366 protein-coding genes and 5 pseudogenes (2 of these 371 only partly in view) are annotated in these 461,373 nt (G+C 62.1%); 176 read left to right on the top strand and 195 right to left on the bottom strand.

Annotation, left to right across the window (positions count from 1 at the left end):
• The 7 genes from HU762_RS02520 to pstS all read right to left on the bottom strand — a co-directional run.
• Window positions 1-418: the 5' portion of an MFS transporter gene (locus HU762_RS02520; RefSeq protein ID WP_186632451.1), read on the bottom strand. Its footprint begins 839 nt before the window's first position; the window shows 418 of its 1,257 coding nt (coding positions 1-418); it begins with the start codon at window positions 416-418; its stop codon lies off the left edge, out of view.
• Window positions 419-623: 205 nt separating this feature from the next.
• Window positions 624-1,277, bottom strand: coding sequence for a hypothetical protein (locus tag HU762_RS02515; RefSeq protein WP_189684609.1), 654 nt, complete (start codon window positions 1,275-1,277; stop codon window positions 624-626).
• Window positions 1,277-1,975: a hypothetical protein gene (locus tag HU762_RS02510; protein WP_186611879.1), complete on the bottom strand. Its 699-nt coding sequence runs from the start codon at window positions 1,973-1,975 to the stop codon at window positions 1,277-1,279. Before HU762_RS02510 ends, HU762_RS02515 begins: the two co-directional genes overlap by 1 nt.
• 93 nt (window positions 1,976-2,068) lie before the next feature.
• A complete protein-coding gene (gene pstB, locus HU762_RS02505; RefSeq protein ID WP_025214260.1) occupies window positions 2,069-2,830 on the bottom strand; it encodes a phosphate ABC transporter ATP-binding protein PstB in 762 nt (253 codons plus the stop codon).
• A gap of 75 nt (window positions 2,831-2,905) precedes the next feature.
• The gene (pstA, locus tag HU762_RS02500; protein WP_186632448.1) at window positions 2,906-3,817 is read right to left on the bottom strand and encodes a phosphate ABC transporter permease PstA; all 912 of its coding nucleotides are present in this window, start codon (window positions 3,815-3,817) and stop codon (window positions 2,906-2,908) included.
• A complete protein-coding gene (pstC, locus tag HU762_RS02495; protein ID WP_186611881.1) occupies window positions 3,817-4,782 on the bottom strand; it encodes a phosphate ABC transporter permease subunit PstC in 966 nt (321 codons plus the stop codon). The genes pstA and pstC overlap by 1 nt, the downstream gene beginning before the upstream one ends.
• Before the next feature lie 72 nt (window positions 4,783-4,854).
• Complete coding sequence (gene pstS / locus HU762_RS02490; RefSeq protein ID WP_186632445.1) at window positions 4,855-5,886, bottom strand: phosphate ABC transporter substrate-binding protein PstS; 1,032 nt, start codon at window positions 5,884-5,886, stop codon at window positions 4,855-4,857.
• 181 nt (window positions 5,887-6,067) lie between these two features.
• On the opposite strand from pstS, the gene ppk2 reads away from it, so the two are divergent.
• Window positions 6,068-6,985, top strand: a complete 918-nt coding sequence (gene ppk2, locus HU762_RS02485) for a polyphosphate kinase 2 (RefSeq protein ID WP_186632441.1) — start codon at window positions 6,068-6,070, stop codon at window positions 6,983-6,985.
• A gap of 53 nt (window positions 6,986-7,038) precedes the next feature.
• Here ppk2 and HU762_RS02480 read toward each other — a convergent pair whose 3' ends face one another.
• From HU762_RS02480 to HU762_RS02455, 6 genes are all read right to left on the bottom strand, one after another.
• Window positions 7,039-8,196: a TIGR03364 family FAD-dependent oxidoreductase gene (locus tag HU762_RS02480; protein WP_186632438.1), complete on the bottom strand. Its 1,158-nt coding sequence runs from the start codon at window positions 8,194-8,196 to the stop codon at window positions 7,039-7,041.
• 75 nt (window positions 8,197-8,271) lie between these two features.
• Window positions 8,272-9,291 carry a putative 2-aminoethylphosphonate ABC transporter substrate-binding protein gene (locus HU762_RS02475; protein WP_186632435.1) on the bottom strand — a complete coding sequence of 340 codons (1,020 nt, stop codon included), beginning with the start codon at window positions 9,289-9,291 and terminating at the stop codon, window positions 8,272-8,274.
• Between the two features lie 30 nt (window positions 9,292-9,321).
• On the bottom strand, window positions 9,322-10,149 hold the full coding sequence (gene phnX / locus HU762_RS02470) for a phosphonoacetaldehyde hydrolase (protein WP_186632433.1): 828 nt from the start codon (window positions 10,147-10,149) through the stop codon (window positions 9,322-9,324).
• 17 nt (window positions 10,150-10,166) lie between these two features.
• The gene (locus HU762_RS02465; RefSeq protein ID WP_186632430.1) at window positions 10,167-11,882 is read right to left on the bottom strand and encodes a putative 2-aminoethylphosphonate ABC transporter permease subunit; all 1,716 of its coding nucleotides are present in this window, start codon (window positions 11,880-11,882) and stop codon (window positions 10,167-10,169) included.
• 1 nt (window position 11,883) lies between these two features.
• The gene (locus HU762_RS02460; protein ID WP_238340328.1) at window positions 11,884-12,936 is read right to left on the bottom strand and encodes a putative 2-aminoethylphosphonate ABC transporter ATP-binding protein; all 1,053 of its coding nucleotides are present in this window, start codon (window positions 12,934-12,936) and stop codon (window positions 11,884-11,886) included.
• Window positions 12,937-13,055: 119 nt separating this feature from the next.
• Window positions 13,056-13,919 (bottom strand): LysR substrate-binding domain-containing protein, encoded by an 864-nt coding sequence (locus HU762_RS02455; RefSeq protein ID WP_186632427.1) that lies wholly within the window; start codon window positions 13,917-13,919, stop codon window positions 13,056-13,058.
• A gap of 280 nt (window positions 13,920-14,199) precedes the next feature.
• On the opposite strand from HU762_RS02455, the gene HU762_RS02450 reads away from it, so the two are divergent.
• The 4 genes from HU762_RS02450 to phnE are packed head-to-tail and all read left to right on the top strand — an operon-like array spanning window position 14,200 to window position 17,430.
• Window positions 14,200-15,051 carry a putative selenate ABC transporter substrate-binding protein gene (locus HU762_RS02450; protein ID WP_186632424.1) on the top strand — a complete coding sequence of 284 codons (852 nt, stop codon included), beginning with the start codon at window positions 14,200-14,202 and terminating at the stop codon, window positions 15,049-15,051.
• A complete protein-coding gene (locus HU762_RS02445; protein WP_186632421.1) occupies window positions 15,048-15,845 on the top strand; it encodes an ATP-binding cassette domain-containing protein in 798 nt (265 codons plus the stop codon). The genes HU762_RS02450 and HU762_RS02445 overlap by 4 nt, the downstream gene beginning before the upstream one ends.
• Window positions 15,839-16,666 (top strand): ABC transporter permease subunit, encoded by an 828-nt coding sequence (locus tag HU762_RS02440; protein WP_186632416.1) that lies wholly within the window; start codon window positions 15,839-15,841, stop codon window positions 16,664-16,666. Before HU762_RS02445 ends, HU762_RS02440 begins: the two co-directional genes overlap by 7 nt.
• On the top strand, window positions 16,663-17,430 hold the full coding sequence (gene phnE, locus HU762_RS02435) for a phosphonate ABC transporter, permease protein PhnE (protein ID WP_186632414.1): 768 nt from the start codon (window positions 16,663-16,665) through the stop codon (window positions 17,428-17,430). The genes HU762_RS02440 and phnE overlap by 4 nt, the downstream gene beginning before the upstream one ends.
• Before the next feature lie 18 nt (window positions 17,431-17,448).
• On the opposite strand, the gene HU762_RS02430 is transcribed toward phnE, so the two are convergent.
• The gene (locus tag HU762_RS02430) at window positions 17,449-18,690 is read right to left on the bottom strand and encodes an OprD family porin (RefSeq protein WP_186632411.1); all 1,242 of its coding nucleotides are present in this window, start codon (window positions 18,688-18,690) and stop codon (window positions 17,449-17,451) included.
• 250 nt (window positions 18,691-18,940) lie between these two features.
• On the opposite strand from HU762_RS02430, the gene HU762_RS02425 reads away from it, so the two are divergent.
• From HU762_RS02425 to HU762_RS02390, 8 genes are all read left to right on the top strand, one after another.
• Complete coding sequence (locus HU762_RS02425) at window positions 18,941-19,879, top strand: LysR family transcriptional regulator (RefSeq protein WP_186632407.1); 939 nt, start codon at window positions 18,941-18,943, stop codon at window positions 19,877-19,879.
• Window positions 19,880-19,976: 97 nt separating this feature from the next.
• On the top strand, window positions 19,977-20,780 hold the full coding sequence (locus HU762_RS02420) for a putative hydro-lyase (protein ID WP_186632403.1): 804 nt from the start codon (window positions 19,977-19,979) through the stop codon (window positions 20,778-20,780).
• A gap of 38 nt (window positions 20,781-20,818) precedes the next feature.
• On the top strand, window positions 20,819-21,376 hold the full coding sequence (locus HU762_RS02415) for a hypothetical protein (RefSeq protein WP_186632400.1): 558 nt from the start codon (window positions 20,819-20,821) through the stop codon (window positions 21,374-21,376).
• 31 nt (window positions 21,377-21,407) lie between these two features.
• Entirely contained in the window at window positions 21,408-22,328 is a 921-nt protein-coding gene (locus HU762_RS02410) for a LysR substrate-binding domain-containing protein (RefSeq protein ID WP_186632397.1), read from the top strand.
• A gap of 106 nt (window positions 22,329-22,434) precedes the next feature.
• The gene (locus HU762_RS02405) at window positions 22,435-23,859 is read left to right on the top strand and encodes a UDP-glucose/GDP-mannose dehydrogenase family protein (protein ID WP_186632394.1); all 1,425 of its coding nucleotides are present in this window, start codon (window positions 22,435-22,437) and stop codon (window positions 23,857-23,859) included.
• 128 nt (window positions 23,860-23,987) lie between these two features.
• Complete coding sequence (locus tag HU762_RS02400) at window positions 23,988-24,695, top strand: HPP family protein (RefSeq protein WP_186632391.1); 708 nt, start codon at window positions 23,988-23,990, stop codon at window positions 24,693-24,695.
• Window positions 24,696-24,824: 129 nt separating this feature from the next.
• Window positions 24,825-25,931 (top strand): enoyl-CoA hydratase/isomerase family protein, encoded by a 1,107-nt coding sequence (locus tag HU762_RS02395; protein WP_186632388.1) that lies wholly within the window; start codon window positions 24,825-24,827, stop codon window positions 25,929-25,931.
• A gap of 3 nt (window positions 25,932-25,934) precedes the next feature.
• A complete protein-coding gene (locus tag HU762_RS02390) occupies window positions 25,935-27,086 on the top strand; it encodes an acyl-CoA dehydrogenase family protein (RefSeq protein ID WP_186632386.1) in 1,152 nt (383 codons plus the stop codon).
• A 196-nt stretch (window positions 27,087-27,282) separates the two neighbouring features.
• On the opposite strand, the gene HU762_RS02385 is transcribed toward HU762_RS02390, so the two are convergent.
• The 7 genes from HU762_RS02385 to pssA all read right to left on the bottom strand — a co-directional run bounded on the left by HU762_RS02385 (window position 27,283) and on the right by pssA (window position 35,390).
• Window positions 27,283-28,056 carry an enoyl-CoA hydratase gene (locus HU762_RS02385; protein ID WP_186632383.1) on the bottom strand — a complete coding sequence of 258 codons (774 nt, stop codon included), beginning with the start codon at window positions 28,054-28,056 and terminating at the stop codon, window positions 27,283-27,285.
• A gap of 13 nt (window positions 28,057-28,069) precedes the next feature.
• Entirely contained in the window at window positions 28,070-29,197 is a 1,128-nt protein-coding gene (locus HU762_RS02380) for an acyl-CoA dehydrogenase (RefSeq protein WP_186632379.1), read from the bottom strand.
• A 12-nt stretch (window positions 29,198-29,209) separates the two neighbouring features.
• A complete protein-coding gene (locus HU762_RS02375) occupies window positions 29,210-30,403 on the bottom strand; it encodes an acetyl-CoA C-acyltransferase (RefSeq protein ID WP_186632376.1) in 1,194 nt (397 codons plus the stop codon).
• Between the two features lie 4 nt (window positions 30,404-30,407).
• Window positions 30,408-31,169: an SDR family NAD(P)-dependent oxidoreductase gene (locus HU762_RS02370; RefSeq protein ID WP_186632373.1), complete on the bottom strand. Its 762-nt coding sequence runs from the start codon at window positions 31,167-31,169 to the stop codon at window positions 30,408-30,410.
• A 16-nt stretch (window positions 31,170-31,185) separates the two neighbouring features.
• Window positions 31,186-32,850 (bottom strand): AMP-binding protein, encoded by a 1,665-nt coding sequence (locus tag HU762_RS02365; RefSeq protein WP_186632370.1) that lies wholly within the window; start codon window positions 32,848-32,850, stop codon window positions 31,186-31,188.
• A 168-nt stretch (window positions 32,851-33,018) separates the two neighbouring features.
• Window positions 33,019-34,035, bottom strand: a complete 1,017-nt coding sequence (locus HU762_RS02360; RefSeq protein ID WP_186632367.1) for an AraC family transcriptional regulator — start codon at window positions 34,033-34,035, stop codon at window positions 33,019-33,021.
• Between the two features lie 11 nt (window positions 34,036-34,046).
• Window positions 34,047-35,390, bottom strand: a complete 1,344-nt coding sequence (pssA, locus tag HU762_RS02355) for a CDP-diacylglycerol--serine O-phosphatidyltransferase (RefSeq protein WP_186632364.1) — start codon at window positions 35,388-35,390, stop codon at window positions 34,047-34,049.
• A gap of 126 nt (window positions 35,391-35,516) precedes the next feature.
• On the opposite strand from pssA, the gene HU762_RS02350 reads away from it, so the two are divergent.
• Window positions 35,517-36,083, top strand: coding sequence for a TetR/AcrR family transcriptional regulator (locus tag HU762_RS02350; RefSeq protein WP_186632362.1), 567 nt, complete (start codon window positions 35,517-35,519; stop codon window positions 36,081-36,083).
• A 109-nt stretch (window positions 36,084-36,192) separates the two neighbouring features.
• A complete protein-coding gene (locus HU762_RS02345; protein ID WP_186632359.1) occupies window positions 36,193-36,672 on the top strand; it encodes a nuclear transport factor 2 family protein in 480 nt (159 codons plus the stop codon).
• A 52-nt stretch (window positions 36,673-36,724) separates the two neighbouring features.
• On the opposite strand, the gene HU762_RS02340 is transcribed toward HU762_RS02345, so the two are convergent.
• Entirely contained in the window at window positions 36,725-37,795 is a 1,071-nt protein-coding gene (locus HU762_RS02340; protein ID WP_186632357.1) for a M28 family peptidase, read from the bottom strand.
• Window positions 37,796-38,041: 246 nt separating this feature from the next.
• Here HU762_RS02340 and HU762_RS02335 point away from each other — a divergent pair, with 246 nt between their 5' ends.
• Window positions 38,042-38,443: a hypothetical protein gene (locus HU762_RS02335; RefSeq protein WP_186611910.1), complete on the top strand. Its 402-nt coding sequence runs from the start codon at window positions 38,042-38,044 to the stop codon at window positions 38,441-38,443.
• A gap of 183 nt (window positions 38,444-38,626) precedes the next feature.
• Here HU762_RS02335 and HU762_RS02330 read toward each other — a convergent pair.
• From HU762_RS02330 to HU762_RS02310, 5 genes and pseudogenes are all read right to left on the bottom strand, one after another.
• Window positions 38,627-39,752: pseudogene (locus HU762_RS02330) on the bottom strand (IS481 family transposase).
• Between the two features lie 177 nt (window positions 39,753-39,929).
• On the bottom strand, window positions 39,930-42,353 hold the full coding sequence (locus tag HU762_RS02325) for a TonB-dependent receptor (RefSeq protein WP_186632354.1): 2,424 nt from the start codon (window positions 42,351-42,353) through the stop codon (window positions 39,930-39,932).
• Between the two features lie 67 nt (window positions 42,354-42,420).
• Window positions 42,421-43,368, bottom strand: a complete 948-nt coding sequence (locus HU762_RS02320; RefSeq protein WP_186632351.1) for a FecR domain-containing protein — start codon at window positions 43,366-43,368, stop codon at window positions 42,421-42,423.
• Entirely contained in the window at window positions 43,365-43,874 is a 510-nt protein-coding gene (locus HU762_RS02315; protein WP_186611912.1) for a sigma-70 family RNA polymerase sigma factor, read from the bottom strand. The genes HU762_RS02320 and HU762_RS02315 overlap by 4 nt, the downstream gene beginning before the upstream one ends.
• A 115-nt stretch (window positions 43,875-43,989) precedes the next feature.
• Window positions 43,990-44,511 (bottom strand): SgcJ/EcaC family oxidoreductase, encoded by a 522-nt coding sequence (locus HU762_RS02310; protein ID WP_186632348.1) that lies wholly within the window; start codon window positions 44,509-44,511, stop codon window positions 43,990-43,992.
• A gap of 174 nt (window positions 44,512-44,685) precedes the next feature.
• On the opposite strand from HU762_RS02310, the gene HU762_RS02305 reads away from it, so the two are divergent.
• Genes HU762_RS02305 through HU762_RS02290 form a run of 4 tightly spaced genes read left to right on the top strand, consistent with a single transcriptional unit; the run spans window position 44,686 to window position 49,353 of the window.
• Window positions 44,686-45,870 carry a sensor histidine kinase gene (locus HU762_RS02305; RefSeq protein ID WP_186632345.1) on the top strand — a complete coding sequence of 395 codons (1,185 nt, stop codon included), beginning with the start codon at window positions 44,686-44,688 and terminating at the stop codon, window positions 45,868-45,870.
• Complete coding sequence (locus tag HU762_RS02300) at window positions 45,867-46,535, top strand: response regulator transcription factor (RefSeq protein ID WP_186632342.1); 669 nt, start codon at window positions 45,867-45,869, stop codon at window positions 46,533-46,535. The genes HU762_RS02305 and HU762_RS02300 overlap by 4 nt, the downstream gene beginning before the upstream one ends.
• Entirely contained in the window at window positions 46,532-48,844 is a 2,313-nt protein-coding gene (locus HU762_RS02295) for an ATP-binding protein (protein WP_186632339.1), read from the top strand. The genes HU762_RS02300 and HU762_RS02295 overlap by 4 nt, the downstream gene beginning before the upstream one ends.
• On the top strand, window positions 48,841-49,353 hold the full coding sequence (locus HU762_RS02290; RefSeq protein WP_186632336.1) for a response regulator: 513 nt from the start codon (window positions 48,841-48,843) through the stop codon (window positions 49,351-49,353). Before HU762_RS02295 ends, HU762_RS02290 begins: the two co-directional genes overlap by 4 nt.
• A gap of 6 nt (window positions 49,354-49,359) precedes the next feature.
• On the opposite strand, the gene HU762_RS02285 is transcribed toward HU762_RS02290, so the two are convergent.
• From HU762_RS02285 to HU762_RS02265, 5 genes are all read right to left on the bottom strand, one after another.
• Window positions 49,360-50,175, bottom strand: a complete 816-nt coding sequence (locus tag HU762_RS02285) for an energy transducer TonB (protein WP_186632334.1) — start codon at window positions 50,173-50,175, stop codon at window positions 49,360-49,362.
• The gene (tolR, locus tag HU762_RS02280; RefSeq protein WP_186632331.1) at window positions 50,172-50,618 is read right to left on the bottom strand and encodes a protein TolR; all 447 of its coding nucleotides are present in this window, start codon (window positions 50,616-50,618) and stop codon (window positions 50,172-50,174) included. Before tolR ends, HU762_RS02285 begins: the two co-directional genes overlap by 4 nt.
• 13 nt (window positions 50,619-50,631) lie before the next feature.
• The gene (gene tolQ / locus HU762_RS02275; protein ID WP_186632329.1) at window positions 50,632-51,339 is read right to left on the bottom strand and encodes a protein TolQ; all 708 of its coding nucleotides are present in this window, start codon (window positions 51,337-51,339) and stop codon (window positions 50,632-50,634) included.
• A gap of 63 nt (window positions 51,340-51,402) precedes the next feature.
• Window positions 51,403-53,271, bottom strand: a complete 1,869-nt coding sequence (locus HU762_RS02270; protein ID WP_238340340.1) for a phytase — start codon at window positions 53,269-53,271, stop codon at window positions 51,403-51,405.
• Window positions 53,272-53,375: 104 nt separating this feature from the next.
• The gene (locus HU762_RS02265) at window positions 53,376-55,898 is read right to left on the bottom strand and encodes a TonB-dependent receptor (protein WP_186632323.1); all 2,523 of its coding nucleotides are present in this window, start codon (window positions 55,896-55,898) and stop codon (window positions 53,376-53,378) included.
• A 459-nt stretch (window positions 55,899-56,357) separates the two neighbouring features.
• Here HU762_RS02265 and HU762_RS02260 point away from each other — a divergent pair, with 459 nt between their 5' ends.
• Both HU762_RS02260 and HU762_RS02255 read left to right on the top strand, forming a co-directional pair.
• Window positions 56,358-57,272, top strand: coding sequence for a GGDEF domain-containing protein (locus tag HU762_RS02260; protein WP_186632320.1), 915 nt, complete (start codon window positions 56,358-56,360; stop codon window positions 57,270-57,272).
• Between the two features lie 8 nt (window positions 57,273-57,280).
• On the top strand, window positions 57,281-58,318 hold the full coding sequence (locus HU762_RS02255) for an AraC family transcriptional regulator (protein WP_186632317.1): 1,038 nt from the start codon (window positions 57,281-57,283) through the stop codon (window positions 58,316-58,318).
• Window positions 58,319-58,462: 144 nt separating this feature from the next.
• Here HU762_RS02255 and HU762_RS02250 read toward each other — a convergent pair whose 3' ends face one another.
• Genes HU762_RS02250 through nirB form a run of 3 tightly spaced genes read right to left on the bottom strand, consistent with a single transcriptional unit; the run spans window position 58,463 to window position 61,879 of the window.
• Window positions 58,463-58,903, bottom strand: a complete 441-nt coding sequence (locus HU762_RS02250) for a CBS domain-containing protein (protein WP_186611924.1) — start codon at window positions 58,901-58,903, stop codon at window positions 58,463-58,465.
• Between the two features lie 31 nt (window positions 58,904-58,934).
• Window positions 58,935-59,318, bottom strand: a complete 384-nt coding sequence (nirD, locus tag HU762_RS02245) for a nitrite reductase small subunit NirD (RefSeq protein ID WP_186632314.1) — start codon at window positions 59,316-59,318, stop codon at window positions 58,935-58,937.
• The gene (gene nirB / locus HU762_RS02240) at window positions 59,318-61,879 is read right to left on the bottom strand and encodes a nitrite reductase large subunit NirB (protein ID WP_186632311.1); all 2,562 of its coding nucleotides are present in this window, start codon (window positions 61,877-61,879) and stop codon (window positions 59,318-59,320) included. Before nirB ends, nirD begins: the two co-directional genes overlap by 1 nt.
• A gap of 486 nt (window positions 61,880-62,365) precedes the next feature.
• On the opposite strand from nirB, the gene HU762_RS02235 reads away from it, so the two are divergent.
• On the top strand, window positions 62,366-63,349 hold the full coding sequence (locus tag HU762_RS02235; RefSeq protein WP_186632308.1) for an SDR family oxidoreductase: 984 nt from the start codon (window positions 62,366-62,368) through the stop codon (window positions 63,347-63,349).
• Here HU762_RS02235 and HU762_RS02230 read toward each other — a convergent pair.
• The 3 genes from HU762_RS02230 to HU762_RS02220 all read right to left on the bottom strand — a co-directional run bounded on the left by HU762_RS02230 (window position 63,320) and on the right by HU762_RS02220 (window position 67,253).
• Window positions 63,320-64,945: an alpha-amylase family protein gene (locus HU762_RS02230; protein WP_186632305.1), complete on the bottom strand. Its 1,626-nt coding sequence runs from the start codon at window positions 64,943-64,945 to the stop codon at window positions 63,320-63,322. The two genes, HU762_RS02235 and HU762_RS02230, sit on opposite strands and share 30 nt — an antisense overlap.
• A 23-nt stretch (window positions 64,946-64,968) precedes the next feature.
• Complete coding sequence (locus HU762_RS02225) at window positions 64,969-66,495, bottom strand: alpha-amylase family glycosyl hydrolase (protein WP_186632304.1); 1,527 nt, start codon at window positions 66,493-66,495, stop codon at window positions 64,969-64,971.
• 131 nt (window positions 66,496-66,626) lie between these two features.
• A complete protein-coding gene (locus tag HU762_RS02220; RefSeq protein ID WP_186632301.1) occupies window positions 66,627-67,253 on the bottom strand; it encodes a TetR/AcrR family transcriptional regulator in 627 nt (208 codons plus the stop codon).
• Between the two features lie 86 nt (window positions 67,254-67,339).
• Here HU762_RS02220 and HU762_RS02215 point away from each other — a divergent pair, with 86 nt between their 5' ends.
• Window positions 67,340-67,972, top strand: coding sequence for an NAD(P)H-dependent oxidoreductase (locus HU762_RS02215; RefSeq protein ID WP_186632298.1), 633 nt, complete (start codon window positions 67,340-67,342; stop codon window positions 67,970-67,972).
• Between the two features lie 12 nt (window positions 67,973-67,984).
• Here HU762_RS02215 and HU762_RS02210 read toward each other — a convergent pair whose 3' ends face one another.
• A complete protein-coding gene (locus tag HU762_RS02210; protein WP_186632295.1) occupies window positions 67,985-69,547 on the bottom strand; it encodes a L,D-transpeptidase family protein in 1,563 nt (520 codons plus the stop codon).
• Between the two features lie 181 nt (window positions 69,548-69,728).
• Here HU762_RS02210 and HU762_RS02205 point away from each other — a divergent pair, with 181 nt between their 5' ends.
• Window positions 69,729-70,391, top strand: coding sequence for a murein L,D-transpeptidase catalytic domain family protein (locus HU762_RS02205; protein WP_186632954.1), 663 nt, complete (start codon window positions 69,729-69,731; stop codon window positions 70,389-70,391).
• Window positions 70,392-70,480: 89 nt separating this feature from the next.
• Window positions 70,481-71,434: a class I SAM-dependent methyltransferase gene (locus HU762_RS02200; protein ID WP_186632292.1), complete on the top strand. Its 954-nt coding sequence runs from the start codon at window positions 70,481-70,483 to the stop codon at window positions 71,432-71,434.
• A gap of 50 nt (window positions 71,435-71,484) precedes the next feature.
• Here HU762_RS02200 and HU762_RS02195 read toward each other — a convergent pair whose 3' ends face one another.
• From HU762_RS02195 to HU762_RS02150, 10 genes are all read right to left on the bottom strand, one after another.
• The gene (locus HU762_RS02195; protein ID WP_186632288.1) at window positions 71,485-76,584 is read right to left on the bottom strand and encodes a leucine-rich repeat domain-containing protein; all 5,100 of its coding nucleotides are present in this window, start codon (window positions 76,582-76,584) and stop codon (window positions 71,485-71,487) included.
• A 122-nt stretch (window positions 76,585-76,706) separates the two neighbouring features.
• Window positions 76,707-81,824, bottom strand: coding sequence for a leucine-rich repeat domain-containing protein (locus HU762_RS02190; protein WP_186632285.1), 5,118 nt, complete (start codon window positions 81,822-81,824; stop codon window positions 76,707-76,709).
• 119 nt (window positions 81,825-81,943) lie between these two features.
• A complete protein-coding gene (locus tag HU762_RS02185) occupies window positions 81,944-82,546 on the bottom strand; it encodes a LysE family translocator (RefSeq protein ID WP_186632282.1) in 603 nt (200 codons plus the stop codon).
• Window positions 82,547-82,600: 54 nt separating this feature from the next.
• Window positions 82,601-83,437, bottom strand: a complete 837-nt coding sequence (locus HU762_RS02180; RefSeq protein ID WP_186632279.1) for an AraC family transcriptional regulator — start codon at window positions 83,435-83,437, stop codon at window positions 82,601-82,603.
• A 117-nt stretch (window positions 83,438-83,554) separates the two neighbouring features.
• Window positions 83,555-83,980 carry a heme-binding protein gene (locus HU762_RS02175; RefSeq protein ID WP_186632276.1) on the bottom strand — a complete coding sequence of 142 codons (426 nt, stop codon included), beginning with the start codon at window positions 83,978-83,980 and terminating at the stop codon, window positions 83,555-83,557.
• A gap of 67 nt (window positions 83,981-84,047) precedes the next feature.
• Complete coding sequence (locus HU762_RS02170; protein ID WP_186632273.1) at window positions 84,048-84,830, bottom strand: ABC transporter substrate-binding protein; 783 nt, start codon at window positions 84,828-84,830, stop codon at window positions 84,048-84,050.
• 144 nt (window positions 84,831-84,974) lie between these two features.
• Window positions 84,975-85,325: a RidA family protein gene (locus HU762_RS02165; protein WP_186632270.1), complete on the bottom strand. Its 351-nt coding sequence runs from the start codon at window positions 85,323-85,325 to the stop codon at window positions 84,975-84,977.
• The gene (locus tag HU762_RS02160; protein ID WP_186632268.1) at window positions 85,322-86,695 is read right to left on the bottom strand and encodes an FAD/NAD(P)-binding oxidoreductase; all 1,374 of its coding nucleotides are present in this window, start codon (window positions 86,693-86,695) and stop codon (window positions 85,322-85,324) included. Before HU762_RS02160 ends, HU762_RS02165 begins: the two co-directional genes overlap by 4 nt.
• Window positions 86,688-87,014 (bottom strand): (2Fe-2S)-binding protein, encoded by a 327-nt coding sequence (locus HU762_RS02155; RefSeq protein ID WP_186632265.1) that lies wholly within the window; start codon window positions 87,012-87,014, stop codon window positions 86,688-86,690. The genes HU762_RS02160 and HU762_RS02155 overlap by 8 nt, the downstream gene beginning before the upstream one ends.
• A complete protein-coding gene (locus HU762_RS02150; protein ID WP_186632262.1) occupies window positions 87,004-88,128 on the bottom strand; it encodes an FAD-dependent oxidoreductase in 1,125 nt (374 codons plus the stop codon). Before HU762_RS02150 ends, HU762_RS02155 begins: the two co-directional genes overlap by 11 nt.
• Before the next feature lie 158 nt (window positions 88,129-88,286).
• On the opposite strand from HU762_RS02150, the gene HU762_RS02145 reads away from it, so the two are divergent.
• The 3 genes from HU762_RS02145 to HU762_RS02135 all read left to right on the top strand — a co-directional run bounded on the left by HU762_RS02145 (window position 88,287) and on the right by HU762_RS02135 (window position 91,351).
• The gene (locus HU762_RS02145) at window positions 88,287-89,192 is read left to right on the top strand and encodes a LysR substrate-binding domain-containing protein (protein WP_186632259.1); all 906 of its coding nucleotides are present in this window, start codon (window positions 88,287-88,289) and stop codon (window positions 89,190-89,192) included.
• A gap of 126 nt (window positions 89,193-89,318) precedes the next feature.
• Window positions 89,319-90,404, top strand: a complete 1,086-nt coding sequence (locus HU762_RS02140) for an aromatic ring-hydroxylating dioxygenase subunit alpha (RefSeq protein WP_186632256.1) — start codon at window positions 89,319-89,321, stop codon at window positions 90,402-90,404.
• The gene (locus HU762_RS02135) at window positions 90,401-91,351 is read left to right on the top strand and encodes a PDR/VanB family oxidoreductase (protein ID WP_186632253.1); all 951 of its coding nucleotides are present in this window, start codon (window positions 90,401-90,403) and stop codon (window positions 91,349-91,351) included. Before HU762_RS02140 ends, HU762_RS02135 begins: the two co-directional genes overlap by 4 nt.
• Before the next feature lie 17 nt (window positions 91,352-91,368).
• Here the strand turns inward: HU762_RS02135 and HU762_RS02130 are convergent, their stop codons facing one another.
• The 4 genes from HU762_RS02130 to HU762_RS02115 all read right to left on the bottom strand — a co-directional run bounded on the left by HU762_RS02130 (window position 91,369) and on the right by HU762_RS02115 (window position 96,580).
• A complete protein-coding gene (locus tag HU762_RS02130; protein ID WP_186611947.1) occupies window positions 91,369-92,082 on the bottom strand; it encodes a GntR family transcriptional regulator in 714 nt (237 codons plus the stop codon).
• An 87-nt stretch (window positions 92,083-92,169) separates the two neighbouring features.
• Window positions 92,170-94,047 carry an AMP-binding protein gene (locus HU762_RS02125; RefSeq protein ID WP_186632251.1) on the bottom strand — a complete coding sequence of 626 codons (1,878 nt, stop codon included), beginning with the start codon at window positions 94,045-94,047 and terminating at the stop codon, window positions 92,170-92,172.
• A gap of 148 nt (window positions 94,048-94,195) precedes the next feature.
• Window positions 94,196-95,644 (bottom strand): aldehyde dehydrogenase, encoded by a 1,449-nt coding sequence (locus tag HU762_RS02120; RefSeq protein WP_186632248.1) that lies wholly within the window; start codon window positions 95,642-95,644, stop codon window positions 94,196-94,198.
• A 105-nt stretch (window positions 95,645-95,749) separates the two neighbouring features.
• Window positions 95,750-96,580 carry a p-hydroxycinnamoyl CoA hydratase/lyase gene (locus HU762_RS02115; protein WP_060839785.1) on the bottom strand — a complete coding sequence of 277 codons (831 nt, stop codon included), beginning with the start codon at window positions 96,578-96,580 and terminating at the stop codon, window positions 95,750-95,752.
• Between the two features lie 214 nt (window positions 96,581-96,794).
• On the opposite strand from HU762_RS02115, the gene HU762_RS02110 reads away from it, so the two are divergent.
• Window positions 96,795-97,283 (top strand): MarR family transcriptional regulator, encoded by a 489-nt coding sequence (locus HU762_RS02110; protein WP_186632246.1) that lies wholly within the window; start codon window positions 96,795-96,797, stop codon window positions 97,281-97,283.
• Between the two features lie 77 nt (window positions 97,284-97,360).
• Here the strand turns inward: HU762_RS02110 and HU762_RS02105 are convergent, their stop codons facing one another.
• The gene (locus HU762_RS02105) at window positions 97,361-98,668 is read right to left on the bottom strand and encodes an OprD family porin (protein WP_186632242.1); all 1,308 of its coding nucleotides are present in this window, start codon (window positions 98,666-98,668) and stop codon (window positions 97,361-97,363) included.
• Between the two features lie 312 nt (window positions 98,669-98,980).
• Here HU762_RS02105 and mhpT point away from each other — a divergent pair, with 312 nt between their 5' ends.
• On the top strand, window positions 98,981-100,207 hold the full coding sequence (gene mhpT / locus HU762_RS02100; protein ID WP_186632239.1) for a 3-(3-hydroxy-phenyl)propionate transporter MhpT: 1,227 nt from the start codon (window positions 98,981-98,983) through the stop codon (window positions 100,205-100,207).
• 155 nt (window positions 100,208-100,362) lie between these two features.
• Here mhpT and HU762_RS02095 read toward each other — a convergent pair whose 3' ends face one another.
• From HU762_RS02095 to HU762_RS02070, 6 genes are all read right to left on the bottom strand, one after another.
• On the bottom strand, window positions 100,363-102,783 hold the full coding sequence (locus tag HU762_RS02095; RefSeq protein WP_186632236.1) for an MMPL family transporter: 2,421 nt from the start codon (window positions 102,781-102,783) through the stop codon (window positions 100,363-100,365).
• Window positions 102,784-102,835: 52 nt separating this feature from the next.
• On the bottom strand, window positions 102,836-103,939 hold the full coding sequence (locus HU762_RS02090) for a YCF48-related protein (protein WP_186632233.1): 1,104 nt from the start codon (window positions 103,937-103,939) through the stop codon (window positions 102,836-102,838).
• A gap of 68 nt (window positions 103,940-104,007) precedes the next feature.
• A complete protein-coding gene (locus HU762_RS02085) occupies window positions 104,008-105,369 on the bottom strand; it encodes a DUF1329 domain-containing protein (protein WP_186632230.1) in 1,362 nt (453 codons plus the stop codon).
• Between the two features lie 15 nt (window positions 105,370-105,384).
• Entirely contained in the window at window positions 105,385-107,034 is a 1,650-nt protein-coding gene (locus HU762_RS02080) for a DUF1302 domain-containing protein (protein ID WP_186632227.1), read from the bottom strand.
• Between the two features lie 77 nt (window positions 107,035-107,111).
• Window positions 107,112-107,879: a coniferyl-alcohol dehydrogenase gene (locus tag HU762_RS02075; RefSeq protein WP_186632224.1), complete on the bottom strand. Its 768-nt coding sequence runs from the start codon at window positions 107,877-107,879 to the stop codon at window positions 107,112-107,114.
• Between the two features lie 72 nt (window positions 107,880-107,951).
• Window positions 107,952-109,424, bottom strand: a complete 1,473-nt coding sequence (locus HU762_RS02070; RefSeq protein ID WP_186632221.1) for a benzaldehyde dehydrogenase — start codon at window positions 109,422-109,424, stop codon at window positions 107,952-107,954.
• A gap of 283 nt (window positions 109,425-109,707) precedes the next feature.
• On the opposite strand from HU762_RS02070, the gene HU762_RS02065 reads away from it, so the two are divergent.
• Window positions 109,708-111,477 (top strand): sigma-54-dependent Fis family transcriptional regulator, encoded by a 1,770-nt coding sequence (locus HU762_RS02065; RefSeq protein ID WP_186632218.1) that lies wholly within the window; start codon window positions 109,708-109,710, stop codon window positions 111,475-111,477.
• 41 nt (window positions 111,478-111,518) lie between these two features.
• Here the strand turns inward: HU762_RS02065 and HU762_RS02060 are convergent, their stop codons facing one another.
• The gene (locus tag HU762_RS02060) at window positions 111,519-112,745 is read right to left on the bottom strand and encodes an RtcB family protein (protein WP_186632216.1); all 1,227 of its coding nucleotides are present in this window, start codon (window positions 112,743-112,745) and stop codon (window positions 111,519-111,521) included.
• 74 nt (window positions 112,746-112,819) lie between these two features.
• Window positions 112,820-113,761 (bottom strand): AraC family transcriptional regulator, encoded by a 942-nt coding sequence (locus HU762_RS02055; protein WP_186632213.1) that lies wholly within the window; start codon window positions 113,759-113,761, stop codon window positions 112,820-112,822.
• A gap of 314 nt (window positions 113,762-114,075) precedes the next feature.
• Between HU762_RS02055 and HU762_RS02050 the strand changes: the two genes are divergently transcribed.
• The gene (locus HU762_RS02050) at window positions 114,076-114,849 is read left to right on the top strand and encodes an L-iditol 2-dehydrogenase (protein WP_186632210.1); all 774 of its coding nucleotides are present in this window, start codon (window positions 114,076-114,078) and stop codon (window positions 114,847-114,849) included.
• Window positions 114,850-115,044: 195 nt separating this feature from the next.
• Window positions 115,045-115,896, top strand: coding sequence for a CAP domain-containing protein (locus HU762_RS02045; protein ID WP_186632208.1), 852 nt, complete (start codon window positions 115,045-115,047; stop codon window positions 115,894-115,896).
• An 11-nt stretch (window positions 115,897-115,907) separates the two neighbouring features.
• Here HU762_RS02045 and HU762_RS02040 read toward each other — a convergent pair whose 3' ends face one another.
• Window positions 115,908-116,786 (bottom strand): LysR family transcriptional regulator, encoded by an 879-nt coding sequence (locus tag HU762_RS02040; RefSeq protein WP_186632205.1) that lies wholly within the window; start codon window positions 116,784-116,786, stop codon window positions 115,908-115,910.
• A gap of 101 nt (window positions 116,787-116,887) precedes the next feature.
• On the opposite strand from HU762_RS02040, the gene HU762_RS02035 reads away from it, so the two are divergent.
• From HU762_RS02035 to HU762_RS02025, 3 genes are read left to right on the top strand one after another with little or no spacing between them, the layout of a single operon-like run.
• Window positions 116,888-118,237, top strand: a complete 1,350-nt coding sequence (locus tag HU762_RS02035; protein WP_186632202.1) for an acyclic terpene utilization AtuA family protein — start codon at window positions 116,888-116,890, stop codon at window positions 118,235-118,237.
• Window positions 118,237-118,560: a hypothetical protein gene (locus HU762_RS02030; RefSeq protein WP_186632200.1), complete on the top strand. Its 324-nt coding sequence runs from the start codon at window positions 118,237-118,239 to the stop codon at window positions 118,558-118,560. The genes HU762_RS02035 and HU762_RS02030 overlap by 1 nt, the downstream gene beginning before the upstream one ends.
• Window positions 118,561-118,611: 51 nt before the next feature.
• Window positions 118,612-119,919, top strand: coding sequence for a citrate:proton symporter (locus tag HU762_RS02025; RefSeq protein WP_186632197.1), 1,308 nt, complete (start codon window positions 118,612-118,614; stop codon window positions 119,917-119,919).
• 3 nt (window positions 119,920-119,922) lie between these two features.
• On the opposite strand, the gene HU762_RS02020 is transcribed toward HU762_RS02025, so the two are convergent.
• Window positions 119,923-120,822 carry an NAD(P)/FAD-dependent oxidoreductase gene (locus tag HU762_RS02020; protein ID WP_186632194.1) on the bottom strand — a complete coding sequence of 300 codons (900 nt, stop codon included), beginning with the start codon at window positions 120,820-120,822 and terminating at the stop codon, window positions 119,923-119,925.
• A 138-nt stretch (window positions 120,823-120,960) separates the two neighbouring features.
• Between HU762_RS02020 and HU762_RS02015 the strand changes: the two genes are divergently transcribed.
• Entirely contained in the window at window positions 120,961-121,431 is a 471-nt protein-coding gene (locus tag HU762_RS02015) for an Rrf2 family transcriptional regulator (protein WP_186632191.1), read from the top strand.
• Between the two features lie 45 nt (window positions 121,432-121,476).
• On the opposite strand, the gene yghX is transcribed toward HU762_RS02015, so the two are convergent.
• The 11 genes from yghX to pedF all read right to left on the bottom strand — a co-directional run bounded on the left by yghX (window position 121,477) and on the right by pedF (window position 134,045).
• Window positions 121,477-122,367 (bottom strand): YghX family hydrolase, encoded by an 891-nt coding sequence (gene yghX, locus HU762_RS02010; protein ID WP_186632189.1) that lies wholly within the window; start codon window positions 122,365-122,367, stop codon window positions 121,477-121,479.
• 91 nt (window positions 122,368-122,458) lie between these two features.
• Complete coding sequence (gene mqo / locus HU762_RS02005; RefSeq protein WP_186632186.1) at window positions 122,459-124,099, bottom strand: malate dehydrogenase (quinone); 1,641 nt, start codon at window positions 124,097-124,099, stop codon at window positions 122,459-122,461.
• A gap of 357 nt (window positions 124,100-124,456) precedes the next feature.
• The gene (locus HU762_RS02000; protein ID WP_186632183.1) at window positions 124,457-125,827 is read right to left on the bottom strand and encodes a hybrid sensor histidine kinase/response regulator; all 1,371 of its coding nucleotides are present in this window, start codon (window positions 125,825-125,827) and stop codon (window positions 124,457-124,459) included.
• Complete coding sequence (gene ercA / locus HU762_RS01995; RefSeq protein WP_186632951.1) at window positions 125,811-126,968, bottom strand: alcohol dehydrogenase-like regulatory protein ErcA; 1,158 nt, start codon at window positions 126,966-126,968, stop codon at window positions 125,811-125,813. The genes HU762_RS02000 and ercA overlap by 17 nt, the downstream gene beginning before the upstream one ends.
• A gap of 129 nt (window positions 126,969-127,097) precedes the next feature.
• Window positions 127,098-127,169, bottom strand: coding sequence for a pyrroloquinoline quinone precursor peptide PqqA (gene pqqA, locus HU762_RS01990; protein WP_003243383.1), 72 nt, complete (start codon window positions 127,167-127,169; stop codon window positions 127,098-127,100).
• A 116-nt stretch (window positions 127,170-127,285) separates the two neighbouring features.
• Entirely contained in the window at window positions 127,286-128,806 is a 1,521-nt protein-coding gene (locus tag HU762_RS01985; protein ID WP_186632180.1) for an aldehyde dehydrogenase family protein, read from the bottom strand.
• 253 nt (window positions 128,807-129,059) lie between these two features.
• Window positions 129,060-130,835, bottom strand: coding sequence for a PQQ-dependent methanol/ethanol family dehydrogenase (locus tag HU762_RS01980; protein WP_186632177.1), 1,776 nt, complete (start codon window positions 130,833-130,835; stop codon window positions 129,060-129,062).
• A 146-nt stretch (window positions 130,836-130,981) separates the two neighbouring features.
• On the bottom strand, window positions 130,982-131,920 hold the full coding sequence (locus HU762_RS01975) for a quinoprotein relay system zinc metallohydrolase 1 (protein ID WP_186632174.1): 939 nt from the start codon (window positions 131,918-131,920) through the stop codon (window positions 130,982-130,984).
• A gap of 16 nt (window positions 131,921-131,936) precedes the next feature.
• Window positions 131,937-132,692: a quinoprotein dehydrogenase-associated SoxYZ-like carrier gene (locus HU762_RS01970; protein WP_186632171.1), complete on the bottom strand. Its 756-nt coding sequence runs from the start codon at window positions 132,690-132,692 to the stop codon at window positions 131,937-131,939.
• A 10-nt stretch (window positions 132,693-132,702) separates the two neighbouring features.
• Window positions 132,703-133,578, bottom strand: a complete 876-nt coding sequence (locus HU762_RS01965) for a transporter substrate-binding domain-containing protein (protein ID WP_186632168.1) — start codon at window positions 133,576-133,578, stop codon at window positions 132,703-132,705.
• A 5-nt stretch (window positions 133,579-133,583) separates the two neighbouring features.
• Entirely contained in the window at window positions 133,584-134,045 is a 462-nt protein-coding gene (pedF, locus tag HU762_RS01960) for a cytochrome c-550 PedF (RefSeq protein WP_186611974.1), read from the bottom strand.
• 251 nt (window positions 134,046-134,296) lie between these two features.
• On the opposite strand from pedF, the pseudogene exaA reads away from it, so the two are divergent.
• Window positions 134,297-136,153 (top strand): annotated as a pseudogene (exaA, locus tag HU762_RS01955) (quinoprotein ethanol dehydrogenase).
• Window positions 136,154-136,213: 60 nt separating this feature from the next.
• Complete coding sequence (locus HU762_RS01950; RefSeq protein ID WP_186632165.1) at window positions 136,214-136,858, top strand: pentapeptide repeat-containing protein; 645 nt, start codon at window positions 136,214-136,216, stop codon at window positions 136,856-136,858.
• 146 nt (window positions 136,859-137,004) lie between these two features.
• Here HU762_RS01950 and HU762_RS01945 read toward each other — a convergent pair whose 3' ends face one another.
• Entirely contained in the window at window positions 137,005-137,643 is a 639-nt protein-coding gene (locus tag HU762_RS01945) for a response regulator transcription factor (protein WP_186632161.1), read from the bottom strand.
• Window positions 137,643-138,896 carry a histidine kinase gene (locus HU762_RS01940; RefSeq protein ID WP_186632158.1) on the bottom strand — a complete coding sequence of 418 codons (1,254 nt, stop codon included), beginning with the start codon at window positions 138,894-138,896 and terminating at the stop codon, window positions 137,643-137,645. The genes HU762_RS01945 and HU762_RS01940 overlap by 1 nt, the downstream gene beginning before the upstream one ends.
• 178 nt (window positions 138,897-139,074) lie before the next feature.
• Between HU762_RS01940 and HU762_RS01935 the strand changes: the two genes are divergently transcribed.
• The 6 genes from HU762_RS01935 (at window position 139,075) to HU762_RS01910 (ending at window position 144,147) form a co-directional block, all read left to right on the top strand.
• Entirely contained in the window at window positions 139,075-140,241 is a 1,167-nt protein-coding gene (locus tag HU762_RS01935) for an ABC transporter substrate-binding protein (RefSeq protein WP_186632155.1), read from the top strand.
• 26 nt (window positions 140,242-140,267) lie between these two features.
• On the top strand, window positions 140,268-141,257 hold the full coding sequence (locus tag HU762_RS01930) for a YVTN family beta-propeller repeat protein (RefSeq protein ID WP_186632152.1): 990 nt from the start codon (window positions 140,268-140,270) through the stop codon (window positions 141,255-141,257).
• Entirely contained in the window at window positions 141,254-141,985 is a 732-nt protein-coding gene (locus HU762_RS01925) for an ABC transporter ATP-binding protein (protein WP_186632149.1), read from the top strand. Before HU762_RS01930 ends, HU762_RS01925 begins: the two co-directional genes overlap by 4 nt.
• On the top strand, window positions 141,982-142,779 hold the full coding sequence (locus tag HU762_RS01920) for an ABC transporter permease (RefSeq protein ID WP_186611982.1): 798 nt from the start codon (window positions 141,982-141,984) through the stop codon (window positions 142,777-142,779). Before HU762_RS01925 ends, HU762_RS01920 begins: the two co-directional genes overlap by 4 nt.
• Window positions 142,780-142,894: 115 nt before the next feature.
• The gene (locus HU762_RS01915; RefSeq protein WP_186632147.1) at window positions 142,895-143,428 is read left to right on the top strand and encodes a PQQ-dependent catabolism-associated CXXCW motif protein; all 534 of its coding nucleotides are present in this window, start codon (window positions 142,895-142,897) and stop codon (window positions 143,426-143,428) included.
• Window positions 143,429-143,481: 53 nt separating this feature from the next.
• The gene (locus HU762_RS01910) at window positions 143,482-144,147 is read left to right on the top strand and encodes a response regulator transcription factor (RefSeq protein ID WP_186632144.1); all 666 of its coding nucleotides are present in this window, start codon (window positions 143,482-143,484) and stop codon (window positions 144,145-144,147) included.
• 125 nt (window positions 144,148-144,272) lie between these two features.
• Here the strand turns inward: HU762_RS01910 and nahK are convergent, their stop codons facing one another.
• The 5 genes from nahK to HU762_RS01885 all read right to left on the bottom strand — a co-directional run bounded on the left by nahK (window position 144,273) and on the right by HU762_RS01885 (window position 152,475).
• A complete protein-coding gene (gene nahK, locus HU762_RS01905) occupies window positions 144,273-146,921 on the bottom strand; it encodes a hybrid sensor histidine kinase/response regulator NahK/ErcS' (RefSeq protein WP_186632141.1) in 2,649 nt (882 codons plus the stop codon).
• The gene (gene nosP / locus HU762_RS01900; protein WP_186632138.1) at window positions 146,851-148,014 is read right to left on the bottom strand and encodes a nitric oxide-sensing protein NosP; all 1,164 of its coding nucleotides are present in this window, start codon (window positions 148,012-148,014) and stop codon (window positions 146,851-146,853) included. The genes nahK and nosP overlap by 71 nt, the downstream gene beginning before the upstream one ends.
• A gap of 219 nt (window positions 148,015-148,233) precedes the next feature.
• Window positions 148,234-149,418, bottom strand: coding sequence for a porin (locus HU762_RS01895; protein WP_186632135.1), 1,185 nt, complete (start codon window positions 149,416-149,418; stop codon window positions 148,234-148,236).
• A gap of 370 nt (window positions 149,419-149,788) precedes the next feature.
• Window positions 149,789-151,063, bottom strand: coding sequence for a glucarate dehydratase family protein (locus HU762_RS01890; protein ID WP_186632131.1), 1,275 nt, complete (start codon window positions 151,061-151,063; stop codon window positions 149,789-149,791).
• Window positions 151,060-152,475, bottom strand: coding sequence for an MFS transporter (locus HU762_RS01885; RefSeq protein ID WP_186632128.1), 1,416 nt, complete (start codon window positions 152,473-152,475; stop codon window positions 151,060-151,062). The genes HU762_RS01890 and HU762_RS01885 overlap by 4 nt, the downstream gene beginning before the upstream one ends.
• A gap of 90 nt (window positions 152,476-152,565) precedes the next feature.
• On the opposite strand from HU762_RS01885, the gene HU762_RS01880 reads away from it, so the two are divergent.
• Both HU762_RS01880 and HU762_RS01875 read left to right on the top strand, forming a co-directional pair.
• On the top strand, window positions 152,566-153,462 hold the full coding sequence (locus tag HU762_RS01880; protein WP_186632125.1) for a LysR substrate-binding domain-containing protein: 897 nt from the start codon (window positions 152,566-152,568) through the stop codon (window positions 153,460-153,462).
• A 149-nt stretch (window positions 153,463-153,611) separates the two neighbouring features.
• The gene (locus tag HU762_RS01875) at window positions 153,612-154,043 is read left to right on the top strand and encodes a nuclear transport factor 2 family protein (RefSeq protein ID WP_186632122.1); all 432 of its coding nucleotides are present in this window, start codon (window positions 153,612-153,614) and stop codon (window positions 154,041-154,043) included.
• A gap of 163 nt (window positions 154,044-154,206) precedes the next feature.
• Here the strand turns inward: HU762_RS01875 and HU762_RS01870 are convergent, their stop codons facing one another.
• Window positions 154,207-155,130 (bottom strand): LysR family transcriptional regulator, encoded by a 924-nt coding sequence (locus HU762_RS01870; protein WP_186632119.1) that lies wholly within the window; start codon window positions 155,128-155,130, stop codon window positions 154,207-154,209.
• A gap of 125 nt (window positions 155,131-155,255) precedes the next feature.
• On the opposite strand from HU762_RS01870, the gene HU762_RS01865 reads away from it, so the two are divergent.
• The gene (locus HU762_RS01865; RefSeq protein ID WP_186632116.1) at window positions 155,256-155,462 is read left to right on the top strand and encodes a 4-oxalocrotonate tautomerase family protein; all 207 of its coding nucleotides are present in this window, start codon (window positions 155,256-155,258) and stop codon (window positions 155,460-155,462) included.
• Between the two features lie 222 nt (window positions 155,463-155,684).
• Complete coding sequence (locus HU762_RS01860; RefSeq protein ID WP_186632113.1) at window positions 155,685-156,419, top strand: SDR family NAD(P)-dependent oxidoreductase; 735 nt, start codon at window positions 155,685-155,687, stop codon at window positions 156,417-156,419.
• A 55-nt stretch (window positions 156,420-156,474) separates the two neighbouring features.
• Here HU762_RS01860 and HU762_RS01855 read toward each other — a convergent pair whose 3' ends face one another.
• Complete coding sequence (locus HU762_RS01855; protein ID WP_186632110.1) at window positions 156,475-158,625, bottom strand: TonB-dependent receptor; 2,151 nt, start codon at window positions 158,623-158,625, stop codon at window positions 156,475-156,477.
• Window positions 158,626-158,704: 79 nt separating this feature from the next.
• Window positions 158,705-160,117 carry a PLP-dependent aminotransferase family protein gene (locus HU762_RS01850; RefSeq protein WP_186632107.1) on the bottom strand — a complete coding sequence of 471 codons (1,413 nt, stop codon included), beginning with the start codon at window positions 160,115-160,117 and terminating at the stop codon, window positions 158,705-158,707.
• Window positions 160,118-160,252: 135 nt separating this feature from the next.
• Between HU762_RS01850 and HU762_RS01845 the strand changes: the two genes are divergently transcribed.
• The 17 genes from HU762_RS01845 (at window position 160,253) to HU762_RS01765 (ending at window position 177,137) form a co-directional block, all read left to right on the top strand.
• Window positions 160,253-161,419, top strand: a complete 1,167-nt coding sequence (locus HU762_RS01845; RefSeq protein ID WP_186632104.1) for an MFS transporter — start codon at window positions 160,253-160,255, stop codon at window positions 161,417-161,419.
• 85 nt (window positions 161,420-161,504) lie between these two features.
• Window positions 161,505-162,176: a GntR family transcriptional regulator gene (locus tag HU762_RS01840; RefSeq protein WP_186632101.1), complete on the top strand. Its 672-nt coding sequence runs from the start codon at window positions 161,505-161,507 to the stop codon at window positions 162,174-162,176.
• 111 nt (window positions 162,177-162,287) lie between these two features.
• Window positions 162,288-163,220 (top strand): 4-hydroxyproline epimerase, encoded by a 933-nt coding sequence (locus HU762_RS01835; protein WP_186632098.1) that lies wholly within the window; start codon window positions 162,288-162,290, stop codon window positions 163,218-163,220.
• A complete protein-coding gene (locus HU762_RS01830; protein ID WP_186632095.1) occupies window positions 163,217-164,332 on the top strand; it encodes an FAD-dependent oxidoreductase in 1,116 nt (371 codons plus the stop codon). Before HU762_RS01835 ends, HU762_RS01830 begins: the two co-directional genes overlap by 4 nt.
• Entirely contained in the window at window positions 164,325-164,561 is a 237-nt protein-coding gene (locus HU762_RS01825) for a 2Fe-2S iron-sulfur cluster-binding protein (RefSeq protein ID WP_186632092.1), read from the top strand. The genes HU762_RS01830 and HU762_RS01825 overlap by 8 nt, the downstream gene beginning before the upstream one ends.
• Complete coding sequence (locus HU762_RS01820) at window positions 164,558-165,814, top strand: FAD/NAD(P)-binding oxidoreductase (protein ID WP_186632089.1); 1,257 nt, start codon at window positions 164,558-164,560, stop codon at window positions 165,812-165,814. Before HU762_RS01825 ends, HU762_RS01820 begins: the two co-directional genes overlap by 4 nt.
• A 1,085-nt stretch (window positions 165,815-166,899) precedes the next feature.
• Complete coding sequence (locus HU762_RS01815; RefSeq protein WP_186632086.1) at window positions 166,900-167,649, top strand: AraC family transcriptional regulator; 750 nt, start codon at window positions 166,900-166,902, stop codon at window positions 167,647-167,649.
• A 232-nt stretch (window positions 167,650-167,881) separates the two neighbouring features.
• Window positions 167,882-168,700 (top strand): transporter substrate-binding domain-containing protein, encoded by an 819-nt coding sequence (locus HU762_RS01810; protein WP_186632083.1) that lies wholly within the window; start codon window positions 167,882-167,884, stop codon window positions 168,698-168,700.
• A 10-nt stretch (window positions 168,701-168,710) separates the two neighbouring features.
• Window positions 168,711-170,489 (top strand): aconitase X, encoded by a 1,779-nt coding sequence (locus tag HU762_RS01805; protein ID WP_186632080.1) that lies wholly within the window; start codon window positions 168,711-168,713, stop codon window positions 170,487-170,489.
• Window positions 170,482-171,147: an amino acid ABC transporter permease gene (locus HU762_RS01800; protein WP_186610725.1), complete on the top strand. Its 666-nt coding sequence runs from the start codon at window positions 170,482-170,484 to the stop codon at window positions 171,145-171,147. Before HU762_RS01805 ends, HU762_RS01800 begins: the two co-directional genes overlap by 8 nt.
• Before the next feature lie 11 nt (window positions 171,148-171,158).
• Window positions 171,159-171,809 carry an amino acid ABC transporter permease gene (locus tag HU762_RS01795; protein WP_186632077.1) on the top strand — a complete coding sequence of 217 codons (651 nt, stop codon included), beginning with the start codon at window positions 171,159-171,161 and terminating at the stop codon, window positions 171,807-171,809.
• The gene (locus HU762_RS01790; RefSeq protein ID WP_186632074.1) at window positions 171,802-172,524 is read left to right on the top strand and encodes an amino acid ABC transporter ATP-binding protein; all 723 of its coding nucleotides are present in this window, start codon (window positions 171,802-171,804) and stop codon (window positions 172,522-172,524) included. Before HU762_RS01795 ends, HU762_RS01790 begins: the two co-directional genes overlap by 8 nt.
• Before the next feature lie 9 nt (window positions 172,525-172,533).
• Entirely contained in the window at window positions 172,534-173,562 is a 1,029-nt protein-coding gene (locus HU762_RS01785) for a proline racemase family protein (protein ID WP_186632071.1), read from the top strand.
• Window positions 173,563-173,733: 171 nt separating this feature from the next.
• Window positions 173,734-174,651 (top strand): dihydrodipicolinate synthase family protein, encoded by a 918-nt coding sequence (locus HU762_RS01780; protein WP_186632069.1) that lies wholly within the window; start codon window positions 173,734-173,736, stop codon window positions 174,649-174,651.
• A gap of 1,048 nt (window positions 174,652-175,699) precedes the next feature.
• Window positions 175,700-176,254, top strand: coding sequence for a DinB family protein (locus HU762_RS01775; RefSeq protein ID WP_186632066.1), 555 nt, complete (start codon window positions 175,700-175,702; stop codon window positions 176,252-176,254).
• Between the two features lie 26 nt (window positions 176,255-176,280).
• On the top strand, window positions 176,281-176,631 hold the full coding sequence (locus HU762_RS01770) for a DUF6152 family protein (protein WP_186632063.1): 351 nt from the start codon (window positions 176,281-176,283) through the stop codon (window positions 176,629-176,631).
• On the top strand, window positions 176,631-177,137 hold the full coding sequence (locus tag HU762_RS01765) for a DUF6644 family protein (RefSeq protein WP_202883634.1): 507 nt from the start codon (window positions 176,631-176,633) through the stop codon (window positions 177,135-177,137). The genes HU762_RS01770 and HU762_RS01765 overlap by 1 nt, the downstream gene beginning before the upstream one ends.
• A 63-nt stretch (window positions 177,138-177,200) precedes the next feature.
• Here the strand turns inward: HU762_RS01765 and HU762_RS01760 are convergent, their stop codons facing one another.
• From HU762_RS01760 to HU762_RS01740, 5 genes are all read right to left on the bottom strand, one after another.
• On the bottom strand, window positions 177,201-178,265 hold the full coding sequence (locus HU762_RS01760; protein ID WP_238340339.1) for a 2,3-butanediol dehydrogenase: 1,065 nt from the start codon (window positions 178,263-178,265) through the stop codon (window positions 177,201-177,203).
• A gap of 84 nt (window positions 178,266-178,349) precedes the next feature.
• Window positions 178,350-179,462 carry an acetoin dehydrogenase dihydrolipoyllysine-residue acetyltransferase subunit gene (locus tag HU762_RS01755; RefSeq protein WP_186632057.1) on the bottom strand — a complete coding sequence of 371 codons (1,113 nt, stop codon included), beginning with the start codon at window positions 179,460-179,462 and terminating at the stop codon, window positions 178,350-178,352.
• Window positions 179,462-180,478, bottom strand: coding sequence for an alpha-ketoacid dehydrogenase subunit beta (locus HU762_RS01750; protein ID WP_045155939.1), 1,017 nt, complete (start codon window positions 180,476-180,478; stop codon window positions 179,462-179,464). The genes HU762_RS01755 and HU762_RS01750 overlap by 1 nt, the downstream gene beginning before the upstream one ends.
• A 34-nt stretch (window positions 180,479-180,512) precedes the next feature.
• Window positions 180,513-181,490, bottom strand: coding sequence for a thiamine pyrophosphate-dependent dehydrogenase E1 component subunit alpha (locus HU762_RS01745; RefSeq protein ID WP_186632053.1), 978 nt, complete (start codon window positions 181,488-181,490; stop codon window positions 180,513-180,515).
• Window positions 181,491-181,492: 2 nt separating this feature from the next.
• Window positions 181,493-182,566, bottom strand: coding sequence for an NAD(+)/NADH kinase (locus HU762_RS01740; protein WP_186632050.1), 1,074 nt, complete (start codon window positions 182,564-182,566; stop codon window positions 181,493-181,495).
• A gap of 342 nt (window positions 182,567-182,908) precedes the next feature.
• Here HU762_RS01740 and HU762_RS01735 point away from each other — a divergent pair, with 342 nt between their 5' ends.
• Complete coding sequence (locus tag HU762_RS01735; RefSeq protein ID WP_186632047.1) at window positions 182,909-184,774, top strand: sigma-54-dependent Fis family transcriptional regulator; 1,866 nt, start codon at window positions 182,909-182,911, stop codon at window positions 184,772-184,774.
• Window positions 184,775-184,778: 4 nt separating this feature from the next.
• On the opposite strand, the gene HU762_RS01730 is transcribed toward HU762_RS01735, so the two are convergent.
• From HU762_RS01730 to HU762_RS01720, 3 genes are all read right to left on the bottom strand, one after another.
• Window positions 184,779-185,108 (bottom strand): hypothetical protein, encoded by a 330-nt coding sequence (locus HU762_RS01730; RefSeq protein WP_186632044.1) that lies wholly within the window; start codon window positions 185,106-185,108, stop codon window positions 184,779-184,781.
• A gap of 213 nt (window positions 185,109-185,321) precedes the next feature.
• On the bottom strand, window positions 185,322-186,533 hold the full coding sequence (locus tag HU762_RS01725; RefSeq protein WP_186632041.1) for a cytochrome c biogenesis protein DipZ: 1,212 nt from the start codon (window positions 186,531-186,533) through the stop codon (window positions 185,322-185,324).
• A gap of 70 nt (window positions 186,534-186,603) precedes the next feature.
• Complete coding sequence (locus HU762_RS01720; RefSeq protein WP_186632038.1) at window positions 186,604-186,867, bottom strand: DUF2790 domain-containing protein; 264 nt, start codon at window positions 186,865-186,867, stop codon at window positions 186,604-186,606.
• A gap of 225 nt (window positions 186,868-187,092) precedes the next feature.
• Here HU762_RS01720 and HU762_RS01715 point away from each other — a divergent pair, with 225 nt between their 5' ends.
• From HU762_RS01715 to HU762_RS01685, 7 genes are all read left to right on the top strand, one after another.
• The gene (locus tag HU762_RS01715; protein WP_186610708.1) at window positions 187,093-187,833 is read left to right on the top strand and encodes a response regulator; all 741 of its coding nucleotides are present in this window, start codon (window positions 187,093-187,095) and stop codon (window positions 187,831-187,833) included.
• Complete coding sequence (locus HU762_RS01710) at window positions 187,830-189,152, top strand: HAMP domain-containing sensor histidine kinase (RefSeq protein ID WP_186632035.1); 1,323 nt, start codon at window positions 187,830-187,832, stop codon at window positions 189,150-189,152. The genes HU762_RS01715 and HU762_RS01710 overlap by 4 nt, the downstream gene beginning before the upstream one ends.
• A 164-nt stretch (window positions 189,153-189,316) precedes the next feature.
• A complete protein-coding gene (locus HU762_RS01705; protein ID WP_186632032.1) occupies window positions 189,317-189,955 on the top strand; it encodes a ferric reductase-like transmembrane domain-containing protein in 639 nt (212 codons plus the stop codon).
• A gap of 14 nt (window positions 189,956-189,969) precedes the next feature.
• Complete coding sequence (locus HU762_RS01700; RefSeq protein WP_186632030.1) at window positions 189,970-190,473, top strand: DoxX family protein; 504 nt, start codon at window positions 189,970-189,972, stop codon at window positions 190,471-190,473.
• A gap of 126 nt (window positions 190,474-190,599) precedes the next feature.
• Window positions 190,600-192,399, top strand: coding sequence for a thiamine pyrophosphate-requiring protein (locus HU762_RS01695; protein WP_186632028.1), 1,800 nt, complete (start codon window positions 190,600-190,602; stop codon window positions 192,397-192,399).
• A 2-nt stretch (window positions 192,400-192,401) separates the two neighbouring features.
• Window positions 192,402-193,076 carry a DUF2238 domain-containing protein gene (locus HU762_RS01690; RefSeq protein ID WP_186632025.1) on the top strand — a complete coding sequence of 225 codons (675 nt, stop codon included), beginning with the start codon at window positions 192,402-192,404 and terminating at the stop codon, window positions 193,074-193,076.
• Between the two features lie 128 nt (window positions 193,077-193,204).
• A complete protein-coding gene (locus tag HU762_RS01685; protein WP_186632022.1) occupies window positions 193,205-195,778 on the top strand; it encodes an EAL domain-containing protein in 2,574 nt (857 codons plus the stop codon).
• 401 nt (window positions 195,779-196,179) lie between these two features.
• On the opposite strand, the gene HU762_RS01680 is transcribed toward HU762_RS01685, so the two are convergent.
• Window positions 196,180-196,620, bottom strand: a complete 441-nt coding sequence (locus HU762_RS01680; protein ID WP_186632019.1) for a carboxymuconolactone decarboxylase family protein — start codon at window positions 196,618-196,620, stop codon at window positions 196,180-196,182.
• A 165-nt stretch (window positions 196,621-196,785) separates the two neighbouring features.
• Here HU762_RS01680 and HU762_RS01675 point away from each other — a divergent pair, with 165 nt between their 5' ends.
• From HU762_RS01675 to HU762_RS01660, 4 genes are all read left to right on the top strand, one after another.
• Window positions 196,786-198,219 carry a PLP-dependent aminotransferase family protein gene (locus HU762_RS01675; protein WP_186632016.1) on the top strand — a complete coding sequence of 478 codons (1,434 nt, stop codon included), beginning with the start codon at window positions 196,786-196,788 and terminating at the stop codon, window positions 198,217-198,219.
• A gap of 124 nt (window positions 198,220-198,343) precedes the next feature.
• Window positions 198,344-198,637, top strand: coding sequence for an antibiotic biosynthesis monooxygenase family protein (locus HU762_RS01670; protein ID WP_186632013.1), 294 nt, complete (start codon window positions 198,344-198,346; stop codon window positions 198,635-198,637).
• Between the two features lie 129 nt (window positions 198,638-198,766).
• Window positions 198,767-199,171: a cupin domain-containing protein gene (locus tag HU762_RS01665; RefSeq protein WP_186632010.1), complete on the top strand. Its 405-nt coding sequence runs from the start codon at window positions 198,767-198,769 to the stop codon at window positions 199,169-199,171.
• Window positions 199,172-199,287: 116 nt separating this feature from the next.
• Window positions 199,288-200,199 (top strand): LysR family transcriptional regulator, encoded by a 912-nt coding sequence (locus HU762_RS01660; RefSeq protein ID WP_186610693.1) that lies wholly within the window; start codon window positions 199,288-199,290, stop codon window positions 200,197-200,199.
• A 243-nt stretch (window positions 200,200-200,442) separates the two neighbouring features.
• Here the strand turns inward: HU762_RS01660 and HU762_RS01655 are convergent, their stop codons facing one another.
• The 9 genes and pseudogenes from HU762_RS01655 to HU762_RS01615 all read right to left on the bottom strand — a co-directional run bounded on the left by HU762_RS01655 (window position 200,443) and on the right by HU762_RS01615 (window position 210,668).
• Window positions 200,443-201,483 carry an ABC transporter substrate-binding protein gene (locus HU762_RS01655; RefSeq protein WP_186632007.1) on the bottom strand — a complete coding sequence of 347 codons (1,041 nt, stop codon included), beginning with the start codon at window positions 201,481-201,483 and terminating at the stop codon, window positions 200,443-200,445.
• A gap of 51 nt (window positions 201,484-201,534) precedes the next feature.
• Complete coding sequence (locus HU762_RS01650; RefSeq protein ID WP_186632004.1) at window positions 201,535-202,917, bottom strand: aspartate aminotransferase family protein; 1,383 nt, start codon at window positions 202,915-202,917, stop codon at window positions 201,535-201,537.
• Entirely contained in the window at window positions 202,917-204,353 is a 1,437-nt protein-coding gene (locus HU762_RS01645; RefSeq protein ID WP_186632000.1) for an APC family permease, read from the bottom strand. Before HU762_RS01645 ends, HU762_RS01650 begins: the two co-directional genes overlap by 1 nt.
• A 64-nt stretch (window positions 204,354-204,417) precedes the next feature.
• Entirely contained in the window at window positions 204,418-205,911 is a 1,494-nt protein-coding gene (locus HU762_RS01640; protein ID WP_186631997.1) for an aldehyde dehydrogenase family protein, read from the bottom strand.
• 15 nt (window positions 205,912-205,926) lie between these two features.
• Window positions 205,927-207,096 carry an acetylornithine deacetylase gene (gene argE, locus HU762_RS01635; protein ID WP_186631994.1) on the bottom strand — a complete coding sequence of 390 codons (1,170 nt, stop codon included), beginning with the start codon at window positions 207,094-207,096 and terminating at the stop codon, window positions 205,927-205,929.
• Window positions 207,089-207,763 carry a DUF1028 domain-containing protein gene (locus tag HU762_RS01630; RefSeq protein WP_186631991.1) on the bottom strand — a complete coding sequence of 225 codons (675 nt, stop codon included), beginning with the start codon at window positions 207,761-207,763 and terminating at the stop codon, window positions 207,089-207,091. The genes argE and HU762_RS01630 overlap by 8 nt, the downstream gene beginning before the upstream one ends.
• 10 nt (window positions 207,764-207,773) lie before the next feature.
• A complete protein-coding gene (locus HU762_RS01625; RefSeq protein ID WP_003201555.1) occupies window positions 207,774-208,184 on the bottom strand; it encodes a RidA family protein in 411 nt (136 codons plus the stop codon).
• A pseudogene (locus tag HU762_RS01620) lies at window positions 208,184-209,544 on the bottom strand (NAD(P)/FAD-dependent oxidoreductase). The gene HU762_RS01625 and the pseudogene HU762_RS01620 overlap by 1 nt, the downstream one beginning before the upstream one ends.
• Before the next feature lie 209 nt (window positions 209,545-209,753).
• Window positions 209,754-210,668, bottom strand: coding sequence for a LysR family transcriptional regulator (locus HU762_RS01615; protein ID WP_186631985.1), 915 nt, complete (start codon window positions 210,666-210,668; stop codon window positions 209,754-209,756).
• A gap of 124 nt (window positions 210,669-210,792) precedes the next feature.
• Here HU762_RS01615 and HU762_RS01610 point away from each other — a divergent pair, with 124 nt between their 5' ends.
• The 8 genes from HU762_RS01610 (at window position 210,793) to HU762_RS01575 (ending at window position 217,894) form a co-directional block, all read left to right on the top strand.
• A complete protein-coding gene (locus HU762_RS01610; protein ID WP_186631982.1) occupies window positions 210,793-211,632 on the top strand; it encodes a pirin family protein in 840 nt (279 codons plus the stop codon).
• Between the two features lie 51 nt (window positions 211,633-211,683).
• Entirely contained in the window at window positions 211,684-212,760 is a 1,077-nt protein-coding gene (locus HU762_RS01605) for an alkene reductase (protein ID WP_186631979.1), read from the top strand.
• A 168-nt stretch (window positions 212,761-212,928) separates the two neighbouring features.
• Window positions 212,929-213,351 (top strand): nuclear transport factor 2 family protein, encoded by a 423-nt coding sequence (locus tag HU762_RS01600; RefSeq protein WP_186631976.1) that lies wholly within the window; start codon window positions 212,929-212,931, stop codon window positions 213,349-213,351.
• On the top strand, window positions 213,348-214,103 hold the full coding sequence (locus HU762_RS01595; protein ID WP_186631973.1) for an SDR family NAD(P)-dependent oxidoreductase: 756 nt from the start codon (window positions 213,348-213,350) through the stop codon (window positions 214,101-214,103). The genes HU762_RS01600 and HU762_RS01595 overlap by 4 nt, the downstream gene beginning before the upstream one ends.
• 3 nt (window positions 214,104-214,106) lie before the next feature.
• Window positions 214,107-215,354 carry an FAD-dependent oxidoreductase gene (locus HU762_RS01590; RefSeq protein ID WP_186631970.1) on the top strand — a complete coding sequence of 416 codons (1,248 nt, stop codon included), beginning with the start codon at window positions 214,107-214,109 and terminating at the stop codon, window positions 215,352-215,354.
• Window positions 215,351-216,166 (top strand): DUF1365 domain-containing protein, encoded by an 816-nt coding sequence (locus tag HU762_RS01585; protein WP_186631965.1) that lies wholly within the window; start codon window positions 215,351-215,353, stop codon window positions 216,164-216,166. The genes HU762_RS01590 and HU762_RS01585 overlap by 4 nt, the downstream gene beginning before the upstream one ends.
• Complete coding sequence (locus HU762_RS01580) at window positions 216,138-217,406, top strand: cyclopropane-fatty-acyl-phospholipid synthase family protein (protein WP_186631962.1); 1,269 nt, start codon at window positions 216,138-216,140, stop codon at window positions 217,404-217,406. The genes HU762_RS01585 and HU762_RS01580 overlap by 29 nt, the downstream gene beginning before the upstream one ends.
• Window positions 217,406-217,894: a DUF2878 domain-containing protein gene (locus HU762_RS01575; RefSeq protein ID WP_186631959.1), complete on the top strand. Its 489-nt coding sequence runs from the start codon at window positions 217,406-217,408 to the stop codon at window positions 217,892-217,894. Before HU762_RS01580 ends, HU762_RS01575 begins: the two co-directional genes overlap by 1 nt.
• A gap of 16 nt (window positions 217,895-217,910) precedes the next feature.
• On the opposite strand, the gene HU762_RS01570 is transcribed toward HU762_RS01575, so the two are convergent.
• From HU762_RS01570 to HU762_RS01555, 4 genes are all read right to left on the bottom strand, one after another.
• Window positions 217,911-218,216 (bottom strand): DUF6482 family protein, encoded by a 306-nt coding sequence (locus tag HU762_RS01570; protein WP_186631956.1) that lies wholly within the window; start codon window positions 218,214-218,216, stop codon window positions 217,911-217,913.
• On the bottom strand, window positions 218,213-218,752 hold the full coding sequence (locus HU762_RS01565) for a DUF3833 domain-containing protein (protein ID WP_186631953.1): 540 nt from the start codon (window positions 218,750-218,752) through the stop codon (window positions 218,213-218,215). The genes HU762_RS01570 and HU762_RS01565 overlap by 4 nt, the downstream gene beginning before the upstream one ends.
• Window positions 218,749-219,315, bottom strand: coding sequence for a chalcone isomerase family protein (locus HU762_RS01560; protein WP_186631950.1), 567 nt, complete (start codon window positions 219,313-219,315; stop codon window positions 218,749-218,751). The genes HU762_RS01565 and HU762_RS01560 overlap by 4 nt, the downstream gene beginning before the upstream one ends.
• A 96-nt stretch (window positions 219,316-219,411) precedes the next feature.
• On the bottom strand, window positions 219,412-220,467 hold the full coding sequence (locus HU762_RS01555; protein WP_186631947.1) for a LacI family DNA-binding transcriptional regulator: 1,056 nt from the start codon (window positions 220,465-220,467) through the stop codon (window positions 219,412-219,414).
• 126 nt (window positions 220,468-220,593) lie between these two features.
• Here HU762_RS01555 and HU762_RS01550 point away from each other — a divergent pair, with 126 nt between their 5' ends.
• Genes HU762_RS01550 through HU762_RS01540 form a run of 3 tightly spaced genes read left to right on the top strand, consistent with a single transcriptional unit; the run spans window position 220,594 to window position 223,649 of the window.
• Window positions 220,594-221,517 (top strand): TIM barrel protein, encoded by a 924-nt coding sequence (locus HU762_RS01550; protein WP_186631945.1) that lies wholly within the window; start codon window positions 220,594-220,596, stop codon window positions 221,515-221,517.
• A gap of 20 nt (window positions 221,518-221,537) precedes the next feature.
• Window positions 221,538-222,707: a Gfo/Idh/MocA family oxidoreductase gene (locus tag HU762_RS01545; protein WP_186631942.1), complete on the top strand. Its 1,170-nt coding sequence runs from the start codon at window positions 221,538-221,540 to the stop codon at window positions 222,705-222,707.
• Window positions 222,708-222,746: 39 nt separating this feature from the next.
• Entirely contained in the window at window positions 222,747-223,649 is a 903-nt protein-coding gene (locus tag HU762_RS01540) for a sugar phosphate isomerase/epimerase (RefSeq protein ID WP_186631939.1), read from the top strand.
• 9 nt (window positions 223,650-223,658) lie between these two features.
• Here the strand turns inward: HU762_RS01540 and HU762_RS01535 are convergent, their stop codons facing one another.
• Window positions 223,659-224,117: a metallophosphoesterase family protein gene (locus tag HU762_RS01535; RefSeq protein WP_186631936.1), complete on the bottom strand. Its 459-nt coding sequence runs from the start codon at window positions 224,115-224,117 to the stop codon at window positions 223,659-223,661.
• 126 nt (window positions 224,118-224,243) lie between these two features.
• Here HU762_RS01535 and HU762_RS01530 point away from each other — a divergent pair, with 126 nt between their 5' ends.
• From HU762_RS01530 to HU762_RS01520, 3 genes are all read left to right on the top strand, one after another.
• The gene (locus HU762_RS01530; protein ID WP_186631933.1) at window positions 224,244-225,812 is read left to right on the top strand and encodes a sensor domain-containing diguanylate cyclase; all 1,569 of its coding nucleotides are present in this window, start codon (window positions 224,244-224,246) and stop codon (window positions 225,810-225,812) included.
• Between the two features lie 119 nt (window positions 225,813-225,931).
• Window positions 225,932-227,935 (top strand): U32 family peptidase, encoded by a 2,004-nt coding sequence (locus tag HU762_RS01525; protein WP_186631930.1) that lies wholly within the window; start codon window positions 225,932-225,934, stop codon window positions 227,933-227,935.
• Window positions 227,936-228,122: 187 nt separating this feature from the next.
• Window positions 228,123-229,862 carry a dipeptidase gene (locus tag HU762_RS01520; protein WP_186631927.1) on the top strand — a complete coding sequence of 580 codons (1,740 nt, stop codon included), beginning with the start codon at window positions 228,123-228,125 and terminating at the stop codon, window positions 229,860-229,862.
• Window positions 229,863-230,019: 157 nt separating this feature from the next.
• Here the strand turns inward: HU762_RS01520 and HU762_RS01515 are convergent, their stop codons facing one another.
• Window positions 230,020-230,247 carry a DUF3079 domain-containing protein gene (locus HU762_RS01515; RefSeq protein WP_186631924.1) on the bottom strand — a complete coding sequence of 76 codons (228 nt, stop codon included), beginning with the start codon at window positions 230,245-230,247 and terminating at the stop codon, window positions 230,020-230,022.
• A gap of 203 nt (window positions 230,248-230,450) precedes the next feature.
• On the opposite strand from HU762_RS01515, the gene HU762_RS01510 reads away from it, so the two are divergent.
• Genes HU762_RS01510 through HU762_RS01495 form a run of 4 tightly spaced genes read left to right on the top strand, consistent with a single transcriptional unit; the run spans window position 230,451 to window position 233,542 of the window.
• Window positions 230,451-230,981 (top strand): iron transporter, encoded by a 531-nt coding sequence (locus HU762_RS01510; RefSeq protein ID WP_186631921.1) that lies wholly within the window; start codon window positions 230,451-230,453, stop codon window positions 230,979-230,981.
• A gap of 2 nt (window positions 230,982-230,983) precedes the next feature.
• Window positions 230,984-231,313 (top strand): cupredoxin domain-containing protein, encoded by a 330-nt coding sequence (locus tag HU762_RS01505; RefSeq protein WP_186631918.1) that lies wholly within the window; start codon window positions 230,984-230,986, stop codon window positions 231,311-231,313.
• A 19-nt stretch (window positions 231,314-231,332) separates the two neighbouring features.
• On the top strand, window positions 231,333-232,187 hold the full coding sequence (locus HU762_RS01500; RefSeq protein ID WP_186631915.1) for an FTR1 family protein: 855 nt from the start codon (window positions 231,333-231,335) through the stop codon (window positions 232,185-232,187).
• Window positions 232,175-233,542 (top strand): 4Fe-4S binding protein, encoded by a 1,368-nt coding sequence (locus HU762_RS01495; RefSeq protein ID WP_186631912.1) that lies wholly within the window; start codon window positions 232,175-232,177, stop codon window positions 233,540-233,542. The genes HU762_RS01500 and HU762_RS01495 overlap by 13 nt, the downstream gene beginning before the upstream one ends.
• 29 nt (window positions 233,543-233,571) lie before the next feature.
• Here HU762_RS01495 and HU762_RS01490 read toward each other — a convergent pair whose 3' ends face one another.
• The 12 genes from HU762_RS01490 to HU762_RS01435 all read right to left on the bottom strand — a co-directional run bounded on the left by HU762_RS01490 (window position 233,572) and on the right by HU762_RS01435 (window position 249,931).
• Window positions 233,572-235,191 (bottom strand): methyl-accepting chemotaxis protein, encoded by a 1,620-nt coding sequence (locus HU762_RS01490; RefSeq protein WP_186631910.1) that lies wholly within the window; start codon window positions 235,189-235,191, stop codon window positions 233,572-233,574.
• 111 nt (window positions 235,192-235,302) lie between these two features.
• Window positions 235,303-235,998: an anaerobic ribonucleoside-triphosphate reductase activating protein gene (locus HU762_RS01485; protein WP_238340326.1), complete on the bottom strand. Its 696-nt coding sequence runs from the start codon at window positions 235,996-235,998 to the stop codon at window positions 235,303-235,305.
• Window positions 235,995-236,156, bottom strand: coding sequence for an anaerobic ribonucleoside-triphosphate reductase (gene nrdD / locus HU762_RS26880; RefSeq protein ID WP_186631907.1), 162 nt, complete (start codon window positions 236,154-236,156; stop codon window positions 235,995-235,997). Before nrdD ends, HU762_RS01485 begins: the two co-directional genes overlap by 4 nt.
• Before the next feature lie 31 nt (window positions 236,157-236,187).
• Window positions 236,188-238,203, bottom strand: a complete 2,016-nt coding sequence (locus tag HU762_RS01475; RefSeq protein ID WP_186631904.1) for a ribonucleoside triphosphate reductase — start codon at window positions 238,201-238,203, stop codon at window positions 236,188-236,190.
• Window positions 238,204-238,464: 261 nt separating this feature from the next.
• Entirely contained in the window at window positions 238,465-239,457 is a 993-nt protein-coding gene (gene moaA, locus HU762_RS01470) for a GTP 3',8-cyclase MoaA (protein WP_186631901.1), read from the bottom strand.
• A 25-nt stretch (window positions 239,458-239,482) separates the two neighbouring features.
• Window positions 239,483-240,433 (bottom strand): peptidylprolyl isomerase, encoded by a 951-nt coding sequence (locus HU762_RS01465; protein WP_186631898.1) that lies wholly within the window; start codon window positions 240,431-240,433, stop codon window positions 239,483-239,485.
• Window positions 240,434-240,443: 10 nt separating this feature from the next.
• Window positions 240,444-241,124 carry a respiratory nitrate reductase subunit gamma gene (gene narI / locus HU762_RS01460; RefSeq protein WP_186631896.1) on the bottom strand — a complete coding sequence of 227 codons (681 nt, stop codon included), beginning with the start codon at window positions 241,122-241,124 and terminating at the stop codon, window positions 240,444-240,446.
• The gene (narJ, locus tag HU762_RS01455; protein WP_186631893.1) at window positions 241,117-241,872 is read right to left on the bottom strand and encodes a nitrate reductase molybdenum cofactor assembly chaperone; all 756 of its coding nucleotides are present in this window, start codon (window positions 241,870-241,872) and stop codon (window positions 241,117-241,119) included. Before narJ ends, narI begins: the two co-directional genes overlap by 8 nt.
• A 2-nt stretch (window positions 241,873-241,874) precedes the next feature.
• The gene (narH, locus tag HU762_RS01450) at window positions 241,875-243,413 is read right to left on the bottom strand and encodes a nitrate reductase subunit beta (protein WP_186631891.1); all 1,539 of its coding nucleotides are present in this window, start codon (window positions 243,411-243,413) and stop codon (window positions 241,875-241,877) included.
• Window position 243,414: 1 nt separating this feature from the next.
• On the bottom strand, window positions 243,415-247,188 hold the full coding sequence (locus HU762_RS01445) for a nitrate reductase subunit alpha (protein WP_186631888.1): 3,774 nt from the start codon (window positions 247,186-247,188) through the stop codon (window positions 243,415-243,417).
• Window positions 247,189-247,251: 63 nt separating this feature from the next.
• The gene (locus HU762_RS01440) at window positions 247,252-248,649 is read right to left on the bottom strand and encodes a NarK family nitrate/nitrite MFS transporter (RefSeq protein WP_186631885.1); all 1,398 of its coding nucleotides are present in this window, start codon (window positions 248,647-248,649) and stop codon (window positions 247,252-247,254) included.
• The gene (locus HU762_RS01435; protein WP_186631882.1) at window positions 248,627-249,931 is read right to left on the bottom strand and encodes a nitrate/nitrite transporter; all 1,305 of its coding nucleotides are present in this window, start codon (window positions 249,929-249,931) and stop codon (window positions 248,627-248,629) included. The genes HU762_RS01440 and HU762_RS01435 overlap by 23 nt, the downstream gene beginning before the upstream one ends.
• A gap of 304 nt (window positions 249,932-250,235) precedes the next feature.
• Here HU762_RS01435 and HU762_RS01430 point away from each other — a divergent pair, with 304 nt between their 5' ends.
• From HU762_RS01430 to HU762_RS01420, 3 genes are all read left to right on the top strand, one after another.
• Window positions 250,236-252,035, top strand: coding sequence for a HAMP domain-containing protein (locus HU762_RS01430; protein ID WP_186631878.1), 1,800 nt, complete (start codon window positions 250,236-250,238; stop codon window positions 252,033-252,035).
• Window positions 252,032-252,679: a two-component system response regulator NarL gene (gene narL / locus HU762_RS01425; RefSeq protein ID WP_186631875.1), complete on the top strand. Its 648-nt coding sequence runs from the start codon at window positions 252,032-252,034 to the stop codon at window positions 252,677-252,679. Before HU762_RS01430 ends, narL begins: the two co-directional genes overlap by 4 nt.
• A gap of 140 nt (window positions 252,680-252,819) precedes the next feature.
• A complete protein-coding gene (locus HU762_RS01420; protein ID WP_186631872.1) occupies window positions 252,820-253,497 on the top strand; it encodes a Crp/Fnr family transcriptional regulator in 678 nt (225 codons plus the stop codon).
• Between the two features lie 27 nt (window positions 253,498-253,524).
• Here HU762_RS01420 and HU762_RS01415 read toward each other — a convergent pair whose 3' ends face one another.
• Both HU762_RS01415 and HU762_RS01410 read right to left on the bottom strand, forming a co-directional pair.
• Window positions 253,525-253,947, bottom strand: coding sequence for a DUF1294 domain-containing protein (locus HU762_RS01415; protein ID WP_186631870.1), 423 nt, complete (start codon window positions 253,945-253,947; stop codon window positions 253,525-253,527).
• The gene (locus tag HU762_RS01410) at window positions 253,944-254,774 is read right to left on the bottom strand and encodes an undecaprenyl-diphosphate phosphatase (RefSeq protein WP_186631867.1); all 831 of its coding nucleotides are present in this window, start codon (window positions 254,772-254,774) and stop codon (window positions 253,944-253,946) included. Before HU762_RS01410 ends, HU762_RS01415 begins: the two co-directional genes overlap by 4 nt.
• A 271-nt stretch (window positions 254,775-255,045) precedes the next feature.
• Here HU762_RS01410 and HU762_RS01405 point away from each other — a divergent pair, with 271 nt between their 5' ends.
• From HU762_RS01405 to HU762_RS01365, 9 genes are all read left to right on the top strand, one after another.
• Window positions 255,046-256,680: a methyl-accepting chemotaxis protein gene (locus tag HU762_RS01405; RefSeq protein WP_186631864.1), complete on the top strand. Its 1,635-nt coding sequence runs from the start codon at window positions 255,046-255,048 to the stop codon at window positions 256,678-256,680.
• 190 nt (window positions 256,681-256,870) lie between these two features.
• Window positions 256,871-257,434 carry a nicotinamide riboside transporter PnuC gene (gene pnuC / locus HU762_RS01400; protein WP_186631862.1) on the top strand — a complete coding sequence of 188 codons (564 nt, stop codon included), beginning with the start codon at window positions 256,871-256,873 and terminating at the stop codon, window positions 257,432-257,434.
• Window positions 257,431-257,958 (top strand): AAA family ATPase, encoded by a 528-nt coding sequence (locus tag HU762_RS01395; protein WP_186632942.1) that lies wholly within the window; start codon window positions 257,431-257,433, stop codon window positions 257,956-257,958. The genes pnuC and HU762_RS01395 overlap by 4 nt, the downstream gene beginning before the upstream one ends.
• Before the next feature lie 306 nt (window positions 257,959-258,264).
• Window positions 258,265-258,711 (top strand): hypothetical protein, encoded by a 447-nt coding sequence (locus HU762_RS01390; protein ID WP_186631859.1) that lies wholly within the window; start codon window positions 258,265-258,267, stop codon window positions 258,709-258,711.
• Between the two features lies 1 nt (window position 258,712).
• The gene (locus tag HU762_RS01385; RefSeq protein ID WP_186631856.1) at window positions 258,713-259,291 is read left to right on the top strand and encodes an adhesin; all 579 of its coding nucleotides are present in this window, start codon (window positions 258,713-258,715) and stop codon (window positions 259,289-259,291) included.
• 60 nt (window positions 259,292-259,351) lie between these two features.
• Complete coding sequence (locus HU762_RS01380) at window positions 259,352-260,323, top strand: heme utilization protein (RefSeq protein WP_186631853.1); 972 nt, start codon at window positions 259,352-259,354, stop codon at window positions 260,321-260,323.
• Between the two features lie 66 nt (window positions 260,324-260,389).
• Window positions 260,390-261,070 (top strand): C39 family peptidase, encoded by a 681-nt coding sequence (locus tag HU762_RS01375; protein ID WP_186631850.1) that lies wholly within the window; start codon window positions 260,390-260,392, stop codon window positions 261,068-261,070.
• Window positions 261,071-261,126: 56 nt separating this feature from the next.
• Window positions 261,127-261,873 carry a hypothetical protein gene (locus HU762_RS01370; RefSeq protein WP_186631847.1) on the top strand — a complete coding sequence of 249 codons (747 nt, stop codon included), beginning with the start codon at window positions 261,127-261,129 and terminating at the stop codon, window positions 261,871-261,873.
• Window positions 261,874-261,919: 46 nt separating this feature from the next.
• Window positions 261,920-263,203: a hypothetical protein gene (locus HU762_RS01365; protein WP_186631844.1), complete on the top strand. Its 1,284-nt coding sequence runs from the start codon at window positions 261,920-261,922 to the stop codon at window positions 263,201-263,203.
• A 72-nt stretch (window positions 263,204-263,275) separates the two neighbouring features.
• Here HU762_RS01365 and HU762_RS01360 read toward each other — a convergent pair whose 3' ends face one another.
• Window positions 263,276-264,601 (bottom strand): sigma-54 dependent transcriptional regulator, encoded by a 1,326-nt coding sequence (locus HU762_RS01360; protein WP_186631842.1) that lies wholly within the window; start codon window positions 264,599-264,601, stop codon window positions 263,276-263,278.
• Between the two features lie 341 nt (window positions 264,602-264,942).
• On the opposite strand from HU762_RS01360, the gene HU762_RS01355 reads away from it, so the two are divergent.
• Together HU762_RS01355 and HU762_RS01350 are read left to right on the top strand one after the other, a co-directional pair.
• Window positions 264,943-265,209, top strand: a complete 267-nt coding sequence (locus tag HU762_RS01355) for a hypothetical protein (RefSeq protein WP_030142711.1) — start codon at window positions 264,943-264,945, stop codon at window positions 265,207-265,209.
• A gap of 186 nt (window positions 265,210-265,395) precedes the next feature.
• A complete protein-coding gene (locus tag HU762_RS01350) occupies window positions 265,396-266,685 on the top strand; it encodes a hypothetical protein (protein ID WP_186631840.1) in 1,290 nt (429 codons plus the stop codon).
• A 42-nt stretch (window positions 266,686-266,727) separates the two neighbouring features.
• Here the strand turns inward: HU762_RS01350 and nhaA are convergent, their stop codons facing one another.
• The 4 genes from nhaA to gnd all read right to left on the bottom strand — a co-directional run bounded on the left by nhaA (window position 266,728) and on the right by gnd (window position 271,426).
• On the bottom strand, window positions 266,728-267,909 hold the full coding sequence (gene nhaA / locus HU762_RS01345; RefSeq protein WP_186610639.1) for a Na+/H+ antiporter NhaA: 1,182 nt from the start codon (window positions 267,907-267,909) through the stop codon (window positions 266,728-266,730).
• Window positions 267,910-268,086: 177 nt separating this feature from the next.
• Window positions 268,087-268,908 (bottom strand): HAD family hydrolase, encoded by an 822-nt coding sequence (locus HU762_RS01340; protein WP_186631838.1) that lies wholly within the window; start codon window positions 268,906-268,908, stop codon window positions 268,087-268,089.
• Window positions 268,905-270,425, bottom strand: coding sequence for a glucose-6-phosphate dehydrogenase (zwf, locus tag HU762_RS01335; RefSeq protein WP_186631835.1), 1,521 nt, complete (start codon window positions 270,423-270,425; stop codon window positions 268,905-268,907). Before zwf ends, HU762_RS01340 begins: the two co-directional genes overlap by 4 nt.
• On the bottom strand, window positions 270,422-271,426 hold the full coding sequence (gene gnd, locus HU762_RS01330; RefSeq protein ID WP_346656824.1) for a phosphogluconate dehydrogenase (NAD(+)-dependent, decarboxylating): 1,005 nt from the start codon (window positions 271,424-271,426) through the stop codon (window positions 270,422-270,424). The genes zwf and gnd overlap by 4 nt, the downstream gene beginning before the upstream one ends.
• 249 nt (window positions 271,427-271,675) lie before the next feature.
• Here gnd and HU762_RS01325 point away from each other — a divergent pair, with 249 nt between their 5' ends.
• Together HU762_RS01325 and HU762_RS01320 are read left to right on the top strand one after the other, a co-directional pair.
• Window positions 271,676-271,849 carry a DUF6026 family protein gene (locus tag HU762_RS01325; RefSeq protein WP_186610635.1) on the top strand — a complete coding sequence of 58 codons (174 nt, stop codon included), beginning with the start codon at window positions 271,676-271,678 and terminating at the stop codon, window positions 271,847-271,849.
• Window positions 271,850-272,064: 215 nt separating this feature from the next.
• Window positions 272,065-273,804, top strand: coding sequence for a phosphoethanolamine transferase CptA (locus tag HU762_RS01320; protein ID WP_186631830.1), 1,740 nt, complete (start codon window positions 272,065-272,067; stop codon window positions 273,802-273,804).
• Window positions 273,805-273,823: 19 nt separating this feature from the next.
• On the opposite strand, the gene HU762_RS01315 is transcribed toward HU762_RS01320, so the two are convergent.
• The 4 genes from HU762_RS01315 to HU762_RS01300 form a co-directional block, all read right to left on the bottom strand.
• Entirely contained in the window at window positions 273,824-274,318 is a 495-nt protein-coding gene (locus HU762_RS01315; RefSeq protein ID WP_186610633.1) for a GNAT family N-acetyltransferase, read from the bottom strand.
• A gap of 53 nt (window positions 274,319-274,371) precedes the next feature.
• Window positions 274,372-275,493 (bottom strand): cell division protein ZapE, encoded by a 1,122-nt coding sequence (gene zapE, locus HU762_RS01310; protein ID WP_186631827.1) that lies wholly within the window; start codon window positions 275,491-275,493, stop codon window positions 274,372-274,374.
• 82 nt (window positions 275,494-275,575) lie between these two features.
• On the bottom strand, window positions 275,576-275,917 hold the full coding sequence (locus tag HU762_RS01305; protein ID WP_186610631.1) for a nuclear transport factor 2 family protein: 342 nt from the start codon (window positions 275,915-275,917) through the stop codon (window positions 275,576-275,578).
• A gap of 51 nt (window positions 275,918-275,968) precedes the next feature.
• On the bottom strand, window positions 275,969-276,685 hold the full coding sequence (locus tag HU762_RS01300; protein ID WP_186631824.1) for a YafY family protein: 717 nt from the start codon (window positions 276,683-276,685) through the stop codon (window positions 275,969-275,971).
• A 161-nt stretch (window positions 276,686-276,846) separates the two neighbouring features.
• Between HU762_RS01300 and HU762_RS01295 the strand changes: the two genes are divergently transcribed.
• The gene (locus HU762_RS01295) at window positions 276,847-277,317 is read left to right on the top strand and encodes an LEA type 2 family protein (protein WP_186631821.1); all 471 of its coding nucleotides are present in this window, start codon (window positions 276,847-276,849) and stop codon (window positions 277,315-277,317) included.
• A 1-nt stretch (window position 277,318) separates the two neighbouring features.
• On the opposite strand, the gene HU762_RS01290 is transcribed toward HU762_RS01295, so the two are convergent.
• Window positions 277,319-278,242 carry a carbon-nitrogen hydrolase family protein gene (locus HU762_RS01290; RefSeq protein ID WP_186631818.1) on the bottom strand — a complete coding sequence of 308 codons (924 nt, stop codon included), beginning with the start codon at window positions 278,240-278,242 and terminating at the stop codon, window positions 277,319-277,321.
• Between the two features lie 84 nt (window positions 278,243-278,326).
• Between HU762_RS01290 and HU762_RS01285 the strand changes: the two genes are divergently transcribed.
• A complete protein-coding gene (locus HU762_RS01285; RefSeq protein WP_186631815.1) occupies window positions 278,327-279,235 on the top strand; it encodes a LysR substrate-binding domain-containing protein in 909 nt (302 codons plus the stop codon).
• Between the two features lie 3 nt (window positions 279,236-279,238).
• Here HU762_RS01285 and HU762_RS01280 read toward each other — a convergent pair whose 3' ends face one another.
• A complete protein-coding gene (locus HU762_RS01280) occupies window positions 279,239-279,493 on the bottom strand; it encodes a hypothetical protein (RefSeq protein ID WP_186631813.1) in 255 nt (84 codons plus the stop codon).
• Between the two features lie 162 nt (window positions 279,494-279,655).
• Here HU762_RS01280 and HU762_RS01275 point away from each other — a divergent pair, with 162 nt between their 5' ends.
• A complete protein-coding gene (locus HU762_RS01275; RefSeq protein WP_186631810.1) occupies window positions 279,656-279,973 on the top strand; it encodes a DUF883 family protein in 318 nt (105 codons plus the stop codon).
• Between the two features lie 65 nt (window positions 279,974-280,038).
• On the opposite strand, the gene HU762_RS01270 is transcribed toward HU762_RS01275, so the two are convergent.
• On the bottom strand, window positions 280,039-281,070 hold the full coding sequence (locus HU762_RS01270) for an Ldh family oxidoreductase (RefSeq protein WP_186631807.1): 1,032 nt from the start codon (window positions 281,068-281,070) through the stop codon (window positions 280,039-280,041).
• A 253-nt stretch (window positions 281,071-281,323) separates the two neighbouring features.
• On the opposite strand from HU762_RS01270, the gene HU762_RS01265 reads away from it, so the two are divergent.
• On the top strand, window positions 281,324-286,144 hold the full coding sequence (locus HU762_RS01265) for a DUF6543 domain-containing protein (protein ID WP_186631804.1): 4,821 nt from the start codon (window positions 281,324-281,326) through the stop codon (window positions 286,142-286,144).
• 138 nt (window positions 286,145-286,282) lie between these two features.
• Complete coding sequence (locus HU762_RS01260; protein WP_186631801.1) at window positions 286,283-287,281, top strand: FecR family protein; 999 nt, start codon at window positions 286,283-286,285, stop codon at window positions 287,279-287,281.
• A gap of 49 nt (window positions 287,282-287,330) precedes the next feature.
• Here HU762_RS01260 and HU762_RS01255 read toward each other — a convergent pair whose 3' ends face one another.
• Complete coding sequence (locus HU762_RS01255; RefSeq protein ID WP_186632939.1) at window positions 287,331-289,679, bottom strand: acylase; 2,349 nt, start codon at window positions 289,677-289,679, stop codon at window positions 287,331-287,333.
• 296 nt (window positions 289,680-289,975) lie between these two features.
• Between HU762_RS01255 and HU762_RS01250 the strand changes: the two genes are divergently transcribed.
• Window positions 289,976-290,356, top strand: coding sequence for a fe2+ zn2+ uptake regulation protein (locus HU762_RS01250; protein ID WP_186610622.1), 381 nt, complete (start codon window positions 289,976-289,978; stop codon window positions 290,354-290,356).
• Window positions 290,357-290,363: 7 nt separating this feature from the next.
• On the opposite strand, the gene HU762_RS01245 is transcribed toward HU762_RS01250, so the two are convergent.
• Window positions 290,364-290,552, bottom strand: coding sequence for a hypothetical protein (locus tag HU762_RS01245; RefSeq protein ID WP_186631798.1), 189 nt, complete (start codon window positions 290,550-290,552; stop codon window positions 290,364-290,366).
• A 252-nt stretch (window positions 290,553-290,804) separates the two neighbouring features.
• Here HU762_RS01245 and HU762_RS01240 point away from each other — a divergent pair, with 252 nt between their 5' ends.
• From HU762_RS01240 to HU762_RS01215, 6 genes are all read left to right on the top strand, one after another.
• A complete protein-coding gene (locus tag HU762_RS01240) occupies window positions 290,805-292,040 on the top strand; it encodes an MFS transporter (protein ID WP_186631795.1) in 1,236 nt (411 codons plus the stop codon).
• A gap of 27 nt (window positions 292,041-292,067) precedes the next feature.
• A complete protein-coding gene (locus HU762_RS01235; RefSeq protein WP_186631792.1) occupies window positions 292,068-293,195 on the top strand; it encodes an acyl-protein synthase in 1,128 nt (375 codons plus the stop codon).
• Between the two features lies 1 nt (window position 293,196).
• Window positions 293,197-295,608 carry an acyl-CoA reductase gene (locus tag HU762_RS01230; RefSeq protein ID WP_186631789.1) on the top strand — a complete coding sequence of 804 codons (2,412 nt, stop codon included), beginning with the start codon at window positions 293,197-293,199 and terminating at the stop codon, window positions 295,606-295,608.
• Between the two features lie 50 nt (window positions 295,609-295,658).
• Window positions 295,659-296,933 (top strand): AMP-binding protein, encoded by a 1,275-nt coding sequence (locus HU762_RS01225; RefSeq protein WP_186631786.1) that lies wholly within the window; start codon window positions 295,659-295,661, stop codon window positions 296,931-296,933.
• Window positions 296,930-297,874: a GNAT family N-acetyltransferase gene (locus HU762_RS01220; RefSeq protein WP_186631783.1), complete on the top strand. Its 945-nt coding sequence runs from the start codon at window positions 296,930-296,932 to the stop codon at window positions 297,872-297,874. Before HU762_RS01225 ends, HU762_RS01220 begins: the two co-directional genes overlap by 4 nt.
• Window positions 297,875-297,978: 104 nt before the next feature.
• Window positions 297,979-299,973, top strand: coding sequence for a methyl-accepting chemotaxis protein (locus HU762_RS01215; protein WP_186631780.1), 1,995 nt, complete (start codon window positions 297,979-297,981; stop codon window positions 299,971-299,973).
• Between the two features lie 167 nt (window positions 299,974-300,140).
• On the opposite strand, the gene HU762_RS01210 is transcribed toward HU762_RS01215, so the two are convergent.
• On the bottom strand, window positions 300,141-301,424 hold the full coding sequence (locus HU762_RS01210) for a hypothetical protein (RefSeq protein WP_186631777.1): 1,284 nt from the start codon (window positions 301,422-301,424) through the stop codon (window positions 300,141-300,143).
• 228 nt (window positions 301,425-301,652) lie between these two features.
• Between HU762_RS01210 and HU762_RS01205 the strand changes: the two genes are divergently transcribed.
• From HU762_RS01205 to HU762_RS01140, 14 genes are all read left to right on the top strand, one after another.
• Window positions 301,653-302,099 carry a DUF411 domain-containing protein gene (locus HU762_RS01205; protein ID WP_186631774.1) on the top strand — a complete coding sequence of 149 codons (447 nt, stop codon included), beginning with the start codon at window positions 301,653-301,655 and terminating at the stop codon, window positions 302,097-302,099.
• Window positions 302,099-302,533: a YqaA family protein gene (locus HU762_RS01200; RefSeq protein WP_186631771.1), complete on the top strand. Its 435-nt coding sequence runs from the start codon at window positions 302,099-302,101 to the stop codon at window positions 302,531-302,533. Before HU762_RS01205 ends, HU762_RS01200 begins: the two co-directional genes overlap by 1 nt.
• Before the next feature lie 87 nt (window positions 302,534-302,620).
• Window positions 302,621-303,652, top strand: coding sequence for an alpha/beta hydrolase (locus HU762_RS01195; RefSeq protein ID WP_186631768.1), 1,032 nt, complete (start codon window positions 302,621-302,623; stop codon window positions 303,650-303,652).
• Window positions 303,653-303,663: 11 nt separating this feature from the next.
• The gene (locus HU762_RS01190; protein ID WP_186631765.1) at window positions 303,664-304,626 is read left to right on the top strand and encodes a D-2-hydroxyacid dehydrogenase family protein; all 963 of its coding nucleotides are present in this window, start codon (window positions 303,664-303,666) and stop codon (window positions 304,624-304,626) included.
• Between the two features lie 550 nt (window positions 304,627-305,176).
• The gene (gene glgA / locus HU762_RS01185) at window positions 305,177-306,748 is read left to right on the top strand and encodes a glycogen synthase GlgA (RefSeq protein ID WP_186631762.1); all 1,572 of its coding nucleotides are present in this window, start codon (window positions 305,177-305,179) and stop codon (window positions 306,746-306,748) included.
• Between the two features lie 8 nt (window positions 306,749-306,756).
• Window positions 306,757-308,559: a malto-oligosyltrehalose trehalohydrolase gene (treZ, locus tag HU762_RS01180; RefSeq protein ID WP_186631759.1), complete on the top strand. Its 1,803-nt coding sequence runs from the start codon at window positions 306,757-306,759 to the stop codon at window positions 308,557-308,559.
• Window positions 308,556-310,634: a 4-alpha-glucanotransferase gene (gene malQ / locus HU762_RS01175; protein WP_186631756.1), complete on the top strand. Its 2,079-nt coding sequence runs from the start codon at window positions 308,556-308,558 to the stop codon at window positions 310,632-310,634. Before treZ ends, malQ begins: the two co-directional genes overlap by 4 nt.
• Window positions 310,631-313,417 (top strand): malto-oligosyltrehalose synthase, encoded by a 2,787-nt coding sequence (locus tag HU762_RS01170; RefSeq protein WP_186631753.1) that lies wholly within the window; start codon window positions 310,631-310,633, stop codon window positions 313,415-313,417. The genes malQ and HU762_RS01170 overlap by 4 nt, the downstream gene beginning before the upstream one ends.
• A 21-nt stretch (window positions 313,418-313,438) precedes the next feature.
• Window positions 313,439-313,792, top strand: a complete 354-nt coding sequence (locus HU762_RS01165) for a DUF2934 domain-containing protein (RefSeq protein ID WP_186631750.1) — start codon at window positions 313,439-313,441, stop codon at window positions 313,790-313,792.
• A gap of 146 nt (window positions 313,793-313,938) precedes the next feature.
• Window positions 313,939-316,098: a glycogen debranching protein GlgX gene (glgX, locus tag HU762_RS01160; protein WP_186631747.1), complete on the top strand. Its 2,160-nt coding sequence runs from the start codon at window positions 313,939-313,941 to the stop codon at window positions 316,096-316,098.
• A gap of 254 nt (window positions 316,099-316,352) precedes the next feature.
• Complete coding sequence (locus tag HU762_RS01155; protein ID WP_186631744.1) at window positions 316,353-317,117, top strand: PIG-L family deacetylase; 765 nt, start codon at window positions 316,353-316,355, stop codon at window positions 317,115-317,117.
• 186 nt (window positions 317,118-317,303) lie between these two features.
• A complete protein-coding gene (locus HU762_RS01150; RefSeq protein ID WP_186632936.1) occupies window positions 317,304-318,056 on the top strand; it encodes an endonuclease/exonuclease/phosphatase family protein in 753 nt (250 codons plus the stop codon).
• 168 nt (window positions 318,057-318,224) lie between these two features.
• Window positions 318,225-320,645, top strand: coding sequence for an autotransporter outer membrane beta-barrel domain-containing protein (locus HU762_RS01145; protein WP_186631741.1), 2,421 nt, complete (start codon window positions 318,225-318,227; stop codon window positions 320,643-320,645).
• A gap of 159 nt (window positions 320,646-320,804) precedes the next feature.
• Window positions 320,805-322,430: an NADP-dependent glyceraldehyde-3-phosphate dehydrogenase gene (locus HU762_RS01140; protein ID WP_186631738.1), complete on the top strand. Its 1,626-nt coding sequence runs from the start codon at window positions 320,805-320,807 to the stop codon at window positions 322,428-322,430.
• A gap of 13 nt (window positions 322,431-322,443) precedes the next feature.
• Here the strand turns inward: HU762_RS01140 and HU762_RS01135 are convergent, their stop codons facing one another.
• Complete coding sequence (locus tag HU762_RS01135; RefSeq protein WP_186631735.1) at window positions 322,444-323,337, bottom strand: DMT family transporter; 894 nt, start codon at window positions 323,335-323,337, stop codon at window positions 322,444-322,446.
• A 133-nt stretch (window positions 323,338-323,470) separates the two neighbouring features.
• On the opposite strand from HU762_RS01135, the gene HU762_RS01130 reads away from it, so the two are divergent.
• Complete coding sequence (locus tag HU762_RS01130; RefSeq protein WP_186631733.1) at window positions 323,471-323,920, top strand: Lrp/AsnC family transcriptional regulator; 450 nt, start codon at window positions 323,471-323,473, stop codon at window positions 323,918-323,920.
• Here the strand turns inward: HU762_RS01130 and HU762_RS01125 are convergent.
• Window positions 323,865-324,815: a LysR substrate-binding domain-containing protein gene (locus HU762_RS01125; RefSeq protein ID WP_186631730.1), complete on the bottom strand. Its 951-nt coding sequence runs from the start codon at window positions 324,813-324,815 to the stop codon at window positions 323,865-323,867. The genes HU762_RS01130 and HU762_RS01125 overlap by 56 nt on opposite strands.
• Before the next feature lie 63 nt (window positions 324,816-324,878).
• Window positions 324,879-326,489, bottom strand: a complete 1,611-nt coding sequence (treA, locus tag HU762_RS01120; protein WP_186631727.1) for an alpha,alpha-trehalase TreA — start codon at window positions 326,487-326,489, stop codon at window positions 324,879-324,881.
• A gap of 150 nt (window positions 326,490-326,639) precedes the next feature.
• Here treA and HU762_RS01115 point away from each other — a divergent pair, with 150 nt between their 5' ends.
• Both HU762_RS01115 and HU762_RS01110 read left to right on the top strand, forming a co-directional pair.
• Window positions 326,640-327,953, top strand: a complete 1,314-nt coding sequence (locus tag HU762_RS01115) for an SDR family oxidoreductase (RefSeq protein WP_186631724.1) — start codon at window positions 326,640-326,642, stop codon at window positions 327,951-327,953.
• A 119-nt stretch (window positions 327,954-328,072) separates the two neighbouring features.
• A complete protein-coding gene (locus HU762_RS01110; RefSeq protein ID WP_186631721.1) occupies window positions 328,073-329,287 on the top strand; it encodes a multidrug effflux MFS transporter in 1,215 nt (404 codons plus the stop codon).
• A gap of 6 nt (window positions 329,288-329,293) precedes the next feature.
• On the opposite strand, the gene fabF is transcribed toward HU762_RS01110, so the two are convergent.
• Genes fabF through HU762_RS01095 form a run of 3 tightly spaced genes read right to left on the bottom strand, consistent with a single transcriptional unit; the run spans window position 329,294 to window position 334,745 of the window.
• Complete coding sequence (fabF, locus tag HU762_RS01105) at window positions 329,294-330,580, bottom strand: beta-ketoacyl-ACP synthase II (protein ID WP_186631718.1); 1,287 nt, start codon at window positions 330,578-330,580, stop codon at window positions 329,294-329,296.
• On the bottom strand, window positions 330,577-333,639 hold the full coding sequence (locus tag HU762_RS01100; protein WP_186631716.1) for an efflux RND transporter permease subunit: 3,063 nt from the start codon (window positions 333,637-333,639) through the stop codon (window positions 330,577-330,579). The genes fabF and HU762_RS01100 overlap by 4 nt, the downstream gene beginning before the upstream one ends.
• Complete coding sequence (locus HU762_RS01095; protein ID WP_186631713.1) at window positions 333,636-334,745, bottom strand: efflux RND transporter periplasmic adaptor subunit; 1,110 nt, start codon at window positions 334,743-334,745, stop codon at window positions 333,636-333,638. Before HU762_RS01095 ends, HU762_RS01100 begins: the two co-directional genes overlap by 4 nt.
• A gap of 220 nt (window positions 334,746-334,965) precedes the next feature.
• Here HU762_RS01095 and HU762_RS01090 point away from each other — a divergent pair, with 220 nt between their 5' ends.
• Window positions 334,966-336,441, top strand: a complete 1,476-nt coding sequence (locus HU762_RS01090) for an efflux transporter outer membrane subunit (protein ID WP_186631711.1) — start codon at window positions 334,966-334,968, stop codon at window positions 336,439-336,441.
• Window positions 336,442-336,495: 54 nt separating this feature from the next.
• Here HU762_RS01090 and HU762_RS01085 read toward each other — a convergent pair whose 3' ends face one another.
• The 3 genes from HU762_RS01085 to HU762_RS01075 all read right to left on the bottom strand — a co-directional run bounded on the left by HU762_RS01085 (window position 336,496) and on the right by HU762_RS01075 (window position 340,834).
• The gene (locus tag HU762_RS01085; protein WP_186631708.1) at window positions 336,496-337,116 is read right to left on the bottom strand and encodes a TetR/AcrR family transcriptional regulator; all 621 of its coding nucleotides are present in this window, start codon (window positions 337,114-337,116) and stop codon (window positions 336,496-336,498) included.
• A gap of 134 nt (window positions 337,117-337,250) precedes the next feature.
• Window positions 337,251-338,657, bottom strand: coding sequence for a diaminobutyrate--2-oxoglutarate transaminase (locus tag HU762_RS01080; RefSeq protein ID WP_186631705.1), 1,407 nt, complete (start codon window positions 338,655-338,657; stop codon window positions 337,251-337,253).
• A gap of 119 nt (window positions 338,658-338,776) precedes the next feature.
• On the bottom strand, window positions 338,777-340,834 hold the full coding sequence (locus HU762_RS01075) for a TonB-dependent receptor (RefSeq protein ID WP_186631702.1): 2,058 nt from the start codon (window positions 340,832-340,834) through the stop codon (window positions 338,777-338,779).
• 248 nt (window positions 340,835-341,082) lie between these two features.
• Here HU762_RS01075 and HU762_RS01070 point away from each other — a divergent pair, with 248 nt between their 5' ends.
• From HU762_RS01070 to HU762_RS01035, 8 genes are all read left to right on the top strand, one after another.
• Window positions 341,083-342,060 carry a TauD/TfdA family dioxygenase gene (locus tag HU762_RS01070; protein WP_186631699.1) on the top strand — a complete coding sequence of 326 codons (978 nt, stop codon included), beginning with the start codon at window positions 341,083-341,085 and terminating at the stop codon, window positions 342,058-342,060.
• A 7-nt stretch (window positions 342,061-342,067) separates the two neighbouring features.
• Window positions 342,068-345,496, top strand: a complete 3,429-nt coding sequence (locus HU762_RS01065) for a condensation domain-containing protein (RefSeq protein ID WP_186631696.1) — start codon at window positions 342,068-342,070, stop codon at window positions 345,494-345,496.
• A gap of 17 nt (window positions 345,497-345,513) precedes the next feature.
• Window positions 345,514-346,560 carry a TauD/TfdA family dioxygenase gene (locus HU762_RS01060; protein WP_186631693.1) on the top strand — a complete coding sequence of 349 codons (1,047 nt, stop codon included), beginning with the start codon at window positions 345,514-345,516 and terminating at the stop codon, window positions 346,558-346,560.
• A gap of 111 nt (window positions 346,561-346,671) precedes the next feature.
• On the top strand, window positions 346,672-349,734 hold the full coding sequence (locus tag HU762_RS01055; protein ID WP_186631690.1) for an amino acid adenylation domain-containing protein: 3,063 nt from the start codon (window positions 346,672-346,674) through the stop codon (window positions 349,732-349,734).
• 58 nt (window positions 349,735-349,792) lie between these two features.
• Window positions 349,793-363,727 (top strand): non-ribosomal peptide synthase/polyketide synthase, encoded by a 13,935-nt coding sequence (locus tag HU762_RS01050; protein ID WP_186631687.1) that lies wholly within the window; start codon window positions 349,793-349,795, stop codon window positions 363,725-363,727.
• An 86-nt stretch (window positions 363,728-363,813) separates the two neighbouring features.
• Complete coding sequence (locus HU762_RS01045) at window positions 363,814-372,915, top strand: non-ribosomal peptide synthetase (protein ID WP_186631684.1); 9,102 nt, start codon at window positions 363,814-363,816, stop codon at window positions 372,913-372,915.
• A 43-nt stretch (window positions 372,916-372,958) separates the two neighbouring features.
• On the top strand, window positions 372,959-376,789 hold the full coding sequence (locus tag HU762_RS01040; protein ID WP_186631680.1) for a non-ribosomal peptide synthetase: 3,831 nt from the start codon (window positions 372,959-372,961) through the stop codon (window positions 376,787-376,789).
• Complete coding sequence (locus tag HU762_RS01035; protein WP_186631678.1) at window positions 376,786-378,429, top strand: cyclic peptide export ABC transporter; 1,644 nt, start codon at window positions 376,786-376,788, stop codon at window positions 378,427-378,429. The genes HU762_RS01040 and HU762_RS01035 overlap by 4 nt, the downstream gene beginning before the upstream one ends.
• 22 nt (window positions 378,430-378,451) lie before the next feature.
• Here HU762_RS01035 and fhuF read toward each other — a convergent pair whose 3' ends face one another.
• Window positions 378,452-379,114, bottom strand: a complete 663-nt coding sequence (gene fhuF, locus HU762_RS01030) for a siderophore-iron reductase FhuF (protein ID WP_186632933.1) — start codon at window positions 379,112-379,114, stop codon at window positions 378,452-378,454.
• Between the two features lie 226 nt (window positions 379,115-379,340).
• Between fhuF and HU762_RS01025 the strand changes: the two genes are divergently transcribed.
• A complete protein-coding gene (locus HU762_RS01025; protein WP_186631675.1) occupies window positions 379,341-381,044 on the top strand; it encodes an ABC transporter ATP-binding protein/permease in 1,704 nt (567 codons plus the stop codon).
• Window positions 381,045-381,083: 39 nt separating this feature from the next.
• Here HU762_RS01025 and HU762_RS01020 read toward each other — a convergent pair whose 3' ends face one another.
• Entirely contained in the window at window positions 381,084-382,040 is a 957-nt protein-coding gene (locus HU762_RS01020; RefSeq protein ID WP_186631673.1) for a threonine dehydratase, read from the bottom strand.
• Window positions 382,041-382,144: 104 nt separating this feature from the next.
• Between HU762_RS01020 and HU762_RS01015 the strand changes: the two genes are divergently transcribed.
• From HU762_RS01015 to HU762_RS00990, 6 genes are all read left to right on the top strand, one after another.
• Window positions 382,145-382,957, top strand: coding sequence for an AraC family transcriptional regulator (locus HU762_RS01015; RefSeq protein WP_238340325.1), 813 nt, complete (start codon window positions 382,145-382,147; stop codon window positions 382,955-382,957).
• 152 nt (window positions 382,958-383,109) lie between these two features.
• The gene (locus tag HU762_RS01010) at window positions 383,110-384,108 is read left to right on the top strand and encodes a response regulator (RefSeq protein WP_186631667.1); all 999 of its coding nucleotides are present in this window, start codon (window positions 383,110-383,112) and stop codon (window positions 384,106-384,108) included.
• A 4-nt stretch (window positions 384,109-384,112) separates the two neighbouring features.
• A complete protein-coding gene (locus HU762_RS01005) occupies window positions 384,113-385,066 on the top strand; it encodes a diguanylate cyclase (RefSeq protein WP_186631664.1) in 954 nt (317 codons plus the stop codon).
• A 220-nt stretch (window positions 385,067-385,286) separates the two neighbouring features.
• Window positions 385,287-386,297 (top strand): zinc-binding alcohol dehydrogenase family protein, encoded by a 1,011-nt coding sequence (locus tag HU762_RS01000; protein ID WP_186631661.1) that lies wholly within the window; start codon window positions 385,287-385,289, stop codon window positions 386,295-386,297.
• A gap of 17 nt (window positions 386,298-386,314) precedes the next feature.
• A complete protein-coding gene (locus HU762_RS00995) occupies window positions 386,315-387,841 on the top strand; it encodes an altronate dehydratase family protein (RefSeq protein WP_186631658.1) in 1,527 nt (508 codons plus the stop codon).
• A 73-nt stretch (window positions 387,842-387,914) separates the two neighbouring features.
• On the top strand, window positions 387,915-388,622 hold the full coding sequence (locus tag HU762_RS00990; RefSeq protein ID WP_186631655.1) for a FadR/GntR family transcriptional regulator: 708 nt from the start codon (window positions 387,915-387,917) through the stop codon (window positions 388,620-388,622).
• A 163-nt stretch (window positions 388,623-388,785) separates the two neighbouring features.
• Here HU762_RS00990 and uxuA read toward each other — a convergent pair whose 3' ends face one another.
• The 6 genes from uxuA to HU762_RS00960 all read right to left on the bottom strand — a co-directional run bounded on the left by uxuA (window position 388,786) and on the right by HU762_RS00960 (window position 396,124).
• The gene (uxuA, locus tag HU762_RS00985) at window positions 388,786-389,961 is read right to left on the bottom strand and encodes a mannonate dehydratase (protein WP_186631652.1); all 1,176 of its coding nucleotides are present in this window, start codon (window positions 389,959-389,961) and stop codon (window positions 388,786-388,788) included.
• A 16-nt stretch (window positions 389,962-389,977) separates the two neighbouring features.
• Window positions 389,978-391,435, bottom strand: a complete 1,458-nt coding sequence (locus HU762_RS00980) for a mannitol dehydrogenase family protein (RefSeq protein WP_186631650.1) — start codon at window positions 391,433-391,435, stop codon at window positions 389,978-389,980.
• Between the two features lie 13 nt (window positions 391,436-391,448).
• Complete coding sequence (locus HU762_RS00975) at window positions 391,449-392,741, bottom strand: MFS transporter (RefSeq protein ID WP_186631647.1); 1,293 nt, start codon at window positions 392,739-392,741, stop codon at window positions 391,449-391,451.
• A gap of 78 nt (window positions 392,742-392,819) precedes the next feature.
• Window positions 392,820-393,851, bottom strand: coding sequence for a Zn-dependent oxidoreductase (locus HU762_RS00970; protein WP_186631644.1), 1,032 nt, complete (start codon window positions 393,849-393,851; stop codon window positions 392,820-392,822).
• Between the two features lie 55 nt (window positions 393,852-393,906).
• Window positions 393,907-395,118 carry a D-mannonate dehydratase ManD gene (gene manD / locus HU762_RS00965; protein WP_186631641.1) on the bottom strand — a complete coding sequence of 404 codons (1,212 nt, stop codon included), beginning with the start codon at window positions 395,116-395,118 and terminating at the stop codon, window positions 393,907-393,909.
• 4 nt (window positions 395,119-395,122) lie between these two features.
• Window positions 395,123-396,124: a sugar kinase gene (locus HU762_RS00960; RefSeq protein ID WP_186631638.1), complete on the bottom strand. Its 1,002-nt coding sequence runs from the start codon at window positions 396,122-396,124 to the stop codon at window positions 395,123-395,125.
• 152 nt (window positions 396,125-396,276) lie between these two features.
• Here HU762_RS00960 and kdgR point away from each other — a divergent pair, with 152 nt between their 5' ends.
• Entirely contained in the window at window positions 396,277-397,059 is a 783-nt protein-coding gene (kdgR, locus tag HU762_RS00955; protein ID WP_186610562.1) for a DNA-binding transcriptional regulator KdgR, read from the top strand.
• A gap of 22 nt (window positions 397,060-397,081) precedes the next feature.
• Here the strand turns inward: kdgR and HU762_RS26650 are convergent.
• Window positions 397,082-397,171 (bottom strand): annotated as a pseudogene (locus tag HU762_RS26650) (hypothetical protein); the annotation flags it as partial.
• Between HU762_RS26650 and HU762_RS00950 the strand changes: the two are divergent.
• Window positions 397,163-397,807 carry an aldose 1-epimerase gene (locus HU762_RS00950; protein ID WP_186632930.1) on the top strand — a complete coding sequence of 215 codons (645 nt, stop codon included), beginning with the start codon at window positions 397,163-397,165 and terminating at the stop codon, window positions 397,805-397,807. The pseudogene HU762_RS26650 and the gene HU762_RS00950 overlap by 9 nt on opposite strands.
• Window positions 397,808-397,907: 100 nt before the next feature.
• Here HU762_RS00950 and HU762_RS00945 read toward each other — a convergent pair whose 3' ends face one another.
• The gene (locus HU762_RS00945; RefSeq protein WP_186631635.1) at window positions 397,908-401,651 is read right to left on the bottom strand and encodes a YncE family protein; all 3,744 of its coding nucleotides are present in this window, start codon (window positions 401,649-401,651) and stop codon (window positions 397,908-397,910) included.
• Between the two features lie 305 nt (window positions 401,652-401,956).
• On the opposite strand from HU762_RS00945, the gene HU762_RS00940 reads away from it, so the two are divergent.
• Together HU762_RS00940 and HU762_RS00935 are read left to right on the top strand one after the other, a co-directional pair.
• Window positions 401,957-403,126 carry an efflux RND transporter periplasmic adaptor subunit gene (locus HU762_RS00940; protein ID WP_186631633.1) on the top strand — a complete coding sequence of 390 codons (1,170 nt, stop codon included), beginning with the start codon at window positions 401,957-401,959 and terminating at the stop codon, window positions 403,124-403,126.
• Window positions 403,127-403,129: 3 nt separating this feature from the next.
• Window positions 403,130-406,225 (top strand): efflux RND transporter permease subunit, encoded by a 3,096-nt coding sequence (locus tag HU762_RS00935; RefSeq protein ID WP_186631630.1) that lies wholly within the window; start codon window positions 403,130-403,132, stop codon window positions 406,223-406,225.
• Between the two features lie 12 nt (window positions 406,226-406,237).
• Here the strand turns inward: HU762_RS00935 and HU762_RS00930 are convergent, their stop codons facing one another.
• The 5 genes from HU762_RS00930 to HU762_RS00910 all read right to left on the bottom strand — a co-directional run bounded on the left by HU762_RS00930 (window position 406,238) and on the right by HU762_RS00910 (window position 411,455).
• The gene (locus HU762_RS00930) at window positions 406,238-407,179 is read right to left on the bottom strand and encodes a hypothetical protein (RefSeq protein ID WP_238340324.1); all 942 of its coding nucleotides are present in this window, start codon (window positions 407,177-407,179) and stop codon (window positions 406,238-406,240) included.
• 152 nt (window positions 407,180-407,331) lie between these two features.
• The gene (locus HU762_RS00925) at window positions 407,332-408,180 is read right to left on the bottom strand and encodes an ureidoglycolate lyase (protein ID WP_186631628.1); all 849 of its coding nucleotides are present in this window, start codon (window positions 408,178-408,180) and stop codon (window positions 407,332-407,334) included.
• A gap of 25 nt (window positions 408,181-408,205) precedes the next feature.
• A complete protein-coding gene (locus tag HU762_RS00920) occupies window positions 408,206-408,946 on the bottom strand; it encodes an SDR family oxidoreductase (RefSeq protein ID WP_186631625.1) in 741 nt (246 codons plus the stop codon).
• Window positions 408,943-410,325 carry an MFS transporter gene (locus tag HU762_RS00915; RefSeq protein WP_186631622.1) on the bottom strand — a complete coding sequence of 461 codons (1,383 nt, stop codon included), beginning with the start codon at window positions 410,323-410,325 and terminating at the stop codon, window positions 408,943-408,945. The genes HU762_RS00920 and HU762_RS00915 overlap by 4 nt, the downstream gene beginning before the upstream one ends.
• 191 nt (window positions 410,326-410,516) lie before the next feature.
• Window positions 410,517-411,455: a LysR family transcriptional regulator gene (locus HU762_RS00910; protein WP_186631619.1), complete on the bottom strand. Its 939-nt coding sequence runs from the start codon at window positions 411,453-411,455 to the stop codon at window positions 410,517-410,519.
• A gap of 113 nt (window positions 411,456-411,568) precedes the next feature.
• On the opposite strand from HU762_RS00910, the gene HU762_RS00905 reads away from it, so the two are divergent.
• Window positions 411,569-412,750 carry a fumarylacetoacetate hydrolase family protein gene (locus HU762_RS00905; RefSeq protein WP_186631616.1) on the top strand — a complete coding sequence of 394 codons (1,182 nt, stop codon included), beginning with the start codon at window positions 411,569-411,571 and terminating at the stop codon, window positions 412,748-412,750.
• Between the two features lie 46 nt (window positions 412,751-412,796).
• A complete protein-coding gene (locus tag HU762_RS00900) occupies window positions 412,797-414,581 on the top strand; it encodes an IlvD/Edd family dehydratase (RefSeq protein WP_186631614.1) in 1,785 nt (594 codons plus the stop codon).
• Between the two features lie 160 nt (window positions 414,582-414,741).
• Here the strand turns inward: HU762_RS00900 and HU762_RS00895 are convergent, their stop codons facing one another.
• The gene (locus HU762_RS00895; RefSeq protein ID WP_186631612.1) at window positions 414,742-416,478 is read right to left on the bottom strand and encodes an OPT family oligopeptide transporter; all 1,737 of its coding nucleotides are present in this window, start codon (window positions 416,476-416,478) and stop codon (window positions 414,742-414,744) included.
• A gap of 232 nt (window positions 416,479-416,710) precedes the next feature.
• Between HU762_RS00895 and HU762_RS00890 the strand changes: the two genes are divergently transcribed.
• From HU762_RS00890 to HU762_RS00875, 4 genes are all read left to right on the top strand, one after another.
• The gene (locus HU762_RS00890) at window positions 416,711-417,481 is read left to right on the top strand and encodes a transporter substrate-binding domain-containing protein (RefSeq protein ID WP_186631609.1); all 771 of its coding nucleotides are present in this window, start codon (window positions 416,711-416,713) and stop codon (window positions 417,479-417,481) included.
• Window position 417,482: 1 nt separating this feature from the next.
• Complete coding sequence (locus HU762_RS00885; protein WP_186631606.1) at window positions 417,483-418,826, top strand: diguanylate cyclase; 1,344 nt, start codon at window positions 417,483-417,485, stop codon at window positions 418,824-418,826.
• 25 nt (window positions 418,827-418,851) lie between these two features.
• A complete protein-coding gene (locus tag HU762_RS00880) occupies window positions 418,852-419,586 on the top strand; it encodes a transporter substrate-binding domain-containing protein (protein ID WP_186631604.1) in 735 nt (244 codons plus the stop codon).
• A gap of 83 nt (window positions 419,587-419,669) precedes the next feature.
• Window positions 419,670-420,200: a cupin domain-containing protein gene (locus tag HU762_RS00875; protein ID WP_186631601.1), complete on the top strand. Its 531-nt coding sequence runs from the start codon at window positions 419,670-419,672 to the stop codon at window positions 420,198-420,200.
• 30 nt (window positions 420,201-420,230) lie between these two features.
• On the opposite strand, the gene HU762_RS00870 is transcribed toward HU762_RS00875, so the two are convergent.
• From HU762_RS00870 to HU762_RS00835, 8 genes are all read right to left on the bottom strand, one after another.
• Window positions 420,231-421,139: a hypothetical protein gene (locus tag HU762_RS00870; RefSeq protein WP_186631598.1), complete on the bottom strand. Its 909-nt coding sequence runs from the start codon at window positions 421,137-421,139 to the stop codon at window positions 420,231-420,233.
• The gene (locus HU762_RS00865) at window positions 421,136-421,831 is read right to left on the bottom strand and encodes a hypothetical protein (RefSeq protein WP_186631595.1); all 696 of its coding nucleotides are present in this window, start codon (window positions 421,829-421,831) and stop codon (window positions 421,136-421,138) included. The genes HU762_RS00870 and HU762_RS00865 overlap by 4 nt, the downstream gene beginning before the upstream one ends.
• A 127-nt stretch (window positions 421,832-421,958) precedes the next feature.
• Window positions 421,959-424,025 (bottom strand): maltose alpha-D-glucosyltransferase, encoded by a 2,067-nt coding sequence (gene treS / locus HU762_RS00860; RefSeq protein ID WP_186631592.1) that lies wholly within the window; start codon window positions 424,023-424,025, stop codon window positions 421,959-421,961.
• A 130-nt stretch (window positions 424,026-424,155) separates the two neighbouring features.
• On the bottom strand, window positions 424,156-425,424 hold the full coding sequence (locus tag HU762_RS00855; RefSeq protein WP_186631589.1) for an alpha/beta fold hydrolase: 1,269 nt from the start codon (window positions 425,422-425,424) through the stop codon (window positions 424,156-424,158).
• Window positions 425,421-426,404 (bottom strand): alpha/beta hydrolase fold domain-containing protein, encoded by a 984-nt coding sequence (locus HU762_RS00850; protein WP_186631586.1) that lies wholly within the window; start codon window positions 426,402-426,404, stop codon window positions 425,421-425,423. The genes HU762_RS00855 and HU762_RS00850 overlap by 4 nt, the downstream gene beginning before the upstream one ends.
• The gene (locus tag HU762_RS00845; protein ID WP_186631584.1) at window positions 426,401-427,408 is read right to left on the bottom strand and encodes a phosphoglycerate dehydrogenase; all 1,008 of its coding nucleotides are present in this window, start codon (window positions 427,406-427,408) and stop codon (window positions 426,401-426,403) included. The genes HU762_RS00850 and HU762_RS00845 overlap by 4 nt, the downstream gene beginning before the upstream one ends.
• A 30-nt stretch (window positions 427,409-427,438) precedes the next feature.
• The gene (locus tag HU762_RS00840) at window positions 427,439-428,836 is read right to left on the bottom strand and encodes an OprD family outer membrane porin (protein WP_238340323.1); all 1,398 of its coding nucleotides are present in this window, start codon (window positions 428,834-428,836) and stop codon (window positions 427,439-427,441) included.
• Between the two features lie 85 nt (window positions 428,837-428,921).
• Entirely contained in the window at window positions 428,922-430,211 is a 1,290-nt protein-coding gene (locus HU762_RS00835; protein WP_186632922.1) for a citrate:proton symporter, read from the bottom strand.
• Between the two features lie 271 nt (window positions 430,212-430,482).
• Here HU762_RS00835 and HU762_RS00830 point away from each other — a divergent pair, with 271 nt between their 5' ends.
• Window positions 430,483-431,688: a citrate synthase gene (locus tag HU762_RS00830; protein WP_186631581.1), complete on the top strand. Its 1,206-nt coding sequence runs from the start codon at window positions 430,483-430,485 to the stop codon at window positions 431,686-431,688.
• Between the two features lie 49 nt (window positions 431,689-431,737).
• On the opposite strand, the gene HU762_RS00825 is transcribed toward HU762_RS00830, so the two are convergent.
• The 4 genes from HU762_RS00825 to HU762_RS00810 form a co-directional block, all read right to left on the bottom strand.
• Window positions 431,738-433,111, bottom strand: a complete 1,374-nt coding sequence (locus HU762_RS00825) for an MmgE/PrpD family protein (protein WP_186631578.1) — start codon at window positions 433,109-433,111, stop codon at window positions 431,738-431,740.
• A 76-nt stretch (window positions 433,112-433,187) separates the two neighbouring features.
• Window positions 433,188-433,496 (bottom strand): DUF4387 domain-containing protein, encoded by a 309-nt coding sequence (locus HU762_RS00820; protein WP_186631574.1) that lies wholly within the window; start codon window positions 433,494-433,496, stop codon window positions 433,188-433,190.
• On the bottom strand, window positions 433,493-434,986 hold the full coding sequence (locus HU762_RS00815; protein ID WP_238340322.1) for an acyclic terpene utilization AtuA family protein: 1,494 nt from the start codon (window positions 434,984-434,986) through the stop codon (window positions 433,493-433,495). The genes HU762_RS00820 and HU762_RS00815 overlap by 4 nt, the downstream gene beginning before the upstream one ends.
• A 695-nt stretch (window positions 434,987-435,681) precedes the next feature.
• The gene (locus HU762_RS00810; RefSeq protein ID WP_186631571.1) at window positions 435,682-436,557 is read right to left on the bottom strand and encodes a LysR family transcriptional regulator; all 876 of its coding nucleotides are present in this window, start codon (window positions 436,555-436,557) and stop codon (window positions 435,682-435,684) included.
• A 118-nt stretch (window positions 436,558-436,675) separates the two neighbouring features.
• On the opposite strand from HU762_RS00810, the gene HU762_RS00805 reads away from it, so the two are divergent.
• On the top strand, window positions 436,676-437,545 hold the full coding sequence (locus HU762_RS00805; protein WP_186631568.1) for an NmrA/HSCARG family protein: 870 nt from the start codon (window positions 436,676-436,678) through the stop codon (window positions 437,543-437,545).
• A 296-nt stretch (window positions 437,546-437,841) separates the two neighbouring features.
• On the top strand, window positions 437,842-439,398 hold the full coding sequence (locus tag HU762_RS00800) for a TerC family protein (protein WP_186631565.1): 1,557 nt from the start codon (window positions 437,842-437,844) through the stop codon (window positions 439,396-439,398).
• Between the two features lie 56 nt (window positions 439,399-439,454).
• Here HU762_RS00800 and HU762_RS00795 read toward each other — a convergent pair whose 3' ends face one another.
• The 4 genes and pseudogenes from HU762_RS00795 to HU762_RS00780 all read right to left on the bottom strand — a co-directional run bounded on the left by HU762_RS00795 (window position 439,455) and on the right by HU762_RS00780 (window position 442,488).
• Window positions 439,455-440,366, bottom strand: a complete 912-nt coding sequence (locus tag HU762_RS00795; protein ID WP_346656816.1) for a LysR substrate-binding domain-containing protein — start codon at window positions 440,364-440,366, stop codon at window positions 439,455-439,457.
• An 82-nt stretch (window positions 440,367-440,448) separates the two neighbouring features.
• Complete coding sequence (locus HU762_RS00790) at window positions 440,449-440,856, bottom strand: VOC family protein (RefSeq protein WP_186631562.1); 408 nt, start codon at window positions 440,854-440,856, stop codon at window positions 440,449-440,451.
• 55 nt (window positions 440,857-440,911) lie between these two features.
• Window positions 440,912-441,304: pseudogene (locus HU762_RS00785) on the bottom strand (YciI family protein); the annotation flags it as partial.
• Window positions 441,305-441,468: 164 nt separating this feature from the next.
• Window positions 441,469-442,488, bottom strand: a complete 1,020-nt coding sequence (locus HU762_RS00780) for a substrate-binding domain-containing protein (protein ID WP_186632912.1) — start codon at window positions 442,486-442,488, stop codon at window positions 441,469-441,471.
• Window positions 442,489-442,921: 433 nt separating this feature from the next.
• Between HU762_RS00780 and HU762_RS00775 the strand changes: the two genes are divergently transcribed.
• Window positions 442,922-443,314, top strand: coding sequence for an ester cyclase (locus HU762_RS00775; RefSeq protein ID WP_186631559.1), 393 nt, complete (start codon window positions 442,922-442,924; stop codon window positions 443,312-443,314).
• A 105-nt stretch (window positions 443,315-443,419) separates the two neighbouring features.
• On the opposite strand, the gene HU762_RS00770 is transcribed toward HU762_RS00775, so the two are convergent.
• The 6 genes from HU762_RS00770 to HU762_RS00745 are packed head-to-tail and all read right to left on the bottom strand — an operon-like array spanning window position 443,420 to window position 448,644.
• Window positions 443,420-444,166, bottom strand: coding sequence for an amino acid ABC transporter ATP-binding protein (locus HU762_RS00770; protein WP_186631556.1), 747 nt, complete (start codon window positions 444,164-444,166; stop codon window positions 443,420-443,422).
• 20 nt (window positions 444,167-444,186) lie between these two features.
• Window positions 444,187-444,927, bottom strand: a complete 741-nt coding sequence (locus HU762_RS00765; RefSeq protein ID WP_272975766.1) for an amino acid ABC transporter ATP-binding protein — start codon at window positions 444,925-444,927, stop codon at window positions 444,187-444,189.
• On the bottom strand, window positions 444,924-446,426 hold the full coding sequence (gene argH, locus HU762_RS00760; RefSeq protein WP_186631553.1) for an argininosuccinate lyase: 1,503 nt from the start codon (window positions 446,424-446,426) through the stop codon (window positions 444,924-444,926). The genes HU762_RS00765 and argH overlap by 4 nt, the downstream gene beginning before the upstream one ends.
• Window positions 446,396-447,115, bottom strand: coding sequence for an amino acid ABC transporter permease (locus HU762_RS00755; RefSeq protein WP_186608853.1), 720 nt, complete (start codon window positions 447,113-447,115; stop codon window positions 446,396-446,398). Before HU762_RS00755 ends, argH begins: the two co-directional genes overlap by 31 nt.
• Before the next feature lie 7 nt (window positions 447,116-447,122).
• Window positions 447,123-447,785, bottom strand: a complete 663-nt coding sequence (locus tag HU762_RS00750) for an amino acid ABC transporter permease (RefSeq protein WP_186631550.1) — start codon at window positions 447,783-447,785, stop codon at window positions 447,123-447,125.
• A gap of 13 nt (window positions 447,786-447,798) precedes the next feature.
• The gene (locus HU762_RS00745) at window positions 447,799-448,644 is read right to left on the bottom strand and encodes a transporter substrate-binding domain-containing protein (protein WP_186631547.1); all 846 of its coding nucleotides are present in this window, start codon (window positions 448,642-448,644) and stop codon (window positions 447,799-447,801) included.
• Between the two features lie 241 nt (window positions 448,645-448,885).
• On the opposite strand from HU762_RS00745, the gene HU762_RS00740 reads away from it, so the two are divergent.
• Window positions 448,886-449,788 (top strand): LysR substrate-binding domain-containing protein, encoded by a 903-nt coding sequence (locus HU762_RS00740; RefSeq protein WP_186631544.1) that lies wholly within the window; start codon window positions 448,886-448,888, stop codon window positions 449,786-449,788.
• Between the two features lie 19 nt (window positions 449,789-449,807).
• Here the strand turns inward: HU762_RS00740 and HU762_RS00735 are convergent, their stop codons facing one another.
• The 9 genes from HU762_RS00735 to HU762_RS00695 form a co-directional block, all read right to left on the bottom strand.
• Window positions 449,808-450,161, bottom strand: a complete 354-nt coding sequence (locus HU762_RS00735) for a RidA family protein (RefSeq protein ID WP_186631541.1) — start codon at window positions 450,159-450,161, stop codon at window positions 449,808-449,810.
• A gap of 9 nt (window positions 450,162-450,170) precedes the next feature.
• Window positions 450,171-451,349, bottom strand: coding sequence for an FAD-dependent oxidoreductase (locus HU762_RS00730; protein ID WP_186631539.1), 1,179 nt, complete (start codon window positions 451,347-451,349; stop codon window positions 450,171-450,173).
• A complete protein-coding gene (locus tag HU762_RS00725; RefSeq protein WP_186631536.1) occupies window positions 451,342-452,718 on the bottom strand; it encodes an NAD(P)/FAD-dependent oxidoreductase in 1,377 nt (458 codons plus the stop codon). Before HU762_RS00725 ends, HU762_RS00730 begins: the two co-directional genes overlap by 8 nt.
• Window positions 452,715-453,068: a (2Fe-2S)-binding protein gene (locus tag HU762_RS00720; RefSeq protein WP_186631533.1), complete on the bottom strand. Its 354-nt coding sequence runs from the start codon at window positions 453,066-453,068 to the stop codon at window positions 452,715-452,717. The genes HU762_RS00725 and HU762_RS00720 overlap by 4 nt, the downstream gene beginning before the upstream one ends.
• Window positions 453,058-454,200: an FAD-dependent oxidoreductase gene (locus HU762_RS00715; protein WP_186631530.1), complete on the bottom strand. Its 1,143-nt coding sequence runs from the start codon at window positions 454,198-454,200 to the stop codon at window positions 453,058-453,060. The genes HU762_RS00720 and HU762_RS00715 overlap by 11 nt, the downstream gene beginning before the upstream one ends.
• The gene (locus tag HU762_RS00710; protein WP_186631527.1) at window positions 454,197-454,994 is read right to left on the bottom strand and encodes an ABC transporter permease; all 798 of its coding nucleotides are present in this window, start codon (window positions 454,992-454,994) and stop codon (window positions 454,197-454,199) included. The genes HU762_RS00715 and HU762_RS00710 overlap by 4 nt, the downstream gene beginning before the upstream one ends.
• A gap of 6 nt (window positions 454,995-455,000) precedes the next feature.
• Window positions 455,001-455,873: an ABC transporter permease gene (locus HU762_RS00705; RefSeq protein ID WP_186631524.1), complete on the bottom strand. Its 873-nt coding sequence runs from the start codon at window positions 455,871-455,873 to the stop codon at window positions 455,001-455,003.
• Window positions 455,860-456,933 carry an ABC transporter ATP-binding protein gene (locus tag HU762_RS00700; protein ID WP_186631521.1) on the bottom strand — a complete coding sequence of 358 codons (1,074 nt, stop codon included), beginning with the start codon at window positions 456,931-456,933 and terminating at the stop codon, window positions 455,860-455,862. Before HU762_RS00700 ends, HU762_RS00705 begins: the two co-directional genes overlap by 14 nt.
• Window positions 456,934-457,000: 67 nt before the next feature.
• Complete coding sequence (locus tag HU762_RS00695) at window positions 457,001-458,077, bottom strand: ABC transporter substrate-binding protein (protein ID WP_186631518.1); 1,077 nt, start codon at window positions 458,075-458,077, stop codon at window positions 457,001-457,003.
• A gap of 221 nt (window positions 458,078-458,298) precedes the next feature.
• Between HU762_RS00695 and HU762_RS00690 the strand changes: the two genes are divergently transcribed.
• A complete protein-coding gene (locus HU762_RS00690) occupies window positions 458,299-459,186 on the top strand; it encodes a LysR substrate-binding domain-containing protein (RefSeq protein WP_186631515.1) in 888 nt (295 codons plus the stop codon).
• Between the two features lie 44 nt (window positions 459,187-459,230).
• On the opposite strand, the gene HU762_RS00685 is transcribed toward HU762_RS00690, so the two are convergent.
• Window positions 459,231-460,025: a GntR family transcriptional regulator gene (locus tag HU762_RS00685; RefSeq protein ID WP_186631512.1), complete on the bottom strand. Its 795-nt coding sequence runs from the start codon at window positions 460,023-460,025 to the stop codon at window positions 459,231-459,233.
• A 249-nt stretch (window positions 460,026-460,274) separates the two neighbouring features.
• On the opposite strand from HU762_RS00685, the gene HU762_RS00680 reads away from it, so the two are divergent.
• Together HU762_RS00680 and HU762_RS00675 are read left to right on the top strand one after the other, a co-directional pair.
• Entirely contained in the window at window positions 460,275-461,288 is a 1,014-nt protein-coding gene (locus tag HU762_RS00680; protein ID WP_186631509.1) for an SIS domain-containing protein, read from the top strand.
• A gap of 2 nt (window positions 461,289-461,290) precedes the next feature.
• On the top strand, window positions 461,291-461,373 hold the 5' portion of the coding sequence (locus HU762_RS00675; protein WP_186631506.1) for a PfkB family carbohydrate kinase. It continues 772 nt past the right edge of the window; 83 of the gene's 855 nt are visible here — the first part of the coding sequence; its start codon is at window positions 461,291-461,293; its stop codon lies off the right edge, out of view.

The raw sequence follows: 461,373 nt of genomic DNA, 5'->3' as shown, positions 1-461,373 counted from the left end.
GCCCGGTTCGCCGCGTGAAAGCGCGAGGACCGGTGATGCCCAGGGTAATCGCCGAAATGGCCGGGGCAAAAATCGATGCCGCCACCGCACTCAAGGCCTGCGTGAGCGCCACCAGGCTGAATGAAGAGACAAAGGGCAACACCAGGCAACTGACGGTCACGATCAGCGCGGCAATCACAATCAACCCGCGCTTGGCACGGCTGCCGTCAACCAACGCTCCCGCAGGCGTCTGTGTGATCAGGGCGGCGACGCCAGCGATCGTCATCACCACGCCGATGCTCGCTGGGTCCCAGTGATGCACCGCCAGCAGGTAGATCGCCAGATACGGCCCGAGACCGTCGCGCACGTCGGCGAGAAAGAAGTTGAGGCTGTCCAGCGACAGGTTGTTGCGGCGTTCCAGGTAGGTGGTCGTGCTCACAGGTAGTCTTTTCGATGTGAGGCTCGGCGAAATGGCTCAACCTCGGTGAAGTTAGAGACTCGTGCATTTTAGGATTAGTTGCAGGGGAGCGGATCCAGATCCGGCGAGTAGACAATCGAATCATAAACATCCGTCGCAAACATCTTGTTTAACATAATATACATTATGCGAACCGCCGTATCAGCTCTTGTGGCTCCCCATGTCCTCATTGAGAACTGACTGCTTCTTCAAGGAAAGCTTGTGCTCGTTGATAGACCGGCTCTTCATGTCTGCGCATTTGCTGCCAAGCGAGCTGCGCCTGGACCATGGCGACCGCATCCAGGACTTTCTGTGCCCAGCGGTCATCCTCCGGATGCACGACGACAACGCGAAACCCATGGTCGTTACCTTCAATCTGCACGCCTTCGGAATCATCGACGTGCAAGTCGATATCGAACGCCGGCGGATACTTTGAAGGCGAATTCGCCAGCCCATGCACCGTCAGTGCGCGATTGTGCAGCACGCTGTTGACCACGCCATCGACGCGGATACCGTATAGCAGCAACCATCGCCTGATATAGGACGGTGTGCGACCAGACGACGTATAGACCCAGATGCTGCAATCCTGACGGCGCAACTCTCGGATCAGGGAACGTGTGCCTTCGCGCAACGGCTCACCCAACCAACGATGAACACAGGCTGGCAGTCTGCTTTGTTCGGCTGCGCAGTGGTGAAGTTGGCACGCGAGTGTGTCGTCAATATCAAACGAGATTCGTACGCGCTGACGCTTGAACAACTGCGTAGGCAGAGCGCAGCGAATGGCCTGCCCTACCCGGCTGCTGAAAGTTTTGCACTTGGCAAGCGCTGGAGATCCGCTCATCAATGACCACCTTGATAAAGGGGCAAAGACTTGCCTTTGAGAAAAAACTTCATCGGATCAGGTGCCTGTTCTTCTAAAAAAGCTGCGTATTTTTTCTTGATCTTGGGCAATTCGTACAATGCCTTGACGCCATGCTTGGCCGAGTTGCGTATGACCGAGGACGGGTTGAAGTAGCCCTCGGCATTCTCCAGCGTCAGCACGAAAGGAGGCAATCCAGCGCGCATGAGCAAATAGCTGACGATCAGCGACCCACTGCGGTTGTTACCCTCGATGAACAACTGCGGCTTGCTGAGGATGCGGACATAGACGCCAGCCGCACGTTTCCAGACTGATTCGCTGCGATACGCGCAGTACCAATTGAACAAATCCTTGATGCCTCCTTCAACGTTGTTGAAGAAATGCTCCTCGGTCGCTGCCAGGTGCTGGGCATATTCCAAACGGCGTGCCGGGTCGCGGCCACAGAGTACCGTGGCATTGATCTCCAGCATCAGGTTCAGTTGCTGAAGATCGAACAGGTCAACGCCGCGGGCAACATACTCATCAACCAATGCGTAACCTTCAAGCACATTGTGCAGCACTTCGTCGGTCAGGGGGTCTCGGGGCTCCGTGAAATGCCGGCTAAGTTCGGCGAAGCGGCTCTGTACTTCACGCAGTGCGCGTTCAATTGCTGGCAAATCAAGCCGATGCGTCGCGGGCATTAGTGCTCCTTGGTAACGCGGGTAAATGTCTACCGGATGCCCGCCAAATCCATTTGGCTTCTGCAGGTATACGGCCTTGACCGGGCGTGTTGCTTAGCTGAACTTACCGCTGATGTAATCCCCGGTCATCTGTTCACGCGGGTTATCGAAAATCTGCGTCGTCGGGCCCATCTCGACCAGATAGCCGGTGCGCGTGCCCTGGGAAATATCCACGGAGAAAAACGCCGTGGTGTCGGCGACACGGATGGCTTGCTGCATGTTGTGGGTCACCAGCGCGATGGTGTAGTCCTTCTTCAACTCGACCATCAACTCCTCGACCCGCCGGGTAGCGATCGGATCGAGCGCCGAACACGGCTCATCCAGCAGCAATACTTCCGGCTCGGTGGCGATGGCGCGGGCAATGCACAGACGTTGTTGCTGGCCACCGGAGAGCGACAGGCCGCTGACCTTGAGCTTGTCCTTGACCTCATCCCACAGCGCGGCGCCTTGCAGCGCGTGCTTGACCCGATCACCGATATCGCCCTTGTAGCGATTGAGGCGCAGGCCAAACGCGACGTTGTCGAAGATGCTCATCGAAAACGGGTTCGGCTGCTGGAACACCATGCCGATGTAGCGGCGCACGACCACGGGATCGACGCCCTTGCCGTAGACGTCCTGTCCGAGGAAGTGTACGTGCCCTTCGAAACGGAAACCCTTCACCAGGTCATTCATCCGGTTGAGGCTGCGCAGCACAGTGCTCTTGCCACAGCCGGAAGGACCGATGAATCCGGTGATCTTGTTCTTCTCGATCGGCACATGGCTGTCACGTACCGCCATGAAGTTCCCGTAGAAAATCTTGTCCAGTTTGCAGTCCATGACTACAGGCGCCTGGGTGACAAACGGAGCGGCTATTTGCGCAGTGGATACGTTCAAAATCAGATGCTCCCGTTCTTAATACTTAGGCTTGCCGAAAATGCGGCTGATGATGTTCACGAACAGCACAATCATCACCAGCACCAACGAGGCCGCCCATGCGAGCTCGAGCTGGTTATCGAAAGGCATGCCGGAGAAGTTGTAGATCAACACTGCAAGCGATGCAGTCGGGTTCATTACCTCAAGACTGCCTTGGTGATAGATCCAGTAGTTGCTGAACAGCGCGGTGAACAACAACGGTGCCGTCTCGCCCGCGGCACGTGCCACGGCCAGCATGACGCCGGTCAGGATTGCCGGCATGCCGGTAGGCAAGACGATTTTCCAGATCACCTGTGAGCGGGTGCAGCCCATGCCGTAGGCGGCATCCTTCATGACCTTGGGCACCATGCGCATCGATTCTTCCGCCGTCAGCACGACGATCGGTAGCATCAGTACCGCCAGCGCTACGCCACCCGCCGGTGCCGAATAAGTACCGGTGGTCATCACCACCAAGGCATAAGCGAAAACCCCGGCCAGGATCGAAGGCAGGCCCGTGAGCATCTTGGCGGCAAAACGCGAGGCGTTCGCCAGTTTGCTGTCCGGCCCCAGTTCAGCCAGGAAGATCGCCGCCATGATGCCGACCGGCACCGCGATTGCCGCTGCGATACCGACCATCACGAAGGTACCCGCCATGGCGTTGCCGAAGCCCCCGCCCATCTCGAAGCCTGTTGGCGGCAGTTCGGTAAAGACTTCCAGGTTCAGGCGAGCGCCACCCCGGGTGATCAGCATGTAGAGCACGGAAATCAGCGGCACGCTGGCCAGTAGCGCACCCGTCCAGACCAGCGTGGTCAGGATCAGGCTGCGCAGGGCGCGGCCCTCGAACTTGCGCTGCAGGCTGGGCATCGCGCCTGCAGGAGCGGTCAAGTCTGTTGCAGCAGAGAGATCAGTCATCACCTATTTCCCCGTTGGGCATACATCATGATCAAGGAGCCGAAGACGTTCACGATCAGGGTGATTAACATCAGCACCAGTGCGGCATACATCAACACCTCGATCTCGTTCGGCCCGGCTTCCGGGAAGTTCAGCGCGAGCAAGGCCGCCAGTGTGTTGGCCGGCGCGAACAGCGAGAGGGAGATGTTGTTCGCATTGCCTACCAGCATGGCCAGCGCCATGGTTTCACCCAACGCGCGCCCCAAGCCGAGAACCAGAGAGCCGAAAATGCCGGTGGCGGCGGACGGCACCATCACCTTGAGAATCGCTTCCCAATGGGTAGTCCCCATGCCATAGGCGGCCTGCTTGGTTTTCATCGGTACGGCCGTGAGAGCATCCTGGGAAACGGCGGCAATGGTCGGCAGAATCATGATGGCAAGCACCAGCGCCGCAGGGAGCAGCCCTGGCCCGCTCAGGGATGTACCGAAAAAAGGCACCCAGCCGAGCTCGCTGTTCAACCAGGTCGTCAGCGGACGAATCGCCGGGATCACCACGTAGATCCCCCACAGGCCATAGACAACGCTTGGAATGGCCGCGAGCAATTCGACAATGGTGCGGAAGATCGCGGCAAGCTTGGGCGGCAGGAAGTCCTGGGTCAGGAAGATCGCCATGCTGACGCCGAAAAAGCCTGCGATCAACAATGCGATCAGGGCGCTGTAGAGCGTGCCCCAGATAGCCGGCAGGATGCCGTACTTACCTTGGTTAACGTCCCAGACACTCCCCAAGAGCACGTCGAAACCATGTTTCTCCATGCCAGGAAGCGCCTTGCGTCCCACCTCGAATACCAGTGCAAACACCAGCGCCAGAATCAGGACCACCCCGATGCGCGCAAGCGCACGAAACGTGCGATCAACCAGGAAGTCCTTCGTCGAGGGTGGTTGGCAGGCGGAGTCCGGATTAACCGGTACGACAAAAGGTTTGTTCATTGGCTAAGTCCGGAACAAGGGGGATAACTCCCCCGGCATGCTAAGAGCAACACCGAGAGAGACCTCACGGCATTACTGGATGTTGGCGGACGCTTTGCGAACCTGCTCGACAACCGATTGTGGCAAGGGGATATAACCCATCGAATCGGCAATCTTCTGGCCTTCGGTCAGGCTGTATTCGACCATTTCACGCATGGCCTTGGCCTTGGCCGGATTGCCGTTATCCTTGCGGAAGATCATCCAGGTGTAGGACGTGATCGGGTACGACTTGGCACCGTCCGGATCCGGCAGCCAGGCCACCAGGTTTTCCGGCATCTTCACCGCAGCCAGGGCCTCGGCACCGCTTTCGGCGTTTGGCACGACGTACTTGCCGGCCTTGTTCTGCAGTTGGGCAAAGTCAACCTTGGCGAGCTTGGCGAAGCCGTATTCGATGTAGCCAATCGCGCCCGGGGTCTGGCGCACAGTTGCGGTGACGCCATCGTTCTTCGGCGACTTGATGAACTTGTCACTGGCCGGCCAGTTGACGGTGTTGCCCTCGCCCAGCGCCTGCTTGAACTCTGGATTGATGGTCGCCAGGTGTTTGGTGAACACGGCGGTCGTACCGCTGGAGTCAGCACGTACAACGACGGTGATCGGTGTATCGGACAGTTTCAGGTCCGGGTTGGCAGCCACAATCTGTGGATCGTTCCAGCGCGTGATCTTGCCCAGGAAAATGTTCGAGTACACGTCGCGTGGCAGCTTGAGACCCTTGGGATTGCCCGGCAGGTTATAGGCCAGCACGATTTCCCCAGCGGTCATCGGCAGCAACTGCACGCCTTCGGCGACCTTGGCGATATCTTCATCTTTCATTGCCGAGTCACTGGCGGCGAAGTCGACGGTTTTGTTCAGGAAATCCTGTACGCCCGCGCCACTGCCCTTGGATTGGTAATCAACGGTGACACTGTCGGACTTCTTGCTGAAATCCTTGAACCAGGTGAGGTAGATCGGTGCAGGGAAACTCGCCCCGGAACCTGTCAGACGGACATTCTCTGCTGCGAAGGACGCCGAGGTGGCACAAAGAGAAACCGCAATGGCGAGCGCAGCAGACTTCATCAAACTTTTCATTAAGGGACACCTTGTGATTACGGGCTCCCGAACTCTGCAGCAGTTTTGTTACGTTTTCATGAAAGCTCAATGGCAAGCAGCACGGTTATCCTCCTGTAACCGCAGCAAAGCAGTTCGATGTAATGGGCTCGTAACAAATTACGCCTAACACTTTGCCATCCTCAATCCGCGAGCCCCTTCTATGTCCTCTGCACCAGACACCTTGATACAGCGCATCCACCGTGAGCTGCTTGATCACAGTGATGAAGAGCTGGAACTGGAATTATCCGAAGACGGGCATGACCTGAATGCGCTCTTCGACGAGCACGTAACGGAAGGCACAGAGAAGGATGCTCGCAGGCTATATTTCAGCGAACTGTTCCGCCTGCAAGGCGAACTGGTCAAGCTGCAAAGCTGGGTGGTCAAGACGGGCCACAAAGTCGTGATTCTGTTCGAAGGACGGGATGCCGCCGGCAAAGGCGGCGTCATCAAGCGAATCACCCAGCGCCTGAATCCTCGGGTCTGCCGGGTCGCCGCCCTGCCCGCCCCCAACGACCGCGAACGTACCCAATGGTACTTCCAGCGCTACGTCTCGCATCTGCCGGCGGCGGGCGAAATCGTACTGTTCGACCGTAGCTGGTACAACCGTGCGGGTGTGGAACAAGTGATGGGGTTTTGCAACGAAGATCAGTACGAAGAGTTCTTCCGTACCGTGCCGGAGTTCGAACGCATGCTCGTCCGCTCCGGCATCCAATTGATCAAATACTGGTTCTCCATTTCCGACCAGGAACAGCACCTGCGCTTTCTGAGTCGCATCCATGATCCGCTCAAGCAGTGGAAACTCAGCCCTATGGACTTGGAGTCGCGCCGGCGGTGGGAAGCCTATACCAAGGCCAAGGAAATCATGCTTGAACGCACCCACATTGCCGAAGCACCTTGGTGGGTGGTACAGGCCGATGATAAAAAGAAAGCCAGGCTTAACTGCATCAATCATCTTCTCGGGCAGATGGCCTATGAAGAGGTTGAGCTGCCGGTAATCGAACTGCCGCAGCGCGTCAGGCAAGAAGACTATTCCCGAAGCCCCACTCCACCTGAACTTATCGTGCCCCAGGTGTATTGAAGTCAGCCACGTTGGGGGCCGCTGTACGAGGCCCCCTTGTAGCGCACTTGAGATCAAGCCGCCGAACTGTGCGGGCGGGCTTCACCCAGCAAGTCCGCGATAGTGCGCTCGCCAAGCGCGAGGCCCACGCTCATCCCCAACCCGGTGTGCATCAGCACAGCGGTAACCCCCGGCGCGGCGGCGAGCACGCTGAACGGCCCAGGTCCGCGCGCGCCATACACGCCTTGCCATCGTTCCAGTACTTCGATTTCGCCGCCCAGGGTATCTTGCGCAAGATCGATCAGAATCCGATCCACCTGCTCGGTGTTGAACGGCGAAATGTCGCGGCCGTAGACATGGGAGTCGCCAATGATCAGATCGCCGTGCGGTGTGGGACTGATGAGCAAATGGATGCCATGCGTCTCCAACTCCGGTTGGTTCGTGCGGATCTGCGCGCGGATGGCCTGCGCTTCAGGCAGATCGGCGAAGGCGCCGTAGTGCACGCAGCTCAGTCCGGTCAGCAACGCATGTTGCAACGCCAAAGGCTGACGTGGGCGGACGCGGAGCATTTGCAGTCCGCACACCTGCGGTTTTAGCGCGGCGATTTGCTCGGCCAGCAGCGTCTGGTAGTCATGGCCTGAGCACACGACAATGTGCCGCGCGGTAAAGCGTCCGGTACTGGTTAACGCACAGTTGCTTTCAACATCGCGCACCAGCGTCGAGAAGTGGAATTCAACACCCAAGGCCCGGGCCAGGTAATCGACAATCTGCGTAAGCGCCTCGCGGGAATACAACTGCTGGTCGTCCAGGCCTAGCAGCGCCGCGCGATGATGGGCGAAACGGCCGTCATAGAGTGCCGCCAGCGCCTCGCCACGCAGCAGTTGGGTGCGATAACCCAACGTCGCGCCCCGCCCGTTCACGAAGGCCTCGAGCAACGCTTCTTCGACTTCAGTGCGGGCGAACAACAGCGAGCCTTGTTGGTGCATATGCAGCCCGGCCCCCTGCCCCAGGGTCTTCCATAAACCGTTCGCCTCCCGTGCCAGGTCCAGCATGATGCCCGGCGCCTGGCCGCTGACCAAAGCCTGGCCGAAGTTGCGAATCGAGGCACCGAGCGGCGTATGGCTGCGCTCGAATACCTTGACCTTGAGGCCGCGCTTGGCACCCGCCCAAGCGTGGGCCAACCCGAGAATGCCGGCGCCGACGATCAGCAGATCGCAGTCGTGCTCAGACATGAAAACTCCTTAAAAACGATCGATATTACGAGGCCCGCGCGACACCGCCGGGCCTGCGACAGGCATTGCAGAAAGCTATTTGGCGACGGGCTCTGACTTGCCGTCGTAACGCTTGCGCCACTCGGCAAGCACTCTGTCGCGGTTCTCCGATGCCCAGGCGAAATCGTTGCGGATCAGCCGTTGTTCGTAGTCCGCTGGCAGCTCCGGCAAACGCTCGGCGATGCCCGGTTGTGCCAGGACGGCGAAGTTGGCTTTGTACAGTTCCATGGCCTCGCGGCTAGCCGAGAAATCAGCGAGTTTCCTGGCAGCTTCCAAGTGTCGGGTGCCTTTGATGATGGCGGTGGCTTCGATTTCCCAGCCCAGGCCTTCAGCGGGCAGCACGATGTCCAGGGGCGCGCCTTTGCGCTTGAGCTGGATGGCCGGGTATTCAAACGAAATGCCGATAGGGAACTCACCGGCGGCCGCCAGCTTGCAGGGCTTGGAGCCGGAATGCGTGTACTGGCCGATATTGGCGTGCAACTTGTCCATGTAGGCCCAGCCCTTGGCCTCGCCGAAGGTTTGCAACCAGGCGCTGACATCCAGGTAACCGGTGCCCGACGAGGCCGGGTTGGGCATGACGATCTTGCCTTGGTACACCGGGTTCGCCAGGTCTTCCCAGCGCGTGGGTTTGGGCAGCCCCTGCTTCTGCGCTTCCACCGTATTGAAACAGATCGCGGCAGCCCAAACGTCCATGCCGACCCAAGCCGGCGGTATATCGGCATCCCGATAGTTGGCGGCGATCTGGTTAAGATTCGCCGGGCTGTAGGTATCGAGCAAACCTTGTTGCTTGAGAATCGCCAGGCTGGAGCCGGCGAGTCCCCAGACCACGTCGGCTTGCGGGCGATCCTTCTCTGCCAGCAGCTTGGCGGTGACGATGCCGGTGGAGTCGCGCACCCATTTGATCTCGATCTCCGGGTTCTGCTGCTCGAAGGCTTGCTTGTAGGCTTTGAGCTGCTCGACCTCGAGGGCCGTGTATACGGTCAGTTCGGTATTGGCCTGGGCCTGGAAGGTACAGGCGGCCAGCAAGCCAGCGGCCAAGGCGATGCGTTTGGACATGGTACGGCTCCGTGTCAGTCAGTGAGGCTTTCAGGTATGCGACGGCAATACACCGCGGGCCAGCTGCGCGTTGATCTGGTCAATCACAGCGGGCAATTCGGCAATGGTGTCGATGAGATAATGCGGGCGGCAGGCGGCAAACAAGCCGTCGATGCGGCTACGCTCGGTCGCCAACTGTTGCGCCGAGAGGGCTTGGAACTGCTCCCAGTCGAGGCCGAGGAAATTGCCGGAAAAGCGCAGCGCCACGGTCCACATCCCTGCCCTGCGGCCTTCGAGAATGCCGGGTTCGGTGTCGTCGACCTTCACGCAGCCCGCGACGTCGTCCAGGCCCAGGGCAATTACGTTGGCCAGCGCCTGCGCCGGGCTTGGCCGCCCCTTGGGAACGTCGTCGGTGGCAACCACATGATCGGGTCGATAACCCTTGGCCGCGGCCAGTTCGACGACTTTGTCCATCACCTGCCTGGGATACCCGGAACAACTGCCGATCTTGAGACCGCGCTGGCGCAGCGCGGCAATGCTGTCCAATGCGCCGGGGATCAGGTCCGAATGGTTGGCGACTTTCGCAATCTGCAGCGGCATGAAGCGTTGGTAGATTGCGGTCACATCATCATCGCTTGGCGCACGTGCGAAGCGGTGATGGAAACGTTCAGCTACCGCCGGCTGATTGCACAAGGTGCGGATATGCTCCCATTTGCCCATGCCCATCGGGCCACGCGCCTCTTCCAGGCTGATCTGGATGTCGAAGCTGGCGAAGGCTTCGACGAAGATCCGCGTCGGGGCGAACGAACCGAAGTCCACCACAGTGCCCGCCCAATCGAGAATGGCCGCCTGCAGGTGTGTAGGGGGTTGGTAATGCATGACTATCTCCAGGATTTTCAAAGACCCGGCGCCTGCTGGCGCCAGGCTTGGGAACGGCGCAGCAGCCGGCGCGAGAGTGCCGCGAGCAGCAGCGACACACCGGCCGAGGTCAGCAGGATCAGCGTGGACATCGCGGCGGCCCCGCCGACATTGCCGGCGTCGTCCATGTTCAATACGGCCACTGCGGCCAGGACGCTGTCAGGGCTGTAGAGAAAGATCGCCGCCGAGACGGTGGTCATCGCCGACACGAACAGATAACGGATGATGTCGAGCAGCGCTGGCAGGCACATGGGCAATGTCACCCGCAGGAAGTGGCGAGCCAGCGGCACTTTGAGCGCCAGCGCCGCGGCTTCGAATTCGTCGTCGAGCTGCCGCAGGGCCGAGCTTGCGGTCATGTGCGCGGTCGTCAAGAAGTGGGCGACGGTGCAAACAACCAGCAGGGCCAGGCTGCCGTACAAACTGTTCAGTGGATTGCCCGGCACGTTGAAGAAAAATACGTAGCCCAGGCCCAGGACCAGGCCGGGCACGGCCATTGGCACGAAGCTGAGCAAGCGCAGGATTCGGGTCAGCGGACTCTGTCGGGTTTTCTCGATCAGGTAAGTGCCGGTGAAGATCAGCAGGCTGCCGAACAAGGCGCTGCACAGCGCCAGCAACAGGCTATTGCGATAAGCCAGCCAGCCGCCGGGCAGCTCGGAAAAGGCATAGTTTTCAAGCGACAACGACAGGTCATACGGCCAGAACTGCACGAGTGAGGCGTATACCGCCATGCCGAACACGCCGACCAGCGCGCAGCAGATCAGGGCCGTTACGCTCAGGAAGGCAGCGTCCCTGCCCCGTGACGGCGACGGGTGATAAACCTGCGCTCGACCGCTCAGGGTGTCGCGCTGACTACGACGCAGCCATGCGTCCACCGCAAAGCTGAGTAACGCCGGCAGCAGCAGAACCACGCCGATCAGCGCCCCTCGGCCAAACTGCTGCTGGCCTACGACAGCCTTGTAGGCTTCCAAGGCAAGCACTTGGTAATCACCGCCGACCGTGACGGGCACGCCGAAATCGGTGATGCACAGGGTGAATACCAGGCAGAAAGCCGCGAACACACCTTGGCGGCTGCCGGGCCAAGTGATGCTGCGAAAGGCTCGCGATGGCGAGGCGCCCATGCTCGCAGCCGCATCGAACAACCGCGCGTCCGACAACGCCAATGCCGACATCAGCACCATCAATGCATGGGGGAAGGTGTAGATCGCTTGCCCGAGGACGATGCCCCAGAACCCGTAGATATTGTCGGTAACCAGGCCGCGCAGCAGCCCTTGGTTGCCGAACAGATAGATCAGCGCAATGCCCGGCAACATCGACGGTGCCAGCAACGGCAGCAGCGAGATGCCCCGCCACAACGGCTTTGCCACGATGCAGGTGCGTTGCAAGGCGTAGGCGAAGGCATAGGCCTGCGGCACCACGATTGCCGCGACGGTCAGCGAAGCCGTCAGGCTGTTGCCAAGCAGCCAATGAAAATGGCCGCTGGTGAACAACCTCAGCGCCGCCTGCAGGCCGCCGCCCTGGCTGGCGTCCCCGCTGAACGCACGCCACAGCATGGCGAGCAAAGGCAGCAGTACCGCCAGTACCAGCAACAGCAGAAGCAGCCATTGCCCGCCGCGAATGAACACTTGGTCTGGCAAATCACCGGGCACTTGGCGCGGCTGCAACACGGCCGGCTTGATGGACATCGTGCCTTGCATATCAGCTGAACACCTGGAGACTGTGGGACGGCAGCGCGACCTTCAGCGGTGCATGGGTCAGCTGCGGCATGGCGTGCGGCTCCAGCTCCGCCAGCAGCATGTGGCCCGGCAACGCGTCCAGCTCAAAGCTCAAGCGGCAACGGTTGCCGAGGAAGGTCAGCTCACGCAACTGTGCATCGAAGAGATTGTCTTCCGGCGTCGACGGGTTGATCCGTACGGCTTCCGGACGGCAAAAGAGTCGTCCGCTGCGACGCGCGTCAGCACCATGCAGGTTGAGGCGGTGCCCGCCGACGCGCACCTGGCCATCCTGCCCGCGCTCGAAGGGCAGCCAGTTGCCCTGCCCGACAAAGTCTGCGACGAAGGCAGTCGCCGGTGCGCGGTAGATCTGTTGAGCGCTGGCAAATTGTTCAACGCGACCCTGATTGATCACCGCGATGCGGTCGGCCATCAACATCGCCTCGTCCTGGTTGTGAGTGACCATCAACGTGGTAACGCCCAGGCGTTTTTGCAGTTGGCGCAACTCGCTGCACAGATGTTCGCGTACCCGGGCATCCAGGGCCGACATCGGTTCGTCGAGCAGCAGCAACGACGGCGCCGGGGCCAAGGCACGCGCCAAGGCGACCCGCTGCTGTTGTCCGCCGGAGAGCTGGCCTGGGTATTTTTTCTCGCTGCCACACAGCCCGACGAGGTTGAGCATTTCGTTGACCCGCCCGCGAATCGTCTCGCGGCCATTACCGGCCAAACCGTAGCCAATGTTCTGTTCCACCGTCAGGTTGGGAAACAGCGCATAGGATTGAAACAGGATGCCGTAGTCACGCGCCTGGGGCGCCAGGGTCGAGACATCCCGGGCGCCAATCATGATCGTCCCGCGGTCCTGTCGCTCCAGGCCGGCGATGCAGCGCAGCAGCGTGGTCTTGCCGCAGCCGGACGGCCCGAGCAAGCACACCAACTCACCCGCGGCGATATCCAGCGACACCCCATCCAGCGCCTTGAAGGCACCGAAACCCTTGTGGATGTCGCGTATCTGCATGTCTACGGAGCGTGTACTTGTCATGACGTAACCTCGATGAGCTGTCAGCTCGACGAGAGTCATGGTAGGCAGGCAGTACGAAAGCTTGATGGCAGTTGGCTAAAAGCTGCCGATAGTGTCATCGGCAAATTTGCGTAGCGGGTTCAGGAGCCGGTTGTCGCTCGTGCCAACACCAGGAATGCCGAGGGCAGCCGGGCCTGGCGGCGCTCTTTCAAACAGTAAAGGTATTCCGCGATCAACGGCGCGCCCTCCAGTTCAACGACTTTGAGCTGCGGGTTCTCCGGCACTTCATGACGCGCGATGATGCTGATGCCGATGTTGCGCAGGACCGCCTCGCGAATCGACTCGCGACTGCCGATCTCCAACAGCGGGCCTGTCGCCACGCCCGCCTCTCGCAGCAGCGCCATGGTGAGCGTGCGGGTGGTCGAGCCTTTCTCGCGCATCAGCAGGCAGTGCCCGGCCAGGGCGCTCGGCGGCACACGATCATGGCTGGCAAGTGGGTGGCTGCGGTGTACGGCGAGCACCAAGGGGTCATGCCCCAACACCAACCGCGTCAGACGAGCATCCTCGACCAGTTGCGAGGACGCGGCCAGGTCCACGCGGTACTCTTCCAGCGCCTCGATGACCTGCAGCGAATTACCGATCTCCAGGGTCACTTCGCAAAGCGCAAACTGCTCGCGAAAGCCCTTGATGATATCGAGCACGTAATAAGGGGCGGTGGCGCCAATGCGCAGCGTGCCTTGCACCTGGCCACTGTTGCGCAGGAAAAAATCGATGTCGGCCTCCTGCTGCAACAGCTTCTGCACCATCGGCAGCAACTGTGCGCCCTCATCACTCAGCGTCAGGCGCCGGCCTCCCCGGAAAAACAGCTCCACGCCGTACTGGGCTTCCAGGTTGCGTATCTGCGTGGTGACCGTCGGCTGGCTGAGCCCGAGTTTCTTCGCCGCCTGGGTGACGCTGGCCAGGCGAGCGACCATATGGAAAGACTTCAGCTCGGCGCTGAGCATGTTGTTGACGCTCCAGAAAGGTGACGGGGCAAGCGACTATAAATAATGAATGGGCAACCTGCAGCCGTGGTGAGGAATTGTGTATTCGGGCGGTAACCAATTCCTTCAAAGAACCGCTTGCTTCACTGGTTTGACCTTGTACGATCCCGGCATTGCAATTCGTCGAGATTTACCTGGTCGGTAGAAACGATCAAAATCGCCTCTATTCGTCTACCCTCACACTGCGCCCGGCCGATGCCTGGCGCTTGAATATTCCTGCTTTCATGCACCGGAGATTTTCATGCTCAAGCGTACCCTGGCCCTGGCCGTCGGTTTGACCCTGTCCTTTAGCTCGATTTTGGCCCAGGCCGCCGACACCTTGAAGGTCAGCGCGATCCCCGATGAAGCGCCGACCGAACTGCTGCGCAAGTTCAAGCCGCTGGGTGCCTATCTGGAGCAACAGACTGGCATGAAAGTGGAGTTCATACCGGTAAGCGACTACCCCGCCGTGGTCGAGGCGCTGGCCACCGACCGGATCGACCTGGCCTGGCTGGGTGGTTTCACCTTCGTGCAGGCACGCTTGAAGACCGGCAACGCCATTCCCTTGGTGCAACGTGAGCAGGATGCCCAGTTCACCAGCAAATTCATCACCGCCGATCCTGCCGTCAAGTCCCTGGCCGACCTCAAGGGCAAGAGCTTTGCCTTCGGCTCGATCTCGTCCACCTCGGGCAGCCTCATGCCGCGTTATTTCATGCTCAAGGACGGGATCAAGCCGGAAAGCTATTTCAGCCGTGTAGGTTACTCGGGCGCCCATGACGCGACCGCTGCCTGGGTCCAGGCGGGCAAGGTCGATGCCGGTGTGCTCAACGCCAGCGTCTGGGAAAAACTGGTGGCTGCCGGCAAGGTCGACACCAACAAGGTCAGGGTATTTGCCACCACCCCGGCGTACTTCGATTACAACTGGACCGTGCGCGGCACCCTCGACCCGGCGCTGGCGTCCAAGATCAAGGCGGCGTTCCTGGCGCTCGACCCGGCGAACCCGAAGGACAAGGAAATCCTCGACCTGCAAGCCGCCAGCCGCTTCATCGAAACCAAGCCTGAAAACTACAAGGGCATCGAAGAAGCCGCACGCGCCGCCGACCTGCTCAAATGACACTGCGTCTGACCCAGGCCAGCGTGATTCACGCCAACGGCGCCCAGGCGTTGCGTGGCGTGGACCTGCACATTGGCGCGGGCGAACAGGTGGCTATCATCGGCCCGTCGGGCGCTGGCAAATCCAGCTTGCTCAATGTGCTGGCCACTGCCCTGCGTCCGGCTCAGGGTGAGGTTCAGGTGTTGGGCGAGTCAGCCTGGGAACTCTCGGCGCGTCAGCGTCAGCGCTTGCGCGCGCGCATCGGTCTTATCCATCAGGCGCCGCCCCTGCCCCCGCGCCAGCGCGTGGTCACGGCGGTGCTGGCCGGCAAACTGGGCCAATGGGGCATGGGCAAGAGCCTGCTGAACCTGCTGCACCCGCTGGATATTCCAGGAGCGCGGGCGGCCTTGGCCCGGCTGGACCTGGACGACAAGCTGTTCGCGCAATGCCAGCAGTTGTCCGGCGGACAGCTGCAACGGGTCGGCATCGCCCGCGTGCTGTATCAGGCGCCCGAGGTGCTGTTGGCGGACGAGCCGGTATCGGCGATGGACCCGGTGCTGGCAGAGCACACCCTTAGCGTCCTTTGCCAACACGCGCGGGAACATCGCGTGACCCTGGTTACCAGCTTGCATGCGGTGGAGCTGGCCCTCGGACATTTCTCCCGGATCATTGGCTTGCGAGACGGCCAGATCCTCTTCGATTTGCCGGCCGAGGCGGTCGACCGCAAGCAGCTCGACACGCTGTATGCCAATGAACAACTGGCGTCCTTGTCGAGTCCATCGCCATCCTCGAGCGTGCAGATCCCCCGATGCTGAAGCGTGACTCCCGGGACCCGGCTGCCCGCCCTCGCCTGCTTATGGCCCTTTTGGCTCTTATTCTGTTGTGGCCAGGCCTGCGATTCAGCGAATTGAACCTTGGCGTGCTGCTGGCCAGCGACAGCCAGAGCGAAATGGGCCGGTTCGTCGCCGCGTTCTGGCCGCCGGCCCATGACGAGGCGTTCGTCGAGATGCTGCTGCAAGCCACGTTGCAGACCTTGGCGATCGCCACCGCCGGCATGGCCCTGGCGCTTCTGTTTGCGGTTCCGGCCAGCCTGCTGGCCAGCCGCGCTTTGTCATTGTCTGCTGCGTACCGTGCCGGTAGGCCCAGTCAATGGGGACAATGGCTGCGTTGGCCGATACGCGGCCTGCTGATTTTCCTGCGCAGCGTGCCGGAAATCGTCTGGGCCTTGCTCTTCGTCCGCGCCGTCGGCCTGGGCCCCACCGCCGGGGTGTTGGCCATTGCCATCACCTACAGCGGCATGCTCGGCAAGGTCTACGCGGAAATCTACGAGTCGGTCGACCAGCGCCCGGCCCACGCTTTGATGCAGGCCGGTAGCGGCCGGCTCGCGGCATTCTGCTACGGGATCCTGCCCAACGTCGTCGCCGAGCTGCTGTCGTACACCGTGTATCGCTGGGAATGCGCCGTCCGCGCCTCGGTGGTGATGGGCTTCGTGGGTGCGGGTGGCCTGGGGCAGCAAATGGACCTGTCGTTGCGCATGTTCGCCGGCGGAGAAGTCGCCAGCCTGCTGCTTATGTTCCTGGCACTGGTGCTGCTCGCCGATCAGCTCAGTCGCCTGCTGCGTTGGAGGCTGGCATGAATCGCTTGCTCAACACGCTGATGCTGCTGGGCATTGGCGCGGCGGTCGTTGCCTCGTTTGCCTACCTGAGCATCGACCTGGGGGCGTTGGCTGACAACACCAACCTCAAGCAAATGGGCGCTTATGCGCAACGCTTCCTCAGCCCCGACCTGAGCCCGGCCTATCTGAAGGCAGTCGGCCACGGCGCGCTGGAAACCATCGCCATGTCTGCTGTTGGCACGCTGCTCGCGGCGGTGTTGGGGTTGGCATTGGCGCTGCCTGCCGCCGGGCGACTTGGCTGGCCCCTGCAAAGCGCGTCGCGCCTGTTGCTGAACGCGTTGCGCGCGGTGCCGGAACTGGTGTGGGCGGCGTTGATGGTGTTCGCCGCGGGACTCGGTCCCAATGCCGGCACGCTGGCACTGGCCCTGCACACCGTCGGAGTGCTCGGCCGACTGTTTGCCGAGGCGCTGGAAAACACCCCGTCGCAAGCCGCCGACGCCATTCGCCTGCAAGGCGGCAGCGCGCTCTGGGCTTTTTGCTACGGCACCCTGCCCAACCTGATGCCGCAGCTATTGGCCTACACGCTGTACCGCTGGGAAAACAACATACGCATGGCCAGCGTATTGGGTTTTGTCGGTGCCGGCGGCCTGGGCCAGATGCTCTATGTCAGCCTCAGCCTGTTCCAGGAAGCCCAAGGCAGCACGGTGATCCTGGCCATGTTGGTGCTGGTCTTCACCGTCGACACATTGAGCAGTTGGAGCCGTCAGCGCTGGGTCAAGGCATGATGGTCGCCCAGCGGGGCGTCACCACAGCGCCATCGTGTAACTGACAATCAGCCGGTTCTCATCCAGGTCATTGCCGAAGTTCGAGCGCACCGTTGCATTGCGCCATTTCAAACCCAGCCCTTTCAACGTACCGTCCTGGATGACATAGGCGATGTCGGTGTTGCGTTCCCATTCCTTGCCCTCGCCGGCGGCGCTGCGCTGGACGTTGTCACCGCTGATGTAGCGGGTCATGAAGGTCAGCCCTGGCACGCCGAGGGCGGCGAAGTTGTAGTCGTACCGGGCCTGCCAGGAGCGCTCGTCGACGTTGGCGAAATCGCCAATTTGCACGAAGTTGACCAGGTAGGGATCGCTGCGCGAGATATACGGGAACGGATCGTCGCCGCTCATGCGTTGATAGCCGAGGCCCAGGGCGTGGCTGCCAAGGCTGTAGGTGAACAGCGCACCGAATGCCTGGTTATCGATGGCGCGGAAGCTGCCGTCCTCGGTGCTGCGCGAATAGCGCACGTCACTTTTCAACGACTGCCCGGGGCCCAGATCCAGGGTATGGACGAAGCCCAGGTAGTTCTGCTGATAGACGTCCGCAAGCTTGCCATACCGGTATTGAGCGGTGAAATTCGGCAGGAACTGATAGTCGGCTCCGGCGAACTGGAAGCGGTCGCTGGTGCCGCCAATGCGGTTGGCGGTCATGTCCTGGTAGTCGGTAGAGTCGACGAAATTGATCTGGGTGAGCTGCCCGGCGGTCAGTTTCAAACGGTCGATTTCCTGGACGCTCAGCAGCCCGCCCTTGAAGGTTCCCGGCAACAGGCGCGAGTCGTTGGAGTTCACGACCGGGTCCTTGATCTGCAGCGTTCCCACTTTCAGGGTGCTGTTGGACAGGCGCATCTTGGCGGTCAGGCCGACTTCGCCGTAGCGGTCCTGGGAGCCGCCGGACAAGTCCGCCGGCAACAAATTGGTGCCCGCCGTACCGCCGCCGGAATCCAGTTTGAAACCGGTCATGCCCAAGGCGTCCAGGCCAAAACCCAGGGCGCCGGCGGTGTACCCCGACTCGATGCGCAACAAGAAGCCTTGCGCCCACTCTTCGGCCTTGTCCCGCGCGCCCTCTTGCCTGAAATCACGGTTGAAGTAGAAGTTGCGGGCCTCCAGGCTGGCTTTGCTGTCGTCCAAGAAGTCGGCGTGGGCTATCGGCGCGCCGAGCAGGCCGAGGCCGAGCAAGGTACCGGCCGGTGTACCGCGCCAGCGGATCGCGATGAAACGGGGCATGGGGGTGCTCCTTTTTTTGGGCACGAGCGGTCCCTTCGGGGACGGCGTACGCGCCTCGTTTATTGTGTGGGGCAGTGTCGTTGGGACGACGCACCCGGCGGGGCGTCGTGGGACGGATTCTTCCCAGCGGCCCATCAGCGCGTCAAACGGGAAAAAGGCACGCTTGGGCATAAGAAAATTTGATGCCCGCTCAGGCTCGACCTGGAGTAACAATTGCAACCATAAGAACGAAAACGCCAAGAGAACCCCCATGAATCTCAAGTTCCTCGAAACCTTCGTCTGGGTTGCGCGCCTGCAAAGCTTCAGCCTGACCGCGGAGAAAATGTTCAGCACCCAGGCGGCGATTTCCAGTCGGATTGCCTCGCTGGAAGACGAACTGGGCCTGCGCCTGTTCGTGCGTGACTCGCGTGGCGTGTCGCTGACGCCCGAAGGCATCAAGGTGCTCGAATATGCCGAGCAGATGCTCGAGGTCCAGCGTGCCCTGAAGCAGTCGTTGGACAAAAGCGCCCCGCAACAGGGTTTGGTGCGCATTGGCGTGATGGACACGGTGATTCATACGTGGCTCAGTCCGCTGATGTCGATGCTGATGCAGGCCTTCCCCGCCATCGAGATCGAAATCACCGCGGACGCGGCGCGCAACCTGTGCGAGCAGCTGCAAAAAGGTTACCTGGACATCGCGTTCCAAACGGACCTGGTCCGCCACGAAAGCGTGCGCAACCTGGAATTGGGCCATTACCCGATGCACTGGATCGCCGCCAGCCAATCGATCTATGCCCGGCCCTATGCCTCGCTGATGGACATGGCCAGCGAGCGCATCATCACGTTCGTCAAACATTCACGGCCCCATCAGGATGTGCTCAGCCTGTTGCATGCCCACGGCGTCAGCGCGCCGAGGGTCAGTTGCGTCAACTCGGTATCGGCGATGACGCGCCTGATCGGCGACGGTTTCGGCATTGGCGCGTTGCCGGCGGCGCTGGTGGCAAAATCCCTGGCGCTGGGCGAGTTGATTCAACTGGAGCCTGGCACCGCCCTGCCCCAGCTCGATGTCGTGGCCTCGTGGCGCGCGGGGGTTGGGCTCGAACTGATCGAGAGCATCGTACAGATGAGTCGCCAGGTGGTTTGCCAATACGCCACGGACGTGGGACCGCAGCGCATGGTGGCGGCACCGGGCCTGTCGAGCGTTGAATAACTTTTACTTGTCGGGGGGTACCGATTTTCCTTGTTGGACGCCGTCGTGCTGATTTTCTAAAAGGGTTTATTAGAAAAAGACCCATGGAGATCCCAAGATGAGCCCGTCAGCCCTTTCATTCGAACAGTTGCAGCCTTGTTCGCCCCAAGCCTTGCGCCAGAACATCGCGGCCGGTCGATACCAAGGCCATACCAGCGGCCTGGGCCAGGGTCGGGTGCAGGCCAACATCGTGATCCTGCCGGGTGACTGGGCCAACGAATTCCTGCGGTTCTGCACCCTCAATCGCCAGGCCTGCCCGGTGCTCGACGTCAGCGAACCCGGCGACCCGTTCCTGCGCAACCTCGGCGTTGCCATCGATATTCGCCACGAGGTGCCCCGCTACCGGGTCTTCCGCCACGGCGAGTTGAGCGAAGAGCCGCTGGACATCGAACACCTGTGGCAGGATGACCTGGTGGCCTTCGCCCTCGGCTGCTCGTTCTCCTTCGAGCAACCGCTGCTGGAAGCCGGTATCCGTCTGAGGCACATCGACCTGGGGCGCAATGTCGCCATGTTCCGCACCAGCATCGATACCCGCCCGACCGCGCGGCTGTCTGGCAAAATGGTCGTGACCATGCGGCCGATGAAAGCCGCCGCGGCGATCGAGGCAATCCAGATCACCGGGCGCATGCCCAACGTCCACGGCGCTCCAATACACATCGGCGACCCTGCGCTGATCGGCATTCACTCGCTGGACGCGCCGGACTACGGTGATGCGGTGCCGGTCGAAGCGGATGAAATACCGGTGTTCTGGGCTTGCGGCGTAACGCCCCAATCGGTGGTCCAGGCGTCTCGTCCGCCGTTGTGCATCACCCACGCGCCGGGTTGCATGCTGGTGACGGACCTGTGGAACAGTGAGTTGTAAAATCGAACAAGGCAGTTTTTCAACCTGAAGGACACGCGATGAACACCGCTCGGTTATCGATCCAACACTACATCAGCGCCAAGGACGGCAACCGCCCCCATCTGCTGGGCCAGGCCTTTACGTCGGTGGCTATCCTGGACATGGTCGTGCGCACCGGTTCCATCGCGTTTCCCGACCATGTCGAAGGCCGCGCCGCGATTGGCGACGTATTGGTCAGCCGTTTTGGCCAGGCCTTCGAAAACGTCTATACGTTCTGCCTGGCGCCCCCACCGCTGGCAGACGCCGACACGTTCCAGTGCAAATGGCTGGTGGCGATGTCAGACAAGAACAGCGGTGAAGCGCGAGTCGGTTGTGGCCTGTACGACTGGTCGTTCGATCCGCAATCGAGGTTGGCCGAACGACTGACCATCACCATCGAACACATGAAGACCCTGCCCGCGGCTGATTTGCCGAGGGTCATGGCTTGGGCATCGCGGCTGGATTATCCATGGTGCCGCCCGGAAGCGGCGGTCGATAACGCGCCGGATCCAGCCGCGCTTGAAGAGGTGTTTGAGTACGTGATCAATCCCCTCGCCCCCGTTCGGGGCCCGGTTTGAATCCCCACGACCGCTGCGAGGTAGCGTCCCAGTGAATATCAAGTTTCTCGAAACCTTCGTCTGGGTCGCCCGCCTCAAGAGTTTTCGCCTGACGGCGGAAAAATTGTTCACCACCCAGGCCTCCATTTCCAGCCGGATCGCGGCCCTGGAAGATGAAATGGGCGTGCGCCTGTTCGTGCGCGATTCCAAAGGTGTCTCGCTCACCTCCGAAGGCCAGCGGGTGCTGGAATACGCCGAACGCATCATGGACACCATGCAGAGCATGAAAGCGGTGATCAAGGACCCGCGGCAAGTGCGCGGGCGGATCCGCATCGGCGCAATGGACACGGTGATCCACACCTGGCTCAGTCCCTTGGTGACGCGGCTGATGGAGCGCTACCCGGCGCTTGAAATCGAACTGACCGCCGATACCGCGAGCAACCTCTGCTCGCAGCTGGAAAAAGGCTATCAGGACATCATTTTCCAGACCGACATCCTGCGTCTGGACAGCGTGCGCAACACCCTCCTGACACGCTATCCCATGCATTGGGTGGCGCGTACCGGCTCCGTGTATGACCGGCACTACGCTTCGCTGGAGGATCTGTCCCAAGAACGCGTCGTGACGTTTTCGCGCAACTCACGGCCGCACCAGGACCTTCTCAACATGCTGCACTCAGCCAACGTCGTCTCGCCGCGTATCAACTGCGTGAACTCGGCATCGGCCATTACCCGCCTGGTTCGCGATGGATTTGGTATCGGCGCCATGCCTGCGGCGTTGGTGGTGGGCGAGCTGAGCCACGGCACCTTGACCTTGGTAGACGGTGTGCCGCTGCCGTCGGTGATGGATATCGTTGCCAGCTGGCGCACTGGCGCCGGCATGGAACGGGTAGAAGACATTGTCAGCCTGACGCGGGAGGTGGTCGACGAATTCGTCGCGCAACTGCCGGCGCAATACCGTCTGCACGAAGGTTAGCCCCCGGACCTGTCAGTGAACTGCAACATCCCCGCCCTATCCTCGAATGGGCGCACTGCGGCGAGCCGCGGGTTGCGCCCGCTCGGGATGGTCCAGGGAGTCCGCCATGAAAATCAGTGTGTTCGGCAGTGGTTACGTTGGATTGGTGCAAGCCGTCGTGTTGGCCGAAGTGGGCCATGACGTGGTGTGCATGGACATCGATGCGCAGAAGATCGAAACCCTGCGCCAGGGCCAGGTCAGTATTTATGAGCCAGGGCTGGCGGCGCTGGTGCGCGAGGGGCTTGAAGCCGGGCGCTTGCATTTCACCTGTGACGAACAGATCGCCGTGGAGCATGGCCAGGTGCTGTTCATCGCCGTCGGCACCCCTTCGCGCGACGACGGCTCGGCGGATCTGCGCCAAGTCCTGGCCGTCGGCGAAGCGGTCGCCCGTTATCGTATACGCCCCGTCGTGGTGGTGGAGAAATCCACCGTGCCGGTGGGCACCGGCGATGTCCTGAGGGCCCACATCGACAAATGCCTGCTCAAGGCCGGGCGTTTGCTGCAGTTCGATATCGTCTCCAACCCTGAGTTTCTCAAGGAAGGCTCGGCCGTCGCCGATTGCCGCCGCCCTGATCGCATCGTCATCGGTTGCGAGCGCGAGGACGTACGCGAAACCATGCGCGAACTGTACGCGCCGTTCAACCGCAACCACGACCGCATCCTGTTCATGGACGTACGCAGCGCCGAGCTGACCAAATATGCGGCCAACGGCATGCTGGCGACCAAGATCAGCTTCATCAACCAGATCGCCGAACTGGCCGAACACTTGGGCGCAGACATCGAGTCGGTGCGCCAGGGCATCGGCGCCGACTCACGCATCGGCTACCACTTCATTTATCCAGGGTGCGGGTATGGCGGGTCCTGCTTTCCCAAGGACATGCGCGCCCTGATCCACACCGCCGAGCAAGCGCATTGCTCGAGCGACCTGCTGCAAGCGGTGGAAACCGTCAACCTGCGCCAGAAACACAAGCTGTTCGAACGCATCAACGCGTTCTATAGCGGCGATCTGCGGGGCAAGACCTTTGCGCTGTGGGGCCTGGCCTTCAAACCCAACACCGATGACATGCGCGACGCCCCCAGCCGCACGCTCCTGGAGTCGTTGTGGGCCGCCGGGGCCAGCGTCCGCGCCTTTGACCCCGAAGCCATGCAGCAGACCCAAAGGCTTTATCCCCATGAATCGAAGCTGATGCTCATGGGCACGCCGGAATCGGTCTTGGCAGGGGCCGACGCGCTGATCATCTGCACCGAATGGCAGTCGTTCAAGGCGCCGGATTTCCAACTGATCCAGCAACGACTCAAGGCGCCGGTGATTTTTGACGGACGAAACCTCTACGATCCGGATCGCATGGCCGACAAAGGCTTTACCTATTTCCCGATGGGCCGGGGACAATCGCGGGACTTGCCCGTCGCCCAGCAGGCATGGTTTGAGGCGTCCAAGCGCGCACGAGCCTCCTTACATCAAAATAAGTGCACTCAAGCAGCATTAATATGAATTTGTAAGCGAAGGTCGTGAGCGGCACACTGTTCATCGTTCCTCCCCCAACTGTTGGAACACTTAAAGGGCTTTCAGGGATTTTCCCGTAAGCCCCTTTTTTTGTTCGTTTTTTGGATTCTCGCTTAATGTTTTCTCGCTGGTTCCCCGCTGCCATCAATACCCGTCCCACCGAGTGGAGCCGCGCCGCCATCGGCATGGCCCTGGGAACAATGTTCAGTGTCTGGCTCTGTGGCCAAGTGTTCGGCCTGGAAGTGGCGCAACACCTGATCGGCCCACTCGGGGCCTCCGCTGTGCTGCTGTTTGCGGTCTCGTCGGGTGCCCTCGCCCAGCCTTGGTCAATATTCGGCGGTTATCTGTGCGCCTCCGTCCTGGCGTTGCTGGTGGCCCATGTGCTCGGCCGCACGCTGGGCAGCGCTTGCCTGGCCGCCGGCATGGCGCTGGTGTTGATGTGCTGGCTGCGTTGCCTGCACCCTCCGGCGGGCGCGCTGGCGGCGACATTGGTGTTGGCCGATCCGTCCATCGTTGCGCTGGATTGGCAGGCGCTCGGTGCTGCGATGCTGGCTGGCTGCGGCCTGCTCGTGTTCGCATTGGCCTATAACAACCTCACCCGCGTGCGTTATCCCAAGCGTGCCAGCGAGCCGGTAGCGGTCATCCCGGCCGACCACCCGCCCATCGATCGCCAGGCCATTACCGCCGAAGACTTGAAACTGGCACTTGAGGAAATGGAAGCGTTTTTCGACGTAACCCCCGAAGATCTCGAGCAATTAATCCATACCAGCGAGCGTTACGCCAAGCGCCGCAGCATCACCGAGGTGCTGTCGGGTCGCGGTTGACCTCATGCCTGCTATAAATATGCAGAAAGGACCTGCATGTATCCCGGTTGTGCAATGCAAATTTGCGCTGTTACGATCCCGATACGCGCGACGAAATTTACAAAGAACAATAAAAGCAGGGAGTTAGCGATGACAGTTCAGGTTTCATCCCAAGCTGCGGGCGGTATCGAAACCGCGCCTTACGAAGTGCTGGTCGAGGTCCGTAATCACATCGGCCACTTGACCCTGAACCGCCCCGCTGGCCTCAATGCCCTCACCCTGGGCATGGTGCGCAGCTTGCAGCAGCAACTCGATACCTGGGCCAGCGATCAGCAGATCCGCGCCGTGGTGCTGCGTGGCGCCGGCGACAAGGCGTTCTGCGCCGGCGGCGATATCCGCTCGCTGTACGACAGCCACAAGCAGGGCGATACCCTGCATGAAGACTTCTTCGTCGAGGAATACGCCCTCGACCTGACGATCCACCACTACCGCAAACCGATCCTCGCGCTGATGGACGGCTTTGTGCTGGGCGGCGGCATGGGACTGGTACAAGGCGCCGACCTGCGGGTGGTGACCGAACGCAGCCGGCTGGGCATGCCCGAGGTTGGTATCGGTTACTTCCCGGACGTGGGCGGCAGCTATTTCCTGCCGCGCATCCCCGGTGAGCTGGGCATCTACCTGGGCGTCAGCGGCGTGCAGATCCGCGCCGCCGACGCGTTGTATTGCGGACTGGCCGACTGGTATCTCGACAGCCGCAAGCTTGCACAACTCGACGAGCGTCTCGATCGCCTGGAATGGCACGACGCACCGCTCAAGGATTTGCAAAGCCTGCTGGCCAAGCTGGCGGTGCAGCAGCTCCCTGCCCCGCCCCTGGCCGACTTGCGGCCGGCCATCGATCATTTCTTCGCGCTGCCCGATGTGCCCAGCATGGTCGAGCAGTTGCGCCAGGTCACGGTCGCCAACAGCCATGAATGGGCACTGAAAACCGCCGAACTGCTGGAAACCCGTTCGCCCTTGGCCATGGCGGTGACGCTGGAGATGTTGCGTCGTGGCCGTCGCCTGAGCCTGGAAGACTGTTTTGCCCTGGAACTGCACCTGGACCGCCAATGGTTCGAGCGCGGTGACCTGATCGAAGGCGTGCGCGCCTTGCTGATCGATAAAGACAAGAATCCGCGCTGGAATCCACCGACCCTGGAGGCGCTGGACGCCGATCATGTGGCGAGTTTCTTCGACGGCTTCGACTACCACGGGAATTGAATCATGCATGACCTTGAGCTGACCGAAGAACAAGTGATGATCCGCGACATGGCTCGTGATTTTGCCCGTGGCGAAATCGCGCCGCACGCCCAGGCCTGGGAAAAAGCCGGCTGGATCGACGATGGTCTGGTGGCGAAGATGGGCGAACTGGGCCTGCTGGGCATGGTGGTGCCCGAAGAATGGGGCGGCACCTATGTCGATTACGTGGCCTACGCCTTGGCCGTGGAAGAAATCTCCGCGGGCGACGGTGCGACCGGCGCACTGATGAGCATCCACAATTCGGTGGGCTGCGGTCCGGTCCTGAATTTCGGCACCGACGAACAGAAAAAGACCTGGTTGGCCGACCTTGCCAGCGGCCAGGCGATTGGCTGTTTCTGCCTGACCGAACCCCAGGCCGGCTCCGAGGCGCACAATCTGCGCACGCGGGCCGAATTGCGCGACGGCCAATGGGTCATCAATGGTGCCAAGCAGTTCGTCAGCAACGGCAAGCGCGCGAAACTGGCGATTGTCTTTGCCGTGACGGACCCGGATCTGGGCAAGAAAGGCATCTCGGCGTTCCTGGTGCCGACCGACACCCCGGGGTTCATCGTTGATCGCACCGAACACAAGATGGGCATTCGCGCGTCGGACACCTGCGCGGTCACCCTGAGTGACTGCAGCGTCCCCGAAGCCAATCTATTGGGCGCGCGGGGCAAGGGCCTGGCCATCGCCCTTTCCAATCTCGAAGGTGGTCGCATCGGTATCGCCGCCCAAGCCCTTGGCATCGCCCGAGCTGCCTTCGAAGCGGCCCTGGCCTACGCCCGCGACCGGGTGCAGTTCGACAAGCCGATCATAGAGCACCAGAGCATCGCCAACCTGCTTGCCGACATGCACACTCGCCTGAACGCCGCCCGACTGCTGATTCTGCACGCCGCACGACTGCGCAGCGCCGGCAAACCCTGTCTGTCGGAAGCCTCCCAGGCCAAGCTGTTCGCCTCGGAGATGGCCGAAAAGGTCTGCTCCTCGGCGATACAAATCCACGGTGGGTATGGCTACCTCGAGGATTATCCGGTGGAGCGCTACTACCGCGATGCGCGGATTACCCAGATCTACGAGGGTTCGAGCGAGATCCAGCGGATGGTCATTGCCCGAGAGCTCAAGCACTACTTGGTGTAAAGCTTCGCGAGTTCAATCGCGGTGGCAATCAAATCCCCGTGGCGAGGGAGCTTGCTCCCGCTCGGCTGCGCAGCAGTCGCAAATCGGTCAATGCAGTTCACCTGAAGAACCGCAGGGGCCTGCTGCGCAGGCCAGCGGGAGCAAGCTCCCTCGCCACGGGGGCGTTCAACCCCGCCCCACTGTGGACTTTCCTCTATTACTTGTCCTGGAACTCCGCCGCACGCTTGGCCACGAATGCGGCCATGCCTTCCTTCTGATCCTGCGTGGCAAATGCGGCGTGGAATACCCGGCGTTCGAAACGCACGCCTTCCGACAGGCTGACTTCAAAGGCGCGGTTGACGCTTTCCTTGATCATCATGCTGATGGGCACGGATTTGGACGCGATCAACGCCGCGGTTTTCAGCGCCTCGTCCAGCAATTCATCGGCCGGAACGATGCGTGCGACGATGCCGCAGCGCTCCGCTTCGACCGCATCGATAAAGCGCCCGGTCAGGCACATTTCCATGGCCTTGGCCTTGCCCACCGCACGGGTCAGGCGCTGGGTGCCGCCCATGCCCGGCAACACGCCGAGGTTGACTTCCGGCTGGCCAAACTTGGCGTTATCGCCAGCCAGGATGAAATCGCACATCAACGCCAGCTCGCAGCCGCCACCCAGGGCAAAGCCATTCACAGCGGCAATGATCGGCTTGCGACGGTTGGCGACGCGGTCGCTGTCGCTGAACAAATCGTCCAGATATATCTGCGGATAGGTCAGCTCGGCCATCTCCTTGATGTCGGCACCGGCGGCGAAAGCTTTTTTCGAGCCGGTCAGGACGATGCAACCAATCTTCGGATCGGCTTCCAGACTGTCCAACGCCTGGTTCAGCTCGCTGACGATCTGCGCATTCAGGGCGTTCAGCGCCTGGGGACGGTTGAGGGTAATCAGGCCGACGCGGTCCTTGATCTCCAATAGAATCGTTTCGTAATTCATGCGTGACTCCTGTTCAAAGATTGCGCGAAATGACCATGCGCTGGATGTCGCTGGTGCCTTCATAGATCTGGCAGACCCGCACGTCGCGGTAGATGCGCTCCAGCGGGAAGTCGTTGAGGTAACCGTAACCGCCCAGTGTCTGCAACGCCATGGAGCAGACCTTCTCGGCCATTTCCGAAGCGAAGAGCTTGGCCATGGACGCTTCCACCAGCGCCGGCTGGCCGTCATCGCGCAGCGCGGCGGCATAGTGGACCATCTGCCGCGCCACGGCGATCTGGGTCGCCATGTCGGCCAGGCGGAACGCCACGGCCTGGTGCTCGATGATCGGCTTGCCGAAGCTTTGCCGTTCGCGCGCATAGTCGCGAGCGGCTTCGAACGCTGCCCGGGCCATGCCCACCGACTGCGCGGCGATGCCGACCCGCCCGCCTTCCAGGTTCGCCAGGGCAATCTTGTAGCCCTCACCCTCCTCCCCGAGCCGATTGCCCACTGGCACCTTCACGTCCTCGAACAGGATCTGGCAGGTGTCGGAGGCGTGCTGGCCGAGTTTGTCCTCGACCCGCGCCACACTGTAGCCCGGTGAATCGGTGGGCACGATGAAGGCGCTGATGCCACGCTTGCCGGCGCTCGGGTCGGTGACCGCAAACACGATCACCACCCCGGCGTTCTGCCCGGAGGTGATGAACTGTTTGCAACCGTTGAGCACGTAATGGTCCCCCTCCAACCGCGCCCGAGTCTTCAGGCTGCTGGCGTCCGATCCAGCCTGGGGCTCGGTCAGGGCGAAGGCGCCGAGCATCGCCCCGCTGGCCAGGGGTGTGAGGAATCTCTCCTTTTGCTCATCGGTGCCGAACTTGAGAATCGGCACGCAACCCACCGAGTTATGCACGCTCATGATGGTCGAGCAGGCACCGTCGCCGGCGGCGATTTCTTCCAGGGTCATCGCATAGGCCAGGTAACCGGTGTCACAGCCGCCCCACTGCTCCGGCACCAACATGCCGAAAAAGCCCAGCTCGGCCATTTCACCGATGGCTTCGCGAGGGAAACGGTGTTCGCGGTCCCATTCGGCGGCGAACGGTTTCAGGCGCTCCTGGGCGAACTGCCGGGCCATGTCGCGGATTTGGGTTTGTTCTTCAGTCGCAAGCATGGTGGTGATTCCTTAGTACAGGCATTCAACGGCCATGGCCGTGGCTTCGCCGCCGCCGATGCAGATGGCCGCGACGCCGCGCTTGAGGCCCTTCTGGCGCAGGGCCGACAACAGGGTCACGAGGATTCGCGCGCCGGACGCGCCGATCGGGTGGCCCAACGCGCAGGCGCCGCCGTGGATGTTGACCTTGTCATGGGGAATTTCCAGCTTGTCCATGGTCACCAGCCCCACCACGGCGAAGGCTTCGTTGACCTCGAACAGGTCGACCTCGTCCAGCGCCCAGCCAGTCTTGCCCATCAATTTCTTTACCGCACCAATCGGCGCGGTTGGAAACAAGCCTGGGGCGTCGGCAAACGCCGCATGCCCACGAATGACCGCCAGCGGCGTCAAGCCGCGCTGTTGCGCCTGGCTCTGGCGCATCAGCACCAAGGCCGCGGCGCCATCGGAAATCGAACTGGCATTGGCCGCCGTCACGCTGCCGCCTTCGCGAAAGGCTGGCTTGAGCGTGGCGATCTTGTCGATGCGCGCCTTGGGCGGCTGCTCGTCGTGACGCACGGTGACCTGCTCCTTGCCGACCATGACCTGCACCGGCACGATCTCGGCGTCGAAGCTGCCGTCCTTGATCGCCTGCTGGGCGCGGGTGGTGGACGCGATGGCAAAGGCATCCTGGGCTTCACGGCTGTAGCCATTGGTTTGGGCGCAGTCTTCGGCGAAGGTGCCCATCAGGCGGCCCTTGTCATAGGCGTCTTCGAGGCCGTCGAGGAACATGTGGTCGAGCACTTTGCCGTGGCCCATGCGCAGGCCGCTGCGGGCGCGGTCCAGCAGGTACGGGGCGTTGGACATGCTCTCCATGCCGCCGGCGATCACGACGTCGGCGCTGCCGGCGACGAGCATGTCATGGGCGAGAATCGCCGCTTCCATGCCCGAACCGCACATCTTGTTGAGCGTGGTGCAACGGGTCGATTTGTCGAGCCCGGCGCCCAGTGCCGCCTGGCGTGCCGGTGCCTGGCCCTGCCCCGCGGCGAGAACGCAACCGAACAGCACTTCTTCAACCGCCTCCGGCGAAATGCCGGCTCGCTCCACGGCGGCCTTGATCGCGGCGGAACCGAGTTGCGGTGCGGTGAGGCTTTTCAGTTCGCCCTGGAAGCCGCCCATTGGGGTGCGGACGGCGCTGACGATGACAATCGGATCGTTTGACATGAACATTCTCCTACTTGGCTGCCATGCGCAAGGCACCGTCGAGACGGATCACCTCACCGTTGAGCATGCTGTTTTCAATGATATGCCGGACCAGCGCGGCGTACTCGGCGGGTTTGCCCAGGCGCGGCGGAAACGGCACGCCGGCGGCCAGGGAGTCGCGCACCTGCGGGGTCATGCCGGCCATCATCGGGGTCTCGAAAATGCCGGGGGCAATGGTCATCACGCGGATGCCGAAGCGTGCCAGTTCGCGAGCGGCGGGCAAGGTCAGGCTGGCAATCGCGCCCTTGGATGCCGCGTAGGCGGCTTGGCCAATCTGACCGTCAAAAGCTGCCACCGACGCGGTATTGATGATCACCCCGCGCTCGCCGTCGGCGCTGGCCTCGGTTTCGGCGATGGCCGCCGCCGCCAGGCGCAGCAGGTTGAAGCTGCCGATCAGGTTGACGTTGATCACCTGGCTGAAGCTGGCCAGGGCATGCGGGCCGTTCTTGCCGAGGATCTTCTCGCCGCGCACGATACCGGCGCAGTTCACCAGGCCATTCAGTCCACCGTACGCATCGAGGGTGGCCTTGACCGCCGCTTCGGCCGCGGCTTCGTTGCTAATGTCTGCCACCACGCTGCGGCAACCGAGCTTTTGCGCCTGGGCGGCCACGGCGTCGGCGTTGAGGTCTACCAGCATGACCTTGGCGCCGGCCTTGACCAGCATTTCACCGGTGGCCGCACCGAGGCCGGAAGCGCCGCCGCTGACGAGGAAAATCTTGTTGTCGATCTGCATCATGGTTTCCTTGGGTTCAAGCTGAAACGTTCTTCGCCATTGCCTCTTGAGCCTTGGCGATTTCCTGGTTGCGCAAGATAAAGCGCTGCAATTTGCCGCTTGGGGTTTTCGGCAAGTCGCTGACAAATTCGATTTCGCGGGGATAGGCATGGGCCGCCAGGCGCTGGCGCACGTGCTGGCGCAGTTCCTCGGCCAGCTCCGGCGCGGCGCGGTATTGGGCGCCGAGCACCACGAAAGCTTTCACCAGCTCGGTGCGTTCAGGGTCCGGTTTGCCGATTACCGCGGCCTCGACAACGGCCGGATGCTCGATCAGCGCGCTTTCGACGTCGAACGGACCGACGCGGTAACCGGAGGTGGTAATCACGTCGTCGCTGCGCCCCACGAAGCTGATGCTGCCGTCGGGGTTGAGCTCAACGGTATCGCCGCTCAGGTAGTAATCGCCGACGAAGGCCTTGGTCGGTCCGCCTTCATAACCGGCGAACCAGCACATGGGCGACTGGCTGCGGTCGACAGCGAGAATACCGGGCTGGGCAACGCCCAATTCCCGGTGATTTTCGTCCAGCACCACGATCCGATGGCCTGGCGAGGCAAAACCGGCAGCACCGAGGTGCACCGGATGCTCCAGACCATGGTGATTGCACAGGACCATGCCCAATTCGGTCTGGCCGTAATGATCGTGAATGACCACGTTCAGGTTGTCGGCGAACCAGCGGATCACTTCCGGGTTCAGCGGCTCACCGGCGCTGCTGACGATGCGCAGCTTGCCCTTGATCGACCGGGCGAACTGCTCGCCGCCAGCGATCAGCAGGCGATAAGCCGTAGGCGAGCCAGCCAGATTGGTGATGCCGTACTTGTTTATGATCCGGCAGGTGCTTTCCAGGGTGAACGGACCGTCGTAGAACGTGATCGGATGTCCCAGCGCCAGTGGCCCGGTCACGCCGAAATAAATGCCATAGGCCCAGCCCGGGTCGGCGACGTTCCAGAACGCGTCCTCGGGCCGCAGGTCCACGGCGTCACGCATGTAGTTCTGAAACGCGACGATGGCCTTGAGCGGCACCGACAGCGCCTTGGCCGGCCCCGTGGTGCCGGAGGTGAACATCAGCAGGAACGGATCCTCGCCGGTCAGCATCAGCGGTTCGCACTGGTTTGAGTGGTTGGCCAGTTCGGCCCAGAAACTGAAGTCGCCGCGAACAATGCCCTGGCCCTTGTCGCCGCCGACCGTGACGATGGTTGGGCAGTCGGCAACCTCATTGAGCTTGGGCCGGTTGCTGGCGTCGGTCACCACCACTCGCGCGCCCGAGCTGGTCAGCCGGTGCTCGATGGCCTTGGGGCCGAACGCGGTGAACAGCGGCTGGTACACCGCGCCGATACGCCAGGTGGCGAGCACCACGATCAACAGTTCCGCATTGCGCGGCAACAGGCCGGCGACCTTGTCGCCCTTGCCCACGCCCTGGGCTCGAAGGAAATTGGCGAAACGCGCGGCGTTGTCCTGCAGGTCGCGGTAAGTCCAGGTCGCGTCGCTGCCGTCACGGCCCTCCCAGAACAAGGCGATGCGCCCCGGCAACGCGTGGCGATCGCAACATTCGACGCAGGCATTGAGCGCTTCGAGCGAGCCGTGCAAGGCGGCATTGACGGTGTGCAGGTAATCGAACTGCGAGGTGGCGGACGAGTAATCGCGCATGACCAGAATCCCTCTGTACTTTTTATTGGTTGGGGGAACCGTGAATAGCAGGGAAATACTCGCGCCGAAGGGCCTGGGCGGCAATGGTCAAAGCCCTCAAATTGCTTGACTGCTTTGGCCATGGTGTCGGGCAATGGTTGGCAGCAGGGCTGTCAACAGGGGACCGGGTCAGCTGAGGTCGTTGAGAATCAACGTGCGATAGTGCCCCGGATTGGACCCGGACCATTTGCGAAACGCCTTGTAGAACGAACTGGCATCGGCAAACCCCAGGCGCGAGGCGATTTCGACGAAGCTGATAGCAGGCTCGGCCAGCCAGGCGATTGCCAGCTCCTTGCGCACGCTGTCCTTGAGGCCTTGGTACGTTTGCCCCTCCTCCGCCAGGCGTCGGCGCAGGGTCGAGGCGGAAACGCACAGCTGCTGGGCCAAAGCCTCGGTTTCCGGCCACTGTTCGGCGGGCAACTGACGCAGGTCCTGGCGGATGCGGCTAGAGAGGCTTTGCGGGTCGCGGTATTTGACCAGGATGTTCGCCGGGGCTCGAGCCAGGAAGCGCTTGAGTTCCTCGGGGCTGCGTCGAATGGGCAGGTCCAGGCAATCGGCGGCGAAGATCATCCGGGTACGGGGCCGGTCGAAGCGCAGGTTCTGGGAGAACATGACGCGGTAGTCGTCGCAGAAATCCGGCGCCGGGCAGCGCAACTCGACGGACAGGATCGGAATGCGTCGCCCGGCCAGCCAACAGGCCACGCCATGGACGATCATCCAATAAGTGAAATAGGTAAACGCCCGGCGCGGGTCCTGCTCGTCTTCCAGCAGGACGATTTCCGCCAGGCTTTGCTGGCGGACCCACTGGGCCGGCAGGTGTTCGAGCATCAGCGACAGGAAACCCAGCCCCGCGGTCAGCCCGGCCGCCAGCGTTGGCTGGGCCATGGCGCACTGGCACAGGAAGGCCAGGCTGCCGGACTTGAGCTTGCGCGGGTCCATGCCGAAGAATTCGTCGTCCAGACGCCTGGCCAGCAAACGCCAGAGCTGCGCATAGGCGTGGGCCGGGACTCGCGCCTGGGCATCGTCGAGCAATGCCGGGTCGATGCCCACCTTGCGCAGCACCTCATCGGTCGCCTCGCCGGGGGCACAGCTTTGCAACAGCGCCTCGCGCACCAAGTGGGTGGAAATGGTGTCTTTTTCCAACATGGCGCGGGCGTTCACAGGATCCGGTAAAGCAGACGCTCTATTCGCACCCGGCTGACGCGCTTGAGGAACTTGCCCACCGCCGCCGGATAGTCCGGCAGGGTTTCCAGGTCCAGATAGCTTTCGATCCGGCGGGTGTGCCGATAGATCTGCTCCAGCTCAGTCTGTCGCGGCCCGAGCAATTCGCCCTTGGGGTCGTCAAGCAACAGGGCATTTTCCAGGTCCAGGCGAAAGGCCCGCGGGTTGAGGTTGTTGCCGGTGAGCAAGGTGTAGCGGTCGTCGACCCACATGCCCTTGAGGTGATAGGTATTGTCGCCGTCACGCCATAAGTGCAGGTTCAACTGGCCGCTGTCGATGTAGCGCTGGTGGCGCTTGGCGAAGCGGCGCAGGCTGATTTCGTACAGATAGGGCAACGCCGCGATGATCTTGAACGGCTCGCTGGGCGGAATATAGAAATCGTTGGCGGTCTTGTCGCCGACGATGATATCGATCTGCACTCCGCGAGCCAGCGCACGATTGATTTCCCGAGTCACGGCCAACGGCAAATTGAAGTATGGCGTGCAGATCGTCAGTTGCTGACGGCTGCTGTCGATCAGCTCGCCAATCACCCGGCTCAGCGGGTTGTTCTTGCCGACGCCCAGCAGCGGGCTGACCGACAGGCCATTCTTATCGAGGCTGCCAGCCGTGGTGTCGTACGTCGCGTATTTGAGGCGACTGCGCAGGTCGCCGATGTCGTTGCGCAAGCTGCGGGTGCTGGGCAGGTTCGGCAGGTCGAGGCGATGCACGGCCTTGGAGGTGATCAGACCGTGTTGCACCAGGTGATGCATCGAATCGGCCAGCGCAGTGTTGTGCAGCAGGTGGTAGCGGTCGTAGCGGTATTTGTCGAATTTGTGCAGGTAGACGTTGTTCAGGCTCGCGCCGCTATAGAGCACGCAATCGTCGATCACGAAGCCTTTCAAGTGCAACACGCCAAACAACTCGCGGGTCTGCACCGGTACGCCGTAGATCGGCACTTCACTGGCGTGGCTGCGGGTCTGTTCCTGATACCACGCCGAATTGCCCGGCTGCTTCTTGGCGCCGATCAGGCCGCGCTGGGCACGCAGCCAGTCCACCACCACGACCACCTCCAGCTCGGGGCGCGCAGCTTTGGCGGCATGCAAGGCATCGAGAATTTCCTGACCGGCCTCATCCTGTTGCAGATACAGCGCCACGATGTAGATGCGCTGGGTGGCCTGGGCGATTTTTTCCAGCAGGCAACGGCGGAATTCGGCGGCACCATCAAGGATGGTCACGGCATCGGCGGTGAGTGCAAAGCTGCGCAACTTGGGCAGCAGGGAGCGTTTGAAAAGCGACGGCATAGGGCTCGCAAAAGGTCGAATCCGAAGAACCGATGAGCTTACACCATGACGCGAGGGTTTTGGGCCTCCGCGTGCCCACGAAAAAATTATTTGACCATGAAGAACGATCGTTCTACTGTTTGTGGCATGAATGAAACCACTGGCAATGAAACACGAGATATCATCCTCGACGTCGCCGAAAAGCTGATCTACAGAAATGGCATCGCGGCCACCGGCATGGATCTGTTGGTGAAAACCGCCGGCGTCTCCAGGAAAAGCATCTACCGCTACTTCGCCAACAAGGAGGACCTGGTGGTCGCGGCCCTCAAGCGCCGTGACGAACGCTGGATGCATTGGTTCAGCAGCGAGGTGGACAAGGCGCCGACGCCCGCTGCACGGTTGCTCAATCTGTTTGCGGTGCTCAAGGGTTGGTTCGCCAGCGAAGGCTTTCGCGGCTGCGCCTTCATCAACACCAGCGGCGAAACCGGCGATCCGCAGGACCCGGTCCGCCAGGTGGCGAAGATGCACAAGCAGAAGCTGCTCGACTACATCACCCGCTTGTGCGTTGACCACGGCGTCGAACAACCGCAGGTACTGGCCCGACAGGTGCTGATCCTGATCGACGGCGCCATCACCCTGGCCTTGGTCATGGGCGATCACGACGCCGCCGATCAAGCGCAGGACGTCCTGAAAACCTTGCTGGCTGGACAATAAGCGACACGCGTATCCGCAGGTTCGTTCGTAGGACCGCCGTAAAAGCACGCTGTAAAAACACGCCGTTAAAACAGTAGTGCAACTCATCATTCCTTATTGGAGATAAGCCATGTCATCCTCTGCTGAAGTTCGCCCGCCCCTGCCGCCTTTCACCCGCGAAACGGCCACTCAAAAAGTCCGCCTGGCCGAGGACGGCTGGAACTCTCGCGATCCGCAGAAGGTTTCGCTGGCCTACACCCTCGACACGCAATGGCGTAACCGCGTCGAGTTCGCTCACAACCGGGAAGAAGCCAAGGCTTTCCTGTCCCGCAAATGGGCCAAGGAGCTGGATTACCGACTCATCAAGGAACTCTGGGCGTTCACCGACAACCGCATCGCCGTACGTTATGCCTATGAATGGCACGACGACTCGGGCAACTGGTTCCGCTCCTATGGCAATGAAAACTGGGAATTCGACGAGAACGGCTTGATGGCCAACCGCTTCGCCTGCATCAACGACTTGCCGATCAAGGAAAGCGAGCGCAAGTTCCGCTGGCCGCTGGGACGTCGCCCGGACGATCATCCAGGGCTCTCCGAGCTGGGGTTGTAAGGGCCTGGACCGTGGGAGCAAACCTTGCTCCCACGCTCAGCTCGGTGGCGTGTCAGCCACCTGCGCGATCGAGCAGAAACTCCAGCAACGTCGCCGCGCAGGCCTCGATACTGCCGTCCACGATCAGTTCATAACCGTGGGTGTTCTCGGTCGGAATCGCAATACAACCGCCTTGGGCTGAAATCCCGCTGCTCATGATTGCACTGGCGTCACTGGCAAAATCCACCAGCAGCGCGAGCTGCGGCGTCAGTCCGCAGCGTTTGCCGGCCTGGTACAACTGGTCGACGACATCGCGGCTGTAACAGCCATTCTGGTCGCCTGTATTGATGATCGGATCGATGCTCAGGCGAGTCGCGTATTCCGCGACTACCGGCCCAACCTCAACCGCCACCGTGACATCCCCAGGCAGATGGCTGGCAGCATAGAGCGCGCCGGCATTGGACTCTTCTTCCTGCGTCGTGAAGACGAAATACACGTCTCTTGCCAGCTCTTGACGGCGCGCGGCCAATAACGTGGCGGCCTGGATGGAGGCAACCATGGGCGCGCGGTCATCGAGGAAATGCGCGGCCAGGGCATCGCCGACCCGGAAAGGTTGGCGCCAATGCTGGCTTAGCACCACCCGCGTCCCGGGACGCACCCCGTGCGCTTGCAATTGCTCACTGGAACAACGGGTGATGACATGAACGTCGCCCCAATTGACGTTGCCCGACAGCACATCCGCGCCCTGGTGGGTTTCGCCGGTGCTGTGCATCGACCCGAACGACAGCACGCCAGGGATGAAATCCCGGTCGCCAAGAATGTCCACCGGGCATACCCCGAAATTGATCGGGTTGGCACCGCCCAGCGCCACCACCCGCAAGGTGCCGTCGGGCTCGATGCGCTTGACCAGCATGGCGATCTCATCCAGGTGCGCCATGATCCTGATTGGCGAATTGGACCTGGCGGTCGGACGGGCTCCCTTGATCAGGCCGACGACATTGCCGGCCGGATCGACCCAGGTCTCGTCGCAGTGCGGTTTGAGCTCGCGCAGGCAGATATCGCGCACTTCCTGCTCTTGCCCGCCAGGCCCGCGGGCCATCAGCAGTTCTTCCAGCAGCGCTAAGGTGGTCGGATTGGTTTGCATCGAATGAAGTCTCCTTTTTTCCGGGCGCGCCGCCTGACGAAGCGGGCCGCGACGTGTCTGTCTTCTTGAGCCCGCCTGGCGCTGAAAAATTTGATCGGATCGTGACGAAACTGACGAGCGGGGCCTGCCAAGGTGCGGACAAATGGCCTAGCGGGAGGGTTGACCGGCGCGGCGCCAAGCATCACATTGCGTGGAACGCCCCTACGTCGAAGGCGATTTTGTTGTGTTGCAGACCTTGTGAAGCCCATGACCGCGTCGATGCCAATCCGTCCCCCCTGCCCGCCTGGCGTCTGTGATTGTGGGCGTGATGCGTTGCTGCAAACGCCGGGCAGCGATTTGCGCATCCTTTGCCTGAATCGTCAGGAGGAGAAGCGTCTGCTTGAGCGGTTGGAGAATATCGAGAGCCTGGATGAGCTGGAGCGGTTGCAGCAGCGGCTGTTTGAGAATCTGGGGGTGCGTTTGACCATTGAGCCTGGTTTTAACGAGGTGCGGACCATGCGGGGTATTGCGATCGAGTTTGATGAGCAGCCTGGGCTATGCCGCAAGATTCGCCAGTCAATTCCGGCGGCGATTCGGCGGGGGTTGGAGAAGCGGCCTGAGATTGCCTGGCGGTTGTTGGATTCGCGTGATTTGTTTGGTGGTGGTTGAGGGTTTTCGCTCGGTGTGCATATCCGTTGCTGCGGTGATGGCTGCTGGCGGTTTCGCTTTGCGTGTATATCCATTTCTTCGGTAACGGCTGCTATTGGTTTCGCTCTTACAGCGAGTCACTTTCGAAAAGCGTGTATGGACCGGACACATGGTTGACACCCGTGCGGAGACATAGTGGACACATTATGCGCCGTAGTCAGGGTTGTTGATGTCGAAGGTCCGTAAAAAATGATGGCAGAAATAGACGTCAAACAAGCCATCGCTTTCGGCGTTAGGGCGTATTGCGATGTGCTGTCCAACCAGTCCTTTAGCGATGCTGAAGTAGCGTTTCTGGAAGCGGAATCGACTCTGATAAACCTTGGCCAATACATCATCCGGACCATATTCGAAGTCGGATAGTTGCTGCGGATACGCCCAAGGACTGGTGCGATAGCGGTCCATAGGCACTTTGTAGCCCAGCGCCTGATGAGGACGCTGCAAGTTATAAACTTCGCGCCATCGATCAAAGGCCGATTGAGCGTCCATCAGTGTAGAAAAATGCCTCCCATCAAGCACTTCCGCTTTTAGAGAGCGATGAAAACGCTCAATCTTTCCGTTGGTCTGGGGATGGCGAGGACGGCTGAAGCTGACCCGGATTCCTAAGCGAATCAGCCAGATACTTAGTTCTGTAATTTCTCCTGGATTGCGGGGCGAACCCCAGGGTGGGCCGTTATCGACGTTAATACGAGCCGGCAAGCCATAGCGCTGGAAAACGTCGATCATCTTCTCCTTCACTGTGGCTCCCCGTTCGTTGCCACAAGCCTGAATGGCTAGGCTGAACCGAGAGTGGTCGTCCAGCAGGGTCAGGGGGTGGCAACGACCTTGTTGCAGCGCAAAATGCCCTTTGAAGTCCATCTGCCAAAGATCATTAGGCGCGTCGTGTTCAAACCGCAGCGTTGCGGCTTGGTCCCTCTGAGAGGGTTGGATCAGGCCATGCCGGTGCAAGACGTTGGTCACAGTGCTGGCAGCGATGCGCTTGCCCAACAGGCTGCTAATTGTGCGTCCGCCCCATGCCGGATGGGCCTGCCTAAGTGCGATGACTTGAGCCTCCAAAGCGGCCTCGGTCAGTTTGGGGCTGGTCGCTGGCCTGCGGGACTTCTCTTGCAGACCAGGCTGCCCCTGCGCCTCGTAGCGTTCGAGCCACTTGTACGCCGTTTGCGGACTGATACCGAATCGTCGACACAGCTCACGTTTGTTGCTACCGGGTTGCCGCGCTAAGGCAACGAACTCTTCCTTTCAGGCTCATGGTGTCTCTCGTAGTCCAAGGCATGATGGCTTTCCGGCGAATTAGCTCGCTGAAAAGTGTCCACCATGTCCCCGCACACCCGTCAACCATGTGTCCGGTCCATACACGCTCTATCGAAAGTGACTCGCTGTAAAAGCGAAACCATTAGCAACCGTTACCAAAAAAACGGATATACACACCAACCCAAAAACCAAAAAGCCCTCAAAAATCCACCGTAGCCGATACCAGATAAGTCCGCGGCGTAGCCAACGTCAACCCCGGCTCACTGTCATCCGATGCCCCCGCCGAACTCCAATACCGCTTATCCGCCACGTTCTCGACATTGGCCCGCAAGGTAACGCGCTTGTCATCCACCTTGAAGGCATAACGCGCCCCCACGTCAAACCGCTCCCAGGAATCAATCTCCTTGGTATTGGAAGGATCCAGATACTGCGAACTGGAATAGATACCCCGACTGGTCAAGGTCAAACCCTGCACCGTCGGCACGTCCCACTCAGCCCCCAAATTGACGTTATATTCCGGCGTGGCCGGCGCCCGGTTGCCATCGAAGGCGGGGTTGGTGGTGTCGGTCAACTTACTGTCGATGTACATCACCCCACCCAGCAGGCGCACGCCTTTGATGGGCTCACCGAACACGCTCAATTCAACACCGGTGTTTTCGCGCTTGCCGTTCGGGCCAAAGTCGTTCGTCGTGGCGTCGGTCGCGTAGGCCGGCTGCTTGATCCGAAACACCGCGGCGGTGACCGCCAGGGCTCCGGCGTCGTACTTGGCGCCAATCTCGACCTGGCGGCTGATGAACGGAGGGAAGATTTCGTCGCTGTTATCGGCAGACGTCGGTGCGATCTTGCCTTGGCTCAGGCCTTCCATGTAGTTGGCATACAGCGACAGCTTGTCGGTGGCTTTGAACAGGATGCCGCCTGACGGCGAGATTTTTTCTTCGTCGTAGGCCGTGGGGCCTTTGAGGCCGTTGGACCAGTCGTCGACCTCCACCCGCTGCCAGCGTGCGCCTAGGGTCAGCAACAGCCGGTCGTCAAAGAAGCCCAAGGTGTCGGACAGCGCCACGCCGCTGAAGTGGTTCTCGGTGTAGACCTTGGCATCCGGGCGCGTGGGGATGTTTGGCTTGGGTGTCTGCACCGGATCGTAGAGGTTGCTGCGGCCGTTGGCGTAGCGGGCGCCGCCGTTTTCAAAGTCCATGTAGAAGTAGCTGGCGGCCAGGTTGAGCTCATGGCTCACCGGGCCGGTCTGGAACCAGTTGCGCACCCCGGCGTTGGCCGTGCGGACGTTTTCGTCCCGGGTGAAATCACGGGGCGATACGGCAAAATCGCCAGCGGTATTGCTGACCACCACGTTGTGCCGCAGGAAGTCATGATTGCTCTTACGTGCCCCGGCACCGCCGTAGAGCATGACCGAATCGTTGAGATCGTATTCGGCGTTCACCGCGCCGAAGGTGTCCTCGGTGCGCGCCTTGGTCCAATGCTGCGCATAGTTGCGACTGACATCACTGGCGCGGGGGACCGGCGCGGCGGCGGCCACCTGGACGCGTTCCTGCGGCGCGTCGGTTTCGCGCTCGGTGTGCCCGATGTCCGTTGAGAGTCGCAGGCGTTCGCCGCGAAAGTCCAGGCCCAGCACGGCCATCTGGCGGTCGACGCTCTGATGGTCCCAATCTGTGTCGCCGGACTGTTTCACACCGTTGAAACGCACACCAAACTGGTTGTCCTCGCCAAACCGTCGGCCGACGTCCACGGCCGCGCCGGGTTGGTTGTCGGAGGCGTAGCTGCCCGTGACGGAGGTGATGGGCTTGTCGGTGGCGCGCTTGGACACCACGTTGATTCCGCCGCCGACGCCGCCGCGCGGCGAGATGCCGTTGATCAGCTGGGTCGGGCCTTTGAGGATGTCGACGCGATCGGCCATTTCCATGTCGATCGTGTAGGTCGGCAGCACGCCGTAGAGACCGTTATAGGCCACGTCACTGTTGAACAGGCTCAACCCCCGGATAGAGAATTGCTCAAAGCGGCCACCCGCCGGGTTGGTGGCGCGCACAGAGGGATCGCTGGCGACCAGATCGCCCAAGGTCCGCGCTTGCAGGTTCTTGACCGTTTCACCGGTGTAGGTGGTCATGCTGAACGGCGTTTCCATGAAGTCTCGCGACCCAAGCAAACCCTGGGAACCACGACGCGCCACTTGCCCGCCTGCGTACGGCTCGCCTTGCGAAGCATCGGTGGCGCCAAGAATCGAGGTCGGCGCCAATTGCAGACTATTGCCCTGCGGCGCTGGCATGAGCGTATATGCCTGCTCACCAACCGGTTGCAGTTGCAACCCGGAACCTTGCAGCAAGCGGGCAAAGCCCTCCTCTACACCATATTCGCCAGCCAGCCCGGCGCTGTCGCGCCCGTTCACCAAAGCCGGGTCCACGGAGAGATTGACCCCCGCCAGCCCGGCGAACCGGGTCAGCGCGGCGCTGAGACTGCCGGCCGGAACCTGATAGCTGCGCCGGGCGTTGTCTTCGGCCAGGCTGGATGAGCTGAAAAGTGGACTGGCGCTCAGGCTCAGCATGAGGCCCAGGTTCAACAACGAACGCCGGCCAGCCGTGGCCAGGCGCAACTGCGAAGGTAGTACTGCGGACATTGAAGAGCGCTCTCGTTTTTGTTCAGTTGCCATGGATGACAAGCGAGACAAAAAAAGGGGACAGGCATCAGGCGATATTTTTGCGCCGGGTCACGGTGACCCAGTAGCGAGTGCGCATCTGCACTTGCAAGGGCAAGCTGGCCGAGAGCAACGCGAGGATGCGATCGGTGTTTTCCAGGCGGAAACTGCCAGTCACCCGAAGCGACTCCAAGTCCTGGTCCCAGCGCAACACGCCCGGGCGATAGCGGTCCAGCTCTCGAAGGAAGTCGCCCAGCGGCTGGTTCTGTGCCGTCAGCACCCCGTCACGCCAGCCCATCTGCATGGCGTCGAAACCGCTGATCGAGCCCACGCCGGCGGCTTGGAAATGGACCTGTTGGCCTTGCTCCAGCCCCAGCGTTGGCCCGCGCAATGGCTGCACTTGGACTGAACCGCTGAGTACCGACACTTGGCAGGTCGACTCATCCAGACGGATACAGGCTTCGCCTCGGTTGACCGTGATGACACCGTAGGGAGTTTGCACCGCCAATGGCTGGGTGCCGGAAACCTTGAGGGCGATTTCGCCGCGTACCAGCACCAGGCGACGCGCGCGAAGGTCCAGGTCCACGGCGCTGTCGGTGTTCAATTGCAAGGCGCTGCCATCGGCCAACGTCCAGCGACGTTGCTCGCCGGTGGCGGTGTGCAGGTCGGCACGCCAGGCGTCCAATGGCAATTGGCGTCCCAGCAACCAGGCGGCAGGCATCACCGCGGCGACGCCCAAGGCGCGCTTGAGCACGGCGCGGCGTGCCAACGCGGGACGATCAAGCGTTGCCATGCCCAGAGAAGGCGGAACCTCGGTGAATCGTTGGCGCAAGCGCTGGGCTTTTTGCCAGGCAGCCTCGTGCTTGGCGTCGCTTTCGCGCCAGCGTTGCAGCGCAGCGTGATCGACCCCCTCCTCGCCCGATTCGATCTTCGCCAACCAACGGGCCGCCGCCCGGGCGATTTCACGGGCTTGGGGCGACGGTGCCTGGCGAATCAAAACTCCACCAACAAGCAATGCTCATAGGCCTGGGCCATGTAGCGCTTGATGGTGCGCTCGGACACCTGCAAGCGCTCGGCGATTTCTCGATAGCCAAGCCCTTCGAGCTGGCTCCACAAAAAAGCCCGCCGCACCAAGGGCGGCAGGCCGTCAAGCAGTTCATCGAGAGCATGAAGGGTTTCCAGCAGCAACCAGCGTTGCTCCGGGGACGGGACGCAGGCTTCAGGCAAGCTCGCCAAGGCGTCGAGATACGCCTGTTCCAGGTTGCGGCGGGTATAGAAGTTACTCAGGAGCCTCTTGCCCACCGTCAGCAGATAAGCACGGGGTTCGTGCAAGTCAGCCAGGGGTTGGGCGCTGGACAATACCCGCAAAAACGTATCCTGGCGCAGGTCGGCCGCATCCCAGGCGTTGCCCAGGCGCCGCCTCAGCCAACCTTCGAGCCAACCGCCGTGGTCACGGTATAAAGCATGAAGGGCGTGCTCCGCCGGCTTAGCTGCATCAAGCATGTAAAGGGGCCCTGGGCAAGAATGTCTTAAATGAGACTGATTCTAATTAATATCCGCGGGCTAATCCAAGGGTTTAATGGCTCGATGTCGAACACGCCGGGTGAAACCAGTCCCTTTAGTGACTGGCATGCAGCGTCTTCGGCACTTCGGGCATGGCTGAGGAGTGATGGTTGATGATCTTCCACTGGCCGTCGAGGCGCTCATAGAGGAAGGTATAGCGCGCCTGGACTTCTCGCTGGGTGCCATCGGCCTGAGTCAGCGTGAACGTGTAGACGCCGCTGTCCATCGCTGCATCTGGCCCCAGGTGACGGATTTCCCGGTAATTGATCACGCCGACAGGCTTGGCCGCCAGGAAGTGGTCGAAGTAGTCCTGGATCTGCGCCGGCGTGCTGCGCACCTTGTTCGACACGGTCGGTTGCAAAATCGCATCCGGGGCGTAAAGGCCGGTCACCGCGGTGGCGCTGCCGGTTTGCAACGCGGCATTCCAACGGTCGAACAACCCAGCGATTTCGCGATCATTCACGTTCTGCGGCTGCTCGGCCACGGTGCGGTAGACGAAGGGCACGGGCTCCACGGCATGGACAAATGGCGCAGCCAACAGGAAAAAAGCAGCCAGGGCACAGGTTTTCATTTTCATCGTTGCGTTCCTTTGGGTTTCAATGAGCCCACTTTGCCGGCGTTCGCTGCGCTCGCCATCGGCCAACCGGTGCCAATCGCCTATGCCGTTCGGCAGATAGGCCCGGTGTCGATCACAAGGTCTAATGAGCCCATCACGAACCAGGCCGGTTCCTTTCCACGCTGGAGTTTCCCCATGCAAAGCCCACCCCATGACCCTGGCAGTGCCCTGGCGATCCGCAGCCAGTACCGCCAATCGCAAAGCCGGGCGGCACGCCTGGGCCTGTTGCTGGGCACCGGGCATGAACTGACCCGGCTGCCACTGGCGCAAATGCGCCAGCGTGCGGTGCAACGCGCGTGCGCGTTCGTCGCCATGGACCACGGCCTGTTGCTGGAGTGGACGCCGGATACGCCGTTGCAGACGGTCGCCAGCCACGGCAGCAGCGATGGCCTCGACGTCCTCGCCAACCTTGCTCATCCGCCCTCGCCAAGCCCGCAATGGCTCGATTGCCCTGGCAGCGCATTGGCCCAGGTCCTGCAAATTCCCATGCGTGGGGCCGATGGCGCGGTGTTCGGCGCGCTGTTGCTGGGCAACAGCGTGCCGCTGGGCGCGCCCGACGCCGAAGACATCGAATCACTGCAATTGCTGGCAACGCTGTTGGCGGCGCACTTGGAGAACAGCCGGCTGCTCCAGACGCTCCAGGCCCGGGAGCGGACCATGTCCGAGCTGGTCCATCGCTTGTTCAGCGCCCAGGAAGACGAACGCAAACGTGTCGCGTATGACCTGCACGATGGCCTGGCGCAAAACCTGGCCGGGCTGCACCAGCGCCTGCAAGGGTTTGCCGGTCGCTGTCCGCCTCTGCCGCCGGCGCTGGACGAGGCGCTGCAAGCCATCCTGGCTTTGGCGCAAGGCTGCGTCGGTGAAAGTCGGCAGCTGATCGGTGGCCTGCGTCCCCATGTGCTGGATGATTTCGGTTTGTTTACCGCCGTCGACAAGGAGGCTGATCGCCTGCGCGACGCCGGGATGGAGGTGGAATGGGCCGAGCACAGCGCGGCGCGCTTGTCGCCGAACGCCGAAATCGCGCTGTTCCGCATTGCCCAGGAAGGCATCAACAATATTCTCAAGCATGCCCAGGCCAGCCATGTTGTCCTGGGATTGGCGGTGCGCGACGATCACGTCTCGCTGCGGGTCGAGGACGATGGCCGGGGGTTTGCCCTGGAAACACCTGTCGAGACCCAGGGCACCTCTCACCTCGGGCTGGCGGCCATGCAGGAGCGCGCCAGTCTGCTCGGCGGCCAGCTGAGCTGTTGCAGCGAACCCGGTGGCGGCACTCGATTGTTGGCCAGCGTGCCGCTGCCGGCCCAAGGAGCCCAATCATGAACCGTCCCCTGCGCCTGTTATTGGCCGACGATCACGAAGTCACCCGCACCGGATTCATCTCGATGCTGGCCGGCACCGAAGGGTTTGAGGTCGTCGGCCAGGCCAGCGACGGTCAGGAGGCGCTGGATTTGTGCGAACGGCTGCAACCGGACATCGCCATTCTCGACATCCGCATGCCGGTGCTCAATGGTCTTGGCGCGGCGCGCATCCTGCGGCAACGTCAGCCGCAGATCAAAGTGATCATCTTCACGATGGACGACAGCCCCGATCACCTCGAAGCGGCCATCAGCGCTGGCGCCGTTGGTTATCTGCTCAAGGATGCCAGCCGCGCCGAGATGCTCGATGCCTTGAAACGGGTCGCCCAGGGCGAGGAAGCGCTCAACAGTTCGGTCAGCGCACGCCTCCTGCGGCGCATGGCCGAGCGCGGCGCCAACGGCACCAGCCAGGTCCAGGCCCTGACGACCCGTGAACGCCAGGTGCTGGGGCTGGTCGCCAGTGGCTTCAGCAATCGCGAGATCGGCGAGAAGCTCGGCATCGCCCCCGGTACGGCGAAAGCCCACGTCGAGCGAGTCATCGGCAAGCTCGGCGCCGCCGACCGCACCCAGGCAGCGGTGCGCGGTGTCGCCTTGGGGCTGGTCGCCCAACCCTGCGGACAATGGCCATGAGGTTTCTCGCTGCCCGCCGTTGGGCCGACCTGCCGTTGCGTGGCAAGGCATTGGTGGTGATCTCGCTGCCGCTGGTGGTCCTGCTGCTGTCGCTGGTGTTGATCTACATCACCGAACGCCAGACCGCCCGCGCCGAGGAAGACGTGCGCCGGGTGCTGCTGGTCCAGGGTGATATCCAGGCCGTGCATACCTTGCTGGCCGAAGCCGCGGCCAGCGTGCGCGGCTACCTGTTGACCCGGCGCGAAGACTTCCTGCCCGGCTATGAACAGGCCACGCCGAAGATTCAGGCCGCGTTACAGCGCCTGGATCACAATATCCGCGACGCCAGGATGCGCGAGCACCTGGAGACCATCACGCCGCTGATCGGCGAGAAACTCCAGGGGCTGCTTGCCCTGCGCACCGGCAAGGCCGACGACACCGCAGCCATTACTGCGATCCTGATCGAGAACAAACAGGTGCTGGACGTATTGCGCGAACAGATCAGCGCCATGCGCATCCGCGAAGATGCCCTGCTCGCCGACCGCAGCGCCGCCGCCTCGGCCACGCGCATGCGGCTGTTGTTCGCCACGCTGCTGGCGGCGGTGTGTGGATTGTTCGGTGCAGTCGTCGCCGTGCTGTTCCTGTCCAAGGGCATCGTTGCCCGGGTCCAGCAAGTACAGGGCAACGCCCAGCGCCTGGCGTTGGGTCAACCCTTGTTGCCACAACCGCCGGAGCGGGACGAAATCGGTCAACTCGGCACCCGCCTGGTGGAAGCCGGGCAGTTGCTGGCCGAGCGCGAGCGCGCCTTGCGCGACAACGAAGAACGCCTGCGGCTGATCATCGATGGCGTGAAGGACTATGGGATTTTCGCCCTGGACGCAAAGGGCCACGTGATCACCTGGAACGCTGGCGCCGAGCGGATCAAGGGCTACACCGAACAGGAAGTGCTCGGCCGGCACTTTTCGCTGTTCTATTTGGCAGAAGAGTGTCCCGAGCACCCGGACATGGCCCTGCGCGAGGCCACACGCGACGGCCATTACATGGAGGAAGGCTGGCGTTGTCGCAAGGACGGCAGCCGCTTCTGGGCCAGCGTGGTCATCACCGCGCAGTACGACGGCACCGGCGCCTTGCGCGGCTTTTCCAAGATTACCCGGGACATCACCGACCGGCGTACCGCCGAGATCGCCCTGCGCACCGCCCGCGAAGAAGCGGAAAGCGCCAGTCGGGCCAAGAGTGAATTTCTATCGCGCATGAGCCATGAATTGCGCACGCCGCTCAATTCCATCCTTGGCTTCGCGCAATTGCTGGACATGGATTCCATCGCCGGCCAGCGGCCGCAGGTCAGCCACATCCTGCGCGCCGGCCAGCACTTGTTGGCGTTGATCAACGAGGTCCTCGACATCGCCCGGATCGAGGCCGGCCGGCTGCCGCTGAACATCGAGCCGATCGCGCTACCGGCTGTGCTCCATGAAGCCTTGACGCTGGTTTCACCCATGGCCGCCGATGCGGGTATCCACTTGGCCGAACTTGCGCCATTGCCGGAGGGCAGCGGCGTGCTTGCCGACCGCCAGCGCCTGGTCCAAGTGCTGCTCAACTTGCTGTCCAACGCCATCAAGTACAACAAGCCGGGCGGCGAGGTGCGCATTGAAGTCGTGGTCGAGGGCACGGCGGTAAACGTTGCCATCAGCGACACCGGGCATGGCATCGCCCCGGAACTGTTGGGCCAACTGTTCAAGCCTTTCGAGCGCCTGGGCGCGGATCCCCAGGTCGAGGGCACCGGCCTCGGCCTGTCCCTGAGCAAGAGCCTGCTGGAAATGATGCAAGGCAGCCTGCAAGTGCGCAGCGAACCGGGACACGGCTGCTGCTTCACGCTGCGGTTGCCCAGTGCCCATGTCAGCGGCTCCAACCTGCCGCCCAGGGTGGCGCTGGAAGTGACGCGTCCGCGCACCGAGTTCGACGGCAAAGTCCTGTGCATCGAAGACAACCTGTCGAGCCTCGCCTTGATCGAGACCCTGATGCAGCGCCGTCCGGGCATCCAACTGTTGTCGAGCATGCAAGGCCAGATGGGCCTGGACCTGGCTCGCCAGCATGTGCCGCAACTGATCCTGCTGGACGTGACCTTGCCCGACCTCGAAGGCCTGGAAGTCTTGCGCCGCCTGCGCCAGTCCCCAGCCACCGCGTCCACGCCAGTGCTGATGATTACCGCTGACACCAGCGCCCTGGCCCACCGCGCGCTGCTAGATGCCGGAGCCACGGCGATCCTGACCAAGCCTATTCATATCCAGGCCTTCCTGGGCCATCTCGAACGTTATTTACCGGAGCCTGCATGAACCACGATTTGCGCATCCTGATCATCGACGATCAGCGCCCCAACCTGGAGCTGATGGAGCAGTTGCTGGCCCGCGAAGGGCTGCACAATGTACTGAGCAGCACCGAACCCCTGCGCACGCTGGACCTGTTCAACAGTTTCGAGCCGGACCTGGTCATCCTCGACCTGCACATGCCAGCCTTCGACGGCTTTGCCGTGCTGGAGCAACTCAACCGGCGCATTCCGGCCAACGACTACCTGCCGATCCTGGTCCTGACCGCCGACGCCACCCGCGACACCCGCTTGCGGGCCTTGGCACTCGGCGCGCGGGATTTCATCAGCAAGCCCCTCGACGCGCTGGAAACCATGTTGCGCGTCTGGAACCTGTTGGAAACCCGAGCGCTCTACAAGGCGTTGCGAACCCTGGTTCCATCCCAGCAAATCGAACTGTTGCGCCAGCATCGACCCACCGCTGGCGCCAATCCTTGCGGGAACACCCACGACGGGGTTCCAGGTACACACCCAAGGTGAGCGTGGCTATTTGATCCGGAAGTGAAAGGTGTTGCGCACCGCTGGCACCGTGACGGCCTTGCCATCGACGATTCGCGGCTGGTAGCGAAAGGTCTGGGCGGCGGCCAATGACGGCCGGATGAACAGCGGGTGGCAGCCGTCGAGCACCTTTGGGTTATCGATGCGCCCGTCCGGGGTCACGCTGTATTCCACGGTGCAATCGCCTTCGAGACCTTTGTCCAGGGCCCGTTGCGGGTAGTCCGGCGCTTCCTTGCTCAAGGGCAGATAGCTGCGACTGTCGGCCGCCGCCGCGCGGGCCTGCTCGGCGCGACGTTGCTGGGCCAGCGCCTGCGCCGCTTGCGCCTGGCGTTGGTGCTCGGCAGCTTGTTGCTCGGCTTCCTGCTGGCGCCGCTCGCTTTGCTGGCGTTCGCGTTGCTGTTCAGCCTGTTGCTCATGCTTTTGCGCCTCTAGCCGTTTGCGCGCAAGGGCGGCCTGCTCCAACTTCTGAGCCTGGACTCGTGAGTCAACCGCCGGTTTGGCCGCCGCCGGGCTCGGTGTTTCCATCGGTGCCGGCGTCGGCTCTGGCGCCACGCGTGTTTCCTGAACGGGGGCTGGCGCGGGCGCTTCGGGCACGGGTGCCGGCGGCAGCATGACCAGTTGCGTGCGCAATACCCGAGGCGTCTCGACCTGCGGTTTTTCCACCGTCCACCCCAGTATCAGCAAGGCTGCCACCGCCGCGTGCAGCACCACGGCGAACCCCGCCGCCAGCGTGTTCCGCCAGAGCCCGGGGCCGGGCATCGACGCAAAACCCAGGGACGCCCGTTCAAATGTCATGGCGGTCATCGCGGTGCCTCGGTCACCAGTCCCAGGTTGCTCACCCCGCCCTGCTGCAAAGCCGCCATCGCGGCCACCACCCGGCCGTAATCAGCGTGATCGTCGGCGCGGATATACACCTGGGTGTCGCTGTGCTGTGCAACCACCTGAGCCACTTTGGCGCGCATCTGGTCCAGGTCGACGGCGCTGTCGGTCTGGTGGTGGGTGTCCAGCTCGCCGCCCAGGTTCCAGTAATAACCACCTTCGGCCTTCACCGACAAGGTCAGGATCTGCTGGCGGCTGTCATTGGCCAAGGCTTCGTTGGCGATCTTGGGCAATTCGATTTTCACGCCTTGGGTCAGCATGGGGGCGGTGACCATGAAAATCACCAGCAGCACCAGCATCACATCGATGTAGGGCACCACGTTCATTTCGGCCTTCGGCCCGTGCTTGCGTTGCGGCTTGACTAGCATCTGCCCTCTCCTCTCAAGCGGCCGTGGCCAGGTTCAGCGGAGCACCGTGGAGCTTGCGGTGCAGACGCGCTTGCAGCTCGTTGCCAAAGGCGTAGTAGCGGGTCAGCAAGGTTTGCCCACGGGCCGCGAAGCGGTTATAGGCAACCACCGCCGGGATCGCCGCGAACAGGCCGATGGCGGTGGCAATCAAGGCTTCGGCGATACCCGGCGCGACGGTGGACAGGCTGGCCTGCTGCACTTGGGACAAGCCGAGGAAGGCGTTCATGATCCCCCAGACGGTGCCGAACAAGCCGATGTATGGGCTGACGGAGCCGACGGTGGCGAGAAATTGCAGGCCTTTTTCCAGCTGGACTTCCTGCTCGCTGATCGCCACGTGCAGCGAACGCTCGACCCCTTCGAGCACCACCGCCGGGTTACCGGAAGGCAGGTTCAGCTGGGTGAACGCCTGATAGCCGGCATGGAAAATCGGCGCGACGCCGCCGTCCTCTTCGCGCGCCTGGGCAGTCTCGCGGTACAACGGCAGCAAATCGGCGCTGCTGCGAAAACGCTGGATGAAGCCGTTGAACTGACGCTCACTGCGTTGCAGCACCGCGCTGCGCTGGATGATCAGATACCAGCTCAGCAGCGAGGCCAGTAACAGCGTGAGCATGACGGCCTTGACCAGCAGGCTCGCGTCGCTGATCAGGCCCCAGATGGTCATGTGTTCCAGTGTCGCTTGCATGGTTGAACTCCTGTCTGGCGGCTATTGCATGAGATGTTCGTGACCGGTTGATGACAGCGCCGCTCAAGGCAGGTCCAGGGCTTTCGCCACGTCGGCCCACGGGACGAACTTGAAATTCTGAGCTTGCTCGGGCATGCGCTTGCGCCCGTCCTGGACCACCAGCATCCCTTGGCTCCAAGGCCCACCGAGGTTCACCGAGGTGACTTCCAGGCCATCGGTTTCCGAAGCCCCATCGATTCTGGCGGTCGCGTTCAAGCCGACCCGCAAAGCACCGCGCACGGTGTAAGGCGGCTCGGCATCGAGCAGCACATAGCTGTCGTTGCCCTGGCTGGACACCACGAGGTAGTCATGCCCGGCATTGCGGTACAGGGCGATGCCTTCGACGTCGGCATGCAACTGCGGGCCGACCTTGATCACACTGGTCAAGGTGCTCGGCTGATCGGCACGGGCGTCCATGGCCCAGACACCAACGTCTTCCTCACCGAGAAACAGACGCTGGCGCTGGTCGTCGGCAACGCAGCCCTCGGGCTGGCTGTCGACGTTGAACTGGCGCACCAGCTCACCCGTGACTATGTCGTGCGTAGCATTCAGGCGATATTGCAGATAACGACCGTCCTTGCCATTGGCGAAGGCGTACAGCTCGCCTTCGGCGGGCTGGAACAGGCAGATCCCGTAGATTTCCTTGAGCGACGTGGGTATCTCGCCGGCTTCGCGCAGTTCTCCGCTGGCGCGGTCGATGGTGAACAGGCTGAGGCTGTTGCGATCACGGTTGCTGGCGACGGCAAGGTCGACGGTCTGTGTGCCCAGTTTGAAACCCGAGCGGACATCGACGTTATTGAGGCGCCCCACCGGCAATTCCTGCAACAGCTTGCCCTGCAGGTCATAGGCCAGCAGGCCTTGCTTCTTGTTGGTGCCCAGGACCCGGCTCAACGCCGGCGTGGTCGGGTGAACCCAGATCGCCGGGTCATCGGCGGCGTCGCCCTGGCGCGCCACGGGTTCGCTCTGGGCAACGGCGGGCACGCTGGGCAACTTCGGCGGCACGGCCAGCGGCGTCGGTTGCCAGTCGATCAAGCCTTGGTACAGCTGGCCGTTGTCGTCGTCACGCAGCAGCAGTTCAACGCCGGTTGCGGTTTTACGCAGCGCCAGGCTTTCCGGCTCCTTCAGGCCCGGCAGCGGTAGCTTGGCCTGCGCAATCCAGGCCCTGCCTTCTTGCTGGAACAGGTGAAGTTGCGCCGCGTCGGGGTCGAGTCCGAGCATGCCGCCCGGCAGTGTCGCCATCGCGCCGGCGACGTGTTCGATGTCACCGAACGGCGTGCGCATCGCCACTGGGATACGCACCGCATCAGCTTCCGACGCCGCCGGATAGGCCCACCAGCCGACGCGTTCTTCGTTGACGAATAGCTGGCTCGCGCCGTCCTCGACCTGGCACGTCGTGGCATCCGGTGGCAGCGGCAAGCCGCGCACGCGCTGGGCAGTTTCGCTCAGCCGCTCGCCGGCGCCGACCAGCCATTGTTCGCCCTTGCCCTCTTCCCCCACGAGAAACACGAACAGGTTGCTCGCTTCGTCGCGGTACAGGCACAACCCGTTCACCGGAAAGTCCCGCGTCGGCAGGTACAGCGGCGTGCTCCACTGACGTTTTTGTGGATCGAGGCTGACCAGCAGCGCTTGTTGGCGCTGACTGTCGAGGCTGGCGACCAGCACGTTGCGGCCCAGGGCGCGAGTATCTAGGCCTTCAAAGCCGCCCTTCAGGCGCGTCAGTTCGCGGCCGTTGGCATCGAGCAACAGCAAGCCATCACGACCAGCCGCCAAACGCTCGGTCGCCCCGTTGCCGGGCAGGAATGCCAGGGCATTCACGGGGAAAGCCTGTGCCCAGGGTTGCAACTTCAGGCTCGGGGCCGCCAAGGCCTGGCCGGCCAACAGGCTGAGCCACATCGTCAGCAGATACTGCTTGGGAAAAGACAGCTTTGTATTCAACGGAAAAATCCTTGTCATAGAACCAGACTCAGCAATGCGTGTTCACCGCATCTGTGGTGTATTCAAAAATGGGTAAACGTCAGCCCCAGCTTGTACGTCGGCCCGTACTCTTCGTACTGGCCGTTATAGGAGCGATGGCCGGTGTAGACGAAATACGACTCGTCGGTGAGGTTCTGCGCCTCAAGACTGACTTGCAGGTTCTTGGTCAGCGAATAACGGGCGCTGAAGTCGACGAAGGTCTGGGCGTCGACGTGCAGGTCGTGGTCTCGGTCGCTGATGGACGCCAATTCATAGAGGTACGCCGACTTGTAGTTGGCCGACAAGCGCAGGCTCAGCTTGTCGTTTTCCCAACCGAGCATGAGGTTGCCGACGGTGTCCGACTGGTTCGGCAGGTCGATGCTGCGCTTGCGCTGGGTGCCGCTGGCCTGGTCGAAACCTTCGATCTCGGCATCGGATCGACTGAAGGTGGTGTTGGCGCCCAGCAACAGCCCGTTCCAGGGTGCCGGCAGCCAATCGAACTTCTGCGAATAGGCCAGTTCCAGGCCGTACAGCTTGGCGCTGTCGCCGTTGGCGAAACTGTGCGCCTCGGCGAAATCGGTCCAGGCCCCGGTGCCGGCCAGGTCGGTGTTGTAGACGAAGTTCTTGATGTCCTTGTAGAACACAAAGGCCGAAACGGTGCCGGCGTGGCCCATGAAATGTTCGATGCCCAGGTCCAGGTTGCTCGACTCCAGCGGCTTGAGGTCCGGGTTGCCGAAAGTCGCTTCGTCATCATCAATGACAAATCCCGGGGCCAACTGGCCGAAGGTCGGGCGCACCACGGACTTGGTCCAGGCCGCGCGCACCTGGGTATTCTTGTCCAGCTGGTAGCGGGCGTGCAGGCCCGGCAGCCAATGGTGGTACTTGCGACGGGTTTGTGTATCGGTGAACACCCCATCGGTGGCGCCGGTGCCCTTGGCCTCGAACTCGGTGCCCTCGTAGCGCATGCCGGCGATGAAGCGCCAGTCGTCGATATCAACGGTGTTCATCAGGTAGGCAGCGTTGATGTCTTCGCTCATGGTGAAGTCATTGACTCGCGATTCCTGCGCGTCGTAGAACGGGTCGCGGTCAAGGCCACCGAGCAATTGCTTGATGGCGTCGGCGCTGATGCCCGGGCCAAACCGGCCGAGGCGGTAATCCACATTGCCCTTCTGGAACTGGCCGAGATTGAGCTGTTCATCGGTGAAGCCCAGGTCGCCAAAGTCCTCGTAGACCCAGGCGTCGAGGTCGTTGTCCTTGTCGCGGCGGCTGACCTTGCCGCCGAACTTGACCTGGGAGGCGTAGCCATTCAGGTCGTAGTCCCGGGCCAAATCGAGGCGCAGGTTCTTTTCGGTGTCGGTGGTTTTCTGCTGTTCCCAATCGACCTTGTCGAGGCTGAAGTTGGCCGGGTCGTAAAAGCCTGGAGCAATGATCGGGCGCGGCTTGTCGCTGTCATAGAAACCACCGTCGAACCCGTCGATGCCTTTGAACGTGGCGCCGGCGATGTGTCCGGGGCTGTCTTCGCTGGACTTGCTGTAGCCGCCCTGGCCGCTCAAGGTCCAGAGGCCGAACAGGCGTTCGCCGCCGAGCACGTAGGATTGGATTTCCTGGGTTTCTTCACGTTGCTTGAGTTTGCGTTCGCCCTCGGCAGCACCCAGCTCGCCCGCCGCCTGCGGGTCGTCGAAGGCGATGCTGGCGGCGTTGCGGGTTTCGATGTCCTTGTAGCGACTGTAGAGCGTGCGCAGGTAATAGCTGCTGAAGTCGTCGGGCTTGTAGTCGAAATTCAGCCCGCCACCGGCGCGTTCCCGGCGAATGTCATAGTCACGCATCTCCAGTTCTTCGAGTCGTGGGCCCTGCTCGAAGTCCCAGGCTCCTCCCGTTTCGACGTTGTCCGAACCGAAGTCACGCTTCTGCCAGCTCAGCGCCGCGGCCACGCCGAAATTGTCGATGCCGTCGCCGAGGCTGAAGCGGTCGCTGATGGCGCCGGAGAATTTCGGGCTGGTCTGGCCGGTATTCTTGTCGTAGCTGGCTTCGCTGCTGCCGGTGTAGAACAGACCCTTGTGATCGAAAGCCGAGAGGCTTTTGACATCCACCGTGCCGCCAAGGGAATTGGCGTCCATGTCCGGCGTCAGGGTCTTGATCACCGAGAGCGACTGCACCAGTTCCGAGGGCAACACATCCAGCGCGACGGCGCGGCGCTCGCTTTCCGGCGCTGGCACGAGGGTGCCGTTGATGGTCACGCTGTTGAGGTCCGGGCCTAAGCCGCGCACGCTGACAAATCGGCCTTCGCCCTGGTCGCGCTCGACGCTCACACCGGGCAAGCGCTGCACTGCTTCGGCGACGTTCTCGTCCGGCAATTGAGCCACGCCGTCAGCATGCACCACACTCTTGATGCTGTCGGAACTGCGCTGTTCCTTCAGCGCCTGGTCGATGCTGGCCGCCTGGCCAACCACTTCGACGTGCTCCGTGGCCGCTTGCTCGGCGGCGCTCAGCCGTTCACTGGCAATGGCCAATGCCAGCGCGGTGAAGGTGAAGCCGACGAGTCCGGCAGTGCTGGTGCGGTGATGCATGGTGGTCCTCCCCCAGGAATCCGAAAATCCGCCAGGCAACCGCCCGGCAATTGGAAGGGCACGCTAGGGGTGGGCAATGACGGTTCTGTGACAGGGTTTGGGCTTGGAGGCCGCAATCGGCTGGTTTGGGGGGTGGAGCATGACGGAATGAGCTGAAATGACCTGGCCTACATGCCGGCAATGAGGCTCTTGTGGCGAGGGAGCTTGCTCCCGCTGGGTTGCGAAGCAGCCCCAACCCAGCCAACCCGTTTCGCCAGGCACACCGTAGGCAGCGGTTTGACGACTGCTGCTGCGAGCGGGAGCAAGCTCCCTCGCCACGGGAACGGGGTTGCCTGAGAAAAAATCCGCATGACCGATGAGCTGATTCGACCCCTCGACTTCATTCACCCGCCGTCACCGCGCTGTCACATCCATCTGCTGTGCTGGGCCGCATTCCGCTTCTGGCAAAGGATTCCGGCCATGTTCTCCGTGCTCCGCCCTCATCGCTTGAAACTGGCCTTGCTCCTGCTGGCCGCCAACCTTGGATTGCTCCTGCACCTGGCCACTGGAACGCTCAAGCCGCTGGAGGAATGGATCTGGCTGGACATCCTTGGTGAAGGCGGCTCGGCGCTGCTGGCGTTGGTCTGGCTGGGCCTGGTGCTCAAAAGCCGCCCGGCCGGTCGCGTGACCAACTACCTGGTGCTGGGCCTGGGCTGTATCTTTTTTTCGTGGTGGATCGACAGCCTGGATGAGTTCATTCGCCTGCCGGAAAGCATCACTTGGGATCACTGGCTGGAATCGGGACCGATGCCGGTGGGCATGATCTTGCTGACGCTGGGGATTTATCATTGGCACCGCGAACAATTGGCGATCAACGGACAGATGGAAAAGCGCGAGCGACTGTTTCGCGAGCACCGTCTGTTCGACAAACTCACTCCATTGGGCGGCGCGGATTTCCTCAAGCACGAATTGACCGCCAGCCTGGAAGACAGCCGACGTCGGCAGCAACCGTTGTCATTACTCGCGTTGGACCTGGACAACTTCAGCGCCATCAACCAGCGCTTCGGCCATGGCGAAGGCGATGCGGTGTTGCAGGCCGTCAGCCAACTGCTGGTGCTCAACTTGCGGCGCCAGGACCTGCTCTGCCGCCTGGCTGGCGATCGTTTTGTGGTGCTGTTGCCCGATACCGGCGAAAGCCAGGCGCAACGGCTGGCTGTGGAGCTTGAACAGGCGATTCGCAGCTTGGCCCACAAGACCCGGCAACACGGTGAGCGCTTGCAACTGAGTGCGGGCACGGCGGTGGTCATGGCGTTCGACGAAAGCCCCCAAGCCCTGCTCAAGCGCCTGAACCTGAGGTTGGCCCAGTCCCGGCAAACCCTGGCGAAAAGCGCCTGAGGCCGCCCATGACCGTCAAGACCTGCTGGTACGAAACCGACAGCCGCTTCATTCCGGGCCACTATCAACCAGCCGCGTTGATCGACCTGGCGCTGTCGCGGGGCGTCGACAGCCACCGTTTGCTGCGCGGCACCGGGCTGTTTCACGAGGACATCCTGGCGGGCCAGAGCCGCATCAGCCCCCAGCAGTTTCTCGGTTTGATCGACAACAGCCGACGCCTGCTGGACGCCAGCGACAGCAGTTTTCTCTTCGGCCAGCGGCTGCTGCCCGGGCATTACGGGCCGGCCAGCCATGCCTTGCGCCACGCGCAGAATCTGCACCAGGCACTGGAAACCTTGATCGAGCAACAAGCCCTGCTCTGCCCCTTGGCTGCGCCGCGCCTGTTGCTGGATGAGCATTACGCCTACGTTCACTGGCTGGACAGCTGCGGGGCCGATGAGCAATGGCGCTTCGTGTTGGAGGCGAGCATGACGTCGATGGTGGCGATGAGCGCCTGGCTCAGCGGCGAGCGCCTGCCCTGGCAGTGCAGCTTTCGTCATGACGAGCCGCGTTACGTCGAGCAGTATTGGGTTAACCTGGGCGAGCACAGCCAATTCAATCGACCGCTGGACTTGATGCGCCTGCCCCGCCATTGCCTGGCGCAACCCTGGCCCAACGTCTCGGCCACCGCCGGCCAGGTCGCACGGACCGAAGCCCGGGATCGACTCGATGAACTGGGGTTTACCGCCAGTTTTCTCGATTGCCTGTACGACTACCTGCGCTCAAACGTGCAACAGACGCCCAGCCTGGAGCAGACCGCCCAGGCCTTCGCCATGAGCCCGGCGACCCTCAAGCGCAAATTGCGCAAACATCACACCGGTTTCCAGCAGCAAGTGGACCGGGTGCATACCCACGTGGCGCTGTACCTGTATCAGGTCAAGGGCTTTAGCAATGAGGAAGTGGCGCAATACCTGAGCTTCAACGACACGGCCAATTTCCGCCGCTCGTTCAAGCGCTGGACGGGTAGTACGCCGAAGCTGATCCGGCAGTTGCTGATGTTGGGGTGAGGGTTTCGGCGGCGAACCGCTGTTGTGGCGAGGGAGCTTGCTCCCGCTCAGTTGCGCAGCGACTGTAAGATCGTGGGGCCGCTGCGCAGCCCAGCGGGAGCAAGCTCCCTCGCCACAAGAGCCGCTCCTGGGAGAATAGCGGGCTCAATGCCCGCGAATGTAATGCTCCAACTGCCGGATCAGATCCGCCTGTTCGACGATCGCCTCCTTGACCAGGTCGCCGATCGACAGCAGGCCGATCAGCTGCCCGTTGTCCAACACTGGCAGATGTCGCAAATGGCTGTCGGTCATGACTTCCATGCAGCGGTCGATGCTCTGCTGGCTGTCGGCGGTGATGACCGGTGCGCTCATGATGGTGCGTACCGGCGTGCCCACTGACGAGCGGCCCTTGAGAACCATCTTGCGTGCATAGTCGCGCTCGCTGAACACGCCGATGACCTGGCCGTTCTCGATCACCGGCAACGCGCCGACGTTTTTTTCGGCCATGATCTGCAGCGCTTCGAGCACCGTCTGCTCAGGGGCGATGCTGTGGACCTGCTGGTTTTGTACGCTCTTGAGTCTTACCAATTGAGCAGCGGTTTTCATTGTTCATCCCCAGCTTCAAAAAAAGCGGCAATCAGTCTTCGCCAATCTCAACCACATCGCCGTTCAAACGCACCGGCCAGACCCGCAGGCGCTGTTCCGGGTATTCCAGGCAATGCCCGTCTTCCAGGCGGAAATGCTGTTTGTACATCGGCGAAGCAATCACCAGTTCACCCTTGATGCTACCCAGCAAGCCGCGACCGATCACGTTCGCGCCGGACTTGGGATCGCGGTTGTCGATGGCGTACAGCGGCTTCTCCTCATCTGGCAGGTAGAGCAGCGCCACTTGGCTACCGTCATGCCAGGCGACCACACCGGAATTGGGCACCAGATCCTCGCGGCTGCACAGGGCGCGCCATTGCAACGGTTCCAGGGCGAGATCGCGAGCGGGAATACGAACGACGTTTGACTGGCTCATCAGAGCACCTCCTCGGTGACGGGAATCAGGTGAAGTTCGCCGGCATGCACCGGCCGACGCTGGCCGCGTTCACGGACGAAATGGACGTCCGGGTCGCCACGCTTGTCGTTGACGAACGTGCGGAAGCGCTTGAGCTTCTCGGGGTCTTTCAAGGCGTTGGCCCACTCGCATTCGTAGCGGTCGACCACCAGTTGCATCTGCGCTTCAAGCTCGGCGCCCAGGCCCAGGCTGTCGTGGATGATCACGTCCTTGAGGTAATCCAGGCCGCCTTCCAGGCTTTCGCGCCACACCGAGGTGCGCTGCAGCTTGTCGGCGGTGCGGATGTAGAACATCAGGAAACGATCGATATAGCGGATCAGCGTGGCGTCATCCAGGTCGGTGGCGAACAGCTCGGCGTGACGCGGGCGCATGCCACCGTTGCCTGCGATATAGAGATTCCAGCCCTTCTCGGTGGCGATCACACCAACGTCCTTGCTCTGGGCTTCGGCGCACTCGCGGGTGCAGCCGGACACCGCGAATTTGAGTTTGTGTGGCGAGCGCAGGCCTTTGTAGCGATCCTCGATGGTCAGCGCCATTTGCACACTGTCCTGCACGCCGTAGCGGCACCAGGTGCTGCCCACGCAGGATTTCACCGTGCGCGTCGATTTGCCGTAGGCGTGACCGGTTTCGAAACCGGCTTCGATCAGCTCGGCCCAGATGTCCGGCAACTGGTGCAACTGGGCACCGAACAGGTCGATGCGCTGGCCGCCGGTGATTTTGGTGTAGAGGTCGTATTTCTTCGCCACCACGCCGATGGCGATCAGTTTGTCAGCGGTGATTTCACCCCCGGCGATGCGCGGCACCACCGAATAGGTGCCGTTTTTCTGCATGTTCGCCATGAAGGTGTCGTTGGTGTCCTGCAACGGCACCAGGTGCGCGTCCATGATCGGCTGGTTCCAGCACGACGCCAGGATCGAGCCCACGGCCGGCTTGCACAGGTCGCAGCCGGTGTGGCCACGGCCGTGCTTGGCCAGCAGCTCCTCGAAACTGATGATCCCTTCTACTCGTACCAGTGCGTAGAGCTCTTGTCGGGTGTAGGCAAAGTGTTCGCACAAGCTCTTGTCGACGCTGACGCCACGGGCAATCAACTCGTGCTCGAACACCTGCTTGACCAGGGCCGCGCAACCGCCGCAACCGGTACCGGCCTTGGTGTCGCACTTCAATTGGCCGAGGTCGGTGCAGCCACCGTCGATGGCCGAGCAGATCGAACCCTTGGTGACGTTGTGGCACGAGCAAATCGTCGCCGCTTCGGGCAACGCCGCCGGGCCCAGTGTCGGAGCGCCTTCGGACGATGGCAGAATCAGCGCGGCGGCGTCCTTGGGCAAGGCGATTGCGTTCTGCATGTACTGCAACAACGTATCGTAGTAACTGTTGTCACCGACCAGCACCGCGCCGATCACCCGCTTGCCGTCGGCATCCACCACCAAACGCCGGTAGCTGGCGCTGGTCTGGTCGATGAACTGGAAGCTGCGCGAACCTGGGGTGCTGCCATGGGCGTCGCCAATGGAGCCCACATCAACGCCGAGCAGCTTGAGCTTGGTGGACATGTCGGCGCCGGTGAACGCCTCACCAGCCTCGCCGCACAGGCGCGCCGCAACGTTACGGGCCATTTGGTAGCCCGGCGCGACCAGGCCGAAGATGCTGCCATTCCAGGCGGCGCATTCGCCGATGGCGTAGATGTCCGGGTCGCTGCTTTGGCAGAGGTCGTCAATCACCACGCCACCGCGCGGGCCGATCTGCAATTCACATTGGCGGGCCAAGGCATCCTGGGCGCGGATACCGGCGGAGAACACGATCAGGTCGGTTTCCAGGAAGTCGTCGTCACCGAAGTTCATCCGATAACGGTACTGCTCACCGGCGCTGATGGATTGAGTGCCTTTGGACAAATGCACGCCGACACCCAGCTTCTCGATGCGCGCCTTGAGGGCCAGGCCGCCCTGCTCGTCCAGTTGCACCGGCATCAAGCGCGGGGCGAATTCCACCACGTGGGCTTCCAGGCCAAGAGTCTTCAGGGCGTTGGCCGCTTCCAGGCCCAGCAGGCCGCCACCGACCACCACGCCACGACGGGCATTGCTCGCGGCGGCGCGGATCGCGTCGAGGTCTTGCAGGGTGCGGTAGACCAGGCAGGAATCGCCTTCGGCGCCCTGGATCGGCGGCACGAATGGGTAGGAGCCGGTGGCGAGCACCAGTTTGTCGTAGCTGATGCGTTCCCCGGCAGTGACTACCTGGCGCGCCTGGCGGTCGATTTCCAGTACCGGAACGCCCAGGTGCAGCGTGACACCCGGAGTCTGGTACAACGACGCTTCGCCGAGGGCCAGGGACTCGGCGTCGCGACCCGAGAAATACTCGGACAGGTGCACGCGGTCATAGGCACGCATCGGCTCTTCACTGAAGACATGCACGTGATAATGGTTGAGCGCGCCGCGCTCGACCAGTTGCTCGACGCAGTGATGGCCGACCATGCCATTGCCGATCACGATCAGCGTTTGCAGCTTGTTCAGAGAAGCAACGTTGGAATTCATAAAAGCACCCGACAAAAGCCAATCACGGTTCTGGAAGCAAAAAAAAGACGCCTGAAACCTTGCGGTTCCAGGCGTCTTTGCCTGTTCTGTGCGGTATCGGCCCGGCGGCTGCGCCTGGACCTACCGTTATTCCCCGGCCTGCTGGCTCTCGATCATCGTTGACCGACGGGGGTGCCCACTCGATTGTGTTCGCGGTGGGCCTGTGGAGGTTCTTGCAGCGAGCGTGCCAAGCTTGGGCCGCAACCGTTCCCACGGGCCCGTCCCCAAGGAAAAGCCCTTGTGGGAACGGACTTGGCCACTGGCGCACGCACTTCGCCAACGGTGCTACCAGGGCTGTCGCGCCCCACGCCGATTGCCTTGCGATGGTGCGATCTCCCGCCCGCGGCTTCATAAAAGTGCAGCCGCTGCGACCCGCGCGCAAAAATCCTGAACCATTGCCAGCACCCATTTTCACAGGTATAGGGCTATTGATCAGAGGTGAATGCAATGGATGAGCGAACCCCACCTGTCGTCGTGATCTGTGGCGCCACCGCTGGCGTCGGCCGTGCCACCGCGCACCGTTTTGCCGTCGCCGGCTATCGAGTCGGGTTGCTGGCCCGAGGCGAGCAAGGCCTGGCGGCCACGCAAGAGGAATTGAAACAGTTGGGTGCGATGAGCGTGGGCATCAGCGTCGATGTCGCTGATGCCGAGGCGGTATTCGAGGCGGCACAGCGTATGGAGCGCGAGCTGGGGCCGGTCGGCGTATGGGTCAATTGCGCGATGATCACCGTGTTTTCACCTATCCGCCAACTGGGTGCCGAAGAGGTCCAGAGAGTCACGGCGGTGACTTACCTGGGCACCGTCCACGGCACGCTCGCGGCCTTGGACCTGATGGGGCGGCGCAATCGTGGGGTGATCATCCAGGTCGGCTCGGCGCTGGCCTATCGCGCCATTCCGCTGCAAGCGGCCTATTGCGGCGCCAAGTTCGCGGTGCGTGGCTTCACCGATTCGTTGCGCTGCGAATTGCTCCATGAGCACAGCGACATCCGGGTCTGCATGGTGCAGTTGCCGGCGATCAATACGCCGCAGTTCGATTGGGCGCGCAACAAATTGGGCAAGCGCCCGCAACCGGTGCCGCCGATTCATGATCCGGACGTGGCGGCACGGGCCATTTTCAGCGTGGTGAAGCGCACGCCCAGGGAATTGTGGCTGGGCACCGCCTCCCTGAAAGCGATCGTTGGTACGTGCCTGATGCCGGGCCTGCTTGATCGCTTGTTGGCCCGCAACGCCTACGCCGGACAAATGACCAGCGAGGATGATGACAACCAACGAGCCGACAATCTGTTCGAGTCGCAGCAATCCTTGCACCGTACTCGCGGGCGGTTCGCTGGCCGCTCGCGGGATTCGGCATTGGCCCTCAGTTCGACCCAGGTGTCAGCACTGTTGTTCGCCGTCGCAGGATTACTCGCCGTGGTGTTGCTGCTGTTTTGAACCGGTGCGGCGAAACCAGCGATACCCGTAGCCACACAGCGTCAGGCTCGACTTTGGCGAGTGCGGGTACGGACCGTCCGCCAGCACTTCTTCAAAGCCTTGCACATCCATCTCCTCGAGTTGCACGTCGACCGTTTCGTCACTCAGGTTCGCCAACATGACTGAAGTGTCGTCGCACACGTGGGCGATGGCGAATACCGCCGGATGGCTGACCGACAACAGTTGCGCCTTGCCGTCGCCGACTTCGGTCAATCGCGACCGCGCCGATAGCAGCGTGCGAGTCCGAGTCAGCAGGGAATCGGGATCGTCCTGCTGGTGCGCGACATTCAAGTTCGTGTAGGCGAACGGGCCCTCATCGATCACCGGAGCAGCCAGGGATTGGCTCGAAGAAAAGCCCGCATTGGCCTGATCGTTCCACTGCATCGGCGTGCGCACGGACAGGCGCTCGGGGCGTGAAAGGTCGTCGCCCATGCCTATTTCTTCGCCATAGCGCACGATTGGCGTGCCCGGCAACGACAACAGCAATGCCTGGGCCAGCGCCTGACGATGCACATTCCCATCGAGCATCGGCGCCAGGCGGCGGCGAATACCCCGGCCATACAAGCGCATGTTTTCCTGGGGGGCAAACGCCTGCATGACTTCTTCGCGCTCCTCCTCGCTCAAGCGTTCCAGGTCCAGTTCGTCATGGTTGCGCAGCCACACCGCGTAGTTGGCACCGTCAGGCGGTGCGGGGCGTTGGCTGATTGCACGCCGCAAGGGTTCGGCTTCGCCTCGGGCCAAGGCCAGGAACAGATGATTATTGACCCAGAAATCCAGGACCAGGCCCAGCCGCTCGCCAGTGCCGAAGTAATGGCTGTAACGCTCCGGTTCGACGTCCACTTCCCCCATCAGCACGCCTTCCGGATTGATACGGGTCATATACTTGAACAGCCGGTCCAGCACCCAGACACCCTGCTCTTCATCCCCACGACCGGCCTGCTCGACCAGGTGCGAAGCGGCATCGAGGCGAAAGCCGGCGATCCCCAGTTCAAGCCAATGGACCATGATCCGCTCGATTTCCTCGACGACTTTCGGGTTCGCCAGGTTGAGGTCCGGTTCATGACGATAGAACAGATGCCGATAGTATTGCCCGGCCTGTTCGTCCCAACGCCAGATGCTGTCTTCCACCGAGGGAAAGATCGGTTGGTTGCCGTCGTCCACCGGTTCGTCGGACCACAGGTAGTAGTCGCGGTAGACGCTGTTCTTGTCACGACGTGCCCTCTGGAACCACGGATGTTGGTCGGAGGTATGTTGCACCACCAGTTCGAGAATGACCCGAATACCCCGTTCCCGCGCCTGGACGATCAACTGACGCAGGTCTTCTTCACTGCCGAAGCGCGGGTCCAGGGCCATGAAATCGCTGACGTCGTAACCGGCGTCCTTGAACGGCGAACGGTATAAGGGCATCAACCACAGCGCGCCGACACCTAGCGCCTGGAGATAATCGAGCTGGCGAATGATGCCTTTCAGGTCGCCACGGCCGTCGCCGTTGCTGTCGTAGAACAAGGAAGGGTCGATCTGGTAGATCAAGGTATTTCGGTGCCAGTTGGCTTTCATCGGTCACTCCTTATCGACACAGTTTATCGACACAGGATCAGGGCCTGCTCGGCGGCCAGGCGGCCGGTGAAGGGCTGGCCTTCGCCTGCCCCGTCGCTGGCGATCTGCACGCGCCAGGGATCGGCCAGGGGAAACGCGTGCTCGCTGTCGGCGAAGTTGATGCAGACCAGCCGTTCGTCGCCGTCGCAATGACGCCGATAAGCCAGCACCTGCGGGTGCGAAGGCAGTTCCTCCCACTCGCCCAGGCGCAGCGCCCGGCTGTTGCGCCGACACGTCAGCAACCGCCGGTACAGCGCCAAAACGGAATCGGTGGCTCGCTCTTGCGCTTCCACCGATAACAGGCCGGCATCGGGTGCAAAAGGCAGCCACGGCGCCTGCCCCGACCAACCGTGAGGCGCCTGGACCGTCCATGGCAACGGCGCCCGGCTGCCATCGCGCCCGCCAGGATCGACGCGGGTCTGGGCGGTCACCTGCGTATCCTCCAGGCCCAGTTCTTCACCCTGGTAGATAAAAGGCGTCCCGCGCAATGTCAGTAACATCACCGCCGCTGCCCGGGTCCGCCGCAACGAGCCGCCGTACCGGCTGCGGTGGCGGCTGTTGTCGTGGTTGGAAAGCACCCAGGTCGGCCACGCCTGCAGCGGGCCCAAGTCGTTTTCCACTTCGCGCACACACATTCGCAACACCACCGGATCCCAGGGAGCGTCCAACGGTGGGAAGTTGAACGACATGTGCAGCTCGTCACTGGCGCCGTAATAGGCCGCGACCTGGGCGGTGGAGCGGATATTCACTTCGCCGATCAGCACGCGCTCGCCGGGGTAGCTGTCCACCAGCCGGCGCAGTCCGCGCAACACCTCGTGGCTGTAAGGTTGGTCGTTGATCTTGACCATGGTCTCGCCCGCCATGCAGCGCGGATCGTCGGCAAAGCTCTGGTCCTTGCCGACGCAATGCACCACATCGACGCGAAAGCCATCCACGCCGCGCTCTAGCCAGAAATGCAGCACCTGTTGCATGGCAGCGACCACTTGCGGGTTGTGCCAGTTGAGATCGGGCTGCTGCGGCAGGAAGAAATGCAGATAATACTGCTGGCTGGTTTCGTCCCAGGTCCAGGCGCTGCCGCCGTCGATCGAGGCACGCCAGTTGTTCGGCTGGTCGCGCCAGATGTACCAGTCGCGCTTGGGATTGTCGCGGCTGGAGCGCGATTCGATGAACCACGGATGTTGGTCGGAAGTGTGGTTCGGCACGAAGTCGAGCAACACTTTTAGTCCGCGCCGGTGGGCCTGCTCGATCAAGTTGTCCAGGTCGGCCAGGCTGCCGAACAGCGGGTCGACGTCGGTGTAGTCGCAGATGTCATAACCGGCATCGCACATCGGCGAACGGTACACCGGGGACAGCCACAACGCATCGATACCCAGGCGCTGCAGGTGGTCCAGGCGTGCCGTCAGTCCGGGGAGGTCGCCGATGCCATCGCCATTGGCATCGGCAAAAGAGCGAGGATAGACCTGGTAGATCACGGCGTTCTTCCACCAGGGCGAAGGGAAGGAGTTGGGCATAGTCGCCTCCTTTGATCGCAGTGTTTGGTGGGCAAGACCGCAGCCCCGCCTGATGTCCCTGTTAAACCGGGGACATCAGTTAAGAACCGGAAAAAGCGCCTGGGGTTCGTTTTTTCTTGATGGAAAGTGAATCACCCAGGCGTAATTTCAGCCCGCTCGACCATCGAAACGATGCATTCAAACAGCTCATGCTTGGCCTCGTCCGCGCTGATTTCGCCGTTGGCCGCCGCATCGGACAACGCTTCCGCCGCCCCCAGCATCGCCCGCAGGCGCGCTTGGGAAAGGCGCCCGGTTCCGGCGAACGGTTCCAGCACCACCCGGCATTTATCCAGGAAGGCCCCTTCGTACTCCCTCTTGATGCGTTCGAGTTCTGGCGTGCTGCTCAAGGCCGCGCTGACCCCAGGAATCTCCCGCCCCTGAAGGAGGACGCATTCGACGAAGGAAGAAGCGATGACCTGCGCCCGGCTTTCCAGCGTCGGTTCACTGGCTTGGAGTGCAGCATCCATCAACGCGGTCTGCCTGCCATCGAAATCCTGGTAAAGCGCTGCCAGGAGGCCTGACCGGGTAATGAAGTGGTCGTAGACGATAGGCTTGGTAACCCCTGCCTGTTCCGCAAGCCGGGCCAACGTCAACGCTTCGCTACCCTCCTCCCGCACCAGGCGCCAGGCGACGTCGAGTAGCTGCCGTTGGCGATCCGCACGCGACAAGCGTCGACGGGGTGCGGCAGAGGGCTGTGAATGTTCATCAGTGCTTGACATGCTTACTTTACCAGCCGTAACTTACTGTTCGTAACTTAACCAAGCATACTCGCTTGACGTTGTGTGATGCCAGAAGGAGATTCGACATGCATGCCTTGATCGTTGTTGCCCATCATGATCCCCGTTCCCTGACCCATGCGCTGGCCCAAGCCGTCGGCAACGGAATCATCCAAGCCAATCCGGCCGATACATTCGAGATAGCCGACCTGGCGACCGAGGGATTCGACCCACGCTTCAGCTTCGCCGACCACGCGGTTCACCATCGCGAGGCGTCGCCGCCGGCCGATGTGCTGGCCGAGCAAGCCAGGATCGAGCGTGCCGATGCGCTGGTGCTGGTCTATCCGATTTACTGGTGGTCGACGCCGGCGTTGCTCAAGGGTTGGATCGACCGGGTATTTTCCAACGGCTGGGCGTTCGATTTCCGGCTCGGCGAGTCATTCTCCCAGCAGCTCCAACATCTGCGGGTCCATCTGTTGGCCGTCGGTGGCGCAGACGCGGACAGCTTTCAACGCCACGGCTATGACCAGGCGATGGTGACCCAGATTGAACATGGCATCTTCGATTACTGCGGGGCCCGCGTAGTGAGCTCCGAACGCTTGCTCGAGTCGGAAACGGTTGACCCAAAGACTCACCTGGACACTGCGCAGGCAATCGGGCAGCGGCTGTTCTCGACGACCGACGAGACGGCACGCGTCGGCGCCGAGGTCGAATGCGCCTGAACATGATCGCCATCAGAGCGCACGGCTGCCAGCCGCAGAGAGGACTGCATCGCGTTGGTAGATATCCGGGACGTACACCGCCCGCCCCTGGCTGTCCGCCTGCGCGGTCCAGTAGCCCAGCAGGATCGGCACGGGCTTGGCCAGCCTGAACTCATGAGTCAGTTCGCTGGCCAGCAAAGTGTCGGTGCGCGTGCGTTCGGCCGCAGTCACCAACAAGTCCCGCAGGTGCATGACTTGCTCGATACGCACGCAGCCTGAGCTGAACGCCCGCGGCCCTTTGCTGAATAACGCCTGGCTAGGCGTGTCATGCAGGTATACGGAAAACGGATTGGGGAAACGGATCGCCATTTTGCCCAGTGGGTTTTTCGCACCGGGATCCTGGCGCAGCATGAGCGTGCCGGGGTGGTCCCAGTCGACATTCTCCACCGCCACCGGCATGCCGTCCCGGTCGAGCACCCTGAGGTTATGTCGGCTGAGAAACTCCGGATCGCGACGAATCTCGGGCAGCTTGTCTTCGCGCATGATCGTTGGCGGGATGGTCCACGTGGGGTTGAGCGTCAAGCGCGTGATCCGCGATTTGATCAGCGGCGTCTGCCGTTCGGCACGCCCGACCTGGGTACGGGTTTGCCAGATTGGCGCGCCGCCCTGGTAAACCGTCAGTTGCGCCGCCGCGACGTTGACCAGCACGCTGTCCGGCTCGAGGTCCTGGGCAAGCCAGCGCATGCGCTCCAGGTTGATGCGCAGCTGTTCGCGGCGCATCGCCGGGCTGATGTTCAGTTCGGTGACGGTCCACGGCCCCACGACGCCATCGGCTTGCAGCGAATGATGAAGTTGGAAGCTTTTCATCGCATCCACAAGGCTCGGCCCGTAATGCTCATCGGTCTCGGGGGGCGGCACGCTCAGGTAACCCTCGTTGAACAATCGACGGGCCAGCGCTGGTACTCGGGCATCGCGTTTGTCCGGCTGCAACAGCGAGCCACCGGGCACCGATTGCCAGTCAGCCAAAGGCAGCTGCCGCTGACGGGCGTAGAGTTCGCGCAGGTTGCGATAAAGGTCGAGGCTCGGCCGGGCCTGCTCAAAAGCCTCGACAGGGTTGTGCAGGCCCGTCACGGCGAATTGCAACACCATGGCTTGACGGTCCGGCAACTGCGGATTGGTTTTCCAGACAGGTTCCAGACGCTTTTGAGGCAGATAACCGAAACGCAGGTCGTGCAGGGCCTGCAGATAACGCTCGCTGATGGCGATGTCGGTACAGGCGGCATTCGGGTAGGCGCCTTCGTCCGGCAAGCTGTAGCGCGCCGGATCCAGTCCATCGTCAGCCAATTGTTGAAGTTGGACCTGCAGCGCCTGTAACCGCCCGTCGTTCGACCAGAGTGCCTGGCCTGCGTTTTGCTGGTATAGCGCCTGCAAGCTCATCACTGTCGGAAAGTCGACACGGGCAGCCAGATCGGGGCAGTTGACCGACAGCTGCGCCAATGTGGTTTGCGCCAGCGCTGGATCGCCCTCCTCGGCTGCAGCGACCAATGGCGCAACGAGCAAGAAAAGGCTCAGGTAACATGCGGTCTTTTTGAACAACTGCTTTACTCCAATCCATGGCCGTCTCGTTGACGGTGAATTTTTGCGACAGGTACGACCCATCATCATGCAAACAAACACAATCGGATGGGATGCCGCAAACGAACGCCGCCCTCAGCTGTTTACGCCGGTATCGGGCCTACTGCGCCAACTTTGTCTGCTCATCACCGGCCTCGCCCTGATGTGCAGCCCGGCGCTGGCGGCAAAGCTCAACGCCCAACCTCTTTACAACAGCCTCGCCCACGCGGCGCCGGAACTCAATCCCCAAGCGCTGAAAAGTGCCTTGAGTGCGATGCAGTGCGCAGTCGCGAACGGTGCCCGACAGGCTCGCCATCTTGCCGTGATCGATTATTCGCAACCTTCGACGGCCCGGCGCCTGTGGATCTTCGACCTGCGCCAAAAGAAGCTGGTCCTGCGCGACCTGGTGGCCCATGGGCAGAAATCCGGGGAAAATTTCGCCACGCAGTTTTCCAACCGCCTGGGCAGTTACCAGTCCAGCCTGGGACTGTTCCGTACCCAGGAAAGTTACCAGGGCGCCCATGGCTATTCGCTGCGCATGGATGGCCTTGAACCGGGCTTCAACGACTTGGCCCGCGACCGCGCCATCGTCATCCATGCCGCCGATTACGTGAATCCGCTGTGGAGCGCACGCCAGGGCCGTATCGGGCGCAGCCTGGGCTGTCCTGCGGTGCGGCCGCAAGTGGCGCGCCAGGTGATCGACAAGCTCAAGGGTGGGCAATTCATGTTTTCCTGGTATCCCGACCCGGCGTGGCTCAAGCGCTCGGCTTATCTGAATTGCCAGCCGCAACAAGTGGCGAGCATTCTGGGGGCCAGCGAGGGTTGATGAGCGGGAGCAAGCTCCCTCGCCACGGGGATTGCGCCCGGTCCGCCTACGGTTAAAATGCCGGCCTTTCGAATCGCTGGCGTTGTCCGATGAACCCTGAAGCACTGCAAACCCTGCATACCCATTTGCTGACCGCCCTGGAATCGGTGCCCGAAGAAACCCGGCGCCTGTTCCATGGCCGCGGTCGCTGCTGGCCGGGGCTGGAGCAGATCACCATCGATTGGCTGCAAGGGGTGGTACTGGTTTCGCTGTTCAAGGAACCCGAGGCGGCGCAGCTGGAGAATTTGCTGTCAATGCTGTGCACCCTCCCCACCTCGCCCGCCTGGCAGCACAGCGCCGCCCATACGCTGGCGGTGCAGCACCGCTACCTGCCCGATAGCCTCACCCAATGGCTAGTAGGCGAACCGATCAATGAATGGACCCTGACCGAAGGCGGCCTGCGCTACCGAATCGACTTGGGCAAGAAGCAAAACAATGGCCTGTTCCTCGACATGCGCTACGGCCGCGACTGGGTGCGGTCCAACGCCGCCGGAAAACGCGTGCTCAACCTGTTCGCCTACACCTGCGGCTTTTCCGTGGCGGCGATTGCCGGCGGCGCGCAGCATGTGGTCAACCTGGATATGTCCCGCGCGGCGCTGAGTCGTGGCCGCGACAACCACCGGCTGAACGGGCATGACCTGGATAAGGTGAGTTTCCTGGGACACGACTTGTTCAAGTCTTGGGGCAAGGTGATCAACAGTGGCCCGTACGACCTGGTGATCATCGATCCACCCACTTTCCAGAAAGGCAGCTTTCTGTTGACCAAGGATTATCAACGCGTGTTGCGCCGCCTGCCGGAACTGCTGGCCGCTCACGGCACGGTCCTGGCCTGTAGCAACGACCCGGCCACCGGCCCGGATTTCCTCATCGACGGCGTCATGCGCGAAGCGCCGGGACTTGTATTCCACGCGCGCCTGGAAAATCCGCCGGAGTTTCCTGACGCCGATCTGGCTTGCGGACTGAAAGCGCTGGTATTCAAGCAGGCTACGCCTGGAGCTGAATGACATTTGAGAAGAGCCCCGTCGGGGCTCTTCATATTTACGCAGTTGGGAAGCTAGCGCGGTCGCTGCGGCCACCAGGGAATGACCAGGTCTGTTGTTATTCGTCGCACCAGGGCCTCGATTTCCCGGCTCCTGACCGAGCGATAGATCGCCATGGTTCGTCGCAACTGGTCTTCGGTCAGGGTCACCGGTTCGCCAGCCGTCCAATCTACATCTGCCACGGGTTCTAGCGTCGCACGGCGCCAGACAAGCTGGTCGTTTTCTGCGACTTGCTCCCACGCGCTGGGCAGGTCGGCATCCGGCCGTGCGAGGTTATCCAGCAGCACTTGGGGCCAACTGGACGGATTCACCGATTCGCTGTAGGCATCGATAATGGCTTCGTCTACGCCCTCCCAGGCCTCCAGGCCTTGCGTCCAGGCATCGGACATGATTCCGAGATAAGGCCGCCAGGTCATTTCCCCGACCCGAGGGTTTTGATCGTTGTTATTAAAGGTGTCCTGTGCATCGCTGAGCCAGTTGATGAAGGCCCCCCGGGTCATATGGGGCGGTCGCTCCAAGGCATCGGGAAAGCGCTCGACCTGCACGTGGGTCCAATAGGCGTGCTGGTCAACCAGGAAACTTGCGAACGGCACACCTTGCCGTGCCAGGCGAGCCCGTAGGACCGACTCGAACATCATCATGTGCACTTCAATTTCCCAGAGGTCCGGCTTTACCCTGTCCAGGGTCCGGTCCCGCAGACGCACGCGCAGTTCGGTCATCCGCTGATCGAAATCGGCAACGATCGTGGGTAAGGGTTCATTCGCGTTTTGATACTCGATCAAATGCTCCAGGATGCGAGCACCCCTCGTGCGATCCTGGAAGGTCAGGCCAACTGCCGCATGGGCATCCAGGCCACCCATCATCCCGGAAAACCAGTCGATGAAGCCACGGTTTACGGCGTCATCGCGAGCGACTTCCAGTGCGTCCCGTAGCCCCGGGTTGATATACAACCAATCGTCGACGGTGTATCTGAAAGCGCCGTTATCCCACTGGCGAAGTGCGTTTATTTGCGTGCTGGGCAGCGGATTGTCGTCGAGCAATACGCCAACGCTGCCCCCTTGCACCCGTTCGAGAACGGGCAGCAGGTCGTCCTGGATTTGGGTGATGCTGTTGCTGCTCAGGTCGATACTGTCGACTTCGATAGCCGATGACCTCGACAGCATCGTCAATGCCAGCGCCGGTACCCGTGTGAGCCCCGTATCGGACAGCTCCAGATCCTGTAGCGCGACAAGTTCAGGCAAGTCTGGCAAATCCCGGCAGTTATTGCCGTTGAGGCTCAGCTCCTCCAGGGCGGTGGCGCTTCGCAGGAATTGGCTCCCTTGCTCATCCAGACGCAAGCCGCAGCGTGATAGATCCAACGCAGTCAATTGGGGTAACTCGGTGATGGCCTGCAATTGCTGCTCGGTAAAATGCAAGTTGTCGGTCCATTCCAACTCGCGTAGCGAAGGAAGCTCGGCCAGGCGGCCGATAGCACTGACCACCGCGCTGCTGGCCGCTGCCCCGGTGCCGCTACTGACATGGGACAGGCTCAGGATTTCCAGATGTGGCGCTAGATCGGGACCGAGCAAGGGGGCAAATACGTCGGCGGTCATATTGAGTGGGTTAATGCTCAATGAGAGGTCCGTCAGCTGGCGCAGTTCACCGGTTGCCAGGGGTATCGCACTGAGCTGATTGCCCTGCAGGTACAACGTATCGATATTGGGAAACAGGCGCAGGAAGGCCGAAGGGTCTTCGCTCAGCCCCAGATCCATCAGGATCAATTCTTCGATGTGTTCGAAACGCACACTGATCGGCGGCAGACGCCCGATGTTGCTACCGTCCAACCGCAATACCATGTCGCTGCCTTCATTGCTTGGATCCGGCACACGTTGCCAGGCGCTACGAATTTGCGCGGCTACCGCCCTGCGCTGTGAGCGCCGGACCTCGACATTGACATTGCCTTCAGCGGGATGGTGCAGCCCTGGATGGGCTTCCCATTGATCCAGCTCGTTGTTGAGCGTGGCCCAGTCATTTTCCAGTTGGGCAACGAAGTTTCCCAGGTTGATATTGTGGCGCGTCGCCTCCTGGGTGAGGCTCTCTTGGAGAATTTCCAGATCCTCCCCTGCATAGGATGGGTATAACTGCTCAAGACGCGCCGCGAGGCCGCGGTTCCAAACATGCAGCGGCAGCTGTCCGCGCCCGCTGGCCGGATAACCCCAGCGTTCATTGATCCATTGCAGCCCAGCCCCGCCCTGGCCGTGGGGCTTCATCATCAGCAAGGGGCGCAGTCCTTGCCGGTCCTCCAAGGCTTGGGCAAGCAGTCGGGTCCGAAATGTAGCCCCTTCCCAAATGTTCAAGCCAAGGGCTCGGCGAGCATCGTCCGGCATCGCCCTGAGCAATGCATCCTCCAGGCCCGGCGCATCGGCGAGTTCGTTGCCTTCCTCGTCAAAGGCGCGATATTGCTCGTTCTCCTGGCGGATGATTTTCCAGGGTCCGGCCTCACCCACCTCGATTGGGCGAGGCGCTTCACGCGCAAACAGGCGCAGCCGCACCCGGCCACGCAACTGGGGGGCACGGCCCACCAGGCCCATGATGAGACGATCCCGGTCGACGCTGCTTTCGCCGCGCTCCAGGTTGCGCAAGGCACGGCTCAGGCGCAGCTCACGCAGGGCCTCGGCGCACTGGTTACCCAGGCCCTCGCTCACGCGCCCCTCCAGCAAACGCGCCCGGTCCCGGCCCGCCGCATGGCCGGCGAGCTCATTGGCCATCGATGCGGGCAAGCCGGGGAAATCCCGCGCCAAGGGCGCAGCCAATGGATCAAGCTCAGGCCGGGAAGCCATGTCGCTGATTATCCGTTGCGTATTGTTTTCCAACTGCCGGGCCCAGCGTCCAGCCAACAGGCGATTGCGCTCCAGCGGGCTCAGGCCGAAGCTGTTTTGTCCGAGCAAGGCGGTTTGCTCATTCATCTTGAGGCGATCCAGAATGCGGGCCGCCCAGGCGTCATTTTCCAGGTCCCATTTGCTCAGTGAAAGCACCCGCGTGCTGGCGGGATTGCCCATCGGGTAATATTGCGCGCCGTCGTGATAGCGCAGCGCAACGTCCCGCGGCCATCCAGGAAGTTCTGCGAGCATTTGCACGCCACGGAAATGCACTTCGCCGGGCGCTTGATTCTGCTTCAGGCGCTGAATGGTCCGGTGTACCCAGCTCCAATTGCGCGTTTCAACCAGTGCGTCGGCGAGCACAGCGGGCATCGGGCGTCCCTCGACTTGCAGATACCGCAGATGCGCCTCGCTGATGCCGACCTGCCGCTGCACCGCCAATAGGGTGTTGTCGTCCAACTCGGCTGGCGTCTCGGCAAAGTTGTGCAGCAGTTGCAGGTTGTTTCGGTGCAGGGGATTTTGATGGGCCCAGCGCCAACCGCGGGTACGGCTCCATTCCAGCGGCGGAGTCACTCCCCGGTGCCCGGCAGGCAGCCGCAGTTCCACGGAGCTCCCTTGTCCCTGGACCTCAAAATAATGATCGTCGATACGGACCCACGCCTCGCTTGGCGTGCGCCATACACCCCAGGCGTCCTGTTCGGCCTCCATGCCAGGCAGGCGCCGCGTTTGGAACGGTGTGACGTCGCCATTCCACAAGCGCAGGGTGCCATCCTTCACCGGCATGGGTTCGATGGCCGCCCCGGTGAATCCGAGGTAGGCGCCCTGGGCGATGCCGAACAACACATTGAAAATGTGATCGATACCCTCCTGCGCGTGCCCTTCGTTGAACGCCTGGATGCCTTCGAAGATTTCATACACCAGCCGCACGCCCCCCACCGCCGCTGCCGCCATTCCGATGGGGGCGCAAAACGGAACGAAGCTGGCGGCGAGCATCAGCGTCTGCTCAGCGATGCGCTCCCAATATTCGAGCCGATCCATGAGCGCTTGCCAGTCCTTGTCCCTGGTGGAAACCATCAGCGCCGAGGCATTGGCGAAGGTGTGCCCGCGCCATTCGTGGTAACGATTGCTCCAGTGTTCTTCGCGGATATAGCCCAGGCCCCAGGCGACGCGTGGCGCCGGCACACGAATACGTCCGTCGTCTTCACCCCGCTCGCCTTCGCGCCAATGGCTAATGCGGGCATTGATTTCCTGGAATAGATTCAGGTTGTCCTTTATTTCCCACTCCACCTGATCATGCAAGGCCATACCCAGTTCGGCCTGCAAGCGCAGCGGGAAGTAATTCATCAGGCTTGTGCGATAGCTGCGTTTGCGCACCCGCTCGGTCAACTCGGCCGACATCGCCTGCAAGCTCGAAAACTGCATGATCGGTGCAACGACGTCATTGGGCATGTGCAGGACCACCGGGCGAACGCCCTTGGCATCACCCTTCACGCCCCAGTAGACGCGCACGCCAAACAGCGGCACCGACAATAGTTCCAACGTCTTGAACTCACACGCCAAGGGGACCGTCGGCTCCACCTCAAGTTGCACCCCGGCCGATGCCAGCAGCCGCTCGCCAGTTTTATCGAGGCGCCCGTCCAGCTTCGCCTCGTAGGCATCATAGGCAAGCTGACTGCGGGCATAAGCCTTGTAAGCGGTGGGAGCCGCAGCGTCCTGGCCGGCGATACGCGGCAACTTGCTTTCAAGCAACTTACGGTAGGTGCCCCCGACATCCACACGTCGGCACACCTGGGCGAATTGGGCGGGAGACAGGGGCATGCCAACCGTATCCGACCGTTGTCCCCATCGATAATGTTCGTCTGGCTTGCGTCGGACGTAGAGCTGCCCTTTCCTATCGAAGTCGCTGTTGACGACCGCATCGGCGGGCGGAAAATTTCCCATGGCGGCTTCCACCACGGTCGATGAAGGGTCGATCACATAGGGGCCGCGCTTGACCCGTGCCCGGCGAACCGCATCCTTCGCGCTCGCACCTATCACCGGGCCCCAGGCCTGCATTTCGGGTTGGGCCTGGAGCTGATCGAGCGTGTAGTCGTAAGGATCGGGCCAGTCCTTGACCAGCGCATTGAGCGCATCACTGTCGCGTTGCAATTGTTGGGCGAGCGCTTTCAAACGCTCCTGGCTCGCTCGCGTGGCTTGGGTTAACCAACCAGGCAGGCGAGCCTGGATGAGCTCTACATGGGTCTTGAGGGTGGACATGATTCACCTCCTTCCTTGGGGGCTGTTGAGTGGTTACCGCCAGGCCATGACCTGGCGATCATGCCGACTGACGACGCCCTGACAGGAGGAACGCAGCCGGCACAGTTTTTTCAGAACGGTTTTCAGACAGTTGAAGCGGGCGCCCGCACCGGCCACCAGGGAACGACCAGATCGGTCGTGGTGCGACGAACCAATGCATCCATTTCACGGCTCTTGACCGAGCGGTAGAGGGCCATGGTCCGTCGGAACTGGTCGTCGTTGAGGTTGACCGGCTGGCCTGCGGCCCAATCCACATCGGCCACGGCCTCGAGGCTGGACCGACGCCAGGCCATCCGCCCGTTCACCGAGACATACTCCCAAGCGCTAGGCAAGCCGGCGTCCGGTTGCGCCAGGTTGTCCCGCAACACCTGGGGCCAACCGGACGGGTCCACCGGTTCGCTGAAGGCGTCCACCAGATCGTTTTCCACCGTATCCCAGATCGCCAGCCCATCGGCCCAGTCCCGGGACATCAGCCCGAGGTAGGGGCGCCAGGTCATTTCCCCGACGCGAGCCGCTTGATCGTTATTGTCGAAACTGTCCTGGGCAGCGCTAAGCCAATCGATGAAGCGCTCTTGCGTTATCCACCCATTGCGCTGGACGGCATCGGGATACAGGGCGGTCAGAATGAAATTCCAATAGTCGTAATGCTCGTTCAGAAAACCTGCAAAAGGCACGCTTTGAGGTGCAAGGCGGGCACGCTGGATCGCAGTGAACATCGTGAAGTGCACTTCCAACTCCGCGATATCCGGCTGCTCCCGGTCCAGGATGCGAGCTTGCAAGCGGCTGCGCAGGGCCCCCAATTGCTCGTCGAAGTCCCCAAGCCGGGGCGCGAGCTCGGCGTAGACGGTGCCATAACCCGTGTAATGCTGGAGGACCGCGCCGGCCCTCACCCGGTCGTTGTAGGAAAGCCCAGTATCGGCGCGGGTACTGGCTTCGGTCATCGCGGTGGAGAACCAATCGATGAAACGCCGATTGCCGGCATCGTCGCGAGCCGCCTCCAGAGAACTTTGGAAGGTAGGAAAACTGTCCAACCAGGCATCGACCGTGTAGCGAAAAGCGTCTGGCTTGAATACGCGAAGCGCTTGGATCTGCGCACTGGGCAGCGGGTTATCGTGAAGAAGCAATACCAGGCCGTCAGGATCTGGCCGGGCGCCAAGCGCGGGAAGCAGCTCGCCCTGAATGTTGTTGATGCGGTTACCCTTGAGGTCAAGAAAAGCGTTCTCTGAAGGATTGGCAAGCACGGTCAGTGCCAGGGCCGGCACCTTGTCGAGCCCGGTTTTGGCCAGTTCCAATTCCCGCAGTTGCGTCAGTTCGGGCAGGCTGGGGAGATGGGTGCAGTTATTGCCGTTCAAGCGCAACCTTTTCAACGACGTGGCCGTGCGCAGAAAGGCACTGCCTGCCTCATCCAGCCGCAGGCCACAACTCATGAGATCCAATGCGAGCAGTCCGGGCAAGGCCGTGATTGCCTGCAACTCCTGGGGGGTAAAATGCAGGTTCTCGCTCCATACCACCTCGCGCAGGGAAGGCAGCCCGGCCAGGCTATTGATGGCGGCGATCATTGCGGCGCTGGTCGACGATTCTGCGTTACTGCTGATGCCGGACAGGTCCAAGGCTCGTAAATTAATCGCCGAATCGACGCCAAGCAAAGGCGCAAACACCTCAGCGGTGATGGCAAGGGGATTGTGGCCCAATGACAGCTCCATCAACCCGCGCAGCTCGCCCACTGCCACGGGAATCGCCGTGAGGAGGTTATCGTCCAGGCTCAGCATATCGAGGTTGGGAAACAGCCGGAGAAAATCCGAAGGATCTTCGTCCAGGCTCAAGTCCGCCAGCGTCAGCTCTTCGATGTGGTCGAAATTCGCGTTGATGGGAGGAAGCCGCCCGATGCCATGCCCCTCCAAATGCAAGCTTATCTCGCCGCCCTCCCGATGTGGGTCGGGTGCGCGCCGCCAGGCACGGCGAATTTCCTCTGCCACGGCGGTACGCTGGCCGACTCGCGCCTCGGTGTCATAGAGGCTTTCCACGGAATGATGGGCCTCATTATGAATCACCCATTGATGCAATCCTTCGTCAAGCGCAGTCCATTGGGCCTCCAATCCGCCGAGCAAATCTTCCAGGCTGATCCCCTCGCGCCGCGCCTGCTCGGCCAAAGTCAGCCGAAGCCGCCCCAACGCTATGCCTGCGTGGCTGGGGTACAGTTGCTCGAGTCGATGGTCGAGCCCCTGGTGCCATTCCTGCAGCGGAATTCGCCCGCGTCCGCTAAGCGGGTAACCCAAGCGTCCATTCAGCCACTGGGGACGCGGGCCGTCATCACCGATGCCTTTCATCGACAGAAAGGATCGCAATCCCTGCCGGTCCTCCAGTGCCTGGGCGAGTAGCTGAGCGCGCAGCTTGTCCGCTTCCCAGATATTCAAGCCCAACGCCTGGCGCGCGTTGTCTGGCATGGCTCTGAGCAAGGCCTCCTCCAGCGCCAGGGGGCCAGCCAGCTCTTCACCATATTCGTCAAAGGGGCGGTATTTATCGTCTTCCTGGCGAATGACCTTGATGGGGCCTTCTGCTTCCACTTCGATCGGCCCTCTCAGCTCCCGTGACCATAGGCGCAAATGCAGCCGGCCTTGGGCCTGCGGCGAGCGGCCGAGCAGGCCCATGACAATGCGATCACGATCACCGCTGCTTTCACCGCGTGCCAAGGCACGCAACGCACGGCTCAGGCGCAGCTCGCGCAAGGCTTGCGCGCACCGTTTGCCCAAGCCTTCATTCACTCGGCCATCGAGCAAGCGCAGTCGGTCCTGGCCGGTGGTCTCCCGGGCAAGCTCATTGGCGATGGATTCCGGCAAGCCGGGAAAGGCTCGGCGTACTGGCGCGGCCAAAGGATCGAGCAAGATGGGTCGGCGCATGCCCTTGGTCAGCCGAGCGGCGTTGCGCTCCAATAGCTCGGCCCAGCGTTGAGCCAGCAGATGACTGCGTTCCGCCGGACGCAAGCCGAAACTGCTTTGCCCGAGGATCGCGGCCTGCTCATCCGAGTCAAGGCTGACCAGCACGTAGGACGCCCAGACATCGTGCTCCAGGTCAGCCTTGGTCAGGCGAACAGAACGTGTGTTGGCCTTATTCCCCACGGGATAAAGCGTCACCTCGTCGTAATAGCGCAGCGTCAATTTCTTCGGCCAGCCTGGCAGTTCAACCAGTGTCTGGACGATCCGAAAATGTTTGCCACCCGGCGCCTCATCACGACGCAGACGCTCGATGGTATGCCGCAGCCATTGCCAGTTTCGGGCCTCATCCAGCGCGTCGGCGAATATGACCGGCAACGGCTGTCCCTCGACTTGCAGGTAGCGCAGATGTGCCTCGCTGATTCCGACCTGACGCTGCAGCGCAAGAATCGCCACGTCATCGAGTTCGCCAGGCGTCTCGGCGAAGGACCGCAACAGCTCCAGGTTGCCCCGCTGCATCGGGTCACGATGGGCCCATTGCCAACCGCGGCCACGGCTCCACGCCAGCGGAGGCCTGATGCCACGGTGCCCGACCGGCAATCGCAGGTTCAAGGCATCGCCGGTGCCTTGGACTTCGAAGTATCGATCGTCGATTCGCACCCAGGCCTTGTCGGATGCTCGCCAGACACCCCAGGCATCCTGCTCGGCCTCCACGGGTGGCAATCGTCGCGCCTGGAAAGGCGTGACATCGCCATTCCACAAGCGCGTGCTGCCATCCTGAACTTGCATGGGCTCGATGGCGCCGCCGATAAAACCCAGGTAGGCACCTTGAGCGATTCCGAACAATACGTTGAAGATATGCTCGATGCCTTCCTGGGCATGCCCTTGATTGAATGCCTGGATGCCCTCGAAGATTTCGTACACGAGGCGTACGCCGCCTACCGCCGCTGCCGTCATGCCGATGGGCGCACAAAACGGGAAGAAGGTCGCGGCGAGCATCAACGCACGCTCGACCAGGCTCTCCCAATAGGCAAGGCGAGCCAACTGCGCCTGCCAGTCCAGATACCGGGTCGGGACCATCAGCGTAGCCGCGTTGTCGAGGACTTGGCCGCGCCATTCGTTGTAGCAAGCGGTCCACGGTTCTACACGTAGATCACCCATGCCCCAGGCAACCTTGGGCATGGGAATCCGGATACGTTGACGGCTGCCATCCTCGCCCCGCTCCCCGTCGCGCCAGCCGGTGATCCTGGCGTAGAGCTCCTGGATCACGTTGGGGTTGTTGTCCACCCGCCATTCCACCTGGTCATGGAGAGCCGTCCCGAGCAAAGCCTGCAGACGCAACGGAAAATACTCCATCAGGCGCTCGCGATAGCGGCGCCTGCGTACCCGCTCAGTGAGTTCGGCGGACATGGCTTGCAGGCTGGCAAACTGCTTGAGGGGCGCCACTTCATCGTTGGGAATGTGCAGGACAATCGGCCGTACGCCGCTGGCGTCCCCTTGCACGCCCCAATACCCCCGCGCGCCAAACAGCGGCACCGACAACAGCTCCAGGGACTTGACCTCGCAGGCCAGGGGGACGACGGGCCGCTCTTCAAGTTGGATGCCAACGTGAGCCAGCAACCGCACGCCGGTTTCATCGAGGCGCCCGTCTAGTTTCGCCTCGTAGGCATCATGAGTCAGCTGGCTGCGTGCATACGCCATGTAGACGTTGGCGATGGCTGGAATTTCGCTGCCGATGCGCGGCAGCTTCCCTTCCAGCAACTGGCGGTAAGCCCCGCCTACGTCCACTCGGCGACACAGCCGCGCGAACTCTGCCGGGCTCATGGGTAAAGGCGCGGTGTCCGACGGCGCGCCCCATCGGGTAAATTCCTGTGGCCGCCCCTGAATGAAAAGTTCGCCCTTGGTATCGAACTCACCGCCGATGACCGCATCGCCGGGAGGATAATTGGCCATGGCCGCCTTGATCACCGACAACGTGGGATCAATAACGTAGGGCCCGCGCCTGACCCTCGCACGGCGTATCGCGTCCGCGTGGTCGCCGACGCCGTTTATTGGACGCCAAGCCTGTATTTGCGGCTCAGCCTGCAGCAGTTCGCTGGCGAAGGCTTCCGGTGCAGGCAAGTCGACCAGGAGCGCATTGAGCGCATCGCTGTCGCGCTGCAATTGCTGGACAAGCACCTTGAAGCGCTTCTGGTCCGCACGGGAGGCTCGCTTCAACCAGCCTGGCAGCCTGGCCTGGATGAACTCGATATGGGTAGTTTGAATGGACATGGCAGACCTCCTTCCTTGGGGTCGATTTAGCGTTCGAAATTTTGAGCACGCTCAGCTCAGGTGCGGGGGATGCTCTCGGAAACGATCACTTTTTGAAACCATCGAACCGTTGCAAGGGGTTACACCACCAACGTCAACCACGCCGACACCAGCAGCAACACCGCCATGATCCGGTTGAAGCGCCCCATCGCCACGGCGGAACGGCAGAACCTTGCGGCGCCCCGCCCCAAGTAAGCCCAGGCGGTCATGCATGGAATGGAAATCGCGAAAAAGGCCAGGGACAGCCAGAGCACCCGCACGGTACGGTCCGCCTCGGCACCAGCGAATACGCTGACCACCGCCAGCGCCATCATCCAGGTCTTTGGGTTTACCAGTTGCAAACCGGCCGCTCCCACCAGCCCAAGCCGTGGACCTTCCACCGGTCGATCCGGGTCGATGGCCTCCGCTGGTGCGCTGAAAATCTGCCAGGCCATCCAGCTCAGCCAGGCGATGCCGGCCCAGGACAGGACCGTTTGAATCGTCGCGTGCCGCGCCAGCACATCACCGAGTCCGGTGCCCACCAGCAACACCAGCAGCGCCGCCGCCGCGCAGGCGCCGAGGATGATCGGCCATGTGGTCGCCAGGCCGTAGCGCGAGCTGTGGCTCAGCACCAGGATATTGGTCGGGCCCGGAGTGATGGAAGCGACAAAGGCAAACAAGGCAAACGGCAGCAACTGGTCCATGAAGAAATTTCTCGGTAGATGATCGTGAAGCTGATCATCCCGACGCGGCCGGGCTCAGTCTGGAACAATTGAGCAGCGTTTTCGATAATCCGCCGGGCTCAAGCGATAGGCGCGCTGGAACCAGCGGCCCAGGTGACTCTGATCGGCAAAGCCGAGCATGGCCGCCACGGTCGCGGCGCTTTCACCGCTGGCGAGCAAGCGTCGCGCCCGGGCCAGGCGCAGCTGGATCAGGTACGCATGGGGCGCCAGGCCGAAGGCGGCCTTGAACGCACGACTCAGGCGAAAACGATCCACGCCGGTGACGCGGGCCAGGTCGTCCAGGCCGATGTCTTCGCTCAAATGGCAGTGCAGGTAATCGCGGGCTTGCTGCGCGACCAGCGGCAGGCGCGGGTCGGGATTGATCCGTGCGCGCCAGTGCAGGTGTTGGGTCAGGTTCGACAGCAGCGTGTCGAGGGCGGTCTGGCGGACGATCAGAATTTCCTGCACATGCAGGCTCTGGAAGGCCGTGGCCGTGGCCCATGCCAATCGTGCGTCATCGTTGAGGGTGGCGGCAAAGCCCAGCTGGGCATGGTCCGGGGCTTCTTCGAACAGTGAACGCAGCTCCCGCTCCAGCCATTGAGGTTCCAGATACAGGGTGCGATAGGTGAAGCCGTTTTCGTGGGGGGCATTGCCATCATGCAGCTCCCCCGGTTCCAGCAGGAACACCTTGCCTGGTGTGCTGTTGTGTTGCTGTTGCCGGCAATGGAACTGCTGCACGCCCTGCTCCGTCACGCCCACCAGGTACGCATCGTGCCAGTGCGGATCGTAGGCATGGCCCTCGAAATGCGCGCGCACGGTCTCGATGCCGGACGTGGCGTCCTGCTTGAGATCGATCCAATTGCGCGCTGTCATCGGCTGCCTCGCTTATGTCTCCGCTTGGGCAGATTAAACACTGTCGCCGGCTCAGTCTGGAAGATTTGTGCAGTTGTGCGGGAGCGATCCTGCTCGCTCCCAGCGGGAGACCCAGCCTTACGCGTCGGGTGTAATCAGCGGCAACACCGCCTCCACCGCCAACCGCGCCAGTTCCGCATCTTCCTCGGCCTTGACGCCGGACACCCCGATGGCGCCGATGCACTGGCCGTCGTGGCGGATCGTCACGCCCCCTTCGAGCATGCCCTGCAGATGCGGCGCGCTCAGGAAGGCGATACGACCACCGTTGATCATGTCTTCGAAGACCTTGCTGTCACGTCGGCCCATGGCGGCGGTGCGGGCTTTTTCAGTGGCAATGTAGGTCGATAATGGCGAGGCACCGTCCAGGCGCAACAGCCCCAGGGGATGCCCGCCGTCGTCCACCACGCAGACCGAAACGGCCCATTGGCGCTGGTGCGCCAGTTCCTTGGCCGCTACCAGAAGCTGAGCGACGTCCTGTTCCGTGAGTACCGCTTTGGTTTTCATGAATCACTCCATGCTATGCATCGTGAGGCCCGCCAGCCAACGCCGCGGGCCATGAACATGGCGAGGGTCATTCGCCATAGATATCGAAATCAAAGTACTTCTGGCGAATCCGGTCGTAGGTGCCATTGGCGCGGATAGTCGCCAACGCCTGGTTGAAACGGCTCGCCAACGGATCGTTCTTGCGCACCGCGATACCAATGCCAGTTCCGAAGTATTGTTCTTCGACGAAGTTTGGGCCAACAAATTCGAAATCCTTGCCTTCGGGACGCTTGAGCAAGCTTTCGTCGATGGCCACCGAACTGGCCATGGTCGCGTCCAGGCGCCCGCCCAGCAGATCGAGAAAGACTTCGTTCTGCGAACCATAGCGGATCACCTCGGCGCCGACGGGGGCAAATTTCTCGGTGACGTAGCGATCGAAATTGGTCGCCCGCTGCACACCAATCCGCTTGCCCTTGAGCTGCGCCGGAACGTCAGTAATGCCACTGCCCTTGCGAAACACCAGGCGCGCCGGGATACGGTAGTAACGATTGGTAAAGTCCACCGATTGCATCCGTTCGGGCGTGATCGACATGGACGAAATCACCGCGTCGACTTTCTTCACCTTGAGCGCCGGGATCAAGCCGTCGAACTCCTGCTCTTTCCAGTCGCACCGAACCTTCATCTCGGCGCAGAGCGCTTGGCCAATGTCATAGTCAAAACCGACGATGGCGTTGTCCGGGGTTTTCGAGGCAAATGGCGGATAGGCCGCTTCGATGCCGATGCGCAACGAGGTTTCGGCGGCGTGCAGGTTGGCGCCGAAGGCCAGCAACGAGACGAAGCCCAGCTTGAGTGCAATGCGTTTAACGTTCATTCATCAGCTCCGGATGCGATGTTATTGATGTCGGACGCTCCAGGTGAAGTCATCCGTTATGGCAGCAGCAAACGTGAACAAAGCGCGGGCGACAGCTCTGGCGGTCGTCTTGCCCGGTAACGGCACAGCAGCGGTCCGGCGGCGTTAAATCGCCGCGGTCACAATCAGTTCCAGCAGGATTTGCGGGTCGTCGAAGGCCACCTGCGCGGTGGCACGCGCCGGGGTGTGTTCGGCGTCGACCCAGTCGCTCCACAAGGCATTCATCGCCGCGAAATCCCGGCCCATGTCTTTCATCCAGATCTGCACGCTGAGCAGGCGACGCTTGTCGCTGCCCGATGCGGCAAGCAATTCATCGACCCGTTGCAGCACTTGGCGGGTCTGGCCCTGGATGTCCTGGCTGCAATCGGCCGCGACGATACCGCTGAGCCAGGCCACGCCGTTGTGCACGACGCTGCGGCTCAGGCGCGGGTTGCTTTCGATACGTTGGATGGTCATGACGGTTCCTCGACTGAGTGATGTTCACCGGCCAGTTGGGCCAGCGTGATGGGTTTGAGCGGTGAGCGAATGCGGTAATAGCCCACCTCGGCGGGCGGCACGCGGCGATGGGCAGCGATGATCTGGGTGACGGCCAAGCCGCATTGACGGCCCTGGCACGGGCCCATGCCGCAACGGCCGAAAGCCTTGGTCTGGTTGGGGCCCAGACAGCCGAGGTCGACATAGCGGCGGATCTCGCCGGCTGTGACTTCTTCGCAGCGACAGACCATGACGTCGTCGTCGGGAATGCAGCCCTGCGTCGGGGGGCGATACAGTGCGTCGATCAGCGGTCGCGCGGCGCGGGCACGGCGCAAGGTTTTGTGAAGGGCACTCATCCGGTTGGCCTGGCCGGCAATCGCCAGGGCCGCCAGCCGGCCTTCCAATCGAGCCACCTGAGCGCCGCCGATGGCACCGCCGTCCCCGGCAATATAAATGCCCGGCGTACTGGTTTCGCCCGCGCCGTTGCGACGAGGGATCCAACACAGCTGCGACTCGCTCCAGTCATGTTCCAGGCGCAGCGACCAGCTGATTTGCGTGTGAGGCACCACGCCTTGATGCAGCAGGATCAACTCGGCAGGCACCCGGTGAGCGTGCCCGCCCGCGTCGAAAGCCAAGGCGCTGGCGCGGCCTTCGCCCTCGGCCCGCAGGTTGCTGGCTCGGCGAAAATGACGGATGCCGGCACGCTGCAGTTCAGCCAGCAACGCGGCGCCTTTGAGCAAATCGCGCCAGCCGCGCAACGCCCCGGGAATCAAACGCCAGGCCCGCGGGAAGTCACGACGACTGCTGGTATCAACCAGCGCATCGATTGCGATGCCGGCGCGCAGGTACTGCACCGCCAGCAGATACAACAGCGGACCACAACCTGCCAGGACCACCGGACCCGCCGGCACCATCGCCGCGCTTTTGAGCAGGATCTGCCCGGCGCCGGCGGTCATGACACCGGGCAGGGTCCAGCCGGGAATCGGCATCGGACGTTCGAAGGCGCCGGTGGCGATCAGCAAATGTCGCCCCTGTATGACCCGCGCACGCCCTTCGATCAGGTAATGCACCTCACGTTGCGGCGTGACTTGCCAGATCGCCGCGTTGGGCAGGTAACGGGCGCCGCATTGCAGGAAATCTGCCGCCAGCGTCGCGCCAGCGCTGTAGTCATTGCCCAGCACCGCGCGGCTGCGGGCGTCGGCCTGAAGCACCTGGCGATAAATCTGCCCGCCAGGACTGGCCTGTTCATCCAGCACCACTACCGACAATCCATGGGCCCTGGCTTCGACGGCCGCGCTCATGCCGGCTGGTCCGGCACCGATGATGACCAGATCGATCTCGAGCTTATTCATCGGTCCCCTCCTCCTGCGCCAAGTTGGCGGCACCCCGTTGGCGGCGCACACGCATGCCGGCGCGCACCGGCACCAGGCAAGACTGGACGTTGGCCTGGCCATCCACTTGCACCAGGCATTCGAAGCACACGCCCATCAGGCAATACGGCGCCGCGGGCCTGCCGCTGACGGCGCTTTCACGGGTATGACGGATGCCACTGGCAAGCAGCGCCGCCGCCAGGGATACATCGCCTGGCACATTCATTGACTGGCCTTCAATCTCGATCAGCACGCTGTGCTGCGCGGCTGCCAAAGGCCGGAACAGGCGGTCAGCTGACATGACGCACCTCCATTGGCGAACTGAAGCGGTGCAGGCCGAACGGCTGTACGGCCGGATCATCGAATTCACCGGCGATCCACGGGGCCAGGCGCAAGGCATGGGCGGCCGCCAAGGTCACGCCGCTGTGGCAACTGACGACCGACAGGCCCGGGCAGCTTGAGGACGTTTCGTAGATCGGAAACCCATCGGCGCTCATCACCCGCAGCGCACCCCAGGCCCGCACCAGCCGTACATCGCCCAACTGGGGAAAACACTGCACGGCGCGGCGTGCGATAGCGGCCATGACTTGGCTGCCGGTGCCGTCGTCGAAACCGGCGGATTCATGGGAGTCGCCCAACTGCACCGTGCCTTCGTCGGTCTGGCGTACGTAAGTGGTGGGGTAATGCAAAAAGGGCTTGAGTCGCTCGGTCACCAGGATCTGCCCACGGTTCGGCTGCACGGGCACGTCCAGGCCGACCATGGCACCCAGCGCGCGGTTGCCGAGGCCGGCGGCAAGAATGACCTGCCGGCCAAGCCAGCGCTGGTCCCCGGCGCGCACCTGGAATCCCTCGGCGTAAGGTTCGATTGCGTCGACGTGATAGCCGTTGAGCAAATTCACACCGCGCGCCCGACACGCTGCGTAGAGAGACCGCAACAGCTTGAGCGGATTGACGTGACCGTCCATGGGCGAAAAACATCCGCCCACCACTTCTGGACCGACGCCCGGCAGACGGCTGCGCAGTTGCGCCGCGTCCAGCAGCTCGTAGGGGTAATCACCGTCCAGGGCTTCGTGCAGCCAGGCCAGGCGAGCGGCTTCCTCGGCCATCTCCGCCTCGCTCAGGCACAGCTGGAAACCGCCCTGCTGGCGCAGATGAATATCAATGCCCGTATCGGCCTGCAACGCTGTGGCGAACCGCGGCCACAGCGTCACCGACTCGCGCGTCCATGTTGCATACGGGCTCATGCCGTAGCCCTTGCCCTGGACCCAGAGCAAGCCGAAGTTGCCCCGGGCGGCGCGAATCGCGTCGTCGCCCTCATCGAGCACGTTCACTTGGCGTCCTAGCAAGGCCAGGCCATAAGCGATGGACATGCCCACCAGGCCACCGCCGACAATGATCACATCAGCTTTTTGCATGAGCGCTCTTTTATCGTTTTGCCGGCAGGATTGTTCGCCAAGTAGGCGCACTGCGGCTCGATTTAGTTAATGCAGCCGATCCTAGGACGATGACTTACGCTTGAGAAATGCTTTATTTTGGTAAGTTCATGTCTTTTTGTTATGGGATTGAACGCGCTATGAACCTTCGTCAACTGGAAGCCTTTCGCGCAGTGATCCTTGGCCAGACGGTGACCCGTGCCGCTGAAATGCTGCACATCTCCCAGCCCGCCGCGACCCGGCTGATCGCCAGCCTGGAGGAAGACATCGGCTTCAGCTTGTTCGACCGCATCAAGGGCCGATTGCAGCCCACCGCCGAGGCCATGACCCTGTATCAGGAAGTGCAACGTTCGCTGCTGGGCGTGGAGCGTATCGCGCGCACCGCCCAGGACATTCGCAACCTCAAGCGGGGTTCGCTGCACATCGCTTGCGCGCCGGCCATGGGCTTGTCGTTCCTGCCACGGGCGATCGCCGCGTTCATGGCCGAGCATGACCAGGTGCAAATTTCATTGGTCGTGCATTCCTCGCGAGAAGTCGTGGATCTGGTGGTGGGCCAGCGCTGCGACCTGGGCCTGATCGTCTTGCCGAACACCTACCCAAGCCCCCGCGCCGAAAAGCTGCTGGCGACACGCATGCTCTGTGCCTTGCCCGCCGGCCATCGCTTGCAGGACCGCCAGACGATCACGCCGGAAGACTTGCAAGGCGAGCGGTTCATTTCCTACCCGCAGTCCATCGGCTCGCGCCAGCACATCGACGCGATCTTCGCCGCCCATGGCGTGGAACGTGAGCTGCGCCTGGAAACCCAGCTGTCCCTGCCGATGTGCATGTTCGTTGAACAGGGCTTGGGCGTGGCCCTGGTGGACGCCATCAGCGCCGTTGAATACCAAGGCAACGGCATCGTCTTCCGCGCCTTCGAACCGGCGATTGAGATGGACTTCAGCATGCTGCTGCCGATCCACGGACCGCTGTCGAAACTGCAGGCGAGCTTTCTTGAGCACACCCAGCGATTCATCGAGGCGCAGGTACCGACGCAATACCGGTTCTAGGATGCCAATGGATCCATTGATGCGTACTACCCGTCTTTTTTTCCCTTCAAAACGTTGACAAGCAAATTAGTTAAGAGAGTTAATGGATCCACAGATAAAAACAAAACCAGCCTGGAGATCCCTCTCATGTACCCAAAAAACACCTGGTACGTTGCCTGTACCCCCGATGAGATTGCCGATAAGCCACTGGGTCGGCAGATCTGCGGCGAGAAGATAGTCTTCTACCGAGGGCAGGAAGACAAAGTTGCCGCTGTCGAAGACTTCTGCCCCCATCGGGGCGCCCCGCTCTCGCTGGGCTATGTAGAAAACGGCAATCTCGTCTGCGGCTACCATGGCCTGGTCATGGGGTGCGATGGCAAGACCGTCGAAATGCCCGGCCAGCGGGTACGTGGATTTCCTTGCAACAAGACCTTTGCCGTCGAGCAACGCCATGGGTTTATCTGGGTCTGGCCCGGTGAACAGGCGCTGGCGGACCCGTCGCTGATTCCTTATCTGGAATGGGCGGAAAGCGCTGAATGGGCGTATGGCGGCGGCCTGTTCCATATCCACTGCGATTATCGCCTGATGATCGACAACCTGATGGACCTGACCCACGAGACCTATGTACACGCCTCGAGCATCGGCCAGAAGGAAATCGACGAGGCACCGCCGGTGACTACAGTGGAGGGTGATGAAGTGGTCACCGCCCGCCACATGGAAAACATCATGCCCCCGCCGTTCTGGCGCATGGCGCTGCGTGGCAACAACCTGGCCGACGATGTGCCGGTGGATCGCTGGCAGATCTGTCGCTTCACCCCGCCCAGCCATGTGCTGATCGAAGTCGGCGTGGCCCACACAGGCCATGGCGGTTATCACGCTGCGCCACAGTTCAAGGCATCCAGCATTGTGGTGGACTTCATCACGCCGGAAACCGAGACCTCCATCTGGTATTTCTGGGGCATGGCCCGGCACTTCCAGCCCCAGGACGACGCGTTGACCGCGAGCATTCGCGAAGGCCAGGGCAAGATTTTCAGCGAAGACCTGGAGATGCTCGAACGCCAGCAACGCAACCTGCTGGACCATCCGCAACGCAACTTGCTCAAGCTCAACATTGACGCCGGCGGCGTGCAGTCGCGTCGGGTCCTGGAACGCTGGATCGCCCGGGAGCGTGAGCAGCAGGCGGCGTTGATCGCCACGACGCAGCAGCCGCAACACGCGGAGCAACGGCCATGATCGAAGTCCAAGTCGCCGCACGGCGCGATGAAGCCCTCGACATTTGCAGCTACGAGCTGACGAGTATCGATAGTCAGCCACTTCCGCCTTTCACGGCGGGTGCCCATATCGATGTGCATTTGCCCGATGGGCTGATCCGCCAATATTCGCTGTGCAACCACCCGGAGGAACGGCATCGCTACCTCATCGGCGTGCTCAAGGATCCCTCGTCACGTGGCGGTTCACGCAGTTTGCATGAACAGATCCAGCCAGGAACCCGATTGCTGATCAGCGAACCGCGCAACCTGTTCGCCCTCGCCCCGCAGGCCCGACGCAGCCTGCTGTTTGCTGGAGGCATCGGCATCACGCCGCTCCTGTGCATGGCCGAGCACCTGGCCCAAAGCGGCGCCGCGTTCGCGTTGCATTACTGCGCGCGGTCCAGGGAGCGCGCGGCTTTTGTCGAGCGCTTGCAGCAGTCGCCTTATGCCGACCGGGTGTTCCTGCACTTCGATGAACAGCCCACCACGGCACTGGATGCCGCGCGGGTATTGGCTTGCCCCGGCGACGACCTGCACCTCTATGTATGTGGTCCAGGTGGTTTCATGCAGCACGTCCTCGACACCGCCAAGGCCCAAGGCTGGCAAGAGCCCAACCTGCACCGGGAATACTTCGCCGCCGCGCCGACGGACACCTCGGCCGATGGCAGCTTCTCGGTGAAACTGGCTCGCAGCGGCCTCGTGTTCGAGGTGCCGGCGGACCACAGCGTGGTGCAGGTGCTGGAAAGCCATGGCGTCGAGGTGCCGATCTCATGCGAGCAAGGCGTCTGCGGCACCTGCCTGACCCGCGTGCTGGAAGGCGTGCCGGAACACCGTGACATGTTCCTGACCGAGGCCGAGCAGGCGCTCAATGATCAATTCACGCCGTGCTGTTCGAGGTCGCGGACGCCGTTGTTGGTGCTGGATCTCTAAGCCCCACAATGGATACATCATTCTGACCGAAGGATCACCTTCATCCGCTCATCCGCCAACGCCGAGCCGAATACCTCGGCGTAACGCAACGTCGCGTTGGCATGCTCGCGCATGATCGCTTCGGCGCGGGCACCCTGGCGGCTGACGAGCGCGTCGAACACCGAGTGATGCTGCATGTGGGCGTAATTGAAGCGGCGGAACTCGCCGGCCATGTTCTGGCGATCCACCGCCAGGGCGGTCACTGAGGCGAATGGCAGGTGGTCATTGCGCGCCAGGGCATCGGCGATGGCCGGGTTGTGGCTGCCTGCGACGATGACTTGATGAAAACGCATGTTGAGGTCGTGATAGACCTCCAAGTCTTCTTCGGTCACATAGCCTTTTGCGAACAGTTCGTCGCCCTGTACCAGGCACCGTTCAAGCGTGCGACGGGCCTCGTCGGACAGACCGCGCTCGGCCGCTTGCCGGGCGGCGAGCCCTTCGAGCACGCCGCGCACTTCCACCGCCCCGGCGATTTCCTCGGCACTGACCGAACGTACCTGGAAGCCGCGCCCGCCAAAACGCACCAGCAACCCTTCCTGCTCCAGGGTGCGAAACGCCATGCGCACCGGCATCCGTGAGACGCCGAACAATTGCGCGGTGGGAATTTCCATCAGCCGCTCGCCCGCCGCCAGCTCGCCGGAGGCGATCATGCGACGCAATGCGACCAGGACCGTTTGGCCGGGCTTGCTCATCCAGGTGATTCCAGAGAAGAGAGAGCCGCCATAGTAATTGCAATCAATTGTGGGGGCGAGCGTACTCGCGCCCACAACGCAGCAGTGTCAGCCGACCGGTCCGGCGCGCAGGATCGTCGGGTCCTCGCCCCGGTACAGCGCCTCGACCTTCGCCGCGCGCCATTGCAACACCGCCCGCTGATTGATCGAACCCTTGTCGGTGATTTCCCCTCGGTCGATGGACGCGGGTTCATCCAGCAGCGCGATCCATTCGACGCGACTGGCGTTGCCGTTGGCTTCGCGGTTCAGGCGGCGCAGCCAATCGGCGAACCACTGGCGCACCGGCGCGCTGGCCAGGACCTCGGCGTCACTGGCCTTCGGCCCCAGGCCCGACAGGCGTCGGCATTCGTGCAGGCGTGGCAGTACCAATGCGCCCAGGCACGGACGATCCGGTGCCGTCACCACCAGGTCTTGCACATAAGGCGTGCCTTCCAGCACCGCCCTGTTGCGCAGCGGCCCAACACTGACGAACACCCCGGAGGACAGTTTGAAATCCTCGGCAATCCGCCCATCGAACATCAGCCCCAGCTGTGGGTTGGCGGGGTCGGCGAGCTTGATGGCATCACCCGAGCAATAGAAGCCGTCCTGATCGAACACCTCGGCGGTCTGCTCGGGCGATCGCCAGTAGCCGGGCATGATGTGCGGCCCGCGAAAGCGTCCTTCGAACTTGCCGTCCACCGGCACCATTCTCACTTCGCAACCCGGCGCCGGCAAGCCGATGTAGCCAGCCATCGACAGTGGTCCGGTGGTGAAGGTGCAGGACGGCGATGCTTCGGTCATCCCCAGGCCGGCCATCATGCGGATTCGTTCGCCGCAATGCTGTTCAGCCACTTTGTCGAGTCGATCCCAGGTGCTTTGCGAAAGGCCCGCCGCGGCGAAGAAAAACAGGCTGATGCGTTTGAAGAAGCGCTCGCGCAACTCGGCATCCTGTTCCAAGGCGCTGACCAACTCTTCCCAGCCCTTGGGCACGGTCAGGTAGGCCGTCGGGGAAATTTCCTTGAGGTTGCGCAAGGTTTCAGCGAAGCCCTGGACGGTGGGCTTGCCATCGTCGAGATAGAACGTGCCACCGTTGTACAGCACGATACCGACGTTATGGCTGCCGCCGAACGTGTGATTCCACGGCAACCAGTCCACCAGCACCGGCGGCTCTTCGCCGAACACCGGAAAGGTCTGCAACAGCATCTGCTGGTTGGCGCAAAGCATGCGCTGAGTGGTGATTACCGCTTTGGGCAGTTTGGTGGAACCCGACGTGAACAGGAACTTGGCAATACTGTCCGGGCCGGTGGCGGCGAAGGCACGCTCGGCTTCGATGCCGCCCGGCTCTGCCAGCAGGCTGGCGAAGCTTGTCCGTCCGCGCCCCGCCATCTCGCCGCGCAGGGTGATCAATGGAATCTCCGCCGGCAACACGGCGTTGACCGCGCGCTCAAACGGCGCCGCGTCGCTGACGAACACCAGCCCCGGCTGCAGCACGTCGCAGACATGCCGCAGCTTGGCGAAATCCTGGGACAACAGCGAGTAGGCCGGCGAAACCGGGCAGTAAGGAATACCGGCGTACATGGCCCCCAACGCCATCTGCAGGTGCTCGATGTCGTTGCCCGACAGCAACGCCAAGGGTTTTTCCGCCGACAATCCATACGCCAGCAGGCCTTGGGCGATGGCTCGCACGCTGTCGAGCATTTGTGCATAGCTGACGTGACGCCACTCACCCTTGTCTTCGCGGGCGGCAATGAACGTCTGGTCTGGCCGTACCTGCGCCCAGTGCACCAGGCGATCGAGCAAACGCGCCGGCAGCGGAGCCAGCGGTTCCAGGGAGCGCATGTGCAGAACGCCCTGCTCTTCGCGCACTTCAACGGCTGGATGGCCGATCGACACCTGGCGATAACGCACAGGCTCGGGCCGGGAGGATGATCTGAACTCGGAACTCACGGTGCATCTCCTCCATCAAGGCACGCTCGGGTCGCGCAAAACGAGCCGAGCGTGGCAGCGTGTGGCTGCGGCCTTGGAATTTTTTGTTATGTCTGGCCTGCGGCGGGCGGCGGCTTTCAGGGCTCAGCCGCCCGTAGTGCCGTGGGTTTCAGATCGGATAATGTCGGGGGCCGTTCTGCATCGTCACCCAGCGCAACTGAGTGAAATGCTCGATGGACGCCTTGCCGCCGAAGCTGCCGTAACCGCTGGACTTGACCCCGCCGAAAGGCATTTGCGCCTCGTCGTGCACCGTCGGGCCATTGATGTGGCAGATGCCCGACTCGATCCGCTGGGCCAAGGCCAAGGCGCGACTGGTGTCGCGGCTAAAGATCGCCGCGGACAAGCCGAACTCGGAGTCGTTGGCCAGGCGCAGCAGCTCTTCATCACCCTCGCCGCGCAGCAACACCGCCACCGGTCCGAAGGACTCTTCGCGGTACAGGCGCATCTCGGCGGTGACGCCATCGAGCAAGGTCGGCTGCAGAATGCTGCCGTCCAACTGACCGCCCGCCAGCAGCTTCGCGCCTTTAGCCAGGGCATCGTCGATCAGCCCCTTGATGCGCTGCCCCGCGCTGGCGTCCACCAGCGAACCGAGCACCGAATCGCTCGCCGAAGGGTCGCCGGCGCGCAAGGTAGCGATCTTTGCGGTCAGTCGGCTGATAAAGGCATCGGCCACGCGGGCGTCGACGATCAGCCGCTCGGTGGACATGCAAATCTGGCCCTGGTTGAAGTAGGCGCCGAAGGCGGCCGCTTCCACCGCTGCGTCCAGATCGGCGTCGTCCAGCACCAGCAGCGGCGCCTTGCCGCCCAGTTCCAGCAGTGCCGGCTTGAGGTGGCGCGCCGACAGTTCGCCAACGATGCGTCCGACATGAGTCGAGCCGGTGAAGTTGACCCGGCGCACCGCCGGGTTGGCGATCAGGCGCTCGACGATGGCCGGCGCATCCGCCGGCGCGTTGCAGATGACGTTGACCACACCGTCACCCAAACCTGCGTCTTGCAGCACCTGGCCGATCAGCCGATGCACCGCCGGGCTGATTTCCGAGGCCTTGAGCACCACGGTGTTGCCGCAAGCCAAGGGCATGGCAATGGCGCGGGTGGCGAGAATCACCGGGGCGTTCCATGGCGCAATGCCCAGCACCACGCCGCAGGGCTGACGCAAGGCCATGGCGAAACTGCCGGGCACGTCCGAAGGAATAATTTCGCCATTGATCTGGGTGGTCATGGAGGCTGCTTCGCGCAGCATGTTTGCCGCCAGGTGCACGTTGAAACCGTACCAATTGGCCATGGCACCGGTCTCGCCGGCGGCGGCAATGAATTCGCCGCTGCGGGCCTGCAACTGCTCGGCCGCGCGGAGCAAGCGGGTGCGACGTTCGTTGGGCGCAAGCGCCGCCCAGGCGGGAAACGCCGCTTGCGCAGCCGCCACGGCGGCGTCGGCGTCTTCCAACGTGGCGGCGGCCACGCGAGACACCACTTCACCGCTCACCGGGTTGCAGCGCTCGAAGGTCCGGCCGTCACGGGCGGGACACGACTGGCCGCCAATCAACAGGGGCACGTCCAGCATGGTGATTCCTCTTTTTTGTCTTTATCGGGAACACGTTCACAGTAGCGCCGAGGGCCTTGGACGAACAGCCCGCGGGCGCACGATGGCGCCCGCCGCGCGGATGTCTCAGCGCTTGTAGGCTTGCAGGCCCGGCTTGATGCTCTTCTCGTCGAGGAACTGTTTCATGCCCTGCTCGCGACCACCTTCAGTGTCGAGCAAGCGCGACTGGTCCAGCTTGGCGTAGAGGTAATCCTCGTTTTGCTCCCAGGTCAGTTCGCGGCAGCGCTTGAAGCCATGCTTGGCCGCGCGCAGCACCACGGGGTTTTTCTCCAAGAGGTTGCGCGCCAGCTCAATGGTGACTTCGCGCAACTGCGCCAACGGCACGCTTTCGTTGACCAGGCCCATTTCGGCGGCTTTCTGCCCGCCAAACGTCTTGCCGGTCATGATGTAGTACAGCGACTGGCGATGCCCCACGGTGTCGGCCATCGCCTTGCTGACCAGGTTGCCGGGCGGAATGCCCCAGTTGATTTCCGACAGGCCGAACGTCGCCTCGTCGGCGCAGATCGCCAGGTCGCACGCCACCAGCGGACTGAAACCGCCGCCGAAGCACCAACCGTTGACCATCGCGATGGTGGGCTTGGCGTACATGCGCAGGAGTTTCCACTGCCATTGCGAGGCTTCGCGACGGATCTTCTCCTGAAGGATTTCCGGCCCGGCGTCCACTTCGCGGAAATATTCCTTGAGGTCCATGCCGGCGGTCCACGCTTCACCAGCGCCAGTCAGCACCAGCACGCCAGCGGCCGGGTCCTGTTCCAGGGTCTCCAGCACATCGATCATCTCGCGGTTGAGGGTCGGGCTCATGGCATTGCGTTTTTCCGGGCGATTGAGGATGACCCAGGCGATGCCCTCCTCGATCTCGACCTTGACGGTTGTCCAGCGACCTTCGTAATTGCTCATGGCGCGTGCTCTCTTGTTCTTGGCTGAAGATGAACAAAAACTAACCTTGAATATTAGTTATGTCAATTAACTATTAATCGATTTACCTGTAATTTTTGGTCCGATTGAATGAACCCGCGAATCAGAAAAAATCCATACGACCGTAGCCACCGCGCGGCAACCTCGGCAAACTGGATAGCCTTGTTAATCACTGACCTTGAGGATGCACCTTTCGATGGCCAAGTCTTCCAAGCTTGCCGAACCCGCTGCCGAGCCCCTGGCCGACAGTACCGACACGCAGGCGCCGATGGACTCCGCGCTGGATGACCTGATTGGTTATGCCCTGCGCCGCGCCCAGTTGAAATTGTTCCAGAACCTGATCGGCCGGCTCGCGGTCCACGACCTGCGACCCGCGCAGTTCTCGGCCCTGGCGATCATCGACCAGAACCCCGGCTTGATGCAGGCGGACCTGGCCAAGGCATTGGCCATCGAGCCGCCGCAAGTGGTGCCGCTATTGAATAAACTCGAAAGCCGCGCCTTGGCCGTGCGGGTGCGCTGCAAGCCGGACAAGCGCTCCTACGGGATTTTCCTGAGCAAGACCGGCGAAACGCTGCTCAAGGAGCTCAAGCAGATCGCCGCCCAGAGTGACCTCGATTCCACCGCTGCGCTCAACGGTACCGAGCGGGAAGAGCTGCTGCGGTTGTTGAAGAAGGTTTACCAGTAGAAGAACACCGCTCCCCCTGTGGCGAAGGGATAAATCCCCTCGCCACAAGAGCTCTTTCACAGGAAGTCTTCCCCAAGTCACCAAATCGGCACGCTGTACGTCACCAGGAAACGGGTCTGGTTCTCGTCGCGAAACGCCGCCGTGCCCGGAAAGTCGTTGCGATAGATCGACTTGCGCGCCAGCAATCCGACATTTTTCAGCGGACCACTCTGAATCACATAGCCCAGTTCCATCTGGAATTCGCGCTCCTTGCGATCCTCGGCATTGAGGGCCGCCAGCTCAATATGATCGCCGCGCACGTAGCGCAACCGGGTTCGCAGGCCAGGCACGCCGACGGCGGCGAAATCGTAGTCGTGAATCGCCTGCCAGGTACGCTCCTTGGCGTTGAGGAAGTCCGAACTCATGGTCATCTCGCTCAAGCCCATCAACTCGGTGCCAGACACGTAAGGCGTCGCCGTGTCGCCGCTGGAGTGCATATAACCCAGGCTGACGCGATGCCCGCCGAAGCGATAGCCGACCAAGGCCGAAACGTTGCGGTTATCCACCTTGCCGGCCTTGGCGGCGCCCTCTTCGTCGCTGAAAAAACTGCGCAAGTCAGTGGTCAGCACGCCATCGCCGAGGGGCAGGTTGTGCAGCAACGCGAGAGTGTTCTGCTGGTACAAGTCCGCCACTTCGGCGTGGTAGGCGCGCAGGCTGAGGTCTTTGTTGACCTGATAATCGCCGCCGGCATAAGCCATGTGAGACGAGGTTGCCGAGCCGTTGAAACGGCGATTGGGCGAGGCGATGGTCATCGGCTGGTAATCGGTGGAATCGCGCCGGGCGATGCGATCGATGTAGCCGGTATTCAGCGTCAAACCGTCAATGTCCTTGGAACTGAGTGTCGTCCCACGAAACGTCTGGGGCAGCAACCGAGACGGGCTGGCGAAGGCAAACGGCAGGAAAATCGACACGTCGCCGGTCTTCACGGTTGTTTGCCCGAAACGCAGCTTGCCGGTCAGGCCCAAGCGGGAATATTCATCCGCCGCGCGCTTGTCGCTGCTGGACACGGGCAACAGTTCGGTGCCGCTGCGATCCGGTGACGAATCGAGCTTGATCCCCAGCAATCCTCTCACGTCCAGGCCAAACCCGACCGTCCCCGGAGTGAACCCCGACTCCACGTTCATGAAGACCCCCTGGGCCCATTCCCGCGCGGCAGTCTTGGCGCCGTCGTCCTTGTAGTCGCGATCCATGTAGTAATTGCGCAGGGTCAGCGTGCCGTGGCTATCGTCGATGAAGCCTTCGGCCTGCGACACGCTGCAGAAAAGGCCCAGCCCGGCGCCGGCCAACCAATGAATGAGGGGTGAAACTGAGCCCGCCCCATGGGCGTCCCTTATGAGATCTGGCATGTTCGATGTCCGCTTCTTGTTGTTGTTTTCGATCGAGGCAGCCCCGGATGTTGGGGCGGTGCGGACAGAGAATGGAAACGGCGCGGGTGCTTCGTCAATCCGAAGTGACCGATAATCGAACATTAATATCGTTAACTAAAATCCCCGCTGGCTACCCTGCCTGCGTCAATTTATTGATTTGAAATAGAAAACAGGCGTTTTTGCCTGTTGGTTTCGTGCGATTCATTTTTTAGTTAGCTTTGTTAATCTAATCCTGCGCTGCCGGTTTCCTGTCAAACCGCAGCCCCGACAACAACAATAAGAGGATTTGCCATGAACCGTCCGCCGCGTCGTGCGACGTTGACCATCGCTTTGTGTTTCATCGTCGCGTTGATCGAAGGGTTTGATCTTCAGTCCGCCGGCACCGCCGCTGCCGGCTTGCGCCAGACGTTTACCCTGGACCCGAAAATGATGGGCTGGGTCTTTAGCGCCGGCATCATCGGCCTGCTACCGGGTGCGTTCTTCGGCGGCTGGATCGCCGATCGCATCGGACGCAAGAAAATCCTCGTCGCCGCGGTCCTGCTGTTCGGTGTGTTCTCCCTCGGCACCGCTTATGTCGAACAGTATTCCACCCTGCTGTTGGTGCGTTTCATGACCGGCCTCGGCCTCGGAGCCGCCCTGCCTAACCTCATCGCCTTGTGCGCCGAGGCGGTGGGCGAACAACGACGCGGCACGGCCATCAGCGTGATGTATGCCGGCGTTCCGCTTGGTGGCGCGCTGGCGGCGGTGGTCGCGATGACGTTCGGCGAGCACTGGCAGATGACCTTCTTGATCGGCGGCCTGGCGCCCTTGCTGGTGGTGCCGTTGATGGTGCTGTGGCTACCGGAGTCCAGCGCGTTCAAGCAGGTTCGGGACGCTGGCGGCGAAGTCCGCGGTTCTGTTGGCCAGGCGCTATTCGGCGAAGGGCGAGGCCTCACTACCCTGGGCCTCTGGCTGAGCTATTTCTTCACCCTGACGGTCATGTACATGTTGCTTAACTGGCTGCCTTCCCTGCTGTTGGAACAGGGCTTCAGCAAACCCCAGGCCGGCTTGGTGCAGATGCTGTTCAACATCGGCGGCACCCTCGGTTCGCTGGTCGGCGGGCTGTTGCTGGACCGCTGCAATGGCAGCAAGGTGGTGGTGTTCGTTTACGCCGGCCTGCTGAGCGCCCTGGCCGGGGTCGGGGTGTCAGTCGGCATCGTGCCGATGGCTATTGCCGGGTTTGCCGCTGGGTTGTTCGTCATGGCAGCGCAACTGGTGCTCTACGCCTTGGCACCGCCCTCCTACCCGACCGTCGTTCGCGCGACAGGTGTCGGTGCCGCGGTGGCCATCGGACGCCTGGGCTCGGTGGCCGGGCCTTTGGCGGCCGGGCAGATCCTTGCGGCTGGGGGTGGTACTACCGCCGTGTTGCTCGCGACTTCGCCCGGGTTGGTGATTGCTACGGTGGCCATTCTTGGCGTGATTCGGCGTTCGACTGGGTCGCGGTTGGCGGGTTCTGGGGCTGTTGCTGGGAGCTCCTGATTCTGATTTTCAAGGCTGATAATACATACCGATCGTTCCCACGCTCCTGCGTGGGAATGTCGCCCGGGACGCTCCGCGTTCCGCTTCTGGAAGGTGACGCAGAGCGTCACGGGATGCATTCCCACGCAGAGCGTGGGAACGATCAAAACACCCTATCACCCCTTAACCCACCACTCCCGCCGACTAAGCACAGGTTTTTTTAAAAACACCCTCTCCGGCAACAGCAACCAAGCCAACGCCGGCAACAGGATCAACGCCCCCAGCATGTTCACCAAAAACATGAAGGCCAGCAAAATCCCCATATCAGCCTGAAACTTGATCGGCGAAAAAGCCCAGGTCGATACCGCCACAGCCAACGTCATCCCCGTGAGCAACACCACTTTCCCAGTGAACAAAAGCGCCTGGTAATACGCCTGGGCCAACGTATCGCCGGCACGCATCCGCGCCAGGATCACGCTCAACACATACAGCGCATAATCCACACCGATCCCCACGCCCAATGCAATGACCGGCAATGTCGCGACTTTCACGCCCATGCCCAACCCCACCATCAGCGCTTCACACAGAATAGAAGTGAGCATCAGCGGCAGCATCGCGCACAGGGTCGCGCGCCAGCTACGAAACGTCAGCAAACACAGCAGGCTGACCGCACCGTAGACCCAGAACAGCATCTCGCGCATGGACTTCTTCACCACGATGTTCGTCGCCGCTTCGATCCCCGCGCTGCCGGCTGCCAACATGAATTTGACCTCTGGCAACGAGTGCCCAGCGATGAATTTCTCACTGGCCTCCACCACGCGGTTCAAGGTGTCAGCCTTGTGATCGGACAGGTAGACGTACAGCGAGAGCATCGAGCAACCCTGGTTGAACAGTTCTCGCGGCGCACGGGTTTGCACCGCGCCCAGCGCGCCGTCGTTGGGGATCAGTTCGTACCATTTGAAGTTGCCTTCGTTGTAACCGGCCGTGGCGATTTTGCTCAGCGCGGCCATCGAGGTGGTCGATTCCACGCCAGGCAGTTGCTCCAATTGCCAGGCCAGCGCATCCACCGCCGACAGGCTGGCGTAACGGGTGCATTGATCCTCTGGGGTCTTGATCATGACCACGAAGATGTCCGAGCTGGCCGCATAGTTTTGCGTCATGAACAGCGCATCGCGGTTGTAACGCGAGTCGGCCCGCAGCTCCGGAGCGCCAGGGTCCAGGTCGCCGATTTTCAGGTGCAGGCTCACGGCAAAACCGAACGCGGCCAGCAGCAAGCCAACCAGCATGGCGCCAATGGCCCAGCGTCGCTGGGTGAACAGATCGAGTGCACGCCACAGTGGATGCTTGACCTGCGCCTGCTGCTCGGTGGTTTCCGCACTCAAGCTGCGTTGCGCCGCCGCCGGGCTGACGCCGATGTAGCTGAGCAGGATCGGCAGCAGGATCAGGTTGGTGAAGATCAGCACCGCCACACCTAGGCTCGCGGTGATTGCCAGGTCCTGGATCACCCGGATATTGATCAGCAGCAACACGGCGAAGCCCACCGCATCGCACAGCAACGCGGTGATGCCAGCGGCGAACAGCCGACGGAAGGTATAACGCGCGGCGACCACCCGGTGAGTGCCACGGCCGATGTCCTGCATGATGCCGTTCATCTTCTGCGCGCCGTGGCTCATGCCGATGGCGAACACCAGGAACGGCACCAAGGCCGAGTACGGATCGAGCTCGTAACCGAGCAAGGCAAGCAGGCCCAGTTGCCAGAGCACCGCAGCCAGTGAGCACGTCACCACCACCAGGGTGCTGCGCGCGCAACGGGTGTAGCCAAACAGCACCAGGACCGTCACCAGCACCGCCACCACGAAGAACAGCAGGACCTGAGTCATCCCCTCGATCAGGTCGCCGACGATCTTGGTGAAACCGGTGATGTGGATTCGCAGGTCGTCAGTCTGGTACTTGTCGCGCAACGCCTCCAACTGCCGGGAGAAATCGCCATAGTCCAGCGCCTTGCCCGTCTGCGGATTGATTTCCAACAAAGGAACGAAGATCACGCTGGACTTGAAATTGCCGGCCACCAACTGACCGACTTCACCGGAACGGGCCACATTGGTCCGCACCTGTTCGATGCTGGTCGCCGAGCCATCGTAGTCGTCAGGAATGACGGTGCCGCCATCGAGCCCTTCTTCAGTCACGGCGGTCCAGCGCGTAGTCGGGGTCCATAACGACTTCATGTAGGGTCGATCGACACCTGGCAGCAGGTAAAGCTCATCGTTGAGCTTGGCCAGGGTGTCGAGGTAATCCTTGGTGAAGATGCTCCCCTGCTTGACCTCCACAGCGACGCGCAGCGAGTTGCCCAGGCCGCTCAACTCACTGCGGTTCTCAAGGAAATTGGCGACGTAGGGATGCCCGGTGGGAATGGTCTTCTCGTAGCTGGCATTGATGCCGATGCGCGTGGCTTGCCAGCCGAGCACCAGCGTCACCAGCAGGCACAGCAGGACCACCAGCGGTCGATGGTTGAAGATCGCCCGCTCGGCGAAGTTGCCCGAGGCCCGGTCGAAGTCTTCCTGGCGGCCGATCACGGTTTGGGTTCTGTCGTCTTTCAAGTTTGACTCCTGTTGCACGAGCCGTGGCCCGATAGCGCTACACCGTGAAGTTTCAAGGTTTACCCGAGGCCAGCGGATCCTGGTCGGCGGCCACGCCGCTCAAACCGACACTGGCCAGACTGCCGTCGACCGCCTGTTGCACGGCGGCGACCGTCCCGCCGCTGCGGCTTTGTCGCCTGTCAAAGCTGCGACCCTGGTCGTGACTGAATAAAAGCTCTCCGCCCTGGCTGGCCAACAGCAGGCTGCCGTCGCGCAATTGAAGCGCCGTCGACAGCGTCGATTCGATAGCGGTTTCCAGGCGTCGCCAACTGTCGCCACGGTCGTCTGACCACCAGGCATTGCCCCGTAGACCGTAGGCAACCAAGCCTCCATCGCGGATGCCGAGCAGGCCGAAAAAGCTGCCCTCGTAAGGTGACTTCAACGCCTGGAAAGACTGCCCGGCATCGGTCGAACGCAACAGCAGGCCGCGCTCGCCCACCAGCAGCAGAGCGTTGCCCACGGCGCGGATGCCATACAGGTTCAAGCCTTGCGGGTTGTCCACGTGTCCCATCCACGGCTGCCAGTTTCGGCCACCGTCGTTGGTCCGGTAGATCTGGTTGTAGGCGCCCACGACGTAGCCGTTCAGGCGGTCACTGAAATACAAATCGAGAAACGGCTTATCCGGTCCGTCATCGAGCATCTGCCGTGCCTGCGCGACATTGGCGCCGCCGCCCGGCCTGCCGGCATCGCGTCCGGCGACCTGCGCCGCCAGGGCGATGGCACGTTCACCGTCGAGTTGCTTCTGCCAGGTCTCGCCGCCATCCTGGGTGTGCAGCACCACGCCCAGATGGCCGACGGCCCAGCCCTGCTCGGCATCGACGAATTGCACCGCCGTCAGGCTGACGCTGACCGGCACCTTGGCCTGGCGCCAAGTCGCGCCAGCGTCATCGGAGAGCAGCACGATCCCGCGCTCGCCGACCGCCACCAGGCGTTCGCCGGCCCGGGCCAGCCCAAGCAATACCGCGCGCTGGGCCTTGGCGGTCGGCAGTGCCGGTTGCTGCAGCACTGCGAATGTCATTGGCTGCGCGGCGACGGACACGTTTGCCCAGAGGCACAAGGCCAGGGCGCACGCCCCCCAAAGCGGACCGCGACTCACAAAGTTTCTTTCAGCTCTCATGTCTTCATCCCGCCTGGAAAATCGTAAGCGACCGCGGTGAGCCTCACCTCGCCACAGTCGCCACAGGTTCAGCGCATGTTTTCGTTGGCCATGGCATCCGGGGTGAAATAGGACGCCGAAGGTTTCGCGACTTTCTGGTACTGAACCGCCAGGTCGTTGCTCGATGAGTTGAGGAAGTAGGCCCCGGTGTCGAGGTTGTAGCTGCCCCACATCACCTGTGCGGTAAGGGCCGGCAGGTCCGGTGCCAGCAGCGTCAGCGAATACATCTGCCGGCCGAGCTTGCCTTGGGCGTCATAACCGTCGGCCATCAGGATCTGCCAGGAGTCCTCGTCGACGTAGTAAGTGCGACGTGGCACGACATGGCGCTTGCCAGATTTGAGCGTGGCCTCGACCACCCAGACCCGATGCTTCTCCCAACGCACCAGGTCGGGGTTGAGGAAGTTCGCCTTGACCAGGTCGTCGCTCTTGGCCAGCGCGGCGCGGTTATTGTTGTAGGCGACGACCAGCTCTTTTTTGCCCACCAGCTTGAGGTCATAACGATCGGTCGGCCCGAACAGCATGAACGCTTCGTCGAACAGGCCGACGCCGGAGGTCACGAAGTCCGGCGTGTCATAGGCAATGTTCGGTGCGCGGCGAACCCGGCGCTGACCGACCAGGTACTGCCAGGCCGCTCGATTGGACGGGTCCAGGTCCCAATGGGTCATCAGGCCTTCACCGGCCTTGGACGACGGCAACTCGGTAAACAGCTTGCCCAGCAGGTACTTGCCCGAATAGCTTTCCAGGCTGCCGCCTTCGACGTAGTAGGGAAACTGGTAGGTGTATTGAGCTCGAGTCGCCTGGACTTTCTTGCCACCGGCGGTCATCAGCCAAGTATCGAAAGGCGAGCTGATGGTGTCGCCGCCCTGCCAGGACAATCGATAATTCCACAACACCTGCGCACCGTTTTCCGGGATCGGGAACGGAATGCCGCCATAGGCGTTGGAGACTTTTTCGCTGTCCACGTCCAGGGTGGCGCGGGTAGCGTTCTTGCTGGTGTTGTCATAGACCCATTGCGGCGCGGCAGCCGAGCGATGGGTCGGGTAAACGTCCAGGCGGTAGTCGGGGTACTTTTTCAGCAGCAACTTGGTGCCTTCGGCCAATTCGCCGGCGTACTGCTCCATGTTCGCGGCCTTGATCGAGTACAGCGGTTTCTCACCGGCGAATGGATCGGGGCGCTTGTCACCCGGTTTGTAGCCGGGCGTGACCTGGGTGTAACCGCCCTGCCACGCCGGGATGCTGCCATCGGCATTGCCGGCACGCTCGCCGCCCAGGGGAGTCAGATCGGTTTTCAAACGGGCGGCCTGTTCGGGCGACACCGCTGCCTGCGCCAGCCCCATGCCGGCGAGGGCCAGGGTCAGGACGCAGGTGTTCAGGAAAGCTGTGTTCTGCATGGCGAATCCACCTTATTAGAATGAGGTTTTCACGTAGAGCGAGACGAAGTCGCGGTCGGCCAACGACTGTCCGTAACTGAAATTGCCGTCCTCGCGCAGCCCGGCTTTCGGGGCGCCGAAGAAGTTCACGTAATTGAGGCCGACGTCCCAGCGTTGCAGGTAGGTGGCTTTGAGCCCGACACTCCAGTCACCGGAATGGGTGTTGCCGAAGCCGGATTTGTTGACTGCCGATGAGCGCCCATCGAGCACGATCCCCATGCCGATCGGCACCGTCAGGTCGATCCCGTCGATAATCTGGAAATACGCCGGCTCCAGCAGCACCCGAAGCGCCGTGGCATCGCGGGTGGTGTTGGAATCCAGGGCGGCCGGGTTCTTGGTCACGCTCAGGGTGCGGTTCCAGGCCAGTTCGGCCAGGGCCGAACCGCCGTCCCAGAATGCGGTGGGCGACAGCAGGTAAATCGCCGACAGGTTGGCGTGAGCGGTCTTACCCCTGGCGAACAGTTCATTGTCGCCACCATCGGCCTCCACACCGGGGGCCACCACTTGCAGGTTGCTCACCAGCGGCGCGTTCCAGCGCAACGAGGTTTCACCGGCAAAGTTGAACGGGCCATAAGCGGTGGAGAAGCTGACGCCGGCGGTCTTGATGTCTTCGGCGTAGACCTGGCGATAGGAGCCCAGGATCGGCAACCCTGTGGCCGCTGCCGCCGGACCGTCCAGGTAGGCGTACAACCCGATTGGCGCTTTATCGTGATACTGGGCCGCGTAGAAACCCAGCTCCAGCTCGGTGCCGCTCGGTTTATAGCGGATCTGCATGCCGCCCTGCCCCGAATTGCGTGGTTTCAGGTCGCCGCCATTCACCGTGTCGTTGCCGAACACTTCGCGCAACGGACCGCTGCCGTAACCGATCGCATCGACATCGCTCAGGTAGCTGCCGGCACCGGGCAGGTTGGAACGCTCCCACTCGAACTGATAGTAAGCGCCCACCGACAGCTGCGGGTTGATCTGCAATTGCCCGGAGATCTGGTTGACCGGGCGCAGGATTTCCTTGAACTGAGTGCCCGGCACGCTGAGCAACTTGACGACGTCGGTCGGGCCCTGGGCATTGGCGATGCCGTTGCCACCGTAGAACAGGCTTTCCCCATAGATCAGGCTGTGCCGGCCCAGGCGCGCCACGCCCTGGGAGTCTTCACCGAGGTCCCCGCGCACGAACACGAAGGCGTCGAGAATTTCCGCGTCGCGACCGTGGAGCTCGCGGGTTTCGCTGAGGAAATGCGGTTGCTCGCGACTATCGGTGTCCTGGTTGTAGATATCGTCGTACCAGGCCGCGCCGCTCACCCGCAGTCCGTAGTTTTGCCGGCTGAGGTCCATTTCGGAAAACAGGTCCAGGCGGTTGGAGACCAAGCCGCGGCTGAAGTTCTTGTCGCCCTGGCTCTGGATCGAGGGGTAAAGGCCGTTGGCGGTTGGCGCGTTGACCAAGCGGCTGTCCTGCCCTTGCAGGCGCCAGGCCTGGCTGTACTTGATGGTGTTGTCCCAGCGCAGTTTCCAGTCGGAGTCACCCAGGTCCATTTGCATGGCCTCGGTCCTTTCGACCATCACACCGGTGCTGCACAACGCCAGGAACAGGGCGCAGTGCTTGAAACGAAAGCAATCTTTGAAGTTATCCATGGGGCGCTCTCATTATTGTTATTTTTGGCATGGCTTTGCTGCCAACGCTTAGGTAGCAGCTCGCGTTGGGGCTCATTTCAGACGTAGGTGGAGGCCAACCCACCATCGACCGGCAAGTTGACGCCGTTGATCCAGCGCGACTCGTCGGCACACAGGAAAGCGATCACCGCCGCCACCTCATCGGCATACGCCGGACGCTTCATGCGATGGGCATCGGCCTGGGTCCGCGCCTCCCCAAGCATGCTCACGAAGTCGTCGAGGATGGGTGTGAACACGGGACCTGGCGCGACACTGTTCATGCGCACCGAATGCTCAAGAAACCAGGGCTGGGCTTGCAGGTAGTTCCAGACGATCAAGGCTTCCTTGAAGTACTGGTAGCAGGTCTGGTCCGGCACCGGGTGGTCGGCCAACCAGGATTGGCCGGCGGCGAAACCGTCAGTGCGCGCCAGCGCCTTGTGCTGCTCCAGACGTAACGGCCACTCGGCGCCGAGGATTGAGGTGACGTTGACGATGCTGCCGCCAGCGTTGATTCGTGGCAGCAATGCGTGGCTCAAGTGACGCAACCCAAGGTAATTGACCCGCGCCAGCAATTGCGGATCGGCGGTGCCCGGCACGCCGGCAATGTTGCAGAGGCTGTCGAACCGCGCGGGCAGCTGTGGCAGCAATCGTTCGATGTTCTCGGCGCTGCTCAGATCGGCCTGCACAAAACCGTCCAGGGTCATGTGCGGGGCCTTGAGGTCCACGCCAATCACCTGGGCGCCATGGGCGCGCAGCAGGCTCGCCGTGGCAGCGCCAATACCCGACGAGACACCGGTCACCAGCACAATCTTGTTGTCGAGTTTCATGTTGAGTCCTCTTATTGTTTTTGTGTGCTCGCAGGGGCCTCAGCTCATTGGCCCCTGCAGGAAACCGGCCGGTCAGAACGGGTAAATCGGCGCCTTGTCCTTGACTGTCACCCACTGCCATTGGGTGTACTCGTCCCAGTCCGCCGGGCCGCCGACGCTGCCGCCATTGCCCGAGGCACCGCGCCCGCCGAACGGGTTGATGCATTCATCGGCGACGGTCTGGTCATTGATGTGCAACATGCCGCACTGCAACCGCTCGCCGATGGCCATGGCCCGGCCCACCGATGGCGAAATAACTGCCGCCGAAAGCCCGTACTCGGTGCGGTTGGCCAACTCGATGGCTTGCTCGTCGGTGGTGAAACTGACCACCGTCGCCACGGGGCCGAAAAGTTCTTCCTCAAAGGCACGCATGCCCGGCTTCACGCCACTGAGCACGGTAGGCTGATAGAACAATTGGTCGTACTCGCCGCCTGTTTCCAACGTTGCGCCGGCGTCTACGCTGTCGCGGACGATGGCATGCACGCGTTGCAACTGCCGCTGATTGATCAATGGCCCCAACGCCGCTTCTTCGCGGGCGGCGTTACCCACGGTCAACGCCCGGGCCTTTTCCACCAACTTGCTGGTCAGCGCCTGGACAATGGATTGATGGGCGAGAATCAATCCGGTCGCCATGCAGATCTGCCCCTGATGCAGCCAGGCACCCCAGGCAGCGTTCCGGGCGGCGAGGTCCAGGTCGGCGTCTTCAAGGACGATCAATGGGTTCTTGCCGCCCAGTTCCAAGGCAACTTTCTTCAGGTTGCGCCCGGCTACTTCGGCCACTTTTCGACCCGCACCGGTCGAGCCGGTGAAGGCGATCATTTGAACATTCGGGTCACGGCACAGCGCCTCTCCGGCATCCGCCGCGCCGGGCAACACTTGAAGCAGTCCCTTGGGCAAGCCTGCGACCTCGAACAGCCGGGCGATGAGAAAACCGCCACTGACCGGTGTCTGCGGATCGGGCTTGAGCACCACCGCGTTGCCCGCCGCGAGCGCAGGCGCCACGGAGCGCATCGACAACACCAATGGGAAATTGAACGGCGAGATCACGCCAATCACCCCGTGGGGCAAGCGTCGCGCATAGGACAGGCGCCCTGCTTCGCTGGGCAACACCACACCATGCGCCTGGGACAACATGCCGGCTGCCTGATGCAACAGGACGATCGCCTCACGCACCTCGTGCTGGCCCTTGAACAGCGCCGCGCCGGTTTCCCGGGCGACGTACAGTGCCAGTTCCGCGAAGGACTGTTCGGCCACATCAGCCGCCTTGCGAAAGATTGCCGCCCGTTCCCGTGGTCCCAGCGCGGCCCAGGCAGGCTGCGCCAGGGCGGCGTCGCGGCAGGCCTTGGCGATATCGGCGGCATCGGCCGTGGCACTGCGCATCAGCGCCTCGCCAGTGGCCGGCTCGATGATCGACAGCAGCGGGCCCGAGGCACGCACCCAGTCCCCGTTGAAGATAGATTCGGACGCAATCACCTGGGCTAACAGGTGGTTTTCGGATGCAGACATTTGAAGCTCCCGGCTCTTTGTTGTTGTCATCGTTTGCCGCGCCTTGCCAGCGCTCGGGCAAACGCCGTGCAAGTGCTTGAGCAAGCCGTGTGCCGGTTTCGCTCCCGGGCCCGCACAAACATGGCGCAAGGCTCTGGATCAACACTTTTGGACGGACCCGACGAGCACACTGCATCCGCTGACCCCGCCACTGGCCGATCGCCACTTGTTCATTTGATAAAGTTATGCTTAATAACTATCTCGCCAGGTGCTCATTTCGACTACCGCCATCAGGGGCATAACAATGAATAATCCCCACTGTCCGCTGCCGGAACGGATTGCTACCGAGCCTTTTCGCCCACGGGGCGACAGCAAAGAACTGACCGACAGCAGCTCGCCGACACCGGCGGAACTGACCAACTGCCTGTTTTTCTCCCCTGACGACGGGCGTATCTGGCTCAACGACCAGCGCATGTTGCTGCTGCACAGCTCGTCTTTCGGCGCCTTGCGCCGCGAAATCATCGAGCGCCAGGGACTGGAACAGGCCCGGGGCATGCTCACCCGCACCGGCTATTGCTCTGGCGCCCGGGACGCCCGGCTGATTCGTGAACGCTGGCCTCACGCGGATGCGGCGGCGGTGTTTCGCGCGGGCACGCACCTGCATACACTCGAAGGCATGACCAAGGTCGAACCGCTGCACTTCAAGTTTGATGCGCAATCGGGATTCTACGAGGGGGAATTCCTCTGGCATCACTCCTGCGAAGCCGACGAACATATCGCCGCCTATGGCACCGGGCAGGATCCGGTGTGCTGGACCGAGCTGGGCTATGCCATCGGTTTCGTCAGTGGGTTGTTCGGGCAATTGGTGATCTTTCGCGAAGTGGAATGCCGGGGCATGGGGCACGAACGCTGCCGTGTCGTCGGCAAGACTGCCGAGCAGTGGGGAGACGTCGAGCGCGACCTGAGCTACCTCAATGCCTCGCAACCGGCGACGGCCCCGCCGCCCGATGCACGTACCGACCGTTTGGCCGCCAGCGAACCGCTGCCTGACAGCGAACAGCCCTTGATCGGCGCCAGTTCGGCGTTCAACGCGGCGACGCTGGCCTTGCAGCGAGTCGCCCTGACACCCGCCACGGTGCTGGTTACCGGCGAGTCCGGCGTGGGCAAGGAAATGTTCGCCCGCCAGTTGCATCAACTCAGCCGTCGCCGCCAAGGCCCCTTCATCGCGCTCAACTGCGCGGCCATCCCCGACAACCTGATCGAGGCCGAGCTGTTCGGCGTCGAGCGCGGCGCCTACACCGGCGCAACCCATTCACGCCCCGGCCGTTTCGAACGTGCCCACGGCGGCACACTGTTTCTTGACGAAATCACCTGCTTGAGCCTGGCCGGCCAAGGCAAGCTGTTGCGCGCATTGCAGGAACGGGAGATCGAACGGGTCGGTGGCGGACATGGCATCAAGGTTGACGTACGGGTAGTGGCGGCGACCAATATCGACCTGCGCAAAGCCGTGGAGCAAGGCGAGTTCCGGGAAGACCTGTTCTATCGACTCAATGTCTATCCCATCGCCCTGCCGCCCTTGCGCGATCGCCGCGATGACATCCCCTTGCTGATCAACGCGTTCCTCAAGCGGTTTTGCCTGGAATACGGTCGTAAGCCGGTGGGCCTGACCATGCGCGCTTTGAAGGTCCTGCTGCGCTATGACTTTCCGGGCAATGTGCGGGAGCTGCAAAACCTCATCGAACGGGGCCTGATTGCCAGCGAAGAAGGCCAGGCCATCGACCTGATGCATTTGTTTCGCGACGAGCGATTGCCGGTGGACGCGTACTCGGTCGACGACCACGGCGGCTTGTCACCATTGGGCGCCACGACGGGCGAAGGCGCGGCAAAGACACCCTTGCTGAAGTCCCTTAGTCAGTTGGACGCAGATTTTTCCATTGACGGCCTGGAGTCACGCTTGATCAACGAAGCCTTGCAACTGAACAGCGGCAACCTGGCGGCCGCATCCAGGGCGCTGGGGCTGAGTCGGGCGCAGTTCGCCTATCGGTTGAAGAAGCATCAACGCGTCGGCGAATGAACAAAAGGCCTGTGCTCCTGCCACTTTTGTGGCGGGCTCCGTTAACCCTTGACGCACACCACCTGACGCAAGGTATGCAGCACTTCCACGAGTTCACGTTGTGCATGCATTACATTGTCTATATCTTTGTATGCCATAGGAATTTCATCGATGACGGCGGCGTCCTTGCGGCATTCCACATGGGCGGTGGCGCGGACTTGATCCTCGACAGTGAAGCGCTTCTTCGCCTCGGTCCGGCTCATGACCCGACCGGCACCGTGGCTGCACGAGCAAAACGATTGCTCATTGCCCAAGCCACGCACGATGAAGCTCCTGGCCCCCATCGATCCGGGGATTATGCCCAACTCGCCTTTCCTGGCGGACACCGCTCCTTTGCGCGTCACCAGCACATCGTGCCCGAAGTGTCGCTCTTTCTGCACATAGTTGTGATGACAGTTCACCGCTTCCAGCGCCACTTCAAACGGTTTACTGATGACCTGGCGCGTGGCGCGTATCACTGCGTCCATCATCAATGCCCGGTTCTGCCGGGCGAAATCCTGGGCCCAGCCCACGGCTTCGACATAGTCATCGAAATGCCGACTGCCCTCCTCGAAGTAAGCCAGGTCACGGTCCGGCAGATTGGCGATGTGCTGGCGCATGTCGGCCTGGGCCAGTTGGATGAACAGGTTGCCAATGGCGTTGCCCACTCCCCGCGAACCGCTGTGCAACATGAACCAGACCCGGTTCGCTTCATCCAGGCAGACTTCGATGAAATGATTGCCGCTGCCCAGGGTGCCCAGGTGCTGACGATTATTGGTCCGGACCAGCTTCGGGTATTTGTCGGTGATCGTCTTGAACCTTGCTGCCAGTGCCGCCCAAGCCTGGTCAGCCTCCTGTGGAACGCTGTTCCAGGCGCCCTTGTCGCGTCCGCCGTGGCTGAGGGTGCGTCCATGGGGCACGGCCTTTTCGATGGCGCTGCGCAATGCATGGAGATGATCCGGCAAGTCAGCGGCGTCCAATGAAGTACGGGCGGCAATCATGCCGCAACCAATATCCACCCCCACCGCCGCAGGAATGATCGCCCCGACGGTCGGAATCACACTGCCGATGGTCGAGCCCTTGCCCAGGTGCACATCGGGCATCACTGCCAGATGCTTGAAGATAAACGGCATTTTCGCGGTGTTCATCAACTGCTGGCGGGCATCGGGTTCCACCGGTACGCCTTGGGTCCAGAGCTTGATGGGCTTGCCGTTGGCAACTTCCAGCAGATCGTAGGTTTTCTCGTGCATGACTGGCGTTCTGTTCTATTGGGGAGCCGGCGTCTTGCCGGCTTAACGTTTCGACACCGGCCATGAACGCAGATTCACGGGCGGTCCGTCGAACCTGATTGCGTGACAGGATGTGGCGAGTTTGCAGCCACCCCCCGACGATAGTCACTGGGCGTCTGGTTCATTTCGATACGGAAATGCCGATTGAAGTTGGACAGGTTGTTGTAGCCCACTTCAAAACAGATATCGGTCACCGCCATCTCACTCTGTGACAGCAGCCGGCAGGCGCGCTGCACCCGGAGTTTACGCATCAGGTCGATAAACCCATGGCCGGTGATGCGTTTGAAGAAGCGCGAGAATCCCGGCTCGCTCATGCCCAGTTGCCGGGCGATCACGGACAAGCGCACGTCACCGGTGAGTTCGGCTTGCAGGTATTCGAAGGCTTTCTGGATGCGCTCCGAGCTGCGGGCATCAAGGGTTGGCGCGTAACAAGGGCTGGCCAGGCACAAGACCTCCCTCTCGCCAGCGCGGCCAAGGGTATCGAGCAGCTCGAAAAACAGCGCCAGTCGCGCCACCCCCCGGGCTGGCCCGATTGCTTCGAGCAGGTGCGCGGCGTGCCGCGCGGTGTCGCCGCTAAAGGCCAGGCCGCGTCGGGCCTGTTCGAACAGTCGCTGCAAGTCCCCCAGTTCCGGCAGCGTCTGGCGCAGGGTCATCAGCGTCGCACCGTCGAATTGCAGCACCACATCGCGTCCGGCCAGATATTCGTCCGGCGCCAGGTCACCCATCCAGTCGTGGGGCAGGTCCGGGCCGATCATCGCCACATGGCCAGGCCCGAATGGGCCGATATAGTCGCCGGCCAGTAGCCTGCCGCTGCCCTGGCGGATCAGGTGTATTTCATATTCAGGATGATGATTCCAGCGCGCCATCGGATAAGGGTAGTCGTGTTCGTACCAGCGAAAGCTGTGCTCAGGTTCCGGCAGGATGACTTCAAGCTCGGCCGGTCGCTGGTCGTAAAGGAGCGTTAGGTGATCAGGCATGTCGTGCCTCTTTTATCATTTGGACCGCACATTACGCCGGCTGCCCAGCGGTCCGCCAGCTTCGCACTAACGGCCCACTGATACTTTTTTGACCGCTATGTTCGACGATTAAAAAAGTATCACGCAGCGATCCTCTGCGCGTTTGTCGGACATCCAGTCGCACGGGTGTAATCGCCTTGTCATCGACGGCCCGCGGATCCGTCCAACTGCCCAAGCAATGACGGCTTAGCCAATACCCGTGGCGAGGGAGTTTGCTCCCTCGCCACAAGGGCTCATCGACATTCACTTTTTATTCTTCAGGACAAGACCACCCCATGAAACGACTGCAAGGTAAAAGCGCATTGATAACCGGTGCCGCCCGTGGCATCGGCCGGACGTTTGCCCAGGCCTATATCGACGAAGGCGCTACCGTCGCCATTGCCGACATCGACCTGGAACGGGCCCAACGCACCGCCATCGAACTGGGCGCCAATGCTTACGCGGTGAAGATGGACGTCACTGACCAGTGCTCGATCGACCAGGCCATCGACGCCGTCGTGGCCCGGGCGGGCAAGCTGGATATCCTGGTCAATAATGCGGCGCTGTTCGACCTGGCGCCCATCGTGGAGATCAGCCGCCAGAGCTACGAGCGGCTGTTCTCCATCAATGTCGCCGGCACCCTGTTCACGCTGCAGGCCGCGGCCCGGCAGATGATCCGCCAGGGTCACGGCGGCAAGATCATCAACATGGCGAGCCAGGCCGGCCGGCGTGGCGAGGCCCTGGTGGCGGTGTATTGCGCGTCCAAGGCCGCGGTGATCAGCCTGACCCAGTCCGCCGGGCTGGACTTGATCAAGCACCGGATCAACGTCAACGCCATCGCCCCCGGCGTGGTGGACGGTGAACATTGGGACGGCGTCGACGCGCTGTTCGCGCGCCAGGAAAACCTTCCCCTGGGGGAAAAGAAACGCCAGGTCGGACAGCAGGTGCCTTACGGGCGCATGGGTACCGCGCAGGACCTCGTCGGCATGGCTGTTTTCCTGGCATCGGCGGAAAGCGAATACATCGTGGCACAGACCTACAACGTCGACGGCGGCAACTGGATGGGCTGACACGCCACGGCTTTTAAGCCCTTGAGACGATGAAAATGGACCTATTCGCGTGAAAATTGATCCCACTACTTGAGGACTGTCCCGAACGGTACCAAACGGTACAGTTCCAAGGGATATCAAGAGAGCGTGAATACCGTTGCCCCAGCGGGGCAAAAATTGCGCATCATAGGCGCCGTCCGCTCAAGGGAGATTTACATGCGTGCCATTTTTTCCGCCATGCGTCTTGCCATACTGTCGCTGGGGCTGGCGTTTTCCGTCAGTGCGGTAGCCACCGAAGAGACGAAACTGGTCGAGTCCATCAACCTCTACCGCAGCCAGTCCCAGAGCTGCGCCGGCCAGGCGTCCCTGGAGCTGCCGCCGCTGGCGATGGATTCACGGTTGATCCTCTCGGCCAATGGCATTGGCGATTTGCAACAAGCGCTGGCCCGGGCGGCCTATCCAATGGTCAATGTCCAAGCCATCAGCCTGTCCGGGCCCCGCGATGCGCAGGCCGCGATGAAGGCTGTGCAGGAAAGCTTCTGCCAGGTCGTTCTCGACCCGCAATTCATCGACATCGGCGTGAGCCGGCTGGACCGTGAATGGCGCATCGTGCTGGCTCGTCCGTTGTTGTCGGCGCGTCTTGGAGACTGGCAGACCGAAGGCCAGAAGTTGCTCAAACTCATCAACAGCGCTCGCGCGCAACCACGCCGTTGCGGCACCGAAGCCTTCGCCGCCACGACGCCGCTGGCCTGGAACGCTACGCTGGCCCTGGCCGCCGTGAATCACACCCGCGCCATGGCCAATAACAACTTCTTCGATCACCGCGACCGTGATGGGCGCATGCCTGGCGACCGCGCCGAGCTGGCGGGCTATCTGGGCCTGGCCATCGGTGAAAACATTGCCGCTGGGCAGGACACAGCGTTGAAGGTGGTGGACGGCTGGCTGGCCAGTCCCGGGCACTGCGCCAACCTGATGAATCCGCAATTTCGCGAATTGGGGGCTGGGTATGCGATGGACCCGAAAAGTGATGCGGGGATCTATTGGACGGCGATGTTCGGGACTCAATAACGGTGGTTGGCCTACTCCTGTCGCAAAACCTGCCGCACATGTCGCATGAACTGGCTCAACGACGGAGATTGGGCCACTGGCTTGCGTTGCAGCAGGCCAATCGAGCGTTTTGCCGGTTGGTCGATGGCCGTGACCGCACACTGCTCACCGATGTTGAACACCGCCGTGCAACTGGCCGGTAACAGCGAAAACCCCAACCCTTCGCGCACCAGGGCCGTGGCCGTGCTCATGTGCGCGACCTCCCAGGCCGGGACGGGGTCAACGTTCAAATAGCGCAACGCCGCGTCAGCCAAGGGGCGAATGCTGGTGTCCGGCGTAAGCGCGATGTAGGGCTGGCGTTTCCAGTCTTCCTCGCCGTCAGGCTGGTTCGTCTTGTGACTGAGCAATACCAGGTTGTCATCCAGTAGCCGGGCGAAGCTCAGCCCGGACAGATCGTCAGGCAACGAACTGATGCCGGCCTCCACCTCGCCGCGCTGCACCCAGCCCATGATTTCCCCGGCTCGGCCGTCCAGCAAGGTCACCGTCACACCCGGGTTGTCGCGCTGGAAAGTGGCCATGGCGGCCGGCAGGAACGACGCTGCGGCCGTAGGCAGGGCCGCCAGCCGTAGCGTGCCACGGCTCAGGCTCAAGGTGTCGCGAGCGTCGCGCACGGCATCGTCCATGTCCCGGAGCATGCGCCGGGCCTGGGGCAGAAAGTGCTCGCCGGCGGGCGTCAGCTCCACGCTGCGGGTGTTACGGGCAAGCAACTGCAAGCCCATGCTCTCTTCCAGTTTGCGAATGCTGTAGCTCAGCGCCGGCTGGGACAGGTGCAGTTGTTCCGCCGTACGGGTGAAACTGGACGTTTCGGCGATCAGGATGAAAGCCCGCAGCTGGCGAAAAGATACGTTCATGGGCCGCTCATAAAATTAATGAATCAATTGATTCTATCTTTAAAATTCACAGAATAATCCAACCTCTCCACTATGGGACCACCCTTCAGTGGAAAACGGACATGACAAAAACAATACTCGTCGGGTGTGGCGCCGGTTTCGCCAATGATCGACCCGACGCCGCGCTGCGCCTGGCCCAAGACCTGGCACAACGCAGCGGCCAGCGCTACATCATGCTTGAGCTGCTGGCTGAACGGACCCTGGCCGAGGCGCAGTTGCGCAAGCGCCTCGACCCGCAGGCCGGCTATTCCTCCCGCTTGTTCGATTTTCTCGAACCCATGCTGGCGCTGTGCATCGAGGCCGGCATCCCGATCATCACCAATGGCGGCGCAGCCAATCCCAGGGCCGCCGCGCAACGGCTGCGTCATGAGCTGGCGGGTCGCTTCCCTTCGCTGAAAATCGCCTGCGTGTTGGGCGACGACCTGCTGGAAGAAACGCCTTCGCGTTACGAACGGTGGCTGTCGCCGAGCGCCAAGGAGCAGCCCGTTTCGGTGAACGTCTACACCGGCGCCGAGGGTATCGCCCGGGCACTCGCCGCTGGCGCTGGCATCGTGTTGTGTGGCCGTGTCGCCGATCCGTCGTTGGCGGTGGGGGCGATCCGCCATGGGTTGGGCTGGGCCGCCGACGATTGGCAGAAAATGGCTGTCGCCACCGCCGCGGGCCACTTGCTGGAATGCTGCACCCAGGTCACTGGCGGCTATTTTGCCCACCCTGGCATGAAAGAGATTCCGGATCTGGCCAACCTGGGTTGTCCGATTGCCGAGGTCCATGAGAATGGCCGCCTGATCATAGGCAAAACCCGTCATTGCGGCGGAAGGGTCAGTGAGCAGACCGTCAAGGAACAGCTGCTGTACGAAGTGCACGACCCACGACGCTATCTGACGCCCGACGTAGTGCTGGACCTGGGCCAGGCTCGTGTCCATGACTTGGGTGAGGACCGTGTCGAAGTCAGCGGGCTGCTCGGCCATCCCCGTCCCGACACGCTCAAGGGCCTGGCCGGTGAGCGCGGCCTGTGGTTTGGCGAAGCAGAAATTTCCTATGCAGGCCCTGGTGCCGTGGCACGTGCCGCGCTGGCGCGAGAGATCCTGCTGGACCGTTTCGACCGCTTGGCGCCAGGCGTGCACCCCTGGATCGACCTGTCGGGGATAGCCAGTCTGTTCAACGACCAGGGTGGCCGCTATCTGCAAAAACAACTGGCCCAGGCGCCAGCGCTGGAAGACGTGCGCGTGCGCATCGGCCTGACCCACACCGACCGACCATTGCTCGAAACCCTGCTGGCCGAGGTGGAGTCCCTTTACACCAACGGGCCGGCCGGCGGCGGCGGTGTCCGACGACATCTCGTCGAGGCCGTCACGACCCGCAGTTTCCTGTTGCCGCGCGATGAAATCCACACAACCTTGGAGTGGTATTGATGAACAGGGTCACCCTCGCCGACTTCGCCCACGCCCGTGCCGGCGATAAAGGCAACATCCTCAGCATCGCGGTTTTCCCCCACGACGCGGCCCATTACGCCTGGCTAGTGCAGGAACTGACTTGCGCGCGAGTGGCCGAGCAATTCGCGACGCGTCGGCCTTCCAAGGTGCACCGCTATGAACTACCGAACCTCAATGCCTTGAATTTCGTGCTTGAAGACGCCCTGGAGGGCGGCGTGAACCGCAGTTGCGGTCTCGATCGCCACGGCAAGAGCCTGAGTTACCTGCTGTTGGCCTTGAACCTGCCCGGACCGCAAGACTGACCGACGCTTCGCCCCCGTACCATCGACAACAATAAAAAAAGAGGCCCCTACATGATTACAACCTTGGGTTTCCTGATGATGCTCGCCATCATCGGATTGATATTGCTGCGCCGGATCAGCCCGGTGGTGGCGTTCACCATCCTGCCCGTGGTCGCTTGCCTGTTGGCCGGCTTCAATCTCGGGCAGATCGGCGAATTCATCAAGGCCGGCCTGATCACGGTGGCCCCGACGGCCGCGCTGTTCCTGTTCGCCATCCTGTTTTTCGGCATCATGCGCGACCGGGGGCTGTTCGATCCGCTGGTCAACCTGCTGATCCGCAGCACGGGCGGCAAGCCGTTGGCCGTGGCGCTGGTGACGGTATTGGTGACCTCGGTGGTTCACCTCGACGGCGTCGGCGCAGCGACGTTCCTGCTGACGATCCCAGCCTTGCTGCCCTTGTATAAACGCCTGAACATGAGCCCGTTGATGCTGTTGTGCCTGGTGGGCACCACCGCCGGGGTGATCAATATGGTGCCGTGGGGTGGAACGACCGCCCGCGCCGCCGCCGTGTCGGGGCTCGATGCCACCGAGCTGTGGCTGGGGCTGCTACCGGTGCAGATGGTGGGCCTGGCGTGCATGCTCGGGGTCGCAACGGTATTGGGCTTGCGGGCCCAGCGTCGCCAGCCGATGTCATTGGGGGCCGCCGCGACGTGCGATATGGACGGCCTGCAACCCCAGGACCGCGAGTTCAGCCTTTCACCTCGAGAGCTGCGCTACTGGCTGAACGTGGCCCTGACCGGTGGGATCCTGCTGTGCCTGTTCACCGGCATCTTTCCCTTGTATGCCTGCTTCATGGTGGGACTGGGCATCGCCCTGCCGTTGAATTTCCCGTCCCTGGACGCCCAGGCTGAACGCCTCAAGGCTCACGCCGCCGATGCACTGCAAATGGTCTTGGTGATGATGGCCGCCGCCGTGCTGTTGGGCGTGCTCTCCGGCGCGAAGATGTCCGATGGCATGGCCTTGTCGTTGATCAATATCCTGCCCGCCGGTTCTGCCCAGTACCTGCACGTGATCGTCGGCTTCTTCGGCGTTCCCCTGGGCATGATCTTTTCGCCCGACGCCTACTATTTCGCCCTGCTGCCGGTCATCAAGGATGTGGCCGCCGCAGCCGGTGTTCCCCTCGAAGCAGTGGCCCGGGCCATGCTGATCGGTGAAAACACCGGATTCTCCATCAGCCCGGTGGTGCCCAGCGTCTACCTGGCGTTGGCCCTCAGCGGTGTCGAGCTGCGCAAGCACATGGCCTATACCTTTTTCTGGGCCTGGGGGGTCAGTCTGGTGATGCTCGCCTTCGCCGTGCTGACCGGGGCTGTACAGGTATGAGTCTCAAGGGTGGGTTTGGAAAATCAGCGACCGATGCACCCCCGAACCCGCCCTCACCCCATCGCCCACGGCCAGCGCGACCGAGCCGAACGGCATCGCCGCATCGCCACAGGCAAACACCCCCGAAAGGCTGGTTTCACGCGTCATCGGGTCGCACTGGATGAAAGCCCCGAGTGGGCCGTCCTCAAACGTACAGCCCAACGTTTGCGCGAGCGAGCTGGCAACCCGGGTGCGCGGCAGGACAAACAGACCGGCGATGGCGATCACACCACCGCTGGCCAACACAACGTTGGCCTGTTCGCCTTCGATGCGCTCGACATGCTCCGCCACCACGGTAACACCGCGCTGCTCAAGGCTCGCCATCTGCTCAGGATCCGGCTCGAACACGCCGTTGGTGAAGAAAGTCGTCGGCCCCCAGTCTGGCAGCATCAACGCATGGTGGAGCGACATCGGCGAGGTCGCCAGGGAGCCAATCGGCCCCTGGTCCAGCTCGTAGCCATGGCAGTACGGGCAATGAAAGACACTTTGCCCCCAACGTTCCGCCAGTCCCTGCACCGCTGGCAGTTCGTCAATTACCCCGGTGGCGAGCAACAGACGACGGGCGCTGTAGCGTTGCCCGTGGGTGGTTTCGACGATGAAGCCCTCCTCGTGCCTGGCGGCGTGGGTTGCGGTGTCTGAAACCCATTTCACCGTCGGGTACGCCAGGAGCTGCGTTCGGGCGTCATCGGCAATGTCATCGGGCGCGCGGCCGTCCTGTCCGAGAAACCCGTGGGATGTCGCGGCAAACCGATTACGACGCTTGCCCGCGTCGATGACAAGCACTTTGCGGCGGGCACGGGCCAACTGAAGACCCGCGGACATTCCAGCGTAGCTGCCGCCTGCAATAATGACGTCGTATTCCATGAGCGTTCTCCAAGATGTTTACGAGGGCGTGGGCAAGTCTCGACACATCGTATGTTTCTTGAAAAACCGCTGTCAATAGTCTCGTAACTTTTGCGATTACAGGCGATACTCCGCTCGGTTTTACCTTCGGATATTTTCATGAGAAACGACACGCGTCTTTCCCGCATGCTGCATGTGCTGATCCATATGGACCGGCATCAGCAATCCGCCACCTCCGATACCCTCGCTCAAATGCTCGGCACCAATCCTGTGGTGGTGCGTCGGACCATGGCCTTGCTCAAGGAACAGGGTTACGTCACGTCGGAAAAAGGCCATCGCGGCGGTTGGAGCCTGGCCAAGCCCTTGGCGCAAATGACCTTGCTCGACATCCACCAAGCGCTGGGCAGCACCTCGATCTTTGCCCTTGGCCTGTCCACCGATCACCCGCAATGCCTGGTGGAACAGGCCGTGAACGCGGCGCTGACGGACGCGTTCGAAGAGGCGCAGGCGTTGCTGCTAAAGCGCCTGGGCAGCATTACGTTGGCAGAGTTGGCGGAGGATTTTGATCAGCGTTATCAGCAGTTCTTCGCCGGTGAGGCGGGCACAGGGACAGAACACAGCCATCATTGAAGCGAGTACACAGCCCGCCATGGCGCGGGCCGTGTTTGCGGGCGTTCAGGCGAGATAGCGCTTGAACCAGTCCATTGTTCGCGACCACGCCAGATCGGCTGCCGCTTCGTCATAACGCGGTGTCGAGTCGTTGTGAAAGCCATGATTGACGCTTGGATAAATGTAGGCCTGATAGTCCTTCTTCCCGGCCTTGAGCGCCGCTTCATAGGCTGGCCAGCCTTCGTTGATCCGCGTGTCGAGTTCAGCGTAGTGGATCAATAGCGGCGCGTTGATCCGTGGCACGTCCTCGGGTTTGGGTTGGCGTCCGTAGAATGGCACTGCCGCGCCCAGTTCGGGGTACGCCACCGCAGCCGCGTTGGCCACCCCACCGCCGTAGCAGAAACCGGTGATGCCGACTTTTCTCCCGCCCACGGCCTCATGCTTGCCGAGAAACTCGATGGCGGCGAAAAAATCGTTCATCAGTTTTTCCGGGTCGACTTGCTGTTGCAACTCGCGCCCCTTGTCGTCATTGCCCGGATAACCGCCCACCGATGTCAGGCCATCGGGCGCCAGCGCGACGAACCCGGCCTTGGCGACGCGCCGGGCGACGTCTTCGATATATGGGTTCAACCCCCGGTTTTCATGAGCCACCACCACGCCGGGCGCAGCTCCGCTGGCCTTGGCTGGCCGCACCAGGTAACCACGCACCTGGCCGTGGCCGTTTGGCGAGGGATAGGTGATGTACTGCGCCAGGATATCCGGGTCGGTGAAGTTCACCTGCATCGCCTGGGCATAATCGGGGCTCAACGATGCCAACAGCGCGCCGGCCGTGAGCCCGCCCACCGCGAATTGGCTGGCCCGTTCGAGGAAGACCCGCCGGGAAATCTGGCCATGGGCGTAGAAGTCGTAGAGCTCAAGCAGTTCGGGAGCAAAGTCCCTGGCGGTGAGACGTGTCATGGGTTGGGTCCTCGGCTGGGATCGAAAAATCATAGCCGAAAAAAAACGCCGCTCCAGGAGCGGCGTTTCTTTTTACCAGACGGCGTCCGGTTTACAGCGCCATGTCAGCCGCTGGATTGGCTTCACGGGCAGCAGCCGGTTTGGCCGGTACTGCAGCGGCGTTTACCTTGCCGACAGCCGGTGGCGGGTCCAGTTGCAGGACTTCGCTGGTGTAGGCCCATTCCTGGGCGACACGCTCTGGGCTCTCGTTGAGCTTGGTGCCGTAGCTCGGCACGATCTGGCGCAGTTTTTCCTGCCAGGCCGGGGTAGCCACCTTGTCCTTGAAGACTTTCTCAAGCACGGTCAGCATGATCGGTGCGGCGGTCGACGCGCCTGGCGAGGCACCCAGCAGGCCGGCGATGCTGCCATCTTCGGAAGCGACGACTTCGGTGCCGAGTTTCAGCACGCCGCCCTTCTCTTCGTCACGCTTGATGATCTGCACGCGCTGGCCGGCCTGCCACAGGCGCCAGTCTTCCTGCTTGGCCTCTGGGAAGTATTCCTTCAGCGCGTTGAAGCGGTCTTCGTCCGACAGCATCAACTGGCCTGCCAGGTATTCCACCAGCGGGTACTGTTCGATACCGACCTTGGTCATCGGCCACACGTTGTGGGTGGTGGTGCTGGTCAGCAGGTCAAAGTACGAGCCGTTCTTCAGGAACTTGGTGGAGAAGGTGGCAAATGGGCCAAACAGGATCACACGCTTGCCATCAAGCACGCGGGTATCCAGGTGCGGAACCGACATCGGTGGCGCGCCAACCGAAGCCTTGCCGTATGCCTTCGCCAGGTGCACCTGGGCGATGGTCGGGTTCTCGGTCACGAGGAACGAACCACCCACCGGGAAACCGGCGTATTCACGGGCTTCTGGAATGTCCGACATCTGCAGCAGGTGCAGGGCACCGCCACCGGCGCCGATGAACACGAACTTGGCGTCGGTCTCGGTTTCGGTACCGTCCTTCAGGTTCTTGTACGAAACACGCCAGGTGCCGTCTTCATTGCGAGTGATGTCTTCCACTTCGCTGGACAGCTTGAGCGAGAAGTTCGGCTTGGTTTGCAGGTAAGTGGCGAACTGGCGGGTGATTTCGCCGAAGTTCACGTCAGTACCCAGCGGGCTCCAGGTGGCCGCGACTTTCTGGCTCGGGTCGCGGCCCTGCATCATCAGCGGAACCCACTTGCTGATCTGCGCAGGATCTTCGGAGTACTGCATGCCGGCGAACAACGGGCTGGCCTGGAGGGCTTCGTAACGCTTCTTCAGGAACGCGATGTTCTCGTCGCCCCACAGAAAACTCATGTGCGGCGTGGAGTTGATGAACGAACGCGGATTCTTCAACACGCCGTTCTTGACTTGCCAGGACCAGAACTGGCGGGAAATCTGGAAGGCTTCGTTGATTTCGATGGCCTTGGAGATATCGACCTTGCCGTCTTTTTCCGGCGTGTAGTTCAGCTCCGCCAGGGCGGAGTGACCGGTACCGGCGTTGTTCCAGCCATTGGAGCTCTCTTCGGCAACACCGTCCAGGCGCTCGACCATTTCCATGGTCCAGCCCGGCTCCAGCTCATTGAGCCAAACGCCGAGGGTCGAACTCATGATGCCGCCACCAATGAGCAAGACATCCACTTTTTTCGGCTCGGCGGCGTGCGTGGTCGCAAGACCCATCGCCATCGCCAGGCCCAGCAGCGCCGTGTGTGTTTTCTTCAACATGTGTGTATCCCTAGGATAAAACGCCATTCCGCCCTCCAGTCCTGTTCGAGGGATGACCTCGTCCATGCCGGCACAGCCAGCGGGCGGGTATCGAATGAACTGGAGGATGGACCTACAGGGCCGAGCAATATCGGCCTCACATTTATGTCTCTCCGGCGCTGTCTTCTTGTAGGTCTTGGCTTCAGCTGGGTGAGGGACACTGCAAAACGGTCTGGATCGGGCCCGGCGTGACCGTGCCCGATTGTCGCAGCGGGGGGAGTTTACAGAAGGAAATAAGCAGACCGAAGCGCATTTTTGCATTCGAGGTAAAAACGCCGACCAAATGACGGCGTTTTAATGGCTCCATCGGTCCCTCGACTACCCGAGTATCTGACTCAACACCGCCCGCAGCTTGCCGGGCTTGACCGGTTTGTTCAGCAGCGGCGCATTCAGTTTGCGCAAGGCGCGGCGGCATTGGTCGCTGCGGTCGGCGGTAATGATCACCGCCGGGATTGCCTGTTGAAAATGCTCACGCAGGTGCTTGACCACCTCGCAGCCGACTACCCCATGATCGAGATGAAAATCCGCCAGGACCAACTCTGGGGCGCGGCCTTGCAGCACATCGAAGGCGCCCGCTTCGTCAGTGGCTGTCAATACCTCGCAGCCCCACTGCCCCAGCAGCGCCGCCATGCTTTGCAGAATGGCCACCTCGTTGTCGATGACCAACAAGCGACGGCCCGGTAGCGGGTTACCGGTAACCGCCTGCGCAGGAATCAGCGATATGGGCAGTGGCCGCTCGGCGGACAGCGGCACCTCGATGCTGAACACCGAGCCGCGTCCTGGACGCGAGCGCACCTGCACGCGACAACCGAGGACATGGGCGATACGCTCGACTATCGCCAGTCCCAGGCCCACGCCCTTGCGATCCGCCGCCCGGCCGACATCCAGTTGGTTGAACTCGAGGAAAATCGACTCCAGGCAATCCGCCGCGATGCCCCGCCCGGTGTCCCAGACTTCCAGGCTCAAGCGCCCTCCCCGACGCCGCGCCGCCAGCAGAATGCCGCCCTGGTCGGTGTAGCGACACGCGTTGCTGAGCAGGTTGCGCAGGATCCGCGTCATCAACCGCAGGTCAGTCAACACCGCCTCATCGGCAAACCGCACCCGCAGGTCCAGGCCCGCGGCACCGGCTACCGATTGAAACTCCGACACCAGCGGCGCAAGCAGCTCATCCAGCCGGTACGGTGCCAGATCGGGCCTGACGGCAGCCTGGTCCAACCGGGAAATGTCCAGCAGGTCGGTGAGCAGATCCTCTGCCCCCTCCAGCGCCTGATGCGTGCGCTCCACCAGCACATGCTCGGCGGCCGGCAATGTGCGCTCACGCAACGTGGCGATCAGCAGTCGCGCGGCGTTGAGCGGTTGCAGCAGGTCGTGGCTGGCGGCGGCCAGGTATTTGTCCTTGCTGCGATTGGCGGCCTGGGCGGCGTCCCGCGCATCGCGCAGCTGTTGCTCGACCAACTCGCGCTGGGCGATCTGTTGTTGCAGGTTATGGTTGGCCTCCAGCAGCGCATCGGTGCGCTCGGCCACCCGCTGCTCCAATTGGTCGTTGAGCTGCTGCAGGTGATGCCGGGCTTGTTCCAATTCATCCAGGCGCGCCGCGAGCTCCGGGTAGTGACTCTTGCGTGTCGAGTGGTTGCCCAGCCCCAGCAGCCCGGCCAGGGCTTTTTGCTGTTCGTCAGAGGGCTTCGCCATAGACGACCTCGACATCCCGCTGGCTCGACTCCCGGGGATTGGTGAGGATGCACGGATCGTGCATCGCATGCTGTGACAGGAACGGAATGTCCGAGGTGCTGACGCCGTGCAGCCCGAGGGTTTCGTGGAAGCCGATGGTGCGCTTGAGTGCGATCAGGTGCTCCACCAACCGGGTGCGGATTTGTCGATGATTGAGCCCACGGCAATCGATGCCCAGCGTCTCGGCGATCACCTTGAAACGCTCCGGCGCCGAGTTGTAGTTGAACGCCACCACGTGCTCCACCAGCACCGCATTGCACAGCCCATGAGGCAGGTCGAGGAAACCGCCCAAGCTGTGGGACATGGCATGCACCGCGCCGAGGATCGCGTTAGAGAACGCCAGCCCGGCCTGCATGCTGCCGAGCATGATCTTCTCGCGCAGCGCAATGTCCGCTGGGTTGGCAATCATCTGCACCAGGTTGTTGTTGATCAGGCGCATCGCTTCCAAGGCGTGGGGATCGGTCAGCGGTCCGTGACCGGTGGAGACGAACGCCTCGATGGCGTGCACCAGCGCATCGATGCCGGTACAGGCCGACAGGAACGGGTCCATGCTCAGGGTGGTTTCCGGGTCGATCAACGACACATCGGGCACCGCCGCCTTGCTGACGATGGAAAACTTCATGCGTTCTTGCTGGTTGGAGATGATGACGAACTGCGACACGTCCGCCGAAGTGCCGGCCGTGGTGGGAATCAGGATCAGCGGCGGGCTCGGCATGTAGAGCGTGTCGACGCCTTCGAACTCGAGGATGCTGCGACCGTGCGCCACGACGATGCCAATCGCCTTGCCGCCGTCCATGGGGCTGCCGCCACCGACCGCGACGATCACGTCGCAGTGGTTCTCACGGTACATCTCGGCGCCGAGCATCACTTCTTCCACGCGGGGATTGGGAGAGATCGCGCTGTAGATGCAGTAGTCGATGCCCTGGGCTTGCAGGCTGGCTTCGACGTCACCGACCCAACCGGCGGCGATGACCCCGGGGTCGGTGACCACCAGCACCTTGCGGGCACCGAAGGTCTTGGCGTAATTGCCGACATTGTGCCGGCAACCGGCACCAAACATGATTTCTGGGGAAACGAACTTGCGCAGCGGACTGAGGCTCATTTTTTCAGGGGGGCTCATCGGTAAGCCTGTTCTTATTGTCTTGGAATACCCTGAGCCTAAAGCATCCCGCCGCGAATGCAATCAGACCAATGGGTAGCCCGGCCAGACCGCGCCTGGCCGGGCTAGCACTCATCGGTTGGCGAAGTACATCGTCACTTCAAAGCCAATACGCAGGTCGGTGTACGCGGGTTTAGTCCACATGGGTCTTTCCTCTTCTTGTACCGGGCGATTCCGGCAGGGTCATTAATGCATGGGGCGGCCAAGGCTCGAATGCTACTTTCGGAGCAATGGGTGGGGTGCGTTGGTAGTACAGGCCGTTAGAAAAATCCCAACGGATTGACGTCGTAGCTCACCAGCAGGTTCTTGGTCTGCTGATAGTGATCGAGCATCATCTTGTGCGTCTCACGGCCCACGCCGGACTTCTTGTAGCCGCCGAACGCAGCATGCGCCGGGTACAGGTGGTAGCAGTTGGTCCACACGCGACCGGCCTTGATCGCCCGGCCCATGCGGTAGGCGCGGTTGATGTCGCGGGTCCAGAGGCCGGCGCCAAGGCCGAACTCGGTGTCGTTGGCAATCGCCAGGGCTTCGGCTTCGTCCTTGAACGTGGTCACGCCCACCACCGGGCCGAAGATTTCTTCCTGGAACACGCGCATCTTGTTGTGGCCCTTGAGCAGGGTCGGCTGGATGTAATAGCCGCTCGACAGATCGCCTTCAAGACGTTCGGCTGCACCGCCGGTGAGCAGCTCGGCGCCCTCTTCCCGGGCGATGTCCAGGTACGAAAGGATCTTGTCGTATTGCTGCTGGGACGCCTGGGCGCCGACCATGGTCTCGGTGTCCAGGGGATTGCCGCGCTTGATCTTGGCGATTTTCTTCATGACCTCGGCCATGAACGGCACGTAGATCGATTCCTGCACCAACGCCCGCGATGGGCAGGTGCAGACTTCACCCTGGTTGAAAAACGCCAGCACCAGGCCCTCGGCAGCCTTTTCGATGAACGCCGGCTCGGCCTGCATGATGTCTTCGAAGAAGATGTTCGGCGACTTGCCGCCCAGCTCAACGGTGGACGGAATGATGTTCTCGGCCGCGCATTTCATGATGTGCGAGCCCACCGGGGTGGAGCCGGTGAAGGCGATCTTGGCGATGCGCTTGCTGGTGGCCAAGGCTTCACCGGCCTCGCGACCAAAGCCATGGACAATATTCAAGACGCCGGCCGGCAGCAGGTCGGCGATCAGTTCCATGAACACGGTGATCGACAGCGGCGTCTGCTCCGCTGGCTTGAGCACGATGCAGTTGCCGGCGGCCAGGGCCGGGGCGAGTTTCCAGGCGGCCATCAGCAGCGGGAAGTTCCACGGAATGATCTGCCCGACCACGCCCAGGGGCTCGTGGAAATGATAGGCCGTGGTCAGTTCGTTGATCTCGGCGGCCCCGCCCTCTTGGGCACGGATGCACCCGGCGAAATAACGGAAATGGTCAGCCGACAGCGGCACGTCGGCGTTGAGGGTTTCGCGCACGGCCTTGCCGTTGTCCCAGGTTTCAGCGACGGCGAGGACTTCCAGGTGCTGCTCGATGCGGTCGGCGATTTTCAACAGCACCAGGGAACGATCCTGGACCGAGGTCTTGCCCCAGGCATCGGCCGCGGCATGGGCAGCGTCCAGGGCTTTGTCGATGTCGGCGGCGCTGGAGCGTGGGAACTCGCCGATGACCTCGCCGTTGACCGGCGAGGTGTTGGTGAAGTACTCGCCGTTGACCGGCGCGACGAATTCGCCGCCGATGAAATTGCCATAGCGCGGCTTGAAGGAAACGACGGCGCCTGGGGTTCCGGGTTGTGCGTAGATCATGATGGGCCTCTGCCTGGTCGATGCCTGTCGCGGGACAGGCGATAGGCCGATGGTAGAGAGCCCCGCGCGGTGGACGAATGCGTCGTTGGCAGGGGGACTCTCGTTATTTGGTCGTAGGTTTCAAGCTCAAGGCCAGCGCAGGTACCGTGGCGAGGGAGCTTGCTCCCGCTGGGCTGCGCAGCAGACCCGACATTTTGCGATTGCTGCGCAATCGAGCGGGAGCAAGCTCCCTCGCCACGTCTCTCCGCAGGTTTTAGCGTTTAGCCACTAGCTCCTTCGGCAACTTGAAGGTCCAGAGCATGCCGCCCTGGTTGAAGTCCTTCACGCGCTTGGCCACCTCGCCGCCCCACAGCGGCACTGCGCCGCCCCAGCCCGAGACCACCGAGACGTACTGTTCACCATCCATTTCCCAGGTAATGGGCGAGCCGAGCACGCCGGAGCCGGTCTGGAATTCCCAGACTTTTTCGCCGGTCTTGGCATTAAAGGCCTGCAGAAAGCCTTCAGGCGTGCCGGTGAACACCAGGTTGCCCTTGGTGGTCAACACACCGCCCCACAGCGGCGCGAAGTTCTTGTGGCGCCAGACTTCCTTGCCGGTCTTCGGATCGATGGCCCGCAGCACGCCGATGTAGTCCTCGTTCAGCGGCTTGATGGTGAAACCGGCACCGAGAAACGCCGCGCCCTTCTTGTAGGCGATGCCTTCGTTCCAGATGTCCATGCCCCATTCGTTGGACGGCACGTAGAACAGGCCAGTGTCTTGGTTGTAGGCCATCGGCATCCAGTTCTTCGCGCCGAGGAACGCCGGGGCGACAAACACCGAGCTGCCCTTGGCTTCGCTGCCCGGCGCTCCCGGACGGCTGGCCTCGTTGTAGATCGGCCGCCCGTCCTTGTCCAGGCCGGTGGCCCAGGTGATCTTGTCAACGAATGGGAAGCCACGGATGAACTTGCCGTTGGTGCGGTCGAGCACGTAGAAGAAACCGTTGCGGTCGGCAGTGGCCGCCGCCTTGATGTCCTTGCCGCCGTCCTTGTAGTTGAACGAGATCAGCTCGTTGACGCCGTCATAATCCCAGCCGTCATGCGGCGTGCTCTGGAAGTGCCATTTGATGCTGCCGTCGTCCGGGTTCAACGCCAGGCGCGACGAGGAATAGAGGTTGTCGCCAGGACGCAGGTGAGAGTTCCACGGTGCCGGGTTGCCGGTGCCGAACAGCAACAGGTTGGTTTCCGGGTCGTAGTAGCCGCCCAGCCAAGGCGCCGCACCGCCGGTTTTCCAGAGATCGCCGGGCCAGGTCTTGCCGGCTTCGCCGCCGGAGATCCCGTTCTCCACCGCCTTGCCATCCTTGTAGACATAGCCCATGTGGCCTTCCACGGTCGGACGGGTCCACAGTAGCTCGCCATTCTTCGGATCGTAGGCGCTGATCTGGCCGACCACGCCGAACTCGCCCCCCGCCACGCCGGTGATGAGCTTGCCATTCACGACCATGGGCGCGGCGCTGATGGAATAACCTTCCTTGTGGTCGGCGACCTTCTTGCTCCACACCACCTTGCCGGTGTCCTTGTTCAGGGCCACCAGCTTGGCGTCGAGGGTGCCGAAGAACACCAGGTCGCCATACAGCGCCACACCGCGGTTGATCACATCGCAGCAAGGGCGGATGTCGTCTGGCAGCCGCGCGTCGTATTGCCAAAGTTTCTTGCCAGTACGGGCGTCCACCGCGAACACCCGCGAATAGGAACCGGTGAGGTACATCACGCCGTCCTTGATCATCGGCTGGGCCTGCTGGCCGCGCTGCTTTTCGCCGCCGAAGGAGAACGCCCAGACCGGCCGCAGGTCCTTGATGTTGTTAACGTTCAGGGTATCGAGCGGGCTATAGCGCTGGCCCTGCACGCCGAGGCCGTTGGTCACGATCTGTTGCGGGTTTTTCGGATCCTGGAGAATTTCCTGGTCGGTCACGGCGGCCAAGGCCGAACCGGACAGCAGCATGGCACTGAGCAGCAGGTTCACGGCGAAGGGTTGGCGACGTGCGGGATGGGTCATGGCGGCTACCTCTGCGGTTATTGTTATACCCGGGAAATTTTCCCGGTCTGCCACAGATTCTTGGGCCAGGGGCCGCTGCCAACAATTGCCCGCTGTGCTGAGTTTTCTAGTTCCTTGGTACACATAGAGGCCACAGGGACGCGTGCTCAGCCAGGGTCGCGGGTGTCCACCCGCTTCATCCCAGCCCGCTCATAACGCGGATACAGATGACTGACGCTGCGAATCAATTCATAACGACTCAGACTGATCCCGGAAAAGCGTTCAGGAATGGGGCTGCGGATCATCTCGGCCATGTCATCGCCGCGCGCCGCGCCGTCGCGCATCAGTTGATCGAGCCAGCCCAGGTAGTCGCGCATTTGCGCAAAAGGCCGGGCATCGCTCGCCACCGGTCCGTGGCCGGGCACGATCTGCTTCCAAGGCAAAGCCTGCAAGGTCTCCAGGTCCTTGAGCCAGACATCCAGTCCAGGACTGTTCGGTGTGGTCAGGGCGCGCTCGTAAAACACCAGGTCGCCGGCGAACAGCACACCGGTGGTTTCATCGAAGATCGCCAAATCCGCCCCGGTGTGCCCGGCAAGCGCCAGCAGGCGCAGCGAATGGTCGCCGACTTTCAGCGTGCCGGGTTCCAGCACCTGAGTCGGCAGCACCACCTCGGTGCCGCGCATCCAGTCCCCCACCAGCCGGTACATGTTCTCGGCCATCGCATCGCCCTGCTGCCGCAGCAGGTCGGTGGTGCCGGACAACGCGCCGATGGGTACGTCGCTGAACGCCTGGTTGCCCAGTATATGATCCGGGTGATGATGGGTCAGCAGCACCTGGATCACCGGTTTGTCGGTGGTCGCGGCGATGGCTTGGCGCAACGCCTCGCCGTAACGCTTCGACGGCCCGGTGTCGATGACCACCACGCCAGCGGCAGTGACGATGAACGCCGTGTTGACGATGTTGCCGCCGTTGGCCTTGGCGAAATTATCGGTGCTGCCCTCCAGCAGCCACGTGCCCTCGGCGATCTGCCGAGGCTTGAGGGAATAATCGGTGGCGGACCACGCCGGCAGGCACAGCCCAAGGCAGATCAGCAACAACCAGCGCATGCTGTGCTCCTTTTGATCAGGGAATGGCCGCTTCGAATTCGTTGCCGCTGTTGTCGCGCAATACCAGGCGGGTCTGCCCGGGGCCCTTGATGTCAAAGCCCAGGTTGGGGTTTTCGCTGACTGCCGGAAACAGCTCCAGGCTCGCCAGTTGCTGGCCGTCGGCGTCCAGCAGTCGCGCCTGATTGATGAAAAATTCCGGGATGCCGCTCACCAGGCCATTGTCCATGGGATGAGCGATCTGCAGGCGCAGGCGACTCCAATCCCCGCGCGGATAACGGCCGCCCAATACTTCGCCCAGGTGTTCCTCCCAGCCGGGCTGCGTGCGCACGACGCTGGGCGCGGTGCAACCGCCACCGGCCGCGTCGATCAGGGTCGAGCCGACGTGCCACAAGCCGTCACGGGTTTGTACGGCGGCGCGCAATGGGGTGGCCTGCTCGATGCGAATGCGGACCGAGAGCCAGGGCAGCACCCTCTCGGATGGCTGGAAATCGACGATTTTCGGCAAGGGATTCAACTCGGCCCAGGCCAGTACGCGCACGACGTCGCCAGTGAACGCCCGCGCATCGATTTCCAACGGCACCTGGCGCGCATCCTCGGCGAAGGGCGGCGCCAACACGCGTACCCGCTCGTCGAAAACGAAGGGCGCGTCGGCGAGCAATTGCTTGTGGTAAAAGGCCCACATCACCGAGGGCACAGGATCCTTACCCGGCTCCACCGCCATCGCCAGCCACGGTAGGCACCCCAACAGCAGGCCATACGCTCGCCAGTTCATCCCTGCGCTCCTATTGGTACATTTCGGGAACTTCGTAACGCAGGCCGTATCGGGCATAGATGGCCTTGAGGCTGCCGTCGCGTATCAACGCTTCCAGCGCCTCCTCCACCGCATAGGCCAATTGCCGGTTGCTTTCGTGCACCGCCATGCCGATTTCCCAGCGTTGCTTGCCCATGTTCGGGTAAGCGTTTTCGGCCAGCGCCAATTGCGGATCGGCCGCTCGGTGCACCTGCCAATCGATTTCCCCTCGCATCGCCATCACTGCATCCACTTGCGCCGCTTGCATGGCGGCGAAGGCTTTGGCAACGCTGGGATAGTGGCGGGTCTTGGCACTGAGCATGCCGTTGAATACAGACGTCAGGTAGAACGACGGCACGCTGTCGACTTCAACGCCAATGGGGTGCTGCTGGAACACCGCGACGCTGCCGACCGAATCCAGCCGACGCCGGTCGTATGCCACCTGCCAGCATTCCTGCTGGTACGGTCCGAACATCACCACCTGGGCATTTTCCAGCTCGCCGATGTCGTTGCGCTTCTGGACGTAATCGTGATCGTACGGAACCCGCATCATCAGGTCGGCCAGTTGTCGGCCGTGCAGCGCACTGCTACGCCAGATGTAGTCGCGCAGGTCATCGTCGAGCTTTTCGCCGGGTGGCGCCCAGATCAGTGCCAGGCGTACGCCGAGCGCCTGGGCCAAGGCCTGTGCCAATTCCACGTCCACGCCCCGGGGCTGGCCCTGGTCTTCAAAACTGTAGGGGGCGAAGTCCCTGTAGACCGCGACCTTCAATTCGCCTGCGGCGATCATCTGATCGTAGCTACGCACTTGCGCCTGCACCGCCTGGCCCCACAGCAGCAGGCCGCACGTCAGCCACGCAAACAGGCGCATGGCAATCACTCCTCGACGTGCACGCTGTCAAGGTACGTGCGCACCGCCCACAAGGCTTCCTGGCTCAAGTAATCGGCCATTTTTGGCATGTAGACCCGGCCGTCGCGCACCGCGCCGTGACGCACGCGCTCCACGAACCACTCATCACCGGCCTCGGCGGCGTCGAGCATGCGCAGGTCCGGGGCGATCCCGCCGGACTTGGCTTCCAGGCCATGGCAAGCGGCGCAGTTCTGGTTATAGGCCGAGGCACCGATTTCCACGGCTTTGTCTCGCTCGGGAGCATTGCGATATGGGTTCTGCGCGGCCCACCCATCGGCGTCCAATGGCAGGTTGGTGTCCTTGATGGGAGTCAGCCCTTGGGTTTCCACTGCCTGGGGCACTACGTTGCCATGAGCCCATACCGAGCCTGCGCCAGCCAGCCCTATCAGCAATGCGGTAGCGATGATGGCGTTGCGTTTTGTTGTCATTGTTATGCCCTCTCAGATTGCACGCAGGCTTCTGCAAGGAAGCCGTGCCGTCATCTTAGGAACCGCTCGCCACCAGCCGAATGCTGCTTTGGTGGCCGCGTTCTACTCCCTTGGTAGCGGGCCATCCGACTCAAGTCGCAAATACAGCCGGTTTGGGAAATCTTCCCGGCAAGGGCGGGACTTTTTCCGTATCGGACGGGCTTGCCAGCCCCGAACCTAGTCAGGCCAAAACCTCACTGGGAAATCCCACCATGACAATAAAAACGCTACCTGCCCTCTCCTCCCTGACCGTCGCCTTGCTGCTGGCCGGCAGCCTGGCCCTGGGCCCGCAGGCGAACGCCGCCGTCACCTGGGAAGACATCGCCAACGACCACCTGACCACCCAGGACGTGCTGCAATACGGCATGGGCACCAACGCCCAGCGCTGGAGCCCGCTGGCCCAGGTCAATGACAAAAACGTGTTCAAGCTCACGCCGGCCTGGTCGTATTCGTTTGGCGACGAAAAGCAGCGCGGCCAGGAATCCCAGGCCATCGTCAGTGACGGTGTGGTGTACGTGACGGGTTCCTATTCGCGGGTATTCGCCCTCGACGCCAGGACCGGCAAGCGCCTGTGGACCTATAACCATCGTCTGCCGGACAACATTCGCCCGTGCTGCGACGTGGTTAACCGGGGCGCGGCGATCTATGGCGACAAGATCTATTTCGGGACGCTGGACGCGCGGGTGGTCGCCCTGGACAAGAACACCGGCAAGGTGGTGTGGAACAAGAAGTTCGGCGATCACGCCGGCGGCTACACCATGACCGGCGCCCCGGTGCTGATCAAGGACAAGACCAGCGGCAAGGTGCTGTTGATCCACGGCAGTTCCGGCGACGAGTTCGGCGTGGTCGGGCAACTGTTCGCCCGCGACCCGGACACTGGCGAAGAAGTCTGGATGCGCCCGTTTGTCGAAGGCCACATGGGCCGCCTCAATGGCAAGGACAGCACGCCGACCGGCGACGTCAAGGCTCCGTCCTGGCCTGACGACAAGACCACCGAGACCGGCAAGGTCGAAGCGTGGAGCCACGGCGGCGGCGCGCCTTGGCAGAGCGCCAGTTTCGATCCCGAGACCAACACCATTATCGTCGGCGCAGGCAACCCCGGCCCATAGAACACCTGGGCGCGCACGTCCAAGGACGGCAACCCCCACGATTACGACAGCCTCTACACCTCCGGCCAGGTCGGCGTCGACCCAAGCACCGGCGAGGTGAAGTGGTTCTACCAACACACGCCCAACGACGCCTGGGATTTCTCCGGCAACAATGAGCTGGTGCTGTTCGACTACAAGGACAAGGACGGCAAGGTGGTCAAGGCCACCGCCCACGCCGACCGCAACGGTTTCTTCTACGTGGTGGACCGCAACAACGGCAAGCTGCAGAACGCCTTCCCGTTCGTCGACAACATCACCTGGGCCAGTCACATCGACCTGAAGACCGGCCGCCCCGTGGAAAACCCCGGCCAGCGCCCGGCCAAGCCATTGCCCGGTGAAACCAAGGGCAAGCCGGTGGAAGTCTCGCCGCCCTTCCTCGGCGGCAAGAACTGGAACCCCATGGCCTACAGCCAGGACACCGGCTTGTTCTACGTCCCCGGCAACCACTGGAAAGAGGAGTACTGGACCGAAGACGTGAGCTACAAAAAAGGCTCGGCCTACCTCGGCATGGGCTTTCGCATCAAGCGCATGTACGACGATCACGTCGGCAGCCTGCGGGCGATGAATCCCACCACCGGCAAAGTCGTATGGGAGCACAAGGAGCCACTGCCACTGTGGGCCGGCGTGCTCGCCACCAAGGGCAACCTGGTGTTCACCGGCACCGGCGACGGCTTCTTCAAGGCCTTCGATGCGAAAACCGGCAAGGAGCTGTGGAAGTTCCAGACCGGCAGCGGCATCGTTTCCCCGCCTGTCACCTGGGAGCAGGACGGCGAGCAATACATCGGCGTGACCGTCGGTTATGGCGGCGCCGTGCCGCTGTGGGGCGGCGACATGGCCGAGCTGACCAAACCGGTCGCCCAAGGCGGGTCGTTCTGGGTGTTCAAGATTCCGAGTTGGGATAAGGCGACGGCCAAGCAATAACTCCAATCCTCTGTGGGGGAGCGAACCTGCTTCGCCCCCCACAACCATTGAGTTCTCGCCATGAAATATCTGTCTTTTGTGCTGTTGCTCGTCGGTACCCAGGCCAACGCCGAGACCCCCGACGTTCCACTGACGATCAATGGCTGCGTCATCGCCGAAGCCAGCCAATGCCCCGGCGCCGACCTGCGGGGGGCGAACCTGGCGAACCAGGACCTGCGCAAGATGAATCTCAGCGGCGCCGACCTGCGCGATGCCGACTTGCGTCACGCCCGGCTGGACCTGGCCAACCTGGAGAAAGCCCAGCTGCAAGGCGCCAACCTGAACCGAGCAAACCTGCAACAGAGCAACCTGCGCCTGGCGGACTTCAGCGGTGCGACGCTCAAGGCAATCCAGGGCTGGGGCCTGTTTGCCCAGGGCGCGCAATTCCAGCGGGCCGACCTAAGCGGCGCCTATTTGCAGTTCGCCCGCTTGTCCGGCGCCCGGCTCCACGCTGCCAACCTGCAAGCCGCCGACCTGGAAATGGCTTGGCTGAGCAAAGCCGACCTCAAGGGCGCGGACCTGCGCGATGCCAATCTGCAGGAAGTGAAGCTTGGCGAAAGCAACCTCGAACAGGCCAACCTCAATGGCTCTCGCCAGCATTATGGGAATTTCCAGGATGCGAACATGCAGGGTTGCACCGGTTGCCCGACGACTTGGGATCGCTGACGCAGGCCCCCTGGCTGATCGTCCCCACGCTCCGCGTGGGAATGCCTAAACGGACGCTCCGCGTTCGGCTCTGGTGGGACGCAAAGCGTCCCAGGCTGCATTCCCACGCAGAGCGCGGGAACGATCTGCAACAGGTCACCAGCCTTTCAACCGGCAATCCGCACCACGCCCATGTCGATCCCCAAATGCACCAACTCGGCATGGGAGCTGACCTGCAGCTTGCTCTTGAGCAGTGTCAGATGGTTGGACACGGTCTTGGCGCTGATGCACAGCTGTTCGGCGATGGTGCGCGCCGGGGTACCCTTGGCGAGCATCACGAAGATCTCCAATTCGCGCTGGGTCATCGATTGCAGGCGCGGGTCCACATCGTTGCGGTTGCCCGCGCAGGCCAATTGGGTGGCCAGGGCTTGCTCGATATAGGCATGGCCGGCCAGCACGCGTCTCACCGCTTCCACCAGGATTGGCGGCGCGGAATTCTTGGTCAGGTAACCTGCGGCGCCGGCGTCCAGTGCCTGGCGGACCAAGGGCAATTCGTCGTGCATGCTGAAGAACAAGACCCGCAGCTGCGGCAGGCGTTGGCGCAGGCGCCGGGTAGTTTCCAGACCGCTGATGCCCGGCAGGCCAAAATCCATGATCACCAGGTTTGGCACCTGCTCTTGCACCTGGCTCAGCGCCTCTTCTCCCGAAGCCGCTTCGCGGACGAGCAGTTCCGGCATCAGTGCCCGCAACAGGCTGGCATAGCCCTGCCGAACCACCGCATGGTCGTCCACCAACAAAATGTTCATCACACCTCCAGCGCAATATTCAAGGCCAGCGCCCATCCGGCGCCAGGTCGACTGATGATGCGCAGTTCACCGCCCAGGCTTCGCGCCCGTTCGGCCATCGAATGCAGGCCCACGCCCGGCCGGGCCGGTTGCGTCGCGCCACAGCCGTTATCGCGAACCAGCAGTCGTAAACGCCCCGTGCGGTGCTGAATCCGGATCCGTACCTGGCCGGCTCCGGCATGCCGGGCGATGTTGGTCAGTGCTTCCTGTAACAGGCGATACAGGTGGACATTGTTCGGTGCGGACAACGACGGCAGCACGCCATCGATCCGCAATTGGCAGGCGATGCCCTGGCTATCCTGCCATTGCCGCGCCAACATCCCGATCGCCTCGCACAGCGGCAGGTGCTGCAGCACCACGGGGTACAAGTCGTGTACCAACGCGCGAAATCCCTGCTGCAAATGATTGCAGTGCTCTTCCAGCTCACTGGCCGCGCGCTCAAGTACCAGCGGCTGATCGATCACCAGCCGCAGCAGGCAGGCCTGCGCGCGGATGCCCGCCACGTACTGGCCGAGGTCATCGTGAAGAGTCTGCGCCAGTTGCGTGCGCTCCTTCTCCTGCACCGCCAACAACGCCTGGGTCAGCCGGGTGTTATCCGCTCGGGTCTGGGCCAGGGCGGCGGTCATCCGGTTGAAATGCTCCGCCAGCCGCTGGGCCTCCGAGACGCCTCCGGCCGGTAAGTTCACCTGCAGGTCCCCGGCGGACACTTGATGCAGCGCATGCAGCAATTCATCAAGCAAACGCATACCCCGGCGCACCGCCCAGCGGATCACCAACAGGCTGACCAGCAAGGCCATCGCGCAGACCCCGAGCAGTTGCGCCAGGGAGTCGAGGATCTCGTCGATTTCATCCCGAGGATCCACGGCAATCCAGGCCCGACGGCCGTCATCCAGGTTCACCACTTGAGCAGCGGGGCCGTCGGCCAATAACCGCCGCCCTGCCCAGGCTTTCACCCCGTCCTCGACCGCTGGGGACGTCTCCCCTGGCGCCAACCAGCGCACCCGCACGTGACGCAGGCTGCCGGTGAGTCGTGACTGAAGGCTGGCCGGGTCGCGCTGGGCGGTTTCGCTCAGGTAGTGCACCACCGACTCGGCCGATTGCAATTCGCGCTTCACATCGGCCATGGCCTGGTGCAACAGCAGCGTTGCGCACGCCAGGGTAACCAGGGCGAAAAAAATCGTGACCCAAAGATTGATTCGCCAGAGGGCTGACATAGCTAGCAATCCATTTCCTGATTCACAGCAATCCCCTGTGCGAATGACGACTATCTGCATCCTAAAACCCCAAGGCCCGGGGCGATTTACTACCTTGGTACTGCCCCGGCGGTACTTTCTACATATTTCCCCGAGGCCGCGGCCTTCCTATGCTGACGCTACCCGCAATGGAGGTCTTATGCGCCGGCTCGTCAGTTACGCCTTGGTATCCCTGCTGGCAGCGACCACTGTGCAAGCCGGCGATGCCGTGCCGTTGCAAGTGCGCATCGGCTACCTCGGCTATCAGCCCGACGCTGGCCCGCTGTTGTCCAACGTGATCGCCGAGCCTGCCGATGCCGGGCTGCGCGGGGCCGAGCTGGCGATCATCGACAGCAACAGCACGGGGCGTTTCCTCAAGCATGACTATCGCCTCGAAAGCACCAGCGTCGACAGTCCCCAAGCCCTGCTCGAGGCCGCTCGCGCCCAGCATGAGCAAGGCCTGCGCCTGTTTGTGGTCAATGCGCCGGCGGCGAGCCTGCGCCAACTCAGCGCCGCCCTGCCCGACAGCCTGCTGTTCAACGCCGGCAGCCCCGATGACAGCCTGCGCAGCACCGACTGCCTGAGCAACGTGCTGCACAGCCTGCCCGACCGGGCGACGCTGGCCGATGCGCTGATCCAGTTCAGCGTCGTGCGCAAATGGCAACGGGCCTTGCTGATCGTCGGCCAGACGCCTGAAGACCAGGCCTACGCCAGCGCGCTGCGCCGGGCCATGAAACGCTTCGGCATGAAGATCGTCGCCGAGAAGGCTTGGCACTTCGACAACGACCAGCGGCGCAGCGCCCAGGCCGACATGCCGCTGTTCACCCAGACCGCCGAGTACGACGTGGTGCTGGTGGCCGACGAGCGTGGCGACTTCGGCGAATATGTGCCTTACCAGACGTGGTATCCGCGCCCAGTAGCAGGGACTCAGGGCCTGACGCCCACCGGCTGGCACAAGACCGTCGAGACCTACGGCGCGGCGCAGTTGCAAAAACGCTTCGAAGCCCTCGCCGGGCGCTGGATGAACGATCGCGACTTTGCTGCCTGGATCGCCGTGCGCAGCATCGCCGCCGCCGCCGGCAAGCTGCGCCAGGACGACCCGCTCGCCATCCGCCAACTGGCCCTCAGCGACCAACTGCCCCTGGACGGGTTCAAGGGCCGCAAGCTCAGCTATCGGCCCTGGAACGGCCAGTTGCGCCAACCCATTGCGCTGGTGCAGCCAAGGGCCTTGGTCAGCACCTCGCCCCAGGACGGCTTCCTGCACCCTTTCAACGAAATGGACAGCCTGGGCTACGACCAGCCTGAAGTGAGCTGCCGCTACCCCTGATCGATAACAACAATAAGGAAAACGCCATGCGCCGCACGCCGTTTCAACCCGCTCTTTTCTGCCAGGTGCTCGCCCTCGGCGCCGCGCTGCTGATTGCCGGCCCTGCCACCGCTGGCATCGCCTGGGTCTCCAACGAAAAAGACAACAGCCTGAGCCTGATCGACATGCAGAGCCTGCAAGTCATCGATACCCTGCCGGTCGGCCAGCGCCCCCGGGGCCTGCTGCTGTCCCACGACAATCGCTTGCTGTACATCTGCGCCAGCGATTCGGACCGCGTCCAGGTCATGGACGTCGCCACCCGCAAGATCATCAAGGAACTGCCCTCCGGCAAGGACCCGGAGCAGTTTGCCTTGCACCCCAACGACCGCTGGCTCTATGTTTCCAACGAAGACGACGCCCTGGTCACGGTGATCGACACCCAGACCTCCGAAGTACTGGGCCAGATCGGCGTCGGCGTCGAGCCGGAAGGCATGGCCGTCAGCCCGGACGGCAAATGGGCGGTCAACACCAGCGAGACCACCAACATGCTGCACTGGATCGACACCAGTACCCAGACACTGGCGGACAACACCCTGGTGGACCAGCGCCCGCGCTTCGTTGAATTCAATCGCGACGGCACACAGCTCTGGGCCTCGGCGGAGATCGGCGGGACCTTGACCATTCTCGACGTTGCCACGCGCCAGGTCCTCAAGACCCTGACCTTCAAGATCAAAGGCGTGCACCCGGACAAAGTGCAGCCGGTGGGCATCAAGCTCAGTGCCGACGGCGCCCTGGCGTTCGTCGCCCTGGGCCCGGCTAATCACGTGGCGGTCATCGACGCGAAAACCTTCGAAGTCCTGGACTACCTGCTGGTGGGCCGACGGGTCTGGCAATTGGCGTTCACCCCGGACCAGAAACAATTGCTGGCGACCAATGGCGTCAGCGGCGACGTCTCGGTGATCGACGTGCAAAGCCGCAAGGTGCTCAAGTCAGTGAAGGTCGGGCGCTATCCCTGGGGCGTGGTGGTGACGCCATGAACGCGCTGCAAGTCAGTGACCTGGACTTCGCCTACGGTACCCGGGAAGCCTTGCGCCAGATGAGTTTCAGCCTGCCCGCCGGGCGTTTCGCCGCGCTGCTGGGGCCCAACGGGGCTGGCAAGTCGACGCTGATTGCGCTGCTGACGCGGCTCTACGATGTGCAGCGCGGCACGGTCCATGTCGGCGGCCATTCGCTGCAAACCTCGCCCCGCCAGGCCCTGCGTCAGTTGGGTGTGGTGTTCCAGCAAAGCACGCTTGACCTGGACCTGAGCATTGACCAGAACCTGCGTTATCACCTCGCGCTGCAGGGCATTTCGCGACGCCAGGGCGGCGTCCGGGTCGATGCCGAACTGGCCCGCCAGCAGTTGACCGAGCGGCGCCATGAACGGGTCCGCGACCTCAACGGCGGGCATCGCCGCCGGGTAGAGATCGCCCGCGCGCTGCTCCATGAACCGCAACTGTTGCTGCTGGACGAACCGAGCGTCGGCCTCGACCCGGCCAGTCGCCAGGCCCTGGGCGAACATATTCGCCAGCTGTGTCGCGAACAAGGCATCAGCGTGCTCTGGACCACCCATCTGCTGGACGAAGTGCAGCCCAGCGACGACTTGCTGATCGTCCACCAGGGAAGGCTGGTCGCCAGCGGTCGCGCCGAGGAGGTAAGCCTTGGGCATGGTGGCAGCCTCGGCTCGGCCTTCACTCGCCTGACCGCCGGGGGACCCGCGCGATGAGCGCATATTGGCAGTGCTTCAGCGGCATCGTCCTGCGCGAATGGCTGCGCTTCGTGCTGCAACGCACGCGGTTGCTCAGCGCCCTGGTGCGACCCTTGCTGTGGCTGCTGGTGTTCGCCGCCGGCTTTCGCGCGGCGCTGGGCATCGCCATCATCGCGCCCTACGACACCTACATTCCCTACGAGGTGTATATCGTGCCAGGGTTGGCCTGCATGATCCTGTTGTTCAATGGGATGCAGGGTTCGCTGTCGATGGTCTACGACCGGGAAATGGGCAGCATGCGCGTATTGCTGACCAGCCCCCTGCCCCGGGCCTTCCTGCTGGCGAGTAAATTGCTGGCGACCTCGCTGATCTCGCTGTTGCAGGTCTACGCCTTCCTCGCCATCGCCTGGTTGTACGGCGTGCAGCCACCGGCCATCGGCCTGCTGACAGCACTGCCGGCCCTGCTGCTGGTGGCCTTGATGCTCAGCGCCCTGGGCTTGTTGCTATCGAATGCGATCCGCCAGTTGGAGAACTTTGCCGGGGTGATGAATTTCGTCATCTTCCCGATGTTCTTCCTGTCTTCGGCGCTGTACCCCTTGTGGAAAATGCTCGAGGCCAGCCCTTGGCTGTATTGGCTGTGCGCGGTCAACCCGTTCACCCATGGCGTGGAACTGGTGCGGTTTGCCTTGTATGAGCAATTCAACTTGCTGGCGCTGGCGGTGTGCCTGGGGTTGACGCTGGTGTTTGCGCTGCTGGCGGTGTGGACGTTCAATCCGCAGCATGCGGCGTTGCGCAAGGCCAGCCAGGCCTAATGGGGCCGCACGAAGGGGAATTTACTACTTTAGTAGCGGTTTTCCTGTCTATGGTCGCATTCACAAGACGTTGACCCTGGCATGTAATGGGCGCATAACAAAAAGGATAAATCCTATGCCCCGTTTGCTGGCGATTGTCTTGCTGGGCCTGTCGCTGAATGTCGCGCAGGCTGACACCGCGCTGTTTTCCGCAGCGGGTTATCGCCTCACTCAGTACCGCAGCCCGACGCCTGCGACCGCCGAAGGCGCGCAAACCCTCGACACCCAAGCCTTGCAGCATTTGCTTGGGCAAACGCCCGCTCCGGTGCTGATCGATGTCTATCGTCGCCCCTGGGTCCAGGGCCGTTTCATTGACACAGAGCCTCATTCCAATCTGCCCGGCAGCCTGTGGCTGGCCAATACCGGCGACGGCGAGCTGGATGCGACCTGGCAGGATTACTTCACTTTTCACTTGCGCAAAGCCACCGCCGGGCGCGCCGATCAACCGCTGGTCTTTTACTGCCGCTCCGATTGCTGGCTGAGCTGGAACGCGGTAAAACGCGCCGCGGCCATGGGCTATAAACAGGTGTATTGGTACCGCGACGGCCTCGACGCCTGGGAGGCGGCCAACCTGCCCCTGCAAGCGGCCCGCCCCGAACCCTTTCCTTGATCTGCAAGCGTGCGTGCAACTGCTCCAACACGACAATAACGAGGTGAATGGCCATGTATAAAATCCTGATAGCCGACGATCACCCACTGTTTCGCGAAGCCATCCACAACGTGATCAGCGACGGTTTCGCCGGTAGCGAGGTGATGGAAACCGCCGATCTGGACAGTGCCCTGGCGCTGACCCGCGAACACGACGACCTGGACCTGATCTTGCTGGACCTGAACATGCCCGGCATGCACGGTCTCAACGGCCTGATCAACCTGCGCAACGAGGCGCCGACCATCCCGGTGGTGATCGTTTCCGCTGAGCAGGACAAGCAGATCGTCCTGCAAGCCATTACTTATGGCGCGGTGGGTTTCATCACTAAGTCGTCGCCGCGCTCGCAAATGACCGACGCCATCGAGCAGATCCTCAACGGCAACGTGTACCTGCCGCCCGACATCATCCGCTCGCAGAAGAGCCCGACGGGGCGGCGCCTGAACGAAACCCCGGCGTTCCCGCCCGAACTGCTCCAGGCCCTGACTCGCAAGCAATTGCTGGTGCTAGAACGCATGACCAAGGGCGAGTCGAACAAACAGATCGCCTACACGCTGGACATCGCCGAAACCACGGTGAAAGCCCACGTCTCGGCGATCCTGCGCAAGCTCAACGTGCATAACCGCGTGCAGGCGATTCTCAGTGCGGGGGATATCGATTTCGGGGCTTATTTGCGGCGCTGAACACCAATTGATCGATCGTTCCCACGCTCCTGCGTGGGAATGTCGCCAGGGACGCTCCGCGTTCCGCTTCTGGCGGGTGACGCAGAGCGTCACGGGATGCATTCCCACGCGGAGCGTGGGAATGATCAGCGGCCTGACTGCTGGTTCCCGCCCAACAAATGACTCATCGCAATCTTGAGTTTCATCGGCCGCACCGGCTTGTGCATCAGCGTGTGGCCGCGCTCGCGGATCTGCTGCTTGAGTTCATTGCTGTAGTTGGCGGTGATCATCATGGCCGGGATCGGTGAGGTACGGCAGGCGTTGATCCGGGCCACGGCGTCGACGCCGTTCTGGTCATGGTCCAGGTGATAATCGGCGATCAACAGGTCCGCTTCGGCACGGTAGCCATCCACCTGCCGCGCCAGGTCCTGCTCCGACAGTGCCGTGACTACCCGGCAACCCCAACCCTCCAGCAACGTGCGCATGCCGGCGCAGATCGCCGCGTCGTTATCCAGGACCCATACCCGTGCCCCGCGCAGGCGCTCGAGCATTGGTTCGCTCATGGCCAGGCACGGCAGCGGCTTGGGCGCGGTGGCGCTGATCGGCACCTCGACGGCGAACACCGAGCCTTTGCCCGGCCATGAGCGCACCTGGATCCGGTGGCCGAGGATGCCGGCGATTTTCTCGACGATGGCAAGTCCCAGGCCCAGCCCACGATCCTGGTCCGGCCGCTGGACGTCGCCGCGCTTGAATTCCTGGAAAATCTCCTCCAGCCGATTCTGGGCGATACCGATGCCGGTGTCCCAGACCTCGATTGATACACGATCACCGTGCCGCCGGCATCCCAGCACCACTCGCCCATGGGGGGTGTAGCGAATGGCGTTGCTCAACAGGTTGCGCAGGATTCGCGCCAGCAATTGGATGTCGCTGCGCACCAGCACGGAACACGGCACAAAGCGCAGCGCCAGGCCCTCGCTACGCGCGACCTGGACGTACTCGGCGGCCAAATTGTCGAGCAGCTCACTGAGGGCGAACGGTGCGACGTCAGGCTTGATCACGCCGGCATCGAGCTTGGAAATGTCCACCAGCGTGCCGAGCAGATTCTCGACGTCCTGCAGTGAATTGCTGACGTTGCGCACCAGCTGCGCGTTCGCTACCGGTTCGCGGCGTTCAAGCAAGGCGCTGGTGAAGAGCCGTGCCGCGTTGAGCGGTTGCAGCAGGTCGTGACTGACCGCCGCAAGAAATTTGGTTTTCGACAGGTTGGCCCGCTCGGCCTCGCGCTTGGCCTCGCGCAGGCGCAGTTCCACCCGGCTGCGCTCCTCGATCTCGCGCAGCAACTGATCGTTGAGAGTGGTCAGTTCGGCCGTGCGCTCTTGCACGCGTTGCTCCAGGTTCTGGTAGGCCTGGTGCAGTGCCTCGGCGGTGCGACGACGTTCGGTGATGTCGCGGATCAACACGAAGATGCCCACCACCTCGCCGCTGGCCAGCCGATTGGGTACGTAGGAGCGCAACATGTAGCGTTCCTGGTTGTTGATGTTGGTCTCGGCGAATTCGAACGTCACACTCTCGCCGGCCAACGCCCGGGCCACATACGCCTCCAGCCGCTGATAATGCTGTTCGCTGTGGGCTTCGCGCAGGTTCTGGCCGAGCATCACGCCACGGGGCCAGCAATACCACTGCTCGTAGACCTTGTTGGTGAATTCGTAGACCAGGTCGGCGTTGAGATAGGCGATCAGCGCCGGTACGTGATCGGTGATCAGGCGGATCCAGCGCTCGCTTTCGCTCAGCGCCTCGGCATGCTGGTAGCGCTCGGTGATGTCGGTGAATGTGTTGACGTAGCCGCCGGTGGGCAGCGGATGGGTGCGGATCTCCAGGACGCGGCCATCGGACAGGCGCTGCTCGCATTCGTGGATCAGCCGGCCATTGCCGTCGCGGCTGGCCGGGGTCAGGAGTCGCAGCTCACTGTCAGCGATCACTTCGTTGAACGGCCGATGGGCCGCCACCGGTGCCAGGCCGCTGAGCTCCAGGAAGCGCCGGTTCCATAGCTCCAGCACGCCATGGGCATTGACCATCGCCACGCCCTGGGAAAGGTTGTCCACGGCACGCTGCAATAGGTGGGATTTCTGCGCGATGGCCTGCTCGCGGCGCACGGTTTCGCTGAGTTTGACGTCGGTGATGTCGGTGAACAGGATCACCCGCCCGCCCTCCTGGGTCGGCCGCTCGCTGACCTGCAACCAGCGGCCATTTTGCAAACGATACAGCACCGGTTCATCGGGCTGGCCGCGGGTTTCCTCGCTGAACAAGCCGTTGGCGGTCATCAGGCGCTTGACCTCGCCAAGGCGCATCCCGGCGATGATCCGCACCCGGCTGTGGGCCCAGAAAGCCTTGAAGCGGCTGTTGAACAGGACGATGCGTTGCTGTTCGTCAAACAGCACGAACGCATCGGAAATGCTTTCGATGGCATCGATCAGGTGCCGATGCGCCGTTTCCGCCCGCAGCCGTGCTTCGCCCAGCAAATGGTTGCCGGCCTTGAGCTCGGCCATCGCCTGGTTCAAGGCATCGGTGCGCTCGCGGACCTGCTCGGCGAGCACCACTGAGTGCTGGAACGCCGCATACGGATCGTTGCCCCGGGTGACGCCGGATTCCACCCGCTCGATCAGCGCGTCGTTGATGCGCCGCAGCTTGCGGTTTTCATGTTGCAGGGCGGCGACCTGCGCCTGCAGCTCAGCGATGGCCGGGGACGCGATGGCGTGCAATGGCAACTCCGGTAAAGGTCTGGTTGATGTGCATGCCATTGAACTGTTCTCCGTAGGTGTTGAAGCCCATCACCCGATGGTCCCGCAGGAACTGGCCGATCTCTTCCAACCCGCCGCGATTTTCCAGCTCCAGGCGCCTGAGGAAACAGTCGCAGCCGATGGTCAGCAGCACGTCGCCGAGGCGCGCCTGCAAGCCGTCGAAGAGATTTTCCAGGTTGTGCAGCAACGGCCCGGGAGTCATGGCGGTCAGTACGATGCCGTTCTCCACCGCACAATAAAAACTCAGGCTCAGGTCCGGGTGCACCTGCTGGATGGCGCGCACGTAGTATTGGTCGTTGATGCGCACGGCCAAGGGATGAGCGGCGAAGACCCGGTAGTCCAGCGCGCTCACCGGCACGCCGATATGCCGGGCATATTCCTCGGCGGCGGGTTCGGCATTGAGCTCGTAGACTCGCCGCGACGCACTGTCGGCACCGGTCACCACCAGTTTCTCTTGCCGGGGCAGGATGTGATGGGTGGTGAACACCTCGAACTCCAGCCAGGTGTTGATCAGCACCACCACGGCCGCGCCGCTGTGGAACTGGCCCTCGAAGTAGACGTGAGTGTGGGTCAGGTAATTATCGTCGCCGGCAGAACCGCCGAAATGCGGAATATCGCCCAAGGCCGCACTCAGTGCGGCCAGCACCATTTCCTCGCGGCTGGACAGGCCGTCGAGCAAGGTCAGCGCAAAGCTATGGCCCTTGATCGGCGCCAGGGCATTGCTGCGGCAGCCGCCCGCCAAACGCTCGACCATCTGTTGGGCATCGATCAGGCTGAAATGCTCCATCTCGCCGATCAGTTCGGCGGCAATGGAAAAATGCCGATGATCGAAACCCACCGCCGTTACGCAGTTGCGGCCGTAACCCTGGGGCGTGATTTCCCCGGCGCTGGTGCAGCCCACAAGGCGGATCCCACCAAAGCTCTGGGACAGCGCAGCGCCCAAGGCCGGCAAGTCGTATTCGGCGGAACAGAAAAACAGCACGAAACCCAGGTACGGGTGCAGCAGCTGCCGGGCCAGTTCCTGGGCCACCTGCTCGACGTCCTTCGCCTGGGACATGGCGCTGACCACGCCTTCGCTCTGGGCCTGCTGCATCTTCGCCTCCGGCGGCGCGTGATAGAGCCCTGAGTGTACGAACCCGGGCCCGGCGCACGAATGCTACTTGGGTAGCGGGTGCACGCTTCCATGGGATGAGAACCGTGGCAACCCCCGCCGCGATGCGCACGGTACGGGCCGCCACGAAAACTTCGAGTTGATGTGAAGCTGCTCTTGTGGCGAGGGAGCAAGCTTCCTCGCCACGGTTCCGATTCGTCTTTACCAGGTCAACACCGCCCCCACCGCAAACGTATCGGTGTCTTCATTCTGGGCGCTGGTGTCGTGGCCGTTGATCTCGAACTGGTTGTATTCGGCCACGAGCTTGAGGTTGTCATTGATGTCGTGGAACAGCGCGACGCCACGGGTTTCATAATCCGCGCCGCTGCCGACCACGCCGTTGCCGTCATCCTCGGTCTTGCCGTAGGACAGCGCCAGGCGGTTCTTGCCCAGTTTGTAGGAGCCCTGGAGCAGGTAACCCTTGCTGTCGACGTTGCGCAACGTGGCTTCGCCGGCATTGTTGGTGAAGAACGGGTTGATGCCCTTGGCCTGGAATCCGGAGCCGGTGAGCGACAGCCCGCCCATCTTCGCTTGCACGCCATAGCCCAGGCCCTTGGAAGTCACCGACTCGACATTAGAGTCGGTGTTGTCGGAAGTCTGGTAGCTGCCGTTGAGCCAGCTGTAGATCTTCGCCCCGGCCAGGTCGAACTGGTAGGTGACCTCGCTCTCGGTGCGCGGGTTTTCCTGGTAGGCCTTGCCTGTGGCGCTGCTGTCGTTGGTGTCCACCGGGTCCATGATGCCCACAGCCACGCGCAGCCCATCCATGACAGGTGTCCGATAAGTGATCTGCGAGGTCGGGAACGGATACGGATAACCGCTGCCGATGTTGCCAAACGACACACCGCCACCGTCCACCAGCCCGAGCGTGTCGCTGACCTGGCCGTAACCGGCCAGCAGTTCATCGAGGAGAATGTTGGAGCGGGCGAACAGGCCGAAGTCCTTGCCGATCAGCACCTCGCCCCACTCTGGGTTGGCGACGGTACCGTAGAACTGCCGCACGTCGATGGCGGTGTCGGTGCCATTGGTTTCGCTGTCGTTGATGGTCACCCAGAACGAGGCGCGGGCGCCGAGCTTGAGGTCATCGACCTGCTTGCCCATGTTGAAGCCCAGGTAGTTGGGCAGGAAACCCATCTTGACCCGCGATTGGCGGCGATCGAATTGCTCCCCGGCGCGGTCCACGTCGCTGTTGACGTAGAAGGCGTTGATGTAGCCGTCGGTGGAAAAGGTCGTCTGGTCCTTGTCATACAGCATGATTTCGGCTTGGGCCCAAGGCGTCAGCCCCAAGGTCGAAAAGCCGGCGATGATCGCAGGCAAAAAACGCAGGCAGGTATTTTTATTGTTGTGCATGGCGCGCTCCGCAACAGGGGACGGGATGTCGGAGGCGATTATCGAAAGGCACCAGGGCGCGTCATACGCTGCCTTGGAGGTGATTGGCGAGTGCTTTGGCAGCGCAGGACTGGCGCGGCAGTTTTGGCGTACGACGGCGATGGCGCGGGGCGCGGTACTTTTGGTGTGGGCCGCAGGGTGCGGCAGGGAGGATGAACTCAATGAGCAGTGACATCGAGTTGTCTGTTTTTGGGGCTGCTGCGCAACCCAGCGGGAGCAAGCTCCCTCGCCACGGGGGCTGTGTCCGTACTTGGGAATGAAGTCGGACCCGCTCTTGTGGCGAGGGAGCTTGCTCCCGCTGGCCTGCGCAGCAGGCCCCCTCGCCTTCAGATCAGAACCGCGGCTTGACGGTTTTCCAATCCGGCCGGTAGCGGCGCATCTGCCGGACATCGTCACGCTGGCGAATGCCGCAACTGAGGAACTGTTCATGCAGCTTGCCCAGTTGATCGCGGTCCAGCTCCAGTCCGAGACCCGGCGCCCGGGTGATTTTCACGCAGCCATCGACAAACGGCAGCTTGCCGCCCTTGATCACCTCTTCATCCGGCTCCTGCCAGGGATAATGCGTGTCACAGGCGTAATCCAGGTTCGGCACCGAAGCCGCCACGTGGGCCATCGCCATCAAGCTGATGCCCAGGTGCGAGTTGGAATGCATCGACACCCCGAGGCCAAAGGTGTCGCACATCTTCGCCAGTACTTGGGTGTCCCGCAGCCCTCCCCAATAATGGTGGTCGGCGAGGACGATCTGCACGCTGTCCTGGGCCACGCTGCGGCGAAACTCGTCGAAATCGGTCACCACCATATTCGTCGCCAGCGGCAATCCCGTACGTTTGTGCAGCTCGGCCATGCCCTCCAGCCCAGGCGTCGGGTCCTCGTAATACTGCAAGTCATCCCCGAGCAGCTCGGCCATGCGGATCGAAGTCTCCAACGACCAGTTGCCATTCGGATCGATGCGCAACGGGTGACCGGGAAACGCCTGCTTCAACGCCTTGATGCAGGCGACTTCATGCTCAGGCTCCAAGGCGCCGGCCTTGAGCTTGATGCTCTTGAGGCCGTATTCCTCGATCATGCGCCGGGCCTGGGCGACGATCTGTTGCTCATTCAGCGCTTCGCCCCAACTGTCCGGCGGGTAAGGCGAATCGATGTGCTCGGCGTACTTGAAGAACAGGTAGGCGCTGAACGGTATCTCGTCACGGATAGCGCCGCCCAGCAAGTCCACCAGCGGCACGTTCAGGTAGTGCGCCTGCAAATCCAGGCAAGCGACCTCGAACGCGGAATAGGCATTGCTCACCGCCTTGCTCGCATGGGAGCCCGGCGCCAGTTCGGCACCGGCGACGCTCGCTGGTTTATGGGCCGCGACAGTTGCCTGGACGATAGCCCGCAACTGGTTGAGGTTGAACGGATCCAGGCCGATCAGTTGACTCTGGACCTGTTGCTGAATCGCCAGGGCCGGCGCATCGCCGTAGCTCTCGCCGAGGCCGATGTAGCCGTTGTCGCTTTCAATCTCGATGATCGATCGCAGCGCGAACGGCTCGTGGATGCCGCTGGCGTTCAGCAGCGGTGGATCGCGAAAGGCAATGGGTGTGACGGTGACGCGTTTGATCTTCATACAGCGGCTCCCGATGGGCCAGGGTTCAGGGCTTGGGGTTTTTCCGGTGATTGGGCGTCGGCAACGCTTTCACGCCGGCCGGACAATGAATCCGGGGTGTCGCGCTTGGGTGTGGTGCGGGCGAAAAAGATCACCACGGCGGCGACCAACGAAGTGATGGCCAATCCGTACAAGCCGCCTTCTATAGACCCGGTGGTCTGTTCGAGAAAACCGAAGGCCGTCGGTGCAACGAAGCCGCCGAGGTTGCCGATGGAGTTGATCAAGGCGATCACCGCCGCCGCGATGCGCGCATCCAGATAACCTTGGGGAATGGGCCAGAACAACGCCGACGCAGCCTTGAAGCCGATCGCCGCGAAGCAGATGGCGACGAAGGCGAAGATCGGTCCGCCAGTGGTGGACATGAACATGCCGAACGCCGCGATAACCAGCGTCACCGCAACCCAGGCCTGCTGGAATTTCCATTTACCGGCCAGGGCGGCGAAGCCGTACATCGCGACGATGGAAATGATCCACGGGATGGAATTGAACAAGCCGACCTGGAAATCGCCCAGATTGCCCATTTTCTTGATCATGCTGGGCAGCCAGAACGTGGCGCCATAAATCGTCAGGGCGATGGAAAAGTAGATGAAGCAGAACAGCGCAATCTGTCGGTCGGCAAGCAACTTGAACATTGACGGCTTGACCACTTGCGCAGCCTCCCGCGCCCGCTGTTCTTCGGCAATCGCGGCGATCAGGACAGTCTTCTCTTCGGCCGTCAGCCATTTGGCCTGGCTGGGATGAGATTGCAGCCAGAACCAGACGAACCCGCACAGCACAATGGACGCGCCGCCTTCAATCAGGAACATCCACTGCCAGCCGTGCAGGCCCAGCCCACTGATGTGCAACAAGGCGCCGGACACCGGTCCGGAAATCACCGAAGCGATGGCCGAGCCGCTCAGGAAGATCGCCATCGCCTTGCCGCGCTCGTTCGCCGGCAGCCACTGGGTGAAGTAATAGATGATGCCGGGAAAGAACCCCGCCTCCGCCGCGCCGAGGATGAAGCGCAGCACATAGAAGCTGGTCTCGCCTTGCACAAAGGCCATGGCCATGGCCGCCGCGCCCCAGGTGAACATGATGCGCGTCAGCCAGGCCCGCGCACCGTAGCGCTGCAGCAGCATGTTGGACGGGACTTCGAACAGCGCGTACCCGATGAAGAACAGCCCGGCACCGAGGCCATAGGCGGCGGCGCCGATACCGAGGTCGGTTTCCAGGTGGCTGCGTACGAAGCCGATGTTGACGCGGTCGATGTAATTGACGATGAACATCACCACCACCAACGGCAATACATGACGTTTGACCTTGGCCGCCGCGAGCGCCAGGGTGCTGTCATGGGTGGAGTCCGTTACGTTATTCAAAGGGTGCCTCCCGATCATTGTTTTTGTGAGGAACGGGACGATGATGGACGCGGCGGATTGTTCCCGTCTAATCTAACTTGGCACTTGATTGATACCTGGATTGAATCAATGTTTGAACTGGCTCAGCTCCGCTGCTTCACCACCGTGGCGACCGAACTCAACTTCCGTCGCGCCGCCGAACGCCTGAACATGACCCAGCCACCGCTGAGCCGGCAGATCCAATTGCTGGAGCACCACCTGGGCGTCGAACTGTTCACCCGCAGCACCCGCAGCGTGGCACTCACCGCCGCCGGCCGGGCGTTCTTCATCGAGGCACAGAACCTGCTGGAACAGGCGCAACAAGCCGCCGAGGCCGCCAAGCGTTTTGCCAAGGGCGACATTGGCTCGGTGACCATCAGCTTCGTCGGCAGCGCGGTGTACGAGTTCCTGCCCAAGGTGATTGCCGAGGCCCGGCTGAAACAGCCCCAAGTCAAAATCGTCCTGGCGGAGATGAACACCTACCAACAACACGAAGCCCTGCGCGCCAAGCGCATCGACCTGGGCATCGTCCGCTCACCGCTGCTGGAAACAGGCTACGCCACCGAATGCCTGGTGCGCGAGCCGTTCGTTTTGGCCGTGCCCGCCGGACATCCGCTGGCGAGCGCCGAAGCTGTCAGCGTGCAAGACCTGGATGGGCAACCCTTCCTCATGTACTCCCACTCCGCCTACCCGCCCTTCAACGAACTGCTCACCGGCATGCTGCGCTCGGCCAGGGTCGCGCCGCAGTTCGTGCAATGGCTGGGATCGTCGCTGACCATCCTGGCGCTGGTCAACGCCGGCATGGGCCTGGCGCTGGTGCCGCGTTGTGCGACCAGCGTGGTGTTCAAGCAAGTGGTGTTTCGCGAGATCGACCTGGGCGAAGGCGTGCAGAGCGAGCTGCACTTGGTGTGGCGCGAGGACAATGACAACCCGGCGTTCACCATGCTGCTGGAAGGGATTCGCGGGGCGGTTCGGGACGGGGTTTGATTACCGGAGTGAAACCTGTGGCGAGAGAGAGCTTGGCTTGCTCGCCACATTAGCAGCGGCCTATTCCAGTCTTCCCTGACAAGTTGTACGATGACCGACGAGCACCCAGCGCTCGCATTCCTGATACCTACAACAACAAGGAAAGACCCATGAGAAAAGCAACCCTGCTTGTCAGTTTCGTTTGCCTCTTCAGCGGCTATGTCGCCGCCGCCCCCGCCTCGGCCGAGAAAGAAGTCGCCCAAGCGGTCGATCACCTGACCCAGGCCATGCTGCACAAAGACATCCCTCAGCTTCAGGCCCTGGCCGCCGAAAACCTGACCTACGGCCACTCCAGCGGCAACATCCAGGACAAGAAAGCCTTCATCGCGGACATCGAAACCGGCAAGAGCGCGTTCAAGACCCTGGAAATGAAAAACCAGAAAATCACCCTGTCAGGCGACGTAGCGCTGGTGCGCAATCACTTCTCGGCCCAGGCGCTCAAGGGCACTGAGGTGGTCCCGACGGAAATCGAGAATTTCCAGATCTGGCAGAAACAGAACGGCAAATGGCTGCTGATCGGCCGTCAGGCGTTCAGGTTCTGATTTCTGGTTAAGTCGGGAAACCTTCGTGGCGAGGGAGCTTGCTCCCGCTCGGTTGCGCAGCGACCGCAACATTTTGGGGCTGCTGCGCCCGAGGCGTCGGACCGGCCCAGCGGGAGCAAGCTCCCTCGCCACAGGAATGCCCTTTCAGCCTTGGCGCCTTGCGTCAGGCTCCGGCCCACTGCGTACGGTACTCCAGCAGGAAATCCACAAACGCCCGCACCCGCTGCGGCACGTACCGGCCATGGGGATACAGCAAGGTGAACGGCCGCGAGCGCCCGGAAAAAGGCGCAAGCACTTCCACCAACTGCCCGTCCGCCAGTTCCTGTTCAACGATGAACCGATAGGTCTGGAACAATCCCGCGCCATGCTTGGCCAGCGTCACCCCACCCAGCACATCGTCAGAGCAGCAATAGCTCCCCTGGGCGACTATTTCCCTCTCCTTGCCCTCGACGTTGAACAGCCAGGAGATACGGCGACCGCTGCTGGGCAATTCAAACTGGATGCAGTCATGTACGTCGAGGTCCTCCAGCGTCTGCGGCGTGCCTGCCTTGCGCAAGTAATCCGGCGCGGCGACCACCACCAGCCGCGCATCCTCCAACAACCGGGCGATCATCGAGGAATCCGGCTGGGCCCGGACCCGTATCGCCAAGTCGTAACCCTCGGCGACGAAGTCGATGTTGCGGTTGCTCAGATGGATGTCCACGCTGACTTGCGGGTACAACGCGCGAAACATCGGCAGCAACGGCAGGATACGGTGATGACCGTAGGTCGTGGGCACGCTGATGCGCAGCTGTCCGGACGGCACCGACTGCGCGCCCATCATTTCCTGTTGCGCCTCGACCAGTTGCGTCAGCGCCTGGCGGCATTGCTCGAAATAGGTCCGGCCGGCGTCGGTCAGCCGGATGCTGCGGGTGGTGCGCACGAACAGCCGCGACCCCAGGCGCTCCTCCAGGCGAAAGATCGAACGGCTCACCGCCGCCGGGGTAACGCCCGCGACTTGGGCCGCCGCGGTAAAACTGCCCGCCTCCGCCGCCAGGCAGAACAATTCGATGCTGCCCAACTGCAAGTCTTCGAAATGACGCTTCATGATTCATTACACCGCGTATCAACTGAATATTCCCAATGCCTGTTTATCAGCCCGTGGCGTATAAATACAGTGGCCTCGATTGCGCGGGGCTCTTCCTGCGTACATGTGTTCAATTGGAGTGCAGCATGCCTTTCGTCAACGTTCGTATCACCCGCGATGGCGTTACCCGCGAGCAGAAAGCCCAGGTGATTTCCGAAATCACCGAAACCTTGCAGCGCGTGCTGGGCAAGGATCCACACCTGACCCACATCGTGATCGAGGAAATCGACACCGATAACTGGGGCTATGCAGGGATAACGACGACGGAGTTTCGAAGCCAACCCAAGGAATAATATTCAGTCCCTCCCGAGCCCGGCCCGATGACCGGGCTTTTTTTGTGCCTGCAGACCTCATCCCGCACTGTTTACAGCGAAGCCGAGCATTAATTACACCACGTATCAACTCAAGTACCAGAAGCCATATTTATCAAACCCAAGCGCACCAATACCCTGATCACAACCAGCGGCCAAACCGCCGCAGCGGTTCCCAACTCAACGTGATCAGGAGTCAATATCATGAGCAATCAAAAAACCGTCATCATCACCGGCGCCTCCAGCGGCATTGGCCTTGGCTTGGTCAAGGCGTTCCTGGCACGCGGCTATAACGTAGTGGGCAACGCCCGTTCCCAGGCTGGCCTGGACGACGCGGCGGGGCAACTGGGTCATCCAGCCAGTTTCATCGGTGTGGCGGGCGACATTGCCGACCCTGCGACTTCAACCGCCCTCATCGGCAAAGCCATCGAAGCCTTCGGTGCCGTGGATGGTCTGGTCAATAACGCCGGCTTCTTCCTGCCAAAACCCTTCGTTGAATACAGCCCCCAGGATCTCGAGTCGCTGCTGGACACCAACCTCAAAGGGCTGGTTTACGCCAGCCAGGCCGCTGCCGCCCACATGATCAGCCGCCGGCAGGGTTTCATCATCAACATCTCCGCCTCGGTAGCGCTGCAACCGAACATCCAAGTGCCTGCGGCGCTGCCGGTGCTGATCAAGGGCGGTGTGAACCAGATGACCCGCGCCCTGGCCCTGGAATTGTCGCCCCACAACATCAAGGTCAACGCGGTGGCACCCGGCATCATCGACACGCCCATGCATGACCCGGCGCACCGCGATTTCCTCAACAACCTGGCCCCGGCCGGTCGGGTGGGCACCATCGACGAGATCGCCGACGCCGTGCTGTACCTCGCCGGCGCGGATTTTACGACCGGCGCGATCCTGCCGGTGGACGGCGGAATGAGCAGCGGCAAGTGGTAAAAAAACAAAACCCCCGAAGGCAGGACCTTCGGGGGTCTCTTATAAAACGGGGGATTTACAACGAGTAGGAAATCCCCGCCTGCACGGTGCGCGGTGCGCCCGGGTAGGCGTACACGCCACCAAACGCGCCTTCTTCATAATCCGCGTCGAACAGGTTCTTCAGGTCCAGATTGAGACGAATGCGCTCGTTGACCTTGTAGTAGCCAAGCAGGTCGACCACGGTGTAATTGTCCATAGTGAAGGTGGTAGCCGCCGTGTTGCCGGCCCGCTCGTCGACGTACTTGGTGCCCACGCCCAGGCCTAGGCCCTTGAGGCCGCCGTCTTGGAACTCGTACATGTTCAACAGGCTGAAGGTGTTCTTGGGCACGTTGAGCAAGCGAGTGCCGGTGGGGATGTTGGCGTCCTTGGTCACTTCGGCATCCACGTAGGCGTAGCCGCCGATGACGCGCCATTCGGGGGTCAGGTTGCCCGCCACGTTCAGGTCGAAGCCACGGCTGCGGACTTCGCCGGCGGCCACGTTGAAGGTTGAATCCAGCGGATCCGGGGTCAAGACGTTGCGTTTTTCGATCTGGTACACCGCCGCATCGACGCTCAACTGGCGATCCAGGGCTTCCCATTTGACGCCCATTTCATACGACTTGCCCTCTTCCGGCTTGAACCCACCGCCTTCGCGGCTGGCGCCGTTGTTGGGTTTGAACGAACGGGCGGTGTTGGCGTAGACGGCCACCGTGTCGGTCAGGTCGTAGATCACGCCCAGGCGCGGCGTGACCGCGCTTTCGGTAACGTCCCAGTTGCGGCTGCCTGGCCGTTGGTTAGCCGGGACAGGCACAAAGGTCTCATATTGATGCTCGAACCGCTCGAAACGCGCACCAGCCAACACCTTCAAACGCTCGGTCAGCGCCACTTGATCCTGGACGAACACACCAAACGTCTTGAGGTTTTCCTGGTCGTCGGTGGGCGTGCGGGTCAATGCCGGGCGTGGCTGACCGGACACCGGATCGAAGATGTCGATCGGATATGCGCCAGCGCCCGCGGCGGAACGTCGGATGATCGACTGGTAGTCATAATCTTCATACTCCACGCCGGTCAACAGCGTGTGCTCGAACCCGCCGGTAGAGAAATGTCCGGTGAGGTTGAGCTGGGTGTCACGGTCAGTCCATTCGAGCTTGCGGTAGTTGAAATTTCGCCCCAGGGTGCGCCCGTCGGCGGCGATGCCGTTGCCTTCGACCGCGTTGCCTTGAAGCGTCCCGTCAAGCCACTGGGTGCCGCCGGCCAGGGTCCAGTCGTCGTTGAGCATGTGTTCGAAACGCACCTGCAGCATGCTGTTGTCGTTGTGCAGTTTGCCGACGTCTTTTTCGCCGAAAAAAGTGTCGCGGGACGCCGTGCCGCGCTGCCCGGCATAGTGGGTCAAGCCACGGTCCAGGGGATGATTGTTGCGCATGAAATCGCCTTCGAAGATCAGGCGCGTGGTGTCGTTGACCTGCCAGGAGACCACGGGCGCAACGCCATAGCGTTCGGTCTCGACATCGTCGCGGAACGTGTCGCCGCCCTCGCCGATCACATTCAGGCGATACGCCAACCGCCCTTCTTCGTCCAAGGGGCCGGACGCGTCCAGGGTGCCTCGGCGCATCCCTTGGTCGCTGACCTGGCTGCCCAGGGTCACCGCGCGCTCGGCCAGCGGTTGCTTGGAAACCACGTTGAAAGTGCCGCCGGGATCGCCACGGCCATAAAGCATCGTCGCCGGGCCGCGCAAGACTTCCAGTCGCTCGATGGTGTTGGCGTCGGGCATGTTCGGGTAGCCACGATTGATCGGGAAACCGTTGCGGTAGAACTCACCCGTGGTGAAGCCGCGCACGGTAAACGTGGTCAAGCCCTGGCCGCCGAAGTTGTTGGCCCGGCCTACGCCGCCGGCGTAATCGAGAGCGTCTTGCAGGCGAGTGGCGCTGAGGTCTTCGACGACGTCGCGGGACACGACAGAGATGGACTGCGGGGTTTCATGGATCGCGGTGTCGGTACGCGTGGCACTGGCTGAACGGGTCGCGCGATAACCCTTCACAGGTCCCTGGGCGGTTTCGAAATCCGCGGTGCCTACGATATCGGTGGCTTGCAGCTCCAGAGGTGCCCTGTCTGCAGGGCTGGGCTCGTCTGCCCACGTGGGAATGGAATAAGCCTGGAGCACACACAGTGAAACGAGTATCCGACGCATCGACGCACAATCCTAACCAAAGAACGTCGGCCCCTCTGGACCGACAAGAATGTGTCGCGAAGGATACAGTAACTCATTCCTATTTGATATCCATTCCCATTAGTACCGTTGTGCCAATTGTCGACTCACTCTCGATCTGTCTGAAAAAAGACTGCGCACGGGCATCCTGGGTGTACGCCACATTCAACCGCAACCAGTCACACGCTTCACCTTGAGGCAAGAACGTCGAACCCCGGGACAACTGCACTTGCAGTTGCGCGGCGATCTGCTGCACCCGCTCGGCCGACACGTGCCGGGGCCTGGCCCACACGAACAGGCCTCCGCTCGGTTCGGCGAAGACCTGCCAATAAGCCGGATCGAGCTGCCGCAGCGTGCTCGCCATCTGCTTGTTCAAGCGCAGGCGCAAGCGTTGGATCAACTTGCGATACGCGCCGTTGGCCAACAAGGTTGCCACGACGTTTTCCGCCAGCAATGAGCAGCCGATACCGGTGACCATTTTGATTTCGGCCAGGCGGTTGATGATTTCGGGTTGGGCGACCACGTAACCGATGCGCAACGAACTGGACAACGTCTTGGAAAAACTCGCCAGGTATATCACCCGGTCCAGGGCGTCGAGGGAGGCCAGGCGAGACGTCGGGCCGTTCTGGAAATCGGCGTAGATATCGTCCTCGATGAGACGAAAGTCATGCAGTGTCGCCAGTTGCAACAGGCGATACGCCACGCTGGGCGCCAGGCTCGTGCCGGTGGGGTTCTGGTACATGCTATTGATGAAGAAATACGACGGTCGATGCTCTTCGAGCAGCCGCTCCAGGCTGGCGATGTCCGGCCCTTGAGCGGTTCTCGGGACCGACAGGGTCCTGACCCCGTGCAACTTCAGCAGGTTGAACAGGTTGTAATAACCAGGGCTTTCCACCAGCACCAGGTCACCCGGCTTGAGCAGCGTGCGCACCAACAGGTCGAGACCGTGGCTGGCGCCTTGGGTGGTGAGGATCTGACGGGGATCGACATGAATGTCGATCAGGCCCAGCCGCTTCTGGATGTGCAGCCGCAGATGAGCGGAGCCCAACGGCGTGCTGTAGTTGAACAGCGCCTGATTGTCGCTGCGCACCACCTGGCGAATCGCCTGGGCCAGATCAGTGTCGTCGCGCCACGCGTCCGGCAGCCAGCCGCACCCTAGCTTGAGTTGCGTCGATTGGTGATCGAATAACGGCCACGCGAGCGTTTCTTCGACCTCCGGCGCCAACGCCTCGGGCAACTGTTGCGCCACGAAGAAACCCGAGCCATGCCGGGACTCCAGCACCCCGCTCGCCACCAACTGGTCATAAGCCTTGATCACGCTCGACAGACTCAGGTCATTTTCCGTTGCCAGTTGGCGGATCGAAGGCATTCGAGCGCCGGCGCGGACGCCATGGGTGTTGATCCAGCCCGTGATTTGGGCGACGAGGTGCCGCAGCAGCGGCCCCTTTGCGTTGCGATCGATCTTCAGGTCCATGGCGCGGGTTCTCGATCAAGTGTTCGCTCATTTCGGACGAACAGTTAAGCATAAAAGGCGACCGTCTGTTCCTTGTTTGCGCGGTGCCCTGCCGTGATAGTCCCAAGGACTCTCTACTGCGGCTAAGGAACACTTTTGAACACACAGCAACGACACTCATGGGGATTGGCTTTCGGTCTTTGCCTGATCACCCTGGCGGTCAATCTGCAGGCGCCGCTGTACACCACTTATGCGCAGTTGTCCGGCTACGGCGCCGCTGCCACGGCAGTGGCGTTTTCCGGGTATGTGCTGGGCGTGTTGCCGGTGCTGCTGGCCTTCGGCGGATTGGCCGACCGGGTGGGCCGCAAGCCGCTGATCCTTGCGGCGCTTGGCCTGTCGATGCTGGCGACGGTGGTCACGATGCTTTGGCCGAACCTGATCGCCCTGGGCGTGGCGCGCCTGATGATGGGCGTCGGGACCGGGCTGGCCTCGGCGACCTCGACTGCGTACATGATGGAGCTGATGCCGACGTGCGACGCCCGTTCGCCGGCTAACCGAGTCACGGCCAGTACGTCGCTGGGTTTTGGCCTGGGCGCGGCGTTGACCAGCCTGTTTTTGCTCGCCCTTCCCAGCGTCACGCCTGGCAGCTTCTGGTTGCAGTTGATGCTCGCTGCCTTGGCCCTGGTCGTGGTCTGGCGCCTGCCGGACCCCGCCGAGAGAATCAAGCATGCGCCGTTGCTACGCCTGCCTGTGTTTCCGAGTGGCAGCCTACCCTACAGCTTCTCCATGCTGCTGGCCTGGGCGACGTCGGGCCTGGTGATCGCCATCCTGCCTTCGGTGCTCGCCGCTCATGACTTGCAGCAATGGTCCGGCCTGTCGACATTCACGGTCATCAGCTGTGGGTTGGTCTTTCAGCCCTGGGTACGCCGCATGCATCCGGCCAGGGCCACCGGATTGGGATTGTTGGTTTTGCCTCTGAGTTACGCCCTGCTGGCCTGGGGCGCGAGCGAGGGTTCGCTGCCCGCCGTGTTGTTGGGTGCGCTGGGCGCCAGCAGCGCATGCTACGGTTTTCTTTACTTGGGTGGATTGTCGGCCATCACCGCCATGGCCGGTGCGCAGAAGGCCCGGGTCACGGCCGGATTCTTCCTGTTCGCCTATGTCGGGTTCAGTATCCCGGTAGTGGTGACGGGGTTGCTGGCCGATCATTTCGGCGCTGGTGTGGCGCTGATCGTGTTCGGCCTGGCGCTGCTGGCAGGTGCCTCTATCACCGGGCTGCTAATCGTGCGGACAGCTGCTTTCATCGCCCAACCGTCTCATGGCTGAACGCACGCCCACTTAAATGGCAAGGGGATTTATCGGCGACAAATTCGTATACCATATCCCCAAATCAGCCGAACGACCTGCCGCCGTGACTTTATCCAAGTTCAATCTGCCTGATCTGGGCAACACCCCTTCCACCTCGGAAATCATCACCCGGCATCTGCGCGATGCCATCGTGGCCGGACATTTTGCCGAGGACGAGCCGATTCGCCAGGACGACATCGCCCGGCAGTTCAACGTCAGCAAGATCCCCGTGCGCGAAGCCCTCAAGCGCCTGGAGGCCGAAGGGTTGGTGATGTTCCAGCGCAACCGCGGGGCCATGGTCACGCGCATGTCCGAGGCTGAGCTGGCGCAGATGTTCGAGGTACGGATGTTGTTGGAGGACAAAGTCCTGCGCCTGGCGATTCCCAACATGACCGAAGCGACCTTCGCCCGGGCTGAAAGCATCTGCCGGGAATTCATCGGCGAAGACGACGTCGGCCGCTGGGCAGAGCTGAACTGGCAGCTGCACGCCTGCCTCTACGAACCGGCGCAACGGCCCTTCATGGTGGGGTTGATCCGCTCGGTCCACGACAAGCTGGAACGTTACCTGCGCATGCAGATGAGCCTGTCCGCCGGCAAGGAGCGCGCCGATCATGAGCACAGGGACATCGTTGATGCCTGCCGCGCCGGTGACGTAGAGCGTGCGGTAAAACTGCTGGACGAGCATATCGCCGGTGTCTGCAAGACGCTGTTCGAGTTTCTGCCTTCGAGTCGGTAATGCATCTTGGCGCTGTGCCGATTTCGTCACGCATGGCAGATAAAACCCTCAAGCCGCCAGCCCTCGACACGCGCCACGCTTGCCTTCACTCACCTGAAGGGACGTGGCGCCATGAAACGCATCACCGTGATCGACTCCCACACCGGCGGCGAACCGACCCGATTGGTCACCGAAGGTTTCCCCGACTTGGGCCAAGGCAGCATGGCCGAGCGCCGGCAACGGCTGGCCGACCAGCATGACGCCTGGCGCACCGCGTGCGTGCTGGAACCACGCGGCAGCGATGTGCTGGTGGGCGCCTTGCTCTGCGAACCGGTGGACCCGTCGGCCTGTGCCGGGGTGATCTTCTTCAACAACAGCGGTTACCTGGGCATGTGCGGCCACGGCACCATCGGCCTGGTGGCGTCACTCGCGCATCTGGGCAGGATCGGCCCCGGCGTGCACAGCATCGAAACGCCGGTGGGCACCGTGCAGGCGACGCTGCATGACGATCACAGCGTCAGCGTGCGCAACGTACCGGCCTACCGTTATCGCCAGGCGCTGCGCCTGGAAGTGCCCGGCATCGGCCCGGTGGTGGGCGATGTGGCGTGGGGCGGCAACTGGTTTTTCCTGGTCGCCGACCACGGCCAGCGCGTGGCCGGTGACAACCTCGACGCGCTGACCGCCTACACCTTTGCGGTCCAGCAGGCTTTGGAGCAACAAGGCTTTCGTGGCGAAGACGGCGGGCTGATCGACCACATCGAACTGTTCGCCGAGGATCCCCATGCCGACAGCCGAAACTTCGTGCTCTGCCCAGGCAAGGCCTATGACCGTTCTCCGTGCGGCACCGGTACCAGCGCCAAACTGGCGTGCCTGGCGGCCGACGGCAAACTGCAGCCCGGGCAGATCTGGCGTCAGGCCAGTGTTATCGGCAGCCAATTCGAAGGTTCTTATGAGCGCTCGGGCGAGCGCATCGTGCCGACCATTCGCGGCCGAGCCTACATCAGCGCGGAGTCCACACTGATCATCGACCCGGACGACCCGTTCGCCTGGGGCATTCGTTCGTGAACGAAGGCCACGCCGCCGATGTGATCATCATCGGCGCCGGGATCATCGGGGCCGCCTGCGCCCGGACCTTGGCCCGGCGTGGCTTGCGGGTGCTGGTGCTGGACGCCGGTTGGCACGGCGCCACGGCCGCCGGCATGGGCCATCTGCTGGTGCTCGACGACAACCCGGCGGAACTGGCCCTGAGCCAATATTCCCTGCAGCGATGGCGCGAACTGGCGCCCGATCTGCCCCAAAGCTGCGCCTGGCGCAATAACGGTACGCTGTGGCTGGCGGCCAACGCCGAAGAAATGGCCGTGGCCCACAGCAAATACCTGAACCTGATAGCCCATGGCGAGGCCTGCGAATTGCTCGGTTGCGCCGCGCTGCACCAGCGCGAACCGGAACTGCGGGCGGGCCTGGAAGGTGGGTTGCTGATCAAGGGCGACGGCATTCTCTATGCGCCCGCCGCTGCCCAGTGGATGCTCGATCACGACAACATTTGCCAACAGCGTGCCGAAGTCAGCGAAGTCGACGGCCACCGCGTACGCCTCGCCGATGGTCGCTGGCTGAGCGCCGAAGCCGTGGTGCTGGCCAACGGCATCCAGGCCACCGAGCTGTGCCCGGAGCTGCCGATCGAACCCAAGAAAGGGCATCTGTTGATCACCGATCGCTACCCCGCCACCGTCACCCACACACTGGTCGAGCTGGGCTATGTCACCAGCGCCCACAATGCCAGCGGGCCATCGGTGGCGTGCAATATCCAGCCGCGTCCCACCGGGCAACTGTTCATCGGCGCCTCGCGGCAATTTGGCAACGTCGATCCACAGGTGGAAGGCTGGATGTTGGCAAAGATGCTCAAGCGCGCCGTGGACTACATGCCAGGGCTGGCACAGCTCAACGGCATTCGGGCCTGGACCGGTTTTCGCGCGGCGAGCCCCGACGGCCTGCCACTGGTGGGTCAACATCCACAGCGCAAGGGCCTGTGGCTGGCGGTGGGTCATGAAGGACTGGGCGTGACCACTGCCCCTGCGACCGCCGATCTGCTGGCCGCGCAGCTGTTCAACGAAGCTTCGCCGCTTGCCCCGCAGCCTTACCTGCCACAGCGCTTCCTGGGAGAACCTGCCCATGCCTGAATTATTCCTCGATGGCCGTCCATTGTCGGTTGCCGACGGCACCAGCGTCGCGGCGGCGTTGGCCCTGGGCGCGGACGGCTGCAGCCGCACCTCGGTGACCGGCCAGCGTCGCGCGCCCTTGTGCGGCATGGGCGTCTGCCAGGAATGCCGGGTGATGATCGACGGCCGTCGGCGGCTGGCCTGCCAGACGCTGTGCCACGAAGGCATGCAGGTGCGCACCCGACCATGAACGAATCCACTGACATCCTGATCATCGGCGCCGGCCCTGCGGGCATGGCGGCAGCCCTGGCCGCGGCAAGCAGCGGCGCGCGCATCGTCCTACTGGACGATAACCCGATCCCGGGCGGACAGATCTGGCGCGACGGTCCCCAGGCCCACCTCCCCACCGAAGCACGTCGGCTACGCGACCGCTTGCAGGGTTGCCGCAACATACAGTGCCGCATCGGCACCCGGGTGATCGCCAATGCCGCTGAGAAAACCCTGCTGGTGGAAGATGCCGAACGGGGTTGGCTGATCAGCTACGACCGCTTGATCCTCTGCACCGGCGCCCGCGAGCTGCTGCTGCCCTTCCCCGGCTGGACGCTGCCCGGCGTCACCGGCGCCGGCGGTCTGCAAGCGCTGATCAAGGGCGGCTTGCCGGTGCGTGGCGAACGCCTGGTTGTGGCCGGCAGCGGCCCGCTGTTGCTGGCCAGCGCGGCCACGGCGAGACATCACGGGGCGCAGGTGCTACGAATCGCCGAACAGGCCAGCCGCTGCGCCGTGGCCGGTTTCGCCATGCAACTGCCGCGCTGGCCGGGTAAATTCCTGCAATCGTTCAGCCTGTTCGACGGGCACTACCGCACCGCCACCCACGTGCTGGAAGCGTTCGGAACAGACAAGCTCGAAGGCGTGCGCCTGCTGCAACACGGCAAAACTGTTGAACTGGCATGTGATCGGTTGGCCTGTGGCTTCGGCCTTATTCCCAATACCCAGCTGGGCCAGGCTTTGGGCTGCGGCCTTGACGGACAGGCCCTTGCGGTCGATGCCTGGCAAGCCACCACTCGCCCCGGACTTTACGCCGCAGGAGAATGCACCGGTTTTGGCGGCAGCGAACTGGCCTTGGTCGAAGGCGCCATCGCCGGCCACGCCGCCGTCGGCGATACCGTGGCGGCCCAGCGCTTGTGGCCCCGTCGGGCGCGATGGCAGGGTTTTGCCCGGTCGCTGAACGCTGCCTTTGCGCTGGATTTGCGCCTGAAGCAGTTGGTTCGGGATGACACGTTGGTTTGTCGCTGTGAGGACGTGTCTTTTGGCGAGCTGAGCAGTCATGGGAGCTGGCGTGAGGCGAAGCTGGCGAGTCGTTGTGGGATGGGGGCTTGTCAGGGGCGGGTTTGTGGTGCGGCGCTGGAGTATTTGCTGGGCTGGACGCCGCCCCTTCCGCGTCCCCCCTTCAGCCCGGCGCGGATTGAGACGCTGCTATGCCTGGAAGAGACTCCACCTGCTTGAGTGCGCGTCTGGTGGTGTTTTCGGATTTTTGCGTGTATATCCGGTTTTTTGGTGAAGGCTACTAATGGTTTCGCTTTTACAGCGACTCACTTTTATGAAGCGTAAAAGTAAGCAAAACGCTTTTGCCCCACCACTCGGCACCTCGCCTAGGCTCGGTGTGCCTGAACGAAGGCATTGCTCCGTGGGCCGCCGCGAAGGGCCATCCATGGCCCAGCGCGGCTAACCCGGCATCCATGCCGGGTTGCCCACTGCGCAATACCTTCGTTCAGCCAGCGTGGTTAACGGGGCTCCGAGATCAACGTCCACCACGAGGCGGCCTGATAGCCGACCTGTCTGTAGGTGATCGCGTTCCTCCTGTGGGAGGTCTTGGTCTTCGAAAGACCTGCTGAACTCAAGAAAAACGATACCCCCGTGGCGAGGGAGCTTGCTCCCGCTCGGCTGCGCAGCAGTCGTAAAATGCAACCCTGCGATTATCCAGATACACCTTGCTGAATGGTTTTGGGTCTGCTGCGCAGCCCAGCGGGAGCAAGCTCCCTCGCCACAGGTTTATCGTTTGCTTTCGAAAGCGGCGTTTGCTTGTGCCAGTCAAAACCAAGGCACTTTCGTCGCCATGCCTGCTCACCCACCGTCATTGCGAGCAAACCCGTACTCACAGAAGAAACGCGATCCCAACCAAAACCAGGTCGGCCCTAAGGCCGCCTCGCGGCGGACGTTGATCTCGGCGCCCCGTTAACCACGCTGGCCGAACGCAGGCGTTGTGGAGTGGGTATCCCGGCATGGATGCCGGGATAGCCGCGCTGGCCCATGGATGGGCCTTCGCGGCGGGCCCACGGAGCAATGCCGGAGTGAGGGCATGCCGAGCCTTAGCGAGGCACAAAGTGGTGGGGCAAAAGCGTTTTGCTTACTTTTACGCTTCATAAAAGTGAGTCGCTGTAAAAGCGAAACCATTAGCAGCCACAACCAAAAAAACGGATATGTACGCAAAAAAACGCCCCACGACAAACATCATTCCCCAGACGAACACGTGACAAACACATCCCCCTCAATCAACACTCACCCCTCACCAAAAAAAGACGAAGCAGGCCATGTACCCCTCGCTCTCATCCTTCGCACCGTGCAACCTCGACACCTTGCTGGAAAGCCTGAAACCCATAGCACCCTTGCTCGACACCCTCACGGACACGGTGTTCTTCATCAAGGACCGTCAAGCCCGCTACGCCTTCGTCAACCGAACCCTCACCCGGCGCTGCGGTTTCAAGCACAGCGACGATCTGATCGGCCTCACCGCCGAACAAGTATTCCCGGAGCGCTTCGGCCCGCTGTACACCGAGCAGGATCGACGAGTGCTCGCCAGCGGACGAGAGCTGGCCGACCAACTCGAACTGCACCTTTACTACGGCAATCAGCCCGTGTGGTGCCTCACCCACAAACTCGCCCTGCACGAACCCGGCGGCCAAATTGTCGGTCTGGCCGGCATCTCTCGCGATCTGCAACGACCGCAATCGGGCCACCCGGCTTTTCAGAAGCTGGCTGCGGTGGACGCGCACATCAAGCAGCACTTCGCTCGCCCCATCAGCCTCGCCGAGCTGACCGCCATTGCCGGGTTTTCAGTGGCGCAACTGGAGCGACACTGCAAACGCATCTTCCAACTCACGCCGCGCCAGATGATCCAAAAAGCGCGGCTTGACGAGGCTTCGCGACTGCTGTTGGAAAAGGACCTGCCCATCACCGAGATCGCCCTGCGCTGTGGATACACCGACCACAGTGCGTTCAGCCGCCAGTTCCGCGCGCTGACCAGCCTTTCGCCCAGTCAGTACCGTGAAAACCTGCCCTGAAGCTGTTCCTTTACAGGGCGTTTATTGGCGCGATTGCTCCCATCTGTAACACCGTGCCTGCGTGTCCCCACAGGATGCTGATGCGCTCACAATCCAGTAAAACAATGTTTATCAACGGCTTATCGACAAGCTCGGATTAAAGGCCAAAGAGGCACGCCATTTGCTTATCTCATATCGTATACGAAATCCTCAGTACGATATCTCACCGCATTTATTCGACAGCGAGGCATTTATGAAAAACCCTGCATTGGCCGTAGCCCTCAGCGTTGTGCTTTTCCCTCTGCTCTCCCTTCCCGCCCAGGCTGACAAGCTCGACGACATCATCGGTTCGGGCAAACTGCGTTGCGCCGTGACCCTGGATTTCCCGCCCATGGGCTTTCGCGATGAAAGCAACAAGCCGGCCGGCTTCGACGTTGACTATTGTCACGACCTGGCGAAGGTCCTCGGCGTCGATGCCGAAGTGGTTGAAACGCCGTTCTCCGACCGAATCCCCGCGCTGCTTTCAGGCCGCGCCGATGTGATCGTCGCCTCCACCTCCGACACCTTGGAGCGGGCCAAGACCGTTGGCCTGACCGTTCCCTACTTCGCCTTCCAGATGGTCGTGCTGACCCGCGACGACACCGGCATCAACAGCTACGCCGACCTCAAGGGCAAGAAACTCGGCAACACCAGCAGCACCTATGAAGCCATTGCCCTGGAAAAAGACCAGAAGAGCTGGGGCAGCGGTAGCTTTCGCGCGTATCAATCGCAGAACGACACCCTGTTGGCGGTTGCCCAAGGGCACATCGATGCAACCGTGGTGACCAACACCGTGGCCGCCGCGACGATCAAGTCGGGCAAGTACAAGGGCTTGAAAATCGCCGGTGATGCGCCTTATGTCATCGACTACGTGTCCCTCGGCGCCAAGCGCAGCGAATACGGCCTGATCAATTACCTCAACCTCTTCGTCAACCAACAGGTGCGCACCGGCCGGTACAAGGAGCTGTTCGTCAAATGGGTCGGCACCGAAATCCCGCCGGCCAACCTGACCGTGCCCCAGGTCTACTACTGAGGATCGGGGCATGCCAAGCACGCCTATCTGCTTGCAGGGCCGCAGCCTGGTCGAGGGTGCCGCCGAGGGCACCCTGCTGTTCGCCGACGTCGGCCTGAGTTTCTGGGGCGGGGTCGACCCGGCCACGGGCGAAGTCATTGACCGGCACCACCCCCTCAGCGGCGAACGCATGGCCGGTCGGGTGCTGGCGATTCCCAGCGGGCGCGGTTCCTGCACCGGCAGCAGCGTACTGATGGAACTCATCAGCAACGGCCACGCACCGGCCGCCCTGGTGCTGGCCGAGGCTGACGAAATCCTCGCTTTGGGCGTGCTGGTGGCCGAGGTGATTTTCCAGCGCTCACTGCCGGTTTTATGCATCGGACACGAGGCGTTCAACCGATTGCGCGGGCAAGGATTCGCTCGGGTCGAAGGCAACCGCTTGACCTTGTCGGGGCGCCGGCCCAACGATCAATGGCGCGACACAGCCAGTCTCCCGCAGTCGTCTTTGCCTTCCACTGTCCGCTTGAACGAGCGGGATCAGGCGCTGCTCGACGGTGCCCACGGCAAGGCGGCCCAAGTGGCGATGCAAATCGTCCTGCGCATGGCCGACATCCAGGGCGCCACTGAGCTGCTGGACATCACCCAGGCGCACATCGACGGCTGTATCTACACCGGTCCGGCCAGCCTGCGCTTCGCCGAACAACTGGTGCAGTGGGGCGCGAAAGTCTGCGTGCCGACCACCCTCAATTCGATTTCCGTGGACCAGCGCCGCTGGCGCGAGTTGGGCGTCGACCCGGCCTTGGGCGAGCCGGCCAGTGCGTTAGGCGATGCCTACATGGCGATGGGCGCGCAGCTGAGTTTCACCTGCGCGCCCTACCTGCTGGACACCGCGCCGAAGGCCGGCGAGCAGATCGTCTGGGCCGAATCCAATGCGGTGGTCTACGCCAACAGCGTACTCGGTGCCCGCACGCAGAAGTACCCGGACTTCCTCGATATCTGCATCGCGCTGTGTGCTCGTGCACCGTTGGCCGGCTGCCATCTCGATGATCAGCGCAAGGCCGGCCTGATCGTCGAGGTGCCCAGCCTTGGTCCGGTGGACGATAGCTTCTATCCGCTGCTCGGTTACCACGTTGGCAGTTTGGCAGGCCGACGCATTCCGCTGATACGGGGGTTGGAGAACGCCGCCCCCACCCTGGACGACTTGAAAGCCTTCGGCGCAGCATTCGCCACCACCAGCGCCGCGCCGTTGTTCCACATCGCTGGCGTCACGCCGGAAGCCATCGACCCGGATGATGTCCTGGACCACGACACCGTGCTGCCGCTGGAAATTGTCAACGCCGCGGGTTTGCTTGCCAGTTGGCGCGAACTCAACAGCGCCCGCCACGGCCACGTCGACGTGGTTTCCCTGGGTAACCCGCATTTTTCCCTGAGCGAATTCGCCGCCCTGGCGCAGCTATGCGCAGGCCGGGGCAAGCACCCCGACGTGGTGCTGGCAATCACCTGTGGCCGTGCCGTGCTCGAGCAAGCTCGCCTGGCAGGTCACCTGGACGCCATCGTGGCGTTCGGCGCAACGCTGGTCACCGACACCTGCTGGTGCATGTTGGGCGAACCCGTGATCCCGCCCGCCGCCACGACCCTGATGACCAACTCGGGCAAATACGCCCATTACGCGCCGGGCCTGGTGGGTCGCGGCGTGCACTTCGCCAGCCTCGGCGATTGCGTCGAGGCCGCCTGCACCGCCACGGCCAGCGGCGAGCCGCCACTGTGGCTGCAACCCACCGCACGCAAGGGGACCGCACGTCATGTTTGACTACAGCTTCCAATGGCGCCCGGCCCTGCGCGCCTTGCCCGACATGCTCGCCGGGGCTTGGGTGACCTTCGAGACCGCCGCGCTGTCGATGATCTTCGGCGTGCTGATCGCCCTGGTGCTGACGGTGATGCGCCAGGCCCGCCATCCGTTGCTGCGCGGCGTGGGTAATGGCTGGGTGTCGATCGCCCGCAACACGCCCTCGCTGTTCCAGATCTACATCCTCTACTTCGGCCTCGGCTCACTCGGGCTACACGTCAGTTCGTGGCTGGCCTTGCTGGCCGGGATCACTTTCAACAACGCTGGCTACCTGGCGGAGAACTTTCGCGGCGGGCTCAAGGCTGTGCCGAGTACGCAGATGCGTGCCGCCCGCTCATTGGGCATGAGCGCGTTCCAGGCCTACCGGATGATCATCGTCCCGCAGCTGCTGCGCATCGTCTTCTACCCATTGACGAACCAAATGGTCTGGGCGGTCCTGATGACCTCCCTGGGCGTCGTGGTCGGCCTCAACGACGACCTCACCGGCGTCACCCAGGAATACAACGTCAAGACTTTCCGCACCTTCGAATATTTCGCCCTCGCGGCGGTGCTGTATTACCTGATCGCCAAGCTGATCGTCGGGTTGGCCCGGCTGTTGTCCTGGCGCTTGTTTCGTTACTGAGAGGGCTCGTCATGTTTTCTACCAGCCTCACCGTTAACGACGTCTTGTACCTGCTCGACGGCGCCTGGGTCACGGTGCAACTCACCGCGTGGTCGATCCTGTTGGGCACCGTCGCCGGATTGCTGTTCGGCTTGCTGCGGGCGTTGTTGCCTCGGGCCAGCTTGCCGTTGGCCTGGGTGCTCGATATGTTTCGCAGTGTGCCGCTGCTGATCCAGTTCGTGCTGTTCAATTCCCTCAAGAGCATCGTCGGCCTGAACCTCAGCGCCTTCGCGGTCGGTTGCATCGTCCTGGGGGTCTACGCCGCCGCGTATTTCACCGAGATCGTGCGCGGCGGCGTGCTGGCGGTGCCGTTGAGCACCCGACGGGCCAGTCGGTCCCTGGGCATGACCTACTTGCAGGACCTGCGTTTCATCGTCCTGCCAATCGCTACACGCGTGGCTTTTCCCGGTTGGTTGAACTTGGTACTCGGCGTGATGAAGGACAGCGCCCTGGTGATGTGGATCGGGATCGTCGAACTGCTGCGCGCTTCGCAAACCATCGTGACGCGCATCCAGGAACCCCTGCTGGTGCTGTGCATCGCGGGCCTCATTTACTACGTCATGAGCCTGGTGGTCGCCCGCCTGGGCGCGCGCCTGGAAAGAAGGTGGCAAGAAAATGATTGAGATCGAAAACGTGCACAAATCCTTTGGCAACCTCGAAGTGGTCAAGGGCGTGAGCCTGACGGTGAACAAGGGCGAAGTCGTCTCGATCATCGGCGGCTCCGGCTCCGGCAAGTCGACCCTGCTGATGTGCATCAACGGTTTGGAGCCGATCCAGAAAGGCAGCATCCGCGTGGACGGGGTGGAGGTCCATGACAGCGCCACCGACCTCAACCGGTTGCGCCAGAAGATCGGCATCGTCTTCCAGCAATGGAACGCCTTTCCCCACCTGACCGTGCTGGAAAACGTGATGCTCGCGCCGCGCAAGGTGCTGGGCAAGAGCAAGCAGGACGCCGAGGCGCTGGCGGTGAAACAGCTTGAGCACGTGGGCCTGGGCGACAAGCTCAAGGCGTTCCCCGGCAAGCTGTCCGGCGGCCAACAGCAGCGCATGGCAATCGCCCGGGCGCTGGCGATGTCGCCGGACTACATGTTGTTCGACGAAGCCACCTCGGCCCTCGATCCGCAGCTGGTGGGCGAAGTGCTGGACACCATGCGCATGCTCGCCGAAGACGGCATGACCATGGTGCTGGTCACCCACGAGATCCGCTTCGCCCGGGACGTCTCCGATCGCGTGGCGTTCTTCTGCAACGGGCGGGTCCATGAAATCGGGCCGCCGGACCAGGTGCTGGGCAGTCCTGTGCAGCCGGAGACGGCAGCGTTCCTCAAGTCGGTGAAATAGGAGCCACCCATGCGCTCATCCAAAGTGATTCACGTAGTGAGCTGCCACGCCGAAGGTGAAGTCGGTGATGTGATCGTCGGCGGCGTTGCCCCTCCTCCCGGCGATACCGTGTGGGAGCAATCGCGCTGGATCGCCCGGGACCAGACCCTGCGCAATTTTGTCTTGAACGAACCCCGTGGCGGCGTGTTTCGCCACGTCAACCTGTTGGTGCCCGCCAAGGACCCGCGGGCGCAAATGGCCTGGATCATCATGGAGCCGGCCGACACCCCGCCGATGTCCGGCTCCAACTCGTTGTGCGTCGCCACCGTGTTGCTGGACAGCGGCATCCTGCCGATGACCGAACCGCAGACGCGACTAGTGCTCGAAGCGCCGGGCGGCCTGATCGAGGCGCTGGCCGACTGTCGTGACGGTAAGGTGCAGCGGGTGGAAATCAAGAACGTACCCTCCTTCGCCGACCGCCTCGACGCCTGGATCGAAGTCGAAGGGCTGGGTTCGCTGCAAGTGGACACTGCCTACGGTGGCGACAGTTTCGTCATCGTCGATGCCCAGCGCCTTGGCTTCACCATCCGCCCCGACGAAGCCGCCGAGCTGGTGGCCGCGGGGCTGAAGATCACCCGGGCCGCGAACGAGCAACTGGGCTTCGTGCATCCGTTGAATCCCGACTGGTCGCACATCTCGTTCTGCCAGATCGCGGCGCCCATCGTGATGGAAAACGGCGTTGCCACCGGCGCCAACGCGGTGGTCATCCAGCCCGGCAAGATTGATCGTTCGCCCACCGGAACCGGCTGTTCGGCGCGCATGGCGGTGCTGCATGCCAAAGGCTTGATGCAGGTGGGCGACCGTTTTATCGGCCGCTCGATCATCGGCTCCGAATTTCATTGCCGCATTGATTCGCTGGCCGAGCTGGACGGACGCACGGCGATTCACCCGTGCATCGCCGGGCGGGCGTGGATCACCGGGACCCACCAGTTGTTGTTGGACCCGGCGGATCCGTGGCCGCAAGGCTATCGGCTTTCAGATACCTGGCCCGGCGCATGACGTTCAGATCCACTCAAAACCTTGTGGCGAGGGAGCTTGCTCCCGCTGGACTGCGAAGCAGTCCTGAAGACTGACAACTCGGTGTGTCAGCCAGATCCTGAGGGCCGCTTCGCGACCCAGCGGGAGCAAGCTCCCTCGCCACAAAAGCACTATCAAAAACGGAGACAACCCATGAGCAAACGCATCAACTGGAGCGGCGTATTTCCCGCTGTCACCACGCAATTCAACGATGACTTTTCCATCAATCTGGAGAAAACCCATCAGGTCATTTCCAACGTTATCCGCGATGGTGTTTCCGGCCTGGTGGTCTGCGGCTCCGTGGGGGAAAACACCTCCCTGAGCGCCGAGGAAAAAATCGCCGTGACCGAAGTCGCGGTGGACGCTTCCCGTGGCCGGGTGCCGGTGATCTGCGGCGTGGCCGAGTTCACCAGCGTGCAGGCCGCCAAGGTTGCCAATGCCGTGCGCAAGGTTGGCGTGGACGGGGTGATGCTGATGCCAGCGCTGGTCTACGGCTCCAAGCCGTTCGAGACCGCCGAGCATTTCCGCTACGTGGCCCGGCATGCCGACGTGCCGTTGATGGTCTACAACAACCCGCCGATCTACAAGAACGACGTCACCCCCGACATCCTGATTTCCCTGGCCGACTGCGACAACGTGGTGTGCTTCAAGGATTCTTCTGGCGACACTCGGCGCTTCATCGACGTGCGCAATGAAGTCGGCGATCGTTTCGTGCTGTTCGCCGGTCTCGACGACGTAGTCTTGGAAAGCCTGGCGGTGGGCGCCGAAGGTTGGGTCTCGGGCATGTCCAACGTGTTCCCGAAAGAAGGCGAAACCATCTTCCGCCTGGCCCGCGCCGGACGCTTTGCCGAAGCCATGCCGATCTACGAATGGCTGATGCCGATCCTGCACCTGGACGCCCGCGCCGACCTGGTGCAATGCATCAAGCTGTGCGAAGCCATCGCCGGCCGCGGCAGCGCCCTCACCCGCCCACCGCGCCTCGCCTTGCCGGAAGAAGACCGGGTGTATGTGGAGCAGATCATGGCCAAGGCGCTGGCCAATCGGCCAGCTTTGCCGGATGTGGGGCTATAACCACCGACACAGTGATCGGAGCTTGTAAGTAATCCTGTTCAAGCAACAGCGGACCGGACTCTGTACGCTACAGGGCTCGGCCCGCCAAGCTTCTTTTGATTCGCGGGCCTGTAGTAGTGAACTACTTACCAGCCCTGTATGTAGCTAGACCGCCAGCTATCACTGTAGAGAGCCAGCGACCATTACATTAAAGAGGAAACCTATAATATATTTCTCTTACGAAGCGGGAGGTCCAAGGGCACCAGACGCCGTCGGGCAAGACCTCAGAACCTGGTACCCCTACGAGCTCAATGTTATCTTCGACTGTAAACGCAGCCCCATCGCAGTCAAGTTGTTGATTAGCAAACAACGAGATAGACTCTGGTGCCAAATGGAATGGCCACCGCTCATTGTAAGGTTTCCGTTCACGCACGATTTTCCCCATTATCATAAACGGATCACCGGGCTGGATGTTGTTACTAATGACGGCGGAAATCTGATCCGCTAATGCCGAATTGTCGATGGCAACCACAAATTCATGCGGACCAAACGAAGACGTATCTCCGCTTGGCGAGCTAAACCCATTCTGTGTTACGAAAGAAAAATACCGAGTGTTTGGCTCTGCGATAGCGGTCGAGCTCATCGCGACAACGGCAGACAACAACAATAAGCGTAACAGCGAGTTTGTTTTCATCAACTTATATCCAATAATACCTAATTAATATCAACTCCCTGACATCAGGAATCAACGCCGAGTTGATATTCGCACTATTTTATCCATCTTCAATCAATAATAGTTTAACCAAACACTACGATAAGACATTGACAGGGGTGTTCTGGAATGGCCGGACATTTACCGCTATCGAGCCATCGTTACTGTATAAAAAAATATGTCAAAACAAACTTAGTACTCTTCGCTATTCAGCCTCTCCCGCAATCAACGACGCTTCTCGGCGGCCATTCACAAGCGGCCCGCTGCTCTCACCGACGCAGCCGACCAACAACACCTCGCCATCGCCAGTCTTTGCTACGCTTTTGCCGGCGCTATGACGCGAACGGGAGGCGTTCCATGAACTATTTCCTGGCCCAGGCCCTCAATAACCGATGGGCCAACCATCGGCTGCTGGGCGCCTGCGCACAGCTGAACACGGCGGAGTACGAGGCCTACCGGACCAGTTTCTTCCCCTCCATCCAAGCCACCTTGTGCCATATCCTCGAGGTGGACCGCTATTACCTCACCGCCCTGGAAGGTGATGTGGACGGCCAGAAGCACGACTTCTTCGAAACCTTGACCTTCGCCGAACTGAGGGCACAGCAGGAACGAACCGACCATAGGCTGGTGGCGTTCTGCGAAGCCCTGCGAGAGACAGACCTCCCTCGCGCCATCGATCTGGTGCGCGCCGACGGCGAGGTGCGCGAACGGATCGACCGATTGCTCCTGCACCTGTTCGAACATCAGATCCACCACCGCGGCCAGGTCCACACCATGCTCAGCGCCACCCACGTTGATCCGCCGCAACTCGATGAGTTTTTTCTCGATTGCGACCGCCAGTTCCGAGCGCAAGAGGAGCAGCGGCTTGAACTTGATGAGCAGCGGGTCTGGCGCGATTACCTGCCCGACTGAATCGATTCCCTCAAGGAGACCTTGCCATGAACATGACCCTTCGCTGCATCGGTTTATCTTCGATGCTGGTTGCCACCGCGGCATTCGCCCACCATGGCTGGAGCGAATACGACGCCAGCAATCCGCTGACGCTAGAAGGCACGATCAAGGAAGCCGGCTACTCCCATCCCCACGGCACCGTGCGCCTGCAAACCACCAACAAGACCTGGACCGTGGTGCTCGCACCGCCCTCGCGTATGGAAAGCCGGGGGCTGAGCAAAGACATGCTCAAGGCAGGTAACACCGCCACCGTGGTCGGCTATCCAAATCGCAAAAAACCCGATGAGCTTCGCGCAGAACGCATCACCATCGGCGACAAGACCACCGAGTTGCGCTGATGCAGGACACCGCTCCAGCCGCCGCCCCGCAAGGCTGGATGGACCAACTGGGCGACTCGTCCCTGGCGTTGGCCATGCGCAGCGAGCTATGGCTGTATCCGCTGGTGGAAGTGGTGCACATCATCGGTTTTTCGCTGCTGGTGGGCGCGGTGGTGATGTTCGATCTGCGCGTTCTCGGGCTGTCGAAGGACATCGCCGTGACCTCACTGGCACGCCATCTGCTGCGCTGGGCAGTGGCAGCGCTGTTGCTGATCGTGCCTGCCGGTTTGATGATGTTCAGCGCTCATCCTCAGGACTTCGCCGGCAACAATGTATTCATTCTCAAGCTCTGCCTGATCGCGGCAGCCGGCATCAATTCCCTGTTGTTCCATGTTGGACCCTACCGCACGGTCGAGCAGTGGAACACCGGCCACAAGGCACCCGGCCTGGCCAGAACCCAGGCACTGATGTCCGTGCTGCTATGGGTTGCGGTCATTCTCTGCGGTCGATTGCTGGCCTACACCTGAACGACACCTGAAAAAAGGCGATGACCGCTGCCGGCCATCGCCAATCGCCCACCTCAGGCGCCCTCAGATCCGTGCGGGGGACACGATGATCTTCACGTTGTGCTCCTTGTTATTGACCAATTCTTCAAAGCCCTGCCCGACGATCTGCTCCAACTGGATGCGCCCGGTCACCAGCGGCGAGATGTCCAGGCGTCCGTCCGCGATGAAGGCAATCACGTCGGCAAATTCGCCGTTGTAGGCCAGCGCGCCAAGCACCTGTTTCTCGGTGGAGACCAGTTCGAAGAAGTTGAACTCGCTCGGTTCTTCGAAAATACCCACCAACACACATTTGCCTGCCTTGCGGATCAGGTCGATGGCGAGCTTGGCGGTGTGCTTGTTGCCGATGCATTCGAAGCTGACATCGGCGCCCAAGCCACCGGTCAGGCGGCGTACCTCGGCCAGGGCGTCGCATTGGTTGGGATCGATGACATGGCTGGCGCCCACTTCCAGCGCCTTGGCCTTGCGCGCGCCGGACATTTCCAGAGCAATCACCTGGGCCGCACCGGCGGCCTTGGCGCACATGACGGTGCACAGGCCGATGGTGCCGGCGCCGACCACCACGACGTTCTGTCCCAGTAGGCTGCCGGCCTTCTTGACCGCGTGCATGCCCACCGCCAGCGGCTCGATCAACGCACCGGCCTCGGCGGGAAAGTTGGCCGGCAGTTTATAAAGCAGATTAGCCGGGACGTTGACCAGCTCGGCGAACGCACCGTTGTTCATCAACCCGGTGAACGCCAGGTTTTCGCAGATGTTGTACAGCCCGTGGGTGCAGTAGTAGCAAGTGCCGCAGTGCTGGCAGGCATCAGCGGCCACCGGCTCGCCGACACTGAAACCTTCGACGCCGGCCCCCAGCTCGACGATCTCGCCACAGAACTCATGGCCGAGGATGCACTGGCCCTTGATCCCAGTCAGCGGGTGCGGCGCGTCCACTGGGATGAACACCGGCCCGGCCACGTACTCGTGCAGGTCGGAGCCGCAGATGCCGCACCACTGCACGCGGATCTGCACCCAACCGGCGGGCGGCGAAATCGGCAGCGGCACGTCTTCGACGCGGATGTCATTGCGGCCATGCCAGACAGCGGCGCGCATGCTGTGGGTCGGCTTGATTGAAACGTTCATGGCGTTACCTCCAGAATTTTTTATAGGACGACGATGCAATCGTCGCCCGCTTGATCAGTGCTGTCCGGTGAACTCAAGGATCAATCGATTGACCTGCTCGGCCGCTTCCATCTGCACCATGTGGCCCTGGCCGGGGAGCACTTCGACCTGCGCCGCCAGCCCTTCGACGTGAGCCGCCGGGATGATCGCGTCGTCGCTTCCCCAGATCACCAGGGTCGGGACGTGGCCGGCCTGCACCACTTCACGCAGGTCCACCTGTTGGCGACCGTCGGCGAACAGCGTCGCTGACAGTTGCCGCAGGGCGGCGTCCACACCTTCCAGGCGCTTGTACTTGAGCATGTCGTCGAGCATCTGGCGGTTGACCAGCTCGGCATTGGAGAACAGTTGCACCAGTTGCGGCTTGAGGGCGTTGCGGTTGGCGGCGTCGACGAAACCCTGCAAGTAGCTACCGTTGATCTGCGCCCCCAGGCCGGCACTGCCGATCAAGGTCAGCGACCGTATCCGCTGGGGCATCAGACGCGCGGCGTTCAGCGACACCGCCCCGCCCATGGAATGCCCCACCAGATGGGCCGCGTTGACGTCCAGGTAATCGAGCAAGGCCAGCACCACGCCGCTCAGCTCGTCCAGGTCGCCGCGTTGCAGGGTCTTTGAAGATTCGCCATGGCCTGGCAGGTCCAGGGCAATCACTCGACGCCCGGCCGCCAGGGCTTCATGGTTGAACAGCCAATTGTTCAGGTCGCCGCCAAAACCGTGCACCAGCACCAACGGCGTACCGCCCTCGCCGCGCTCGAAATAGCGGACCACCCGGCCGTCCAACTCGACTTTCTGCGGTTTCGGGCCACTGTCTTCATCAGCCGCGTCGCCCGGCACAAAGCTGGATTGAAACTGTTCGATGACCGCGTCGATCTCGGCGTCGCTGGCCTCGCCTTCGACGACGATGCCGAGCAAGGCGCCGACCGGCAGGGTTTCGTCCTGGCGGGCGATCTGCCGGCGCAGGATGCCGGAGAATGGTGCTTCGACGCTGCTGGAGATTTTGTCCGTCTCGACGTCCATCACTTCATCGCCCTTGGTGACTGCCTGCCCCTCTTCCTTGAGCCAGGCATCGACCCGGCCTTCGGTCATCGACAGGCCCCACTTGGGCATGGTCAGGGTAAAAATCTGGCTCATCAGCGCTTGCTCCACTCGATCACGTTGAGCACGGCTTGTTCGATCTTCGCCGCATCAGGGATGTACAGGTCTTCCAGGGCGTCGGAGAACGGCACCGGCGTGTGCGGCGCGGTGACCATTTCAATCGGCGCCTTGAGCGCGCCAAAGGCTTTTTGCGCGACAAGGGCCGAGATATCGGTGGCCATGGAGCAGCGCGGGTTGGCCTCGTCGATCACCACCAGGCGCCCGGTCTTCTCGACACTTTCCAGGATGCTGTCCTCGTCCAGCGGGCTGGTGGTGCGCAGGTCGATCACTTCGCAGTCGATGCCGCGTCCCGCCAGGTTGCGCGCCGCGTCCATGGCGGTGTTGACCAGCCGTCCGTAGGACACCAGGGTTACGTCCTTGCCGTCGCGCAGGAAGTTGGCCTCGCCGAACGGCACGGTGTAGAGCTCTTCCGGCACTTCGCCCTGCATGCTGTAGAGCAACTTGTGCTCGCAGAAGATCACCGGGTCGTTGTCGCGAATCGCCTGGATCAGCAGGCCCTTGGCGTCGTAGGGCGATGATGGGCAGACCACTTTCAGCCCCGGGATGTGCGTCCACAACGACGTGAGCATCTGCGAATGCTGGGCGGCGGCGCGCAGCCCGGCGCCGACCATGGTGCGGATCACCAGGGGCGTGGAGGCCTTGCCGCCGAACATGTAGCGGAATTTGGCCGCCTGGTTGAGGATCTGGTCCAGGCAGCACCCGGCGAAATCGACGAACATCAACTCGCACACCGGCCGTACGCCGCAGGTGGCGGCGCCGACCGCCGCGCCGACGTAACCGATTTCCGAGAGTGGCGTATCCAGCACGCGGCCGGGGAACTGGTCGTAAAGGCCCTTGGTTACGCCGAGCACACCGCCCCACGCGTCGTTTTCACCGGGGGCACCGGCGCCACCGGCCACGTCTTCGCCCATGATGAACACGCTGGAATCGCGGCGCATTTCCTGGGCCAGGGCTTCGTTGATTGCCTGCTGATAGCTGATTTTTCTCGCCATGATGGGATTCTCTGTTCTTGTTTTAGGAGGGTGTTCAGGGATAGCTGACGTAGACGTCGGTCAGCAGGTCCGCTGCAGAGGGCTTGGGATCGGACTTGGCCTTGTACACGGCGTTTTCAATCAGCAGGTCCACTTCCTTATCGATTTGTTCCAACTGCTCGACGGTGAGCAAACCGGCACGGGTCGTGCGCTCGCGGAACTGCATCAGGCAGTCCTGGTTTTCGCGGAAATGCTTGACCTCGTCCGGCGCGCGATAGGTCTGGGCATCGCCTTCGAAGTGGCCGTAGTAACGGGTCAGCTTGACCTCGATCAGCGACGGCCCTTCCCCGGCACGAGCGCGTTCGACGGCGGCCCCGGCGGCTTCATGCACGGCGAAGAAGTCAAAGCCGTCCACCGTCACGCCGGGCATGCCGAAGCCGGCCGCGCGGTCGGCGATGTGATCGCAGGCCACCGACCAGTTCGACGCCGTGGCTTCGGCGTAGCCGTTGTTTTCGGCGATGAACAGGCACGGCAGGTTCCACACCGAGGCCATGTTCATGGCTTCGAACACCGCGCCCTCGTTGGAGCCGCCGTCGCCGAAAAACACCACGGCAACGCTGTCGGTGCCCTTGAGCCGCGCCGCCAAAGCCGCGCCGACCACCAGCGGCGCACCGGCGCCGACGATGCCGTTGGCGCCGAGCATGCCCTTCTCGAAATCGGCGATGTGCATCGAGCCGCCCTTGCCTTGGCAGACGCCGGTTTTCTTGCCGTAGATCTCGGCCATCATTCCGTAGACGTCCACGCCCTTGGCGATGCAATGGCCGTGGCCACGGTGGTTGGACGCAATGCAGTCGTCATCGCCGAGGTGGGCCATGACGCCGGCGGCCGAAGCTTCTTCACCGGCATACAAGTGAACGAAACCGGGGATCTCGCCCGTGGCGAACTCCACGTGCAGGCGCTCTTCAAAGGCGCGGATGGTGCGCATCACCTGGTAGGCGTGCAGCAGTTGATCGTGGGCGAGCGGTGTCGACATTTTTATTCTCCTGGGGTGTCTTCTTGAAGATTCAGAGGGTGTTGCGGGTGCTCGCGGCCAATGGCCAACAAGCGTTGTTGCGCGGCGTAGATGAGCACCGCATTGACGTCGATGCTCAGCGGACCGCCGGCATCGAGGGTGACCGTGGGCCGGTCATGGACGTTGAATTCGATTTCCCGTTCGCCATCCAGGGCCAAGGTGCCGCTGGACAGTGACAAGCCATGGGCGACGCCGGGTTCCAAGGGCCCGGCGGCGAGCACCCCGCAGCCTTGCAACAGGCCGGGGGCGAGCGGCACCAGCAGCGCCTCGGGGGATTGCGGGTCCAGGCGCATCCAGGCGCCGCCCGGTGCCTGGCGGGACACCGGGAACCACAAGCCGCACAGGGCCGACAGGCCAATGGATTGCGGCTCGGCGAAGGTCACGAAGACTTCGGCCAGGTCCTGTGCCCGGCTAATGGCCCGGGCGCCGACAAAGCGCAGCGGCGACACGGCGACGTCCACCAGGGCGACTTCGCGCATGCCGCGTCCGGCGTCGCAGACCAACAGGCGCTTGTTGCGGCGCAAACCGATCTCGTCCGGGATCCGGCCACTGGCGTACAACCCACCGGCCAACCCGGCGCTGGTGGCCTCGCGCAGTTCGGGAAAGGCGTTGTTCGTGCCGGTGGACAGGGTCAGCAATGGGATGTCGCCGACTTCGGCGGCCACCGCCTTGTGGGTGCCATCGCCGCCGAGCACGGCGATCAGCGCCACCTCGCGCTCGGCCATCAGGCGCGCGGCCCGGCGGGTGTCTTCGACGGTCTGGCGCAGGGTCAGGTTGAGGAATTCCAGGGCCGGCCAGTGGCTGCTGCGGGCCTGGCGGCTGTGGCTGTTCTTCAGCACGGCGGCGGCCATGCCGATCATGTCGGTGGGCATCAGCACTTGTTCGATGCCGGTGGCGCCGAACGCGGCCAGCAGCCGCTGGATCACCGAGACCTTGTCGGTGCTGGAAAACAGCCCGGCGTTGGCGGTCAGGCGCCGCACGTCACGGCCCGACGCGGGGTTGGCGATGATGCCGACAGTCAGCGGACGGCGGTTCATGGCATCACCGGAAAATGGATGGTCAGCGGGCTTGGCCTGCAAGTCATAGGCACCTCTTTTTTATTATTGGAAGCCCACTGATGTGGGTCCAGGGCCTAGAGCAAGGCCGGTGCCAGTTCCCCGCAAATCAATGGAAAGCCCCGAGACAGAGCGCTTGCGATGCACCTTTGGGTGTTGCGCGGCGGCGCTGGGTGAGACGCCACATGTCAGCCTGCACGGGTCGGCGGCGAGACGCTGAGACGTGGCGTCTCACCCGCCATCTACGCTCCGTCGGGCTTGTCTGCACCCGGCGATCAGCGCTTAATGTGCCCACAACGACAAGAAGCTGAACCGGAGGCCGCTATGCTTTCCGCTCACTCCCGGGCGCATGTGGATTGCGTCAGCCGCGTACTGAAGAACGCCGCTCGACTGCCGCAATTGCCCGTGCCGGACCTGATCCTCGATTCATGGCGCCGCTCCATGGAGCAGCATCACCTCGATCCTGGCTCGCTGCAGGGCCCGCGAATCCTTTCCAACGACGTGCTCAAGCAGTGTCGCGAACGCTCTGAACTGTTCCTCAACATCGCCAGCGATGAAGTGGCGCGCTTGCATGGCCGGGTACGCGATGCCGACTATTGCGTGCTGCTGACCGATGCCCAGGGCCAGACCATCGATTACCGCGTCGAAACCACCCTTCGCAACGACTGCCGCAAGGCCGGGCTGTACTTGGGCACTTGTTGGTCGGAAGGTGAAGAAGGCACCTGCGGCGTGGCGGCGGTGCTCACCGCCAAGACGGCGGTGACCGTGCACAAGCGCGACCATTTCCGCGCGGCGTTCATTGGCTTGACCTGCTCCGCCGCGCCGGTCTTCGACCCGCAAGGGGAATTGCTCGGGGTGCTCGACGTTTCGGCGGTGCGTTCGCCGGATGACCGACGTTCCCAGCACCTGATCCGGCAGATGGTGGTGCAGAGCGCGCGGGAAATCGAACAGGCATTCTTCATGAGCAGTGCCCAGGGCTACTGGGTTTTGCGCGCGCATGGCAACGCCGGGTACGTCGACAGCCAGCCGGATTTGCTATTTGCCTGGGACGACGACGGCTGCCTGCAAGCGCTGAACCCAGCGGCCCGCCAGTATCTGCTACAACGCTACGGCCAATTGCCCCAACACATCAGCCAGGTCTTTGACCCACAACTGCTGCATCGCGCCCGCGACGAAAGCCTCTACCCCCTCGCCCCATCCTTGCACGGCCGCTTGAGCGCCCCACGCCGCCGGGCATCCTTGCGCCAGCGCGCCGCCACGACGCCGACCGAACTCGATCCCCGCCTGGCGGACAGCCTGAACCTGGCGGTGCGGGTCAAGGACCGCAACCTGCCGGTGCTGATCCAGGGCGAAACCGGTTCCGGCAAGGAAGTCTTCGCCCGCCAACTGCACCAGGCCAGCCAGCGCCGGGATAGGCCCTTCGTCGCGTTGAACTGCGCGGCGATCCCCGAAAGCCTGATCGAGAGCGAGTTGTTCGGTTACGTGGCCGGAGCCTTTACCGGCGCCTCGACCAAGGGCATGCAGGGGCTCCTGCAGCAGGCCGATGGCGGCACGCTGTTCCTCGACGAAATCGGTGACATGCCCCTGGCCTTGCAAACGCGGCTGTTGCGGGTGCTGGCCGAGGGCGAGGTGGCGCCGCTGGGCGCATCGCGGCGCAAGGCCGTGGACATCCAGGTGATCTGCGCCACTCACCGCGACCTGGAAAGCCTCGTGGCGGCCGGAGAATTCCGCGAGGATTTGTATTTCCGTCTCGGCGGCGCCCGTTTCCAATTGCCGCCATTGCGCGAGCGCACTGATCGACTGGCCTTGATCAACCGTATCCTGGACGAAGAATCGGCGCTCTGCGGGGGCTCGGTGCAACTGAGCGGCGCGGTGTTGGAGTGCCTGCTCGGCTACCACTGGCCAGGCAATGTGCGTCAGTTGCGGCACGTATTGCGTTATGCCTGCGCGGTCTGCGACACGAACGTGGTCCAGCTCAGCCATTTGCCTGAGTCACTGCACGGCACCCAAACCGCCGTTCGTAGCGAAGAACCCAGCGCCAGCCCGGAACGCCAGGCGCTGCTCGATGCCCTGGTGCGTCACCGCTGGAAACCTACCCCGACGGCCCGAGCCTTGGGCATTTCCCGGGCAACGCTGTATCGCCGGGTGCATCAGCACGGCATTGAAATGCCCGGCAGGAGCCCGGGCTGAAAACTTATCGCCGCGCCAGTTCGTGACGCACGCATTGTTCGTAATAGGTCTGCTTGACGGCAGCCGGCTTGAGCCGCGATGCGCTGTTGTAGGTCTGTTCGGTAATGCCCAGGGCAGTCATGCGCATCCAAGGCCGGGGGAATTTGCGCACTTGCAGTTTCTTGCGCGCGCCGTACAGGCTGACGCCAGACAGTTTCGACGCCTGCGCTCCCGCCGCAATGTCCGAACCCCAGCGACACACCGACTGCTGGTTGGCGGTGAGGGCCTTGGCCTGGGCTTCAAGCGAGACAGCGGCCAAGACCATGGCCGCCGCGATCCAGATAGAAACACGCATAGGTTTGTCGTCCAACCTTCTGAAATAAAAGAAGTTTGACGCCAAGCGAATGAGCAAGGGGCCAGTACTGAAGAAAACTAGAAACGTTGACAGATTAAGAACATAAGCTTCTGAAATTAAACGCTTTCTATTTTCTAGAGAATGAAGCGAGCTTCACAACCTTCTGAAGCGGCCTACAACCCGCGACAGGGGAGCAAGCTCCCTCGCCACGGTTTATTGGCTGGCCCTGGCTTCTTGCAGCAGTTGCTGGATCACTTGCTCCTGCTCGCCGTACCGCCCTTCGCCAAAGTGGCTGTAGCGCACCTGTCCCTTGGCGTCGATGAAGTAATGGGCGGGCCAGTACTGGTTGTTGAAGGCGCGCCAGATTGCATATTGGTTGTCGATCGCGACCGGGTATTGGATGTCCAGCTTGCGGACTTGGTCGCGCACGTTGGCGATGATCTTCTCGTAGCCGTACTCGGGGGTGTGCACGCCGATCACCACCAGCCCGTCCTTCTCGTATTTCCTGGCCCAATCATTCACGTATGGCAGCGTGTGCTGGCAATTGATGCAGTCGTAGGTCCAGAAATCCACCAGCACCACCTTGCCCCGCAGCGCCTCGCGGTTCAGCGGCGGCGAGTTCAGCCATTGCACGGCGCCGTCCAGTGAAGGCATGGCGCCCTGGGATTCGAGGTCCGGCATCGAGTTCGCCCCGGCCTTGCTGACCACGTAGTCGATGGCCTTGGGCACGCTTTCCAACAGGCTTTTTTCCAGGCTGGTCGATTGCTGGGACGAGGTGTTGGCGAGCAAGCGATCATCCACCCCGGTGCCAATCGCCACGGCCGCCAACAATACCAACGTCCCGGTGGCGCGGCGCAGCCAGGCCGTGATCGGCAGCGAGGGTTTCAGTCGACCGATCAAGCCGCGGCCAGCCAGGATCAACGTGCCCAGCGACAAGGCACTGCCCAGCCCGTAGGCGAGCAGAAGCAGACTGGTCTCGGCGCTGGCGCCCTGCAACATGGCCCCGGTCAGGATCACCCCAAGGATCGGCCCGGCGCAGGGAGCCCAGAGCAGCCCGGTGGCAACCCCGATCAACACCGACCCCGCAGGGCCGGCCATCCGTCCGGCATCGGCGTCAAGTCGATTGCCCAGGCTGACCAGCGGACGCGAGAGCCAGGTACCGACCTGGCTGAACATCAACGACAAGGCGAACAGCACCATCACCACCAGGGCGACTTGCCGGCCGATGCTGCTGGCGTGGATCACCCATTCGCTGCTGACCACCGCCAGGCTGGAGACCAAGGCGAACGTCAGCATCATGCCGGCCAGCGTCAACAGCACCGAGCTGCGCGATTGATTGGCCCGAGCGAACAGGAATGGCACCACGGGCAGGATGCAGGGGCTGAGGATCGTCAGAATCCCGCCGAGAAAAGCGATCAGAAGCATGGGAACACCTATAAAGGCTGACGTAGAACCTGTGGCGAGGGAGCAAGCGCCCCGCCACAGGTAGAGAAGATCAGTTTTCGTTGCTGCAGTTATCGGAAAACTTGCGATAGTCCAGCGCCTGCTTGTGACCCATCGAGTCGAGGTAGGTCATGTGGGCGTTCACCACGCCACACGCCGGCTGCGGATCTTCGGTCAGGGACAACACTTTCCGGATGTCCAGATGGCTGCCGTAGGTGTAGGTTTGCGCCTGGACATTGCTTTCGGCCCGGGCCGACAAGGTGCAGATGTTCAGCGCGGCGAACAGGCAGGTGGCGTAGATGGCTTTGGTGTTCATGGCGGTTTCCTCGATTCAATGGATGTTTATCGCAGAGGTCGTCGTGTTGCCTCGTTGGATGCCATTGAACGCCGCCCAGGTATCGCGTCTGTATCGGGGCGGGCGGCTTTTTGCATCGCTGTGTATCCGTCGCGCGCCAGATACACTGCAATACAAACCGGCGCGGGCCGTGCCGGCCGGCGGCTGTAGACTGGCCAGCAACAACAGGCGAAGGGGCAGAACACCATGGATCATGTCGATCATGTGTTGATCGTGGATGACGATCGCGAGATCAGGGAACTGGTAGGCAACTACCTGAAAAAGAATGGCTTGCGCACCACCGTGGTAGCAGACGGCAGGCAGATGCGCACGTTCCTGGAAACCACCCCGGTGGACCTGATCGTGCTGGACCTCATGATGCCCGGCGACGACGGCCTGGTGCTGTGCCGGGAACTGCGGGCCGGCAAGCACAAGGCCACGCCGGTTTTGATGCTCACCGCCCGCAACGACGAAACCGACCGCATCATCGGCCTGGAAATGGGTGCCGACGACTACTTGGTCAAGCCCTTCGCCGCCCGCGAACTGCTCGCCCGGATCAACGCCGTGCTGCGCCGCACCCGCATGCTGCCGCCAAACCTGGTGGTCACCGAGAGCGGGCGTCTGTTGGCGTTCGGTCGCTGGCGCCTGGACACCACTGCCCGCCACTTGCTCGACGGCGACGGCACCATGGTCGCCCTGAGCGGTGCGGAATATCGCCTGCTGCGAGTGTTCCTCGACCATCCGCAGCGGGTGCTCAACCGCGACCAGTTGCTGAACCTGACCCAGGGCCGCGATGCCGACCTGTTCGACCGTTCCATCGATCTGCTGGTCAGCCGGCTGCGCCAACGCCTGTTGGACGACGCCCGTGAGCCGGCCTACATCAAGACCGTGCGCAGCGAAGGCTATGTGTTCTCGCTGCCGGTGGAGATCCTCGAGGCCTCGGCATGAGTCTGCCGCTACGCTGGCCGCGCACCCTCGCCTCGCGCCTGTCGCTGATCTTCCTGATCGGTTTGGTCCTGGCCCAGGGCCTGTCGTTCGGCGTGCAGTACTACGAACGCTACGAGAGCGCCAAGAACACCATGCTCGGCAACCTGGAAACCGACGTGTCGACGTCAGTCGCCATCCTCGACCGCCTGCCGGCCGCCGAACGGCCGGCCTGGCTGCCGAAACTCGCCCGGCGCAACTATGACTACGTGCTCGACGAAGGCGAGCCAGGCATGCCGATGCTCCCCGACAATGCACCGATATCCGTCAGCTCGATCCAGGAAGCCCTGGGTGAATCCTATGCGCTGACCTACAACCAAATCCCAGGGCCAAAGATGCATTACCAGGCGCACTTGCGCCTGAAGGACGGCGAACCCTTGACGATCGACGTACGCCCGGCGATGGCGCCTCTTTCGCCCTGGCTCCCGGCGGTGCTGCTCGGTCAATTGGCGCTTTTGATCGGCTGCACCTGGCTGGCCGTGCGCATCGCCGTCAGCCCCCTCACCCGCTTGGCCCGGGCGGTGGAGACCCTCGACCCGAATGCCCACGGCGTGCGCCTGGACGAAAAAGGCCCAACCGAGGTGGTGCATGCGGCCAAGGCGTTCAATGCCATGCAAGACCGCATCGCCGCTTACCTCAAGGAGCGCATGCACCTGCTGGCAGCCATTTCCCATGATTTGCAGACGCCCATTACCCGCATGAAGCTGCGCGCCGAATTCATGGACGACGGCATTGAAAAGGACAAGTTGTCCAGCGATCTGAGCGAAATGGAGCATCTGGTGCGCGAAGGCGTGGCCTATGCCCGCAGCATCCACGGCGCCACCGAGGCCAGTTGCCGGATCAGCCTGGATGCGTTTCTCGACAGCCTGGTATTCGACTATCAGGACACCGGACAGGATGTGCAGTTGTCCGGCAAGAATGCCGCCGTCATCGATACCCGCCCTCATGCGCTGCGCCGGGTGCTGGTCAACCTGGTGGACAACGCCCTGAAATTTGGCGGCGCGGCAGAAATCCAGGTCCAGCCTGCCGACGGCGGCCAACTGGCGATCCAGGTACTGGACCGAGGCCCCGGAATCAGCGAGGAAGAACTGGCAGAAGTGCTCAAGCCGTTCTATCGGGTGGAAAGCTCGCGCAACCGGGAAACCGGCGGTACGGGCCTGGGGTTGGCCATCGCCCTGCAACTGGCGAACGCCATGGGCGGGTCGCTGAGATTGAGCAATCGCGACGGCGGCGGCTTGTGTGCCGAATTGCGCCTGGGCCGCGATAGCGCCTGCGCAGGTTAGCCGGATTCATCAGCGGGTTTGTATGCCAGTGTGTCAACGGGCACACGGCATACACAAACTTGCACAGCCCCCCCTTCCAGACACACCCCGCTTACACCCATTTGAAAGACTCCTTGTGTCCCCGGCCAACGTGATGGCCGGGCCCGACTTCCAAGGAGCTTCCCATGCCTACCACCACCGCAACGCCGCCTGCTTTCCGTTTCCAGGGTTGGTCGCTGTTCAGCCTGATCGCCGTCCTGGTGCTGCTGATGACCGCACTGACCGTGATGCTCAACCCAGACCTCACCGAAGGCGTGCGCAGTGCGATTCGCGCCACCGCCCGCTCCTCCTTCGTCCTGTTCCTGCTGGCCTTCACGGCCTCGGCGTTTGCCGTGTTGGTGCCCTCGCCGCTGAGCAAGTCCCTGGTGCGTGAGCGGCGTTTCATCGGGTTGGCCTTTGCCTTCTCCCATCTGGTCCACGCGGTCCTGATCTACGCCTATGGCCAGCTCAACACCGAGTTCTGGCCCGGCCGGACCACCCTTGGCAACGTGCCTGGCAGCGTCGGTTATGTGTTCGTCCTCCTGCTGGCCCTGACCTCGTTCAAAAGCACCACGCGGCTGATCGGCGCCAAAGCCTGGAAGCGCCTGCACACCACCGGCATGTGGGTACTGGCGGCGATTTTTGCCTACTCCAACTTCAAGCGCATTCCGATGAGCGACTGGTACGTGCTGCCCTTCGGCCTGATCTGCGCCGCCACCGCTGTCCGCCTGGTGGGCAAACTGGCCCAGGCCAACAAGCGCCAGCCCCTGCCACGCACGGTTTGAGAAGGAGATCGACCATGTATTGCATCGTATCGAAAGCCTTGAACGGCCTGCATCTGAATCTCGATCAAGCCGGTTCATGGCTCGCGCCGCTGGGGCTGCGCCTGTTCCTGGCCTGGGAGTTCTTCGAATCCGGCCTGGAGAAATGGAACGGCCAGAACTGGTTCGCCGAGATCCAATCGGCCTTCCCTTTCCCTTTCAACCATGTGCCGGCCAATTGGAATTGGGAGTTGTCGATGTGGGCGGAACTGGTCTGCGCCATCGCCTTGCTGGTTGGCCTGGGCACGCGTTTCTCGGCGCTGGTCCTGATGATCGTCACCGTGGTCGCCACCGCCGCCGTGCACTGGCCAGCGGATTGGTCGAGCCTGAATGAACTGGCACAAGGATATGCCATTACCAACAAGGGTTATGGCAACTTCAAACTGCCGTTGATTTACCTGGTAGCGCTGCTGCCGCTGCTCTTGCAAGGCGCCGGAAATCTGAGTGCAGATGCGTTGCTCAAGACGTTGCACCGTCGGTAGCGGCAACAAAAAATCGAAACCTTGGGCGGCTTGCGTTGGTCCAGTCCTGTATGAGCCAAAGCGCTGCGTACCGCTGCCACGGTGGTCGCAGCCGATCGAGACAGCCCATCGAGATGAGGAACAGACATGAGCATGACCGTCGGCGATTTTCTGGTTGAACGCCTTTATGAATGGGGGGTGCGTCGCATCTACGGCTACCCCGGCGATGGCATCAACGGCGTGTTTGGCGCCTTGAATCGGGCCAAGGGCAAGATCCAGTTCATCCAGGCACGTCACGAGGAAATGGCCGCTTTCATGGCCTGCGCCCACGCCAAGTTCACCGGCGAGCTGGGGGTGTGTATCGCCACGTCGGGGCCGGGGGCTTCGCATCTGGTCACCGGTCTGTATGACGCACGCATGGACCACATGCCGGTCCTGGCTATCTGCGGCCAACAAGCGCGCAACGCCCTCGGCGGGCATTATCAGCAGGAATTGGACCTGGTCAGTCTGTTCAAGGACGTGGCCGGCGCGTTCGTCCAGCAAGCCAGCGCACCGGCCCAGGTGCGCCATCTGCTCGACCGCGCCGTGCGCACGGCGGTGGGCGAGCGCCGGGTTACAGCGTTGATCCTGCCTAACGACCTGCAAGAGCTGGAGTACACCGCACCGCCGCACAAGCACGGCACGCTCCATTCCGGGGTCGGCTACCGCAAACCCAAGGTGGTGCCCTACGAGGAAGACCTGCGCCGGGCCGCCGATGTCCTCAACGCTGGCAAGAAAGTCGCCATCCTGGTGGGTGCCGGCGCATTGCACGCCACGGATGAAGTGATCGCCATTGCCGATAAACTCGGCGCTGGCGTCGCCAAGGCCCTGCTCGGCAAAGCGGCGGTGCCCGACGACTTGCCGTGGGTCACAGGTTCCATCGGCCTGCTGGGCACCGAGCCCAGCGACAACCTTATGGCCGGCTGTGACACGCTGCTGATGATCGGATCCGGCTTTCCCTACGCCGAGTTCCTGCCCGCCGAAGGCCAGGCACGCGGTGTGCAGATCGATCTCAAGCCGGACATGTTGAGCCTGCGCTACCCGATGGAAGTCAACCTGCAAGGCGACAGCGCCGATACCCTGCGGGCCTTGCTGCCCCTGATCGAAGAAAAGCCCGACCGCGCCTGGCGCAAGAAAATCGAACAGTGGCGAGCGGACTGGGACAAGACCCTGGAAAACCGCGCCCTGGTCACGGCCAAGCCGATCAATCCGCAACGGGTCACCTTCGAGCTGTCGCCGCGACTGCCGGACCGCGCCATCCTCACCTGCGATTCGGGCTCCTGCGCCAACTGGTTTGCCCGGGACATCCAGATCCGTCGCGGCATGATGTGCTCGCTCTCCGGTGGCCTGGCCTCCATGGGTGCCGCGGTGCCTTACGCCATTGCCGCCAAGTTCTGCCATCCGGATCGGCCGGTCATCGCGCTGGTGGGCGATGGCGCGATGCAAATGAACAACATGGCCGAGCTGATCACCGTTGCCAAATACTGGCGCACCTGGACGAACAACACCTGGATCTGCGCGGTGTTCAACAACCAGGACCTGAATCAGGTGACCTGGGAGCAGCGTGTCATGGAAGGCGACCCGAAATTCGAAGCGTCCCAGGACATCCCTGACGTGCCTTATCACTTGTTCGCCGAATCCATCGGCCTCAAAGGCATCCTCGTCGATCAGGAAACAGACGTCGCCACCGCCTGGGAACAAGCGCTCGCCGCCGAACGGCCGGTGCTCATCGAGTTCCGGACCGACCCCGACGTGCCGCCATTGCCGCCGCATATCAAGTTGGAACAGGCAAAGAAATTCGCTTCCACTCTGCTCCAAGGCGACCCGAACGAGCTTGGCATCGTCGTGGCGACCGCCAAACAGGTGTTGGGCTCGCTGCTGCCGGGCCACCGCAAGGACAAAGAGTGAGCATGCGCACGAAAGCAAGCCGGTATGAGCTGATCCTGTTGGGAGGCTTTGTCGCCCTATGGACATGGCTGGCCATTGCACCGATGAAACGCAGCGACTGGCTGGCGGAGAACCTGCTGGTGTTTGCGCTTCTGATGTTCCTGGTGGCCGTCCACCGCAGGTTCAGCTTTTCCCGTTTGTCCGCCACCCTGGTGTTCGTGTTTCTCTGCATCCATGAGGTCGGCGCCCACTACACCTACGCGAAAGTCCCCTATAACCAGTGGTGGCAGGCCCTGACCGGTGGCCAGCCGCTGGACCAACTGCTGGGTTTTGAGCGCAACCAGTTCGATCGCCTGGTGCACTTCAGCTATGGCCTGCTGCTCGCTTACCCGGTACGCGAGGCGCTGCTGCGGGTCATTCCAGCCGGGGGGTTCAGTGGGTATTTCCTGGCCTGGAACCTGATCCTGTCGTCCTCGGCTATTTATGAGCTGATCGAATGGGTGGGGGGTGCCTACATGGGCGGCGATACCGCGAAGGCGTTTGTGGGTGCGCAACAGGATCCCTGGGACGCGCAAAAGGACATGGCGCTGGCGGCGCTTGCCGCGTGCATGACGCTGGTGGCCGCTGCCGCGGTCAATTATTTCCAGCAGCGCGATTTTGCCCTGGAATGGGCAATGCGCAACAAAGCCAGTACCTGATAGCCGGCGTCGGGAGAAAAAATGATGCAGTTGGTCAGCATTTCCACACTTTTATTAAGTTAATCAGCCAGTCAGCCGATACAAAGCTAGTGCGAGGTATCTCGCGTTTCGCTGATGGCTTGTTTTTTATGATCGAAGATGCTGGCAATGGCTCCCCCGTGATAACCGGCGAGCGGCCGACCCGAAGTTTCACCCGCCGCACCTTCCCGGCCATCATGCTGTTGCTGTTCGTCATGTCCGCACTGGCCATCGCGGTGCTGCTCAATATCACCCAGACCCAGGACCAACAGGCCCGCGAGCAAAGCCTGTTCTTCGCACAACGGGCCATCGACGGTATCCGCACCGGTATCGGACGCGACCTGAGCGACTACTCCAAATGGAGCGACGCCTACCGGCACCTCCATGTGGAAGTCGACAAGGACTGGGCCTATGACCAGGAAAATGTCGGCAGCAGTGTGTTTTCGCTCTACGGCTATCAAGCCGTGTTTGTCATTTCCCCCACCGGCAAGACGGTCTATTCGGTCATCGATGGCGAGATGAGCGAGGTGGCGGCTGACACTTGGCTGAGCGGCGACCTGCGTGCCCTCGCCAGCAAAGCCAGCGCCGAGGAGAACCGCGATGAGGTGATCGTCGAGTTGCTGCATCACGAAGACGCGCCGGCCTTCGTCGCCGTCTCGGCGATTACCATCGGCACGGACAACAGCGTGCCCGAGATTCCAGGCCCGCCCAGCCTGCTGTTATTCGTGAAAGTCCTGGACAGCGCGGCGTTGCAAGGCCTGTCGCGGGATTTTGCTCTGCCCGATGCGCATATCGCCTATACGCCAGGCCCCAAAGAGACTGCCCAGGTCTTGCTCAACGACCTGACCCGCGAAGCGCTGGCATGGCGCCCGGCGACACCCGGCAAGGACCTGCGCAAAGTGCTGCTGCCGTTGCTGGCCGTGGCATTGCTGTTTCTCGGGATCATGGCCTTGGCGGTATTGCGCCATGCGCTGCTGATGCTCCGCGCCCAGGAACGCCAGTACGCCAGCCTTCTTGCGCACCGCAAAGCGTTGGAGCGCAGCGAAGAGCGTTTCCGGGACATTGCCGAGGTATCGTCGGACTGGTTGTGGGAAGTTGATTCGGCCGGGACATTAACCTACCTGTCCGAACGCTTCGAACAAGTGACCGGTTTCAGTCCCGTCGAGTGGCTGGGCAAGCCGCTGCACCGGTTACTTCATCCGCACAGCGGGTCGATCTCCATCGCGCATTGGCTGCTCGGTGGTGCCAACAACGCCTCATCCGCCCCGCTGCTGTGCGAATACACCGCGCATAATCAACGCATCCGTACCTGCAAACTCTCGGTCCGGGCCATTGATGCCGGCAGCTTGGGCTTTCGCGGCACGGCCACCGACATCACCGATGAATTGCGCGCGCTGGCACAGATCAAACACCTCTCCCTGCACGACCCGCTGACCGGGCTGGCCAACCGCAACCGCTTGTTCGATTGCCTCAGCGAACACCTGGACCAGGCGCAAGGGACGCCACTGGCGATACTGAACCTGGACATGGATCGATTCAAACCGGTCAATGACTCCCTGGGTCATGCAGTGGGCGACAAGGTGCTCAAGGAAGTGGCGCATATCCTTCAGCAAAACGTCCGCGGCACCGACCTGGTGGCCCGCCTTGGGGGCGATGAGTTTGTCATCGTCATGCCCAACCCCGGCGATGCGAACGATCTCGATCAACTGTGCGAGCGCCTGATCGATTGCATGCAACGGCCCATGCACCTGGATGGCAACACCTTGTACCTGGGGGTGAGTATCGGGGTGGCCTGGTCGCAGCCTCGCGATCAACGCGCCGAAGAGTTGTTGCGCCAGGCCGACATCGCCCTGTATGCGGCCAAGGGCGCCGGCCGCAATACCTGGCGTGTCTATGAAGAGGCCATGGGCAATGTCGCCCGCGACCGCCGCCGCTACGAGCAGCAATTGCGCGATGCGATGCACCAGGACCAGCTTGAATTGCGTTACCTGCCGCGTTTCGACGTGAATGCCGAACAGCTGCATGGTTTTGAAGCCCAGGTCTTCTGGCACCATCCCGAGCGAGGCGAACTGGGTGGAGCCGACTTCATCCCCGTGGCCGAAGCGTCTGGCCAACTGGAGGAGCTGGGCACCTGGATGTTGATCAACGCCTGCGAAGAGGCGATGACCTGGCCCAACGCGCTCGCCCTGTCCGTCGCCGTTTCGCCGAGGTGGTTCAGCAGCAGTTTTCTATTCAATCAAGTGCACAAGGCCTTGGAAACCAGCGGTTTGCCGGCGCAGCGCCTGACCCTTGAGGTGGCGGAAGGGGTGTTGCTGACCGATCACAAGACGCTCGCCAATACTTTGCATGCCCTCAAGGCGTTGGGCGTGCGGATCAATATCGATAAGTTCGGCACCAATATCGCTTCCCTGCGCGAGGTGCTTGACCAGCCGTTCGACGGTATCCGTTTCGATCGCAATATTTTGGCGCAGTTGGGGCTGGAGCACGATCAGGAAGGTGTGTTGGCGATGATTCGGTTGAGTCGCAGTGTCGGGCTGATGGTGACGGCCGAGGGTATTGAGAATGCCCGGCAGTATGATCAGTTGCGCAGTGTTGCTTGCGATCATGTGCAGGGGCCGTACTTTGGCGCGGCGCTGGCTCGTTCGCAGATGGCTTCGTTTTTTACTACGCCTCGGTGGCTTTAGTCCTCCTAGCAGTCGGGTGGGATTTTTTTGATTGAGTACATATCCGTTTCTTCGGTAACGGCTGACTAGGGTTTCGCTTTTACAGCGACTCACTTTTGTGAAGCGCAAAAGTAAGCAAAACGCTTTTGCCCCACCACTCGGTGCCTCGCCTAGGCTCGGCATGCCCTCTCTCCGGCATTGCTCCGTGGGCCCGCCGCGAAGGCCCATCCATGGGCCAGCGCGGCTATCCCGGCATCCATGCCGGGATGCCCACTGCGCAATACCTGCGTTCGGCCAGCGTGGTTAACGGGGCGCCGAGATCAACGTCCACTGCGAGGCGGCCTTATAGCCGACCTGGTTTTGGGTGATCGCGCTTCTCCTGTGAAGCCTGCTTGCTAGGACGGTCACAGGTAAATATCCACTTAGCCTCCCGGACTCTGGCGAAAACTCACGGCCAGCCGGTTCCAGCTGTTGATGGTGCTGATCGCCAGGGTCAGGTCGACCAGTTCTTCTTCGCTGAAATTGGCGCGCGCCAGGTTGTAGACGTCTTCGGGCACTTGGCTTTCGGCCAATAGCGTGACGGCTTCGGTCCAGGCCAGTGCTGCCTGTTCGCGCGGGCTGAAGAATCCGCTGTCGCGCCACACCGTCACCGCGTAGAGGCGCCGCTCGGTCTCGCCCTGGCGGCGCGCGTCCATCGAGTGCATGTCGGTGCAGAAGGCGCAGCCGTTGAGCTGCGAGGCGCGGATTTTGATCAGGTGGAGCAACGCCGGCTCGATGCTCAGGCGACTGGTCAGCGCTTCAAGGCCGATCATTGCCCTCATCGCGCCAGGGGACGCACTGTAGTAATCCAGACGCGGGCTCATGGCGGGCTCCGTAGTGGTCGATGTGTCCACGGTAGGAGGTCGAGGCCACCCGCGACAGGTCCAATGCGTCGAAAAAGGCTCACGCAACTTCTCCGCTCCAGCGCATTGCGGGTAATCTTCGTCTTTGAACCCTTGCTGCAATCGATCATCCGGGAGCCCGCGGGTATGGAACTTCATGTTGTCATCAACGGCCGCAAAGACCTGCTGGGCCAGTTGTATCGACAATTGCGCAGCGCCATCGAGAGCGGTCGGCTGGCCGCCGGCACCCAGTTGCCGCCCAGCCGCCTGTTGGCCGAGCAACTGGGTGTTTCGCGCAAGACCGTGTCCGATACGTATGCGCAACTGACCTACGAAAATTTTCTCACCGGCGTGATCGGCAAAGGCACCTATGTCAACGCACGCCCGGCCATGATCGTGCGCAAGCAAAGCCACCGCGAGCTTGCCGGTGCCGACGTCGTCGAGGCTTGGCGCAACATGCCGGACTTGCTGCGACACCCTAACCCCGAGAGCGCGCTGCGTTATGACTTCATCGGCGGCGCCACCGGCAAGGGCCAGTTTCCCCTGGACGACTGGCGTCGCTGCACCGCCCACGCCTTGCGCCAGATTGCCAACGCCAAGGGTTTCTACAGCCAGCCCGAAGGCCTGCCGGCGCTGCGCAACGCTATCGCCCGGCACATCGCGTTTTCCCGCGGGGTCAATTGCCAGGACGCTGACGTGGTGGTGTGCAACGGCGCGCAGCAGGCGCTGGATCTGATTTCACGGGTGCTGACTCGTCCCGGCAGCCTGGTGGCGATGGAAGACCCTGGCTATCCGCCGGCACGCCTTTTGTTTGGCTCACACGGCGCAACGGTGGCCGGCGTGCCGGTGGATGAGCAAGGCATGCGCGTGGATTTGATTCCCGACGGCACGCGGCTGATCTATGTGACGCCGTCCCACCAGTTTCCCCTCGGCATGCCCATGAGCCAGCCCCGGCGCGAGGCCTTGCTGGCGCGGGCCTATGAGCTGGGGGCGATCATTATCGAGGACGATTACGACAGCGAGTTTCGCTATGAAGGGCGGCCCACCGACTCGCTGCAGAGCATGGACGAGCGCGGGATCGTGGCGTACGTCGGGACATTTTCGAAAACCCTGCTGCCGGAGCTGCGGCTTGGCTACGCGATCCTGCCGCCAGCGATTCTCGAGGCGGTGATCCTGGCCAAGCGCCTCACCGACCAGCACACCTCCACCCTGCCCCAATGGGCGCTGGCGAAATTCATCGCCGAGGGCTGCCTGCTCAAGCATATCCGGCGCTGCCACGCGCTGTATGCCGCTCGGCGCGAGCGAATCCTGGCGCGCATGGGCGACGACCTGTCACCCTGGTTCGAAGCCGTGCCCACCACGGCGGGCTTTCATATGGCGGTGCTGTGCAAGGTGCCGATGGACCTGGCCCTGATTATCGAACTGGCAAAAAAAGCCGAAGTCGGTATCTACAGCCTCGACGGCTTTTTCCATGTGGAAACTGTGCGACCCGGCTTGATACTGGGCTTTGGCGGCATCGAACTCCTCGACATCGATATTGCCCTTGACCGCTTGCGCGATATTTTGCGGCAGGTCGCCTGACCGATTGGACTGGACGTTTATCCGCCCATTGGCTGTTTAAGCCTGGCCTCGGCGGGCCTATTCTGCCCAGGTGTCATTGAGTGTCTGGGTAGATCCCGTTCAACTTGATTCAGGAGCCAGGACAATGTCTCGCCAAGTGATCAATACCGTTCAGGTGCAGGCCGCCGCCGGGCGTTCGGAAGAACTGGGCCGGCAGTTGCAGCAAATCGTCGAAACCCTGCGGGCCTTGCCAGGCTGCGATGCCTACATGGTCGATCGCTGCCCCGAGAACTCGGACCGCTGGAACGTCAGCGCCCGCTGGCAGTCGCAGGCGGCCATGCAGGCCCACTTCAACTGTCCCGAGGTCCAGGGCTTCATCAGCCTGATCGAAACCCGCCTGGCCCGCAGCGTGGACTTCAATAGTTTTCCGCTGGTGTGAAATGTCCGGTCGTTGCCCCATTGGTCTACCGGTCTTTTGCAGAATTGGAGGTTTTTCCACGCTGTCCAGGGGCTTAGGGTGAAGCCATCGCCACCGCGCGAGTTCACTCACCACCAAGGTCCCGCCACGATGAAAACACTCTGCCTGATCGCCGCCCTGAGCCTGCTCCCCGTTGCCCCGCTCTTCGCCCACGAAGCCGGCCCTTCCGAGAAGGTCCAGGTGCTGCAAGAAAAGCAATTGAAGAACCTGCCCGGCAAGAAAGCCATGATGCTCACTGTCGACTATGCACCCGGCCAGTCGTCAATCGCCCACAAACACCAAGGCACGGCCATGGCCTATGTCCTTGAAGGCGCGATCACCTCTCAGGTCAAGGGCGAGCCGGCGACCACCTATAAGGCGGGCGAGTTCTGGTATGAACCCGCCGGCTCCGAGCATCTGGTGTCGAAGAATGCCAGCTCCACCCAACCGGCGAAGCTGCTGGTGTTCATGGTGATGGGCGAAAACGAGGCCGTGCTGATCCCGTTGGAAAACTGAACCCAGGCAAGCCAGCCTGGATATCGCCACTGCCCAGCAAAATCCGTTGCAACGTTCGTCCCCCTCACAAGCGGCACGCGGTAAGGTAGCCAAAACCATCCGGATCGAGGTGTGTCTTGGCGTCCTATTCCTTGCGGCAGTTGAAGTACTTTGTCACCACGGTCGAATGTGGCAGCGTCGCTGAAGCTTCGCGCAAGCTCTACATTGCCCAGCCGTCGATTGCCACGGCAGTCAAGGGGCTCGAGGACAGTTTCGGCGTGCAGCTGTTGATCCGACACCATGCCCAAGGTGTGTCGCTGACCCCCGCCGGTGCGCGCTTCTATCGCAAGGCCCAGGAGCTGCTGCGCATGGCCCGGGAGTTCGAGCAAAACGCGCTGGCGGACAACGATGTGGTCAGCGGACAGATCGACATAGGCTGCTTCGAGACCGTCGCCCCGCTCTATCTGCCACGGCTGATCGCCGGTTTTCGCGAGCGCTTTCCCGGGGTGGAAATCCGCGTGCAGGACGGCGAGCAGCAGGAGCTGGTGCAAGGCTTGACGGGCGGGCGTTTCGACTTGGCGATTTTTTATGAGCACGACCTCGACAGTACCATCGAGACCGAGGCATTGACGGCGCCGCAACGGCCCTACGCCTTGTTGCCAGCCGGGCATCGCTTCGCCAGCCAGGCCCAGGTGTCGCTGCGCGACCTGGCGCTTGAGCCGATGATCCTGTTGGACGTGCAGCCCAGCCGGACGTATTTCGTGAGCATCTTTGAAGAGCTTGGCCTGACGCCGAACATCGTCTTCAGCTCGCCCTCCATCGAGATGGTGCGCGGCATGGTCGGCCAGGGGTTCGGTTTTGCCGTGCTGGTGACTCGCCCGCAATCGACCTGTACCTATGACGGCCAGCAGGTGGTCTGCATCGACATCGGCGAAGACGTGACAGGCTCGGCGCTGGTAGCCGGCTGGCTCAAGCGCGCCCACCTCACCAAGCCGGCCCAGTTGTTCGTGAACTACTGCAAGGAACAGTTCGGGGAGTGGCTGGCGTAGGCCAGCCACCTTTTATGGCGAGCGAGCTTGCTCTCATGGAACAAATTGCAACCATCTGATTTTCAAGGCTGAAAACACATATCGATCGTTCCCACGCTCCTGCGTGGGAATGCCGCCAGGGACGCTCCGCGTTCCGCTTTTGGGGGTGACGCAGAGCGTCACGGGATGCATTCCCACGCAGAGCGTGGGAACGATCAAAGTAAATCCCCTCGCCACAAGAGCGATTCGCTACAGGGTGGCGGGCTAGCGAGCTGCCCAGGCGTTGAAGCGTTGCTCCAGCTCTTCACCATGGTCGACCCAGAACTCGGCATCCACCGCTTGCGCCTGCGCCAGGTTGGCCTCGGCAGTCGGTAGTTGCTCGCGCACCTCGGCGGGCAGCAAGGCCAGGGTCTGGCGATGCACAGGTCCGTAAGGGATGTTTTCCGAGAAGACTTTCTGGGTTTGCGGCTGACTGGCAAAGGCGATGAACTTCTCGGCCAGGGCCTTGTTCGGCGTGCCTTTGACCACCGCCCAGTATTCCGGGTCATACAGGCTTTGCGGCCAGACAATGCTCAGCTTCATCCCCTCCTTCTGCGCCGAGGCGATGCGACCGTTGTAGGCAGCGCTCATCGCCACGTCTCCGGCCACCAGCCATTGCGCCGGTTGCGCGCCCGCCTCCCACCATTGGATGTTCGGCTTGATCTGGTCCAACTTGGCGAATGCCCGTGAAACGCCTTCCGGCGTGTTCAGTACCTTGTATACGTCCTCAGTCTTGACGCCGTCCGCCAGCAAGGCGATCTCCAGTGTGTACTTGGCGCCCTTGCGCAAGCCGCGCTTGCCCGGGTACTCGGTCACGTTCCAGAAGTCCGCCCAGGACTTGGGCGCCTTGGCGAGTTTGGTCTGGTCATAGGCCAGGACCATCGACCAGACGTACGTGGCCACGCCGCACTCAGTGAGCGCGCCCGGGACGTAATTCGCCGGATCGCCGAGGGCCGCCTGGTCAAGCTTTTCGAACAGTCCCTCTTCACAACCGCGCAGCAACTCGGGACTTTCCACCTCGACCACATCCCAACTGGTGTGCCCGGCCGAGACCATGGCCTTGATCTTCGATAACTCGCCGTTGTACTCGCCGGCGACGATGTTCCCTGCACCGCTGGCGTTGAAGGGTTGGAAGTAGGCCTTGTCCTGGGCCAACTTGGTGGCGCCGCCGAATGAAATCACGGTCAGGCTTTGTGGCGCGGCCAGGACGCTGGTGCTCAGTAACGCCAGGGCGCACGCAATGTTGCATCGCAAGGATCTGGACATGAAGCGGTTCCTCGAAAATGCCGGCTCGCCCGCACGAGCCGGCGACGGGACTCAAAGGCAACCGTAAGCGCGGGCGGTGCGGTCTACAGCTTTACGGGTCTTATCGACCAGTTCGTTGATGTCGGCATGACTGGCCACCAGCGCCGGGGCCATGATCATCCGGCCCAGCGTGGAGCGGATGATCAGGCCCTCCTCGAAACCGAAGGTGCGGCATTGCCAGGCCATTTCGTTTTCGTTGGCGAAGCGCTTGCGACTGTCCTTGTCTTCGGCCAGTTGCAGGGCCGCGACCATGCCGGCGCCCTGGATCTCGCCAATCAGCGGATGCCCGTCGAACGTTTCGCGCAGGCAACGTTGCAGGTACGGGCCGGTGTCTTCCTTGACCTGGCTGACGATGCCCTCGTCGCGCAGGGCCTTGAGGTTGGCAATCGCCACCGCCGCCGCCACCGGGTGCCCGGAATAGGTCAGGCCATGGGCAAACACGCCGCCCTGCTCCACCAGCACCTCGGCCATGCGTTTGGACAGGATCAGCCCGCCCATGGGGATGTAGCCGCTGGTCAGGCCCTTGGCGATCGACAAGGTGTCGGGTTCGAAACCGAAATACTCATGGGCAAACCACTCACCCGTACGACCAAATCCACCGATCACTTCGTCGGCGCACAACAGCACGTCGTATTGCCGGCAGATGCGCTGGATTTCCGGCCAGTAGCTCTCAGGCGGGAAGATCATGCCGCCGGCGCCCTGGAAGGGTTCGGCGACGAACGCGGCGACATTGTCGGCGCCCAGTTCGAGGATCTTTTCTTCCAGTTGCCGGGCGGCGCGCAGGCCGAATTCGGCAGGCGTCAGGTTGCCTTCGTGGGCGAACCAGTACGGCTCGTCGATGTGCGCCACATCCGGAATCACCCCGCCCATTTCGTGCATGAACTTCATGCCGCCGAGGGCCGAAGCGCCAAGCGTTGAACCGTGGTAGCCGTTCCAGCGGCCGATCATGATTTTCTTCTGCGGCTTGCCGAGGATTTGCCAATAGCGGCGCACGGTGCGAATCAGCACCTCGTTGGCCTCGGAGCCGGAGTTGGTGTAGATGGCGTGGCTGTAGTGATCCGGCAGCAGGCTGAACAGCAACTCGGACAGTTCCACCACCGCCGGGTGGGTGGTGTGGAAGAACATGTTGTAGTACGGCAATTGCTCCAGCTGCCGGCTGGCCGCGGCCGCCAGGTCCTGGCGGCCGTAACCCAGGTTGGTGCACCACAGCCCGGACATGCCGTCCAGGTAACGCTTGCCATCGTTGTCCCAGAGCGCCAGGCCTTCGCCACGAACGATGACCCGCGGCCCCTCGGCGTTGAGGGCCTTCTGGTCGAGAAACGCATGAATATGGTGCGCGGCATCCAGCGCCTGGTATTCACGGGTGCTGCGTGTTGGCTTGGGTGATGCGCTCATTACAGGTCTCCTTGCTTATTGAAATTGTCGGAATCGGTAGGCGCCAGTGGCTCGGGCTTGAACAGCGGCTTGCCCATCACGCACTTGACCCACACCAGCGCGATCAGCGAGACGATGGCCAGCACCGCACCGGCGCTGGCGAAGATCGGCACCGTCATTTCCGGGCTGGGGGATACATGCCAGATGGCAAAGACCATGCCGGCGATACCGAACAGCTGGGGCAGCGGGTAGAACGGCGTACGGAAAGGCCGATGCGCATCGGGGTAACGACGACGCAGGGCAATCACGTTGATGTGGGTGATGACGTAGGCCAGCAACCAGGCCAGCGCAGCCGCCAGCAGCAAGAGGTTGATAGCGTCGGGGCTGTCGTGCATCAGCAACAACGGCAGGCCGGTGACCAGCGCCACGAACAGCACCGCGACCCACGGCGCGCCGCTGCGCTTGCCCTGGCGCTTGAAGATGCCGAACGCCTGGCCGCTGCGGGCCATGCCCAGCAACATGCGCGGGATGGCCGCAAGCGAGCTGTTGAGCGTGCTGCACGTCGCGGTGATGGCGGCGGTCACCAGGAACACCTGCCCGGCTTCACCGAACACCGTGGTCGCGAACAGATAATGCGGCAGGCCGTTGCTGGCCAGCTCAGCCTGGGGAATGGTCAACAACGCACCCAGGCAGTACAGGCAGATGATGACGAAAATCACCGTCAGGCCAATCATCATCGAGGCCGGTATGTTGCGCTCCGGGCGCCGTGTCTCCTCCACCAGAGGGCAGACGAACTCGGCCCCGACGAAGCCCCACACCGCCATCGCGGTCAAGGCGATGACACCGAGCCCCATGGGATTCCAGCCGGAACTCGCCACCAGCGTCGAGACGCTGCTGGCCCCGTCGCTGGCCAAGGCACCGAGGCCCATGACCAACAGCATGACGGTCATGACCAAGGCCAGCACGGTTTGCAGGCGCGAGAAAATGTCGATGTTGAACAGGTTGAGCACGGTGAACAGGCACAGCACCCCCAGCGCCACGCTCAGCGGCGGCATCGAGTGCGGGTAGACCTTGTCGATGATGAATTCCATCAGCAGCAGTTCTGCCGACAAGGCAAACATCGCCACCACGACATAGCCGGAAAAGGTCGCCAGGATCGCCGGGAACTGGCCGATAGCGACTTCGGTGTAGCTGCTCAGGCTGCCGGCGCGAGGAATCATCAGCGCCAGTTCTGAGAACGAACAGGCGTAACTCAGGGCCAGCAGCCAGGCCAATGCCAGCGGTATGACAAAGCCCATGCCGGCGATCCCGGCGCCTTGCAGCATCAGCACCATGACACCCTGGGAAACCACCAGGCCCACGGCGACCGCCAACAGGGCGCTCAGGCCCAGGCGTCGACGTGGGCCTGCCCGGGATGGGGTAACGGTTTGTAGCGGCACGCTTGAGGAACTGTCCATCGGTTGCTCCGTTTTCTTGTTTTATGAAGAACAAAACGATTGCGGGTAGAAGCTTGAGCCGCGGTCAGTCGCGCAGCTGGATCCAGGTGGTCTTGAGTTGCGTGTATTTGTCGAATGCATGCAGCGACAGATCGCGACCGAAGCCCGATTGCTTGCCGCCGCCAAACGGCACGGTGACGTCCAGGGCGTCCACGGTGTTGACCGACACCGTGCCGGCGTTCAACCGTCGCGCCACCCGGTGAGCGCGGTTCAAATCGTCGGTCCACAACGAGGCCGCCAGCCCATAGATGTGCTCGTTGGCCATGGCGATGGCCTGTTCTTCGTCGTCGAAAACGCTGACCGCCAACACCGGCCCGAACACCTCTTCACGGGCCAACTGCATGGCCGCAAGCACATCGGTGAAAATCGTCGGCTCAATGAAATTGTTCGATCCGTCGATGCTCAACTGGCGACCACCGCAGACCAGGCTCGCGCCTTCGGCCTGGGCCTGCTGGATGTACTGCATGATCCGTGCGGTCTGGCGCGCATCAACGATGGCCCCGGCTCGGCTCGACGGGTCCAGGGGATTGCCGGGCTGCCACAGCCGCGCTTGATCGATCAGGCGTTCGACGAATTCGTCGTGGATCGAACGCTGCACCAGCAGCCGGGAGTTGGCCGAGCAGACTTCGCCCTGGTTGAAGAAGATTGCGAACGCGGCCTTCTGCGCCGCCAGGTCCAGGTCCTGGCAGTCGGCGAACACCAGGTTCGGGCTCTTGCCACCGCACTCCAGCCAGACCTGCTTGAGGTTCGATTGGGCCGAGTACTGCATGAAGTACTTGCCGACCTCGGTCGAGCCGGTGAACACCAGTGAATCGACGTCCGGGTGCAAGCCGAGCGCCCTTCCCGCCTGCTCGCCCAGGCCCGGCACAACGTTGAGTACGCCCGGTGGCACGCCCGCTTCCAGGGCGAGTTCGGCCAGGCGCAGCGCCGAGAACGGCGATTGCTCGGCGGGTTTGAGCACCACACAGTTGCCCGCCGCCAAGGCCGGTGCGAGCTTCCAGGCCGCCATGTCCAGGGGGAAATTCCACGGCACCACCGCCGCGATCACCCCGAGCGGAACACGGGTAATGGTGGCAAGGACGTTGGCTGCCGATGGCGCGACCTGATCGTAGAGTTTGTCGAGGCTTTCGCCGTACCAGGCAAACACATGGGCGGCGCCCGGCACGTCGATGTTCCAAGCATCCATGACCGGCTTGCCCATGCTCAGGGAGTCAAGCAGCGCCAGTTCTTCGCGATGGGCCAGCATCAATTGCGACAGGCGCAACAACACCGCCTTGCGTTCGGTCGGCGCCATCCGCACCCACGGGCCATGCTCATAAGCCCTGCGGGCGCTGAGTACGGCGAGGTCGACTTCCGGCCCAGCGCAGGCCACCACATTGGCCAGCAACTCGCCATTGGCCGGGTTGATCACTTGCAGTCGAGCGCCGTCGAGAGCCTCGCATGGTTCGCCGTCAATCAGGGCGCTGTCGCGCAGGCGCAATTGAGCGGCCCGCGCCTTCCAATCCTTCAATTCGTTCACAAGTAATTCCTTGAATCAGACGTCGTTGACTTCGCTGAGGTAAATCGCCAGGCGATCCATCAACCGGTCGCAAGCTGCCATTTGTTCAACGCTCACGTATTCGTCGGGTTTGTGCCCCTGGTCCATGCTGCCGGGGCCGCAGACCACCGAAGGGATGCCGGCCTGGTGAAACAGCCCGCCCTCGGTGCCGAACGCCACGGTGCTGAAGACGTCGCTGCCACACAGCCGGGCGATCAGGCGCGCGGCTTCACTGTCCGGCGACGTTGCCAAGCCGGGGTAGGCAGACACGTGTTCAAAACGGATCGCGGTGTCGGCATTGACCGCACGCATCCTGGGCAGCAGCGCCTGCTCGGCGTAGTCCTGCAACTGGTCCACAACTCGCTGCGGGACAAAATCCGGCAGAGCGCGCACTTCAAAGTCAAAACGACAATCGGCCGGGACGATGTTCAATGCCGTGCCGCCGTGGATCACCCCGACCTGCACCGTCGAATACGCCGGGTCGAAGCGCTCGTCGTGCCGTGACGGCTCGGCCAGCGCCGCGCCGATTTCCCCCAACCGGCCGATCAGGCGCGCCGCCTGTTCGATGGCGTTCACTCCGTCAGGCGCGTAGGCGGAATGGCAAGCCGCGCCTTTGACGTGGCAACGCATCGCCAACTTGCCTTTGTGGCCCAGCACCGGCTGCAGCTCGGTGGGCTCGCCGATCAGGCACAGGGCCGGTCGGGGAATGCGTTGCGGCAACGCTTCCAGCAGACTGCGCACGCCGAGGCAACCGACCTCTTCGTCATAGGAAAACGCCAAGTGCAGCGGACGACGCAGCGGGCTCGACAGGAACATCGGCACCGCCGCCAGCGCGCAAGCGAGGTAGCCCTTCATGTCCGCCGTGCCACGTCCGAACAGCTTGCCGTCCGCTTCGGTGAGTCGGAACGGATCGACCGTCCAGGCCTGGCCGTCCACCGGCACCACGTCGGTGTGCCCGGACAACACGACGCCGCCGGGCACCGCCGGGCCTATGCTCGCCAGCAGGTTGGCCTTGGTGCGGTCGGCGTTGTAGATCAGCTCACTATCGACGCCCAGCCCATGGAGGTAGTCGCGCACGAACTCGATCAACGCCAGGTTCGAGTCGCGGCTGACCGTGGCAAAGCCCACCAATTCGGCCAGCAGTGCGCGACTGCGCAGCTCACTCATCGCCCGGCACTCCGTAACTCGGCGCCTGGGTCGGATCGAGGGCACGGGTCAGGTAATCGCGCAGTTGCGGCTGATACGCGAGCCAGAGCTTTTCCAGTTCGCCGATGGGGTTTTCATCCGCCCAGTCGACCCGCAGATCGACGATGGGCCAGGTCAGGTCATCCACCACCGACAGCGCCGCCGAGTGCACGGCCCCGGCTTCTCCGCCCGCCGTCTGCCCGGCCTGCAGGGCATTCAGCAGGCGGGACGCGAGGCTCCCTTCGCCCTGCTCGAAAGCCGTCACCATGGCTTCGATGACGCCCTCACCCGCCAACAGATTGCCGGCCGCCACGCATTGCTCACCTGCTTGAGCGCCGTGGATGCCCAAGGCATGGCGGCCGCTGAAAACTGCCGTGCGTCCTTGGGCGTCGATCACCGCCACCTGGCGATACTCGCCATAGCCGTTACGCGCCAAGGCCTTGTCCAACGCTGCCTGGGCGTTCGAACCGAACGACAAATCATCGAGAATCTGCGGCCCGAGGGCCGGCAGCGTAATGTTCTGGCTGGAAACCGCGCCGACACCGGCTCGCAGCCACGGGCATCGGGCGCCGACGGCGATGCTGGAAGAACTGATGGCAATGCCCAACTGGCCGGTTTCGGCGCAGCGTCCGACGATGGAAAACGTCATGTCGTGCTCCTTATTCGGGAATGACCGCAATCACGTCGATTTCCATCAGCCACTGCGGCTGGCCCAGGGCGCTGACCACCAGCCCGGTGGAAATCGGAAACACGCCTTTGAGCCATTTGCCGACTTCCTGATACACCGGCTCGCGGTAACGCGGGTCGATCAGGTAGGTGGTGGTCTTGACGATGTGGCTCAGGTCGCTGCCGGCTTCTTCCAGCAGTTGCTTGACGTTGCGCATGGCCTGCTCGGCCTGGGCACGCGGATCGCCGAGGCCCACCAATTGGCCGTTGAAATCGGTGCCGACCTGGCCGCGCACATAGACGGTATTGCCGGCGCGGACGGCTTGGCACAGGTCGTTGTCCAGCGTCTGGTTCGGGTAGGTGTCTTTGGTGTTGAACATGCGGATGCGAGTGTGAGTAGGCATCAGCGGACTCCCATGAGGCTGGTTTTCGAAGGTTGCGTGCTGCCCGGCGCTGGCGATTGGGCAACGCGCTGGGAGGCGTCCCGGTAGTCGAGGTACGTGCGCTGTTTGACGATGTGCTCGGTGATATGCCGGGCGTCGTGCCACACGCCCCAGATGAACGCCGAGCCCCGGCGCGACAGCCAAGGCAGGCCGACGAAATACAGCCCTGGCTCGCTGGACACGCCGCGTTGGTGCCGGGGTTTGCCGCTGGCATTGAGGGCATCGACTTTTAGCCAGCTGTAATCCACCGAATACCCGGTCGCCCAGATGATGCTGCTGACACCCGCCTCGGCCAGGTCCAATTCCAGGATCGGTTGGGTCAGGCATTCGGGATCCGGCAATAGGCGACGCGCCTCCGGTTCCGGCGGAAGATCCAGGCCGTTGCGCTCGATATAGGCGTCGGCGGCATCCAACAACGCCAGGTAGTTTTCATCGCCCCTGGCAATGTTTTCGGCCAGGTTCGATTCAAAACTCACCACGCTGCCGTTGAACGACCGGGTCAGGCCCACCAGCGTGATGCCTTCATGGGCCAGCCGGCGAAAATCCACGGTGTGCCCGCCGCGCGCGCCGCTCACGGCGATGGTGACGTGCTCCTTGCCCGGCTTGACCGCTTCGGCATCCCACTCGCCCAGCACCCCCAGCCACCAGCAGAAATCACGGTTGCGATACGCTCGCGGCGGCCGGTCATGGGCACCCACCGAGAGGTAGACCTGCTTGCCGGCGCGCTGCAATTCATCGGCGATCTGCACCCCCGACGACCCGGCGCCCACCACCAGCACCGGGCCGTCGGCCAGATGCGCGGGGTTGCGATATTGCGCCGAATGAATTTGCCTCACCGTGGCCATGTCAGGCGCAATCGGCGGGATCACCGGGCGCTGAAACGGGCCGGTGGCGACCACCACGTTGATGGCCTCGATCAAGCCCTCGGACGTATCGACGGTGAAGCCGGGGCGACCGGTATTGCGCTCGACGCGGCGCACGTCCACGCCGGTACGGATCGGCGCCTTGAACTTGTTGGCATAGGCTTCGAAGTAATCGGCCACCTGGTCCTTGGAGGCGAAGGCATCGGGGTCCAGGCCCTCGAATTCCAGCCCTGGAAAACGGTCATGCCAGGCCGGGCCGTTGGCAACCAGCGAATCCCAGCGCGCCGTGCGCCAGGCCTCGGCAATGCGGTTGCGCTCCACCACAAGGTGCGGCACGCCTTGGCGGCTCAAATGTTCACTCATCGCCACGCCGGCCTGGCCGGCACCTATAACGAGCGTATCTATGCGTATTGTTTCAACGGGCATATCGGGCACTTCCGGCAGTGGGTTTGGTTCAGGTCGGCGCGGTGCCGCCTCGGGTTCTGATTTCTTGTTGTTCTGCGGTTGCGACTATCGAGAGGAGGTGTCGAGGCGATTGTGTTGGCAGGCGGGAATTTGCGAAACGAGGCTTTATGTTGTGGCTGGGAAGGAAAAAACTGGGTGGCAGATTTGCGTCAGCCAGGCCTGGGTGCCACAGGCTTATGGCTCAAAAAATGGGTAGGAGAATTTACGCCGGCTGAGCCGGAAATGCCTTGAGCTCAAGCTTTTCCATCACCAGCGCGATGAACGCCGAGACCGCCAGCGGCAGTTGTCGCCGACTTGGATAGAGCACGTTCAGGCCAAACCCGTGGCGTTGGTAGTGCGGCAATACTCGCACCAATCGGCCGGCGTCCAGATCCATACGGCTCAGCGCTGACGGCAGCACGGCGATGCCCAGGCCCGCCACTGTTGCCTTGCGCAAGGCCTGGGCGGTGTTGGCGTTGAAGCGGCTGGGTATCTGCACCTCCGCTTCGACGCCGTCCGGGCCGACAAGACGCCAGTGACTCAAGCCACTGGGGTGCGCAAAGGTCACGGCGTGGTGATGCGCCAGGTCGTCCAGCGACGCCGGCATGCCCCGCGCAGCGATGTAGGCGGGACTGGCGACCAGGCCGTCGCCCACGTTGCCGAGCAGTTGGCGACCGACGTACCCCGAGTCCAGCAATGCGCCGCCCCGAAAGGCCACATCGATGCGGTCGGCGATCAGGTCGACGCGGGCATCGCTGAGTACGAAGTCGAGTTGCACCCGCGGGTGAGCGGCGAGAAAGTCGGCGATCCATTCCATCGGAAAAAAGTCGAAGAAGTCCGCCATCGCGGCAATCCGCACGAGGCCCGAGGGCTCGTCGCTGCCCTGCATCAGTGCCTGGCCGGCGTCCAACAGGCCGTCCACGGCAACCACGCAACGCTCATAGAACCCCTCGCCCACATTCGTCAGCGTCAGCTTGCGGGTGGAGCGTTGCAGCAGGCGTGCTCCCAACTGCGCCTCCAGTTGCTGGACGCGCCGGCTCACGGTGTTCGAAGGCATGCCCAGCCGCCGAGCCGCTTCGGCAAAACTGCCGCTGCGCACCACTTGGACAAATAGCGCCACGTCATTGAGGTCGAGCATAGCGCCTTGATTCCTTCGTTTATTGGATGAGTTCAATCCGATTCTATCGGCTAATCAATCTATTGGAAGCCGCTTATTCTCTTCCCCATCGAAGCCCCCGCGCTCCAGAACCCCGAGGATCTCCATGAACAGCATCGTCGCAGCGCCACCGCGCACCGTCGTACACCGCACCCGCGGCAGCAGCCACGGTCCCATCACGCGGCTGATGAGCCCCGGCGACCTGGGCCAATTGTGCAAGCCCTTCGTGTTTCTCGATCTGTTCGATTTCAACGCCAAGGCCGTGCCACGCGGCTTCGACATGCACCCTCATTCCGGGATCGCGACGCTGACCTACATGATCGAAGGCGAAGTGACCTACGAAGACACCACCGGTAAATCCGGCGTGCTGCCCAGCGGCGGCATGGAGTGGATGCAAGCCGGCAACGGCGTCTGGCATACCGGCCAGCCCGTCGGCGGATCGCCGATTCGTGGCTTCCAGCTGTGGGTGGCGCTGCCGCCCGACCAGGAAAACGCCCCGGCGACCAGCGTCTACCTCGCCCCAACGGACATCCCTCGGGACGGCCCGGCGCTGGTCATGCTCGGCGAATACGGCGCCGCACGCAGCCCGGTTGCCGCACCGGCCGGCATGAACTACCTGGGCGTGCAGCTCAAGGACAACGAACGCTGGCGCTACACGCCGCCGGCCGGGCACGACGTCGCATGGCTGGCCGTCAACAGCGGCCGCCTCGACGCGGGCGCAAGCGTCGAGGCCGGGGAGATGGTGATCTTCGAGCAATCCCGCCAGTCCATCGACATTGTTGCCCGGGGCGCGACCTCGTTCGTGCTCGGTTCCGCCATCAAGCACCCCCACGATCTGGTGATGGGCTACTACTCGGTGCACACCAGCGAGGCGGCGCTGGAACAAGGCGAAAAGGAAATCCAGCGCATCGGCGCGCTTTTGAAACAACAAGGACGGCTGGCCTAGCCGCCCTTCGATTCCATCCATTTTTATCCTTTCATTGTCTAGAGGTTAACCATGCCCCACATCGGTCTCGATCTTCTGCTGTCTCGTGCCCAGGTCGGCAAGCTGTCCCTGAAAAACCGCATGATCATGGCCCCCATGACCCGCAGCCGGGCCGGTGCCGGCGACGTAGCGACACCGCTCATGGCCGAGTACTACAGCCAGCGGGCCAGCGCCGGCCTGATTGTCACCGAGGGCTCGCAAGTCTCGGCCCAGGGCAAGGGGTATCTGCGCACGCCCGGGATCTTTACCACTGAACAGATCGCGGGCTGGAGGCAGGTTACCGACGCGGTTCACGCCCAGGGTGGGCAGGTCTACTTGCAACTCTGGCATGTCGGCCGCTTGTCTCATCCCCTGGTGCAGGTTGACGGCGCCCTGCCCGTGGCGCCTTCGGCGATCAAGGCCGACGGTGAAATCTACACCCCCGAGGGGCTCAAGCCCTACGAGCTGCCACGGGCGTTGGAGCTGGAGGAAATCCAGGGCGTGGTCGCCGACTTCCACCAAGCAGCCCGCAACGCGAAGCTGGCCGGCTTCGACGGCGTGGAGATCCATGGCGCCAACGGCTACCTGATCGACCAGTTCCTGCGCGACGGCACCAACAAACGCACCGATGCGTATGGCGGCTCGATCGAAAACCGCGCGCGCTTCCTCAAGGAAGTGGTCGAGTCGGTGATTGAAGTCTTCGGCGCCAGCCGCGTGGGTGTTCGCCTGTCGCCGATCTTCAGCTACTTCTCGATGAGCGACAGCAACCCCCAAGCGACTTTCGAATACACCGCCCGGATGCTCAGCCGCTATGGCCTGGCGCATTTGCACATCGTGGAACTGGGCGAAGGCCCGTTCGACTTCCTGGAGCTCAAGCGCCGCTTTGCCGGGCCCTATATCGCCAACGGCGGCTACGGCGCCGCGCGCGCGGGCGCGGCCATCAGCCAGGGGACTGCGGACCTGGTGGCGTTCGGTACGCCGTTTCTGGCGAATCCAGACTTGGTGGAGCGTTTCAGGTTGGGCGAGACCTTGAATGAGGCTGATCCGTCCACCTTCTACCAAGGCGAGGAGCGCGGCTATACGGATTATCCGGTGCTTGCCGCGCACTAGATTTGCCATAGCGAGGTTGATGGAATGAATCACCGCTTCCCGCTCGCCTCGCCGAATTGTACAAAACTGTAAAATACTTATACAAAACGCTTTATCTCGTACAACCCATCCAGTACGCTCCGAAAACTTGTACACGAAAAATATAATGTACAGCTTTCGGAGCCTGCCATGTCCGCCTTCCTAAAGGGTTTCGCCCGCTCGTTCGCCGAACTGGATGCCAATCGCCTGGCTGAGCTGGACAGGCTTTACAGCGACGATGTGGTCTTTCAGGATCCTCTGCACCGAGTCGTAGGCCTGCCCGCGCTGCACAATTATTTTGCGCAGCTCTACGCCAATGCCAGCGACGTGCACTACGACTTCCATGGCCACGACGAAGTTGGCTCCGGCGAGGGTTACCTGCGTTGGACGCTGCGTTTCAGGCACCCGCGCCTGGCCGGCGGCGCGCCGATCGAAGTGCAAGGTTGCAGCTATCTGCGCTGGAACGATCGGATCTACCTGCACCGCGACTTTTTCGACGCCGGCGCCCTGCTCTACGAGCACTTGCCGCTGTTTGGCCCGGTCATCCGCTGGCTGAAGCGGAGGTTGACATGAGCCGCGTCTGGTTGACCGGTGCCAGCAGCGGCATCGGCGCTGAGCTGGCGGCGGTGCTCCTGGAGCAAGGCCATCGCCTGGCGTTGAGTGCCCGCCAGGCCACCCCGCTGCGAGTCTGGGCGGAACGCTATGGGGACCAAGTGTTGGTGTTGCCCGGGGACCTGACCGACCCGGGCCAAGTGGCGGCCATCATCGAACGCATCGACGTCGAATGGGGCGCGCTCGATCAGGTGATCCTCAATGCCGGCACCTGTGAATACCTCGAGCCCGGGCACTTCGACACGCGCCTGGTGGAACGAGTCCTGAATATCAACCTGCTGGGCACCTGCCATTGCCTGGAAGCAGCTCTGCCGCTGCTGCGCCGAGGCCGCAATCCACACTTGGTGGCGGTTTGCAGCGCGGTGACCTGGCTGGCCCTGCCCCGCGCCGGTGCCTATGGCGCATCCAAGGCAGCGTTGCGTTATCTGGTCGAATCCCTGCGCATCGACCTGGCCGCCGAAGGCATCGACGTGACGCTGGTGAGCCCGGGTTTCGTCGACACGCCACTGACCCGGCGCAACGACTTCCCCATGCCCATGCGCTGGTCGGCGCAACGGGCCGCCCGGCACATCACGCGGCGGTTGCCGGCGCGACCGCTGGAGATCGCTTTCCCCTGGTTGTTCATTGCTGTGATGCGTCTGCTCGGACGCCTGCCCGCACGCTGGCGCCTGGCGCTGGGTCTGCGCCTGTCACGCGACGCCGGAGAGGCTTGAGCCATGCGCATTGCGATCATTGGCAGCGGTATCTCGGGACTGACGTGCGCTTATCTGTTGTCCCGCCAGCACCAGATCACCTTGTTCGAAGCCGACGACAGGATCGGCGGCCACACCCATACCGTGGATGTCGAATGGCAGGGCCGGCGCTACGCCGTGGACACCGGTTTCATCGTGTACAACGACTGGACCTATCCGAATTTCATTCGCTTGATGGACCAGCTGGGCGTGGCGTCGCGCCCGACGGAAATGAGTTTTTCGGTGCACGACCCCGCCTGCGGCCAGGAATACAAGGGCCACACTCTGAACAGCCTGTTTGCTCGACGCCGCAACCTGCTGTCGCCGGGGTTCTGGGGCATGCTGTTGGACATTCTCCGGTTCAACCGGCAGGCAACCGCCGACCTGCTGGCGCACCGCATCGATGCCACGACCCGGCTCGGGGATTACCTCCGCGATCGAGGTTACGGTCGACGGTTCACCGAGCATTACATCGTGCCCATGGGGTCGGCGATCTGGTCGATGTCACCGGCCGGAATGATGGAATTCCCGCTGCAGTTCTTCGTGCGTTTCTGCCACAACCACGGCTTGCTGTCGGTGAACCAGCGCCCGCAATGGCGGGTGATCGAAGGCGGCTCGCGCGGTTACATCGACCCGCTGTGTGCCGATTTCCGCCAGCATATTCATCTCGATTGTCCGGTGCGGCGCGTCAGCCGTGACCACGAAGGCGTCAGCGTCCACAGCCGCCGTGGCATCGAGCGGTTCGACAAGGTGGTGTTCGCCTGCCACAGCGACCAGGCCCTGGCGTTGCTGGAAACCCCGAGTGCCGCTGAAGCCGACGTGCTCGGCGCCCTGGCTTATGCCCATAACGAGGTGCTGCTGCATACCGATACCCGGTTGTTGCCGCAACGGCAAAAGGCTTGGGCGAGCTGGAACTACCGGTTGGGCGGCCCGCTCCAGGCGCCGGCCGCACTGACCTACAACATGAACATCCTCCAGGGTTTGGATGCCCCCGTGACGTTCTGCGTGAGCCTCAACCAAAGCGAGTTTGTCGACCCGGCCAAGGTGCTCGCCCGGTTCGACTACGCCCATCCGCAATACAGCCTCGCCGGCATCGCCGCCCAGGCCCGGCAAGAGAATCTGCAAGGACGCCAGCACAGCTATTTCTGCGGTGCGTATTGGGCCAATGGTTTCCACGAGGATGGCGTGGTGAGCGCGCTTGCCGTCGCGAAGCATTTCGGAGAAACGCTTTGAACAGCAGCCTGTGCTACGGCTGGATCGATCATCGGCGCCAGGCGCCACGCGCCCACGCGTTCCGATATCCGATCGGCATGTTCTACCTGGACCTCGCCGAGCAGGAGCAAGTGCTGGGCCTGTCGCGCCTGCTGCGGCCCTGGCGCGCGGCGCCGTTGTGCTGGCGCGAAAGGGATTACCTGCCGGCCCTGACACGCCAGGGTATGGCATTGACTCAAGCGGTGCGGGACACGCTCCAGCAAGCCCTGGGATCCGCCCCCCAAGGCGCGATCCATCTGCTGACCCAACCGCGCAGCTGGGGCCTTTCATTCAATCCGGTGAGTTTCTATTTCTGTCATGAGCTCGACGGGCGCCTGGCGGCAATCCTCTGCGAAGTGCGTAACACGCCCTGGCGTGAGCGCCACCATTACGTGCTGCCGGTGCTTGCCGGCGAGCCCCACACATTCCGGGTGGCCAAGTCGTTCCATGTTTCGCCCTTCCTGCCACGGGACATGGACTATCACATGCGTTTCCTGATCCAGGACTCGCACATCCGCGTGCGCATGGAGAACTGGCGCGCCGGTCACAAAGTGTTCGAGGCCGACCTTGCATTGCAACGTCGCCCCTTGGACGCGCCGGCGTTGCGCCGCTATTTCCTGGCCTTCCCGTGGATGAGCCTGCGCACCTTGAGCGCCATTTACTGGCAGGCACTGCGCCTGCTTTTCAAACGCACGTCCCTGCACGATCACCAGGCCAGCCAAAGCGACCTGAGCGTCGGCGAAACTGTTCAAAAGGATCCAGTCCATGCCCGAACCCACCCTGAGCGTCACTAAGGCCGTCGGTTTCTGTCCGTTCAGCGGCGGACTTTTCAAGCAAGCCGTACTGTCGCAATTGCGCCGCCTGTGTCACGGCCATCTGCGCCTCAAGCTTGAGGGCGGCTCCTTGAGCTTCGGCGACGCAGACAGCTCACTCTTGGCCGAGGTCGAGATACTCGACAACGCCGCCTGGGGCATGATCGCCGGCAATGGCTCGATCGGTGCCGGCGAGGCCTACATCCAAGGCTACTGGCGCAGCGACGACCTGACCGCCGTGACCCGCCTCTTCGTTGCCAACCTGGACGTGCTCGATGCCATGGACAGCGGCCTCGCGCGCCTGGGCCGACCGTTGCTGCGGGGATTGCACTGGCTCAACCGCAACAACCGCAAGGGCTCGCGGCGCAACATCATGGCCCATTACGACCTCGGCAACAGACTGTTCGAACGCTTGCTCGACCCCACGATGATGTATTCGGCGGCGATGTTCGTCAGTGCCGAACAAAGCCTCGAAGACGCTCAGGTCCATAAGCTGCAACGTATCTGCGAAAAGCTCGACCTGCGGCCCGGCGACCATTTGCTGGAGATCGGCACCGGTTGGGGCAGCCTGGCCATCCATGCAGCCAGCCATTTCGGCTGCCGCGTCACCACCACGACGCTGTCCGAAGAGCAATACTCCCACACCTGCCGGCGTGTCGAGGAGCTTGGCCTGCAACAGCGTATCGAAGTGCTGCGCAAGGACTACCGTGACCTGGAGGGGTCCTTCGACAAGCTGGTGTCTATCGAGATGATCGAAGCCGTCGGCCATCGCTTCCTCCCTGAGTACTTCCGCCGCTGCGCCGCCCTGCTCAAGGATGACGGCTTGATGTTGCTGCAAGCCATCACCATCCGCGACCAACGTTACGATCAGGCCCGACGCTCGGTGGATTTCATCCAACGCTACATTTTTCCCGGCGGCGCGTTGCCTTCGCTGACGGTGCTGCTGCAGACCGCCAGCAGCCAGACGCCACTCAACCTGGTGCACCTGGAGGATTTCGGGGCGCACTACGCCCGCACGCTGCGCCACTGGCACGACAACTTCCGGCAATCGAGCCAGGCGTTGCTTGAGCTGGGTTACGACGAGACCTTCCAGCGCTTGTGGGAGTTTTACTTGTGCTATTGCGAGGGTGGATTCCAGGAACGCGCCATCGGTGTCGCGCAATTGTTGTTCGCCGCACCAGGCGCCCGTCCCGTGCCCTTGCTGGAACAGCGGCAAGCGTGATGGGCCGCACCGGTCTGATCGTCAATGCGCTCTGGCTGCAACTAGGCTGGTGGGGCTGTGTACTGGGCGCGCACCAGCCCGCCTGGCTGGTAGCGGTGGTCGGCGGATTACTGCTGCACCTGACGAACTGCCCCGAACCGAAGGCCGAGTGCCAAGCGGTGTTGCGTGTCGGCGTGAGTGGCATGTTATTGGATTGGAGCCTGGGAGCCCTGGGCCTGTTCGGCTTCGGCGATAGCCCGTTGCCGCTGTGGCTGGCCCTGCTCTGGCTGGTTTTTGCCACAGGCTTTCGGCACAGCATGGCCTGGGCCGGCAGCCGTCCGTGGCTCGGGGCGCTGGCGGGAATGATCGGCGGCCCCCTCGCCTATTGCGCGGGCGCGCCCCTGGCGGGCGTGACGCTGCCGCTGGGTGTGGCCGGCACCGCGCTGGTCCTGGCGCCGCTATGGGCGATATGGCTGCCACTGGCCGCGCGCCTGGCCGACTCCCGCTGATCGGCGCACGGGGCCGTTACCACGGCTCGTCCAGGAACAGCGGCAGGCGCAATGGCTCGATTGGCTCTTCGCGCTGGCCGCACATCTCGTCGTGGACCACCTGCTGCACCAGCACACAAGGCAACCTCGGAACGTCACGCAGCAGCTCGCGCAAGTGGGTGGTGGAACGCACTTGGAGTGTACGCCCCGACTCGTCAAGCAACGTTCGCACGCCCCGATCCAGTTGCGCCCGCAGCAGGTAGATCCCGCCCTCCAGGGACAGCAGTTCCAGTCCGACGATTCGTCCCTCGATGGCCAGGTCGGCCAGGTCTTTCAGGGTCATGGCGTGCTCACCGGCTGACGGCGGAAGAACAACGTCACCTGCCCCAGCTCAATGCCGGCCTTACTCATGCTGGAACGGTTGATCAGCGTGTCCTCATCCATCAAGTACATCCAGTCATCGAAGGTCACCTCGTACGTCGAATCATCCACTGGCAGGTTCAATCGATAGCGCCAGCGCAACGCATTGCCGGCCACCTCGCCCAGCGCCTCGCCAATCACGTCGTCAGCGCGGCCGCTCCAGAGCCCCGGGCCGGTCGGCGTCAATGTCCAGACCCGGCGCTGCCGACTGCCGTCGCTGTAGAGAAAGCGCTCGTCGAGAATCAACCGATCGCCTTCGCGGCGACTGGAAATATCCACTTCAAAGCGCTTGATGACTTCGCCCGAACGCGTCTGATAAATGCCCCAGGCCTTGACGGGCTGGCTGAAAAAGCGCACCAGATCGAGCTGCGGTTGCTGGTCCGCATAACGACCGACATTCACATTGCCGCAACTGGTCAGGCCTAACAGCAACAGCAACGTCACCAGCAGACGGGTCATGGCGCACTCCTTCTTTCACTTGATGCAGCGAGCCCCAGCAATCGCTTCCGCAACGCCGGTTCCCGCGTACGCGGATCGAGCCAGATGGCGAAGAATTGTCGGGCAAATAACGGGTCGGTGACTTCGTGGGACAGGCGGCCATCGACATAGAAGCGACAGCCCTGGCCAGGGAGGTATACCCCGGTAATTTGAGTACCGGGCTTGACATCAACGAAGGCACGGCGCATTTCAGCCGCCCAGGCATCAAGGCGCGCGGCGTCAACAGGGGTATCGGCGACCCGCTGCATTTCTTCGAGACTGGTTTGAACCAAGGCTTGCCGAGAGATTTTGCGGTGGTAGTTCAATTCAAGTGCAAACGGACTGTCCAGGCTCGGCGTGGGCTCGGTGCTCCACAGCCGTGCCTGGTAGATATCCAAACCGAACCAGCGAAAATCTGCCTCACCCACCAAGTGAGCCCCAGGTAACGCAACCCGCCAATCCGCAACGGCCTGGCTGGCGTACAACACCAACGCGAGGATCAGGGCGCCGATCAAGCGGATATGGGCAGCGAGGGATTCGGGCATTGGACGAATTACCGATTACCGAAGGCAACCCGATAATTGTACAGAGATTCTATTTTGTACAGCTTTTTCAGGAAAATTCTACGGATCCAGTCGCCCCTAGACACTTTCCGAGACATCAATCTGAAGCGCCACCACTCGCCGCGCCACAGGTCCCGGCGGCGAGGCAATCGCAGCCTCGACCAAGGCATCGACGGCCTGCTCGGCCAGGTTCACGATCGGATGGGACAGCACCGCCTGGACCAATCCGCTCTTCAACGCGTCACGCGTCAACGGAGTCAGGTCGTGGCACACCACGACGGGCAGGCGCAGCTGTTTTTCCTTGAGGCTGCTCAAGGCCTTCAGCACCCCGGCGATGCCGCCACCCGCCACGTACAGCCCCGCCAGGTCGGGCTCTGCCGTAAGCAGGTCGAGGGTATTGCCATAGGCGAACTCATCATCTTCCAGGGTCAGTCGCGAGGCGAGCAGTTCCCACTCGCTCGAATGCTCCGCCAGGTAGCTGCGAAAGCTCAGTTCACAGAGTTCCTGGCATTGGAAGCGCTGGCTGCTGAGCATGACCACCGCAGGCCCGGGCTGCTGGGCGAGGCGACTGATGAACCAACCCGCGGTACGTCCCGTGAGGCGATTGTCGAGGCCGGCGTAACCGGTGCCGGCAGCGCTGGACAATTCCGACAGCAGCGCCACCACCGAAACACCGGTCGCGCGCAACTGCGCGACCGCCTCGCGGACCCGGGGATGATCGACTGCCACCACGCCCAGGCCATCGACCTGATCCCGCAGGGCAAGGATGCGTTGCGCCACGTTGGCGGGGTCGAGGTCGTCCAAATAACCGATGACCACGCGAATCCGTGCCCGCGTGCAAGTGGCGGCGGCGTTTGCCAAGGCGTGGGCGAGGCCCTGGTAGAACGGCACGCCACTTTTCTGCAGCAGGAAGCCCAGCCGCAAAGTGGGACGGTCGTTGAGCACCCGCTGTTCAATCACGCCCTTGGCATGGAAACCCAACCGCCCCGCCGCTGCGGCGATCCGCTGAGCCGTGTCGGCTCGCACGTCCGCGCGCAGGTTGAGCACGCGGTCGACCGTCGACAGGCTGACGCCCGCTTCCCGGGCGACGTCGGCCATGGTGGGACGAAGTTTTCGGCGCGACTGTTCTGACATGTCTTGACACCTCCTCCGGGCATCATGAGGGGTTTTGACACATTAAGCCATTAGTCCATGGCCCGTTCCGCGCCGACGCAATAGCATCGAGCCAGGCCATAACAACAACACAGCCGGAGTGCTTCCATGGCGATCCACATTTGTACCGCGCCCTGCTGCTGGGGCGTCGATGACGTCGCGAACCCTTTCCTGCCACCCTGGCAGCACGTGCTCGCCGAAGCTGCCGAAGCCGGCTATCGCGGCATCGAGCTGGGGCCTTACGGGTACTTGCCGCTGGACGCCGGGGTCCTCGACCCGGCCTTGTCGGACAACGCCTTGCAGGTCGTCGCCGGGACGATTTTCGACGACCTGGTGAGCCCGGCCAACCTGGCCGAGCTGCTGCGCCAGACCCATGCGATCTGCGGCTTGCTCACACAATTGCCGCCCATGGAACAGCAAGCCGGCCAGCGCTTTGCCGGGCCCTATCTGGTGATCATCGACTGGGGCCACGAGGAGCGCGACTACGCCGCTGGCCACTCGGACCGCGCGCCACGCCTGGACGATGCCCGCTGGAACGCAATGATCGCGCACATCCGCGCCATCGCCGACATCGCCTGGCACGCCTACGGCATCCGCGCCGTCATCCATCCCCACGCTGGCGGCTATATCGAATTCGCCGATGAGCTGGCGCGCCTGGTCGACGACATCCCATACGAAGTCGCCGGGTTGTGCCTTGACACCGGGCATCTCTATTACGCCGGCATGGACCCGGTCGCGTCGCTGCGCACCTACGCCCATCGCCTGGACTACCTGCACTTCAAGGACATCGACCCGGTGGTTTTCGACCAGGTGCTGAACGAGCGCATCCGTTTCTTCGCGGCGTGCGGCCGGGGCGTGATGTGTCCCATCGGGCGTGGGGTCATCGATTACCCGGCGCTGCACCGTCTCGTGCACGAACTCGGTTATCAAGGCTGCATCACCGTCGAACAGGAACGTGACCCGCGCAACGCCGGGGCCAGCCTGGACGACGTGGCGGCCAGTCGCGCCTACCTCGCCCGCATCGGTTTCTGACCCGCATAAGGACTTTTCCCATGATCAACGGCAGTAAATCGCTCGCACACCCTATCCGCTGGGCCATGGTCGGCGGCGGCGAGCACAGCCAGATCGGCTACATCCACCGCTCGGCCGCCCTGCGCGACCGCAACTTCGAGCTGGTCGCCGCCGCGCTGGACATCGACCCGGATCGGGGCCGGGCCTTTGGCGAACAACTGGGCATCGACCCGTCGCGCTGCTACGCGGACTACCTCAGCCTGTTCGAGCTGGAAGCGCAACGGCCCGACGGCATCCAGGCGGTGTCGATCGCCACGCCCAACGGCACGCACTACGCCATCACCCGCGCCGCCCTGGAGGCCGGTTTGCATGTGGTTTGCGAGAAACCGCTGTGCTTCACCCTGGAGGAAGCCGAAACCTTGCGCACGTTGGCCAAATCCAGGGGACGCATCGTCGGCCTCACCTATGGCTACGCCGGGCATCAGTTGATCGAGCAGGCCCGGTCGATGATTGCCGCCCAGGAGCTGGGGGAGATTCGCATGGTGCACATGCAGTTCGCCCATGGCTTCCACAGCGCACCGGTCGAGTCGCAGAACCCGGCGACCCAGTGGCGCGTCGACCCGCGCCAGGCCGGGCCGAGTTACGTGCTCGGGGACGTCGGCACCCATCCGTTGTACCTGTGCGAAGTGATGCTGCCCGACCTCAAGATCAAGCGCTTGATGTGCAGCCGCCAAAGCTTCATCGCCAGCCGCGCCCCGCTCGAGGACAACGCCTACACGCTGATGGAATACGAAGGCGGCGCCATGGGCATGGTCTGGTCGAGCGCGGTGAATGCCGGCTCCATGCACGGCCAGAAAATCCGCGTGATCGGCTCGCGGGCCAGCCTGGAATGGTGGGACGAGCGCCCCAACCAACTCACTTTCGAGGTCCAGGGCCAACCGGCGCAAACTCTGGAACGCGGCATGGGTTACCTGCACGCCGGGGCCTTGGTGGACGACCGCATCGGCGGCGGTCATCCCGAAGGCTTGTTCGAAGCCTGGTCCAACCTTTATCGCCGCTTCGCCCTGGCCATGGACGCCGCCGACCGCGGCGACAGCGAGGCCCTGGCCGCCCTGCGCTTTCCGGATATCGATGCTGGCGTGGAAGGCGTGCGCTGGGTCGAGCGCTGCGTTGAATCGGCCAACCAGGATTCAGCCTGGGTCGCCTACTGACCTCCCACAGCAATGAATATCGCCCCATGGAGAACAACAATGAAAATCGCCCTTGATCCCTACATGCACCGCCACCTGAGCCTGCCGGACCTGTGCCGCAAGACCGCCGAGCTCGGCTACGAATACCTGGAGTTGTCGCCACGGGAAGATTTTTTGCCGTGGTGGGTTCGCCCGCGCGCTCACAAGGCGCGCATCGCCGAATTCAAGAAAGCCCTGCGTGACCACAACCTGCAACTGGCTTCGCTGCTGCCGATGTACCGCTGGGCCAGCCCCCACGAGGACGAACGTCGGGCGGCGGTGAATTATTGGAAGGAAGCGATCCAGGTCGCCGTGGAGATGGGCTGCACGACCATGAACTCGGAGTTCGGTCGCGGGCCGTCGCCTGATCGCGGGCACAAGGTCAGTTGCTGCGGGGGCCTGCACAGCCATGAGTCCAGCGAAGCCGCCTGGTGGCGGAGCATGGAAGAACTGGTGCCGATCTTCGAATCCGAAGGCGTCATGTTGAACGTCGAGCCTCATCCGGAAGACTGGTGCGAGACGTTGCACCCGGCCCTGGACATGCTCAAGACCCTCGGTTCGGACAACGTCAAGTTCCTCTATTGCACGCCCCACACCTTCTACTTTGGCGACGACATGAAAGCCATGATCGCCGACGCAGGGTCGATGATCGCCCATGTGCACATCGCCGACACCTACAACCACAAGGCCTCGTCCGGCCTGCGCTACATCGTCAATCCGCCGGGGGCGAAAGTGACCGTGCACCAGCACATGGACATGCATCAAGGCGAAATCGACTGGGATGTATTCTTCGGCGAGTTGGCCAAGACCGGGTTCGACGGCATCGTCACCGCCTGCGTGTTCGGCTGGGAAGAACGGGCGGATGAGTCGGGGCGGTTCATGCGCCAGGAAATCCAGGCTTACGTCGACAAATACTTCCGGTAACCGCCATCGTCACGGCAGCAGCGGAACGATCCGCGGCTCGACTCCCCGCTCGCTGACCTCGAGCAGCGCCAGTGTTACCGGCAGTTTGAAGCGTCGCCGGCCGGCGCTGCCGGGGTTCAAGTAAAGCCGTTCCCCGCGCCAGTCGATCAGCGGTTTGTGAGAATGGCCGGTGATCACCAGCTTTACTTGCGGGTCGAGGGCGCTGGGCACATCGGCCATGTCATGGACCAGCAGCACTTGCCATCCCGCCAGGTCGAACTGAAGGCAATCAGCGATGCCCGCCGCCCAATCGGCGTCCAGGTCGTTGTTTCCCCGCACCACGTGCAGTTCGCCGATGGACGCCAGTGTCTCCAGGATGCCAGGACTGCCAATATCACCGGCATGAATAATCTGCTCGCAACCTTGCAGCGCCACCAGCGCCTCGGGGCGCAGCAAACCGTGGGTGTCGGAAATAACGCCAACTTTCATGAAACCTTCCTCCATACGCGTGTGTCGTCGATTGTAGGTGCCTCGTCGCAGTTAGCTAACGTACTGAAATCGAATAGGATAGGCTGCGCTTCGAATGCGCGAACCTGTCGTGGAAAGGATATGTCAATGCTCGGACGCAAACAGCCAGAGCCCAAGATCGAAAGCCCCGATGAAGCGTTTTCCCAGCAAACTGTGCGGGCCGGCGCTGCATTTCGGCTGACCGTGAGTTTCATGCTCGTGGTTGTCATCGCCTTCCTGGCAGTCGAAGGCTGGCGCACCTGGCGCGATTACCGCGCAGCCTTTGCGTCGGCCCGCGACTCGGTGACGAACCTGGCCAGGGCAACGGCGCAACACGCCGAGGACGCCATCCGCCAGGTCGACGTGGTCACCGCGGCCCTCGCCGAACGCGTGGAAGGCGACGGGCTGCGGAACATGAACATCCCGCGCATCCATAAGCTGCTGGCGCAACAGGCCGCGATCATGCCGCAACTGCACGGCTTGTTCATCTATGGCCCGGACGGCCAGTGGCTGGCGACCGACAAAAAAGTCATTCCAGAAATGGCGAATAACGCCGACCGCGACTATTTCCAATATCACCGCAGCCACGAGGACCGAAGCGTACGCATCGGCGAAGTGATCAAGAGTCGGTCCACCGAAGATTTGATCATTCCTGTCTCACGGCGCCTGAACAATCCCGACGGCTCCTTTGCCGGGGTGATGCTCGGGACGGTCAAGGTCAGCTATTTCGTCGACTATTACGGCGATTTCAAGATCGACGATAAAGGCGCGCTGGTCCTGGCCATGCGCAGCGGAACGATCCTGGTGCGCCGCCCCTTCGTCGCTTCGGTGATCGGCAAGAGCCTGGTCAACAGCGTGATCTTCCGGGAGCATTTGCCCACATCCAACCAGGGCGTTGCCGAAGCCAGGGCCGTCGTCGACGACACCGAACGCCTCTATGGTTTTCGAGCCCTGACCACTTATCCGCTGGTGGTGGAAGCCGGCTTGTCCCGTGAGTCGATCATCGCACCCTGGCGCCGCGACTTGCTCAAGACCAGCCTGGTGCTGGTTTTCCTCATCGCGATACTCGTGGGTTTCGGCCTTATCGTGCTAAGCCAGTTGCGCTACCGCATGACCATGGAAAAGCAGATCCGCAGCGCCCACCAGGCCATGCGGGACATGGCGCTGACCGACAGCCTGACCGGCCTTGGCAATCGTCGGCGGCTGGACATCGCCCTGGCCGATGAGCTGCGCCTGGCAAAGCGCCAGGGTTCTTCCCTGGCGCTGATCATGCTGGATGTCGATTACTTCAAGCGCTTCAACGACAGATACGGCCACGCCGCCGGCGACGATTGCCTGCGGGCGATCGCTGGCGCGATCGGGCAGACCATCAAGAGACCGGGCGACCTCGCGGTCCGCTATGGCGGCGAAGAGTTCACTGTGTTGCTGCCCAACACCGACAGCGCCGGTGCCGCCAAGGTCGCGCAGAAGATCCTCGAAGCCGTCAGGGCCTTGAACATCGAACACGGCGACCATCCCTTGGGAATCGTGACCATCAGCGCCGGCATCACCACCTGTCAGCCGAACAGCGAGGACGCGACGCCCGCCATGTTGATCAAGGCCGCGGACGCGTTTTTGTACCTGGCGAAGAACACCGGGCGCAATCGTTGGTGCAGTGCCGACGCATCGCAAGGCTGATGCGATCGGATTGACCGCATATCGGTTGATTACGCCCTGCGTGGGCTTGCGCAGGTGCCGACCGGCCGCCACGCAGCTACAATGCGCGCTTCGACCGTGACCAGCCTGAATAAAAAAACATGTCCTTGCCTAAACATCATCTGGAATTGCTCAGCCCCGCCCGCGACGTGACCATCGCCCGCGAGGCCATCCTGCATGGCGCCGATGCCGTGTACATCGGTGGCCCGAGTTTCGGCGCGCGTCACAACGCCTGCAACGAGGTGAGCGATATCGCCGGGCTGGTGGAATTCGCCCATCGTTACCACGCCCGGGTGTTCACCACGATCAACACGATCCTGCACGACAACGAGCTGGAGCCGGCCCGCCAGCTGATCCACCAGTTGTACGACGCTGGCGTCGATGCGTTGATCGTCCAGGACCTCGGGGTAATGGAACTGGACATCCCGCCCATCGAACTGCACGCCAGCACCCAGACCGACATTCGCACCCTGGCCCGGGCGAAATTCCTCGACCAGGCCGGCTTCTCCCAGTTGGTCTTGGCTCGCGAGCTGAACCTGCAGGAAATCCGCGCCATCGCCGACGAGACCGACGCGGCCATCGAATTCTTCATCCACGGTGCGTTGTGCGTGGCGTTCTCCGGCCAGTGCAACATCTCCCACGCGCAAAACGGGCGCAGCGCCAACCGTGGCGATTGCTCCCAGGCTTGTCGCCTGCCGTACACCCTCAAGGATGACCAGGGCCGGGTCGTTGCCTACGAAAAACACCTGCTGTCGATGAAGGACAACAACCAGAGCGCCAACATCCGCGCCCTGGTCGAGGCCGGCGTACGTTCCTTCAAGATCGAAGGACGCTACAAGGACATGGGCTATGTGAAGAACATCACTGCCTACTATCGCCAGCGCCTGGACGACGTGCTCGAAGACCGCCCGGACCTGGCCCGCGCCTCGAGCGGCCGCACCGCGCACTTCTTCGTGCCGGACCCGGACAAGACCTTCCACCGTGGCAGCACCGATTACTTCGTCAGTGAACGCAAGATCGACATCGGCGCCTTCGATTCGCCGACCTTCACCGGCGTACCGGTGGGCGTGGTGGAGAAAGTCGGCAAGCGCGACTTGCAGGTGGTGACCTTTGATCCGCTGTCCAACGGCGATGGTCTCAACGTGCTGGTCAAGCGCGAAGTCGTCGGTTTCCGCGCCAACATCGCCGAGCCCAAGGGCGAATTTCTCGATGAGGACGGCAAGCAGCGCTACCGCTACCGCGTCGAGCCCAACGAAATGCCGGCCGGCATGTATCAGTTGCGCCCCAACCATCCGCTCAATCGCAACCTGGATCACAACTGGCAGCAGGCGCTGCTCAAGACTTCCGCCGAGCGCCGTGTAGGCCTGGCCTGGGTCGCTCGGCTGCGCGAGGAGCGTCTGGAGCTGACCGCCACCAGCGAAGAAGGCATCAGCGCCAGCGTTGCCCTCGACGGTCCCTTCGGCCTGGCGAATAAACCGGAGCAGGCCCTGGAGCAACTGCAAGACCTGCTTGGCCAACTGGGCACCACCGAATACCACGCCACGTCGATCAAGCTGGATGCGCCCCAGGCGTACTTCATCCCCAACTCCCAGCTCAAGGCGTTGCGTCGCGAGGTCATCGAAGCCCTGACCGCCGCCCGCGTCGAGGCCCATCCGCGGGGCGGGCGCAAGGCAGAAACCACCCCGCCGCCGGTGTACCCGGAGTCGCACCTGTCGTTCCTGGCCAACGTCTACAACCAGAAGGCCCGCGACTTCTACCACCGCCACGGGGTCAAGCTGATTGACGCTGCGTTCGAGGCCCACGAGGAAACCGGCGAGGTGCCGGTGATGATCACCAAGCATTGCCTGCGTTTCTCGTTCAACCTCTGCCCCAAACAGGCCAAGGGCGTCACCGGCGTGCGCACCAAAGTCGCACCGATGCAGTTGATTCATGGGGATGAAGTGCTGACGCTGAAATTCGACTGCAAGCCCTGCGAGATGCACGTGGTCGGCAAGATCAAGGGGCATATTCTTGACCTGCCGCTGCCCGGCAGTACAGCGCAGCCGGTGGTCGGCTACATCAGCGCGGAAGACCTGCTCAAGACGATTCCTCGCGGAACGCATTGAGCCCGGCGCCCCATGAACGTCGTCCCATTGGGGATGGCGTTCTGGGGAGTTTCATTTCTGCGCCGTTTTTGCTTTTACCGGCGACAGATTCTGTCAAAGGGCTCCCCCACCGCGCGTTCATGATGCTAGGTTGTAAGTGATTGTTTCATACCGTCACTTTTTTCCCTGCAAAGGAATGCCTCTCACCATGAACTTTCCGTTCAAGCGTCTTGCTATAGCCACCCTTGTCCTGTCCAGCCTCTCGGCATTTTCGATGCCGGCCAACGCCAACATCACCGCGCAACAGAGCGCGACCCTCGTCAAGACGTTCGCCGATACATCGGTCAGCGATTTCCGGCAGTTCCTGGCCAGCGTTGCCAAGAGCGACCTGGCCAAGAGCGCCAACCTCGGCCCGGCCATCAGCGCCTTCCAGGGCAACAAAACCTTGTCGGCAGAACAGCAGAACGAAATCCATCGACTGTTGGGGATTTATGCCCGGGTGAAATACGGCAAAGCCGCGACCGAGACCTTGCGCGAGCTGGTTGAAATCCCGACGTATCGCAAGGACGGGGTGGCCCAGCATGAAAACCCTGAATTCCTGAAAATCGCCGACAAGATCAAAAACCTGGCGGAAGGCTTCAACCTGAACTTCCGTAACGTCGACAACCGTGTCTATGAGATTTCCCTCGACGGCAGCGGCGACGAAGTCGTGGGTATTCACGCTCACGCCGATGTAGTGCCAGTCACGCCGGAGAACTGGGTGCTCAAGGACGGCACCAAGCTCGATCCATTCAAGGTCACCCTGATTGGCGACCGGATGTATGGCCGCGGCACCGAGGATGACAAGAACGCCATCGTCGTGGCGCTGTATGCCATGAAGATCATCAAGGAAGAAAAACTGCCGTTGGCGAGAGACTTCAAGCTGTTGGTCGACACGACCGAGGAAACCACCGGCGACGCCATCCCCTATTATTTCGAACGCAATCCGACGCCTAACTACAACCTGGCGCTGGACGGCAGCTACCCCGTCGTGATCGCCGAGAAAGGCTACGGCACGGTCATGGCCAACTTTCCCCGGCGCGCGGCCCAAGGCAAGGGTGCGCAAGTCACTGCGCTGACCGGCGGCATGGCGACCAACCAGATTCCCTCCACCTCGGTCGCCACGTTCGTTGCCGACAAGCCTGCCGAGCTGGCCGCCAGCCTGCTCAAGGCCGGCACCGACTATGCCAAGGCCAACGGCAGCAACTTCGAAGTGACCAGCGCGGTCGTCGACAACGCGGTCAAGCTGACCTTCACCGGCGTTTCCGCCCATTCCTCCGAACCCGAATCAGGCGTCAACCCGGTCGCCCGGATGCTGGATTTCATCCACGGCCTCGACGGCAAGGTCGCGCTCAAGCACAACCACATCACCGACGCCGCCCGCTATGCCGCCGACAACTGGGGCCTGGATTACCTGGGCAAGAACCTGGGCATTGGCTTTTCCGACGCGTTCATGGGCCCGCTGACCGCGTCGCTGACTTACGTCGGCATGGATGAAAAAGTCTTCAAGCTGGCGGTCAACCTGCGGGTTCCCGTCGGCAAGCCGACCGAGGTGCTGAAGACTGAAATCACCGACAAGCTGGCCGCCTGGACCCGTAAATCCAAGGTTGCGGTTGCTTTCGATTTTTCCATCGACGAACCGATGTACCGCAACCCCGAAGGTGAATGGGTCAAGGCGCTGCTGGCCGTCGCCACCGAGAATCTCGGCATGGAACACACGTTCGGCACCTCGGCCGGCGCCACGTCGGTCCATGACTTGCCCAACGGCGTGCAGTTCGGCCTGGCCATGCCCAACCTCAAGTACACCGGCCACAACGACAACGAGTTCAAGACGGTCGAGCAGTTCCTGCTGGATTTGCAGATCGTGACCGAGATGATGGGACGGATCGGGCAGTTGCCGAAGCTCTAGATATTCCTGCCCAGCAAAGCTGTTTGAAGTTGGATCGTTCCCACGCTCCGCGTGGGAATGCATCCCGTGACGCTCTGCGTCACCTCCCAGAAGCGGAACGCGGAGCGTCCCTGGCGACATTCCCACGCAGGAGCGTGGGAACGATCGATATGTGGCCTTATTCCTTCAGCTGAGTTGCACTTGGATCGATAAGCTTGGCCGTAATGTCGACCAGCTCCACCCCCCAATCCCCATGCAGGTACCAATCTTCGCCGATCATCTCGGCCGGGTGCATGGTGCGGTCGGCGCCGTTGCCGCAGGCCAACGCGGTCGCTGCACAATAGCGGTCGCAGCCCCAGCAGATGCGCTCGGGATGTTTCGGGCTGATGGGAAAGGGCTTTGCCATGACGACCCCGCTGACCAAATGGGTGTATCCCCACCCTAGCGTGTCTGTGCGCGATGCCCCTTGATTCCGATCAAGAACAGCGCCGCCGACACCAGCCGTACGGACCGCCCAAATATTCGCACTGAAAATTGACAAGAATCATTATTATTCGCAGCGAAGCTTCCTAGACTCGGCGCCATCAAATAGCCAACCAGGAAGTCATCATGCGCGCGCTTTTTCCCCTGCCTCTCGCCCTGCTCTTTCTCGCTCCGCTGGCCCAGGCCAAGGAGTATCCGATCGGCGAACCGCAACTGTGCCCTGGGCTTGAAGTCGGCGCGGTGTATCTGCAACCGATCGAAATGGCGCCCGCCGGCATGATGCGCGCGACCGCCGATTCCGACGTGCACCTGGAAGCTGACATCCGCGCCACGGCGGATAACCGGCAGGGCTTCCAGGAAGGCAGTTTCGTGCCTTATCTCAACGTATCGTTCCAGCTGAAAAAACAAGGCGACGACACCCAGCTCAAAGGCGATTTCCATGCCATGGTCGCCAATGACGGGCCGCACTACGGCGACAACGTCAAGCTGCTTGGCCCGGGCAAATACCAATTGACTTTCACTGTTCTGCCGCCGGGTGGCCACGCGTCTCTCGGTCGCCATACCGACAAGGAAACCGGCGTAGCACCGTGGTTCGAGCGCTGTGAATTGCATTACGAATTTGTCTACGCAGGGATCGGGAAAAAAGGCGGGTACTGAAGATGAGCCGCCGATTTTTCTGGCTGATGTTGACCGGCCTGCTACTGCCATCAATCGCCCGGGCTGAATTGCTTACCTACGAGCTGAGTATGCGCGATGGGCATTTCACTCCGCCGCTGCTGGAGGTCCCGGCTGGCCAGCGCTTCAAGATCGTGCTGAAGAACGTCGGCCAAGGCCCGGCGGAATTTGAAAGCACGCCCCTGCGCGTCGAAAAGGTCCTGTCTCCCGGAGTGACCACGTTCGTGGTGATCCACCCGTTGCGCCCCGGCCAGTACCCATTCTTCGATGAATTCAATCCGCAACTGCCCGAGGGCGGCATTCTCGCCCGGTAATCGTCCAGGAGGCGTTTGCATGACGCAATCGATGTTCATCGTCTGGCGCGAAAGCGTCGAGGCGCTATTGGTGATCGGCATTCTCCAGGCTTGGGTGAGCCGCCAGCAACAGGCCGAACGGCTGCGCCGTTACGTGTGGAGTGGCGCGGCCCTGGGCTTGCTGCTCTCGGGCGTGCTGGCCGGACTGATCCTGATCGCCGGCGAAGCCATGAGCGGCGCTGCCAACGAATGGTTCCAGGCTTCATTGGCGTTGCTCGCCAGCCTGCTGATCGTGCAGATGGTCGGCTGGATGCATCGCAACGCCGGCACCCTCAGGCATGACCTGACGCGCCGTGCCGACCAGCGCCTGGGGCGTCAGGGCGGCATGGGATTGCTGGTGCTGGCGTTATTGGCGGTCAGCCGTGAGGGCAGCGAAACCGTGGTGTTCCTGTATGGCGCCGGGGCCCGTCTGCAAGGACCGTCACTGGGTTTGTTCGCCGTCGGCGCAATAGCCGGGTTGGTGCTCTCGCTGCTTACCGTTTCCTTGCTGCACGGCAGTCGCCGATTCATCTCGTGGACCCGTTTTTTTGCCATCAGCGAAGCGATCCTGCTGCTCTTGGGCGCGGCGCTGCTGGTCAGTGGCGTCGAGCGGATCGCCGGCCAGTTGCTGGCAATGGATTGGCCCGAGGCGGTGTATCGCGGCATCGGCGATGCGCTGTGGGACAGCAGCGTAATACTGGATGACGGTCACGGGCTCGGCGGTTTCATCGCCGACTTCACCGGTTACCGAGCCAGCCCAAGCCTGCTGATACTGCTGGCGTGGCTCGGCTACTGGTGGGCGGTCGCTGGCTGGTTGCGACCAGCCAAAGCGGAAAAGCTGCCATGCCCGAGCTGAATCCCTGGCTCCAGCGCCTGGGCGACGGCCTGCGGCGCCATGGCACGACCATCCGCGCCGTGCAATGGGCGGTGGTGTCGTTCTATGCGGTGCTGTTGGTGATACCGGCCATGTTGCCGTTGCCGGACAGCCAGGCACGCCTGTTGAACAACTTGACGCTGTTCGCCCAGTTTCTGTTCTGGGGGCTCTGGTGGCCCTTCGTCTTGCTCTCGATCGTGTTGTTCGGCCGGCTCTGGTGTGGCGTACTTTGCCCGGAGGGCGCCTTGAGCGAATGGGCCAGTCAGTACGGCCGTGGCCTGGGCGTGCCGCGCGGGTTGCGTTGGGCCGGCTGGCCGACCCTGGCGTTCTGCCTGACCACGCTCTACGGCCAACTGATCAGCGTCTACGATTACGCCCAGGCCGCGCTGCTGATCCTTGGTGGATCGACCGTCGCGGCCGTCGCCGTCGGGTTGCTGTTCGCCCGGGGCAAGCGGGTCTGGTGCCGCTACCTGTGCCCGGTCAGCGGCGTCTTCGCCCTGCTCGCCCGCCTCGCCCCCGTGCACTTTCGAGTCGACGAGCAACGCTGGCTGGAAAACTCCGGGCCACGTCGCCCACCGCCCAATTGCGCGCCCTTGCTCGACATCCGTCGCCTGCGCGGCGCTGCCGATTGCCACGCCTGTGGCCGTTGCAGCGGTCAGCGCGACGCGGTGCGCCTGATCGCCCGCTCCAGCAATCAGGAAATCCTTGAATCCACGCCGACGACGGTCTCGCCTTGGGACGTTCGCTTGTTGCTCTTTGGGGTGATCGGGTTGGCAATGGGCGCCTTCCAGTGGACCGTCAGCCCCTGGTTCATCGCCCTGAAACAGGCACTGGCCCACTACTTGGTGGTGCATGATGTGACCTGGCCCTTGGAGGATAACGCCCCGTGGTGGCTGCTCACTCACTATCCGCAACTCAATGACAGCTTCAGTTGGCTGGATGGGTTTTGCATCGTTGTCTATCTTGGGTCCAGCGCTTTGCTGTTAGGCACATCGCTGATGCTCATCGTGCGCCTGGCCGCAAGACTGGCAGGTGCGCCTGCACGATATCGGCCCTTAGCCATCACTCTCGTGCCCCTCGGCGGTGCAGGGTTGTTCCTGGGTTTATCGGCCACCACGGTCAAGCTGCTGCGCTATGAAGGATTGTTATTGGAATGGGTGCAGCCGGCCCGGGCGATCCTGCTGGTGATGGCCATCGGCTGGAGCATGCTGCTGGGCTGGAGAATGCTCGGCCGTGAAGGCGCGGCGCCGATTCGGCGGCTGCTTGCGATGGCCTGCATGGCCCTGGCCAGCGGTTTGGTCGGGTATGGCTGGTGGTTGCAGTTCTGGGGGTGGTAAGCCCGGACCTCCAGGCTTTCCCCTAATACCTACACCTTGAATCGCGCTACCGTCTGATGCAGCGCCCCGGCCATCTGCGCCAGGTCCTGGCCGGCCGTGTCGGTGTGCCGGGCTCCCAGCAATACCTGCTCGGACAGGTTGCGGATGCCCACCAGGTTGCGGTCCACCTCGCGGGCCACCAGCGCTTGCTGCTCCGTGGCGCTGGCGATCATCAAGTTGCGCTCGTTGATCTGCCCGATCGACAGGGCAATTTCATCCAGCGCGTCTCCGGAGCGCTGGGCGACTAACAGGGTGATCCGCACCCGTTCGCTGTTGCCTTGCATCGCGGTGACGGCCTGTTCGCTGTCCTGGCGGATGTTGCCGATCATGTCTTCGATTTCCCGGGTCGAATCCTGTGTGCGATGGGCCAAGGCCCGCACCTCGTCGGCCACTACCGCGAACCCACGTCCGGCATCGCCGGCCCGGGCGGCTTCGATGGCTGCATTCAATGCCAGCAGGTTGGTTTGGTCGGCAATGCTGCGGATCACCTCCAGCACCGAACTGATGTCCTGCACGCGTCCGGCCAGTTGCTGGATTCGGCCCGAGGTGTCTGTGACCCCGTCGGCCAGTGCGTGAATCGAGGCGACGGTTTCCTGCACCTGATCACGGCCACGCTGGGCAGTTTGCTCGGACAACCGCGAAGCTTCGCTGGCACTCACCGCGTTGCGCGCCACTTCATCCACCGCCGCCGTCATCTGGTTCACCGCCGCCGCGGCCTGTTCGATTTCCTGTCCTTGCAACTGCAAGGTGCTGTTGGTCTGGCTGCTCACGGCGCTCAGTTCTTCGGAGGAACTGGCGACCCGATCCACCGAAGCCGCAATCTGCCGGACCATGGTGTTGAGGCTCTGTTGCATCTCGTGCATGTTGCCCATGACGCTGTCGTTCGCACCGACGCCGACGGGCACCCGGATCGTCAAATCGCCCCGGGCGATGTGGCTCAGCACCCGCGCCGCGTCGTTGGGCTCGCCGCCCAGCGGACGGGTCACGCTGCGGGTCACCAGCAACGCGACGGTACTTACCACGGCCAGGCAAGCCAGCACCAGTGCAAGCATGTTGCGTCGCGCGTCGCTGTAGCGTGCCTGGGCCAGTTGCTCACGCTCGATAAAAATCCTGCCCTGCAGGGCCATCATCGTTTCGAGGCTCTTGTACACCTCAAGCTCCGCCGGAATCACGCCTTGCTTGAGCTGCGTCATCGCCTCATCCGTAGCGCCCTGGCGGATCAGCGCCTGGACCTGGACAAACGCCGCCACGTAGGCCTCTCGGCGCTTCTTCAGCTCAGCGTAGGCGGCCTTGCCTTCAGGCTGGTCGAACAGCGGTTCGAGCGTTGCGAAGGCCTGGGTGATGCGTTGCCGGGTAGTGTCGATGGACTGCTGGACCTGCGTATTGTTCTTGTCGATCAACAGGTCGCGGGTGTTCCTGGCGTTGTCGCGCACGCCCGTGGCGATGACCATGATCGGATTGATCCTGGGCCAATCCTGCTGGACGATCTGCACCGCCTGGTCACGCAGCGTTGCCAAATCGTTCAGGGCATACAGCGCCAGGGCGATCAATGCCAAAGGCGCGATGGCAAAGCCCATCACGATACGTTGGGCAGTGGTGAGTCTGGTCATGTCAAATGCTCCCTGTTCAACTACCTGCCGATTGGCAGCGCATTTGAAAACCATAAAAAAGTGTGGCCCGGTGATTCCGGGCCGCTGTCGAGGACGGGTCCCTGCGGTCGGTCAATTGCGCAACACGAACGAAGGGAACAACTCGCGCATCGCGGCCCACAGCTCTGGCTGCAAGGCCTGTGCCGAAACGCTGGAAAGATGGGGGTCGAGCATCCGGGCGGTGCGCACCAGCTGCACGGCAAAACGCTTGACGCCCCGCTCGCTCAGGCGTCGGGCCAGGGTCAGCAGTCGGTCGGGGTCGAACAGGTGCCAATGGACGGTGGTGCGGCATTCGTAGTCCACGCCACTGTCCAGCAGATGATCGAGGCTGCGCCAGTTCGCTGCGCCACTGCCTTCGACGCGGGTCACCTCCAGGGCATCTTCGGGCAGAGCCTTGACGTCGAAGCCCACCCAGTCGACAAGCCCGACCACTTTGGCGAAAGCCGCCGGCTTGATACCGGCGCTGTGCAGGCCGATACGAAAGCCCATCTGCCGCACTTCTTCCATGGCTGGCGCCAGGCCGTCCTGCAAGGTTGGTTCGCCGCCGCTGAACACCACGGCGTCGAGCAGATCCTGGCGGCGTTGCAGGAACGCCAGTACCCGGCACCAATCCACTTCCTCGCTGCCGCGCGGCGGGATCAGCTGCGGGTTATGGCAGTAACGGCAACGCCAGGCGCAACCCTGGCAAAACAGTACACACGCCAGTTGGCCCGGGTAATCGAGGGTGGTCAGGGGCACCATGCCCCCGACCCGAAGCACTCGACTCATGGACGCCCGGCCGCGCTTTCGGTGAAGTGCACCCGCTCGCGGTGCTCGGACTGCTTGCCCGGGTTGAATGCCGCTACCGGACGGTGGTACCCCATTACTCGGGTCCAGACTTCGCAACGTTGACGCTGTGCGGGGGGAAGGCTTTGCGATGCATTCATGGGTGAAGCTCCTTGCGGTCAATGGATCGGATCAGTGGACGCTGCCTGCCAGTTGCTGTTTCAGCAGCAAGGCCTCGTCGCATTTCGGGCAGAACTCGTGTTCGCCAGCCAGGTAGCCGTGCACCGGACAGATGGAAAAGGTTGGCGTGATGGTCAGGTACGGCAGGCGGAAGCGCCCCAGGGCCTTGCGCACCAGCTGCTTGCAGGCCTGGGCGGAGGAAATCTGCTCGGCCATGTACAGGTGCAGCACCGTGCCGCCGGTGTACTTGCATTGCAGTTCGTCCTGCAGCTCCAGGGCTTCGAACGGATCGTCAGTGAAGCCCACCGGCAGTTGTGACGAGTTGGTGTAGTACGGCGCGACCGGACTGCCGGCCTGCAAGATATCCGGGTAGCGCTTGAGGTCTTCCTTGGCGAAGCGGTACGTGGTGCCTTCGGCGGGGGTCGCTTCGAGGTTGTAGAGGTGGCCGGTTTCTTCCTGGAAACGCAGCAGCGTGGCCCGCACGTGGTCCAGCAGTTTCAAGGCGAATGCCCGGCCCTGCTCGGTGTGCAAGCCCTCCTTGTCACCCGTGAAATTGCGCAGCATCTCGTGCAGGCCGTTCACGCCGATGGTGGAAAAGTGATTGCGCAAGGTGCCCAGGTAACGCTTGGTGTAAGGGTACAAACCGGCGTCCATGTGATGCTGGATCACCTTGCGCTTGACCTCCAGGCTTTCCATCGCCAGCTCCATCAAGGCGTCGAGGCGCTGCAACAACGCGCTGGTATCGCCCTTGTACAAGTAGCCCAGGCGCGCGCAGTTGATCGTCACCACGCCCAGGGAGCCGGTTTGTTCCGCCGAGCCGAACAGGCCACCACCGCGCTTGAGCAGTTCGCGCACGTCCAGTTGCAGGCGACAGCACATCGATCGCACCTGATTGGGTTGCATGTCCGAATTGAGGAAGTTCTGGAAATACGGCAAGCCATAGCGGGCAGTCATTTCGAACAAACGGTCGGCGTTTTCGCTGTCCCACGGGAAGTCATGGGTAATGTTGTAGGTCGGGATTGGGAAGGTGAAGACCCGGCCTTTCGCGTCGCCAGCCTGCATCACCTCGATGTAGGCGCGGTTGATCAGCTCCATCTCCACTTGCAGGTCACCGTAGGCGAACGGCATCTCCTGGCCACCAATGACCGGGATCTGTTCACGCAGATCCTCAGGGCACACCCAGTCGAAGGTCAGGTTGGTGAACGGCGTTTGCGTGCCCCAGCGCGACGGCACATTGAGGTTGTAGATGAACTCCTGCAGCGATTGGCGAACCTCGTCGTAGCTGAGATTGTCCTTGCGCACATAGGGCGCCAGGTAGGTGTCGAACGAGCTGAACGCCTGGGCGCCGGCCCATTCGTTTTGCAGGGTGCCGAGGAAATTCACCATCTGTCCCAGGGCACTGCTCAAATGCTTGGGCGGCCCGGCCTCGACCCGCCCAGGCACGCCGTTGAGGCCTTCGTGCAGCAGCGTGCGCAGGGACCAGCCGGCACAGTAGCCGGCGAGCATGTCCAGGTCGTGGATGTGCAGGTCCGCCTCGCGGTGTGCCTGGCCGATGGCTTGGCTGTAGACCTCGTCGAGCCAGTAGTTGGCGGTGACCTTGCCCGACACGTTGAGGATCAGCCCGCCGAGGGAATAACCCTGGTTGGCGTTGGCTTGTACGCGCCAGTCTTCACGGTCCAGGTATTCGTTCATCGACGTGGCGACTTCCACCAGCGTGCGGCGATCCCGACGCAGGCGTCCGTGTTGCTCGCGATAGACGATGTAGGCACGCATGGACAGGAAATACCCGGCGTCCATCAACACCCGCTCGACCCGGTCCTGGATCTGCTCGACGTTCAACCGCGTCTGCCCTTCCAACCGCGCCAGCACCGCCTCAAGCAACACCTCGGCCTCGGCTTCGGCGTACTCGCCGGTGGCCTTGCCGGCGGCAATCAGCGCCTGGCGGATCTTGTCCGCATCAAAGGCAACCACACTGCCGTCGCGCTTGTGCAAGCGGTTACGGCCTACTGAGATCAACGTGCTCTGCATTTTGGCTCCAGACACTACATATAGGTGTTTTTTATCGTTCATACACAATATGCAGTAGAGAATACGTCCCAAGAGATTGCTTGAAATTGACTGATGTCAAGAAGGGACAATGACCTGGAAAGCTATTTCACCAACGCTAAAATACCGTGGCGAGGGAGCTTGCTCCCGCTGGCCTGCGAAGCAGGCCCAAAAAGGCAGGCGACTGCTGCGCAGCCGAGCGGGAGCAAGCTCCCTCGCCACAAGAGCCGGAGTGCAGCGTACCTAACCGCCGCTCATGTTCATGAACCGCACGATCTGCACTTCCCCGCCAGGGCTGAAGTCATGCTGCAAGGGCTTGCCCTTGAGTGCCTGTTTGATCGATTGAATGATCGGCTGGTCATCCAGCGGATAGCGCCGCAGCAAGCCACGTAAATCGAGGGAATTCTCTTGGCCCAGGCACAACAGCAAACGCCCTTCGACAGTCATGCGCACGCGGTTGCAACTGGCGCAGAAGTTATGGGTATTGGGTGAAATGAAACCGATCCGAGTATCCGCGTGGCGTTCCAGGCGCACGTAGCGCGCCGGACCACCGCTGTTTTCGGTACTGTCGAGCAGGCGGTGATGGCGGGCGATGGCCGCCCTTACTTCATCGCTGGAACAGAACGACTCGCCTCGGGAACGACCGACGTCCCCCAAGGGCATTTCCTCGATGAAACTGATGTCGATGCGTTGCTCAATGGCGTATTGCACCAGCGCCGGGACTTCATCGAAGTTGCGCCCCTTCATCACCACGCAGTTGAGCTTGATCCGCTCGAACCCGGCGACCTTCGCCGCCTCGATCCCGTCCAGCACCCGGCCCAGGTCACCGTTACGGGTGATGGCCCGAAACCGCTCGCCGTCGAGGCTGTCGAGGCTGATGTTCATGCGCTTGACGCCGGCATCCACCAACGGCCGGGCCAACCGCGCCAGCTGCGAACCGTTGCTGGTCATCACCAGTTCCCGCAGGCCGGGCAATGCCGCGATGTCGCGACACAGCCCGACGATGCCCGGACGGATCAGCGGCTCGCCACCGGTCAGGCGGATCTTCTTCACCCCCAGCCCGACGAACAACCGGGCCAGGCGCTGCAACTCCTCCAGGGTCAACACTTGCTGACGCGGCAGGAAGGTCATGTTTTTCGCCATACAGTACACACAGCGAAAATCACAACGATCGGTCACCGACATCCGCAAATAATCGATCTGGCGCCCAAACCCGTCCTGCAACACCGCGTTCATGGAGATCTCCCGATTGAGCCCGTGCTCACTGCACCAGCGGCGAGTCGGCGCCCTGAAGATGAATGCCACGGATGTCCGCCGCACCGATCAGGGTTTGCAGGTATTGCACCAGCGCCTTTTGCCAAACACCCTGCTGCAACTGGGTGCGAATTGCCGTCGCCACGGCCTCGTAAGGCAACGCCTGACCCTCGATGCGCTGGTCGATGCTGATTACGTGCCAGCCATAGCGACTTTCCAGCGGTTTGCTGGCCAGGCCCGCCGGCAAGGTGAACAACTGGCGCTCCAGCTCCGGCACGGTCTGGCCCTTGCTGATCTGTCCCAGCGAACCGCCCTGCTCCTTGGACGGACACGCCGAATACTTCAGCGCCAGCTCGGCGAAACTGCCCGGGAACTGGTCCAGCCGTTCCAGCAGCAACTCGGCCTGGACATGGGTCAGGCTGCGCGCCTCGGCATCGTCCGGCGCGCATTCGAGCAGGATGTGCCGCACCGCCAGCAACGGCGCGCTGTGAAAGCGCGCGCGGTTGCTTTCGTAATAACGCAGGCAAGTCGCCTCGTCGCACTGCGGCACCTGCACCTCGCGTTCGAGCAACAACCGCGTGGCCGCTTCTTCTTCGTTTTCACCGGCACCGACCTGCAACGCCAGGCCCAGTTCGGCGATACGTTGCTGGAGCAGTTCACGAATCACCAAAGCCCGGGCGGCTTGATAGACCGCCTCCTCGCGGCTGTCAGCCGGGTGATATTGCAACTCCTGAGCCATCGCCTGCGGGGTGATCGACACCCCGTTGACGCTGATGATCGGCCACTCCTGCTCGCTGCTGGCGATCAACTGCGGCGCTTCCTCCGCCACCGGCCCGGCCTGGGCCGGTTCGAACTGCACCGCACCCACGGGTTCGACATCGACCACTGGCGGCGCTTTCGCCGAGGAACCGCAACCGCCGCCACCACTACCGCCACCACATCCGCATCCACTCGCCATGATCTTCTCCTCAGAACTTCTGCCGAACGATTTGATAACGACGTCCCAGGTACCAAACCGGCGCACTGACGATGTGGACGAGACGGGTGAAAGGGAACAACACGAACAGGGTCAGGCCCAGCAGCACATGAAGCTTGTAGACCAGACCCACCGGTGCCATCGCCGTGGCCGCTTCCACCGGTTTCAACAGCACGGTGTTCTGCGCCCAGTCGGCCAACATCACCATCACCGAACCGTCCATGTGGGCGGTCGAGGCGACGATGGTCATCAGCCCCAGCACCAGTTGCACCAGCAGCACCACCAGCACCAGAATGTCCGAGGTGTTGGAGGTGGCGCGTACCCGTGGGTCGGTCAGGCGCCGGTTGAGCAGCATCAGCAAACCGACCAGGCCGAGCACGCCGAAGAAACCACCGGAAACCATCGCCAGCAATTGCTTGTTCTCGGTGCTCAGGAAGTGGTGATACACCGCCGAAGGCGTCAGCAGCCCGACGAAGTGCCCGGCCAGCACGAACAGCACACCGATGTGAAACAGGTTGCTGGCCACGCGCATGCCGCGATTGCTCAGCATCTGGCTGGAACCGGCCTTCCAGGTGTACTGGGCCAGATCGAACCGCGCCCAACTGCCAATCAAACAGATCGCCAGGGCGACGTAGGGGTAGACCCCGAACAACAACAGATCCCATTTAGACATTGCCCACCTCCCCGGCCGGCGCTGCGGCCCGCCCTTCATGCTGAAAATCCACCCAGTGCAGCGGCACCGCACTTTCCTCTCGGACCTTGCCCGGTGCGCTCGGCAGTGAACTGCAACGGTCCTGCTGTTCGGCCTGCATGAAATCCACCGCCTCTTCTTCCCAGATCTTGTCCAGGGCTTCGAGGGAGTCATCCCGTGGTTCGGCCTTCACTTGCTCACGCAGCTCGGCTACCGCCACCTGGGGCTCGGCCCCGGCGATTTGCAGCAAGGCCCGGAAGCAACTGGCGTAGGCGCTTTCACGCTCGTCCAGGCGCGCCGCGAGCAAGGCCAGCAGGTGCGCGACATCGGCCAGGCCCTCGCGGGCCTCGAGGTCTTCGCGGGTGGACAAGAACTCCAGGTACAGCGGGATGTAGTCGGGCAGCTCCTTGACGCCGATGGCGAAACCGGCCTCTTCGTACTGGGCCATCATGTCGACCATGGCCTGGCCCCGGTCGCGGGACTCGCCATGGACATGTTCGAACAACAGCAGCGACAGCGACCGGCCGCGGCCGAACAGCGCGCCGTAGTGTTCCTGGCCGTCCATCAGGTCCTGGCCGCAAACCAGCTCCAGCAGCTCGAACAACCCGGCGCGTTGGGCGGGACTGATTTCCCGCGCCTGCGCTATCGCCTGTTCCAGCTCGTCGCGACCGGCCACCAGGGTCTCGGTCGGGTAGTCGAGGAGCAACGAAATCACCTTGAGAATGCGCATGTTCATTCCTCCCACAACTGCACGGTTTTGATCACGTCGCGGCGGTTGGCCTTCTTGCCGCCGAACATGTTGGTGTCGGAGCTGCCGCTGCAGCCGCTGCCGAAGCTGAAACCACAACCGGAGCGTTCGGCGAACGCATCGCTCATGGCGTCTTCACGGTGGGCGCTCGGCACCACGAAGCGGTCTTCGTAGTTGGCGATGGCCAGGTAGCGGTACATCTCTTCCACCTGGTTCACGCTCAAGCCGACGTCGGCCAGCACTTGCAGGTCCTGCACGCCGTCGACTTGCTCGGAACGCTTGTAGGCGCGCATCGCCAGCAGGCGTTTCAGCGCAAGCTTGACCGGTTTTTCATCGCCGGCGGTGAGCATGTTCGCCAGGTAGCGCAGCGGGATGCGCAGGCTGTCCACGTCCGGGATCACTCCGTTCATGCCCACGGTGCCGGCCGTGGCAGCGTTCTGGATCGGCGACAGTGGCGGCACGTACCAGACCATCGGCAAGGTGCGGTATTCCGGGTGCAGCGGCAGTGCGAGTTTCCAGTCCACGGCCATTTTGTAGACCGGCGAACGTTGGGCCGAATCGATCACCGACTGCGGCACGCCATCGGCCAGCGCCTGGCGAATCACCGCCGGGTCGTTCGGGTCGAGGAAGATCTCCAGTTGCTTCTCGTACAGGTCCTGCTCGTTGGCGGTGCTTGCCACTTCGCTGATGCGGTCGGCGTCATACAGCAGCACACCGAGGTAACGAATCCGTCCGACGCAGGTTTCGGCACACACGGTCGGCATGCCGGCTTCGATGCGCGGGTAGCAGAAGATGCATTTTTCCGACTTGCCGCTCTTCCAGTTGAAGTAGATCTTCTTGTACGGGCAGCCGCTGATGCACATGCGCCAGCCGCGGCATTTTTCCTGGTCGATGAGGACGATGCCGTCCTCCTCGCGCTTGTAGATCGCCCCGCTCGGGCACGATGCCGCGCACGTCGGGTTCAGGCAGTGCTCGCACAGGCGCGGCAGGTACATCATGAAAGTGTTTTCGTACTCGCCGTAGATGTCTGCCTGGATCTTGTGGAAGTTCTTGTCCTTGCGGCGCTTGGCGAACTCGGTGCCGAGAATTTCCTCCCAGTTCGGGCCCCACTCGATCTTCTCCATGCGCTTGCCGGACACCAGCGAACGAGGTCGCGCGGTGGGCTGGTGCTCGCCCAGCGGCGCGGTGTGCAGGTGCTGGTAGTCGAAGTCGAACGGTTCGTAGTAATCGTCCAGGCTCGGCAGGTCCGGGTTGGCGAAGATGTTCGCCAGCACGCGGAACTTGCCGCCGATGCGCGGGTTGATCGAACCGTCGGCGTTGCGGACCCAGCCGCCCTTCCACTTGTCCTGGTTTTCCCACTCCTTGGGATAGCCGATGCCCGGTTTGGATTCGACGTTGTTGAACCAGGCGTACTCCATGCCTTCGCGGCTGGTCCAGACGTTCTTGCAGGTGATCGAGCAGGTGTGGCAGCCGATGCATTTGTCCAGGTTCAGGACCATGCCGATTTGTGAGCGGATCTTCATCTCAGTTCTCCTCGATATCGGTCGGCAGTGGACGCGGCAGATCATCGCCACTGGAACCGTCGAGCCAATCGACCTTGGACATCTTGCGCACCACGACGAATTCGTCGCGGTTGCAACCGACCGTGCCGTAATAGTTGAAGCCATACGCCTGTTGCGCGTAGCCGCCAATCATGTGGGTAGGCTTGAGCACCACGCGGGTCACCGAGTTGTGGTGGCCGCCACGGGTCTTGGTGGTTTCCGAACCGGGCACGTTCACGATCCGTTCCTGGGCGTGGTACATCATCACCATGCCTTCCTTGACCCGTTGGCTGACCACCGCACGGGCGGTCAGCGCGCCATTGACGTTGAAGCACTCGATCCAGTCGTTGTCTTCGATACCGGCGCGCTTGGCGTCGATTTCCGAGAGCCAGACAATCGGCCCGCCACGGCTCAAGGTGAGCATCAGCAGGTTGTCGCTGTAGGTGCTGTGGATGCCCCATTTCTGGTGCGGGGTGATCCAGTTCAGGACGATCTCGGTCTCGCCGTTGCTGCGCTTGCCCTTCACGCCTTCGATGGTGCGGGTGTTGACCGGCGGCCGATAACTCATCAGCTGCTCGCCGAACGCCTGCATCCACGGGTGATCCTGGTAGAACTGCTGGCGACCGGTGATGGTGCGCCATGGGATCGACTCATGGACGTTGGTGTAGCCGGCGTTGTAGCTCACGTGATCGTCTTCCAGGCCGGACCAGGTCGGGCTGGAGATGATCTTGCGTGGCTGGGCCTGGATGTCGCGGAAGCGAATCGCCTCGTGCTCCTTCGAGACCGCCAGGTGGCTGTGGTCGATGCCGGTGAATTCCGATAGCGCCGCCCAGGCCTTCACCGCGACATGGCCGTTGGTTTCCGGGGCCAGGGACAGGATCACTTCGGCGGCGTCGATGGCGCTGTCGATCTTTGGCCGGCCTTGGCTGATGCCCGCTTCGACTTCCTTGTGGTTCAGCTCACCGAGGAATTTCACTTCGGTGTCGGTGTTCCAGTTGATGCCCTTGCCGCCGTTGCCGAGTTTTTCCAGCATCGGGCCCAGGGAGGTGAACTGCTTGTAGATGTTCGGGTAGTCGCGCTCCACCACGTGCAGGTTGGGTGCGTTCTTGCCCGGCACCGGCGCCACCCCGGCACTTTTCCAATCGGTCCCGCCAAACGGCTGGGCCAGTTCGCCGACGCTGTCGTGCAGCAACGGTACCGTGACCAGATCTTTCTCGACGCCCAAGTGGCCGACCGACATGGCGGAAAACGCCTTGGCGATGCCTTTGTAGATCTCCCAGTCCGAACGCGATTCCCAGGCCGGATCGATGGCGGCCGACAGTGGGTGGATGAACGGGTGCATGTCCGAGGTGTTCATGTCGTCTTTTTCGTACCAGGTGGCGGTCGGCAAGACGATGTCGGAATACACGCAGGTCGAGGACATGCGGAAGTCCAGGGTGGTCACCAGGTCGAGCTTGCCAATGGCACCCTCATCGACCCATTCGGCTTCCGTGGGCTTGCACTCGGTGCTGTGGCCGATGTCTTCGTTCATCACGCCGTTCTTGGTGCCGAGCAAGTACTTGAGCATGTACTCGTGGCCCTTGCCCGAGGAGCCCAGCAGGTTGGAACGCCAGATGAACATGTTGCGCGGGAAGTTCACCGGGCTGTCCGGTTGCTCGCAGGCAAAGCGCAGGGAACCGTCCTGCAGCGATTTGACCACGTAGTCCTTGGGATCAAGGCCCGCGGCGGCGGCATCGCGGCAGATGTGCAGCGGGTTGGTGTTGAGCTGCGGCGCGCTCGGCAACCAACCGGCCCGTTCGGCGCGGATGTTGTAGTCCAGGGCGTGCTCGGGGAACTGCGACTTGTCGGCCAGTGGCGAGAGCACATCGTGCATGCTCATCTTCTCGTGGCGCCATTGCGAACTGTGGCCGTAGAAGAAGCTGGTGCCGTTCATCTGCCGTGGCGGACGGTTCCAGTCCAGGCCAAAGGCCAGGGGCAGCCAGCCGCATTGCGGACGGAGTTTTTCCTGGCCGACGTAGTGGGCCCAGCCGCCGCCGGTCTGGCCGACGCAACCGCAGAGCATGAGCATGTTAATCAGCCCACGGTAGTTCATGTCCATGTGGTACCAGTGGTTCATCGCCGCACCGACGATGATCATCGAGCGTCCACGGGTCTTGTCGGCGTTGTCGGCGAATTCGCGGGCGATCTGGATCGCCTTCTCGCGGCTCACACCAGTGATCTGCTCCTGCCAGGCCGGGGTGCCGGGCACCGAGGCGTCGTCATAGTCCTTGGCAACGTTGGCGCCGCCCAGGCCACGGTCGATCGCCAGGTTGGCCGCCGACAGGTCGAACACGGTGGCGACTTTCGCCACGCTGCCATCGGCCAGCACCACACTGTGCACCGGCACGCGGCGGAACTGCACCGCGTCACCGGCCACATGCTGGAAGTATTCCTGGGCTTCGCCGGCGAAGTAAGGGAATGCCACCTCGGCGATGTCGCCACCGATCAGGCTCAGCTTGAGGTCGATCTCGCGCCCCTCGCCGCCTTCGCGGGGCAGGATGTTCCACTTGCCCTTCTCACCCCAGCGATATCCGATGGAGCCTTGGGGCGAAACCAGTTCGCCGTTGGCGTCCAGGGCAATGGTTTTCCATTCCGGGTTGTTTTCCTGGCCGAGGTTATCGGTGAGGTCGCTGGCCCGCAGGAAACGGTCCGGCTGATAACCCGCGCCCGGGGCCGCGCCGAGCATTGGCTTGAGCATCACCAGCACCGGCAGGTCGGTGTAGCGCTTGGCGTATTCGGTGAAATAGGCGCTCGGCTTGTCCAGGTGGAATTCTTTGAAGATCACATGGTTGAAGGCCTGGGCCAGCGCGGCGTCGGTGCCCTGCTTGGGGTTGAGCCACAGGTCGGTGAGCTTGGCGACTTCCGAGTAGTCCGGGGTGATCGCCACGGTCTTGGTGCCCTTGTAGCGCACCTCGGTGAAGAAGTGCGCGTCGGGGGTGCGGGTCTGCGGGACGTTGGAACCCCAGGCAATGATGTAGTTGGAGTTGTACCAGTCGGCCGATTCCGGCACGTCGGTCTGCTCGCCCCAGACCATCGGCGAAGCTGGCGGCAAGTCGCAGTACCAGTCGTAGAAGCTCAGGCACACGCCACCGATCAGCGACAGGTAACGCGAGCCGGCGGCGTAGCTGACCATCGACATGGCCGGGATCGGCGAAAAGCCCACCACCCGGTCCGGGCCGTGTTCCTTGATGGTGTAGACGTTGGCCGCGGCGATAATCTCGTTGACTTCTTCCCAGTTGGAACGGATGAAGCCGCCCATGCCGCGCTTGCTCTTGTACGAGTCGGCCTTGGCCTTGTCTTCGACGATGCTGGCCCAGGCCTCGACAGGCGCCAGGGTCCGCCGGGCTTCACGCCACAGTTTGAGCAGCGGCTTGCGGATCTTCGGGTACTTGAGCCGGTTGGCGCTGTAGATGTACCAGCTGTAGCTCGCGCCGCGAGGGCAGCCGCGTGGTTCGTGGTTGGGCAGGTCGTTGCGGGTGCGCGGGTAGTCGGTCTGCTGGGTTTCCCAGGTGATCAGGCCGTTCTTGACGTAGATTTTCCACGAGCACGAACCGGTGCAGTTCACCCCATGGGTGGACCGCACGATCTTGTCGTACTGCCAGCGCGAACGGTAGACGTTCTCCCAGTCGCGGGACTCCTTGCGGGTCTCGCCGTGGCCGTCTGAAAACTCGCCTTGCTTGCGGTTGAAAAACCGCAGTTGATCCAGTAAATGACTCACAGTGTCTTCCTCTCAGGCTTGCTCCGGGGTCTTCGCCCCGCCCACGCAATAGTTGAATTCGTCTTAGCAGGGTGTCGCCGCGCCTTTGCGGGCGTACCACCACCAGGTCACCACGATGCAGCTCAGGTAGAAGCCGACGAACATGTAGAAGGCCATCTCCGGGCCGCCGGTCAGGGCCATCGAAGTGCCGAAGGATTTGGGAATGAAGAAGGCTCCGAAGGCGCCCATGGCCGAGCTGAAACCCAGCACGGCGGCCGATTCCTTGCCGGCGTTCTTGAGTGCTTGCTCACGCACCTCGGGCTTTTTGCCCAGGGCGGATTTTTCGTGCAGGGTGCGGAAGATCACCGGAATCATGCGGAAGGTCGAACCGTTGCCCACGCCAGTGGTGATGAACAGCAACATGAACATGCCCAGGAAGCCGTAGAAGCTGCCGCCCTCGCCGCCTTTGGGTAGAAAGTGCAACACGCCGAACACCATCGCGATCATCAACACGAAGTTCCACAGGGTGACTTTCGCGCCGCCGAGCTTGTCCGCCAGCCAGCCGCCCAGCGGCCGTACCAGCGCGCCCACCAGCGGGCCAAGGAAGGCGAATTTCAGGGCAATGACTTCCGGGAACGAGGTCTTGATCAGCAGCGGGAACGCGGCGGAGAAACCGATGAACGAACCGAAGGTCGCCAGGTACAACCAGCACATCAGCCAGTTGTGCTTGCGTTTGAAGATCACCGCCTGTTCGCTGAACGAAGCCCGGGCGCTGGACAGATCGTTCATGCCGAACCAGGCAATCAGGGTCACGGCGAGGATGAATGGCACCCAGATGAAACCGGCGTTCTGCAACCACAGCGAGCTGCCATCGGCCAACACTTGGGGTTGGCCGCCCATGAAGCCGAACACACCGAAGGAAATCACCAGCGGCACGCTGAATTGCATCACCGATACGCCCAGGTTACCCAGCCCGGCGTTCAGGCCCAGGGCGGTGCCTTGCTGGGACTTGGGATAGAAAAAGCTGATGTTGGACATGCTTGAGGCGAAGTTGCCGCCACCGAAACCGCAGAGCAATGCGATCAGTACGAACACGCTGTAGGGCGTGCTCGAATCCTGCACGGCGAAGCCCATCCACAAAGCCGGTATCAGCAACGACGCGGTGCTCAGCGCGGTCCAGCGACGGCCGCCGAAGATCGGCACCATGAACGAATAGAAGATGCGCAAGGTGGCGCCGGACAACCCCGGCAACGCCGCGAGCCAGAACAGTTGGTCGGTGGTGAAACTGAAGCCGATGGCGTTCAGGCGCACGATCACCGTGCTCCAGACCATCCACACGGCGAAGGCCAACAGCAGCGCCGGGATCGAAATCCACAGGTTGCGCCGGGCCGTCAGTTTGCCGCTGCGCCCCCAGAATGCAGGGTCTTCCGGGCGCCAGTCATGAATGACCGGGCCCTTTTCAGGCGTTTGCAGAACGGACATGTTCTTCTCCTTGGGCAATGCTGGAAAACGGGGATTGGCCGGCCGGCGGTTGTTTACCCAGCAGCGGGCGCTTGCGCACTTCGCTGAGGTACATCCAGATCAACGAGACCCAGACCACGCCGTAGAGCAACATGAAGCAGGACGAGCGCACGCCAGTGAGGTCCACCAGGGCGCCGAACATGATCGGCAGCACAAACCCACCCAGGCCGCCGGCCAGGCCGACGATGCCGGACACCGCGCCCATGTTCTGCGGGTAGTCGTTGGCGATGTATTTGAAGACCGAGGCCTTGCCGAACGCGAAGGCGATGCCCATCACGAACAGCAGCACGGTGAACAGCGTGGCGTTGAGGCCGATGTGAAAATCGACGATGCCGTTGACGGTTTGCACCTGCAGTTGGGTCTGGGGATAGGACAGCAGGAACAGGCAGATCCAGCTCACCCACAACACCCACCAAGTCACGCTCTGGGCGCCCCAACGGTCAGACATCCAGCCACCGACGGCCCGCAACACGCCGCCGGGCAGGGAGAAACACGCCGCCAGCAGCGCCGCGCTTTGCAGGCTGAAGCCGTATTCCTGCACGTAGTATTTGGTCATCCACAGGGCCAGGGCGACGTAGCCACCGAAGACGATCGAGTAGTACTGGCAGTAGCGCCACACGGCCGGGTCTTTCAGGGATTTCAGTTGCTCACGCAACGTGGCGCCGCCAGTACCGCTGTGTTCCTTTTTCTCGCTGGTGAGAAACCAGAACAGCAGCGCAGTGATGAACAGGATGGCGCTGAACACCTTCGGCACCAGGTGCCAAGTGCCGAGCGCGATCAGCGCGGGGGCGAGGAACTTGGTCACGGCGGCACCAGCGTTGCCGGCGCCGAACACGCCCATGGCGAAACCCTGGTTCTGCTTGTCGAACCACTTGGCGACGTAGGCAATGCCCACCGAGAACGACCCGCCGGCCAGGCCGACGAACAGGCCCAGCACCAGGAACTGCCAATAGGCCGTGGCGAGGGTGATCAGGTAGAGCGGCAACACGCAGGACAGCATCAGCAGGAAAAACACGATGCGCCCGCCGAAGCGATCGGTGAGCAAACCCAAGGGCAGGCGCACCAGCGAACCGGTGAGCACCGGCGTGGCGGCCAACAGTCCGAACTGGGTTTCGTTGAGGGCCAGCAGTTCCTTGATCGGAACGCCGAGCACGGCAAACATCATCCAGACCATGAAGCACACGGTGAAGGCCAGGGTACTCATCCCCAGCACCAGCCCTTGTTGCACTTGCGCTCGCATCACGCTGCACTCCAGTCAATTCGTTGAGCGCAGACTAGTGACGCGAACCCCGCTAAAACTTGACCTGGGTCAACGTGCGCCCCGGTGGTACTGGCCTATGCTGGGGCCGTCTACCTCTAAGGGGGTAGAGCCTGAATTTGATAAGCCCTCTTATTTATCAATGCATTGAACACGTCTGCCGAAGCTTTTATCGAAACGGAGCGGCCGACAACTCTTTAGAGGTAGTGCGCCCAGGATCGGCGACTACACCCCAGGTCCAGGCGTCGCTCATGTTCGTGTTGCAGATTTTCATGCGCAGTCAGCCTCAATGATGGGCTGGCTGCGCAGCTCCCTGCCCGCTCGCGCCGGGCTGGCGGTGATCCTGATCGCCATCCTGGCCCTGGCCAGTTCCTTGAGCGCCGGCTTGATCGCCTGGTTCAGCCAGGGCGACGCTGCCGCCATCAACACCGCCGGTTCCGTGCGCATGGAGACCTACCACCTGAGCTGGAAACTGGCGGCGGGGGCCAACGACGACATCCCGGCGATCATCGCCAGCCTGCAACAACGCCTCGACAGCCCGGCCCTGCGCGTCGTGCTGGAAGACGGGCCGCAAACCTCCCTGCACAAGAGCTATCGCGACCTTATGCAACGCTGGAACCAGACCTTGCGCCCGGCCATCGAGCGTGGCGACGCAGCATTTTTCCAAGGCAGCGCCCCTTCTTTCGTTGAGCAACTGGACCAGTTCGTCACCCTGTTGCAACGCCAGAGCGAACACAAACAAGGCTGGCAGCAGACGATCCAGGGCATGGCGTTGTTCAGCACCATGATCATCCTGCTGATCGGCCTGTATGAATTGCAGTACGGGGTGGTCACGCCCTTGCAGGAACTGGTGGACGCCACCCAGCGCTTTCGCCGTGGCGAATTCCAGGTGCGGGTCAACCATCAGTCCGAGGATGAGCTGGGCCAGTTGGCGACCAGTTTCAACACCATGGCCGAGACCATCGAGCAATCCCACCGCACCCTGGAAGCCCAGGTGCAACAAAAGACCCTGAACCTGCAACAGGCCAATGCCGCCCTCGAATTGCTCTACCAGAGCAGTCGCAGCCTGGCGACGCGCCAGGCCAATGCCGAAGGCTTGGATGAATTGATCCGGCGCTTCCAGCAGCGTTTGCCGGGGTTGCGCCTGACGCTGTGCCTGCAAGGGCAATTGCAGGCGCCGGCCAAGCACCTGTTGGCCCTGCATGGCGCCGCCAGCCGCCAGGTGTGCGCCAGCAGCGATTGCGCCAGCTGCCATAAACATAACGCCGCGCGTCCGCAGGCCTTCAGCATCAGCAACCAGGGCAACGAGCTGGGTGAGCTCAAGGCGCATTTTGTCGACGGTCATGCGGCGCAACCCTGGGAAACCGCATTGATCCAGGCCCTGGCCAATCTGATCGGCACCACGCTGTCGCTCAAGCGCCAGCGTGAGCAGGACCATCGCCTGTTGCTGCTCGACGAGCGCACGATCATCGCCCGGGAACTGCATGACTCCCTCGCCCAGGCCCTGTCGTACATGAAGCTGCAAGTCAGCCGCATGCAGACGCTGATGCGTCGCGGCGAACCGGTGCAGACCCTGGAGGCTGTCACTGGCGAGCTGCGCGAGGGCCTCAATAACGCCTATCGCCAGTTGCGGGAGTTGCTGACCACCTTTCGCTTGCAGATTCGCGACGACGGGCTGGTCCAGGAGCTCAAGGACACTGCCGAGGAATTCTCCAGCCGGGGCGATTTCACAGTCCACCTGTTCATCGACACCCTGGCCTTCGAGTTGGCGGCCAGCGAGCAGATCCACGTCTTGCAGATCACCCGCGAGGCGCTGTCCAACTGCCTGCGCCACGCCCACGCCGAAAACGCCTGGCTCGAACTGCGCCAGGACGGCGAAACCGTGAGGCTGTCCATCGAAGACGATGGCCGTGGCTTCAGTGGCGAAGTCGACCAACGCGAACACCACGGCCTGAACATCATGAACGAACGCGCCCGCAGCCTGCGCGGCGAACTGCAGATTCTCTCCCGAACGCCCCAGGGCACCCGTATCCAGGTGTGCTTCCAACCGGAATTCCTGGGCCACCACCCCGAAGGCATCGCAACATGAACGCCCCCCTGCGTCACACCTTGCTGCTGGTCGACGACCATCCGATGATGCGTCGCGGCATCCGCCAGATGCTCGAACTCGAAGACGATCTGCAGATCGTCGGCGAGGCCAGCCACGGCGAAGAAGCCCTGGCACTGATCGAACCGCTCAAGCCCGACCTGGTGCTGCTGGACAACAACATGCCGCAGATGAATGGCATCGAGACCCTGCGCCGCCTGCGGGCCATGAACTACACCGGCAAGGTGCTGCTGTTCACCGTATCGGACGCCGAAGACGATATCCGCGACGCCCTGCGCCTGGACGCCAACGGCTACCTGCTCAAGGACATGGAACCCGAACTGCTGATCCAGTACATCCGCGACGCGCTCGACGGCGCCCTGGTGATCAGTCCCGGCCTGACCCGCGTCATGGCCCAGGCCCTGCGCTCGCCGCCGCGCCAAGCCGACGTGGAATTGACCGAACGCGAGCGCCAGGTCCTCAGGACCATCGCCAGCGGCTACAGCAACAAGGTCATCGGCCACAAACTCGGCATCACCGAAGGCACGGTCAAGGTCCACGTCAAGAACCTGCTGCACAAGCTCGGCCTGCGCTCCCGGGTCGAAGCGGCGGTGTGGGCGATGGAGCATTTGCGTGGGGCGGGCTGAACCGAGGTTGATGGATAGGCACCTCCCTCGCCACGGGAATTGCGTCGCAGCGACACCCCATCCCTCTTCCGAGGTAAGCCTGCCGAGGCATAGGCCGGCGAGGCCCAGGGCCCTACCATGACGGCACGCGGAGGTACGCCATGCTGACCCACCCTTCCATCGTTCTACTGTTGCGCCGTCATCACCTGTTCAGCCAATTGCCAGAACGGGTTTTCGAAGACGTGTGCAACTTGGCCGTACTCAAGCGGCTGCCTTGCAACAGCACGCTCATGCATCAGGGCGACCCGGCCAAGCGGTTCTTCCTGCTGGTCAGCGGCCAGATCAAATTGTTCCGTGTCACGGGCGAAGGCCAGGAAAACCTGGTGGAAATCATCCAGCCCGGCCAGACCTTTGCCGAGGCCCTGCTGTTCAGCCAGGCCCGTTGTTACCCGGTCAGCGCGTCGGCGATCAAGGACAGCGTGCTGGTGAGCATCGAAGGCACCCATTACCGCAAGGCCCTGGAGGACCAGCCCAAGGTCTGCCTGGCGATCCTGGCCAGCATGAGCATCCACTTGCACCAACGCCTCAAGGACATCGACAACCTGACCCTGGCCAGCGCCAGCCGACGGGTCATCAATTTCCTGTTGCAGGAGCGCGACCCACGTGACGGCCAGGTGGTGCTGCAAGTGTCCAAGCGCCTGGTGGCCTCCAAGCTGGGCATCCAGCCGGAGACCTTTTCACGGATCCTCCATCGTCTGGTCGATGGCGGGTTGATTGCCATGGAGCGACGTAATATTCGCATTCTGGCTGAGGATGAACTGGTGGATTACCAGCAATAACTGGGCAGCCGGCCCTTTTTTTGAGGCCTAGACCCATGCCAACAGATGACCACCCAAAAACAATTGGTCGATCCAGAATCCCTGGTGCAGCAACACAATGAACCAGAACACCACCTGGAACGACACCTTGCGGGTCTTGTGGCGAAACAGCTGCTGGGCGAGCAGCGCGCCGGGCCAGCCGCCCGCCAGTTCCACGGCATGCAGCACGTTCTCCGGCGTGCGCCAGGCGTCGGAACGCGCCTTGCGCTTGTCGCTCCAGTACAACAAAAATGCCACCACACTGACGATGCCATAAGCGACCATCGGCACCCACGATTCGCCTTGCAGCCCGAGCAAGAGCGAGCCGGACAATGGCAAGGCGCAGAGCAACGCAAACACAGCCAGTTTCAATCGCAGGTTCTGCACGGGCCCGCCGGCTTGACGCGCGGCGCGCCTGCCTGAATCGTTCATGGCTTGACCGATGTCCAATCCACCCAGCCAAATTGCCAGGTCGCCAGGATCAACAGGCCGAACGCGATCCGATACCAGGCGAACACCGCGTAGCTGTGGCTGGCGATGAAGCGCAGCAACCCCTTGACCGCGATCATGGCAAAAATGAACGCCGTGACGAAGCCAATCGCGAACACCGGGAAGTCCGCCGGGACGAACAGTTCGCGGTATTTGTAGCCCGAATAAACCGCGGCACCGACCATGGTCGGCATCGCCAGGAAGAACGAAAACTCGGTAGCCGTCTTGCGCGACAGGCCAAACAGCAGGCCGCCGATGATGGTTGCCCCGGAGCGGGAAGTGCCGGGAATCATCGCGATGCACTGGGCCAGGCCGACTTTCAGGGCATCCTTCCACGTCATGTCGTCCACGGTTTCGGCGTGCACGCGGTGTTGGCGCTTCTCGGCCCAGAGCATCACGAAGCCACCCAGCACCAGCGCCGCGGCGACGGTGATCGGGTTGAACAGGTAATGGTGGATCCAGTCGGCAAGCAGTACGCCGAGTATCACGGCGGGGAAAAAAGCAATCAGCAGATTGACGGTAAACCGGCGGGCGCTGGGCTGGGTCGGCAAGCCCAGCACCACCTCGAAGATCTTGCGCCGGAATTCCCAGACCACCGCCAGGATCGCCCCGAGCTGGATGATGATATTGAACGCCATCGAACGCTCGCCACCAAACTCCAGCAAGTCAGCGACAACGATCTGGTGCCCCGTGCTGGAAATCGGCAAGAACTCCGTCAGGCCCTCGACCACGCCAAGAATCAGTGCCGAAAAGGCAGTCCACAAATCCATTCATCCCCCAAAAAAGACCCGTTCGTTCGGGCCTTATCAATATTTAAGCGGTACGCAGGTGCACGCAGCGGCTGCACGATAACCGCGACCTTTCAAAAAAAACCAATGAAAAATCAGAACGGGCTCAGGTTTTGCGCTGCGGGGCCGAAATCCTATCAGACAAGCCCTGCTAACGCTGCCGCGTCATGACCCAGGTCAACCATGTCCAGGCGCCGAGCGTTAGAGTGCCGTCGTCGATAATGACAAGAATAAGAAACCGGAGTGACAGCGTATGAATAGCTTGCGCAGTGTATCGATCAGCCGACGCTTGTGGCTCATCCTGATCGTGTCCATCGTGATGTTGTTCACGCTGGGCGCGTTCATGCTCAAGCAGATCCACACGGATCTGTATCAGGCCAAGTATGAGAAAACCGAGCACGTGGTCCAGACCGCCAGTGGCGTGTTGACCTATTACCATGGGCTGGAAACCGCCGGCACCCTGACCCGCGAGGCGGCACAGAAGCAAGCCCTCAGCGCGGTGCGCGGCCTGCGTTATGACCAGAGCGACTACTTCTGGATCAACGACCTGACGCCGGTCATGGTCATGCACCCGACCAACCCGAAACTCGAAGGCCAGAACCTCTCGGCGATCCGTGACCCGAACGGTTATGCGCTGTTCAATGAAATGGTCGCCATCGCCAAGGCCAAGGGCGCCGGCATGATCAACTACCTCTGGCCGAAACCGGGTGCCGAAGCGCCGGTCGGCAAGACTTCCTACGTCAAATTGTTCGAGCCCTGGGGCTGGATCATCGGCTCGGGTGTCTACGTGGATGACGTGCAGGTCGAGTTCCAGTCCCAGTTGATCAAGGCCTCGTTGATCGGCCTGGCAATCACGCTGATCATGGGCCTGTTCCTGACCTTGATCGTGCGCAGCATCGTCCGGCCCCTACAGGAAACCGTAAACGCCATGGCCAACATCGCCAGCGGCGAGAGCGACCTGACCCGCACCCTCGACACTCACGGCCAGGACGAAGTCACCCAACTGGCGCGGCACTTCAATGCCTTTACCGCCAAGTTGCGCCAAGTGGTGAGCCAGTTGCAGGTTTCGGCCAGTGAATTGGGGCAATCGTCCAACGAACTGGGCAACGACGCCGCGCAAGCCCAGCAGCGCAGCCAACAACAGTCGCAACAAATGGAACTGGTGGCGACCGCCATCAACGAAGTGACCTACGGCGTGCAGGACGTGGCGAAAAACGCCGAACACGCCGCCAGCGAAATGCGCGACGCCGAATCCCAGGCCCAGCAAGGCCAGGTCAATATCGATGGCAGCTTGCAGCAGATCGACCGCCTCTCCCAGACCATCGATCAGGCGGTGGAAGTGATCCGCACCCTGGCCAGCGAAAGCACCCAGATCGGCAGCGTGCTGGAAGTGATCCGCTCGATTGCCGAGCAGACCAACCTGTTGGCGCTCAACGCGGCCATCGAAGCCGCTCGTGCCGGTGAACAGGGCCGCGGGTTTGCCGTGGTGGCCGATGAAGTGCGCCTGCTGGCCCAGCGCACACAAAAATCCACCGCCGAAATCCAGGCCATGATCGAACGCCTGCAAAATCACTCCGAAGCCGCCGTGAAAGTCATCAGCGACAGCAGCCGCGCCTCGCAACTGACCATCGAGCAGGCCGGCCTTGCGGGCGCGAGCCTTAACGCCATCGGCCAGGCCCTGCGCAACCTCAACAGCCTGAACGCCTCCATCGCCAGTGCCACCCTGCAACAGGCCCACGTCGTGGAAGACATCAACCAGAACGTCACCCAAGCCGCCGGCCTGTCCCACAGCACCGCGATGGCGGCGCAACAGTCAAGCCTGGCCAGCGCGCGCCTAAAAGGGCTGAGCGAACAGCTCAACGGGCTGCTCAAGCAGTTTCGGGTCTAAGGACTATTTGGGCCCGTATTGATCAGAAGCGGAACGCGGAGCGCCCCTGACGACATTCCCACGCAGGAGCGTGGGAACGATCGTAATCCCTTGCTCGCCATAGCGGCAGCCCATTCAACATTGGTATTGGAGCTGTCCGCGCCATTACGTTTACAATCCCCGCCCTCTCCGACTTCCCCAAGGAACAACCATGTCCGGGCTTGAACTGTTTGCCGCGGCCCTCGGCGTGATCGCTGTCTGGTTGACCGTCAAGCAGAATCCCTGGTGCTGGCCGATCGGCCTGGTCATGGTGCTGCTGTACAGCTGGATTTTCTTCGAGGTGAAGTTGTACTCCGACATGCTGTTGCAAGGGGTCTATGCCGTGCTGCAACTGTACGGCTGGTGGCAGTGGACCCGCGCTGGCGGCAACCATCACGGACGGCAGGTGACGCGCCTCGGCGGACCCTCGGTGTTGCTCGGCCTGGCCATCGGTGCGGCGGGCAGCTTGCTGTTGGGGGGCGCCATGGCGCAGTGGACCGATGCCGCCCAACCCTGGCTCGACGCGGCGCTCACCGGTTTCAGCCTGGTCGCCCAATGGTGGATGGCGCGCAAACGCGTGCAGTGCTGGCCGCTGTGGATCGTCCTGGATGTGATTTTCGTTGGCCTGTTCATCTACAAGGGCCTGCACCTTACCGCCGCGCTCTATGCCCTGTTCACCCTGCTGGCCGTGCAAGGCTGGCGGGAATGGCGCGCCGACCCGGCACTGCGCACATGAAAGTGGTGGTGCTGACCGGCCCGGAATCCAGCGGCAAGAGTTGGTTGGCGGGGCAGTTGGAGGCGCACTTCGGTGGCGTGCGGGTGGATGAGTACGTGCGCCATTTCATGCAACGAACCCAGCGTGATACCTGCCTGGCCGACATCACCGACATCGCCACCGGGCAACTGGCCTGGGAAGACGCGGCCCGCGCCCGGCAGCCGGCATTGCTGATCCTCGACACCCACCTGCTGAGCAATATTCTCTGGAGCCAGACCCTCTTTGGCGACTGCCCGGACTGGCTCGAACCGGCCTTGCTGGCGCGCCAATACGACCTGCACCTGCTGCTCAGCCCCGAGCAGGTCGAATGGGTCGGCGATGGCCTGCGCTGCCAGCCAGCGCTGACGGAACGGCTGGCGTTTTTCGAGGCGATCGAGCACTGGCTGATGCGCCATCGGCAAGCGTTCCTCAAAGTCGAGGGCGACTGGGCGCAGCGACGCGAGCAGGTGTTTGCAGCGGTGTCGCAGCTCCTCCAGGCTCGATGATGTTTCATCCCTGAAACATCACGACTGCCTCAAACCCGGATCCAGGGCCACCTCGCGGCGTTCCAGCCCTGACTGTCAAGTCACTGAAACACCCTGCCCCAGGGCTCAAATCATAGCCAAACGACAGCAGATGGCCCTTTGCAGCCCATGAGCCTGTCTCAACGATGAAACAGGTTTCGCCATGGAAACCTTACCCATCAGCCAAGCCATTGAATCTATTGGCTTTCCAGAATCCGGCACAACACCTGCTCTTTCCCTTCGCAACGCTGACTAGGGCCAGCGTCCAGTGAAGAAGGAAATGATGTCATGGGGACTTTCAACAGAAGCTTGACCTGTCTGTTAGTGATTGGCTGCGCCGCCGGTGCGACGCTCAGCTTACCGGTGCAGGCCGAGGGCAACGGCGTCATCGTACTCGACCGCGACGTGCAACCGGTTCATATCGGGCGTAACGGCGGTAAAGACCCCTACCCGACCACCGTCAATGCCAATCCATCCGATCGAATCAACCAGGCGACTGCCAGCACCGAGCTGAGCGATGGCGATTTCGCCGGGGTCGCCAGCGGTTCGACGATCCGCAACACCGTCAATCCGAATACCGGTGTGCAAGGCCTCAATGTCGTGACCAACCCCAACGGCATGCCCGGCATGAATGCCGGTCATGGTGGCGGAAGCGGCGGCGCGATCTCGGGCACCATCAATCGCTCGCTGAGTTCCGGCCTGGCCCCATTGGGTCGGCTGGCGGGAGGTCAGTGAGATGAATCCGACCTGGCTCGCGATCGCCCTGCTCGGCTCATCCACCGTGCTCGCCGATCCCGGCGTGGCGGTCACCAGCCATGCCGACCTGCAGAATTCCGGTGGCCGCTACACCGGCAATTTCAACGTCAACCAGGCCGCTGGTGACCAGATCCAGCAGACCAATACCCGCGCCATCGCCATCGGCACCAGCGCCCAGGCCACCACTGTCGTGCGCCAACGCCTCGACACGGCGGCCAGCCGGTCGATGAACGCGAGCGCGCGCATCGGCGGCACCTCCTTCAGCAACGGTAACGGTGTGCTGGGCGTCAACCAGTCCGCCGGGGCCAACAACCAGATGGCCAATGTCATGCGGGTAGGCATCAGTGCCGGTCCGCAAGGCATGGACGACAGCGCCCTTTCCCAACAGAACGTGGCGCTGGTACCGAACTCAGGAGCAACTGACACCCCAACCGGCAGTCGCCAGGTCGCCATCGGCGACCAGGCCTTCACCGGCAGCCGAGGGGTGATCCAGGTGAACCAGAGTGCCGGGGTGGGCAACCGCATGGCTAACACCCTGAGCATCCGGGTCGCTGACTGACCCGGCGCAGCACATAAGAAAGTACCGACACTTAACCAACGACACGCAAGGAGAAACACCATGAAACCTACAATGGCGCTCAAACCATTGGTTTTCGCTCTCGCCGCTGTCATGGCAATGGCTGCACAGGCTGGAGGAAACGGCAACGGTCATGGCAATGGCCATGGCAACCAGGGTCCCAAGGGGCCGACGCTGGAACAATTGCTCTCTATCAGTGCCGGCGCTGGGGCTACGGTGCTGGATGAGCAAAACAGCGACGGCAACGTCGTGACCAACCAGGCAACCCGCAACACCGCCGAAGCCACTGACTCGCTCAATGGCAGCAACGGCAACATGGGCGCCAACATCGCCGCCGGTGACGGCAACCAGCAAGACAACGCCGCCGCATTGGCCACCGCCGATGAAAGCTTCATCTTTGGCTCGGCAGTCGCGGCTTCTAGCGCCACGCAGGTCAATAACAACAACTACGTGAAGAACAACTCCACGCAAAACAACGCTTCTCTCACCAATGCAGGCAACGACGGCTCCGGCAACATCGGCATCAACGTGACCGCCGGCAATTTCAACCAGCAGAAAAACAACCTGGCCATCGCTGTATCGGGCGGCCGTGTCGCCCAGGCTTCTGCCGCGGCTGACCAGTCCTCCACCGGCCTGGTTGTCGACAACAAAGGCGTGAAGACCGATAAGGTCGTTACGCTTACCAACAGCTACGAGGCTTCCGGCACTTTCAAGGCCAAAGGCAACGGTACCGTCGAAGACGACGGTGGCTGGGGCAACAAAGGCGGCTACGGTGGTGGTCACGATGACGACAAGTTCAAGTTCTCCGCCGTGGGGACCTTCGAACTGGCCGGCAGCAACACCCAGCAAGTGCTGACGCGCGACGGCTGGAAAAACCCTGTCTATAACAACGCCACCATGACCAACTCCATGAATGGCTTCTCCGGTAACGGCGGCGCCAACGTGTCGGCGGGCGTGGGCAACCAGCAGAGCAATTCGCTGTCCATTGCGGCCGGCTGCAAGGCCTGCATGTAAGCGCGCACGAAACGAAGCCCCGGCAACGGGGCTTCATTTCCTGGGTTTATCCAAGGCGTATCGATCATGCGTGCGACAGCCCTTTGCCTGTGCATTTGCTTTGCCTGCGCGACCGAAGCCGCGCAGATGCCTGTCGCTGCCCTGCCTGGCGGCATGCTGGTCTACAAACCGGTGCAAAGCGTGCGCGAACGCAAGTTCAGCGACATCGTCGAGCAGAAAACCGATTTCAGTTGCGGTGCCGCCGCACTGGCCACCGTATTGCGCCAGGCCTACTGGCTTGACGTCGATGAAGAGCACGTCATCAAGGGCATGCTGGTAAATGCCGACCAAGACCTGGTCCGCACCCAGGGTTTTTCCATGCTGGACATGAAGCGCTACGTGGAAACCATCGGCATGCGCGCTCGAGGCTATCGGATACCGCCGGAAAAACTCGCCGCGGTGACGATCCCGGTCGTGGTCCTGATGGAGATACGCGGCTACAAGCATTTCGTGGTGCTGCAGCGGGCCGACAAGCAATGGGTCTACATCGCTGACCCGGTGCTGGGGCACAAACGCTACGCCCATGATGAGTTCATCAAGGGCTGGAACGGCATCGTCTTTGCCATCGTCGGCCCCGGTTACGACAAGACCAACGCCTTGCGCAGCCCACCGCAACCGCTGACGGCGCGTAACAAGCTGGACGGTTTCAACCCGGTCAAGGACGCGGAACTGATGGATTTCGGCTTCATCCAGAGCGACTTTTTCTAATCGCCGAACAACTGCCAAAAAAATACAAAAGGAGCAGGATGCTCCGGGAGCAACACATGAAAAGCTCATACTGGCTCACGCTGGCCTGCCTGGCCGCAACGACGTCGGGTCTTGCCCACGCCGGTTTCAAACCCATCGAAGTCAAGGACCAGGAGCTCGCCGAGCTGCGCGGTCGTTACGTCATGCCCGGACGGGTGATCAGCTTTGGCATCGTCATGACCAGCACTTGGCGCAACGCCAGTGGCGACTTGATCGGCGCCTCCAGTGCCATGCAGATCCAGGCCTCCACGGTCAAACCCGAGTTCTATGTCTCCACCATCAAACAGACCGGTAACGGCAGCGCCCCGCAGCAGGGCAATGGCACGATTACCGGCGGTGCCGGCCTTGGCTCAGGCCAGGGTGTGACCCAGAGCGTGCGCGCCGCGGGCGACGGTAATACCGCTTACAACAACGTCAGCATCAACGTGAAGGAAAGCAGCCAGGCACCTGCGCTGGCGCCCTCCCAAGGCCAACTGCTTGGCAAAGGCCAGACCATCAGCGGCAGCAACGCCGCCGGCAGTGTCGCGGTCACGGCCACAGGCAGCGGCGTGCAGATGGCGATCCAGGCCAGCCACAACCAGGGCGGCACACTGCACCAGGTGGCCCAAGGCGGCTTGCTGCAAAACACTCGCCTGCTGGGCAACAGCAACCTGGTCAACAACATGACCCAGCTCAACGTGGTGCTGAACAGCAACGGCCCCAGCGCCGGAGCGTTGGACTGCAACCTCACGCAACTGCGCGGGCTTCGCAACCTCGGATATTGATCTACGCTGATCTCCGATCATTGAGCAAATAGGGACGGCATATTTCATGTATCGATCCGTATCGTTGCGCGCTGTGATGTGTTTGACCTCGATGTTCCCGGCAACCGTGTTGCAAGCGGCACCGGACGCGGACATCGAAGCCTTGAAACAAGAACTTCTCGAGCTCAGGCAACGCTACGAGGTCCAGCAAAAAGCCCTGGCGGTACTCGAACAACGGGTCCGCCAGGTAGAAGATCAACCCGCCGCACCGCCGCCCAAGCGCCTGGCCAAGTCCCCGGCCGACATGAAGGGCAACCAGGGCGTGGCCGGCAGCGGCACCGCAACGGCCGGCGGCAGCGGCTACGGGCAATCGCTCGCCGACGACTCGCAACCGGCGCAGAGCGTCTCCAACCTCTACGACGAGGCCAGCGGCTTTTTCGGCGGCGGCAAGTTCAGCTTCGAAACCGGCGTGACCTACTCACGCTATGACACCCGGCAGTTGATCCTCAACGGCTTCCTGGCGCTGGATTCGATTTTCCTGGGCAACATCAATCTCGACCGGATCAAGGCCGACACCTGGACGCTGGACCTGACCGGCCGCTATAACTTCGACAACCGCTGGCAGTTCGACCTCAACGTGCCGGTGATCTACCGCGAATCCACGTACCAGTCCGGTGGCGCGAACAACGGCGCGGCCGGCGTCACCAGCGAAGAAACCGTGACCCGCGACCCCACCATCGGCGACGTCAATTTCGGCATCGCCTACAAGTTCATGGATGAATCGATCAACTCCCCCGATGCGGTGTTGACCCTACGGGTCAAGGCCCCCACCGGCAAGGACCCGTTCGGCATCAAGCTGCGCCAGTCCCAGGTCAATACCAACCTGTTCGTGCCTGAAGACCTGCCCACCGGTAACGGCGTCTGGTCGATCACACCCGGGATTTCCCTGGTCAAGACCTTTGATCCGGCGGTGCTGTTCGGCAGCCTTTCCTACACTCATAACCTGGAAGAATCCTTCGACGACATCAGCTCCACGGTCAACCAGGAAGTGCCGGGCAAGGTGCGGATCGGCGACAGCTTCCAGATCGGCGCGGGCATTGCGTTTGCCTTGAACGAAAAGATGAGCATGTCGTTCTCGGTCTCTGACCTGATCCAGAAAAAAAGCAAGCTCAAGCAGGACGGTGGGGATTGGGAATCGGTGGTGTCCAGCGACGCCAATGCAGGCTATTTCAACATCGGCATGACCGTGGCCGCCAGCGACAACCTGACCATCGTGCCCAACCTGTCCATCGGGCTGACCGACGATGCGCCGGACTTCACCTTCAGCCTGAAATTTCCGTATTACTTCTAACGCGGCGGATGATCTTGCAAAAAAACCTTGTGGGGCCGGCAAGCGCGCTGCCACAAGGTTTGATTGAACGCTCTAGCGGATCTGATGCTTGTGCAACAACCGATAAAAAGTCGGTCGTGACACGCCTAGCACCTTGGCCGCCACACTCAAGTTGTCGCTGTGGCGGTTGAGCACATCGCTCAGCGCCTGGCGCTCGGCGCGGGTCTTGTAGTCTTCCAGTGTGCCCATCGGGGCCGTCACGCCTTGACGGCTGGCCAGGCCCAGGTCCCGGGCTTCGATCTGCCGCCCCTCCGCCAGCACCAGGCCGCGTCGAACCCGGTTGGCCAGCTCTCGCACATTGCCGGGCCAGTCGTGCATACCCATCGCCACCAACGCATCTTCGCTGAAGCTGCGAGAACGGCGACCGGTTTCATGGCTGTAGAAATGCGAAAAATGGCTGGCCAGCATCGCCAGGTCGCCATGGCGTTCACGCAATGGCGCCATGACCACTTGCAGGACGTTCAAGCGATAGTACAAATCCTCGCGAAAACGCCTGTGCTCGATCGCAGCTTCCAGATCCACATGAGTCGCGGCCAGTATGCGCACGTCGACCGGAATAGGCTGGCTGCCGCCGACTCGCTCAATATGTTTTTCCTGGAGGAAACGCAGCAGATTGGCTTGCAGCTCCAGCGGCAGATCGCCGACTTCGTCGAGAAATAGCGTGCCGCCATGAGCTGCTTCGATTCGCCCGATCTTGCGCTGGTGGGCGCCGGTGAAAGCACCCTTCTCGTGGCCAAACAATTCAGACTGGATCAGGTGCTCGGGGATCGCTCCGCAATTGATCGCAATGAACGGCTTGTTACGCCGATGGGACTGGCGATGCAACGTGTGGGCGACCAGTTCCTTGCCGGTGCCGCTTTCTCCACGAATCAATACCGGTGATTCGGCGGGCGCCAGCTTGGCCAATAACTTTCGCAGTTCGCGGATGGGTTTGCTGTCGCCCAGCAGTTCGTGTTCAGGCTCATCAATGTGAATCGAGCCCTGCCCCCGCAGGCGCGCCATGCCGAATGCGCGGCCCAGCGTCACCTGGACCCGAGACACGTCGAACGGCAAGGTATGGAAATCGAAAAACCACTCGCAGACAAAATCGCCGACATTCTTCAGGCGCAGCACTTCCTGGTTGAGCACGGCGATCCATTCGGTGCCGCTGCGGCTGATCAGTTCCTTGACCGCTTCGGGTCGCTCCAGATGTGCCGGTTGCAAGCGCAACAGGCCGACGTCGCATGTCCGGTCCGCGGCATGCTCAAGGGTGCAACTCTCGACGTCCCAGCCCACCGTCCGCAGACCGGGCAATAAGCGATGACAATCATCGCAGGGATCAACCACGAGCAGACGACGTGACGTACTGGCTTCGATCATGACTGATCCTTGGCGCCAAAAATAAGAAATATGAGTAGAAACAGGCGTTTGGCGAACCTGCATGTAACAGTAGCAAGAAGTTGACGGCGGCTTGTATCAATTGATTATTGAAGAGCGCTGAAAGTGGTTATAAGGCGGGGTTTCGTTAGTTGCCGCTTACTTGAATCTTTCAGGAAGCTTTCAAACAAAAGCGCAAAACCCAGGTCTGAAAGAAAATCGAAATTTATTTGTAGATTGTGTGACCTGTGCCCCGGTTCGGGGCATCAGTACAAGTAACCAGCCGCACGGTACGCCCAACCGACGGCACATCATTTGAATGGGCACTTTTGAGAGATAACGCCATGAACGCCCCGCTCCGTATCAACGAAGCTCTTTTGATTGCCGACCGCGCATTCCGTCCTTTCCAATGCGTGGCCTGGGCTCCACAAGACGGTAACGGCGAACTGAGCCTGACCGTCATCGACCGCACCAATACGCACATTGGTCGCACCCAGATTCCAAGCAGCGCCTACACCGACCCGGCCCAACTGGCCGACCTGTTGAAACAGGCGCGCGCTGAATTGAGCCAGGAAGGTTACAAACTGCAATCCTGGTCCATGCCTGAATAAACACTTCCTGCCAGCCGGTAATGATTTGCCGGCTTGGTACTGGATTGAAAAGCCACTGTTTCGGCACGAATTGTCCTCACAACTGAAGACCTGACAGTTGTGCATTATCAGATTCGCGGATTGAATGTCTGGCGTCATGCAATCACCTCCCTCTTCGGGACGGTCGATGCGCAAGGAGAGGCCTGCATGTTCGATCAATCCGCACTCATGCTTGCGACACCCGCGACCTATCCCGGTCAACTCGATTCAGGCTTTGCCGACGCCGGCAAAGCCTGGGTTCGTTTCGCCGACGACACTTCAAGCCTCACCACCGGACTGACCATTGACCAGGCTGGCCGGATCTTGCTCGCAGCCCGCGTCAATACGCCCCAGGGTTGCCGCTTCGGCCTGACGCGACTCACTGCTGACGGCTCGATCGACAAGAGCTTTGCGGCCCACGGCTATATCGTCGGGTCGTTTGAAAAGGGTTGCGAAGCCACAGCGGGCAAAGTCATTGAACTGCCCGACGGAAATATCCTGTTGTCGGGCCTGCACTACGAAGAGACCAACCATACCCTTCCCGCCCTGGCATTGTTCGACCCGCATGGCCGTGCCGTCCCAGGCTTCGGCGAGGCCGGCAAACAGGTCGTCCGGCTGTGCGGCAATCTTTCCCAAGGGTTGCGTGATCCCTGGCTGCCGCCCGGCGTGCCTGGGATGGAGGCTTGCGACATCCGAGTGCAGGCCGATGGCGGGATACTCTTGCTGGCCAACCACCATTTCCAGATGTCCGATCATGTCGGGGTGCTGATCCGCCTATTGCCCGACGGCTCGCTGGACAGCTCGTTCAACAGTCGCGGTTTCGTGATGGTCCGGCGGCTGCTGAAGAATACCTGGTTGGGCTGCCTGAACCTGCAGGCAGACGGCAGCGTCATCGCAGGGGGTGTCATCGACTTGCCCCAGCGCGGATTGGTGGTGCGCTACGATTCCACCGGCAAGCTCGATGACAGCTTTGCTGAGGACGGCTTCCTGTCCATCGGGGCCCAGGGCCGCAGCGTAATGATCAGCCAAGTCGTCCAGCACGGGAACGGTGATTTGCAGGCGTTCGGCAGCAGCCGAGACCCGATGCATTGCCTGTCGCTGAAGATTCGACAGGATGGCCAACCGGCCCATGGGGCCAACGAGGACCCGTGCCGCCTCTTGGCGTTTGGCAACACTGCCAGTCAATGGATGGCAGCCCAGATCCAGCCGGACGCAAAGGTACTGACCGCCGGTGCAACCATCGGGGGTATCGAGGCCGATTTCGTCCTGGCCCGACATCTGTCGGACGGCCATCTCGACCCGAATTTTGGCCAGGGCCAGGGCTGGGTCCGCACTCGGCTCGGCTACAGTCTCGATACCGCTACGTCCGTGGCCGCACAAGCCGATGGGAAAATACTGGTAGGCGGTTACTCGTTGCATGGCAGCCCAAAGGCCGTCGTGATGCGATATTGGGCCTAAGCACCGCCTCCAATTTCCGGCCCGCCATCAGGCGGGCATTACTCATGCCTTCGAAGAGGCGAAGAAACGCAGCACCAGGATGCCTGCGAGTGCAGCCAGGGTAGAACCGGCCAATACGCCAACCTTGACCTCATCAATGAGCAGCTGGGAGCCTGGGAACGCCAGGTTTCCTATAAACAAGCTCATCGTGAACCCGATCCCGCACAACAACGCCACCCCATATACCTGCCGCCACGAACTGTGGGTCGGCATTTGCGCCAGCCCGCTCTTGATCGCCACCAGCGCGAAGGTGAAGACACCTATCTGCTTACCCAGCAACAGTCCTGCAGCGACGCCCAATGGCACGGGATCAAGCAGGCTGCTCAAAGACACGCCGGCCAGAGAAACGCCCGCATTGGCAAAGCCAAAAATGGGCATCACGACGAAAGCAACCCACGGCGATAACCGCCGCTCAAGCCTGAGCGACGGAGACTTCGCTTCATCGGCGTCTTTGTTCAGCGGGATGCAAAAGGCAAGTGCGACACCCGCCAGCGTGGCGTGTACGCCAGATTTGAGCACCAGCACCCACAGCACCGCCCCTAGCACCAGATAGGGCAACAGCCGGATGACCCCGGCCTTGTTCATGATCAGCAGCACGGCGATCACCGCGGCGGATGCCGCAAGCATGGTCACATCCAGGCCGGCGCTATAGAAGACGGCGATGATGGCGACCGCGCCCAGGTCATCCAGAATGGCGAGGGCGGAGAGAAAGACCTTCAGGGACATTGGCACTCGGTTGCCCAACAGGGAGAGCACGCCTAGCGCAAACGCGATGTCGGTGGCGGCCGGGATGGCCCAACCCGCCAACGTTTCAGCAGAACTCCTGTTGACCCAGGCGTAGATAAGGGCAGGCACAATCATGCCCCCCAGCGCTGCGAAACCCGGCAGCGCTCTCTGGCTCCATTTGGCCAGCTCCCCAACCTGCATCTCGCGCTTGATTTCGAGGCCTACCAGAAGAAAGAACACTGCCATCAACGCATCATTGACCCAATGCTCGACGGACATGCCCAGAAAAGAAGCATGCAGTGCTTTGGTATAACTTGCGAACAGCGGGCTGTTAGCCACGATCAGCGCGGCGAGCGCCGAAAGCATGAGCACGATGCCGCCTGAGGATTCCGATTGCATGAAGCGTTCGAGTGGCGTGGCCGCGCGCGAATCACCGCCCTGAGTTGAGCTGTTCCCCATTATTTCCTCCTGTTGTCCGATCAGCACCGGATTCTACCCAATACTCAGGCGTGCCGGGCAGTTGTCTTACAACTTCATGGAAACAAAATCAGGGCAGGTAAAAACGGGCGTGGCGGCTGGAATGACGTCCCATGGGTGGAACGAGCCTGCACGCTCCTCCCATGGAGACCTGTGACGTTATTTGGGCAGGATGTACCGTTCGATCGCCAATGCCGCGCCATCCTCGGTGTTGGCTGCGGTAATCACGTCAGCCTGGCGCTTGATCGCCTCCTCCGCCTGACCCATCGCAATCGAGAAGCCCGCCCGGTGGAACATCGCCGGGTCGTTGCCGCCGTCCCCCATCGCAGCCGTCTGTTCCAGCGGCACGCCCAGGAAGTCAGCCAGGGTCGACAAGGCTTGCCCTTTGTTGGCCTTCATGGCTGTCACGTCGAGATAGATCGGTTGTGAACGGGACACTTGGGCCTGGCCCTTGAGCAGCGGATGCAGCCGCGCCTCGAGTTCCACCAGCAGATCGGTGTTGGCGCTGGTCGCGACGATCTTGTCGATGCGCTCCAGGTAAGGCTCGAAGCTCTGCACTTCCACGGGCGGATAACCTAGCCCACGCGTTTCCACTGGCACCATGGGGCCGTTGGCATCGCGTACCAACCAATCGCCGTCGGCAAATACCCATACCTCGATACCCGGCTGATCGGCGTACAGGGCCAGCGTGCTCAGTGCCGCCTCGGGTGGCAGATAGTGCACGGCGAGAAAACTGCCGTCCGGATGCACCAGCGTGCCGCCGTTGAAGGCTGCGGTCGGCAAATCGACGCCCAGGGTTTCGATCTGCTGCAACATGGCCCGGGGCGGACGCCCGGTGGCCAGGCTGAACAGCACACCAGCCTCGCGTAATGAGCGGACCGCTTCGACGGTGCGCTGGTTCAGGCTGTGGTCGGGCAGCAGCAGCGTGCCGTCCATGTCGCTGAGCAAAAAACGGATGGGGTGTTTCGGCTGGCCACTCATCCGAGGCCATGCCAGACGCGACCGTCGCGAGTCAGCAGATCGTGGGCGGCGGTCGGACCGTCTTCCCCGGCCTGGTACGGCTGGACAGCGGCGTCCTCACGCCAGGCATCGAGGAACGGCTGCACCGCACGCCAGCCGTTCTCAATATTGTCGGCACGCTGGAACAGCGTCTGGTCGCCCGTCAGGCAATCGTAGATCAAGGTCTCGTAACCCGTTGACGGCTGCATTTCAAAGAAGTCCTTATAGGCAAAGCCCAACTCGATATTGGCCATGTCGAGTGCCGGCCCTGGCCGTTTGGCCAGCAGGTCGAACCACATGCCTTCGTTGGGCTGAATCTGGATTCTCAAGTACGTGGGTTGCAATTCGTCGACTTCGGTGTCGCGAAACTGCGCATAAGGCGCCGGTTTGAAGCAGATGACGATTTCGGTGTCGCGCACGCTCATGCGCTTGCCGGTGCGCAGGTAGAACGGCACGCCTACCCAGCGCCAGTTATCGATCATGACCTTAAGGGCGACGTAGGTTTCGGTGTTGCTATCGGGCGCTACGTTGGTTTCCTCCCGGTAACCACTGACAGACTGGCCATTTACCTGGCCTGCGGTGTACTGGCCACGCACCGAGTTGGCCCGGGCCTGCTCCACCGACCAGGGCCGGATCGCCCCCACCACCTTGGCCTTCTCGCCACGCACGGCATCGGCGCCGAACGCGGCCGGCGGCTCCATCGCCACCATCGCCAGCAACTGGAACAAATGGTTAGGGACCATGTCCCGCAGCGCGCCGGTGTGCTCGTAGAAACTGCCCCGGGTCTCCACGCCGACCGTTTCGGCAGCGGTAATCTGTACGTGGTCGATGTAGTGGTTGTTCCAGAACGCCTCGAACAGGCTGTTGGAGAAGCGGCTGACGAGAATGTTCTGTACCGTCTCCTTGCCCAGGTAATGGTCGATCCGATAGATCTGTTTCTCGCTCATGACCTTGAGCAGGCAGGCATTGAGCGCCTCGGCGGTTTGCAGGTCGGAGCCGAACGGCTTCTCGATCACCACACGCCGGAACGCCTCATCCTGCTCCTGAAGCAGCCCGGCCGCGCCGAGGCGACGAACCACTTCACTGAAAAAACGTGGCGCGGTCGCCAGGTAGAAGACCGCATTGCCGGTGCCGCTGGCGGCGATTTTCGCCGCCAGCGCTTGGTAGGTGCTGTCATCGAGAAAATCACCCTGGACATAACTGATGCCCCGGGCCAGCTTGGACCACAGCGCCGGATCGAGTGCGCGGTCGGCATCGCCGCCCTTGCTCGCCGCTTCGTTACGGATGAAATCCTCGAGTTTTTTTGCAAAGTCCACATCGCTGATAGCGTTGTGGTCGACACCGACGATCTGCAGGCCATCACCCAACAGCCCGTCACGACTGAGGTGGTAAAGCGCCGGCATCAGCAGGCGCTTGACCAAGTCACCATGGGCACCGAACAGGAACAGCGTGGTCGGTGGCGCGGGTTCTGCCTTGGATTTCCTGCCGATCGAGGTCATTTTTTCGGCGTCTCCACATGGCCGCCGAAGCCGAAACGCATGGCTGAGAGCATCTTGTCACCATAGGTGGCTTGCTGGCGGGAGCGGAAACGCGCGAACAGCGAACTGGACAGTACCGGCACCGGCACCGCTTGCTCGATGGCGGCTTCGATGGTCCAACGCCCTTCACCGCTGTCGGCGACTTCACCGGAAAACCCGTCCAGCTTCGGATCACTGGCCAACGCGTCGGCGGTCAGGTCCAGCAGCCAGGACGACACCACGCTGCCACGGCGCCAGACTTCGGCGATATCGGCCAGGTTCAGGTCGAAACGCTGCTCTGGCGGCAGGCTCTCGCTGGATTTGGTCTTGAGGATATCGAAGCCTTCGGCAAAGGCCTGCATCATTCCGTATTCGATGCCGTTGTGGATCATCTTGACGAAATGACCGGAACCGGCCGGGCCCGCATGGATGTAGCCACGTTCGGCGCGGTCGTCGTCGGACTTGCGGTCGCGGGTGCGTGGGATATCGCCCATGCCCGGCGCCAGGCTGGCGAACAACGGGTCCAGGCGCTTCACGACTTCGGCGTCACCGCCGATCATCATGCAATAGCCGCGCTCAAGGCCCCAGACGCCGCCGGAGGTGCCGACGTCGATGTAGCCCAAGCCTTGTTCCGAGAGCGCCTGGGCGCGACGGATGTCGTCCTTGTAGTACGTGTTGCCGCCATCGATGATGACGTCGCCCGGTTCCAGCAACTCGCTCAGCGCGGTGATGGTGTCTTCGGTGGGTGCGCCGGCGGGCAGCATGACCCAGACCGCTCGCGGTTTTTCCAGGCCGGCGACCAGCGCCGGCAAATCCGCGACGCCCGTTGCGCCTTCCTGGCTCAGGTTTTCGACAAAAGCGGCATTGCGGTCATACACGACGGTGGTGTGCCCATTGAGCATCAGGCGCCGCGCAATATTGCCGCCCATGCGGCCCAGTCCAATGATCCCGAGTTGCATGTGCTGATGCTCCCTACTACAAATAAAGGTGTGTCAAAGATGAAACGCAATCGACTAGTGGAGGTTAGTCCAGAGCATTGCCGCATAGTTTCCGGGTTAAATCGCCCGATCACAAAGGATAACGTTCAAAAACCGGCGGAAGACACGCCGACCATGAAAAATAAAAAAGTTCCATCAACGGGCAAAAGTATTCAGAATTGGTGCCGATAAAGAATTGTCGCCAAGAAACTGACGACATCTCTCTAGTTGATGTAGCCATTTGCGAGGTGAGCAATGGGCCCTGTCGTTACCGCACGTCCTCCTCAGACCCTTTACGTGACCATTCGTCGCGACGAATTACGCCTGCTGAAAGAAGAGCGTGATCTGCTGCTCGATGAAGTGGCGCAGCTGCGCATGCAGTTGCAACACGCACAACTCTCCTACCAGGGCCAGGCGTTGGCTCGCTGATCCAACGCCAGAGAGTTTTGGTACTTGAAGTGACGCCGGGCAAGCCGGTGTCACTGCCACGACGGCGTTCGGCCTGAAGATTTTTTGTAACCGGAAAACTCACAAAGTTTTCACACCCTCCCCGCAATACTCCCGCCCTTACAAATAGTTACGACGCTTGCCTGTGAGCATCAATCCGGTGCCAGCAGCTTCGTCGGTGAAGGCTGGAGCGCTTGATGAGTGTGTTCAAACGCAGCAAAACGACTGCGAAAGGTTTCGACTGGGCCGGGTTCGGCTGGCTGTTTTTGTTCTTCTGGTATTTTTCCGGCATCACCCAACTGCTTATCCTGTTAAGCGACACCTCCGGCTTCACCGGGTTTCGCCAAGCCTTCGTCATGAGTGCGGTGTGGCTGGCACCCTTGCTGCTGTTCCCCGCCCGCACCCGCCTGCTTGCCGCAGTGATTGGTGTCGTGCTGTGGGCCTGCTCCATGGCCAGCCTGGGCTATTTCTTCATTTACCAGCAGGAATTTTCCCAAAGCGTCATCTTCATCATGTTCGAGTCGAACGTGTCCGAAGCGGGCGAATACATGACCCAGTATTTTGCCTGGTGGATGGTGCCGGCGTTCCTGGCACATACCCTGGTTGGCTATTTCCTCTGGACGCGCCTGCGCCCGGTGTACCTGCCCCGGGGCCAGGCGATGGTCGCCGCCGCCCTGATCCTGGTCGCCGTGGTCGGTTATCCCCTGGTCAAGCAGACCCTGCGCACCGGCACGCTCGCCGGCGGCCTGGAGAAATTCGAGGACCGCATCGAGCCGGCCGTGCCATGGCAAATGCTGGTGGCGTATCGTCGTTACGGTGAACAGCTGGAAAACATGCAAGGCATGCTTCACAGCACCAGCAAGATCGCCCCGTTGCGCAACCTCAAGGACACCATGGCCGACCAGCCCGCAACCTTGGTGCTGGTCATCGGCGAGTCCACCAACCGCCAGCGCATGAGCGTGTACGGTTATCCGAGAGAAACCACGCCGGAGCTGGACAAGCTCAAGGACCAGTTATCGGTCTTCGACAACGTCATCACCCCGCGCCCCTACACCATTGAAGCGCTGCAGCAGGTGCTGACCTTCGCCGACGAGGAAAATCCGGACCTCTACCTGAGCACGCCGTCGCTGGTGAGCATGATGAAACAGGCTGGCTACAAGACCTTCTGGATCACCAACCAGCAGACCATGACCAAGCGCAACACCATGCTCACGACGTTTTCTCAACAAGCCGATGAGCAGGTCTACCTGAACAACAATCGCAACCAGAACGCCGCGCAATACGATGGCGACGTGATCGAGCCGTTCAGCAAGGCCCTGGCCGACACCGCGCCGCGCAAGCTGATCGTGGTGCACCTGCTCGGCACCCACATGAGCTATCAGTACCGCTATCCGCCGACGTTCAACAAATTCACCGACCGCCAGGGCGTACCCGCCGGGGTGCGCGACGATCAGGTCCCGACCTACAACAGCTATGACAACGCCGTGCTGTACAACGACTTCGTGGTGTCCAGCCTGATCAAGGACTACGCCAAGACCGACCCCAACGGCTTCCTGCTGTACCTGTCGGATCACGGCGAGGACGTTTTCGACTCGCCAGGGCACGGCACACTGGGGCGCAACGAAGGCAAGCCGACGGCGCCGATGTACACCATCCCGTTCATGGCCTGGGCCTCGCCCAAGTGGCGCGAAACCCATGACTGGAATTTCGCGGGCGATCTGTCACGCCCCTACAGCAGCTCGCACCTGATTCACACCTGGGCGGACATGGCAGGCTTGAACTTTGATGAGCTCGACCGCAGCAAAAGCCTGGTCAGCGATGCCTTCGAGCCCCGGCCTTTGCTGATCGGCAACCCTTACCAGAGCCAGCACAAGGCGCTGATCGATTTCAGCCTGATGCAGCCCAAGGGGCCGGCGGGCCAGGTTGTACAGAAATGAGCGTAGGCTCGTTCGTCCGCTATAGAGGCTTTATCCAGAACAGCATGCGGCCGTGGGCGGGGTCGAACATGCCCGCGGCGAAGCCGAACTTGGCGTAACTGGCCTGGGCCACGGCGTTGCCTTCCAGTACTTCCAGGGTGATCTTGCAGCACCCGCGCTGGCGGGCAATGTCTTCGACTTTCTGCAACATCTTCTGGCTCAACCCCAGCCCGCGAAACGCTGGCATCACGGCAACGTCATGGACGTTCACCAAGGGACGGCAGGCAAAGGTCGAGAACCCTTCGAAGCAGTTGACCAACCCCGCCGGTTCGCCGTTGACGAACGCCAGCACGCTGAAGGCGTGCGGCCGCTTGGCCAATTCTTCAGGCAGATGCGACAGCACCTCGGCCGGCAGCGAATGGCCGCCCCCCATCGGATCCTCGGCATAACCATTGAGCACATGGCAGATCGCTTCCGCGTGGATCGGGTTGGTGTAGCTGGCTTGCAGTACAAGGATGTCGTTGGCTTCTTCCATGATCTTGGATCTCGTTCGATAAGGCCGGCGGCTTGCCGTCGGCAGGGTTGAATTCAGGCGGGCTGGCCGAAACGCTGCAATTGCATTTCCTGGAGGCGACTGAGAGTACGGCGAAACGGAAATTGCAGATAGCCCTCGGTGTACAACTGGTCCATCGGCACCTGTGCCGACAGATACAACGGCACCTTGCGGTCGTAACACTCATCGACCAGGGCAATGAAACGCCGGACGCCATCGTCGTGAATCGACAGCTGCGGCAGTTCACGATCACCGGCCTCGACCCGCTCGACCCCGTCTTCGGTGCCGCGGGCAATACGCCCTTCCCGTTGCTCGGCGCTCAGGGCAGGCACATCACTGAGGAGGATGGCCCTGAAACGGTCGCACAGGGCCATGAAATCCACGGCTGAAAACGGTTGGTCGCAAAGGTCCGGGTAACGGCTCCAGAGCACCGTGTCGCTGGCCTGGACTGGAACGACCTGTCGATGACCGACCTCGATCGCTTGGTTGCCGGACGTCTGCCCCGCGCTCAACTGGCCGAAGACATCGGCCAGCGGATCGGGTTGGCCCGGCTCGCGCACCCAATAGCGCTGCTGCAGGGTGCCGGGGTGCTGGCGGTGATCTTGCCAGCCGTTCACCGGCACCACCTGCATGTGCTGCTTGATGGCCGTGACGGTCGGCAGGAATCGCTCACGATTGTGCCCGCTGGCATAGAGTTCGTCCGGCGGCAGGTTGGACGTGCTGACCACCACCATGCCCAGCTCGAACATCACTTGGAAAAGACGGCCAAGGATAATCGCATCGCCGATGTCCGTGACGAACAGTTCGTCAAAGCACAGTACCCGAACTTCCTGGCTCAATTCACGGGCCAAGGCTTGCAGCGGGTCCGGGGTGCCGGTGAGCTGGAACGAGCGTTGGTGCACCCAGGCCATGAAGTGATGGAAGTGCTGTCTGCGAGCCGGAACCTTGAGGCTTTCGTAGAAACGATCCATGAGCCACGTCTTGCCCCGCCCGACCGGCCCCCACAGATAGACGCCTTTGATCGACTTGCCGCCTTCATGCAACGCCTTGTGACATTGCTCCAGCGCCATGATCGCCAGTTCCTGGGCTTCGTCCTGGACGAAACCATGATGTTCGATGGCATGCTGCCAAGCGCTCAAGGGGGAATTGAAAGTCATGCAGGCCAGGTCCGTAAAGCGAAGGTGGGGAGTATGCCATGGCCAGGATCCCGGAATATCCCCCAAAAAACAGCGCTGCTCGCTACACAGAGATATCCAACCGACTGATTTTCCCCTGCTCATCGAGCCGGAAGGTATAGCGCAGCTCCAGCGGGCTGCCGGGAAAGGTGCCGGAGATCAGATTCTGCACCAGCACCTTCCCGGTCCGTTGCTGCACGTTGAGGACTTCGACCCGTGGCTGGAAACGTTGCGCGGTGTCTTCCATCCATTGGGCGATGGCCTGGGTGCCGACCTGATGGTTGCCTTCATCGAACACGCTGGCATTCTCCGCGAAAAAACGCGTCGCCGCCGAGCTGTCGCGGGCATTCGCGGCGGCAAGATAACCGGCGATGGCCGGGGCTAGGGAAGAGACGGAATGGGACATGTCATGGCTCCTTGTTGTATCGATCCGAAGCCATGCTAAAACAGCGTTGTGTCAGTTTTTGTCAGGAGTGAAGCGCCCGGTTTCATCGAGGTTCATCAGCGCAAGCCAGGCGCGCAACAAGTCGCTGCGCCTGCCGGGATAGCGCTCGCCCTGGGCAATGGCGCAGGCAATCCGGTCAGTGCGAAAGGTCCGATAGGCACCGCGCAACTCACACCAGGCCACCACCACCCGAGCCTCGTTGAAAAAACCCAGCGCCAGGGGCCAGATCAACCGTTGGCTCGGGGTCTTGTTGACGTCGGCGTAATCAATATGCAGCTTGGCTTGAGTGCGAATGGCCTGGCGGTAGACATTCAGTTCCACGGTGTTGCTCGGGTAGCCATAGCCCGGCGGACCGGGCAACACCGTGGGGTTGTGCAAGGCGTCGCGCAAGCCCGGAGCCAGCACCGCCTCGACTTTCGCCAAGGCATCGGCGGCGGCCTTGCCGAGCACTTCGTCGCCGCGTTGGTCGACGTAGCGCAAGCCCAGCACGATGGCCTCGATTTCGTCGGCGGTGAACATCAAGGGTGGCAGGAACAGGCCGCTGCGCAACACATAACCGATGCCCGCCTCGCCCTGGATCGGTGCGCCCAAGGCCGTGAGTTCGGCGATATCGCGATAGAGCGTGCGTTCGGACACCTTCAGCTCGGCCGCCAATGTCGCGGCAGTAACCGGGCATCGCTTGCCCCGCAAGACTTGCAGCAAAGTGAGCAGCCGAGTGGTTCGCGACACAATAAAAGGGTCCGCAGGGGAAAGTTGCAGCAGATTAGCAGACGCTGGTGTCAGAAACTGTCAGTAGAAAAAGCAAAGACCTCGCCACAGAATTTGCAAGTTTCCAAGGATATGCCTTGAGTTATGGTGCCAACACGTTTCTTACACGAGAGAGCATATTCATGCGCAGAATCCTCGGCTTTTCCCTCATCCTGATGCTGCTCGGCCTCAGCGCCTGCGCGCTCTTCCCCCACCGTGACCCGCTGAATATCAATGTGGTCGGGATCGAGCCGCTGCCCAGCCAGGGCTTGGAAATGCGCTTTGCCGTGAAGCTGCGCCTGCAGAACCCCAACGAAACCCCCATCGACTATAACGGCGTGGCGCTGGACCTGGAGGTCAACGGCCATACGCTGGCGACAGGGGTCAGCGACCAGGCCGGCTCGATACCCCGCTTCTCGGAAGGCCTGTTGAGCGTACCCGTGAGCATCTCGGCCTTTTCAGTCCTGCGTCAGACGCTGGGCCTGAGCCAGACCCAGAGCCTGGACAACTTGCCCTACGTACTGAAGGGCAAACTCGCTGGCGGATTGTTCGGCACGATGCGTTTCGTCGACCGCGGAACCCTCGATCTACCGGGGTCCTCGGCCACTTGGTGAATCACGCCATGAAGCGCACGCCCGGTTTCGCCCGCTCGTCCACCACCAGTTCGAAAACATCCGGCCGGGCGTAGTGCCCAACCACGTCATAATCGTAGCGCGCCCGCACCAACTCGTCGGTATCGATTTCAGCGGTCAACAGCCCGGCGGAGCCTTTCAACGGTCCGGCGAGCACATCGCCCATGGGCCCGACGATCACGCTGCCACCGGCAATCAACGGGCGCTCCGCCGGCCAGTTCGCGACTTCGATGCCCAACTCCGCCGGCGACGCCTGGACCTGGCAGGCGCTGACCACAAAGCATCGCCCTTCATGAGCGATATGGCGCATGCTCACCTGCCACATGTCCCGCTCATCCACCGTCGGCGCGCACCAGACGTCAACGCCTTTGGCATACATCGCCGTACGCAGCAGCGGCATCATGTTTTCCCAACACACCGCCGCTCCCACACGACCGACCTGGCTTTCAATCACCGGCAGCGTCGAGCCGTCGCCCTTGCCCCAGATCAGGCGCTCGGTGCCGGTAGGCATCAATTTACGATGCTTGGCCACGAGGCCCGCATCAGGCTCGAAATACAGGGCGGTGCAGTACAAGGTGTTGCCGGCGCGCTCGATGACACCCAGCACCAGGCTCGCCCCGGTCCGCGCCGAAAGACCCGCCAGCGCCTCGGTTTCCGCGCCGGGCACATCGATGGCGTTGGCAAAATAGCGAGCAAACGCTTCGCGTCCTTCCGGCAATCGATACCCCAACTGCGTGCCGAACGTCTCGCCCTTGGGATAACCCCCCAGCAGCGCCTCGGGCATCACCACCAAGCGAGCTCCCGCTTGGCGGATGGCGTCTTCGTAGCAAAGGATCTGCGCCAGGGTTTCGCCTTTGCCGGAGGGCAGCGAGCCAATCTGCAAGGCAGCGACGATGGATTTTGGCATGGTCTTCAACTCCGTGATTTCAGGTGTTGCCGATTCTCCAGTGCAAGCCGATCATGAATAAAGCCCTGATCACTGCTAAAAGATATGAATCAGATGAATATCGCCGATGTCGACCTGAACCTGCTCAAAGCCTTCGAAGCCTTGCACGATGAATCCAGCGCGAGCCGCGCCGCGCTGCGCCTGGGCGTAACCCAGTCGGCTATCAGTGCGGCCCTGCGCAGGCTTCGCGGTTTGTATGACGACCCATTGTTCGTGCGAACCGGCCGTGGCCTGGCGCCGACGTTGCGGGCCAACCAACTGAAACCGGTGATCAGCGATGCCTTGGACAAATGTCGCCAGAGCCTGGCAATGGTTGATCCGGGCGCGAACAACTACGAAGGCCGCTCAGTCATCGTCGGGTTGTCCGATGATTTTGAAATCGCCCATGGACGGCGCTTGATCGAGGAAGTGGCGCGGCGGGCACCAGGGCTGCGCTTGATTTTTCGCCAGACCCACAGCCAGATCGTTGGTCGGGCCTTGATGGAACGCAGCCTGGACCTGGCGATAACAGCGGGAGGATTTACCGAGCGGCTGCTGAGCCGCCAGGTCTTGGGCGAAGGCGACTATGCCTGCCTCGTCGACCCGGCCAGCCTGACAGAGGGCCCATATAGCCTGACCTTGCAAGCCTTCGTCGCGCGCGAACATCTGCTGGTGTCGTCCGGCGGCTTCATCGGCATCACCGATGAAGGACTGGCCGGGCTGGGCCTGCGTCGCAGGGTGTGCGCCTCGACCACCCACTTTGCCGCGCTGCCGTTCCTGCTCAAGGGCAGCCAGGCCGTGGCGACTATTCCCGAGCATGCCGCCAAGGCCATCGCGGCGCTTAGCGGCCTGGCATTGCTGCCCTGCCCGCTGGCACTGCCCCGCTACCCTATCGAGCTGGGCTGGCGGACCCACGCGCAAATGGACCCGGCAGTGGGCAAGGTACGCGAAGCTATCGTCGCAACCTTCACCTGAAGTTTATTTATTGGCGGCCATCAGGCGATTGACTTCGCTGCGCACCATGTTGGCGTATTCCGGTGGCGACATGCCGTCCAGCTCGGCGCCCACCCACTCTGACCACTTGCCCTTGCGCTTGGAACGTTCACCGAACAGCCGGGCAGCGTCGCCCTTGGCCTTGCCCAGATTGTTCTGCCACAGCTCGAAGAGCCGGGATTTTTCATCTTCCAGCGCCGCGCGCTCGGCCAGGGGCTTATCAGCGAGATTGAAGCTCATGGGGAATTTCCTGTCGCGTAAATAGGCGTCATCTTACACCTTGCGCTGAAACGTCTTAACCATGATTTTAGATGTCCTGCCCGGCCCCATCGTAGATGCTGCAACTTTCAAGCAAGCGAAGCACTCCACTGATCATTGCCATCATCCTCAAGGAGCACCTCAATGGCCCGTAAAAGCGCCGCACAATCCAACGGAGAACAAATCAAGGATCAAGCCTTCAGTGAACTGAAAGCGCTGATCGAAGAGTCGGAGAAACTACTCAAGAGCGGTGCATCCCTGGTTGGCGAAGATGCCGAAAACCTTCGGGGCCAAATCGCGCAGAAGCTGCAACAAGCACTGGATGCGGTCGCCAACGCCCGGGAGCGCACCCGTCCGATGGTCGATGCCACTGAGGTCTATATCGGCGGGCATCCGTGGCAGACCGTGGCGATTTCCGCGGGTATCGGGCTGGTGGTGGGATTGCTGCTCGGACGGCGCTGAAAACGTGCCCATGGCGAGGAAGCGAACTTCCTCGCCATATAAACGCTCTTGTAATCCTTAAGCACTCACTGTCCCGCCAACGCCCGCAGCTGCGCGATCGTCTGCTCATCCAGCGTAATCCCGCGCTCATTGGACTTGCTCCGCTCACGGTGGCGTCGATCCCCCGGCAGTCGCCGCAATCCAACGCCATGCATCTGCCTGACCAGCTCCTGGCTGCGCTCGGCAAAACTTTGCCCGGCGGCCTTGCTCGGATCGATCACGATCAGTAACTGCCCGGTCCACGGCGTCTTCGCACCTGGATGATTGCTCCAGTCGAACTCGAACGAAAAATTACCGCCCGTCAGGGCAGCGGCCAGCAACTCGACCATCATCGACAACGCCGAGCCCTTGTGCCCGCCAAATGGCAGGAGCGCCCCACCTTCGAGGATGGCTTTGGGATCACGGGTCGGCTGGCCGAGGCTGTCCACGCCCATGCCTGGCGGCAGCAGCTCGCCTTTGCCCGCGGCAATCTGGACATCGCCATGGGCGATGGCGCTGGTGGCCAGGTCGAAGACAATCGGCTCGCCATCGGCCCGGGGCGCAGCGAAGGCAATCGGGTTGGTGCCAAACAGAGGCCGGTCCGCGCCGTGGGGCACTACGCAGGTCATGCTGTTCACCACGCTCAGGGCTACCAGACCCTCATAGGCAAACGGTTCGACATCCGGCCACAGGGCCGCAAAGTGATGGGAGTTGCGTATCGCCAGCACCGCGATCCCGGCGCTGCGGGCCTTCTCTATCAGTAACGGACGAGCGGCAGCCAACGCCGGCTGGGCAAACCCGTTGCAGGCATCCACCCGTAGAAACCCGGAGGCAACGTCCTCGACCACCGGCACCGCCTGGCCATCGACCCAGCCGCTCTTCAGCGTCGAGACGTAGCCGGGAATACGGAACACCCCATGACTGTGGGCTCCATCGCGCTCAGCGGCGGCGCAGTTTTCGGCCAATGTGCGAGCGACCTCGGACGAAGTGCCATGACGCAGGAAAATCTGCTCCAGCAGATTTGCCAAGGCGTCAAAGGACAGAGTGCAAGCACCGGCATGATCGGATAGCGCGGACATCTGAAGCTCCTGAATGATTGTTGGAGGTAGCAACAGCACGGAAGGCAACGTGCGCTGATTAAACACCGCAGCGAGCGCGGACTGTCAACTTTTCTGCAGAGCGATTGCGTTGATCTTTCTTGCGCGAACCCGACAGACCTGCGCGGCGTACGGGCGGTAACTATGTACCACCTCGGGTCACTCATCGTTGCCTAGTCTGGCCGCTCCACACACTCAGGCGCTGCATTGCCGGCGCCCTGACCGAGACGCAACGATGCACGCAGAAATCCCGCTTTTATTATTTCCCCAGATATTGAACGTCAAGGACTTGGAGGAGCTGGACGCGGTCCATGGCCTCACTCAGGCGGACCTCGACTGGCTGCAGAACGTTTCCTTGCCCAGCCACACGCAACGCGTCGCGCAAACGCCACCAATGTTCGCCGAAAAGATTTTACTGGCCCCGGAGGACAAACCACCCATCCCGCTCGCCGGATGTTTTTCCCTCCAGTCCACGCAAGGGACCGGCGCTTCTGGAAACGAGCCGGCTTTTTTTTACACGCCGTGGGGTGGCATCAGGAAATTCGACAATCCCCAAGCACTCGACAGGAACATTGAGCAGACGCTGAAAAACACCGAGGAGCGAAATCGTCTGTTTCGTCTCCTGTCGATTTCCCAGCGCAGCGCACTGAACAGCACAACCGACATCAGCCGGACCCGGCAAATCATCGACGGCGATGTATTCGAGACACAGCGCGAATCGATTGAAGATGCCCAGGACGTCAATGCCTTGGTCATGGTCGAGGAACTGATCAAACTGCCCTCGCTTACCTCGATGTTGGACCAGTTGCTGGGCGAAGCGCTGCCAGGGCTGGATCCGAGGCAGGTGCGCATAGCCCTGTCCCATGATTCGGATTCACCGGCGCCTAGCCCGTTCCAGGTCACCTCGAGCATCCCGCTGAGCGACGCGGTACTGGTTTATTTCCATCACCAAGGCTGGCCCGCCGGACAGGGCGTCGATCTGACTCACCCCGGTACATCCGCATCCTCCTACACCGGACAACAGTGGGAGACGATCATCAAGGGCATTGCCACGACGTTGATTCCAAAACTCTCAGGCTGCGTCACGGCCTTTTGGGACGCCAACGGCCCCTTCTACACTTCCCGCCGCCGATTGCTGTCCCAGTTCATCCACGATTCACTGTGGGCGACCATCCTGCTGGAACGGGAAAAAGGACACCTGACGGAAGCGCAAAGCCGTGAGCTTCTTCGATTGTTCAGGCCGTCTCGCCGAGACGAAACATTGCTGTTCATCGAGACGGTCCGACTCTGGGAATATGAACCGAACTTCGTCGAGCTTGCCGGTTCCTTGATGATCAGCGGCCAAGGACACTATCTTTTTACCCCTACCCAAGGCCTTCAGAAGGTGAGCACTTTCCTCGCATTCAAGGAAGCGCTATTCAATACGCCCGAACAAAAAGAGGCGATCTACAACCTTCTCGATCTTGAAGAACGCAACCGTTTATTGCGCTTTGACGCGCCGCAGGTTTCAGGCAATCCCATCAGCATGCCGGTGTCCGACTCCCTGGCCGACGCCACTGTCGACAAACAGTTGCTGAACCTTCGTTACGCATTGGAAATGTCCCGCCAGGGCGAGGTGGATATTAAAGCGCTCGTCGACAAGGCACTCGACATACGAACGTTCATCCATAAAAACCTGCTGAACCAGAAATCCGCCGGCCACTGGGGAACCCAACCCACGTTTTACGGGAAGCAGCGCTCTTCGAACCTGGTGGCCGACCAAATGGAGCGCAAGGCCAAGACCTACATCGATGTCGACGAAGCTTTCAGCGCCCTGTTCGCTCAGTTACCTTCACTGGACAGGACTGCACTGCGCAACGGACTCAAGCGCTTGATTGCTGAACTGACGAACGTTTTCTCATTGGGGATCCGCGCGGAGGCCGAACTCAGAGCGCTTAACGCAACGCTTCCCTTGATAGCGCACAAGCTGATTGAAACGGTTTTTGCCTATGACGCCGAATATCCCGATCGCGAACAACGTGCTGCGGTCAGGGGGTTTCGGCCTGATGTCTATTCGTTAAAGCTCGCCTGTACATCAGAAAGCGAAACCGTCTCCGTGCCCCTCGCCAACTGTTTTCTGTTGACCGAGCGTGGCGGGCTGGACACCCCCCATTCGGGCATGGCAATTCTCTGGACACCGGTCGATGGATTGCAGGCATTCACATCTGTCGACCTCGCCACCCGCCAGTTGAATCGACAACTGCTCGACGCCCAACGGCGCTTTGGCTTGCTCGCCAACCTGACCCCGCTTCAACGCAAGCCCCACCGACGCTATCAACTCGAGGCTTATGAACTGATCGAAGACAATGTGCTCGTAAACCGGATGAATTCGTTCACGAACCTTTTCGAGGCTGAACAGGGTTACTTGAGCACATTGAGGGTTGGAAGTTGGCAACTGACCGGGGCGGCACTGACCAAAAGTCTGAAAGCGCTATTTGGCAAAGGGGCCCCCACCAATCTTAAACGCGCCACGTCTATCGCCAAGGCGAACAGCCTCAAGCAGAAACTTCCCGCCTGGTTAGGCACTGCTCCCCTTGAGGACCAACGTCGGCATATTGAACTGCTTGAGCAATATAAAAACAGCGTGGACGATGGCAAGGACTATCTAGACGGATTCGAGCCACTGCGCACCTACGTGCGCAACAAACTGAAAACATTGCTGGACGCCCGCTTCCCAGACAAGCACTTGAACCCCGAAACTCTGCAAATTACGCCAAACCTGGCGATTGTCGGGCCGGCCAGGTCATTGACCGACTTTGCCTTGCAGCACATCGACGTCACCGAAAAGGGTTTCAAGGTGTCTTCGACCTCCACGCAAACATTGCCAGACGGTTTGAACGAGGCGGCTGTGCGGCAACTGTTATCGTCGCTGGATATCGCAACCACCTATAAAAACCAAGTGCAGCAAGCGCTCTCTGGAACAATCGCAAACGTTCAGCCAAGAAAGCGGCGTTTCCGCCAACAGTTGCCCTGGCAATTGTTGCATTACGCTCACGCCCAGTATCTGCAGCAACATCTTTCGCCGACAGCGTTCGATCTGGTCCACCAAGTATTGGACATGCCGGACGCCATCGCGCGGCAAGCGGTGAAAGGCGCCAGTGCATATTTCCGCCCCTTGGAGCTGATCAAGACCGACGGTGGCTCCGCGATCAAGGCATTGGGGCTTTACCTGTTCAGTTCAGTGACCGACGCATCAAGTCCCCACGTCCTGTATTCGCCGTACCACGACGGACAACAACTAAGGGAGTTCAAGGACGAAGCAAGCATCGTCGCGGCGTTCAATACCCCCGGCGCGCTCCAGGATCTGTTGATACGACGGCTTCCCAAAGATCAACAGGCCACGTTCAAGAATCTTTTCGCGTCCACGCTTGGGCAAGCGTCGGAAATTACCCTGGGCTTCAGCCCCATCAACACCAATATCCTGCACACGCTGTATGACGACAACGCGACGTTGCTGACGGATATGTTGACCACGCAAACCAGTCACCCCCGTCATTTTGACTGGACAACGGTCCTGCATGTTTTCAGCGAAGGCTTCAAGTTGGTACGAAGAGAGTTGCCGGCCAAACTGACGTTCCTGCAAACGCTTTGGGAAAGCTACCAGGACTTCAAGGACTCATCTGAAGCCTTTCAGCAGGACGCCTGGAAGGTTGGCCTGCACAACTTCATTGCCGGCGCTGCGGAAATGGTCTCGCTCGGCTTTTTGAATCGCGACGATACATTCGGTCTACTCGCCCCCATCGAGCCAACTTTTCAAAGCAACCCGTTAGCGCCTAGCTGGAAGGACATTTCCAGCACCGCACCAGCCCGTACCGACCTGCAGCTCTTTGAAAACCTGGATGTAAGCCTCGCGGACCTTCGGCAGAATCTGACCGACGGAACCTACAAGGCGGCGGACGACAACAAGCTATATGTGCCTGTCGCCGGCAAAGTCTATCAAGTTGCAAAAGCCAACCAAGCCTGGCGAATCATTCATGACGACAGCGAGGGCCCATTACTTAAATATTCGCCGGACCAGCGGACATGGCGGATCGATCCGCAACGCCAGGCCATTCGCTTTGGTAAGGCCGGTTCGAAAATGGCCATCACCTATAGCGACTTACGAGCCAAAGGGTCGTTGAACATCGAGGCACGGGGAATGGCTGAGATACGCAGGAAATACCCCTTTCGCGCCCATGCAATCATCCAGGCGCTGGAGATGGCGAGGTTCTATTCAGTCAATGCCCTGACTAATCTTGAACAACTCAAACGACAAGTACTTCCGGGCTCTCGGCTGGATACTTATCTGCGTTTGGTTTTCGGCGTGAGCAGCGTAGATGCCAGTCTGATCGCCAAAATAGAAGCAGCAATTTCTCCCATATGCCAGGCATTGGCCGATCCCACCTGGGAGCAGCAGAATGCGGACCGCATCGTAGTCGGCGCGCTAAAATACCTGGAAGACAGAGCAACGGCCTTTGTGCTTGAACCCGCAGCGGTTGGAAGGATTTATTTAACCCAGTTTTTTTTCGACCTTGGGTTGGATTGGTATAAATCCGTCGTACCGGATGCGTTCAATGTCGATGCTCATGCCCAGGGCGCGACTTTTATCCATGAAATTTCCCACCAGCTTCTCGATACGATCGATATTGTCTATCTGGACGCGGCGCGGCCATTCCTGGACTTGATTTCGACAGCCACTCATTTGAGTCAATCACACCACGACCAGCAAGAAGCACTGCAACGCCACGGACTTTCGCTGACCACCCCCAAATCAGAACTGTTTACGCAATGGGACAGCGTGGACAATACCCACAAGAACATCGAACTGTTGCCTGGCTACAAGGACATCACTCGCAGGATCCTCACGTTAACCGGCACCAAGAACATGAACGAGGCACGTGATGCATTTCTGGACCCGATTTTGCCGGACAAGCGCATCGACGTCATACTCAGCAACGCCGATTCCGTTACGCTGCTGATTTGTGAGATGGGACGCCAGCTTGACCGGCTCCCTCCCGGTTCAACCGCGGTGCGGTGAGCTGCAAGGCGGTACGATACGTTGACGAATGCTCGAACCTCTGGGGCGTAAAACAAATTCTTCGCTGTGCAAACGCCATCATCGCTGTTCTCGGCAACGGCTACCCAAGGTTAGAATGCAGCAAACCAGGAAGAGCCAATGACCGAACGAACACTCTCGGAAGCCGAATACAACGCCATTACCGATGCGGCCGCCCATTGGTGTATGCGTCTGCACGCTGAAGATTGCACAGAGGCTGAACGGCTGGCGTTCAAGCAATGGCACGACGCCGATCCCCTGCACGCTTTTGAATACGAAGCCATGTTGGAAATTTGGGGTGTCGCCGAACATTTGCCGCGTGTCGAAGCAGCACCAGGCGCTTGCATCGGACGTCCTCGGTCGGGCTGGGTCCGGCTGGCCATCGCGGCCACGGTGCTCGCGCTAGGCTTGCCCCTGGCCGCGTTCACCGGTTGGAACCTGGGCTGGCTGCCCAACGCCTATCAGCGATTCGAGGCTGGCACGAGCGTGCGTCAGATCATCCTGGACGACGGCAGCCAGGTAGAACTCAACCTGGGCAGCGAGTTGGTGTTCGCCAACTACAGGGGCGAGCGTCGGGTCACGCTGAAAAAAGGCGAGGCTTTTTTCGACGTAAGCCATGATACCCGGCATCCGTTCGTTGTCCGGGCAGGCCAGGGCCAGGTACGCGTGACGGGTACGCGTTTCAACGTCTGGATGTATCAGGATCAGGTCCGGGTCACGCTGCTGGAGGGTTCCGTTTGGGTGACCAGCAACAAGGCATCCAATGCTGGCGGTTCACAGCTGTCACCCGGGATGCAGGCGAGCTACAAGGCTGGCGATTTCCAACCGCAAATACGGGAGGTCGGGGTCGATGACAGTTCATTGGCGTGGCGTAACGGCAAGCTGGTGCTGGATAACCTCGCCCTCTCGGACGCACTGCCTTTGATCAATCGCTATCTCGACCACCCCGTCATGCTGGCCGACAACGGCACGGGTACCCTGCGTATCGGCGGTATCTACAACCTCAACGAGGTGAAGAACCTCGTGCCTACGTTGCCTAAGGTCTTGCCGGTCTACCTGACGCAGAACAAGGACGGCAACCTGGTGCTCAACGCCATCGGCCGCCCACCACGAAACTGAAAAAGCCGCCACCCATTCGGGTCTCGGCTTTCTGTTCAGCTCAGCTTGACTATTGCGTCGCCACCTTTGCCGGGCGATCAGTCTCTCGAATAATCAGCGCTTGATAATGCGGGTCGGCCTTGATCTGCTGTTCGGTGAAGGGCAGCACACTCCACTGCCGGTTCGAGAACGCCTGGGTCTGATCCGCCGAATAAGGCGATGAGGGATCGCTGGAGAGGGAGAAGGCCAACAACCCCTGGGCATTGGGACCGTTGCCGTCAAACGTCACCACTTGCAGATAGCTGGTGCCCCCGACCACTTCGCGTTTACCGTTCGCGCCCGGCACGCTCTGGATCGCGTTGTAGATTCCCAATTCTCCAGGTCCGCCGTGAATGGGCGTGCGACGGGCACCGCTGCTGGCCACCTGTATGTCCTGCCATTGACTGTCCGCAGGCAGGCCGGCCGCCTTCAACGCGTCCACCGATGCACGCATGGCTTGACGCAATGCCTCGGCCACCGGAGGCCGCTCGACCGCCAGGCCGCGAGGGGTATGTTGCGGATCCTTCGGGTCAAACGCGACGCGCCAGATACCAGGCACAGCCTGCAGCGCCTGCATGATGTGCTGGAAATGGACGAAGCCCACGCCGCTGTCCAGGCTCGCGGTGCGATCCCAGTTCTTCAGACGAGTGCACGCCTCGGCCAACGCCGATGCATCGGCTCCCAGGTCGCCGGCACAAAACGCCAACAGGTCGGGCATGACCTGATCGGCCAGATAGACCTGATCGTCCATGACCATGCGCTGCAGATCATTGGCCGTCACTGGCCCGCTCTTGGCCAACTGGCCCAGTCGATCCAGGGCAAACCGCGCGCGCAGGCCCAGCGGCAGGTCTTGCTGACTGATAACGGGCGAATAGCCGGACAAGGGCTGCGAGGGGTTGACCATCCAGGCGGAATCATTGGAGTTCTGCACATAATCACGGCGCGACAATTGTGGGAGCTTGTCGGCCGCGTAAATACCTTTTTGCACGGCTTTGGGGTCAATGTTCCAATCACATTCGCTGCGCGAACCATCCAGCACGATCAGCTTCTGGCCGGCCCTGGGATCGCTGCAGCGGGCAAGCTTGTGGGCGTCGACGTTGGGCACCACCGAGACGTTCATGTACAGGCTGTGACCTTGATCGTCCACCGCCAGCGTATTGACCCACGGAATCCCTTGGATGCGCTGGACAGTGTCCTGCAGATCCTTGAGCGTGACGGCGCGGTTCATCGCGTACCACTGCGCCAGTACCCGATCATTTTCCAGGTTGGCATCGCGCAAGCTGTAGGCGAACCGGTTATCCCAGTCCAGCTTGCCCGGCCATTGCACGATCGGCCCGAACCTGGAGCTATAGACCACCCGCGAAACGGGCTTGACCTGCCCATCGGCTTGCTTGATATCCACCGTGACCGTTTGCTGACTCATAGGCACTGACTTGCCATCGAACAGGTAGCGGGTCGGGTCTTTGGGGTCCAATTGCAGGCGGTACAGTGTGAAGTGTTTTGACGTATCGACGGTGTGGGTCCAGGCCAGGTGCTGGCTGAAGCCGATATTGATCATCGGCAAGCCTGGGAGGGCCGCACCCATCACGTCAAGTTTGCCAGGTATGGTCAAGTGCATCTGGTAAAAACGCATGCCACCCAACCAGGGGAAATGCGGGTTCGCCAGCAGCATGCCGCGCCCGTTGAAGGAGCGTTCGCTGCCGATGGCCAAGGCATTGCTCCCGCGTTCAAGGGCGAAACGCTGCTGGCGGGCCGCCGCGACAGCGAAGCCGGACGTCGATAGGTCGGCTTGCGCGGTTGCCTTGGGTGGCTGCGCACCGGCCAAGGCCTCGGCGAACTGGCCGACACCGCCCTCTACCAGCAGACGCCGGGTCAGCTTCACCAAGTCCTGCGTGGTGATCGGTCGTACCCATTCGCTCGCGCATTGTCCGGGCAGGCCTTTCTCCCTGCGCTCAGCCAACGCACGGTTGTAACCGCCCACATAACCTTCCACCAACTGTTGGATCTCGGGCGCCTGGGCCTGCCAGAAACCGGAGACAGCCTGCGGTGTATTGAGCCAGGTGAAAAACAGGTCGCTGGCTCGGTTCTCTCGTTGCTCGACCGTGACCTGTTGCGGGCCAAAATAACGCGAGCGTTGACCATTGACCGTCACGATTTCATTGGCCAGCAAACACAAATTATCCTGCGCGTAAGCGTAGCCGATGCCGTACCCCAGCCCCCGCTCGTCCTGGGCCCGAATATGCGGCACGCCAAAACTGGTGCGACGAATCTCCGCAGTGGCCTGCTCAGCCTCGCCTCGCGCGCTGACCACGGTACTCAGGCCCAGGGTCATCCCCAGCAACGCACCGGCAAAGCAATACCTCGATAACTGCCCGGACATTCCCACATGCACTCCCGCTCGATAGCTTTCAAGAACCAGGACGGTCACCGGTACGTCCACGGACAACATCCGGTCCGGCCTGGAAATCCACATGCCGCATGCTGAACGCGGATGTGCCTACCTTGAGAACGAACCGGATGAAAAAAAATTAACGGTCTCGCAACCCGCTTTTACGGGGCTTCGGCCAGGTCCAGGCAAATTTTTCACATCAGGGCTCTCATGATTGGTCACTTTCGTTCGTCCTATACAGGAGAGCATTCGTGATTGTTTCTGTCAGGCTGATAAGGAGTCTCTACATGCATAACACGCAAGTCCCCATGGAGGGTAAGCCAGGATCGGCCCGCGTCGCGATGACAAACACCCACCGCGAATTTCCGGGGCCAACGGAACGAGGCGGTAACGAACAGATCAAGCGGCTGCTCAAGAGCTACGGGCTCAGGACCAGCCTGATCCGTCTCAAAGTCATCGATGCGTTACTCAAGGCCGCGGAGGAAAATCGCCGCTTGGGCGTACGGGGTGTTCACAGCCAATTGCTGGGATTGGACATTCCATTGTCCTTCCTGAGCGTGCGTGAGGTTTTGAAGCGCCTGTGCAGCGAGGGCGTAGTGACACTCAATCCCGATAAAAGCTACAGCTTGCACCACAGCGCCGTGGCCTTGCTCAACCCTGGGGAGTGACCGGCGCTCAAGGCTTGACCTTGCGCCGCATCACACCGTTGATCACCACCACGATGACCGCCACGGCAATGGCGATGTATTGAAACAGCTGCTCGCTGATCATGCCTTTGCCTTGCATCCAGGACAGTCCCAGCATGATCGCCAGGACGACGAGCACCACCAGAATCGAGTATTTCAATCGTTGCGAATGAGTCATTTGCCAGCTTCCTGAAGTGTTCCGTTCTGCATCTCGCCTGCTTGCCCAGGCGTCTGTCATACCCTCTGCATGGCGAGATGCGCAGGGGCGTATGGTAAACCGCCCGCGCGCATTCCTGCGAGGACACTTCCTACAGATATCGGTCCGCTTTCCGCTACTCACTGCGGCAAAAGACGCCTTTCTAGCATGGATGTCACCAACGTACTCTCGGAAAAGAAGTGCCCCTTCTTACCAATAAGGACATTGGGAACCATGCAAAAACAGCCGACATTTTTTTCGCCGTTACGCCTGACGGGGTTCTGCCTGGCAATCGCGTTGTTCGAATGCCTCACCTATATGGCCAGCGACCTGATCATGCCCGCCATGCTCAAGGTGACCCAGGACCTGGACGCGCCTGCTGATCAAATCCCTTATGCGTTCAACTTGTACCTGCTGGGCGGCATCCTGCTGCCTTGGCTGATCGGTCCGTTGTCGGACCGCCATGGCCGGCGTCCTTTCATGCTCGCCGGTTGTGGCGGGTTTGTGGTGGCCTGCGTGGCAATCACCCAGGTCACCGACATGCATGGGTTCAATGGGCTCCGTCTGATCCAGGGCATGGGGCTGGGGTTCGTGATTGCGGTCAGCTATCCCGCCATACAAGAAGTATTCTGCGAATCCGACGCCGTGAAAGTCATGGCGTTATTGGGCAATCTCGCCCTGCTCTCACCCTTGCTCGGACCGTTGGCGGGAGGATTGCTGCTGCAATGGCTATCCTGGCGCGAGCTGTTCATGCTGCTGGCCGGCCTCGGAATGGTGAGCTGGCTGGCCTTGTGGTGGTTCATGCCGCGAAACACCCGAGCGGCGCACCTTATGGGTAAAGAGTCGATCGTCGAGCCATTCGACCTGCGTTCGCTTGTCAGGCGATATAGCGCGCTGCTGGGCCACATGGAGTTCATGTCGGCCAGCGTCGCGCTGGGTTTGATGAGCCTGCCGCTGATTGCCTGGATCGGCTTGTCGCCCTTGCTGTTGATCCAGGGCCAGGGCTTGTCGCCACTGGAATATGGGGTTTGGCAGATTCCGGTTTTCTCGGCGGTGATCCTCGGAAATTTCCTGCTCAACGTCTTGGTGGAGCGGGTCGGCGTACGCCGGGTGGTCTACTACAGCCTGTGGCCTTTCTGCGCTGGACTGGTCGCCTTGGTCGTAGCCAGCCAATTCGATCTGCCCCTCACCGTATTGGTCAGCAGCCTGTCGCTGTATGCCGTCGGACTCGGCATGGGCAATGCCGCGTTGTATCGACTGGCGCTGTTCGCCAGCGACGACAGCAAGGGGCTGGTCTCGGCCATGGTCGGGATGATTTCCATCGCGGTGATGAGCGCGGCAGGCTCGCTGTTGGCCTTGCTGGGTGCCGGGGCGAGCCTGCAGTCCTTTGCGTTGATGGCCGGCATCGCCGGGCTCAGCTGTCTTGTCGCGTTGCGTCTGTTCATGACGCAACCGTCCGCTCACGTTTGAATTCTCCCCCTCTCTGAGGAAAACCTGATGATTCACTTTCCCTACGCCGATGCGCTTTGCGCATTGCCGCAACCGTATGGCTGCGATTTGGTGCCCGCCGGGTTGTTCGATAAGGCGATGGCTGAAATCAGCCTGTTTCATTGCCACCACACCCCCGGCTACGAAAACTGGCTCAACGCCAATGGCCTTACGGTGGGCGACTTGGAGCACCTTACCGACTGGTCGCGCCTGCCGCCTATTTATGCGAATTACTTCAAACAGCGACTGCTGCTCAGCCCCACCGCCGAAGATGCGTTGGAGCTCACGTCTTCGGGCACCAGCGGCCAGAAAAGCCGCATGCGTTATGACGAACGCAGCATGGCGGCGGCCCAAGGGATGGTGGCAAACATCTTTGACCACTATCGCTGGAACACACCGGATTCACCCTGCAACTACCTGCTGTTCAGCCATGAACCCGAAGCAGCCAATCGGCTCGGCACCGCGTATACCGACCAACTCCTCTGCCGCTTCGCACCAGCCAATCGCTTCGCCTATGCCCTGAGGCGTACCGGAAAAAGCCACGAGTTCGACGTTTTCGGGGTGATCGCCGCCTTGCAATCGTTCGCCGAAGAAGGACTGCCGGTGCGCATTTTCGGCTTTCCGGCGTTGCTGTGGCACGTGCTTGAGCGCATGACTGACACCGGCCAACTGGACCTCAAGCTACACCCCGCGTCTCTGGTTTTCCTGGGCGGGGGCTGGAAGAAACAGGCTGCCGAGGAAATCCCCCGCCAGCAGGTCTACGAACGTATCACCCGACAATTGGGCATCGAGCCCCATCGCTGCCGTGACGGTTACGGCGCCGTCGAGCACGCGGTGCCCTACATCGAATGTGAACATCACCGGTTCCACGTACCGGTCTATTCGAAAGTCTTCGTGCGCCACCCCGCGAGCTTCAGCGTCCAGCCGTTCGGCGAGGCAGGACTGCTGTCGTTCGTATCGCCTTACATCTCATCCAGTCCGGCCCATGCCGTGGTGATGAGCGATCTGGCGACCTTGCACCCCGCCACCTGCGAGTGCGGCCTGAAGACCCACTGGTTCGAACTGCACGGTCGGGCCGGCACCAGTGCCAGCCGAAGCTGCGCCATGGCCGCCGCCGAATTGATCAAGGAAAACTGACATGTACCTCATTAACGGCCAACTGAGCGCCGACCTGACGCTCGAAACCGCGCTTGAATGCCTGCAAGCGCAACTCCCCGCACTGCTGGACGTCCCGCCCCGCAGCGAAGAGGTACTCGATTGCGCAGAGGCGTTCGTAGCGAGGCTACGCACGCCCGGCCAGCAGCTCATGCTCGATGAGGGTCAGCGCCAGGCGCTGATTACATTCTGTGACCGCAAGCACTTGAGCCTCAAGCTTGAGCGGGAACTGGGAGCGAGTCCACGCTCGTTGCGGCGAATCGATTACGGCGACGGCCCCTTCGAAAGCTGGCAGCCCCTTGGCCTCGTGGTGCACGTCACCCCGGGTAACTCAGCCTTGCTGGGATTCTGCGCGGCGTTGGAAGGCCTGTTGGCGGGGAACGTGAACTGGCTGCGACCCAGCGCTCGCGATGGCGACCTCACGGCCCGCCTGCTGGCGGCATTCTTGAGCGGTGATCCGAGCGGACGGCTGCACGGTTACGTGGCGGTACTGCCTGTACCAGCCAAGGAGAGCGGGCGTCTTTTTGCACTGGCGCAAGGCGTCAGCGCCTGGGGTGGCAACACCGCGCTGACGGCGCTGCGCGAGCAGATTCCGAGCGGTTGCCGCTGGATCGACTGGGGTCATCGGGTCAGCTTCGCCTATATCACCCCTGCCGCCGCCAGCGATCAAGCGCTGGACAGCCTGGTGGATGAAATCTGCCGCCTCGATCAACAGGCGTGCTCCAGCCCGCAATGGCTGTTGGTCGACAGCAACGAGCCGGCGCAGCTGCAAGCATTGGGCAACGCCCTGGCTGCCGCTTTCGAACGGCGGAGCGGACACTGGCCCGCCCTGGAAGCCACCGCGGCTGAAGCGTGTGAAATCACCACCCGAACCGCATTGGCCCGACTCGATTACAGTTTCGCCGGAGCAATCGGCGAGGTCTGGGCGGGTGATGGCTGGCGCATTCTGTGGGAGCACCACCGCGAACTGCTGCCCTCGCCATTGTTCCGCACGCTGTTGCTGCGGCCAGTGCCTGAAGAGCTGCTCTGTGAAACGTTACTGCCCTGGCGGAACGTGCTGCAGAGCTGCGCCCTGATCTGTGCACCGGAGCAGGCGGCCGGGTTGACGCGCCACCTGCTCATAGCCGGCGTCACCCGCGTGGCGTCGACCGCCGCGATCCAACAGGGCTATGACGGCGAGCCACACGACGGCGTCTATGCGCTGCAGCGATTGAGCCGTCGGGTATCCGTCGGACTTGCACCGGATGTCGCCAGTCATCGTGTCACGCTGGATGCCGTTGCCGCGGCGGTGCGGCTCCATCCCTCGACGCCAATCATGGACAAGGCCGCATTCATTGCACTGCCCCCCACCCCTCAAGCCCAACTGTTCTTCCGCTCTGGCGGCAGCAGCGGCGCCCCCGTGCTGTCGCCCTACAGTTATCGCGACTTTGATAGCCACATGCGTGCCGCCGCCGACGGGCTGCGCGCGGCGGGCCTGGATCCGTCGGAGGATCGCGTCATGAATCTGTTTTATGGCGGCAGCCTGTACGGTGGATTCCTCAGTTTCACGAAAATCCTGGAACAGATGAAGGTCGTGCATTACCCCATGAGCGCGCCAGCCGATGAGGATTTCCCCGAGATCGCGCAGTTGATTGTCGATCATCGGATCAACACCGTGGTTGGCATGCCCAGTACCCTGCATCGTCTGTTCGCAAGCCAACAGCGAGTGCTCCAACGCTACGGCGGCGTTCATAAAGTATTGCTTGGCGGCGAGCACGTGGGGCCAGACAGCCGCACGTTATTCCAGCAGTGCGGCGCCACCCGGATCTGCTCAGCCATCTACGGCACCGTGGACGCGGGGCCCCTCGGTCATGCGTGCCTGGCCAGCGATGACGGCGTATTCCATCTCATGGACGACATTCAATACCTGGAGATCGTCCAGCCGGACATCGACAGTCCGGTCGCCGCGGGCGAAACCGGACGCTTGCTGTTCACGTCGCGCATACGTCAGGCGCGTCCTCTGCAACGCTACGAAGTTGGCGACCTGGGGCGCTGGCTACCCGGTCGCTGCGCGTGTGGCCTGGAATCGCCGAGATTCCAATTGCGCGAGCGCCACGGCCATCTGCTGCGCGTTGCGACCGAATTTATCAATAGTCGGGAACTGGTCGAGCAGGCACAAGCGGCCATTCAGATCGTGCTCGACCACGAGAGTGGCGGTTGTGAACGCTTGCTGATTCGCACCAATGGCGACACCGAAACGGTGCGCCGCAACGTACTCGGCCTCGCACCGCTGCGCACGGCTGTCGATGCCGCACTGCTGATCCTGGAAGTCGAAAGTTGTCCGGCGCAACGTTTCGAACATAAAAAACACAGCGGCAAAATCCCATTGGTGATCGACCGCAGGCTACCCGGCTAGCCGTTTCGCCCGTCATCAATAAGCAGACTATAAGAATTGAGAAAAGCCCAATGAGCGCCTCTTTACCCTACGAGCAATGGCTCGCCCATATCCGTAAACACTCAACGTTTTATAACACTCAAACAAGCCACCTCCCCCTTGGGGAATGCGACTTGGAACAGTTGCCCATCGTCAACGTTGACGAATATTGGAGAGGCAGCCACGACTTGGATAACTGGCGGGTGCTGACCGATAAAGTGAAGGATGCATTGATCTTCAAGACCGGTGGCACGACCAGCCAAGGCAAACTGTCGGTTTACACCCACGCCGAGTGGCAACTGATGCTGGACTGCTTCGGTCACAGCCTCTCCGCCCAATTGGTCGCTGGGGACCGAATCGCGAACCTGTTTTTTTCCGGGGACCTGTACGCCAGCTTCCTGTTTATCCATGGCGCTCTGTGTCGGGTTGAGATCGCCATCACCGAATTCCCTTTCACCGGGTCAGTGGACCTTGCCCCATTGGCCGACGCCGTGACCCAACACACGATCAATGTGCTAGCCGGCGTACCGGCGCACCTACTGGCATTCGCCAGCCATATCAATGAACGGGGGCGAACGCTGCCGCAGATCACCACCGTGTTGTTTGGCGGCGAGAACCTGTTCGAGAGCCAGCTGCCGACATTGAAGCGTGCCTTTCCGAGCGCACGCTTCGCGTCGATCGGCTACGCCAGTGTCGACGCCGGCCTGGTGGGTGCCAGCACGCTTGATTGCGGCCTGGGCGAGCACCGCGTATTCGACGAGCTGACTCGGGTAGAGATCATCGATGATCTGAGCGGCGAGGTCATCCAGGCATGTGGGCGCACCGGAAACCTGGTGGTGACCAACCTCACCCGGACCTTGATGCCGATTATCAGATACCCGGTGGGTGACCAGGCCAGTTGGTGCGAACCTGCCGGCAGTCCACAGCGCAAGTTCGCCCTTCAGGGCCGCAGCACAGAGAGCCGTCGGGTGCGGGTTGGCGTAGTGTCGCTGTTTCCCGAGGAAATCAGCGAAATCATTCAGCGCACCGCAGGCAGTCTTCATTGGCAACTGGTGATCGAGCATATCCGGGGTCATGATCGCCTGTTACTCAGGTGGGTAGCCGACGTAGAAGCGAAGGTCTCCCAGACAAACTCCGACGCGTTGAAAGCCGCCTTGATCGAGCAGTATCCGGGCCTCGTTCAACTCAGCCTTGACATCCAGGCGTGCAACGCGCGGGAAATGGAACGCCATCCCCGCTCCGGCAAGCACCTGACGATCATCGATCGTCGGGCCTACGGCCCGCTGACCGCGGGGGACCTCGCATGAACCAGACGCTCATAAGGCCCTTCAGGCCCACCGACAGCGCCAGTGCCTGCGAGTTGTTCCGCCAGGTGTACGGCGATCATTACGTTTCGCCAGACGTTTACATGCCCCACATGATTTGCCAGCACAACCAACAGAAGCGCTGGCAATCGTTGGTCGCCGTGATCGGCGACCGCGTGGTCGGGCATGCCGCGCTGTGCCGCCCGGCAGGTTCGGCCGAGGAGGCGGAGCTGGCGCTGGTAGCGGTGGAGCCTGGCCTGCAGGGCGGGCAGATCGCTACGCGGCTCGGCCAACAGTTAGTGGACCGATGCCCTGACCTGGGCCTCACCCGGCTGTCGATCAAACAAGTCACCAGCCATCCTTACAGCCAGCAACTGGCACAACGCCTCGGTTTTCATGACACCGGTTTGCTGCCGGACTATGTCCCTTCTCCGTTCGCCACGGGGCAAGCCGAAACCATTGTGGTCGGCTGCCAAACGATAAGCTCCGCTCATCGCCCCTTGCCGTCTATTCAATGGCCCTCGCAACATCGATGGTTGCTAGAGCCCCTGGCGGTGCAATTCGGAACCACCCACGACAAGCCCCCAGCGGGGATACACCCTTTGCAACTCAGGCATCTGCCGGGACGCGTCGACGTCGTGGCCGAGCGTATGGATGCCTGCCTCGTCGGGCAGTTGCGGCGCTTGCCGATCCACTGGCCGCTTTCGGTACGCCTCGGCCTCGGCGAGCACTTCGGCACCGACTACCGCCTGTTGATGGGCGCCGGCCTCATCTTCGCCGGCATCATTCCCGCCGAGTCCGCGCCAGGCTGGCAAGCCCTGTTCCATCGGGTCGCCCAGGCGCGCCAGCTCACCCTGCATTCGACGCCCATGCAACGGCTTCATGATGAACTGCAGGCTCATGCCCTGGCCTGGAGGAACGCGCAGGCCAGCTCGGCGGCCTGATGGGCGGGCGTGTCCGCTGCTCAAGCTGCCGCGAAACAGGCCGATAAGCAGGCATGCCCATTCCACTTGTTTCCGAAAGACGCCTTCGTGCAAGGAACACCCACATGCCCTCATTGCGCACCATTCAGGCCCGCTACACGCTATTTCTGATTGTCTTCATGCTGGTATTGTCCATCCTCACCGTGCTGGGCATCAGCTATCTGGTCGCACCCAAGCTGCGCCACACCGAGGAGCAAGTGGCACTGAACCGCATTGCCGAGGTCGCCGAACAGATCCAAGGCGAACTGAACAAGGTACAGGCGCAACAACGCAGCATCACCCAGACCATCCCGCTGCTCGACAGCGATGCCATCGACAAGGTATTGCCGGGCCTGGTGGACCAGTACGGCGAGCTGAAAGTCTTCGGCGGCGGGATATGGCCATTGCCCAACCAGCGCGCAGAGGGCCGCAGCAAATTCAGCACTTTCTGGCACCGTGACGCCTCCGGCAAGCTGGCAGTCAATACGTTCTGGAACAGCGACGCCGCGCCGAACTATTACGAACAACCGTGGCACAAGGGTGGCATGGCCACTCCGCCGGGCAAATGCGCCTGGGCGGCAGCCTACAAGGACGACGCCAGCGCCGAGCCTCGCACCAACTGCGCCATGGCGATCCAAAAGAATGGAGCGCCTTATGGCGTCTCCACCATTGACGTGACCTTGGGGTTTTTCAACGACCTGATTGCACGCAAGGAAGCCGAACTGAGCGCCGAGATGCTGATCGTCGAAGGCGACGGCAAGATCATCAGCAACAGCTCGCGGATCAGCGGCCCGATCGTGCTGAAGAACATCAGCGAACTGGCGGCGGATTCACCCTTCGCCGCCCAGGTCAAGGCTGGCCTGGCCCACCGCGACCAACCGTTGCAGCGCGTCGAGTTCGACAACAAAGGCGAAGCCAGCACGTTCTTCATGCGGCCGATCGAAGGCTCGCCGTGGTTCCTCGCCACCGCATTGCCGACCCGCCTGATCACTGCCCAACGTGACGACGTATTAAACACCCTGAGCCTGCTTCAGATTCCGATGGTGATCCTGCTGGTACTGATGCAGCTGTATGCAATCCGCCAGTTGACCCACCGCATGAAAATCCTCAAGGGCAACATCGATGCGCTGTCGACCGGCGACGCCGACCTGACCCGCCGCATCACCATCCGTGCCGACGACGAACTCGGCGCCATCGGCCATTCGGTCAACAAGTTCATTGCCTATCTGCAGGACATGATCGGCGAAGTCACCCAGGCCACCGGCGCCATGGCTTCGAGCCTGGACAACCTGCAGCGGACTTCGGCCCACACCAGCGAAATCCTCATGCGCCATGCCTCGGAAACCGACCAGACGGTGACCGCCATTACTGAAATGAGCTCCACGGCTGAAAGCGTGGCGCAGAACGCCGCCGAGACGGCCGCGTTCACCCAGCGCGCCAACGAGCATGCCGATCGCTCCCGGGTTGTGGTCGGTGAGGCGTCGAACAGCGTCGTGGCGTTGATCGACGAAGTGGCCAGCGCCACCCGCAAGGTGGAAAGCATGCAACAGGACGCGCAACGCATCACCGAGATCCTCGGCGTGATCGGGGCCATCGCCGGGCAAACCAACCTGTTGGCTCTTAACGCCGCCATCGAAGCCGCCCGGGCCGGTGAACAAGGCCGTGGCTTCGCGGTGGTGGCCGACGAAGTTCGCGCCCTCGCCGCCCGGACCCAGGCCAGTACCTCGGAAATCAACGAGATGCTCACCCGTCTGACCCAAGGCGTCAGTTCGTCGGTCGCGGCCATGGAAAACACCCAGGCCAGTTGCCAATCGGCCGCCGACGCCACCTCAAGGGTCAACTCCGGGCTGGACGAAATGGCCGGCTCCGTCAGCCAGATCAACAGCCTGAGCACCCAGATCGCCACCGCCGCCGAACAACAGAGCGCGGTGACCGAGGAAATCAACCGCAGCATGGTGCAGATCCGCCACATGGTCGAAGAACTGGTGGAAAGCGGCCTCGCCAGCGAGAACAACACTCGGCAACTGCTGGATGCCAATAGTCGGGTGAATGCGATTATGGGGCGGTTCAAGGTTCGGTGAGGCAATAGGTGCAGTAAATTCAATGTGGTGAAGGAGTTCTCTCCTTCACCACATTGATCAGTTGCAATCCGAGACTCATGCCCGTTTGGCGAAACGCTGCGTTGGTAAATAGATGCGTCCCCCTTTTTACCCCTTTCCCATCCCCGAGCTTGTTGGGAAGTGGGTCGCTACGCCTGGAAGCCGAAGACAGCGGCGCTTCCTTCCCAGGCGCCTGCTACAACGATGCGTCGAGCAGCGTCTTGTATGACCAGACCCCAGCATTGTCCGTCCGGTCCCAGGATGAATCCTGTGCCACCGATATCTTTGTCCAGAGTGCCGTCCGGATGGAGTCGCCCAAAGAAAATCTTGGTACTGCCACCTTGCGGAACATTTCTGCCAGCCGCGACAATCTTGCCATCCGGCTGCAAGCCCGCAGCCTCCCATAAACCGCCCCATGGTTGCGACGGTGGGCTGACGATGACCGGAAGTCCACCGTGAAAGGCACTATTGGGACCGCCGTTGATATCAAACCGCATCAAAAGGCCGCCCGCCGCTCCTTCTCTGAAGATACGTCCCGAGCAGACAAGCTTGCCGTCCTCATCTTGGATCACCTGGTTAAGCGCATAACTTGCGCCTTTGTCGCCAAACAGCACATAGCCAGCCTCACCGAATGTTAGGTCGTGCGCCCCCTCAGGAGTAAAGCGCACCAGGAGCATCCGATCGTAACTGGTTCCGTCTTCAGTTCGTTGAACAATGCCTCCAACAACAATTTTATCGTCGCGCTGAACTACAACGCATCTGAGCTGGTTATTCTCCCAACTGGGATGGTCTATCGTGATGACGCCGTTTTCCCCGAAGCTGCCATCCAGCGTGCCGTCTTGGTTCAGACGAACCAACAGCCCCTTGGAAGACTGCAATGTAGGAATATTGCGAAAATCGACGTTTTCTCGATCTGGTCGGGTGTAGTGCAAGCTTACGAGTACTTTGCCATCCCGCTGCAAGGCTCCACTGGGGTACCCGAGCCCAAGGCCATCGCTGGGTATGACGTCCAGGACGACTTTTCCACCGACTCCGAAGCTCGAGTCTGGATCGCCGTTCCTTTCGAAACGAGCAACCGCCGGCAGTCCCTCAAAGAACGAGGTTCGTAGGTCTCCCACCACCACGCTTTTGCCGTCGCGTTGCAAGAGTAACTTTGTTGGCCTGGAGTTTTCCTGTCCCCTGAAGTTTCCCACGACGTATCCGGCTCCGTTCTCGCCAAAGGTGGTGTCCGTCGCACCGTCCATCAGCGTTCGGTACAGCCGAAATTCATCTCCCTGCCAGGCCACATAGGTCAACCGTCGTTCGCCTTCGTCCCATGCAATCCCACTTACCCTGCCGGTGCGAAGGATCGGAACGACGACGCCGTTCACACCGAAGCCTGGATCGAGCTCACCCGGTTGACGAGTGGAACTGGTTCTGATTGTGCTGGCCATGTTTCTGTTCCTTCTCGTGAAAAGTGAACGAGTATTGGATCGCGCCTTGTCAGGGGGGGGCTACTGTCAGAACTTACAGGTACGGCAACTTACAGATGAATGGTCAGGGGAGGATCACCAGTCCTTCGAGCCTGACAATTCTGTAGTCCACCCTTCAGCCCCCCGTCAGGCGCTCGCCGCTAGTCTGTTATCCTCCCTTCCAAACTTCGTCCGCCACGAGATCGCCCCATGGCCAATCCCCTGCATCTGCTCGCCTTGAGCGCCCTGCTCATTTCCACCCTGGCCCAGGCCGCCGAACCCGTCACCATCGACGTCCATCGCGACGCCAATTGCGGTTGCTGCAAGAAGTGGATCTCCCATTTGCAAGATAACGGTTTCAAGGTCAACGACCACGTCGAGGCCGACATGAGTCCGGTCAAGCAGCGCCTGGGCGTAGCACCGAATCTGCGTTCGTGCCATACCGCCGTTATCAACGGCAAATTCGTCGAGGGCCACGTTCCGGCCGAGCAAGTGCTGGCATTGAGCAAACGCGACGACCTGCTTGGCGTGGCCGCGCCGGGCATGCCGATGGGCTCGCCGGGCATGGAAATGGACGGCATGAGCGACGCTTATCAAGTGATCGGCCTGAAAAAAGACGGCACGCAAACCGTAGTGGCGGACTATCCGGCCCACTGATGAGCGGGGCTTATATCGGGCTGTTCCTGGCGGCTTTTGGCGCGGCGACGCTGTTGCCGCTGCAATCGGAAGCGCTGTTGGTCGGTCTGGTGCTCAACGAGCGTCATGTCATCTGGCTGCTGTTGGCGGTCGCAACCCTTGGCAATGTCTTGGGTTCGCTGGTGAACTGGTGGCTGGGGACACGCCTGGAGCAATTCAACGATCGCCGCTGGTTTCCCGTCAGCCCGCCTCACCTGGACAAGGCCCGCCGCCATTACCAACGCTATGGGTATTGGACGCTGCTGCTCAGTTGGCTGCCGATCATCGGTGATCCCCTGACGTTGGTGGCGGGAGTGATGGGCGAGCCCTGGCGGCGCTTTCTGCTGATCGTGACCCTGGCCAAGGGCCTGCGTTATGGCGTGCTTGTTCTGGCGACTCTGGGCTGGATGGGTTGAACGTTCGGACGGCTCGGTTGCCTCTGGTTAATGTCGCCATAATCGAGCCGCTCCAGGATCGGCCGGTTGCCAAAAAGGAGATCGACCATGCCGCGTTCCACCGTCCGCTGGCTGCCCAGCCTGTTCCTGACCGCTGCCCTGCCGCTGCTCGCCCAGGCCGCGAATCCACCCGAAGGCCCGACCTACGGTCCGCAGCTGGAGGGCTTCGAGTATCCCTATACGCTCAAGCATTTCCCCATCCAGTCCCAAGGCAAGTCATTGCAGATGGGCTATATGGACGTGCCCGCCCAAGGCAAACCCAACGGCCGCAGCGTGGTGCTGATGCATGGCAAGAATTTCTGCGCGGCCACCTGGGGCGATTCGATCAAGGCCCTCAGTGAAGCAGGCTACCGGGTCATCGCGCCGGACCAGATTGGCTTCTGCACCTCTAGCAAGCCGGACCACTACCAATACAGCTTCCAGCAACTGGCGACCAACACTCAGGCGCTGCTCAAGGCCCTCGGCGTGCAAAAAGCCATCGTGATGGGCCACTCCACCGGCGGCATGCTTGCCACCCGTTACGCGTTGCAGTTTCCCGACCAGGTCGAGCGCCTGGCAATGGTCAACCCTATCGGCCTTGAAGACTGGAAAGCCCTCGGCGTGCCCTACCGCACCGTGGACCAGTGGTACGAACGCGAGCTGAAACTCAGCGCCGACGGCATTCGCACCTACGAACGCAATACCTATTACGGCGGACGCTGGAAACCGGAGTTCGACCGCTGGGTGGACATGCTCGCCGGTTTGAACAAAGGACCGGGGCATAAGCAAGTGGCGTGGAACTCAGCGCTGATCTACGACATGATCTTCACCCAGCCGGTCTACTACGAGTTCAAGGACCTGAAAGTCCCCACACTGCTGTTGATCGGCACGTCCGACACCACCGCCATCGGCAGTGACATCGCGCCGCCGGCCGTGAAAGCCAAGCTGGGCCGCTACGACGTACTGGGCAAGCAGGTCGCCGAACTGATTCCACAATCGACACTGGTAGAGTTCCCCAATCTGGGTCATGCGCCCCAAATGGAAGAGCCGGATCGGTTTCACAAGGCCCTGCTGGGCTGGCTGGACAAACCCATTCCCTGAAGAGGTGTTTCATGGCGGTGCAGATAGCAGTCATCGACGATTGGCAAAACGTCGCACGTGATGTGGTGGATTGGTCGGCGCTGGACAGCGTTGGCCAGGTCACGTTCCTCCACGACTACCCCGCCGACCCTGACACTCTCGTCGCGCGCTTGCAAGGTTTTGAGGTCATTTGCGTGATGCGCGAACGGACCCGTTTCGATGAAGCGCTGCTGCGCCGCCTGCCTGATCTCAAGCTGCTGCTGACCGGCGGCATGCGCAATGCCGCCCTTGACCTCAAGGCAGCGGCGGCGCTGGGCATCCAGGTGTGCGGCACCGACAGCTACAAGCATGCCGCGCCCGAACTGACCTGGGCATTGGTCATGGCGCTGAGCCGCAATCTTGTGGCGCAAGCCAACGCCCTGCGTGCCGGACTCTGGCAACAAGGCTTGGGCGGTGACTTGCATGGCAAGACGCTGGCAATCCTCGGCCTAGGCAGCATCGGCACACGGGTGGCGCGGTTCGGCCAGGTGTTCGGCATGCGCGTGATTGCCTGGAGCGAGAACCTGACCGCCGAACGGGCGGCTGAAATCGGCGTGACCTATGTGAGTAAACAAGCGCTCTTCGAACAGGCCGATATTCTCTCGATCCACCTGGTGCTCAGCGAACGTAGCCAAGGCCTGGTGGACGCCCAGGCCTTGGGTTGGATGAAGCCAGAGGCGCTGTTGATCAATACCGCTCGCGGGCCGATTGTCGACGAAGCAGCCTTGGTCGACGCACTCCGACACAAACGCCTGGCGGGTGCCGGCCTGGACGTTTTCGCCGAGGAGCCGCTGCCATCCGGCCATCCGTTCCGAACGTTGGACAATGTACTGGCGACGCCTCACGTCGGTTACGTCAGCCGACAGAACTATCAGCAGTTCTATGGCCAGATGATCGAGGATCTACAAGCCTGGGCAGCTGGCAAGCCAATCAGGATGCTGACCCCGGCCGGTTGAACGTCCCCCTTCATCAGGGAGCAAGCTCGCTCCCTGATGAAGCATGTGGATGCCCTCTTATAGGCCATCAAAACGCCTGTATCGAGCTCGCCCCTTAATGGTGCGGCGCGCTGTTGAAACGCGCACGCGATTGAATCGCCACTCCTCCCCTACGCCTTCAACATTTCAAACGAACTGCACTTCGTCGGCTCGTATTCCCCTTCCTCGTGTAAGACATTGCCGACAAGCGACGTGATTGTCGGACAATTCGACGAAGCGAACCGCACCGCTCTAGCTTCTGACCTAGACTGCCCGTCCGGGGGGAAAACCGACCGGTCATCAGAAGGAAAAAAAGTCGAAACTTTTCGCAACGGCGACGGGTCAGGTTAGAGGTAGGGCTACAACGGCTGGAGCATTCCTTGCAACGGTCCCCTCACCTGATTCGCTTCGCCGCATTGGGCAGCGCTTTGCTCTCCTTGCGTAGCGCTCGTGCGCCTGGCCGCAGGATTCGGCCAATGAAACAACAGCTCTGGCGCTTGCCGGAAACAGATCGAGAAAATAGGAGTTATTTATGATCAGTGCTGCCTTGGAACCACAGCAAGTCCGCTCTCAACTCCCGCCGGCGGCTGGGTCGCCGACGGCACCGGTGCTGGCCACCGGAGGCAAGGCACTGCTCCCTGTAGCCCGACAGAATCCCAATCGCAAGAAGATTTTGTTCGTCACCTCGGAAATTGCCGACCTGGTGAAGACCGGCGGCCTGGGCGACGTTTCTTCCGCCCTGCCGCGGGCCATGGCCGGTTTGCATGACGTTCGGGTACTGATTCCCGGCTACCCGCAGGTCATGAACAGCGGCAACCCGATCCACATCATTGGCGAACTGGGCGGCCATGCGGCGCTGCCGCCGTGCAAGATCGGTCGCATGGACATGGCCGACGGCTTGGTGATTTACGTACTGATCTGTCCCGAACTGTATGCCCGCGAAGGGTCTCCCTACGGCGCCAACAATGGGCGCGACTGGCCCGACAACCATATACGCTTCGCCCGCCTGGGCCTGGCCGCGGCGGACATCGCTGCCAATCTTGCGCAGATCCACTGGTGTCCTGACCTGGTCCACGCCCATGACTGGCCAGCCGGACTTGCGCCAGCCTATATGCACTGGCGCGGTCAACGGACGCCTACCCTGTTTACCATCCATAACCTGGCGTACCAGGGCGTCGTCAGCCTGGCGTCCTGCCCTGAACTGGGCATCCCGGAGCATGCGCTGCAACAGGAAGGCATGGAGTTCTACGGCAAGTTGTCGTTCCTGAAAGCCGGCATGGCCTATTCCAGCCACATCACGACGGTCAGCGCCACCTACGCCCAGGAAATAACTACGCCGGAGTTCGGTTGCGGGCTCGATGGGTTCCTTGCCGCCAAGACCCAGCAAGGCCTGCTCAGCGGCATTCCCAACGGCATTGATGAGAGCTGGGACGCAGCCACCGACACTCATCTGCAGCGCCAGTTCTCCATCGGCGACTGGGACGGCAAGGCTGCCAACGCCGCCCATGTACGCAACCTGTTCGGCCTGGACGACTCCAGCGGCCCGCTGTTCGCCGTGGTGTCGCGCCTGGTTTACCAGAAAGGCCTGGACCTCACCGAAGCCGTTGCCGAATTCATCGTCGAGTCCGGCGGGCAGATTGCAATCATCGGCCGCGGCGAACCGGAAGAAGAACAAGCCATGCGCGAACTGGCGCTGCGCTTCCCTGGACGCATCGGCGTGCGCATCGGCTTCAACGAAACCGACGCTCGGCGGATGTTCGCCGGCAGCGACTTCCTGCTCATGCCGTCGCGCTACGAGCCCTGCGGCTTGAGCCAGATGTATGCCCAGCGCTTTGGCTCGCTTCCGGTGGCACGCAATACCGGCGGGCTCGCGGACACGATCGAGGACGGCGTTACCGGCTTCCTGTTCGATGAATCCACCGTGGAGAGCTACAAACTGGCCTTGAGCCGGGCTTTCAAGGTGTTCGAGTTCCCCGAACTGCTCAATGCCATGCGCTGCCGGGCGATGTCGGCCCCCTTCAACTGGTGCAAAGCCGTGGAACCCTACGCCGAACTCTATGAACAACTGGTAGCTAAATCGCTAGGAAAATCGGCCAGACAATGAGGTAACCGATGCCGTCAAGGACGCCTGAAACCTGGACCCACGGTGCGGTCTTGCTTGATCCCGAGCACACCCGTTTTGCCCTGTGGGCCCCTGATGCCTTTTATGTCAGCGTCGAAATCGACACTGGCGAATCCATACCGATGCTGCCCCAGGCCAATGGCTGGTTCATGATCCAGGCCCGTTGCCCCGCCGGCACTCGTTACCGCTTCAATATCGATGGAGAGCTGGAGGTGCCCGATCCGGCCTCCCGAGCCCAGGACGGTGATATTGACCGCCACAGCGTGGTGGTCGACCCCCACGCTTATCAATGGCGACACACCAGTTGGTCCGGTCGCCCTTGGTACGACGCTGTCATCTACGAGCTGCACGTCGGCGCGCTCGGCGGTTTTGAAGGCGTCGAACAACAGCTGGCACGCCTCGCCGGGCTTGGCGTCACCGCTATCGAACTGATGCCGCTGTCGCAGTTTCCCGGCGATCGCAACTGGGGTTACGACGGCGTACTGCCCTACGCCCCCCAGGCTTCCTACGGCACGCCGGACCAGCTCAAGCACCTGATCGACAGCGCCCACGGCCACGGCTTGGCGGTCATCGTCGATGTGGTCTACAACCACTTTGGCCCTGATGGCAATTATCTGCATCGCTACGCCAAGGGTTTCTTTCGCGAAGACAAACACACGCCCTGGGGCGCGGCGATCGATTTTCGCCGGCGCGAGGTGCGCGACTACTTCATCGAAAACGCGCTGATGTGGCTGCTGGAATACCGTTTCGATGGCCTGCGCCTGGACGCCGTGCACGCGATCGAAGACCCGGACTTCCTGCAAGAGTTGGCCGCCGAGGTACGCCAGCAGGTGGACCCGACGCGGTACGTCTGGTTGACCGTCGAGAACGAACACAACCAGGCCCGCCTCTTGGAAGAAGGCTACGACGCCCAGTGGAACGACGACGGGCATAACGCGTTGCACGTGCTGCTGACGGGCGAAACCGATGCCTACTACGCCGACTATGCCGAGCAAACGACGGAAAAACTCGCACGTTGCCTGAGCCAGGGTTTTGTTTTCCAAGGCCACACCAACCGCCACGGCGAAACCCGCGGCGAACCCAGCGGACATCTGCCGCCCAGCGCCTTTGTGCTGTTCCTTCAGAACCACGACCAGATCGGCAACCGGGCTCTCGGCGAACGCCTGCACCAACTCGCCCCGCCACAGGCGCTGCAAGCCGCAACAGCCTTGTTACTGCTGTCCCCCATGATTCCGTTGATGTTCATGGGCGACGAAGTCATCGCCGAACAACCGTTCCTGTTTTTCACCAGCCACCATGGCGAACTGGCGGAGCTGGTGCGTGAAGGCCGGCGCAATGAATTCAAGGCCTTCAGCGCCTTTGCCGATCCCCAGAAACGCGAGCGGATTCCCGACCCGAACGCCGCCAGCACCTTCGATGCATCACGGCCCAGCCTGGAAGCCCATCGACCGGAGCAACTGGCCAGCGAAGCGCTCTATCGCCGCTTGTTGAAAATCCGCCGCGAGGAAATCGTCCCGCGGTTGCCCGCCGCCCATGCCCTCGGCACCGATGTACTGGGACACGGCGCCGTGAGCGCGCGCTGGCAAATGGGCGACGGAAGTGTGTTGCGCATTGACTTGAACCTCAGCGCCCAGCCGGTCAAACACAGCGCACCGCAAGAGGCGCACATTCTTTTCGAACATCCACCGCAGGCCATGGGTCTGTTGCAACAAGGGGTACTCACGCCCTACAGCGCGCTGGTCAGTCTGACGCAAGCGACAACCTTGCCCAACATCACTGGAGAGCGCCTATGAGCGATGCGCAACTTGAAATTCTCGCGGGTCGAGCGGGTCTGGCAGTCGATTGGATCGACGCCAACGGCCGTGCGCAGAAAGTCTCACCGGCGGTATTGCGCTCGGTCCTCACCGGCCTGGGCCATCCCGCCGGCAGTGCCCAGGAAATCGACGCCAGCCTGCTGCAACTGCAAGAAGATCAACAGAATCATCGCCTGCCCCCGCTGATGACGGCGGACGCAGGCGTGAACGTCGACCTGCGTCGTTATTTCGAGCCCGCCACGCCTTGCGAGATCCAGCTCGAGGATGGCGCGACGTTGAACCTGAAGCTCGATGCCGATGCCGCCCTGCCGGGGATCGTTCCGGTGGGCTATCAGCACGTCAGTATCCAAGGCCAGCATTTCACTCTGGCCGTGGCACCCGCTCGCTGCTATAGCGTCGCCGATGCCGTGGACGATCCGGCACCCAGGGCCTGGGGCTTGAGCGCGCAGCTGTATTCGCTACGCCGCCCTGGCGACGGCGGCTTCGGCGACACCCAGGCCTTGGAAGAACTGGCGCGGGTGGCCGGCGAACGGGGTGCCGATGCCTTGGCCATCAGCCCGATGCACGCCATGTTCAGCAGCGACACCGGACGCTACAGCCCCTACTCACCGTCCAGCCGATTGTTCCTCAACAGCCTGTACGCCGCGCCCGGGACCATCCTGGGCGAGCGTGCGCTGCGCACCGCCATCGACGCCACGGGCTTGACCAGCCAACTGCGCAGCCTTGAAGACCAGCCGCTGATCGATTGGCCAGTCGCCGCCGAGGCCAAGCAGAGAGTTCTTCGTGCCTTGTACGACGGTTTCAGTCAGGGCGAACATCCGTTGCATGAGGATTTCAGCAGCTTTCGCCACAGCAGCGGCGAAGCCCTGGAAAATCACTGTCGTTTCGAAGCGCTCCAGGCCGAACGCGCAGCGCGAGGTGAAAGCCTCGACTGGCGGCAATGGCCCGAAGAATGGCGCGACCCACGCAGTGCGGCGATAGCCCGTTTCGCCGAAGAGAACGCCGACGAAATCGGCTTCCATGCCTTCTGCCAATGGCTGATCGCCCGCTGTCTCGAGCGTGCCCAGAGCGCCGCCAAATCCAGCGGGATGAGCATCGGCCTGATTGCCGACCTCGCGGTGGGCGCCGATGGCGGCGGCAGCCAGGCCTGGAGTCGGCAGGACGAACTGCTCGCCTCGCTGACCGTTGGCGCACCGCCCGACATCCTCAACCGTTCAGGCCAGGGCTGGGGCATTTCCGCGTTCTCCCCGGAAGGGCTGGTTCGCAACGGCTTTCGCGCTTTCATCGAAATGCTCCGGGCCAATTTCGCCCATGCCGGCGGCTTGCGCATCGATCACATCATGGGCCTGCAACGCTTATGGGTGATCCCCAACGATGCCCCGCCCACCGACGGCGCTTACCTTTACTACCCGATCGATGACCTGCTGCGGCTGCTGGCCCTCGAATCCCATCGTCACCGGGCCATCGTGCTCGGCGAGGACCTTGGCACCGTGCCCGATGGCCTGCGGGAAAAACTTGCTGCGCGTTCCATCCTCGGCATGCGCGTGCTGCTGTTCGAACAGGACAACGCCCACTTCAAGCCTATCCTCGATTGGCCGGACGATGCCTTGGCCACGACCAGTACCCATGATCTGCCAACCCTCAACGGTTGGTGGCATGGCCATGACATCGACTGGAACGCGCGACTGGAGCTGATCGACTCCCATACAGAGATGGACTGGCGAAAACACCGCGAGCGCGAGCGCGACGGACTGCGCAACGCGCTGGACCAGGACCCGCAGAACTTTCGCGAAGAACACCGTGAAACCGACCAGGTGCTGGACGCCAGCGTGCGCTTCCTTGGCCATACCCGTGCGCCGCTGGTGTTGCTGCCTTTGGAGGATGCCCTGGGCATCGACGAGCAGGCCAACCTGCCAGGCACCACCGACACTCACCCCAACTGGCGGCGCCGCCTGGCTTTGGAGAGCCGAGTGCTGCTGGACGACCCGGACGCCGCTCGGCGTCTGGAAATACTCGCCTGCGCGAGACTTCAGGCGAACGAGCGTGACCGATGAACCAGACATTGACTCCACCACTGCGGGCCACCCTGCGCCTGCAGTTTCACAAAGGCTTCACCCTGGACGATGCCATACCGCAAGTGCCTTACTTCGCGTCACTGGGCATCAGCCACATCTACGCTTCACCGTTGCTGAAGGCACGGGCCGGGTCCATGCACGGCTACGACGTGGTCGACCCGACCCAGGTCAACCCGGAGCTGGGCGGCGAGGCCGCGCTCAAACGCTTGGTCGCGACTTTACGCGACCATCGGATGGGCCTGATCCTCGACATCGTCTCCAACCATATGGCCGTCGGCGGCAACGACAATCCCTGGTGGCTGGACCTGCTGGAATGGGGGCGCCTGAGTCCCTATGGTGAGTTCTTCGACATCCAGTGGCATTCCCCCGACCCACTGATGTCAGGCCAGTTGCTTCTTCCCTTCCTCGGCAGCGACTACGGCGTGGCGTTGCAAGAAGGCACCTTGAAGTTGCACTTCGATGCCACGCAAGGCAGCTTCCAGGTCGAACATTACGAGCATCGCTTCCCCATCTGCCCGATGCAGTACGGTGAGCTGCTCAAACCCTCGGACGACGTGCCCGCCGAACATGTCGACGCACTCAAGGCCCTGGGCGAGCGCTTCACCACACTGAACTATCAGAACGACGCCCACTCTCTCGCCCGTCCTTTGCAATTGGAACTGCGAGACCTGGCCGCGCAGCCGGCGATCCTGAACGCCATTGAGGACAACCTGCGCGGCTACGATTCCACTGGACCGGAAGGTTTCGAACGCCTGCATCGGCTGCTGGAGCGCCAGAGCTACCGGCTCGCGAGTTGGCGCACAGCCGCCGACGACATCAATTGGCGGCGTTTTTTCGACGTCAACGAGCTGGGCGGCCTGCGCGTCGAACGGCCTGCGGTGTTCGAAGCGACCCATGCAAAAATCTTCGAGCTGATTGCCGATGGGCTGGTGGACGGCCTGCGCATCGATCACATCGACGGCCTGGCCGACCCTCGTGGTTATTGCCGCAAACTGCGCCGCCGCGTCGACTCGCTTGCACCCTCGCGGCACCTGCCGATTTTCGTCGAGAAGATCCTCGGCGATGGCGAAACCCTGCGCCGGGATTGGAACATCGATGGCAGCACGGGTTATGAGTTCATGAACCAGATCTCGCTGCTGCAACACGCCCCCGTGGGCGCCGAGCCCCTTGCGGAGTTCTGGAGCCGGCACACTGAACGCCCCGCGCATTTCATCGAAGAAGCGCGCCTGGCCCGCCAGCAGATTCTCAACGGCTCCCTGGCCGGGGATTTCGAAAGCGTCGCCCAAGCCCTGTTGCAAGTTGCGCGGGACGACGTGATGACCCGGGACCTGACCCTGGGCGCGATACGTCGGGCATTGCAGGAACTGATCGTGCATTTCCCGGTGTACCGCACCTACATCAGTCCTCTCGGCCGCTCGGCCGAAGACGAAGTGTTTTTCCAGAAAGCCGTGGAAGGCGCTCGACAAACCCTCAGCGAAGCCGACTGGCCGGTCCTCGATTACCTGGCCAATTGGCTCGGCGGCATGCCTTGGCGCCAACGCCCTCGCGGCGGCGAACGCAAACGGTTGCGCCACGCCTGCGTGCGTTTCCAGCAACTGACCTCACCGGCCGCCGCCAAGGCTGTGGAAGACACCGCGCTCTATCGCTCGGCGGTGCTGCTGTCGCGCAACGACGTGGGCTACAACACTGAACGGTTCAGCGCCCCGGCCGAGGATTTCCACAACGCCTGCATCGAGCGTATGCAGCACTTTCCCGATAACCTGATCACCACGGCCACCCATGACCACAAGCGTGGTGAAGACACCAGGGCCCGACTGGCAGTCATCAGCGAACGCACCGATTGGTACACCACGTGCGTGGAGCAATGGCGCATTCTCTCGCCGTCCCTGCACAGCGATCCCGCGGCCCCTTCGGCCGGTGACGAGCTGATTCTCTACCAGGCGCTGCTCGGCAGTTGGCCGCTGAACCTCGACCTGCAAGATCACAAGGCGCTGGCCGACTACGCCGAACGCCTGTGGCAATGGCAGCGCAAGGCCTTGCGCGAGGCGAAGTTGCAAAGCAGTTGGGCGGCCGTGAATGACGCCTATGAGCAGGCGACCCAGATGTTCCTCGAACGGCTGCTGCTGTGCGACGAGGGCTTGCCTTTGCGCTCTGCCATCGCCGAGGCGGTGCAGACCATCGCTCCGGCCGGCGCGCTGAATAGCTTGGCGCAAACCTTGCTGCGCATGACCGTGCCCGGCGTACCGGATCTGTACCAGGGCAACGAGTTCTGGGATTTCAGCCTGGTGGACCCGGACAACCGTCGCCCGGTGGATTTCGAGGCGCGCCGCCAAGGCATGCATGCCGACAACGCACCCGACGAGCTGATACACAACTGGCGCGACGGGCGCGTCAAGCAGGCGCTGATCGCGCGGACGCTGGCCTTGCGGTCCGAGTATCCGCAACTGTTCGGCCAAGGCAGCTACCAGCCGCTTGCGGTGCTCGGCAAACACGCCTCACAGGTACTGGCTTTCATGCGTGAATACCAGCAGCAACGGGCAGTCGTCGTGGTGCCGATTCACGCGGCCAGCCTGCTGGAAAACGGTGCCCTGCCCCACGTGGCTGCATCGGACTGGGGCGACACACGCGTGTCGTTACCGTTTGCCGCCAAGGATGAAAAACTGAAGGGACTTTTTGCAAGCGCAGCAGTCACACCCCAAAGGAAGCTGATGGTCAGCGCCGCACTGGGGGATTTCCCGGTCAATGTCTTTATTGAATCTTGAGTCAAAGTCAGGAGCACTGCGATGAGTACCGACGATAAACGCATTCGTGAATTCGCCTACCAGATCTGGGAGTCGGAAGGTAAGCCCGCCGGGCAGGAAAAACGTCATTGGGAAATGGCCCGCAAGCTGGCCGAAGCCGAGGCCTTGGCGCCAAGCAAACCAGCGAAGGCAGCCAGCAAGACCGCCGCCGGCAAGACTGACGGCACCAAGCCGGCAACCGTCAAGAGCGCCACCGCCAAGACGGTCACCAAGAACACCACGCCCAAAGCCAAGCCAGCGGCAAAACCGTCGCCGGCAGCGGCCGCAGTGGTTCCGCCTGCCGAAAAGGCCGCCGCGAAAAAGCCCCGAGCGACGCGCAAGCCACCGGCGGTCTGACCTCCCGAACTCGTCGGTCTCAAGCCAGTGCTCCTTTTAGCGAAGGGGCCTGCTTGTGGCGCGGAAGTTTATCTGCGCGCCACAAGCGCAAGGCACGCAGTCCTGCGTGCACCGCATCACCGTATCCGTCTTCTGCAGGAGCAACTATGACCCGTCCAAACAAAACCACGCCGCCGCCCGTTATCGAGGCTTCGCGGATTCGTGAGGGGCTGCCGTTTCCGCTCGGCGCGACCTGGGATGGCCTCGGGGTCAATTTCGCGTTGTTCTCAGCCAACGCCACCAAGGTCGAACTGTGCATCTTCGATGACACCGGCGAGGTCGAACTCGAGCGTATCGAGCTGCCGGAATACACCGATGAGATTTACCACGGCTATCTGCCCGATGCCCATCCGGGCATGATCTATGGCTATCGGGTCCATGGTCCATACGATCCGGAGAACGGCCATCGCTTCAACCCCAACAAATTGCTGATCGACCCGTACGCCAAACAATTGGTCGGGGAGCTTAAGTGGTCCGAGGCGCTGTTTGGCTACACCATTGGCCACCCCGACGGCGACCTCAGTTTCGATGAACGAGACAGCGCGCCCTTCGTACCAAAGTGCAAAGTCATCGACCCGGCGCATACCTGGGGGCACGACCATCGGGTCAGCGTGCCGTGGGACAAGACCATCCTCTACGAAACCCATGTGCGCGGCATCACCATGCGCCATCCCTCGGTGCCTGAGAACCTGCGTGGCACGTTCGGCGGCCTGATGGTCGATGATGTGCTTGAACACATACGCAAGCTGGGCGTTTCCTCGGTGGAGTTGATGCCTATCCATGCCTTCGTCAACGACCAGCACCTGCTGCACAAGGGCATGACCAACTACTGGGGCTACAACAGCATTGCCTTCTTCGCCCCGGACCCGCGCTACCTGGCCAGCGGCAAGATCGCCGAATTCAAGGAAATGGTCGCGCACATGCACGAGGCCAACCTGGAAGTCATTCTGGACGTGGTCTACAACCACACCGCCGAAGGCAACGAACAGGGCCCGACCCTGTCCATGCGCGGCATCGACAACGCTTCGTACTACCGGCTGATGCCCGACGACAAACGCTACTACATCAACGACTCCGGCACCGGCAACACCCTGGACCTGAGCCATCCCTGCGTCCTGCAGATGGTCACCGATTCCCTGCGCTATTGGGCCACGGAAATGCACGTGGACGGGTTCCGCTTCGACCTGGCGACTATCTTGGGCCGATATCACGACGGCTTCGACGAACGCCACAGTTTCCTCGTCGCCTGTCGGCAGGACCCGGTATTGCGCCAGGTAAAAATGATCGCCGAACCGTGGGACTGTGGCCCCGGTGGCTATCAGGTGGGAGGCTTCCCGCCTGGCTGGGCCGAGTGGAACGACAAGTTCCGCGACACCGTGCGCGCCTTCTGGAAAGGCGATGACGGCCAGCTCGCCGACTTCGCCAGCCGCATGACCGCTTCGGGCGAAATGTTCAACCAGCGCGGTCGTCGTCCTTATGCCTCAGTGAATTTCGTGACTGCCCACGACGGGTTTACCCTGCATGACCTGGTGTCATACAACGACAAGCACAACGAAGCCAACGATGAAAACAACCAGGACGGCAGCAACAACAATCTGTCCTGGAACCACGGCGTAGAAGGTCCGACGGACGATCCGGAGATCAATGCATTGCGCCATCGGCAGATGCGCAACTTCTTCGCGACTCTGCTGTTGGCCCAAGGCACGCCGATGATCGTCGCTGGCGACGAATTCGCTCGTACTCAACACGGCAACAACAACGCCTATTGCCAGGACAGCGAGATCGGCTGGGTCAATTGGGACCTGAGCGAGGATGGCGAGGCGTTGCTCAAGTTCGTCAAGCGCTTGATCAAGTTGCGCCTGTCTTACCCGATCCTGCGGCGCGGACGATTCCTGGTGGGCAATTACAACGAGGACATCGGCGTCAAGGACGTCACCTGGCTGGCCCCGGACGGCAGCGAGATGACCGTTGAACAGTGGCAAGACGGCCAAGGGCGCTGCCTGGGCATGTTGATGGACGGACGCGCCCAGGAAACCGGCATCCGTCGCAAGGGTGCAGACGCGACGTTGCTGCTGGTGGTCAATGCCCATCATGACATCGTCAACTTCCGCCTGCCGGAAGTGCCCGAAGGCAGTTTCTGGACGTGCATGGTGGACACCAACCAGCCGGCTGTACGCGGGCAGGAGCGTTTCGATTTCGAGTCGGAATACTCTGTCACCGGGCGCTCGTTGCTGTTGTTCGAACTTCAACGTGAAGAAGAGGATTGAGGTCGGCTCAAACCCCTTGCAGAGGGAGAGGACCGCAAGGACGCGCTCCTCTACCGCGCACAATGCAGCTAGAATAGAAATAACTGTTCAGATACACATTCCGACGCGACGAAACCGCCCGCATGGTCAATACTTCGCGTGCGGTAGATTCCAGGACTGGAAGCATCGCGAATCACAGCCAGGTCCTTACGGACCACACCGGGCGGCAGGCCCGATGCATGGCTGCAAGATTGGACACGACAAGGACGTACCTCATGAAACCCGCCTCTCGCTTGCAAGGCCGGCATCACCCCCAGATATGGAACAGCGCGCCGCAACTGGCCGACATTCCCATCATCAGTACCCAGACCCTCATTCCCCAAGGCGCCCGCGCGGTCATCCTCGCCCCGCACCCTGGCGATGAAGTGGGCGCCTGTGGCGGGCTGCTCCAGTTGTTGAGCAACCTGGACCAACCCATGTTGTTGATCTCAGTCACCGACGGCAGTCTCAGCCACCCCGGCTCGCCATTGTGGTCCGATGAACGACTGCGCACGTTCCGTCCGCATCCCCAGGAAAGCGTGGACGCCCTGCATCGCCTGGGCGTGCCTTCCCATGGCCTGCAATGGGTACGTGCCGGCTTCCCGGAAAAAAGCCTGGACGAGCATGAAGCGCAGCTCACCGCATTCATCAGCCATCACCTGCGGCCAGGCGACGTAGTCTTCGGCACTTGGCGCCTGGATGGCGACAGCGATCACGACACTGTCGGCCGCGCCGGAGCCTTGGCCGCGGAAGAGATCGGGGCGGTGTTCAACGAAGTGCCCGTGTGGGCCTGGCATTGGCCGGTTCGCGAACAGAACAAGATACCCTGGCATCGGGCTCGCAAGTTGCGCCTGGACGTCTGGACCACTGCGCGCAAGCGCCACGCCATGCACGCTTATGCCAGTCAGCTCAGCGGTGAACCCGCCAGTGGCATTGCACCGCTGGTACCGCGGGTGATCCTTGAGCGCATGGGCATGCCGTATGAGATTGTTTTCATCTGATCGTTGAAATTTGCGGGACCTGACGCCCAAGTTGATCCCGCAGTTCCAGTCGCCCGTGATGCCATGCCACCCAGAATTCCGGAACTGCCGCAGCCGCCATCAGTCGCATGAACAGATACGTCTGACGCAGGAGTGAACGTGACTCGCGATCCCGACTGGCGGGCCGAGGAACCAGTGGCGCTGGAGATGCCAGCGGCGGTTCATCGGTTGCGCGTGCTGACAGTGAATACCCACAAGGGGTTTACCGCCCTCAACCGTCGTTTCATCTTGCCCGAACTGCGGGAAGCGGTGCGCAGTACAGGGGCCGACCTGGTTTTCCTGCAGGAAGTCCTTGGCGAACATGATCGACATGCCTCGCGCTATGACAATTGGCCGCAAACCTCACAATACGAATTCCTGGCCGACAGCATGTGGAGCGATTTTGCCTACGGGCGGAACGCGGTTTACCCCGACGGCCACCATGGCAACGCACTGCTTTCCAAATACCCTATCCGCCAGTTCCGCAATCTCGACGTGTCGATCACCGGTCCGGAGCGGCGTGGGTTGTTGCATTGTGTGCTGGACGTGCCAGGCCACGCCGAAGTCCATGGGATCTGCGTGCACCTGAGCCTGCTGGAAAGTCATCGCCAGCTGCAACTCAAGCTGCTCTGCAAGCTACTTGACTCGTTGCCCGACGACGCCCCGGTGATCATCGCCGGCGATTTCAACGATTGGCAATTGCGCGGCAACATCACGCTCGCTCGTCGTCAATACCTGCACGAAGCCTTCGAACACCATCACGGCCGCCCTGCTCGGACCTACCCCGCCCGTTTCCCGCTGCTACGCCTGGACCGCATCTATCTGCGCAACGCCACCAGCCACGCGCCGCAAATCCTCGGCAACAAGCCCTGGACACACCTGAGCGATCATCTGCCGCTGTCGGTGGAAGTGCATCTGTAATCGCGGATATCGGCAACGCGACCTGTAAGATCTGACAGTAGCGACGCTTTTCAATCGTTGCTAGCGTGCCTTGCATACAGCGAGCGTTGCCGGGTCCTGCGTGCCATTTGTCGTGCAACCACTGCTGGAAACCGGCACGCCAGGGATGCTGAAGCAGAGGGATAGCAGATGATTCGGCGCAATCAGGGCTTCAATCGGTTGTTGAGCGTTTTGTGGGTAGCGGCTCCGTTGCTGCTACCTGTGTCATCCACTATGGCAGCGTGCACACTGACGTCCACGGCAGGTGATGACACCAATGTCTGCGACAGCGGCACCAGTGCCGTCGGGCTTACGGATCTGTCGGGCAACAACAGCCTGACCGTCTCAGGCACTGGCCTTATCCAAGGCGATGTCGTTTTCGACAACGGAGTCGACCGAATCGAAATCAACGTCGGCGGTGTAATTGACGGGGACGTCGAGCAGGGCTCGGAAGCTGACGAATTCCTGATGAGCGGTGGCAGGATCCTGTCGATCTCCCAAGGCGATGGCCTCGATCAATTCACGATGACCGGCGGGACCATTGTCGATGCGTTCGAAGACGGCGACATCGCCAAGATGACCGGCGGCAGCATCGGCCGCGTCGACATGAAGCTCGACGACAACGTTTTCGACATGTCGGGCGGGCAGATCATCGGCAACCTCGTCGCCGGTTTTGGCAACGATACGATCATTCTGTCTGCCGGACGCATCGGTGGGAACGTCAGCGTCAGCGGTGGCCATGACAGCGTTACTGTCAGTGGCGGGGAAATTGGCGGCGAGGTCCGCACCAGCAACGGCAATGATCGATTCCAATGGAGTGGCGGCCTCATTCGCTCAGCAATCCTGATGGGCGACGGCAGTGACACCGCACTGTTGAACACACTCACCGAAGCGGGGCTTGGCCCTACACCCCGTGTCGACGGCGGGTTGGGCCAAGACGTTCTGGCATTCCAGGGCAGCACGTCCAGCACCGGTGCCCGTTACACGTTATGGGAAACGGTCAAGCTTGCTCAAGGCTCACGCCTGGACTTGGCCCATACACTGGTGCTAGGCGACAGCACTACCGGAACGGGGGTGCTTGAGATTGACAGCAGCAGCGTGCTGACATCGACCCAAGGCGCCATTGCACCGTTTACCGCTGGCCAGATGACCACTCTTAACAACTCCGGGGTGATTGACCTCGCCGGTGGCAACACCCGCACCGATGACACCCTCACGGTTCAAGGTAATTATGTGGGTAATGGCGGGCAATTGCGCCTGCAAACCGCCGTGGGGGCAGATGGCGCCGCCAGCGACAAGCTGGTGGTCAGTGGCGGCACGCTCACGGGCACCACCGCTATCAGCGTCACCAACCTTGGGGGCGCAGGCGGCCTGACCACCCAGGACGGCATCGAGCTGGTCCAGGCCCAGGGCGGAGCCGTCAGTGACAGCAGCGCTTTCTCACTGGCGCAATCGGTCTCGGCCGGTGCGTTCGATTATCGTCTGTTCAAGGGCGGCGTGTCCGGCAATGCCAGCAACTGGTATCTGCGCTCGACCGTCGTGGCAGGTCCGATCGCAGCGCCCAGCCCTACATTGCCCGCCCTGCCTGCCGCGGTACCGGGGGCCGCGCCGATTCCACTGTATCGCCCGGAAGTCCCCACCTGGTCAGTGTTGCCCCCCGCCGCGGCACAGCTGACCCTGATGGCCTTGGGCACGTTTCATGATCGTCAGGGCGACCAACGCCTGCTGACCGAAACCGGGGCGTTCGGCGCGGGCTGGGGCCGAGCCTACGGCAAGGAGCTCGACCAGACCTGGGCCGGGACGGTTGCGCCGCGGTTCGACGGCTCAATCAAAGGTTTCCAGGTAGGCAACGACCTCTATGCCGCGCCAACCTCTGGCGGCCAGACCCAGCGTATCGGGTTCTTTGTCGGTCATACCGAATTGAACGGCAACGTCGACGGTTTCAACCTGGGTTTCGAAGGCCGGCGCGCCGGTAAGGTCGGACTCGACGGCGACAGTTACGGGCTCTATTGGACCCTGATCGACCCCTCCGGCGGGTATGTCGATGCGGTAGTCATGGGCACGCGATTGAATGGCGACAGCCGCTCCGATCGCGGCGTCAAAATCGACAATCGCGGGCACGCCCTGACGCTGTCGGCGGAGGCCGGTTATCCGTTTGCCGTGGGGCACGACTGGGTGCTCGAACCCCAGGCGCAGATCATTCATCAGAAAATATCCCTGGACACCCAGGACGACGGTATCTCCAAGGTAGAGTTCGACTCCGACAGCGCCTGGACCGGTCGCCTGGGCGCGCGGCTCAAGGGTCGCTACCAGGTCAGCGGTATGCCGGTGGAGCCTTATCTGCGGGCCAATCTCTGGCACACCTTCTCCGGCACCGATACGGTGACATTCGACGACACGCAACGGATCGAGACCGAACAACGCGCTTCCACCGCCGATCTAGGCGCGGGCGTTATCGTCAGCCTGGCGCCTACCGTCAGTGCCTACGCCGGCGTGGACTACAGCAATAACATCGACAGCAACCAGCAACGCGGCATGGCCGGCAATATTGGCCTGCGGATCAGTTGGTAAATCCTGGTGATCTTTCGATAGAGGGGGCCGCGTCCAAACGAATGGCATGCCCATCGGCCCCTACCACTTAAAAAACACCTCCATTAAGGCGTATAACGCTAAAAGCGATATACGCCTGAAGCTGCAGCCCATGGCTCATTTCATTGATGGAGTAACGACATGACCACAGCCAACCTCCTCGCCACCCTATTTCCAAGTGCCGCCGATATTCCGCAGGCCTACCGTCTCGATGGGCAGGTCGAGCAACGTGAATACCTGGTCGATGGTGTCCTGAGAACTTGGCAAGGTCCGCTGGCCACGGTGCGCAGCCCGGTGTACCTGGCAGGTCCACATGGCGATGAACAAGTGATTCTCGGCAGCACGCCATTACTCGATGCCGAAACTGCGCTGACCGCCCTCGACGCGGCTGTCCGCGCCTATGATCGCGGCCAGGGCCAGTGGCCGACGATGCGTGTCGCCGAACGTATCCGCCATGTCGAAACCTTCCTGGCGCGCATGCGCGAACAGCGCGAGGCGGTGGTCAAGCTGCTGATGTGGGAGATCGGCAAGAACCTCAAGGATTCCCAGAAAGAATTCGACCGCACCTGCGATTACATCGTCGACACCATCAATGCCCTCAAGGAGCTTGATCGGCGCTCCAGTCGGTTCGAACTGGAACAGGATACGCTCGGGCAGATTCGCCGCGTCCCCTTGGGCGTCGCCCTGTGCATGGGCCCCTACAATTATCCGCTGAATGAAACCTTCACCACGCTGATCCCCGCACTGATCATGGGCAATACCGTGGTGTTCAAGCCGGCCAAGCTTGGCGTATTGCTGATACGTCCATTGTTGGAAGCCTTTCGCGACAGCTTTCCGGCGGGCGTGATCAACGTCATCTACGGCAGCGGCCGGGAGACGGTCAGCGCGCTGATGGCCAGCGGTAAAATCGACATCTTCGCCTTCATTGGCACCAACAAGGCCGCCAGCGACCTGAAGAAACTCCATCCGCGCCCGCACCGCCTGCGTGCCGCATTGGGGCTGGACGCGAAGAATCCCGGCCTGGTGCTGCGGGACGTCGACCTCGACAACGCCGTCAGCGAAGCCCTGACCGGTTCGTTGTCATTCAACGGCCAACGCTGCACGGCACTGAAGATCTTGTTTGTCCATGAGGACGTCGCCCCGGCGTTCATCGAGAAATTCAACGCCAAGCTCGCCGCGTTGAAACCGGGCATGCCTTGGGAAGACGGCGTGGCGCTGACGCCTTTGCCCGAGGCCGGCAAGGTCGATTACCTGCATTCGCTGGTGGCCGACGCAATCGCCAAGGGCGCGGGCATCATGAACGCACACGGTGCTGAATCCAGGGCTTCGTTTTTCTACCCGGCTGTGCTCTATCCCGTGAATACCGCGATGCGCGTCTACCATGAGGAGCAGTTCGGCCCGGTCGTGCCCATCGTGCCGTACCGCGACCTCAACACCGTGGTCGATTACGTACTCGAGTCCGACTTCGGCCAGCAACTGAGCATTTTCGGCACCAACCCGGCCGAAGTCGGCAAACTGGTGGACACGTTCGCCAACCAGGTCGGACGCATCAACATCAACGCCCAGTGCCAACGCGGCCCGGATACATTCCCGTTCAATGGCCGGAAAAACTCGGCCGAGGGCACGTTGTCGGTGCACGATGCATTGCGTACCTTCTCGATCCGTACGCTGGTGGCAACCAAATTCCAGGAGAGCAACAAGGCACTGATCAGCGACATCATCCGGGAACGCGATTCAAACTTCCTGACCACCGACTACATCTTCTGACAGCGATGGCCGGTTACGGCAGGGCTGGACGGCGCCACTTGATGCTCCAGCCCTGCTGCATGCCGGCAGCCGCCAGGAGAATCGCCGCCACACCCAGCCATTGCAGCGGTTCGAGGCGATGGCCGAAGGCAAACCAGTCGACGAAGATCGCTGCGATCGGGTAGATAAAGGACAGTGCGCCCGTCACCGCGGTCGGCAAGCGCTGGATCGCGCTGTACAACAGCACATACATTACGCCAGTGTGAATCATGCCAAGGGTCAGCAGGCTGGCCCAAGCCTCGGGTTGCTGTGGCAAGGCCGAGAAATTCGCCCACGGCGCCAGCAGCAATATCCCGGTGCTGACCTGGATCAGCGCGATCAGATGGGGCGGCGTGCCGGTCAGGCGCTTGATGATCAACGCCGCAACGGCATACAGAAAGGCCGCGCCCAATGCCAGGGCGATACCCAGCAGATAGTTTCCGCCCCCCTGCCCTTGCTCACCGTGGGCACTGACGATGGCCAACATTCCGAGAAACGAAACCGCCAACCAGAACAGTTTTTGCGCGGTGATCTTCTCGCCCAGGAACAGCGCCGCCAACCCCACCAACATGAACGGCTGGACGTTGTACACGGCCGTACCGATGGCAATCGAAGCGTGGGAGTACGAAGCGAATAACAACACCCAGTTCCCCACGATCGCTACACCACTGAGCACCGCGAGCAGGAAAGTCGTCCGTGTCAGCAGGTCCCGGCGCAAGAAACCAAAACCGGCGCAAATCAGCAGTAACGTACCAGCGCCAAATACGCAGCGCCAGAACACCACATCCAGCACCGGAACGCCGGAAACCAGCACGAACCAGCCTATGGTTCCGGAAATCAGCATGGCGGCGGTCATTTCGAGCGAACCGCGGCGTAAGGTCTTGTCCATCTTCAGGCTCCTCCAGTCAGTGCGCACAGTATGCCGAGCCGCCAGGCCGCTTCTCCATGGTTTGAAAAAGGCTAAACTGCGTTTCGACCTTTTTTATCAAGGCCACTTGCGACTTTTGCCTAACGGAGCAGAAATGACTGACGATATCGACCAGATCCTCATCAGCGCCCTGATGGAAGACTCCCGGCGCTCGCTCAAGGCCTTGGCAAACCTGAGCGGCCTGTCCTCACCCAGCGTCGCCGAGCGCCTGCGCCGACTCGAAGAGCGCGGCGTGCTCAAGGGTTATACGGTTGAGGTCGACCCAAAAAGCTTTGGCTATCAGCTCCAGGCTATCGTGCGCATCCGCCCGTTACCGGGGCAGTTGCAGGAAGTGGAGCGACAAATTCAGGCCATCGGCGAATTTACTGAATGCGACAAGGTGACGGGTGAGGATTGTTTCATCGCTCGTCTGCATGTGCGTTCGATGGAACAGTTGGATGTCTTGTTGGACAAGCTCAATGTTCATGCCGAGACCAATACGGCCATTGTCAAGAAGACACCGGTGAAGCGGCGTTTGCCGCCCATGGAACCGACAAATCCCTAAAACAATCTTCGAGAAATTCGACACACACCTGCAGCTTGGCCGACTGACTAAGCCGGGTCGGATACACCGCCCAGACATTCGCGCTTTGCCAATACTCGGGCAGCACCTGGACCAGACGTCCCTGGTCCAGCATGGACCTGACATCCCACATCGAGCGCAGCAGGACGCCGCCGCCGCTCAAGGCCCACTCCAAAACGATCTCACCGCTGTTGGACGACAACGGGCCGCCGACGCGCACCGTTTCCTCTTGGCCATTTTTAGTCAGTGTCCACATGCCGAAGGCGTTGTTGCGCTCCTTGAGCACCAGGCAATCATGCGCCTTGAGGTCGTCCAGCGAACGCGGCTCGCCCCGTCGCTCCAGGTAATCAGGGCTTGCGCAAAGCACCCGCCGATTACTCGCCAACTTGCGGCCAAGGTGTTGACCCGGCAGGTCATCGCCCACGCGGATTTCCAGGTCGAACCCCTCGCCGACGATATCGACGACACGGTCAAACACATCCAGGCGGATATCGAGCCTGGGATAGGCCTGGGACAGTTTGCCGATCGCCGGTGCAACGTGATTGCGGCCAAAACCAAAGCTGCTGCAGATGTGCAACGACCCGGTGGGTTGATGACGTGCCTGGGCGATATCGCCGACAAACTCATCGAAATCACCCAAGAGCTTTTCGGCCCACACCCGCACACGCTCACCGTCGTCAGTCAACGCGATACGCCGTGTCGTGCGGTGCAGCAGCTTGGTGGACAGGGTCGCTTCAAGGACTGAGATGCGCTTGCTGATATAGGCCGGTGAAAAGCCCAACGCTTGCGCCGCACTTGCAAAGCCGTTCTTACGGATGACCGTCAGAAAGACTTTCAAATCCTCTGGCAACGGAAATTGATCACGATGCGTGTTCATATACCCCAATGGCAACGGCGTTCTTCCCAGATTTCGCGAAGAATAGCATTGAACCCGCCTGGATCAACCGCCGTATTTTTGCAGCAACTTCAACGTCACTCCGTTGGTCCAGCCGAAGCCGTCCTGCAATTCATACTCACCGCCTCCGCCTCCGCCACCGTCGCCTTGCCCGGACAGGTCGTACTTCTCGACCAGCTTGTCCTCTTTGCCATAAACCGCCTGGACCTGCTGCAAGAAGCGACTGCCTATCTGCCTGGCCAGCTCGGTTTGCCCATATCGTTCAAGCCCTTCGACTGCCACCCACTGCAACGGCGCCCAGCCATTGGGTTCGTCCCACTGCTGACCGTTGTTGACCTGGGTGGTAGCAATACCGCCCGGACGCAACAAGCCTTCACGCACCGCATCGGCCGTACGGTTGGCATGCTCGGCGGAGGCCAGGCCGGTGTAAAGCGGGAAAAGCGTTGCAGCGGTGAGCGCCGGGCGTTGCCGGTTCCGCTGCCAATCGTAGTCGACGTAGTAACCGCCTTCGGCATTCCATAGATGCGTTTCGATGGCCCGTTGCCGCTGGGCGGCGCGCTGGCCGTAGGCCTGGGTGCACGGCGAGTTCTGGATGGTTTCACAGGCCTTGGCGATGGTGCGTTCCAAGTGATACATCAGGCTGTTCAAATCCACCGGGGCAATAGATGTAGTGCGGATTGTGGCCAGGTTCTTGTCGTCGTCCAGCCAGCGCGAACTGAAATCCCAGCCGCTCTCGGCGCCGGCGCGCAGGTCGCGCCAGACTTCCTGCCGCGACCTGTCGGGCGCCTGTCCGGCGGTCTTGAGGTCTTGCAACCAGGACTCCTGCCGAGGCGTCGCGCTGGCGTCCCAATACCGATTGAGCACGCTGCCATCGGCGAGCTTGACCACGTGTTTCCCGGCCTCGCCGGCCTTGAGCGCTTGCGCACCGGCCATCCAATAGGCGTATTCCCGCTGCAATTGGGGAAGATAGCGCCCGTAGGCCTGATCGCCTTCGATGTGCGCTTGCAGTTCCACCATGTAGGCGAAGAACGGCGGCTGTGATCGGCTCAAGTAGTAGGTGCGATTGCCATTGGGGATGTGGCCATAGGTGTCGATCACGTAGGCGAAATTGTCGGTCATCTGGCGAATCTGGGCTTTCTCACCGCTTTGCTCCAACCCCAGCATGGTGAAATACGAGTCCCAGTAATACATCTCTCGGAAACGTCCGCCCGGGACCACATAGGGCAGCGGCAACGGCAGCAGGCTGCTGTATCGGGGGACGTGGGGATAGGTTCGGCTGAGCACGGGCCAGAGGTTGTCGATATGCTCTTTGATCGGCGCCCCGGGTTGCGGGGCCGGGCTTTGCGCTTGGCCGGATTCGATGAAGTTGTCTTTCACGAATTCGTTGAGGTCGAAGTCGGCGCTGTCACGACGGGCCAGGTAATCGGCGCGGATCTTCGAGGGGTCGCGCTTGGGCAGTGCATCGACAAAATGCTTCTGGTCCGTAAACAACTGTTTACCTTGCACCGCTTCGAACAACTCGGGATACGCCTGGTCGGGCGGCACGTTGGCGCGACTTCGAGCATCCTCGTAGCTCCATGTCGCAGGCGATTGGTTTGAACACGCTACGCACAGCAGCGCGGTGAAGGACAGGCTGGCGAGATAAACAGGACGCATCTGAAGCTCCATGATGTTGTCATTTCCTTCAGAAATAACTGACAGGAAAGGATGAGCCTCAGTTCACTTAAAACGCCTTTCCTCACTTCAATGGAACCCCGGTTTGCCCCTCCTCTCTATCGCAGAACCAACAGAGCGGAGGTGTTGATCATGATTTCACCGGCAACCGGCATGAGGACTGGCGAGCGCTATACCATCGAAAGCGTCGAGCGAGCGCCACATTTCCCTGGCTTTTTTCTCGATGGAAAGTACTACCTGGGCCCTGAACTGAATATGGCGGTGGGCTGGCTGGAGGGTCAGAATTTTCTCTATGACCAGCTCGATCCCGAGGGTGAACCGGTGTACCCCGACAGGGTCGCCGGCACCATTGAAGACCTGACGTTAATCATGGCCGACGGTGTGCGTCTGAAACTTGCGCCCATCCACGCAGAGACCGACAACCCCTCCCAACAACTCAAGGATCGCGCCGATCCCGCCCAGGGATCCAAGACATCCCCCTTGGCGGAAAAACTTGTGGTCATCACCGGAGCGTCCAGCGGGATCGGCCGCGCAGCCGCCCAGGCGTTTGCCCGGCAAGGCGCGCGCCTGGTCCTGGCGGCACGCGACCGTGCCGCACTCGCCGAGGTGGTCAATGAATGCCAGGCACAAGGTGCCACTGCGTTGGCGGTGCGCACCGACGTCACCCGCAGCGAGCAGATGCAGGCCCTGGCGGCCGAGGCCGCGACATTCGGTGACGGTCGCATCGACATCTGGATCAACAACGCCGGCGTGGGCGCGGTGGGCAGTTTCGAGCAGACCCCGCTCGATGTGCATGAACAGGTTCTGCAGACCGATTTGCTTGGCTATCTGCGTGGAGCCTACGTCGCCTGGCCCTATTTCAAGGCGCAAAAGCGCGGCATCCTGATCAACACCCTGTCGTTGGGCAGTTGGGTCGCGCAGCCGTATGCCGCTGCCTATTCAGCCAGCAAATACGGGTTGCGGGGTTTGTCCGAAGCGTTGCGCGGTGAATTGGGCGAACACCCCGATATCCACGTTTGCGATATCTATCCTGCTGTCATGGATACACCTGGCTTTCGCGACGGCGCCAACTTCACGGGGCATGCTCTCAAGCCACCGCCTCCGGTCTATGATCCGCAGCGGGTCGCCGCAGCGATGGTCAACTGCGCGCTCAACCCCAAGCCCAGCACCACCGTGGGCAGCGCGGCGATACTCGCCAGAGCGGCGCATTTCCTGCTGCCGGGATTCCCGCAGCTCTCCGGCTGGCTGACACGCCGGAGCCTGGACCGCAGCCCGCGGTTAGCTTCGTCTACGGGCAACCTGTTCGCCCCACCCAGCGGCCAGCGACGTATCGAGGGCGGCTGGCGCAAACCCGCACGACGGCCGACACCCTTGCTGGTGGCGGGCGCGGCGCTGTTGATTGGCGGTTGTCTGGTGGCGTTGGGGCGGGAGCGGGGTCGAGAGTGATCGGCCCGCACAAGGATGCAAATCCTCGCAGCCTTTCGGCTTGACGCATCAGATGATGGTCGTCATATTACACATAAAATATGACGACCATCATAAGCGCTCGCAGCAGGGGATAACACATGGACACGGGAAATGCATCGGCAATGGCCGCGACGGCGCCACACGTCTCCAGCCAACCCCTGACCGGCCGAATCGTGGCGCTGCTCGCGGGCCTCGCGGCGATCGGCATGCTCTCCACGAATATCATCCTCCCGGCCTTCCCGGTCATCGGCGAAGAACTCGGCGTGACCGCCCGCGAGCTCGGCCTGACCCTCTCCAGCTTCTTCGTGACCTTTGCGTTCGCCCAATTGCTGGTCGGTCCGTTGGCCGACCGCTATGGGCGCAAGAAACTGGTGCTGGGTGGACTTGCCGTGTTCGTGGCCGGCACCGTCATCGCGGGCTTCGCCACGTCCCTCGATCTGCTGATCGCCGGACGCGTCGTCCAGGCATTGGGCGTCTGCGCAGCCTCGGTGTTGTCGCGCGCTATCGCACGGGACCTGTTCGAGGGCGAAACGTTGGCGCGCGCCCTGTCGCTGACGATGGTCGCCACCGCCGCAGCGCCAGGTTTTTCGCCCTTGGCCGGCAGCGTCCTGTCCGTCACGCTCGGATGGCGCGCCATCTTCATTCTCGTCGGATTGGCCGCCGTGGTACTGGCTTTTTTCTATGTGCGTGACCTTGGAGAAACCCATCCCGCCGACCGCCGGGCGCCGCATTCCACCGGCAGCGTGCTGCGCGCCTATGCCAGGTTGATGATGGACACGCGCTTCATTCTGCCGGCCCTGTCGATGAGCCTGCTGCTGAGCGGCTTGTTCGCTTCCTTCGCCGCCGCCCCCGCGATCCTGATGAAAGGCATCGGCCTGACGTCGGTGCAGGCTGGCTTGTACTTCGCCTCTACGGTGTTCGTCGTGTTCGCCGCTGGCATGGCGGCACCCCGCCTGGCGCACCGCCACGGTCCTCGAACCATCGCCTTGCTGGGAATCGCCTGCGCCATGGTCGGCGGCGGTTTGCTGCTCGTCGGATCGGCCGAGCCTGGCCTTGGCTGGTATGCGGTGGCGATGGTCACGTTTCTTTGGGGCATGGGACTGGCTAATCCGCTGGGCACGGCCATCACCATGGGGCCGTTTGGCAAGGAGGCCGGGATGGCCTCCGCACTGCTGGGTTTTCTGTCCATGGGTGCGGCTGCGCTGACGACCTGGCTGGCCTCTGTGCTGAGCTTTTCACCCGTCACCACGCTGGGCGCGATCCAGGCGCTGACGTGCCTGGTCGCGCTGCTCCTGTTCGTCCTGCGGCGCTGATCGGTATCAGTCTTCCCAACGGCGAAACAGCACGCTGGCGTTGACGCCACCAAAGCCGAAGCCATTCGACAGCGCATGGGTGATCGGCATTTTCCGAGCTTTCAAACCAACCAGATCGAGCCCGCTGGCCGCCTCATCGGGATGAATCAGGTTCAGCGTCGGTGGCACGACCTGGTCGCGCAGCGCGAGGACGGTGAAGATCGCTTCAATGCCTCCCGCCGCTCCAAGGAGATGGCCGGTGGCGGATTTGGTCGACGTGATCGCCACGCCCGAGCCGGTGCCAAATACCGCACGAATCGCCGCCAGTTCACCGGCATCACCGACCGGGGTGGACGTCGCGTGGGCGTTGATATGCTGCACTTCGGCGGGGCTGACCCCAGCCTGGCGCAGCGCCTGCTCCATGGCGCGCCGTGCACCGTTGCCATCCTCCGGCCCGGCCGTCAAATGATAGGCATCGGCGCTGGTGCCATAACCCACCAGCTCCGCCAGCGGCTTGGCGCCACGGGCCAGGGCGTGCTCCAGCGATTCGATCACCAGCAGCCCGGCGCCTTCGGCCATGACGAAGCCGTCACGCTCACGGTCGAAGGGCCGCGAAGCTTCTTGCGGGCGCTCGGCGAACCCCGTCGACAGTGCGCGGGCCGCTGCGAAACAACCCAAGGTCACACGGTCTATCGCCGCTTCGGTGCCGCCGCAGATGGCGATGTCCGCCTCGCCACTTCGAATGAGCCTGGCGGCATCACCGATGGCCTGCACACCGGCAGCGCAAGCCGTGACAGGCGCGCCAAGCGGCCCCTTGAAACCATGCCGGATCGACACCTGCCCGGCCGCCATGTTGGCCAGGAAAGCCGGGGCGGTGAACGGCGACAACCGTCGCGGGCCACGACTGTCCGTGGTGCGCACGGCCTCGGCAATCGTGGCGAACCCACCCACGCCCGAGGAAATGATCGTCGCGGTCCGCTCTTGATCGATGGCATCGACGGGATGCCAGCCCGCTTGTTCGAGGGCTTCGTGAGCGGCCACCAGGGCGAACTCGATGAAGCGATCCATCTTCTTGCGGTCCTTGGGCGCGATGAGACGTTCCGGGTCGTAGCCGGCAATCCCATCCTCTTCGAGGGAAGGCACCTGCCCGCCAACGGCAACGCCGGTTCCTTCGACGATGTCATCGGACAGGTTGCGAATCCCGGAATACCCAGCCAGCAGGCGCTTCCACACCTCTTCCACGGCACAGCCCAAGGGGCCGACAATACCGACGCCAGTGACGACGATGCGTGTTTGATCTTGGCGATTTTTCATGAAGCCCTCTTCGTCTCAGGACGGATCTTGAACCAGATGGAATACATCGCCGGCAGGAACACCAGCGTCATGATGGTGCCGACGAACGTGCCGCCGATCAGTGTGTAGGCCAGCGTCCCCCAGAACACCGAATGGGTCAGCGGAATGAACGCGAGGATTGCCGCCAGTGCCGTGAGCAGCACCGGACGGGCCCGTTGCACCGTGGCCTCGATCACCGCGTGGAACGGATCGAGACCTTCCTTGTCGTTCTGATGGATCTGCCCGATCAGGATCAACGTATTGCGCATCAGAATGCCCGACAAGGCGATCAGGCCGACCAGCGCGTTGATACCAAACGGCTGGTTGAAGATTAGCAGGGTCGGCACCACGCCGATCAAACCCAGCGGTGCGGTGAGGAACACCATGATCATCGCCGAGACCGAACGGACTTGCAGGATGATGATCAGCAGCGTCATTGCGACCATGATCGGAACCAACGGGACGATGGCCTTGCCGGCCTTGCCCGATTCTTCGATGGCCCCCGCTTGCTCGATCCGGTAGCCGCTGGGCAGCCTGTCGATGACCGGTTGCAGTTGCTTGAAAATAGCACTGGAAACGTCCGGCGGTTGCAGGCCTTCGTCGATATCGCCGCGCACGGTCATGGTGGGTGTGCGATCACGACGGCGCAGGATCGGATCCTCCATGCGCACATCCACCTCGCCGACCTGGGACAGCGGAATCCGCTGTCCCGTCGCGCCCACCAGGGTGAAGCCTTCTATCTTGGCGGGATCCAGACGAATATCCCCGGCGGCGCGACCGACCACCTGCACCGACCGAATGTCTTCGCGGACCGCCGTGATCGGCACCCCTGCGAGGAGGAACTGCAACTGCTGCGCGACCGCGTTGGAGGTCAGCCCCACAGCCTGCAAGCGGTCCTGATCCAAATTGAAATGCAGGGTTGGCACCCGCGGTCCCCAGTCGGTGTTGACGGTCCGCATCAGCGGGCTCGCCTGCATGACGTCCTGGACCTGGCTGGCGATCTCGCGCAGTTTTGCCGGGTCAGGCCCCATCACGCGATACGCCACCGGGAACGGCGAATACGGGCCGAACACCAGTTGGGTCACCCTCACGCGCGCTTCCGGTGCAAGCCCTTCGGCGACCGCTTCACGGAGACGGAACTTGAGGGCTTCGCGCGATTGCTGGCTGTCCGTCAGCACGACGATCTTGGCGAAAGACGGATCGGGCAGTTCCGGCGCCATCGCCAGGTAGAAACGCGGTGCGCCTTGGCCGATGTAGGCGGTAACGATCTTGGCCTCGTCCTGTTTTTGTAGCCAGGCTTCAACCTTGGCGACGGTGGCGCTGGTCTGCTCGATGGACGTGCCATAGGGCATCTGCACTTCCACCAGCACCTCTGGCCGATCCGAGGTGGGGAAGAACTGCTTCTTCACCAGACTCATGCCGAGGATCGCCACCACGAATGTCGCGATCACGGTACCGGCCACCCACCATTTGCGCGCAATGACCCGCGTCAGTACCCGACGAAAGCGGTTGTAATGGCGGGTGTTGTAAATGGCCGCGTGGCCACCTTCGACCTGTTTGATGTCCGGCAACAGTTTCACGCCCAGGTACGGCGTGAACGCCACCGCGACGACCCAGGAAGCGATCAGCGCAATGCCGACGATCCAGAACATGTTGCTGGTGTATTCGCCAGCGGTCGATTGCGCGAAGCCGTTGGGCATGAAGCCGATGGCGGTCACCAGCGTGCCGGACAGCATCGGCGCAGCCGTATGACTCCAGGCGTAGGCCGAGGCTTTGATCCGGTCGTAGCCCTCCTCCATTTTCACCACCATCATTTCGATAGCGATGATCGCATCGTCCACCAGCAGCCCGAGCGCGAGGATCAGCGAACCAAGGGTAATGCGGTCGAAGTTCTTGCCGGTGGCGGCCATGACCACGAACACCACGGCCAGCGTCAGCGGTACCGCCGCCGCGACTACCACACCGACGCGCCAGCCCATGCTGACAAAACACACGATCATCACCACCAACAGCGCGACGAAAAACTTGACCATGAACTCACCGACGGCCGAGTCGATGTTCACCGACTGGTCGGTGACCTTGCTCAGCGTCATGCCCAGCGGCATGCCCTCGTTGATCGAGTTCGTCTCAGCATCCAGCGCTTTGCCCAGGTCCAGGCCATTCCAGCCCTCGCGCATGATCACACCCAACAACAGCGCCTCTTCGCCGCCGTTGCGCACCAGGAACGGGGCCGGGTCTTCATAACCGCGCTCAACGGTCGCCACGTCCGAAAGCTTCAGCGAGCGTCCCAGGACTGAAATGGGCGTATCACGAATTTTCTGCAGCTTGTCGAAGGCACCATCCAGGCGCAGGAAGACCTGTGGTCCGGTGGTTTCAATCGAACCGGCGGGCGTGAGCATGTTCTGGCTGTTCAGGGCGGCGAAAATCTCTTGGGGCGAAACGCCCAGCGTCGCCAGCCGATCATGGGAAAAAGACACGAAGATCCGTTCGGGCTGCTCGCCGATGATGTTGACCTTCTTCACGCCCGGAACATGCAGCAGCCGTTGGCGCAACGCCTCGGCGTCGCGGACCAGCAGTCGCTGCGGTTCGCCCTTGGCTTTGAGGGCAAACAAGGCAAAGGTCACATCGGAGAACTCATCGTTGACCATCGGCCCGATGACACCGGCCGGTAGTTTGATAGCCTCGTCGGCGAGCTTCTTGCGCGCCTGATAAAACTCTTCCTGCACCTGCGACGGTGGCGTGCGGTCGACCAGCGATACCATGGTGAACGCCAGCCCTGGGCGGGTATAGGTTTCCGTGCGGTCGTACCACTTCAGTTCTTGCAGGCGTTTCTCCAGCGGCTCGGCGACCTGGTCCTGCATCTCCTGGGCCGTCGCGCCCGGCCATGCGGTAATCACCGTCAGTTGCTTGACCGTGAACGGTGGATCCTCGGCGCGCCCAAGCTGGAAGAAGGCCAGGACGCCCGCGACAGCGATCAGCAACAGCAAGAACACGGTAATGGAGCGCTCGCGGACCGCGAGCGCCGAAAGGTTGAAGCTCATGGGCGATTCCCCGCGACGTTCACATCGCCCGGCGGAGCCAGCCTCACCGCTTCTCCTTCACGCAACAGATGGGCGCCCAGCGCGACGATCCGCTCGCCCATTTCCAGGTCGCCCGAGACTTGTGCGGCATCGTCGCTCAAGGCGAGTACCTCGACGGGACGCCAGGCAACTTTCGCCGGCTCTGCGGTAATGACCCACACACCGGTGCCTTTGCCCGAGTCGAGAACGGCGGCAATCGGCACTTGCAGTGCTTGCCCCGCTTGAGTGCCCTCGGCGATCCGAAGCGTCACCGTCGAACCCAGCGGCGCGTTAGCCAGCGCGCCCTCCAGCACATACCGCGCCTCGAAGGTACGCGTCACCCGATCGGCCGAATCCGACAGCAGCCTCAGCTTGGCGCTCACCACCTGCTTGGCGTTGCCATAAAGCGTCGCCTGGGCGGTGGAGCCTGCGGCCGGCCGCAGGGTCTCGGGCAACTGCACGACGGCTTCGCGCTGTCCGGCCCGCGCGAGTCGGACCACAATTTGCCCAGGACTGACGACTTGCCCGGGCTCGGCGAGCGTTTCCATCACGACGCCGTCCGCGTCAGCAAGCAGCACGGCGTAGCCGGAGGCATTGCGAGCCACGTCGGCCTGCGCCTGGGCGGCACTGAGCTGCGCCTTGGCGGTATCGGCGGCGGCCTTGATCTGGTCGTACCCCGAAGCGGAAATAGCGCCGGCGGCGACCAGGTCGCGGTAGCGCGCCTCGTCATCAGCGGTCTGCTTGGCCCTGGCCCGCGCGGCGGCGACAGCCTCCTGTTGCGCCCGCGCCTGCAACCCCAAGTCGATCGGGTCCAGGCGCATGAGCGGCTGTCCCTTTTTTACACTCTGGCCGGTATCGACCAGACGCTCGAGCACCTTGCCCGACACCCGGAAACCCAAGTCGCTCTGAACCCTTGCCGTGACGACACCGGAAAATGTACGAGAAGTCGCGGACGAGCCCTGGACTTCGGCAACCCGCACCAACGGCGCAAGCGTGCGCGGATCATTCGCGGTGGATGACTCGCCACACGCCGTCAGGACGAGTGGCAACAAGCAAGCGGCAAGGGTGACGGATCGGTGCCGGAACATAGGGTCCCTTACTTGAATGGATAGGATGGGAATCGCATTCTCAATCTAGTGACCATATCTGTCAATCGTCACTATCTCCCGTACCGAATCCTTTCGCTCACCCATCGCCCGGTGGCATCAGACAATCAAACTGCACTTTCTGCAAGCTAAGAGAAGCCGGATTGACAGACTGTGACCACAACGTAATATGGTCACATCCATCCCAGCCCAAGGAACCTCAATGCCACCCTTGCGTCCCATTGCCCTTTTGATGAGCGCCAGCTTGATGGCGGGCTGCGCGGTCGGCCCGGACTACCAGCGTCCCGAGGTCCCACTTTCGAGTCGGTACCTGGGTCAGTCTTCGGTCGAACATTCTTCGGTCGAACAGAGCTCCGCGAGCACACCGGCCAACTGGGCCGCCTGGTGGGAAGGCTTTGATGATCTCACGCTCAACGGATTGGTCGTCCAGGCTCTTGGACAGAACCTGGACCTGGCACAGGCCTCGGCGCGACTCACGCAGGCACGGGCGGGCCTCGGCGCCGCCAACGCCGCTTTACTACCGTCGGGAAACATCAGCGGCCAAGCCGCGCGCGCTTATCAGTCGGTGGAAACGCCGCTCGGCCAGGTGTTGGACTCAACGCCCGGTTACGACCGGTACGGAAGTTCCTACGAACTCAACCTCGGCGCCAGTTGGGAGATCGACGCCTTCGGCGGCCTGCGACGCGGACGCGAAGCGGCATTGGCCGATTACCAAGCGTCCGAGGCGGGCGTAGCCGCCACGCGACTCGCCGTCGCCGCGCAAATTGCCGACACCTACATCACCTTGCGCGGATTGCAGAGCCGACTGGACATCGCGAACCGTCAAGTCAGAACGCAGCAAGACCTGCTGGAAAAAGTCCAGCTGCTCTACAGCAAGGGCCTTGCCGCCAGCTATCAGGTCCGACAGACCGAAGGGCAATTGGCACAAGTGCAGGCTACGGTTCCGATATTGCAGACTGGGCTTGATGCGGCCATGAACGCAGTCGATGTCCTGCTCGGCACACCGCCAGGCACCCATCGCCCGCAATTGGCTGCACTACGGGATATTCCTCTTGCCCCACAGCTAACGGCAACGGGAACACCGGCCGACCTGCTGCGGCGCAGGCCTGACCTGATGGTCGCGGAGCGGCGCCTCGCGGCTTCCAATGCGCGCATCGGCGAGGCCGTCGCCGAGTACTATCCGAAGTTCTCCCTCAGCGCCTTGCTCGGCAGCGCCACGGCGGTGTCCGGTGGCAATCTTTTCAGCAGCGGCGCCAGCCAGTCGGCGGGTGTGTTGGGCCTGCGCTGGAGGCTTTTCGATTTCGGCCGAATCAACGCTCAGATCGATCAGGCAAAAGGCCAGGAGGCCGAAGCGCTGGCCGCTTATCGCCAGTCCGTATTGCGCGCCACCGAAGAAGTCGAGAATGCCTTCAGCGCCTTGGTCAATCGGGAAACCCAGGCGACCACCCTCGCCCAGGGCGAAACGGCATTGACCCAGGCCCGGCAGTCATCGTTCGCTGCCTATCAGAAAGGCACCGCCAGCCTGATCGATGTGCTCAACGCCGACGACACGCTGCTGCGCACCTCCGATGCCCATGCCCAGGCGCGAACGGAGTCGGCACGGGCGGCGGTCGCGGCATTTCGGGCGCTAGGTGGTGGCTGGCAACCGCCTGAAGAGCTACCCGTAGCGACAAGGTGATTGTTTTCCAGAACAGTCACTTTTTCGCGACGTGAGCGGCCCTTCAGCCAACGTTCAGGGCATCAGGCTGCGCAGGATGAGATTGGAGGTGAGCGTGGGGGCTTGCTCGACGAAATCGAGGTTGTATTGCAGCAGCAGCGGATTGACGAATGGCCGCAGGGCCAGGTGAATGGCATCTACGGTTTCGTCCAGCGGTGTCTTGCGCTCGAACTCGCCGAGCTCACGCCCTTCGCGGACAATCTGCAGCACGAAGCTTTTGATCTGCGCGTTATAGACCTGCGAACTGGGCCAGTGCTCCGAGGCCGAAAACGCCGCGATGTCATAAAGTTTGCGGTCGTTGAAGAACAGGTCCACCCCAGTGGCCACCACGGTCTTGACCAGCCGACGAAAACGCTCCGTTGCTGACAGGCCCTCTTCGTTGATGGCCTTCTCGACGGCCGCAACGATAGTCGACAGGCAATTGGCACAGATGGCTTCGCCGATCGCCTGCTTGGAATCGAAGAATTTGTAGATGTACGCCTTGGAAAAGCCGATGGCCTTGGCCAGGTCGGAAACCGTGGTCTTGCCATAGCCATACTGGCTGAAATGTTCATTGGCTGCCGCGACGATCTGATCTCGAATGTCGTGATCGACTGGGCCGCGAGCGCCGGGGGAAATAACTGATGGCTGGTTCATGGGGGCAGCTTACGCATCCGCAAGGTCGGTGACAACTCATGACCCATGCAAGATATCGTCACTAACAGCGATGCAGAATTTGCTCGGCAGGACTGCCGACTCAACGTCGGCCGCCTGGAAATCAACGAAAAAAACTAGCTGATCGAGCGAGCTGCCTGAAACAGTATCTGCGCGACGAAATCGATTTCCTCTTCGGTAATGATCAGCGGCGGCAGAAAGCGCACAGTTGCGCCGTGACGCCCGCCAAGCTCAACGATCAAGCCGTGCTTAAGGCAGGCTTGCTGGAAGGCCTTGGCCCGTATCGAGTCCGCCGGTGGATGGCCCTGCACGTCGGGGGCGCCTTGTGGGTCGACGATTTCCATCCCGAGCATCAGGCCGCGCCCACGCACATTGCCGATCCAGGCGAACTCGTTTTGCAGCGCCTGCAGTTGGTTGCGCAAGTGGGCGCCCACCGTTTCGGCGTGCTGGACCAGGCCTTCATCGCGGATGAAGCGCAAGGTCGCAGTGCCCGCCGCCATCGCCAGCTGATTGCCGCGGAACGTGCCGGCGTGAGCGCCCGGCTGCCAGACGTCAAGTGAGTCGTTATACACCATGACCGAAAGCGGCAAGCCGCCTCCGATGGCTTTGGACAGGGTGATGACGTCGGGCGTGATACCCGATTGCTCGAACCCGAACATCCGGCCGCTACGGGCGATGCCGCACTGGATCTCGTCGACGATCAGCGGGATGCCATGAGCCTGGGTCAACCGGCGCAGCTCCTGCAGCCAACGGTCCGGCGCGGCGATCACCCCGCCCTCCCCTTGGATTGGTTCCAGGATCATTGCCGCCGGAGCAGTTACGCCGCTTTCCGGATCGTTGAGCAAGTGCTCCAGGTAACGGACATTCAGCGTAACGGCTTGATCGCCCGCTACACCAAATGGGCAGCGATAATCGTGAGGGAATGGCAAGCGCTGCACACCCGGCATCAAGGCGCCTAGGGCATTCTTTGGTGACAGGTTGCCGCTGATGGCCAAGGTGCCAAGGGTCATCCCGTGATAAGCCCCTTCGAATGCCAAGACCGAATGGCGTCCCGTGGCGGTACGGGTCAGCTTGAGCGCGGCCTCGACCGCATCGGCCCCACTCGGGCCACAGAACTGGATGCGTGCGTTACGCGCGAACTCGCTGGGCAGGCAGGCGAAAATTTCCTGGACGAATGCGTCCTTCACCGGCGTCATGAGGTCCAGTGTGTGCATCGGCACACCGGCAGTCATGACCTGCGTGATAGCTTCGATGATTACCGGGTGGTTGTGCCCCAGCGCCAGGGTTCCGGCACCGGCCAGGCAATCGACGAATACTTGCCCCCGGCTGTCTTGCACATAAATGCCATAGGCCCTTTCAAGCACCAGGGGAATGCGCCGCGGGTAACTGCGGGCGTTGGACTCCTGCTGTTGCTGACGCTCCAGCAGCGGCGTCGGATCGAGGCAGTATGGGCTCGACAGACCGGTATGCAACAGGCGTAGCTGTTGCGCGCCACCTGCTGTGACATTCGAAGAAGCACTCATGATTTCCTCCATGGAGGCTGGGTTTGGAAGGGACAAACAGCCTGGAACAAACATCCGGGAGCAACAGGCCGGGCGCGGGAAGATTGCCTTCCCGCGCCCGCGGGTTTACATGTCGTAGCTTACATGTCGTAGCGAAGGATCATCCCCACCGTGCGCGGTGCGCCGACGTCGATGATGGTGTCGTTGCGGTTGTTGGTGACGTATTCCTTGTCGAACGCGTTCTTCACGTAGGCGGACACCGCGACGTTCTTGGTGACTTTGTACTCGGTATTGAAGTTCACCAGCACGTAGTTGTCGCTGCGGCGCTCACCGGTGACGTTGCCGCTGGCATCGAACTCGTACTCCGAAGGCGCGGCGCTCTGGTAGACAACGTCCGTGCCGAATATCAGACGGTCGTCGAAGCGATAGACACCACCCACCGACATCTTGTACTTGGGCGAATAAAGGAACGATTCGCCGCTCATGTCCTGACCTTCGCCGGTGACGAAATCCTTGTATTTGCCATCGGTGTAGGCACCACCGACGTTCAGGGTCAGCTGTTCGGTAAGGTCTTTTTCGACGAAGACTTCCAGACCCTTGATATCGCTGCGGCCCGCATTGTAGATGCGTGCGAAGCTAGCGCCCCTTTCCAGAACACTGACTTGCTGATCTTTCCAGTCGGTGTAATACAGGTTGGCACGGGTACGCAGCGTCTTGTCGAAGAACGAGCCACGGTAGGAAAGTTCGTAGTTAGTAGTGTATTCCGGATCGTAAGCTTCATGACCGCCACCGGCTCGCACGTTGACGCCACCGCCACGATAGCCTTTCTGCACCATGAAACCGAGGTATTGATCGGTGGCCAACTCGTAATCGACACCGAGCTTCGGCAGTACCGCGTCAAACGACTTGCTGACTTTTCCCGAACTGGAAAAAGCGTCCTCTTCGATGTCAGTGTCGTTGGTCTCATGGTCATAACGAAGGCCGGTGATCAATGTCCAGCGCGGAGCAAACGTCCAGTTGATTTCGCCGAATACAGCCTTGTTTTCAATCTTGGTATCACCCTTGACCGTAAATAGATCAGCGCCGGACAACAAGCGGTCATGGAAGTTATTAGTGCTACGACCGTAGTACGCACCAACGAAGCTTTTCACCGTGTCCGAGGCGTAATTCAGGCGCAACTCCTGGCTAAACAGGTCGCCGTCCTGTTTGCGAAGAATGACATCGTTGGCTAGAGCGCTCTGGTCAAAATCCAGTCGAGCGCTATAGTCCGAACGGGTATTGGCGGTCATGCTCGTCAACGTCCAAGCATCGTTCAGCCGGTAGTCAATCTTGGCGCTCAGCGTATCCTGCTTGAGGTTGTCGAAGGCCTTGGTGTTGGACGAGATGTCGTAATAGCTCGGCTTGCCGTTGACGCGCATGGTCGAACGGTCGCCCTGACGGTGCTCGCTGTGGGCGTAGGTCAGCAGGACGTCGGTGTCATCATTGGGCAGGATCAGCAATTTGCCGCGCGTGTTGCTGGTGCGACGCGGGTTGGCGTCATCATTGAGCGCAGTGTTGCGGATGTAACCGTCACCTTCGCCATAGTCCACCGCGATACGCCCGGCGATCTTGTCATCGACGATGGCCCCGCCTCCGGCCACGGCCGCACCGCGCTCGCCGTCGTTGCCCACGTTGGTCTGCGCCGAGAAGCTCGGTTCGAAGGTGGGGTTCTTGGTCCGGATAACGACCGCGCCAGCAAGGGAGTTACGCCCCTGGGTGGTGGATTGCGGGCCAAGGAACACCTCGACCTGCTCCGCATCCCAGAGCGGGACCGGGCTGAGGGTCAGCGCGCGGTTCGGTTGCACGGCACCGTCGACATACACCGACACAGCACCATTGAGCGTCGCTGGGCCCTGATCGTCAAAACCGGACACCGGCACGCCACGAATGCCCCAGTTCTCGTTGCCGGCCTGGCTATAGACACCGGGCGTGCGGGCAAACACATCCACCAAGTCCTTGTCGCCGTGCTCGCGCAGATTCTTGTCCGTGACGACCACCACGCTGGACTGGGTCTTCTCGAGGGTGCGGTCGATTTTCTCACCCGAAACGGTGATCGGAGCGAGCTCCATCGCGTTGGACTCTTCAGCTGCCCAAGCACAGTTGGCCAGGCCTACCGCAGACCCTACAGCCAACGCAATTGTATTCTTTTTGAAATTCACGCCCCGCTCCCCTGCGACAGATATTTTTGGTTTTTTTAGCCGGCCTGACCGCCTGTTGGTACCAGCGGAGCGGAGTCTAATCCAAAAAAAAATATAAATAAACAGTATTGATAATCTCTCTCATTTGTACCTAATATGCCGTCTTGTATTTATCCAGATACATTACAGACGAGTCCTACACACCCGACCGCTGCGCTGCTTTCAAGGTCTTGTGACTGGTCGAAGAAGATAAAAGAGGATGCACAAGGATGACCTCAATCGAACACTTGGACGGGCGTCCTGCGCCTATTTCAGTGGCTTCCATGGATGAAGGCGCACCATCGTTGCCCGTCTTGGTACAGGCGGCGCCAGGTCAGTCGATTCACGATCTGGACGCCTCGACTCGCGACAGCCTGCCCCACCTCCTGGCTACGGTTGGCGGGGTTTTGTTCCGCGGTTTTGCCGTTGCCACGCCCATCGATTTCAAGCGCTTCGCCGCCAGCTTCGGTGCACCACTGGCCAGTTACGAATTCGGTTCCACGCCGCGTAGCAAAGTCTTCGCAGGGGTCTATAGCTCCACTGAATACCCGGCCCATCAATTCATCCCTCTTCACAACGAACAGGCGTACACCCGGCCCTGGCCTTCGCGCATCTGGTTCCACTGCATCAAGGCCAGTGAAACCGGGGGCGAGACGCCGATTGCCGACAGCCGCCTGATCTACCAGCGCATACCGGACGAGATCCGCGAGCTGTTCGCCAGCCGCGAGCTGCTTTATGTACGCAACTACAGTGGCGCCCTGGACCTTCCCTGGGAAAAAGTCTTCAACACCCTGGACCGCGCCCAGGTCGAACGCTACTGCCAGGACAACGACATCGAGTGGGAATGGAAAGCCGATGGTGACCTGCGCACCCGCCAGCGTTGCGCCGCGGTGCAGCAGCATCCCGAGACCGGCGAATGGGTCTGGTTCAACCAGGCGCACCTGTTCCATGTCTCGGCCATCGAACCCAGCGTACGCGCCAGTCTGCTGGCGGCAGTGGGTGAGGAGAACCTGCCGCGCCATGTCTATTTCGGCGACGGCTCGGCCATTGCCGACGACATGCTCGATACCGTGCGCGAAGTCTATCGCCAGACTGCCGTCAGCTTCCCCTGGCAGCCCGGCGACATCCTGATGCTCGACAACCGACTGGTGGCACACGGTCGCAATCCTTTTACCGGTGACCGTAAAGTCATCGTGGCCATGGCGTGAATTGAACATGTTTTCCTTCGAACACTGGATCGACGTGCTGGAAGCCAACGCCCAGCTTTTTCCTCAGCACGCCGCACTGCACTTTTTGCCAGACGGCGTCGAGATCGGCGAATCCCTGACCTTCTTCCAATTGCACGAGCAGTCCCAATCCCTGGCGGCCGCGCTGCAAGCGCGCTATGCACCGGGCGACCGCGTGCTGTTGATGCTGCCCAGCAGCCTCGACTACGCCCGCGCCTTCTGCGCCTGCCTGTATGCCGGCCTGATCGCGGTGCCGTTGTTCCCGCCGCCGTCGCGCAAACCGCGTCACCTCGACCGCGTCCGCAATGTAGTGGTGGATGCCGAGCCGGCGCTGATTCTCGCCCCGGCGGAGTATTGCGAAGGCTTGTTGGAACTGGCGGAGGGTCGCGTCGATGTGCTGACCGTCCAGGCTCTTGGCACGCCACCGGCCAGCCAGTGGCTACGCCCGGCCATCGACGGTTCGACCGTGGCCTTCCTGCAATACACCTCCGGCTCCACCGGTTCGCCAAAGGGTGTCGAGGTGCGTCAACGCAACCTGATCGCCAACGTCGAACTGATGCGCCAGGCCTATGGTTTCGATGCACAAGGCGCCATGGTCAACTGGCTGCCGCTGTACCACGACATGGGCCTGATCGGCGGCATGCTGGCGCCGCTCTACAGCGGCATGCCTTGTTATCTGATGGCTTCCCAGACCTTCGTCAATGCGCCATCGGCCTGGTTGCAGGCGTTGAGTCGCTACCGTGCCACCGCCAGTTTCGCTCCTAACTTCGCCTACGCCCTGTGCAACCGGGTGGTCAGCGACAACCTGATCGCGCAGCTTGACCTGAGCGCCTGGAAACACGCGATCAACGGCGCCGAACCGATCCATCCCGGCACCCTGGAAGCGTTCGTCCAGCGTTTTTCCGCCTGTGGCCTCAACCCGTTGGCCATCAGCCCCGGTTATGGCCAGGCCGAAGCGACCCTGTGCGTCAGCGCCACCCCGGCCGACGCGCTGCCGGTGGTGCTGCGCCTGGACAAGTCCGTGCTGGAGACCGGCCGTGTGGCGCTGGCGGCGGCCGGTGCTGCCGCCGTGGAGTTCGTCGCCTGCGGCTACCCGCAAGCCTTGCACAGCATCGCCATCGTCGACCCGCAGACCTATGAGCGCTGCGCCCCTGACCGCATCGGCGAAGTCTGGCTCAAGGGCCCGAGCAACGCCGAATCCTATTGGAAGAATCCCGAGGCCACTCGCGAAGCCTTTGAGGCGCGGATCGCCGGCTCATCGGAGCATTACCTGCGCTCCGGCGACCTGGGTTTCATGCACGAAGGCCAGGTCGTGATCTGCGGGCGGCTCAAGGACCTGTTGATTCTCAACGGGCGCAACCTCTATCCCCACGACATCGAATTCGCCATTACCGACGCCGAGCCGGGCATCCGCACCGGACGCATCGCCGCTTTCTCGGAAATGGACCCGGCACTGGGCCGCGAGAAGCTGGTGATCGTCGCCGAGCCGCAGCGCAAATTCGTTGACCCGGCCCATCACCCGGCGCTGTTCGCGTCGATGCAAAACGCCGTGCGCGAAGCCGCCGACTGTGGCATCGACCAGATCGTGCTGGTGCAAGCCGGCACCATCCCGATGACCACCAGCGGCAAGATCGCCCGTCAAGGCGCGCGTAAACAACTCGCTGCGGGCACGTTGAGCATCATCGCCCAGAGCGGTGGGACCCTGGCCTCGAATGACGAAGCCCTTGACCTTGCCCAGCTCAAGCGCCTGGCCACTGAAACACCGCAACAGGCCCAAATCGCCTGCCGTCAATGGTTGGAACAGACGCTTCACGCGGTCAACCCGTATTTTTCGGCCGACTTCGACCGCAGCCTGATCGGCCAGGGCCTGGATTCCATCGGCGTCGCCGACTTCGCCGCGCGCCTGCACCGGGACCTGGGCTGGAGCCTCGATACCCATGAGTTGTTTGGGGAAACCACCCTCGGACAATGGGCGCTCGCCCTGCAAGGCTTCCTGAATCAACCGGCGCCAACAGCCGAGGTTGCGTCCGTGCAGGCCCGCCTCAGCCAGGCGCATCAATCGTTCGCCCAGCGTCGCCTGTGGTTCCTGCGCCAACTGAACCCGGACGACACGCGCCACAACCTCGTACTGCACTTGCGCTTGCAAGGTCCACTGGACATCGAGACGCTCTCCCTGCGCCTGAACACGCTGGTCGAGCGTCACGGCGTGTTGCGCACGGTGTACCGCGACGGCGTCGATGGCCCGCAACAACAGGTGCTGCCAGCCACGCCTGTAGCGCTGGTCCAGCATGACTTACGTGACCGGAACGAAACCCAGCAACAGCAGGCGCTGAGCCAGCGTTTGGCCGATGAACACGCCACTCCGGTGGATCTGCAAGCCGGCCCGCTGCTGCGCGCGCAGTTGCTCAGCAGAAATGACCAACAACATGACCTGCTGCTGACCCTGCACCACATCGCCTTCGACGGACGCTCGGCGCAAGTGCTGCTGGCGGAGCTGGCCGCTACGGTGGGCGCCGGGCTGCCGGGGCAATACCTCGATTTCGCTCAATGGGAAGCCCGGCACTGGAGTGAACAGCGGATCGCCAGCGAGCAGGACTTCTGGCGTGGATACCTGGCCGACATGCCACAAACCCTGGAACTCGGTGGCAGCGGCCCGGCCCCGGGCAAACACAGCCTGAACTTCAACGTGTCCCAGGCCCGCTGCGAGCGCTTGGCTGAATTGGCCCGCGAACAAGGCATGACCTTGTTCATGCTGCTGCTCGCCAGTTACCAACTGGTGCTCAAGCAACTGGGCGGCCAAGCGCAATTTTTGCTGGGCACCGACGTCAGCGGCCGGCCATTGGCCGAGCACAACGACGTCATCGGTTTCTTCGTCAACCAGTTGACCTTGCGCTGTGACCTGCGCGGCGAACCGACCCTGGCCGATTTCCTCGAGCAGGTTCGCGATGAAGCGCGCCAGGCCTACGCCCATCAAGGCCTGCCTTTCGACCTGGTGGTCTCGGCCCTCGCGCCGCAGCGCCGCACCGGTCACTCACCGCTGTTCCAGGTCAAGCTCAACTATCAACCGTCGCGGGTGTCCCCGACCGCCATTGCCGGCGCGCAGTTGTCTGCGCTGGTCGTGGCCCAGGCACCGGGGGACTTTCACTTGGTGCTCGACCTCGTGCATGGCAGCGAGGGCCTCGCCGCAACCCTCAAGTATCGCGGCGAATACTTCGACCAAAGCCGTGCGTTGCGCCTGCAACATCTGTGGACGTGCCTGCTGGAGCAACTCCCCACCCTGCTGGACGAGCCGCTGCCGGCGCTGGCCAAGCGCATCGGCAGCTGGGACCAGGCCTTTGCCCGTGAGCGGCAACAGTCCCAGGCGCTGGCCGGTCGCAGCCAGATGATGCAAGCCAAACGTCGCTCCTTGTCCCTTTAACCGAGTCGGATGCCGCTATGTCTATCGTGCCCCCATCGCCACGCGCCCTCGGCGCAGTGCGTCGCAAAGCCATGAACGTCTCGGAACAACAGTTGGTGACCGAGCGCCTGCTCAGCCCGGACCACGCCCTGCCGCTGGTGATCGAGCCAGCCGTCAGCGGTGTCGACCTGGTTGCCTGGGCCGCACGGGAACGCGAGTCATTAGAAAAGAAACTGCTGCAATATGGCGCCCTGCTGTTTCGCGGCTTCAACGTCACGTCCGTCGAGCAGTTCGACCAAGTGATCGCCGCGCTTTCCCCTGGCGCGCTGGAATACATGTTCCGCGCCTCGCCCCGGACACGTGTCGGCGGCAATATCTACACCTCGACCGACTACCCGGCCGACCAAATGATCTTTCCCCACAACGAGCATTCCTACTCACCACGCTTCCCCCTGCGGCTGTTCTTCTATTGCCATCTTCCGTCCGAAACCGGTGGTGAAACACCGATTGGCTCGACCCGCGCCGTCAAGGCCAGGATCAGCCCGCAGATTGAAGCGCGGTTCCGGGAAAAAGGCGTGTTATACGTGCGCAACTACGGCGACGGTTTCGGCCTGCCGTGGCAGACCGTATTCCAGTCCGAAGACCGCAGCGAAGTGGAAGCCTACTGCGCCAGCGTCGGCATCGAAGTGGAATGGAAAGACAACAATCGCCTGCGCACCCGTCAACGCGGGCCGGCCGTGGTACGCCACCCGCGCACCGGCGAAGAGGTCTGGTTCAACCACGCCACATTCTTCCACATCAGCACTCTGCCCGAGCGCATTCGCGATTCGTTGCAAAGCAATTTCAACGACCTCGACCTGCCCACCAACACCTTTTATGGCGACGGCGAGCCAATCGAGCCGCAAGTCCTGGAATCGCTGCGTGCGGCGTACCTCAATTCGTTGGTGCGCTTCAGCTGGCAGCAGGGGGACGTGTTGTTCATCGACAACATGCTCGCCGTGCACGGTCGCGAACCCTTTACCGGCAAGCGCGCCATCATGACCGGCATGGCTGAAGCCCTGCTGTCGAGCGACGTTGCCGTCTGACATTCAACGAGGCCACCCGCCGTGCGCAGGTGGCTTGCCCGACGCATGTCCAGCAAGCCCCAGCGTCTGTGCGGTGATCCAGGCTCAAGCCCTTTTCCAGTCGAGATGAACATGAGCGGACTTCAAGGTTTTCGTATTTCCCCGCAACAGGCATCGGTGTATCCCCACATCAACGGCGCGGCGGAGCACCCGTTCAGCTGTCATTTGCAATGGTCGCTGTCGCAACCGCTGGACCTCGATGCCCTGAACAACCGCCTGCAGGCCTTGGTGGCCGGCAGTGAAATCCTGCACACGCGCCTGATGCCCGTGCCCGGCCTGCGCCACCCGGTGCAAGTGATTGATGAAGCCGCTGCGCTGGCGGTGAACCTCCAGGACCTGCGCCAGCACAGCCGCGCCGACCAGGACGCGGCCTTGGCTCAATTCGCCAGCCAGCCTCGCGACTGGACGAACCCTTTATGCGTGACCCTGGTGCGCCTGGACGACGAGCAAACTGTCCTGGACCTGGCCGCGGCCAGCAGCCATTTCGACCTTGCCAGCCTGAAATGGCTGGCCGCTGGATTGCTGCACGACACCGCACCGGACCTATCCGAAACCTTGCAGTACGCCGACTACGCCGAATGGCGCTGGAGCCTGGTTGAAGACGCGCCGGACCACCCGGGCGTGAGCTTCTGGACACCGTCGGGGGAAACCGAACAGGCCACGTTGCAACTGCCCCTCGAATCGACGCTCGAAGGCGGGTTCGCGCCGATCCGATTGGACCTGACACTGCCGACCGACCTCGCCCGCCACCCGGCACTGACCTCGGATTTGCTGCTGGCGGCATGGGCAGCGGTGCTGGGACGCCTGGCCGGCCAGCAACAGGTGCCGCTCACCCTGATTCATGAAAGTCGCGGCGCGGAACTGGAAAACACCCTGGGGCTGTTCGAGCAGTGCTTGCCCGTGCGCATCGAGCTGGACGCCCAGGCGACCTTGCTGGCGCAAAGCACCCAAGTGGCCGCCACCCGGGAACGGGCGATCGGCTGGCAAGACTATTACACCGGCACCCTCAACGGCGGGTACGCCTTTGCCTGGCGCTCGGGCGATGCCCAGGAACGTCATGCCAGCGCCGTGATGAACCCGCTGAAGGCGTGCCTGAACGTGCGCCAGTTGCCCGGTAGCCTGCACGCGCAGCTGGTCTATGACCGCCATGCCCTCAGCGCCGAAGCCGCCGGCTGCCTCGCCGAGCAATGGTTGCAATTGCTGCAAGGCGCCCTGGCCGAACCGCAACGGGCCTGGGCGCAGTTGCCCCTCGGTGGAGCGCTGCAATCGCAGTTGATCGGCACCGGCGTGGACGTGCCGTCCATCGAACCGGTGACGCTGGTGGAATTGATTGCTCGTCAAGTTCGTCAACAACCGAACGCCATCGCCCTCAGCGACCAGCACGGCGACCTGAGCTACAGCCGCCTCGATGCCTGCGCCACGCAGTTGGCCCATCGACTGGTCGCCGCCGGCATCGGCCCCGGGGTGCCGGTCGGCATCCTGTTCGCCCGCAGCAACGCGGCCACTGTCGCCATGCTCGCCGTCCTGAAAGCCGGTGGCGCCTACATGCCCGTCGATCCGACCTACCCCGCCGACCGCCGCGCCTACATGCTCGCCGACAGCGCCATCGCCCACATCGTGGTCAGCGCCGACCTGGCCGACAGCGTGCCGGCTGACCTGCAACGCTTCGTGCTGGATGACCTGGCAACACCCGACCTCGGCGATCTGCCGGCACTGCCGTTGCCAGACGCGAACGACCTCGCCTACTTGATCTACACCTCCGGCTCTACCGGTGCGCCAAAAGCCGTGGAAATCAGCCACGGCGCGCTGAGCTACTCGACCCAGGTGCGCATGGCCACGTACGAAGCCCCGGTGCGCGCCTACCTGCTGCTGTCGTCGTTTGCCTTCGACAGCTCGGTCGCCGGGATTTTCTGGACCCTGGCCCAAGGCGGACGCCTGGTGTTGCCCGCGCCGGGTGAAGAACTGGAAATGGCCCGCCTGGCGCAGCTGATTGTCCAACATCAGGTCAGCCACGGCCTGTCATTGCCGTCGCTGTACCAGGCCCTGCTCGATCAATTGCAGCGCAGCGGGGAAACCCATCCCCTCGCCTGCTGGATCGTCGCCGGCGAGGCTTGCCCGCCGTCGCTGATCGCGCAACACAGCAAGACCCTGCCACAGGCCCGGCTGGTGAACGAATACGGCCCCACTGAAGCGACGGTCTGGGCTACCTATGAAGTGCTGGAGCCGAGCCGGAACGTCAGCATCGGCCGCCCCATCGCCGGCATGGACCTGCGCCTGCTGAACGAATTCGACACCGCTTGCGCCATTGGCGAACCGGGTGAAATCGTCCTCGCTGGCCCGACTCTGGCCCGCGGCTATCGCAACAAACCCGAAGAAACCGCCAAGGCCTTCGTCACTCTGGCTGACGGCACTCGCGCCTATCGCACCGGCGACCTGGCGTGCTGGTTGGCCGACGGGCGCTTGGCGTTCCTGGGGCGCAAGGACCATCAGGTCAAGGTGCGCGGCTACCGCATCGAGCTGGGTGAAATCGAGCGTCAACTGTGCAACCACAGCGACGTGCGCGAAGCCGCAGTGATCGTCCAGGAACAGGCCGCCGGCAAACGCTTGCTCGCCTACATCTTGGCCGCCCACGGCTACGCACCGGATTCGGAGGCAATCAAGCGCTTCCTCGGCGAGCGCCTGCCGTCGTACATGGTGCCGGCCCTGGTGCTGACCCTGGCGAGTTTTCCGCGCACGCCCAACGGCAAGCTCGACACCCGCCAGTTGCCCGATCCGGACCAGCTCGACGAAAGCGCCCATGTGGCGCCGCGCAACGCCATGGAAACCACGTTGCAAGCCATCGTTGCCAAGGTCTTGAAGCTTTCCACGGTGAGCGTCACCGACAATTTCTTCGCCATCGGCGGCGACTCGATCCTGAGCCTGCAAGTGGTGGCCCAGGCCCACGAGCAAGGTATCGCGCTCTCGGCCAAGCAAGTCTTCGAACGCCAGACCATCGCCGCCATGGCCGAGGTCGCGCAAGCGCTGGACCCGAGCGCCGCCGAGCCGCAAGCCGACAGCACCGAGTTCAGCGCCTCGGGCCTGTCCGATGATGAAATGCAAGCGCTGATGGCCGAACTGAACGAGGCCGACCTGTGAACGGCTCCTTGCGTTGCTACGCCATCACCGTTGCCCCTTTTTACGCAGGACGCTTTAAATGACCACCGATAAAACCGCCGGTAACCCGATCGAAGACATTTACCCGCTGTCGCCGCTGCAACAAGGGATGTTGTTCCACTCCCTGTTGCACGAAGACTCCGGGGTATACCTGATGCAGGATCGCTACCGCATCGGCGGGGCCATCGATGAAGGGGCGTTCCTCGAATCGTGGCGCCAGGTGGTGGCGCTGCACCCTTCCCTGCGCGCCAGTTTCCAGTGGAAAAGCCAGAAGCAACCGGTGCAGGTGATCCATCGCCAGGTCAAGGTGCCGCTGGACACCCTCGACCTGCGCGGGCTCGCTCCCCATGAGCAGGAAGCGCGGATCCGCACGCTGTTGGAAGACGAGCAGAAAGTCGGCTTCAACCTGTCGAAGCCACCGCTGATTCGCTTCCGGCTGGTGCGCCTGGCCGACGAGTCCTACGAATTCATTCGCAGCTTCCACCACATCCTGATGGACGCCTGGTGTATTTCCCTGGTGACCGTGGACTTCCTCAAAGTCTACGAAGCGCTGTGCAACGACCGCACGCCCGAGCTGAAAAGCCCTCGGCCGTTTCGCGACTACATCCAATGGCTGCAACGCCAGGACGCCGGCAAGGCCGAGCAATTCTGGCGCGGCCAGTTGCAAGGCCTCAATGCGCCCACGCCACTGACCGTGGACAACGGCGTGACGCGCGACCGCTACACCGATGCGGTGCTGGTGGACGACCAGCTGATTCACCTCGACGAACAGGAAACCCAGGCGCTGGCAGCGTTCTGCCGCCGTCGCCGGATCACCCCGAACACGTTTTTCCAAGGCGTGTGGTCGTTGCTGCTGTCGCGCTACAGCGGGCAGCAGGACGTGGTCTTCGGCGTCACCGTGGCCGGGCGTCCGGCCGACCTGACCGGCGTCGCGGAAATGATCGGCCTGTTCATCAATACCCTGCCGCTGCGGGTCTCGGTGGACCCGAGCGCCGCGCTCGGCAATTGGCTGGGCGACCTGCAAAAGCTCAACGTCGACATGCGGGACTTCGAGCACACGCCGTTGACGGACATCCAGGGTTGGAGCGATTTCCCCCGGGGCGAGACGCTGTTCGACAGCATCCTGGTATTCGAAAACGCGCCCATCGACGAGCAGATTCTCGAAGGCGGCTTCCAGTTCAGCCTCGAAGGCATGGACCACAGCGTGCACACCCACTACGGCTTGACCGTGGTGATCCTGCCGGGCGAACAACTGGGCATCCGCGTGTCCTATGACCGCGAACGTTTCGACGCCGCCACAGTGCGGCGCCTGCTGGGCCACATCGCCAGCCTGGTGCGCAGCATGCTCGCCGCCCCCGACGCGCCGTTGGCCAGCTTCGAACTGCTGGCCGCCGAGGAGCGTCAACAGTTGCTCGGCGAGTGGGCGCTCAACCCCCACGATTTCCCGCTGGAGCAAAGCTACGCCGAGCTGTTTGCCGCCCAGGTCGCCCAGCGCGGTGATCAGGTCGCCGCGATCTGTGCCGGTGAGTCGCTGACCTACGCCGAGCTGGACCTGCGCTCCACGCGCCTGGCCCATGCCCTGCGCGAGGCCGGCGCCGGTGAAGACCAACTGGTCGCGCTGGTGGCCCCCCGTGGCCTGGCGCTGTTGACCATGATGCTGGCGGTGTTCAAGGCCGGCGCGGCGATGCTGCCCCTTGAGGTCAATCACCCACCCGAGCGCCTGCGGGAGATCCTCGGGCTGTCCCGCGCGCCGTTGCTGGTCGCAAGCGAAGGTTGCAACGGCCTGCTCGATCAACTGCTCAGCGGCCTCGAGCCGGCGCCCAAGGCGCTGTTCGCCGAGGCCTGCTGGACCGGCGGCAACGACACGCCATTGTCGGTGCTCGCCCGCCCCGACAGCCTGGCCTACGTGCTGTTCACCTCGGGTTCGACCGGCACGCCCAAGGGCGTGATGATCGAACAGCGCGGCATGCTCAACAACATCTTCGGCAAGGTGCCGGCCCTGGGGCTCAGCGCCGCCGACCGGATTCCCCAGACCGCGTCGGTGGCGTTCGACATTTCGGTGTGGCAGTTCCTCGCCGCGCCGGTGCTCGGCGCCACTGTGCATATTCTTCTGGATGACGTCGCCCACGACCCACAACGCCTGTTGCAAGTGCTCGCCAGCGAGCGCCTGAACGTGCTGGAAATCGTCCCGAGCCTGATGCGCACCCTGCTCGCGCTGTGCCCGTGCGACTTGCAGCTGCCGGACCTGCGCTGGGTCCTGCCCACCGGTGAAGCGCTGCCGCCAACCGTGGCCCGGGACTGGTTCGCGCGCTTCCCCGACATCGCCTTGATGAACGCCTACGGGCCGGCCGAATGCGCCGACGACGTAGCCTTCCAGCCGATCGTCGAAGCACCGGGGGCCGAGGTCAGCCACATGCCCATCGGCCAGCCGACCGCCAACAACCGCCTGTATGTGCTCGACGAAGCCCTGCGCCCGGTGCCGGTTGGCGTGGCCGGGGAAATCTGTGTCGGTGGCGTCGGCGTCGGCCGCGGCTACCTGCACGACCCGCAACGCACCGCCGAGGCCTTTATCGACCACCCTCAGCTCGAGGGTCGCCTGTACCGCACCGGTGACCTGGGACGCTGGCGTACAGACGGCGTGATCGAGTACCTCGGCCGCCGCGACCAGCAGGTGAAACTGCGCGGGCACCGGATCGAACTGACGGAAATCGAACACCGCCTCGCCCAGCACCCGAACGTGCGCGAAGCCGCCGTCCTGCTGCGGGAAAACACCGTCGGCGAAGCCTGGTTGGTGGCGTACTGGTCGGCCCATGACGAGACCCAGGGCAGTGACGGCCTGAGCGAACACTTGCGGGCGCAACTGCCGCCATACATGGTGCCGGCGGCCTTTGTCTGCCTGGACAAACTGCCCCTGAACAATAACGGCAAGGTCGACCGCAAGGCCCTCGCTGCGCGCGAGCTGGACTGGCAGGCCGACACCCAGGAAAGCATCGCCCCACGCAACGCGCTGGAAACCACCGTAGCGTCCATCTGGGCCGAAGTCCTCGGGCGTGACACGGTAGGCGTGGAAGACAACTTCTTCACCCTCGGCGGGCACTCGCTGCTGGCGACCCAGATCGTGGCGCGCCTGCGTACCCAGTTCAAGCTCGACCTGCCGCTGCGGGTGTTGTTCGAACAGCCGACCGTGGCCTTGCTGGCCGTGGCCATCGGCGCCCGCCAGGCCGAGGCCGCCGCACCGCAAGCCAACGCCCCCGGCCTGCTCAAGGCCCAGCCACGCCCGACGCTGCTGCCGCTGTCGTTCTCGCAACAGCGCCTGTGGTTCATCGAGCAACTGACGCCCGGCACCACCCTGTTCAATATTCCGTTCGCCCTGCACCTCAAGGGTGAACTCAACATCGAGGCCCTGCATGCCAGCCTCAACGACCTGCTGGTGCGCCACGAAATCCTGCGCACCGGCATCCACAGCACCGACGGCGTGCCGTGCCAGCGCATCAGCCCGGCGCTGGCCATCGCGCTGCCCTTCGAAGACTTGTCGGGCCTGACCGCCACCGCCCGCGAAGGCGCGCAGTTCAATGCCCTGCAAGACACCTTCGAGCAGCCGTTCGACCTGACCAGCCCGCCGCTGCTGCGGGCGCGCTTGCTGCGCCTGGCGCCGGGCGAGCACGTGCTCGGCATTGCCCTGCACCACCTGGTCTCTGACGCCTGGTCGGCCACCATCGCCCTGCGCGAACTGGCCCTGGGTTATGAAGCCCGTTGCAACGGCGCCCCCGCCGAACTGCCGGCCCTGCCGCTGCAATACGCCGACTTCGCCCTGTGGCAGCGCGGACACCTGCAAGGCGCCGAACTCAAGCGCCAACTCGATTACTGGACCACCACCCTCGACCGCCGTGACAGCGACGCCAGCCCGCTGCTGGCCTTGCCCACCGATCATCCACGGCCCTCGGTGCAAAGCTACCGCGCCGGGATCGTACAGCGTGAACTCAGCGCCGACCTCAGCGCCCGGGTGCAAGCCTTCGCCAGTCGCCTCGGCACCACGCCGTTCACCGTCCTGTTCGCCGGTTTCGCCGTGCTGATGCACCGCTTGAGCGGCGACGCCACGGTGCTGCTCGGCACCCCGGTCACCCACCGTGAACAGCCGGGCACCGAAGGCCTGCTGGGCATCCTGTTGAACAACCTGGCGATCCGCGCGGACTTCAAGCCGCAAGCGGACTTCACTGCCCTGGTCAAGCAAGTGGCCGAGCGCCTGCGCAGTGGCCTGCAACATCAGGACCTGCCGTTCGAGCAATTGGTGGACAGCCTGCAACTGCCACGCAGCCTCAGCCATGCGCCGCTGTACCAGGTGATGGTCGCCCAGCAACTGGCCATGGAGTCGCGGTTGCGCTTCCCCGGGCTGGAATTCGAAGCACTGGACACGCCGCTGCGGCACTCCGAATGCGATTTGGACCTGCACGTGCTGTGCCCGGCCAATGCGCCGATCCAGCTGGAGCTGATGTTCGCCCTCGACCTGTTCGTCGCCGACAGCGCCCGCCAAACCCTCGCACGCCTGGAACATCTGCTCGAACACATGCTCGCCGAGCCCCAGCGTCCGGTCGCCGCCTTGCCGCTGCTGATGGAGGCGGAGTGGCAACGCAGCGTGGTCGAGTGGAACCGTACCGAGATGGCGGTGCCGACGCACCTGACCTTCGTCCAGTTGTTCGAACAACAGGCCGAGCGCACCCCTGAGCGAGACGCGCTGTGTTTCGAAGGCCGCAGCCTGAGCTACGGCGAACTGAACCGTCGCGCCAACCAAGTGGCGCATTACCTGCGCAGCCGTGGCGTCGGCGCGAACAGCCCGGTGGCGCTGTGTGTCGAGCGTTCGCTGGAGCTGCTGGTCGGCCTGCTGGGCATTCTCAAGTCCGGTGGCGCCTATGTGCCGCTGGACCCGACCTACCCAGCGGATCGCCTGGCGTACATGCTCGAAGACGCCCGACCGGCACTGTTCCTCGGCCAGCAGGGCCTGCTGGAACAGCTGGGGGCCGGACTGCCACGCCTGCGCCTGGACAGCGACGTAGCGCTGTTCGCCAACCAGCCGGACAGCAACCCGGCCCCACTGGCCGGGCCGCAAGACCTGGCGTACATCATGTACACCTCCGGTTCGACCGGTAAGCCCAAGGGCACTCTGGTGACCAATGGTTCGGTGGTCAACCTGGCCTGGGCGCGCATCCACGGTTTGTATCGTCGCTACACCGACCAGCCGATGCGCACCAGCTTCAACTACTCGTTCGCCTTCGACAGTTCGGTGGCGGAGCTGATCCTGTTGCTCGACGGCCACAGTCTGTACCTGACCCCGGAAGACGTGCGCTACGACCCCGAGGCCCTCGCCGGCTTCTTCCGCGATACCCGTCTGGAGGCCTTCGAGTGCACCCCGGCACAGCTCAAGGCCCTGCTCGAAAGCGACGGCGTCCGCCGGGGCGAGGTGTACCTGCCACGCTTCGTGCTGTTCGGTGGCGATGCGGTGGACGCACAGCTGTGGCAACGCCTGCCGTCGATTGCCGGCAGCCGCTTCTTCAACACCTACGGCCCGACCGAATGCACCGTGGACGCCACCGGCTGCGCGGTGGATGACTTCCCGCAGCGGCCGATCATTGGCCGGCCCATCGCCAACGTGCGCACTTATGTGCTCGATGCCTTCCTCAACCCGATGCCGGTGGGCGTCCCGGGGGAACTGCACATCGGCGGTGCCGGCGTGACCCTGGGCTACCTCAACCGCGCCGAGCAGACGGCGAAGGTGTTCATCGAAGACCCGTTCTCGTCGCAGCCAGGCGCGCGGATGTACAAGTCCGGCGACCTGGTGCGCTGGTTGCCCGACGGCCAGCTCGAATACCTGGGACGCATGGATCATCAAGTGAAGATCCGTGGCTTCCGCGTCGAACTGGGGGAAATCGAAACCCTGATCGGTGCCCAGCCGGGCGTGCGCCAGGCCGTGGTGTTGGCCCGTGAAGACGTGCCCGGCGACAAGCGCCTGGTGGCCTACGTGACCTGCGACCAGCAGGCAGACATCCACGCCTGGCGCAAAACCATTGGCGCCGCCCTGCCCGACTACATGGTGCCCTCGGCGTTTGTGGTGCTCGATGAACTGCCATTGACCGACAACGGCAAACTCAACCGCAAGGCCTTGCCGGCTCCGGATATCCAAGCCGCGCCAGACGCCCTCGACCCGCCGTGCAGCGCCGCCGAACAACAACTGGCGGCCCTGTGGGCCGAGTTGCTGAACGTGCCGACGACGCAGGTCGGCCGTGACAGCCATTTCTTCTACCTTGGCGGTCACTCGCTGCTGGCGGCGGCGCTGTTCGCCCGCTTGCGCCAACAGTTCGCCAGCGTGCCGCCGTTGCGGGCGGTGTTCGAACACCCGACCCTCGAGGCCTTGGCCGCGCTGCTGGGCGATCCCCTGCAAGCCCCGACGGCGACCTTCGTCCCAGCGGTTCGTCCGGCGCGCCTGCCGCTGTCGTTCGAACAGCAACGCTTGTGGTTCCTCGAACAACTGAGCGCCGGCGGTGGCGAGTACAACGTAGTCAGCGCCGTGCAGCTGGACGGCGCACTCAATGCCCAGGCCCTGCAAACGGCCCTGAACAGCGTGGTCCAACGCCACGAGATCCTGCGCAGCCGCATCGTGCGCGATGGCGACGGCGAATTGCAGTTGGTTATCGACGCGCAGGTCGACATCACCGTGCAGGTGAAGCCCGTGCAGGCCGCCAGTGACGAGCAATGGCAGGCACTGACCGACGCGGTAATTCACGCAGAAACCGGCCGCCGTTTCGACCTCGCCGCCGAAATACCCGTCCGGGCCAAATTGCTGCAACGCAGCGGCGGCAACCAGTCGTTGCTCTTGCTCAGCGTGCACCACTGCGCCATCGATGACGCCTCCAGCCAGAACCTGCTGGAGGAACTGCGACAGTTCTACACCGCCCAGTGCCAAGGCACCCCGGCGACACTGCCGGCACTGGCGCTGCAATACCCCGATTACGCCCTCTGGCAGCGCGAGCCCGGCCAACAGACCGCGTTCAGCAGCCAACTGGACTACTGGCGCAACCAACTGGAGGACGGCGACTACCTGCTGGACCTGCCGACCGAACAGGGCCGCCCGAACCAGCTCGACCCGACGGCCGGCGCGGTGCAACTGCAATTGCCGCCCGCCCTGGTGGAACGCCTGCGGCAGTTCGCCCAGCAACGCGGTGCCACCCTGTACATGCTCATGCTCGGCGCCGCGCAATTGCTCCTGGGGCGCTACGCCAACCAGCGCGACGTGCGGGTCGGCAGCCCGGTGGCCCAGCGTCCATTCGCCGAGCTGCAACCGCTGATCGGCTGCTTCGTCAACACCGTGGTCATGCGTGCCGACCTGGATCCGGCACTGGATTTCGAAGGCTTGCTCAATCAGGTGCGCAACCGTGTGCTGGATGCCCAACAGCATCAGGACGTGCCGTTCGACCAGGTTGTCGAGCACTTGAGGCCGTCGCGCAGCCTCGGCCAGACGCCGCTGTTCCAAGTGTTGTTCGCCATGCAGAACGCCGACTCGTCGAGCCAGCCATGGCCGCAGTTGCAGGTCAGCGAACGCGCCGTGACCGCCCAGGCCACCAAGTACGACCTGAACTGGGAAGTGCACGACGGCGAGGTGCTGTCGGTGTTGCTGGAGTACCGCGCCGCGCTGTTCAGTGAAACCACGGCCCGGCGTTGGCTGGAGCAATGGCAACAACTGCTGGAAGCCATGCTCGAAGCGCCACAAACCCGCCTCGATGATTGGACACCTCTGCCGGCGGCCGAGCGTCAGCGCCAACTGATCGAGTGGAACGCCACCGAACGTCACTACAGCGGCCCGACCAACCTGCACACCGCCCTCAGCCAACAAGCGGCCCTGAGCCCCAACGCTCCGGCACTGGTGTTCGAAGGCCAGCGCCTGACGTATGCCGAACTGGACCAGCGGGCACACACCGTCGCCCGGGCCCTGCGCGCCGTCGGCGTGGGCAGCGACAGCATCGTGCCGGTGTGCATGGAGCGCTCGGTGGACATGGTCGTGGCCTTGCTTGGCATCGTCCATGCCGGTGCCGCGTGGCTGCCGCTGGATCCGGAATTGCCGGCCGCACGCCTGGCCTTCCTGATCGAAGACGCCGATGCCAAGGTCACCTTGACCCAAACCCAGTGGCTGTCGCGCCTGCCCGCCGGGCATGACGCCTGGACGCTGGACGCGTTGCCAAACGCTGAAGTTGGCGAGCCGATCAGCGTCGAGGCGCACGACCTGGCTTACGTGCTCTACACCTCCGGTTCCACCGGCCAACCCAAAGGCGTGATGAACGAACACGGCGCCTTGATGAACCGCCTGCACTGGATGCAGGACGCCTTCCCGATTGGCCCGAACGACCGTGTACTGCAAAAGACGCCGTACAGCTTCGACGTCTCGGTGTGGGAGTTCTTCTGGCCGCTGATCACCGGCGCGACCCTGGTGGTCGCCCGTCCGGACGGCCATCGCGACCCGGCCTACCTCAGCCAGTTGATCCAGCAGGAACGGGTCACGACGCTGCACTTCGTCGCTTCCATGCTCCGTGCCTTTGTCGAGGAACCGAGCCTGGTCAACTGCCACAGCCTGCGCCAGGTCTTCGCCAGTGGCGAAGCCTTGCCGGTGGACCTGGTCCGGCGTTTCATGGGCCGACACCCGGCCGCGCTGGTCAACCTGTACGGCCCGACCGAAGCGGCCATCGACGTCTCGGTCTGGCGTTGCTCGGCGGACGATGTGATCGTGCCGATCGGCAAGCCCATCGCCAACCTGCGCCTGTACATCCTCGACGAAGCCATGCAGCCGTTGCCGACTGGTAGCATCGGCGAGTTGTACATCGGCGGCGTCGGCGTGGCCCGCGGTTATCTGAAACGCCCGGACCTGACCGAGGAACGCTTCCTCGCCAGCCCGTTCGTGGCCGGTGATCGCCTGTACCGCACCGGCGACCGTTGCCGCTTCCTGGCCGATGGCAACATCGAGTACCTGGGGCGTCTCGACCATCAGGTGAAACTGCGTGGCCAGCGCATCGAGCTGGGGGAAATCGACGCTGCGCTGCTGGCCCAGGCCGGTGTTCGCGACGCCGCCACCTTGTTGCTGGACCAGCGCCTGGTGAGTTTCTGGTGCGGTGATGCCGATGAGGCGACCCTGCGTGCCGACCTCACCGACAGCCTGCCGGCGCACATGCAACCCAGCCTCTTCGTGCCGCTCGATCACCTGCCGCTCAACAGCAACGGCAAGCTCGACCGCAAGGCCCTGGCCGCCACGCCGCTGCCACAGAGCCAAAGCGACCAGCCACGCATCGCGCCACGCAATGCCACTGAAACCGTGCTCTGCGAACTGTTCGGCGAAGTGCTGGGTTGTTCAGATGTCGGCATCGAGGACCACTTCTTCCAACTCGGCGGCCACTCCTTGCTGGCCACGCGCCTGGTCAGCCAGGTTCGTGAGCGCCTCGGGGTTTCCCTGCCCTTGCCGCTGGTGTTCGCCCAACCGACGGTCGCGGCCCTGGCCGAGCACCTGCGTGCGGCCCTGCCCGGTGAGTCGATCACCGCGCAACCGCGCCCGGCGCAGTTACCCCTGGGTCTGGCTCAGCGCCGGTTCTGGATGCTCAGCCGCCTGGTGCCGGAGTCCCGCGAGTACCACATGCCGTTCGCCCTGGCCTTGCGCGGCGAGCTGCAAGTCGAGGTCTTGCGCGAAGCCTTCGAGCAGGTCAGCCAGCGTCACCTGGTGCTACGCAGCCGGATCGTCGAGGTCGACGGCGAGCCGCAATTGCTGATTGACGATCATGGACCGGCGCTCACGGTCACTGGCGTCGCCACCCAGGATTGGGCCGCGACCTGCGCCAGCGCCCAAGACGAACTGATGGCCCCGTTCGACCTGGCCGCCGCCGCGCCTTGGCGTGCGCACCTGTTGCAACGCCAGGGCAGCGACGAACACCGGTTGCTGGTGTGCCTGCACCACAGCGCCACCGACGGTTGGGCCATGCAGTTGCTCATCGACGAGCTGACCCAGGCCTACGCCGCCGGCCTGAAGGGGCAGTCGCCCACCTGGACGCCGTTGGAGATCGACTATGTCGACTTCGCCCTGTGGCAGCAGCACCCGGACACCCAGGCCCAGCGCAGTGCCAGCCTGGACTACTGGAAAAACCACCTGGGCCAGGACGACTACCAGCTCGACCTGCCCATCGACCATCCACGTGGCGCCGAAGCCGACCGTCGCGCCCGGCAACTGAGCGTGCGCCTCGGCCACCCGCGCGCCGAAGCCATCCGCCAGTTCGCCCGTCAGCGCGGCACCACCCCCTATGTGGTGCTGGCCACGGCCCTGAGCGCACTGCTGGCCCGCTACAGCGGCCAGCGGGAGATTCGCCTCGGCACCCCGGCGGACCAACGTGAGCACGCACAAACCCAGACGTTGCTGGCCTGCCTGGTCAACACCCTGGTGATCCGCAGCGACGTCGATCAACGGGCCCCGGCCGAGCAACTGCTCGCCAGCCTCGAGGCCGACCTGCGCGCCGCCCAGGCCCACGCCGACCTGCCGTTCGCCACCCTGGTCGGTGCCGTCGCGCAGAACCGCGACTTGAACCGTACACCGCTGTTCCAGGTGCTGTTCTCCCTCAACTATGGCCGCGTCGACAGCAGCCAATGGCCGGGACTGAACGTCGAAGAGCAGATGCTGCCGGTGATCGACGCCAAATTCGAACAGAGCTGGGAAGTCCAGGACGACGGCAGCGACATGACGCTGGCGCTGGAATACCAATCGGCCTTGTTCGACGAAACGACCATGCAACGCTGGAGCGCGCAGTGGTGCGCATTGCTCGACGCCCTGGTGACCAGCCCTGGGCGCACCTTGATCGAACTGTTCCCGCAACAGCAGGATCAGCAGCAACTCGACCGCTGGAACGCCACTGAACGTCACTACAGCGGCCCGACCAACCTGCACACCGCCCTCAGCCAACAAGCGACCCTGAGCCCCAACGCTCCGGCATTGGTGTTCGAAGGCCAGCGGCTGAGCTATGCCGAGCTGGATCAGCGGGCACAAACTGTCGCCCGGGCCCTGCGCGCCGCCGGCGTGGGCAGCGACAGCATCGTGCCGGTGTGCATGGAACGCTCGGTGGACATGGTCGTGGCCTTGCTTGGCATCGTCCATGCCGGTGCCGCGTGGCTGCCGCTGGATCCGGAATTGCCGGCCGCACGCCTGGCCTTCCTGATCGAAGACGCCGATGCCAAGGTCACCTTGACCCAAACCCAGTGGCTGTCGCGACTGCCAGCCGGGCATGACGCCTGGACGCTGGACGCGTTGCCAAACGCTGAAGTTGGCGAGCCGATCAGCGTCGAGGCCCACGACCTCGCCTACGTGCTTTACACCTCCGGTTCCACCGGCCAACCCAAAGGCGTGATGAACGAACACGGCGCCTTGATGAACCGCCTGCACTGGATGCAGGACGCTTTCCCGATTGGCCCGAACGACCGCGTCTTGCAGAAAACCCCATACAGCTTCGACGTCTCGGTATGGGAGTTCTTCTGGCCGCTGATCACCGGCGCGACCCTGGTGGTCGCCCGTCCGGACGGTCATCGCGACCCGGCCTATCTCAGCCAGTTGATCCAGCAGGAACGGGTCACGACGCTGCACTTCGTCCCTTCCATGCTCCGTGCCTTTGTCGAGGAACCGAGCCTGACCGACTGCCACAGCCTGCGCCAGGTCTTCGCCAGTGGCGAAGCCTTGCCGGTGGACCTGGTGCGGCGTTTCATGGGCCAACACCCGGCGGCGCTGGTCAACCTGTACGGCCCGACCGAAGCGGCCATCGACGTCTCGGTCTGGCGCTGCTCGGCGGACGACGCCATCGTGCCGATCGGCAAGCCCATCGCCAACCTGCGCTTGTACATCCTCGACGAGGCCATGCAACCTTTGCCGATTGGCAGCATCGGCGAGCTGTACATCGGCGGCGTCGGCGTCGCCCGTGGTTATTTGAAACGTCCGGACCTGACCGAAGAACGCTTCCTCGCCAGCCCGTTCGCGGCCGGTGATCGCCTGTACCGCACCGGCGACCGTTGCCGCTTCCTGGCCGATGGCAACATCGAGTACCTGGGGCGTCTCGACCATCAGGTGAAGCTGCGCGGCCAGCGCATCGAGCTGGGGGAAATCGACTCGGCACTGCTGAGCTTGCCGGCCATCACTGGCGCCTGCACCCTGGTCATCGACAACCGCCTGGTGGCGTTCTACAGCAGTAGCACCGCGCAATCGGACCTCGACACCCAACTGGCGGCCGAGCTGCCGGCCTACATGGTGCCGGCGGTATGGGTGCAGATCCCGGCCCTGCCCCTGAGCACCAATGGCAAGATCGACCGCAAGGCTCTGGCCGCACTGCCTTTGCCAGATACCCAGAAAGACTACGCGGCACCGCGCAACGACCTGGAACGCCTGCTCTGCCAGCTGTTCGGCGAACTGCTCGGGGAAAGCTTGACCGGCGGCCGTGAAGTCGGCACCTCGGACAGTTTCTTCGCCCTGGGCGGTGACTCGATCCTCGGCCTGAAACTGATCTCACGCTTGCGTGAACAGGGTTATTCGCTCACGCCACGGGACCTGTTCCGCTCGCCGACCCCGGCGGCCCTGGCCCATGTGACCACGGCCCTGCTGACCCAGGCCGACCAAGGCGACGTGACCGGGCCGATGCCGCTGATGCCGTTGCACCAGTGGTTCTTCGACCAGCAGCAGGTCCAAGCCGCGCATTGGAACCAATCGGTGCTGGCCGACAGCGACCGTCGCCTGGAACCGGCCATCGTCCAAGCCACGTTGGACCGGCTGGTGGCCCACCACGACGCCCTGCGCCTGCGTTTCACCGACGTCGACGGCCAATGGCAGGCGCACATCGCGCCAGTGGCACCGGCCCAACTGACCTGCTGCGAGCACCCGGAACAACTGCTGGAAGTCGCGCAAAGCCTGGACCTGCAACACGGCCCGCTGTTCGCCGCGGCCCTGTTGGACGGCACGCCGCAACGCCTGTACCTGGTGGCCCATCACCTGGTGGTCGATGCGGTGTCGTGGACGCCGCTGCTGGAAGACTTCCAACAGTTGTACCCCGCCCTGGAGCGTGGCGAGCAGCCAACGTTGCCGGCGAAAACCACCTCGTATCGTCAATGGGCCGAGCACCTGCAAGCCCATGCCGCGAAAGCTGCCGCCGAGCAGCGCTACTGGAGTGCCCAGAGCTCTGCGAACCGGCCGCACATGGCCACGGTTGCCGAACGCCAGACCCTGTCGGCGCGCTGGGATGCCCGCCGCACGCACCAATGGTTGACCGAGTCCCACGCCGCTTACCGCACGCAACCGGAAGAACTGCTAATCGCCGCCCTCGCCGCGACCCTGGCTGAGGTTGAACAGCGCAGTGACATAGTCGTGGACCTGGAACGCCACGGGCGTGACGCACCGTTTGCCGGGCTGGACGTCGGCCGCACCGTCGGCTGGTTCACCACTCTTTACCCACTGCGCGTGAGTGCCAGCGGCGCCGCCGGCGACCAGGTGCGCAACGCCAAGCAAGCCTTGCGTGACGTACCTGGCCAGGGCCTGGGCTACGGCTTGCTGCGCCAGCGCGGCGAGTTGCCGGCCAGCCACGGCGATGTGCTGTTCAACTACCTGGGGCATGAGCAAACGCCAGCGGGCTGGTTGCGCGCCAGCAGCCTGGTCCCGCCAGCGGACGTGGCCCCGGTGAACCGAGTGACCCATGCCCGGGAAGTGGTGGCCTGGCTGGAGGACGGCGTGTTGCGTGTCGAATGGCACAGCATCACGCCGCAAGCCGACAGCCGTTTGCCTGCTCGCCTGCTGGAACGTTTGCAGGCGCTGGTCGAACACTGCCTCGACCCGCAGGCCGGTTCGCTGATGCCGGCGGACTTCCCACTGGCAAAAGGCATGAACCAGGCGACCCTCGACACCTTGCTCAAACGCCTGGGGCCGAAGAAGTGAGCCCCGGCACGACCTGTATTTGACTTCGAAGTGCGCCGTTAGCGGCGCACGTGTCTCCCCGTTTTTCTGGATCGAACACTGCCGCCATGCATGATCAAATCGAAAACATCTATTCGCTGACCCCGCTGCAAAAAGGCCTGCTGTACCACGAGGCCTATGCGCCCGAGTCCCGGGTTTATTACCAGCAGATGAGCATCGGCCTGGCCGGTGAACTCGACCTCGATGCGTTCCGCCAGGCCTGGCTGGCCCTGATGCAACGCCACGCGGTGTTGCGCACGGCGTTTCTCTGGGAAGAGCTGGACGACGCCTATCAGGTCATTCTCAAGGAAGTCGACTTGCCCCTTCGTGAAGTCGATTTACGCGGTAACGCGCAAGGCGTCGCAGCCCTCGCGGCCGAAGACCGCGCTCAGGCCTTCGAACTGGGCAGCGCCCCGTTGATGCGCCTGACCCTGGCGCGACTGGACGATGTGAACGGACAGGCACAATGGTCGCTGGTCTGGACACACCACCACTTATTGCTCGACGGTTGGAGTGTCGGCTCACTGCTGGCGGACTGGCGTGATCTGTATCGCGCGGCACGGCGCGGTCAACACGCGGCGCTGGAAGCGGTGCGACCGTTCCAGGATTACGTGGCCTACCTCAGCGAGCGCCCAGCGGCCGATGAGTTCTGGCGCAGCCGCCTTGCGGACTTCGCCAACACCACGCGCGTGCCCGAGTCGGACCCCCGTGGCCTGCTCGCCGATCCGGTAGACGCGCACCTGCCTTGCACCGAGCATTCGCTGAGGCTGGACGCCGCAACGACCGCTCGCCTGGCCGGCTTCGCCCGGAACCACAACCTGACCGTCAACACCTTGCTGCAAGCGGCTTACGCTTACCTGCTGGGCCGCCACAATGGCACCGACGAAAGCCTGATCGGCGTCACCGTGGCCGGACGCCCCCAGCGTCTGAGCGGCGTCGAGCGCATGGTCGGTCTGTTCATCAACACCTTGCCGTTGCGCGTTCGTTGGGACGATGCACCGACCGTTGGCCAATGGCTGGCGGGCATCCAGGACTGGAATGCCGAGATGCGCGAGCACGAGCACACGCCGCTGGCCAGTCTGCGGGCACTGACGGCCCTGCCGCCCGGTGGCGAGTTGTTCGAAGCGATCCTGGTATTCGAAAACTTCCCGTTTCCCCAGGAACTGGATCAGATCGACGACGGCCTGTTCGGACTACCGGACGCCGAACACGCCGCGCCATTGCGCCACACCGGCGGGCGCAACAACTACCCCATGTCGCTGATCGCGTCGATGGAAAGCGACTGCTTGCAACTGCATCTGGTGCATCAACGCAAACGCTTGTCCGATGCGGCAGGCGCGCGCTTGCTGCAGCAATTGGCCGCGCTGGTCGAGGAGCTGAGCCGTGACGCCAATCGACTACTGGCCGACGTGCCGCTGTGCCCGGCGCAGGAACTGGAACTGACCGGCCACTGGGGCAACGGTGCGCCCCTCCCGTTGCCTGTAGCGCCGCTGCACGAACTGATCGCCGCCCAGGCGCGCCGCCATCCCGCGCGAGAAGCTGTGCGCGACGCCAACGGTGTCTTGAGCTACGGCGAACTGCTTGAAGCATCGACCGGACTGGCCAAGGCTTTGCGCCAGCGTGGCCTGCAACAGGGTGATCGAGTCGCGCTGGCCTTGCCCCGCAGCAACGACGCGGTCATCTCGCTGTTGGCGGTGATGCAGGCCGGTGGCTGCTTCCTGCCGCTCGACCTGAGTCAACCCGCCTCGCGCCTGAGTGCGCTTATCGCCAGTGCCGACGTCGATTTCATCATTGGCACACCGACCTTCGAAAGCGCCTCCGCGCAAGTGATCGAGGCCTCGGCCCGCGCCACCGACATCGACCTGCCTGCGCTGGATCAACTGGCCTGCGCCTATGTGATCTACACCTCCGGCTCCACCGGTACGCCGAAAGGTGTGCGCCTGTCTCATCGGGCGATCGTCGCCTATATCACCGGCATTCTGACCGAGCTGGGTTGCGCCGAGGCCGAACAACCCTGGCGCCATGCGCTGCTCTCGACCCTGGCGGCAGACCTCGGCTACACCCAGCTGTTCGGCGCGCTGGTCAGCGGTGGCAGCCTGCTGCTGGTGGACGACGACACGCGCGCTGATCCGAACGCCCTGGCCCAGTGTTTTGCCGAATTCAGCCCGGACCTGATCAAGCTCACCCCCAACCACTTGCACGGTTTACTCGCCGCTCACCCCGACGCCAATCTGCTCCCGCGCCGTGCCTTGTTGCTAGGCGGCGAAGCGCTGCAAGGCACCTTGCTGGAGACTGTCCGCGCGCTGTGTCCGCAGCTCGCTGTCTATAACCACTACGGTCCGACCGAAAGCGCCGTGGGCATTTGCCTGTCGCGCATCGATCAACCACTGGCCGGTGTGCAACCGCTGGGCCACCCGCAACCGAATCGGCAACTGCGGGTACTCGACAACCAGGGCCACGCCGTGCCCGTCGGTGTGCCGGGCGAGTTGTGGGTGGGCGGTGAAGGCCTGGCCATCGATTACCTTGGCGATCCGGCACAAACCGCTGCGCGTTTCACCGCCGTCGCCGACCTGTCCCGGGCCTACCGCACCGGCGACCGTGTGCGCTGGCTGGAATCCGGCGAATTGGCGTTCCTCGGGCGCCTCGACAACCAAGTCAAACTGCGCGGCTATCGCATGGAGTTGGGCGAAATCGAAGCGCAGATCAAACACCTGTCCAGCAACATCCAGCAAGTGCTGGTGCGCGTGGTGCAACCGGCCAACGAGACGCCACGCCTGATCGCCTGGTTAGTCGCCAGCACCTCGCTGTCCACCGACAAGTTGCGCCACGACCTGGCCCTGCGCGTGCCGGACTATATGGTGCCGGCAGATTTCATCGCGCTGGATGAAATCCCGCTCAACGCCAACGGCAAACCGGACATAGCCCGCCTGCCTTTGCCCGATGCACCAGCCAGCCAGGACACCTACGAAGCCCCGCGGGATGCGGTGGAAAGCGCCTTTGTCGAGATTTGGCAGGATGTGCTGCGGGTGGAACGCGTCGGCATTCGCGACAATTTCTTTGCCCTGGGCGGTGATTCGATTCTCAACTTGCAGATCATCGCCCGAGCCCATCAACGCGGCATGAAGCTGACGCCCAAGCAGTTGTTCGACAACCGTACCATTGCCGAGATCTCCGCGGTGATCAGCCAAGGCGCGAACTACAGCCGCGATGCCGGCAGCGAAGCGCGAAGTGTACCGCTGACCGCGGGCCAGCATGCCCGCCTCGAAGCCGGCCCGTTGACGGCAGACTGGCGTTGCGTGGCGCTGCATGGGCCGATCAGCGTCGAGGTATTGAGCCGCGCCGTGTTGGCCCTGCAACAGCGGCACGGGGCGCTGCAATTGGGTCTGGCCCCACAGGCTGACGGCACCTGGGTGCAAACCCTGCCGGCCGCGCCTAAACCGGCCAGCGTCAGTCGCCAACCGCTGGACACTGACGACGTCAATGCACTGGCCGAGCTGGCTGAAACCACCCTGGCCAGGCTGGACCACCCCGCAGGCGAAGGCTGGCATGCCTGCCTTGGCGAGCAGGGCGACGCTGTGTTGTTGGTGGCGCATGCCTTGCGCCTGGACGCCAGTTCATGGGCCTTGCTGATGACGGACCTGGCGCTGGCCGTGGCTCAAGCACAGTACGATCGCGCCATCGAGTTGCCGCATCACGGCGGCAATCTGGATGAATGGGCTGAACATCAGAATACCCGCGCCAAGGACGAGGACGGACTGGAACCCGCGTGGGAATACTGGCTGCAATACGCCGGCGAAACCCTGCCGCCCACCCCGCAACATGAAGGTCCGGCCAGCGAAAGCCGCGTGCAGATTTCGCCGTCCCTCAGCGCACGTCTGAACCTGCTCAAACGCCGCAGCCACGCGCCTTGGGTCTCGCTGGTGGCCACCGCCGTCGCAGCGGAACTGGCACAGCAAAGCGCCAATCAAGACGTCTGGCTCAGCCTGGATCGTGGTCGCTGCGAGCGTGATCGCCTACCGCTCACCAGCGCTTTGAGCCGAACCGACTTCGACCCGGCCACCGTCATCGGCGCGCTGAGCCATGCCGTTCCCCTGCGTGTGACCCTGGCACCGACTGCCAGCGCCGCACAGATGCTGGCGCAGGTTGACGCGCAATTGGCCGCTGCCCCGAACACCGGTGACGACTATGGCGTGTTGCGTTATCTGGCGGACAACGACTACTTGCGCGACCCGCTGCTGAGCCTGCCCCGGCCGACCGTGCATATCGCCATGGCCGGCGAATGGCAAACTCATGAAGGGCCGCTGGGCGACGTCGTTGCCAGCAGCACGCCGATCGATGCATCCGGACTGACCTTATCCGTCAGCTTGCAACGCGGTCAGCTGAAAATCGATTGCCGTGGCCCAGGCGCCGAACAGTGGGCCCGGGTGCTGGAACAACGTCTGGCCCTGTTGGCCGCCGAAGCCGAGCACGCCATCCCCGGCGCCCATGCGTTCCCGTTGTGCCGCGCCGCCGGGCACGACCTCACTGCCTTGGGCGCAAACTTCGACTGGGCCGGCGTCGACGACTTGCTACCCCTGTCGCCGATGCAGGAAGGCATGTTGCTGCACACCCTGCTGCGCCCCAACAGCGGCATCTACCTGATGCAGCAACGTTATCGCTGGGACGGCGAACTGGACCGCAGTGCCATCGAATATGCCTGGGCACAACAGTTGGCCAGGCATCCAATGCTGCGTACCGGTTTCTGGTGGCAGGACGGCAAGGCGGCGCTGCAATGCGTCTACCACGACACCGATCCGGCCTTCGCCTGGTACGACTGGCGGCACCTCGACGAGGCGAGCCGCCAGCGTCAACTCGACGCTGTGCTGGACGCTGAATGCCGTCAGGGTTTCGACATGCGCCGGCCACCCTTGACCTTCCTGCGGGTGTTCCAGGTGGCCGACCGGGAATTCCTGATCGTACGCAGCTTCCACCACATCCTGACCGACGCCTGGTGCTTCGGCCTGTTGATGGCCGACCTCTTCGCCCACTACCAGGCGCGCGTGCTCGGCCAGCCGGTGGCGCGTCCGTTGCTGCCGTCGTTCAGTAACTACGTCCATTGGCTGCAATGCCAGGACACGTCCATCACCGAGCAATTCTGGACCCGCGAACTGGCCGGCTTCAGCGCGCCGACACCGCTGGTGGTGGATCGCCCGGCCGAGGCCGAGCAAGCGGTCGAGACCGTGGCCAACCTCGACGTCACCCTGTCGATTGCCGACACCCGAGCATTGACCGCGTTGTGCCAACAGCACCAACTCACGCCCAACACCTGGATTCAAGGTGCGTGGGCCCTGCTCTTGTCGCGCTACAGTGGCAGCGACGACGTGCTGTTCGGCGTCACGGTGTCAGGCCGTCCAACCGACCTGCCCGGCGTGGAAGACATCGTCGGCCTGTTCATCAACAGCCTGCCGTTGCGGGTCAAGGTTGACGATGAACAAATCGTGGTGCCGTGGCTGCAAGCGCTGTTCGCACACAACGTCGAGTTGCGTGCCTACGAACACGCACCGCTGGTGGATATCCAGCGCTGGAGTGAAATCGAGCACGGTCGTTCGCTGTTCGACAGCCTGGTGGTGTTCGAAAACGCGCCGTTCGACGCGGGCCTGTCGGATCGTCAAATCGACTTCAATATCGACATCTATGAAGACCGGGTACACACCAACTATCCGATGACGGTGGTGCTTTATCCTGGCGATCGCCTGGGCATTCGGCTGACCTACGACGCCGCACGTTTCGACACGGTGACGGTGCAGCGCATGCTCGGCCACTTGCGCCAGCTGTTGACTCAAATGGTTGCCCGACCGGATGCACCGCTGGCCGCGCTGTCGTTGCTCACGCCGGAGGAACGCCAGACCCTGCTGGTGGACTGGAACCGCAGCGAGCTGGACTTCCCACTGGATCAAACCTACGCCCAGCTGTTCGCCCGTCAGGTGGCAGCGCATCCACAGCGCATCGCTGCGGTGTGTGGCGCCGACAGCCTGAGCTACGCCGAGCTGGATCAGCGTTCCAACCGCCTGGCCCGTGCACTGGTGGAAACCGGTGCCGGTCGTGACACCCTGGTGGCCCTGGCCAGCGAACGTGGCCTGGCGCTGCTGAGCATGATGATCGCCGTGCTCAAGGCCGGTGCCGCCTACTTGCCGCTGGACATCAAGCATCCGCCACAACGCCTGAGTGAAATTCTCGAACTGTCCGAGGCGACGCTCCTGTTGACCAGCGACAGCGCCGATTCGGTCATCGACCCGGCACTGGCCGCGTGTACCGCAACACCACGACGCCTGCGCACCGAAGCGCTCTGGCTGAGCGGTGATGCGACGCCATTGCCAGTGGCGGGCAGCCCCGACGACCTGGCCTATGTGATCTTCACGTCGGGTTCCACTGGCACACCCAAAGGCGCGATGATCGAACAGCGTGGCATGCTCAACAACATCTTCGGCAAGGTGCCGACGCTGGGCCTGTCGAGCGCCGACCGAATTGCCCAGACCGCCTCCCCGGCGTTCGACATTTCGGTCTGGCAGTTCCTCGCCGCACCGATCCTCGGGGCCACCGTGCACATCCTGCCGGACGTGGTTGCCCATGATCCCGAGCGCCTGCTGGCTGCCCTGGAAGACCAACAGCTGTCGGTGCTTGAAGCCGTGCCGACGATGATCCGCGCCCTGCTCGACCTCGCGGGCGCCGACACCCGACTGTCGGCACTGCGCTGGTTGCTGCCCACCGGCGAAGCCCTGCCTCCGGCCCTGGCCCAAGCCTGGCTGGGCCGCTTTGCCCATGTACCGTTGATGAACGCCTATGGTCCGGCGGAATGCTCGGACGATGTGGCGTTCCACCCGCTGACCCGTGTGTCGGAGGAAGGCGGCAATGCCATGCCGATCGGCCGGCCGACCGCCAACAACCATCTGTACCTGGTTGACGCGCAACTGCGGCCGGTGCCGGTGGGTGTGCCGGGGGAAATCTGCGTGGGTGGCGTGGGGGTCGGTCGCGGCTACCTCAACGATCCGGAGAAAACCCGGGCCGCGTTCGTCGCGCACCCGTTCGAACCCGAGGCCCGTTTCTACCGCACGGGTGACCTGGGCCGCTGGCGTGCAGATGGAGTGATCGAGTTCCTCGGTCGCCGCGATCAGCAGGTGAAGATCCGTGGCCACCGTATCGAACTGGGGGAAATCGAAGATCACCTGGGTCGTCATCCCGCCGTGCAAGCCGTGGCCGTGATCGTCAACGCCGACCAGCGCGGCGATCTGCAACTGGTCGCGTACTGGACGGGCGACGACACGCCGGTGGCGGTACTGCGCGAATGGTTGGCCCAACGCCTGCCGTCGTACATGGTGCCGGCCCATTGGCAACAGCTGGAGGCATTGCCGTTGAATGCCAACGGCAAAGTCGACCGCAAAGGCTTGACGTCGCGAACGCTGGACAACGACCTGATCGAACAACGACCGTTGAGCAGCGACACCGAGCGGCAACTGGGCGCCATCTGGGCGCAGATTCTCTGCGTGCCAGCGATCGGGGCTGACGACAATTTCTTTGCCCTTGGCGGACATTCGTTGCTGGCGACCTTGGTGGTTTCGCGGATTCGCGGCCAGCTCGCGGTGGACCTGCCGCTGCGTGCAGTCTTCGATCATCCGGTATTGGCGAACCTGGCCCGCGCCATCGACAGCGCCCGCCTGCAAACAGCACCTCTGGCCCTGCCGGCCATCACTCCGGCAGATCGCTCGCAAGCCCTGCCGCTGTCGTTTGCCCAACAGCGTTTGTGGTTCCTCGAACAACTGAATCCTGGCTCCAGCGGCTTCAACATTCCGTTCGCCCTGACGTTGACCGGAGCGCTGGACGTCGAAGCCCTGCGCCTGGCTTTCGAGCAGTTAGTTGCCCGTCATGAAGTGCTGCGCAGCACCGTACACAGCGACCATGGCGAGCCTTGGCAGCGGATCGAAGCGGCGCAGGCCTTCGCGCTGCCAATCACCGATCTGCAACAGGTTCCGGCGCAGGAACAGGAGTCGGCCATTCAGGCGCAATTGTCCGAGGTCTTCGGCCAGCCGTTCGACCTGACCCAAGCGCCACTGATTCGCGCACGGCTATTGCAGCTAGACCCGCAGACCCATGTGCTGGCCATCGCCCTGCACCACATTGCCGTGGATGCCTGGTCCATCGCCCAACTGGTCGATCAACTGGCCAGCGATTACGCCGGTTTTGGCAACCCCGCGACCCGCATCGTCCCCGCGCCCCTGCAGTACGCCGACTTCGCCGTGTGGCAGCGCAAGCATCTGCCGGGCCCGGTCTGGCAGCAACAACTGGCCTATTGGCGCCAACAGCTGCAAGCCAGTCCGGCACCGTTGCTGTTGCCTGGCGCCCAGACCCGCGATCACGGCGGGTGCGCCCGCCATCGCAGCCGCCTGCCGGCGTCGTTGGCCCGGGCTATCAGCGACTTGGCGACAGCTCGCGAGGCCTCGCCGTTCATGGTGCTGCACAGCGCGCTGAACGTCGTGCTGCATCAGCAGACCGGACGTGAAGACCTGTTGGTCGGTACCGATATCGCCAACCGCCATCAGCAACAGACCGAAGATATGGTCGGATTCTTCGTCAATCAGTTGGTGCTGCGTTGCCGCGTCACCCCACAGCAGACATTTGGACAACTGCTGGGCGATGCCCGACGCGTGGCGCTGGATGCGTTTGCCCATCAGGACTTGCCGTTCGATGCGCTGGTGGCTGACCTGCTGCCACAGCGGGACGCGCGGTACACGCCGTTCTTCCAGGTCAAACTGGTGGTGCAGAACACCCGTCAGCAGGACCTGCATTTGCCGGGGCTGGCGATCAGCGAACGGGAACTGGAGCCGCAGGCCTCGGACGTGGACCTGCTGATCAACGTCGTCGATGACGGTGCAGGACTGCTGGTGGTGTACGACTACGACACCGGCCGTTATACCCGCGACTACATCGAACTGTTCGACTGCCTGTTCGTTTGCCTGCTGGAGCAACTCAGCCTGAGCGCCGACACCCATGTCGCCCAGTTGCTGGAGCCACTCAATCAGCTGCAACAGACCCGTCGTGAACAGGCCCAGGCCGCACTGCGCGAAGCCGGCAGCGCACGTCAGAGTGCCCTGGGCCAGGCCCGTCGTCGCACTGTCGTGAAGGATGCCGAACAATGATCGCCCCCGAGCTCATTTCCAACCTTTTTGTACAGGTCTCAGCATGACTCAGTCCCACGAAGACACGTCCGTCGAAGGTTTCGAACTGTCACCGCAACAGGCCCGCCTGTGGCGCCTGCACCAAACCCGCTTGGCATCGGCGGCAGCGCAGCGGGCCACGCTGCGTATTCGCAGTGAGCAACCGTTGGACGGTGCACGGCTGACGAACAGTTTATTGGCACTGGTGCAACGCCACGAGATCCTGCGCACCCGCTATCCGCAACTGCCGGGGCTGTTGCTGCCGATGCAAGTGATCGACGATTCAGCCGCCGACTGGCAGGCGCTGGGCATCGAGCTGCAAGTGGACGCTCAATCGGCCACCTTGCACTTGCCGAGCTTGCACTTGGACAGCACCAGCCTGGGTTATCTCGCCGAAGAATGGGCGCTGTGCTACCTGCAAGCAGCACCTGGGGAACCACCGTTGCAGTACGCCGACTACGCGGCCTGGCGCCTGGAGTCGGTGGACGAGCAAGGCCGCCGGTTCTGGGATGCGCAGTTCAACGCCATGATTGCGGACGTGCCGTTACCTTGGCAGCGCCAGAACCCGGCGTCGTCCGCAGCGATCAACCTTGGCAGAGTACAACTGCAACTCGACGACTCAATCCTGCTGCGCCTTGAACATCAAGCGAACAACCTCGGTGTCAGCACGGGAGTTTTCCTGCTCGGCGCCTGGGTCGCCTTGTGGCACCGCTACAGCGAAGCTGAATGCCTGACGCTCGCCTACGAGAGCCAGGTGCGTCCTGACGTGCTCGGCGATGCCCTCGGGTTGTTTTCCGAACCGCTGCCGTTGACGATCGACGTCGCGTCCGGGTTGTCGTTTGCCGCGTTGTGTCGGCAACTGAGCGAACATGCTGGCGCGCTCAACGACGCCCGGGACAGCTATCCCAGCCACTTGAGCGACGCGCCATCGCTGACGAGCGTAGGTTTTCGCGAACTTGCGGTGACGCCGGACAGTGCCCTGAACGATGCCGGGTGGCGGATCGAACAGGCTGACAGTGTCAGTGCCGGCTGCGCGCTGCTGTTGCAATATCAGCCGTCGTCATCCAATGGTTTGTCACTGCATTTCGACGCCGCGCTCTACACGTCGGCCCACGTCGAAATCCTCGCCGAGCAACTGCTGAGCGTGATCGAGCACAGCCTGCATGAGCCGTCTGCCAGCCTGGGCCAATTGGCCACCTGCAGCGCCGCCGAGCAGCAGCGTGTCACCGGCGCGCTGGCGGCTTCGCCAATCCAGAGTCCGGCGCAGGAACAGCTGTATGCCGCTATCTTCGCGCTGCCCAACCTGGCCGCTTGCTTCACCCTCGACGCCACCGACCGCGCCCAGCGCCCGGCAGTCAGCGGGCCCAGCGGCACCTTGAGCTACGCCGAGCTGGACCAACGCGTCAGCGCCCTGACCCAGCAACTGCTCGCCCAGGGCCTGGAGCCGGGTGCGCGGATTGCACATTTCCTGCCGCGCGACATCGATGCGGTGGTGGCACTGGTTGCGATTCTGCGCGCCGGTGCCTGTTACGTACCGATCGACCCAAGCTACCCCACCGAGCGCATCGAACATATCTTGCGTGACAGCCAGGCACGCCTGGTGCTCACCCTTCAGGCTCGAATGCAAGACCTGCCGACAGACTGGCAGCCGAGTGCGCTGGCAATCGATCAAGCAACGGCGGTGGTGCCGCTTCAGGACGAGCCGCAGGTTTCGCGAGATCAACCGGCCTATCTGATCTACACCTCGGGCAGCACCGGTCAGCCCAAGGGCGTGCTTATCAGTCATGCCAACGCCCTGCATTCGCTGGCGGCGCGGCTGTCGGGCTATCCACATCCCGTGCAACGCTTCCTGCTGCTGTCGTCGTTCGCCTTCGACAGTTCCATCGCCGGGCTGTTCTGGAGCCTGGCCCAGGGCGGTTGCCTGCACCTGGCCAGTGAAACCGAACAAAAAGATCCGCTGCAACTGGCCCGGTTGATCCGCAGCCACGATGTGTCACACCTGCTGGCGTTGCCTTCGCTGTATGCGTTGTTGCTGGATGAGTTGGGCGACAGCCCGAGCCCGCTGAATACGGCGATTGTCGCCGGCGAAAGCTGCCCGCCGGCGCTGGTGGACAATCACTATCGCCGCCAGCCCGGCGCGCAGTTGTACAACGAGTACGGCCCGACCGAAGCCTCGGTATGGAGCACCGTCGCCCTCTGCCAACCCGATCACGGTACGGGTCCCGTGCCCATCGGCCGAGCGATTGCCCACACGCGGGTGTATCTACTCGATAGCGACGGCGCGCCTGTTGCACGGGGGCTCAAGGGCGAAATTCACATCGCCGGGCCCGGGTTATCCGAAGGTTACCTGGGGCTGCCACAGATGACGGCCGAGAAGTTTATCCAGGCCAGCCATCCGGCACTCGACGGCCAACGTCTGTACCACACCGGCGATTTCGCCTGGCAGGACCTGGACGGGCAACTGCTGTTCCTCGGGCGTAGCGACTCGCAGATCAAATTGCGTGGCTACCGTATCGAGCTCGGCGAGATCGAAACCGCCCTGTGCAAGGTCACTGGTGCCAGACTCGCGGTGGTGTTGCTGGACACCACCCAGGCCGAACCCAGCTTGCGCGCTTTCGTTGAGTCGGCTAACGCGCTTCAGGCCAGCGTCGTGCGCGAATCCCTTGCGGCACTTTTGCCGGCGCACATGATTCCCGCCGACATCCAGTGGCTGATGCAACTGCCCCGCACCGCCAACGGCAAGGTCGATCATCGTGCCTTGCTGGCCCGACAGCCGAACCACCGTCTTGCGGCTTATGCCGCGCCTGAAGGTCATGTCGAACAGGTGCTCGCGGCGATCTGGCAGGAGCTGCTGGAGGTCGAGATCATCGGTCGCCACGACGACTTTTTCGCCCTCGGTGGACATTCGTTGCTGGTGGTGCGCATGACCGCAAGGCTGCGCGCCCTGCTCGGTATCGAAGTGCCGGTCAACGTGATCTTCCAACACCCGCAGCTGATCCAGCTCGCCGAGCAGATTGCCCTGCCCCGTGACCGCTCAGCCGTCATCGCCTTGCAGCCCGGCGCAGCAGGCCAGACACCGCTGTTCTGCCTGCACCAGCCGGCGGGCGGGGTTCATCATTATTTGCCGATGGTCGACGGGTTGTCCCAGGAGATCCCGGTGTATGGCATAGCGTTGCCCGAGTCGCTACGCGACCAGGACCTCGTTGCATTGGCCAACGCCTATGTACCGCAGATCCGCCAGATTCAGGCGCAGGGTCCGTATCGCCTGGGCGGGTGGTCCATGGGCGGACTGCTCGCGTTGGAGCTGACTCGACAACTGGAAGCCCTGGGGCAAACGGTCGAATGGCTGGGGTTGTTCGACAGCACGTTCCACGCCGAGGACGAAGCGCTGGCCTGGGATGCGTTGTGTTCAACCGTGCAGCAGGAATTGACCAGCGACAGCCGCCAGCGACTGGCCACGCTCGCTCCGGAACACCTGGCGCAATTGCGCACGGCCACCGCAAGTCTGGATCGGGTGGAGCAATTGCGTTTCGCCCTGCTGCATTGGACGAATGCCAACGGCCTGAGCCTCAATGCGCCGCTGGCGTACGTCGAACAAACATTGAACGTGATGGCTGACGCACGCCGTTGGGTCAATGACTATCGCGTGCCCACCGTGCAGGCGACCCTGCAGCTATGGTGGGCCGAGCAGACTCTGGTCGAACGCCCGACCCTGCCTGCGCAGTGGGACGCCATCAGCCTGCGAACCTGTCATCATCGGGTCGTTGCCGATCACGACACGATCCTTGGGCAGCCTGCCTTCCATGAACAACTCAACAAGTCGCTGGCCGTGGCCTCGACGGAAACCGTCGCATGAACCTGATTCTTTATCTTTACCGCCAATCGGCACGCCTGCTGGCCCTGGCTTCCATCAGCGGCGCCCTCGGCGGCCTGGCCAGCGCGGGGTTGGTGATCCTGATCAACCGTGGATTGGCTAACCCGACTCAATTGCCGGACCTGGCCATGGGGTTCTTCGGACTGTGTGCGGGTATGTTGCTGTGCAAACTCTGCTCGGAACTGTCATTGCTGCACCTGACCCAAAGCGCCATCTTCCAGATGCGCATCGATCTGTCGCGCAAACTGCTCGCCACCCCGCTCAAGCGCTTGCAAACCATGGGCAAGCACCGCTTGTTGGTGATTCTGACCGAAGACGTGCACACCTTCACCGCTGCGTTCGAGTGGGTGCCGCTGCTGTTCGTCAACGCCGTGGTGACATTGGCGTGCTTCGCCTATCTGGCCTGGCTGTCGTGGTCATTGCTGTTGATCCTGGCGTTGTTCCTGCTGGTCGGCCTGATCGCGTTTCACCTGGCCGAACGCGGACCGTTGAGCCATCTGGAACGGGTGCGGCAACAGAAGGATGTGCTTTACCAGCACTTTCGCAGCCTGATCGAAGGCAGCAAGGAGCTGCAACTGAGCAATGCTCGTGGCGAAGCGTTTGTGGAGCGCGTCATCCGTCCGGGCGCCGATGAGTTCCGGGTACGATTCCTGCGCGGGATGGCCGGGTATTCGGTGGTGGCCAACCTCGGCACGTTACTGTTTTACCTCAACCTGGGCGTACTGCTCTTTGTCGTGCCGTTCTGGCTGCCGCAATCAATTACCGTGCTGACCAGTTTCACGGTGACGTTGCTCTATCTGGTGCGACCGATCTCCGACCTGATGATCGCGCTGCCCTCTTTGCGCCAAGCCAGTATCGCCCTGACCCGCATTCGCCAACTCGACGCCGAACTGAGCACCGAAGCACAAATGGCGGCGCCGGTCGGTAACGCGTTTGCCAGCAACGGGCCGATGCGCCTGCTGCTTAACGGGGTATGTCATCGATACCCGGGCGAACATGAGGACCATCCTTTCCTGCTCGGGCCAGTAGACCTGACGCTGGAACCGGGCGAGCTGGTGTTCGTCGTCGGCGGCAACGGCAGCGGCAAGACCACGCTGTCCATGCTGCTGCTCGGGTTGTATGCGCCGGAAGCCGGTTGCGTCGTACTCAACGGCGTGGAGGTGGACGACGACAACCGTGAACAATATCGCCAGCACTTCGCCGCCGTATTCGCCGACTTCCATTTGTTTGAACACCTGTTGGGAGATGACGGCCCGGGTGCCGAACAACGCACAGCCGATGCCACACGCTACGTCAAGGCGCTCGGCCTGGGACACAAGGTCAGCATCGTCGATGATCGCTTCTCCACCGTGGAACTCTCCACCGGCCAGCGCAAACGGCTGGCGCTGGTGTCAGCGTATCTGGACGACAAACCGTTTTACCTGTTCGATGAATGGGCGGCCGACCAGGACCCGACCTTCAAGCGGGTGTTCTACATGGAGCTGTTGCCGGAGCTCAAGGCCCGAGGTAAGACCGTGATTGTAATCACGCACGATGACGCCTACTTCTCCCAGGCCGACCGGGTCTTGAAAGTCGAGAACGGCCGTCTCACCCAAGTCGAAGCCCAGGCCGCTTACGCCTAATGGCATCGCGACGCCGCTGCCATTAGCCGTCCTGATAGATGGAGTGCAGGTAACTCACCTGCACTTCCACAGGCAGGCGATGCAACTTGGGACAGGACTCGCAAAGCACCGGCATCTGGCCTTCTACCGCTTCGTGCAATTGGTAATGCAGGCAACAATGCCGGCGCAATGGCAGGCGGGGGCAAATCAGCGGCGCCGGTGATTCGACCATGCGTTGCAAGCCTCGCAGCCTCAGGCGCCCGTCGTTGACCGTGACCTGCTCCAGCCATTGGTGTGCCTCGGCGAACCCCGGTCTCGACAGCTCGGGGTCCATCCTGGCGAAGGCGCCGTCCCAGATGGCGACCATATTGGCCCAGAGTACTTTTGGTGCCAGGCCACCGGCGGCGGCCAAGGCAACGAACAGCGGCGCCAGGTGCTCATGGATCAGCCGATTCCAGTAGTCGGCACGCCCTTGAGGTGACAGCGACATCAACCGGGCATTCAAGCCCAACGCCATGGGTTCTCCGTCAGCGTGGAACAGCACCGCCTCCTCGCCCCAGAAATCGATCGAGCCATCACGCGTGAGCACACACGCCAAGGCGGCCGGCAGGGCGATGCTCAAGTAGTTCATTGACCATTGCGAGACCACCGCCGCGCGATTCACGCCTGGGTATTGCAGGGCAAACCGGGACAGCAACGGCCTCAGCACGGCAGGGTCGGCAACATGACTTAACCCCACAAACGATTGATCGCCGGGTTCTTGTCGAATGACCCGTGTTATTGGCGGCCAAGCCTGGCCAAGCCATTCTGGAAATTCGATAACGTGGCCCCCATGGCTTTCCCTAACTAATGCAAACGATTAGCATTGGCTGATCCTATCCTCCCTCCCCTGCAAACTCAACGTCGTCAGCGACCGGGCTCATCAAGACCACATGCAAACACTCCGCAATTTCTGGCGTCTGGCGCGGCCGTTCTGGGCATCCGAGGAAAAGTACCCGGCCCTGTTGCTGTTGTGCGCCACAGTGCTGATGACCCTGTGCATGGTCGGCATCAACATCCTCACCAATTTCTGGAACCTGCATTTCTACAACGCCTTGCAGGCCTTGGATTACCACGGTTTCCTGATAGGCAGCTTGCAGTTCATTCTGCTGCAGATCGGCACCGCCGCGTTTACCGTAGGCGCGTTTCACTTCCAACAGAAGCTGACGCTGCGCTGGCGGCGTTGGGCGACGCGCAACACCGTTGATCAGTGGCTGGGCAGCCAGCGTTACCACAAACTGAAACTGACCGAGACGGACGTCGATAACCCGGACCAGCGGATCGCCGAAGACATCGACCTGTTCATCATAAAGTCCCTCAAGTTGAGCCTGGGGCTACTGACGTCGGTGGTGTCGCTGTTTTCGTTCCTGCACATTCTCTGGCAGGCCTCCAGCCTGGTCACCGTGCCTTTCAATGGCGAATCGTTCGTCATCCCCGGGTTGCTGGTGTGGGTGGCGCTGGTGTATGCAATCGTAGGGACCGGCGTCGCATTCTGGTTGGGACGCGCACTGCCTGGCCTCAATTTCATGCAGCAGCGACGCGAAGCGGATTTTCGCTTCTCACTCATCCGCCTGCGGGAAAACGCCGACTCAGTCGCCCAATACCGAGGAGAGGCAGCAGAAAAACAACGCTTCGACCATCGCCTGGAGGCAGCACTGCAGAACTTCTGGGCCCTGGTGAAAAAGCAAAAGCTGATCATGGGCTACTCGACGCTCTATTTGCGCAGCGCCACGGTCATTCCCATGTTCATCATGGCACCACAGTTTTTTGCGGGCGCGTTCCCCCTCGGTCGGCTGACGCAGATCAGCGCCGCCTTCGGCGAAGTGCACGCCGCCATCGCTTATCTGGTGGAAGTATTCCCGGAACTGTCGGAATGGAAATCAGTGATCGACCGCTTGATCGGATTCCAGGATCGCCTGGACACGGTCGACATCGATTCCAAGGTCAGGCTGGAACAGCAAGCTTCAGGGCTCGACGTGCAGAACCTGGATGTCTGGCTGCCGAACGGCCGGCAATTGTTCAAGGGTTTCAACCTGTCACTTAAAGCCGGTGACAGCCTGTTGATCAGCGCACCATCGGGCTACGGCAAATCGACTCTTATCCGCGCGATCACCGGGCTCTGGCACCATGCTTGCGGTTCGAGCCGCTACGACCGGGAGCGCGCCCTGACACTGTCGCAGAAGCCTTACCTGCCATTGGGCAGTCTGCGCGAGGCGCTGTGGTATCCCCATGCACCTCTCGGTCACGAGGACGCTGCCTTGCAGCGGGCCATGGAACAGGTCGGACTGCAACATCTGGGCGAACAACTCGACATGGAGCGTGATTGGTCGCAGACCCTGAGCGTCGGCGAACAGCAGCGTTGCGCGTTCGTCCGGGCGTTGCTGACCCGCCCGACAGTGCTGTTTCTCGACGAAAGCAGTTCGGCGCTGGACTCGGCCAATGAGGCGCGTTGCTACCAGTTGCTCAGGCAGTCCTTACCGGAGACGATCCTGGTCAGCGTCGGCCATAACGCTTCGCTGGAAGGTTTCCATCACAAGATCCTGGAGTTGCAAAGCGATCAGGAATGGGTACAACGAAACGTCAAGCGCGCGGTATGACCGGCGGAGCAACCGAGCGCTGGCGCTCGGTTGCTCCAGTTAACCAATGATCTGCGCATACACCGACCTGTCGACATTGCCACCCGACAGGATTACCCCGACCTTTTTCCCCTTCATCAACCCTCGCTCCTGGATAAGCGCCGCCAAAGCCGCCGCGCCGGCCCCCTCTGCCAGGTTGTGGGTATCGGTGTAATAGACTCGCATCGCCTCGGCAATCTCCTGATCGCTGACCGCTACGATCCGTGCCGCCCCGGCGCGATAGATGGCGAAAGCCTCAGGTATCGGTTTGCGCACCGCGAGGCCGTCGGCGAAGGTGTTGGCCGAGGCGGTTTCGCAGATCATGCCCGCCTCGAACGATTGTTTCGCCGCCGTAGCCTCGGTGGACACCACGCCCACCACCTGCGTGTTAAGGCCCAAGGCGTCACGTGCAGCGATGACCGCGCAGATGCCCGAGCCGCAGCCAATGGGCACGTAGACGGTGTCCAGGTCTGCCACAGCCTTGAACAACTCAAGGGCGTAGGTGGCGACGCCCTTGACCAACTCGGTGTGAAATGGCGGTACGAGATACAGGCCCTGTGCCTGCGCCAGACGTGCTGCTTCTTCACGGGCCTCATCGAAATCGCGACCATATTCGATCACCTCGCCACCGAAGCCGCGCATGGCATTGTTTTTCTCCTCCGAGTTGCCTTGCGGCACCACGATCAATGCCTTCAGCCCCGCCGCGCTGGCTGCCAGCGCCAGGCTCTGGCCATGGTTGCCCCGGGTGGCGGTGACGATACCGTTCACCTCCGGGCGCTCACGCTTGAGCCAATGCATGAAGGTGATACCGCCGCGCACCTTGAAAGCGCCCGTGGGGGTATGGTTTTCATGCTTGACCCAGACCGTGCAACCCAGCCGTTGCGCCAGCAAGGGCCAGGCGTACTGGGCCGTGGCGGGCATGACTTGGTAGACCTGGCGGGCGGCTTGTTCAATGTCGTCATGAGTCAGTGCGTACATGGTGGACCTCCTGGGGTTTCGCCGAGTCTAGCCAGGGACACCGAATCCGGGCTTTCAAAAAACTGACCTGACTTTTGCGGCGCTGCTTCACTACTATGAACACCATGAGCCATCGAAACCGCACGCCGTTGCCGCGCCCGACTGAATCGATCCGTCGTATCGAAGTCGGCCCTTGGGCAATCGAATTGCTTCCCGGCTGCGCTTATGCCGCCCGCTACGTCGCGACCCAGGCGGCGATCGGCTTTGCCTTCGACAGCCAGCGAGGCGTGCACGCCATCGGCAGCGACCGGATACAGCCTTTCTTTGCCATGCCCAATGGCCTGGCGTTCGTCCCGGCCCAGTGTGACGTCTATTCGGAGTCTTCCCAGGGCGGCGAGTATCTGCGAGTGCTGCGTACCGACGGGCAGGCGTTGGCGGGAGACCGCGCCTTCAACAATCACCTTGATCCCCGTGCCATCGCCCTCGCCCAACACATGCGGCGCGCGCTGCTGCACGGCTCGATCGACGACGATTGGGAGGCGTGGGCCCTGGCGCTGGCTGAATGCACGGCGCCGGGCAAGCGCTCGCCAGCGACGCTCCAAGGGTCTATGACCGACGCCCGGATGCGCCTGCTGGATGAGTTCATCGATGCGGGCCTCGACCAACCGCTGGGCGTGCCGGCGATGGCGCAACTGCTGGGACTGTCCGAAGGCTACTTCATGCGGGCCTTCAAACACGCCACGGGTCAAAGCCCCCATGGTTACCTGATCGATCGACGCCTGGCCAAGGCCCGGGCGTTGATACGCGACACATCAACTACACTGACGCAAATCGCCCTCGCCTGCGGCTTCAGCTCACAGGCGCACATGACGACGACGTTCAAGCAGCGCCTTGGGGTGAGTCCGGCGCAGCTGCGCCAGATGACGAAGTGCATTTGACGTCCTTGACTTAATGGTCCAGTTTTTAAAAGACAGGGCGTTATGGCTGATACCCCGTTCGGAACTCCCCGTTCGACAATCAGAGGGCCGATGCTGCCTATGAACGATGTACGAAACACCTCCCCCGCCATTGAACCGCTTTGGACTTTCCAGTGCCGCTGATTCCCCTGGTCGTGTGTGACGACTCCACCATGGCGCGCAAGCAAGTACTGCGTGCGCTGCCGTCAGATTGGCCGGTATCGATCACCGAGGCCGCCAACGGTCGCCAAGCGATGGAAGCCATCCGCCAAGGCCTGGGGCAGGTCGTGTTGCTCGACCTGACCATGCCGGAGATGGACGGTTACCAAGTCTTGAGCGCTTTGCGGGCCGAAGGGCTCAACGCACAGGTCATCGTGATTTCCGGTGACGTGCAGGATGAGGCGGTGCGCCGCGTGCTTGAACTGGGTGCGCTGGCGTTCCTGAAAAAACCGTTCGATGAAAACGAGCTGCGCCAGACGCTTACCCGAGTGGGGCTACTGACGCAACCCGGCAAGGCAACACCGCAGAGTCGATCGGCACCGGACGCGGCCATCAGCTTTCAGGATGCGTTCCGCGAGACCGTCAACGTCGCCATCGGTCAGGCCGCGGCACTGATCGCCCAGGTGTTGGGCGTCTTCGTGCAACTGCCGGTGCCGAACGTGAACATCCTCGAAGTCGGCGAGTTGCACATGGCGTTGAATGACGTCGGCAGCTCCCAGCAGCTCACTGCCATCTGCCAGGGGTTTATCGGCGACGGCATCGCCGGCGAAGCCCTGCTGATCTTCCACGACTCCGAGATCGCCGACATTGGGCACTTGATGCATCGCGAGAGCGCTGATTATTCGGACCTGGAAATGCTGGTGGACCTGTCCAGCATCCTGATCGGCGCTTGCCTGAGCAGCATCGCCGAGCAGATAGACGTGGTGTTCTCCCAAGGCCATCCGCAGATCCTTGGTCAACACGCGGCTATCGAGGAACTGATCCGCGCCAACCGCACCCATTGGAAAAAGACCTTGGCGGTGGAAATCAGCTACAGCCTGGAAGGGCAGAATATTCGCTTCGACCTGTTGCTGCTGTTCACGGAAGACTCCATCGAACGGTTGACCCACAAACTCGCCTACCTGATGAACTGAGCCCATGACCGATTCCATTGATCTGAACGAATTCCATTGGTTGCTGGCCATCGTTCAGAGTATCGACGTCGGCGTGGTGGTGCTCGACCGCGAGTACAAAGTGCAGGTCTGGAACACCTTTATGGAGAACCGCTCCGGGGTCCAGCCCAAGGACGCTCAGAACCAGAACTTCTTCAATCTGTTCCCCGAGATCGATCGCCAATGGTTCACCCGCAAGGTAGAGAGCGTCGCGACCCTCGGCACGCCCGCGTTCACGGTCTGGGAGCAGCGCCCTTACCTGATGCGGTTCAAGAGCTACCAGCCGATCACCGGCCAGGAAGAGTTCATGTACCAGAACACCACGTTGTTGCCACTGCGCTCGCCCGACAACCGCATCAACCATATCTGCCTGGTGATCTATGACGTCACCGACGTCGCCACCAACCGGCACCAGATCCAGGCCGCCAACGCACAACTGCAACTGCTCTCCAGCACCGATCGCCTGACGGGGCTGTACAACCGTGGTCATTGGGAAGGCAGCCTGAAATCCGCCTATGCCCGGCATCAGCGCTACGGCAATGCGTTGAGCCTGGTGATGCTCGATATCGACCACTTCAAGCGAGTCAACGACACCTACGGCCACCAGGCGGGCGACAAGGTCATCGAGCACGTCGCAAGGCTGCTGCATGAGCATGTGCGTGAGTCCGACGTGGCCGGGCGTTATGGCGGCGAAGAGTTCGGCGTCGTGCTTTCAGACACCGACAAGGACGGCGCCCGGGTTTTCGCCGAGCGCCTGCGCAAAGCCGTCGAGGAGCTGGTGGTGCAATACAACGGCCAGGACATCCGTTTCACCATCAGCCTGGGGGTCGCCGACCTGAGCGAGCCCTCGAATGACCACGCCGAGCTGATCGCCCGGGCCGACCAGGCGTTGTATACGTCGAAGAAGACCGGACGCAATCGGGTGACGGTCTTCGGCTAGACAACACCCGCCCCCTGACACTGGTCAGTCCAATCCATTTTTTTATAGATTGGTCTTGCCAATATTTTTCCCCGCGTGTAGTTTCGAGCCAATATCAGCGGCGCAGGTCGCTGTGCGCGAACAACAAGAAAGAGAGCCCCGGTCCCGGCAGCCGTGCGCTCACAACCCTCCTCCCGCCTGCAAGCCCCCCGGCCTGCACGCTCGCTAAAGGAGCATCGATATGCTGACTGTCATCTGTAACGAACCCGGCTCGCTCACCGCCATCGAACGTGAAATACCCTCCAGGAAACCCGGCGAAATCCTCATCCGGGTCAAGCGCGTCGGTGTCTGTGGCACCGACCTGCACATTTTCACCGGCAATCAACCGTACCTCGAGTACCCGCGCGTCATGGGCCATGAGTTTTCCGGGATCGTGGAAGACATAGACCACCCCAGCGACCTGGCGGTGGGCGACGTCGTCTACGTGATGCCTTATCTGTCCTGCGGAAACTGCATTGCCTGCCGCCAGGGCAAGACCAACTGCTGCACCCGGATCCAGGTGCTGGGAGTCCACTGCGACGGCGCGTTCACCCAATACCTGAGCGTCCCCGAGGAATTCGTTCACAAGGCCGTGGGAATTTCCCTCGACCAGGCGGCGATGATCGAATTCCTGTCGATCGGCGCTCACGCCGTGCGGCGTTCGAACGTCCAGCCGGACACGCACGCCTTGGTGGTCGGCACCGGCCCGATCGGCATGGCGGCGGCGATCTTCGCCAGCCTGCGCGGGGCGAAAGTGACGGTCCTGGATACGCGGGAGGATCGCCTGTCGTTCTGCAAGCAGCACTTGAACATCCATGCGGCCGTCCACATCGGCGAGGGCGACAAGCAGGCCTTGGCGGAGCTGACCGGGGGTGATTTTTTCAACGTAGTGTTCGACGCCACCGGCAATGCCCGGGCCATGGAGCGCGGGTTCGAGTTCATCGCTCATGGCGGCACCTACGTGATGATTTCGGTGGTGCGGGACTCCATCACCTTCTCCGACCCCGAGTTCCACAAGCGCGAGGCCACGCTGATGGGCAGCCGCAACGCCACCCACGAAGACTTCCAGCATGTCGAGCGATGCTTGCGCGATGGATTGATTCCAGATGCAGCCCTGAACACCCACCGACTGAGCCTGGGCGACGTGGCCCATTCCTTCTCCACATTGCTCGACCCCAGCCAGGGCGTCGTCAAGGCAATCATCGAGTGCTAGGAATCGGAGGACGTGCTATGAACCCACCCTCTTCTTTGCTTGTGCTGACACCGGGAGATGATGTCGCGGTGGCCCGGGGCGATATCGCCGAAGGCCAACGCCTCGGCGCCGACGGCCTCACCCTGGTCGCCCGGCAACCGGTTCCGTCCGGCCACAAGATTGCCCTGCGCAGGGTATTGGCCGGCCAGCAAGTGCTCAAGTACGGGCAAACCATCGGCCAGGCGACCCGGGACATCGAGCCCGGTGATCACGTCCACGTGCACAACCTGCAGATGCCCGCCACCAACGCCGGGCATCCCGTACAAAACACCTACGTGCCCACCCCGCTCGGCGAAATCCCCGCGACCTTCGAAGGTTACGTACGGGACGATGGCCGCGTCGGTACGCGCAATTACATCGGCGTGATTTCCAGCGTCAACTGCTCGGCGACCGTCTGCAAGCACATCGCCAACGCGTTCTCTTCCGAGCGCCTGAAAGACTTCCCCAACGTCGATGGCGTCGTTGCGATCACCCATGGCAGCGGCTGTGGAATGGGGGCCAAAGGCGAAGGCATCGACATTCTCAAGCGAACCTTGCGCGGTTATGCCGATCACGCCAATTTCGCCGGCGTGCTGTTGATCGGACTGGGGTGCGAAGTCAACCAGCTCACGCCGTTGATGAACGAACTGGGGGATCGTTGCCCGGTGCTAAAGGCCAGCCTGATCATCCAGGACGAAGGCGGGACTCGCGAAGCGGTGCGACAGGGCATCGCCCATATCGACGCGATGCTGCCCATCATCAGCCAGTACCGAAGGACGACCGTTTCCGCCCGCCACCTGTGCGTGGGTTTGCAATGCGGCGGCTCGGATGGTTATTCAGGCATCACGGCGAATCCGGCACTCGGCGCGGCCGTGGACTTGCTGGTGCAACAGGGCGGCACGGCGATCCTCTCGGAAACGCCGGAGATCTACGGGGCCGAGCACTTGCTGACGGCCCGCGCCGCATCCGCCGACATCGCGACAAAGCTGATGGAGCGGATCCGCTGGTGGGAAACCTACGTGCACCACAACGACGGCGACATGAACAACAATCCTTCGCCGGGCAACAAGGCCGGAGGCATCACCACCATTCTGGAAAAATCCCTGGGTGCCGTGGCGAAAGCCGGTTCGACCGGGCTGATGGGCGTCTATCACTACGCCGAGAAAATCGATGCCCAAGGCCTGGTGTTCATGGACACGCCCGGCTACGACCCGGTGTCTGCAACCGGCCAGGTGGCGGGCGGCGCGAATCTCATCTGTTTCACCACCGGTCGCGGCTCGACCTACGGCTGCAAGCCCACGCCTTCTTTGAAAATCGCGACCAACACCCGCCTGTTCCAACACATGGAGCTTGATATGGACTTCAACGCCGGCGGCATCGCCGATGGCCTCGAGTCCGTGGCGCAGGCAGGTGAACGGTTGTTTCGAATGATGCTGGAAACCGCTTCCGGTCGCCGTACCTGCAGCGAGGAAAACGGCCTGGGCGACAACGAATTCCTGCCCTGGCAGATCGGCGCGGTGATGTGAATGACGAGGCAGATGAACTTACCCCAAGCAAGCCTATGGTAGCCTTTGCGGACTATCCGATGGACACCAGCCCATGGCCTCACCGATCAACACCGCCGAACGAAAGCCGTATCAGAAAATCGCCGATCAACTGCGCAATTACATCGCCCAAGGGGATTTCAAAACGGGTTCCAGGCTTCCACCCGAACGTGATCTGACCCAGCTGTTGGGGGTTTCCAGGCCCTCGCTGCGCGAGGCGCTGATCGCCCTGGAGATAGACGGTGAAATTGAAATCAAGATGGGCTCCGGCGTGTACGTGCGAGCCAGGCCCGAGAGCGGAAAAAACCGCAGCATGACCTTGGGCGAGAGCCCCTCGGAACTGATGCAGGCGCGCGCCCTGATCGAAGGCGAATCGGTCGTCCTGGCGTGCCTGCATGGCAAGAAAAGCGACTATCGCTACCTACAGGCGTGCATCGACGCCATGCGCGCCAGCATCGCCAACGGCCAGCCGCCGCTGGAGGATGACCGTAGATTCCATCATCACTTGGCCAAAATGAGCGGCAACTCCGCGTTGGTTCGAATCATCACGGCTCTGTTCGATGAACGACACACGCCGATTTCGGCTCACCTGAGCAAACACTCGGAAAACACCCAGACATGGGAAGCCGCGGTCGCCGAGCACGAGGCGATCCTGCACGCCCTCGCCAGCAAGGACGTGTTCGGCGCCCAGACCTCGATGCGCCAGCATCTCAACTGCTCGGAGAACCGCTGGCTGCAAGCGCTGGGGCCGGAAGACACTTGATCGTTCCCACGCTCTGCGTGGGAATGCATCCCGTGACGCTCTGCGTCACGCCCCAGAAGCGGAACGCGGAGCGTCCCTGGCGACATTCCCACGCAGGAGCGTGGGAACGATCAAATCCCCTCGCCACAATAGCGCTCAGTACCTGAAAGCCCTGTATTCCTGATTAACCCAACTGTCGACGCACGGCCAGTTCTACGCCGCGGATTTCCGCCAGGCCTTTGAGGCGGCCGATCAATGAATAGCCGGGGTTGCTTTTGCGTTGTTGGTCGTCGAGCAGTTGATGGCCGTGGTCTGGGCGCAGCGGCAAGCGTGGGCCGCCTTCGCGCTCGCGTCGGCGCTCTTCAGCCACCAAGGCACTGATGACCCCCACCATGTCGACGTCGCCATCCAGGTGATGGGCTTCATGGAAGCTGCGCGGGTCGGCTTCCCGGCGAGTCGAGCGCAGGTGGGTGAAGTAGATGTATGGCGCAAACTGCTTGGCCATCGCCACCAGGTCGTTGTCTTCACGCACGCCATAGGAACCGGTGCAGAACGTCAGGCCGTTGGCCGGGCTTGGCGCGGCGTCCAGCAGCCACTGGGCGTCTGCGGCAGTGGAGAGGATGCGCGGCAAGCCGAGCAGCGACCGGGGTGGATCGTCCGGGTGGATCGCCATGCGCACGCCCACCTCCTCCGCGACCGGGATCACCGCCCGCAGGAAATACTCCAGGTGCTCACGCAACTTGCCTTCGTCGATGTCGGCGTAGGTCCGCAGCAAGTCCCGGAAGTTGTCCAGGCTGTAATGTTCCTCGGCGCCGGGCAAACCGGCGATCAGGGTGTTGACCAAGGTTTCGCGCTCAATTGGCGTCAGTTGCTCGGAGTACGCCTTGGCCTGCTGGATATCCTCGGGACTGTACTCGGCCTGCGCACCGGGGCGCTGGAGGATGAACAGATCGAAGGCGGCGAACGCGGTCTGATCGAAACGCAATGCCCAGCCGCCATCCGCCAGCTCATGGAAAAGGTCGGTACGGGTCCAGTCCAACACCGGCATGAAGTTGTAGCAGACGATATCGATGCCGCAGCTCGCCAGGTTGCGCACGCTTTGCTGGTAGTTGGCGATGTACTCGTCGCGCCGCCCACAGCCACGCTTGATGTCTTCGTGCACCGGAATGCTTTCCACCACTGACCAGCTCAGGCCGGCCGCTTCGATCATCTGTTTGCGCGCCGCGATAGCCTCCACCGGCCACACTTGGCCATTAGGAATTTCGTGCAACGCGGTGACGATGCCGGTCGCACCGGTCTGGCGAACGTCCGCCAGGGAAATCGGGTCTTTGGGGCCAAACCAACGCCATGTCTGTTCCATGTTGTTTTCCTTTTTGTCAGTTGGGTGTGGCAAAGCTGTGCAACAGGCTATCGACGCCGTCTCGGGCCAAGGCGCCGTAGGCGCGGTGTACGGCCTCGCGAAACGCCGGGTCATCCACCAGCGCTGGCGGGAAGACTTCGTCCAGGGCAAGAAAAGCGTCCACCCGCGCCGCGCCGTCGAATCGTCCGGCAAGATCGGCAAAGGTCGCGCTCAAAGGATCGTCGACCACGTGCGCCGCACGACCGGGCAGCGGCTGCGTGCAGTAGTGAATCCACGCCGCGACGCCCAGCGCAGTGCAGTCGATGCCGCGCCCCTGGTCGAGCAACTGCTGCGCGCCGAGCAACCAGCGTTGCGGCAGTTTCTGCGAACCGTCCATGGCGATCTGGCGCAGCCGATGTTGCAGGCTGTCGTTGGCAAAACGCGCCAGCAGGTCGTTGGCATACACCGAAAGATCGATGCCTGCCGGCATGTCCAGGGTCGGCGCGGCTTCCTCGGCCATGTAGCGTCCGATCAGGCCCGCCAACCGCCCATCACTGACGGCTTCGAAGACCGATTCATGGCCCGCCAGCAGCCCCACGTAGGCCAACAACGAATGGCTGCCATTGAGCATGCGCAGCTTCATCGTTTCGAACGGGCGCACGTCGTCGACCATCTGCACGCCGTCGACTTCCCAGTCCGGACGGCCGAGGGGGAAATTGTCTTCGATCACCCACTGGCTGAAGCTTTCACAGACCACCGCCGCGCGATCGTCACAGTCCAGTTGTTGCTCCAGCCGACCGAAAGATTCGTCGTCCATGGCCGGCACGATGCGGTCGACCATGCAGCTGGGGAATGCGACTTCTTGCTCGACCCATTGCGCCAACGCTTGATCTTGCAGCGCCGCCAACGCGCTGACCGCCTGGCGGGTGCGCTGGCCATTGTCGGGCATGTTGTCGCAGCACAACACGGTGAAGGCGGGAACGCCGGCGGCGCGACAGCGACGCAACGCCTCCAGGACAATGCCGGGAGCCGAACGCGGCGCGTGTGGGTGTTCGATGTCATGGGCAATCAATGGATCTTCGCTGCGCAATTGCCCGGAGGACGGACTCAAGCAGTAGCCTTTTTCAGTGACCGTAAGCGTGACGATCCGCGTTTGCGACGCGGCCATGCGCTGTAACAGCTGCTCCAGCTCATTGGCGCCAGCACCGGCGTACAAGGCTTCGCGCAGTACGTTGATTTCCCGCAGCACCACCTGCTCGCTGTCGAGGTACTCGGCCACGTGGTAGCGGCCTTGCTGGTCGCGCAACTGCTCGACCAAGGTGCGGTTGGAGCGAATATTGGCACTGCACAGCCCCCACTCGCTCGTGCCGTGGCGATTGAGATGGCGTTGCAGGTACACCGCCTGATGAGCCCGGTGAAAGGCTCCCAGGCCCAGGTGCACGATCCCGATTTCACTGGGCTGGCCCGTGGCGGGGATCCGTTGGATGAGCGACATGGGCGTCCTCCTTTCAGGGATGATTCAGCGCTGGACGTGGCTCGGCGCCGCCGTCGGCCTGCGGTGCGACACCCGCCACCGCCAGCGGCTTGACGTAACGCGCCACGCACAGTGCACCGATGATCGTCAGCAGGCCCGCCAGCAGGAAAGCACTGGTGAACGAGCCGGTGAATTGCACGATGAAGCCGGTCAAGGTCGGCCCGATGATCCCCGAGGTATTGGCCAGGAAATGCATGAAGCCGCTGACCCCGCCTACCCGCGCTGCAGGCACGGTGTCCTGGATGATCGCCCAGTAGATCGCCCCGGTGAGATAGAGGAAAAACACCGCCAAGGCCACCAGGATAACGGCCGGATACAAGGTCTTCACCACCCCGGCGACACCGATGCAGCCGGCGCAGGCCAACAGGCACGTCACCAACACCACCTTGCGCGAGAACATGATCCGCCCGGTCTTCTTAAACACGAAGTCGGAAATGAACCCACCCAGTGCCAGCCCGAGGAAACCCAGTAGCCAAGGGATGACCGTGGCGATGCTCATGTCCTTGACGTTCAGGCCATGGGCCATGGTCAGGTAGCTGGGGAACCAGGTCAGGAAGAAGAACAGCGTGTAGTTATAGGAAAAGAACGCCAGGGAGGTGAACAGCACGGTCGGTTGCTTGAGGTAGAACCGCAGCGGGAACACCGGTTGCGACGCCAGTTCACTCTGTCCCTCGGCCCGCAGAATGTCCTCGGCGCCCTCGCCTTCAGGCTTCTCCTTGACGAACTTGTACCAGACCGCCGCCCAGATCAGGCCGACCAACATAATGATGATGAACGATACTTTCCAACCGTAGGTGACAGCGATAAAGCCCACCACCGGACCGGAGATCGCCCCGCCCAGCGGCGTGCCGGACATCGAGGCACCCAGGGCTCGAGCCCTACGCTTGGGGGTGTACCAGTTGTTGACCATCTTGCTGGTGGTGACGCTCAGCGGGCCTTCGCCCATGCCGAACAGGATCCGGATGAGCACCAGCGAAGCAAAGCCCACCGTCAGCACCGTGAGACCGCTGAACAACGACCACAAGACCATGGCCAGCAGCAACGTGGTCTTGGCGCCGTAACGGTCGGCGGCCCAGCCACCGATGAAGTTGAAGGCGGCATAACCGACGAAGAAGCTGCTGAAGATCATGCCCATCTCACCCGTGCTCAGACCGTAGTCCTTCTGGATGAAAGGCGCCGCCACAGACAATGCCGACCGGTCGAGGTAGTTGATGACCCCGGCCAGGAACAGCATGATGATGATTAAGCTACGTCCTTGACCAAACATGGTGGAACCTCCCGCTTGTTGTGTTTATTCGGTGAGGGTGCCCATGACAGGCACGGTGAAACCGGTGGCGCCGACGGCTCACTGATGGGCGTTCGTCAGCTCCACCAGCACTTTTCGGGTTTGCTCGGGGTGTTTTTCGATCAGGTCGATGGCGCCGGGCATTTCGTCGAAGGTGACGCGATGACTGATCAGGTCCTGGACCTGCAACTTGCCACTGGCGATCAGTTCGATCACCTGGGGGAATTTGCGGTTGTTGAGGCGCGAACCGACCAAGGTGAGTTCTTTCTTGATCATTTCCAGCTGCACAAGATCGCTGGGCGTGGCATTGAAACCCAGCAACCCGATACGCCCGGCCGGCGAGGCCAGGCGCACCATCTGCGGCATCAACGCCGGGATACACGCCGCATCGACAATCAGCGGCACGCCTTCACCCTGGGTCAATTCACGCATCGTCGCCTCGACATCGACTTGCTGGCCGTTAAGGGTCCGGCTGGCGCCCAGCGCCCGCGCTGTTTCCAAGCGACTGTCGATGACATCGGTGACGGTGATGTCAGTCATTCCCAGCGCCTTGGCCATCTGTACCAAGGTCAGGCCGATCACCCCGGCACCGTAGATCAGCACGCTGTCGCCCGGTTGCGGCTGCATCCGATCGAGCACGTTCAGGGCAATGGAATAAGGCTCGACCAGGGCGCCGTGGCTGAGGAACATCGCATCGGGCAGGCGATGGGCGTTCTCGGCTGGTACGCAGACCTGTTCGCTGAAGCCACCGTCGCGGTGCACGCCGATCACTTGCAGCCGCGTGCAGACGTTGGGCCGGCCAATGCGGCAGGGATAACACGTGCCGCAACTGATCACCGGATCGATGCACACCCGGTCACCCACCTGCAGGTGCTCGACACCTTCACCGACTTGCCGGATCACCCCGGAGAACTCATGGCCGGTGACACGGGGGAAACGCACGAAGGCGTTCTGCCCATGAATGATGTGCATGTCCGAGCCACAGATGCCGGCATACGCCACATCGACCTGGACCTCGCCATGGGCAACCTCGGGGCGGTCGACCTGGGCCAGCCCGAACTCGAAGGGTGCTCTTACCTGGAACGCTTTCATCGGGTCACTCCTGACGGGACGTTCGCCCCGTTTTCCTCAAATAGTTGGAACCGCTTCACCAATGCCACAGCGTGCCGTCTTCAAGGCGGTTGACCGGCAGGCTGGCGCGCTTGTAGGGGTATTGGCGGGCAAGGTCTTCATCGATGTCGACGCCATGCCCTGGTGTTTCACCCGGCGTGAAGTGGCCGTCCTCGAAGCGATAGGCATGGGGAAAGACTTCATCGATGCGCTCTTCGTGAGGCATGTGTTCCTGGATGCCGAAGTTGGGCACCCAGGTATCGAAATGCAGGGCCGCGCCCATGCACACCGGTGACAGGTCGGTGGCCCCATGAAAGCCCGTGCGCACCTGGAACAGCGCGGCGAAATCGGCAATGCGCCGCACATGGGTAATGCCGCCGGCATGCACCAGCGTCGTGCGGATGTAGTCGATCAACTGTTCCTGGATTAGCTCCCGGCAGTCATGGATGGAATTGAACACCTCGCCCACGGCCAACGGCGTGGTGGTGTGCTGGCGGATCAGGCGGAAGCTCTGCTGGTTTTCAGCCGGCGTGCAGTCTTCCAGCCAGAACAGGTTGTACGGTTCCACCGCCTTGCCCAGGCGCCCGGCTTCGATGGGCGTCAGGCGATGGTGCACGTCGTGAAGAATGTGCAAGTCGTCACCAAAGCGTTCGCGCACGGCGGCGAACAGCTTGGGCACGTAGTTAAGGTATTTGGCGGTGTCCCAGACGTGTTCGGCAGGCAAGTCACTGTCGGCCGGCTCATAGCGCTCGCCGCTGCGCTTGGCGACGCCGTAGGTGGTGGCAATGCCGGGCACGCCGCATTGCACGCGCACGGCTTTATAGCCGAGCTCGACGTGACGGGCGACTTCGTCCAGGCACCCTTCGATGTCCTTGCCGGTGGCGTGCCCGTAGACCATCACCCGCTCACGGCTCTTGCCACCGAGCAACTGGTACAAGGGCATGTTCGCGGCCTTGGCCTTGATGTCCCAGAGGGCGACGTCGACAGCGGCGATGGCGGTCATGGTCACCGGCCCGCGGCGCCAATACGCGCCGCGATACAGGTACTGCCAGATGTCCTCGATGCGGTGGGCGTCGCGGCCGATCAGCGCAGGCAGGACGTGTTCTTCCAGGTAAGCGACCACCGCCAGTTCGCGGCCATTGAGCGTTGCATCGCCAATGCCGTAGATCCCTTCATCGGTGACGATTTTCAAGGTGACCAGGTTGCGGCCCGGGCACGTAACGATGACGCGCGCTTCAACGATTTTCATAGAGTCAGACCTGTGCAACAGAAGGAAGTGAGGACGCGCCCATGGTCGGCATGGCCGCCTGGGGAATCAGCGCACCTCGGTATTGGACGACCTGGGCCGCCAGGCGATGGCCCCAACGGGCCGCCTGCTCCGGATCGCCGCCACGCAGGCGGCAGGCCAGGTAGGCAGCGCTGAATGAATCACCGGCAGCGGTGGTGTCGACGACACGGGTGACGGTTTGGGCGGGCACTTCGAAACGCCCGGCGGGGCACTGGATCAAGCAGCTGGCGGCGCCACGCTTGAGGACGACTTCGCCGACGCCCACTTGGGCGTAATCAATGAACAAGGCATCCGCGTCGCGATAACCGAACAAAAGGACATCGTCTTCCCAAGTGATCAGGGCCAGGTCGGTCAGGCGCAACAGGTCGCGGTGGGCCTGCCGAGCCGTTTCGGGATTGGGCCATAGATGGGGACGGTAGTTGTTGTCGAAGACGATGCGCGTGCCGGCTCGGCGAGCTGCCTGCAAGGCTTGGATCAGGCGTGCGCGCCCTTCTGGCGTGAGGATCGCCAGGCTGATGCCACTCAGGTAGACGAAGTCGTAATCGGCCAGCGCATCAAGCATGGCCTCAGCCTCGGGGCCGTCGAACATGCGCCGTGCCGCCGCTTCCCCACGCCAATAGAGAAAACGCCGCTCGCCCTGTGGATCGGTCTGGATGAAATACAGCCCTGGCAACGCATCTTCGATCACCCGAACATGGCCGTCACCGACACCTTCGTCCAGCCAGGACTGGCGCATCGCGTCGCTGAACGCGTCGCTGCCGACCGCCGTCAGGTAATCCACGCTGATCGTCGTCCGTGGGCTCAATCGTGCCAAATAGACTGCGGTGTTGAGCGTATCGCCACCGAACGTTTGCGTGATTGCCGCACCCGGCTCACCGCGCATCTCGATCATGCACTCACCCAGCAGCGCCACTTTCAACGAACGGTCGAAACGGGTTTGCGGGTCGTGGTTAAGCGTTACATCCATCATTACGCGCCTTTGTTGTTTTTAAAACGGCGTTTCATTTTTATCTCAAGGCCCGAGTCTAGTCAGATTTCTCGCCTCGTCAAGCAAAAATGAAACAGCGTTTTGTTCTGCTTGCGTATATCCTTGGGTTTTACTTTTACGTTGGAGCCTTCATGGACAACAGCGTCATCCCAAACAACGATCTGGTGTCGGCGGTCGGCCGGACCATGGCCGTGCTCGAAGCGCTGGCCGAACATCCGGAAGAAAGCGGCGTTTCGGAAATCGCCACCAAACTGGACATGTCCAAGGCCACCGTCTACCGCTTCCTGCAGTCGCTGAAGGCGCGTGGGTATGTGGTGCAGGATGCCGAAGATCGCTATCGTCTCAGCGTCCGGCTATTCGAACTGGGTGCCCAGGCCCTGCCCCACTTGGACATCGTCCGGGAGGCGGAGCCCGGGATGCGCAGGATCAACGAGTTGACGGGCGAGACCGTCCACCTGGGGATTCTCGACGAAGGCAGCATCGTCTACGTGCACAAGATCGACTCCAAGTACAACCTGCGCATGTACTCGCGCATCGGCCGCCGGGCGCCGTTGTACTGCACGGGCATTGGCAAAGTGCTGATGGCCTGGCTCGAAGAAGACGAGTTGCTGGCGCACCTTGAGCAGGAAAGTTTCGAGCGTCGCACAGCCAATACCTTGACCACCGTCGAGGCGTATCTGCAGGAACTGGAAATTGTTCGCCAGCAAGGCTATGCCGAGGATCACGAAGAGTTCGAAGACAACATGCGTTGCCTGGCGGCACCGATCCGCGACCGTTTTGGCCACGTGATCGGCGGGATGAGCGTTTCATTCCCGTGCTTTCGCTTCAGGGAAGAATTGAAGCAGGATTACGTCAAGCAGCTGATGCATGCCAGCCAACAGATTTCCAGTCAATTGGGCTGGCATGGGCGGTAATGGCAAACCTGTGGGGCAGCTCTCACCAAACGGCAATGTGTGAATCCGCCCGGGGTTCGGTCCCGCCGCACAGCACGCCGCTGACCGGGTCGCGCAGGATGATCTGGCCCCGCACTTGGGCGCCAGTCTCGTTGAATGGACCTTGCGCAGCACCGGCGCCCCGCTGCTGCGTCCGCCCGCCCCGCAAGCGCTGGAAAATGGCCTGCCGGGCAAGCTGGGTTGTTTCCCCTTGATTCCCTGGTCGAACCGGATCGCCCAGGGCGGTTTCGATTGCCCCGGTGGCTGGCTGGCCCTGGAAGCCAACAGCCCCAACGACCCGTTTCCGATCCATGGCAGCGCCTGGCAGCAACCGTGGCAAGTGATCGAGCAAAGCGGCCAGGAAGCATTGCTGCAACTCGACAGCCTGCACCCGTTCGCCTACTGCGCCAGCTTGCGGATCCGCCTCAGCGGCGGCCTACTGCGGATCGCCATGCTCGTTACCCACACAGCCAAACAGCCTGCCTGGCATGGGCTGGGCTTGCATCCGTATTTTCCACGCACCGCCCGCACAGGCTATGAGTTGGAATGCCGCGCCAGCGGCAGCAAATACTTCCTGCTGTACTGCCCAGTCGGGCTGGATTTTTTCTGCATCGAACCGGTCAGCCACCCGGTCAATGCCCATCACTTGCCCGGGCGGCCGGGGTTGCGTTTGCTGGAGCAAGGGCAGTCGGTGGCGTTGGGGTTTTCGATGCAGTGCAGCCTGTTATAAGCGGCACATAACTCCTTCGCCACGGGACATGATGGCAGCTACGCGATTCGAGGTTATCCAGCGCTCGGTTCGCCAAGCTCGATCAGTTGCTGAATGTACTTCAGACGAGAGAAATATATCCAAGATGGAGTCCTTCACTCATCGAAATATATGCCGACGTACCGACCCCGTTCAGCGTGATGGACGTTGCGCCTGTGCCGTCTATCTCATCCGGGATGACGATGCTCGAAAGGAGTGTCTGCGTCCGCGTATCGAAAACCATTATCTCACGGCGCCTCCCCCTGCAAATATAAAGCTTAGCGCCGTCGGGAGTGACAGCAAGCCCGTAAAACGCCCCCTTGCCATCGCTTGGCAGGCTCACGGACTTGACAATTTGGTTTGTCGCGATATCGAAGACCTGAAGTATGTCGATCCCAGAATGGATGATATAGGCCTTCGTTCCATCTGGACTGAGCGCAATGCGGTGGACATAGATTGGCAAGCCAGAAGACAGATCATGAATCACAGTGTGATTCAGCGTATCAATGACGTAAAAAATACTTTTTCCGCTTCCCGATTGCCAACCGACGCAATAAGCGCGATCAGCAACCTGACTCATGACCGTGTGCCCGCTGTGGCCGTAAAAGGAAATGCTTTTGATCAAAGCATGTGTAGCGGTGTCATAAACCAATATATAGCCGGAAGTGTATACATATAAATAACTACTGTTTCTCGTTACCGCCATTTCATACATTGTACGAGCTGGATCTATCTCTATTTGGTCAACTACCAATTGGGTCGAGGTATCGACTATCTGCACGGTGTTTCGGTGGGAATTCCATTTACCATTCACAATGTAGGCGCGTGTCCCATTGGGGGCAACGGCAACCGTTCCCAGAAGGTTTCCTGATTCGAACGGAGCAATCCTCTTGACTACGGAATTGTTCGCAGTACTAACGATGGCAGTTGACTTGCTGTCAGGAACAGTTACGTACACATGGGTCCCGTCGGGACTGGCAGCATGGCAAAAAGGGTAATAGCCGACAAGGATCCCAAGGGCCCGAGCCACTGTTACGACCCAGACAGCCGAGATCAGCTCGCTGCCATACAGCGCCTTGGCGGCGAAGCGGTGCTCGGCCACGGCCAGTCCGGTGACTTGCTTGCTCCAGTCGCCATTGGCATTGACGTCGGCAGTGCCCTTGGAGACCTCGCCTTCGAAGATCTCGACGCTCATGCCCGCCGTGGCCGTGCCACTGAGAATCACCGAGGTTTCAACAGTGTTGCCACCGTTGGGGATCTCGTCGTTGCTGGGCTGGCCTTTCACTGAGCTGATGACCGGCTTTATCAACTCAATTGCCTTGACGGTATAAGTACGCACCGGGAACGCAACGGCCTCGCTCTGGTTGCTACTGCGGTTGAACGTGACCTCAAGCACGACCTTGAGCGCGGAGCCGTCGCGCAGCTTCTCAAGCTCGGTACGCGAGATGCCTTTGGACAGGCCGGCAGTCACCTCCCCCGCTGTCACGCCCGAGGAGATCCACTGGGTGATCACGTGCGGGGTGCCGTCGTTGGCAGTGCCTTCGCAACGCAGCCAGACCCGCTGGCCGGCGGCGATCAGTGGCCAAGGCGCCACCGTGACACGGGCATCGCCGGTGAAGCTACTCAGGTCGAGCTCGCTACCGGTGCCGTTGTTGGCCGCTTGAGGGATCAGCGGTGTGGGCAGACTCGCCTCGGGTATCGCTTGCACGCTCAGGGTCAGTGGCTCTGACGCTGGCCACTCCTTGCCGCCGCGAGTCACGGTGTAAGTCACCGTCACCGAACGGTCCAAGTTGTAGGCGATCATGCGAACCGGAAGTGCAATCTCTTGATTGGCAGGCAAATCGCCTGCCGGTGTGATGTGAGAACCGTCCCCAGCAGCACCGGCCCAGGTCACGCTGACCTTATCGCCCGGCTGGACGCCGTAATCCGGAATCACCACGGTCAGGGCGTCCTTGGCCGCCACCGGGTTGAGTTGCTGGGTCGGCGCGCTGCCGGTGGCCTGTTTGACGCTTGGAGCAATGAGGTCCAGGCCCCCACCAATTCTCAGGCTCCGGACGATGGATTTGCCCACCAGGTTTATCCCTCGCGTGATGGCATAGCTGACGTCCACCGTCCCGTTCAGGTTGCCACTGACATAAGTGAACGGCACGGTAAAGGGCACTGGCTTGCCCGCCGTGTTCGCCGTCAGGTCTCTGGAAGCATCCGGTGCGCTGCTTGACGAACCGCGCCAGTGCAAGACGACCTTGTCGTCGGGCAAGGTCTGGGTGTAAGTCACGATGACATTGGCACCAATGGCGGGGTTGACATCGTCCGGATTCAACACATCGTTCGCATCGGCCTCCACGACCGTCGGGATAGCCAGCGAGGGCGCCGCGACGCCCACCGACAGGGTCAACTCATCCGAAGGCGGCTGACCATTGACGCTGTAGTAAACCGTGAGCGAACCGCCATCCAGGCGCTGAACTTCCGCCTTGGGCAAATTGACCGGTACCGGTGCACCCACCGCCTCATCGCCCACGCTGGCATAGTTGTCGTAGTAAGTCGGAACGCCGCTGGCGGTTCGCCCTTCGCAAACGATGAAGAGTTCGTCCCCCGGATTACGTCCCGCATAATAGGGAACACTGATGGTGTAGAAATTCAGCGCCGGGTCGAGGGTGTTTCCCACCGCTTCGTTGATATTGGGGGCCACATACCGGCGGAACTCACCGATCACGGTCACCGCCGCGCTTTTGGAAGGGCGATCGGCCTCGCCGCTACGGATGCGCACGTAGTTCACCGAGGCCCGGCCCTTGGCGATAGCGGCGACATACTCATACGGAATGGTGAAATCGCAGTAGCTTGGGATCGTTGTGACGGGCAGATCCAAGGGGCCTACGATCACTGCCGTCCCCTCGGCGGGGGTACCGATCCAAGTCATGCGCAAGGTATCGCCAACAGCGTGGTCGGTTCTGTTGGGGGTGACGCGGACGATGGCATCGGCACCAGCCAACACCTCCAAGTCGATTTCCTCGACGGGAAAACCACCGACCAGTACCAGCGGCGCCTCAAGGCGGTTGTTGCCAAGATCGACCAGCAGCTTAGTCACCGCTGACCAGGTCGAGGCGCCGCCCGGGTAGTTCCCGCACACGTCCACCACTTGGTAAGCGATGGCGACTCCGTTGCTATCACCGGCTGCTTCAATGATTTCTTTGGAAACGGGGATGATAATTTCCTTGTCCACCTGGCCATCGAGCACCGTGTGGTAGACATTCTTGGAGCCCCAGGCCAGGTTGATCCGGTCATTGCGACGCATGTTTTCGTAGGGCTTGATGGTGATTGGCACCCCCGCCGCCGCATCGCCGGATCCAACGCCGTGGTCGATGATGTCCTGGGGGATGGAATAGAGCAGGCCGGAGTGCCCCGGGGTTGCCTGGTCATCATCGAAACCGCCGGGTCGGTCAAGCTTGACCAGCAGGTTCCACTTCGTATCCGGTTCCTCGGGATCCTGGCTGATGCGCTTAACGGTGTAGTACACCGGAGACGCATCGCCATTGAGGATATGACTCTCATCGATGTCGAAAACCAGGCGGTTGTTCTTCTGATCCGCATCAATTGTGATGCTCCACACAGGTGCTGTGGTGTCCTTCCAGTACAGCTTGAACTCATCGCCGACGTCCATGCTCGCCCAGGGATCGACGATACAGCGCAGCCCCCCCTCGACTGCCCGTGCCGGGATGCCGGCATCATGGGGCTCGTTCAGCAGGGGAAAGGTCCATGCGGGGAAGTAAGGAGGATCAAGCGCCAGTACCTTGTTGTCGGGCACATAACGTGGAGGGAACTTGAACATGGACATGACCTCGCGAGGGCTCGCGCATAAGGGGGAACTGAATACGTCCTGAGGTGGGTATCTAAGCGCGCCTTGTCGGGGTGCGCTACTGTCAGAACTTACAGGTGCGGGCAGGTTTCAGACGATTGGCAGGGTCGTCCCGCCAAGAATCGGACTCGGCCATCGCCTGGACTCTATGCGGATCGAGGTCTTCCAGCGTTTTCCGGATTTAGGGGGATTACACAAATTCACAGCCCCTTACAAAGCTTCACCCCTGCCATTGCCCCAGCCCCCTACCATGCCGGGTTCAATATTGGGGAAGCACCATGTCCAAGACTCCTTTCGTCACACTGGGCCTGTTGGTCGGCGCGCTGCTGCTCAGTGGTTGTGATAGCGCCTCGAACCCGCAAGCCTCCACCCCGCTGGCAAGCGTGCGTGTCGAAACCGTCCAGGCCCGGCCACTGTCGATCAGCAACGAGCTGAGCGGCCGGATCGCCGCGCCGCGGGTGGCTGAGGTCCGGGCGCGGGTGGCTGGGGTGGTCCTGCAGCGGGTGTTTCGCGAAGGCAGCGATGTCAAGCAGGGCCAGGTGCTGTTTCGCATCGATCCGGCGCCATTCAAGGCCGACCTCGACAGTGCCGAGGCGGCGTTGCGCAAGGCCGAGGCCAATGCGTTCCAGGCCCGTCTACAAGAGCAGCGTTACGCCCAGTTGGTCGACGACAAAGCCATCAGCGGCCAGGAATATGACAACGCCCGGGCCAGCGTGCGCCAGACCGCAGCCGACGTCGCCGCCAGCAAGGCCGCGCTCGAGCGGGCGAAACTGAATCTTGGGTATGCCACCGTGACCGCGCCGATTTCCGGACGCATCGGTCGCGCCCTGGTCACCGAAGGCGCGCTGGTGGGACAGAACGAAAGCACGCCGTTGGCGCTGATCCAGCAACTGGACCCGATCCACGTCGACCTCACCCAATCGACCCGCGAACTCAACGATCTGCGCCGGGCCTTTCGTGCCGGGCACCTGCAGGCAGTCGGCCAGGGCGAAGCCAAGGCCACCTTGATCGAGGACGACGGCAGCCTCTATCCGCTACCGGGCAAACTGCTGTTCACCGACCTCAGCGTCGACCCGAGCACCGGCCAGATCACCCTGCGCAGCGAGTTTCCCAACCCGGACCTGGACCTGCTGCCTGGCAGCTTCATTCGCGTGCGCCTGGAACAGGCGGTCGACAGCCAGGGCATCACCGTGCCGCAACGGGCGATTTTGCGTGACAGTGCCGGCGTCGCCCAGGTGTTGCTACTCGACGCCGAGCAAAAAGTCAGCCAGCAACCGGTGCAATTGGGTGCTGCGCAGAAGGATCGCTGGATCGTCACCCACGGTTTGAAACCGGGCGATCGCATCGTCGTCGAAGGCGTCCAGCACGCCCGCCCCGGTGAACAAGTCCAGGTCGATGACTCCCCTCTTCCCCTTGCCCAGGTTCCCGGGCCACAGGCAGGACACTAAGCCATGCCGCAGTTTTTTATCGACCGTCCGGTGTTCGCCTGGGTCGTCGCGTTGTTCATCCTGCTGGCCGGAATCCTGGCCATCCCGCAACTGCCAGTGGCGCAATACCCGGTGGTGGCGCCGCCACAAATCGAGATCTACGCGGTGTACCCGGGCGCTTCGGCGCAAACCGTGGACGAGAGCGTGGTCAGCCTGATCGAGGAAGAACTCAACGGCGCCGACAACCTGCTGTACTTCGAATCCCAGAGCAGCCTTGGCAGCGCAACGATCACTGCAACGTTCCAACCGGGCACGAATCCGGAACTGGCCCAGGTCGATGTGCAGAACCGCCTCAAGGCGGTGGAGTCACGCCTGCCGCAAGCGGTCACCCAGCAGGGCTTGCAGGTGGACAAGGTCTCCGCCGGTTTCCTGTTATTGATTACCCTCACCTCCAGCCACGGCAAGCTCGACGACGTGGCGCTCAGCGATTACCTGGCACGCAACGTGATGAACGAGATCAAGCGTTTGGACGGCGTCGGCAAGGCCCAGTTGTACGGTGCCGAGCGAGCCATGCGCATCTGGATCGACCCGCAGAAGCTGGTGGGCTTCAACCTGACCCCGGCGGACGTCAACGCTGCCATCGTGGCGCAGAACGCCCAGGTGTCGGCGGGCAGCCTCGGCGACCTGCCGAGCCGCAGCACCCAGGAAATCACCGCGACCATCGTCCTCAAGGGCCAGCTCTCGACGCCGGAGGAATTCGCCGACATCGTGCTCAAGGCCAACCCCGACGGCTCGACGGTGCGCATCGCCGATGTCGCGCGGGTGGAAATCGGCAGCCAGGAATACCAGTTCTCCACGCGCCTGAACGGCAAGCCGTCCACTGCGGTGGCGGTGCAGCTGGCGCCGGGAGCCAATGCGTTGAACACCGCCACCCTGGTGCGGGCGAAGATGGACGAGCTGTCGCGCTACTTCCCGGCCGGCGTCGAATACAAGATTCCCTACGACACCTCGCCGTTCGTCAAAGTCTCGATCACCAAAGTGATCTATACGCTCGGCGAGGCGATGCTGCTGGTGTTCGCGGTGATGTTCCTGTTCCTGCAGAACATCCGCTACACGCTGATTCCGACATTGGTGGTGCCGGTGGCGTTGATGGGCACCTTCGCGACGATGCTCGCGCTGGGGTTCTCGATCAACGTGTTGACCATGTTCGGCATGGTGCTGGCCATCGGCATCCTGGTGGATGACGCCATCGTCGTGGTGGAGAACGTCGAGCGAATCATGGCCCAGGAAGGCTTGTCGCCCAAGGAGGCCACGCGCAAGGCCATGGGCCAGATCACCGGGGCGATCATCGGCATAACCCTGGTGCTGGTGGCGGTGTTCCTTCCAATGGCGTTCATGCAGGGCTCGGTGGGGGTGATTTACCAACAGTTCTCGCTGTCGATGGCGACGTCGATTCTGTTCTCGGCCTTTCTCGCCCTGACCTTGACCCCGGCACTTTGCGCGACCTTGCTCAAACCCGTCGCCCCAGGTGATCACCACGGCAAAAGCGGTTTCTTCGGTTGGTTCAACCGTGGCTTCGACCGATTCGGCGATCGCTATCAAGGATGGGTGGCCTATGCGCTGAAACGCAGCGGCCGTTATCTGTTGATCTATGGCGTGCTGCTGGTGGGCATGGGCCTGCTGTTCAGTCGCCTGCCCTCTTCGTTCCTGCCGGTGGAAGACCAGGGCTACACCATCACCGACATCCAGCTGCCACCGGGCGCGAGCAAAAACCGGACGGTGCAGGTGGTGGAGCAGATCGAAGCCCACAACGCCGGTGAGCCGGGGGTCGGCGACAGCACGGTCATCCTCGGTTTCAGTTTCTCCGGCAGCGGGCAGAACGCGGCCCTGGCCTTCACCACGCTGAAGGATTGGTCGCAACGCGGCGCCGAAGACTCGGCGGCGTCCATCGCCGACCGCGCCAACCAGGCTTTCGGCCAGATCAAGGACGCCATGGCGTTCTCGGTGTTGCCGCCGCCGGTGGACGGCCTGGGCACTTCGAGTGGTTTCGAGTTCCGCTTGCAGGACCGCGGCGGTCTCGGCCACGCCACGCTGATGCAGGCCCGCAGCGAGTTGCTCGCCGCTGCCGAAAAAAGCCCGGTGCTGATCAATGTCCGCGAAAGCGCCCTGGCGGAGGCGCCGCAGGTGCAACTGGAAGTCGACCGCAAGCAAGCCAATGCCTTGGGCATTTCCTTCGCCGACGTCGGCGGCGTGTTGTCCACGGCAGTGGGTTCGGCCTACATCAACGACTTCCCCAACCAGGGGCGGATGCAGCGCGTAGTGGTCCAGGCCGAGGGCGACCAGCGCAGCCAGGTCGAGGATTTGTTGAAGATCCACGTGCGCAACAGCAGCGGGAAAATGGTGCCGTTGTCGGCCTTTGTCCAGGCCCGCTGGACCCAGGGGCCGGCGCAATTGACCCGCTACAACGGCTATCCGGCGGTGAGCATTTCCGGCGAACCGGCGCCCGGCTACAGCACCGGGCAAGCCATGGCCGAAATCGAGCGGCTGGTGGCCCAAGGGCCGGCGGGCCTGGGCCAGGAGTGGACCGGGTTGTCCTTGCAGGAACGTTTGTCCGGCAGCCAGGCGCCGATCCTGCTGGGCCTGTCGCTGCTGGTGGTGTTCCTGTGCCTGGCGGCGCTGTACGAAAGCTGGTCGATCCCGACCTCGGTGCTGCTGGTGGTGCCGCTGGGCGTGCTCGGCGCCGTGCTGGCCGTGTCGTTGCGCGGCATGCCCAACGATGTGTTCTTCAAGATCGGCCTGATCACCATCATCGGCCTGTCCGCAAAGAACGCGATCCTGATCATCGAGTTCGCCAAAAGCCTGTACGACGAGGGGCATGACCTGATCGACGCCACGCTCCAGGCCGCGCGCCTGCGCCTGCGGCCGATCATCATGACCTCGCTGGCGTTCATCCTCGGCGTGGTCCCGCTGGCAATCGCCACGGGCGCCAGTTCGGCGAGCCAGCAGGCGATTGGCACTGGCGTGATCGGCGGGATGATCAGCGCCACGTTGGCGATAGTATTCGTCCCGGTGTTTTTCGTGGTGGTGATGAAGCGGGTCAGGCGTCGCAAAGCCGATTGAGGCGCTGCAGGCCTACTTGCCCTTGAAGGCTTCCCGGCGGGCGGTGCGCTCGTCGAGGAAGCGCTGCGCTGGCTGAGGACCGACGCTGGCTTGGGCCCGGTCCACCAGTCGTTGCACCCAACCGGCGTCGTGGGCGTTGACCACGGCGTAACGATCGGGCGGGAAAAAGACCCAGTGATGGGCGGCTTCGGTGAGGCGCTTGATCTCATCGGCAGACATCCAATAAGACGTCTGCGTCATTGGCAAAGGCGCGCCGTCAAAACGTCGGCCAAGTGCCAACTGGGTTCCGGGCGCGAAGGCGATCGCCAGTTGCTGCCGGGGTTGCATCTGCTTCTCGGGCGCGGGCATCTGCCCCACCCGTCCATAGCAGAAGTCACCGGGAAACTCGTCCTTGAGCACCAGCCAGTGGCCGGCCTCGGTCATGGCCAGGACCCACTGCGACACGCCGGAGCTTTGCACGCGCACCAGTTTGTCGTTCTTCCAGAGCATGAGGCTGTTGCAATCCGGGTCAAAGTCGTTGGCCCAGAGGCTGACGCCCGATACCAACGTATGGCGTTCGAGCTCGACCAGCCCGTGATCGGGCATCGATTGCCAATAATGGTGGGTCGGGTCCCGCGAGTCGCGCAGGTAATTGGACAGTGCCCAGCCCGCCACGAAGAGCAGCGTCGCCAGCGCCAGCCAGCCCAAGGAGTCACCGACGATCCGGTCTATATCCATGTCCGGGGCGAATAACTTTTGGACAAGGGCCAAGCTCGACAAGAACACCAAGCCCGGCAGCACCAGGCCCATGCTCAATGGCGGCAGCAGGACCACGAACCAGCTGAAGCGGTGCATGAATGCACGCTCGCGCGCCCAAGCCAGCTCCTGCGGGAGCATGGGTGCCTGCTCTCGGGGGGCGATGCTGGGATCCGGGGTTTGAAAACGGAAGAACCGTGCGTGGGAGTCGTCGCTCATGGATCGGGTCGTTCTCTCGAATCAGTCGCGCATCTTCGAGGATTTTTCGGGGCGTGGACAGTACCCTTCAAGACATAACCCACGTCCTGAATCCCGGTCACTGAACCAGCGCTATCGCGAGCACGCTCGCAATAGCGCCAGCGAGTCCACTATCAGTCCGCCTGCACCGTGACCTGACGCTGCTCGCCCAACCCCTCGATCCCCAGGCGCATGGTCTGGCCGGGGCGCAGGAATACCGGGTTGGGCTTGATGCCCAGGCCAACACCCGGAGGCGTGCCGGTCGAGATCACGTCGCCGGGTTGCAGGCTCATGCACCGGCTCAGGTAGGCGATCAGTTGCGGCACGCTGAAGATCAGCGTTCGGGTGTTGCCGTTCTGATAGCGATGGCCGTCGACTTCCAGCCAGAGGTCCAGCGTATGAGGATCGGCGATTTCGTCCCGGGTCACCAGCCACGGCCCAAGCGGGCCGAAGGTGTCGAAGCCTTTGCCCTTATCCCAGGTGCCGCCACGCTCCAACTGCCACTCGCGCTCCGACACGTCGTTGATGACGCAGTAACCGGCGACATGCTCCATGGCGTTCGCTTCGTCGATGTAGCGCCCGCCCTTGCCGATGACCACGCCAAGTTCGACTTCCCAATCGGTCTTCAGCGAGCCACGGGGAATCTGGACGTTGTCGTTCGGCCCGCAGATGGCGCTGGTCCATTTGTTGAAGATGATCGGCTCCTTCGGCACCTCCATGTTCGACTCGGCAGCGTGGTCGGCGTAGTTCAAGCCGATGCAGATGAACTTGCCGACCTGGCCGACGCAGGCACCGATCCGCGGTTGACCGGCCACGAGCGGCAGGCTTTGCGGGTCAATCAAGGCGAGCGCCGCCAGGCTGTCCGGCTCCAGGACCTGCCCGGCGATGTCCGGCACGTGGCCGGACAGGTCGCGGATCTGATTGTCGTCATCCAGGAGTCCGGGTTTTTCCGAACCTTTGTCGCCGTAACGCAACAGTTTCATGAAGTGCTCCTGCTCAAGTGAAAATTCAGAGGCTCATGCCACCGTCGATGACGTGCACCGTCCCGGTGGTGTAGGCGGATGCGTCGCTGCCCAGATAGAGCGCCAATTGCGCGATTTCCTGGGTATCACCGATACGTCCCATGGGCTGGCGGTCGAGAAACTGTCGATAGACCTCTGCCTCCTCGAGGCCTTGGCGCACCGCCTGGTCGGCGATACGCTGGCGCAACGAAGGAGAATCCACGGTGCCGGGGCATATCGCGTTGCAGCGGATGCCCTGGCTGACAAAATCGATGGCGACAGATTTGGTCAGCCCCACCACCGCTGCCTTGCTGGCAGCATAGGCGAAACGATTGGGCACGCCTTTGACGCTGGAAGCCACCGACGACATGTTGATGATCGATCCGCCGCCACGGGCCAGCATGCCCGGCAGGAACGCGCGGATCATGCGGTACATGGCCGTGACATTGAGGTCCATCGAGCGCGCCCAGGCAGCTTCGTCGCAGTCGAGGATATTGCCGCTGTGCACATAGCCGGCGCAGTTGAAGAGCACGTCCAGCCCACCGATACGGTCACGGGCAGCGTCGATGGCGCCGGCCGAGGTGACATCCAGAATCATCGGCGTGATCCCATCGATGCCCGCCAGTGCGCCGACGTCGATATCACTGGCAAACACCTCGGCACCGGCCTGGGCGAAGGCAATGGCGCTGGCCAGGCCGATGCCTTGCCCCGCCGCCGTCACCAGGACTCGTTTGTTCTTCGGGCTCATGCAGTCTCCAGTTGCGCGGCGGTAGGCGCGGTCTTGGGTGTCCTGCCAAGCATCGACGCAGGGATCGCGAGGATCAACCCACCGCTGACCAACAGACACAGGGCCAACACATAAGTACCGTTATTGATATTGCCCGTGAGGGTTTCCGCCACGGCGGTGATCATCGATCCGGTGAAGCCCGACAGGTTGCCGATGGCGTTGATCATGCCGATCCCGGCTGCGGCGGCAACGCCCGACAGCACGGTGCCTGGCAGGGTCCAGAAGATCGGCATCAGGCTGAGGATCCCCGAGGCCGAGACACTGAGGAACAGCACCGACAGCACCAGGTTATCGGCAAAGAACGCGCTGAGGATCAGCCCGGCGCCACCGATGAAGGCCGGAATGGCCGCGTGCAGGCGCCGCTCGCCAGTGCGGTTGGAGTGGCGTGCGTTGAGCAGCATCGCCACGATTGCCACCGAGTAAGGAATGGCGGTCAGCAAGCCGATGTGCAGACTGTTGGAGATGCCGGTGCTCTTGATGATCGACGGCATCCAGAAGGCCAGGCCGTAGAAACCGGTGTTGAAGGTCAGCAGGATCAGCACCAGCAACCACACCCGAGGGTTGAAGAACACTTCGCTCAGGCGCGTGGCCTTGCCCTGGTTGTCGGTTTGCAGATTGGCCTTGAGCATGGCTTTCTCCGCCGCCGAGAGCCACTTGGCTTTGTCGATGTTGTCGGCCAGGCAGACGATCACCACGAAGGCCATGATGATCGAAGGAATGCCCTCGATGATCAGCATCCACTGCCAGCCGGACATGCCGTGCACGCCCTGCATGCTGTTCATCAACCAGCCGGACAGGATCCCGCCGAGGGTCAGGCTGACCGGCAACGCGAGCAGGAATCCGGACATCACGCGGCTCTGCCGATGAGTCGGAAACCAGTAATTGAGGTAGAGAATCACGCCAGGAAAGAAGCCCGCCTCGCAGATCCCCAACAGGAAGCGCAGCACATAGAACATCGTGCTCGATTCAACGTGGAAAAAACCCGCCAGCGGCACGGTGTAGGCCACGGCCATGGAGATCACCGCCCAACTGAGCATGATCCGCGCGATCCAGAACCTCGCGCCAAAGCGATGCAGCAGCAGGTTACTGGGCACTTCGAAGAGAAAGTAGCCCCAGAAAAACATGCTCGCGCCCAAGGCGTACACGGTGTTGCTGAACTGCAATTCGTTGAGCATGTCGAGCTTGGCGAAGCCGATGTTCACACGATCGAGATACGCGGCCATGTAGCACAACAGCAACACGGGCAGGATCCGCCAGATCACCTTGCGGTAGGTCCGGTCTTCGAAATCCAGTCCGCCGGCGGGAGCCTGTGCGGGCAAATGCTCGGAGATGGTTTGCATGAGTAACCCCTGATTGTTTTTATTGGGTCACGTCGAATGAGCGAATCATCCGGCGATTGAACGAGGACTCTACTGTTGGGAATCGATTCATTCCCAATGGCATTTTTGGATTAGTTGATAACCAGTTGTTATCGGAATCCAAAGGGTCTACTTCGTAGCCCAGCGGGAGCAAGCTCCCTCGCCACAGGGATTCAACCGCTCAGGCGCGCGTTGTCCTTGAGGATCTCGGCGAACTCCAGCGCCGCGCCTATCAGCGGCTCGTTCTTTCGGGTGAGGATGCCGTAGTCCTGCGGCACCAGGTGCAGCGGCGTGTCGAGGGTCTTGAGTTGGCCGCTTTCGAGCAGCGGATCGACCATGGCATTGGGCAACATGCCGATCATCGGTCCACGTTTCAGGACTTGGAGAAAGGTCTGCATGGAGATGGTGTCGATGGTGTTGCGCGGCATGCCCACTCCTGCCTCGGCGAACGCCAGCTCCATGCGCGCGCGGATCGGCGTACCGACCGGATAGAGGATCCACGGCTGGTCCACCAGTTGCTGCAAGGATGTTGGCCCGGCGTCCGCCAGCGGGTGGCGGTTGTTCACCACGATGCAGAACGGTTCCGGGGCCAGGGGCTGGAAATCGTAGCGCTGCTGCTGGCTTTGATCGGTAAAGCGCGCCACTGCCAGGTCGAGCTTTTTCTCTTCAAGCATTTCCATCAGATGGTTGCTGGTCTGCTCCACCACTTCGATGGACAGCAAAGGCCAGCGCTGCTTGATCTGCAGGATCGCCTCGGGCAATGCCACCGCTGTCGCGGCAAAGATGCCGCCGACCTTGAGGTAGCCATGACCGCCTTCGCGCAGGCTGCTGATCTGCTCGACAAACGAACGCGCGTCGTTCAACGCGATTTGCGCATAACGCAGTACGTGCTCGCCGAGGGCGGTGGGCGGCATGCTTCGTGGGCGGCGTTCGAACAGGGCAAAGCCCAGCAGGCTTTCGATTTCCTTGAGCATCTTGCTCACCGCCGGCTGGCTGAGGTTCATCTGCTGGGCTGCCAGATGCATGTTGCAGGTACGCCCCAAGGTGTCGATCAGCAGCAGATGGCGGAATTTGAGCCAGCCGCAGAAGCTGGAGAAGGACAAGTCGGACATAGGTGCTCCTCAACGTGTAATAACCAGACGTTATCAGATACTGAATATATCTCATTGGAGTTCATCGACAGCGCGCCCTAGCGTGAAAGCTTTACGAACCAGGAAGATCGCCCATGTCGCTCATGCTTACTCCCGAGAACACCCTGCCGGTCGATGGCGTCGCCGGCACCCTGATTGGTCGTGCCTGGGTGCCTGGCGCCGTTGCCGGGCCCTCGCCCATCGTGCTGCGCAGCGACGGGGTGTTCGACTTGTCGGAGCGTTTCGCGACCTTGAGCGACTTGCTGGAAACCTCCTCGCCATTGGCAGCGGTGAGAGAAACGCCGGGCACCTTCATCGCCAGCGTCGAAGCGCTGCTGGCCAACACCGGCCTGCATGCCGATCTGTCCAAACCCTTTTTGCTGCCGCCGCTGGACCTGCAGGTGATCAAGGCCGCCGGCGTGACTTTCGCCGCGAGCATGATCGAGCGGGTGATCGAGGAACAGGCCGGCGGTGACGCGGCCCGGGCCGAAGCCGTGCGCGCCACGGTGCACAGCGTGATCGGCGATAACTTGCGCTCGATCGTGCCGGGCTCCGAACAAGCCATGCGCCTCAAGGCCTTTCTTATCGAACAGGGCATGTGGTCGCAATACCTGGAGGTCGGCATCGGGCCGGACGCGGAAATCTTTACCAAGGCGCCGGTCCTGGCCGCCGTGGGCAGTGGCAGCCAGATCGGCATCCACCCGGCCTCCCAATGGAACAATCCTGAGCCCGAAGTCGTGCTGGCGGTGAACAGCCGTGGCCAGATCCACGGCGCCACCTTGGGCAACGACGTCAATCTGCGGGACATCGAAGGCCGCAGCGCGCTGTTGCTGAGCAAGGCCAAGGACAACAACGCATCGTGCGCCATCGGCCCGTTCATTCGGCTGTTCGATGAGCATTTCAGCCTCGACGACGTGCGTGCCTGCGAAGTCGATCTCCAGGTAGATGGCGAAGACGGCTACCGCCTGCACGGTTCCAGCTCCATGAGCCAGATCAGCCGCGACCCGCAGGACTTGGCCGGCCAGACGCTCAACGCCAACCATCAATACCCGGATGGTTTCCTGCTGTTTCTCGGTACCCTGTTCGCCCCCACCGATGATCGTGACCACGTCGGCAGCGGTTTCACCCACAAACGGGGTGACAGGGTCAGTATCAGCAGCCCGTTGCTTGGCGGCCTGCACAATCAGGTAACCCACAGCTGTGACGCCGCACCCTGGACCTTCGGCGTCGGCGCCTTGCTGCGCAACCTCGCCGCGCGAGGGCTGCTGGGTCGCTGAGCACGACAGATCGTCGATTCATCCAATTACAAGAGAGAAATGAATCATGAGTGACACGCCAAAACGCCGCCTGCGCAGCGAGCAATGGTTCAATGACCCGGCCCACGCCGACATGACCGCCCTGTACGTCGAACGCTACATGAACTACGGCATGACCCGCGAAGAGCTGCAATCGGGCCGGCCGATCATCGGCATTGCCCAGACCGGCAGCGACCTGACGCCCTGCAATCGTCATCACCTGGAACTGGCCCAACGGGTCAAGGCCGGTATCCGCGATGCCGGCGGCATTCCCATGGAATTCCCGGTGCACCCGATTGCCGAACAGTCGCGCCGGCCCACCGCCGCGCTGGACCGTAACCTGGCCTATCTGGGCTTGGTGGAAATTCTCCATGGTTATCCATTGGATGGCGTGGTGCTCACCACCGGTTGCGACAAGACCACCCCCGCCTGCCTGATGGCGGCGGCGACCACCGACCTGCCCGCCATCGTGCTGTCCGGCGGGCCGATGCTCGACGGCCATCACAAGGGCGAATTGATCGGCTCCGGCACGGTGCTCTGGCATGCGCGCAACCTGATGGCCGCCGGCGAAATCGACTACGAAGGTTTCATGGAAATGACCACCGCGGCATCGCCATCGGTGGGTCACTGCAACACCATGGGCACGGCCCTGTCGATGAACGCCCTGGCCGAAGCCCTGGGCATGTCGCTGCCCGGTTGCGCGAGCATTCCGGCGCCCTATCGCGAGCGCGGCCAAATGGCCTACGCCACCGGCAAGCGCATCTGCGACCTGGTTCGCCAGGACGTGCGCCCATCCCAGATCATGACCCGCGAAGCGTTCGAGAATGCCATTGCCGTCGCCTCGGCACTCGGTGCATCGAGCAACTGCCCGCCGCACCTGATCGCCATTGCCCGGCACATGGGCGTCGAGTTGAGCCTGGACGACTGGCAACGGATCGGTGAAGACGTGCCGCTGCTGGTCAACTGCATGCCGGCCGGCAAGTACCTGGGCGAAGGCTTCCACCGCGCCGGGGGCGTGCCGGCAGTCATGCATGAATTGCAGAAGGCCGGGCGCCTGCACGAACACTGCGCCACGGTCAGCGGCAAGTCGATTGGCGAGATCGTCAGCAGCAGCCTGACCAGCAACGCCGACGTTATCTACCCGTTTGAAACCCCGCTCAAGCACCGTGCCGGCTTCATCGTGCTCAGCGGCAATTTCTTCGACAGCGCGATCATGAAGATGTCGGTGGTGGGCGAAGCGTTTCGCAAGACCTACCTGTCCGAGCCCGGTGCCGAGAACAGCTTCGAGGCACGGGCCATCGTATTTGAAGGACCGGAGGATTATCACGCACGGATCGATGACCCGGCGCTGGACATCGACGAGCGCTGCATCCTGGTGATTCGTGGCGTCGGCACCGTGGGCTATCCCGGCAGCGCCGAGGTGGTGAACATGGCCCCGCCGGCGGCGCTGATCAAACAAGGCATCGACTCCCTGCCCTGCCTCGGCGATGGTCGCCAAAGCGGCACATCGGCGAGCCCGTCGATCCTCAATATGTCCCCGGAAGCAGCCGTGGGCGGTGGCCTGGCGCTGCTGCAGACCAACGACCGTCTGCAAGTGGACCTGAACACCCGCACCGTGAACCTGCTGGTCGACGACGCCGAGATGGAGCGGCGCCGAAGCGAGTGGACCCCGAGTATCCCGCCTTCGCAGACGCCCTGGCAGGAACTGTATCGACAATTGGTTGGGCAGCTGTCCACGGGAGGCTGCCTGGAGCCGGCCACCTTGCATTTGCGCGTGATCGCCCGCAGTGGGGAGCCGCGGCATTCTCATTGACTAGATGCGCCAACCCGCTTCCTGTGGCGAGGGGATTTATCCCCGCTGGGCTGCGTAGCAGCCCTAAAACAGTGAGCTCCATCTTGCTGACACACCGGGTCGGCTGGTCTGGGGGCCGCTGCGCAGCCCAACGGGGATAAATCCCCTCGCCACAGGGCCTTCAGAGATTCCCGACCATCTCCCACAACGACGCCCCCACCCCGGTGATACTCTCGCCGGCAATCAACCCCGCCGCGGCCGTAATCGCAAAGCGTTCGGTGAGGCTCGGCCAGCGGCAGCTCACCAACCAGGTGAGCACCGCGCCGAGGGCCATCATCAGCGACACCGAGGCCGGCAGGACAAAGGCCAGGCCCAAGGCTGCCGTACTGGGCAGGTAGCGGGCACGATGTGCCGGCAGCACGCTGTCGAGAATGCCCAACAGCAAACCGGCAACGCCGCCGATGAAGATCGCCCAGCGGATGCTGGCTGACAAGGAGTCCAGGCCATGGGTCAGGGTTTGCGCCACGGCTTTCCAGGTGGCGACCGCCGGGGCCGGCCACTCTTCGGTGAGCAGCATGGTTTGCGGGTCTGGAATCAGCGCAAGATAGGCCAGCACGCCGACAATACTGCCGATGAAAATGCCCAGGGTCTGGGCCATCAATTGCTTGCGTGGCGTGGCACCAATCGCCCGGCCGACCTTGAAATCGTTCATCAAGTCCGTGCATTGCCCGGCCGATCCGCCGGCGGTATTGGCACTCATCAGATTGATCGGCACCTGCCCCGGAGCGACGATGCCAAAGCTCAACTGGGACAATTGGCCGATGGCGCCAATCGGCGGAATGCCCGTGGCGCCCACCACCCGGGCCGCCACTGCCGCCAGGCAGATGGCCAAGGGAATGGTCAGCAGCGCCATCCATGGATTGATGCCGAACAAAAGTGCTTGCAGGCTCACCACCAGGACAATGGCCAACAGGAAACCAACGGCGGGCCCGGCCTTGGGGATCACCCAGGTCGCGCCGCCGCTGGCCTTGGTGGACGTGTGCAACGCCCACAAGCGAATCGCCAGGGACGCCAACGTCGCGCAAACCATCAAGCTCACGCCCGGCCATAGCAACCATTCCACCAGCACCGCGAACTGCGGGCCACTGCTGCCGGGCGGCAACTGCACCAGGCCATTGTCCAGCAACCATGGCGCCAGCCCGCCCCACGCCAGCAATGCGCCGAGCAGCAGGGTCAAGCCGACGCGGATGCCGATGATGCCGCCGAACCCCACCAGCAGCAGTGAAGGATCGGCGGTAAACGTCAGTCGCTCCAACGGCACACTGGGCGACCAGCGTGGGATGGCCCACCAAAAGGTATCGACCCATTTGGTCACCCCGGACAACAGCGCCGCCCCCAGCAGCACCCTCAAGCGCGTCGCCGCTTCATGGCCATGGTTGTAGATATGCAGCAGGGTTTCCAGGGTCGCCATCCCCTCGGGAAACCTCAGTGCCTTGTCGTTGAGCAGTGACGGTCGCAGGTACCAGGCGATCCAGATGCCCAGGAAGCTCACCGAGAAGACCCAGGCAACCATCGGCACCGCGTCCAGTTGCTGGCCAGTCAGCAAGGTATACGCCGGAATGGGCGCCACCAGCCCGCCGGAAATGATCGACGCCGCAGCCGACGCTACGGTCTGGTTGATGTTGCTTTCATGCAGCGTCCAGGGCAGTCGTCCGCTCGAGCGCTTGGCCAAGCCCTGCCAGATGCCATAGCCGACCAGCAAAGCGATGATCGACATGTTGAACGACCAGCCGATTTTCAATCCCGCATAGACATTGGAAGGCGTCAGGAGGATGCCAAGCACGATTCCCGTGATCACCGCGCGCGGGCTGAATTCGCGCTCTACGGGGCGCACGTGCGGGCTCGAAATTTGATCCATGCGAATTCCTTATCGGCAAAAAACAGTTGGCTCAGCCAAGGCAGCTACCTGACAAGTGAGTGCTGTATCGCCGCAAGGTTCACCGGGGATACGTTCTGGCGGCCACGTGCTAGAGCGGTCCGCCCCATGCGTTTGAAGGCCCGCTCAAGCAGTCCCCCACCCAGCCGATAACCCTTATGACGGCGGCCCTCCGGCCTCGCCGGGCTCTGCTGGTTGAATAGGGTAATGATCAATGGTTCTGCAGCTTAACCGTTTACTGACGATGGTTGCCTTGATGCTCCTGATTGCAGGTGGATCGGCATCGGCCCTCGCAGCAGAGCCGCCGTTACGCATTGTGACGGAGGAATTGCCGCCCTATAACATGACCCAGAACGGTCGAGTGACGGGCATGAGCACCGAGGTGGTCGAGGCCGTGCTCAAGGAAATCGGCGTCGAGGCTTCGATCCAGCCCATGCCTTGGGCGCGCGCTTACGAACTGGCGCTCAATGAAAGCAACGTGTTGATCTATTCGATCGTCCGCACTCCCGCGCGCGAATCCCTGTTCCAATGGATCGGCGCCATCGCCCCGACCCAATGGTATATCTACTCGCTGGCCGAACGGCCGGTGAAGCTCAACTCCCTGGCCGATGCCCACGGTCACCAGATCGCGACGGTCAATCAGGACGTGGGGGAGCAATTTCTCGTCTCGAAGGGTTTTCGCATCGGCGAGGAATTGCAGTCCAGCAGCAAATACGAACATAACTACCGCAAGCTCAAGGTCGATCATGTGGAGTTGTGGATTTCCAACGAACTCAACGCCTTGTACCTGACTCGCCAGAATGGCGAAGATCCGGAAAAAGTATTGATCAAGTCGCTGCCACTGCCCGAGCTCAGCAGCGCTGACGGCTTGAACATGGCGTTCAGCCGCAACACACCGGCGCGGACTGTCGAGAAATTCCGCGCCGGCCTGGAGGCCATTCGTCGCAACGGCGTCTACGACGCCATCGCGCGCAAGTGGTTATGAGATGGACAGCAACTTCGGACCGGGCTCCTCTCACCGATCACCGACCAAGGCACTCAGCTCCCTGGGACGGCGCCTGGTGCTGGCGACCTTGTTGTTCTGCCTGTTTTTTACCCTGGCAATGGTTACGTGGCGCACCTGGCTGGCCTGGGAAAGCAATTTGGCGGAGATGAATTCCGAGCTTGGCCTGATCGACCAGGTGTTCCAGGACACCTTGGCCCATGCCATTTGGGAAATGGACAGCGAATCCCTGGACAAGCAGCTCAACAGTGTCGCGAATGCCGCGCCGGTCGGACGCGTAGTGCTCAATGTCCTGCGGCCCGGCCGTTCGCCGGAAACCATTGAGCGCAATCGCTACACCACCGGCAACGCGGGCGCGGCACCGGTGCTGCAGCGCCAGCTAATCGCTCAGCCCTATCTCGGAGCCCATGAAAAAGTCGGTGAGCTGACCATCGAAGGCGATAACCAACTGCTCTGGAAGCGCCTGTGGGGCGAAGCGCGCAGCATCGTCATCACGCAGATCATCCAATCGATGCTGCTCGCCGGGCTGGTCATGACCATGTTCAATCGCCTGGTGACGATCCACGTGGTGCATATCGCCCGGCATTTGGGCGAGCTCGCTCCGCAGACCCTCAAGCATCACCTCAAGCTGCAACGCTCGGTGGACCGCCAGGACGAACTGAGCCTGCTCGAATCCCAGGTCAACGAACTGCAGGACAATCTGCATGCCCACCTGGAGCGCCAGCGTTCGGACGAACTGGCGATCGCCGCCAGCCGCGATCAGTTGGTTGAACTGGTCGAGGCGCGCACAGCGGAACTCCGGGCAGCCAACCAGGCCCTCGAAGCCTTGTCGCGTCACGATGCCTTGACGGGACTGGCTAATCGTCGCCATTTCGACGAACTGAAGGAAATCGAATTTCGCCGCGCGGTCCGCCACCACACGCCGTTGGCCGTGCTCATGTGCGACGTGGATTTTTTCAAGATCTACAACGACACCTACGGCCACATGAACGGCGACCAGTGCTTGCAGCAGATTGCCGAAACCCTGCGTGACGTGTTCGGGCGCTCCGGCGAATTGGTCGCGCGCATCGGTGGCGAGGAGTTCGTCATCGTACTGCCCAACATCAATGCACAACAGGCTGGCGACGCGGCTCAACGGCTGCGCATCGCCCTGGCCGAGCGGGAATTGCCCCACAGCGGCTCATCGGTCTCGCCGTTTGTCACGCTGAGCATCGGCGTCGCCGAACTGGACCCCGAGGCCATGGATCATTTCGATCAACTGATGCAGCGCGCAGACCAGGCGTTGTATCGAGCCAAGCACCAGGGGCGCAATCGCGTTTCCCTCTGACATCATCGCCAGCCATGAGGTCTCTATGCGCCACCGTCTGATGCTCTACTCTTGCGTGCTCCTGGCCTTGATCAGCTTCAAAAGCCAAGCCGAGACCATCGAGGTCGTCACCGAAGACTCGCTGTACGCCTATCTGCGAGACGAGAAGCTGGTCGGACCCGGTATCCGTATCGCCTCGGAAACCTTGAAGCAGGCCGGTCTCAGCGACCACCACATGGCGCTGTATCCATGGGCGCGGGCCTATGAAATGGCGCTGCACGAGCCCAACGTGCTGATCTTTCCGCTGGATCGCACCCCGGCCCGTGAACAGCTGTTCAAGTGGGTCGGGGAGATACATCGGTCCACCAGCAGGCTTTACAAGCTGCGAGGCGGTGAACGCATCACGGTCGGCAGCCTCGAAGAGGCCAAGCAGTACAGCATCGGCGTGGTACGAAATGACGCTAAGCAGGTTTATTTGCAGGGACGTGGTTTCAGCCGACTGGTCGTGTCGGCGAACAATCACGATAACTTCCAGAAACTGTTGAACCGCCAGGTCCAGCTCGTGCCGATGCCTGAGAACACCGCACGCCTCATGAGCCAAGATGCCCAAGTGGACTTCGAAGCCCTGGAGGAAGTCTATGCCCTTGATGAGCAGCCCCACCGGGTTTATCTGGCCTTCAGCCTGAGCACGCCGGACGAGACTGTCGCCAAGGCCCAACGCGCGTTCGAAGCGCTCAAGGCTTCAGGCGAAGTGGCGCGGATCATGAAGGAGGAACGTTGACGGGCGGTAGCCGTCAGCCGGGTTGAACTCCTCCTTCGAAAACATCGTCCAGTTTATAGGTGCACAGACCTGGAGATTTTTCGATGAGCACACTGAACGCCATGTCGGACTCCATCCAGACCCTGATGTTGGAGCGCAATGACTGGGTGCCCAATAACCCGCGCCTGCCGGTGTTGGTTTACCGTGACGCAGTTTCGGCCCAGGCCTCGGCCCTGGCCGCCCACCTGGAAGAGACGTTCCGCAGCCACGGCTGGCCGCCGCAATGGCGCTATGGGATTTATGATTTTCACCACTATCACACCGAAGGCCACGAGGTATTGGGCGTTGCCAGCGGCCAGGCGCGACTGATGATCGGCGGTCCGGGTGGACAAGTCCTCGACGTCAAGGCCGGCGATGTGTTGCTGCTACCCGCGGGTACCGGGCATTGCAACCTGGGCTCCAGCGAAGACTTCCTCGTGGTAGGCGCATACCCACCCGGCCAGCAGGCCGACATCTGCCGCGAAGCGCCGAGCGAGGCTCAGCTGGCAAATATCGACACGCTGTCGTTTCCTCAGCGGGATCCGGTGTACGGCGCGCGGGGTGGGGTCAACCGATATTGGCTGGACCAACGCTGACACTTGGCGGACCAAGGCAACGATTCACGGTCAATGACCGTAAACCTTCTGCAACTGCTCCTGGGTCAGCGCGTCTTCGAAGGGCACCGGCACCGATTTTACCGCGCCGTAGAGGTTGCGATAACGCCAGTAATTGCCGTTGTTGGCCAGCTGATAACCGCGCTCGACCACGCGCTGTCCATCCAGCACGTAACGCAGGGTTTCCTGGGCCGCTTCCGGCGGCGCCGGTAACATCAGGTCGGCTGCCAGCACCCGCATCGACTCGTCAATGCATTCGTCGAGCACTGTCGTCACTTGCGCCAGATCCAGCTCGCCGTCATCAATGCAACGCTTGCCGCAGCGCCTGATCGGCTGGCTGGAGACTTCGATGCGCATTCGATACAGCGCCGAACCGGCGATATCCTGGACCTGCACCCGATTGATCAGCACGAAGCTGCCACGATCAGGTGTAAGCATCAGTTTAGGCTCGATGACCAGCCGGGCGTTGATGTCGCCCGTCCCCTGCTTGAGGCCGGCCGCCAGCGACGCCTGCTGGAAGCGCTGTTGCAGGCGCTCCTGCAACGGCACGCCAGCAAGCAGATCCGCCAGCGGGCGCGATTCCTTGGCGGCGGTATTTTCCGCATCGCGCTGCAAGCTGCCGCTGCCCATCTGGGTATTGATCAGGCTGGCAACCAGCAAACCGGCGAGCCCGGCGCTGTTGCCGGAACTGGCGACCAGGGTATGGCTCGACGACGCAGCCTTCTGCGCGGCCTCGGCGTCGACCACCGTGCTGGCACCGACAAATGCCTGCGGCAGTTGCAGATCCACCTTGACGCCATGGGCCTGGACGTAGGACACCGCATCCGCCGATTTGAAACCGGCCTGCGGTGCCGGCTTCTGAGCGCATCCCCCCACCAACAACAGGGCGAGCAAGCCGACCGCCATCAATCCACGGTTCATTGTTCGAACGGCGTGATCATTTGCTGGCGGCTCGAGTCCATGGCCTGATAAAAGGCGTTGGTCAGATTAGGATAGTCAGGCTCGTCCCATTCGCCCTGGGCGGCCTGCACGACAGCAAACGGCTTGAACCACAACAATTTGTTATCGGCCAGATCGACCACCATGCCCTGCCCAAACACCTGTGCCATGGGCACGCTGGTCGGCACGATGCTGTAATAACTACGGGTGGCGCCGGTCCCGATCACGTTGACCAACAGCAGGCGATCGACACCGTAGGTGGCCTTGATTGGTGTCAGGTCGCGGGCGGTGAAGCCTTCGCGGAAACTCACTTCCTTGTATTTGCTCAGATCCACCGGCTCGTTGATGCGCTTGGCCTTGTAACCCTTGGCTTGCAACTTGGCGACAATCGCGTCCGGCAATGTGTTGAGGTCACGCACCTGCCATTTCTCGACATTATCGCTGAGCTTGCTGTTGACGCCCTTGTTGATGGCCAGGTCCAACAGTCCCTGGTTGCCGGTCAGCGCGAGGACGGGTTCGGGTACCACGTTGATGGCCACGCCAATGGTCGGTTCCTTGGCATCCCAGAACTGTTTGTCCAGCGGTACCGGGGGTTGGACGTGGGCGCAGCCGGTGAGCGTCAGGCAGGCAAGCACAGTCAATGCTGCCAGGGTACGAAGCGTATGAGAAAACATGCATCAAGTCCTTATGATTAAAAACGATGCTGCCTGTGTCGGCAGCTACGCTAATAACATTAGTGGCACATTGATACTTTTTCCGGATTCCTTTTAACTCTCATACACTTCCTCGCTTCCCTGCGCCCTAGATCATCGGCGAACTGCTCACCACCCGCAGCGCCAAGCCTTCGAATGCGTCCAGCGTAATTGTGAATTCACCCTCGGGCGTAAGGTCCCCTTCGACCCGCTCGTTGATGATGTCCACCACCGGCCCCGGTGCGATACCGGGCAGGTGCAGGGTTTCGGTGATGGCCGTCGAGCCGAAGTTCAGCGCGGTGATTTGCGTGCCTTTGCCGGCCGGCAACTCATGGACCATGATCAACAGCCCCGGATGCTCGACGTCCGGTATGAGTATCTGGCGGCTGGCGGCGATGTCGTAGGCGCGGCGCGCGGCCAGGATCCGGCGCAGTTGCGAAGCGAACGAGTCCGGATCCTTCAACTGGCTCGGCAGGCTGCCGTACAAGGTTTTCGGTCGGGGCATCTCACCGGCCGACAACGGTGCTTGCGGGTTGAGGTCCACCAGGTCGTAGGCACCGCGATGAATCCAGCGCGTGTCGCCGTCGCGCATCAAGTGCTCGACCTGTTCCGCCGGCAACGGCAGTGCGCCCACCAGATCCCAGCCCGACAAGGCGAACACACCCGGCTGCATGGCGTTGAACATCACCAGCAGGAGATGGACCTGGCGGATCTGCTGGATATCGGCCGCCGTGATCGCATCGAGGTCACGAATGCCCAAGGCGGCGGTGATGATGCTCGCTGTCGTACAAGAGACGCCATTGGTGACGAATTTGAGGTTGTAGGGCGCATGCTCGCCGGACAGGCGCTCGTACATCTGTTCGCGGATGTGCTCGCGCAAGATGCTCCCGGGAAAGGTCTGGCCTTGATACAGGTAGGTATCGTGAGCGTGCAACGTCCAGAAATGCACCAGCTCCAGGGTCAGTTCGTCATGATTCTGCAACGCGTGGATCAGCGATCCCGGGTCGATGCCGAAGGCGTGCATCTGGCGCAGCATCAAGCGCAGGAATTCCGTGTCGCCCATCAGCAACGCATGCTGGTAGGCCGGACGGGTGATGAAGTCGTAGGACAGGTCTGCCCCGCCGTGGGACATGGCAGCAATGTCGTCCAAGGTCAGGTTCAGCTCCTGGAAACTGAAACCGCCTGCCTTGCGAATCGCACCGCCGAGCAATTGGTTGCCAGTAATCGACAGCGGATGGCTTTCAGACCAGGCAGTACCATCTAGCTTGCGCTCCACGCCGAGGAAGCCATTGGCATCCAGACGGAGGATCTTCGCCCCCATGACATCTACGGCGTGCAACGCGTCGCCGATGATCATCTGCTGCGCGGCAAACGTCGGGTCAAGCCAGTTCAACGACGGCTGCCCTTCCTTGAAGTAATGCAGATAGACCCAACGCCGCGGCTTGCCATCGACGCCCATGACGACCGGTGTCGCGCTCCAATCGGTTTCCTTGACGCCGGGCTCGAAGAAGATCACCCGTTGCAACTGGCCGACGATGTAGTGCTTGTCCCGAAGGGCGTCCACTTGCTGCGCGGTGAGGTTCTGCGCATCGCGCCCCTCCCCGACTTCGGGCAGCAGCGGCCAGTCCTCCTCACGGATCTCGACCATGTGGTAGAGCCCTGGATAGTCTTCATAGGCCATCTCCGCCAAGCGGAAATCCGCGCCCTTGCCGGTATGGGACGGGATGACGTCATCGATGACCACCGCGTTATGCGCGGCGGCCATGCGGGTCAACGCCTGGAGCTGCGCATCGGTACCCAGGTCGGGGTCGATGTCGAAGCTGATGCGGTCAAAGTTGCCATCGATGGTTGGCGTGAACTCGGTGCCCTGAAGCCCTCCAGACCTTTTCAACGGCCCGTTATGAATGCCCTGGATACCGATTTTCGACAACGCATGCCACAAGGTTTCGTCTCCCAGCGCCTCGAGCACCGTGCCATTTTCACGGGTGACGATGGATGCCGGGTACGCGGTAAACCATACCGACGAAAGCGCAGACGCATCGCGAGGACGGGTATGCGCGAAGGGCTGCTGCCACAAGCGACCATGCCCCGAGTAAAGCTTGGCTCGCTGTCTCGCAGCGTGAAGCATCGATTGTTCGACCAGCCAGTCGACATGATTTTTCTCAGCCATCGTCATAAAAAAATCGCCTGTCGTGATGAAAAAGTCGCACCGCCCCTGGGCTCAGGGCCGGCGCTTATTAGTCATATGAGGCTTTGGACCGACATTCGTTGCAATCGTGTATCCATCTACAAAACGCATTGCTCGCTCAATCACCGTTGAACGGCGCGTCCGGATTTCTCGCACCCGGCGGACCAGGCCTTTGCAGGGTGGAGCAATTGGAGCCATGGCCTGCCCCGTCGAGCCGGGCCTCGACAAAGGCAAAGGCATCGTCCAACGAGCCATGGAGCACGCCGTCATGCCCCAGGCCTTCATAGGTGCGCCAGGTGACGTCGTTATCGGCGGCGCACAAGGCCGCCGCGACTGCGTACTGGCGCTCTGGCGTGATGGTTCGATCCGCCTGGCCCGTGGCAATGAATAATGGGAAGGCAACCGACGCCTGGGGCATATCAGTCATCGGGGTGCGCAGCGCAGTCAACGCTTCGGGAGCGATGGCCAGAAGCTCGGCAAATGAACCGATCTGCAATTCCTTGGATTTGGCGGCGATGTCCCGGGTACAACTTTGCCGGGCGACCCTTAGCAGTTCCAGGCCATCGTCCGTCAGGATTTCCTCTATCCGTGGCCCGTCGTCGCCCAGGGCGCCGGACGCCAACGCGAGGAACAGGGTATTGGACTGGCGTGGCGCCAGCGCAATCGGCCCTTGGGGGAACGTACTGTTCGCAGCGGTGAGCACCGCACCGAAGATGGGGAGTTCCGGTGCATAGCTGCCAGCGAGGATCGCCGCGCCCAGCGCCGCCCCTGCCCCCTGGGATTGTCCGGCGAGGATCACGCGCTTGGCGATGAGCCCTGGCCTGATTGCCCGGGCGGCGCGGATCGAGTCCAGCACCGAGCGTCCCTCGGCTTGCCAGAATGTATAGGGATGCGGCCCCGGCCCTCCCAAGCCTTGGTAGTCGGTGGCGACAACAGCGAACCCGTGGGCCAGCCAGCGGTTGATATAGGCCGAATCACGCTCGCGCCATCCCGCCCAGGACGGTGCACAGACATCGGCGATCCCCAGCGTACCGTGGGCCCAGGCCAGTAGCGGCCAACCGTCGGCGGGAGGCTTGCCCGCCGGCAGGTACAACGCCCCGCTGACCGGAACGAGGCCGGAGTGCCAGCGTGAGTCGTTGGAGCTGTAGAGCAGGCGCAACGCCTGAGCGGCGGCGGGCATCTGCGGCTGCACCGGCAGGGTCTCGCTGCGCAGCACCGCACCGGGCAATCCGGGCATCGGCCCCGCCCAGCGATAGAACGGCGACAGCGTCATATCGCCTGCCGCAGGGCCGACCGGCAGCGTACCGGCCGCCATGACATTGGCCGTCACGACAACGAACGCACCGATGCAGACTCGTGTGAGGAACGCGATTGGGAAAGTATTCATGAACCCTTCGCCTGACCGGAAAGAGCCTTGCGCAAGGCGCTGCCCTGCGCAGCAATGACGTTGCGCGCGACGGGGGCCACCTCGTTGAACCGGACAAACCCGTGGGTCATGTTTGCGAGCACTTGCAGGCTCGTCGCCACGCCCGCGCTTCTCAGTCGATTCGCGAGTTCGCGGTTTTCATCCAGCAACGGGTCCAGTTCACCAACGACCAATCGCACCGGTGGGAGGCCCGCCAAGTCGGCGATGATCGGCTGCACGCGCCAGTCATCTTCATCACTGGCCAGGTAGCTCGCCCAATAGGCACTCATCGTCTCGACCGAGAGGTTCTGGCCAGCGTATCCGCCTAGCCGCTGCCAGGAGTCGGAGGTCATGTCCCGCGAGTAGCTGCCGTAGAACAGCAACAACTGCCGCAGCGCATCGATTCCCGTATCACGCAGCGCGATGGCAGCGCCCAGGGCGAGGTTGGCGCCTGCCGAATCTCCGCCCAAGGCATAACCGCGTACCGGGCAATCGGTGATCGTCCCCAGCTTGATGACCCGGCTGACGATCGCCAGCACTTCGTTGAATGCGACCGGAAAGCGATACTCCGGCGATAACGCGTAGTCGATGGACAGCACCGCCAGGCCACTGTCGCGCACCAACTGGCGCAGCGGCGCGTCCCAGCCCGCGAGCGACCCGTGGCGGAATCCACCGCCATGGCAGTAGAACATCAAGCATGGCGTCTCATCGCCTTCCGGCCAATAGAGCTTGCAGGGCACCGTCCGGCCATCGACGGCGAACCCCAAGGTGCGTTCGTAGGACAGCGGCACGCTGCGGCGTGCCGCCCAGGTATTGATCCGTTCCAGTTGCGCACGGACGCTTTGCACATCCCCCTGAACGACCGGCAGCAAGCCTTGTTCATGCAGCGCCGTGGCCACGGCGAGCAAATCAGCATGAACCGGCGGCCGTGTGTCCACCGGCAGGCTTCCAGCGCGACTCATGGCTGACCTTCGCAGCGACGTCCGTCAGCGATCACGCAATGGCTGGGCGGGCTGCGGCCTTCCAGGACGGCTGCAACGCATTGGGCGGCAATCAGGTTGGTGCGATTGAGCCCCTCGACCGTGGACGCCCCGGCATGGGGCGTAACGACGACATTCGGGAGCTGGATCAGTTGTTCAGTGACCGAAGAAAACTGGGGGTCCGACTCGCTTTCGAAAACATCGAGTCCCGCTCCCGCCAGGCGCTTTTCTCGCAGGGCATCGAGTAGATCCGCATCACGCACCAATCCGCCGCGCGCGGTGTTGATCAGCACTGCGGAGCGCTTCATCAGTGCCAACGCAGGGCCATCGATCAGCCCGTGGGTTTGAGGATTGAGCGGTGCATGCAGGGTGATGAAATCGCTTTCCTTGAGCAGTGTTTCCAGGCCGACAAAGCAACCGTCGTCTTGGGCGCTACCCGGGCGAGGGGAATAAATCAGCGGCTTGACCTCAAAGCCGGACAAGCGCTGCAGGACGCCCCGGCCAATGCGGCCCAACCCGATGACACCCACGGTTTTACGGTACAAATCGCCCCCAAGGGGAATCGACCAGTCGTTGGCGGCCAACCCCAGTTGGCACTGCTTGAGTTGACGACACACAGCGAGCATCAGCGCGACGGTGTGGTCGGCGACGCTGGCATCGTTGCCGCCGATAGCGATGGTCGCCACCTTCCCCGCCGCTGCTACCGCTGCCGTATCGACCCGCTCGTAGCCCACGCCGCGACGGGCGATGACCTGCATGCGCGGGAGCGAAGCCAACAGGCTGGACGTGATGTTCGCGTGCCCGACGATCCAACCGTCGGCATCCGCCAGGAGGTCCGTCAACTGGCGTTCACTCAGGTCACCGTCGGCTTGCCCCGGAGCCAGTTCCGCGACGACGACCTCACAGCCATGGCTCTTGAGGAAGTCGCTAGCCATGGCGTCGAAGAATCGCTGTGTCACCACTACTTTATGGCGAGGTTCAAACATCTCGGGCCTCCCGATATCGGTATCCAATGATCAAAACGCGTAATCCAGATACACGCGGGCCTCGGAGCCGCTGACGACGTTGTCGGCTTGCGCGGAGATAAGTGCAACGAAGTCCTGGTCAATTCGGTAGTCGATATAAATCAAGCCCACCGAAAGTCCCGCGTACTCTTTTTCATCGAAGCGGTAATAGAGACGGTATTCATTTTGCCGCTCGGTCACGTCCGTGCGCCGGCCGCTAAAGGGATCGGTGGCGTCAAACTCACCTTGCTTGTAGATAGTCATGACTTTGAAACCGTCCAATGAAGCACCCAATAACGAATGCCCGCTCAAGTCATATTCGGCGCCTAGTTGCCAGGTTCGTTCGCCATCGTTATTAAAATCGTTACCCGAGCGTGTCCACGCATCCATTCTTCCGTCGACGTTATCGCCGTGGTCAAAGTAGGCGTAACCCAGTTGGCCATTGCTCAACTGCGCGTGCGTCTCGGAAAATGAAACACCCAGGCGAAGTTTATCGAGCAACAAACCGACATTGATGTTCAGCCACGTCGCATCATCGTCATAGGCGGCCTGGCCGGACTGCCAATCACGCTCCCAGATCCGCCCGGCTTTTTCGAATTCATAATATTGAGTGTCGAACACGATGCCGGCTTTATCGCCAAGCGGCGCTTTGAGCGTCAACCCATAACGCGTGTTCTTATTGAAGTCTCGCGACACACCTTGGTCGAAACCAAGCTCGATGGCCTTCAAGTCGTACTTGACGCCATAGGTATAGAGATCCTTTATTTCCTCGCCTGTCTGGCTCAGCAGGTGCTCGAATTCTTCCCTGTCCCGAGGGGATGTGCGGTTGATGTAGGCGGTTTCAAACCCTAGCGTACCGGGCAGCGGACCGATCCCCATCTCGGTAAAATTCAAATGGGCGCGGCCACCCTGGTAGGAACCGGGAACGATTCGAGTATCGAGCGTGACCAATGTCCCCGCATCGAATCGGCCCCGGCCGACTTGAGTGTCGGCATCCCAACCGTTGCCTTCATAACGCAACTTGAAGTAACTCTGCCCAACTTTTGCGAAACCGCCGTTGGTACCGTCGGTATCGTCAAACAAGTTTCGGCCATTGTCTTTTGAATCAATCATCGCCACGCCATACAACGAGGCGTCAAACCCTACGACCCCGGCCCAATAACCGGAGTTATAGTCCAGTATTGCGCCGACCCCTGTCCCGCCTAGCTCCGAGCCATCCGGAAAACCACCAAAACGGTCCTCGATCAAGTCATTGGATATCCGCGTATTGATATACATCGAGCGAAGATAGGCATTCAACTTTCCCTCCTGCTGAAACCTTTCCGGATGACTGATCGTCGCCGACAGACAAAGATCAGACATAAACAATGTTGACAGGAACGTCATCGCGACGGCGTTAATCGATTTCATCGACCACCTCATCTATTATTTTTATTTTGACGTGAGCAGACGCGAACAAGGCGTCCGTTAAACTTTGGCGTAGCGAATCAATGAATCAGATAATTGCCCGGGTAATAACAGCCGTAACAATCAGCACCAGGCTGCTGCCTATGGCCCAGAGCAGGCAATAGCGTTGCATGTCGCCCATGTCGCGCTTGATGATTCCGCTGATCAAATAAACCGCCGCGACCAATGGACTCAATGCATGCACCGGCTGACCCAGTACCGATGCGCGAGCGATGTGCATGGGGTCGATGCCGTATTCGGCGCCGGCGGCCCCGAGCACGGGCAAGATTCCGAAGAAAAACGCGTCGTTGGATAACAGGAAATTAAGCGGCAAGGCGACAAGCGCGGTGATGATGCTGAAATATTGGCCGCCGCTTTCCGGGATCAAATGCACGATCTTTTCGGACATGCCATCGACCATGCCGGTGCCTGACAAGATCCCGGTGAATGCACCTGACGCGAATATCAGGGCGATGACCATCAGGACACTTTCCGAGTGAGCCGCGACTCTGGCCTTCTGCTCCGCCAGGCGCGGATAGTTGATCAGCAGCGCCAAGGAAAAACCGACCATCATCAACATCGGTAAAGGCGCCAGGCCTGTCGCCATGGCGTACATGAGCCCCGCGGTCAACGCGAGGTTGATCCAGAAAAGCTTAGGCCTATGCGTTTCAGATTGCAGGATGGGTAGTGCGGGGTCGGCCTCTGTGGCGACGTTGGACGCGGGCGTCCAACCCAAACGCCGCCGCTCTTTGCGGCCGATCCAGAAGGCGACGACGAACGCATAGGCCAGTCCCGCCAACATGGCTGGCACCAAGCCCAGGAACAGCTCAGCGACATCAAGATGAAGCGCACTGGCGGCTCGCGCCACCGGCCCTCCCCAGGGAATAAGGTTGACCACGGTATTGGTCAACAGAAGCATCAGCGCGAGAATCAGCGGGTTCATGCCGAGGCGAAGGTAAAGCGGCAGGAACGCCGTCGTTACGATCAACACCGTCGTTGCGCCATCCCCGTCGAAAGAAATAACCGTGGCCAGCAGCGCGGTGCCCAGCACCACGCGAAGCGGATCATTGCCTACGTAGCGGAGGATTTTTCGCACGACGGGTTCAAACAGCCCGGCGTCGAACATGATTGCGAAGTACAAGATTGCAAACATCAACATCAGTGCGGTGGGCGCGACCTGTTTCACGCCGTTCATCACCATGCCACCCAATTCCGGCCCTGCCCCACTGGCCAGTCCAAAAGCAACTGGAACGAGGATGAGTGCCGTCACGGCAGAAAGTCGCTTGCTTATGATCAATGCCATAAACGTGACGACCATTGCGAAACCTAACCAAGCCATGCGTGTCACCTTCTCGTTTTTATTGTTATCGATGTCATCGAAAATCAATGTGAACAGCTCTTGCGCAGCCGAAATCTACATAGGGGTGGAATGGCTGTAAATCTTGATTTTTTTCGTCAACATCCAGCTGTTTGGCTGACGGATCGATTGCTATCGCTGCGTGAGACTTTTGTCTTTTTCATAAAGAAATTGACGCTCCGATAGACATTGATGAAATCTCGGTATATTTAATAAACATGTACAAAACCCAATCAACCTGATCGGATTCGTCATGCCAGATCAAGAAAACCTCTACCTCTCGGCAGAGCAAGCCGCGGCCCTGCTTGGGGTCAGCCTTGCGACGCTGTACGCCTATGTCAGCCGCAAGAATATCCGCTCGATCAAGATTGCCGGTTCGCCCAAACGTCGCTACTGGGCCGAGGACATTCAGCGTTTGGTAAAAGTCCCGGCGGGCGAGAAACATGCCGCGAAACGGCTGTCGCCGTCGGACAGTGCGATTACGCTGATCACCGATGACGGGCTGTTCTACCGGGGACACGATGTCGTCGAATTGGCTGATCACGCAACGGTTGAAGAGGTCGCCGAATTGATCTGGCAAGTGCCTTCGGCCTTCGGCACGTCATTGCCTCGTGCCCCCAACGATGCTGCCAAGCTGTTGAAGATCTATGAGCACATGTCCGCACAAGAGAAAGCCATCGCGCTTTTCCCCCTGGTGCAGCGAGAAAACCCGAAGGCGTTCGATCTTTCCACCGACAGTTACGCCCGCACGGGCGCCGACGTCGTGAGATGGTTTGCCGCATTGGTGGTGGGTGCGACCGAACCGAGCACGCAACCCTTGCATGAATTCATCACCCAGGCCTGCGGCGCCCCGCCTGCCCATGCCGACCTGATCCGGCGCCTGCTGATTCTCAGTATCGATCATGAACTGGACCACGCCACCCACAGCGTCCGCGTCGCCGCCACTACCGGCGCTACGCCTTATTACGCGGTGATCGCCGGGCTTGCAGCGGCCAGGGGCCATAAGGTCGCCTACGGAAGAAATGAAGCCGCCAGCAGGATGATCGAGGAAATCTGCACGGCCCCAGACCCGGCCCAACCCATTCTGCAGCGCTACAGCCAGGAGGGGCATATCGTCGGGTTCGGCGCCAATGTCCATTCAATCAATGACCCGCGCGCCAGCAATCTCCTGGCGGCGTTGACTGCGGTATTCGACGGCGACAGCGAGTTTGCCAAGCTGCAGAAAGCCTTTTCAGTGGCCTCGGAACTCGTTGCCTACCCACCGGAATTCATTCTCATGGTGAGTTTCATTGGCCGGAAACTGGGACTGCGCGGACAGGAAATTTCCCTGGCGGGCGTCGGTCGCTCGATCGGTTGGATAGCCCACGCCAGCGAGCAATACAACCAACACCACGACGCTCGACCCCGCGCGCGGTATACGGGGACCTTGCCGACGGCGACCAGAATCGGCCGCCGTTGAGCCCCAGCTTGGCCGCTCCCTGCGAGCCCCGTTGGGAGCGCCAATCCCGTTACGAGACCGTCATCGCCGCGAATAGCGATTCGAACTCGTTTTGTTCTTCAAGCCGGGCAACGAACCCCAGCACTCGGGCCTGGGCCGTTGCGTCGATATGCGGCGCGGCCATGCGTACGAATTTTCGCTCGAAATCATGATCGTTCATCGGGGTTTCGACGGATCCGGGCCCGGTGATCATCTCACTCACCACTTGCTCGCCTGACACCAGGGTCACACTGACACGATTGGCCAGGTGCCGTGGGAACAGTGCCGTCAGCGCCGGATCCTCAGCGACGACAATCTTGTCCATCAAGGCAATCGCCGCTGGGTCGGCAATTTTTTCAGCAGAATAAGAGCCTATCGTGATGTCGCCATCGAGCAATGCCCGGGCGACGTTGTAAGGCAGGCTGTGGTCCGCCGTTTCCCTGGTTTTCGGCAACCATTTCTCCGGCGTATCGGCCAGCACTCGGCGGTTGAATTCCGAGGTTTCGATGGTAATGGCGGCAATCTCTCCCACCCCGTCGATCCGTTTGCGTAGATCCAGCGCAGCCCAGACAGCCGTATGCAGCTCGCCATTGGTGGGAAATGTCTTGGTCAGGGAGCGGCATATGGCGTAATCGCCATTGTCAGGCGTACCAAAACGATCGGTATCCAGCTCAAACGGTCCCGAAACCTGCTTGAAGAAGCCCATCTCACCTTCAAAGATCGGCGACGGCCCCGTCATGCCATGGCGCGCCAGTTGGGCGGCGAAAATGGCGTTGCGTGCGGCATTGGCTGCAGAGCAACCTTTCCAGTCGGACAACGACCCACTGCGCACCTGGCGCATCGCCAGATGCCCGCTCAGGGCAATATTGATCGCTTGCTCAGTCTGGAGCACGTCGAGTTTCATCAGGTTCGAAGCCGCCACCGCCATCGCTACATTGATGTAATTGACGTGGTCCCAGCCACGCTTGTTCAAGCTGGCCGCATCCTGCAACCGCATCTGGATCTCGTAGGCCAGGACAATGGCCGAAATCAGCTCGGCACCCGTTGCCCCCTCGGCCTGGGCCACCGCGAGGCAGGCGGGAATGTTGTCACTGGGGTGGCCCGGTTCCTTGCCCATGTAGCCGTCGTTATAGTCGAGGAAGCGGACCATCAGGCCGTTGGCGAAGGCGGCGATTTCCGGCGTCGTTTTTAAATCCGTGCCGAAGACGCTGGAGGATTTCGCGGTGTTGGCGGCGGCGTAACACACGGCAGCCGTTACCGGGTCCGCCCCATAAGCGCCCAGCACGCAGGCCAGGCTATCGATAAAGCGCTGGCGCACCAGGTGGATGATTTTTACGGGTAGCCTTTGCTTCCTGAATTCGTGGGCGTATTGCGCCAGCCGCATAGCAACGGTCGAGTCCGTCATGGTTACCTCAGGTATGGGTGGGTCAGGCCTCGTCCGTGAGGCGAACAAATCCAGGCGCCACTGGGCGTAGGGAGTCTTACTCGACCATCACGTCGAGCAGGCGGACGTATTGCTGGCCGGCATGCATGTCGCGCTCGACCATGCCCCCCTGCGGCGTTGCCCGCGGATAAGAGATCTTGACCATTTCCAGGTCGGGCACGGCAACGCGCTTGACTTGTTCGGGATCGGTGCCGTAGAGCCTCGCGAATTGCCCGGGAGAAAGTGCGGCGCAATCGGAATAACGCTCAAAGTTCTCGCGCCCATTGAAGAAGATATCGAAAGTAATCCAGAACGGCCCCGCTTGTTTGGATCGGACATGCCGACAGACATCACGCAACTTGATCACTGTGCAAGCTCCTGTATAGCCGTCGACTTGTTTGATAGATCAATCCATTTCAGACGCACCAACGCCAATGGATCTTCAAGTTGCACGACGTGATTCAACTTGAACTCGAATATCTGCCCGCGAGGTATATCGGCCGGTGTAAAGGCAAACCCATAGGAAGGCAGTTCCTTGCCCATGACACTGGGGTAATGGAAAAAATAAGGATTGCAGGCTTGAGCAATTGTATTGGCCATTTCCTGGGTCGCGGCAGTTGCGACAAACAACATACCCACTTCAGGCGGGGGCAATGTCCCGACAGCAGGCGCTGCACCCGTAACGCCATTCCATCCGTACATCCGCAGGGAAATATGAAACTCGCCCAGTTCCTCGGCGGGTATGGACTGGCGCGTTCTTATATGGAGGGCTTCGAGCAAGCGATCGTGAAAACCATCGATATCATTGAGCACATCGGGATCCTGGATGCCCACCAGCATGATCGTTTGATATAAACCAGCCGAGGCGCCTTCCAACTTCATGGTGTAGGGCATTTCTTCCCAGCACGAACCCTCCACTCGAACGGCGCGGCCATTCAGAGCGGTATAACGCGCCTGGGCAACATTCAAGATGCCGCCTGGCTCGATCAACCGGAACGGATCGCTGTTCTCGTAGAGCATGTGGGCCGATACGCTATGAGGGGTGCACTGATTGTCTTGGCTCAAGGGTTCGACTTCGAAGCCATTCGCATCAACACTCAGCAGGATGCCCGATCCAAGTGTCGGGTTGACGGCGCATTGCACGCCGCATTCACCGGTTTTGCCGGCGTGCCAGGAAGGCCCCCAAGGCGCGCCCTTCCAGATGGGATAACAGGCGATGACCGCAGTATCGGTGGAACGACCAGCCAGGATTATGTCCGCGCCAGCATCAAGGGCGGCGAGAAAGGGTTCCACCCCAAGCGCTGCGACAATGTGTTCACAATTGTCCACCGTCGCGTCTTCCAGACTTCCATGAGGCGGGAGCGGCTTGATACGACCTTCAGCGTTCAGTTTTTTAACTGTCTGCTTGTCTTGCTCGCAATAGATGAGCGCTATTTTTGGCGACACGCCCAACTCTGCAGCAATTTCAAGGGCAATATCTCGCGTCCAATCCAAGTTCAGATCACCGCCTGCCTGCCCCGCGGTGCCGACAATTATCGGCACGCCGGATTGCGCTTGGGCTTTCATTAAAATTGTCAGGTCGCGCTTGACCGCGCCTCGGTTGTTCTTGGATTTTCCAAGAGCGAGATAAGCCGCACCGCTATCGGTGGAACCGGCGTCCGAAGCAATGACTTGCGCCCCCGCCGCCAACCCATAAGCAATTTCTTCTTCGCGAACACCCGCCCCCAACGAACCACAAGGAACGATCACCTTTATGCAACCTTCAAATAACTGCCCCATAACACCCTCTTCTTGGCGATTCAGTGCGCCAATAATAGGGGCTGAAACCACGTTGACAAGTGGACAGATTTTGTCCATATAGCCCCGTCCTCGAAGACTCTTCCGCTGTAACTTCGCGAGGCTAATTGAATAACTTCGAACGACCCGAAACTTCAACTATTGGACGTGTAAACATAGGCGCCAAGGCCCGTTTCTTCACGTTAGGAACGCTGAGTTATTTTTTATAAAAACCGCTTTTTCACCGTCCCGAATATGCCGCTGAGCACCGCCTCGCAGGGGTATAAAAAATGCTTCATGGCAGCCTTCGTGGCGCCAACAAACCGTCACAGAAATGGCACCTATAAAAATTTTTAAATAAGGTGCCATTTTTCCGACAGGTGGCGCTGGCGTCCATTGCTGAAGATTCGGGGGGAAGCTCATCATCCGCCGGGTATCACTGTGCGTTCAGGCGCTCATCCGCGCTGACACAGGACGTAACTAACCGCATCGCTCGATGGAGCAACATTAGATGATGACTGTCTATTTTCTTGTCATGACGATCTGTAGTGGCATGGAAGGCTGTGTCGAAGAGCGAAGAACCGGACCCACCTATGCCTCCAGGCAAATGTGTGTCGACACGGCCAGGGAAATGGTGCCGCGCAAAGGCGTTAAATATAAATGCCGCAGTGAGCGGTTGTGGGTGACAAACGAAGTAGCACCCGCGGGAAGTTACGAAGCGGTCGTCTCTACGAAGGTGAAGGAACAGCCATAACCCTAAGTTGACGTGCAGTCTTTTATCCTTCCAGCACCAATGACATGTCCAGATACCTGGCGCACATGAAATCGACGAATGCGCGAACTTTCGGTGCCGCCAGGCGCCTGGACGTGTGCAACACCCAGAGCTGCGCTTCAACTCCCGATACCGTCCCCCATTGAACCAACTCGCCACGTGCAAGTTGGCTACCGGCGATGGATTGCGGAATGAGTGCCGCCCCACCCCCGGCGATAGCCGCGTCGCGAATCATCAGGAACGAGGAAAACCATAGCTTGGGGACAGGCTCCAGGATCAAGCGCCCGTCATCGAGATTCCAGTGGGTCGGTTGGAAGTTCGAGAACACGATACTGGGAACCGGCCTGACCGCACCGCGTGTCGGCTTGGCGATTCCTGGCGCGGCCACGACCACCAACCGGTCCTTGGCGAAACATCTTCCGACCAGACTGCTGTCCGGGCTCGGGTTGATCCGGATGGCCACATCGTATTGTTCCTCCACCAAGTCGACCAACCGATCCTCGGCCACGACATCGAGCGCAACCTGCGGGTAGGCCGCACAGAACTCAGCCCCAATGCGCCCCATCGCCAGTTGCGAAAACAACACCGGGGCAGCCACCCGCAAGCGTCCGCGCGGCGTGGACAGCCCTTCCTGCGCCGCCGCCATGGCCTCGATCACTTCGCCCAACGGGCCTTCGGTCCGGGCAATCAGCATCTCCCCAGCCTCGGTGAGCTTCAAGCCACGGGCGCTGCGCTCGATCAGCCGGACGCCCAACTGCTCCTCCAAGTCGGCAATGCGCCGCGACAAGGTCGCTTTCGATCTGCCGCTCGCCCGGCTGGCCTTTCCAAGCCCTTCATTGGTGGCGACCAAGGCGAAATCGATCAGCGCGTTCAGGTTCATGGTGTTCCATTTTCGGGACAATGTGTCTACATATTGGCGTCTTCGTTTTACACCTGCAACAACCTATCGTCCTGTCATCGGGGAACGCATTCCCTTATATCCACGACAGGAGATTCATATGAGCATCTTGATCACCGGCGCCACGGGCACCATTGGGTCACTTATCACTGCGCGGCTCGCTGAAGCGGGCGCCGAGGTAAAAGCGCTGGTGCGCCAGGCCGGCAAGCGGGACTTCCCTGCAGGCGTCACCGAAGTCATCGCAGACTTGACCGACGTACCGTCCATGCGCGCCGCGCTTTCATCGGTGCGTACGTTGTTCTTGCTGAACGCCGTCACGCCCGATGAGGTGACACAGGCACTGATCACGCTGAACCTGGCGCGCGAAGCCGGTATCGAGCGCATCGTCTACCTGTCGGTGATCCATGCCGACAAGTTCACCAACGTTCCGCACTTCACCGGCAAGCACACGGTCGAGAGGATGATCGAAAGTCACGGCGTTCCGGCAACCATTCTGCGTCCGGCTTACTTCATGCAGAACGAGCTCATGGTCCAGCAGACCATCCGTGACTACGGCGTCTACCCGATGCCGATCGGCTCGAAGGGCGTCTCGATGATCGATGCGCGCGACATCGCCGATATCGCCGTCGCCGAGTTGCTGCGACGGGACCGTGCCCCCACTGCCCTCGACCGCGTCACGCTGGAACTTGTAGGCCCGCAAGCATTGACCGGTGCAGCCGTGGCACAGGCCTGGAGCTTGGCACTGAGTCGCGAAGTCGCTTATGGCGGTGACGACGTGGCCGCATTCGAAGGACAGATGGCATCGTTCGGCCCCAGCTGGCTGGCGTACGACATGCGCCTGATGATGGCCGGCATCCAGGCCTTTGGCATGCAGGCCGAAGACGGGACGGTCGAACGGTTGCAAGCCATTCTGGGACGCCCTCTACGCACCTACGATGATTTCGTCCGCGAGGCCGCTGGCCAAGCTTGAATGCTCGGCAATGCGTCGTAAAAAGGGGAAGGCTATTGTCTTCCCCAATGACGAAGGCCAGCCTGGACGAGCGCTTCAGGCTGTCGCTCCGTCAGATCCTGTAATAAATCGTCTCGTATGAAGTGTTGGAAACCGTTGTAGGATTTCTTCCCCAATTATTGCCAGGTCTGTATGAACACGCTTCAGGAACCTCCCAGTCGCATTTCCCACAACACTGTTTTCCGCCCCCCAGCGCCGGGTACCTTCCGGTCGCAGCCCTCTCCCCTTGTACTGATCGTCCGAGGGAACGCATAACCATGGAATGGATCGTTGACCCCACGGCATGGCTCGGCCTGCTGACCTTGATTGTGCTGGAGCTGGTGCTCGGCATCGATAACCTCGTATTCATCGCCATCCTGGCTGACAAGCTCCCGCCCGAGCAGCGTGACCGTGCCCGCGTCATCGGCCTGTCCCTGGCGCTGCTGATGCGTCTTGGCCTGCTGGCCAGCATCTCTTGGATGGTGACCCTGACCAACCCGCTGTTCGAACTGTTCGACAAGACGTTCTCGGGTCGGGACTTGATCATGCTGTTCGGCGGTGTGTTCCTGTTGTTCAAGGCGACCATGGAATTGCACGAGCGGCTTGAGGGCCACGTGACGCAACGCGCCGGTAATGCCGCCTACGCGATGTTCTGGCCCATCGTCGCGCAAATTGTCGTGCTGGATGCGGTCTTTTCCCTGGATGCGGTGATTACCGCCGTGGGCATGGTGGAGCACTTGTCGGTCATGATGATCGCGGTGATTTTCTCCATCGGCTTGATGATTGTGGCAAGCAAACCGCTGACGAAATTCGTCAACGGCCATCCCACCGTTATCATGCTCTGCCTGGGCTTCCTGATGATGATCGGCTTCAGCCTCACCGCCGAGGGCCTGGGCTTTCACATCCCCAAAGGTTATTTGTACGCCGCGATTGGCTTCTCGATCCTGATCGAACTGTTCAACCAATTGGCACGCTCGCGTCGCAAGAAAAGCCTGCAAGGCCTTCTGCCGATGCGTGAGCGTACGGCTCATGCGGTGATGCGCCTGCTGGGCGGCAAACAGTTGGGTGCCGATGAAGTTGGCGAAGAAATCGCCGACATGCTGGCCGACGGTGAACACGAACAGGTTTTCCATCGACGCGAGCGGGTCATGATCAGTGGCGTGCTGCAATTGGCAGAGCGCCCGATCCGCCATGTGATGACGCCTCGTGCGCAAATCGACCATATTGACCTGGCGGACACGCCGGAACAGATCCGTACGGCGCTGATGCACTCGTCGTATTCGCGCTTGCCGTTGATTCGGGAAGGACGCGTGGATGAGCCCCTGGGCTTCGTCCACAAGAAAGAACTTCTCAAGGAAATACTGGCGGGCAACCAGCCGAACCTGGAAGCCATGGCGCGCAAAACGATCAACTTGCTCGACAGTTTCACGATCCTTAACGCGTTGGAACAGATGCGCAAGGAGTCGACCCATATCGCGTTCGTGGTGAACGAGTTCGGCGACTTCGTGGGCCTGCTCACCATGACCGACATCCTCGAGTCCATTGCCGGCGAATTGCCGGATGCCAGCGAAATCGAAGGCCCTAACATCGTCCCCCAGGAAGGCGGTTTTCTCGTCAGCGGCGCCTTGAATCTCAGTCAGATTCGCGAGCACATCGGCTTCCTGGTTGAAGCGACAGAGGATTACCAGACGCTTGCCGGGCTGGTAATGAGCCTGCTGGATCGCCTGCCGATCATTGGCGACACCCTCAGTTGGCAGGGCTGGCGCATGACCGTCGTGGAAGTTGAAGAGCGTCGGGTGACCCGGGTCTTGTTACGTGTCGAGGAGCCCGCTTGAGCCGCGCATAACTGATTGTCGGGGCTCCCCCACAAGCGCGGGGCCTCGCGCCCCGCTCATCCGCTGATGTAACGCTCCAAGCGCGCGGCCAGGAAAGACCTCAACACCTGGACCGCGGGCGTCAGTGAGGTTCGATGAGCGCAGACCAGTTGCAGCGGCGCCGGCTGGCCGTAGTCCGGCGGGAAAACTTCCACCAGGCGGCCGCCGCGAATATCGTCCATGACATCGAGCTTGGACTTGTAGACGACCCCCAGCCCCGATACCGCCCAACGCCTGACGATATCGGCATCGTCGCTGATGCGATCGCCCATGACCTGGACCATTTCCATTCCTTCGGGCGTCTGAAAACTCCAGCGCTCGAAAGTCTGTTCACCCATCACGTAACGAAGGCAATTGTGCCGGCTTAACTCCGCGGGGGTCTTCGGCAGGCCATGGCGTGCAATGTAGCCGGGGGATGCGCACACAGTCCTGCGGTTGGAAGGCGCCAGTGCCAGGGCCACGAGGCTTGAGTCAGCCAGTTGGCCATAGCGAATGCTCGCGTCCAGGTGCTCGGTGAACAGATCCGCCACCTGGTCGCTGACACGCAACTGCAACAGCACGTTGGGATGCAATTGTTGGAATTCATCCAGCCACGGCAGCAGCAGGTTGCGCCCGATATCCGAAGGCATGGACAGCCGTAGCGTCCCGGCAATTTCGTCGCGTCCCTGTGCCAGGGCCAACTCGCCATTCCCCAGTGCCTCCAGCGCTTGCCGGGCATGGGTCAGGTAACGCACACCGTCGTCCGACAAACGCAGCCGCCGCGTAGAGCGCACGAACAACCTCACCCCCAGGCTCGCTTCCAGCCGCTGCACCGCGACGCTGGCCAACGCCGGAGAGATGTCCAACAACCGCGCCGCCGCCGAAAAGCTCCCGGCGTCCGTGGTGGTCACGAACACCTGGAGGTCATCGACTCGAATGATTTTCTTCACGCTGTTGGGTGCTTTACCGGGTATGGGGTTTTCAGCGTAATGGGAAACATGGCTATTGCACAGCCTGATGCAGGATTCCTGTTTATTGCTTTCCCTCGTAATTGACCATCCAGGCAATCCCGAAACGGTCTTCGAACATGGCAAAGCGCTCCGCCCAGAACGTCTTTGCCAAGGGCATCTGCACGCTGCCACCCGCACTCAAGCCGTCGAACAACCGCTCGGCCTCCTCAGCGCTGTCGACATTGAGGGAAACCGACACGCCTTGCGGTTTGCCATACGGCTGGCCCGGCGGGCAGTCGGAGGCCATCAGGCTGAAATGGCCCACGGTCAGGCAAGTGTGCATGATCAGGTCCGCGTCCTTGGGCATGCCGACATCTTCCGGCGCCTCGGCAAAGGACATGGAAAACAACTCGCCGCCAAGCACCTCCTTGTATAACGCAAAGGCTTCCTTGCATTGGCCGTTGAAGGTCAGGTAAGGGATGATTCTCATGGTGGGATCTCCTGTTTCCGGTTTCATGATTGACCGGACATCTGCGCCCGCAAGCGTCTTCCTGCTCGCGCAACTCGGGGGTAAAGGTCTCGCCGAACTCTTCAAGTTCGAAGATCTGGCGGATTTCGATTTCACTGTCGCTGACCATCGGATTGGGGCAGCGCTTGACCCAGTCGATGGCCTCCTGCAATGACTGGACCTTGAAGATCCAGAAGCCGGCGACCAGCTCCTTGGTTTCAGCAAAGGGCCCATCGACGACGGTCCGGTCGTTGCCGGAAAATTGCACACGCACGCCTTCGGCACTGGGATGCAGGCCTTCGCCCGCGAGCATCACCCCGGCCTTGACCAGTTCTTCGTTGTAGGCGCCCATGGCCGCCAGCAGTTCTTCGCTGGGCATTTCTCCAGCTTCCGATTCCGGACTGGCCTTGACGATCACCATAAATCGCATGCTCGAACCTCCTGAGAATGGATGGATCAAGCCGCCCGTGTGGCGGCTCTACGGACTAATCGAATGACAACGGCCGGAATCGACGGGTGGGTGAAATTATTTTCGACAGGCCTTGAAGGCAAAGGAGACGGCAAGTCCCCTCTTCCGTGAGCAACGTCCAGGTCTCAGCGATTCCATTGAAATCGATAGATGTCTCGATAACCATTGGCTGGGTCATACAGGAGCTTCGTCCCGCCGTCGAACGCGATATTGTCGGCATTAACCAAGTGAACCGGTGCGACGAAGCCGCTCACCGGCTGACCTGCCAACAACCGGTTCAACTCATCGATCACCTGCCAGCCATGCAGGTTGAGTGGTTCGGCCACGGTGACCGTCTGGTAATTTTTTTCCTGTATGCGCAGGAACGCCGACGCGCTGCCGTCACCGGCGGACAGCAGGCTGATGCCGTCCCGGGGTATCGCGGCGCTGCTCAAGGCGGCAACCGAGTAATCGAAATAGATATCGTTGATGGCCAGCGCGTGGGTCCAGCGCTTGCCATGGCGCTGAAGCAGTTCCTTGGTGATCGCCGGCATCTTCTCGCGGCTCTCGGAAATCGCGACATCGCGCACCTCCAGCAACGTGCATTCCCGACAGGCCCGAATGACCTTTTCCATGGCCCTGGCTTTCGCCATGGCGATGCTGTATCTGGAATCGGTCAGGATGACCACGCCGGCCTTGCCGTTTGACTGCGCCACCGCCGCCATGGCCGTGATGCGAGCCACTTCGAGCGGGTCGGTCGTGACGTTCATGGCCATCGGCGTACCGTCAATCGGCCCGGGACGCTCCCCGGCGTGCCAACCCACCACCGGCACGCCCTTTTCTGCGAAGACGCCCAGCGCCGCCTTGTTTTCGAGGGCATCGGCACCGCACAGGATGAGGCCGTCGGGGTTCGCCGCCAGGGCATCGGAAAAGGCCTTGGCGCGCCCGGCCGGTGTTCCAGCGCCATCGAAAACCCTCAGCGTCCAGCCCATCGCCTTGGCTGCCTCGCGAGCACCCTGGGCGACGCCGACGATACCTCCGTTGCGCATATCTTCCGCGACGATGGCGATGCTCTTGCCGCGCTGGGCGCGCGGGCCGGTTTCAGGACCGCTCCAGGGAACGGCGCCGAGGGTGGCCTTGGCTACCATGTCCTGCGCTTGAGCCACGGTCACCGCAGAATTTTCCTCACCCGCCGAGGCTGGCAGGTCCTGGCCGTAGCTGGGCATTGCTGTAAAAACACCGAGAAGCGTCATTGAAACTATCCGGAGCAACCGGGACCTGATCAAACAGGTTCGATCACGTTTGATGCCTGGGTAGGGGGCGCTGGCGCGAGCATAATCTGACATGGCGTCTCTTTTTTTTATGGATGCAACGTTTACCTTCAGTGTCCGCAAGGATAGTCGCTTCTGCTGTCATCAACCCGAAAGGGAATACTAAGTTTGTAACATCCTTCCTGCCCCGGTTCTCACGAGAGACGCGATGACTCTTCCTCCCTTGCACAGCATGGACATTGGTAAAAATGCCGAGGGGCGCGCTCAGTGAACCTGCCGACGCATGACTATGCTCTTGCAATAGGCACATAGCGGAGAATCAGTTCCCATGACCTCGAATCTTGCAGATATCTACACCGACTACATCGCCTGCCTGAATGCACAGGATTGGAAGAACCTGGGCCTTTTTGTGCACCCGGAGGTGGTCCACAACGCGAGACGATTAGGATTGCATGGCTATCGAAGCATGCTGGAATCGGACTATCGAGACATTCCCGACTTGCGCTTTGAAAGTGAATTCCTGGTGATCGACCCACCCAAGTTGGCGGCTCGCCTGATGTTCAATTGCACGCCGGCTGGCGAGTTCCTGGGTCTTGCGGTCAACGGCGCACGGATCGCCTTCACGGAAAACGTTTTCTATGCATTCGAGGACGGCAGGATCCGCGAGGTCTGGTCGATTGTCGACAAACAAGCGATCGAAGCTCAGCTACAGCCGGCGTAGCGAATGCCCTGCTCGCCATTTTATCGTTCTATCGGGGCATACCCACTCTCCCCGTCAAGAAAGCCGTTTGCCGACCTCTCCCCTTGGCCTGCGGCGCAAATTCGATCAATGCAGGATCTGGCTCAGGAACAACTTGGTGCGGTCGTTTTGCGGGTTGTCGAAGAAGTCGTTCGGCGCGGCCTGTTCGACGATTTCGCCTTTGTCCATGAAGATCACGCGGTTGGCCACGGTGCGAGCGAAGCCCATTTCGTGGGTCACGCAGAGCATGGTCATGCCGTCTTCGGCCAGGCCGATCATGGTGTCCAGCACCTCTTTCACCATCTCGGGGTCGAGTGCCGAAGTCGGTTCGTCGAACAGCATGATTTTCGGCTTCATGCACAGGGCACGGGCGATGGCCACGCGCTGTTGCTGGCCGCCGGAGAGCTGGCCCGGGTATTTATGCGCCTGCTCTGGAATGCGTACGCGCGCCAGGTAATGCATGGCGATTTCCTCGGCCTTGCGCTTGGGCATCTTGCGCACCCACATCGGCGCCAGGGTGCAGTTCTGCAGGATGGTCAGGTGCGGGAACAGGTTGAAGTGCTGGAACACCATGCCGACTTCACGGCGGATGGTCTCGATCTGTTTCAGGTCCGAGGTCAGCTCGCTGCCGTCCACGACGATCTTGCCTTGCTGGTGCGCTTCAAGGCGATTCAGGCAACGAATGGTCGTTGATTTGCCGGAGCCCGACGGGCCGCACAGCACGATCCGCTCGCCCTGGCTAACGTTCAGGTTGATGTCTTTCAACACGTGGAACTGGCCGTACCATTTGTGCACGCCCTCCATGCGGATCATGCTTTCGATCACTTCATTCATCACAAGCTCCCTCCGTTGTTCTAGTGAAGGACCGCTTGCAGGAACTGCCGCGTCCGCGCTTCCTTGGGTGCGGTAAACATCTGGGATGGCGGCCCCATTTCGACAACCCGCCCGCCGTCGAAAAACACCACCCGGTCCGCCACTTCCCGGGCGAAGCCCATTTCGTGGGTCACGACGATCATGGTCATGCCTTCAGTGGCCAACCCCTTCATCACGTTCAGCACGTCGCCAACGGTTTCCGGGTCCAGCGCCGAAGTGGGTTCATCGAACAGCAGCAGCTTGGGCTTCATGGCCAGGGCGCGGACAATCGCTACCCGCTGCTGCTGGCCGCCCGAAAGCTCGGACGGATATCCTTCAGCTTTATGCCGTAGCCCGACGCGGTCCAGCAGCGCCAGCGCATCGTTTTGGGCCTGGGCCTTCGTGGCGCGCTTGAGCTTGACCGGCGCCAGGATCATGTTCGCCATCACCGACATATGCGGGAACAGCGTGTAGTCTTGGAACACCATGCCCACCTCCTCCCGCAACTTCGCCAGTGCCTTGCGATCACCAGCCTTGATCGACTCGCCATTGCCGATCACCACACTGCCTGCGGAGGGCACTTCGAGGCTGTTGAGGCAGCGAATGAAGGTGGATTTTCCTGAGCCGCTGGGGCCGATGATCACCACCACTTCACCTTCAGCAACGTCCAGGTCCACGCCCTTGACCACCTCATGGTCACCGAACCGCTTGTGCAACCCGCGTACCGTCAACATGCTCTTCATAGCCCCGCCTGTGCCCGGGTCGCCGCCTGCAGACGTTCATGGGCCGCCGCCAGGCGATCGCGACGGGCCTGGTTGGCTTGGCGCTCGGTAGCGATTCTGGCGTTGGCGCGAAGCAGACTCGGCTTGAGTGACGCCATCGATGGGCCGCCCGCGGAAGTCCGCGCCTGTACGTTGGCGGTCGGGTCGAGGCAATCGCGCACTTTCTGCGCCGGCAGGTTCAGCGCATGCCCCAGTTGCTCCAAGGCGCAGGCGTCGACCATGGCGGTGTCGATCTGGTGCGCCAACAGGCCTGCATCCATGGCCCTGCGCACCACCGCGCCCACCACATGATGGGCCTCACGGAACGACAGGTCGGCTTCCTGCACGATCAGGTCGGCCAGGCCGGTGGCGGTCGAGAAGTCCTCGCCCGCCCGGCGCACGGCCAGCTCGATGTTCGGCGTCGCGGTGCGCAACACCAGATCCAGCAGTTTCAAGCAGCGCAGGCTTTCTTCGGCGGCCTCCCAAAAGCCACGGGTGCCCTCGCGGTTGCCGTCGCCGGTGTGAGAGAAGTTGCTGCCCTTGATGCTGATGCTCGCCCCCATCAGCAGGCCGACGATGTGCCCGCTGCGGCCCTTGAGGTATTCCAGCACCGTGGGGTTTTTCTTCTGCGGCATGATGCTCGACGTCGCCGCCACGCTGTCGGGAAAATCGATCAGGCTGAATTCGTGGGTGCTCCAGACAAAATAGTCCTGCGCCACGCGGCTCCAGAACACCGCCAGCAGACTCAGGTGCGACAGGCTTTCGAGAATGAAATCCCGCGAGCCGACGGCGTCCAGGGCATTGTCCAGGTAGCCGTCGAAACCCAGCAGTTCGGCGGTACGCCCTCGGTGAATGTTGAACGGTGTCCCGGCGAAGGCCGCCGCGCCCAGCGGGCTCTGGTTCATCGATTCCAGGGTCTGGGTCAGGCGCTTGCAATCGCGGTTCAACGCCTGCTCCACCGCCGACAGGTAATAGCCGTAGGTGATCGGTTGCGCCGGTTGCAGGTGGGTATAGCCCGGCATCACCACATCGGCGAACACTTCGGCATTGTTGACGGCGGTCTGCCGGACTTCCAGCAAGGCATCGATCAAGTCCATCAGCACCTCACGGCAGCGCAGCCGGTCGAGCGTGGCGAGGATGTCGTTGCGGCTGCGGCCAGTGTGCAGGCGACCGCCGATGTCGGTGCCGATCCGCCCGATCAGGTGCGCCTCGTAGTTGAAGTATGCATCCTCGCGGGACGGGTCGAGCGTCACCTCGCCAGGTCCGGCCTCCTCCATTTCGAGAACGCCCCTGGCCAACACGGCGGCATGCTCGTTCCGGATCAGACCCTGCTCGGCAAGCATCACAATATGGGCCTTGTTGATGTTGCCCAGCAGGTCGAACCCTTCGGCGAAGCCCTGCAGGCGCGGCCGGTAGATGTACTCGTTGACTTCCGGCGCGGTGGCTTCCTTCAGGCGCCGGCTGACTTTGGATGCTTGCATGTTGAAACCTCTTTTGGAGTGGCACGCGTCACTGGGCGACCCAGCCGACGTTCGAGATAACGGCTGAGCCAGCTCAGCAGTGAACAGATGACGAAGTACACCAGCAGCACCAGGCCGTAGACCGTGAACGCGGGGCTGACGCCGGTCATGACGGTGTCGCGCTCGATGATGATCTGGCCGACTTTGAGAAACTCGCCGACGCCCACTAGCGCGCCCAGGGACGTGGCTTGTACCAGCATGGTCAGCAGACCGGTGTACGCCGGCAGAATGGCGCGCATCGACTGTGGCGCGATCACGTGCAAGTAGATTTGCCAGGGCCGCAGGCCTAGCGCCCAGGCGCTTTTCCATTGATGACGAGCCACCGACTCCAGACCACCGCGCACGATCTCTATGCCATTGGCACTGCCCCACAGGGTCAGGCCGGTGGTCACCGCGGCGAACGGGCTGAGGTCCAGGCCCAGCATCGGCGCGCCAAAAAAGATGAAGAACACGTTGACGATCAGCGGGATCGAGCGAAACAGCTCGACGTAAGCGTGGATCGTCCACCGCAACAGCCGGCTCTTGAGGGTCGCCAACACGCCGAGAACAATGGAAATCAGCGTGGTGAACAGCAGCACCACCAGCGCCAGGCGCACGGTCATCCACAGGCCCTTGCAAACGAAGGCCCAGTTTTCGATCAGAAAATTCATGCCGGCCTCAGTGTTGGAAAGGTCGTTGCAAGCGGGCCGAGAGCCGTCCCGTCAACAGTGCCAGGATTCCCACCAGCGCCAGGTAGATCACGCAGATGGCGCTGAACATTTCGATCGCACGAAAATCCGTGGCGATGCGATCCACCGCGACAAACGTCAGTTCGGCGAGGCCGATGGCCTGCAGGTAGGAGGAGTTCTTCAAGAGTGAAATGGCGGTGTTCAACATCGCCGGCAGACTGGTCCGAAAGGCGATGGGCAAGGCCACCAGGCAAAAGTAATGCGCCGGCTTGAGGCTCAGGGCGACGCTGGCTTCACGCATGCCCTGCTCCACAGTCGCCAGCCCGCCCCGCACATTCTCGATCTGATAAGCCCCGGCCCAGAGCGACAGGCACAACACCCCCGACCAGAACAGCGACAGGCCCATGCCAATGGCCGGCAGCCCGTAGAATATGAAGAACAGCTGCACCAGGATCGGCGTATTGCGGATCAGCTCCACATACAACGCCACGACCTGCGCCAGCACCGGCACCTTCATTACCCGCGCCGCGCCGCCCAGTACACCGATGAGCAACGAGCAAACGATGGCGAGCACCGACACCCGCAACGTCATCTGCACGCCGTCGAGCAGCGCCGGCCACTGGGCCAGCAGGTAGTTGAAATCGAAATCCATGGCTGACGTCCGCTCAAAGGGCTTCGGCAGGCTTGGGCTGCTCGAAGACGCTTATGTAGTAGCCCTGGATACCCTGTGGCACGAACTGCTGGATCCAGCCACGGAACAGCTTCTCCTCGTGCATGCGCGCGATGGCGGCGCTGAGGTAATCGCGCCAGGCCTCGTCGTTCTTGCGCACGCCGATTGCGGCATCGGAGATCTGGAACGGCTCGTTGAGCAGCCGCGCGTCCTTGTCGTTGTCGGCCACCACCACGAGCGTCGCGGCATCGTGGGTGTAGGCATCGGCCCGGCCCTGGCGGAAGGTCTGCAGCGCATCGGCGGCGCTGTTCATGCGCAAGGTCTTGACCTCGGGCATATGGTCCTCGAACCACTTGACCTGCACCGAGCCCTTGAGGGTGGCCAGGGTCTTGCCCTTGAGGTCGGAGATCTTCCTGATCGGACTGTCCTTCTTCACCACCACGTCGCTGGCGCCCCACCGATACGGCGTGGTGAAGTCGATCACCCGCAGGCGTTCAGGGGTGACGCCGAGGGTCGCAATCAGGAAATCGACTTTGCGCCCAAGCAATTGCGGAACGCGGTTTTCCGCCGTGACACAGGTGAACGACACTTTGTCTTTCGAACCCAGCGACCACAATGCGATCTGCCGAGCCATCTCCACTTCGACGCCAGCGAACTGGCCGCCTCCGTCCTGGAAGCCGTAGGGTGGTTGATCGCAGCGCACGCCGGCACGCAGCTGGCCGGCCTCCTTGATCTCATCGGGAACCGCAGGCAGCTCGGCCGCGTGGACCTGGGCCAGACCACCCAGCGCCAGGCACGAAAACGTCAGCGCACTGCCAAGAATCTTGAATGAAAACGACATGATGCCTCCTGGTTTACATATCGGTATCGAACGGCGCAGAGGCTGGACGACACCATGAAATACAAGGGCAGAAATGAGATAAAGAGCGGCGTTTTTTTATGCTTATGACTGCCGTATGCTCGAACCGCATCGCCGTTCCCGCCTTGGCGTTCACGTCGATGTAATGAATTTATAAAGCCTGTAGCTCATGCAAACAAATGACAATTCATTAGTCATTCATACCGAATTGATATGGGACGCCATGAACTTCAAACAAGTCGAAGCCTTTCGCGCGGTCATGTTGAGTGGCTCGATGACCGCCGCAGCCGAGTCCCTGCATACCTCTCAGCCGAACATCAGCCGATTGATCGCCCAGCTGGAGCGCAACGCCGGTTTCAAGCTGTTCGAACGGGTCGCCGGACGCTTGCTGCCGACCGATGAGGGGGCCGCGCTGTTCGCCGATGTCGAACGAGCGTTCATCGGCCTGCACAGCCTTGAAAAGTCGGCACAGAACATCCGGCGCGCCGGCACGGGGCGCTTGCGCATCGCCGCAGTCCCTTCACTGTCGCTGACGGTGCTGCCGCGGGTGATCCAGCGCTTTCGCCAGGAGAACCCTGACGTCGCTATATCGCTGCATACCAACGACTCACCGATGGTCGGTCATTGGACGGCCTCGCAGTTCTGCGACTTGGGGCTGGCGTCGTACGTCGGCGAGGACATGCCAGGGGTGACGACCAAGGCAATTTGCGACGTGCCAGGGGTTTGCGTGTTTCCCAAGGGCCACCGACTCGGCGCGCTGACGTGCATCGGGCCGGAGGATCTCAAAGGTGAGGAGTTCATTTCGCTGTCGCAAAATGACGGCTCTCGCGCCCGGGTCGACCGGGCGTTTCCCGAGGACCGGAGCCACCGCAAGCTGAGCCTGGAAACACCTTATGCAGCCACCGCTTGCTCACTGGTGGGACTGGGCTTGGGCGTGAGTATCGTCAGCCCGATCGTGGCGCTGGAGTACCTGCACACCGGCATCGAAACCCGCCCGTTCCGCCCGCAGATACGCTTCTCGACCTACCTGCTGCTGCCGGCAGACAGGCCGCAGAGCCTGCTCACGCAACGGTTCGGGCTATTGATTCATGAAATGCTCACCGACGTCGCGAAAGACTGGCAGTGAGCAATGACGCCGCTGGCAATCAACTGGCGGCGATAACGGTGATCTCCACCAACAGGTCCGGGGCCGCGAGACGCGATTCCACGGTGGCGCGCGCCGGTGCATGACCTTCCGGGGCCCAGGCGTCCCACACCTCGTTCATACCGGCGAAATTGGCCTGGATGTCCGACAGCCAGACCTGGGCGCTGAGAATGCGGGTCTTGTCCAGGCCGGCCTGGGCCAGGTAGCTGTCGATTTTCGCTAATACCTGGGCGGTCTGGCCCTTGATGTCCTGGGTCCGGTCAGTGGCCGTCTGGCCGCCGAGAAAGGTCAGGCCATTGCATTGAACGACACGGCTCATGCGTTGATTGGTTTCAATCCGGGTGATATCCAGCATGTGAACTCCTTAGTGTTGCGACAGGGTTGAGGTGGGTTGGATAGCTGAAGCTGCCGCTTTTGCGGCAACGTCGAAACGATCGATGGCGAAGGGTTCCAGGGAGATGTCCGAGTGTTCGCCCAGGATCAGTTGGGCCAGGCGTTGGCCGGTGCCAGGGCCCATCTGAAAGCCGCTGCCACAAAAGCCGAATGAGTAACTGAGGTTGCTGGCCTTGCGACTGGCGCCGATCACCGGCAGGTCATCGGCGGTAAAGGCTTCGACACCGGCCCAGACGCGATTGACGCCCAGGTGTTGCAAATGCGGGAACAAGTCGGTGACAGTCCGTGCGCTGCTGCCCAAGCGCGCCATGTCGACCTCGCCATGGCGCGAAAGAAAATCCAGTGACCCGATCAGCTTGCCACCAATCACCACCGTGCCGTTGGCGAATTGCTTGAACGACAAGGCCCTCGTCGTGGCGCCCAGCACCGGGACACAGAACGGCGCGACCCGATGGGTGACCATCAACATCAGGCCTTCGGGATGCGCCGGAACCGGCTCGCCAACTTGTGCCGCCAGCTCGGCGGCCCAGGCGCCTGCCGTCACCACCAGGTGCCCGGCGCTAAAACAGCCATTTTCGGTGCGTACCTGCCATCGGGCGCCGGCCTGTTCGATCCGTTGCGCCGGGGTGTTCTCGTGGATCCGTACCCCGCGCTTCTGCGCAGCCAGGCGAAACGCGGTGACGGTCCTGTAAGGCACCGCGTAGCCATCGTCCTCGACCCAGATGCCGCCGGTCACATGCCTTGAAATGCTCGGCACTTTCTCGAACACCTGATGCTGATCGATCAACACTTCATGGGCGAAACCCAACGCCTGGAGGTGCTCGACCCGGTGCCGGCACTCGAGCAGCTCTGCCGCGTTTTCCGCCAATTTGAGCTGGCCGCTGGGGACAAAACCGCCGTCATCGCCCAAGGTGCTTTCAAGGTTGTGCCAAAGGTCTCGCGAGGCCAACGCCAATGGAATCTCCGCCGCGTGGCGTCCCAGGGTACGTACTCCGCCGGCGTTGACGCCCGAGGCGTGGCGACCGCAATACTGCGCTTCCAGCACGGTCACCTGGACGCCAGCCTGTGCGAGGAACAACGCCGTGCTCAGGCCATGGATCCCGCCGCCGATGATCAGCACGTCCGCCCCGCGTTCGCTTGCCTTACTCACCGGCCAGTTCCCCCAGGGTGATCGGCTTGATCGGCGGCCGAATCCGGTAGTACCCCACCTCGGCCGCCGAAACGCCGCGAGCCTTGGCGATCACTTCGGTCACGGTCAGGCCGCACATGCGCCCCTGGCAAGGCCCCATGCCGCAACGACCAAACGCCTTGGCCTGATTAGGACCCGCGCAACCCAGGGCGACGAAGGCGCGCAGTTCACCCGCCGTCACTTCCTCGCAGCGGCAGACCATCACCCCGTCGGCGGGAATCCGGTTGTGCTCCTTGGGCTGATACAGCGTGTCGAGAAAAGGCCGGATCCGCAAGTTGGCGTCCAGTTGCAGGCGCAAACCGCGCGCCTGTTCATCGCGGTCGGAGCCGCTGATCGCCTTGAGCTGCGCGGCAATCCCCAGCGCCGTCAGTTGCCCCTGCAACGCCGCCGCCTGCGCCCCGCCGATGCCAGCGCCGTCCCCGGCAACGTAGACCCCCGGCACATCCAATTCCCCCCATGGATCGCTGACCGGGGTGAAGCACAGCTGTTGCGAGTCCCATTCGTGGCGGGCGCGCAACGCCTGGCTGAACTGAATATTCGGCACCACGCCTTGATGCAGCAATACGCAGCGCGTGGCGACGCGGTGCGTCTTGCCGGACACACTGAATGTCAGGGCTTGCGCCGCCTCGTCGCCTTCAATCGCCAAGTGTTCGGCGCCGCTGTAGTGAGGGATGTTGGCGGCACGCAGGCTGCGCATCAGGTCCAATCCTTTGCGCAGGTAAGGCCAGGCTCGCAGGGCCGAGAACAGGTGACGACGGGCGCGCCAGTAATCTTCGGCGCGCGTGGTGTCGACCAAGGCCTTGATCGTCACACCGGCGCGCAGGTACTGCCAGCCGAGCAGGTACAACAGCGGACCACAGCCGGCCAATACCACCGGTTCGCTCGGTGCCAGGCCCGAACTTTTCAAGAGGATCTGCGCCGCACCGGCGCTCATCACACCGGGCAAGGTCCAACCGGGAATCGGAAACGGCCGCTCCATGGCGCCGGTTGCCAACAGCACGACTTTGGCGTCCAACGTATACAGGCGCCCTTCACGCAGATAACTGACCTGGCGATCCCGCGTCACCTGCCACACCGATGCGGCTTTTTCATAACGCACGCTCGAAGCGGCCAAGGCCTGGACCCATTCGTTGCCCTGCGCATAATCGGCTCCCAACAGGTCCCGGCGCGACAAAGGCGCCAGGCTGATGCCACGGTAGATCTGCCCACCCGGACTCCCCTGCTCATCCAACAGCACCACGTGCAAACCCAGCTCGGCCATCCGGCTCGCCGCCGCCATGCCGGCAGGTCCGGCGCCAATCACCACCACATCAACGGTTTCATGATTCATGACGGTTGCTCCACGGCCTGGATATCCATTGGCTGATAGGCCAGGTCCCGCGCGCCCTCCTGGGAGCGCACGCGCATGCCCTCGGCCACTTCCACCAAACAACTTTGGCGGTTGGGCACGCCGTCGATGTCCACCAGGCATTCGAAGCACACGCCCATCATGCAATACGGCGCCCGGGGCGACTCACTCACCGGCGTGGCGCGAAATCGGCTGATGCCGCTCATCAGCAAGGCGGCGGCAACGCTGGTACCGGCCGGTACGCTCAGCGATTGGTCGTTGAAGGTCAGGCTCACTGTCCGCGTCGGCCTGCCTTCGCTGACAATCGGTTGAAAGAGCGGATCAGTGCGCATGTGAAAACACCTTGTCAGTTAGAAAACGATCGCCGCTGAACACCGCCAGCTCCGCCGGCCGGGCCCCACCCATGATCCACGGCGCGATACGCAGGGCGTGAGCGGCGGCCAGGGTGACGCCGCTGTGGCAGGTGACGACGAACGCCCCCGGATGCACGCTCGACTGCTGGTAGACGGGGAACCCGTCCGGGCTCATCACTCGCAAGGCCCCCCAGGCCCGGACCAGCCGAACGTCGCGCAACAAGGGGAAGGTCGAGACACCGCGCCGGGCAATAGCGGCCAGCACCTCGGTGGAGGTGCTGTCGTCGAAGCCCACCTCCTCCATGGAGTCGCCCAGCTGTACGGTGCCCTCATCGGTCTGGCGCACGTTAAGCGTCGGGTATGGCAGGAACGGCCGGACCCGCTCGCTGATCAGCACCTGCCCGCGATTGGGCGCCACCGGTGCGTGCAGGCCCACCTGCGGCCCCAACGTCGCGTTGCCCAACCCGGCCGCGAGGACAATCCTGGGCGCGACGAAGCTGCGGCGGCCGGCCCTCACACGAAACTCACCGGGGGCATAATCAATGCGCTCGACCTGCACGCCACCCTGCAATCGGGCGCCCTTGGCCTGCGCCGAGGCATGCAGGGCGCGAAGCAATTTCAACGGATTGACGTGGCCGTCCTGGGGCGTATAGCTGGCGCCGATCACCGCAGGACCGATCAACGGCAGGCGCGCTTTTACCTCGGCGGCGTCGAGCATTTCGAAGGGATATTCACCCAACGCATCCTGCAAGGTCTGCAGGCGCGACTGGCGCTCCAACAGTTCTTCGTCGTTGAAGCACATATGGAAGCCGCCTGGTTGCTTGAGCTGGACATCGATGCCGCTGTCGGCCAGCAACGCTTGGGCAAACGCCGGCCAGCGCGTGGCCGAGGAGCGCGTCCAGCGTGAATAATCCGTCAGGTCATGGCCTTTGCCCTGGACCCAGACCAGGCCAAAATTGCCCCGTGACGCACGGAATGCATCATCGCCCTGATCGAGCACCTGAACTTCGGCACCCTCGCGCGCCAAGCCGTAGGCCACCGCCATTCCCACCAGTCCGCCGCCGACGACGATCACGTCCGACTGCACAACGTCGTGCCTGTCCTGGCTCATTTGCTTTCTCCGATCAATACCCGATCCAGCCCGACCATGCGATCGAGCACCAGCATCAACAACAACGTGCCGATGATCAGGACCGTGGAAACCGCCGTGATCAGAGGGTCGATGGTCTGGGAGATCTGGTTGTACATGGCCACCGGCAAGGTGGTGGTGCCCGGTGTGGCGACGAATACCGTCATGGTCAACTCATCGAAGCTCTGGATGAACGCCAACATCCAGCCACCGATCACCCCCGTACGGATACGCGGCAACACCACTCGATAAAAAGCGGTCCAGCGCCGCGCCCCGAGCGACAACGCCGCCTGTTCGATGTCGCGCTCAAGACCGATGGTCGAAGCCAGCGTCAGCCGCAAGGCATAGGGCAACACCACGATGACATGGGTGATGCTCAGCGCCCAGAACGAGCCGCCAATCTGCGCCATCGAGAAAAACCGCAGGAACGCAATGCCCAGCACCACGGACGGAATCATCAATGGCGAGAGCAGGAAGCCGGTCAGTGTGCTGCGTCCGGCAAACTCGTAGCGACTGATTGCCAACGCCGCGGGGACTGCCAGCAGCGTCGCAGCGGTGGCCGACACCAGGCCCAGCTTGAGTGACAGGAAGAAGGCATCGAGCATTTCCTGGTTTTCAAGCAGCGCCCGGAACCAGCGCAACGACAAGCCGTCGGTGGGCAACGACAGGTAGCCCTTGTCGGTAAAGGCGATTGCCATCACTACCACCAGCGGAGCGACGATGAAGGTGATGAACAACAGATGGAACAGCAGTGAGAAAAATCCGTTCTTGTGCATGGCCGGTTACTCGAAGACTTGCTTGAAGCGGCGCTCGGCCAACTTGCTGCAACCCAGGATGATGATCAGGTTGGCAACCAGCAGGAGCATTGCGATGGCGGCGCCGAGGGGCCAGTTGAGGGTGCCGAGGAATTCGTCATAGGCCGCGGTCGCCACGACCTTCAGGCGCCGCCCGCCGATGATCGCCGGCGTGGCGAAGGCGGACGCCGCCAGGGCGAAGACAATGATCGAACCGGAAAGAATGCCGGGCATGATCTGCGGCAGGATGATCCGGCGAAACACCGTCAGGCGCGATGCGCCCAGGGACAATCCGGCCCACTCCACTTGCAGGTCCAGGCGCTGCAAGGTGGCCCACACGGCAATCACCATGAACGGCACCAGCACATGGGTCAGCGCGATGATCACACCGAGTTGGGTGAAGAGCATTTTCACCGGTTGGTCGGTAATCCCCAGCGCCTGCAAGGCATCGTTGATCAAACCGTTGTTGCCCAGCAGGATCGCCCAGCCGAGCGTTCGCACCACCACCGAAATCAACAGCGGCCCGAGCACCACCAGCAGGAACAACGAGCGCCAGCGCGGCGCCATGCGCGCAATGATGATGGTCTCCGGTACGCCGAGCAGCACGCACAACACGGTGACGGCCAGCGCCAGGCCGCCCGTGCGCAGGAAGATGTCGTGGAAGTAACCGTCCTTGAATACCTCGAGGTAGTTGCCGAGGCTGTAGGTCGGCAACACCCCCTCGGTGTCGCTGAACAGGTTGAGCGACAACACCGCCGTCAGGAGCAAAGGCACCAGCAGCAACGCGACGAATACCAGCAACGCCGGGCCGCTGAGCAACCAGGGAGCGGCACCGACATGTTCGGCATCATACCTGGCCATGGGCAACCTCCCGGTCCAACAGGCGCAGATCGTCGTCGGACCAATCCAGGCCAACTTCATGGCCTTCGTCAGGCGGCGGAGTGCCGAGGTTCGGCTGGGTCATGTGGACCATGCCCAAGTGGGTTTCCACCGCGATCAGCCAAAGATTGCCAAGGAACACGCGCAAGCGGATACGCCCGTTCAGACGCCCGTGGCCGGCCTGCGCCAGGCGAATCTTCTCCGGGCGGATGTAGACATTGACTTCATTGCCCAGCGTCCGGTCTTCATGGGGCACATGCAACAGCGTGTCCTTGACCTGCACGTGGCAACACCGCTCGTTACGGGTTTGCACGGCACCGGCGAAGGCGTTGGTCTTGCCCAGGAACGCCGAGGCGAAGGGTGAATGGGGGCGCTCGTATGCTTCATACGGGGTGTCGATCTGCACGATCCGACCCTTTTGCATCACCGCGATGCGGTCGCTCATGGTCATGGCTTCGACCTGGTCGTGAGTCACCAGGATGGTGGTGATACCCAGGTCGCGCTGGATCGCCCGCAGTTCGATGTGCATCTCTTCGCGCAGCTTGGCGTCGAGGTTGGACATCGGTTCGTCGAGCAACAGCAGGTTCGGGCGGATGGCCAGGGCGCGGGCAATTGCCACCCGCTGGCGTTGCCCTCCGGAGAGTGCCTTGGGGTAACGCTCGCCCAGGCCGTCAAGGCGCACCAGCGTCAGCGCCTCGTCCACGCGCTGGCTGCGTTCGGCCTTGGCTACGCCGCGCATTTCCAGGCCGAAACTGATGTTCTGCGCAACAGTCATGTGCGGAAACAATGCGTAGCTTTGGAAAACGATGCCCAGCCCCCGTTGCTCGGGCCGCACGTGGGTAATGTCGCGCCCGTCGAGGACGATCCGCCCTTGCGTGGGCTGAACGAAGCCGGCAATGGATTGCAGCGTGGTGGTCTTGCCGCACCCGGAGGGTCCGAGCAAAGCGATGAACTCACCGTGCCGGACCTCCAGGTCCAAGCCGTCGATGGCTTTGAAACTGCCGTACGTCTTGACGATGCCTTCGAGCGTGAGAAATGCCATTGGCGTGCCACGCAGGCCGGGCCTGCGCCTCCAGAATGGTTACGAGAAGGATTCGAGCCAGTGGCTGCTAGCGTTCGACCGTGCGATTCCAGCGTGTCGTCCATTCGCTGCGCTGTTGGTTGATCGTGTCCCAATCGACCTGGATCAGCGCATTGACCTTCTCCGGCCCATAAGGCATCCGTGCGGCAATCTCCGGCTCAAGGGTGACGGTCTGGTTGACCGGCGCGAAGCCATTTTCCCGGGCCTGGATTTCTTGCACCTGGGGAGACAGGACGTACTGGATGAATTGCTGCGACAGCTCGGGCTGGGCGTTTGGCGTGATGCCGCAGGCGGCGACCTGCAAGGCGATACCGCCCTCTTTCGGGTAGATGAACTTGAGCGGAAAACCGGTGCCCTGCAACGCCACCGCACGGCCACTGCCATACACCGCCATGACCACGTCGCCGTTCTGCATCATGCCGTCCATTTCACCCGGCGCCGACACCCAGGCCAGGACGTTGGGGCCGATCTCGTCCTTCAGGGCCTTGAAGCCAGGGTCGATGTTCTTCTCGCCGCCGCCGCGCAACCGGGCCATCTGCACCAATGTGTGCAAGCCATAGGTGTTGGTCACCGGCGGCATGCCCAGCAACTGTTTGTAGCGCGGATTGGTCAGGTCTTCCCAGGAGTCCGGCGGGGTCCAGCCACGCTGCTTGAACGCCTCCTCGTTGTAGCCAATGCCTGTGGCGACCACCCCGATCCCAGTCGCCTCGGGGCTGATTCGCGCCAACGGATACAGGTCTTTGTAGATCGGCGCGTCGCTGAGCTTTGCGCAGAGCCCCATTTGCAGCGCCTGGTACATCGGCCCGTCGTCCATCATCGCCACGTTGATCTGCTGGCGTCCTTTCTGGGCCTGCAATTTGGCCAGGGTTTCGGTGGAGTTGCCGGCGACGTAGACCACCTTGACGTTGTGCTGCTTTTCGAACGCGGGGATGACCTTGGTCTTGTACATCTGCTCGGTGGAGCCGCCTACACCGGCGACATAAAGCGTCGGTTCGGCGAAAGCGGCGCCGCTGCCCAACCCGGCGAGGGCCAAGGTGACAGCGGCGGCGAGGCGGCTCAGAGGGCGAAACGGCGATGTGGCTGAAGGCGAGTTATGGCTATTCACAGACTATCTCCGAAGTGCGTGGGGCAGATCGAACAATGCGTCAGTCGCTTCGGCGTCAATCGAAGCCATGCAGCACGCTGCATGTTCGGCGAATCCATCACGCCGATGGCGCATCTTCATGTGCGCTATGGGTTGCTGGTCTGGAGTATTGGATGCACCATCCATAGGGTCAAATCAGAATATGCGGGCGAGTTATTCATATTTGATATGGGGAGGCAGGTGTGAATCTCAGGCAAATCGAAGCATTCCGCAGCGTCATGCGACTGGGCTCGATGACCGCGGCGGCCGAGGTGTTGTATACCTCGCAGCCCAACGTCAGCCGGTTGATCGCCCAGTTGGAACTGAGCACCGGGTTGACGCTGTTCAAGCGCGCGGGCGTACGGCTGATCCCAACGCAGGAAGGCCAGGCGTTCTTTCATGAAGTGGAACGTGCCTATGTCGGCCTCGACAGCCTCAAGCATTCGGCGAAGAACATTCGCAACCTGGGCACCGGGCGCTTGCGCGTGGCGGCCGTACCATCGACTGGCCTGAGCTTGCTTCCGGCGGTCATCAAGCACTTCACCAGCACTCGGCCGGAACTCACGGTGTCACTGCACGTGAACTCTTCGCCGACGGTGGAGCAATGGGTGAAATCGCAGTTCTGCGACATCGGCATCGTGGTCCATCCCGGCGACGTCAACAGCCAGCACGTCGAGTTGCTCGCCGAGCGAGCAGCCGTGTGCGTGTTGCCTGGCGCGCATCCGCTGGCTGAACGAGCGCAGATCACCTTCGAAGATCTCGAAGGGCAACCCTTTGTTTCGCTCTGCCACGGCGACGGAACGCGCGCACAGGTGGACGGGTTATTCGAACAGGCCGGCGTCGAGCGGGTGATGGCGGTCGAAGCGCAATACAGCGCGATCAACTGTGAAATGGTAGCGCTCGGCATGGGCATCACCCTCGCCCATCCGCTGGTTGCCAAGGACTATCTGCATCGGCAAATCGTGATCAGACCATTCATCCCGGATATCCTTTTTCCGACCTACGTAATCTGGCCCGCCGCACAAACCAGGACACGCCTGGCCGAGGAATTCGTCGATACGTTGAAGGCCTATTACCGGGATGGTGATTGATGCGGCTGCCACCCGGATATGGCGAATCTGGGACATCGCCGCTGCTATCGTTCCACCAGCAAGTCGCTATTGACCCGACTGTCGGCCAACTTGAACACCACCCGCTGGGGATGGTTGACCGACACCAGGTACTCCACTGGCCGCCCCTGGCGATCGAATATCACGCCCCGATAGACCAGCGCAGCCGTCCCGGGCTCGACGTCGAGCAAGCGCGCCTCCTGATCGTTCATCGTGGCGATGCTCAGCGTGCCCTCGTCGCTTTCGATTTCGATCTGGTAGCGCGATAGCAGCAACGCATACAGCGACGCCCCCTCAATCAGGTCGCCCGCCACCAGTTCCGGCACACGGGCGGCCGGGATGTAGCTGGTCTCGATGCAGAATGGCTTTTGATCCACGGTGCGCAGACGCCTGATGGTCAGCAACGGGTCGCCTTCCTGGATCTTCAGCAGTTTCGCCACGCGCGCGCTGGCCTGGGTTTGCTCGAAGTAGAGCAATTTACTCCCGGGCCGCGCCCCCGCCTGCTCGACGACTTCGGCGATGCCTTTGCGCGCGACGGTATTGAGTGGTCGCTCGACACCGGGCGCGGTCACGAAGGTGCCACGGTTGCCCCGCCGCTCCAGGACCCCACGGTCGATCAGCGTCTGCAAGGCCTTTCGCAGCGTCATCCGGCTGATGCCCAAGTGCTCGGCCAGGTCCCGTTCCGCCGGGATCCGCTCAGTCGGCCCGAACTCCGGGCGCTCGAGCATTTCCAGCAGTGCCTGGACGGCCTGCCAGGCCACCTGCTTGCGTTCGGGCGCCAGATGCGCCACATCGGAGGACTTCGGAGGGGCTACTTTCATGGTCTACATCCTGGATTATTTTTTCAGCCACGGCATTGCAACGACACCCAGCGGAAAACCGTCGCAAACCCGCCAACCTTAAGATGCCAGCGAAATAACGGCCCTGAGCAGGCGTTCAGCACCGCTCCGCGCGCTCATTAGACCATGGAGGAAAAGCCTTGTAATGGTATTTTTCGTGGTATAGCTTTTGGTCTAAATGGTGACCATGAACAGCACATGATTCACCGTAACAAAGCCCCAGGAGCTCACATGGCGATCCAGTTCAACCAGGAAGCCTTCATCTCTTCCTTGCAGCAATCCGTGCAAATCGTCGACGACGCCCAGCAGTTCGGCCAAGAGCTGGCCACGCGAATCGACCGCATCTACTTCGTCAGTTGCGGCGCCCCCAACCGCATCATGCTCGGCTTGCAGTACTGGCTTGAGCGCTACAGCCAGACACTGGAAGTGCGGCGTTATTTTCCGGCCGACTTCATCGACATCAATCCGCCGCGCTTGGATGAACGCACCTTGGTGGTCCTTGCCTCCAAATCCGGCACGACCCAGGAAACCATCGCCGCCGCCCGTTTCCTGCAGGACAAGCCCTGCCTCACCGTAGGCGTGACGCAAACCGCCGAGCTGCCGCTGGCCCAGGCGGTCCAACATTGCTTCCTGCTGGGGCGTACCGATGAGGCGTATTTCGGTTGTTTCATGATCCTCCAGGCGCTGGTCGGCGGGATCCTCGCCAAGCGCGAAGGCTGGCCGTTGCTGGACAAGCTCACTCGCTCGCTCAAGGCACTGCCGCGAGCCCTTGCCGAGGCCGCCGTCAATAACGACCGGCGCGCCACCGAGGAAGCACGCCTGTATAAAGATGATCGCGTGATGTATTTCCTCGCCTCGGGCCCGATGTTCACCACGGCCTATGTATTTGGCGTTTGCGTGGTGATGGAAAGCCAGTGGCTGCACTGCCTGCCGGTGGAGGCCGCCGAGTTTTTCCATGGCCCGTTCGAAGCCATCGACGCGACTACGCCGCTGCTCCTGTTGGTGGGTGAAGACCCCAGCCGGGCGCAGATGGAACGCGTGGTGCGGTTCTGCCAGCGCTACACCGAACGGGTCATGGTCTATGACGCCAAGGACTTCCCGATGGAGGGCATCGATCCCGAGATCCGCGCGATTGTCGCGCCCTACATCGTCGGCATCGCCGTGGAACGCATCGCCGCTCATCTCGCGGTCTGGCACGAGCAGCCGCTGTCGACGCGCCGCTACATGTGGAAAACGGAGTACTGAGCATGGCCAGCCTGATCGCGGTCGGCGACAACACCATGGACGTGTACTTGGACCGGAACATCGAATACCCCGGTGGCAATGCACT

The sequence above is a fragment of the Pseudomonas sp. SWRI92 genome, assembly GCF_014268685.1.
Lineage (GTDB): Bacteria > Pseudomonadota > Gammaproteobacteria > Pseudomonadales > Pseudomonadaceae > Aquipseudomonas > Aquipseudomonas marvdashtae.
Note: the sequence above shows the minus strand (reverse complement) of the source record. Positions and strands in the feature narration are given on the sequence as shown.

Coding starts and splice junctions, on each gene's coding strand:
- HU762_RS02360 (WP_186632367.1), bottom strand. CDS start 34,035: ATGTTGGAAAAAGACACCATTTCCACCCACTTGGTGCGCGAGGCGCTG.
- moaA (WP_186631901.1), bottom strand. CDS start 239,457: ATGAACGCGGTGTTGCAGGACGGGTTTGGGCGCCAGATCGATTATTTG.
- HU762_RS01350 (WP_186631840.1), top strand. CDS start 265,396: ATGTTCGATCAATCCGCACTCATGCTTGCGACACCCGCGACCTATCCC.
- HU762_RS01940 (WP_186632158.1), bottom strand. CDS start 138,896: ATGTCAGCCCTCTGGCGAATCAATCTTTGGGTCACGATTTTTTTCGCC.
- HU762_RS01920 (WP_186611982.1), top strand. CDS start 141,982: ATGAGCGCATATTGGCAGTGCTTCAGCGGCATCGTCCTGCGCGAATGG.
- HU762_RS00775 (WP_186631559.1), top strand. CDS start 442,922: ATGACCTCGAATCTTGCAGATATCTACACCGACTACATCGCCTGCCTG.
- HU762_RS02475 (WP_186632435.1), bottom strand. CDS start 9,291: ATGTCCAAACGCATCGCCTTGGCCGCTGGCTTGCTGGCCGCCTGTACC.
- HU762_RS02120 (WP_186632248.1), bottom strand. CDS start 95,644: ATGCTGGACGTGCCCCTGTTGATTGGCGGCCAGTCGTGTCCCGCCCGT.
- HU762_RS01710 (WP_186632035.1), top strand. CDS start 187,830: ATGAGTCTGCCGCTACGCTGGCCGCGCACCCTCGCCTCGCGCCTGTCG.
- yghX (WP_186632189.1), bottom strand. CDS start 122,367: ATGACACGTCTCACCGCCAGGGACTTTGCTCCCGAACTGCTTGAGCTC.
- HU762_RS01755 (WP_186632057.1), bottom strand. CDS start 179,462: ATGAGCCAGATTTTTACCCTGACCATGCCCAAGTGGGGCCTGTCGATG.
- HU762_RS02365 (WP_186632370.1), bottom strand. CDS start 32,850: ATGCGCGATTACTCGTCCGCCACCTCGCAGTTCGATTACCTGCACACC.
- HU762_RS01650 (WP_186632004.1), bottom strand. CDS start 202,917: ATGAGCGCATCACCCAAGCCAACACGCAGCACCCGTGAATACCAGGCG.
- ercA (WP_186632951.1), bottom strand. CDS start 126,968: ATGAGCCTCAGTCCGCTGCGCAAGTTCGTTTCCCCAGAAATCATGTTT.
- HU762_RS02140 (WP_186632256.1), top strand. CDS start 89,319: ATGTACCCAAAAAACACCTGGTACGTTGCCTGTACCCCCGATGAGATT.
- HU762_RS01610 (WP_186631982.1), top strand. CDS start 210,793: ATGAACAGCATCGTCGCAGCGCCACCGCGCACCGTCGTACACCGCACC.
- HU762_RS02215 (WP_186632298.1), top strand. CDS start 67,340: ATGCATGCCTTGATCGTTGTTGCCCATCATGATCCCCGTTCCCTGACC.
- HU762_RS01730 (WP_186632044.1), bottom strand. CDS start 185,108: ATGCGTGTTTCTATCTGGATCGCGGCGGCCATGGTCTTGGCCGCTGTC.
- HU762_RS02185 (WP_186632282.1), bottom strand. CDS start 82,546: ATGGACCAGTTGCTGCCGTTTGCCTTGTTTGCCTTTGTCGCTTCCATC.
- tolR (WP_186632331.1), bottom strand. CDS start 50,618: ATGCTAGTCAAGCCGCAACGCAAGCACGGGCCGAAGGCCGAAATGAAC.
- HU762_RS02440 (WP_186632416.1), top strand. CDS start 15,839: ATGCTGAAGCGTGACTCCCGGGACCCGGCTGCCCGCCCTCGCCTGCTT.
- HU762_RS02430 (WP_186632411.1), bottom strand. CDS start 18,690: ATGCCCCGTTTCATCGCGATCCGCTGGCGCGGTACACCGGCCGGTACC.
- HU762_RS00830 (WP_186631581.1), top strand. CDS start 430,483: ATGCCAGATCAAGAAAACCTCTACCTCTCGGCAGAGCAAGCCGCGGCC.
- glgX (WP_186631747.1), top strand. CDS start 313,939: ATGACCCGTCCAAACAAAACCACGCCGCCGCCCGTTATCGAGGCTTCG.
- pstA (WP_186632448.1), bottom strand. CDS start 3,817: ATGACTGATCTCTCTGCTGCAACAGACTTGACCGCTCCTGCAGGCGCG.
- HU762_RS02425 (WP_186632407.1), top strand. CDS start 18,941: ATGAATCTCAAGTTCCTCGAAACCTTCGTCTGGGTTGCGCGCCTGCAA.
- HU762_RS02065 (WP_186632218.1), top strand. CDS start 109,708: ATGAATAATCCCCACTGTCCGCTGCCGGAACGGATTGCTACCGAGCCT.
- HU762_RS01520 (WP_186631927.1), top strand. CDS start 228,123: ATGAACTTTCCGTTCAAGCGTCTTGCTATAGCCACCCTTGTCCTGTCC.
- HU762_RS01290 (WP_186631818.1), bottom strand. CDS start 278,242: ATGCCAAAATCCATCGTCGCTGCCTTGCAGATTGGCTCGCTGCCCTCC.
- HU762_RS01785 (WP_186632071.1), top strand. CDS start 172,534: ATGCGCTCATCCAAAGTGATTCACGTAGTGAGCTGCCACGCCGAAGGT.
- HU762_RS01340 (WP_186631838.1), bottom strand. CDS start 268,908: ATGAGTGGCCAGCCGAAACACCCCATCCGTTTTTTGCTCAGCGACATG.
- HU762_RS00815 (WP_238340322.1), bottom strand. CDS start 434,986: ATGGACAAAATCTGTCCACTTGTCAACGTGGTTTCAGCCCCTATTATT.
- HU762_RS02020 (WP_186632194.1), bottom strand. CDS start 120,822: ATGGAATACGACGTCATTATTGCAGGCGGCAGCTACGCTGGAATGTCC.
- HU762_RS00840 (WP_238340323.1), bottom strand. CDS start 428,836: ATGAAATCGATTAACGCCGTCGCGATGACGTTCCTGTCAACATTGTTT.
- HU762_RS02235 (WP_186632308.1), top strand. CDS start 62,366: ATGGATGAGCGAACCCCACCTGTCGTCGTGATCTGTGGCGCCACCGCT.
- HU762_RS02130 (WP_186611947.1), bottom strand. CDS start 92,082: ATGAGCAAGCCCGGCCAAACGGTCCTGGTCGCATTGCGTCGCATGATC.
- HU762_RS02255 (WP_186632317.1), top strand. CDS start 57,281: ATGACCGTCAAGACCTGCTGGTACGAAACCGACAGCCGCTTCATTCCG.
- treZ (WP_186631759.1), top strand. CDS start 306,757: ATGCCGTCAAGGACGCCTGAAACCTGGACCCACGGTGCGGTCTTGCTT.
- HU762_RS00740 (WP_186631544.1), top strand. CDS start 448,886: ATGAACTTCAAACAAGTCGAAGCCTTTCGCGCGGTCATGTTGAGTGGC.
- HU762_RS01360 (WP_186631842.1), bottom strand. CDS start 264,601: ATGATCGAAGCCAGTACGTCACGTCGTCTGCTCGTGGTTGATCCCTGC.
- HU762_RS02250 (WP_186611924.1), bottom strand. CDS start 58,903: ATGAAAACCGCTGCTCAATTGGTAAGACTCAAGAGCGTACAAAACCAG.
- HU762_RS02390 (WP_186632386.1), top strand. CDS start 25,935: ATGCATGACCTTGAGCTGACCGAAGAACAAGTGATGATCCGCGACATG.
- HU762_RS00810 (WP_186631571.1), bottom strand. CDS start 436,557: ATGAACCTGAACGCGCTGATCGATTTCGCCTTGGTCGCCACCAATGAA.
- HU762_RS02200 (WP_186632292.1), top strand. CDS start 70,481: ATGAACCCTGAAGCACTGCAAACCCTGCATACCCATTTGCTGACCGCC.
- HU762_RS01775 (WP_186632066.1), top strand. CDS start 175,700: ATGAACTATTTCCTGGCCCAGGCCCTCAATAACCGATGGGCCAACCAT.
- HU762_RS01210 (WP_186631777.1), bottom strand. CDS start 301,424: ATGGCCAGCACAATCAGAACCAGTTCCACTCGTCAACCGGGTGAGCTC.
- HU762_RS02285 (WP_186632334.1), bottom strand. CDS start 50,175: ATGACCGCCATGACATTTGAACGGGCGTCCCTGGGTTTTGCGTCGATG.
- HU762_RS01205 (WP_186631774.1), top strand. CDS start 301,653: ATGGCCAATCCCCTGCATCTGCTCGCCTTGAGCGCCCTGCTCATTTCC.
- phnE (WP_186632414.1), top strand. CDS start 16,663: ATGAATCGCTTGCTCAACACGCTGATGCTGCTGGGCATTGGCGCGGCG.
- HU762_RS01385 (WP_186631856.1), top strand. CDS start 258,713: ATGAATCCGACCTGGCTCGCGATCGCCCTGCTCGGCTCATCCACCGTG.
- HU762_RS01395 (WP_186632942.1), top strand. CDS start 257,431: ATGAAAGTGGTGGTGCTGACCGGCCCGGAATCCAGCGGCAAGAGTTGG.
- HU762_RS00835 (WP_186632922.1), bottom strand. CDS start 430,211: ATGGCTTGGTTAGGTTTCGCAATGGTCGTCACGTTTATGGCATTGATC.
- HU762_RS01595 (WP_186631973.1), top strand. CDS start 213,348: ATGAGCCGCGTCTGGTTGACCGGTGCCAGCAGCGGCATCGGCGCTGAG.
- HU762_RS00865 (WP_186631595.1), bottom strand. CDS start 421,831: ATGTTTTCTCATACGCTTCGTACCCTGGCAGCATTGACTGTGCTTGCC.
- HU762_RS01080 (WP_186631705.1), bottom strand. CDS start 338,657: ATGAGTGCTTCTTCGAATGTCACAGCAGGTGGCGCGCAACAGCTACGC.
- HU762_RS02335 (WP_186611910.1), top strand. CDS start 38,042: ATGACCGCGTCGATGCCAATCCGTCCCCCCTGCCCGCCTGGCGTCTGT.
- HU762_RS01605 (WP_186631979.1), top strand. CDS start 211,684: ATGCCCCACATCGGTCTCGATCTTCTGCTGTCTCGTGCCCAGGTCGGC.
- HU762_RS01405 (WP_186631864.1), top strand. CDS start 255,046: ATGAATAGCTTGCGCAGTGTATCGATCAGCCGACGCTTGTGGCTCATC.
- HU762_RS01805 (WP_186632080.1), top strand. CDS start 168,711: ATGCCAAGCACGCCTATCTGCTTGCAGGGCCGCAGCCTGGTCGAGGGT.
- HU762_RS01085 (WP_186631708.1), bottom strand. CDS start 337,116: ATGAACCAGCCATCAGTTATTTCCCCCGGCGCTCGCGGCCCAGTCGAT.
- HU762_RS01215 (WP_186631780.1), top strand. CDS start 297,979: ATGCCCTCATTGCGCACCATTCAGGCCCGCTACACGCTATTTCTGATT.
- HU762_RS01465 (WP_186631898.1), bottom strand. CDS start 240,433: ATGGCGAGTGGATGCGGATGTGGTGGCGGTAGTGGTGGCGGCGGTTGC.
- HU762_RS01790 (WP_186632074.1), top strand. CDS start 171,802: ATGATTGAGATCGAAAACGTGCACAAATCCTTTGGCAACCTCGAAGTG.
- HU762_RS01235 (WP_186631792.1), top strand. CDS start 292,068: ATGATTCACTTTCCCTACGCCGATGCGCTTTGCGCATTGCCGCAACCG.
- HU762_RS01735 (WP_186632047.1), top strand. CDS start 182,909: ATGCTTTCCGCTCACTCCCGGGCGCATGTGGATTGCGTCAGCCGCGTA.
- HU762_RS01410 (WP_186631867.1), bottom strand. CDS start 254,774: ATGGATTTGTGGACTGCCTTTTCGGCACTGATTCTTGGCGTGGTCGAG.
- HU762_RS01250 (WP_186610622.1), top strand. CDS start 289,976: ATGCATAACACGCAAGTCCCCATGGAGGGTAAGCCAGGATCGGCCCGC.
- HU762_RS00940 (WP_186631633.1), top strand. CDS start 401,957: ATGTCCAAGACTCCTTTCGTCACACTGGGCCTGTTGGTCGGCGCGCTG.
- HU762_RS02405 (WP_186632394.1), top strand. CDS start 22,435: ATGAAAATCAGTGTGTTCGGCAGTGGTTACGTTGGATTGGTGCAAGCC.
- narL (WP_186631875.1), top strand. CDS start 252,032: ATGAACGCCCCCCTGCGTCACACCTTGCTGCTGGTCGACGACCATCCG.
- HU762_RS01580 (WP_186631962.1), top strand. CDS start 216,138: ATGCCCGAACCCACCCTGAGCGTCACTAAGGCCGTCGGTTTCTGTCCG.
- HU762_RS01670 (WP_186632013.1), top strand. CDS start 198,344: ATGTCTCGCCAAGTGATCAATACCGTTCAGGTGCAGGCCGCCGCCGGG.
- HU762_RS02025 (WP_186632197.1), top strand. CDS start 118,612: ATGATTACAACCTTGGGTTTCCTGATGATGCTCGCCATCATCGGATTG.
- HU762_RS02190 (WP_186632285.1), bottom strand. CDS start 81,824: ATGTCCATTCAAACTACCCATATCGAGTTCATCCAGGCCAGGCTGCCA.
- HU762_RS01690 (WP_186632025.1), top strand. CDS start 192,402: ATGCGCACGAAAGCAAGCCGGTATGAGCTGATCCTGTTGGGAGGCTTT.
- HU762_RS01270 (WP_186631807.1), bottom strand. CDS start 281,070: ATGTCCGCGCTATCCGATCATGCCGGTGCTTGCACTCTGTCCTTTGAC.
- HU762_RS01800 (WP_186610725.1), top strand. CDS start 170,482: ATGTTTGACTACAGCTTCCAATGGCGCCCGGCCCTGCGCGCCTTGCCC.
- treS (WP_186631592.1), bottom strand. CDS start 424,025: ATGACGATGGCTGAGAAAAATCATGTCGACTGGCTGGTCGAACAATCG.
- HU762_RS02395 (WP_186632388.1), top strand. CDS start 24,825: ATGACAGTTCAGGTTTCATCCCAAGCTGCGGGCGGTATCGAAACCGCG.
- HU762_RS01265 (WP_186631804.1), top strand. CDS start 281,324: ATGCACGCAGAAATCCCGCTTTTATTATTTCCCCAGATATTGAACGTC.
- HU762_RS01015 (WP_238340325.1), top strand. CDS start 382,145: ATGAGCCATCGAAACCGCACGCCGTTGCCGCGCCCGACTGAATCGATC.
- nrdD (WP_186631907.1), bottom strand. CDS start 236,156: ATGAATGCATCGCAAAGCCTTCCCCCCGCACAGCGTCAACGTTGCGAA.
- HU762_RS00845 (WP_186631584.1), bottom strand. CDS start 427,408: ATGTTTGAACCTCGCCATAAAGTAGTGGTGACACAGCGATTCTTCGAC.
- HU762_RS02055 (WP_186632213.1), bottom strand. CDS start 113,761: ATGCCTGATCACCTAACGCTCCTTTACGACCAGCGACCGGCCGAGCTT.
- HU762_RS00755 (WP_186608853.1), bottom strand. CDS start 447,115: ATGAATTTTCTGATCGAAAACTGGGCCTTCGTTTGCAAGGGCCTGTGG.
- HU762_RS01985 (WP_186632180.1), bottom strand. CDS start 128,806: ATGATCTACGCACAACCCGGAACCCCAGGCGCCGTCGTTTCCTTCAAG.
- HU762_RS02035 (WP_186632202.1), top strand. CDS start 116,888: ATGACAAAAACAATACTCGTCGGGTGTGGCGCCGGTTTCGCCAATGAT.
- HU762_RS01190 (WP_186631765.1), top strand. CDS start 303,664: ATGGCGGTGCAGATAGCAGTCATCGACGATTGGCAAAACGTCGCACGT.
- HU762_RS02045 (WP_186632208.1), top strand. CDS start 115,045: ATGCGTGCCATTTTTTCCGCCATGCGTCTTGCCATACTGTCGCTGGGG.
- HU762_RS00995 (WP_186631658.1), top strand. CDS start 386,315: ATGAACCCACCCTCTTCTTTGCTTGTGCTGACACCGGGAGATGATGTC.
- HU762_RS01560 (WP_186631950.1), bottom strand. CDS start 219,315: ATGCCCGAATCCCTCGCTGCCCATATCCGCTTGATCGGCGCCCTGATC.
- HU762_RS00715 (WP_186631530.1), bottom strand. CDS start 454,200: ATGAGCCAGGACAGGCACGACGTTGTGCAGTCGGACGTGATCGTCGTC.
- HU762_RS00945 (WP_186631635.1), bottom strand. CDS start 401,651: ATGTTCAAGTTCCCTCCACGTTATGTGCCCGACAACAAGGTACTGGCG.
- zapE (WP_186631827.1), bottom strand. CDS start 275,493: ATGACTTTCAATTCCCCCTTGAGCGCTTGGCAGCATGCCATCGAACAT.
- HU762_RS01765 (WP_202883634.1), top strand. CDS start 176,631: ATGCAGGACACCGCTCCAGCCGCCGCCCCGCAAGGCTGGATGGACCAA.
- HU762_RS01760 (WP_238340339.1), bottom strand. CDS start 178,265: ATGCGCGCCGCTGTCTGGCATGGCCGCAATGACATCCGCGTCGAAGAC.
- HU762_RS01485 (WP_238340326.1), bottom strand. CDS start 235,998: ATGAGTCGAGTGCTTCGGGTCGGGGGCATGGTGCCCCTGACCACCCTC.
- HU762_RS01665 (WP_186632010.1), top strand. CDS start 198,767: ATGAAAACACTCTGCCTGATCGCCGCCCTGAGCCTGCTCCCCGTTGCC.
- HU762_RS00825 (WP_186631578.1), bottom strand. CDS start 433,111: ATGACGGACTCGACCGTTGCTATGCGGCTGGCGCAATACGCCCACGAA.
- pstC (WP_186611881.1), bottom strand. CDS start 4,782: ATGAACAAACCTTTTGTCGTACCGGTTAATCCGGACTCCGCCTGCCAA.
- HU762_RS01320 (WP_186631830.1), top strand. CDS start 272,065: ATGAGTGTGTTCAAACGCAGCAAAACGACTGCGAAAGGTTTCGACTGG.
- HU762_RS01115 (WP_186631724.1), top strand. CDS start 326,640: ATGATTTCACCGGCAACCGGCATGAGGACTGGCGAGCGCTATACCATC.
- uxuA (WP_186631652.1), bottom strand. CDS start 389,961: ATGGAACAGACATGGCGTTGGTTTGGCCCCAAAGACCCGATTTCCCTG.
- HU762_RS02315 (WP_186611912.1), bottom strand. CDS start 43,874: ATGCTTGATGCAGCTAAGCCGGCGGAGCACGCCCTTCATGCTTTATAC.
- HU762_RS02225 (WP_186632304.1), bottom strand. CDS start 66,495: ATGCCCAACTCCTTCCCTTCGCCCTGGTGGAAGAACGCCGTGATCTAC.
- HU762_RS02265 (WP_186632323.1), bottom strand. CDS start 55,898: ATGCATCACCGCACCAGCACTGCCGGACTCGTCGGCTTCACCTTCACC.
- HU762_RS02420 (WP_186632403.1), top strand. CDS start 19,977: ATGAGCCCGTCAGCCCTTTCATTCGAACAGTTGCAGCCTTGTTCGCCC.
- HU762_RS01980 (WP_186632177.1), bottom strand. CDS start 130,835: ATGACCCATCCCGCACGTCGCCAACCCTTCGCCGTGAACCTGCTGCTC.
- HU762_RS01130 (WP_186631733.1), top strand. CDS start 323,471: ATGACTGACGATATCGACCAGATCCTCATCAGCGCCCTGATGGAAGAC.
- HU762_RS01825 (WP_186632092.1), top strand. CDS start 164,325: ATGCCTGAATTATTCCTCGATGGCCGTCCATTGTCGGTTGCCGACGGC.
- HU762_RS02160 (WP_186632268.1), bottom strand. CDS start 86,695: ATGAATAAGCTCGAGATCGATCTGGTCATCATCGGTGCCGGACCAGCC.
- HU762_RS01780 (WP_186632069.1), top strand. CDS start 173,734: ATGAGCAAACGCATCAACTGGAGCGGCGTATTTCCCGCTGTCACCACG.
- HU762_RS02145 (WP_186632259.1), top strand. CDS start 88,287: ATGAACCTTCGTCAACTGGAAGCCTTTCGCGCAGTGATCCTTGGCCAG.
- HU762_RS02345 (WP_186632359.1), top strand. CDS start 36,193: ATGTCATCCTCTGCTGAAGTTCGCCCGCCCCTGCCGCCTTTCACCCGC.
- HU762_RS01795 (WP_186632077.1), top strand. CDS start 171,159: ATGTTTTCTACCAGCCTCACCGTTAACGACGTCTTGTACCTGCTCGAC.
- fabF (WP_186631718.1), bottom strand. CDS start 330,580: ATGAAAAATCGCCAAGATCAAACACGCATCGTCGTCACTGGCGTCGGT.
- HU762_RS01925 (WP_186632149.1), top strand. CDS start 141,254: ATGAACGCGCTGCAAGTCAGTGACCTGGACTTCGCCTACGGTACCCGG.
- HU762_RS00900 (WP_186631614.1), top strand. CDS start 412,797: ATGAGTGACACGCCAAAACGCCGCCTGCGCAGCGAGCAATGGTTCAAT.
- HU762_RS01645 (WP_186632000.1), bottom strand. CDS start 204,353: ATGGACAGTTCCTCAAGCGTGCCGCTACAAACCGTTACCCCATCCCGG.
- HU762_RS01420 (WP_186631872.1), top strand. CDS start 252,820: ATGCTGACCCACCCTTCCATCGTTCTACTGTTGCGCCGTCATCACCTG.
- HU762_RS01590 (WP_186631970.1), top strand. CDS start 214,107: ATGCGCATTGCGATCATTGGCAGCGGTATCTCGGGACTGACGTGCGCT.
- HU762_RS01915 (WP_186632147.1), top strand. CDS start 142,895: ATGCCCCGTTTGCTGGCGATTGTCTTGCTGGGCCTGTCGCTGAATGTC.
- HU762_RS01285 (WP_186631815.1), top strand. CDS start 278,327: ATGAATCAGATGAATATCGCCGATGTCGACCTGAACCTGCTCAAAGCC.
- HU762_RS01770 (WP_186632063.1), top strand. CDS start 176,281: ATGAACATGACCCTTCGCTGCATCGGTTTATCTTCGATGCTGGTTGCC.
- nirD (WP_186632314.1), bottom strand. CDS start 59,318: ATGAGCCAGTCAAACGTCGTTCGTATTCCCGCTCGCGATCTCGCCCTG.
- HU762_RS01615 (WP_186631985.1), bottom strand. CDS start 210,668: ATGCTCGACCTCAATGACGTGGCGCTATTTGTCCAAGTGGTGCGCAGC.
- HU762_RS01600 (WP_186631976.1), top strand. CDS start 212,929: ATGTCCGCCTTCCTAAAGGGTTTCGCCCGCTCGTTCGCCGAACTGGAT.
- HU762_RS00925 (WP_186631628.1), bottom strand. CDS start 408,180: ATGAAACTGTTGCGTTACGGCGACAAAGGTTCGGAAAAACCCGGACTC.
- HU762_RS02465 (WP_186632430.1), bottom strand. CDS start 11,882: ATGCAAGGCACGATGTCCATCAAGCCGGCCGTGTTGCAGCCGCGCCAA.
- HU762_RS02165 (WP_186632270.1), bottom strand. CDS start 85,325: ATGACCATCCAACGTATCGAAAGCAACCCGCGCCTGAGCCGCAGCGTC.
- HU762_RS02170 (WP_186632273.1), bottom strand. CDS start 84,830: ATGAACGTTAAACGCATTGCACTCAAGCTGGGCTTCGTCTCGTTGCTG.
- HU762_RS01145 (WP_186631741.1), top strand. CDS start 318,225: ATGATTCGGCGCAATCAGGGCTTCAATCGGTTGTTGAGCGTTTTGTGG.
- argE (WP_186631994.1), bottom strand. CDS start 207,096: ATGAGTGAGCTGCGCAGTCGCGCACTGCTGGCCGAATTGGTGGGCTTT.
- HU762_RS01155 (WP_186631744.1), top strand. CDS start 316,353: ATGAAACCCGCCTCTCGCTTGCAAGGCCGGCATCACCCCCAGATATGG.
- HU762_RS02380 (WP_186632379.1), bottom strand. CDS start 29,197: ATGCTTGCGACTGAAGAACAAACCCAAATCCGCGACATGGCCCGGCAG.
- HU762_RS01625 (WP_003201555.1), bottom strand. CDS start 208,184: ATGCCTACTCACACTCGCATCCGCATGTTCAACACCAAAGACACCTAC.
- HU762_RS01875 (WP_186632122.1), top strand. CDS start 153,612: ATGAGAAAAGCAACCCTGCTTGTCAGTTTCGTTTGCCTCTTCAGCGGC.
- HU762_RS02205 (WP_186632954.1), top strand. CDS start 69,729: ATGTGCAGCCCGGCGCTGGCGGCAAAGCTCAACGCCCAACCTCTTTAC.
- HU762_RS01705 (WP_186632032.1), top strand. CDS start 189,317: ATGCCTACCACCACCGCAACGCCGCCTGCTTTCCGTTTCCAGGGTTGG.
- HU762_RS00710 (WP_186631527.1), bottom strand. CDS start 454,994: ATGCACAAGAACGGATTTTTCTCACTGCTGTTCCATCTGTTGTTCATC.
- HU762_RS01375 (WP_186631850.1), top strand. CDS start 260,390: ATGCGTGCGACAGCCCTTTGCCTGTGCATTTGCTTTGCCTGCGCGACC.
- HU762_RS00685 (WP_186631512.1), bottom strand. CDS start 460,025: ATGAAAGTAGCCCCTCCGAAGTCCTCCGATGTGGCGCATCTGGCGCCC.
- ppk2 (WP_186632441.1), top strand. CDS start 6,068: ATGTCCTCTGCACCAGACACCTTGATACAGCGCATCCACCGTGAGCTG.
- HU762_RS00700 (WP_186631521.1), bottom strand. CDS start 456,933: ATGGCATTTCTCACGCTCGAAGGCATCGTCAAGACGTACGGCAGTTTC.
- phnX (WP_186632433.1), bottom strand. CDS start 10,149: ATGCATTACCAACCCCCTACACACCTGCAGGCGGCCATTCTCGATTGG.
- HU762_RS00735 (WP_186631541.1), bottom strand. CDS start 450,161: ATGCTGGATATCACCCGGATTGAAACCAATCAACGCATGAGCCGTGTC.
- HU762_RS01060 (WP_186631693.1), top strand. CDS start 345,514: ATGTCTATCGTGCCCCCATCGCCACGCGCCCTCGGCGCAGTGCGTCGC.
- HU762_RS01530 (WP_186631933.1), top strand. CDS start 224,244: ATGCTCGGACGCAAACAGCCAGAGCCCAAGATCGAAAGCCCCGATGAA.
- HU762_RS01240 (WP_186631795.1), top strand. CDS start 290,805: ATGCAAAAACAGCCGACATTTTTTTCGCCGTTACGCCTGACGGGGTTC.
- HU762_RS01370 (WP_186631847.1), top strand. CDS start 261,127: ATGAAAAGCTCATACTGGCTCACGCTGGCCTGCCTGGCCGCAACGACG.
- HU762_RS01810 (WP_186632083.1), top strand. CDS start 167,882: ATGAAAAACCCTGCATTGGCCGTAGCCCTCAGCGTTGTGCTTTTCCCT.
- HU762_RS00705 (WP_186631524.1), bottom strand. CDS start 455,873: ATGGCCAGGTATGATGCCGAACATGTCGGTGCCGCTCCCTGGTTGCTC.
- HU762_RS01135 (WP_186631735.1), bottom strand. CDS start 323,337: ATGGACAAGACCTTACGCCGCGGTTCGCTCGAAATGACCGCCGCCATG.
- HU762_RS00850 (WP_186631586.1), bottom strand. CDS start 426,404: ATGAGTCGCGCTGGAAGCCTGCCGGTGGACACACGGCCGCCGGTTCAT.
- HU762_RS02270 (WP_238340340.1), bottom strand. CDS start 53,271: ATGTGGCTCAGCCTGTTGGCCGGCCAGGCCTTGGCGGCCCCGAGCCTG.
- HU762_RS01040 (WP_186631680.1), top strand. CDS start 372,959: ATGACTCAGTCCCACGAAGACACGTCCGTCGAAGGTTTCGAACTGTCA.
- kdgR (WP_186610562.1), top strand. CDS start 396,277: ATGGACAACAGCGTCATCCCAAACAACGATCTGGTGTCGGCGGTCGGC.
- HU762_RS01725 (WP_186632041.1), bottom strand. CDS start 186,533: ATGCTTCTGATCGCTTTTCTCGGCGGGATTCTGACGATCCTCAGCCCC.
- HU762_RS01495 (WP_186631912.1), top strand. CDS start 232,175: ATGCCCGAGCTGAATCCCTGGCTCCAGCGCCTGGGCGACGGCCTGCGG.
- HU762_RS01715 (WP_186610708.1), top strand. CDS start 187,093: ATGGATCATGTCGATCATGTGTTGATCGTGGATGACGATCGCGAGATC.
- HU762_RS01885 (WP_186632128.1), bottom strand. CDS start 152,475: ATGATCGGGAGGCACCCTTTGAATAACGTAACGGACTCCACCCATGAC.
- HU762_RS01535 (WP_186631936.1), bottom strand. CDS start 224,117: ATGAAAGTTGGCGTTATTTCCGACACCCACGGTTTGCTGCGCCCCGAG.
- HU762_RS00920 (WP_186631625.1), bottom strand. CDS start 408,946: ATGAGCCCGAAGAACAAACGAGTCCTGGTGACGGCGGCGGGGCAAGGC.
- HU762_RS01550 (WP_186631945.1), top strand. CDS start 220,594: ATGGCGATCCACATTTGTACCGCGCCCTGCTGCTGGGGCGTCGATGAC.
- HU762_RS01100 (WP_186631716.1), bottom strand. CDS start 333,639: ATGAGCTTCAACCTTTCGGCGCTCGCGGTCCGCGAGCGCTCCATTACC.
- HU762_RS02040 (WP_186632205.1), bottom strand. CDS start 116,786: ATGAACGTATCTTTTCGCCAGCTGCGGGCTTTCATCCTGATCGCCGAA.
- HU762_RS02220 (WP_186632301.1), bottom strand. CDS start 67,253: ATGTCAAGCACTGATGAACATTCACAGCCCTCTGCCGCACCCCGTCGA.
- narI (WP_186631896.1), bottom strand. CDS start 241,124: ATGTCTAAATGGGATCTGTTGTTGTTCGGGGTCTACCCCTACGTCGCC.
- HU762_RS00890 (WP_186631609.1), top strand. CDS start 416,711: ATGGTTCTGCAGCTTAACCGTTTACTGACGATGGTTGCCTTGATGCTC.
- HU762_RS02105 (WP_186632242.1), bottom strand. CDS start 98,668: ATGCCAGATCTCATAAGGGACGCCCATGGGGCGGGCTCAGTTTCACCC.
- HU762_RS02400 (WP_186632391.1), top strand. CDS start 23,988: ATGTTTTCTCGCTGGTTCCCCGCTGCCATCAATACCCGTCCCACCGAG.
- HU762_RS01745 (WP_186632053.1), bottom strand. CDS start 181,490: ATGTCGACACCGCTCGCCCACGATCAACTGCTGCACGCCTACCAGGTG.
- HU762_RS01045 (WP_186631684.1), top strand. CDS start 363,814: ATGCATGATCAAATCGAAAACATCTATTCGCTGACCCCGCTGCAAAAA.
- HU762_RS02150 (WP_186632262.1), bottom strand. CDS start 88,128: ATGCAAAAAGCTGATGTGATCATTGTCGGCGGTGGCCTGGTGGGCATG.
- HU762_RS01245 (WP_186631798.1), bottom strand. CDS start 290,552: ATGACTCATTCGCAACGATTGAAATACTCGATTCTGGTGGTGCTCGTC.
- HU762_RS01035 (WP_186631678.1), top strand. CDS start 376,786: ATGAACCTGATTCTTTATCTTTACCGCCAATCGGCACGCCTGCTGGCC.
- HU762_RS00855 (WP_186631589.1), bottom strand. CDS start 425,424: ATGAATACTTTCCCAATCGCGTTCCTCACACGAGTCTGCATCGGTGCG.
- HU762_RS02230 (WP_186632305.1), bottom strand. CDS start 64,945: ATGAAAGCCAACTGGCACCGAAATACCTTGATCTACCAGATCGACCCT.
- HU762_RS01870 (WP_186632119.1), bottom strand. CDS start 155,130: ATGAAGCGTCATTTCGAAGACTTGCAGTTGGGCAGCATCGAATTGTTC.
- HU762_RS01150 (WP_186632936.1), top strand. CDS start 317,304: ATGCCAGCGGCGGTTCATCGGTTGCGCGTGCTGACAGTGAATACCCAC.
- HU762_RS00935 (WP_186631630.1), top strand. CDS start 403,130: ATGCCGCAGTTTTTTATCGACCGTCCGGTGTTCGCCTGGGTCGTCGCG.
- HU762_RS00975 (WP_186631647.1), bottom strand. CDS start 392,741: ATGTTTGGTCAAGGACGTAGCTTAATCATCATCATGCTGTTCCTGGCC.
- HU762_RS02015 (WP_186632191.1), top strand. CDS start 120,961: ATGAGAAACGACACGCGTCTTTCCCGCATGCTGCATGTGCTGATCCAT.
- HU762_RS01315 (WP_186610633.1), bottom strand. CDS start 274,318: ATGGAAGAAGCCAACGACATCCTTGTACTGCAAGCCAGCTACACCAAC.
- HU762_RS00800 (WP_186631565.1), top strand. CDS start 437,842: ATGGAATGGATCGTTGACCCCACGGCATGGCTCGGCCTGCTGACCTTG.
- HU762_RS01125 (WP_186631730.1), bottom strand. CDS start 324,815: ATGAACACGCATCGTGATCAATTTCCGTTGCCAGAGGATTTGAAAGTC.
- HU762_RS02075 (WP_186632224.1), bottom strand. CDS start 107,879: ATGAAACTCGACAACAAGATTGTGCTGGTGACCGGTGTCTCGTCGGGT.
- HU762_RS02180 (WP_186632279.1), bottom strand. CDS start 83,437: ATGACAGCGCGCAATTGGATCGATCTCAAGCAGGACGCCACGTCCGGC.
- HU762_RS01910 (WP_186632144.1), top strand. CDS start 143,482: ATGTATAAAATCCTGATAGCCGACGATCACCCACTGTTTCGCGAAGCC.
- HU762_RS01950 (WP_186632165.1), top strand. CDS start 136,214: ATGAAATATCTGTCTTTTGTGCTGTTGCTCGTCGGTACCCAGGCCAAC.
- HU762_RS01700 (WP_186632030.1), top strand. CDS start 189,970: ATGTATTGCATCGTATCGAAAGCCTTGAACGGCCTGCATCTGAATCTC.
- HU762_RS02375 (WP_186632376.1), bottom strand. CDS start 30,403: ATGTTCATGTCAAACGATCCGATTGTCATCGTCAGCGCCGTCCGCACC.
- HU762_RS01970 (WP_186632171.1), bottom strand. CDS start 132,692: ATGAACTGGCGAGCGTATGGCCTGCTGTTGGGGTGCCTACCGTGGCTG.
- HU762_RS01505 (WP_186631918.1), top strand. CDS start 230,984: ATGAGCCGCCGATTTTTCTGGCTGATGTTGACCGGCCTGCTACTGCCA.
- HU762_RS00750 (WP_186631550.1), bottom strand. CDS start 447,785: ATGGATTTCGATTTCAACTACCTGCTGGCCCAGTGGCCGGCGCTGCTC.
- HU762_RS00805 (WP_186631568.1), top strand. CDS start 436,676: ATGAGCATCTTGATCACCGGCGCCACGGGCACCATTGGGTCACTTATC.
- HU762_RS02070 (WP_186632221.1), bottom strand. CDS start 109,424: ATGTCTGCATCCGAAAACCACCTGTTAGCCCAGGTGATTGCGTCCGAA.
- HU762_RS02195 (WP_186632288.1), bottom strand. CDS start 76,584: ATGTCCACCCTCAAGACCCATGTAGAGCTCATCCAGGCTCGCCTGCCT.
- HU762_RS00910 (WP_186631619.1), bottom strand. CDS start 411,455: ATGTCCGACTTGTCCTTCTCCAGCTTCTGCGGCTGGCTCAAATTCCGC.
- HU762_RS01975 (WP_186632174.1), bottom strand. CDS start 131,920: ATGCGCTGGTTGTTGCTGATCTGCCTTGGGCTGTGCCTGCCGGCGTGG.
- pstB (WP_025214260.1), bottom strand. CDS start 2,830: ATGGACTGCAAACTGGACAAGATTTTCTACGGGAACTTCATGGCGGTA.
- HU762_RS02155 (WP_186632265.1), bottom strand. CDS start 87,014: ATGTCAGCTGACCGCCTGTTCCGGCCTTTGGCAGCCGCGCAGCACAGC.
- HU762_RS01820 (WP_186632089.1), top strand. CDS start 164,558: ATGAACGAATCCACTGACATCCTGATCATCGGCGCCGGCCCTGCGGGC.
- HU762_RS01225 (WP_186631786.1), top strand. CDS start 295,659: ATGAGCGCCTCTTTACCCTACGAGCAATGGCTCGCCCATATCCGTAAA.
- HU762_RS02260 (WP_186632320.1), top strand. CDS start 56,358: ATGTTCTCCGTGCTCCGCCCTCATCGCTTGAAACTGGCCTTGCTCCTG.
- HU762_RS02300 (WP_186632342.1), top strand. CDS start 45,867: ATGAACCGTCCCCTGCGCCTGTTATTGGCCGACGATCACGAAGTCACC.
- HU762_RS02175 (WP_186632276.1), bottom strand. CDS start 83,980: ATGAAAACCAAAGCGGTACTCACGGAACAGGACGTCGCTCAGCTTCTG.
- HU762_RS02115 (WP_060839785.1), bottom strand. CDS start 96,580: ATGAGCAATTACGAAGGTCGCTGGACAACCGTCAAGGTCGAGATCGAG.
- HU762_RS01355 (WP_030142711.1), top strand. CDS start 264,943: ATGAACGCCCCGCTCCGTATCAACGAAGCTCTTTTGATTGCCGACCGC.
- HU762_RS01685 (WP_186632022.1), top strand. CDS start 193,205: ATGATCGAAGATGCTGGCAATGGCTCCCCCGTGATAACCGGCGAGCGG.
- tolQ (WP_186632329.1), bottom strand. CDS start 51,339: ATGCAAGCGACACTGGAACACATGACCATCTGGGGCCTGATCAGCGAC.
- HU762_RS00870 (WP_186631598.1), bottom strand. CDS start 421,139: ATGAACCGTGGATTGATGGCGGTCGGCTTGCTCGCCCTGTTGTTGGTG.
- pnuC (WP_186631862.1), top strand. CDS start 256,871: ATGTCCGGGCTTGAACTGTTTGCCGCGGCCCTCGGCGTGATCGCTGTC.
- HU762_RS02515 (WP_189684609.1), bottom strand. CDS start 1,277: ATGAGCGGATCTCCAGCGCTTGCCAAGTGCAAAACTTTCAGCAGCCGG.
- HU762_RS01170 (WP_186631753.1), top strand. CDS start 310,631: ATGAACCAGACATTGACTCCACCACTGCGGGCCACCCTGCGCCTGCAG.
- HU762_RS01675 (WP_186632016.1), top strand. CDS start 196,786: ATGGAACTTCATGTTGTCATCAACGGCCGCAAAGACCTGCTGGGCCAG.
- nahK (WP_186632141.1), bottom strand. CDS start 146,921: ATGGCATGCACATCAACCAGACCTTTACCGGAGTTGCCATTGCACGCC.
- HU762_RS01020 (WP_186631673.1), bottom strand. CDS start 382,040: ATGTACGCACTGACTCATGACGACATTGAACAAGCCGCCCGCCAGGTC.
- HU762_RS02415 (WP_186632400.1), top strand. CDS start 20,819: ATGAACACCGCTCGGTTATCGATCCAACACTACATCAGCGCCAAGGAC.
- zwf (WP_186631835.1), bottom strand. CDS start 270,425: ATGACCTCGATCGGCAGGAAATCCAAGGCAGAACCCGCGCCACCGACC.
- HU762_RS01415 (WP_186631870.1), bottom strand. CDS start 253,947: ATGAACGATTCAGGCAGGCGCGCCGCGCGTCAAGCCGGCGGGCCCGTG.
- HU762_RS02385 (WP_186632383.1), bottom strand. CDS start 28,056: ATGAATTACGAAACGATTCTATTGGAGATCAAGGACCGCGTCGGCCTG.
- HU762_RS01855 (WP_186632110.1), bottom strand. CDS start 158,625: ATGCGTCGGATACTCGTTTCACTGTGTGTGCTCCAGGCTTATTCCATT.
- HU762_RS00745 (WP_186631547.1), bottom strand. CDS start 448,644: ATGTCGTTTTCATTCAAGATTCTTGGCAGTGCGCTGACGTTTTCGTGC.
- HU762_RS01895 (WP_186632135.1), bottom strand. CDS start 149,418: ATGCACAACAATAAAAATACCTGCCTGCGTTTTTTGCCTGCGATCATC.
- HU762_RS00720 (WP_186631533.1), bottom strand. CDS start 453,068: ATGCGCACTGATCCGCTCTTTCAACCGATTGTCAGCGAAGGCAGGCCG.
- HU762_RS01815 (WP_186632086.1), top strand. CDS start 166,900: ATGTACCCCTCGCTCTCATCCTTCGCACCGTGCAACCTCGACACCTTG.
- HU762_RS01430 (WP_186631878.1), top strand. CDS start 250,236: ATGATGGGCTGGCTGCGCAGCTCCCTGCCCGCTCGCGCCGGGCTGGCG.
- manD (WP_186631641.1), bottom strand. CDS start 395,118: ATGAAAATCGTTGAAGCGCGCGTCATCGTTACGTGCCCGGGCCGCAAC.
- HU762_RS00980 (WP_186631650.1), bottom strand. CDS start 391,435: ATGTCGCTCATCCAACGGATCCCCGCCACGGGCCAGCCCAGTGAAATC.
- HU762_RS01390 (WP_186631859.1), top strand. CDS start 258,265: ATGGGGACTTTCAACAGAAGCTTGACCTGTCTGTTAGTGATTGGCTGC.
- HU762_RS02085 (WP_186632230.1), bottom strand. CDS start 105,369: ATGCAGAACACAGCTTTCCTGAACACCTGCGTCCTGACCCTGGCCCTC.
- HU762_RS01260 (WP_186631801.1), top strand. CDS start 286,283: ATGACCGAACGAACACTCTCGGAAGCCGAATACAACGCCATTACCGAT.
- HU762_RS01305 (WP_186610631.1), bottom strand. CDS start 275,917: ATGTCCCATTCCGTCTCTTCCCTAGCCCCGGCCATCGCCGGTTATCTT.
- HU762_RS01065 (WP_186631696.1), top strand. CDS start 342,068: ATGTTTTCCTTCGAACACTGGATCGACGTGCTGGAAGCCAACGCCCAG.
- HU762_RS02000 (WP_186632183.1), bottom strand. CDS start 125,827: ATGGCGAAGCCCTCTGACGAACAGCAAAAAGCCCTGGCCGGGCTGCTG.
- HU762_RS01200 (WP_186631771.1), top strand. CDS start 302,099: ATGAGCGGGGCTTATATCGGGCTGTTCCTGGCGGCTTTTGGCGCGGCG.
- HU762_RS00880 (WP_186631604.1), top strand. CDS start 418,852: ATGCGCCACCGTCTGATGCTCTACTCTTGCGTGCTCCTGGCCTTGATC.
- HU762_RS01750 (WP_045155939.1), bottom strand. CDS start 180,478: ATGGCGAGAAAAATCAGCTATCAGCAGGCAATCAACGAAGCCCTGGCC.
- HU762_RS01165 (WP_186631750.1), top strand. CDS start 313,439: ATGAGTACCGACGATAAACGCATTCGTGAATTCGCCTACCAGATCTGG.
- HU762_RS00765 (WP_272975766.1), bottom strand. CDS start 444,927: ATGAAGAGCATGTTGACGGTACGCGGGTTGCACAAGCGGTTCGGTGAC.
- HU762_RS02050 (WP_186632210.1), top strand. CDS start 114,076: ATGAAACGACTGCAAGGTAAAAGCGCATTGATAACCGGTGCCGCCCGT.
- HU762_RS01655 (WP_186632007.1), bottom strand. CDS start 201,483: ATGTCCAGATCCTTGCGATGCAACATTGCGTGCGCCCTGGCGTTACTG.
- HU762_RS00875 (WP_186631601.1), top strand. CDS start 419,670: ATGAGCACACTGAACGCCATGTCGGACTCCATCCAGACCCTGATGTTG.
- HU762_RS02310 (WP_186632348.1), bottom strand. CDS start 44,511: ATGAAAATGAAAACCTGTGCCCTGGCTGCTTTTTTCCTGTTGGCTGCG.
- nosP (WP_186632138.1), bottom strand. CDS start 148,014: ATGCAGCAGGCCCAGAGCGAAGGCGTGGTCAGCGCCATGTCCCAGGCG.
- HU762_RS01365 (WP_186631844.1), top strand. CDS start 261,920: ATGTATCGATCCGTATCGTTGCGCGCTGTGATGTGTTTGACCTCGATG.
- HU762_RS01945 (WP_186632161.1), bottom strand. CDS start 137,643: ATGAACATTTTGTTGGTGGACGACCATGCGGTGGTTCGGCAGGGCTAT.
- HU762_RS00790 (WP_186631562.1), bottom strand. CDS start 440,856: ATGAGAATCATCCCTTACCTGACCTTCAACGGCCAATGCAAGGAAGCC.
- HU762_RS01695 (WP_186632028.1), top strand. CDS start 190,600: ATGAGCATGACCGTCGGCGATTTTCTGGTTGAACGCCTTTATGAATGG.
- nhaA (WP_186610639.1), bottom strand. CDS start 267,909: ATGGGGAACAGCTCAACTCAGGGCGGTGATTCGCGCGCGGCCACGCCA.
- HU762_RS01490 (WP_186631910.1), bottom strand. CDS start 235,191: ATGACCAGACTCACCACTGCCCAACGTATCGTGATGGGCTTTGCCATC.
- HU762_RS01325 (WP_186610635.1), top strand. CDS start 271,676: ATGGGCCCTGTCGTTACCGCACGTCCTCCTCAGACCCTTTACGTGACC.
- HU762_RS00990 (WP_186631655.1), top strand. CDS start 387,915: ATGGCCTCACCGATCAACACCGCCGAACGAAAGCCGTATCAGAAAATC.
- HU762_RS02295 (WP_186632339.1), top strand. CDS start 46,532: ATGAGGTTTCTCGCTGCCCGCCGTTGGGCCGACCTGCCGTTGCGTGGC.
- HU762_RS01720 (WP_186632038.1), bottom strand. CDS start 186,867: ATGAACACCAAAGCCATCTACGCCACCTGCCTGTTCGCCGCGCTGAAC.
- HU762_RS01935 (WP_186632155.1), top strand. CDS start 139,075: ATGCGCCGGCTCGTCAGTTACGCCTTGGTATCCCTGCTGGCAGCGACC.
- HU762_RS02455 (WP_186632427.1), bottom strand. CDS start 13,919: ATGCTCAGCGCCGAGCTGAAGTCTTTCCATATGGTCGCTCGCCTGGCC.
- HU762_RS01275 (WP_186631810.1), top strand. CDS start 279,656: ATGGCCCGTAAAAGCGCCGCACAATCCAACGGAGAACAAATCAAGGAT.
- HU762_RS00970 (WP_186631644.1), bottom strand. CDS start 393,851: ATGAAAGCGTTCCAGGTAAGAGCACCCTTCGAGTTCGGGCTGGCCCAG.
- glgA (WP_186631762.1), top strand. CDS start 305,177: ATGATCAGTGCTGCCTTGGAACCACAGCAAGTCCGCTCTCAACTCCCG.
- HU762_RS01880 (WP_186632125.1), top strand. CDS start 152,566: ATGTTTGAACTGGCTCAGCTCCGCTGCTTCACCACCGTGGCGACCGAA.
- HU762_RS01230 (WP_186631789.1), top strand. CDS start 293,197: ATGTACCTCATTAACGGCCAACTGAGCGCCGACCTGACGCTCGAAACC.
- HU762_RS01025 (WP_186631675.1), top strand. CDS start 379,341: ATGCAAACACTCCGCAATTTCTGGCGTCTGGCGCGGCCGTTCTGGGCA.
- HU762_RS02290 (WP_186632336.1), top strand. CDS start 48,841: ATGAACCACGATTTGCGCATCCTGATCATCGACGATCAGCGCCCCAAC.
- HU762_RS01000 (WP_186631661.1), top strand. CDS start 385,287: ATGCTGACTGTCATCTGTAACGAACCCGGCTCGCTCACCGCCATCGAA.
- HU762_RS01865 (WP_186632116.1), top strand. CDS start 155,256: ATGCCTTTCGTCAACGTTCGTATCACCCGCGATGGCGTTACCCGCGAG.
- HU762_RS01510 (WP_186631921.1), top strand. CDS start 230,451: ATGCGCGCGCTTTTTCCCCTGCCTCTCGCCCTGCTCTTTCTCGCTCCG.
- HU762_RS00915 (WP_186631622.1), bottom strand. CDS start 410,325: ATGCAAACCATCTCCGAGCATTTGCCCGCACAGGCTCCCGCCGGCGGA.
- HU762_RS02340 (WP_186632357.1), bottom strand. CDS start 37,795: ATGCAAACCAATCCGACCACCTTAGCGCTGCTGGAAGAACTGCTGATG.
- HU762_RS01965 (WP_186632168.1), bottom strand. CDS start 133,578: ATGCGCCTGTTTGCGTGGCTGACGTGCGGCCTGCTGCTGTGGGGCCAG.
- HU762_RS00680 (WP_186631509.1), top strand. CDS start 460,275: ATGGCGATCCAGTTCAACCAGGAAGCCTTCATCTCTTCCTTGCAGCAA.
- pstS (WP_186632445.1), bottom strand. CDS start 5,886: ATGAAAAGTTTGATGAAGTCTGCTGCGCTCGCCATTGCGGTTTCTCTT.
- HU762_RS01090 (WP_186631711.1), top strand. CDS start 334,966: ATGCCACCCTTGCGTCCCATTGCCCTTTTGATGAGCGCCAGCTTGATG.
- HU762_RS01555 (WP_186631947.1), bottom strand. CDS start 220,467: ATGTCAGAACAGTCGCGCCGAAAACTTCGTCCCACCATGGCCGACGTC.
- HU762_RS02450 (WP_186632424.1), top strand. CDS start 14,200: ATGCTCAAGCGTACCCTGGCCCTGGCCGTCGGTTTGACCCTGTCCTTT.
- HU762_RS00885 (WP_186631606.1), top strand. CDS start 417,483: ATGGACAGCAACTTCGGACCGGGCTCCTCTCACCGATCACCGACCAAG.
- HU762_RS02030 (WP_186632200.1), top strand. CDS start 118,237: ATGAACAGGGTCACCCTCGCCGACTTCGCCCACGCCCGTGCCGGCGAT.
- HU762_RS00905 (WP_186631616.1), top strand. CDS start 411,569: ATGTCGCTCATGCTTACTCCCGAGAACACCCTGCCGGTCGATGGCGTC.
- narJ (WP_186631893.1), bottom strand. CDS start 241,872: ATGCGCATTCTCAAGGTGATTTCGTTGCTCCTCGACTACCCGACCGAG.
- HU762_RS01740 (WP_186632050.1), bottom strand. CDS start 182,566: ATGAACCGCCGTCCGCTGACTGTCGGCATCATCGCCAACCCCGCGTCG.
- HU762_RS01930 (WP_186632152.1), top strand. CDS start 140,268: ATGCGCCGCACGCCGTTTCAACCCGCTCTTTTCTGCCAGGTGCTCGCC.
- HU762_RS01195 (WP_186631768.1), top strand. CDS start 302,621: ATGCCGCGTTCCACCGTCCGCTGGCTGCCCAGCCTGTTCCTGACCGCT.
- HU762_RS02110 (WP_186632246.1), top strand. CDS start 96,795: ATGGCCAAGTCTTCCAAGCTTGCCGAACCCGCTGCCGAGCCCCTGGCC.
- HU762_RS02460 (WP_238340328.1), bottom strand. CDS start 12,936: ATGACAAGTACACGCTCCGTAGACATGCAGATACGCGACATCCACAAG.
- HU762_RS01070 (WP_186631699.1), top strand. CDS start 341,083: ATGACCTCAATCGAACACTTGGACGGGCGTCCTGCGCCTATTTCAGTG.
- HU762_RS02510 (WP_186611879.1), bottom strand. CDS start 1,975: ATGCCCGCGACGCATCGGCTTGATTTGCCAGCAATTGAACGCGCACTG.
- HU762_RS01110 (WP_186631721.1), top strand. CDS start 328,073: ATGGACACGGGAAATGCATCGGCAATGGCCGCGACGGCGCCACACGTC.
- HU762_RS01295 (WP_186631821.1), top strand. CDS start 276,847: ATGCGCAGAATCCTCGGCTTTTCCCTCATCCTGATGCTGCTCGGCCTC.
- HU762_RS01835 (WP_186632098.1), top strand. CDS start 162,288: ATGAAACGCATCACCGTGATCGACTCCCACACCGGCGGCGAACCGACC.
- HU762_RS00725 (WP_186631536.1), bottom strand. CDS start 452,718: ATGAATCATGAAACCGTTGATGTGGTGGTGATTGGCGCCGGACCTGCC.
- HU762_RS01500 (WP_186631915.1), top strand. CDS start 231,333: ATGACGCAATCGATGTTCATCGTCTGGCGCGAAAGCGTCGAGGCGCTA.
- HU762_RS01570 (WP_186631956.1), bottom strand. CDS start 218,216: ATGACCCTGAAAGACCTGGCCGACCTGGCCATCGAGGGACGAATCGTC.
- HU762_RS01565 (WP_186631953.1), bottom strand. CDS start 218,752: ATGACCCGTCTGCTGGTGACGTTGCTGTTGCTGTTAGGCCTGACCAGT.
- narH (WP_186631891.1), bottom strand. CDS start 243,413: ATGAAGATCCGCTCACAAATCGGCATGGTCCTGAACCTGGACAAATGC.
- pssA (WP_186632364.1), bottom strand. CDS start 35,390: ATGCCGTCGCTTTTCAAACGCTCCCTGCTGCCCAAGTTGCGCAGCTTT.
- HU762_RS01055 (WP_186631690.1), top strand. CDS start 346,672: ATGAGCGGACTTCAAGGTTTTCGTATTTCCCCGCAACAGGCATCGGTG.
- HU762_RS02325 (WP_186632354.1), bottom strand. CDS start 42,353: ATGTCCGCAGTACTACCTTCGCAGTTGCGCCTGGCCACGGCTGGCCGG.
- HU762_RS01095 (WP_186631713.1), bottom strand. CDS start 334,745: ATGTTCCGGCACCGATCCGTCACCCTTGCCGCTTGCTTGTTGCCACTC.
- HU762_RS01680 (WP_186632019.1), bottom strand. CDS start 196,620: ATGAGCCCGCGTCTGGATTACTACAGTGCGTCCCCTGGCGCGATGAGG.
- HU762_RS02080 (WP_186632227.1), bottom strand. CDS start 107,034: ATGGATAACTTCAAAGATTGCTTTCGTTTCAAGCACTGCGCCCTGTTC.
- HU762_RS01475 (WP_186631904.1), bottom strand. CDS start 238,203: ATGCAGAGCACGTTGATCTCAGTAGGCCGTAACCGCTTGCACAAGCGC.
- HU762_RS02060 (WP_186632216.1), bottom strand. CDS start 112,745: ATGCACGAGAAAACCTACGATCTGCTGGAAGTTGCCAACGGCAAGCCC.
- nirB (WP_186632311.1), bottom strand. CDS start 61,879: ATGAATTCCAACGTTGCTTCTCTGAACAAGCTGCAAACGCTGATCGTG.
- pedF (WP_186611974.1), bottom strand. CDS start 134,045: ATGACAACAAAACGCAACGCCATCATCGCTACCGCATTGCTGATAGGG.
- HU762_RS01890 (WP_186632131.1), bottom strand. CDS start 151,063: ATGAAGATCAAACGCGTCACCGTCACACCCATTGCCTTTCGCGATCCA.
- HU762_RS01005 (WP_186631664.1), top strand. CDS start 384,113: ATGACCGATTCCATTGATCTGAACGAATTCCATTGGTTGCTGGCCATC.
- HU762_RS01525 (WP_186631930.1), top strand. CDS start 225,932: ATGTCCTTGCCTAAACATCATCTGGAATTGCTCAGCCCCGCCCGCGAC.
- HU762_RS01440 (WP_186631885.1), bottom strand. CDS start 248,649: ATGTCCGTTCTGCAAACGCCTGAAAAGGGCCCGGTCATTCATGACTGG.
- HU762_RS01140 (WP_186631738.1), top strand. CDS start 320,805: ATGACCACAGCCAACCTCCTCGCCACCCTATTTCCAAGTGCCGCCGAT.
- HU762_RS01545 (WP_186631942.1), top strand. CDS start 221,538: ATGATCAACGGCAGTAAATCGCTCGCACACCCTATCCGCTGGGCCATG.
- HU762_RS01515 (WP_186631924.1), bottom strand. CDS start 230,247: ATGGCAAAGCCCTTTCCCATCAGCCCGAAACATCCCGAGCGCATCTGC.
- treA (WP_186631727.1), bottom strand. CDS start 326,489: ATGCGTCCTGTTTATCTCGCCAGCCTGTCCTTCACCGCGCTGCTGTGC.
- HU762_RS02445 (WP_186632421.1), top strand. CDS start 15,048: ATGACACTGCGTCTGACCCAGGCCAGCGTGATTCACGCCAACGGCGCC.
- HU762_RS00770 (WP_186631556.1), bottom strand. CDS start 444,166: ATGAATGAAGTGATCGAAAGCATGATCCGCATGGAGGGCGTGCACAAA.
- HU762_RS01050 (WP_186631687.1), top strand. CDS start 349,793: ATGACCACCGATAAAACCGCCGGTAACCCGATCGAAGACATTTACCCG.
- HU762_RS01280 (WP_186631813.1), bottom strand. CDS start 279,493: ATGAGCTTCAATCTCGCTGATAAGCCCCTGGCCGAGCGCGCGGCGCTG.
- HU762_RS00930 (WP_238340324.1), bottom strand. CDS start 407,179: ATGAGCGACGACTCCCACGCACGGTTCTTCCGTTTTCAAACCCCGGAT.
- mhpT (WP_186632239.1), top strand. CDS start 98,981: ATGAACCGTCCGCCGCGTCGTGCGACGTTGACCATCGCTTTGTGTTTC.
- HU762_RS02090 (WP_186632233.1), bottom strand. CDS start 103,939: ATGAGAGCTGAAAGAAACTTTGTGAGTCGCGGTCCGCTTTGGGGGGCG.
- HU762_RS01630 (WP_186631991.1), bottom strand. CDS start 207,763: ATGACGTTTTCCATCGTCGGACGCTGCGCCGAAACCGGCCAGTTGGGC.
- HU762_RS01255 (WP_186632939.1), bottom strand. CDS start 289,679: ATGTCCGGGCAGTTATCGAGGTATTGCTTTGCCGGTGCGTTGCTGGGG.
- HU762_RS01540 (WP_186631939.1), top strand. CDS start 222,747: ATGAAAATCGCCCTTGATCCCTACATGCACCGCCACCTGAGCCTGCCG.
- HU762_RS01380 (WP_186631853.1), top strand. CDS start 259,352: ATGAAACCTACAATGGCGCTCAAACCATTGGTTTTCGCTCTCGCCGCT.
- HU762_RS02480 (WP_186632438.1), bottom strand. CDS start 8,196: ATGTCTGAGCACGACTGCGATCTGCTGATCGTCGGCGCCGGCATTCTC.
- HU762_RS02370 (WP_186632373.1), bottom strand. CDS start 31,169: ATGCAGATCGACAACAAGATTTTCCTCGTCAGCGGCGGCGCTTCCGGC.
- HU762_RS01220 (WP_186631783.1), top strand. CDS start 296,930: ATGAACCAGACGCTCATAAGGCCCTTCAGGCCCACCGACAGCGCCAGT.
- malQ (WP_186631756.1), top strand. CDS start 308,556: ATGAGCGATGCGCAACTTGAAATTCTCGCGGGTCGAGCGGGTCTGGCA.
- HU762_RS01860 (WP_186632113.1), top strand. CDS start 155,685: ATGAGCAATCAAAAAACCGTCATCATCACCGGCGCCTCCAGCGGCATT.
- HU762_RS02350 (WP_186632362.1), top strand. CDS start 35,517: ATGAATGAAACCACTGGCAATGAAACACGAGATATCATCCTCGACGTC.
- HU762_RS01575 (WP_186631959.1), top strand. CDS start 217,406: ATGGGCCGCACCGGTCTGATCGTCAATGCGCTCTGGCTGCAACTAGGC.
- HU762_RS02135 (WP_186632253.1), top strand. CDS start 90,401: ATGATCGAAGTCCAAGTCGCCGCACGGCGCGATGAAGCCCTCGACATT.
- mqo (WP_186632186.1), bottom strand. CDS start 124,099: ATGTTGAAGAAAACACACACGGCGCTGCTGGGCCTGGCGATGGCGATG.
- argH (WP_186631553.1), bottom strand. CDS start 446,426: ATGCAAGCATCCAAAGTCAGCCGGCGCCTGAAGGAAGCCACCGCGCCG.
- HU762_RS02305 (WP_186632345.1), top strand. CDS start 44,686: ATGCAAAGCCCACCCCATGACCCTGGCAGTGCCCTGGCGATCCGCAGC.
- HU762_RS00895 (WP_186631612.1), bottom strand. CDS start 416,478: ATGGATCAAATTTCGAGCCCGCACGTGCGCCCCGTAGAGCGCGAATTC.
- HU762_RS00960 (WP_186631638.1), bottom strand. CDS start 396,124: ATGGATGTAACGCTTAACCACGACCCGCAAACCCGTTTCGACCGTTCG.
- HU762_RS01850 (WP_186632107.1), bottom strand. CDS start 160,117: ATGGACCTGAAGATCGATCGCAACGCAAAGGGGCCGCTGCTGCGGCAC.